This window comes from Williamsia sp. R60, from assembly GCF_054063855.1.
The window spans coordinates 287,719-749,091 of record NZ_JBSSGR010000001.1 but is presented as its reverse complement, the minus strand read 5'-3'; the positions used below and the strand labels follow the sequence as shown (position 1 = coordinate 749,091).

Here is a 461,373-nt window from a genome sequence, read left to right as displayed (position 1 = left end):
CGGCAACCGACCGCTTGTCGGTGCGCGGCCGGTCGGTCGGCAGGTCGAGCAGCTCGGGCATTCCCGCGAGGTGCTCACGCCAGAACGAGATCTGGCGTGACGCAAGCGAATCCCGGTCGTCCTCGGACCCCATCACACCGCGTTGCCAGATCGCGTAGTCGGCGTACTGCACACTGAGCGGCCGGAAGGCAGGAGCCGCACCGGCAACCCGCGCCGTGTACGCGGTCATCAGGTCGGTGGCCAGCGGGACCAGGGACGACCCGTCTGCTGCGATGTGGTGGATGACCAGCAGCACCACATGGTCGTCGGGGGCGATCTCGAGCAACATCGCCCGCAGCGGCGGCGCCGCGGTGACGTCGAATCCCTCGGTGGCGAGTTGGACGCACATCTCGAGCAGTTCGTCCTCGGACCCCACCGTGCGGGTGATCAGCTGCGGCGCAGCCTCCGAGACGGGAAGGATCTTCTGATACGGGCCCTGCACCGAGTCGGGGTAGACCGTACGCAGGATCTCCTGGCGCTCGATCACGTCCATCAGGGCGGCGGTCAGAGAGCTCTCGTCGAGAGAGCCCCGCAGCCGCAGACCGAGCGGGATGTTGTAGTCGGCCGCATCGGGGTTGAGCCGGTTGACGAACCACATCCGTTGCTGCGCAAGCGACAGCGGGATCCGGTCCGGCCGTTTCTGCGGGGTGAGCGGTCGGATCGGCATGCCGTCGAGATCGGGCGAGGCACCGATCGCTTCGGCGAGATCCGCCACCACCGGCGAATCGAACAGGATCCGTACGCCCAGACGCACACCCAGGATCTCGTTGATCCTGGCGATGGCACGGGTGGCGGCCAGCGAATTGCCGCCGAGTTCGAAGAAGGAGTCGTCGGCGCCGACGGTGTCGACTCCGAGGACGTCTGCGAACGCAGCCGCCACAGCGTGCTCCATCGGAGTCGAGGGTTCACGGTGTTCGCCCGTGGCACCGCGGAACTCGGGCGCGGGAAGTGCACGTTTGTCCAGTTTCCCGACCGGCGTCAGCGGGACCTCGTCGAGGATCACGATCGACGACGGCACCATGAACTTCGGCAGGAATCCCCCGGCGTAGTCGGCCAGGTCGCGGGCATCGATGGTGCTGCCCGAGGTGGGTTTGACGTATGCCGCCAGAGCCGTGTCGCCACTCGGTCCGTCCACACCGATCGTCACCGCGAAGTCCACGGCCGGATGCCCGGCCAGTACCGCGTCGATCTCGCCCAGTTCGATCCGGAAGCCGCGGACCTTGACCTGCTGATCGGATCGACCCATGTAGGCGATCTCGAAGACGGTCCGGCCGTCGGGCTTGGCCACCTCCACCCACCGCACCACGTCGCCGGTGCGGTACATGCGGACGCCTTCGCCGGCATAGGGATTGGCCACGAACCGATGCGAGGTGAGATCGGGTCGACCGCGGTACGCACGCGAGACACCCGGTCCACTGATGTACAGCTCCCCCGGCACGCCGGCGGGGACAGGACGTAGGCGACCGTCGAGGACAAGCGCTTCGACACCGGCGACAGGGCCGCCGATGGTGACCGGTTCACCCGGCACCATGGGATCGCTGATGTTCGTCATGATCGTGGTCTCGGTCGGACCGTAACCGTTGTAGAGGCGACGGCCGGGAGCCCAGCGGTCCACCAGGTCACTCGGGACGGCTTCGCCGCCTGCGACCACGTCGGAGAAATGCGGCAACTCGGTCGGATCCACCGACGCCAGCGCGGACGGAGTGATGAAGGCGTGTGTCACGCGGTTGTCGGCGAGCAGCTCTCGCAGTTCCTCGCCGCCGTAGACACCGGCAGGCACGATCACCATCGTGGCGCCCGCACCGGCCGCGAGCAGCAACTCGAGGATCGATGCATCGAAGCTCGGCGAGGCGAAATGCAGTGTGCGCGAGTTGCTGTCGGTGTTGTAACGACGATGCTGCTCAGCATTGAACGCAGCCAGCCCGCCGTGGGTCACCTCGACGCCCTTGGGCTTTCCGGTGGTGCCCGAGGTGTAGATGATGTACGCGCAATTGGCCGTGAGGACAGGTCCGCGTCGCTCGTCGGCGCCGATGCGGCCGGCAGGGTGACGGTGCAGGACCGGGTCGTCGATGTCGAGCCAGGCGATGGTCTGCGGCAACCTGACGGCATCGACCCGCCTGGTGAGGCCGATCGTCGCGCCCGAATCGGTCAGCATGTGCTCGACGCGATCGGCCGGGTAATTCGGGTCGACGGGAACGAAGGTGGCACCCGACCGAGCCACCGCCCAGACCGCGAGCACCGATTCGATGCTGCGGGTGATGCCGAGCGCAACCACGTCTTCGGGGCCGAGACCACGCGAGATCAACTCGCGCGCAAGCCGATTGGAGCGATCGTCGAGGTCGCGGTACGTCATGCTCTGCCCGCCGCACACGAGAGCGACACCGTCGGGGTTCATGTCCACCGCGGCATCGAGCAGCTCACCGAGCGTGGCCGGCGGCACCGGATCGACACCTCGGACCGGTACCAGATCGGCCATCGCCTTGTCGTCGAGCAAACCGATCTCGCCCAGTACCGCACCGGGATCGGCGACCATTCCCTCCAGTACCCGGACGAGACGCTCGGTCAGCGACGCGGCCGTGGAGCCGTCGAAGATGTCGGTGGCGTAGCCGAGGAAGCCCGCCATGCCTGCCGGTTTCCCGTCGTCGTCCCACTGCTCGGTGAACTCGAAGGCGAGGTCGAACTTGCTGAACTCGGTGTCCACCGCACCGGGGGTCACCGTGAGGCCTTCCACGTCGAGGATCGGCCGCGCATTGTTGTTCAGCCCGAAGATGACCTGGATGAGCGGGGTGTGGGCCGTCGACCGGTGCGGTGTGAGCGCGTCGACGATCTGCTCGAAGGGCACATCGCTGTGGACGAAGGCGTCGAGATCCCGCGTGCGCACCTCGGTCAGGAAGTCGGCGACGGTCCGGTCCAGCGGTACCTGCGTCCGCAAGACGAGTGTGTTGACGAACATGCCGACCAGCGCGTCGAGCTCAGGGGCTCCGCGTCCGCCGATCGGAGTACCCAGGGCGACATCGTTGTCCGCTCCGGAACGGGCGAGCATCACCGCCAGGGCGGCGTGGATGACCATGAAGTTCGACAGGCCGTGGGCACCGGCGAGCGCCACGACGCGCTTGTGTAGGCCCGGCGGCACGAAGAACAGGTGGCTTGCCCCGACACCGCTGCGCGTGTTGGCACGCGGGCGGTCGGTGGGCAGCCCGATGACCTCGGGCAGTCCGGCGAGGTTATCCCGCCAGAAGTCGAGCTGGGTCGTCGCCAGGCTGCCCGGCGCGGCACCGCTGCCGAAGTTCTGTTGCTGCCAGATCGCGAAGTCGGCGTACTGCACCTCCAACGGAGCCCAACCGGGTGCTCGACCTTCACGGCGAGCCTGGTAGGCGGTCAGCAGGTCGGTGGCCAGAGGACGCATCGACAAACCGTCCGAGGCGATGTGGTGCACCACGATCACCAGCAGGTGCTCTTCGGCTGCGCCCGGCTTCGGCGACTCCGGTTCGATCCGCCAGAGAGCTGCCCGGAATGGCACGGTCTTGGTGACGTCGAAACCGATACGGGCGAACGCCTGTAGTCGCTCCCACACCTCGCCCTGCGGAATCGAATCGAGACGCAACGGCGGCAGCGCGTCCATGATCGGGATGATGCGCTGTTCCGGTCCCTCGGGGCTCTCGGGGTAGATCGTCCGGATGACCTGCTGCCGTTCGACGAGGTCGACGAGGGCAGCGCCCATCGCCTCCACATCGAGATCTCCGGTGAGCAGCAAGGTCATCGGGATGTTGTAGGCGCCCGACTCCTGGTCGTAGCGGTTGATGAACCAGAGCCGCTGCTGCGCCAGGGACAACGGAATGCGTTCGGGCGTGGGGCCTTCCGGCTTCACGAATCGGGCCGGGGCTCGGCCGGTCGCGACCACACCGTCGGTGCGGCGCTGTTCGATCAACTCTGCGAGCTCGGCGGGACTCTGCTTCTCGAAGACGTCGCGCAGACCGACGGCCGTGCCGAGGGCATCGGAGAGTCGAGTGGCGAGCCGCGCTGCGCTCAGCGAGTTGCCGCCCTGCTCGAAGAAGGACGCCGTTGCGCTGATCCGCTCGGCACCGACCGCGTCGGCGAACACACCGGCGATGATCTCCTCCAGCGGCGTGCGCGGCGCGACGAACGACTCTTCTGGGGTTTGTCCGAACTCGGGTTCGGGCAGAGCCTTTCGGTCCACCTTGCCGTTTGGATTCAGCGGCAGGGCATCGAGGATCACGATGGCCTCGGGGACCATGTAGTCGGGCAGCACCTTGCCGAGCGTGGCCCTGATCTCGCCGGCATCGAGGTCGGCGAAGCCTGCGACGTGGGCCGCGAGCCGGCGGTCGGATGACTCGCCGTGCGCGGAGACCACGGCCTGCCGGATTCCGGGGATCGCTGTCAGTGCGGACTCGATCTCCCCCAGTTCGATACGCAGTCCGCGCACCTTCACCTGGAAGTCGCTGCGGCCGATGAACTGTGCGTCACCGTTCGGTAGCCGACGGACCAGGTCACCGGTGCGGTACATCCGTGCGCCGGGTTTGCCGTAGGGGTCGGCGACGAAACGCGCTGCGGTGGTGTCGAACATGCCGCCGTACCCGCGGGCGGGAGCGATCCCGCCGATGTACAACTCGCCGACCACTCCGACCGGGACCGGCCGCAGCCGTCCGTCGAGAACCTTGTGGGTCACGTTCGGGATGGACCGTCCCAGTGTGATCGGGCCGATGTCGCGGACCTCGTCGCCGACATTCGGTGCGTGGTCGGCCATTTCGACGGCCGTCGCCGAGCTGGTGGCTGCCGTCTCGGTCGGCCCGTACGTGGACAGCAGGTGCGTGTCGGTGCCCAGCAAGGTCCGGTAGGCCCGCGGCGGCAGGACCTCACCGCCGGCGGTGACGTTGGCAATGCTGGTGACGACCCGGTGCTCGTCGAGCTCCACCAGAAGCTCGAGCGCGCTGGGGGCGACGTTGAACAGGTCGATCTTCTCGGACGCGATGATGCCGAGGATCTCCTCGGGATCGAACCCCTCCGTGGCCAGGCGGATGACACCACCGACCCGCAGTGCGAGCCAGATGTTCTTCTGCGTCATGTCGAATCGCGGCGATGACGCGATCAGGACGGTGTCACCGTCCTCGAACGTGACCTGGCCGCGATACCAGTTCCACATGTTGAGCAGCCCGGCCGCGGGTACGAGAGTCGGCTTGGGCCTGCCGGTCGATCCAGACGTGGTGATGACGTAACCCAGTCGACTGCCGGCACCGGGTTCGGTCCAGCGGTCCGGTAGTGCTGCGCCATCCAGCCGCCGCAGCCGCTCCTCGGTCGCGCTGTCGCCCAATTCGATCAGGAGCGCACCGGTAGCCGCGATCCGGGTGCGGAGTTCGTCCGTGATGGCGTTCTGACTGGCGACCACCACCGTGGCGCTGGTGTCCTCGATGACCGAGCCGGCACGTTCGGCAGGTGCACCCGGGTCCAGAGGCAGGTATGCCGCGCCCGCCTTCCAGGCGGCGAGCATTCCCAACACCCAGTTCGCCGACCGTGGGGTGAGCAGGCCCACCACGTCGTCTGGACCGATGCCTCGTGACATCAGTTCGCGGGCAAGACGATTGGCACTCTCGTCGAGTTCGAGACGGGTGTATGAAGCCTCGGGGCTGCGCACGGCAAGTGCACCCGGATGTTCGCGAACACGCTCGTCCCACTCGGTCAGCGGCGTGGCGACCAGACCCTGCTCCGGCCCGGCTGGGCCGTCTGCCGCGGGCGCCGTTGTCGTACGGTAACGCTCGAGCGAGCGGCCGCCCACCAACCGCGCGGCGTCGGCGATGACGGTGTCCAAGACGGTGGCAAAGCCCTCGGGCGCCAGCATGATCGTCGGAACCAGTCCACTGAGCACCACCGAGGCGATGGCATCGGAATCCATACCGCGCTCGGTCAGCGGACCCGACAGCTGCGAGAAGCGTTCGTTGAAGTCGCGGTACGTGATCCGAGTGCCGTCGTGATCCACGGCGACCGCATCGGGGTCGATGTCGACAGCCGCGGCGAGGAGCGCTGCGAGGTCGCGCGCCGTGTACTTCGTCGGTTCGGGTTCCGGCTCGAAAGCGGGTTCGGAGTCCAGCCGCTCGGCGTCGGTGAGAATATCCACATCGCCGATCACGGCCGCGGAGTCCTCTGCGACGGCGCGAGCGAGGATCACCAGGCGCTCGGCGATGGTCGCAACGGTGTCGCGATCGAAAACGTCGCTCGCATAGGTGATCCGGCCCGTCAGGGTGCGTTCACCGGTTTCGCCCACGGTCTTGTCGTCGAGCGTGAAGGTGAGGTCGAACTTCGCACCGGTGGCCATGTCCGAGACGACACCGACGCTCAATCCGGGCAGATCCACCCGCGCTGTCTCGTTGTTCTCGAACGAGAGCAGCACCTGGAACAACGGCGAATGCGAGCTCTGCCGCTTGGGCACGAGAGCACCGACAACGTTCTCGAACGGGATGTCGTCGTTGGCGAACGCATCCAGATCGGCGGCGCGAACGCGCGACAAGAGGTCGTCGAAGCGGTCCCCGGCGTCAACCCGGGTGCGCAGGACAACAGTGTTGACGAACATCCCCACAAGCGGTTCGAGGTCGGCGTGGTCGCGGCCCCCGACAGGGGTACCGACCGTGATGTCGTCTGAATTGGACAGCCGGGCAAGCAGTGTGGCGACGAGCGAGTGCACCACCATGAACAGCGACGCCTGGTTGCGTTGGGCCAGTTCGTTGAGGGATCCCACGATGTCCGCCGGGATCTCCAGTGGCACAGCGCCACCCTGCATCTCCCGGCGCATCGGGCGCGGACGGTCCAGCGGCAGTTCGATGACCTCTGGAACACCGGCCAGCGTCGACCGCCAGAACTCGAGCTGCTTGCCTGCCGTTGTCGCCGGATCGTCAGGCGAACCGAGTACACCGCGTTGCCATGCGGCGAAGTCGGTGTACTGCAACGGCAGTGCCTCGAAATGAGGTTCGGATCCCGAGCTGCGGGCTGCGTAGGCGATGACCAGGTCACGGGCCAGTGGCGCCATCGACGCGCCGTCGGCGACGATGTGGTGGACGATCACGATGAGCAGGTGGTCGTCGCCGGACCGGAGCAACCGGGCGCGCACAGGCGGCTCGGCCGTGACGTCGAAGCCGTTGCCCGCGAACTCGGCTGCGGCAGCGAACATCGCATCGATGTCGGCCACGTCGACGGGCTCGAGATCGACTGTTGCCTCTGACAGTGGCAGCACTCGCTGGTACGGACCGTCCGGCGTATCCGGGAAGATCGTCCGCAGCGACTGCTGGCGTTCGAGTACATCGCCCATCGCGGCACGCAGCGCGCCGATGTCCAGCGCACCCTTCAGCGTGAGGGGCAGCACGATGTTGTACGCGGGCGAGCCTGCATCCATGCGGTTGAGCAACCACATCGCCTGCTGCGACAGCGACAGTGGCGGCCGTTCGCCGGCGATCCCCGGCACCAGCGCCGGCGTGGCGTCCTGGCCCGCAGTGCCCGGGTCGGTCTGGTCGAGTCGTGCGGCCAGCGACTCGACGGTCGGGTTCTCGAAGATCTCGCGCACCGCAACACGCCGACCGACGAGGCTGCTGATGCGGGCGACCGCCTTGGTGGCGACGAGTGAGTTGCCACCGAGATCGAAGAAGGAGTCACCGACACCGATCGAGGGCAAACCCAGGACTTCGGCGAAGATGTCAACGAGAGCGCGCTCGGTGTCCGTGGACGGCTCGGCCCCGCCACCGATCAACGCCTCGAGGTCGGCTTCGGGCAGGGCGGCACGATCGAGCTTTCCCGAACGAGTCAACGGGATCTCGTCGAGGAACACGATCGCGCTCGGCACCATGTGCGACGGCAACCGCTGCCCGACGAACTCGCGAACCTCCCTGGCGTCCAGCGGTTGTGAGGCAAGCACATGTGAGACCAGCGCCGTCACACCGGAGGGCAGTTCGGCGCCCGAGGTCGCCGCGAAGTCGATCCCCGGATGCGCAGCGAGCGCCGCATCTATCTCACCCAGCTCGATGCGGAAGCCACGAACCTTTACCTGGAAATCGCTGCGGCCGATGTACTCGACCTCGAGTCGGTCATCACGCCGGACCCACCGGACGACGTCGCCGGTGCGGTACATCCGCGCACCCGGCTCGCCGTGGGGGTTGGCGATGAACCTGTCAGCGGTCAGCGACGGCCTGCGGTGATACCCACGCGCCATCGCCGGCCCACTGAGGTAGAGCTCGCCGTCGACGCCGACGGGTACCGGTTGCAAGCGGTTGTCGAGGATCAGCGACGTCAGGCCGCGGACCGGCGAACCGATGGTGATGCGTTCACCCGGCTGCATGGGTCCGGCTATGTCGGCGAAACATGTTGTCTCGGTGGGGCCGTAGCCGTTGAACATGCGGCGGCCTGGGGCCCAACGATCGACCAGCTCAGGCGGGCACGCCTCGCCGCCGACGACAACCGATTCGAATGCGTCGAGTCCGGCCGGATCCACCGAGGCCAGTGCTGCCGGGGTGATGAAGCCGTGGGTGACCCCGTACTGGGCCAGGAAGTCGTGCAGTTCGTCGCCGCCGTATACCTCTGTCGGCGCGATCACCATGGTCGAGCCGTTGGCGAGCGCGAGCAGCACCTCCAGCACGGAGGCGTCGAAGCTCGGCGACGCGAAGTGCAGTGTGCGCGAGTGCTCGGTCAGGACAAAACGATCCGCTTGTTCGTTCAGCAGGTTCGAGAGACCACCGTGGGTGACGGTCACACCCTTGGGCACTCCCGTGGTTCCCGAGGTGTAGATCATGTACGCCGTGTTGGCCACGCGGATCGGTGCGATGCGTTCGCCGTCGCTCAACACGGCAGTCGACTGTTCTGCGACCACCGCGATGGCCTCGTCCGAATCGAGCTCAAGCCACTCGACGGTGTCGGGACGTTCTGCACGCCACGCCGAGGTGGACAGGCCGTACACCGCCGCGGAGTCACGCAGCATGTGCTCGATGCGTTCGGCCGGGTAGCGCATGTCCACCGGCAGGTAGCCCGCCCCGGTCTTGGCGACCGCCCACAGCCCCACCATGAAGTCGATGGACCGGCCCATGCCCAGAGCGACGATCTGTTCCGGCCCGATCCCCCGCGAGATCAGAAGACGCGCAAGGGCATTCGATCGCTCGTCCAGCTCGCGGTAGGTGATCGACCCGGCCGGAGAGACCGCGGCATCGCGTTCACCCGCCGCTGCCACCGCTGCGTCGAGGAGTTCCGGCAACGTCGCGAGACCGGTGGTTCCGACACCGCTCTGACCCAGTAGTTCGGCACGCTGGTCGGCATCGAGGATGTCGACATCGCCGACACGCACACCGGTGTCGGCAGCAACCTGTCCGAGCACCCGGACCATCATGTCCAGGATCGCTTCGGCCTGCTCGCGCTCCACAATGCCCGGGAGGTACTTCGCCGACAGTCGCAGGCCCGGATCGGACATGGCGATCAGGGTCAGCGGGTAGTGCGTGGCGTCGAGGACATCTGCGTGGTCGACCCGCATCCCGTCGATGTCCGCAGCCGCGGTCAGCGCAGTCCGGTCGAGTGGGTAGGACTCGTAGACCATCATGGTGTCGAACAACGAATCGACGTCTGTCTCGCCCAGGATCTCGGCGAGGCCGACCGTGTGATGGTCGAGCAACTCAGCCTGTTCCTGCGCAACACGTTTGATCAGCCTGCCGAGGTCGGCGGCCGCTTCGAGCTGGATCCGCACCGGCAAGGTGTTGATGAACAGGCCGAGCATCGATTCGATGCCGGCCACCTGCGGAGGCCGTCCCGACACCGTGGTCCCGAAGACGATGTCGTCGCGGCCGGTCAGGCGGGCGAGCACCAGCGCCCACGCGGTCTGGAGGACGTTGTTGACGGTCACCCCGGATTCACGGACGAACTCGGTCAACCTCGTCGACAACGCCTCGTCGAGCACGACATCCACCTGACGCGGCACCTGGCCTGCGCCGTGGGTGTCGGCGCCCGGGAAGAGCAGGGTCGGTTCGTCGATACCGTCGAGAGCGCGCGACCACGCGGCCAGCGACTCCTGAGGCGACTGGGATTGCAGCCACGCCAGGTAATTTCGGTACGGGCGCGGCGAGATCAGGGTCTGCGCACTGCCGCCGGCCTGATAGATGGCCAACAGATCGGTCATGAAGATCGGCATCGACCAGCCGTCGAGCAGGATGTGATGCAGCGTCACCACGAACCGGTGCACCGAATCGCTCTGCCGGATGAGCGTGAAGCGGATCAGCGGCGGCCGGTCCATCGCAAAAGGCATGATGCGCTCGGCGTGGGTGAGCTCGGTCAGCCGGGCTTCGCGGTCGGCCGGGTCCAGTCCGGTCAGATCATGGTCGGTCCAGGGCGTCGGGGCTTGCGACGGGATGACCGCCACCGCGGCACCCTCGGAGTCCGTCATGAATGCACTGCGCAGGTTCGGGTGTCGCGCGATCAGCGACTCGGCACTGCGCCGCATGCGTTCGGGATCCACCCCGGTCAGATCCAGGACCATCTGTGCCGCATAGACATCCACATCACCTGCGGCCAATTCGGCGTGGAACAGCAGCCCGTTCTGCAACGGGGTGAGCGGCCAGATGTCGGCGATGTCGTCGAATCGCCGCTCTATCTCGTCGATCTGCCCCTGCCGCACGTCAACCAGCTCGAGGTCCGACGGCGTCAAACCACCCGCTCCCGGCGAGACCGAATGCAGCGCAATGGATTCCAGAGCACGGTGCCACAACTCGATGAGGCGGTCCACCGACTCGTCGTCGAGAACCGAAGCGGGGTAGTCGATGGTCGCCGACAGCTGCGGTCCGGACGCCGACTCGGTCACCATGGCGTTGACGTCGAGAGCCGTGCGTACCGGCACGGCCGCACCACGGGTGCCGCGAATGGCCTTCTCGCCGTCGGGAACCCACGGACCAGATCCGTCGGTTCCTGCCAGGCGTCCGAGATAGTTGAAGGTGATCGCAAAGTCGGGAGCGTTCGAGAGAGCTTCTGCGCCTTGGTCATTGAGGTAGCGCAGCAGACCGTAGCCGACGCCGCGCCGCGGGACGGTGGCGAGCTGCTCCTTCACCGCCTTGACCAGACTTCCCGCGGATTGCCCACCCGCAAGCGCGTCGTCGACGTCGATTCCGTCGGTGGTCAGGAGCACCGGGTACAGGGTGGTGAACCAGCCGACCGTGCGCGACAAGTCGGCGCCGGGCAGCAGCTCTTCCTCGCGGCCGTGGCCCTCCAATGCGACGACGAGAGAGGTCGCCGACTCGCCGCGTCCCCGCAGCCAGTGGGTCGCGGCCAACGCGAATGCGGCCAACAGTCCGTCGTTCACGCCACCGTGGAATGCCTGGGGCACCCGGGTCAGCAACGTGTCGGTCAACTTGGGCGAGAGCACGAGCTCCCGGTGCTTGAGGGTTCGGACCAGATCCCGATCGGGCTGAACCGTCAGACTGGGGTTGTCGATTGCCGACGCCACGGACCGCCAGTGATCGAGTTCGTCGAGAAGTGCCGGATCGCCCGCCAGTTCCTTCAGACCATGAGCCCACCGGCGCATCGATGTGCCCACCGGATCGAGCCGAACCGGCTCCCCCGAGGAGACCTGAGCCCACGCCATCGCGAGATCGGGCAGCAGGATGCGCCACGAGACGCCGTCGACGGCGAGGTGATGCAGAACGATCAGCAGTCGCCGCTCGGAGTCCGCGCCAGAGGGTGCCTCGACAACCGTGACGGACATGACGCGGCCGGATTCGGGATCGAGAGCATCGGTCGCTGCGGTTGCCGCCGTCTCCATCGCATCGTCGAACGCCGACGAACCCCGCGACGCCGCAACGGTGATCGCGTCGACGGGCACCTCGGACGAGTCTTCCGCCGGTGCGATCACATGGCGTAGTCCGTTGTCGCCGAACGTCAGTCGCGACCTCAGCACATCATGGTGCCGCCGGACGCCGGCAAGGGCCTGACGGAGGACATCGACGTCGAAAGGCTCGGGAGCGGAGACCACAACGGACTGGGAGTACGGACCGACGGCCGCCAGTTCCTGCGCCATCCAGCTCATGATCGGAGTCAGGGCGACCTCGCCCACCCCGCCGCCGTCGAGTTCCTCGGCGACCACGGTCGAGCTCTCTTCCCGGGCGACCTCGGCCAGTTCACCGATCGTCTTGTGCTCGAACACCTCTCGTGAGGAGAAGTGCAGACCGATCGCCCGCGCACGCGACACCAACTGGATCGACATGATGCTGTCGCCGCCGAGACCGAAGAACGAGTCGTCGAGTCCGACACGGGGCTGACCGAGCAGGTCGGCGACCAGGTCGGTGATCGCGCGTTCCTTGTCGGTGGTCGGCGGACGGAACGTCACGGTCTGAGCGCTGAAATCAGGTTCCGGCAGTGCTTTTCGGTCGATCTTTCCGCTGGCACCGAGCGGCATCTGCGGGAGTTCGACGATCGCGTCGGGAACCATGTACTCGGGCACCCGGGCCCGAACGGTGTTCATCAACTGCGCGGTGTCGACACCGTTGCCCACCACGTACGCAACCAGACGCTGACCATGGGTGCTGTGGTGCACCACGACCACGGTCTCGCGAACCGAATCATCAGCCAGCACAGCGGATTCGATCTCACCGAGCTCGATCCTGAGGCCACGGACCTTGACCTGGAAGTCGCTGCGGCCCACGTACTCCAGCGACCCGTCGGCCGACCAGCGCACGAGATCCCCGGTCCGGTACATGACCGAACCGTCCGGGCCGAACACGCAGGGAACAAAACGTTCGGCGGTCAGGTCCGGACGACCGAGGTACCCGCGGGCGACCTGCGCGCCGGAGAGGTACAGCTCACCGACCGCACCGATCACACAGGGCCGCAACCTGCGGTCGAGCACCCACGCCCGGCAGTTCCACACCGCGCGTCCGATCGGCACAGTGTGCACCGACTCGGCGTCGACCGCCGAATACGTCGCGTGCACAGTGAATTCGGTTGGGCCGTACAAATTTTCGATCTGCACACCGGGCAGGGCCTGGTGTGACTGAGCCGCGAGCTTGGCCGGGAACGCTTCGCCTGCGACCAAGAGCAACCGCAGTGAGCCAGGCTCGATCCGGCCGATCTCACCGAGGAAGAGCTGGAGCATCGAAGGAACGAAGGAGGTGGCCGTGACCCCCTCGGACGCGATCACACCGGCCAGGTACTCGGGATCGAGGTGGCCGTCCGGCTCGGCGATGACAAGTCTGGCGCCGACCGTCGGGGCGAACAGCTCCCACACCGACACATCGAAGGTGGTCGGCGTCTTCTGCAAGATGACGTCGTTCGACCCGATCTCGTAATGCCCTGCGAGCCAATCCAACTGGTTGGCAACGCTGTGATGGGGTACGGCCACGCCCTTGGGCTTGCCGGTCGACCCCGAGGTGAACAGTACGTACGCCAACGAGGAAGGGCGCAGCGGCGCGATGCGCTCGGCGTCGTCGACCCGGCCGTCGGGCAGCGAATCAAGATGCAAGTCATGCAGATTCAGCGTGGCGGTCGCGCCGAGATCGACGACGGCACGATCGGAGTCCGCGATGAAGACGCAGAGTGGTTCGGCCGTCTGCAGGACATCGGAGATACGCGAGCTGGGATGGTCGGGGTCGATCGGCACGTAGGCACCGCCGGCCTTGAGGACGGCGTAGAGCGCGGCCAACATCTCGGCGGAGCGCCGGAGCGCAACACCCACGCGGACCTCCGGGCCGACGCCGACGCCGATCAGATGACGAGCGAGCTTGTTCGTCCACGCATCGAACTCGGCGAACGTGAAGCGGCGGTCGCCGTCGACCACCGCGATCGCGTCAGGCCGTGCAGCGAGTTGCCGATTCCACATCTCGATGATGTCGTGCGACGCCACCGGATGTTCCGTGGAGTTCCACTGCACCATCGTGGCGGCGATCTCGGCCGGTGAACCGAGATTGAGCGCACCGACGGGTGTCTCAGGGGCGGCCCGCAACATCTGGGCGAGGAAGTCGGTGAACCGGCGGTGGTGCCGCTGCAGGTCCTCATCGGCGTAGGTCTGCGGGTTGGCTTCGAAGTCGACACGCAGATTCGATCCCTGGACCCCGGGATAGAGGTTCATGGACAGGTCTTCGACAGGCCCGGTGGTCAGGACGTGCAGATGACCGACGACGTCGCCGAGCTGCAACACCGGGTGGAACATCATGAGATTCACCGACGGCCCGAACAGGCCGCGCTGCCCGGTGCCCTGGCCGATGTCGCGACGCATGTCTTCGTGCCGGTACAACTGCCGCCGGAGAGCACCGGTCAGCTCGGTCTGGACGGTGCGGACCAGATCGGCGATGGTGGTCGACGGGGTGACGGTCAGACGCATCGGAACGATGTTGGACACCATTCCCCCGGCCCGGCGGAGCTTGGCCGTGTTGCGAGCGGAGACCGGCAGACTCAGGACCACGTCTTCGCTGTCGGTCATCCGCGCGAGGTACGCCGCAAACGCCGCGATGACGGCGGGAGCCGAACTGCCCGACGCGTCGCGGGCCGCCTCGTCGAGAAGCGCAGCGGTGTCGTCGGGAAGCGTGGACGAGGCGAGTCGCGAGAACTCACCCGGGACCGCGCGTTGCTGCGACAACGAGAGCGCGGCAGGCAGATCCGCCGTTCGCTCCGCCCAGTATTCGCGGTCCTTGACGAATCGGTCCGATTCCCGGTAGCGCCGTTCATCGGCGATGATCTCGGGCAAGGCCGCACCCTTGGCGGGCGGGATCTCGGCACCTGATGCGAGGGCGGTGTACACCTCGGCGATGCGCGTCACCATCGCCATCGCGCCGAAGCCGTCGAGCGCGATGTGATGGGTGCGGATGTACCAGTAGTAGTGGTCGGTGCTGATGCGCAGCAGGGCGCTGACGGTCAGCCGGTCCCGGAGAAGATCAATCGGGCGGCGGTACTCGTCGCGCATCCACGTCTGCGCCGCAGTCTCGGCGTCGGGGGAATCGACCAGGTCGACGAACTCGATGGTGTCATCGATGCCGCCGTCCACACGCTGCAAGGGCAGGCCGTCGGTTTCGACAAGACCGAGGTATCCCGATCCCATCTCGCGGCCGACGAACCGCGATGCCCGGGTGAGGGTATCGAGATCTACCGGGCCGACCAGCTCCACGTACTGGGCGATGTTGATCGCGACCTCGCCCAGACTCTGCTGGGCGAACCAGATCCCACGCTGCGCCGCCGACAGCTCAAAAGGGTCGCCGGGCGCATCTGCTGGTACGTCTGAACGGCCAGCACTCAAAGTTTGCCGCTCCAATCTCGAACGCTTGCTCGCCTCGGCCTCAGTGACGATGAATTCTTGTATCTGCGAATGTAATGGCGGTGTCTTCGTTGTTCACATTCAACCCGCAAGTGGTCGTTTAGACAGTAACCACGCAGGCGAGTCGCAGATATCTGCCACTCGAATGGCATGCCTTTCTGTGACCTATCGACCAGATTGTCATAGCCGTTACACCGTCGCTTCGGCGGCCCGGATCAGCTCGACATCGCGGTTCTGGCGAGTCCATCGGGCGTCTCCGGCAGCGCAGTCAAGTATAGACCAGGCCTCGCGCACCATCGCTGACGTTCGATCGGTGGCTGTCACCAGGACCGACGAGTCCGGCCCCCTCGTACGCGATGTGCGTCCGAGGGGGCCGGTGTCGAATATCTGGGGGCCGCTGGGGCCGGTGGTGGTGGACTACCCGCCTGCGAGCCTGCTGGCGATCACACGGAGGTCGATCTCACTCGTTCGCCCGGCGGTGACACGCTGCTGGGGCGGTGCCGTCGCGGTGTGCAGTTCGTCGAAGTCGCCGCGGATCTGAGCAAGTGCATCGTCGACGATCGCAGCGACAACCGACCCGTCGGTTTCTGCACCGAGAGCCGGGATGCCCGCGAAGATGGCGGCCACGACAGCGGATCGGTCGTCCATGTACTGGTTCCGGGTCACCGGCATCATCAGATTGATCGCACCGGTGAGGTCGCGGTACGTCAGCGCACGCGATCTGTACCGGACGACCACCCGGTCAGGGGTCACTCGAGTGATCTCGCCCACCGCGGCAGGCAGGTCCACCCTCTGAGATGAAGGCGCCATAGCCCGCTGTTGCGGCCGAATCGTTGAAATAGCCATCTGCTCACCAACCCTGTGCATCTGCCTCGACCCTCAATGGGTCGGCGTAGCTAATATTCACAGTACCCGGGCAGTAAGGGAAGGGAAGTATTCCAGCTGTTACAAGATCCGGGTGTGATCTACGACACACCTGGAGCGTACGGCCCCTGACCAGGGCGGATGGGCGCGCAGCACGCATCGAAAATGAAACGTTCGATGCGATTTCGTGTCATTGTCACCACGTGTTTCGGACAGACACGATGACCTTTACGGTGCTGTGGCCCGCAGACCCGCGGTCGCGCAGCTACTGCTGAGAATCGGCTTCCATGGCCTCGATCAGGCTCTTCGGGCGCAGGTCAGTCCAGTGCTCGTTCACGTAGTCGAGGCACTCGGCGCGCGATGCCTCACCGAAGACCTTGTTCCAGCCGGCCGGGATGTCGGCGAATGTCGGCCACAGCGAATGCTGGTTCTCGTCGTTGACCAGCACAAAGAATCGGCCGTCTTCGTCGTCGAATGGATTGCTCATGAGCGGACCCTTCTCCAGTTTCGGTTACGCGTGCACCACGGTCGACACACACCACCGCCGGCGGCCCGTACCCCGCATCGGGTGCACAGACTGCCGGCGGACAGCAGATCAGACCAGTTCGGCTTCCGCGAGAACCATCATTGCCTGTATGCGTATCCCGGCAAGCGTATCGGCGAGGCCGCGCGGGCCCGACACCGCCAGCCCGGGCACGGAAGTCATGAGCGCGACGGTGAGGGCGGAATCATCCACCGCGTCGCTCGCCATCGCGATTGCGGCACCCTGTGCCCGTCCCTTGAGTTCGCCAAAGTTCACCGCGTAACCCTGACCCACCACTGCCGGCCGATCACGGCCGATATCAGCAGCAGCCATCACGAGCTGCGTGAGTGTGCGATCCTCTCGGTTACGAGAGCCGCGTGCGTCGGATCGGGCCGACGACCCCTTGCCATAGCGGCGGAGCTGCAGTACCACAACGCCCTCCCTCTCAAAACGTGCGCCGAATGCGTTCTTCTCGTGCAATTCGTCGGATGCCTGCAAATAGCCCCGTCCAGGTCACCGAAGCATAGCCATTGTCAGGCCATTGAATACCAATTGCCCAACATTCCATTCATACGGACGATATCGCTGCGTCGAGCCGTAGCGTTACGGCCCGTTGGGTGCGATAGGTTCGTAACGAATCATCAGGTGTGATCGCGTCGCCATGGCGACCATGACGATGACGGGACGGACATGCAGGCGAGGCGGGGCCGAGTTACGCAGAACAGCGACGACCAGGACGGCGTACGAGCCTCCTCGGGCGCCCCGTCCGCCTACCAGCAGCCGGTCGGCGGCGGCCGGATACAGCCCGTCGGCGGCGGCCGGATTCAGCACAGTGTGGTGGCAAACAACCTGGTCAAGACATTCGGTGATTTCACCGCCGTCGACGGCATCAGTTTCGAGGTGCCGACCGGGACGGTGCTCGGACTCCTGGGGCCGAACGGCGCCGGGAAGACCACAACCGTCAACATGCTGGCGACCCTGCTGACTCCCGACGGCGGCAGCGCCTCGATCGCCGGTTTCGACGTGGTCAAGGATCGCGCGTCGGTCCGCAAGTCGATCATGCTGACCGGGCAGTTCGCTGCCCTTGACGAATCTCTCACCGGACGCGAAAACCTCATCTTGTTCGGCAGGTTGATGGGTTTGCGCAAACGCGAGGCGAACGGCCGCGCCGATGAACTCCTCGAGGCGTTCAATCTTGTGGAGGCTGCGTCGAGGCGAGTGGGGAAGTTCTCCGGCGGAATGCGGCGGCGTATCGACATCGCCTGTGGTCTGGTGGTCCGGCCGGAGGTGGTCTTCCTCGACGAACCGACCACTGGCCTGGACCCGCGAAGCCGCCAGGATGTCTGGAACATCGTGACGTCGCTGCGCGATCAGGGCATCACCACGCTGCTGACCACCCAGTACCTGGAGGAGGCCGACCTACTCAGCGACCGGATCGTTGTCATCGACAAGGGGCGCGTGATCGCCGAGGGCACGGCCTCTGCGCTGAAGGAAGAGGTCGGTGGCACCTTCTGCGAGGTGATCCCCAGCTATCCCGACGACCTCAAGAAGCTCAAGCAACTCTTGGCCGACATGGTTCCACCGGACCAGATCCGCATCGACATGTCGCGAACCTCGTTGACGATGCCCGCGATCAACGCGACGCAGACGCTCGTGGAGATCGTGCGCCGCACCGACGCCGCCCGCATCGAACTCACCGACGTCGGCCTCCGTCGTCCGTCGCTGGACGACGTGTTCCTGAAGCTGACCGAGTCGCCGACCGGCGGCTCCCCCACGGCGACGTCTCCGGCCACCAGTTCCACGGCAGCCCGGGACCGCCGATGACGACGCTGACCCCGGATCGGGTCGTGTCCTCCGGGAGCGATCGTTCGGTGCATGCCGGCCAGCAGTGGCTGGCCCTCACCAACCGGTCGCTCCGAGGGATGGCCCGCGAAGGACAGTTCCTTCTGTGCATCGTCTCCCCGGTGCTGCTGACCGTCTGCTTCTATGTCCCGTTGCGGACGATCATGGATCTGTACCCCGGGATGGACTATGCCCAGTTCCTGATGCCGGTGATCTGCTTGCAGTCCGTGGGGTTCGTGGCCACCTCCGCTGCCATGCGGGCCGCCACCGACGGCAGCCTGGGATTGAGCAACCGGCTGCGGAGCATGCCGGTGAACATCCTGGTACCACTCATGGCCAGGCTCGCCGCGAACGTAGTACTGCTCATCATCTCGTTGTGCTGGGCCATCATCTCGGGGCTGGTGATCGGGTGGAGACCGGAGTCGGGTCTGCTCAATTTCGCAGGCTTCCTCGGCGTCGCCCTTGTTGTCGGCATAATCCTGGCGTTCGGCGCCGACACGATCGGCGCCCTGTCGCGAAACCCGCAGGCCACCAGCCAGGCCCTCGCCCTACCGCAGTTGATCCTCGGAATGCTCTCCACCGGATTTGTCCCGGAAGAACGATTCCCCGAGTGGATCAGACCATTCGCACGCAATCAGCCGATCTCTCAATTCACCGAATTGATGCGGGGATTCGACGGCGGTGAGGTGACCCTGCGGCTCGCATTGCCCTCGATCTTGTGGGCCACAGGGGTTGTTGTCGCCGCCATCATCGGCGGGGCCTGGGTGATGATTCGGAGCAGCCGACGTTGAGCGAAGACAAACGTCCGCCGCAGGAGCCGCCGGTACCGGTGGTGCCCCGTCGCCCCCGACACCGGGGCGACGGCGATGCCGCCGGGCTCCAGCACTGGTGGCGCACCGAACAGCCCCCGTCCGGACGACGCCGAAGCCGTCCCGACGACCTCCCGACCACACGATTCGAGCGACTCGACCGCAGCGAGGCGGACCAGAGCGATTACGAAGCCCCGGTCACTGCCACCAATCGGACTTTTGTCGGCCCGTGGACACTTCTGTCCCCTGGTGCCGCAGCCGCGGACTGGACTGCCGAACAAGCAGTCCTTCGCCCGTCGGGCCGTGCGGGAGCCACCGCATACCGAGGTGAGCAGCTCACCCAGTTCACCGATCCGGGCGCTCTGGACACCAGCCACGTATCGGCCGAACTCCAGCAGGCCCAGACCGTTCGTCTGGACGTGCGGAAGATCGCCGCTGCTGCTGCGGCCGTCGACGCGGCCGAGCAGGAGTCGGCGGGCGATCACCGCAAGGACCTGGCGACAGCATTTGCCGATCACCCCGACGCCAGTGAGCGCGGAGTCAAGGCGTTCCTGCGGCACGCCCGCATCCTCACCGGTCGGCAGTTGCTCGTCGTCACGCGGGACCGACTCACCCTCATGCAGAGCATGCTGTTCCCGCTCCTGAGCATGGTCATGTTCAAGGTTGTCCTCGGGGACGCCGTCGGACAGGCCACGGGTCAGAACAGTGCGTACGGCACTGTGCCCCTGGTTGTCCTTGTCGGGGCGATGTTCGGCTCGCTCGCCGTGGGCACCCGGCTGATCAGCGAGCGGCGAACAGGACTGCTGACCCGCCTCTACGTACTACCGGTACATCGGGCTGCGGATCTGACGTCGCGTGTCAATGTCGAGCTGATCCGGATCCTGGTCAGTACAGCGATCCTGACAACCGCGGGCCTGGCCATCGGATGGCGCTTCAACCAAGGGGTCCTGCCGGCAATCGGCATCTTCGGGGTCGCCCTCCTTTACGGTGCGGCCTACTCGACGATCGTTCTGACACTGGCGGTTTCGGCATCGAACCTCCCCCTGGTGCCCATCATGTCGCTCATCACGAGCTTGTTGATGTTCTTCAATTCGGGGTTCTCTCCGATCGAGGCCTACCCGGAGATCCTGCAGCCCCTGGTCCGCAACCAGCCCATGACGTGTGCCATCGAGACCATGCGTGCGCTGGCCATCGGCGGACCGGTGGCCGACAGCTTGATCAAGACGGTCGCCTGGGCTGTGGGGGCGATCGTGATCTTTGCCTACCCGGCATTGCGCGGGTACCGACGAGCCGCGGCCTCGCGAACCTGACCGTCCCCTTGGCCGGTCTGGCCTGTTCGAAAACCGCCGAGTTGGGGTGTTGTTGCCTACGATCAACACCTATGCCACCGAAACCGACGCGATGAAGCAGATCGCGGGACGTGACGCCGCCTACTTGTATCTCGGCGACGTGAACTCGTCGACCATCGTGTCGTCGTACCTGATGCCCAATCCCGACGGGCTACCGCTGACGATCGACCACACCGCCGCCGTGGATTGGTTGCGCGGACGCCTCGATGTGTCGGATCTGTTCACCAGCAAACTGATGCGTCTCCCCGGCGACGTCGGCTTGCCCTACTGGGTGCCGGATCCGGCATTCGACCCCGCCGCACATGTCCGGTTCCATGGCGTGACGGATTGGTCCGCGGCCCGAGACCTGGTGGCAGACATCGCGGCCACACCACTCGACCCGTCCCGTCCGCTGTGGCTCATGCATGTCATCACCGACATCCCCGACGCACCGGATCAAACCGGGTTGTCGACACTCGTGGCGCTTCACTACCACCACGCCGCGTTCGATGGGATGTTGTTCAGCACCCTGACGGCCACCATGTTCAGCGACCTGGAGATCACCGACGAAGTCCGTGCCGCAGGCCGGATCGTCGGGGATGCCGAAAAAACGCGGGCGGCGGCGGCGCGGAGAGAGCTCGTCGGCCTGCCCGGTCATTTCTGGCGGTTCGCCCGTGTCTGCGGAACGACAATCCGCCGGACCCGGGAAAAGGCGAAGACATCCGAGCCCGGGATACGTCGCAGCTGGCCGGTCATCCGGTTCAACGCGCCGTTCCGGGGACCGCGAATAGCTGACGGCGTGATGCTCGATCTCCAAGAAGTGCTCGAGTTGCGGTCGCGGGTCCCCGGCGCGACCCTCAACGACCTGATGCTGTCCGTCATCGGAGAGGCGACCAACCGTTACCTGACCCAGGTGGGAGAGCGCCCCGAGTCCTCGATGTCCGCGCTGGTGCCGATGTCGACACGGGCGATGCGTGAGTCCGCTTCGGCGAACCAGTTCGTCCCGATGGTTGTCGACCTGCAGACGGCCGAATCCGATCTCACCACGCGAGTCCGATTGATCTCGGCGGAAACGAGCCGGGAGAAGAAGCGCATCGCCGAGGAGGCGACCCGGGCAGACATCGCGGTGGTGGACGCGATGCCCGCACCACTGCTGCGTCTCCTCGGAGTTCTCTCGCGTCGGCAGTCGAAGTCGGCCTCCACCGCCCCGGCGTTCAACATCGTGGTGACCAACGTCAACGGTGTCCAGATGCGACGGAAGATCTTCGGACTGGAAGTGGTGGGCGGCTTCGGGGTCCAGACCGTGGCCAGTGGATCGACCCTGGCTCACGTGATGACAAACCGGGCCGACAAGCTCGCGGTGTCCATCACGGCCGATCGTGCGTCGCTCCCCGACATCACCGAGTACTGCCGGATCATCGAGCAATCGTTCAAGACCCACCAGGCCGACGTCGGCTGAGACTGCCGGCCGACCACCCCACCGTTCGTCCCCGCCCGTCCAGATCGCGGTCCCGTAGCGCCACAGCGGATCGCGTGGGACGGCCCTGCACATCACCGGAGATCGCCGAATGAAACAGGTCACCGCGCGTGACGCCGCATACCTCTACCTCGGGGACGGAGTCGCGACGGCCACGGTGGTCAGCTGCCAGGTTGTCGTGAACCCCGCCGGCCGACCGCTCGAGCTCACCGAGGATCGCCTCCTGGAGTGGATCAGCGAACGGATCTGGATCTCAGACCTGTTCACCAGCAAGCTGATCCGGCTGCCCTCAGACATCGGTTACCCCTATTGGGTTCCTGATCCGGGTTTCTCCGCAGCCGCCCACCTGCAGGTGCACCGCAACGTCGGCACGTGGGCTTCGGCGATCGAGCTCGTCGAGCAGTTCGGGGACTCGCCGATGGATCTGGCCCACGCACCCTGGCTCATGCACGTCATCCCCGACGTCACCGGCGTGCCAGGCCACGCCGGCCTGTGCAGTCTCGTGGTGTTCCGGTTCCATCACATCGCCTTCGATGGCGTCACCTCGGCGACCTTGGGCGAGAAGGTGTTCGACGACGGTGTCGTGAGCGACGCAACACGCGCGGAGGGCCAGGTCGTCGGGAAGGGCACTGCATCTCGCGCGGCGCTGACCCGTCGGGAACTCCGGCGTGGACCCGCGCTCTGGAGCCGGTTCGCACAAGAGGGTATCGGGATCGTGCGGGCATCGAGACAGCAGAGGCGAGCACAGGCGGGCGGTGTTCGGCCCCACCGGGTTTGGCCGGTCACCCGCTTCAATCACGACTTCCGCGGCCCCCGCACGGTAGGCCACATCCTCTTCGACCGCGGCGATGTGCTCGAGATGAAGTCTTCGTTGGGTGGCGCCACGGTCAACGACCTCATGTTGTCCATTGTCGGACAGGCTGTTCACGACTATCTCGGTCGCAGGAACGAGACCCCGCCATCGTCGCTGTCTGCGCTGGTACCGGTGTCGACGAGGGGAATGCGTGAAGCGGATACGGCAAACCAGTTCGTTCCGGTGGTCGTGGATCTGGTGACCACCGAAGCGGATCCCCGGGTGCGGATATCGCTGATCGCCGCGGAGACCGCACGTAAGAAGAACAGGGTCAAACAGAAGTTGGCGGAACAGACGACGGGGTTCATCGACATCGTGCCCGCCCCGGTCCTCCGGCTGCTCGGTTCCGGGCGGCCGCGCCGCAAGAAGTCAGTCGCGCCACCCCGTTTCAACGTGGTGATCACCAACCTGCCCGGGATCGCGAGACACGGTAGTTTCTGCGGGATGAACATCGTGGACAGCTTCACCATGCAACCGGTCGGCTCGGGTGCAACTCTGGCTCACGCGATCTCCGACCGTGGCGACCACATCGCCATGTCGATCACGGTCGACTCGGCAGTGATGCCCGACATCGGCGAATACTGTCAGATCGTCCGCGAGTCATTCGAGACGCACCGAGCCACCATCATCTGAGGTCAGCGAGCTATGCCCCCTCCACGATCACAGCGCCGGGGACCGTCTCGTGTCTCGGTGATCATCCCGGTCAGAAACGGCATGCCCTACCTGATCGAGCAGATGAAAGCTCTTGCCGCTCAGGACTATAGAGGCGACTGGGAGGTGGTGATCAGCGACAACGGTTCGACCGACGGATTGCGCGAGTTCATCGATGGCCCAGCGATCCCCGACGGTCTCCACGTCGTCTACGTCGACAGTTCTGCGGTGCCGGGGGCGTCGCATGCGCGTAATGCGGGCGCCGAGGCCGCCCGAGGCGATTTTCTCGCGTTCGTCGACAGTGATGACCGGGTACGTCCACACTGGCTCAGCAGCATGGCGGCCGCCGCAGAAGCCGCCGACCTCGTATCGGGATCCCTCGACACCGAGGCGCTCAACACCCCTGGGGTTCGGACGTGGCGGCCGATTCCTTTGCCCGAGGACGGTTGGCCGGTACCGGGCTGGTATCCGACCGCCATCGGCGCGAACATGGGCGTGTGGCGCGATGTCCACGACCGTATCGGCGGATTCGACGAGGCCTTTGTCCACACGGCCGAGGACAACGACTACGTATGGCGCGCACAACTGGCGGGGTACGTGCTCGTACACAGCTCTGAAGCCCTGCTCGACTACCGACTGCGCAACACCTACCGGTCGCTGTGGAAACAGATCTACGTTTATGGCCGGGGGGCGGCGCAGATACATGCCCGCTACCGGGAGATGGGGTTCACCCAATACAACCGGCCGCTGCTGTTCCCGCTGGTGGTGACGTCGCTCGCTCTTCGCAATCCTCTTCTGCCGCAAGCAGTCACCCGCATGAACACCGGTCGCTGGATTTATCACGTAGCTCACGAGGCGGGCAAGATCCGCGGCGGGATCACCCACCGCGTGCTGTGCTTGTGAAGCCTTCGGGCATCGACAGTTCGACGGCGGTCAGCGGTGGGCGCGGGGCGTGAGCCGAGTCTGCGGCGGCCGGATCAGGTTCCGAAGGGTGAATCGCTGCGAGACGGGATCATATGCCCGAAAGGGCACCCAGTTGATCAGATAGAAGGGCATGGCGACAACAAGCATCTGCACCACCGCCTTCGCTCGCTCTTTGGGCAGCCCATGCACTTTGAAGGTTCGCTGATCTCGCAGGCAGTACCTGAAGTATGCCGGGGGCGGGGTGAGGTATCGCCGGCCGGAGATTGTTGCGTCGGCGCCCGGGATCAGGCCGATCCGGACACCGTTCCGCTTGAGGCACAGGGTCAGATCAAGATCCTCGAACACGTCCGAGCGCATGCAGCTGCACGAGCGCGCCTGCTCCCACGCCGTTTTTGTCATTGCCATGTTCGACCCGAACAACCGCTGAAGATCTGGCCCCTCGGACCCCGGCCGCTCTGACATCGCGGCCAGTTCGGCCCGCGCATCGTCGGTGATACCGATGTGCGATCGGCGAAAGCGATCCTGGAACGGCAGATCATATGAAGTGCACAAGCCGGTGCCCGCTTCGTAAACGTCACCGTACTGGTCGAAGAACTCGTTGATCGACTGCGCCCACCCGGGACCGACGCGCGAGTCGGCATCGATGCGAGCGATCACATCACCCCGGGCATTGTCGAAACCGACTGTGCGGGCGTGGATCACGCCCTGTTCGGTGGCCACCACCGACCGGAACTTGCCGTACTTCGAAGCGAATTCCTCAACAAGCGAAGCCGTTTCATCAGTCGAGTTGTTGTCCACCACCACGATCTCGTACAGGTGGGTCAGTTGCGGTACCAAGCTGGCGAGGCAACCCCTGAGAGTCTCGGCCTCGTTGTAGGCCGGGATCACGACGGTCAACCGAGATTCGTCCATGGCCCCACCGTAGCCACCGGCGTTGACGGAGGACAATTGGACATTCAGTTGGGTAAATCAATAGATCAGATCCACGATGCGAGTCGCGACCATCATCACCGTCGCGTGCGGCCCGGACGAGCCGGCCGTCGGCAGGATGGAGGCATCGATCACCCTCAGACCATCGAGCCCGTTCACCGCTCCGGCCCAGTCCGTGGCCACCCCCATCGGCAGCGTGCCCCAGGCGTGCTGTGAGGTCCTGAGCACCGGATCGATCTGAGCGCTCCCCTTCTCCGCGCACGCGGCAAAGTGATCACTTTCGAACATCGCCCGCAGTCGCTCGGCCCACACGCCCAGGGTGCGCGTGTCAGCGCCGTCGAGTTCACCGAGGTCGACCTGCAGGCCGTGCGTCGCATCCCAGGAAAGGGATCCGGCGCGGTGCGGACGCATCAGAGCGGCCCCGAAAGCCGGTCCCGTCACCGGCAGACCGTCGATGAAGTCGGCGAAGTCTCCTCCGTAACAACGTAACTCGACACCGTCGGACGTGTGCACCACAGACTGCAGCAACGCCGGGGGCTTCGCGACGGGCAGCGACGCGGGGCCGAACCGCACGAGCACTTCGCGATGCTCCCACACATCCAGGCTCTGAATCTGCACGCCCGGTGACCGGATCAGCAGCTCTGCAGTCCCCAGGGTTCCGGCGCAGACAATCACTTCGTCAGCAGTGAAGACATCGTCACCGACGGCGACTCCCCTGACGCGCCCTCCCCGCACCACGAGCTCGGTGGCGGCAGCGCCGGTGAGCAGACGCAGGCCGGGCCGGCCGCCATCGTCAGCCATCCAGTGCGCGGCCGACCGACGTAGGGGGCCGTCCCGATTCGAACGCACCCGATTGATCCCCAGATCGGTCCACGGCGCCTCAACACGCGCAAGACCCTTTGATTCCCAATGACTCTCGAACGCCTCGGCATACGCACCGATCTCATCGTCGGCAAATGCCGAGACATGCATCGAGCCGCCGCCCTGCGCGCCACCATCAAGACTGTCGTAGGTGTCGGCGATCACCGGCATCGGCCAGATCTCCTCGCACCAGCCGGTGAAATCCGAACGGTGCCAACGCAGGAAGTATCCGCCGTTGACCACCGACGAGCCGCCCACACCGCGCCCTCGGGGTAGGTCGAACCCCTGCCTGCTCCGATACCGCGCCACCCGATCCGAACCCGGTCCAATCGGAAGTCGGTCCAGGCGCAGCGCGGATGGCCCCGGCGAACCGGGGCCGGCCTCGAGCCACAGGACCCGCCGATCCGGATCTCGGGAAAGGCGCTCGGCGACAACACTTCCGCTGCTGCCTGCGCCGACAACAATGACGTCCGCGCCGACATCGGCAGCTCCGCTCATCAGGTCATCGAGGGGCGACGCGGGGGCGCGCTTCGGTCGACACTGCATTACTGATCCGCGGATAGAGTGCGTCGATGCTGCGGCCGGCGAGCGCCCCCTGCCACAGACCTGCGCCATAGGCCAGATCGTCGAGCCGTTTGAGCACCATGAACCGCCACCAGCCGACGCGAGCACCGGGCTCGGGGTTCACCAGCTCCAAACGGACCCACTCGTATGCTGCCTCCCCGACCGCAACGGTGAGCAGCAGCAGCCGAAAACGCTTGGACACCAAGGCGAGGAGAATCGACAGCGGCCAATAGTGGCGACACATCGCAGACGCCGACTGCAACACCCCGAATCCCACCGACTGCGCTGTGAGTTTGGCGGCCGTGCGGGCGGCATCGGGCATGGACGACACCCGGCGGTGCAGCCGCCCGCCGATCACCCCGAAGACAGCGAGGGCGGCCATGACCCCCCAGACCGTCCCCGTGACCAGAGCCGCCATCGCCGCCGCCATGGGAACGGTGAGGGCCAAGGGAGCACCCATGCCCGGATGACGGCCCGACAGCAGCGCCGCGCCGGTACCGTAATACCGTTTGCGGTCGAGGCTCTTGGAGAGACGATGCCGATGGTCGTGGGCGACGGTGGCGATGGGGTCGTATCGCAGCGACCACCCGTCTGCATGAAGCCGCCAGCACAGGTCCACGTCCTCGGCGACCTCCATCGACTCGTCGAATCCGCGAAAGCAGTTGCGGCGCACGATCATTGCAGCGCTGGGGACGTAAGGAATGCGCGACCGGGGTGCTACCGGACCTTCTCGGCGGCCCATGTCGAGGGAAGAACACAGGGCTTCGTACCGGGAGGTGGCGCCGCCGCCCGGCTCGAGCGCGACGATTCGTGGCGCCGCCAGGGCGACCTTCGGGTCCGAGAAGTGGCCGAGCAACTTGGTGAGCCAATCATGCTCTGGCACGACGTCGGAGTCGAGGAAAGCGAGCAACTCGGTGTCCGCGTGGGCGGCTCCCCTGTTACGCGCCGCTGCGGGTCCACGACTGCGCTCGAGGCGGATCACCTGGGCGCCTGGCGCCTCGATCGGTACGGTCGACCCGTCGTCGACGACGATGACCTTGTGTCCGCCCAGACCCGGTAGCAGCCGGTCGATTCCGGACTGGTTGTCGCGCACCGGGACCACCACGGTGACGTCGGTGTCGGTCGGGCCGAACATCGGCCGTGGGTGACCGACGCCGGCATCGAGCAACTTCCTGGCCAGTTGCGAGGTGGTGCGGTCGTGCACCGTGAGCCGGCCGTCGGCGTCGAGTAGGCCGCCGGCCAACTCGGACAGGTTCAGGAGCCGGGTCGGCGATCCCCCGATGATGTGGCGACGATCGTCGGAGATCATGCAGCGTGGATCGAGCTGCACCTGGAATCCGGGCGGCGGGACCGCGACGTCGGGATCGACCGGGACGTCGACCTGTGATCCGTCCGGATCCCCACCTTCGTCTTCGCGCTCGTCCTGACGACTTCCGGCGATCACGTGAGCATCCCGTTCGAGTCAGGCTCCCACCGACCGACAGCGTCGGCCAGCCGCACGGCCATGTCGCTGAGCATTCGCCTCCCTTCGGCGGCCGAAGCCGCCATCGGATCGCCGAGTATCCCGTTGTCACTCACAGCTGCCACTCCCCCTGCACGCATCGATGCCATCAATTCGGACACCGGAGTCACGTTGCCGCTGACCATCTCCTCGACGCGCACCGTCATCGGCGAGATGTGCAGCAACAGCGACGTTTCCGTATAGCCGGCATGTGCGTCGGCGCCCGGAGAGGCGCATCCGAACCATGCCACTTCCCGACCCTCGGTGCGCAGTTGCGACACCGCCGACAGCAACGTTCTCCCGTTGCCACCGTGAGCGTTCACGAACACCAACCGGGCCGCCCATCGGCAGGCGCTGCGCCCGTACTCGACCAGCACCGAGTGCAGCACCTCGTGCCCGATGGAGATGGTCCCGGGGAATCCCTCGTGCTCCCCGGCCGCACCGTAATTGAGTGGTGGCGCAACCATCAGGTCGACCCCCGGAGCCCTTGGCTCCGGGCTCGATCCGGTTGCGGCATCGGCAACGGCAGTCGCTATCCGCACATCGGTGTCGAGTGGCAGGTGTGGCCCATGTTGTTCGATGGAACCCAACGGGACGAGGACCGTGGCCGACCGATCATCCAACTCGGTCCAGCTTCGGAAGCCGAGCCCGCCCGAAGGTGTCATTCGGACAATGGTAGACCGTTGCCGCTTCGCCCCGAAGGGCTTTGCCGCCCGAGCATTCGCTCGGCACCTGGTTTACTTGGCACCCGACAGTATTTGGATGTGACGCGCTGCGCCCGCCGGGTGGCGTGCGTGGTGGACCACTCGACGATGAGGTGCGATACATGGCAAAGAACGGACCGCTGAGCGGAATACGCGTGATCGAGTTCGCAGGCATCGGCCCCGGGCCGCACGCAGCGATGATGCTGGGAGATCTGGGCGCAGACGTCGTGCGGATCGAGCGTCCCGGCAAGCTTCCCAAAGAGGGACAGGTCGCCGACCAGCTCTTGCGCAACCGCACGGTGGTCGAGGCGAACTTGAAAGATCCTACGGACAAAGAGGCGATCATGAATCTGATCGCCAAGGCCGATGTCGTCATCGAAGGCTTCCGTCCCGGCGTCACCGAACGCCTCGGTTTCGGTCCCGATGATGTCGCGGCCGTCAATCCCCGTGTGGTCTACGGACGGATGACAGGGTGGGGCCAGGACGGCCCGCTGTCGCAGGTGGCCGGCCACGACATCAACTACATCTCGCTGACCGGCCTGCTGCATGCCGTCGGCCGGGCCGACGAGGTCCCCACCCCACCGCTCAATCTGTTCGGCGATTTCGGCGGCGGATCCATGTTCCTCGTGCAGGGAATCCTGGCGGCGCTCGTGGAGCGCGAGAAGTCGGGCAAGGGCCAAACCATCGACGCCGCAATGGTGGACGGTGCCTCGGTGCTCGGCCAGATGATGTGGGCCTTCCGCGGGACGGGCCTGTGGGGCAATGAGCGCGGCGCCAACCTGCTCGACACCGGCGCCCCGTTCTACGACGTCTACGAGACCTCCGATGGAAAGTACTTCGCCGTGGGCGCCATCGAGCCACAGTTCTATGCCCTTCTGCTCGACGGGATGGGACTCGCCGATGACGAAACACTCCCCGACCAGCTCGACATGCCTCAGTGGCCGGCCATGAAGATCCGATTTGCCGAGGTGTTCAAGTCCAAGACCCGCGACGAGTGGACCGCGATCTTCGACGGAACAGACGCGTGCGCCACGCCGGTACTCGACTGGGAAGAGGCGCCGCAGAACAAGCATCTGGCCAGTCGTCGATCCCTGGTGGAGATCGACGGCGTCATGCAAGCCTCTGTGGCACCGCGCTTTTCGCGGACAGTGCCCGACACACCCGCCGCACCGGCCCGCACCGCAGCCGACCCCGCCACGCTCTGGCAGGACTGACCGACCCAGACACGAACGACGGCCCATCCCGCGTGCGGGGTGGGCCGTTGTCGTATCCGCCGTGTGGCCGGTTAGACCTTGGTGGCGCCCATGTCCACCTCGATAGAGGAGGCGGTGATGAACTTGGCGCGTGTGGAGCAGAGGTACATCACCGCGTCGGTGATGTCGCCGGACTTGGCCATCCCGGGCAGGATCGGCTCGAAATGCGCCTTGTACTCGGGCATCTCGAACACCTTGAAAGCATCGGCGTCTTCGATGCACATCGGGGTCTCGACGCCGTAGGGGTGAACGGTGTTGACCCTGATCTTGCTGCGGCCCAGCTCTTTTGCGGTTGTGTGCGCCAGCCCGACCAAGGCATGTTTGGACGCCGAGTAGGACGCCTGCATCGGCATCGACTTGATCCCGGCGACGGAGCTGATGATCACGATCGAGCCCCCGTTGCCCGCTTCAAGCATCGCCGGGATGGTCGCCTTGAGCGTCTTCCAGGATCCGTTCACGTTGACATCGATGACGTCCATGAACTGGCTCTCGGTCATCTCGTGGACGCTGCCCCAGGTGAGCACACCGGCATTGACGATGACGTAGTCGAGTCGGCCGAATTGTGCGACGCCGTCGGCAACGAGCTGCTGCTGGCCCGCCAGGTCACGGGTATCGAGTTGGCGGGCAAGAATATTGCCCCCCGCGGCCTTGACCTGGCGCACGGTCTCTTCCATGTCTTCGGCGGTGGCCACCGGATAACCGATCTTGGTGACCTCACCACATACGTCGAGCCCGATGACCGATGCGCCTTCCTCGGCGAATCGGATCGCGTGACTGCGGCCCTGTCCGCGGGCGATGCCCGTGATGTAGACGACCTTGCCGTCGAAATCTCCCATATCGGCCACTGCCTCCGTCGATCTGAACGTGGGTTGAGTACCACGCCACATTACAACAAACTGTAACGTGTTCTAGTCGAATCAACCTGCCGGAGGCGCCCCGGGATCTACGAGGTGGTTTCGCCGAATCGCTTCTCGAAGCCTTCGGGGATGATGATGTCGTCGCGGGTGAGGTCGTGAATGCTGCGGCGGCCCAGTCCCATCAGCGCCGAGTCGATTCCGCCGCGCATGATGTCGAGGACGTTCTCGACACCGGTCTGGCCGTTGGCGGCCAGGCCCCAGAGGTAGGCGCGGCCGATCATCACCGCATCGGCACCGAGGGCGAGGGCCTTGACGACGTCGCTGCCGCGCCGCACCCCGCCGTCGAGGAGTACCTCGATGTCTTTGCCGACGGCGTCGGCGATCGGTCCGAGCATCCGGATGGTCGCCGGGGTGCCGTCGAGGTTGTTGCCACCGTGATTGGACACCGAGATGGCGGTGGCCCCGATGTCCACGGCGCGCTTGGCGTCGTCGATGCGGGTGATGCCCTTGACCATGAACGGCCCGCCCCACTCCTCCCGCAGCCACTGCAGGTCTTCCCACCGCGGCGGTGCGGTCTGCATCCACTGTCCGTATGCGCCGAAGAAGGTCGGTGCCTGCTGCGCCTTGTCCACCACGTTCGGCGCGGTGAGGTCGGGGATGATGGGCTTGCCCTTGTTGAACCAGTCCCAGGCGTAACGCGGTCGCATCGCGATCTCGGGAGCCAGTTTCAGCAGGGCCTTGAGGTCGACCTTCTCCGGGATCTCGGGGCTGCCCCAGTCACGCCCCATCGAGAACGACCAGTCCGTGGTGACGATGAGACCTTTCGCGCCGGCCTCGCGGGCCCGTTCGGCGCGCTTGAGGATGTCCTCGCGAGAGTTGAGCCAGTAGGCCTGGAAGAAGATCTTGTCGTTGACTGCGGTGACCTCCTCGATCGGCTTGGAGGCGAAACTCGACAGACCCATGGCGGTACCACGGGCGGCGGCTGCCCGAGCGACGGCGACCTCGCCTTCTTTGTCGACGGCCTGGACGCCGGTCGGCGAGATCATCACCGGAAATGAAATGTCTTGACCCATCACGGTTGTCGACAGTTCCCGCTCGGCGTGCGCGCCGACGACGTGGGGCGCGAACCCGAGTTCGGCAAACGCATCCACGTTGTCGTTGACCGTGATGCCCTTCTCGCTTCCGGCGATCAGCGACGAATACACCGACTTGGGAAGTCGCTTCTTCGCTCGCCGCTGGGCTTCGGCGACACTCTCGAACCAGGGATTGACCATGGGGTGTTGATTCCTTTGCTCACCGGCGACTTTGCCGGGTTGTGGTGTGGGAGTTCGCCTTCGGTATCAAAGGCGACTCCGGGTGAGGCCGCGTCGTTCAGTGGCAGGCCGAGGCGGCCGCCGGCGTGAATCCGGCCAGCGGGTTCTCGTCGCAGTCACGCGAGGGCGGACGGGTCATCAGGGTCAACGGCACACCACGCGAGTGGTCCTTGTTGGCCGAGGGCACGCTGCGGTCGCCGGCCAGCAATTCTTCGCCATAACCCTGAACACATTCGGGGTCGGGTCCGGCCAGGGGAAGACCGGTGAAGAACTTGGCGGCCATGCATCCTCCGCGGCACGCGTCGAAGTGCTGGCACTTGGTGCAGGCGCCGGCGTTCTGGGGTTCGCGGAGTTCGAGGAACAGGTCGGACTGCTGCCAGATCGTCTTGAACCCGCCGTCGGACAAGATGTTTCCGGCGAGAAAGTTCTCGTGGATGGCGAACGGGCAGGCGTACACATCACCGACGGGGTCGATCAGGCACACCACGCGGCCGGCGCCACAGAGGTTCAGACCGGGCAGCGCACCCTGGCCGGACTCGGCGAACGCCGACAGGTGGAAGAACGAGTCGCCGGTGAGTACCCCTTCGCCGTGCGCGACGAGCCAGTTGTACAGGTCGCGCTGCTGTTCGGGTAGCGGGTGCAGGTCATCCCAGACGTCGGCACCTCGACCGGACGGCCGCATCCTGGTGATACGCAGGGTTGCGCCGTAACGGTCCGCGAGCGCCTTGAACTCATCAAGCTGGGTGACGTTCTGCCGGGTCACCACCACGCTGATCTTGGCGTCGGCGAACCCCGCCTCGTGTAGGTTCTCGAGCGCCTTGATCGCCATCGCATACGACCCCGGGCCGCGAACTGCGTCGTTCACCTCGGCGGTCGCGCCATCGAGTGAGATCTGCACGTCGACGTAGTCGCTGGCCGCGAGACGCTGGGCGACCTTCTTGTCGATCTTGAGGCCGTTGGTGGAGAACTTCACTCCCACTTGGTGATCGGTGGCGTAGTCGACCAATTCCCAGAAGTCGGGCCGCACCGTCGGCTCGCCGCCACCGATGTTGACGTAGAACACCTGCATGCGCTGCAGCTCGTCGATGATGGCCTTGCACTGCGCGGTGTCGAGCTCACGTGGGTCGCGCTTGCCCGAGGAGGACAGGCAGTGCACACACGACAAGTTGCACGCGTAGGTCAGCTCCCACGTCAGGCAGATCGGTGCATCGAGACCTTTTTCGAACTGGTCGACCAGGCGGCCGACGGGCTGAGACGACGCCGAGGGGCGGTCGAGAACAGAAGTCATGGGGGTTCCTCACAGAACACGTACCGGCGGCAAGGATTTGCCGGACCGCACGCGCCGGGCTGCGACGCGTGCGGCTGTGCCGGACTTAGGAGTTGGGGACGATCATTCCCGAAACAGCCAGTGCAGAGAGCGCACTGACATACAGGTGCCGGTCGGCATCGCCGATGCCGGCAGCTGCCAGCGCGTCGTCGGCACTCGCGTGGTCACCGAGCGACTGCACGACCTCGACCACCGTCAGGTTCTTGAGGAACGACAGCTTGCGAGTGCCGAAGTGGTACAACAACGCTCCGAAAGGCTCGGGACGCAGTGCGACCGACGAGTTCAGCACCCACGCGCGATCGGCGTCGAAAGCGGTTGCTCGATCGGTGGTGACAGACACGTCAGTAGACGCCGCACATGCCGTCGATCGACACCTCTTCGACCAGGGATTCGGTGACCAGTTCGGTCTCGGTGGTGGCGTCCGACTGCGAAGGATTCTGAGCTGTCATGGGGATTACCTCCTGTTGTGGGTGTGACGACCACCATAATGGCACTCAGTGCACAAACGCTAGGGGTTGAGTCGAATCAACACGAGATTTACGCGAAAACCGTCCGAAAGGACAGGTACTACAGCCCCATGTCGCGGCCGATGATGTCCTTCATGATCTCGGTGGTGCCACCGAAGATCGTCTGGATCCGCGAGTCGACATAAGCCTTGGCCACGGGATATTCGTTCATGTAGCCGTATCCGCCGTGCAGCTGGACACAGTGGTCGATCACTCGCTTGGCGAGTTCTGTGGTCCACCACTTGGCCTTCGCCGCGTCCACCGCCGTCAGCTCTCCCTCGACCACGGCAGCCAGGCACCGATCGATGTACTGTTCTGCGATGTCGAGCTCGGTGCTCATCTCCGCAAGGACGAACCGGTTGTGCTGGAACGTTCCGATCGGTTGTCCGAAGGCCTTGCGGTCCTTGGTGTATTGCAGCGTGTCGGTGAAGACCTGGCGCGCACCGGCGATGGCACCGATGGCTATCGACAGCCGCTCGGACGGCAGGTTGTGCATCAGGTGGTAGAAACCCTTGTTCACCTCACCCAGAACGTTCTCGACCGGCACCCGGACGTCGGTGAAGTGCAGTTCGGCGGTGTCCTGCGCGTGCTGGCCCATCTTGTCCAACTTGCGGCCGCGTTCGAATCCCGGCATTCCGCGTTCGACGACCAGCAGGGTGAACCCCTTGTGCCCACCGTTCGGGTCAGTCCTGGTGACAACGATGACCAGGTCGGAGTTGATGCCTGCCGAGATGAAGGTCTTGGAGCCGTTGAGCACCCAGTGGTCGCCGTCGAGCACTGCGGACGTCTTGATGCCGGCGAGGTCGCTGCCTGCGCCGGGCTCGCTCATCGCGATGGCGCCGATCAGCTCGCCGGAGGCAAAGCCCGGAAGCCAGCGTTGCTTTTGTTCGTCGTTGGTCAGTTTTGCCATATAGGGCCCGACCACATCGTTCTGCAGACTCAACGCAGGCGTTGCGGATCCGAACTTCGCCAGCTCTTCGACGATGACGGCGTTGAAGCGGAAATCCTCGATCCCGCCGCCACCGAACTCCTCCGGCAGATTGAACCCGATCAGCCCGTACTTGCCGGCGGCGAGATACGCCGATCGGTCGACCTGGCCTTCCCGTTCCCACTGCTCCGCATGAGGTGCGATCTCCCGTTCAATGAACTGGCGGGTGGTCTCCCTCAGCTGATCGTGTTCGGTCTCGAATACAGTTCTACGCATCGTGTTCCCTCTCAACGTCATTCACGTCTGATAACCGTCTGTTCGGAGCGGTATCGATGTGCCCCGACCACGCCGTCGAGGTGAGGGAACGCTCGTTCACTTCATGCCCCGGCAAGTGGGGCAATCGTAGTTGATCGGCACCGGGCGGCAGATCCTTTTGAGGCTTTAGGGCCAGCCTTTTGAGGCGACAGGAACAGGCCGCTGTTCGACATCTACCATGGGCGATGTCGCACGCCGGCGACCGCGAGACGCACCGGAGGTGAAGCCGTGCCCAGTGGACGGCGATCGGCGTGACCGCTCAGATCGGGCGGCGGCCGAGCACCACCAAGGCGAAGATCACCGATGCCGCGATCGACCTGTTCACGGAGGTCGGCTTCGACGAGACCAGTGTCGACGATGTCGCCGCCGCCGCCGGGATCGCCCGGCGGACCCTGTTTCGCTACTACCCCTCCAAGAACGCGATCGCGTGGGGTGACTTCGACGAGCACCTGCAGGACATGCGCAGGCTGCTTGCCGACCTTCCCGCCGACATGCCCGTCGCCGACGCGCTGCGAACCGCACTGCTCGCCTTCAACGAGGTCCCGGACGAGCACCTCGAACATCACCGTCGGCGGATGCACCTGCTGCTGAGCGTTCCGGCCCTGCAGGCGCATTCGATGCTGATGTACACCGGATGGCGCGATGTGGTCGCCGAGTTCGTCGCGATGCGCACCGGCACAGACGCCTCCGATCACGGCCCGCAGACGGTCGCCTGGATGCTTCTCGCCGTGGCGCTCGCCGCGTACCAGCAGTGGCTCGACCGGCCCGACTCCGATCTGGGCGACCTGCTCACGCGCGGTAGCCATATCCTGAGCGTGGGCCTCACAAGCGAGTTGGGGCCGCTCGGACGCACTGGTAATCTCGACTAGAACGTGTTCCAGTTTTGTCCGTGGCGTCCGCTATGCCGTCAGGCGAGGAGGTAGGCCGGTGACCGTGTCCCCGCACAGCACCCGCAGCATTGTGCTGACCGTGGCCGAGGTGATCGACGAGACCGGCGACGCCAAGTCCCTGGTCTTCGACGTACCGGAAGAGTCGGCCGAACGATTCCGCTACAAGCCGGGTCAGTTCCTCACGCTGCGCATACCGAGCGATCAGACGGGATCGGTGGCTCGCTGCTACTCGCTCGCCTCGAGCCCGTTCGCCTCGGAGAAGCCCAAGGTGACCGTCAAGCGCACCGCAGATGGCTACGGGTCGAACTGGGTCTGCGACAACGTGTCCGCCGGAGATCAGATCGAGGTGCTGCCGCCCTCAGGTGTGTTCACCCCGGCCGATCTCGGCGCGCCGATCCTGCTCCTCGCCGCAGGCAGCGGGATCACGCCCGTGATGTCGATCCTCAAGTCCGCCCTGCTCAAGGGCACCGGGCGCGTGTATCTCTGTTACGCCAACCGCAGCGAGAACGACGTGATATTCGCCGCGGAACTTCGTGCGCTGCAGGAACAGTTCCCCGAACGGCTCACCGTGGTGCATTGGCTGGAGACTGTTCAGGGCCTCCCGACGATGCAGAAGCTGGCAACACTCTTGCGTCCACTGAAGGCCTACAACGCATACATGTGCGGCCCGGGTCCGTTCATGGACGTGGTGCACAAGGCCCTTGCCGAGGTCGGGATGTCGCACCACCAGGTTCATGCCGAGGTGTTCTCGTCGCTCTCCGGTGACCCGTTCGAGGACTCCGAGCCCGAAGAACTCACCGAGGAACAGATCGCCGACGCCGCATCGGTGGAGGTCGAACTCGACGGCGAGGTGCACGAGTTGTCGTGGCCCCGTAGCCGGACACTGGTGGACATCATGTTGTCGGCCGGGCTGGACGTTCCGTACTCCTGCCGTGAAGGCGAATGCGGGTCGTGCGCGTGCACGGTCACCGAGGGCACCGTGGCGATGGAGAACGTCGGGGCTCTCGACGAAGAGGACATCGAAGACGGGTACATCCTCGGATGTCAGGCCCGGCCCACGTCCGACACCCTCAAGATCGAGTTCTGACCCGCGTCTTCGGAACCCGTCACCGCAGTGATCGGTAGTGTGCACGCTCCTGCGCGGTGAGGTGTTCGGTGGCGTAACTCAGTGCGGTGCGGCCCATCTCGGCGGCATGCTGGTCGAGGAAGTCGATCAGCAGACGGCGGTCGACGCGTTTTCCCGTCTCCCGCAACATCCAACCGACCGCTTTCTGGATCAGGTCGCGACGGTCATCGAGCAGCGTGGGGGCCAACGCGAGAAGCGTTGTGCCGTCACCGGCTCTGATGAATGCGAAGGTGGCCAGCACGGCCACCCGCCTACGCCAGAGGTCGGTGTCGGCGGCGAGCCCGAGGAGCAGCGTGCGGTCCCGCTCGCCCCTCTCCCGGTCGCAGCGCAGAAGCCATTGTCCCAGGATGTATTCCGCAGACGAGTCGACAAGATCCCAGTTGTTCACCCGGCCCCGGTCCACGGCGGACAGATAGAGGTCCACCCAGGCAAGGCGGTCCTGGTCGCTCCGAGCTTTCTCGAAACCCGAGCGCACGAGGAACAATCCGGTGAGCCGGTGTTCGTGAATGTCGCTGTCCAGCAGGACGTTCACCTGACTGCGGTCGAGGCCACAAAACCTCTTGGCGATCTTCCGTTGCTGCGGGACGGGAACGCCGCCAAAGCGGTCGCCCTCGCCGTAGTCACCCGGCCCCGTCCGGAAGAACTTCGCCGAACTCGCGGCCCGGTCCGGATCCCCCAACTCATCGATGGCAGCCATCACCGCTGCGGCCGAAAGGGTTTCGGCGGTGCCGACGGCATCCATCAGCTCAGAGTCCGCTCACTCCAGGACGTCGGAGATCGGCGCGTGGGCGAGCAGCTTGTTACGCATCTTCATCACCGCTCCGGCCTTGCCTGCCCCGACCACGGCGGTGAGCAGCCCGTCCCGGCTGTAATAGACCACGAACTTGGTTCCGTCGTCAGAGATCACGTGCACGTCGTCGCCTGGCGAGGGATGGCCCAGCGCCTGGACCTTGATGTCGAACTGGTCGCTCCAGAAGTAGGGCACAAACGGCCGCGGGTTATCGGCCTCGGTGCCGAGGATCGTGTACGCCACCTTTGCCGCCTGCTCGATGACGTTGTTCCAGTGCTCAACCCGCGACGGTTTGCCCTGTGCGTCACGCCAATTGGCAACATCGCCGATGGCGTACACGTCGGGAGCACTGGTTCGCCCGGTCTCGTCACACGCGATACCACCGCCGTCGCCGCCGTCGGCGAATGCGATACCCGACCCTTCGAGGTAGTCGATCACCGGCGTCGACCCGATGCCGAGAACGACGATGTCGGCGGGTAGTTCGGTGCCGTCGGCGAGAGTGACGGCGCTGACCTTCTGATCGCCGACGATGTCGGAGACGCCGATCCCGGTCTTGATCTTCACACCGCGTTCGGCGTGGATCCTGCCGACCATCGCGCCCACCTGCTCACCCAGCGCAACCGCGAGGGGCGCGAGGGCCGGTTCCACCACGGTGACGTCGAGACCTCGGGTGTGCAGACTGGCGGCGACCTCGCAGCCGATGAAGCCGGCACCGACCACCACTGCGGTGCGCGCGCCGTCGATCTCCGAACGCAGTGCCAGCGCGTCGTCGACCGTGCGCAGCACGTGCACGCCCGCCTTCCCGCGGGCGAACGGCAGAGTGCGCGGGTTCAGACCGGTCGCCAGCACGAGCGTGCCGTACGAAAGGGTCTCCGGCGCGCCGCCGCCGACCGGTTCGGTGGTGACCGTGTGCGACGCGGGATCGACTGCGATGACCCGGGTTCCGGTGCGCAGATCCACCTTCTTGTCGTCGTAGAACTCGGCCGGCTTGAGGTCGACCCGGTCCTGATCGCCGATGAGTACCGATTTCGACAGCGGCGGACGATCGTAGGGCGGGTGCTCTTCCTGGCCGATCAGTACGAGGTCCCCGTCGTATCCCTCATTACGGAGATCTTCGACCAGTCGGGCTCCCCCGAGCCCGGCTCCGACAATCACGATCGCGGCGCTCATCGCCACCTCACATCCTGGATACGGCCTGCACATTGATTTGACATCTTCAGCCCGGTCCCACCGGTTGCAGCCCGGCGAGCAGCCAATTGCCGTCGACCTTACGCATGTCGGCCCACCGCGAGACAGCCACCACCTGCTGAGCGGGGTCGGCGGTCGGCACGGTGATGTCCTGGTTGACGAACACCAGTACCCGGGCGCTGTCGGAGTCCATCCGGTTCACCGCCGTCGCCATCACCTGGGCAGACATCTGGGCACCGAGGTCCACGGCTGCCGGCAGTACCACCGCAGGCCCTCTGCTACGGAAATCGAGGAGCAGCCTGCCGGTGAGCCGCGGTCCGACCATTTGTTGCTGATCGGCGAGCGTTTGCGGAGTGAACGTCATCAACGCGCTGACCGCGTCCGACGTGGCGGCTTGAACCTCGCGTCGCTGCCCCTCGCGTTCGTCACCTCGCGTCTGCGGGCCGATGAACCCCACCACGGCGATGGTGACGAGCACGAGGAGGGAGATGCCCAGAATCGCCACGACCGTTTTTCGTCGCCGCCCCCGATGCTCGGCGCGAGACGCCGGCGGGGTGTGGCGGGGCTCAGTCATGTCGCGCTCAGTCGGGTCGTGCTCTGTCATTGCAACTGTGTCCGATCGATCTTCCAGCGACCGTCGTCGGCCTTCATGGTGACCACCAGAGCCACCCGATTCTGTCCCGCACCGGCACCGAGCAGCGCCGGGTTCGTGCCCTCGGCAACCACATACACACGGGCGGTGTCGTCGTCGACGTCACCGGTGATGCCTGCGGCGAGCACCTGGCCGGTACTGGGTGCGTCGAGTTGACCGACGAGTTCGAGCACCTGGGGCCGTGCGTCCACGAGCCGCTGATGTTGTTCACCGGATGTGACGGCGAGCGCCTCATCGAGAAACCGCTGGGGCTCGGCGGGATCGATGGTCAGCAGGGTCGCGATCGCCGATCGGGTGTCGTCGAGGACGGAGGAGTCGCGGGCACGGTCCTGCTCGGCGGCACGGTGCTGCACGGCGAGAACGATTGCTGCGATCAGCAATACGACAGCGACGACGGCCGCGCACCCGCCGGCGAGAGCGAGCCGGCCACGGCGTCGTCGGTCTCGCGCGGCGTATGCGGGCGCAGCTGCAGACCGAGCGCTGCGGGCGGTCGCCCGCGCGTCCGCGACACGCTCGCGCGCCAATCGCAGCCGAGTGGAGCTCCCGCCCGTCTCCTCCCCACTGCCGGCTGTGGTCCGCGCGCTCACAGCACCTCGTCCGCCCTGGCGAGTTTCCAGTCGCCGCCGACCTTCTCCAGCCGAACCTCGACTGCCTTGACGTACCTCGCCGGTTCCGTGCCCGTGCGTGTCTGGGCCACCTCGGCCGACACCACGAGCTCAGCATGATCGGTACCGACGTCGGAGATCCCGGTCTCGATCGGTGTCCAGCTCACCGAGTAGTCGGGCACCGCCGCCGGATCGAGTGACGTCGCATATTGCTCGGCGAACTCATCGGTCACCAGTGAGCGCGCCCGTTCACGGTCTTGCCCGTAAGTGTCGGTTGCGAACGAGAACACCTGAGCCACCAGCGGTCCGGCCTGTTGCTGCGCCTGGCTGCGATTGGCCTCGAGCAGGTCGTCGTCGCCGTCGACGTGCCACGCCCAGGTGAGAGCACCGGCGCACAGGCCCATCACGAGCACCGCGACGGCCAGACCGCCCCAGACAACAGCGGGCGAACTGCGCTCCGCACCGACGCTCACGGGAAAAACTCCAGGTCCGAGATCTTCAGGGACCCGTCCTCGGGAACCACGTCCACCTGGATGCGGAACCGCCGATCATCCGGTCCGCCGGCCGGATCGGTGTTGGCGGGATCGTCGGTGACCTCGGTACGGGTGGCGATCGCAGCCGTGACCAGCAGAGTCGTCCGCTCGCCCGATCGCGACGAGATACCCACGCCGTCAACGGTTCCAGCCGCCTGGGCGCCGATCTGCTGCACAAACCTCGTATACGCATCGGCGGATTGGGCGAACTCGTCCCGGAACGTCCCCGTGGACCCGGCGAGAATCTTCCGGCTGCGTCCGGCGGCGTCGTCGGCAGCCGGGGTCAGCAGCAGCTCGACGCGTTCACGCGCGGTCCGTTGGTAGTCGGCATCGCTGAACCCGCTGTCGGCGGTGACGTATCGGTACCCGCCGGCAACAGCTGCGACGGCCGCCAGCGCGACCGCAGCGACGAGAATCCGGAACCACACCGGCGATCGAATCGGGTCACGCTCGCCGAGTTCCACCTCCAGCGCGGCCAGGGCCGACTCCGCCGCGCGTAGATCCGCCCGTGCAGCACGGTCCTTCGCGATGAGGGCACGCTCTTCCGCCGGAGTGGCGGACAGCAGTGCGCGGGCGTTGAGCACCGGTTCATCCTAGAGACCCGGCCGCCGTGCGGGTCCTGCTTCTGGCGGCCGGTCGCGTGTCGGTCGGCAAGAACGGCCCGCCCGACATTCCGACAGGGTGCGCCGGGGTCGGTTACATTCCTTGCGGGGGTGAACGTGGAGATCATCGGAAGAGGCGGACGTATGAACCCAGCACGGCCCCTGCAGTGACCGTTGTCGTCGGATATCAGCCCGGGCGCGGAGGCGATGAGGCGATCGAGCTCGGGTCCGGCCTGGCCGATGCGCTCGGCACAAGCCTGGTATTGGTGATCGCCACCCCCAAGCCGTGGAAGACGCCATCGATGGCCCGGGTCGACGCCGAGTTCGCCGAGTACGCACAGCGTTACGGCGACGACGCCGAGGCCGCCGCCCGCACTCACCTCCGGACCCGCGCACCGGGCACCGGCGTGAGCTTTCGCCGCGTCAGTGAAGGCTCGGTGTCGAAGTCACTACATGTGGCGCTCGACGAGCTGGACGCGGACGTCCTCGTGCTCGGAACCACCCACGGCGACGATGGCGGCCGAATGTCGCTCGGTGCCACCACCAGTCGCCTGATGCACTCCAGCTCCGTACCGCTTGCGCTCGCTCCCAGGGGCTACCGTTGCACTGCCATCACCGGTGTCACCTGCGCGTACTCCGGTGACTCGCGCGGCGAAGACGTGGTCGTCTCGGCACGTGATCTCGCCGGGCGACTGTCCGTCCCGCTACGCGTGGCGACGTTCGGGGTGCGGCCGGCGGACATGTTCCCGCCCGAGGTCGGATTCGATGCCGAACGCGGCGTCATGCAGGCATGGCGCGAGCAGATGGCGGCCTCGATGCAAGAGCTGGTGCACCGCAACGTGATCGGCGACAGCGTCCAGACGTTGGTGAGCACCGGCGACAACTGGGACGCGGCCTTCGACGGCATCGAATGGCCGCAAGGTGAGATCCTCACCATCGGCACGACCCCTCGTGATTCCGTCAAGCGCGTATTCCTCGGGTCGACGGCGGCGAAGATCATCGCTGCCGCGACCGTTCCCACGATCATCTTCCCCGGCTGAGGTACCCACCATGGATGTCAACAAGAACCCGGCCTCCGCCGGCGAAGCACCACTGACCATCTCCACCCTGTTCCGCCGAAAACCCGTTCCCACCGGTTACCTCGTGGAAGCGGACACCGGCCTCAAACGCACCATCACCACCACACAGCTGGCGTGCTTCGGTATCGGATCCACCGTCGGTACCGGCATCTTCTTCGTGATGAGCGAAGCGGTGCCCGATGCCGGGCCGTCCGTGGTGATCTCATTCCTCATCGCCGGCATCGCCGCCGGTCTCGCGGTGATCTGCTACGCCGAGATGGCGTCGGCGGTGCCGGTGTCGGGGTCGACGTATTCCTACGCGTACGCCACGCTCGGCGAGGTTGTCGCGATGGCTGTCGCGGGCTGTCTGCTGCTCGAGTACGGGGTGGCGACCGCCGCGGTCGCCGTCGGTTGGAGTCAGTACCTCAACGCACTCCTCGGGTACATCCACCTACCAGCGATTCCACATGCGCTCAGCGCGGCACCGTGGGACGAGAACCCCGGTGTGGTCAATCTGCCCGCGATCATCCTGGTGGCCCTCTGCGCGGTTCTGCTCATCCGGGGAGCCAGCGAGTCCGCGCGCGCCAACGCGATCATGGTGGCCATCAAGTTGTCGGTACTGGCCCTGTTCGCAGCGGTTGCCTTCTCTGCCTTCAACACCGATAACATGAGCCCGTTTTTCCTCAACGGCGCCAACGGCGTGACCGCCGCAGCAGGCGTCATCTTCTTCTCGTTCATCGGCCTCGACGCCGTGTCCACGGCAGGCGAAGAGGTGAAGGACCCGCAGCGCACCATGCCCAGGGCACTGATGGCCGCGTTGATCACCGTCATCGTTGTGTACGTGTTGGTCGCGCTCGCCGCGGTCGGCGCCCAGCAGGCAGACAAGTTCAAGGGGCAGGAGGCCGGCCTGGCCCAGATCCTCGAGGACGTGACCGGGTCGACCTGGCCGTCCATCGTGTTGTCGGCGGGTGCCGTCATCTCCATCTTCTCGGTCACCCTGGTCACCTTGTACGGACAGACCCGCATCCTGTTCGCGATGGGCCGCGACGGCATGCTGCCGAAGTTCTTCACGCGGGTGAACGCCACGACGTTGACGCCGGTGAACAACACGGTTGTGGTGGCCGTCGTGGTGGCCCTGATGGCCGGCTTCATCCCCTTGGATTACCTGATCGACATGGTGTCGATCGGCACCCTCACCGCATTCACCGTCGTCAGTCTCGGCGTGATCATCCTGCGCCGCCGCGAGCCGAATCTGGAACGGCCGTTCAAGGTCCCGTTCTATCCCGTCACCCCTGTTCTGGCCATCGCGGCGTGCATGTACATCCTGTGGGGACTGCACTGGTACACCTTCGTCTTCTTCGGACTGTGGGTGTCGGTCGTGATCTGCTACTACCTCATCTACGGCCGCAAGCACTCCAGGCTGAACGTCACCTCTGATCCGCTGGGTGGATGACGACTGCTGAGGCAGTCCCGGCGCGGGAATGGGTTGGGGCGCTCGGGAAACTCGGGAACGCTCAGGCTGCGGAGCGAGCAACGACAAGGACACCGAGCGAAGTAGTTCGGCGGCTCGGGAAACTCGCGAACGCTCGGGCTGCGGAGCGAGCATCGCACGTCGGGCTGCGGGTCAGCTCGGGAAACTCGCGAACGCTCGCACTGCGGACGGGGCAACCACGAGATTCGCACGCGAGGCTGGGGGGCGGCTCGGGAAACTCGTGAACGCTCGCACTACAGACCGAGCAACAACCAGAACACCGAGCGGGGCCCTACCGACTTACGCCGTGTTGTGCTCCTGTGCCAGCGCGTCGAGTGTGGTTTTTGTGACTTTGCCTTGTGCGCCACGCGGCAGGTCGGGAACCACGATGACGTCACGAGGAACTCGCGACCGCGACAGCTCGGTACCGATGTAGGTCTTCACGTCGGCGGCTGCCACGTCGGCACCATCACGCGGCACCACAAATGCCCGGAGTCGTTGACCGAAGTCCTGATCGGGGACGGCAACAACAGCGGCGTCGACGATGTCGGGATGCTTGCCGAGCGCCAGTTCCACCTCTTCGGGGAAGACGTTCTCGCCGCCGGAGATGATCATCCCGTCACTGCGGCCCTCGACGAACAGCCTGCCCGCGGCATCGAGACGTCCGGTGTCCCCGGTGTTCAACATCCCGTGCAGTGTCTCTTTGCTCGTGCCGTTGGTGTACTTGCTGATCTGGCTGCCCGACCGCACGAAGATCTGTCCGGACTCCCCCGTCGGTACCCGAGCACCATCTCTGATGATGGCCACCTCGACGCCCAGCGGTGGGCGCCCGGCGGTGGTGGGTTCGGCCGCGAGATCGTCAGGGGTCGCAATGGTGACGTACGAAGCCTCGGTCGCGCCGTAGAGATTGTGCAGTACCGGCCCGAACCGCTCGGCGACGGCAAGCACCAGGGATGCGTCGAGTTTGGCGCCGCCGGAAGCGATCATCCGGAGCCGGCCGTGGTCGATGCGACGGAGCTGTTCCTCGTCGAGGTCCATGAACCGGCGCAGCATGGTGGGTACCACCATCATTGCGGTGCAACGGTGTTCGACCAGAAGATTCAGCGACTCCGGTGCCCGGAAACGCCGGTCCATCACCACGGTCGCGCCGGTCAGCAGGCACACCATCGTGGCAAGCAGACCCCACCCGTGGAAGGCCGGGGCGGACATCAGCACGGTGTCGGAGCCGCGGATCGGGATCTTGGAGACGAACCCGGCCGGCAACGACATCGACACGGCGCCGTCTCGCGGCGCGCCCTTCGGCGCTCCGGTGCTGCCGCTCGTGAGGATCACCAGCGACGACTGGTGCTGCGGCGCCCGCGGCAGTTCGGTCGAGCTCGACGCGATCAGGTGGTCGAGTGTGTCGGGTCCGGGCTCACCCACAGCCTGGTCGGTCCAGGCGATGTACCGGCGGACACCGTGGTCGACCAATTCGAGAACGCCGGCGAACTCCGCGTCGTGCAGGATCACGTCGACCTTCTCGCGAGCGGTCACCTCCGCCATCTGCTTGGCGCCGAGATCGGTGTTCAGCAGCACCACACGTGCACCGAGTCCGATGCCGGAGAGCAAACCGATCACCGCGAAGCGGCTGTTGCGGCACATCACTCCCACAGTGGGACGGTCCTGACCTGGCAGGACCTCACCCAGGCCGTTCATCACCGCGTTGCACATCGCGGCCAGTTCGCTGTACGTCACCGGTCCCAGCGGGTCGATCAGCGCAACCCGACTGCCGTGGATTGCCGCATAGATCGCGGGTCCCGCGGCTTCACCTGCCGCACGACGCAGCTTGGCGACCTGCGGCAGTTGACGAACACCTGGCATCGCGCCGGCGCGCCTCAGTTCCCGTACCGCTGCCAACTCGGTACGCACATGGTTCAGCTTCGACACGCGACGCCTCACCACACCATCGTCGCGAGATAGCGCTGCGCGTAGTCGCGGACCGCTTCGGGCTCCGATCTGCTCTCATCCATCGCCGGGGTATCGAGGTACGAGATCACGAGCCGGACAAGGATTTCGGTGACCGCGTGCAGATCCTCATCGGGCATCTTCGCGCCCGCCGCCCGCAACGTCTTCATGATCCGCCCGGTCACGATCTCGATGAACAGACCGGTCACCGAGTTGGTGATGCCCTTGAGTGCGTCGCGTTCATCGACCATCATGCGGCGGATCAACGGATCGTTGTTCACCAGCTGCGCACCGGCGAGGAACGCCTCAACGACCGCTTCCTGCGGTCCGTGGCCGACGGTGGCCTGCTCGAGCAACATCATTCCGTCGAGGTAGATGCGTTCGGCCACACCGAGCAGTAGCGCCTCCTTGTTCGGGAACCGTCGATAGAGGGTGCTGCGGCTGACCCCCGCGCGCTTGGCGACATCGTCGACGCCGGTACGGCGAATACCGTTGTCCTCGAACTCGCCTCGAGCCGCCTCGAGGATTGCGTCTTCTTGCTCGCGCGGCGATGCGGTGTTGCGCACCTTGCGCGACGATGATGCCCGTTCTTCGGTGGGACTCGACGACCGCGCCATCACACGCGCCGCATGGTGACTGGCAGCTTGTCCTTGGGCACCGGGAGCGAGCTGAAATCCATCGGCATCGTGTAGTCCTGCGGCACCGACCACTCGAAACCGCGTAACAACTGGTGCATGATCGTCCGGACTTCCATCTGCCCAAAATACAACCCGATGCACTTGTGCACGCCACCGCCGAAGGGCATCCAGGCCATCCGGTGCTTCTTGTCCTCGGCACGCTCCTTGGTGAACCGCTCGGGATCGAAGACGAACGGGTTGGACCAGTACTCCGCGTCGTAGTGGTTGGTCAGCCCTGGAACCGACACGATCGAACCCTTGGGCACGTAGTGCCCGAGTACCTCGGTGTCTTTGATCGCCATCCGCGGCTGCCCGGGAACCGGAGCGCACATGCGCAGCGACTCCTTCATGATCAGGTCGAGATCGGTCAGCTTGGCCAGGTCGTCATAGCCGAGTTCGGCGCCGAGTTCCATGGACTGGGCGCGGGCACGGTCCTGCCACTCGGGCGACTTGGCCATGCGGTAAGCCATCTGACTCATCGTCATGGTGGAGGTGTCGTGGGCGGCCATCATCACGAAGATCATGTGGTTGACCACGTCTTCGTCGGTGAACCGATGGCCCTCCTCGCTCTCGGCGTGGCACAGCACCGAGAACAGGTCGGGCGACTCCCCCGCCCGCTTGGCGGCGATGTGGCTCATGAAGAACTCTTCGAGGACTTTGCGTGACCGCAGCCCCTTCCACCAGCGACCACCGGGGACCGGCCGGCGAACCAGCGCGACACCTGCGCGGACCGTGTCGATGAACGCCTTGTTGACGCGGTCGGCTTCCTGTTTGGGCAGTTCCAGACCCATGAAGACCTCGAGTGCCACGTCCAGGGTGAGGGCCTTGAACTCGCTGAACAGTTTGACCTCGCCGACGGGGAACTGCTTGATGCGCTCGACGATCATCGGCTGCATCTCTTGCATGTATCCCTTGAGCACGGGCTGGGTGAAAGCCTGCTGGAGGATCAGCCGATGGTGGCGGTGCTCTTCGAAGTCGAGCAGCATCACACCGCGATTGAAGAACGGGCCGATGAAAAAGCTCCAGGCCGGACCGTTTGCGAACGCCTTGTCCTTGTTCATCAGGATCTGATCGGCCGCTTCGGGTCCACGGCAGGTGACCAGCTTCTGCCCGAAGGCGTTCATGAAGGAGACACGACCGAATGCCGCCTGCTGGGCGTCGCTGAAGGCGAACGGGTCCCGGCGCATCTTCAGGATCTGGATCGCCCCGTTGGTGTCCGAACCCTCGATCGACTTCAGACCGCTGCCCGATGGGGCCTCCGCCAGGATGACCGACATTGCTGAACCTCCGCTGTTGGAACGATTTCGCAAAATTGTATCTTCTGGCGACGTCCAGGCACAGCCGGTTGCGGTTTTCAGTTGTCGGCGAGTATCGCCAGGCAGCGGCGCAGACGCTCCAGCCACCAGTCCCGTCTGTCCTCACCGGCGAGGGGCAGCGCAGTGGGATCGATGTCGACCAGACGGGGACTGAGCGAACCCATCTCCGGCACAAAGGGCTCGGCGACGTCGGTGACGAACAGTCCGCCGGTGCCGAGGCCGCAGGCAGGGGGTTCGGCAGGCAACGCGACCGCGGTGGCCACGCCGGACGAGATGCCGACTGCGGAATCGAGGGCGCTGGAGATGACCACCGGTATCCGAATCCGGCCGGCGAGATCGAGCACCCGCCGCATGCCGCCGAGGGGCGCCACCTTCAGGACGGCGATGTCGGCGGCCTCGGCGGCGATGACCTTGAGAGGGTCACTGGCGCGCCGGATGCTCTCGTCGGCCGCGATCGGGGTGTCGACAGCGGCCCGGACAGCAGCGAGTTCGTCGATGGTGGCGCAGGGCTGCTCCGCGTACTGCAGCTCACCGAGCGCGCGGATCGCTGTGATCGCTTGCTGCACAGTCCATTTACCGTTCGCGTCCACCCGGACATGGTCGATGCGGGACCGGACGGCCTCCACGCGTGCGACGTCGTCGTCGAGCGTCTGACCCTCCTGCGCCACCTTGACCTTGGCTGTGTGCGCCCCTGGATATCGGGCCAACACTTCGTCCACCTGGTCGGCCGGGATCGCGGGAACGGTGGCGTTGACCGCAACCGAGTCCCTCACCGCGGGTGGCGGTCCGAGGTAGGCGACTTCGATACCCGCAGCAAGCCAGGCGGCCGATTCGCCGTCGTCGTATTCGACGAAGGCACCGAACTCACCCCATCCGGCCGGGCCCCGGAACAGCATCACCTCACGAGTGGTGATGTCGCGGAACCGCATGCGCATGGGCAGGGCAACCACCACGGCCGACTCCGCGATCTCCTCGTAAGGCGGGACCGGGGACGCGGAGGGGATCGTCATGAACGATTCACCGATCTGCCGCACCGGCCAGCCAGCCGAGTACCAGTTCGAGCCTCTGCTGCTCCAATTCTGGCTGCGGATGGACTGCCGCCGCAACGGCTTCCCCGTCGAAGAGATGGACAATGGTCAGCGCCACGAGTTCGATCTGTCCGTCGGGCAATCCCTGTACGGCGGGAACGGTCCGCGCGAACTGCGCTATCTGATCGTGATACTCGGCGAGCATGGGCGCCAGCCGTTCCCGAAGACCCGCGTCGGTCCGCGCGGCGATCAGCAGTTCGTACCAGGCGCCGTTGATGGGTGCCCGGCACGCCTGACGAACCAGCACGAGGCAGTCGGCCAACGTACCGGTTCCCAGCAGGGCCAAACTCTGCGAGAAGGCTTCGAACTGTCTGGCACGCACGGAATCGGCCGCCGCGATCACCAGGTCCAGCCGAGTCGGGAAATGCCGGAACAGCCCACCCTGGGACACTCCGCTACGCGCACAGATCTCACTGATGGTGCTGCGTTGATATCCCAGCTCGCACAGCGACTCCACACACGCATCCACCAGCCGCGCCATCGTGGCTGTCCGGCGCTGCTCCTGGGTGCGGCGTGCCTCTCCCATCTACGCGGTGGACCTCTCGCGTACCGTCCCACGCGCGGCCCCTGCGCGCAGGAACTGGCCGGCCTGCACCGTGGTGCCGAAACCCGGTGCGAAGTTGCCGCGACCGTAGAGATACTGGCCGCCGACCACGGTCGCAGACACCGCGTCGTCATTACGATTGACCATGCGCTTGATCCCCCCGAATTCGGTCATGGTTGCCTCAGCGTATTCCTTGGTCTGGTCGGTCAGTCCCGCCGGGTCGACGACCACGAAATCGGCGCGGTCCCCCTCACGCAGGAATCCGGCGTCGAGACCGTAGAATTCCCCGAGTTCACCGGTGAGTTTGTGCACCGCTTCTTCGATGGTGAGAAATGGTGTGCGCGAGCCGTGTTCGGCTTCTTTCACACGTTGCAGCAAACGGATCCCGTAGTTGTAGAACGCCATGTTGCGCAGATGCGCACCGGCGTCGGAGAAGCCGATGGTCACGCCGTTCTGCTTGATCAACCAGTCGGCGATCTCCGGACGGTCATTGGTGATCACGGTGCGCCAGCGGAACTTCGTGCCGTAGTCCACCACGAGGTCGAGGAACATGTCGGTGCTGTGGACCCCACGTTCGCGGGCCACCTCTTCCACCGTCTTACCGATCATGGATTCGTCGGGGCACTCGGTGATCTCGGCATCGTCGAAGTCGCGATGCCAGATCCGTGAGCTGAACTTCTTCTCGAAGTCCTTGCGGAACCATCGCCGATACTCGGGATCGGCCAGCAGGTCGTTACGGCCCATCTCCTCGCGCAGGTGCAGTGCCGCACGGCCCGAACCGAACTCCTCGAACACCACAAGATCGATGCCGTCGCTGTACACCTGGAAGGGCACCGGCAGATGCTGCCAGCGCAGGGCGCCCCGACCCCAGTTGTTGGCCACAGTCGCGATCGGTCCGAAGATGCGCCGCACCCACCGGTCCGACTTCGCGTCGGCGGCCGCGAGGACCGAGGTCTTGAGGGGCTTGCGGCCGAGCCCGGTGCTCCCGGCGAGGAAGAAGAGGATGTCGTATTTGGTGTTCAGGTTGGGGATGGTCTGCAAGACCCGATCACGTTGCCGCAGCACCTTGTTGATCTTGCGGCGCTCGCTCCAGTGGGCATAGGTCGAGGGCAATGACCGCGACCGGTAGCGGTCGCCGTCCAGCTTGTCCCAGGGGTTCGTCATCCCCGACACCCCGAGGAATCCCGCGTCGAGCGCGTCGCTGACCGCCTCGAGCATGGCGTCCATCTCGGCGCGACTCGGTGTGTGGGACCGATCGGTGGAGCGACCGAGCCCCATCACGGCGGTCCGGATGTCGGAATGACCGAGGAAGGCCGCGATGTTCGGGCCCAGCGGCAGATCGTCGATCGCCTCGACGTAGGACGCAGGATCGGTCCACGTCTTCCCGCCTTCGAGCGCCTTGATGACGTGATCGCGCGGCAGAGCCTCGACCCGACTGAACAGGTCCGCGGCGTCGACCGGGGTCGTGTACACGGTGGACAGCGAACAGTTGCCGATGATCGCGGTGGTGATGCCGTGGCGTACCGACTCACCCAGACCCGGTGCCACCAGCACCTCGGCGTCGTAATGGGTGTGCACGTCGATGAATCCTGGCATCACCCACTGACCGGCAGCGTCGATCAGCTGCGTGTCGGGCCCGGCGGGCAGAGGTGTGGCGGAGACGGAGACGACCCTGCCGTTCCGGATTCCGAGGTCGCGGCGCAGACCTGGCCGACCGGTGCCGTCGAACCAGGTGCCCCCGCGGACAACCATGTCGTACGGGGCATCGCCGCCTCCCGTATGTCCGTTGCCGTCGACCGGTGCCGTGGTGTCCGCCTGCAGACTCATGTGTGACCTCCATCACTCTCTACCGCAAACGATAACATAGAGAGTGGCCACTCGCGAAACGAATTCGCGGTTCTCGCTTCCCGCACGACGCCTCGCCTGCAACCGGGCCGAGACCGACCGCTCCTTCTGCTCTGAGCAGATTTGCGGTGCACCGGCCCACCCGTCGATCTACGTTCGGTAGATGGGCCGCATTCTCACCATCACCGACACCACGTCCGCCGATCTCCGTGCCCGTTCACGGCCTCGCGAAGAACCGCAGGAACCCGAGCCGCTCTGGCGCGACGTTCTCGGGACGTACCTGCGTGATGTCCGCGGGGAGCAGGGCCGGATCCTCACCGGGGTAGCCGCCGATGCCGGTGTCTCACCCCAATATCTCTCCGAGATCGAGCGCGGACGCAAAGAGCCGTCGTCGGAGATCCTCTCCGCGGTCGCCGGCGCGCTCGGGCTCACACTGCTCGACATCACCAAAGGCGTCGCCGCGATCATCGAGAGGGCCACACACGATGCATCCGGCCAGGTGATCGCGGTAGGCGGACTCCCCCGGACCTCCTCCTCGGTGTCGCGGCCGGCCTCATCCTCGGGCCGCGCTCACCTGCGTCTGGCGTCCTGACCTGGCCGTCGGCCTTCCGGAGGGGTCACCGCATCGGCCGATACTCCAGGACCTGGTCGGCCAACCCGTATTCGACGGTGGCCGCAGCGGGCAGGATGAGCTCACGGTCGGTGTCGTGACGAAGGGCATCGAGGTTCTTACCCGTGTGCCGCGCCAGCAGTTCCTCGAGTTCTGCACGTACGCGAACCACCTCGTCGGCGTGGATGATCAGGTCGGGAATCGACCCCTGCCCCTGAATCGACGGCTGGTGCAACACCACTCGGCCATGCCGGAGGATGGATCGTTGTCCGGCCGCACCTCCGGCGAGCAGAACCGCGGCGGGACCACCGGCCTGACCGACGCAGGTCGTCGCGACGTCGGGCCGGATGAACTGCATCGTGTCGTACACGGCGAGCATCGCGGCCGGCGACCCGCCGGGTGAGTTGATGTAGAGGTTGATCGGCATCTCCGAGCTGTCGGACTCCAGATGCAGCAACTGCGCGATCAGTACGTTGGCCACCCCGTCGTCGATCTCGGTGCCCAGGTAGACGATCCGCTCGGAGAGAAGTCGGCTGTATACGTCCATCGAGCGCTCCCCCGCTGCGGTCTTCTCCACCACGTACGGCACCGTGTACGTGCTCATCGGACGCCTCCCAGTGCAACCGGGCGGGCCGACGCCGGATAGATGTCCGCGACACCGTCGGCGATGCGATCCACGAATCCGTATTCGACCGCCTGCTCCGCCGTGTACCACCGGTCCCGTAGCGAGTCGTTCCAGATCTTCTCGGCGGGCTGTCCGGTGTGCTCGGCGATCAGCGCAAGCACCGTGTCGCGGGTGTGCCGCAAATCGTCGGCCTGTAACTCGACGTCGACCGCGGTTCCACCGATGCCGGACGAACCCTGGTGCATCAAGATCCGGGAATGCGTCAGCGCATGACGTTTACCCGGCGTCCCCGCCGACAACAGGAATTGGCCGGCGCTGGCGGCGATTCCGAGGGCAAGGGTGCTGACGTCGTTCGGAATGGCCCGCATGACGTCCATGATCGCGAGCATCGCCGGGACCGAGCCCCCAGGCGAGTTGATCCAGAAGCTGATGTCTTTGCGCGAATCGTCGGCCGACAGCAAGAGCAGCTGGCTGCACAGCCTGTTGCCGAGCTTCTGGTCGAGCTGATCGCCGAGCACGATCACCCGTTGGTGAAAGAGCCGCGTCTGCAATTCGTCGTCGATGATGGCCGGAGGTGTGTAGTTGTCACTCATGACCCCACTGTGAACCCAGCCCGGGGCAAGCGAAAGATGTTGCTGCCCAGGGCAGATCAGCCCTGAGCGGTTCTGCCGACGGCAGCGACGCAAACGTCAGAAATCGTTGAGAATCCTGGTACGTACCGCGCGGTACTCCTCGAGGCTGATGGTGCCCGCCGCACGCATCGACTCGAGTTCGGCCAGCCGCTGGCCAGGTGTGCGTGGTGGACCGGGCGGCGCGGCAGGCGGGGGTGTGAACGAAGCCGCGCCCGGCTTGCTCATGTCCGGCCGCCCCGATGTGGGACGGCCCGGCGGCCCCTGCTGGGCGAACCCGTCCGGACGTCCGTGACGTCGCGCGATGTCCATCACCTGCTCACGCACAAACGGATTCGACCGCAGGTCCACCCTGCCTCCGAACGGGATGTTGTTCTCGGCGAAGACCCTCATGATCTCGATCAGGGCGTCACTCCTACCGGACAGATCGAACTCCTCACCGGTTTCGGTGTCGGTGAAGCGCGCGGGCGACGTCCCGGCCAGCAGTGCGGTGCGCTGCCAGTCGATGTCGAACTCACCCGAGTAGGTGTCGACGAGCACCGCAACCCTGTGCGACCGCAGAGCCGGCAGGAACATGAACGGGACCACCACGCGTTTGGTCGCCTCGAACGGGGCGATGCCGTCGCCGGAGATGGCCAGCGAGATCTTCATCATCGGCTGTCCGTTGATGCGCACGTTGGTCTGGTCCACCGAGCGCACCTCGCCGATGCCGAACCTGCCGTTCTGTTCCAGGTTGTACCGTTTGCGTCGGCGACGGTAGAGCGATTGTGCGACAAAGTATCCGATGACCACGTCTGCGACCGTGATCCCCAGACCTGCGTAGAACATCCAGCCGGTGAGCGGGTCGTCGATCAGGAAATACGCAACCAGGAAGATCGGACCGACGATCCCGCAGAGCAGCGTGAACAGCAGGATCGGCACGAACGTCCGTAGGAAACTCGGTTCGCGGTTGCTGTCACCCTGTCCGAAAAAGCTCATGCTGTGGCACCCTCACCCCGCCGGCCCGGGCGCGGTTCTCGGCCCCAACTGTCACCGGCTGTCGAGGTGAATAGATATCACAACCGACGTAGCGTGACCGGGAAACTGTCCTTGGGGATCGGCAACGATGCATAGTTCATCGGGATCTCATAGCTGTCGGGCACCGACCACTCGAAGTTGCGCAACAGCTGATGCATGATCGTCTTGACCTCCATCTGGCCGAAGTACAGCCCGATGCACTTGTGCACGCCGCCGCCGAACGGGCTCCACGCCATGCGATGGACCTTGTCCTCGGCCCGCTCCTTGCTGAAACGCTCGGGGTCGAACGTCCACGGGTCTTTCCAGTACTCGGGGTCGAGGTGGTTGATCATGCTGGGCACCGTCACCATGGTCCCCTTGGGAAGGTAGTAGCCCTGGATCTCGGTGTCCTGCACGGTCATCCGGGGATGCGCCGGGACCGGGGTGCACATCCGCAGCGACTCCTTCATGATCAGGTCGAGGTCGGTCAGAGCGGCGAGGTCGTCGTAGCTCAGTTCCGAACCCAGCTCGCGGGACTGCTCGCGGGCGCGCACCTGCCACTGCGGAGACTTGGCCATGCGGTAACACATCTGGGTCATCGTGATGGTGGACGTGTCATGGGCGGCCATCAGCACGAAGATCATGTGGTTGACGACGTCCTCGTCGGTGAAGCTGTGTCCCTCATCGCTTTCGGCGTGACAGAGCACGGAGAAGAGGTCGGGCGTCTCGGTCGCCCGCTTGGCGGGGATGTGTTTGTAGAAGAACTCTTCGAGGATCTTGCGTGAGCGGAGACCTTTCCACCACCGGGTACCGGGGACCGGTTTGCGGATCACCGCGACGCCTGCCTGCACGGTCTCCAGGAAGGCTTTGTTGAGTCTGTCCGCCTCGGCTTTCGGCAGTTCCATCCCGAGGAACACCTCGAGGGCGACATCGAGGGTCAGTGCCTTGAACTCGTGGAACAGCAGCACCTTTCCCGTCGGGAACTGAGCGACCCGGTCACGGATGATCGGCTGCATCGCATCCATGTATCCGCGCAACACCTTGGCGTTGAACGCCTGCTGCAGGATGAGCCGGTGGTGACGGTGCTCGTCGAAGTCCAGCAGCATCACGCCCCGGTTGAAGAACGGCCCGATGAGATAAGTCCACGCCGGCCCGTTCGCGAAGGCCTTCTTCTTGTTCATCAGGATCTCGTCGCAGGCGTCGGGGCCCGAAGCGATGACGATCTTCTGCCCGAATGCGTTGATCCCCGAGACCCGCCCGTACTTGGCGTGGCGTTCATCCGACTGCTTGAACGGGTCGTGGCGCATGGCCAGGACCTCCATGACGCCGTTGCGCGTCGAGAAAGGGACCTCTTTGAGGCCACTCCCGGAAGGGATCTGCGAGAACTTGGTGGGCATACGTCGACCTCCGAAGAAACGAATTTCTATAATCGTATCTTTGGCGGAGTTACTTGTAAACCACGTCACACGTATTTTCGGCCCGGGCACGCAAAAAACGCCCGACCCCTGATGGGGTCGGGCGCTTTTTGTGTTTGTTCTGTTACTGCTTACTTGTTGATCTTCGTGACACGACCGGCACCGACGGTGCGGCCACCTTCACGGATCGCGAAGCGCAGGCCCTCGTCCATGGCGACCGGCTGGATCAGCTTGACGGACATCTCGGTGTTGTCACCGGGCATGACCATCTCGGTGCCCTCGGGCAGGGTCACAACGCCCGTCACGTCAGTTGTACGGAAGTAGAACTGGGGACGGTAGTTGTTGAAGAACGGGGTGTGCCGTCCGCCTTCGTCCTTGGACAGGATGTAGGCCTGTCCTTCGAACTCGGTGTGCGGGGTGGTGGTGCCCGGCTTGATGACAACCTGTCCACGCTCGACGTCTTCGCGCTTCAGACCACGCAGCAGCAGACCGGCGTTGTCGCCCGCCTGTGCCGAGTCGAGGAGCTTGTGGAACATCTCGATACCGGTGACGGTGGTCTTGGTGCTCTTCTCGCGGATGCCGACGATGTCGACTTCCTCGTTCACCTTGACCTCGCCACGCTCCACACGACCGGTGACGACGGTGCCACGACCGGTGATCGTGAACACGTCCTCCACAGGCATGAGGAAGGGCTTCTCGGTCTCACGAACCGGCTCCGGGATGCTCTCGTCGACAGCGTCCATGAGCTCTTCGACGGTCTTGACCCACTCGGGGTCGCCTTCGAGCGCCTTCAGGGCCGAGACCTTGATGACCGGAGCGTCCTCGTCGAAGTCCTGTGCAGCGAGGAGCTCGCGCACCTCCATCTCGACCAGCTCGATGATCTCGTCGTCATCAACCATGTCGGCCTTGTTCAGCGCGACCAGGATGTAAGGCACGCCGACCTGACGCGCGAGCAGCACGTGCTCACGGGTCTGCGGCATCGGGCCGTCGGTGGCGGCGACCACGAGGATGGCGCCGTCCATCTGGGCTGCACCGGTGATCATGTTCTTGATGTAGTCCGCGTGACCAGGAGCATCGACGTGGGCGTAGTGACGCTTCTCCGTCTGGTACTCAACATGCGAGATGTTGATCGTGATACCACGAGCCTTCTCTTCCGGAGCCTTGTCGATCTGATCGAACGCAAAGCTCGCGTTGAGATCCGGGAACTTGTCGTGCAACACCTTGGTGATGGCCGCCGTCAGCGTGGTCTTGCCGTGGTCGACGTGACCGATGGTGCCGATGTTCACGTGCGGCTTGGTCCGCTCGAACTTCGCCTTCGCCACTTGATTGTCCTCCTGGACTTGTTGTCGTGAACCGGAATCTTCCGGGTTTCACTGGGTGTTTAGTTCTTGCGCGGCAAGGGACTCACGTCCCCTGCCGGCAAGCGATTCTTATCTGCTGTGCGCCGGTGGCGCTATCGCCGAGGCGACGGGAGAGTGATCACTCACCCGTTGCTTTGGCAATGATCTCCTTCGACACGTTCGCCGGTACTTCAGCGTACGAGTCGAACACCATGGAGTAGTTTGCCCGGCCCTGGGTCTTCGACCGGAGGTCTCCGATGTAGCCGAACATCTCCGACAGCGGAACCAGTGCCTTGACGACACGGGCGCCACTGCGCTCTTCCATGGCCTGGATTTGACCACGGCGTGAGTTGAGGTCGCCGATCACGTCACCCATGTAATCCTCGGGTGTCGTGACCTCTACGGCCATCAACGGTTCCAGGATCACCGGGCCCGCCATCCTGGCTGCTTCTTTCATCGCAGCCGATCCGGCGATCTTGAACGCCATCTCCGACGAGTCGACGTCATGGTAGGCGCCGTCGAGCAGAGTGAACTTCAAGTTGACCAGCGGGTAGCCCGCGAGCACGCCGTACTGCATCGCGTCCTGGGCGCCGGCATCCACAGAGGGGATGTACTCACGCGGGACGCGACCACCGGTCACGGCATTGACGAACTCGTAGGTGGCACCGTCTTCGGCATCCACCAACGGCTCCAGCTTGACGATGACCTTTGCGAACTGGCCACTGCCACCGGTCTGCTTCTTGTGGGTGTAGTCGTGCTTCTCGACCGTCTTGCGGATGGTCTCTCGGTAGGCCACCTGGGGCTTACCGACGTTGGCCTCGACCTTGAACTCGCGCTTCATGCGGTCGACCAGGATGTCAAGGTGGAGCTCGCCCATGCCGCCGATGACGGTCTGGCCGGTCTCGTCGTCCAGCTTGACCGAGAACGTGGGGTCCTCTTCGGCCAGTTTCTGGATGGCGACACCCAGCTTTTCCTGGTCGGATTTGGTCTTCGGCTCGATCGAGACGTTGATGACCGGGTCCGGGAAGCTCATCGATTCCAGGACGATCGGTGCATTCGAGTCGCACAAGGTGTCACCGGTGGTGGTGTCCTTGAGGCCGATCATCGCGTAGATGTGGCCTGCCGTGGCATCCTCGACCGGCATTTCCTTGTTGGCGTGCATCTGGAACAGCTTGCCGATGCGCTCTTTCTTGCCCTTGGTGGCATTGAGCACGCCGGTGCCTGCCGTGATGTGTCCGGAGTACACACGCACGAACGTCAGCTTGCCGAAGAACGGGTGCGAGGCGATCTTGAATGCCAGCGCCGCGAACGGCTCGTCGGACGACGGCTTGCGCGACAGGATCTCTTCTTCGTTGCCGACCGCGTGACCTTCCACAGAGGGAACGTCGAGCGGGCTGGGCAGGTAGTCGATGACCGCGTCGAGCATGGGCTGCACGCCCTTGTTCTTGAACGCCGAGCCACACAGCACCGGGTACAGCTCACGGGTGACGGTGAGCTTGCGGATGGCCGCCTTGACCTCGGCGATGCTGAGCTCTTCGCCGCCGAAGTACTTCTCGAGCAGCGCTTCGTCGGTCTCGGCGACCGTCTCCATCAGCTTCTCGCGGTACTCCTTGGCCTTCTCCAGCAGATCGGCCGGGATCTCCTCGATGGTCGGCTCGGCACCGGTCGGCACGACGCCGCGCCAGGTGATCGCCTTCATCTCGATGAGGTCCACGACGCCGTCGAAGTCGTCCTCGGCACCGATCGGCAGCTGGAGAACCAGCGGCTTGGCACCGAGACGCTCTTCGATGGTGCGCACCGTGAAGTAGAAGTCGGCGCCCAGCTTGTCCATCTTGTTGACGAAGCAGATACGGGGGACTTCGTACTTCTCGGCCTGCCGCCAGACCTGCTCGGACTGCGGCTCCACGCCTTCTTTACCGTCGAACACCGCTACCGCACCGTCGAGCACACGTAGGCTTCGCTCCACCTCGACGGTGAAGTCGACGTGCCCGGGGGTGTCGATGATGTTGATCTGGTTCTTGTTCCAGAAACAGGTCACCGCAGCGGAGGTGATGGTGATACCCCGCTCCTTCTCCTGCTCCATCCAGTCGGTCGTCGAGGCGCCGTCGTGCGTCTCGCCGATCTTGTAGTTGACGCCGGTGTAGAAGAGGATTCGCTCGGTGGTGGTGGTCTTGCCGGCATCGATGTGAGCCATGATGCCGATGTTGCGAACCTTGTTGAGGTCGCTGAGCACTTCCTGTGCCACTTAATTCCTCACTCTGTATTGCCTGAAAGTTGTTGTAGCCGCCGGCCTGGAGGGCCGGCGGCCCGTTGTCACCAGCGGTAGTGCGCGAACGCCCGGTTGGCCTCGGCCATCTTGTGGGTGTCCTCGCGACGCTTGACTGCCGCGCCGAGACCGTTGCTGGCGTCGAGCAGCTCGTTGGCGAGACGCTCGACCATCGTCTTCTCGCGACGCTGGCGACTGAAGGTCACCAACCAACGCAGCGCGAGGGTGTTGGCACGGCCCGGCTTGACCTCGATGGGCACCTGGTAGGTGGCGCCACCGACGCGACGGCTCTTGACCTCGAGGGCCGGACGAACGTTGTCCAGCGCGCGCTTGAGGGTGACGACCGGATCGGTGCCGGTCTTCTCACGAGCCTGTTCGAGGGCCTGGTAGACGATCCGCTCGGCGGTCGACTTCTTGCCGTCCAGCAGGATCTTGTTGACCAACTGGGTCACGACAGGGCTGCCGTAGACCGGGTCGTTGATCAGGGGGCGCTTGGGTGCGGGTCCTTTACGTGGCATCAGCCCTTCTCCTTCTTCGCGCCGTACTTGCTGCGACCCTGCTTGCGAGCCTTGACACCCTGGGTGTCGAGCGAGCCGCGGATGACCTTGTAACGCACACCCGGGAGGTCCTTCACACGACCACCGCGGACGAGCACCATCGAGTGCTCCTGCAGGTTGTGGCCTTCACCGGGGATGTATGCGGTCACCTCGACCGAGCTGGTGAGACGAACACGTGCCACCTTCCGGAGCGCCGAGTTCGGCTTCTTCGGGGTGGTTGTGTAGACGCGAGTGCACACGCCGCGTCGCTGCGGGCTGCCCTTCAGCGCTGCCGTCTTCTGCTTGGCAGGCTTGTCATGGCGGCCCTTACGGACCAGCTGGTTGATAGTTGGCACTGAGAGTTCTTCCTTTGTTTGGCGTTCTTCGTCTCTGCTGCGGTTTCTGCTCCGGGCAAGTCCGATGTGATCGGTTCTTCCGCAGTACGCCCCACCGAGGCAAACGCCCTGGTCAGGTGTGGCCTTCCCTACCCCTTGGTCGGGCGTGTCGAAATTGCCCGACGCGGCAGTTGAAGGCACGCAGATGGACCCGGCCGATCTAGAATATGGCGGAGGCCGGGCACCAGCGGTCAACTCTACCGACCGTGCGACCGCAGGTCAAAATCGTCCAGCACCGCCGCCGACCGGAGCGATCCCGCAGGTTGTCGCCTGTTCGCGCGCAGCCACTCAACGGCCCTCGCGGCCCCTGAACGCGTCCACCGCCGACTCGATCGTGGGATGGAAACGGTCGGGGCCGAATCTGTCTCCCACGCCGAATCGGATGAGCCTGTCTTTCATGGGCCCCTTCATCTCCGCGAAGACCAGACGGATGCCCTTGTTCGCCAGATAGGTGTCGAGATCGATCAGTTCGTCGACCGCGGTGGTGTCGATGCCGGTCACCGGTTCGGCCGCCACGATCACCCAGTCAACCCGCTCGTGGGCCGCCGCGACCACCGACCGGACGTAGTCGTCGAAGATGCCGCCGTTCGCGAAGAACAGCGGTGCATCAAAGCGGACGAGGACAAGACCCGGGATGCGGCGACCGGCCGGGTGGCGCGCGATGTCGTGGAAGCCAGGGCGGTCGGCGACCTGGACGAGCTCGGTGCGGTAGGGCTGCCAGGCCCGCGCGACCACGGCGACAAAGGACAGGCCGATCGCAACCAGGACCCCCTCGAGCACCCCGACCAGGGCGACGCCAACGAAGGCCGCGACCGCGAGAGCGAACTCGATCCTGCTCATCCGGAACATCCGGACCATGCCGCTCACGTCGACCAGAGCGGTGGCGGCCACGATCACCACGGCGGCGAGTGTGGCGTCGGGCAGGTATGCGGTGACGCCCGGAGCCGCGAGCACGAAGACCAGGACGGCGAGGGCCCCGACGACTCCCGCGAGTTGGGTCTTGGCCCCGGACTGCTCGGCCACGGGGGTGCGTGATCCACTCGCCGAGATCGGGAAGCCGCTGAAGAGGCCGCCGGCGATGTTGGCCACGCCGATTGCCTTCATCTCCGTGCTCCCGTTCACCTCTTCGCCGTGGCGGGCCGCGAACGTGCGGGACAGGACACCGGTGTCAGCGAAAGCGATCAACGCGATGCCTGCCGCGGGCCCGACGAGTTCGACCACGTCCGACCAGTCGACTCCCCCGAACGACGGCAACGGCATGCCGTCGGGCAACGCGCCGACCATCCCGACGTCATCGGTGAGACCCAGGGCAGCGGAGACGATGATCGCTGCCACAACGGCCACGAGAACCCCTGGAACGCGGGGCAACCAGAGCCGGAAGGCGACGATGATCGCCAGTGAGCCGAAACCGATTGTGGCGGTGACGAGGTCGATGCCGCCGCTGAGTGCGGCGTGCGCGGTCTCCCAACCCTGCTCGATCAGGTTGTCGGCATCGACGGAGAAGCCCAGCAGTTTCGGCAACTGGCCGACGACCACGATGAGCGCGATCGCGTTCAGATATCCGAGCCGGATCGGTTTCGACAGCAGGTCGGTGACGAACCCCAGCCGAAGGAACCCGGCGACGAGCAAGATGAGACCGACGAGGACAGCGAGGATCCCTGCGAGGGCGAGCGCGGTCTCCGGGTCTCCGGTCACCGCAAGCGGCGCCACCGCCGCGGCGATCAGGGGCGCGAGCGACGAATCCGGTCCGAGGACAAGAATTTTCGACGGGCCCACCACCGCATACGCCAGGAGCGGGACGATGGTGGCGTACAGGCCGGCGTACGCGGGCAACCCTGCAGCCTCTGCGTAACCCATCCCGGCCGGGATCAGCAGCGCGGTCAACACCAGGCCCGCGGTGAAGTCGGGACGCAGCCACTCCCGGCGATACTGCCGCGCGGTCGCGACGCCGGGCAAGCGGGCGAATACATCCGTCACAGCGGTTCCCACGACTCCATCTCAGTCCGGTGCTGCAGACCAGTTCCCGGTTCCGGCGAGTCTATTCGCCTGTGCCGGCCCCCGATCGACGACGGCGATCACCTCCACCTCAGCGCCGCCGGCTACCAGAAGTTGGCCGACACCGTCGTAGTGGGTCAGCTGGCCGACAACTGTGGATCAGGATCGTCTGGTTCCTCCGATTCGACCTGGGGTTCGGCGGCGTAGTCCTACGCCACCGGCGCTCGATGCCCCAGGGACATCCACCCTCGGGGCGCCCGGTTCCGCAGTGCTCCCGCCTACCGCGGGGGTAGCGTCGCGGGTGCAGATGAACAGCCGATCGCACACCAAGCCGAATCGCCCCGACATCGCCCAGTCGTGGCAGCGATCGCTGCTGGGTGGGCTGAAGCCAGGTGATTCGCCGGACGTGCGGCCTGTGGACATCTCATCGACCGAGCATCCGTTGTTGCGGGCCGCCGGCCCGGTCATCGACGCCGTGGCACATCAATTGGCCGAGTCCAACACGGCCCTGCTGCTGGTGGATTCCGATGCCCGGCTCGTGTCCCGCACGTTCGGCGGGGTCCAGGTCGAGCAGGCACTGGAATCGGTGGGCGCGGTGTGCGGCGCCGAGTTCAGCGAGGACACGATGGGGACCACCGCGCTCGGTACCCCGCTCGAGATCCGGGACGGCATCGTCATCAATGCCGCCGAACACTTCCTCGAACAGTTCCGCACCATCAGTTGTTATGGGCGGCCCATCCTCCATCCCGTCTCTCGTCGGCTGGAGGGGATCGTCTGCATGAGCAACCTCGAACCGACCGTCAATCCGCTGTTCGCGCCGTTTGTCGACCGGATCGCAGACGATATCGAGCAGCGGCTACTCGAGGGGTCGAGGGCGCGGCAGACGGCGGTGGTGGAGGCGTTTCAGCGTGTCGCGCCCCGTCGCGATGTCGCCGTCGTCGCGGTCGGTGACGATCTGTTGCTGACCAATGCCCTTGCCGCCGACATCCTCGCCTCCGCGGATTTCGGAACCCTCCGCGCACTGGCCGCCGATCTGGGTGCAGACGAGCGCCGAACGCAACTCGCACTGGTGTCGGGCAACATCGTGGAGGTCGTCGGTCGGCGGGTGTCAGGCAGTGCCGGAGGCGCGCTCTTCCGGGTACGACCTCTGGATCTGCCCCACGTGCCGATTGCCCGTAAACCGCGCTCGCACACCGGCGTGGGCATGCGGACAGACCGACTTCGCAGCGTGTGGGAGAACACCGCCATCACCGGCGAACCGGGTAGTGGACGGACCAGCACCGCGGCCGAACTGCTCGGCGATCGACCGGTACGCGCCGTGGACGCCGCGGCCCTGGTGACCGGATCGGGCGGTGGCGGATTGATCGGCCAACTCACCGGCACCGACGAGACCACCCTGCTCATCGAGAACGTGCATCTGCTCGATCCGCTGAGCCTGTCCGCGCTCAGGACGGCAGTTCTCGAGGGAACCCCACCCGTTGTGCTGACCGCTCCCCCGCTGCCCGAGTCACCTGGTCCGGTCGCCGCCCTCATCGCTCTGTGTCCGCGCCGGATAGATCTGGCGCCGCTGCGCCATCGCACGATCGACCTACCGGCCCTGGCGGGGAACGTGTTGTCGCGCATCGCCCCTCGTGCCGTGCTCGGTGCGGCAGCCGGTGAGGCCCTGCTCTCGTCCGACTGGCCGGGCAACCTGACCGAACTCACGATGGTTCTGCGAACCGCGGCCGACAACGCCGCCCGCCGCGCGGACCGGGTGATCACGGTTGCCGACCTGCCCGCGCACCATCAGACCACCACGCGCGCGCACCGGCTGTCCGGACGCGACCGGGCCGAACGTCAGGCGATCGTCGAGGCCATGCAGGCCAGCGAGGGCAACAAGGTCCACGCGGCCAAGATGCTCGGCATCAGCCGCAGCACGCTGTACACCCGACTTCGCGCACTCGACATCGATCACTGAGGCTCGTTCGATCGAAAGGACGAGTAGACGCTCGAGTCCTTTCGCAGCGTCCGGCCGGGTGTACAGATTCCGGACAGTTGGGCACCACCTTTCGTTGGCACTATGACCGCAGTCACATAAACGACTGTGCATGCTGACGCTAGGAGAATGTATGACCGCCATCGCCGAGCCCCAATTGACGTCGCAGGTAAGGGATTTCATTTCCACCGACCGTTCGATGCTGATCGGGGGCGAGTGGACCGGTGCCGCATCGGGCAAGACTTTCACCACCTTCGACCCGGCCACCACAGCTCCGATCACCGACGTCGCCCACGGCGACGCCACCGACGTCGACCGAGCGGTCCGGGCCGCCCGGCGAGCATTCGACGACGGGCCATGGGCCCGGATGAAGCCGAACGAGCGTGAACGTCTGCTCTGGCGGGTCGGGGATCTGCTCACCGAACGCGCGGAGGAGTTCGGCCAGCTCGAAGCCCTGGACAACGGCAAGTCAGCGGGTATCGCCGCGGCCGTCGACACGGCGTGGTCGGCCGACATCTTCCGATACAACGCGGGGCTGTGCACCAAGATCTTCGGATCCACGGTCAACGTGTCGATGCCCTTTGTCCCGGGCGGCGAGTTCCACGCCTACACCCTGCGCGACCCCGTCGGGGTATGCGGCCTCATCGTTCCCTGGAACTTCCCACTCCTGATGGCGTCGTTCAAGTTGGCCCCCGCACTGGCGGCCGGCAACACCGTGGTGCTCAAACCTGCCGAGCAAACCCCCTTGACTGCATTGCTTTTGGGCGAGATCTTCGAGGAGGCAGGATTTCCTCCCGGGGTCGTCAACATCGTCACCGGCTTCGGTGATGCCGGCGCCGCCCTGACGGCACATCCGGACGTGGACAAGATCGCGTTCACCGGGTCCACCGAGGTCGGCAAGAAAATCGTCGCGGCCGCCCAGGGCAATCTCAAGAAGGTCTCCCTCGAATTGGGTGGCAAGAGCCCGAACATCGTGTTCGCCGACGCCGACTTCGAGCAGGCCGTGGCCGGTTCGGTCGCCGCATGGATGTTCAACCACGGCCAATGCTGCGTCGCGGGCACGCGACTCTTCGTCGAGCGCCCGATCTTCGACGACTTCACCGCTGCCGTGGCAGAGGCTGCATCGAAGGCCAAGATCGGGCCTGGCCTCGATCCCACCACCGAACTCGGCCCGCTCATCTCGCAGGAGCAGTTCGACAAGGTCAGTGGCTATCTCGCTCAGGGCCTTGCCGACGGAGCACGGGCGCTGACCGGCGGAAAACGCTGGGGCACCGAAGGATACTTCATCGAACCCACCGTGTTCGTGGACGTCGAGCCGAGTTTCTCGATCGTCGAGGAAGAGATCTTCGGCCCCGTGGTGGCCGCGATGCCCTTCGACGGAGATGACGTGGTGGCTGCCGCGAACAACTCGATCTACGGACTCGCCGCCGGCATCTGGACCCGAGACCTGTCCAAGGCACACAAGACAGCCAGGCGCATCAAGGCCGGTTCGGTCTGGGTCAACCAGTACAACGGATTCGACACCGCGATGCCGTTCGGTGGCTACAAACAGTCCGGCTGGGGCCGCGAACTCGGCAACTCGGCGATCGATCTCTACACCGAAACCAAATCAGTGAACATCGCTCTCTGACAACACTTCTCTGTTATCCCCCTTCCCACCATCGAAAGGACCATCATGAAAACCAAAGCCGCAGTGCTACTCGAGGCCGGCAAACCGTTCGAGATCATGGAACTCGAACTCGACGGGCCGGGCCCCGGCGAGGTGCTCATCAAGTACACCGCCGCCGGACTCTGTCATTCCGACCTGCACCTCACCGACGGCGACCTACCGCCCCGCTATCCGATCGTCGGCGGACACGAAGGGTCAGGCATCATCGAGGAGGTGGGACCCGGCGTCACCAAGGTGAAGCCCGGCGACCACGTGGTGTGCAGCTTCATCCCCAACTGCGGTACCTGTCGCTACTGCTCGACCGGTCGGCAGAACCTCTGCGACATGGGCGCCACCATCCTGGAGGGCTCTATGCCCGACGGTTCCTTCCGATTCCACGGGGACGGAAAAGATTTCGGCGCCATGTGCATGCTCGGTACGTTCGCCGAACGCGCCACCATCTCACAGCACTCGGTTGTGAAGGTCGACGATTGGCTTCCGCTGGAGACCGCCGTCCTGGTCGGCTGCGGTGTGCCGTCCGGCTGGGGAACGGCGGTCAATGCCGGCAACCTCCGCAACGGCGACACGGCGGTGATCTACGGCATCGGCGGGCTGGGCATCAACGCCGTACAGGGTGCGGTGGGTGCCGGCTGCAAGTACGTGGTGGTGGTCGACCCCGTACCGCTCAAGCGCGAGACCGCGCTGAAGTTCGGCGCCACACACGCATTCGCCGATGCGGCCAGCGCCGCTGAGAAGGTCAATGAACTCACCTGGGGCCAAGGCGCCGACGCGGCCCTGATCCTGGTCGGCACCGTCGACCAGGACGTGGTGTCGGCCGCGACTGCAGTGATCGGCAAGGGCGGCACAGTGGTGATCACCGGCCTCGCGGACCCGACGAAGTTGACGGTGCAGGTGTCGGGCACCGATCTGACCCTGAACCAGAAGACGATCAAGGGGTCGCTCTTCGGATCGATGAATCCGCAGTACGACATCGTCAAACTCCTGCGGCTGTACGACGCCGGCCAGTTGAAACTGGATGAGCTGATCACTCAGACCTACTCACTCGAACAGGTCAATCAGGGCTACCAGGATCTTCGCGACGGCAAGAACATCCGCGGGGTCATCCACCACGCGGCGTAACGAGTACCGACGAAGGCCCGTACCCATCGCGCCAGGGTGCGGGCCTTCGGCGTTGTGCGTCAGCGCCGGCGGCGTGCCATGTCCTCGGTGCGCCTACGGACGACCTCGATCTGCTCGGGTGAGCCGATCAGCTTCCGGATGGCGACCTGCTCGGCGTCGAATCCCGCGGCGAGGTCCACTCGCCCGGCCAGTTCGAGCAGAGCCTTGGCCTCGACCAGTGCGCCCCGGGAGTTGCCTGCGATCTCGGTGGCCAGCGCCGTGGCCGCCGACAGCGGTTCGTCGTCGGTGCGGGTCACCAGACCCATTGCGGCTGCGTCGCTTCCACTGAATCTGCGACCGGTGAACACCAGCTCCTTGGCGACGTCGCGGCCGACGAGCTCGGGCAGTATCTGCGTGCCGGTCATGTCCGGGATCAGTCCCCAGGCGATCTCCATCACCGACAGTGTGGTGTCGGGCGCGGCGATCCGGATGTCCGCGCCGAGCGCCACCTGCAATCCCCCACCGAACGCGACGCCGTGGAGGGCGGCGATGACGGGTACGGGCACCAGCGACCACACGTGCACGGCTTGTTGGCCCAGAGCTGTTGCCACGCCCAGACGTTCGCGGTCGGCCACGACGTCGGCAGCCCCACCTTGCATCAGTTCGAACTGTCCCATGTCGAGACCGGCACAGAACGCCCGGCCTTCACCGGCGATCACCACGGCGGAGACGTCGGTGCGGTCGATGAGCGCTGACCCGACGTCGACGAGCGCCTCGAACATCGCCGGATCGAGGGCGTTCATCTTGTCCGGCCGATTGAGCCGCACCTGCGCGACCCCATCGGCGACCTCACAGGTCACCCGCTGCCGGCCTGCTGCGTCCCCGCTCGTGTCAGTCATCACCGATTCATATCAGGTGGCCTACCGGCAGCGGAAGAAGTTGGACCTAGGTGTTCGGATCGGCCTCGGCACGCGTCTTGATGTCGGCAAGACGACGATCCCAGCCGGCCGCGATGCCATCGAGTTCGCGGCCGATCCGGCTGAGCCGGGCGCCCACCGCGGTGAACCTCACCTCGCGGCCGGACTTCGACGACGAGACCAGACCCGTCTCCTCCAAAATCGCCAGGTGCTTGGCAATGGCCTGTCGCGAGACCGGGAACTCCGCCGCGAGCGCCGACGCGGATGCCGGGGACCTGCCCAGCCTGACGAGCAGCCCCCAACGGGTGTCGTCGGCGAGCGCGGCGAAGACTGCCGGCAGTTCGGTGTCAGCTCCGGACATCGACCTGAGCAAGTTCGAGATGCCGCTTGGCGATGCCCAGTTCCTGGGTCCATCCCTCGGTGTTGTCGTCGAACTTCTTGCGCCGTTCGGTGGCGTCCCCGGGCAGAGACGCGAACCCGCTCTCGGCAACCCTGAGAACCACTGACCCCGAGGACATCTCGTCGATCCAGAACTCGACCAACGTCGAGGCGCCCGCGGTGTCGTCCACATCGGCGATCCAGCGGAAGGCGGCGTACCTCGGCGGGTCCAGCGTGACGGTGCGAAGGGCAAAAGCACCGTGCACCGGATCATGCACGATGTCGACATCGCCGGACCGCTCGATCCCGTGGGGGGTGATCTCGGAATCGTTGATGTACCAACCGGGCTCACTGATCAGCGACCACACCCGATCCGCCGGTGCGTCGATGTCGATCTGCCGCTCGATGCGGTCGAAGTCTTCAATCATGGTGTCCTCCGTGTCTGATTGATGTGCAACCCAAGGATTGCACATCTCGGCAGGGATATGCAACCTTCTGGTTGCACACATCAGCGCAGAGACGCCTGCAGTTGCTCCGCCCACGCCCCGACGACCTGCCTGCGGCGCGCGGAGTCGTCGGACAACGTATCGGCCAATCCGAGCCCACGCGCAAAGTCCAGGGTCGCCTGCACCAGCCGATGGACCTTGGGGTCCGAATCGTCGACCCCCAGCATGTGCACCGTCATCGAATGGGCCGCGGCTCCGAACCGACCCTCGAGCGGCAGGATCAACCGGCGCAGCGATTCGTCGGATGCTGCTGCGCACCACACCTGTAACGCCGCCTTGAACTCTTGACCGGTGTAGAACTCGACGGCCGTGGCGACGGCGACCTCGATCCGTCCGGCTCCAGGTGGGAGTCGCTCGGCCTCGTCGGTGGCACGCATCGTCAGGTTCTCGAAGACATGCTCGAGAGCGGCGGTGATGAGGTCCTCGCGGGTCGGGAAATGGTGTTGCGCCGCACCGCGGGACACGCCCGCGCGGCCGGCAACCACACCCACGCTGCACGCCGCCCAGCCATCGACGGCAAGCACGTCGATGGTCGCGTCGAGCAGGCGTTGCCGCGTCGCCCGACTGCGGTCCTGCTGGGGAGTTCGTACCGGGCCGCGCGTCATGGGTGCTCGGCCACCCACGGAGGCGGTTGCTTGTTCAGGAATGCGAGCATTCCCGCCCTGGCCTCATCCGAACCGAACAGGGCTGCCGATTCGCTCGCCAATCGTGCTGCGTCGCGGTCGAATTCACGCAGAATCGCCGTTGTGGTCAGCCGCTTACTCGCGGCGAGACCCTGCGGGGAACCCTTGCGCAGATCGACGCACCAGTTCGCCACGATGCCGGCCAGCGCTTCGGAGTCCGCCGCCGCGGTGGTGATCAGCCCGATCTCCTCGGCCACCTGAGCGTCGAACTTCTCACCGGTGAGGAAGTATCGGCCGGCCGCCCGCGACGTGAGTCTGGGGAGCACCGTGAGCGAGATCATCGATGGCGCAACGCCGATTCTCGCTTCGGTCAGCGCGAAGGTGCTCGCAGGGCCCGCCGCCACCAGATCGCAGGCCCCGACGAACCCGAACCCGCCTGCTCGTACGTGGCCATCGATCCGACCGATCACCGGCTTGGGCAACTCGATGATCGACCGCATGAGATCGATCATCACCTCTGGCCCGGTTCGGCCCGCCTCACTGAGATCGGCTCCTGCACAGAATGTCCCGCCGGTGTGGGTCAACACCACCGCTCGCACCGCCTTATCGTCGCGGGCAGCGTCCAGTCGTGCGGTCAGCTGCTCGACCAGCGCGCCTGAGATCGCGTTGCGGTTTCCTGGCGAATCCAGTGTGATGGTCGCGATTCCCGCCTCGGCGGCGTATCCGACGATGTTGTCCATATCGGTTCTCGGGTTCCGCTCTCAGTACGACTTGGGTAGGCCGAGACTGTTCTGCGCCACGAAGTTCAGGATCATCTCGCGACTGACGGGCGCCACGCGGGCGATCCGGCATAGGTTGAGCAGCGGCGCGAGTCCGTACTCGGTGGACAGACCGTTGCCGCCGAGCGACTGTACGGCGGAGTCGACGATCTTGACGCATGCCTCGGCCGCCGCATACTTGGCCATGTTCGCCGGTTCGGCCGCACCCCAGTCGTCACCGGCGTCGTACAGCGTTGCGGCCTTCTGCATCATCAGTTTGGCCAGCTCCATCTCGATCTTGCCGACCGCCAGTGGATGTGCGATGGCCTGGTGTGCGCCGATGGGCGTCTTCCACACGGTCCGCTCGTTGACGTATTCCACCGCTCGGCCGAGAGCGAAGCGTCCCATCCCGACAGCTGACGCCGCTGCCATGATGCGCTCGGGGTTGAGACCGGCGAACAGTTGGCTCAGCGCCGCATCCTCGGAACCGACCAGCGCGGTCGACGGCAGGCGCACGTCGTCGAGGAACAGCAGGAACTGCTTCTCGGGATTGATCAGGTCCATCTCGATCTGATTGAACTCGAAACCCGGTGCGTCGGTGGGCAGGATGAACAGCGCGGGCTTGAGCCGGCCGGTCTTTGCGTCCTCGGTGCGGGCCACGATCAGCACGGCCTGGGCCTGGTCCACGCCGGACACGTAGATCTTGCGACCCGAGAGCAGCCAGTCGCCACCGTCGCGCCGCGCAGTGGTGGTGATGTTGTGCGAGTTGGACCCCGCATCGGGCTCGGTGATACCGAAAGCCATGGTGATCGACCCGTCGGCGAGTCCGGGCAGCCACTGCTTCTTCTGGTCTTCGGTGCCGAAGCGCGCGATGACGTTTCCGCAGATCGCCGGGGAGACCACCATCATCAGCAGTCCGCTACCGATGGCCGCCAGTTCTTCCATCACGATCGACAGCTCGTACATTCCCGCGCCACCGCCGCCGTACTCCTCGGGCAGGTTGACACCGATGAAGCCCAGCTTTCCTGCCTCAGACCATAATTCGTCCGTCTTGCGGCCACTGCGGGCGCAATCGAGGAAGTACTCGTGGCCGAAACGGCCGCCGAGACCGGCCACAGAACTGCGTAACGCCTTCTGCTCATCTGTTTCCACGAAGCTCATGCTGACTCTCCCTCGATCTCGTTCGGCCGATGTTCTGAGATGACGGCGAGCACTTCGCCCACGGCCACCTGTTGCCCTGCCCCGATGGGCAGCTTCTCCACGATTCCGTCTGCGGAGGCCGAGATGGTGTGCTCCATCTTCATCGCCTCGAGCCACAGCAGCGGCTCGCCCTTCGTGACGGTCTGACCTTCCACGACGGCGATCCTGATGATCGATCCCGGCATCGGGGCGAGCAGCGATCCGGGGGCACTCATCTCGGCGGGATCGACGAATCGCGGTGCCCTGCGGAGCGTCACCGACCCACCTGAGAAATCGACCCAGCGCGCGTCGTCGCGTCGACGTACCCGGAAGGTGCGGTCCACGACGGCGACGGTGAGGGTCACTGCGTTGCCGTGCATCGTCTTCACAGTCACCGCTGGGTCATCCGGCAGCACCACACCGTCACGTGTCACCCGGTATCGCACCGTCGTCTCGTCGGTGTTCTCACCGAACGTGTAGTTCTTCGTCTGGGTGGCCGACGGCAGGTTGCGCCAGCCCGACGGCAGTCCCCCATCCACGCCCGCACGGCTACGGTTGTCGGCGGCGTCGGCGAGTGCGGCGGCGATGATGGCCTCGCGTCGTCGCTCCTCACCGGCCAAAGGGGCCGACAGGACGTCCAGACCGATCTCGTCGATGAACTTGGTGGTGGTGTCGCCATCACGGAACTCGTTGCGGCGCAGCATCGTCACCAGCATGTCGCGGTTGGTGCGTGGGCCGTGGAGTTCCGCTGACTCGAGCGCCCCTGCCAGGATGCTGATCGCGGTGCGTCGGTCCGGTGCCCAGCTGATCACCTTCGCGAGCATCGGGTCGTAGAAGACCGAGATCTCGCTTCCGTCCTCGATGCCCGAGTCCACTCGCACACCGGGTGCACCCAGCCGGCGGAAGGCCGCATCGCCCGCGATGTGGACGTGATCGACCCTGCCGGACTGGGGTTGCCAGTCGGCGCCGGGATCCTCGGCATACAGGCGAACCTCGATCGAGTGACCCTGCGGCTTCGGAGCTTCGGGTGGCAGATGTGCGCCCTCGGCGATGTGCAGTTGCCACGCGACCAGGTCGAGCCCACTGGTCTCTTCTGTGACGGGGTGTTCGACCTGCAGCCGGGTGTTCATCTCCAAGAAGAAGAACCGTCCGTTGTCGTCGGCGAGGAACTCGACGGTCCCGGCTCCGGTGTAACCGATGGCCGATGCAGCGGCCACCGCGGCATCGAAGAGTTCGCGGCGCAAGGCGGCGCCGATTCGCTCCACGAGCGGTGAGGGCGCCTCCTCGATGATCTTCTGATGGCGCCGCTGTATCGAGCACTCCCGCTCGCCCACCGCCCACACGTTTCCTGCTGCGTCGCCCAGCACCTGCACCTCGATGTGGTGGCCGCGCTCGATGTACGGCTCGCAGAACACCGTCGCGTCACCGAACGCCGATTGCGCTTCACGAGCTGCAGCTGCCACCTCTGCGGCCAGGTCGGCGAGGTCGCGAACGATGCGCATACCCCGGCCACCACCGCCGGCCGATGCCTTGATCAGGACCGGAAGATCCTCGGCGGCAATGGCATCCGGATCCAGGTTGCTCAACACCGGTACACCCGCGTCGGCCATGATCGCCTTGGCGTTCACCTTCGAACCCATGGCATCGATCGCCGATGGATCGGGACCTATCCAGGTGAGCCCGGCCTCGATCACCGCTCGGGCGAAGGCGGCGTTCTCGGACAAGAAGCCGTAGCCCGGGTGCACCGCATCGGCACCAGCGGCACGCGCGGCAGCGATCACCGCATCGATCTTGAGGTAGGTATCGGCAGAGGTGTTGCCCGGCAACCGGACTGCCACATCTGCCTCACGGACGTGAGGAGCAGTGGCGTCGGGGTCCGAGTACACCGCGACGGTGCCGAATCCGAGACGGCGGCATGTGGCGAAGACCCGGCGCGCGATCTCGCCGCGGTTGGCCACCAGTACTGTTTGCATGTTTCCCATCACATCCGGAAGACGCCGAAGTTGCTGGTGCCTTGCACCGGCCCGTTGTCGATCGCCGAGAGGCAGAGCCCGAGAACCGTACGGCTGTCCCGAGGGTCGATGATGCCGTCGTCGTACAGCATTCCCGAGAGGAACGCCGGCATCGACTCCTTCTCGATCTGGGCTTCGATCATCGCCCGCATCCCGGCGTCGGCCTCTTCGTCGACCGTTCCGCCCCTGGCCTCGGTCGCGGCGCGCGACACCATCGAGATCACTCCGGCCAGTTGGGCTGCCCCCATCACCGCCGACTTCGCACTGGGCCAGCTGAACAGGAAGCGGGGGTTGTACGCCCGTCCACACATGCCGTAGTGGCCTGCTCCGTAGCTCGCGCCGATCAGCAGCGAGATGTGCGGGACGGTGGAGTTCGATACCGCATTGATCATCATCGAGCCGTGTTTGATGATGCCGCCCCGCTCGTATTCTTGACCCACCATGTATCCGGTGGTGTTGTGCAAGAACAGCAATGGGGTGTCCGAGCGGTTCGCGAGTTGGATGAACTGGGTTGCCTTCTGAGCCTCGGCGCTGAACAGCACCCCCTGGGCGTTCGCCAGGATCCCGATCGGATAGCCGTGGATGCGCGCCCATCCCGTGCACAGCGACGATCCGTACTCGGGTTTGAACTCGTCGAACACGCTGTCGTCGACGATGCGGGTGATGACGTCGCGAGGATCGAACGGGATCCTCAGGTCTCCCGGCACGATCCCGAGCAGATCCGATTCGGGATGGCGCGGTTCGATACTCGCCGCCACCGGGCCGGGGCCGCGCTTACGCCAGTTGAGCCGGGCCACGATCCGGCGACCGATCCGGATGGCGTCGCGTTCGTCGGTGGCGTAGTAGTCGGCGAGTCCGGACGTACGCGCGTGCATCTGGGCACCACCGAGGGACTCGTCGTCGCTGACCTCACCGGTGGCCATCTTCACCAGAGGCGGTCCGCCGAGGAACACCTTGGACTGGCCTTCGATCATCACGGTGTGGTCGGACATGCCCGGCAGGTAGGCACCACCGGCGGTGGAGTTACCGAAAACCAGTGACAGCGTGGGTATCCCGGCCGCAGACAGCCTGGTGAGGTCCCGGAACATCGCGCCTCCGGGGATGAACACCTCTTTCTGCGTGGGCAGGTCCGCTCCCCCGGATTCCACGAGATTGATCAGTGGAAGACGGTTCTCCAAAGCGATCTGATTGGCGCGCAGGCCCTTACGAAGTGTCCAGGGGTTGGAGGTGCCGCCACGCACGGTCGGGTCGTTGGCCACGAGTACACATTCGACCCCTTCGATCACACCGATGCCGGTGACGATCGAGGCCCCCACAGGGAAGTCGGATCCGTACGCGGCGATGGGCGACAGTTCCAGGAACGGACTGTCCTCATCCACCAGCAACTCGATGCGTTCGCGGGCAAGCAGCTTGCCGCGTTCGCGGTGGCGGGCCACCTTCTTCTCGCCGCCACCGGCCGCAGCCTGAGCGAACAGTTTTTCGATCTCGGCGATCTTGCCGAGCATCGAAGTGGTGGCGTCGTCGATCTCGGGCGCGCTCACGGGTGGTACCCCAATCGTTTTCCGGCCAGGCCGGTGAGGATTTCGGTTGTTCCGCCGCCGATACCGATAATTCGCATGTCGCGATACTGGCGTTCGACCTCGGTGCCGGTCATGTACCCCGCCCCACCGAACAGCTGCACTGCCTTGTCGGCCACCCACTCCCCGGCCTCGACCGCGCTGTTCTTCGCGAAACAGACCTCGGCGATCAGATCGGTCTCGCCGGCGGCCGCGGCGTCCACGATGGCGTGGGTGTAGGTGCGGACCACGTCGATCTTGCGGGCCATCTCGGTGACCGTTTCCTGCACCGACTGCCGGGCGATCAGCGGTTTGCCGAACGTGTGCCGCTCACGGATCCACTCCAGGGTGAGGTCGAGACACCGTTGGGCGCTGGCGTAGGCCTGCACGGCCAGGCCGACCCGTTCGGTGACAAAGGCTTGCGCGATCTGCACGAACCCGGAGTTCTGCGCACCGACGAGGTTGGTGACGGGTACGCGGACGTCCACGTACGACAGCTCAGCGGTATCCGATGCGCGCCAACCCATCTTGTCGAGCTTGCGGGTGACCGTGAAGCCGGGGGTGCCGCGCTCGACCACCAGCAGGGAGACGCCACCTGCGCCCGGCCCGCCGGTGCGTACCGCGGTGACGACGAAGTCCGCACGTACACCTGAGGTGATGTAGGTCTTGGCGCCGTTGACGATGTAGTGATCGCCGTCGCGAACCGCAGCGGTGGTCAGGTGGCCGACATCGCTGCCACCGCCGGGTTCGGTGATCGCGAGACTGCCGATCTTCTCTCCGGCCAACGTGGGCCGGACCCACTTCTCGATCTGCTCGGCATCTCGTGCGGCGATCAGATGCGGTAGCGCGATCCCGCAGGTGAGCAGCGACGAGAACACTCCACCGGACACACCCGCATAGTGCAGTTCCTCGCCCAAGATCGTGGCGTCGATCAGGTCTCCACCCGAGCCGCCGACTTCTTCGGGAAAGCCCAATCCGAGGAGTCCCACCTCCGCGGCCTGCTTGTGCAGGTCCAGCGGCAGCTCGCCGAGGCGCTCCCACTCGTCCTGGTGCGGCAAGATGTGTCGCTGCGCGAAAGCCCTGACGGTACTGCGCAATTGCGCCCGCTCGTCAGTTCTCCACGCTGGGGTCTCGAGTGTTCTCACGTCAGCTCTCCGAATTCGATGGGGATGTCGATGTGTCGTGATCTCAGCCATTCCCCCAGGCCTTTGGCCTGAGGGTCGAACCGGACGTTGTCCGCGACACCGCGACCGAGGATGCCCTCGATCACGAAGTTCATCGCCAGCAGGTTCGGGAAGACGTGGCGATGGACCGTCAGTTCGGCGGCTTCGGGGATCAAGGCTGTGAACCGATCGGTCGTCAGGGTTGTCACCAGCCACTCGAAGTGGACCGGGTTGCGCACCCACACACCGACATTGGCGCTTCCGCCCTTGTCTCCACTGCGCGCGCCGGCGATGTCGCCCAGCGGAGCCCGTCGGGTGAGGCCCCAGCGGGCGGGATCAGCGGGCTCGTCCGGCTCGTCCGGCGACAATGTGTCGGCAGCCGGAGCCGACGTCGCCACCGGGCTGGCATCGATGTCGAGCGTCGTTCCGTCCGCGAGATGCACACGGTGAGGAACGCTGTGTGCCGGTACATATCCGGGCTCGAACACCGCAAAGGGCGACCCTGCCCCCGGCGGGGCGGTCATCGTGAAGCCCGGATAACTGGCCAGCGCCAATTCGACGGCAGCCGAGGAGAACTGGCGCCCGACGACCTTCGGGTCAGCGTCCTTGGCGACGCACTGGAGCACTGCACTCGCCTGTTGTTGCGTCGGTGCGTCGGTTTGATCGAGGCGGGTGAGGGTCCAGGTGAGGTCGGCCGGTGCGCGATGTAACTCGGACTCGAACTGCGCCCGCACCAGTTCGGCCTTCGCCTCGATGTCCAGACCCGTGAGGATCATGGTGATCTCGTTACGGAATCCGGCCAGGTGGTTCAGCGACACCTTCAGGGTGTCCGGTGGTGCCTCACCTCGCACACCGGTCACCCGCACGCGGTCGTCGCCGAGATCCTCGAGCTCGATCGTGTCGAGACGAGTGGTTGCATCAGGCCCGAGGTAGCGCGGCCCGCCTACCTCATACAGCAACTGAGCCGTGACGGTTCCGACAGTGACCGCTCCGCCCGTTCCGGCATGTTTGGTGATCACCGACGACCCGTCGGCCTCGACCTCGGCGATCGGGAATCCCGGGTGACGCAGGTCTGCGATCTCGGTGAAGAACGCATAGTTGCCGCCGGTCGCCTGGGTGCCGCATTCGATGATGTGGCCGGCGACCATGGCACCGGCGATCTGATCGAGATGGTCCGGCTCCCAACCGAAGTGGGCGATGGCGGGACCCACGGCCAGTGACGCGTCGGTGACGCGACCGGTCACCACGATGTCGGCGCCGGCTTGCAGGGCGGCGGCGATGCCGAAGCCACCGAGGTACGCGTTTGCTGTCAGTGGGGTGCCCAGCCCGAGGTCGGCGGCACTCGCGGTGAGGTCGTCGCCGTCGACGTAGGCGATGGAGGGTGAGAGGCCGAGTTCGCCGGCCAGCCGGGTCAACGCCTCGGCCAGGCCTGCCGGGTTCACACCGCCCGCGTTGCTGACGATCTTGACACCGCGATCCATCGCCGTGCCGAGATTTGTCTCCATCTGTCGCAGAAAGGTTTTCGCGTAACCGAGCGTGGAGTCCTTGAGTCGGTCACGTCCGAGGATGAGCATGGTCAGCTCGGCAAGGTAGTCGCCGGTCAGGTAGTCGAGTTCACCGCCGGTCAGCATCTCCTGCATCGCGGCGAAGCGGTCACCGTAGAAACCTGACGCGTTGCCGATGCGTACCGCGCTCATCGGCCGCCTCCAGGAGGACCCGCGAAGCACTGCGCGATGGTCACCCACCGGGCCGCATCGTCACCCTCGGTGCGGATGTCGACATCCGCCGGGTTTCGGCGATGGGTCACCAAAAGGCAGAAGTCGAGAGCAGAACCGGACACCTTTTGCGCAGCCCCCTCTGGCCCCCACGTCCACACCGAACCGTCGGGAGCCGTCAGCTCATACCGGAATTCCTCGGCGGGAGGAATGATCTGGTTCACCTGATACGCAAAATCACGGGTTCTGACCCCCAAGTGTGCAATCGACTTCAGTCGAGCGGTCGGTGCGTTGGAGATTCCCAGCGCGTCGGCGATGTCGAGGCCGTGAGCCCACACTTCCATGAGCCGGGCCGTGGCCATCGATGCCGCCGACATGGGCGGCCCGAACCACGGCAGCTTCTCGCCGGGAGGATGGGACAAGAGCGCGTCCATCAGAGCACGTCGGCGCGTACGCCAATCGGCAAGAAGTTGTGCGGGCGGCTTCGCCGCCTCTTCACGAGCCCCGTCATCGACAAACGTGGTGGGGTTCTCCCATGCCGTCTTGAGAATGTCGTCGAACGCTGCGGGGTCGGTGGCCGCGACGCGTGCCTGCTCGTCGGTCCACGACAGGTGCGCCACTTGGTCGATGACCCTCCACCCAGCAGCGGGAGTGCTTGCGAACCAACCGGATTCGGGTAGATCTGCAACCATGCTGTCGACGACGTCGATCTCGGCGGACAGGTCTGCCACCAACTCGGCCACGATGCTCACCGGGCCAGCATCACACGACCCGGGAGCTAAAGCAAGCACTGCTGCTTGTTTTGGTCCCGAGCGGACTCTCGTACCCGCCGAGCGGGCCGAAACTCCCGTCGAGCGGGCCCTCGTGACCATCGAGCGGGCCGAAATCCCAATCGAGCGGGCCGTAAAGGCTCTCGACCGGGCTGAAGCCCGCGCCGGGTAAGCGGGCAAGTGCGCCGATCGGCCCGCTCGACGGAAGTTTCGGCCCGGTCGACGGAAATTTCGGCCCGCTCGACGGAAGTTTCGGTCATGTCCAACACCTACAGCGACCGTTGCCCACGCAGATCAGTCAGGAACGAGTCGATGCAACTCCGGTAATGTGTAGGGCGGTTCGTCCTGGTGTCCGCGATACGCCACGAAAGCAGGCTCGAAAGCCGGGTATCGGCCGATGAATCCTCCTGCCGCACTGAATATCTGGCCGGTGACCTCGGACGCCAGATCACTCACCAGGTAGGCGTACAGCGGGGCCACGTAATCCGGCGGTGCCGGATCGAGCGCGGCGTCACGGGTGAACTCGTCGAGCAGTCCGCGCTCGAAGAGACCCCTGATGTGCGCTTCGTAGCCGGCACCGGTCGACAATCGGGTTCTCCCACCGGGACAGATGACGTTGACCCGGACGCCGTGCGGCTTCAGGTCCGCGGCCAGCGCCAGCGCCAGACCATTGACGCCGCCTTTGGCCGCCGGATATCCGGTGCCACCGAAGTTGCCGGCCGCAGCCGCCGAGCCCGTGGCCACGATCGACCCGTGACCCTGCCGGGACAGGACCGGCGCCGCCACCCGAGCCAACTCGAAAGTGGTCAGCAGGTGGGCGTCGAGCTGCGCGCGGAAGTCGGCAGTCGACATGGTGAGGATCGACGACTGTTCTGGTTCGGCGATCCCGGCGCAGTTGATCACCGCATCCAAGCGGCCGAACCCGTCGATCGATGCCGCGATCAATGCTTCGGCGACGCCGTCACCGGCCGCCGAACCGGCAACCGCCACAGCGACACCGCCGCGGTCCCTCAGATCGGCGGCGACGCGGGAGGCCACGTCACCGTCGCGTCCGTTGATCACCACCGATGCACCCTCGGCGACAAGGCGTTCGGCCACGGCGCGACCGATTCCCCGGCTCGAACCGGCGATCACCACGCACTTGCCGGAGAGATGCTGTTCGGCCACGGAGGTCAGGCGCCCGAGTTGACCGGCGTGATCGACAGCGGGATACCTCGATCGGCGAACTCAAAGGTCGATCCGCCGCTGAATCGCGCGATTGCGACCTCGCCGAGTTCCTTGATGGCTTCGGCATGTGCGATCTCGACCACCACGTCGCCACCGTCGCGGTAACCGGTCACCGCCGACCAGGTGAGATCGACACCGGTGGCCATCGCCAGGACCGGTTCGAGATGGTCTGGATCGATGTGTGCCAGCCAACCGCCGTCGGCGACCGCACTGGAATCGGCAGGGATACGCAGCCGGACGATGGCGGACTCCCCCGTGCCGTGCACCGACACCTCGGTGCCCGCGTACTGATCAGGACCGAGGATCGGATGTACCCGCAGTACCGCGGCCAGATCCTCGGCGCCCTGTCCGAGGCCAAGGCATTTACGCAACCGATCGGCCGTCAGACCGGATATTCCCGTCAACTGCTTGCGGAAGATCTCGGCTGCCTTGTCTTCGTCGGTCTTGCCCCGCACCGACATCAAGAAGCCCAACGCCAGCAGATGGTGTTGCAGTGCAACCTCTTCGGCGATACGCACCAGGGCCGAGTGGGACCAGTCCTCGAAACGCAGGTCTTCCCAGACCGGCCCGATGTAGTCGCCGTGGCCCTCGCTTTCCGGGTCGATCGGCGACAGTTCGATCTTCGCGGCCTGTGTTTTCGACATCTCGATGGATTCGGGAGGCAGCGGTAGCTCTTCGCGGTCCGGCTCGATGGTGACCGTCCACGCGCAGTGCGGGTGCTGATCGGCCGGACGGCGAGGTGGCCGGTGGATCGGGCGAATCCGTGCCCGCCGGTTGGTGGCGATCGCGGTGGCGTCGAAGGTGGGGTCTTCGATGTCGTGGCACATCGAGGTCACGTAGTCGTCGCCCATCGGCTCCACGTCCATCAACGCGCCGCAGTGGTTGAGGACGAACTCGCCGTGATACTTGTCGAAGATCGTGTAGCGGAAGTCCATGAACTGCGGTGGTGCGCCGATGTCGAGTTGCAGGCATTTGAACATGTCCGCCACGCCGTCACCGTCGATCTGCAGAGCGGTTCGCATCCGCCCGGTGTAGACCGGGCTCGCGGCCATCCACTCCTCGATCGCAATCTGTGCCATGGTCTCGCGGCCGAAAGCCGCTATGCAGTGCGCCATTCCGGACCGGTCGATCAATTGGCCGGACAGCAGTAGTTCTGGCACCAGCTTGGCCAGCTGGGCGCGACTCAGGTCCGCGTATGACATCTGCCGGTCACCACATCGGAACTGGAGTCTTGCCGAGGGGGTACCACCCTGGCAGCAACTCCTTGGCGTTGATGACCCGGTCGATGCGGCCCTGCATTCCCTTGCTCATCACGCCGTCGGTCATCATCTCCATGAACAGTGCGGTGACGTTGCCGTAGTCGAAGAAGTCCCGCTGCCAGCCCCACTTGTAATCGCCGGCGTACTTGAACCAGCTGCCCTGAATCCCTTCCAGCCCATAGTGCGAACCATCCGGGCGGGTGGCCTCGAAGATCTGCTTCCACAGTCCGAGCATGTCGCCGGTCTTCTCATCGATCACCCACGTCTGGTAGGGGTAGGTCCACCCGTCGAGACCGTCCATCTCGTAGCCGATCGCGTAGTCACGGATCTCATCTCGACCGACCGCCATGAAGTCATGCTTGGCGCCATAATTCCAGCCGTATGTGGCGTCTTCGGTGTAGAACTCCGCAAGTGGACGCCAGTCGCCGGCTTTCTCGCAGTCGACGTTCCCCTGCAGCCAGCGCTCGACCATCTCGTCGAGCTCAGCGCGATCAAATACCATGGAAATAACCAACTTTCATTCTTCAATGATCTTGAGGGCCTGAGTGGGACAGTAACGCACAGCGCGCTTCACGTCCTCCAAATGACTGTCATCCGGTTGCGGGTCAAGGAGATTCACCGATTCGCGTTCAGCTTCGAAGATCTCCGGCGCTTCCATCTCGCACATTGCGTGTCCCTGGCACAGATCCAGGTCGACTTCGATTCTCATCGGCTGCTCCCGTCTTCAGCGAGCGCGCTTGCGGTACTTCACCTTGCACGGCTGGGCCAGCTGCACAACCATTTTCGAGTGATCGTTCTTGTACGACTCGGACGGCTGGCTCATCTCGAACTCATAGTTCTGCAGCAGCACGGAGAAGATCGCCTTGAGCTGCATGATGGCGAACTGCGCGCCGACGCAACGGTGCCTGCCCGCACCGAAGGGAATCCACGTCCACCGGTTGGCGAGATCTTCCTGACGGGGTTCGAGGTAGCGGTCCGGGTCGAAGCTGTCCGGGTTCGGGAAGTCTTCCGGCAACCGGTTGGAGATGGCAGGCGACGCGGCGATGGTCTGGCCCGCGGTGATCTCGAAGTCCTCGACGATGAACTCGTTCTGGACCACGCGCATCAACACGATCAGCGGAGGGTGCAACCGCAGGGCTTCTTTGAGCGCCGACTCCAGCTTGGGGATCTGACGCATCGCACCGAAGCTGTATTCGGCACCACCTGAGTAGATCTCGTCGAGCTCGTCGGTGACCTGCTTCATGTAGTCGGGGTGGCGCAGCAGTTCGATCAGCGTCCAGGCAGCGGTGCCGGATGTGGTGTGGTGTCCGGCGAACATCATCGAGATGAAGATCCCGGTGATGGTGTCCGCGGTGAAACGGAGGTTTCCCTCCTCGTCGCGGATCGAGACCAGGACGTCGAGCAGGTCCTTGTCGTCGCTCTCGTCCGGCTCGGCGATGCGGGTGTCCATTATTTCCTGGACCAGCGCGACCAGTCCCTCGCGGGCGGCGTCACGCTTGCGGAAACTCTCGATGTCGGCATGGGCGTCCACGTACGCGATCGGGTCGGTGCCCTTTTCCAGATCGTGGTAGAGATGCGCGAACCTGCCGTCGAGCTGTTCGCGGAACTTCTTGCCCACCAGGCAGGTCGACGACGTGTAGATGGTCAACTCGGCGAAGAACTCGAGCAGATCGATCTCACCCGAATCGCCCCAATCGGCGATCATGCGCTCGACCTCGAGCGGGATGGTCACGGCATGGTTCTTCATGTGAGCGCCCTTGAGCGCCTGGTTGTGGAGCATCTCCGATCGCCGCTCGGGGCTGGCGTCGAACACCACACCCTCACCGAAGATCGGCGTCATGAAGGGGTAGGCGGCTGCCTGGTCCAGGTCCTCTTCCGATGCACGGAAGAAGGCCTCGTTGGCCGCGGCGCCCGAGACCAGCGCGACCTCGCGGTCGGCGAGCTGGAAGATCCCGACGTCGCCGCATTCTTCACGGACCCTCTTGAACAGGCCGATGGGATCGGTGGACAACTCGTCGAGATGGCCGTGCTCACCGTCGCCACCGGATACGCGCTTGGGCTTGGTCAGTGTCATTTGCTGTCTCCTTCAGTACGAGCGACCGGGGCTTCGGCCTCGACCTCGACCAGGCGCATGTGTGCACCCCGAGGCATTGAAACGATGGTTGTGACCGCGGTGGCCAGATGGACGGGTTTGAGGAAGTTCCCGTGCCGGGCCAGGCCCCACGGAATCCAGTCGTTGAGCACCGATTCGGCGACCTCGGGCGAGAAGTTCATCCCCATGCCGGTCATCACCTGGCCGGGACGAACGAGACTGGCGCGCACACCCGTGCCCTCGAGTTCCATCCTGGCGACTTCGGCGAGTCCTTCGACACCGCATTTGGCGGCCACGTAGGCGCCCATCTGCGGACGCGGCGACACCACCACATCGGAGCTGATGAACACAAAATCACCACGCCGGCGACCGATCATCTCGGGAATCAGCCTGCGGTACAGACGTTGTGCGCCGAACAGGTGGATGTTCACCTGCGCGGCGAAGTCGTCGGTGGACACCTCGAACGAGCGTCCCGGTTCCAGGTCGCCGGCACCGGACACGGCCACCTCGATGGGACCGAGCTGGGCTTCGGCCTTGGTGACGAACTCGTCGATCGAGTCGGCATCGGTGATGTCGAGCGGCAGGGCGATCGCCTCGCCACCCGCTTCGTTGATCTGGTCGGCGAACTCCTGTGACTTCTGCACCCGCCGGGCGCCCAGTGCCACCGGATAGCCGGCCGCACCGAGCATGACGGCGGTTGCTGCGCCGATGCCGGACGAGGCACCGGCGACGACCACCGGCCTGCGTTCTGGGTGTCCGGGGAACCGTGGCATCAGCGCACCTTCACTTTCATGGGCAGGGCTGCGAACCCGCGGACGTTGACCGAGTGCACCCGGGCGGCGTTCTCGATGTCGATGTCGATCTGGTCGATCGACTTGACGATCTGTCCCAGTGCGACATTGGCTTCCAGCCGCGCGAGGTGTGCGCCGAGGCAGAAGTGGGTGCCGAGGCCGAAGCTGGTCAGGGCCTGCGAGCTGTCCCTGGTGATGTCGTAGTTGTCGGGGTTCTCGAACACGTCCTCGTCGCGGTTCGCCGAGCCCAGGAGCAAGAGCACACGCTGACCGGCTGGGATGGTGTAGCCGCCGTACTCGACGTCCTCCATGACCCGGCGGACGACGATCTGGGTGGAGTTGTCGTACCGCAGGGTCTCTTCGGTCCACTGGGGCACGGCCTCGGGATCGGCCATCGGTATCGCGAGCTGATCGGGGAACCGCCATCCCCAATACACCGCATTCGCAAGCAGTTTCGTGGTGGTCTCGTTGCCTGCGACGATCATCAGGATCATGAACCCGATGATCTCGTCCTCGGTGAGCCTGGTCTTCTCACCGGTCTCGTCGTCGAGGACCTCTGCGTCGAGCAGCGCGGACACAAGGTCGGTACCCGGCTTCTTGCGGCGCTCGACGAGCAGCTCGGTGTAGTAGCGGGTCAGCTCGAAGTAGGCGAGCACCGCGGCCTCGGGAACGTCGAACACGCCCTCTTCGCGGTGGATCAGCAGGTCGGACTGGGTACGCAGGTGGGCGCGGTCGGCCACCGGCACGTCGAGCAACTCCGACACCACATCCATGGGCAGCAGACCGGCGAACTCGGTGACGTAGTCGAACTCCCCCATCTCCAGGCAGCGACTCCAGTGTTGTTGGGTCAGTTCGGCGATCCGGTCACCCAGCTCCGCGACCCGCTTGGGCGTGAAGCCCTTGGAGACCAGTTTGCGGATACGCATGTGCTTCGGGTCGTCGAGGGCAAGGAACGACATCGACTTGTGCGCATCGGGGCCGTAGGCGGCCGGGTCCATCGACACACCCCAGCTGTTGGACAACCGGACTGCGTCGCGGAACCCGTTGCGTACGTCCTCGTGCTTGGCGAACGCCCAGAAGTCCATGTCCGCGTTGTGGTAGACCGGCGCCTCGGCGCGCAGGCGGGCATACGTGGGATAGGGGTCTTCGTGGAAGTTGTAGTCGTAGGGGTCGAACGGGACCCGGGTCTGCATACCTGTGGTCATCGGTTCTCCAGCAGTAGTCGTGCCGCCGCGTCGAGCCGGTCGGCGATGGCGGAATAGGTTTCGTATCCCATGCCGGCACGCACGAGCGCGCCGGAGTACAGCATTTCGAGCGCCTCGAGCAGCGCCTCGTTCTCAGGGGCCTCGGGGTCGCCGCCGAGGGCGGTGGCCAGTCGTTGCCGGATCAGGACGCCGATCCGCAACCGGAGGTGCTCGACATCCGGGTCCGAGCCCAGCAGTGATGCCGTCACCGCACGGGCCAGATGGGTGTCGTCCTCGACAGCCAATGCCACCGAACGCAATTGGGTGACAACCCGTTCGGTTCTGGGCAACGAGGGGTCGGGGTCGGCGATTCCCTCGGCCAGCCGGCGCCAGAAGAGCTCGGCCACCACATGCCCCTTGGAGCTGAAGTACGTGTAGGCCGTGGCCGGTGCGACGCCTGCGCGCTTGGCCACAGATCGCACGGTCAAGGCGTCGTATCCGACTTCCCGCAACACCTCCACCGCCGCGGCGGTCAGCCGGTTGACGGTCTCCGCCTGAGCGGTCGTCAGCCGCCGGCGAGTGGATTCGAAAGAAACCGGACTGGACATGGACGCTGACATTACACTAGGTTCATACTCGAGTCCAGACACGTGTCCAGAAGGAGGCGACCAGCAATGGCGCTGAAGCCAGAAACCAGCTCTGAGCTGCTCATCGACGGGAAGCTCGTACCCGGTTCCGGTGGCACTTTCGACATCATCAACCCGGCCACCGAGGAGGTGATCGGGCAGGCCGCCGACGGCACCGTGGCCGACATGGAGGCCGCAATCGCCGCCGCGCGCACGGCATTCGACACCACCAGCTGGCGCCACGACCACGCCTTCCGGGCGAAGTGCCTGCGCCAACTCCGGGACGCCTTGCAGGGCCACGTCGAAGAGCTCCGCGAGATCACCATTGCCGAGGTGGGTGCCCCCCACTTCTTGACCTCAGGCCCGCAGCTCGAGGGCCCGATCAACGATCTCGGCTGGCTGGCCGACCTCGCCGAGAGCTACGAATGGGAAAGTGACCTCGGTCGGGCCAAACCGATGGGCATCAAGACCCAGCGGCGCGTACAGCGTGAGGCCGCCGGAGTTGTCGGCGCCATCACGCCGTGGAACTTCCCGCACCAGATCAACTTCGCGAAGATCGGCCCCGCGCTGGCCGCCGGTTGCACGGTGGTCCTCAAACCCGCCCCCGACACCCCTTGGTGCGCGGCACTGGTCGGCAAGGTCATCGCCGAGGAAACCGACATCCCGGCCGGCGTGATCAACATCGTCACCTCGAGCGATCACTCTGTGGGAGCGGTACTTTCGAGCGATCCCCGCGTCGACATCGTCTCGTTCACCGGCTCCACGGCGACCGGCAAGAAGGTGATGGCGGCAGCTGCCGACAGCCTCAAGCGCGTCTTCCTCGAACTCGGCGGCAAGTCGGCGTTCATCGTGCTCGACGACGCAGACCTCGCATCGGCCTGCTCCATGGCCGGCTTCTCCGTGGTCACCCATGCGGGCCAGGGTTGCGCTTTGACCACGCGACTGCTGGTTCCCCGCGAGAAGTACGACGAAGCCATTGCGCTGACCCGTGATTCGATGGCGGGACTACCTGCCGGAGATCCCACCGATGCCGGAACCATCTGTGGTCCGGTCATCTCCGCGACGCAGCGAGACCGTGTCGAGGGCTATTTGAAGCTGGCGCGCGAGGAGGGCGGCACCATCGAGATCGGTGGCGGCAGGCCCGCGAACAAGGAGAAGGGCTACTACATCGAGCCCACCCTGATCTCGGGGGTGGAGAATTCCGCACGTGTTGCGCAAGAAGAGATCTTCGGCCCCGTGCTCGTGATCATCCCCCACGACGGCGACGACGACGCGATCAACATCGCCAACGATTCCCCCTACGGCCTGTCCGGCGCTGTGTGGGGCACCGACCCCGAACGCATCCAGCACGTTGTCGACGGTGTCCGCACCGGGACGATGAGCATCAACGGCGGTATCTGGTACGGCGCCGACGTGCCGTTCGGCGGCTACAAGCAATCCGGCATCGGGCGCGAGATGGGCGTTGCCGGATTCGAAGAATACCTGGAACTCAAAGCCATCGCGGCACCAGCATAAGGAGCATGTATGAGTAACAACCGATTTGAAGGCAAAACCGCCATCGTCACCGGCGCCGCCGGTGGTATCGGCGAAATCTATGCACGCCGTCTGGCCGCCGAGGGCGCCAACGTTGTGGTCGCCGACCTCAACGATGAGGCAGGCAAGCAGGTCGCCACCGACCTCGGTGGGCTCTACGTCAACACCGACGTCTCCGATCCCGAGTCGGCGCAGGCCCTGGCCACCGCCACCCTCGATGCCTACGGGCAGATCGACTATCTCGTGAACAACGCCGCGATCTACGGCGGGATGAAGCTCGACTTCCTCATCACCGTCCCCTGGGATTACTACAAGAAGTTCATGAGCGTGAACCTCGACGGCGCCCTCAACGTGACCCGTGCGGTCTACGGTCACATGAAGCCCGGTAGCGCGATCGTCAATCAGTCTTCCACCGCGGCATGGCTGTACAGCGGCTTCTACGGCTTGGCCAAGGTGGGAGTGAACGGTCTGACCCAGCAGCTCGCCACCGAACTCGGCGGTTCCGGCATCCGCGTCAACGCGATCGCACCGGGGCCCATCGACACCGAGGCGACCAAGTCGACGACGCCGGGCAGCATGGTCAAGGACATGGTCAGCAAGCTGCCGCTGTCTCGCATGGGCACACCCGACGATCTGGTCGGCATGCTCCTGTTCCTGCTGTCGGACGAAGCCGGCTGGATCACCGGTCAGATCTTCAATGTCGATGGCGGACAGATCATCCGGTCATGACAGATCAGAAAGCAGTCGGCTTCATCGGCCTGGGCAACATGGGTGCCCCCATGGCCGAGCGCCTACTCGCCTGGCCCGGCGGCCTGGTTGTTTGCGACACCCGGCCCGAGGCGGCCGAGAAGCTGGTCGAAGCCGGTGCCACACTGGCCGATTCGCCTGCCGAGGTCGCCAAGACCGCAGGGGTCATCGGCATCACCGTCCTCAACGACGAGCAGGTCAAGTCGGTGGTCTCCGGCCCCGACGGCATCCTGCAGACCGCGGCGCCCGGCACGGTCATCGCGATCCACTCCACGATCGGTCCGCAGACCGCGATCGATCTCGCCGCGGTGTGCGCGAAGTCGCGCGTGGAGCTGGTGGATGCACCGGTCTCCGGGGGCGCCCCCGGGGCGCAACAAGGCAAGCTCGCCATCATGGTCGGCGGTGAGCGGTCGGCTTATCTTCAGCTGAAAGAGCCGTACTCATCGGTCTCGGACATGATGGTGCACGCCGGACCGGTGGGTGCCGGTACCCGAATGAAGTTGGCCCGCAATCTGCTTCACTTCATCGCTTTCACCGCGACCACCGAGGCGGCGCGGCTGGCGGAGGCGGCGGGCATCGACATCGCCAAGCTCGGCAAGGTGGTCCGGCACACCGATGCGATAACAGGTGGACCGGGTGCGATCATGCTGCGGGACACCACGGCGCCCATCGATCCCGACGACTTCTGGTACGGGATCTTCACGCACGTGCGGGATCTCGGCGAGAAGGACCTTGCACTCGCCTTGCAGCTCGGCGCCGAACTCGGGGTCGATCTGCCGCTCGGGCATATCTCTTTGGATCGTTTCGCTGACGGCTTGGGTGTGGGAAAGGCAAAACAATGACTACTGAGGGCACGTCAGAGCGACGTCAACGGGGCCTGGACATGATGTCCAAGGTCTACGGGTGGGACATGCAGGACGGCCCGGGCGACTTCTTCGCGCACACCGCCGACCAGCTGTTCGCCGAGGTGTGGACCCGTGAGGGGCTCACCGTGCGGGATCGGAGACTGCTGCTGCTGGGCGCGCTGGCCGCAACCGGGCAGACCGATGTCGCCGAGATCCAGGCCGGCGCCGCACTCGGGAACGGCGAACTCGATGGTGATCAGCTACTCGAAATCGCTTTGTTCCTCTGCTATTACATCGGTTGGCCGCAAGGTACCCGGCTCAACATGATGTTCGGCGAGGTCATCAAGAAGCACAAGAAGGCGACGCGGGCAGCGGACTGAGCTGTCCGGTGACATTCTTCGCGACTCGATTCGACTTCCGCGCTCCCGGCGCCACCCCCGCCGCCCGCGGCGAACTCTTCGCGCGGTCGGTGGAGCAGGCGGAGTACCTCGACACACACGGCCAGGACGCCCTGATGTTGTCGGAGCACCACGGTTCGCCCGACGGCTACCTCCCGAGCCCGATGCTGGTGGCGTCGGCGTTCGCCGCACGAACGTCTCGGATCGCGATCACAGTGTCCGCGCTTGTCGCGAATCTGTACGACCCGCTGCGACTGGCCGAGGACATCGCCGTCCTCGACCACCTCAGCGGGGGCCGGGTGTCGTACACGCTCGGTCTCGGGTACCTGCCCCACGAGTACGCCCAACTCGGTCGGCCGTGGGTCAGTCGGGGCGCCGATATCGAACGACTGATCGGCGTTCTTCGGGCCGCGTGGAGTGGGGAACCGTTCGAGTTCGAAGGACGGACAGCGCAGGTGACTCCGGCGCCGTTGTCCAAGCCCCATCCGATGTTGTTCTACGGCGGCGGCTCCAGGGCTGCTGCTCTGCGCGCCGCCCGACTCGACCTCGGCTTCCAACCCCAAGTCGCCGACACCGCGTTGCGCGACCTGTACGAGTCGGAATGCCGTGCGCACGGCCGCGAACCGGGTTTTGTGATGATGCCGCCGCCAGGGCCGTCGACGGTGTTCTGCACCGAAGACCCGGACCGGTTCTGGCACCACTACGGCTCGTACCTTCTCGCCGACGCCCAGGCGTACGAGGCGTGGCACGGCGATCACGCCTCGCATGTTCGAGACAGCTCCACCACCGGGGACGAACTTCGTAGCGGCACGGGCTATCTGGTCTGCACCCCGGACGACCTGGTCGAGAAATGCCGTAGTCGCGAAGTACGCCTGGTGACAAGTCACCCCCTGTGCGGCGGGATGCCTGAGCAACCATCCTGGGACAGCGTGCACCTCATCGGCGAGAAGGTGCTCCCCGCACTGAGGAACTGACGCCCAAGAGAATGGGACTGAGTCGGCCTCACACTGTGTAGTTGTCAAGGAGCTGGTCGATCGGTTACATGGTCTGCAGTTCGAGATCTCGAGTTCTAGGCGGCGGCGGGCAGGACGATCCGCGACCGTCGGTGGGCCGGTATCGGTTTCTGTCGTCGATCGACACTCTTCGGTGGCGTGAACCACGGATGCCCATCGCCACCTATCGCGACTGCCCACCCCTGGTGGTGAATAATTCGGTGGTGGTGCCGACACAACAGGACGGTGTTGCTCAGGCTGGTCTTGCCGCCCTTGGACCAGTGCTCGATGTGATGGGCATCGGTCCATCCCGCAGGGCGACCACATCCTGGGAACGCGCATCCACAATCGCGCGCCAACAACGCTTTCCGTATCGCCGGGGTCACCGTGCGATGTTCTCGACCGACGTCGAGAGGCACACGTTCACCGTTGAGGATCATCGACGTCAACGTGGCATCGCAGGCCAGTAACCGTGCGGCTTCACCGCTGATCGGACCCATCCACTGCAAGTGGAACGCGCTCGTATAACCCTGATCATCGAGGAACTGCGCGTAGTCATCTGTCGACGCGCCCGACCCCGGCAGTGCCGCCCCTTCCTCGGCCAGCTCACGCGCATCAACGGTCATCGTCAGATGCGGGCGCACCCCACCCACCGTCGGCCGGTCTTCGGCCTGCAAGTAGGCGTCGATCAAGCGCTCGAGGCCTTCGGCCATTCGTTGTTCGGTCGAGCGTGGGTCAGGCGTGCCATCGTCGGCCGGCATCGGCCTGGTCAGTGGATCCAGCCCGGTCAACAATTTCTCCCCGAGAATTGCGTCGACGTCGAACTTTCCGCGCACCCGCCCGTCACCACCGGGAGTGACCGTGAAGCCGTTCAGCGCAGCGTTTTCCGACACCGGCACCGCACCTGTTGTTGGCGCGAGCGCGCACGCATCACCACGAGCCCGTTCACCGATCTCAGTGGGTGTGGCACCCGACCACGCCTGACCCAGCAGGCGGTTCACACAGGCGTCGCGGGCTGCGTCCGGCAATTCGGGCACAGCTCGCTCGACATGCGCTATGCCCCGCACGATCGCGTCGACCTGCTCGCCGGAGAAGTCACCGTCGCGAGCATGATCCTCGACCCGCGGTAACAACGCCAAGGCACGACCTACCCGCACCGTGCGGTGGGAACACCCAGGCGCAAGTCCCCCGCTCATCAACAAAGCAGCAGTGGACGCCGCTCCGAGCCGCTTGGCCACACCACGCCGATCGAGCGCCCCCGCCCACACCGACAACACGTGATCAACAAGATGACGAACCTTGATCAACGCCACCACCTGCTCGGCCAGAACGGCATCAGCTTCAGGCGGTGACCCCTGCGCAACCACAGCCAACGCTGTGCGGATTCCCCCGATATCCATGCCTCAACATTAGAACAAAATCACTGTTCGCACAAGTGTTCGAACTACCTTATTTCCCTGCGCTGCAACCTATTTCGAGCAAACCGACAGTGCCGAACCACCCAGTCTAACCGCGGGGTCTGACAGTTTCTTCGACGAGAAAGCGCCCAACTCAGCCCGCAACGCTCTCCGAGTCATCTTTGCGCGCACCCATGTACGCCCGCTCGACCAACGATGGATCGTCCGACAGCACCGACGAGGGCTGGTCGAGGACCACTTCACCATGCACCATGATCACGGCTCGGTCCGCGATCCCGAGGGCGAGGTGGACGTGCTGTTCCACCAGCACGACCGCTGTGTCGCCCCGGTCCGCGACCGCGCGGATGATCGGCAGGATCGACTCCACCACAACGGGTGCGAGCCCCATGCTCAGCTCGTCGATCAGCAGTACCTTCGGCCGCTGGATGAGTGCGCGGCCGATGGCCAGCATCTGCTGCTCACCCCCGGACAGCTGCCCGGCGTCGACTTTGAGGCGAGCACCGAGTGCCGGGAAGTACTCGAGCACCTCGTTCAATGCCTGCTTGCCGCGGTCACGTCCGCGGGTCGCGAGCTGGAGATTCTTGCGCACGCTCAGTCCGCGGAAGAGCGCGCGATCGTCGGGCACCAGCACGAGGCCCGATCCCACTGCCGCGCGCGGACTTCCGCGACGAAGGGTCTGCCCACCCACCAAGACGTCCCCGCCGAAACTCGGCAACAACCCGGCCAAGGTGAGCAACAAGGTGGTCTTGCCTGCACCATTCGGCCCCAGCAGCGACACCACCTCGCCCGCGCCGATGTTCAGGTCGACGTTGCGCACACACGGGCTGCGCTTGAAGTACCCGGCCTCCAGGCCCTTGCATTCCAGCACGCTCATGAGATCACCTTCTGTTCCGTGAGCCCGGTCGCCGATGTGGCCTCGGCGGTGTCCCGACCACCCGCAGGCACACCCAGATAGGCACGGATGACGTGCTCATCGGCCCGGATGGCGTCGGGGGTCCCACTGGCGATGACCTTGCCGAGATCGAGAACGATGATTCGATCGCACACGGACAGAACGAGTTCCATGTCGTGGTCGACGAGGAGCATCGTCATGCCGTTGTTGCGGACGGCGCGTAGCCGTTCACCGAGCCACCGACTCTCGTTGCTGTCGAGGCCGGCGGCGGGCTCGTCGAGCAGTGCCACCGAGGGATTGCCGGCGAGCACCCGCGCCATCGACACCAATTGCCGTTGTCCTTGTGACAGTGAGGCAACGGTGACATCGGCGACCGAATGCAGATCGAGCAAGCCGAGAACATCGTCGACGCTCTCGTCGCTCGTGGAAGCCTTACCGCCACGCGCGCCGACGGTGACGTTCTCCCGCACCGACAGGTCGTCGTACAGCTCGACATCCTGGAACGTGCGACCCAATCCACGTCGGCTGCGTCGGTGCGGAGCCAGATCGGTCACGTCGGTTCCGTCGAGAGTGATGTGTCCCGATGCCGACGCGAACCCACTGATGGCGTCGATCAGGGTGGTCTTTCCGGCACCGTTCGGCCCGATCAGCCCGACGATCTCACCGTCGAACACCTCGAACGACACCTCGCTCACAGCGGTGACTGCGCCGTACTGCACCGATACGGAGTCGACCTTCAGCAGCGTCCGGTCACGATCGATCACCGGTGTACCGGCGTCGAGCTGACCGGATGTGGGCGCCGTCGAGGCATCAGGCTCCCCGGCCGGGGCTCGGGGTGTCTCGGACCGCGAGAATCGTTGCACCAGAGGGGTGATGCGTCCGGCGATGCCGTCCGGGTTGATCATCACCGTCAGGATGAGGAGCACCCCACTGGCCAGCGCGTAGTAGTCACCGAAGTCGAAGGCCCGGTCCAGCACGATGTACAGCAACGCACCGGGAGCGAGGACACCTGCGAGCAGAGCGCCCGACACGGACGTGATCCCGGCGGTGTAGATGATGGCGAAGATCGCGATGCCGGCGAACACACTGAACGGATCAGCGGTTGCGAGAGTTTGTTGGTATGCGAGCAAGGTGCCGGTGAGCCCGGCGAGGAACGAGCCGATTGCGAACGCGGCCAGCTTGGTTCGCGACACGTTGATACCCGCGGCGGCCGCGGACCTCTCGTTGGCGCGGACGGCGAGCATGGCCGAGCCGAGCCGACTGCGCCGCAGCAGGCCGACGCCGACCGCAGCGATCACCACGATGATCAGGCACAGGATCCCGAACGAGACCCTCGGGTAGTTCTCCCCGGCGCCGATACCCAGATCGATCCCGAAGATGCTCGGTGCGTCGAAGTTCGAGCCCTTGAGTCCGCCGTTGAACGACGGGTTGCGGAACCAGAAGGTCTCCAGGAACACCGCGAGCGCAAGCGTGACCACCATGAACGGGAGCCCCCGGATCCGGAGGGCGGGCAACCCGACCACCACCCCGATGACCGTGGCCATCAGGGCAGCCAGGATCGGCGCGAACGGGAACGGTATCCCCAGTTCGGTGTTCACCACACTCAACCCGAAGGCACCGACACCCGCGAGGGTCAGCTGGGCGAGCGAGACCTGTCCGGCGAACCCGGTCACCACCACCTGCGAGAGTCCGAGGATCGCGAAGATGAATGTGGCGATGATCGCCCCACGGTAGCTGCCCGACGTCGCCGACAGGGCGATGACGGCAATCACGGTGGCGGCAACTGCCGGCGTCCAGATCCGTCTCGGACGGGGAGCCCGGCCGAGGTTCTGGTGCACGATACCGCCGCGACTGGGCAACGGCCGACCTTTGACCACCAGGAACACCAGAATCAAGAGCAGCGGGATCGCCTCGGATACACCAGATTTCGGAATCCAGCTGTAGAGACTCTGCAGGTGCGTTCCCTCTGCCTGCAGTATGCCGATGCCCAGCCCCGCCGCGACGGCCAAAGCCATGGACGAGAAGTTGCCCACCAGCGCCGCAGCCAGTGCGGGCACGATGAACATCGTGTACGCGATCGGGCTCAGGGGCACGATCGGGGCGATGAGGATACCGCCGAGTCCGGCGATCACCGACGACAGAGCCCAGTTGCTCACTGCGATGCGATCGGGCGAAAGCCCGGTGACAAACGCACCTTTCTCCGATTCCGCGGCGGCTTCGGTGGCCACGCCGAACCGCGTGAAGTGATACACCAGCGCGACCACCGTCGCCAGGGCCACGATCACCACGGCGAGCCAGATGCGGTCCGTGGGCACCTGACTCTCACCGATGGAGAGGACTCCCGGTTCGAAGATCGGTGCCACCGGAACCGCTGTGGTGCCGACCCGAAGCGCGAGGAGCGCCTGGATGGCCAGCATGAGACCGATTGACGCAACGGCTTTGGCGACCACCGGCGCCGACCGCATCGGCCGGAAGACCACCAGGTACAGCAGCGCTCCCAGCGCCGCCGCGATCACCAGCGAGATCGCGACGGCGGGAACGAGATCGAGTTCGCCACCCAGTTCGATCGTCGACGGGAAGCCGGGTACCGGGATGAGGAGTTCTCCCTCACGCAGTAACCCATACGTGTACGTGGTGTACAGCGCGACAGCTCCCGTCGCGAAGTTCACCACCCCCGAACTCTTGAAGGTCATCACCAACGCGAGTCCGAGGGCGGCGTAGACCGCTCCGTTGCCCAGGCCGAGAAAGAGATAGGCAAAGTGCTCGGTCATCTACTGTTCCAACTTCTTTCGATGATTCAGGTGGGTCTTCTCGCGCTGGATCTAGCCGACGCTCGTCAGGTTCGAGGGCTTGCCCTCGCTGTCGACCGGACCGACGAGCAACGTCTTGCTGCAGATCGACGGCAGCTGCGGGATCGCGGTGCCGTTGCAGGTGAACTTCAGTCCGGCCCCGATGGGGAGCGGGATGTCCTTGGCTGCCTTGAGGGCTCCGGTCACCGTTGCGGGCGAGATGTCGCCGGTCAGGTTCTCGATCACCCGGTACAGGCCGAGAACGCCCTGGTATCCGGTGTAGCCGTAGCCGCCGATGTCGGTCTCCGGTGCGTACTGCGCCATCACGGAGCGGTAGAGGACCGAGTCGGGATCGTCTGAGTAGATGTCGACGGTGGTGAAGTCCTTGATGCCTTCCATGACCGATCCGCCAACGGCTTTCACCACGTCAGGGGCGACGCACGTGGGCACGACCAATCGGTCTTTGCCTGGGGTGACGGTCTGCATGGTCTTCAGCACCGAGATGCACATGTTGGCGTCGCCGACGATGGCGACGGCATCGGGGTTGTCGGACAGCCCTGCGGTGAGCTGCGGCGTGGGGTCGGGCACTGCGGTCGGAATGGGTACGACCTTGAGTTCGATACCTGCCGCCTGGAAGATCGGGTTGCCGATCGCGGAGATCGCCGCGGGGGTGCCTCCACCGTCACCCGACATGAGGGCCAGCTTCTTGATGCCGTTCTGCGCCGAATACTGAGCCATACCGGCGAGCACGCCGGGCAGTCCGGCGGTGAACATGAAGGAGTCCGGCGAGGTCAGCTCGACGGGGGTGACGCCGACCGGGCCGACGTACGGGATACCTGCGCCGGAGAGGATCGGCAACATCGCCGGCCCTTGGGCTCCACCGGGAACCACCACTGCGACAACACCTTGCTCGACCATCTGGTTGGCGCAGTTCGTCGCCGAAGCCGGTTCTTCCTGCTGCTTGCAGATGACGAGTTCGATGGGCCGTCCGTCCACGCCGCCCGCGTTGGCGTTGATGTATTCGGCTGCGGCCTGAGCGGTTTCGCGGTTGGCCGGGAAAGAGGCGAACGACCCGCCTTCGCTGTTGATGAAGCCCACCTTGATCGGGGCGCCAGTGGCGGCGTCCGCCGGCAGGGATGTTGTGGGCAGCGACGAATCCGGGGAGTCACTGTCGGAACCATCGCTGCACGCGCTGACGCCGAGAACTGTCAACAACACCGAGGCACCGACGCCGAAGATGACTTGGCCGCGGCTGCGACTTGTCCTGCGTGACTTCATATTTCATACCCTTCACGATCCATAGATGGGGCGATCGAGCGCCAGACGCCATCGCCCGGCCATCCACGACGGAGGACTGGTTTCTCAGTGGGCTCGCGAGGAGCGGGAGATGGGGCGGCTGGTGATGCAGATCACTTTGTTCGAAGCCAGTCAGACATTACGCACAGACATTCGTATCGTCAACCGTATAGACGGGTGTCCAGTTGTGTGATTGAGTGGAGTTCTCGACAGCGGTCACAGGCGCCGGACCCAGCGCGCATTCAGCGCCGGGAACTGGCGAAAGCTATTAGACGACTTGACTATTGAAGGCGCGCGCGTTCAGGCCAGAATCTGGCGCGCGGCAGCCTCGAGCTGGTCCGCGACCTCGCCGTAGGACAGGTGACCCATCCCCGCGCGAACCATCGCGCCGGTGTAGACCAACTCCAGCAGTCCCACATCTCTGGAGCTTCCCTCCGACCCGACGGCTGCCACCAGGAGCCGATGGATCTCGCGGCTGATCTGGAAGCGGAGCTGTTCGACGTCGGAGTCATTGCTGAGCAATGCCTGCGTCACCGCCGCGGCGAACTCGGGCTCGTCGGCGACATTGAGGGCCAGGTACCGCAGCACACTCACGACGCGCTCGATCATCTCCGGAGAGTCGTTGGCCGGAGGTGTGGCCGTGGTCAGCCGACGCCAGTACACCTCAGCGACGAGGTGTTCCTTCGAGGAGAAATAGATGTACGCAGTCGCGCGGGCCAGGCCCGCCTTGGCCGCGACGAGAGGCACCGTCAGCTCCGAGTAGCCCACTTCGCCGAGTACCTCGACGGTGGCCGCACCCAGTTTCAACACCGTGTCGGCACGTTTGCCCGTCAGTCGTCGACGAGTGGCTTCAACCGGGGACTGATCAGGCACAGCTGGCAACGGTACCCCGACCGCCACGTGGGTCACCAACCTGCTCCGGCCGACCACTCGGCACAGGGCGCCTCAGGCGCGGGCCGTTCTAGGTCTGCGCCGAGGCGAAATCGGTGATCGCCGCACGCACGGCCGACGACATCACCCCGCCGATGTGTCCACCCGGGTACCAGTGCACCGGCCCCGACCAATGGGCGTGCAAACGTTCCGCGGCGGCAACCGAGGTCACCCTGTCGTTCAGGGCGGCCACCACCAGACGGCGGTCCGCCTGCGCATGAGGTACCACCCTGAGGGGATCCACCACGCTCGTCACGTCCTGGACCGGATCCGACCGCAACAGCTCTGCGATCGCACGACCCCGGTCACCGCCGCGGAGCAGATGATGGGCCATGGTTGCGTGCAGGTCCAGCATCGGAACCACTGCGATCACCGATTGCACCTGCGGTTCGAGGCCGGCCACGATTGCGGCGACCGGACCACCCAGCGAGATGCCACCGACGGTGATGGGGGTCGGATCCTGCGCATGCATCCACCGGACCAGGGCACGGACCTCCGCGATCCCACGAGCGGTGAGCGCGACGTTGGCCATCGGATCGAAGCCGGGGAAGGTCACGCCTTTGCTGCGTCGTAACCCGTGCCCGGGCAGGACCGGGAACACGACGTTGTAGCCGAGTTCCTCGTGCAGGAACGCTGCGCGCAACGACATCAGGTCGTCGATCCGGCCCTGACCGGCGCCATGGATCCAGAGCAGCCAAGGGTGCCCCCGCTCGCGGTGTTCGAGGATCCGCACGGTTGCCGCCGTCTTGGTCTTGTCGCCCGAGAGCAACAAAGGGTGGGGGTCCGGACTCGCGTAGTCCAGCCGCTCGTACGCCACCGGGCCCAATTTCCGGCGGATCGACCGCTGGATTCGGAGCTCGGGGGGATCCGGGTTCGCCTCGGCCATCGGCAGCGCCCTGAGCCTGCTGCCCACCAACGCACACCTGTCCACGTTCGCTCGGATGTCGTCTTCATCGGGCACGGCGCGCAGCAGCGAAAAGCCGGCGATGAAGAACTCGTCGAGCGCTGTCTCACCCACCTGGCGGACGCCGAACGCCGACGGTGGGATGCCCGTGGCCGCGGCGCGATGGCTGGCGCTGCGCGAGCTCAGCACCGCGCGGGGCAGGACTTCGGCCAGCAGCGACATCCGTGTGAGCGACGAGTCGAATCTGTTCTGCCAGCGGCCACGATCCGGCCCGGGTGTGGCCGTCATCGATCCAGCATCTCAGCCGTGCGCAGTGCCGAGGTCAATTCGTCCAGCGACGACTGGACCCGGCCGAGGAATGCCGCCGGGTCAGCCATGGACTCGGGTGTGGTGATCAGGCCCATCGACAGTTGCCCCGCGTAGCTGTACGCGGTCAGGTTGACATCTGCCGGGGCTATCGCCAGTGCAAAAGACGTCCATTGCTCCACTTTCACGTTGCCGATCCATCGATGTTCTTTCGGTCCTGGCATGTTCGCCGTGGTGATGTGGTTCATCACCAGCGGCGCGATGGGCGCTGCGATCGGACGCGCCCAGGGTCCCAGGCGACCGGTGTAGGTCGCGAGATGCTCGGTGAGGTCGAAACCCAGCTGCCGGCGAAGGGACACGGCCGCAGCGCAACTCGATGCGGTGGCGCGCACCCGCTCGACGGGGTCGACGATCTCAGTGTGGAGGTAGACGGTGGCCGTCGCCAGCTCGTTGCCCTGGCGGCGGGGCGAAGAGAGGTCGCGGCACACCCCGAACATCCCGACGGCGGGACGATCGGTGCGTTCTCGGCGGGCCAGACGCTCCGCGCGGATCGCGCCTGCCACGATCCCGTGGAACGCGCCGTTGACAGTTGTGCCCGTGGCCACCGCGACCCGCCGCACGTCAGCGAGCGGAATCGACGCACTGGCACAGCGCCGCCGATGTGAACTCGGGGTGTTGAAGCTCGTGCGGTCGGCGCCCATGAAGTGGGGTACGGCTCGGCGCTGTTCGAAACGACGGGCCGCCACCCCGGTGCGATACACATCTGACACTACGTTCGGTAGGTCGCGCATCAGGCGAACCGATTCTCGGCGGGCCATCGCACGCATCTCGGCGCGTTCGGGAGGTGTGGCGTCTTCGACCGACCAGGGATTCGGTTCAGCCGCAGTCGCTCCCGGGCTGTCGCTGGTCACCGCGCGGAAACAGTTCAGCGCCGCCAGACCGTCCACCACCGCGTGATGCACCCGGATGACCACCGCCTGACGGCCGCCGCTGAGCCCGTGCACCAGCGTCATGGCCCAGAGGGGCCGGTCGCGCGAGAGCTGTTTCGTGGCCAGGGCGGCCAGCAATTCATCAAGCTGCGATTGATCGCCAGCAGCCGGAAGGGCGTGCTCATCGATGTGGTGGGCGATCCGAAAGCTCATGTCGGGCACCCAGAAAGGACGTCCCCGATGGCCACGCAGCGCTTCGATCCGCTGGGTCGCCCGGGGGAAGTGGCCGAGATAGCGGGGTACCAACGCGCGCAGTTCGGCGAGGGTCACCGGTGTGCCACGGTTCGACGAGTCCAGAATTGCGACCTTCAGGGTGTGCATCGGAGTCGTCGAGGTCTCCATGTTGAGCATCAACGCGTCCGGTCCGGTCATGCGCTCCATCGGACTACTTCACCCCGCTGTTCCGTGCTTGCCGGCCATCGAGGCCGTCGGGCGCTGGATCGCCCCACCTGGAGGCGATCGCTCCCCACGGATCGGCGAACCGGCCCGTCGTGTGGCGATACGGCGACTGAGCGCGCAGGTATCTGCGCATCGCCGGGGCGATCACCCGCAGCGGGTAACGCCTGACACCCACCCGATCGCGGGTCTCGGCGATGAGGTCTGCAAGCGTGTGCCGCTGGAAACCCAGGGCCGCCTGCGCGGAGCTGGTGTCCATCCAATCCGTGGCGAACCAGTCGCGGTCACTGTCCGGGTTTCCTGGCCTGCCGATGGGGAGCCCACCGGTGAGACCCATCGCCTCCGAAACAGCCGGAGCGAGGAAACCCTGTGTGATGCGGTGCGACTCGTCACCGCCGATCAGATAGATCTCCTTGCTCATCTGGCCGGTGGCGGCTGCGGCGAACGCATGGGCGACATCGCGCACGTCGACGGTCTGGATGCGGCCGTCCGTGGGCAGCAACCCTTCGAAGTACACCAGATCCTTGTCGATGTCCCAGCGCGGTTCAGCTGTCATCACCCCGCCCAACCGTAGGATCACCCAATCGAGATGCGAAGCGGTGACGATCTTTTCGGCTTCGGCCTTGTGTGCGCCGTACAGGTCCGACGGTGCCGGCGCCATGTCCGGGGTGAGGACATCGTCCACGCGGTGTGGGTTCCGCGGCCCGTACACGGCCACGCTGGATGCCTGGATGAATCGCGGCGGCGAGGGTTGGGCAACAGCGGCATCGACCAGGGACTGCGTGGCCGTCACGTTGACCTTGCGGGCGAGGTCAGGGCGCGCGTAGCAAGCGGGCGGGATGACTGCGGCCAAGTGCACGATGACCGTCGGACGAACCGCGGACACAAGCGCATTCAGCGCAGCGGGATTGGTTAGGTCGGCCCATCTGACGTCGAGCCCGTTCCTGCCGGCGAGCCCTTTGCTACCGCTGAGCCCGTTCTTGCCGCTGAGCCGAGCGGCCTTCTTGAGATTGGGCTCGATGTCGAGGTCGGTGGCCACCACATCGTGGCCACCGGACAGCAGGGTGCGGACCAATTCGGCCCCCACCAGGCCGAACGCTCCTGTCACGAGTATGCGATCAGTTGTCATCGGCACGCCTTCGTTCCGGACTTGCGGAGCAACTCCCCGCCGGACTTCGACCATTAAAACATACACATGTCTGGACAGCCGTCCAGACGCAGGCTTTGCCAAAGGGTGAGCAAGCAGTCGGTAGCGTGGGCGAGGTGTCCGAGCCTTCCCCCTCGTCCCCGGCCGAGGTGCACGCCGTTCGCAGGATCTGGAGCGACCTGGACCTCCCGGGAATGATCGACGTCCACACCCATTTCATGCCGAAGTCGGTGATGGACAAGGTCTGGGCCTATTTCGACGCCGCAGGCCCGCTCGTCGGAAGGCAGTGGCCGATCACCTACCGCACCGACGAACAACAGCGAGTACAGACACTGCGCGATTTCGGGGTCACGACGTTCACGTCGATGATCTACCCGCACAAACCCGACATGGCCGCCTGGCTCAACAGCTGGGCCGCGGAGTTCGCGTCACACACCCCCGACTGTCTGCGAACTGCCACCTTCTACCCGGAGCCGTCTGCACCGGCATACGTCGCCGCAGCGATCGAATCGGGCACATCGGTGTTCAAAGCGCATATCCAGGTCGGCGACTACAGTCCGCTCGACCCACTGCTCGATCCGGTGTGGGGTGCCATCGCCGATGCGGGAACACCGGTTGTCATCCATTGCGGATCGGGCCCGGCGCCGGGGACCTTCACCGGCCCGGAGCCCATCGCCGAACTGTTGCAGCGGTTTCCGACGCTGACGTTGATCATCGCGCACATGGGCATGCCCGAGTACGCGGACTTCCTCGATATCGCGAGCCGCCACGAACGGATTCATCTCGACACGACGATGGCATTCACCGACTTCGCCGAAGAGATGGCACCGTTTCCCGACGATCGCAGGGCACAGCTGGCCGATCTGGGCCACCGCGTCCTGTGGGGCAGCGACTTCCCCAACATCCCCTACGGCTACGCAACGGCACTTCGTGCGGTCAACCGACTCGACATGGGCGACGAGTGGTTACGCCGGGTGCTGCACCACAACGCGTCGGAGTTGTTCGGACTCGACTAGGCTCCGCGCGCCGCTCGCGCCGCGATCCGCGCCTGCACCTCGGGACGACGCAGGGGCGGAACGGTTTTGGGTGGCTGTCGCCGGGGCGGCAATGACTGGAGCAACTCCTGCGTCGCAGCGGTCACCCGCAGGACCGCGAGTTCGAACGCCTGCTGGTTCGCCTCCGACGGCTTCTGCACGCCGCTGACCTTGCGGACGTACTGGCGGGCCGCGGCCTCGATCTCAACGTCGGTGGCCGGAGGTTCGAGTCCACGAAGCTCAGTTATGTTGCGACACATTGTTTTCCACTCCCACTATTCCGATATCTTGACTACCGCCTTGCCGAGGACCTTGCCTGCCGCCAGGTCGTCGAGAGCTTGGGGCAGATCAGCCAGTTCATAGGTCACGTTCACCGGTGGCCGCATGCCGCCGGCGATCATTGTGGTCAGCTCCTGGTGGATCTGCGCCGGAAGTCCGGGGTGGGTGCGGACGTACTCGCCCCAGGCGGCGCCGACCACCGAGATGTTCCGGAACAGCACCCGGTTCAACTTGACCGTGGGGATACCGCCTGCCGCGAACCCGATGACCACGAACCGGCCGTCAGGGGCCACCTGACGCAGCGCCTCGTCGAACACCTCGCCCCCCACCGGGTCGATCAGGACGTCGACACCGTTGCCGGTGAGTTCCTTGATCCGCGAGCCCCAGCCTTCCTCGAGCTGAACCACCTCGTCGGCGCCCATCTCCCGCAGCATCTCTTCGGCACCGGTGCGATGCACGATGGCGATCACCCTGGCGCCCATTGCCTTTGCCACGCGAATGGTTGCCACGCCCACGCCCCCGGCGCTACCGAGAACGCCGACGGTCTCACCCGGTTCGAGATGGGCACGTGTCTTCAGCGCGAACAGCGCGGTCTGGAAGTTGATGCCCATGGCGGCACCCTCGTCGAATGTGAGGCCGTCCGGGATGGGCAGCAATTGCTCGGGCGCCGCAGCCACCTTCTCGGCAAAACCGCCCACCACCGACATGACAAGAACCCGGTCGCCCACCGACAGGTCGGATCCCTCGGGCACCCACGACACGACACCCGCCACCTCGGTGCCCGGCGTGAACGGAGTCGGCACCTTGAGCTGGTACTTGCCCTGGCTCATCAGGAGGTCGGGGAAGCAGACGCCGCAGGACTTGATGTCGACCAGCACCTGGGTGCCGGTGGGCTCCGGGTCCGGGACCTCGTTCAGGGACAATCCGCTCGGGCCGGTTTCTTCGGTGAGTATCTGCGCCTTCATAACGCACAACCCTACGCGGAGGCGCCGATAGGATCACCGGTATGACATCTGTATCCGAAACCCGAAACGACCAGCCGAGCGAACGGCACCTGCACGCCGCGGCCGAGGCTCCCGGCTTCATGCCGATCGACGAGGCCGTCGCGCTGTATCGGGTTGCGCAGCAATATTTGTCGGCTCCCGACGCGGTGGGCATCGGGGTGGAGATCGGAACCTACTGCGGGAAGTCGACCGTCTTCCTCGGAGCCGCCGCAGAACCGACCGGCGCCACCATCGTCACCATCGACCACCATCGCGGCTCCGAAGAGCATCAGCCCGGCTGGGAATACCACGACACCTCGCTGGTGGACCCGCACACGGGAACACTGGACACCTCGGCCCGGTTCCGGCGCACCATGTGGGACGCCGGTCTCGAAGAGACGGTGATCGGATTGCTCGCCACCTCGACGGCGGCGGCAAAGGTCTGGGGCCGGGCCGCGGACTTCGTGTTCATCGACGGTGGCCACAGCAGCGAAGCAGCCCAGAACGATCTTGCGGGGTGGGCACCGTGGGTGCGGGTGGGCGGCGCCCTGCTCATCCACGACGTCTTCCCGAACCCCGAGGACGGTGGCCGGCCACCGTTCGAGATCTACGAGAAGGCCCTGCAGACAGGGCAGTTCACCGAGGTCGGCGCGCAGGGGTCGCTCCGGGTGCTGCGTCGCGACAGCGGTACACCGGGTCAGCCGCTACCGGCCTGACTTCTGATCGCTGACGTCCGGCCACGGGCCTGGCGTCAGCGGTTCACCGCTCGATCCGGTGCAGAACGACATCGCCGAGGTCGCCATCGACCACGCGAGCAGTCATGTACGTGCAATGCGGCTGCCTGCGCCGGTCGGTGGGCGAACCGGGATTGAGTAGACGCAGACCCGTACCCGTGGTGGTGTCCCACGGGATGTGACTGTGACCGAACACCAGGACATCGGTGTCGGGGTACGCGACCGCCATCCGTTTTTCCCGACCCCCTGACGCGCCGGTCTCATGCGTGACGGTGAAACGCAGCCCGCCGAGGGTCACATCGGCGCGCTCGGGCATGCGTGACCGCAGATCAGGGCCGTCGTTGTTCCCCCAGCACGCGATCAGTCGTTTCGCCCGGCGCTCGAGTGCTTCGAAGCTTGCAAGGTCGACCCAGTCACCGGCGTGGATCACCACATCGGCCCGGTCGACCTCGTCCCACACGACCGCGGGAAGGTCTTTGGCGCGCTTGGGGATGTGGGTGTCGGCGAGCAGCAACAGTTTCACGACCACAGTTCTACCGGTCGAGGCGCCAGGCCGCAGCCGCCTCATTCGCGTCGCGCAGGATCTCCGCGCGATCCTCGGCGAGGACAAAACCGCGCGCGATCGCCTCGTCGGCGGCAGCCGTGTACTGCTCGAGATAGGCCTCGGGTGTGCCGTACATCGTGGTGAGTTCAGACGGGGACAACGGGACGGTGGACCCGAACAGCTGGCAGATCCGAGACGCCGTGGCCGTGCTGAATCCGCTGAGGACCGACGTCGGGACCTCCACGCTCGGAGTGCGCACTCCCCCGACGACGTTGCCCACCGCATCGGTGACGAACCGCGGAGTGGGCCCGGTGTCGTCCACCGCCATCTGCTCGGCGGCAGGCGGCTCGCGCCCGTCGCTCACCCAGGCGTCGAGATGACGCAGGGCGGCCCGGACGACAAAACGTTGCTGGCCGTCGTTGACCGCGGTGGGACATCCGAGGAACGTCTCGAAATCGCCGATCTGGAATCGGTCGGCGTGCGCACTGCCTGCGACTTCCCACAGTCGCAGTCGGGCCGAATCGTCTTGTCGGGCAGGGTGGTACCAGAGATGCCCCAAGATGTCGGTCTCGGTTTGCACGAGGATCACCGGGACATCGAGATCGTCGCGGATTCGCACGGCGGGTGCGCCCAGAGCGGCGACGAGATCGATGGCCCGACCAGGTTCCCCCAACGGCATGGGGGCACCTGCCCGGCTGTGGACGACAAACCCGTCGACGAGACGGTCATGCGGCTGGACACCGTTCGCATACGTGGTCATGGCGAGCGCGGACTGGGACTCACCGACCGCCAGCACCCGCTGGATGTCGAGGTGGGCCAGCGGGGTCGCAGAGCCGTTTCGCAAGGTGTCGATGATCCTGGAGAAGATCGAATAGCTGTACCCGTCGCCGGGGTGATGCAGGCCGCCGTACCGCTCCGGGTCGGCACCGACCAGGCCCTTCGGCGCGCCATCACCGACGGCCACCGTCGCCGAACCACCCTGAACGCCGGAGAACTGCGCCGACACCCCCACCCAGGCGTATCCGCCCCGGACGATCTCCTCGCTCAGATACGTGTAGTCGGGGGCCGCGTCCTGCCCGCTGCTGACGTTCAGCCACTCCACCACCAGCGTGCCGTTGAAGCGCTCGGCGTCGGCGGGCGCTCGCGTGACCACGCGGGTGATGAACTCGGCGTCGTCGACCGGCTCGATGTCGAAACAGCCATCGGCCGGCAGGCCGGCGGCTGAGTACCTCGTCGCCACCCCCGACACCGCGTATTCACCCTCGTCATACCCGGCGCCGGCCAGGTCGGGGCCGGGCACCGCCGACATCAGCGACAGGCCGGCACCTCCGCTGAGCACCGCGAACTCGGCGCCCATCAGGCGACCTTCCTGTAGCGACCGGGAATCATCCTCATCGGTGCTGTCATGTCCGCGCATCCCCTCGTGCCGTGGTGGCCGGCGACCGGCCGATGCGCGAGAGTATCGCGTCGGCGATGGCCTCCGGATGCTCGTCGGGCAGCCAGTGCGAGGCATCTGGGATCTCGATGAAGTGATAGTCGCCGCGCACGAACTCACCGCAACGCTCGGCTCCGGCCCTCGCGATCGCGATGTCGCCCGAACTCCACACGAACGTGGTCGGTACGTCGACGACGGGAACGTCTTCGCTCGCCGGGGTCTGAGCGCGGTACCAGTTCAGAGCGGCGGTCATCGCCCCCGGCGCGCTGAGGACCCGCACATGTTGGTCGGCCACATCACCGGGAACCGCATCCCCGAAACCCATCCGCAGCGCAGCGGCATCGTCGGCCAGCAGATTGAACTCGGGCTCGTCCGGTATCTGGAAGTACTCCATGTACCCCGAACGCTCTCGCTGCTCGGGGTCTTCGCTCTTGGCCCACGCGAAAGCTGCGGGGTGCGGCACGGATACGGCGGTCAGCGACGAGATCCGTCCGGGATGCCGCGCGGCCACAGTCCATGCGACGGCAGCTCCCCAGTCGTGTCCCACGAGATGCACGGTGTCCAGCCCGAGTGCGTCACAGATCGCGATGACGTCCGCGACGAGTTCGTCGAGCTGGTAAGCGTCGACCCCCACAGGGCGGGCGCCGGCCGAGTAGCCGCGCTGATCAGGTGCGATCGTCGCGTAACCGGCGTCCCGCAGCAGGTCGGCAACAGCTCGCCAGGATGCTCGCGATTCGGGGAACCCGTGCAGCATCAGCACAGTCCCGGCCGGCGGTGACTCCGGCCGCGACACCGAGATGTCGAACGTCAGATCACCGACGGTCACCTGCTCCGGCGTGGTCCCGCCGCCATTTGCCCCATTGGTCACCTGCGGCAGTCTACTGAGCACGCTTCGACCCACCAACGATTTGCACAGTGCAAACACTTTTCGAAAGCGGTTGCGCCACTTGACACTCAGACGCGGGATTCTCGTTGACAGTACCGCGCTGCTGTGAACTAATGACGGAACAAATGTGACGTGGGTCGCATCGATGGACGGTGCGCGCACCGTCCGTGATCGGGGAGCGAACATGCGGGCAGCTGTGGTCGACACCGGGACGTTCTCGGTGTGCGAGGTCGACGATCCCACGCCCGGCCCCGACGATCTGATCCTCGAGGTGAGCGCGTGCGGCATCTGTGGATCAGACATCAAGACCGCCCCCTTTCTGCCCGCCGGCACGATCATGGGGCATGAGTTCTCCGGCACCGTTGTCGCTGCCGGGCGCGATGTCGCCGCTCAGTGGCAAATCGGCACGCCGGCGACCGCGATGCCCGTGAGCGGTTGCGGCACATGCCTTTCCTGCGTGTGCGGGGACGTGGCCCGATGCACGCGGGTCGAGGCGTTCGGCCTGGGTGGACGCGCCGGCGGATTCGCGGAGTACATCCGGGTCAGCGCCCGCGAGACGGTTCGATTCGACGGCGCACCTACCGCGGTCGGCGCGGTCACCGAGCCTCTTGCCGTGGGGTTGCACGCCGTTGCCCGCGGGGCCATCAAGCCCGGCCATCGTGTGCTGATCGTCGGCGCGGGGCCGGTCGGTATCGCCATCCTGCTCTGGGCAGTCCGCCAAGGCGTCGACGAGATCGTGGTGTCCGATCCGGTCGCCTCCCGGCGTACCTCAGCGCTTGTCTATGGCGCGTCCTCGGTTGTCGATCCCGCCGCCGATCACCCAGGTGAGGGTTTCGACGTCGTCTTCGAATGTGTGGGGTCGCGCGGGATGATCGCCGCCTGCCTCGAATCCGTCGCACCCCGCGGCCGGATCGTGGTGGCCGGAGTGTGCCTCGAAGAGGACGGCTTCATGCCCGTCGCCGGCGTGGTGAAGGACATCGACATGAGCTTCGTCTCGTACTACACCAGGCAGGAGTTCACACTCGCCGCAAAACTGTTGCAGCAAAGCAGGATCGACGTCTCCGACTTCATCACCGGGCGCGGCGGGCTCGACGACCTCGGTCGGCTGATCGCCGAACTGGGGTCGCCGTCGAATCAGCAGAAAGTACTCATCGAACCGCAGCAGGTGCTGGTCGGCTGACCGGCACCAGCGAGAACACAGGAGCCATCATCAGCACCCATAGCAAGGTCTCGCTTGTCATCGGCGGCGCCTCCGGAATCGGACTCGCAACCTCTCGACTGCTGGCCGGAGGCGGCGACACCGTTGTCCTGGCCGACATCAACGCCGAGCAGGCCGCACAGCGGGCAACCGAGATCGGCCCATCGGTCACGTCCAAGCGGCTCGACGTGACGGACGAGGAATCCGTCGACCGCGCCTTCACCGAGATCGTGGCCGAACACGGGCAGCTCCACAGCGTCGTCAACTGCGCCGGACTCACGATCCCCGGCGCCATAACCGACCTGGCCCTGGCTGATTGGCAGACCACCATCGATGTCTGCCTCACCGGGGCGTTCCTGGTGACCAAACACTCGGCCAGACACCTCGCGGACGGCGGGAGCCTGATCACCATCGCATCGCTGAACGGTCGACAGCCGGGAACGGGCATGGCAGCGTACTGCGCCGCCAAAGCCGGCGTGCTGATGCTGACCGAGGTCGCGGCCCTCGAGCTGGGCGAGCGGAAGATCCGGGTCAACGCGATCTCCCCCGGCCTGGTCGACACCCCACTCGTTGCGGGCCTGGCCCTGGTTCCTGGTCTCACCGAGGACTACATCGAGAACACACCCCTCGGCCGCAGTGGACAACCGGAGGAAGTGGCGGAGATGGTTGCATTCCTGGCCTCAGACCGTGCGTCGTGGGTGAGCGGAGCCGCCTTCGACCTCAACGGCGGCGCGCACACCCGCAGATATCCCGACATCCTCAAACACGTGGCAGCAATGGGTGTTTGATGGTCAGGCGTTCACCCCAGACCGAGCGATTGGTGGAGATCGTCGAGTACCTGGCCGATCGGCCCACCGACGGGCGCAGCCTGGCCGACATCTCGCGAACCCTGGGGGCCGACAAGGCGACACTGTTCCCGATGCTGACCGAGCTGACCCGGGTGGGCTGGGTGGTCAAACACCCGACCAAGAAGACCTACCGGCTCGGACCCAGGCTCGCCCCCGTCGGCGACTCGGCGCGGATCGCCGTCAACGCGATCGCGCCGGCCCGTAAACCCATGTCGCGGTTGGCCATCGAGTCGGGCAACGTGTGCTGCCTGATCGTGCCGTCCGGTGGTGACCTCGTGGTCGCCGAGGTCGCTCATCCCGAACCGGACGACCGCCCGCTCCTCGGTGTGCGAGCCGGGGACAAGATCACCCATCGGCCGCCGCTGGGTTCGGTCTTGGTGGCGTGGGCCGACGACTTCGCCATCACCGCTTGGCTGGACCGCAATCCCGTTGTCGCCGAGGACTCGAGCCGGTATCGGGCGGTGCTCGACCTCATCCGGAACCGGCGCTTCGCGGTGGAGCAGTATCCGCCCGAGCCCGCGGCCTTCCGCGACGTGGCGGTCTCGGCGACATCCATCGCCTACGGTTCCGAGCGCGCATCCCGGTTCACCCGAGGCCAGGAGGAACGACTCAACGTCGAGATGCTCGTCGGTGAGATAGACGACGCCCAGCTCTACCGGCCGCTCTCGGTCAATTCACCTGTCTTCGACCGCGAGAGAACGGTTGTCGGATCGCTGTGCCTGCTCGACGTGCCGGAAGCGATCACCGGTGGCGAACTCCGCGACATCGGACACCGGCTCCGGGACACCGCAGACGACATCACCGCCGAGCTGGGTGGAGTGGTACCGGGGTGAGCACTGCTCGCGATCCACAGGCGCATACAACGGTCGGGACTGCCATCATCGGAGCCGGATTCTCCGGCATCGCAGTGGCTCTGAAGCTGCAGACCGCCGGTGAGCGCGACTTCGTGGTCTACGACAAGGCCGACGCCGTCGGGGGTACATGGCAGGCAAACACGTACCCGGGTGCCGCCTGCGACGCACCGTCCCATGTCTACAGCTTTTCCTTTGCCCAGCAGGTCGACTGGTCCCGGCGCTTCGCGCCCGGTCCGGAGATCCGCGATTATCTTCAGCGCTGCGTCGACGAGGCCGGGGTCACCGAGCGGTTCCGTCTGGGTGTGGGCGTCACGTCGGCGACGTGGCGCGGCAACCGATGGGAACTCGAGCTGACCGACGGTTCCCGGGTGGACGCGCAGGTTGTGGTCTGTGCGACGGGCCAACTCGACATCCCGGCCGTTCCAGACATCGACGGCCTGGAGACGTTCTCCGGACCGGCCTTTCACACTGCGCGATGGCGGCACGATGTCGATCTCACCGGTAAGCGGGTCGCCGTCATCGGAACCGGGGCCAGCGCCGTCCAGGTGATCCCGGCCATCGCGCAGGAGGTCGAACACCTCACCGTGTTCCAGCGCTCCGCGCCGTTCGTGTTCCCGAAACCGGACGGTTCGTACGGTCCCGGCATCAGCGCGGTGTACCGGCGCTATCCGCTGCTCAGGAGCGCCGCCCGACAACTGATGTGGCTCTACCTCGAGTTCTTCGGCATGTTCTTCTGGCGCTGGCCCCGAATGCTGACCTCTCTGGCACTGATCCACCGGATCATGTTGCGGCACACAGTGCGTGATCCAGACTTGCGTACAGCACTCACTCCGGACCACCGGATCGGATGCAAACGGATCCTCATCGCGGACGGCTACCACGAGAGCCTGCAGCGTCCGAATGTCACCGTGTCCACCGACACGATCGTCGGTGTCCGGCCCGGTCGGGTCGAGACCGATGCCGGACCATGTCCGATCGACGTTCTGGTCTTCGCCACGGGCTTTGCCACGTCCGGTTTTGCCGGCAGCGTGTCGATCACCGGGCGTGACGGAATGACATTGCACGACAAGTGGGCCGGCGCCCCCGAGGCCTACCTGGGGCTGTCGGTACCCGACTTCCCCAACCTGTTCTTCATGTACGGTCCCAACACCAATCTCGGCTCGGGGTCGGTGATCTACCTGATGGAGGCCCAAGCCGACCACGTCGTCGCTGCGGTCAAGCGTCTGCGGCGCGGCGCCGTCGGCGTCCTCGAAGTGCGCCGAAAAGTGTTCGCCGACTACATGACCGCCCTGCGCTCGAGGCAACCGGGAACGGTGTGGGCGTCGGGATGCGACAGCTGGTACAAGCAAGCGGACGGGCTCGACACCCACAACTGGCCCTGGTCCATGTCGCGATACCGGCGGATGACCCGCAGGGTGGGCCCGGACGTGTACGGGGCCTGACCTTCTGGGCCCGACTGTCCTGGGCCCGACTGTCCTGGGCCCGACTGTCCTGGGCCCGCCGACCCCGTCTGCCCCCTAGTGCACCGCCGTGCTGGCGATGTCGTAAGAGGTGCCGCGCGCCTCCCGGATCCACAGTGCGCCGGTACCCGGGGTCGGCCCTTCGGCAACCAGCGCGCGCTTGAGCACCTTGTTCGTCGCGGTGGACGGCAGATCTTCTGCCACTCGCACGTACCGCGGCCACGCCTTGGGCGACAGGTCGGGCTGGGCAGCCAAGAACTCCTCGAACCGCTCCGGGGTGAGCGTGGCGTCGTCCTGCAACACGATCGCGGCCATCACCTGGTCGCCGACCGCGACGTCGGGAACCGCGTACACGGCAACCCGATTGAGTTCTGGTAGTCGCAGCAAGATCCGCTCGATGGGTGCGGCAGCCATGTTCTCTCCGTCGACCCGCATCCAGTCAGCGGTACGGCCGGCGAGGTAGATCCACCCATCGGCATCGCGGTAGGCCAGATCTCCGGACCAGAACATCCCGTGACGCATCCGGTCCTCCGTGGCGCCGGGGTCGTTGTAGTAGCCCGAGAAGAACCCTGCCCCTTCGAGATTGACCAGCTCACCGACCGCCTCATCGGCATTGGCCAGCGCACCCGATTCGTCGAACTGCGCCACGGCACATTCTTCGATGGTGGTGGAGTTGTAGATCGCGACCCCCGGGAAGCCCTTACCGATCGACCCCAGGGGCGTGCCCTCTTCGCGGGTGATGATGACAGCACTTTCGGTGGAGCCGAAACCGTCCCAGACGGTGCAGCCGAAACGTCGGCCGAACTCGATGATGTCGCGGTCGGTTGCCTCGTTGCCAAAGGCCACCCGGAGTTGATTGTCTGCATCGTCGGGTCGCTCTTCGGTGGCCAGCACGTACGCCAGTGGCTTGCCGACGTAGTTCATGTACGTTGCGCCGTACCGCCGGATGTCGTCGACGAAGCGCGATGCCGAGAACGTGGCCGGAGCCATGGCGGCCCCGGCGTTGACGGCCACACTCCAGCCGGCGAGCACCGCGTTGGAATGGAACAGCGGCATGGAGAGGTAACACGTGTCGGCCGGACCCAGTTCGTACTTCTCCGTGAGCATCTGACCCGCGAACAGCACCATCATGTGAGCCACCTGAACCGCTTTGGGATCGCCGCTGGTTCCCGAGGTGAAGATCATCATGAAGGTGTCGGTGACCTGCGCCTCGTGGTGCGGGACAAGAGGTCCCGCGTCGCGCTTGAGCTGGGTCCACTCCGCCGAATCCGTGGCGAAGATCCGCACGCCCGGCAGTGACAGACCGTCCAGGAGTGGCAGGTGTTCGGCGTCGGTGATCAGGATCTGGCAGTCCGCACGCACGATGTCGGCAACCAGCCCCGGACCCCGCCGGGTGTTGTTGATACCGCACAGGACGTAGCCGCCCAGACCTGCAGCCGCCATGGCGCTGAGCATGTCCGGGGTGTTGGCCAGCAGCACACCCACGTGCAGGGGGCGCTCCTTGTCGGCGACGCCGATCAGCGCCGATGCCTGCGCTTCGGCGTCGGCGATGTGTTCGCTCCAGGTCCACGTCTGGTCGCCGTACTTCACCGCAACATTCGTGTCGTCAGCGCGTTGGCGGAGAAGTTGCTGAATCGTGTCGGCCATCGTTACCTCGATCTGGTCGGAACTGGACGTTTATCGGACTCGGCAGCGGCGTCAGCCGGCGGCCACGGGTTCGGCGGCAGCGGAGGACTTTTGCCGGGGTTCGTCGTTCGCCGGTGTCGCAAGGTGTCGGCGGAGAAACGAGATCTGATGGGCCACGGCCGATTCGAAGCAGTCCTGACCGGGCCACACACCGAAGTGGTCGCACGGATAGTGGCGCACCTCGGCCCGCGCCGTGAACGCCGCCTTGCCCGCGGCGTGCGGGGGTGCACTGCGGTCGAAGTCCGCCACCTGCACCAGCACGGGACATCGCACATCCTTGGCCGACTTGTCGGCCCGGAGGCGACCCAGCTCGAGCCCGATGCTCGCGTCGATCTCGTTGCGCCAGCTGGGCCCCGCGATGGCCATGTAGTCCGCGTAAGAACCGTCCAGTGTCAGAGCTGCGACCTCGCCCGGGCTGCCCACGATCGGCATCATGACCCCGTCGCCGCCTCGTAACCCTGACAGTCGACTGCGCACGCCTGCCGCAGTGGATTTCGCAATGGCCGACACGGGGTGGTGCGCGAAGGCGAGCCGGCCGGCGGCAGCGCCGTTCACCAGCGGTGTGAGCGAGACGACCGCACAGACGTCGTCGCGGCCCGCGGCCGCGGTCAACACGTGTCCCCCGGACAGCGAGACCCCCCACAGCACAATCCGGTTCGGATCCACACCCGGCAGGGCGGCCGCGGTTGTCATCGCGGCGCGGTAGTCGTCGATCTGGCCGCTGATCGACACCGTCTGCCGCGGTGAGCCGTCGGAGTCGCCGAACCCGCGGTAGTCGAACGCCAAGACGTCCATGCCTGCCGCGGCGATCTTCTCGGCGAATGGCGCCAGTCCGGAATCCTTCGTGCCGCCCAGACCGTGCGCCATCACCACTACCGGCCGGCCGGCCGGACCATCGAGCGCGTCAGTGGTCGCGGTGAAGTGCCAGGCAGCGCAACGAGTTCCGCCCGACTCGAAGCTGACGTCGCTGAAGGTGTTCTCGGCTGAGCTCATCTGGAGGCCACCCCCGCCCATGCCGGTGCACCCAATTCTTTGGCGCGGCGCAGCCCCGTCGGCAATTCCTTCACCCTCATGTCGTGCTCGTAGATGAAGAAATCGACCTGCTGCGTGTGCCGCGGACGATCGAGCATGTGGCCGGTGTACTTCTGCTGGTCGCTGATGATGACCTCTTCCATTTCGGCCACCGGCGGCAGCCGGTAGCGACCGGCCGCGTACGCCGCGACGAGGCGGGACTGGCACTCGACAAACGGGAACAACGTGGGTGTCGACTGGGCGAATCCGACAAACGCCAGATCATCGATGCCGGGCTTGAACATTCGCTTGTACAGTGGGATGTGGTTGTCGGGAGCGCTCACGAAGTCCTCGTCGAAGAACGGGAAGGTGATGTTGTACCCCGTGGCGTAGATGATGATGTCGAAGTCGGACTGCGTGTTGTCGTCGAAATGCACTGTGGCCCCGTCGAGGCGACTGACGTTGGGCTTGGGGATGACATCGCCCGACCCGAGCCGCAGCGGCAGTTCCACCGACTGCGTCGGATGCGCCTCGAAGAACTTGTGATTGGGAGTGGGCAGCCCGAAGTTCTCCGGTCGCCCCGCACTGAGCGGCTGGCCGAGTTGTACCAGCTTTCGCTGCCATGACAGCGGGATGTGGGGACTGGTCTTGAAGTACTTGTCCGCAGGTCGGCCCGCGATGTACTTGGGGACGATCCAGGCACCGGACCGGGTGGAGAGTGTCACATGGTTGCTCAATGCCTTCGACGACAGTTCCACCGCGATGTCGGCCGCGCTGTTGCCGATACCCACCACCAGGATCCGCTTGCCGGTGAACGAGAGCGGGGTCTGCGGATCGACGTAGTGGTGGGCGTGGATCGACTCACCGGTGAACTCGCCGGGGAAATCCGCCATGCGCGGGTCCCAGTGGTGCCCATTGGCAACCACAAGGAAGTCGAACAGCCGCGTCTGCCCGTCCTGCGTCTGCAGTTCCCAGCCCCCGGAGTCCAGACGCCGGGCATGCTTGACGCCGTTCTCGAACTCGATGTTGTCCTTGAGGTCGAACGCCTCGGCATAGTCCTCGAGATACGACTTGATCTGCGTGTGGTGCGGAAAGTCCGGGTAGTCCTCCGGCATCGGGAAGTCACGGAAAGACAGCCGGTGTTTCGAAGTGTCGATGTGCAGCGAGCGGTAAGCGCTACTGTGCCCGTTGGGGTTTCCGAACGCCCAGTTGCCACCGATCCGGTCGGACATTTCGAAGCACGTGTACGGCACGCCGTAGTCGGCCAGCATCTTGCCGGCGGTCAGACCGCTGATTCCGGCGCCGATGATGGCGGTGGTGGGTCCTGGCATAGCGGCTCCTAGCGAGCGAAGTAGACAGAAACTAGAACCTGTTCACACGGAGAGTACACAGAATCGAGAATCTGTCTACGCGTTTTGGTACGTTTGCCCCTGCCCGGCCGACAACAGCGAGGACCCATCGCCCGTGACCGACACCGCCGATACCCGCAGTGTGCACGACCGGCTTCTCGATGCCGCCGAACAGTGCTTGGCTGCCAAAGGCATTCGCGCGACCACCGTGCTCGAGGTCGCCGAGGTGGCCGGGGTGTCGCGGGCGTGGCTCTATCGCCACTTCCCCGACAAATCGGCGTTGCTGGGCGGCGCAATCGTCCGATTGAACGAGACCTTCTGGGCGGATTCGCACTCCACACTGGCCGAGGTGGAGGGTTTCGACCAACGGGTGGCCGCCGGCGTGCGCATCGGCCGCAGCGCGTACGACGCTCCCGGAGCCTTGTTGATGAAGTTGCGGGTCAATGAGCCCGAGGAGTTCGCCGCCTGTGCGGGCGCGGGCGTGCAGGGTCTGGTACCCGACCTCGCCGCGTTCTGGCGGCCCTACCTGGAGATCGCCCAGGAGAAGAACGAACTCCATCCCGACATCGACATCGTCGAGGCCTCTGAATGGGTGGCGCGTTCGCTCATCAGCATCGCGACCGTTCCCGGCGACACACTCGACCCCGACGACGACGCGGCCGTGCTGAGGTACATCCGCCGATACGTGCTGCCCGGCTTGCAGTCCGGCACGACCTGAGACAATCCCGGCGCCTTCGCGGCGACCGGGCAAAACGAGGAGTTCTTCATGTCGAAATCTGTCCTGGTTGTCATCGGCGTGGGCGGCATGGGCGAGGCGATAGCGAGGCGCTTGGGCACCGGCCGTCCGCTTGTCCTGGCCGACTTCGACGTCGACAGACTCGAATCGCTCGGAGAGATCCTGCGACACAATGGGTACGACGTGCACACCCAACAGGTTGATGTCAGCGACCGCGAGTCACTGAGTCGCCTTGCCGACTTCGCCCTCGGCTTCGGCTCGATCACCGGACTGGTGCACACGGCCGGCCTCTCCCCCGCTCAAGCCCCGGCCAATCGGATCATCGAGGTGGATCTCGTCGGAACTGCGCTGTCGCTGGATGTGTTCGGGAGTGTGATCGAGGAGGGTGGCGCCGGCGTCTACATCGCCAGCGTCGCCGGTCATATCCTCGGTGCGGCGGTCGACGAAGAGGCAGCAAAGATACTTGCGACCGCACCCGTCGACGAATTGTCGGCTGCCAAGGTCCTCGACATCACTGGCCTGCCGGACGATCTGACCCGGGCCCTGACCTACGGCTACTGCAAACGCGGCAATCAATTACGGGTCCAGTACGCCGCGCCGGCATGGGCTCGGCGCGGCGCCAGGGTGAATTGCATCAGCCCCGGCGTCATCGCGACCGCCATGGGCTGGGCCGAGTTCAACGCCTCGTTTGCGCATCAGGCGTACGAGGCGATGGTGAATCAATCTGCGGCCGGCCGTTTCGGCACCGCCGAAGACGTGGCTGCCGCTGCCGAGTTCCTACTCGACCCGGCGAAGGCCGGCTTCATCACCGGTACCGACATCCTCGTCGACGGAGGCGTTGTCGCCGGGGTCAAGAGTGGCGAATTGTTGTTGGGGTAGATACTCCGGTCGAAAGATCTGCGCCCGGCGACCGTCGACTCAGTCTGTCCACCCGTGGGACCGTGTGGTGAATGTTTGCCCGTATTGGGTTGTCCAGGTGATGGTTCCGTCGGCGTGCATACGCGTCATCCAGTAGCCGAGTGTTTTGCGTTTGTGGTCGGGGCGGCAGATGGCGCCGAGGTTTTGTTCGATGGTCCAGCCGCCTGATCGGGGGTCGGCATGGTTGAACGGGATGAGGTGGTCGATTTCGCATTCGGATGCCGGTGTTGAACATCCTGGGGTGCGGCAGGTGCCGTCGCGGGCGATGATCGCTTCGCGTAGTGCTTGTGATGGTTGGTAGGTGAGTGCGCCTGGTGGTGGTTCGTGGAGTCCGCCGTGGCCGTCGGGTGGTAGGAGTCCTGGTGGTGGGGCGGTGATGCCGGGCTTGCGGTGTCGGCCGCGGGCGTACTGGTCTGCTTCTTTGTAGAGGCCTTGCCAGGTGGCGTCGGCGGCGAGTTCGCGTGCGAGTGCGGGGTCGATGACGCCGTATCCGTCGATGGTGGGTACCTGGCCGGTCAGGCCGGCCAAGGTGGCTGCGTCGGTGTGGATTTTGACTATCGGCTTGGGTGGGGCGGGTAGGGGTTCGCGGTGTTTTTCGGGGCATTGGTCGCGTTTGCAGGTGCAGTCGATGTGTGTGTGTCCGCGCATGACGGCGACGAAGGCGTCGGCGCGTTGTTGGTGGGGTTGGCGGCGGTCGCGGGTGCATACGGTGCCGGTGACTGCGGTGATTTGTGCGTCGAGTTCGGCGGCTTCGGCTGCGGTGATGGTAGCGGAGATGTGGGCGAGGCCGTTGAGGTCGCGGGAGGATCGGTAGTCGCGGTGTGGTTGCATTGCTGTGCGTCGTTCTGCTGCCCCGTCGGGGTCGGCGGCGATGACCATGCGGTCGAGTTCGTTGCGCAGGGTTGAGCGTGAGAGGCCCTGTTGGGCAATCAGTATGGCTTCGGTTTCGACGCGGTCGAGTAGCTCGTCGTCGAGGCCCTGGAGTGCGGTGACGATTTCGCGTACATGAGTGAACCCGATGTCGCCGGCTTCGAACGCTGCACGTGTTTGGTGGAATCGGTCGCGTAGCTGCAGGCCGTTGTCGATATAGACCCCAGCCATCGTGCGTGACACATCCAGCAGCATCGACACTTCGACAACTGGGATACGTGCGGCTTTGTCCAGGTCGCCTGATACGGCCAGTTCTTCTTGCACTCGAAGTGTAGCCAGCTCGACGACGTCGGCGATCGTCTGCGCGAACTGACGATTCTGTTCGCGCGGAACAGTTCTCAACCCCTCGGCCAACTGCGTGACTCGAGTTCCCCCCTCGACCAACAACATACGACCAGTTTAGCGACAGGGTCTGACATTCTGCGCGGATCGATTTCGTTGTTGCACAGCGGTTGCCGGTCTCCGGGTTACCGCAGTTGCAATCCGGCGATAGGATCGGCAACCGCACAATGCGGACCCAACTCCCGCCAAGCGCGTGAACTACATGGACCGCAAACAGGTCGCCCGGGGCGATCACACCGATCCACACCGCGATGAACGCAGAGGCCGCCCGGGGTGGGTGGGAAGCGTTCCGCGACTCCGCGCTTGGCAACAACACCCGAGTGCCGCACTTGCTTCAACCGATCCTGGTAACGATTCACACCCATTCCTGGAGTCCCCTCCCGAGCTCCGGCAAGTCATCCACACCACCACCTCGATCGAGTCACTCAACTATCGATTGCGCAAGATCATCAAGAACCGCGGCCACTTTCCGAACGACGCGGCAGTCCGCAAACTGCTGTGGCTGACCATTTGCGACATCGAGGACAAACGAGCGTCCCAACAACTCCAAGAACGCGGCATAAAGCAGTCCCTTGGGCAACTCGCGATGGCCTACTCAGAACACATCAAACCCTACCCAAACTGACGAACAGAAACGCAAAGATGAAGCAGGAGTGGCGTTCTTACGCAGTTATATTGACAAGCTCCCCGCCGAATCAGCTCAGCTCGCGCTGGCCACCGCATGACGGTTCCGGATCAGGGGCAGGTCCGCGATGGTGACAAATCCCGGTGGTGCGGCGACCACTGCAGCCACCGAGTTGACGGCCTGGCTGGCCGTGGCGACGCTGGCCGCGTTCACGTGTTCTGCCAGGGAGACATCACGAACGAAACTGGCCAGTGTGACGATGTGGGCCTGAGCCGATGGGGTGCCCTCGAGTGTGATCGTCCAACCATGCTGAGGCGCGGGCCAATTCGAAGGCGGGCGCTCCCCCACCGTCCACACGGCCTCCACCTCGACGCGGATGTGTCCCGCTGAGCGACCGATCCACCGCCACCACTGACCCGCCACCGTGCCGGCCTTGAGCGTACGACCGAAGACCTCGTGGTCGACGGACGCCGGGATCACCTGCAGGTCGGTCACCACCTCGTCCAGGTCGAGGCCCAGAGCGTCGCCCACGAGCCACACCTGTTCCCGGAACAGATCACTGGTGAACTTCAGGCTTTCGCATTTCGGTGTCACCTCCCCGACCGGACTTCCGAACCTCATCTGGTCGAACGTGATCTCCAGACTTTCGTACACCGACCAATCGGCCCGCTCCTGAATTTTCACGTTCGTGATGTCGCGTGTCAGCCCGGACAACGCCAAAGGCAACACAACACCGAGGTTGCCGGGGTTGAGGCCCGTGCCGTGCAATGACGTTCCGCCCGCCTCACAGGCCTCGCGCAGGCGATCTTTGTCGGGACCGTCAGCACGCGCGGTGTGAAAGCCGAATGATGTTGTCACGACGTTCTTCCCGGACGCCAAAAGGGCGCACACGTCATCGATTGACGGACTACGGGGTGTGTAGAGGACACAATCGGCGTCCGACTGCACCACCTCGTCGAGGCTGGTGGTAGCGGTGACGCCCACGGCCGATCGGCCGGCCAACACACCGGCATCGACACCATGCTTGTCGCTCGAGTACACCCTGACACCAGCCAGTTCGAGATCGGGATGGTCGAGGATGCCGCGCAAGGCCTCGACACCCACTGCCCCGGTGGCCCATTGGATCACGCGCGTCTTTCCCTCGGCGGCGCCTGGCATCAGCCGACCTTCAGCTTGTCGGGGATCCGGCTGCCAACGCGATGGTGCCGAGATCGCGAATCGCAGCGCACGATCGAGCCACCATCGCCGCAAACATCCGGTCGCCACGGTCGGTGCGACTTCCGTATGCACACCCGAACACCGACACCAATGGCCCCTGAATCATCGCGAATCGATAGTCGTCCCAGCACGCATCGAGGTCGTAGTCGGTCACACCCTGGGTCACAAGCGCTTCGTGGTAGTCGGCGACCAGTGCCGATTCGTGGACGCGCCGCTGCTGCGGTGAGAGGCTGGTGCCCAGAAAGTATGCGAGATCGCGTGCCGGTAGCGCCAAACTCAATGTCTGCCAATCGATTGCCGACACCCCCGGCCCGCCGTCCGGAGGAAAGAGCAGGTTGTCGAGCCGGTAGTCGCCGTGTACCAGACCGAAGCGCTCGGCTCGTCCCAGCGTCCAGGCCTCGCAGACGTCCACGCATTCCCACAACGTCCGGCCATCCTCCTCGGCGATCAGGTCACCGAGCGCCTCGACGAAGATCTCCGTCGCAGGACCGTAGAGTTCGGCCATCATCTTGGCATCGTCGGGGCCGTTGATGGACATCCCATCGATGTCGAGCAGAGTCGGGTCGCACCACCGAGGGCCGTGGAGGCCGGCGAGATTGATCACGGCATCGCGCGCCTGATCCACAGTGCAGCCTGCCAGCTGATCACCCTGTTCGGCCGGGCTCATGTCTTCGAGCAGCAGCGTGAAGTCCGCACCGGTCTCCGATGACGCCGAGTAGAAGCACCGCGGTACCCGAACCGAGACGGTCTCGGCAATCAATGTGTAGAAACGAACCTCAGAACGGTAGACGCCCGCGAGCATCTCTCGGGTTGCCGGATCTGACGCAGGCAACTTCGCGAGAAGCCGTGCCGGCACATCGCTTCCGGTGAGATTCAATCGGTAGCACGTACCGATCTGGCCCGTCCCGACCGCAGTGGCGTTTACCGACTCGACCTCCCGGCCCAGCGCTGCCGACACCCAGCCGGCGGTCAGATCATCGGCGGACGTCACGATCTCGGTGATCACGGTAAGGCCCTTCCGGGGTTGGCGGGCAGGCGGTCGAATCGATCACCCGGGCGGATGGAGCGCCAGGCATCGAGTACCGGCGCGAGCTCTGTCGGGGTGGCCCCGTGCAGGATCACACTGTCGGCGCCGGCGTTGAACTGGTCTGCGATTCGGTTAGCGCACTGGGCCGCATCGCCGGTGGCCGAGGCCGCAAGCCAATGATCAGGAAGCAGCGCGCTGATCCTGGTCAGGTCGTCGACTGTGCCCACGGCGTCAAATGCGCCCGAAAAGCCCTGAACAAAAGGATCATTCCGGAATCGCTCGAGGTCCGCCAGATCCCAGCCATTCGACCGGACCAGCACCTCACCGTAACCTTGCAGATAGGTCGCCAGCCGGCCGACGAGTTTGCGAAGACGCAGCTCCTCTGGAATTGATTCCTCGACGGTGGCGAGCACCGACCAAATCCGGATCGACGCCGGATCCCGGCCGCTCTCGGCCGCCGACTCGCGGATGATCGCCACCGAACGTTCGAGTGTCTCGTCGCTGAAAAACGTATGCAGCACAACGCCGTCCGCGATCCGCCCCGCCAGTTTGAGGGTCTGATCACCGATCGCCATCAACATCAACGGGATGTCTTCGTCGAACGACGCATCCTGCATCAGGAACGGATACTTCCCCGCCGGACCATCGTGTCCGACAACCGCCTCGCCCTGCCAGAGGGTGCGGTATATTCCGGCCGCGTCTTCCATCTGCGCGGAGGTCACCCGGGGAACGCCCATCACATCGAACAGGAGATTGAAACCCCGCCCGAGTCCGAGCGCATAGCGACCGCCGGTGAGCCTGTGCATCGACGTTGCCATCGTCGCGGTCACCAGCGGATGCCGGGTGTTGTGATTTGTTGCCGCGGTGGCGATCCCGATGTGCCGGCTCACCGCACCCGCCGCACCGGCCAGCACGGCAGCATCTTTGACGTTGAACCGTTCGGACAGGAAGACCGAGCCGAGACCCAGCTTTTCCGCCTGCTGAACCTCGTCGACGAGATCGCGCGGGCTCGCAGAGTGTCCGGCCAGCCCGTAGCAACCCAATTCGGGAAACTCGACGCCGGTAACGGCCCGGTCGACGGCCTTTTCGGCCCGATCGGCGGTCGTTACGGCCCGGTCGGCGGTCGTTACGGCCCGGTCGGCGGACGTTACGGCCCGATCGGCGGTCATACCGTCGCCGGGCTCAGTCCCAGTTTCCCGGCCAGTTTGGTCAGGTAGGCGCCGGCACGTTCTTCGCTGTCGTCGGGCACTCCGTACAGAACAGTCGTGACGCCCAGTTCGCGCCACTTGTCCAGCTTCTCGGCCACCGGCTTGAAGTCGAGCACCACGATCTGTGGATCACCCTCGCGACCGGCGTCGGCCCAGATCTGCTTGAGCAACACCACTGACGCCTCGATGTCCTGCTCGCCCGGCGTGGTGATCCAGCCACCCGCGCTCTTGGCGATCCACTTGAAGTTCTTCTCGTTGCCCGCGGCTCCGACGAGGACGGGCGGCGACGGCTGCTGGACGGTTTTCGGCCATGCCCAGCTGGGGCCGAAGTTCACGAACTCCCCGGCGAACTCGGCTTCGTCTTGCGACCACAACGCGGTCATGGCTTCGATGTACTCGCGCAGCATCGTGCGACGGCGCTTCGGCGGCACGTGGTGGTCCGAGAGTTCGTCGAGGTTCCATCCGAACCCGACGCCGAGGGTGACCCGGCCACCCGACAGATGGTCCAGCGTCGCGATGATCTTGGCCAAGGTGATCGGGTCGGACTGTACGGGCAGCGCCACCGCGGTACCGAGCCGGATCCGGCTGGTCACCGCTGCCGCCCCACTGAGCGACACCCACGGGTCGAGGGTGCGCATGTAGCGGTCGTCGGGCAGCGACGAGTCGCCGGTCTGTGGATGGGCGGCATCCCGCTTGGTGGGGATGTGACTGTGCTCCGGTACGAAGTACGCGTCGAAACCGGCGTTTTCCACCAAGGGTGCCAACGTGGCCGGAGCCAAGCCCCGGTCGCTGGTGAACTGGACGATCCCGAAGTCCATCGTGCCTCCTGCTGCAGCTCCAAACCGGTCATGGACCGGTGCCTGGACACCAGTCTAGGCAGACAGACAGTAACACGTTCTATATTTGGCCAACTTGTGCAGACCTGGGCCATCCGCAAGCGGATCGGCGTCGCGGAAGATGCCGTTGGCAGGGGTTGTACGGCTCAGCGCGTCCACCGCCAGCACCACCGCCGCCGAGGTCCAGCAGCTTTTCTCCACCGGCCACCGCTTGCCGTCGGCGAACACCAGACCGGTCCAGTACGAGCCGTCCGGGTCTCGCAGATGCTGCATGTCCGAGAGCAAAGCGGTCGCGTCCGCGACGTCACCGAGTGCATCTAGAGCCAAGACCAGCTCACAGGTCTCGGCGCCGGTCACCCACGGGCGATGATCGACACAACGGATGCCCAGGTCGGTGACAACGAAGTCGTCCCACCGCTGGGCGATCAGTTCCTGCCCCGCACGGCCGCGGACGGCACCGCCGAGCACCGGGTAGTACCAGTCCATCGAGTACTCGGACTTCGGGGCGAACAGTTCGGGGTGGCTCTGCAGCGCGTGTCCGAGCCTGGTCTGCGCGGCCTCCCACGCCTCGGCCGGCTGGCCCAGCTCCTCGGCGATCGATACCGCGGATCCGAGTGCCTGGTGGATGCTCGAGTTCCCCGTGATGAGAGCCTCGTGATAGATCCCCGGGTACGTACCGGACGACTGATCGGGCAGTGGATATGTTGCGCCCCAATAAATCTGGCCATCGGGCGCCTGGAACTTGATCACCAGGTCGATGGCCGAGCACACCATCGGCCACATCTTCTGCAGGAACCGGTCATCACCGGTGATCAGGTAGTGATGCCACACCCCGACCGCCACGTAGGCGCAAAAGTTGCTGTCGGTGTTGTGGTCGGTCACCGTGCCCAGCACGGTGCGGATCGCCCACGACCCGTCCGCGCGCTGGGTACGCCGCGACCATTCGTACGCCGCCTCTGCCTCGGCGATCAAGCCGGTGGCGCTGAGCGCCATCGCCGACTCGATGTGGTCCCAAGGGTCGGTCTGACCGCCTGGGAACCAGGGCATCGCGCCGGTGCTTTCCTGCATCGCCGCGATCGCCCGCCCGGTGGCCAGGCATTCTTCGGCGCTGATCAGGTCCGCGAGTTCAGGGATCGGCGTCATGCTCAGTCGGAGACGGAGCCGGAGCCGGAGCCGGACGCGGAGGTCGGAAGATCAGCCGGTTTGCGCAGGTAGATGATCACGCTCTTGCCGAAGACCGGGTTGAGCACCTGCTCGCCGACGCGGGTGAGCTTGGGCGCCGACATCATGTCCCACACCAAGAGCTTGTGGTAGGCCTTGACCAGTGGATTGTCGTTGTTCTCTACTCCGACAGCACATTTGAGCCACCAGTAAGGCGCGTGCAGCGCGTGGGCGTGACCGGTGCCGGTCACCTCCAGACCCGCGGCACTGAGCTTTCCGGCCAGTTCCGACGCCTTGTAGATGCGCACGTGCCCACCCTCGTTGGCGTGGTACTCGTCAGAGAACGTCCAGCACACTTTTTCCGGCCAGTACCGCGGCACGGTCACGGCGGCCAGACCGCCGGGCGCCAGGATCCGGGCCATCTCGGAGATGGCGTCGGTGTCGTCGGGGATGTGTTCGAGGATCTCCGACATGAGCACCACGTCGAACTCCCCGTCACCGAAGGGAAGCCGCAGCGCGTCACCGACCTCGGCGCGGGCCTTGGCCGAAGCCGGTACCTGCCCCTCGGCGATCATCGCGTCGAACATCTCGGCGACTTCGGACATGTCGCTCTCGGACTGATCGAATGCGATCACGTCGGCACCGCGCCGGAACATCTCGAACGAGTGTCGTCCCTGCCCCGCACCGATATCGATGGCCTTGGTGTTCGGTCCTACGCCCAGTCGATCAAAATCAACGGTTAGCAACGCTGCCTCCTCGAGCAAACTGATCGATCGCTTTTTGATAGTTCTCAGCCGTTTTCGCGGCGACCGCCGCCCAGCTGTAACGCTCTTCCACCCTTGCCCGGCCACCTTCGCCGAGGCGGGTGCGCAGCTCGGAGTCGTCGAGCAGTCTGCCCAGCGCCTCGGCCAGGGCACCTGAATCCATCGGCGGTACCAGCAGCGCCGCTTCTTCCTGCTCGCCCACCACTTCCGGAATCGCCCCGGCGCGGGTGGCGACCAGCGGCGTCCCGCAGCTCATCGCCTCCACCGCCGGCAACGAGAAGCCTTCGTAAAGTGAAGGCACACAAGCCACTTCGGCCGATGCCAGGAGTTCGGCGAGCTCGTCATCGTCCAGGCCGGACACCACCTGCACGCTGTCGCGGATGGACAGCTGATCGATCCGGGTGTCCGACGGACCGCCCTCGACCAACTTGGACACCAGGACCAGTTCGACCTGCCGTTCCGCCCGCACCTTCGCGACCGCCTCGAGAAGGTACGAGACCCCCTTGAGCGGGGCATCAGCACTGGCAACACAGACGATGCGCCCGGCGACCCGCTCCGGCGACGGCCGGAACTGTTCGGTGTTCACGCCCAGCGGGATGGTGGTGAGCCGGCCCTCCGGAATGGCGAAAGCCTTGCGGATGTCGACCTCGCTGCTGCGAGATACCGTGAGCAGCCGGGGAATTCGCCGGGCGACGCGGCCCTGCATCCGCAGGAATGCGTGCCAGCGGCGGGCCGTCAGCTTGCGCCACCCCTTGGCGGCTTTCACGGCGAGTTCGCGATCACGGGTGATCGGGTGGTGGATGGTCGCGACCACGGGCAGACCACTGCGTTCGATCTGCAGCAGGCCGTACCCCAGGCACTGGTTGTCGTGCACCACGTCGAAATCGTCGGTGCGGCGGCGCAGGAGACGAGCCGCACGAAGACTGAACGTCAGCGGCTCAGGGAACCCTGCCGTCCACATCGTGAGCACCTCGAGCGCATCGATCCAGCTCTTGATCTCCCACGGCCATGGCGTCCGGAACGGATTCACGTCGTTGTAGAGGTCGAGGCTCGGCACCTTGGTCAGGGTGACGCCGGCAGCGACCGCCTCATCGTCGAGATCGGGGTAGGGCTGCCCGGAGAAGACCTCGACCTGATGGCCCAGCAACGCGAGTTCCCGCGAAAGGTGGCGCACGTAGACGCCCTGTCCTCCGCAGTGTGGCTTACTCCGGTAAGACAGCAGTGCTATGCGCATTGGGACCTTTCATACCGGGCCATTCTTGGCCGTAACGTTAGCTGCCCGGTACCTGCCTCGCTCACCGGCGAAAAAGGGGGCACACCGATGACGTCGGTCCTGAGACCGCGCCGCATGACCGCGACCACTAGGCCCTTGCCGCCGATTCCATCGCCTCGATGGTGACGAACTTGATCCGGCGCCTTCCGGCTTCCTTGCCCGCGGTCCGTTCGGCGAGGTCGATCTTCTTCCACCCCGACCCGTCCACCCGGCCGGCGCCACGTTCGGCGATGAGATCCGGGATCTGCTCGCGCGACTTGGCCGGTTCGGAGAGTCTGCCCTCGGTGAAGTCGGCGATCACGGCCAACGCCGTCTCCTGACCGCAGATCCGGTTCATGCCGATGCCACCGGTGGCGCCTCGCTTGATCCAGCCCGCGACGTACACACCTTCCACGGGACTGCCGCCACGGGCGTCGAGCACGCGGCCCGACTCGTTGGGGACAACACCCTGGGCTCCGTCGAACGGCAGGCCGTCCAGCGGCAGACCGGTGTAGCCGATGGCGCGCAACACCATGCCGGCCTTCAGGTCGAACTCTTCACCGGTCGGCGTGATCGCGACACGTCCCGATGCAGGCCTGGGCGATTGGCCGGCGTGATCGGCACTTTCGTCGGGCGAATTCACGAACTCATTGCGCACGCAGCGGACGGTTTCGACGCCGTCCGACCCTTCGATGGCCACCGGTGAGACGAGGTATCGGAACACCACGCGCTTGTTGCCGTCGGTCGGGGTGCGCTGTGCGAACTCCTCGGCAATGCGCACCTTTGTTGCGATGGTCGAGTCGAGGGTGCCGGCGTCGCGGGCTTCCTGGCTCGCGGCATCCAGCACGAGCTCATCGGGGTCGATGATGACGTCGACCCCGGGCATGTCCCCCATCGCGAGGAACTCGGAGTTCGTGTACGCGCCCTGTGCGATACCGCGCCTGCCCAGCAGCACGACCTCTCGGACGTTGCTGGAGCGCAACTTCTCCAGCGCGTGATCTGCGATGTCGGTCTTGGCCAGCCGGTCGGGGTCGTCGAGGAGGATCCGGGCGACGTCGAGCGCCACGTTGCCGTTGCCGACGATCACCGCGCGCTCGGCCGACAGGTCGAAGTCGCGGTCCGCGTGATCGGGGTGACCGTTGTACCAGGCCACGAAGTCGGTGGCGGCGATGGAGCCGGGCAGGTCTTCACCGTCGATACCGAGGTGCTTGTCCGTGGAGGCGCCATGGGCGTAGATGACCGCACCGTAGTGGTCCAGCAGCTCATCGTGATCGAGGTGCTTGCCCACCTCCACGTTGAGGTAGTACTCAAACGTGCGCTTGGCGGCAGTGGCCGCGAACGTCTTCTCCACGCCCTTGGTGGACGGATGGTCCGGCGCCACACCCGCACGTACGAGCCCGTACGGCGTCGGCAGACGATCGAACATGTCCACCTTGATGGCGGAGTGCTTCACGAGTTCTTCGGCGGCGTAGAACGCGGCGGGCCCAGCACCCACGATCGCGACGTGGAGTTCCTTGCCTGCCGGCAGTGGGGGCTTCTTGCGGGGTGCGACCAGACCACCCGACACGTCGTGGTCGGTGTAGTAGTCGGCATTGATCTGCAGGTAACGCTCTTGGCCCTCGTCGAGCGAGTCGTCGGGGAAGATCGCCTCCACCGGGCACTCGTCGATGCAGGCCCCGCAATCGATGCAGGTGTCGGGATCGATGTACAACATTTCCGCGCTGGCGAACTCGGGTTCATCCGGTGTCGGATGAATACAGTTCACCGGGCAGACACTGATGCAACTGGCATCGTTGCAGCAAGGCTGCGTGATCACGTGCGCCATACGCCTTCAACCTCAGTACTCTCGGCGTTCCCCGAAAATGGAACGTGTTCCAATTTTTACTTGAATTTACCTCAGCCGCCAATACCCGCCGAAGGCAAGCGTAGTTCTCTGCTCACAGGCGGCAACAATTCAGACCGCCGACTGAGACACTTTAGGACGTCAGTCCCATTGGCGGTAGTGCCAACCCCGCTTCAGATGAAGCAACCTATGCTGCCCATTTGGGATCGAGTCCTGCCCGAGGCTCATCCCGCAGCGGACATCGTCCCAACCGAAGGGAACCCGGTGAGCCCAGACAAATCGACCATCGATCCGACCGACGTCGCGATGAATCCGGCAGATCTACCGGAACTCAAGGAAGGCGCGAGCTACTTCGAGTCGAACTACCGGGTGCGAACCGGTGATGTCGACCAGGAGATGCGTCTGCGCCTCGACGGCCTGAGCCGCTACCTGCAGGACATCGCGAACGACAACATCGAGGCCACGGCCTTTCACACCAGCGACCCCTACTGGATCGTGCGGCGCACCGTCATCGACGTGATCCGCCCGGTGTCGTGGCCGGGCAACGTGACCCTGCAGCGGTGGTGCGGCGCCCTGTCGACCCGGTGGACGAACATGCGCGTGCGGGTGACATCGGTCCACGAGACCAACCGCTTCAACCCCGAGCCCCGCGAGGACGGCCTGATCGAGACCGAGGCGTTCTGGATCAACGTCAACGACCAGGGCATGCCGACACGGCTGACCGACGAGGCCTTCGAGATGCTCAGTCAGTCCACCGACGAGCACCGCCTGCGGTGGAAGTCGATGAACACTGCGCCGGTGCCCGAAGCATCGGACAGCGACCGCGTACATGTCTTGCGCGCCACCGACTTCGACCCGTTCAAGCACCTGAACAACGCCGCCTATTGGGCTGCGGTCGAAGACGAGCTCCTCGACCACCCTGATCTGGTGGACGCCCCGCACCGGGCCGTCATCGAATATCTACGGGCGATCACCCCGGCGGCCACGGTCACCATCCGGCGAGAGCGTGTCGGCGATCAGCTGCGCATGTGGCTGATCGTCGAGGATCAGGTGGCCGCGACGGTCACCGTCACCAAACGACCCTGACGTGCGTTCAGGGCCTACTGTCCGCCACCGAGAAGTAGTTCCATGAGCTTGGTCGGCGCGGCGCAGGGGTCGCCGCTCGGCGTGGAACTGCGGGGCTCGACCCACCATGTGTAGACGCCGCGATCGGGTGAACGGGCGGTGACGCCACACGCAGCCGGACGGGCCGGATTGCGCTGCGTGAATGCCGTGACGCTGGCGACCTTGATGTTCTCGGTGGTGTAACCGAGCTCTTTTGCGGTCGATTTCTCGACTTCGATGTCGCCCCACTCGAACCAGTTGAAGGTGACGTCGGTGATGACCGGACCGGCCACCACCCAACGGCAGATCGCGCCGAAGAATCCGGGTTCGGCGATGGACCCGCCGACGGCCTTGCCGATGGCCTCCGGCGTCAGCATCTCGCACTCGTACATCAGGCCGTCGAACCGGTCGGTGTCGACGTTGCCGTCGGACGTACCGTCGCCGCCACCGATCGAGGTGGCGTCGCCGTCGACCGCGCGGGTGCACCCGGCCGACAACGCGACCACTGCGAGCAGCGCCAGGATCAAGGGGACAACCCTGCGCCGGCGGGTCATGACGCGTTCTCGATCGACTGGGCGGACAGCGTCTTCGCGGCGGCGCAGATGTCGTCGTCGGACGGGTTGCTCTGACCGTCCGCGGGCAGGCCGTAGGAGATCGACCATTCGAAGAAGTCGGCCCCGAAAGCGATGCCGATCTCGCAGATACCGCTACTCGATCCCATGAAGCCACTGTGACCGTCGATGGTGATGTCCTCGACCGAATCGCGGGACAACTGGATGGTGGCGCGTTCGCGCCCGATGGGGCTGCCGCGGTACCAGTTGAAGGAGAACTGGGGTCCGAGCTGGTCTTGCGAGGTGACCCACTCGCACACCGACGGGTTGTTCACCGTGTTGGTGAGGCCGGCGACCTTGGTCACCCGCGCGACGTCCTCGGTGGTGACTCCCCCGCATTCACCGAAGAACGGCCCCTCGCCGGCCTTGCCGGGTGCGCTCTCGGTCTCCGTGGTGGGGCTGTCGTCGTTCGAACCGCCGTCGGAGCAACCGGTCAGCACGAGCATCGCGGCCGCGAGCAGGACCACCACGTAGCGCAGCGGAGCTCGTCCTCGTCTCAGACCGGTTCCGGTCGGCTTGCCACCCCTGGAGTCCACAGCTTGCAGTGTAGAGATGCCGCTGCCGATGTCGGCGTGTGTCTGCATGCCCCTTGTACCCATGCGACGTCAACGTCCGCGCAGTCGGTCGGTCTCTCGCCGTTCCCGCTTGGTCGGTCTGCCGGCTCCGCGGTCACGTAACGGCAGCGCCGACAACAGTTCCTTGGGCGGTGGCGGGGGGCTGCGGTCGATCAGACACTCGGCGGCCACCGATGGACCGACACGTTTGGACACCACCCTGGTGACCTCGACGATGCGCTCACGTCCCGATGCCCGAACCCGGACCTCGTCCCCGACGGCGACGTGCTGTGCGGGTTTGGCAGTGGTTCCGTTCACCCGGACGTGGCCCGCCCGACATGCGGACGCTGCTGCCGATCGTGTCTTGGTCAGCCGGACCGACCAGATCCAGCTGTCGACGCGAGTACTGGGCTCAGCCATGACCCCGGCCCTACTTGCGCAGCAGCGTCCAGGCCGCGCCGCCTCCCACGACAAGCCCCACGATGAGTGCGAGCCAGAAGTTCGTCAGCAACCACAGGACGCCGAACACCACGATCGCCGGACTGAGTGCGAACACCACCAGTCCGGGATGGGCGGCGACCGTCTGCCTCACGGCGTTGCGTCTGGCTGGGTCGATCTCTCTGCCCATGGTTCCTCCTCGACCTCACACCCCGGCTTGACGCCCGTGCGTCCGAGTCTACGAGCCCACGCGGTGTTGCTCCGGCGAAGAGCCCAGGACCTCGACGTCGTCGAGTGCGTAGGGAGGCTGCCCGACACCGACGATGCGCACAGAGCCCCATGGCGTGATCTCGGTGAGACGGGCCGGGACCCCGTCGCGTGTGTCGACGGCGACGAGGACGTCGCGGGCGCGGGCGTCCTTGAGCTCTCGGACTGATTCGCCGAATGCGATTCCGGCCCAGTGGTAATGGCCGTCGAGGGGGTCGAAATAGCCGCCCACCCGGATCCGACAGGCGACGGACTCGAGGTCGTGCTCGATGACGGCAGCGCCGTCGTAGATGTCCTCGTCGTCGTGCGACGACCGGTAGTCGTAGTCCGCGGGGTCGAAGCGCTTCAGCTTTCGGATCAGCTTGCGTCCGCCGCCGTGGTTGGCCGCGGCGTATCCGGCCCACGACCGGGCGATGGGTGCCCGAACTCGCATCTCGACGGCGCCCGCAACGAACATCTCCTCGATCGCCGAGACAATGTAACCGGCCACCAGCCGGGCGGGTGCGGTTGCGTCGCCCGTGTAGAACACGTTGGGCCGCCGAGGATCTGCCACCCCCAGGAAGGTGCCTGCTGGGGCCGGCGTCGACGTCACCACCACGTCGGCAGGGTGATCACCGCCGGAGTCCGCGGCCACCTCGATCTCCAACGGCGACGCCCGCAGCAGATCACGGACGGCGACGAGTATGGGTCCGGCGCCCTCGAACCCCACCGTCAGCGCACTCATTCGAGAAATCCGGCCCGGCGCCACAGCCTGCGCGAGAACCTCGTCATGAGCCCGTTCTCCTCGAGGAACGCGGCCAGGCTCGAGAACCCGACGATCTGCATCTGCTGGAAGTTCGGATTGCTTCGGGCCGCGGCCGTCGCCTCCTGCCGGTCGAGGCCGGCTCGCGCGTACATCGCCGAGTTGGTGAACAGATATTTGAAACGCAGTGCGGCGAGACCATGCAGGTTGGCCGCCACGAATGTCTCCCAGCGGCTTCGCACGGCGCGACGACGGACCACCGCGTCACGGGCGAATCCGATGTGGCGGGATTCCTCGGTGACATGGATCCGCATCAGGCGCGACACCAGTGGCTGCAACTCGGGATCGTCGAGCATCTCGCGCTGCAAGGCGTCGAAGATCTCCTCTCCCACCAACGCCGCGACCCACAACAGCGACCCCCGCATCGCGAAGGGCAGCATCGACATGATCAACCGCTCCCACCACAGCAATCCGTAGGGCCGCGCGCCGCTTCGTTCGATGGCGCGTCCGAACATCACCATGTGCCGGCATTCATCACCCATCTCGGTCAGCGCGTAGTGGGTTTGCGCCGATGCGGGATCTTCGGACAGGAGCCGTTGCAGCAGAGCCCGATTCAGAAGATTTTCGAACCAGATCCCGACCGAGAGGATGTTGGCCATCTCCTGCCGCGAGACCTCGATCCGCTGCTCCTCGGTGAGCCCGTTCCACAGTTCGGTGCCGTAGAGACTGCACACCCGCGGTGGGAGGAAGTACTTGGCCGGGTCGAGTGGGGCATCCCAATCCAGGTCGACGACCGGCGAATACGAGCGTTTGACCGAACCCGCCAGCAATCTGTTCGCGATGGCTTCTCGTGCTGGTGCTGACATCGAGCCTCCTAGCTCTCAGGTGTTTCCGACGCTAGGCCCCTGTCTCGAATGTGTCAATGATCACTGTGCCATGCATGGGCGGTAACGGCGCCACGGATACGGAGACGCGAAAACGCCCGCTCGACTGCTGTTGAATGGGGGCATGTCCAGCGACGTCAGACCCGACCCGATCGCCGAGGCCCGAAAGAACTGGGAGAACGCCGGCTGGGGTGATGTGGCCGGCGGTATGCAGGCGGTGACCTCGGTGATGCGGGTGCACCAGATCTTGCTGGCAAGGGTGGAATCGGTACTCAAGCCCTGGGAATTGAGCTTCTCGCGGTTCGAGCTCCTCCGGCTACTGGCCTTCAGCCGTCGCGGCGCACTGCCCATCACCAAGGCGAGCGACCGGCTTCAGGTACACGTCACCTCGGTGACCCATGCGATCCGTCGCCTCGAGGAATCCGGACTCGTCAGGCGGGTGCCGCACCCCACCGACGGCCGCACCACTCTGGTCGAGATCACCGAATCAGGCCGCACGACAGTCGAAGAGGCGACCCTCGCCCTCAACCGAGAGGTCTTCGGCGACGTGGGGATGACCGAGGCGCAATCGGCGGCATTGGTCAAATCGATCAATGCCGTCCGAAAGCACTCGGGAGACATCTGAGCACCACTACTGCCGCACCGTCCGCACGTGCAGTTCGCCGGACGGCCCTCACACTATGAAGTTGTCAACTGTGCGTGCGCGGTCCTGAGAACGGCTCGGGTGCGCTGGGGGTAGCGGCCCGGGTCAGGCTGCCAGGGTGAGTGTTCGACGGTTGTAGGCCGGTAGTGGTCTGCGCATCGGGTCGATGTCGGCGGGTGGGATCAGCCACGGGTGCCCGTCGGTTCCCATGGTGATGTCCCAGTCGGTGTGGTGGACCGCCCGGTGGCAGGTGCGGCACAGCAGACACCCGTTCTCCAGGGTCGTCGCCCCGCCGTCGGCCCAGTGTTCGATGTGATGACAGTCCGACCAGCTTGCTGGCGCACCACATTTCACACAGCACGCATCGCGAATGATGATTGCTTTGCGCACTAGGCCGGTGAACAACCGTTTCGGTGGACTCAAATCGACCGGTACCTCTTGGCCGTCCAGGGTGACCGTGGTAATCGTGGAATCACAGGCGAGCAGGGTGGCGGTGGCTTCGGCGACCGGTCCCATCCACCGCAGTGACGCCTGATCAGGATGATCAGCCGGAACTGTGATCGCCACCTCGGTCTTGGGTGCTGACACGATCATTTGCCCACCTCCCCCGCAATCCAACAACCGATGTAGGGCGTCAGCGCGGCGTTGAGGTGGTGTCCGGGCATCGTCGGAGCCATCGGGCTCTGGACGTGCCTTGGACCAGAAGTCCAAGGCGGAGAACATTTTCTCCCCGATCTGCCCATCAAGATTGAACCGCCCGATCAGACGGCCCTCGCTGACGACGTAGTCCGAGACGTTCAACGATGGATCCTCAGCCGGCGGAAGTCCGCCAGAATCCTTGGCCACACCGTTGCCCCGACGCCGAGCCACTTTCTCGATCTCGGCAGGAGACGCCCCGGAAATGGCATGACTCAACAGGGTTCGCTCGAACTCTGACCACTGCTCAACCGACACGGGCACTTCGGACCGGCTTCCGATATGCCCCACACCTTTGACCACCGCATCCACATGTTCGGTCGACAAGAACCCGTCCCGGAAGTAGCCGGCAGTGCGATCCAGGCCGGCCAGCCCTGCACCTATTCGTAGCCACCGCGAAGCCGCAGCTGGTGCGGCGCCGTTGGCCTGCAACAATTTCGACGTCGTGGACCCCGACTGTTTAGCCAGACCCAGGCGGTCGATGGTTACCGCTGCTACCACCAACTGCGACTCTGCAGCATTGCGCAGCATGATCAGATCCCTGACGACGGCGATAAGAGCCGGCGGATCATCTGGTATCACCGCACTGATCACTCCGTCGACCATGTCAACAAGTCGCATACCGAATCCCCTCGGAGACAACACAAACCAGAACAGTTGACCGGGAATACGCGTGAAATCACCTAGTCGGAACCCCCCGACCGATCAACTGACTCCAGATTACCTCTTCGAACACATGTTCGCAAGGTCAAAAGAGAATGAATTCTGTTGAGAGAGAACATCTCTGGTTCCAAACCGCTGCGCAAGAGGTCCCTGGCGGAATGATATCAGGGGCTACCGACACCGCCGGAAAGCGAAGAAAAGGCACACGCGCCACGCGACGTGATCGGACTACTTCACGGCGGCCCCCCGACCAGACCCACATGCGTTCGACCAGCGTCCTGCGCCAGAGAGCCGTTGGATCTCCGGCGCCGGACACTAGATCATCGAGCGCATCATGCCCTGGGGCTCACCGCCGAGCTGAGTGAGCGCCGACGCATGGAAGATCGAACCCGGCACGTGGATGGCATGGGCGAGTCCGGCGTGCGCGTCACGAAAGAACCTCTGCATGGGGAACTTCCGGTGCAGAGCGCCGCCGCCCGACCGCGCGAAGATCTCGTCGACCGCCCGCACCGCCCGCCAGGCAGCAGCGGTTTGGGTGCGCCGCCCGATGGCCCGCTCGTCGAACGAGATCTCTTTGCCCGCCTCGGTTTTGTCGTAGAAGCGATCCACCGTCTCGAGCAGAGCCGCCCGCGACGCCGCGATCTCGGCGGCCGACTCGCCGATGGCATAGAGGACGTACGGATCCTCTTTGATCTTCTGGCCGGTGATGGCCACCCGATCCCGTTGCGCCGCAATATGACACGCCAGCGCACCCTCGGCGATACCGATCACCGCCGACGTGATGCCAAGGGGGAACATACAACTGAAGGGCATCAGGTAGGTCGACTCGGTGCGACCGGCCGCCCGCGGCGCACTACCGTCCATCACGTCTGCCGAGTCGAGGGTCCGGTAGGTGGGGATGAAGGCGCCGTCGACCACCACGTCCTTAGAGCCGGTGCCACGCAGGCCCACCACATCCCACGAGTCGTCGATGATGATGTAGTCGGCGCGCGGCAGGAAGACATGCAGAATGGTCGGCGGCATCACCGGCTTGCCGTCTGCGTCGCCCACGATCGCACCGAGGACGATCCAATCGCAGTGGTCGGTGCCGGAGGAGAACGACCAACGGCCTTTGAGTACATACCCGCCGTCGACCGGCTTGGCCACACCCATCGGCGCATAGGGCGAGGCCACCCAGGTGTCGGGGTCGTCGCCCCAGATCTCTTCCTGCACCTTGGGGTCGGCGAACGCCAACTCCCACGGGTGCACTCCGACGATTCCGGACACCCAGCCCGCGGCCCCGTCCATGGCCGCGACGCCCATGACCGTCTCGGCGAACTCGCGGGGGTGGACAGCGAGCCCGCCGTGCTCGACCGGTTGCAGGAGCCGGATCACTCCCGACTCCCGCAACCGCTGCGCGGAGGAATCCGGCAGGCGCATCAACTCGTCGCCTTCGACGCCCGCAGCGCGGATCTCCTCGGCATGTTCTTCGATCCGGTCGAGCACCTGACCCATGGCCACTCCATTCGCAAGAAAACTAGAACACGTTCTACTCTAGCGAACTCGAATGGCCGGACGAGGCGAAACGCCCTCCCGGGCTACGCGTTGTCCCCGAAGATCGACTTGACCTCCAGGAACTCCTCCATACCGAACTTGCCGAACTCGCGGCCGTTGCCCGACTGCTTGTAACCACCGAACGGTGAATCCATGGCCAGCGGGGCACCGTTGATGTGCACGGTTCCGGTACGCATCTTGCGGGCGACCTTGCGCGCGCGATCGGTGTCCGCGGACGAGACCATGCCGCCGAGCCCGTAGCTCGAGTCATTGGCGATACGGACTGCGTCGTCTTCGTCCTGATACCCGATGAGGACCATCACCGGACCGAAGATCTCTTCGCGGGCGATGGTCATGTCGTTGGTGACGTTCGCGAACACCGTCGGCTTGACGAAGTAGCCGACGTCGACGCCGTCCGGGCGGCCCGGACCACCGACGACCACGTCGGCTCCCTCGTCGACACCGGTTTCGATGAGCCGCTGGATCTTGTCGAACTGAGCTTGCGAGACCACCGGTCCGATCTGCGTGTTCTCGTCCGCGGGCGATCCGACAACGACCTTGGCCGCCGTCTCCTTGGCGATCCCAGCTGCCTCGTCCATCCGCCCCGCCGGAACGAGGATGCGTGATCCCGCGTTGCACGACTGGCCCGAGTTGACCACCATCGCCGCGACATCACGCGCCACGGAGTCGGCGAGCGCATCGTCGTCGAGGATGATGTTGGCGGACTTGCCACCGAGTTCCTGCGCCACACGCTTGACCGTGGGAGCCGCATTCCTGGCCACCTCGATGCCCGCGCGAGTGGACCCGGTGAACGAGACCATGTCGACCTCCGGATGCGAGGACAACGCCACACCCACGGTCGGGCCATCGCCGTTCACCAGGTTGAACACGCCTGGCGGCACGCCCGCCTCATCCAGGATCTCGGCGAACACCAGTCCGCTGAGCGGGGCGATCTCGGACGGCTTGAGCACCACGGTGCAACCGGCGGCCAGAGCCGGGGCCACCTTGGCGCCGATCTGGTTCAGCGGCCAGTTCCAGGGGGTGATCAGTGCGCAGACGCCGACCGGTTCGCGGACCACCGTGGTGGAGTTGACCTTCTCCTCGAACTCGAAGTTCTTCAGTGCTTCCAGGCCGAACATGAGATGGCCCAGGCCTGCGGGCGCCTGCGCTCCCTGCGCGAGACTCACCGGAGCACCCATCTCGATGCTCACCGCTTCGGCGAGGTCGCCGAGGCGGCGCGAGTACACCTCGATGATCTTCTCCAACAACGAGATACGCTCTTCGCGGGTGGTCTCGGAGAACGTCTCGAACGCCTTGCGCGCCGCCGCGACAGCGTGTTCGACATCCTTCTCGTCGCCGAGGGCGATCGTGGCGACGACCTCTTCGGTTGCCGGGTTGATGACGTCGAGGGTCGAGGTGGACACCGGGTCCACCCACTGTCCGTCGATGTAGAACTTCTGCGTGTGGGTTGGTGCCATGGGGGTGCTCCTCGGGATCGTCGGCGGGCGTCCCTCCCATCATTCACGCATCGACCGATTCAGCGGGCAAAACGGCCGTACTAGCGTTCGGTCGGTCGACTTTTCCGCACCCGAAGGCAGCGTTTCAACGCAACGCCCTACGTCTCAGCGCAGCGTCTCGATGATCGCGCTGAAGTCCTTACCCGCGTTGTCCTGCGCGAAGTCCGCGTACAGGGTGGCCGCGTGCTCTCCGAGAGGGGCGGTCGCGCCGGTGGACTCCACCGCCGCCATCGCCAACCCCAGGTCTTTGTTCATCAGTGCGGTGGCGAACCCCGGCTTGAAGTCGTTGTTGGCCGGCGAGGTCGGCACCGGACCCGGAACCGGGCAGTTGGTGTGCACGGCCCAGCAGTTACCGGTGGCGCCGGTGATCACGTCGTACAACGCCTGCGCCTGCAGCCCCAGCTTCTCGGCGAGCACAAAAGCCTCACCGATCGCGATCTGCTGCACGGCGAGCACCATGTTGTTGCAGACCTTCGCAGCCTGGCCACTGCCGGGGTCACCGCAGTGGATGACCTTTCCGGCCATCGGCTCCAAAATGGTCTGTGCGGCGACGAACGCCTCTTCGGTGCCTCCGACCATGAAGGCGAGCGTCCCGGCGTCGGCACCCTTCACACCACCGGAGACCGGGGCGTCGATCTGCGCGAACCCGTGGTCGTCCGCGTGCTGGTGGATCTTGCGGGCGTCGTCGACCGAGATCGTGGAGCTGTCGATCAGCAGCGCACCGGTCTTGGCGCCGGGCAGGATCTGCTCGTAGCACTCGATGACGGCCTTGCCGTGCGGGAGCATGGTGATCACCACGTCGGCATCGGCAACCGCCTCAATGCCCCCCGCGAACACCTCCACACCATTTTCCTTGGCAGCCACTGCAGCCTCGGGCGACGGATCGTATCCGTGCACGGTGTGCCCGGCCTTGACCAGGTTCTTTGCCATGGGTCCGCCCATGTGGCCCAGACCGAGGAACGCGATGGTGCTCATAGGTATTGCCCCTTTGTCGACTTGTCCGCCTCTGCGCGGCCGATCACAACCCGCATGATCTCGTTGGTGCCCTCCAGTATTCGGTTCACCCGGAGGTCTCGGACGATTTTCTCCAGACCGTACTCACGCAGGTATCCGTATCCACCGTGCAACTGCAGCGCCTGATCGGCGACGTCGAAGCAGGTGTCGGTCACATACCGCTTGGCCATTGCGCACAGCTCGACCTTGTCGGGATGACCGGCGTCGAGCGCATCGGCGGCCCGCCACAGGATGAGGCGGGAGGTCTCCAACGACGTGGCCATGTCGGCAAGCGTGAACCGAATCGTCGGTTCGTCGATCAGCTTGCCGCCGAACGCTTCTCGGTCGGACACGTAGGTGATGGCCTTGTTGTACGCCGCCTGGGCACCACCCAGCGAACATGCGGCGATGTTGATGCGACCACCGTTGAGTCCGTTCATCGCGATGCCGAAGCCCGTACCCTCCACGCCACCGAGGAGATTGGCCGCCGGTACCCGCGCGTCCTCCATGATGACCTGAGCGGTGGGCTGTGCGTTCCAGCCCATCTTCTGCTCGTTGGCGCCGAACGAGAGTCCAGGCGTGTCGGCCGGCACGATGAACGTCGAGATCCCCTTGGGACCCTCCGCACCCGTGCGGGCCATCACGATGTACACGTCAGAGACGCCGCCGCCGGAGATGAACTGCTTGACCCCGTTCAGCAGGTAGTCGTCGCCGTCGCGAACTGCCTTGGTACGCAACGCCGCAGCGTCACTTCCGGCCGCGGGTTCGGTCAGGCAGTAGCTGGCGACGGCCTCCATCGAGGCCATCTTGACCGCCCATGTGGTGCGCTGATCGTCCGTGCCGTACGAGTCGACCATCCACGTACACATGTTGTGGATCGACAGAAAGGCCGCCGTGGTGGGATCGGCCTTCGCCAACTCCTCGAAGATCCGTACGCCGTCGATCCGCCGCAGACCGCTTCCGCCCACGTCTTCGCTCGTGTAGATGCCCGCCATACCGAGTTCGGCGGCCTCGCGAAGCTCCTCGACCGGGAAGTGCTTGCGCTCATCCCAGTCGAGGGCGTGTGGCTCGAGCCTCTTGCGCGCGAACGCCGAGGCAGTGTCGACGATGACCTTGTCATCGTCATCCATGTCGAAAGACACCGGCCGGTCTCTCAGTCCATGGTCGGGATGACGAACTCGGCGCCATCCTTGATGCCGGACGGCCACCGAGTCGTGATGGTCTTGACCTTGGTGTAGAACTGGATCGCCGCCGGCCCGTGCTGGTTCAGATCGCCGAATCCGGAACGCTTCCAGCCACCGAAGGTGTGGTAGGCCACCGGCACGGGGATGGGCACGTTCACGCCCACCATGCCGCACTGGACGCGGGCGGTGAAGTCGCGGGCCGCGTCGCCGTCCTGGGTGAAGATCGCGACGCCGTTGCCGTACTCGTGCTCAGACGGAAGCGCCAGGGCCTCTTCGTAATCTGCGGCACGGACGATGCAGACGACCGGTCCGAAGATCTCGTCGGTGTAGATCGTCTGATCTTTCTTGACGTGGTCGAAGAGGGTCGGCCCGATGAAGTAGCCCTCTTCCAGGCTCTGACCGTCGTAGGTCAGGTCGTCGGTGGCGCGCTCGCGACCGTCGATGACGAGTTCGGCGCCGGCGTCCACACCCTGCTGGATGTAGTCCTTGACACGCTCGAGCGCAGCCTTGCTGACGAGGGGGCCGTAGTCGGCCTTGATGTCGAGGCTGTGACCGACGCGCAGCGCGTTGACCTTGTCGACCAGTTTCTCGCGCAGGCGGTTGGCGGTCGCCTCGCCCACGGGCACGGCCACCGAGATCGCCATGCAGCGCTCGCCGGCGCTGCCGTAACCGGCACCGATCAGGGCGTCGGCGACCTGGTCGAGGTCGGCGTCCGGGAGGATGATCATGTGGTTCTTGGCGCCACCGAAGCACTGTGCACGCTTACCGTTGGCGGCCGCGCTGGAGTAGATGTACTGCGCGATGTCGGAGCTGCCGACGAAACCGTAGGCCTGGACGTCGTCGTTGTTGAGCAGCGCGTCCACGGCTTCCTTGTCACCGTGGATGACCTGGAACACACCTGCGGGGAGTCCGGCCTCGAGGAACAGTTCGGCCAGGCGCACGGGCACCGACGGGTCGCGCTCGGACGGCTTGAGGATGAACGCGTTTCCGGTCGCCAGCGCGGGGCCGGCCTTCCACAGCGGGATCATGGCCGGGAAGTTGAACGGGGTGATACCTGCGACCACACCGAGCGGCTGACGCACCGAGTGCACGTCGATGCCGGTTCCGGCGCCTTCGGTGAACTCACCCTTCAGCAAGTGCGGGATGCCGATCGAGAACTCGATGACCTCGACGCCGCGCTGGATGTCGCCCTTGGCATCGGGAACGGTCTTGCCGTGCTCCTTGGAGAGCAACTCGGCGAGTTCGTCCATGTGCTCGTTTACGAGTGCGACGAACTTCATCATCACGCGAGCGCGACGCTGCGGGTTCCATGCTGCCCAGATCTTCTGCGCCTCGACGGCGCCGGCGACAGCAGCGTCGACCTCGGCTGTACTGGCCAGCGGAACGGTCGCCTGCACCTTGCCGGTGCTGGGATCCATCACATCTGCGGTGCGCCCGCTGGTACCGGCGAGCGGTGCGCCGTCCACGAAATGGTCGATTTGCCTGGTCATGGGGTCCTCACAAGTCATCTACTGCCGTGTTGTCCCCGTCACTATATACTAGGACTTCCTAGTAATGCGAGCCCCGGCAGCAGATGACCTGTTCGGAACTACCCGGTTTTGCGCCGGAACTGATGCGGGCCACCTTCAGGCCCGTGCTGGCCGGACGCCTTGGATGCCGAATCCTTGTGATCACCGGTGGGCAGATCGCGATTCTTCTTGCGCTCCAATGCTTCTCGGAACTTACGTTTGGTCTCTGAATCTTCGGCCATCGACCGCTCCTTTGCTTGAACATCGTCTCCCGGAGCGTATCGAGCCGAGCCGACGATGTCAGGTGATTATCCCTGCGCAGAAGCGGTCCCCGCGCCGTACCGACACGCAGGCCACCAGACGGCTCGATCCCCAGGCGGCACGGGCTGTGCAGTTGACCCGTCGATCGCTAAAATCGCTGATCGGGCACCCGGCACCTACCGCAACATAGGGTACCCTCAGTTGCCGACGAGACCGGATGGAGAGAGAAATAAAATGTCTGTTGTGATCCTGTACGGCAGCGAGACCGGAACCGCTGAAGTGGTGTCCGATTCCATCTCCGACGTGCTGGCCGAGAACCATGACGTGTCGATGTACGACATGTCCGAGTTCGCCGTCGAAGACCTCTCCGCCGAGGACTTCTACGTGGTGGTCTGCTCGACCTACGGCGAGGGCGAACTGCCCACCGGAGCCGAGCCGTTCGCCGAGGCCCTCGACGACGAGAAGCCCGCCCTCGACGGTCTCCGCTTTGCCATGTTCGGCCTCGGCGACAGCGTCTACGACGACACCTACAACCGCGGCGGCGAGATCATGGCCGAAAAGCTCACCGAACTCGGCGCCACCCAGGTAGGCGAGCACGGGCGCCACGATGCGTCGTCGAAGGTGAGCGCCAAGGTGCAGGCGGCCGAATGGGCACAGCAGATCTCCTCGCTCATCTCGCCCGCGCTGCGCTGACGCGGCCCGGGCGCCGGCACTGATCGGCGACTTCGCGGCACCTCCCGACAGCGACGATTACGCTGCGAAACATGTCGACGAAGACGGTGTTGGACGACCTGGTGACGGCCCTGCCCGCGGGGACGGTGATCACCGATCCGGACATCGTCGCGGGCTACCGACAGGACCGGGCGTTCGACCCCGACGCGGGTACCGCGATGGCGGTGGTCCGCGCGACGAGCACCGAGGACGTCGTCGCGACCGTGAGGTGGTGCGCCGCCAACTCCGTACCGGTGATCCCCCGCGGAGCCGGCACCGGCCTGTCCGGCGGAGCCACGGCCATCGACGGTGGCATCGTCCTGACCACCGAGAAGATGCGCGACATCACCGTCGATCCGGTCACCCGTACGGCGATCTGCCAGCCCGGACTGCTCAACGCCGAGGTCAAGGCCGCGGTCAAGGAACACGGACTCTGGTATCCGCCGGATCCGTCGTCGTTCGAGATCTGCTCTATCGGCGGGAACGCTGCAACCAACGCGGGCGGCCTGTGTTGTGTGAAGTACGGAGTCACGAGCGACTACGTCCTCGGCCTCGAAGTGGTGCTCGCCGATGGGCGCGCAATGCGCCTCGGCGGACCGCGGCTCAAGGACAGCGCCGGGCTGTCGCTGACCAAACTGTTCGTCGGTAGCGAGGGCACCCTGGGCATCATCACCGAGGTGATCTTGCGGTTGTTGCCGCCACAGCCGCCGGCGTCGACCGTGGTGGGCACCTTCTCGTCGGTGCATGCCGCCTCCGAGGCGGTCCTCGCGATCACGTCGACCATCCGGCCCGCGATGCTCGAGTTCATGGACAAGGTCGCGATCAATGCCGTCGAGGACCAGCTGAAGATGGGCCTCGACCGCACCGCCGGTGCCCTGCTCGTCGCCCAGTCCGATGCGCCAGGCGCTGCCGGAGCCGCCGAGGTCGAGGTCATCGAGCAGGCATTCACCACCTGCGGCGCCACCGAGGTGTTCGCCACCACCGATCCCGACGAGGGCGAGGCATTCACCGCTGCGCGGCGGTACGCCATCCCCGCCGTCGAGAAGATCGGCCCCCTGCTACTCGAGGATGTCGGGGTTCCGCTGCACAAGTTGCCGGATCTCATCGATGGCATCGAGGCCATCGCCGCCGACCGGCGGGTGCTGATCTCCGTCATCGCCCACGCCGGCGACGGCAACACGCACCCGCTGATCGTGCACGACCCCAACGATCCCGACGAGACCGCACGTGCCAATCTCGCGTTCGGGGAAATCATGGACCTGGCGATCAGACTGGGCGGCACGATCACCGGCGAACACGGTGTCGGACGCTTGAAGAAGGGCTGGCTGCCCGATCAGCTGGGCCCCGACGTCATCGAGCTGACGCAGCGGATCAAGAACGCGGTCGATCCCCTGGGCATCCTCAATCCCGGGACGATGCTGTAGTTCGCGAGCAGGAGTCGGCCGCGATGCCATTCGAGTGAATTTTATGATCTTTCGCGACCGATGAAGTCACGGTAACTTCTTGTGCGTCCTGCTCGCCGCGCCAAGGAGAACATCGTGCTCGCCTCCCGCACCACCCGAATGACCACCACCGCACTTAGCGCGAGTGCCCTGTGTCTGGGGCTTCTCTCCGCCTGCTCCGACGACTCGGGAGAAGCGGTACCGGTCAGATCGCCGGCGATCACGTCCACTTCGGAGACGAGCACGGACCCCGCCGCTGGTGGCAGCGAATGTGGGCGGAAGGCGCCGGCCGGGCCGGTCAGCGAGCCCGTCCCGGCCACCGATTACGAGACCGGTGAAGCAGCGTATACCGTGGCACTATCCGACGGAACCGAGAAATGCGTTGTGGTGCAGACCGATTCGGGTGGCGGCGAGTTCGCCTCCGACAAGGAGATCGACATCCGGTTCGGCGACGCGGCTGCCGGCCTCCTGCTCACTGTGGACGGCGAGGACACCGGCAACCTGCCGACCACCGTCCCGCATCGGGTCAAGGACGCGTTCATGGGCTTGCAGGTCGACGGGGCCTACTTCGCGGACAGCATGCACACCGGCTGCGAGGTCACGATCACCACTTTCGATGCCGAGGTGATCGCCGGCGAGTTCACCTGCACCGACATCGCCCTGTTCGACGGCGGACCGTTCAGTCTCGGCGGCACCCAGACAGCATCTCCCCCGCCCACGGACATCTCGCTGGAATCAGCGAACGGTTGGTTTGTGGTGCGCGCCTGAGCCGGCTCAGGAAACTTGCAGGCTTTGTGTCTGTCTGCAGGCGTTGCAGTGCCGGTATCCGGACGAAAAGCCTGCGCCTGCCTCACATTCCGCGCGCAGGTGCCCGGCCTACGACTCGGGCAAGGACTCCAGCAGGCGTAGCCACACTTCGCTGACCGTCGGGTACGACGGCACCGCGTGCCACAACGTGTCGACCGGAACCCGGCCCACGATGGCGATCGTCGCCGCATGAACGAGTTCGTCGACTTCGGGACCGACAAAGGTGGCGCCGACGATGACACCGGCGGCTTTGTCGATCACCAGCCTCGCCTTGCCGTGGGCGTCGTCGCGGAGCAGCCCGAATCCGGCCACCGACTCGAAGGCGATCTCGGCAACCGTCACGTCGATCCCGTTGTCGGTCGCTTCGCGCTCGGTGAGACCCACGCTCGCGACCTGCGGGTCGGTGAAGATCACCTGCGGCACCGGAACTCCGTCGGGCACAACCGGGTCGGGGCGCCCCTCGGCACGGGCGGCGATCAGCCGACCCACGTTGCGGGCCTGATACTTGCCCCAGTGGGTGAGCGCCGGGCCCTTGGACGCGTCGCCCACGAAGAAGAGCCACGACGCCTCGGCATCGACGTCGTCCAGCCCGATGCCGCTGCGGGCAGGGCGGCGCCCGGTCGCCACCAGGACTTCATCGGCGGTGATCTCGTCACCACCGGCGACCACCGTCGCCGGGTCACCGTGGATGCGGCCGATGCCGGTGTCCGCGGAGACCGGTCGGCGCACCTCGGTGATGTCGACGTGCTGACGCACATCGATGCCCGCGGCGGTCAGCGCCTCGGCCACCATCTCACCGGCGAAGGGTTCGGTCTTACCCAGCAGCGATCCGCGCGAGAGCAAGGTGACCTTGCTGCCCAGCGCCGCCATCCATGTAGCGGCCTCGCAGGCCACCACACCGCCGCCGACCACGATCAACGAGCCCGGGATCTCCCTGACCCCGGTGGCATCCCGGGACGTCCACGGCTGTGCGTCGGCGAAGAGTTCGGGGATTACGGCGGTGCTGCCGGTGGCCACGATCACCGCCAGGCGCGCACGCACGGTCTGACATTGGCCCCCGTTGTCGACGGTCACGGTGCGCTCACCGGAGATGACCCCGTGGCCCCGCAGGACGGCGATGTCGAGGCCGGTCGCCCACTTCTCCTGTCCCCCGTCCTCGTACTGGCTCACCCAGGTGTCGCGGCGACGCAGCAATTCCTCGGGGTTGAGTTTTTCGCCGACCTTGATTCCTTCGAGGTTGGATGCCGCGGCATGTACTTCGATCGGACGAAGCAGTGCCTTGCTCGGCATGCAGGCCCAGTAGGAGCACTCCCCGCCGAGCAGTTCGTGTTCGACGATGGCGGCGGTTCGGTCAGAACCGGCGGTCGCGTACTGCGCGGCGACCTCTCCTGCGGGGCCGCCTCCGATGACGATGACGTCGTACTCGGTGATCGAACTGTCTGTCTCCGCGGTCGATTCAGTCATCACCCCACCCTGCCATCGCCGGCGGGCCGGTTCCAGTCCTCAGGTGCCCCGGATGGCGGAGTGCCGGGCCAGTTCGACCACCGCGACCACCATCACCACAAGCGCCAGCCCCACCACCCCGGCCTCCCACACGCTGACCGAGATCCGCTCGGAGAGAAGCGCCATGCCCAGCGCCATGGCCACCGCCGGTTCCATCACCGTCATCGCCGGGAACGACGTCTGGAGATCGCCCGAGCCGAAGCCTCGCTGCTGGGCGTAGATGCCGGCGGCTATGACGATGAGCAGCAGGTAGATCTCGAGATGAAATCCGACCCGAGGCAGATCGTCGGTGGCCTGTCCGATGACGGCTTTGATGAGCAGCGCCGAGATCCCGAAGAGAGCTCCGGCGGTGAGCCCATAGAACAGCGACCGCATGTGGTTGTTGCAACTCTCGGCCGCGATCACCAGACCGGCGAGGCATGCGAGCACGGCTACCACCGTGAGCACGAAGAACATGGGGTCGGGGCGGCTGTCGGAGGATCTCGGTGAGGCCAGACAGAGGAACACGGCCACACAGCAGGTCAGTGCGCCGCCCCACGCCCATTCGGTGCGTGTCGGCCTGCGATGGTCGAACCACGCCTCCAGCGGCAGGGCGAACAACACGGCCAGGACGAGCAGCGGCTGGACCAACAAGATCGAGCCGAGGCCCAGGGCTGCTGCCTGCAGGGAGAATCCGCACACCGCCAGACCGGCACCGAGCCACCATCCCGGTGTGATGGCGCCACTGGCGGCCGATGCACGTTGCCGAAAGACCGTCCCGGTGGCGATGAGGCACGCGGCAGCGACCGCCAGTACCGCCGACATGATGTTCTGCACAGGCGACTAGTGGTCGGTCGGGCCCATTGCCGACCCTCCGGGAGCAGGGGCAGGCGCTTTGGGGAACGCCACTTCGAACTCGGTCTCACGCTCGGCCGCATGTCTGGCGAGCACGAACACCGCGCGGAGCATGATGACCAGCGACAGCCCGGCGATGATGCCGTCGAAGATGTTCACGTCGACGCTTTCACCGAGCAGCACCACGCCGAGCGCCATGGCCACGGCGGGCTCCATCACCGTCATCGCCGGGAACGACGTCTGCAGATCATGGGCGGCGAACGCGAGCTGCTGGGTGATCACCGAGGCGGTGGCGACGAGCAGGATCAGGTAAATCTCCGGGTGGGTCAGGACCTCCACAACGCTTTCCCGGAGCTGGGTCACCACCGCTTTGAGGAGAAACGCCTGCACTCCGGTGAGCAGCCCCGACGCCGATCCGAACAGCAGCGCGCGGTGATGCGGTGACACGAGCCGGGCAGCGACCACCAGACCGATGAGCACCGCGACCACCACGACGATGGTTCCCGCGAGGGTTCCGGCCGACACGTTGTGTCCCCCGGCCTCAGGTCTGGCGATCACTACGAACGCGGCGATGCAGACGGTGAGGATGATGCCCCACTTCCACTCGTGGAAGTTCAGGCGGCGGTGGTCGAGATAGGCCTCCATCGGCAGTGCGAACAGAACCGACAGCACGATCAACGGCTGCACCAGAAGCAACGACCCGAGGCCGAGCGCCACCGCCTGCAACGCGAACCCGGCGGCCGCGATCAGTACTCCGAGCCACCACCGTTTGGTGATCCCACCCGACGCCGTCGAGGAGCGCTGACGCACGAGTGTCCCTGTTGCGACGAGGAGCGCCGACAGAGTCGCCAGCAGCGCCGGGAGGAACAAGTGCACTGTGCCGACAATACTTGCCGGACCTGGGGGCGAGCGTGCTCTCGCGGTGGGAGTGTGAGCGAGTCGATCTCGTTGGACAACAAAACCTTGGCGACGGCGGCGCGAATTCTCGACATTTGGGTACTCGAGCCGTGGCGGGCCACCCGAGCCCACCCGATAATCAAGTTGCCCTGTCCGCAAACACCCAGAAGGTGCGCATATGACGTTGGCCGGATACACCGATTCCGAACTCGAACTCGATCTGCGGTGGTGGTCCGCGACCAACTACCTGACGGTCGCGCAGATCTATCTGCAGGACAACGTCTTGCTGCGCGAGCCGCTCGGCGTCGAGCACATCAAACCTCGCTTGCTCGGGCACTGGGGTACGAGTCCTGGGCTCTCGATGATCTACACCCTCCTCAACCGGCGTATTCGCGAGACCGACTCGAAATGGCTCTACATCACCGGGCCCGGGCACGGCGGTCCGGCGCTGGTGGCAGCGACCTACCTCGAGGGCACCTACAGCGAGATCTATCCGCACGTGTCCCCGGATGCGGATGGGCTCCGAGCGCTGTGCAGGCAGTTCTCCACGCCGGGTGGCATCCCGAGTCACGTGAGCGTGCAGACACCGGGTTCGATCCACGAGGGTGGCGAACTCGGGTACGCCCTCATTCATGCCGCGGGCGCCGCCTTCGACAGCCCCGATCTGGTGGTCGCGTGTGTGGTCGGCGACGGTGAGGCCGAGACCGGTCCCCTGGCCGGCTCCTGGAAGATCCCGGCGTTCCTCAATCCGGCTCGCGATGGTGCGGTGCTGCCGATCCTGCACCTCAACGGCGCCAAGATCGCCGGCCCCACCGTCTTCGGCCGGAGCAGCGACGACGACATCGCGGCGTTCCTGTCGGGTCAGGGCTGGGAGCCCGTCTTTGTCGGCGGCGACGACCCTCACGAGGTGTTCCCGGCCATGGCTCGGGCGATTGCGAACGCGCACGACAAGATCGTCGAGATCCAGACCCGGGCCCGGGAAGGCAACCCGTCCGGCGACAAGTGGCCGGCCATCGTCATGCGCACCCCCAAGGGTTGGACAGGACCGCACGAGGTGGACGGCAAGCTGATCGAGGGCACTCACTGGAGTCATCAGGTCCCGTTGTCGGGGGTCCGCGAGAACCCCGAGCACCTCGCACTCCTCGAGGAGTGGCTGCGCTCGTACAAGCCGGACGACCTGTTCGACAAGTCGGGTGCACTCATCGACGACCTCGCCGACCTCGCACCCAGGGGCGAGCTGCGGATGGGTGCGACGCCGTATGCCAACGGCGGCCGAGCACTGGTTCCTCTCAAGATCCCGCCGCTCGAGTCGTACGCCCTCGACATCGAGGCGCCCGGCGCACTCGCCTACGAGACCACCAAGGTGCTCGGTGAGCTGATGCGCGACATCTACCGCGACAACTCGGACGAGAACCACGGCGGATCGTTCCGGCTGTTCAGCCCGGATGAGACCTCCTCGAACCGGCTCCAGGCGGTGTTCGAGCAGACCGACCGCTGCTGGCAGTTGCCGACCAACGAGAACGACGACAACCTGTCGCCCGAAGGCCGCGTCATGGAAGTGCTCAGTGAGCACCTGTGCCAGGGCTGGCTCGAGGGTTATCTGCTGACCGGACGCCATGGTCTGTTCGCCACCTACGAGGCGTTCGCAATGGTGAGCGTCTCCATGCTGGTGCAGCACACCAAGTGGTTGCAGCACGCGGCCGAGCTGCCGTGGCGCGAACCGGTGGCATCGCTCAACGTGCTGCTCACCAGTACCTGCTGGCGTAACGACCACAACGGTTTCAGCCATCAGGGACCCGGCTTGATCGATGCCGTCATCCCACTGGCCCCCGGCGTGGTGCGAGTCTGGCTGCCACCGGATTCCAACACCCTGCTCTCGGTGGCCGACCACTGTTTCCGCAGCCGCGACCACGTCAACGTCCTGGTGGTCGACAAGCAGAAGCACCCCCAGTACCTGACCCTCGAACAGGCACACAAACATGCCGAAGCCGGGGCATCGATCTGGGAGTGGGCCGGTACCGAGGGCGAGACCAACGACGCGGACCCCGAACAACCCGACATCGTGCTGGCCGCCGCGGGCGACGTTCCTACCGAGGAGATCCTGGCCGCTGCACATCTGCTGCGTGAGTGGGTTCCCTGGTTGCGCGTCCGCGTGGTCAATGTGGTCGACCTGATGGTGCTGCTGCCCCAGGACGAACATCCACATGGGCTGCCCGAATCGAAGTTCCTCGATCTGTTCACCGCAGACACCGATGTGGTGTTCGCTTTCCACGGCTATCCGAGGGCCATTCACCAGCAGCTGCACGGGCGCACCCGCGCCGACCGTTTCCACGTTCGCGGGTTCATCGAACAGGGCACCACCACAACTGCTTTCGACATGGTGGTGCAGAACAAGATGAGCCGGTACCACTTGGTGCTCGAAGCCCTTCGCCGAACCAGCCGCGTTCCCGAACGCAGCCGAGAACTCGCCGAGTTCTGCCGGTCGCAGCTGCAGCGCCACACCGAGTACGTCACCACCCACTTCGAGGACATGCCGGAGATCCGCGAGTGGAAGTGGTCCTAGATGATCGGCGCCGCTGTCGGCGCGTCAACTAGTACTCGCAGGGCAGGTGGGGCACCCTGGGACAGGTGAGTGGTCTATCCCTATCGGCGCAGGCGGCCCTGCGTGATGACCTGGAGCGTCTGATGACGCTGCAGCGTGATCAGATCGACTGGGCCTGCTCGAACATCGACTCCATCAAAGAGCTTGTTGCCTTCGGGCTCGACGAGGTCGTCGAGCTGCGTGAACTGGCCGAGCTGGAGTGGGACCGGGGAAACGAAGAGATCGCCCAGCACCTCGAGCAGGAAGCATCCGCCTGGAACCACACGGTGCGACTGCTGCGTACGACGCTGGCCGGGTGCGGAGCGGATGAGTCGACCGGCCGGCATCGCAAGGTCTCCTGACAGGCGAACGCGGTGACGCTACCGTCGATCTCGTGGCACGAACACTGATCCTGATGCGGCACGGCAAGTCGGCCTATCCCAGCGGTACACCCGACCAGGAACGTCCGCTCGCCGAGCGCGGTCGGCGCGAGGCAGCTCTGGCAGGCCGGTGGATGGCCGACGACGGACTCACGGTCGACGCCGTACTGTGCTCGACTGCGATCCGTACGCGCGAGACATTGCAGCACACCGGTATCGGCGCACCGGCCACATTTGTCGAAGACATCTACGGCGGAGACGCTGACGACGTGTGCGAGGCGATCAGGCTCCACGCGCCCGCGGACGCCGCCACGATATTGGTGATCGGGCATGAGCCCGGGATGCCGGACACGGCGATGACACTGGACCCGGCGGCGCACATTCCGCGCTTTCCCACGTCCGCGTACGCGGTCGTGGAGACCGAGACCGCGTGGGACCAGCTGGGTCTGACGCCGGACTCGACGGCGCACATGACCCGACTGGCCATCCCGCGGGAATGAGTCTGCCCGCTCCTATTTGACCAGAGCCCGTTCGAGCACGGGCGCGAGATCGAGACCGGTGGGCAACGTGCCGTATGCGCCGGCCCAGTCGCCTGCGAGACGGGTGGCCGCAAAGGCCTCCGCCACGGCCGGATGTCCGTGCCGCAGCATCAGCGATCCCTGTAGGGCGATGCAGATCGACTCGGCGATCCTGCGTGCGGTCGGTTGGCCTGCCTCTCCCAGCTGGCTCTTCAAGGAGTCGAGGTAGTTGTCGTACCGGGTGTCCATGCCGGTCGCCGAGTCCAATTCGTCGAACAGCGCATCCACCGACTTGGGTGCCGTGGCCATGGCACGCAGGGTGTCGAGGGCGCTGACGTTCCCGCTGCCCTCCCAGATCCCGTAGAGCGGGGCTTCGCGGTAGAGCCGCGGCATCCCGGAGTCCTCGACATAACCGTTGCCGCCCAGGCACTCCATCGACTCGGCGACGTGTGCGGTGGCCCGCTTGCACAACCAGTATTTGGTTGCGGGCAACCCGATACGTCGCAGCATGGCCTCCGTGTCGTCGCCGCGTTCGGCTGCGTCGGTGGCCCCCGCCATCCGCATCGACACCATGGTGGCGGCTTCCGCCTCGATCGCGAGATCCGCGAGGACGTTCCGCATCAACGGTTGGTCGATCAGGTAGTCGCCGAACACCTTCCGGTGCTGGCTGTGGTGCATGGCCTGGGTGAGCCCGACACGCATGTTGCCCGCACTGGCCAGCGCACAGTCGAGCCGGGTGAGGTTGACCATCTCGATGATGGTGCGGACACCGCGTCCCTCCTCGCCCACCAACCATGCCGTCGCACCGTCGTATTCGACTTCCGACGACGCGTTGGCGTGGTTGCCGAGCTTGTTCTTCAGTCGTTGCAAGCGCATCCGGTTGCGGGTGCCGTCGGGCAGTACCCGGGGCAGGAAGAAGCACGAGAGTCCACCGGGAGCTTGGGCGAGCACAAGGAACAGGTCGGACATCGGGGCGGACGTGAACCACTTGTGGCCGGTGAGCGTGTAGGAGCCGTCCGAATTGGGTTGAGCTGCCGTCTCATTCGCGCGGACATCGGAGCCGCCCTGCTTCTCGGTCATCGACATCCCCGCGATCAGACCGGACTTGCCCGCCGGGACCGACAGGTTTGGGTCGTAGGTTCGGGAGGTCAGCAACGACTCGTAGGTGGCGGCCAGATCAGGGTTGTGCCGCAGCGCCGGCACCACGGCGTAGGTCATCGAGATCGGGCAGACGTGACCCGCCTCGACCGTCCAGACCCCGAGTTTGGCGGCCCTCACCACGTGCGCGCCGACTCGACCGTCGGCCCAGGGTGCCCCGTGCAGACCGTGCGTCACAGCGACATCCATCAACCGGTGGTACGCCGGGTCGTATTCGACCTCGTCGACACGGTGACCGTACCGGTCGTGCGTGCGCAATATCGGCTGGTTCCGGTCGGCGAGTTCACCCCACCGTTGAGCTTCCTCACCGGCGGCGATGGCACCCAGTTCGAAGATCTCGTCGGCGCCCCAGCCACCACCTTCGCGGGCCAGCGACTCCGACAGCGCCGGGTTGGTCGCCGGGTTGTATCCACTCAGGAGCGGGACTTGATTGGTCACCTCATGCGTATCGGCCATGGATCAATGATGCGCCTCGCAGAACCCGATGGCCGCAGGAATCCCCACCTGCGCCGATGCGCGCATCGCCGGCCCAGAGCGCCGCAGGAGCCGGGCCTCGGATGAGCGGCGGCCCCGTGTTCTGGCCATACTGAACAAAACCCCACCACCGTCGGACATGAGTCCGGCGTGTACCAGGAGTATCCAGTGCAATTTTCAGCACAAGACGTCGCTGTCGCGCCCTCGACGGTCTGTATCGCCTCGACGCAGCTCCGCGACCGGTTGTGATGGCCGGGCCAGACCTCGTCGAGCCAGGTCCCGGGGCGTCTCGGAACCGCGCTCTCTTCGTGGTGCATGATCACGACCGGGACCGCGGCGTCGCCGACACGGGCACCCTGCGCGACCACGTCATCGACCGGGGCTACGACGTCGACATCGTGCACCCTTCCGGAGATCTACCGGAGGTGGCCGGGTTCGATTTTGTTGTCGTGATGGGTTCTTCGGAAGCGGCATACAACGACTCGGTCCCCTGGCTGGCGGCCGAGATCAGCTATCTGCGGGCGGCGCTCGCCGCAAACGTACCGATTCTCGGGGTGTGCTTCGGTGGCCAGTTGCTCAGCCGAGTTCTCGGCGGAACGGTCAAGCGGTCTGACCATCCCGAGCACGGCTACGTCACCGTCGACACCGTCGCGCCCGAACTGGTCGCACGCGGACCATGGATGCAGATGCACTACGACCGATTCACCCTCCCGCCCGGTGCTCGCGAGATCGCCCGAAACGGAGCAGCGTTGCAGGCCTTCACCTTTGGCCGGAATCTCGGGGTTCAGTTCCATCCGGAGATCTCACCCGCGGTGTGGGCCACCTGGCAGGCGAGCTGGGCCGCCAACCGCCAGGGTCAACTGGTCGTCGAACGCGGTATCGACCTGGACAAGATCACGGCCGAGATCACCGCTCGCGCGGCTGAATCGAAAGAGAACTGCGCGACCTTGTTCGACTCCTTCCTGAAACTCGCTCACGCACCGGTGTAAGGCGGAACGGCCAGGCAGGGAACGGGCCGGGGATGCGCGGGATCGAGGGCGTTGAGCACAAACGCCGAACTGCGCTGATTGGACACGATCGACAGATGATCTGAACGGTCCTGCGAGCACGTGTCCTGCACAACGATGTTGGTGACCTCGATGCCGGGCGGCCCGGCCAGGATGCCGCTGGTGTACGGGGTCACGAGCTGGTCGTAGCGGGTGACGATGTTCGTGTAGTCGATGCCCGCGACGTAGGGGCCATCGGGGGCATCGATGGCCGCCGCGAAGTCACCGTCGCCGGGTGCAGCGGTGCAGTCAGGGCATTCGGTGTCGGGTACCGCAGCGGGCGGCAATCCCAATCGGTCGGCAAACATCTTCACCAACTCCGACCGGCCCTCGCCGTCGCCGTCCGACCCCTGCCAGTACGGCGCGAGCGACACATACTTGTCGATCTTTCCCGCGCCCCCGTAGTACTTCGCCCAATAGGTCGGGATCTGTGTGCCCTGCGAATGGCCCACGATGTCGACCTGTGCCGCGCCCGTCGTCGCCAGCACGTTGTCGACGAACACCTTGAGCTCCCAGGCGCTGACGTCCTTGGCGCCCAGCCCGCCGATCCGCGACAACGGCCACTGCTGCGACAACTCGCCATAGGTGAGCGCGAACACGCAGTAACCCTCGTTCTTGAGCACCGGCACGAGCGAGATCCAGTTGGTCTGCTGACTGCCCGCGGTGCCGTGGACCAGTACCACCGGATCGGGGTGCTGAGCAGACGGCTTGCATGCGTAATCGTTGGACCCGGGCAGCGAGCCATCCGGGTTGGCGAGTTCGGCGGGTATGCCGGCCAGGAAGTTGTACTGCACCGGCAGCGGAGCCGCCTGCGCGCTCGGCGCCGGCCCGACGGTTGCCAGACCGACCAGGACCGCTGTCACCAACGCCTGCCTGAACCACCGCATGTGATGCCCTCCCGCTCGCCGATCCCTGCCCGGAAGTTAGCACCGAAGCGGTGCGGCCACCTACGGGTCGGGCGGAATGTCTTCTGCGGGCATCACCAGATCAAGACGCACCCCCAACAACCGGATCGGGCGGTCGAGCTCGAACTTGTGCAGCACCTCGAGCATCGCCGCCTCGATCACGGTGGCGTCGGTGGTCGGGGCGGGCAGCTTCTTCGACTTCGTCCGGGTGTAGAACGTCATGGTCCGTACGGTCACGGCCACCCGGAAAGCCACCCGCCCCTCAGAGATGACCTGCGCCAACAGTTCCCGGGTCAGCTTCCGAATCGCCTCATCGATGTCGGCGCGGGCGGTGAGGTCGGTCGGGAACGTCTCGACCTTGCTGTGCGACCGCGGGATGTACGGTTCGGCGCTCACCTCGATGTCGCCGCCACCACGCGAGAGCAGGTACAGCCAATTGCCGAGGTGGGGTCCGAACTCGGCCACCAGCCGCCCGACATCCTCTGCCGCAAGCTGGGCAACGGTATCGATCCCCAGCTTCTCCAGTTTTGCTGTCGTCTTGGGACCGACGCTCCAGAGGTCGCCGACACCGCGCTCCCCCATGATGGGCATCCAGTTCTGGTTGTCCAGGGTGAAGACGTGCTCGGATGAACGTTTCGCGAATCCGGTCGCCATCTTGGCGCGCTGTTTGTTGTCGCTGATGCCGACCGCCGACGACAGCCCTCGCTCATCGAGAATCCGCTGCCGCACGGACTGGGCCAGCTCGGTGATGTCGAGACCGGTCTCCGACGCCGGAACTCCCAGGAACGCCTCATCCCACCCGATCACCTCGACGGGATAACCGAAGTCTCGAAGCGTCTGCATCACCTCGGCCGATGCCTCGTCGTACGACGTGTGGTCCAGGGGCAGGTAGATCGCCTCGGGCATCTTGCGAAACGCCGACCGCAACGGCATACCGGCCCGTACCCCCTGATCACGGGCCTCGTACGACGCGCACGTGACGACCTTGCGCGGTTCGGTCGGGTCACCGGTCCCGCCGACGATGACCGGTGTGCCGATCAGGTCCGGGTTCCGGCGACGCTCCACCGAGACCTGGAACTGGTCCAGGTCGACGTGCAGGATCGCGCGGAAGCGCCGGGTCGGTGGTGTGGTCATCGTGCCCGACGATATGCGACGACGCCGTCCGGCGTAACTGGTTCACCGCGTCTTCACGTCTTCCTGGGCGTGAACGAGAGCGGCGTCGGGTGCCTTTAATCCGTCGCGATTTAATTCGGCCACTATTTCCGCGTTGTGAAATAGGTTGTTGATGTCCAGGGGGATCCATACCGGCCAACGCAGCAGTTCAATTGGTTCTGCTGTGCAGCAATGCATTTCGTCGCACAGACGAAATGGTGCCGGTCTTCGGCCCGAAACGGCGGCCCTTTTCCGGGGCCCAAATCAATCGCGCCTCGACACCGAGCAGATGAAAGGAAAAGCAGTGAGTCACAAACACCCATGGCGGGTCCGCATCGCGGCAGCGCTGGCACTTCTCGTGGGGGTGACGACTGCCGCCTGCGGCTCCGCCGACGAGGCCACCGTCACCGCCGACGGCAAGACCGAGCTGCGGTACCTCAGCTTCCCTGCCACCGTTCAATTCCCGGAACTGGCAGCCGATCTCGGATACTTCACCAAGGTCAGCATCAAGGCGGTCGGTGAGACCACCAGCGGCCCGCAGTCGATCCAGGCCGCCGCCACCGGCGACACCGACTTCGGGCACGCTTTCAACGGAGCCATCGTCAAGCTGGCGTCAGCGGGTTCACCGATCACCGCCGTCGTCGATTCCTACGGCGCCGACGAGAAGACGTTCAACGGGTTCTATGTCCTGGAAGACTCCCCGATCCGCACCGCGCGGGACCTGATCGGCAAGAAGATCGGGATCAACACGTTGGGGGCGCACTCGGAGTTCGTCATTCGCGAATGGCTTGCCCGTGAGGGGCTTTCGAAGGACGAGATCGCGTCGGTCCAGCTGCTGGTGGTGCCGCCGATCAACAACGAGTCGTCGTTGCGCCAAGGTCAGATCGATGTCGGTGCCTTCAACGGCATCTTCCAGCAGCGCGCGCTGGAGAACGGCGGGCTCCGGGAACTGTTCACCGACAGGATCTTCGGAGACTTCAGCTATGGCAGCTACGTATTCCGTGACGAGTTCATCAAGAAGAACCCCGATGCCGTGAAGGACTTCGTCCAGGGCACCGCTCGTGCGATCCGCTGGACGCAGGTGACTCCACAGGCAGAGGTTATCGCACGTTTCAAGGACATCATCACCAAGCGTGGTCGCGGGGAGGATCCCGCTCTGGCCGACTACTGGAAGAGCTCGTCCATCCCCACGCCGGGCGGGGTTATCAAGCCCGAGGAGTTCCAGCTGTGGATCGATTGGCTCGTGCGCAACAACGAGCTCGACAAGGGCAAGCTGACACCGCAGGACATCTTCACCAACGACGACAACCCTTACGCCGACGGCACGTACCAGCCGGACTCGGGGCCTGACGGCGCACCGGTGGTGGCAGCGAAATGACGACTCCCAAACTGGAACTGCGCGGGGTGCGCAAGTCGTTCACCGCGCCGGGCAAGCCCGAGTTCGTGGCCATCGACGACATCAGCATCTCTGCGGCCGAAGGCGAGTTCCTTGTCCTCGTCGGCCCCAGCGGCAGCGGGAAGTCCACTCTGCTCGACCTGGTCGGTGGCCTCACCAAGCCCACTGCGGGTGAGATCCTGCTGGACGGAAAGCCCATCACCGGGCCGGGACTGGATCGGGGCGTGGTGTTCCAGCAGTACGCGCTGCTGCCATGGCGCACGGCCCGCGCGAATGTGGAGTTCGGCCTCGAGGCCAAGGGCATCTCGCGTCGTCGGCGCAAGGCCATCGCCGATGAGTACCTCGGACTCGTCGGTCTCGGCAACTTCGGCGACCACTACCCCCACGAGTTGTCGGGTGGCATGAAACAGCGTGTGGCGATTGCGCGCAGCCTCTCGTACGACCCCGAAGTGCTGCTGATGGACGAGCCGTTTGCCGCACTCGACGCCCAGACCCGCGAGGGGTTGCAGGGCGAGCTCCTACGGATCTGGAAGGCCACGGGCAAGACCATCCTGTTCATCACCCACGGCATCGACGAGGCCATCTATCTCGGCAATCGGGTTGCCATCCTCACCGAACGCCCCGGTCGGATCAAGGAGATCCTGCCGATCGACATCGACCGGGATGCCGTCGACGACATCCGTTCATCTGAGCAGTTCCGCGACTACCGGCACCGGATCTGGCTGTCGTTGCGTCCCGAGGTGGCCGGTGCCGCCGCCGAAACGATCGGAGTGGGTAGCCATGTCTAGTGTCACGTTGGAAAAGGTCTCGAGCCCGGCACCGGTGAAGGACATCGCATCCCCGGTTCCGGCCCCTGTCGCCTCACCAACCCGGCGGGTCGGAGGGAGACTGCGAAAGTCCGGCTCCTGGGTCTTCCGGAGTTCGATCGCCCTGGTGCTCCTGGTCGCATTCTGGGAGGTCGCGCCGCGGATCGGTCTGGTCGACCGAACATTCCTCCCCGAGTTCTCGGTGGTCGCGAAGGCTCTGGTGGACCTGGCCGAGAGTGGTCAACTCTGGGAGCACATCTCCGCGAGTCTGGGTCGAGCTCTGCGCGGCTTCGCCATCGCGGTGGTGTTCGCCGTGCCGCTGGGCATCCTGATCGGCTGGTACCGGCCTCTTGCGCAGTACCTCAGCCCGGTTCTCGAATTGTTCCGCAACACGGCTGCACTGGCCTTGCTCCCCGTCTTCGTGCTCATCCTCGGCATCGGCGAGACCTCCAAGGTCGCGCTCGTGACCTATGCCTGCATCTTCCCCATCCTGCTCAACACGATCTCGGGTGTGCGGACAGTTGACCCGTTGTTGATCAAATCTGCTCGCTCACTGGGTCTTCCCGCGTACCGGTTGTTCCAGAAGGTGATCCTGCCCGCAGCCCTGCCGACGATCTTCACCGGCATCCGACTCTCCGCCGCGTCGTCGATCCTGGTTCTCATCGCGGCCGAAATGGTCGGTGCGCGTTCGGGACTCGGCTACCTCATCATGGCGAGCCAGCTCAACTTCCAGATCCCGCAGATGTATGCCGGCATCCTCACCATCGCGCTCGTCGGTCTCGTCTTCAACTACGTACTCGTTCTGCTCGAACGCCGATTCTCTCGCTGGCGAACACCTGCCGCCAACTGAATCACCCGACATCACACTAGGACTGATCACATGACACGCACCCTGCACCTGAACGCCTTCTTGATGGGCGTCGGCCATCACGAGGCCGCCTGGCGTCATCCACGCACCTCCGAACACGAAGTGCTCGACGTCGCCCACTTCGTGCGGCTGGGCCAGATCGCCGAACGCGGAAAACTCGACTCGGTGTTCTTCGCCGACGGTCTGGCCGTGGGACCCAACATCCGCCGCAACACCCAGGCCATCTTCGAGCCGATCACACTGCTGTCCGCCATCGCAGGCGGGACCAGCAAGGTCGGCCTCATCGCCACTGCTTCAACGGGTTACAACCACCCCTACACGTTGGCACGTGCCTTCGCCTCACTCGAACACATCAGCGGGGGCCGTGCCGGATGGAACATCGTCACGTCCGGTCAGGAACAAGAGGCGCTCAACTTCGGTTATGACTCCATCCCCGACCACGCCGGCCGATATCGCCGCGCCCAGGAATTCGTCGACGTCGTCAACCGGCTGTGGGACAGCTGGGAGGACGACGCCGTGGTGCTCGACGTCGACAACGCGATCTTCGCCGACCCCGAGCGGGTGCACCCCATCAACCACGTCGGCGAGGCGTTCAGGGTCCGTGGCCCGCTCAACTCGCCGCGATCACCGCAAGGTCGGCCGGTTCTCGTGCAAGCCGGATCGTCTGAGGACGGCAAAGACCTCGCAGCCCGCTACGCAGAGGTGGTCTTCACCGCCCAGCGCACCATCGCTGAGGGCCAGGACTTCTATCGCGACCTCAAACGCCGTCTCCCGCGTTACGGTCGTGGCGCCGAAGACCTCCAGATCCTCCCGGGCATCGTGCCGTTCATCGGCAGCACCGAGAAGGAAGCACGTGACCTCGAACGTGAGTTCACCGATCTGATCTCCCCCGACTATGCGCTGGGCCAGCTGTCGAACTTCTTCAATGTCGACCTCACCGGGCTCCCGCTCGATTCCCGGCTTCCACCCCTACCTCCGGAATCGGAGATCCAGGGCAACAAGAGTCGATCGACGCTGGTACGCCAACTCGCCGCCTCTGAAGATCTCACGATCCGCGAGTTGATCGGCCGGCTCGGTGGCGGCCGCGGCCATCGCACCATCACCGGGACACCGGAGCAGATCGCCGACGACCTCATCGCCTGGGTGGACGCGGGTGCGGCAGACGGCTTCAACGTCATGCCTCCCTACCTGCCCGGGGGCCTCGAGGACTTCGTCGACCACGTCGTCCCGATCCTGCAGGCCCGCGGCCGCTTCCGCGACGACTACACCGCATCCACCCTCCGCGGCCACTACGGCATCGAACTGCCGTCCGAATCCGTCGAGAAGGAGCCGGCGGCAGCCAGCGCATGACATCGATCGACGATCCGGCGACAGCGGCCGGACGCGTCGAACGACCCCTGAGATCGCTCGCCGGCACCGTCTACCTGCCGGCGACGGCCTACGGGATCGGGCAGGGGGCGGCCGCGCCGGTGATGGTGCTGTCCGCCCTCGAGCTCGGCGCATCCGCAGCTCTGGCGGGCCTCACCGTGGCGATCATCGGACTCGGCCAGGTCGTCGGTGACACGTGTTCCGGGCAGATCGTCGCCAAGATCGGTGAGCGGCGCTCGATCATCGTGGCCAGTCTGCTCGCGGCGTCGGGTGCGCTGGCGTGCCTTCTCGCACCGGCGGTATGGACGTTGTGCCTGGGCATCTTTGCGGTCGGCCTGGCCAACGCGGTCTGGGGTCTCGCGCGACAGAACTACCTGTCACTGGCCGTTCCGTTCGCCTGGCGGGCGCGGGCGATGTCGCTGTTCGGCGGCGCGATGCGGCTCGGCTTCTTTGTCGGACCGCTCCTCGGTGCCGGCGCCATCGTCGTGTTCGGTACCCGCGGCGGATTCCTAGTGCAGCTGACAGCGATTGTGGTCGCCGGGTCGATGATGGCCCGGCTCCCCGACCCGCCGGGCGCCGGACCGATGATGAAGTCGCACAACATCTCCCAGGTCTTCGCAGAACACGGTCGCCTGTTGGCGACCCTCGGCGCGGGGTCGCTGTTGCTCGGCGTGGCACGCAGTGCTCGTGACGCGATCTTGCCGTTGTGGGCCAGCCACATCGGGTTGTCGCCGGCTGTGGCCAGCCTCCTCTTCGGTGTGGGAGCCGCTGCCGACGTGCTGTTCGCCTACCCCGCAGGCCATCTGATGGACCGTTTCGGGCGCACGTTGGTGGCGGTGCCGTCGATTGTGGTGCTGTCGGTGTCGTACCTGCTGTTGCCGTTCACCACAACGCTTTTCACGTTCACCGCGGTCGCGGTGGTGATGGGTGTCGGGAACGGCCTCGGCAACGGGGTCATCATGACCATCGGTGCAGACGTCGCACCGAGCACCGGCCGGGCCGAGTTCCTCGCCGCATGGCGTCTGACGCACGACAGCGGCTTTCTCGTCGGCCCGTTGTCGATCGCGTTGTCCGCGGCCGTGTTCCCGTTGTCGGCGGCAGTTTTCGCCGTGGCCGCACTGTCGGCCGGGGGCGCAGTGCTGTTGGGCAAGTATGTTCCCGAGTACACGAGCATGAGTTCACCGACCACGAGGAGTACATAGATGGATCTGGGTCTGACCGGAAAACGGGCACTGGTGACGGGCGGCAGCAAGGGCATCGGCCTGGCGATCGCTCATGCCCTGGCCGCAGAGGGCGCCGACGTCGTGATCGCCGCACGCGGGGTCGAGGCCCTGGAGACCGCCGCCGCCGACATCGCCCAGCAGTCCGGCCGGCGAGCCATCGCGATATCCGTCGACACCGGTGACGACGCGTCGGTGCAGAACCTCGTGACCCGTACGGTCGCGGTGCTGGGCGGCATCGACATCCTGGTCAACTCGGCGGCCACACCGTGGAGCGCCGGCAAGCCGACCGACTTCGCGGCAACCACCGATGACGTCGTCCGGCGAGAGGTCGAGATCAAGGTGCTCGGGTACCTGCGCACCGCGCGAGCGGTGGCGCCGTATCTGATCAAGCAGGGCTGGGGCCGGATCATCAACATCAGCGGTCTCGGTGCGAGACAGGCGAACTCCATCGCCCAGACCATCCGCAATGTGAGCGTCGCGGCGTTGACCAAGAACCTCGCCGACGAGCTGGGTCCGCACGGCATCAATGTCACGGTTGTCCACCCCGGCCGTACCCGGACCCAGCGGCTCACCGATCAACTCGCGGAGCGGTCGGCGGAATCCGGCGTGGCCGTCGCGGACCTGGAGAACGAACTGGCCACCAACTCGATCCGGCGGATCGTCGACGCATCCGAGGTGGCCGACGTGGTCGCATTCTTGGCCTCATCGCGCAGTGTCGCGATCACCGGGGACGCCATCGCAGCAGGTGGCGGCGTTCCCGGACCGGTGTACTACTGAGACGTCAGAGCTCTGGGCCACACTGTCGAGGTGATCATCACGTTCGACGCCGAGATCTGGACTGCCCCGGAGATGGGAGCGTGGCACTTCGTCTCGCTGCCCGCTGACTCCGCCGACGAGATTCGGGCAACCGTGGAACCGGGTCCCGGGTTCGGATCGATCCGGGTCTCCGTCTCGATCGATGAGACCGAGTGGCAGACATCGATCTTTCCGGACTCCAAGCGCGGCACCTATGTTCTGCCGGTGAAGAAGGCGGTCCGGCGGGCAGTCGGAGCCGCCGAAGGCGACGTGGTCACGGTGACGGTGGAGATCATTCGCTGAAAGTTCACAATTAGGACCGGATGTGTCCGCGATTGCTGAGAACCTTGTTCCAGCAGCAACCGACAGCCACAACCGGAGGAGCACATCATGGACTGGACACTCGAACTCGTCATCCTGCCCGTCACCGACGTCGACCGCACCCGCGACTTCTACGAGAAGATCGGATTCAACGTCGACCACGATCACGTCGTGTCGGACGACGTCCGGTTCGTACAGATGACCCCTCCCGGTTCAGCGTGCTCCATCGCCTTCGGCAAAGGCCTCACCGAAGCCGAGCCAGGTTCTGTCAAAGGTTTGCAGGTCTGTGTCTCCGACATCAACGAGGCCCAGACCCACCTCCGGTCCGTTGGCATCGAACCCGGCGAGGTCGACGTCCAGGCCTGGGGCCACTTCCTCTCGTTCGACGATCCCGACGGCAACCACTGGGCCGTCCAGTACCTCCCGTACCGCTACGCCTGACCGGCTCCCCGCCGCTGGCCCCCAACCCCCAAAATTCGCGCCGCTTGCCTGCGAGTGCGCCGCTTGCAACAGGCGCGCATGCGGGTAGGTGGCGCGAATTCACATTCAGGCGGACGGCATCAGCCCGTGTGCGGTCAGCGCGTCCACCAGGATGCGACGCAGACGCTCCGGGTTCTGGAGATCGCTCCAGTTCCAGCGCACCACAACGACTCCGATGCGACGCAGCCTCTGCTCGCGCCACTTCTCGCGCTCGTAAGCCTGCTCGGTGGTTTCGCCCGGACGAAGGTAGCGGATGTACTTGGCGTAGCCGTCGAACTCTCCCGCGACCAGCCCGCCCCAGTCGAAGTCGGTGCGCGCCACAAAGGTTCCGTCACCGGCCAGGAATCTGTGCTGCAGACGAGGCAGCGGGATGTCGCCGAAACTCAGTATCAGAGCGCGCGACAGTGACTCCCCGATACTCTCGGACTTCCCGTCTGCCACTGCGAGCGCCGCGCGAGCGACAGAGATGCCGGTACGGCCGACGCTTCGCCGCAACACCGATTCGAGTTCACCACGGGTCACGCCGGCGTGCAGCGCTCCGTCGAACACACAGACGGCTTGGAAGAATGTCCCGGACCGCGCGACGTCTACTGCCGTTCTGGCCCGCGAAGTCACGAGGAACTCGCCGATCACCGCCACCTCGTCGGTCTCCCATGTCGAGCCGTGCACAACGCATGCCCGGCCTCTGCGTCGTCCTCCCCCGATTCGGTTCGCGGTGAAATGCACACGGGAAGAGTCACCATCGAGAACCGGCAATCCGTGCAGAACCGCCGCCGACCAGTGACTGATGGCTTTGTTCGGTTGACCGTTGTCTGCGGCCGCAAGCACTGTGCGCCGATAGATCTCCGTGTCGCGGACATGACGATCGAGTTGGTCGAGGTCAGCCGTGAACGTATAGAACCCCCGATACAGCCGACGTAGCTCACCCGTTTGACCCGAGCGGCCAGATGCCGGTCGAGTTCGCCGATCTGCAGTGCATCCCGGCGTCGGACGAGATTAGGGTCTTCGATCTTCGATTCGCTCATGCACCGAGATTCGAGTTCGCCACCGACGGTGACCGGACCCGTCCGACCGGTAAATCGGCGTCCTGTGGATACCAATCGCTCTGTGGACAACCCGAATCCGCTCCACCTGCCGTCGAACGCGCCGAGTGCACCTGGAGCAGACGCAAGTAGGTGGAGCGAATTCGGGCGCGGGGCGGGGCGACGCTCGACAACACAAAGCGGGCGCCCTCCGAAGAGGACGCCCGCTTTGGTTGCGTTTACCTACCGGTAGTCGCTGCTGAATCCGTAATCGTCCAGCGGGACAGCCGCACCCGACGGGGCACCAAAGGTGCCATCCGGGCTGTAGTAGGTGTCGTCGTACGACGGCACCGCGTACGCGGCCGCACGTGCTTCTTCGGTCGGCTGCACCTGGATGTTCCGGTACCGGTTGATACCGGTTCCGGCCGGGATGAGCTTACCGATGATCACGTTCTCCTTGAGACCGATGAGCTTGTCGCTACGGCTGTTGATGGCCGCATCGGTGAGCACACGAGTGGTCTCCTGGAACGACGCCGCCGACAACCACGACTCGGTCGCGAGCGATGCCTTGGTGATACCCATCAGCACCGGACGTCCGGCAGCGGGCTCGCCACCTTCGGCCACGACACGACGGTTTGCCGCCTCGAACTCGGCGCGCTCGGTGAGCGAACCGGGCAGGAACTCGGTGGCACCGGAGTCGATGATCGTCACACGACGCAGCATCTGACGAACGATCGTCTCGATGTGCTTGTCGTGGATCGACACACCCTGGCTCCGGTAGACCTCCTGGACCTCGTTGACGAGGTGCACCTGCACCTGACGCGGACCCATCACACGCAGCACCTCGTGCGGATCGGCAGCACCTTCCATGAGCTGCTGTCCCACCTCCACATGGTCGCCGTCGGCGAGTAGACGCTCGCTGCCGTCGTCGTGCTTGAAGACGCGCAGACGCTGACGCTTCGAGATCTTGTCGTAGACAACCTCTTCGGAACCGTCGTCAGGCGTGATCGTCATCTTGTAGAAGCGATCATCATCCTCGAGCCGGATACGTCCGGAGACCTCGGCGATCGGGGCCTTGCCCTTGGGGACACGGGCCTCGAACAGCTCCTGCACACGCGGCAGACCACCGGTGATGTCGTCGCCGACACCACCCTGGTGGAAGGTACGCATGGTCAGCTGGGTACCGGGCTCACCGATCGACTGGGCCGCGACGATACCGACGGCCTCGCCGATGTCGACGAGCTTGCCGGTGGCCATCGACCGTCCGTAGCAGGTGGCGCAGACGCCGGTGCCGGTGCTGCAGGTGAGGACCGAACGGACCTTCACCTGCGAGATGCCGGCCTCGAGCAGGGCTTCGATCGCGGGATCACCGAGATCGTGGCCGCGCTCGATGATCACGTTGCCGTTCTCATCGACAGCGTCGGTGGCCAACGTACGAGCGAACGTCGACGTCTCGACATGGGCGTCACGGATGAGCGAACCATCGGACTGCTTCTCGGCGATGATCGTGTTGATGCCACGCTCGGTGCCACAGTCGGTTTCGCGCACGATGACGTCCTGCGACACGTCCACCAGGCGACGGGTCAGGTAACCCGAGTCGGCGGTACGAAGCGCGGTGTCGGCCAAACCCTTACGAGCACCGTGGGTGTTGATGAAGTACTCGGCCACGGTCAGGCCCTCGCGGAACGAGGACTTGATCGGACGCGGGATGAACTCACCCTTCGGGTTGGTCACAAGACCCTTCATGCCCGCGAGCGAGCGAATCTGGGTCATGTTGCCCGCGGCACCGGACTTCACGATCATCGGGATCGGGTTGTCGTCGGGGTAGTGCGCCTCCATGGCCGCACCGACCTCTTCGGTCGCCTGCTTCCAGATCTCCACCAGAGCGTCACGACGCTCTGCGCCGGTGAGCGCACCGCGCTGGAACTTGCGCTCCAGGCCGTCGGCCCGCTCCTCGTACTTGTCGAGGATCTGCTTCTTGTCCGGCGAGACCAGCACGTCGGACATGGCGATGGTGACACCCGAGCGGGTCGCCCAGTAGAAACCGGCGTCCTTGAGCTTGTCGACAGTCTGCGCAACAACGATCATCGGGTAGCGCTCGGCCATGTCGTTGATGATCGTGGCCTGACGCTTCTTCGGCATCTGCTCGTTGACGAACGGATAGTCGTTCGGCAGCAACTCGTTGAACAGCACCCGACCCAGCGTGGTGTGGATCTCCCACGGGGTGCCGAACTTCCAGCCCTCGGGGAAACGCTCACGCTCGATGGTGGCCGGCGGACGCTGATGCGTGAGCCGGACCTTGATCGGTGCCTGCACACTGAGCAGCCCACGATCGACAGCCATCTGAGCCTCGGCCGGTGTGGAGTACACGCCACGCTCGATGTCACCGTCGGTCGATGCGGTGTACGCGCCGACCGCCTCTTCCTTGAGCGTGGTCAGGTGGAACAGACCGGTCACCATGTCCAGACGCGGCATGGCCAGCGGACGACCCGACGCGGGCGACAGGATGTTGTTCGAGGACAGCATCAGGATGCGGGCCTCGGCCTGTGCCTCGGCGCTCAGCGGCAGGTGCACTGCCATCTGGTCACCGTCGAAGTCGGCGTTGAACGCCTCACACACCAGCGGGTGCAGCTGGATGGCCTTGCCCTCCACGAGCTGCGGCTCGAACGCCTGGATGCCCAGACGGTGCAGGGTGGGTGCACGGTTGAGCAGCACCGGGTGTTCGGCGATGACCTCTTCGAGCACGTCCCACACGGCGGGGCGCTGACGCTCCACCATCCGCTTGGCAGACTTGATGTTCTGCGCCTGATTCAGGTCGACGAGACGCTTCATCACGAACGGCTTGAACAGCTCGAGTGCCATCAGCTTGGGCAGACCACACTGATGCAGCTTGAGCTGCGGGCCGACGACGATGACCGAACGGCCCGAGTAGTCGACGCGCTTGCCGAGCAGGTTCTGACGGAAACGACCCTGCTTGCCCTTGAGCAGATCGCTCAACGACTTCAGCGGGCGGTTACCCGGTCCGGTGACCGGACGGCCACGACGACCGTTGTCGAACAGTGCGTCGACGGACTCCTGCAGCATCCGCTTCTCGTTGTTGACGATGATCTCGGGGGCACCGAGGTCGATCAGTCGCTTGAGGCGGTTGTTGCGGTTGATCACGCGGCGGTACAGGTCGTTCAGGTCGGACGTCGCGAAACGGCCACCATCGAGCTGGACCATCGGACGGAGCTCCGGCGGGATCACCGGCACGGCGTCGAGAACCATGCCCAGCGGGGAGTTGCCCGACTGGTGGAACGCCGCGACGACCTTGAGCCGCTTGAGTGCACGGAGCTTCTTCTGCCCCTTGCCATTACGGATCGTGTCGCGCAGGATCTCGGCCTCGGCCGCGATGTCGAAGTCCTCGAGCAGACGCTTGATGGCCTCAGCACCCATGGCTCCGGTGAAGTACTCGCCGTAGCGGTCTTGGAGCTCGCGGTAGAGCTTCTCGTCGATGATCATCTGCTTGGGAGCGAGCTTGACGAACTTGTCCCAGATCTCTTCGAGATCGTCGAGAGCGCGCTGCGCGGTGTCGCGGATACGGCGCATCTCGCGCTCGCCGGCATCCTTCACCTTGCGGCGGGCATCGGCCTTGGCGCCTTCGCGCTCCAGCTCTGCCAGGTCCTCTTCGAGCTTCTTGGCGCGCTCTTCGAGATCGGCGTCGCGCTGATCGGCAACGCCTTTCTTCTCGACCTCCATCTCGGCCTCGAGAGTGGACTTCTCGTTGTGGCGCAGTTCGTCGTCCACCGCGGTGATGACGTAGGCGGCGAAGTAGATGATCTTCTCGAGATCCTTCGGCGCCAGGTCGAGCAGGTAACCCAACCGGCTCGGCACACCCTTGAAGTACCAGATGTGCGTGACCGGCGCGGCCAGCTCGATGTGACCCATCCGCTCACGACGCACCTTGGCGCGAGTGACCTCGACGCCGCAGCGCTCACAGATGATGCCCTTGAAGCGGACGCGCTTGTACTTACCGCAGTAGCACTCCCAGTCCCGGGTGGGACCGAAGATCTTCTCGCAGAACAGGCCGTCCTTCTCTGGCTTGAGCGTGCGGTAGTTGATGGTCTCCGGCTTCTTCACCTCGCCGAAGGACCAGTTGTGGATGTCGTCGGCGGTGGCCAGACCGATCTTGAGTTCATCGAAAAAGTTGACGTCGAGCACTATTTACCTTTCAGTTGCTCAGTCAGTAAATCTGGACGATCAGTTGGCGAGCCGCCTGACCGCTTGCGGGTCAGGTCAGTTCGCCAAGTCGTCGACAGTGGCGGACTCGTTGCGCGAGAGGTTGATCCCCAGGTTGGCCGCAGCCCGCTCGAGGTCCTCGTCGTCACCGTCACGCATCTCGATGGCAGCACCGTCGGAGCTGAGCACCTCGACGTTCAGGCACAGCGACTGAAGTTCCTTCAGCAGCACCTTGAACGATTCGGGGATACCCGGTTCCGGGATGTTCTCGCCCTTGACGATCGCCTCGTACACCTTCACGCGGCCGACGACGTCGTCCGACTTGATGGTGAGAAGCTCCTGCAGCGTGTATGCCGCACCGTAGGCCTGCATGGCCCAGCACTCCATCTCGCCGAAACGCTGACCACCGAACTGCGCCTTACCACCCAGCGGCTGCTGCGTGATCATCGAGTACGGCCCGGTCGAACGCGCGTGGATCTTGTCGTCGACCAAGTGGTGCAGCTTGATGATGTACATGTAGCCGACCGAGACCGGGTACGGGAACGGCTCACCACTACGACCGTCGAACAGGGTCGCCTTGCCGTCCGCGTTCACCATGACCTCGCCATCGCGGTTCGGCAGCGTCGAGGCCAGCAGCCCTGTCAGCTCCTCTTCGCGAGCACCGTCGAACACCGGGGTCGCGGTGTTGGTGTCGGGCTCCACCGAGAGCATGTCCTCGGGCAGCTTCGACGCCCACTCCGGCACGCCCTGGGCAACGTCGATGTTCCAGCCGGTCTTGGCGATCCACCCGAGGTGGGTCTCCAGGATCTGGCCGATGTTCATACGACGCGGCACACCGTGGGTGTTCAGGATGATGTCGACCGGGGTGCCGTCGGGCAGGAACGGCATGTCCTCTTGCGGGAGGATCTTGCCGATGACGCCCTTGTTGCCGTGGCGGCCGGCGAGCTTGTCGCCGTCCTGGATCTTGCGCTTCTGGGCCACGTACACCCGGACCAGCTCGTTGACACCGGGAGGCAGATCGTCGTCGTCATCACGCGAGAAGACGCGGATGCCGATGACCTTGCCGGTCTCACCGTGCGGAACCTTCAGCGAGGTGTCGCGCACCTCGCGCGCCTTCTCACCGAAGATGGCGCGCAGCAGACGCTCTTCCGGGGTGAGCTCGGTCTCGCCCTTGGGCGTGACCTTGCCGACCAGGATGTCGCCGTCGCGGACCTCGGCACCGATGCGGATGATGCCGCGCTCGTCGAGATCGGCGAGCACCTCATCGGAGACGTTCGGGATGTCCCGGGTGATCTCCTCGGCACCGAGCTTGGTGTCGCGGGCGTCGATTTCGTGCTCTTCGATGTGAATCGAGGTGAGCACGTCCTCTTCGACCAGACGCTGGCTCAGGATGATCGCGTCCTCGTAGTTGTGACCTTCCCACGGCATGATCGCCACGAGCAGGTTCTTTCCGAGGGCCATCTCACCCTGATCGGTGCAAGGACCGTCGGCCAGGACCTGGCCGACCTCGACACGCTGACCCTCGTCCACGATCGGACGCTGGTTGGCGCAGGTGCCCTGGTTGGAGCGGGCGAACTTGCGCATCCGGAAGGTGTCGCGAGTGCCGTCGTCGGCCATCACGGTGATGTAGTCGGCCGAAACCTCTTCCACCACGCCGGCTTTCGCCGAGATGATGACATCGCCGGCGTCGATGGCGGCACGCAGTTCCATGCCGGTACCGACCAGCGGCGACTCGCTGCGAACCAGCGGCACCGCCTGACGCTGCATGTTCGCACCCATCAGGGCGCGGTTCGCGTCGTCGTGCTCGAGGAACGGGATCATGGCCGTGGCCACCGACACCATCTGGCGCGGGCTGACGTCCATGTACTCGACCTGGCTGGTCGGGACGAACTCGACCTCCGAGCCCTTCTTGCGGACCAGCACGCGGTCGTCGGAGAGCCGGTTGTCGGTGTCGATGCCCGAGTTCGCCTGGGCGATCAGGTAACGATCCTCTTCGTCGGCGGTGAGGTACTGCACCTCGTCGGTGACGTATCCGTCGACGACCTTGCGGTACGGCGTCTCGATGAATCCGAACGGGTTGACCCGCGCGTACACCGACAGCGAACCGATCAGGCCGATGTTCGGGCCCTCGGGGGTCTCGATCGGGCACATGCGGCCGTAGTGCGACGGGTGGACGTCACGGACCTCGAGGCCGGCACGCTCACGGGACAGACCACCGGGGCCCAGCGCCGACAGGCGGCGCTTGTGGGTCAGGCCCGACAGCGGGTTGTTCTGGTCCATGAACTGCGACAGCTGCGACGTTCCGAAGAACTCCTTGATCGCCGCGACGACCGGACGGATGTTGATCAGGGTCTGCGGCGTGATCGCCTCGACGTCCTGAGTTGTCATCCGCTCACGGACCACGCGCTCCATGCGGGACAGGCCCACGCGGATCTGGTTCTGGATCAGCTCACCGACGGTACGCAGGCGACGGTTGCCGAAGTGGTCGATGTCGTCGACCTCGACGGGCACCTCGACGCCACCGGGCACGGTCATCGTGCTGGTGACGTTGGGGTCGGCTTCGTGCAGACGCACCAGGTACTCGACGGTGGCGACGATGTCCTCTTCGGTCAGCACGGGTGCGCCGGCCATCGGGTTCTCGACCAGACCGAGCTTCTTGTTGACCTTGTAACGACCGACCTTGGCGAGGTCGTAGCGCTTCTCCTTGAAGAACAGGTTCTCCAGCAGGGTCTGCGCGGACTCCTTGGTGGGGGGCTCGCCCGGACGCAGCTTGCGGTACACCTCGAGCAGGGCCTCGTCGGTGCCTGCGGTGTTGTCCTTCTCCAGCGTCGACATCATGATCTCGGAGAAACCGAAGCGCTCTTCGATCTGCTCCTTGGTCCAGCCGAGTGCCTTGAGCAGAACGGTGACCGACTGGCGGCGCTTGCGGTCGATGCGGACGCCGACGGTGTCGCGCTTGTCGATGTCGAACTCGAGCCATGCGCCGCGGCCCGGGATGACCTTGACACTGTGCAGGGTCTTCTCGGTGGCCTTGTCGATGGTCGCGTCGAAGTACACACCGGGGCTACGCACCAGCTGGCTCACCACGACACGCTCGGTGCCGTTGATGATGAAGCTGCCCTTGTCGGTCATGATCGGGAAGTCGCCCATGAAGACGGTCTGCGACTTGATCTCGCCGGTGTTGTTGTTGATGAACTCCGCGGTGACGAACAGTGGCGCCGCGTACGTCATGTCCTTGTCTTTGCACTCCTCGACCGAGGCCTTGACCTCATCGAAGCGTGGGTCGGAGAAAGACAGCGACATGGAGCCGGAGAAGTCCTCGATCGGGGACAGTTCGGCGAGGATGTCCTCCAGGCCGCCGGTAGGGTTTCCGTCGCCGCGGGAAGCAGCGCGCTCACGCCATTCCGCTGAACCGACCAGCCACTCGAACGACTCGAGCTGCACATCAAGCAGTCCGGGTACTTCGAGGGGCTCGCTGATCTTTGCGAAAGAGGCGCGCCGAGGCGCACCTGGAATGGTTGAGGTGGACTGGCGGGAGACTGCCAAGATATGTCCTTCCAACACGAATAACTCGTAGTGCCTAAGTGGTGTTTTCGCTGCTGTACGACCTGGTCAACGGCGATCACCTGGGACGGCACACGGGTGTGGCGAGAAGGTGTGATCGAGAGATGGACAGGAGGCAGCCAGCGCAACGTCCTACTGTACCAGAAAATGGGCGCACGTAAACAACCCCTTTTGGTTACTGCGGACAGACTGCTACCAACGGGGCCCTGCGTCAAGAGGAACGCGCGGAAAGACGCTTAAAAGTCAGATATACGGTTGATGCGCCACTGTCCGTCAACCTTTTGCATGCCGAGTTCGGTACGCGCCTGGCCCGGACCGCTCAGGACTGCCACACCCTGCTGGGTGGTACTGATCAGCACCGTTGCGATCACGGTGGCACTCGAGCCGTCCATGTTGCTGACCGCGACAAGGTCAACCTTGCACTCGGCTCCCTGGCCGCTCTGGGCCGCCAGGTCCCTGCTGGTGCTCTGGTACTCGTTGAACTCGGTGAGCGCTTCGCCGGTCAGACCGGTCTTCGCCTTGTCGGCCCAGTCATCGAACTTGGTGGGGTCGATCGAGAGCACGGCGCAGATGCGGTCGCCGGCCTGCGCCTTGAGGGCACTGGTCTCCGACGAGTTGATGAACGCCATGTTCGACTGCGTCGAAGCACCCGGTTTGAACGCAGCGACCACGGCGAACACCGCGAACACGACGGCCAGGAGCGCGACGATCGCAACCTTGCGCCAGGTCAGGAAACCCGAAGCGGCTTTCGCCGTCTTCGGTTCGGCGGCTTGTGCCGGCTTGTCGTCGGACGAACGCTCGGATGCAGGCTTCTTGAGCGAGGCGCCCTTGACCTTCGGCTTGCTCTTCGCGGCCGGCCTGCCGAGTGCCACCGTTTTGTCGGTGGCCGCGGTCTCGGGCGATGCTGCCGTGGCTTCGCCGGTCGACGCCTGACCGCTGGTTTCTGCGGTGGCGTCGGGCGTGGACTCCCCCGCCTCGGTGGTGCCGGACTCGACGGTGCCGGACTCAGCCGACTCGACCACTTCAGGTGCCGATGACTCCGGTGCTGCTGTCTCGGGCGTCACGTTGTCCGTGGTCGCCGATTCGTCGGCGTTCTCGGCAGAGTTGACCTTGCGGGCCGACGGGCTGCTGCCTGCGACGCGTATCTTGCCGCGGGGCCCGGCCGGACGGATCGGCTTACGGGGTGTGCCTGCCATCAGTTGCCCCCTGTGGTGGGAGCGGGTTCAACCGGCGCCGGGGTGGCAGCCGGATCGCCTGCCGGTGCCTGGGTGCTGCCTGCCGGGTCCTGGAGTCCGATCGCATCGATCGACTGGATGTCCGACGCCTTCCAGCCCCCGTCGATATCGACGACGTCCACGGAGAACCCCATGTTCGACGTGGTCGGCGGCGTGCCCTGGACCGTACTTGTGACATCGACGTACACGAGCACCTTTGCGGTCTTGTCTTCCTTGTTGAATTCGACGACGCCGCTGCGCTTGACCACCGACGACAACGTCGCGGTCTTGTCGCCGTTGGCGTCCACCTGCTTGGTGAGGTTCTCGAAGTCCTCCGCGGTGATCTGCGTCTTGGCGTTACCGGTGAGCGATGCGTCCACCTGCTCGCGGAATGCCGTCAGATTCTTCGGGTCGATGTTGGTGACGTTGAGGATCACCTGTTCTGCACCGTCCTGCGCACTGTCGCGAGTCTGCTGGGCGTTGTGCTCGGCGTAGGCGTCTTTCCACCCGATCGCGAAGAACGCTGCGCACACCACTGCGGCCACGAGGCCGGCCACTGCCAGGGCAGCACCGACCCGCAACCACAGCGTCCGCGATCCCTGCTGCCGCCTACCGCCGGGCTCTGAAGTCTCAGTCATCGCCCGCCAAAGGTACACGCCGTTGCTGGGTGCATCCTCGCCTCAGCAATCGACAAGCTGTCAGACCACATTCTCGACATCACTTGTCCCGCACACCCAGAAGGGCCGCGATCTGTTCCGCGATCGGGTTCAGATTCAACGTGTCGGGCATCTTCTTGGGGTTGTCATCCCACGGCTGCGGGATGTTCGGATTGGCGAACACCGCCCGGGCAGCACCACGAACGTCGGTCGGATTACCTTGCGCGACCGTACATTTCGCCTCGGTGTTGAACGGGAAGTCGTCGTAGTTGATGTCGAAGTCCGGGTTGCGGGCTTCTTCGGCGGCGATGATGTCCTGAGTGCTCTCGTATCCGAGCGTGCACGCAGGTGGGTTGTTGACCTCCAGGACGATGCCGAAGTGGATCGTGCCGTCGCCGGGCGCCGGGCTGTAGCTGCCGCTGGAGAGCGCCGACAGAAGCGCCAGCGCCGGGCCCGCCGCGAAGAAGGTCGGTGAGATTGTCCGGACGTCTTCGGCGAGGTTGCGGACAACGGTGGTGATGTCGCCGCCACTGTCCTGCAGCAGCCTGGAAATCTGTGTGGCGCTGGTGGTTCCGGTGGTCAGCAACCGCCGGATGGCCGGATCGGATGCCTGCAGGGTCTGCGTCACCAGTTCCAGATTGCGTGACCAGCTGAGGATCTCATCGGACTGCTCGGCTTGGGTGCTCAGAACGGTGTCGCTGTTCTGGATGAGCGAGATCGTCTGGGGCAGGTTGTCGAGACCTGCCTGGGACAGGTTGGTCAGCGAATCCACGAGCGACCGCAGATTCTCCGCATTGCCGTTGAAGGCCTTGCCCAACTCTGTGACAACCGTGCGTAGATCGTCCACCGGGATGGACCCGGTGAAGTCGACAGCCGACTTCAGCACGTCCTGCAGCGGCGGCGGCGTCTTGGTGTCGGTGATGACCGAGCCGTTCTTGAGGTACGGACCGTCGTTGTTCTTCGGGCGCAGGTCCACGTACTGCTCGCCGATCGCCGATCGGTTGGCGACGACGGCCACAGCCGAATCCGGGATGTCCGCGCCATCGGAGTCGAGGACCAACTCGACCTGGACGCCCTCGGGCTGCAACGTCAGCGCGCCGACCCGGCCGACGGGAACACCCTGGTACGTCACCTCGGCATTGGTGAAAATGCCCCCGGAGTCCGGGAATTCGGCCTTCACGGAGTACGACCCGACGCCGACCAACCGGTCGAGCTTGGCGTAGGTGGCACCCACGTAGACGATGGCAACCACACCGATCACCACGAAGATGATCAGCTGCCATCGGACGATCTTGGTCATCATGATCCAGCTCCGACATTAGCGTTGGCCAGCATGTTCATCGGGCCCTGCAGGAAGCTCTGCTGCCCGCGTTCTTCCGGCATCAGCGCATACTGCCCACCCGACGGCGGCGTGTTCGGCCCCGGCCGGGCGTTCGGCAGCGGGAGCAACGTGATGGTCGGCCAGCCGAGCCGCGGGCCGTTGCCGTTGTAGTACGGGTTCGCAGGATCGATGATCGGCTGCGGTCCGGTCCGTGGCGGGCTGTACACCGGCTCACCCTGTCCCACCCCGAGAGCCTCGAGCTGGTTGAGCAGCCGCAGGTCCAGGTTGGCGAACAGGTTGGTCGAGTCACCCTTCACACCCGGGAGCAGTGCGTCCGGGAACGGGTAGGTGAACAGCAGCGGTGACGCGGTGATCAGGTCCGGAGCCGCACCGGCCAGTGCCTGCAGCGTCGGCCGCAGCGCCTTGAGGTCGGTGATGATCTCCTCGCGAGCGGTGCCGAGCACCTGCACCCCGACAACACCCAGGCGGTCGACCTGTTCGAGCATCGCCACCAGCTGAGGCCGCTGCTCTTCGAGTACCGCTATGCCCTTGGGCAGTTCATCGAGGACCCGGTTGATCTGATCGGTCTGTGCCCGAGCCCGATTCGACAGTTTGTCCAGGCCGTCGAGCGCGGTCACGATGTTGTTCTTCTGCTCTTCGAGTCCGCTGATCAGGGTGGCGGTCTCGTTGAGAAGACTCTTCACCTGGGTTTCGCGGCCGTCGAGTGCGGTGTTCAATTCGTCGACGATCGGCTTGATCTGCGAGATACCACCACCGTTGAGCAGCAAGGACAACGCACCGAGAACCTGCTCGATGTCCGTCGCCGTGCGCGTCCGGCAATCCGGTGCACCCACCGCGGGGCAACCGATGGTTTCGGCCGGGTTCTGCCGGGGCAGGCCCGCGTTCTCCTGCGGATCTTCCAGTGCCACGTACTTCTCACCCAGCAGGTTCGTCTGCTGGATCTCCGCGGTGGACGCGTCGGACAGATCGACGTTGTTCTGCACCTCGATCTTCACCTCCGCAGTCCACTGATCAGGCGAGACCTGGATCGAATCCACGCGACCGACCTCGATGCCGTTGAACTTGACCGTCGACTGCGGGACCAGGTCGAGCACATCGAGGAACTGCAACTTGTACGTACGCGGCGACTCGCCGAGGTTGGCGCCACCGGGCAGCGGGACCGACTGCAGCCCTTGCGTGCCACAGCCACTCACCGCGATCAGCGCGGCACCGGCCAGTGCCGCGGCACCCACCTGCACCAGTCGCTGACGACCGACAGCGTTCTTACGAAGGGGTGACCTCATCAGTTCCCACCCTCCAGTGCCGGATCCGGGTTGCCCGGAACCGTGCCCGGCACGGGTCCGCGATTCTGCAGGTTGTCGTTGCTCAGGATGCCGAACGGCAGGTTGAGCGTCGGCGTCTTGATTCCTGCGGTGATCTGGTCGGCAACATTTGTACATTGATCGATCAGCGGTTGGAGCGTCTTGCTGAACTGTTCGAACGCCGGGTCACCTGGCTTGAGCTTGCCCAGATCGAGCAGCCCACACTGAGCGCCGAGCAGGTCTTGCAGCTCGGGGATGGTCAGGTGCAGATCGAGAGTTCCCGATTCGGCGTTGTAAGCGTTGACCAGGTTGGACAGTGCCAGCGGCAGCGCCGTCAGGATCTCTTTCTGGTAGCTCTTGGTGTCCACGAGCATCTGTGTGGTCGGGATCAACTCCGAGACCCGGTCGCCCAGTGCCTCGCGGTTGTCCTCGACGAATCCGGCCACGTCACCGAGCGCCACCGACAGCTTGTCGAGTGCGGTTCCGAGCTGTTCGCGCTCGCCGGCGAGGAAGTTGTTGAAGTCGGCCATCTGGGTGTTGAACTGTCGCACCTGCTGGTCGTTGGCCGCGAGCATCCCGATGAAGCTGTCGAGGTTCTTGACCGTGTCGACGATGTTGCCCCGCGACTCGTTGAGGGTGTTGGCGGCCTTGGAGAGCTGCGTGATCGTCGACTGCAGGGCCTCGCCGTTGCCCGCGAGGTTCTGCGCACCGGTGGTGACCAGTTCGGACACCGCGCCGTTCTTGTTCGCGCCGTCGGGACCGAGCGCGGTCGAGAGCTTCTGCACCGATGAGTACAGCTCATCGACCTCGACGGGCACCATTGTCTTGGAGACCGGCAGGTTGATGTCCTTCGGCGCCTTCGGGCCACCGGTGTAGACGGGCGTCAACTGCACGTAGCGGTCGGCCACCACGGACGGCGTGATCTGCACGGCACCAACGTCTTTCGGAAGATCAACGTTGCCGTCGACGCGCATCTTGACGCGCACCTGATCGCCTTCGGGCTTGACGTTCTCCACCGTTCCCACCGCAACGCCGAGCACACGCACGTCACTGCCGTCGTAGATACCGACGCTGCTCTTGAAGTACGCGGTGACCTGAGTGCTGTTGACACGCTTGAACACCCACCACAACGACCCCGCCACCAACAGCGCCAGGATCAGCGCGATGACGATGAAGACGATGTGCTTCGGGGTGAACCAGCGGCCGGGACCGCGAGTGTCCTGGGTGTTGCTCGCCGAGGTCATCATTGTCCGGCCACCGTTCCGCCGCCATTGTTGAGCTGCTTCTGCTGCACCGGGAGCCTTGTCGTGTTCTGCTGCGGCAGAGCCGGCGGCAGGATGTTGGTGACCACCGAGTCGAACCAGCGACCACTACCGAGCACGTTGGCGTAGAGCCGGTAGAACGGCGCCATGTACGTGAGCGACTGACGCAGGTTCTCGTTCTGGTCGTTGAGGATCTCGATCACCTGACGCAGAGTTTCCAGCGTCGGGCCGATCTGCTCCTGGTTGTCCTTGACGATTCCGCTGAGGGCATCGGAGAGCGTGATCGTGCTCGAGAGCAGCCGTGAGATCGACTGCTGACGATTGTTCAGTTCCTCGAGCAACTGGCCCGCACCGTTGATCAACCGCTCGAACTCCTGGTTGCGGTCGGCGAGGATCTTGGAGGTGTCCTTGGTCGCCTCCAACAGTTCCTGGACCTTCTGGTCGCGGCTCGCGATGGTCTCCGACAGCCGGGTGAGCCCGTCGAGCGAGGCACGCAGGTCGGCCGGTGTGCCCGAGAAGGCATCCGACAACGTGCGCATGCTGGTCGCCAGTTGGTTGGTGTCGACTTCCTCGATCTGATCGGCGGCGTCGGAGAACGCCTCGATCACGTCATACGGCGAGGTGGTACGACTCAGCGGGATGACGTCCTTGGGATCGGCGAGTTCACTGCCCTGCGGATCGAGCGCAATGTACTTCTGGCCCAGGACTGTCTTGATCTGGATCGACGCCGTGGTCTGGTTGCCGATCCAGGCCTTGCTGACCTGCATGTCGACGCGGACCTTCTCGCCGTCGAGTTCGACGGCGCGCACGTTGCCGACCTTGACCCCGGCCACTCGCACCTCGGCGTCCGGTTTGAGACCGGCTGCTTCGGAGAAGTCGGCGGAGTAGATGACACCGGCACCGATCATCGGCAGCGAGTTGAGGAAGAACGCAGAGGTCGACAGCATCAGCAGCACGAGGATGCCGATGAAACCCACGGTGACCGGACTACGTCCGGAACTGGAACGGTCGCTCACTTGCTCACCTCCCCTTCTCGCCTTGCATGGTGGGTCATCTCGTTCACGGTGGATCCTCGTTCGCCCAGCAGCGGGTAGCTGCGCTGGTGTACAGGACGTGGTTGATGTCGGGTAGCGGGATCAGCGGCTGCGTCAGCAAGCTGCTGGTGCCGTTCCCCGCGGTGACATCCAGTCCACAGAGGTAGAACTGGAACCACGAACCGAATGTGGCTGCCCGCCCGATCTTCTGGAGCTTCACCGGCAGGTTGGTCAATGTTTGCTTGATCTCGTCCTGGCGCTGCACAACGGTCTGCCCGAGATCGTTGAGCGCAGCGATCGAGCCCTGGATGGACGGGCGCGTCGGCTGCAGGATCGAGGCCGTCACCGCCGTCAGGTTGGACAGCGAGGTGATCGCCGATCCGACCGAACCACGCTGTGCCGCAAGGCCGGTGACGAACTTCTCGGTGTTCGTCAGCAACGCGGTGAACTGGTCGTCGTGGTCGTTGAGGTTCTTGAGCACCACGGTCAGGTTGTCGATCAGTGTGCCGATCACCTGGTCGCGGTCGGCGATCGTGTTGGTGAGGCTGGCGGTGTCGCGGACCAGCTCCGAGATCGTGCCGCTCTCACCCTGGAACACCTGGATGATCTCTGCCGACAGCTTGTTGACGTCGTCGGCGGTGAGCTGCTGGAACAACGGCCGGAAACCGTTGAACAGCTCGGTGAGGTTGATGGCCTCGGTGGTGTTCGGCAGACCGATGGTGCTGCCGCCGCCGATGGTGTCGTCGGGGTCGCCCGGCCCCTTCTCGAGGGACAGGTATCGCTGGCCGGTGAGGTTGCGGAGCTTGATTGCGACCCGCACACCGGCAGGCAGCCGGCCACGGTCGACGGAGAAGCTGACCTGGGCCTCGTCGCGGTTGACGATCTCCACTCCGCTGACCTGTCCCACCCGGACGCCGGCGATGCGGACGTCGTCGCCCTTGGCGACCTGGGTGGCGTCGGTGAAGATCGCCTTGAAATCGGTGCCGCCACCGCCACCACCGTTGGCCACCGCAAAGGCGAGGACCGAGGTGGCGAGAACCGTGATGACGGAGAAGACGATCAGCTTGACGAGGGGTCCGACAAGACTCTTCATCGAATGCTCACCTGCTGTCCCTGCATCGTCGGTGCCGCGACCATCGTGATCCATCCCGGTATCTCGGCCGGGTCCTTGCCGGATGACGCCGCAACGATGGCGCGCACCTGGAGTTTGTTCCGCGGATCGCTGTAGTTGGTCGGCGGGTCCTGCTGCTGCTCGGCCTCACCGATCGTCCCCGAGGGGATACCGGAGAACTGCGGCTCGGGCAGGACGGGCAGGTCTCGAGGACCGGCGTTCCGCGACGGGGGCTGGTACGAACCGTCATTGACCGATCCGTAGGGGTACTGCGGGAACGGACGTCCGTTGCGGGCCTGCGGGTAGCAGATCGGTCCGCGCTGGTCGAACAATCGTGGTTCGTCCTGGTTCGGAAGGTAGCGACCACGCGGGTTGACGAACTGGAGGTTCACGCGCACACCGGGATTCTCGGTGTCCTTACCCGTGATGATGTTCGCCTCGGGGACCAATCCCGCGAAGTTCTTGAACGTGCAGCCGAAGGTCGGCGAGTACCTCGCCAGCGCCGTCAGCAGCGGCTCAGACTGAATTGCCAAGTCCACGAGGTCTTTCCGGTTTGTGGTCAGGAAGTTCGTGCCGTCCACCGCAACCTGGGTCACCGAGGCGATCAGTGTGCGGAGGTCGCCCTGGCGCTCATAGAGCGTGTTGGTGGTCGTGCGCAGATTGTCCAGCGAGTCCACCAGATCGGGCAGTGCCTCGGAATAGGTCTCCGAGAAGCTGGCCAGGCCACGCAACGTGCCCTGCAGTTCAGGCATGTTCGCGTTGATGTCCTTGAAGATCGTGTTGAGCTGCTCGAAGCTCGTACCCAGGCGTTCGCCGTTGCCCGACAACGCCTTCGACAACGCCGACAGCGTGATGTTCAGGTCGGCCGGCGGGATCGCGTCGAGGACCGGCAGCAACTGGTCGAACAGCTGTTGCAGTTCCACCGCGTTACCCGACACGTCCTCGTCGATGGTGTCACCGTTGGTCAGGTGATCGCTCGGCGATCCCTCTTGACCGTCGGGCACCTGCAGCGCGACATAGCGTTCACCGAAGAGGGTCTTCGGCAAGATCCTGGCCGTGGTGTCGGTGGGCAGCATCTTGACCTTGTCCGGCTGCAGCCCGAGGGTCACCACAACCGAGCCGTCCTTGATGTCCGGTTCGACACTGCGTACCTGCCCGACGATCAGGCCACGAGCCTTGACGTCGGCGTTGGCCGGCAACGCATTTCCGGCCGAACTGGTCGCCAACTTGATGTCGACGAACTTCGTGAACGACTTGTTGTACTGCATGATCGTCAACGTCAGGAACAAGATGACAACGATGAAGAACACCAGGCCCAGAGCCCGGCGGCGAAGAGCTTTCATCGGTTTATCCCCCTACTCGCACGGAGGTGGTGGTCCCCCAGATTGCGAGGCCCAGGAAGAAGTCGAGCACCGCGATGATCACCAGAGCCGCACGCACCGCGTGACCCACCGCCACGCCGACGCCGGCCGGACCACCGGTGGCGTAGTAGCCGTAGTAGCAGTGCACCAGGATGATCACGAACGCGAAGATCATGACCTTGCCGAACGACCAGAGGACGTCCGCAGGTGGCAAGAACAGATTGAAGTAGTGGTCGTACGAGCCCGACGACTGCCCGGTGAACTGCGTGGCTATCAGCCGGGACGCGAAGTAGGCCGACAGCAGGCCCAGCACGTACAGCGGGATGACGGCGATGAAGCCGGCCAGCACGCGTGTGGTGACAAGGAACGGAATGGACGGCACGGCCATGGTCTCGAGTGCGTCGATCTCCTCGGAGATGCGCATGGCGCCGAGCTGAGCGGTGAAACCACAACCGACAGTTGCGGAGAGAGCAAGTCCGGCGACGAGCGGGGCGACCTCACGGGTGTTGGCGTAGGCCGCCAGGAACCCGGTAAGGGCCTGGGACCCGAGCTGATCGAGCGCGTTGGCGCCCTGCAGACCGACGACGACGCCGGTGAACCCCGACATCAGCACCATCACGCCGATGGTGCCGCCGATGACCGCGAGTCCACCGGACCCGAATGCCACCTCGGCGAGAAGCCGGAGCAGTTCTTTGGGGTAACGGCGAATGGTGCGCGGCGACCAGCCGATCGCGCGGCCATAGAACGACATCTGGTCGCCCGCGCCGTCGAGGACGCGCAAAGGAACACGCGCGACTTTGGCCGCCCGATATCCCAGGTCTCCCCGACCTTTGGCGATGGTCACTTCCGAAGTCCTCCTATGAACCCTTGGCGGGAACGATCTGCAAGTAGACCGCGGTGATGATCAAGTTCGCGAAGAACAACAACAAAAATGTGATGACGACACTCTGATTGACCGCATCACCAACGCCTTTGGGACCACCCTTGGGGTGCAGGCCCTTGTAGGCAGCGACCACGCCGGCGATCACACCGAAGACGGCAGCCTTCACCTCGGCGACGTAGATGTCGGGCAACTGCGCCAGTGCACTGAACGACGCCAGATACGCGCCTGGCGTTCCGTCTTGGATGATCACGTTGAAGAAGTAACCGCCGCCGATACCGACCACCGAGACCAGCCCGCACAGCAGCACGGCCACGAGGACCATGGCGAGCACTCGCGGAACCACAAGTCGCTGAACTGGATTGATGCCGAGCACTTCCATCGCGTCGATCTCTTCGCGAATGGTGCGGGCACCGAGGTCGGCAGCCACCGCTGATCCTGCCGCGCCCGCGACCAACAGCGAGGTCACGAGCGGCGCACCCTGCTGGATGACCACCAGGACGCTGGCCGCACCGGTGAAGGATTCGGCACCGAGCTGGCGGATCAGCGACCCGGTCTGCAGCGAGACGATCGCGCCGAACGGGATGGCGACGAGCGCCGTCGGCAGGATCGTGACGCTGGCGATGAACCAGGCCTGCTGGATGAACTCACGCCACTGAAAAGGGCGCACGAAAGTCTGGCGTGCGACGTCGATGAACAACTGGACGATGTTGCCGGTCTGAGAAAGTGCCCCGGAGCCGGCTTTCGCCACCCTGTCGACGCCACGTGTAGTGGCACTGGTCATCTAGAGAGCCTTGTCACCGGCGCGGTATGCGGGGAACTGCTCTGTCTGAGCGTCCGAACCCTGGTAACTGGAGTCGTCGTAGGAAGAGGATGTGGAGGCGGTGCCGGAACCGGCGCTCACCTTCTGTGTCTTACGCGCAGCTTCGCGCCCGTTCTCCTGAGCTCGCTCCTCTTCGAGGAAGCTCTCCTCGATCGCGCGTTGGGCGGGCTCGGGCAGGGTGTGCAGGATCTCGCGGACACGGGCCTGCCGGCGTCCGACCGCCTTGCGCTCGGGCAGTCCGGGTGTGGCCTGCAGCTGCGGGACGATACCGCGGACGTCTTCGGCGGTGCCACCGTCGGAGTGGCCGGCATCGACCATCTCCTGCTCGCGGCGCTGCTGAGCGTCGTCCTTTTCCTCGGACATACCGATGGGTCCGATACGGCGACCGTTGAGGAACTGATCCACCACCGGCTCGTCCGAGGTCAGCAGCACCTCACGCGGACCGAACATCACCAGCTCCTTGCGGAACAGCATGCCGATGTTGTCCGGGACGGTACGGGCGACCTGGATGTTGTGGGTCACGATCAGGATCGTGGCGTCGATCTGCGCGTTGATGTCGATCAACAGCTGCGATAGATACGCGGTACGGACCGGGTCCAGACCGGAGTCCGGCTCGTCGCACAGGATGATCTGCGGGTCCAGGACCAGGGCACGGGCCAGGCCGGCGCGCTTGCGCATACCACCGGAGATCTCACCGGGAAGCTTGTTCTCCGCGCCCGTCAGACCCACCAGCTCGATCTTGTCCATGACGATCTGGCGGATCTCGTCTTCCTTCTTCTTGGTGTGCTCACGAAGAGGGAAGGCGATGTTGTCGAACAGGCTCATCGAACCGAAGAGGGCGCCGTCCTGGAACAGGACACCGAACAGCTTGCGGATCTCGTACAGCTCGCGGCTGGAGCATTTGGTGATGTCGGTGCCGTCGATGATGACCGAGCCCTGCTCCGGATGGAGCAGACCGATCAACGACTTCAGGAACACCGACTTACCGGTACCCGACGGGCCGAGCAACACGCTGACCTCACCCTGGGGCAGGGTCAGCGACACATCACGCCAAATATTCTGCGAGCCGAACGACTTCGTCAGATTCTCGACACTGACCTCAACGCCCACTGATTTAGTCCCTCCAAAACGAAGTCCGCCCCCGCGCGGAGCCTGTGGTTCGGCTCACTCTAACGCACACAGCGTGACGAATATACGAGCTGTCGATCTTTCTCAGTTTCGTCGCGCCCTCGCCGACCCACCTGCCCGACGGCTTCTTCCCGATCGCCGCAGGTAGATCAAACGAACAGTTACTCGCGAGTAACTTGGCTCACCGTAAAAAGTTTTTCCGCGCGACGCAAATCCAGGTCGGAGCGGGTTCTACTCGTCAGTAGCCAGGGCCGGCCGGCACCCGATCTGTGGCGCCACGCCCCACCCGAGACGCAACGATGGCCCGTAGCTGTCGCTACGGGCCATCGTTGTGGAGCGATCGACCCCTACGCAGGGATCAACAATCGCATTTGACGTGCTTGTCTTACTTGACCGAGACCTTGGCGCCGGCTTCTTCGAGCTTGGTCTTGGCAGCCTCGGCAGCGTCCTTGTCGATCTTCTCGAGGATGGCCTTGGGAGCCGACTCGACGAGATCCTTGGCTTCCTTCAGACCCAGTCCGGAGACGACCTCGCGGACGACCTTGATGACCTGGATCTTCTTGTCGCCGGCCGATTCGAGGACGACGTCGAACTCGTCCTGCTCGACAGCGGCTTCGGCGGCAGCGGGTGCACCGGCGGCGGCAACGGCGACCGGAGCAGCAGCGGTGACCTCGAAGACCTCTTCGAACTTCTTCACGAAGTCGCTGAGTTCCAGCAGGGTGAGTTCTTTGAACTGATCGATGAGCTCGTCAGCGGAGAGCTTTGCCATGGTGGCAATCCTTTCTGTCTTTCCTGCGGGCGCGCGATGATGCGACCACAGGAGGGTTTTGGGGGTTTATTCGGCCGCTTCTGCGGGTGCGCCCGCGGCTTGCTTTTCCTGCAGTGCGGCCGCAAGACGTGCGACCTGCGAAGCGGGCTGACTGAACAGACCCGCGGCCTTTGCCAAGTTGCCCTTCATGGCACCGGCGAGCTTTGCAAGGAGAATCTCGCGTGTTTCAAGGTCGGCGATCTGGTTGACCTCGTCCACGGACAGCGCGCGGCCGTCCATGTACCCGCCCTTGATGATGAGAGCCTTGTTGTCCTTGGCGAAATTCTTGATCGCCTTGGCAGCCACCACGGGTTCGCCCTCGATGAAGGCAATTGCGGTGGGGCCAGTGAACAGCTCGTCCAGACCGGCCACGCCCGCATCAGCAGCAGCGCGCTTGACCAGGGTGTTCTTGGCGACGGAGTAAACAGCGCCTTCGCCCAGTGAGCGACGCAGCTCGGAGATCTGCTTGACGGTCAGGCCACGGTATTCCGTGACGACTGCCGCAGTGGCTTCCTTGAACTGCTCGGTGATCTCCGCAACCGCGGTGACCTTTTCACTATTTGCCATACTTCGCCTCCTCTCATGACGTGTCGGTTGGCACCTCGTCCGACTCGTACGATCGGCCGCGGGCCCCACCAACGACAAACGCCCCGGCACAGGGCACGGGGCGCACACGAGCAAAGCGACTGTGACGCCGCTTCGAAAGCGAATCCTCGTTCTCCCTGCGTGGGCCGCCGACGTGTGTCGGGCCTTCGGCCGGTCGCGCGATGCGTACCGGTGACCAACGGTCTCTGGTTGAACTGACGCTCGCAGGCCGATGACCTGCGAACACCAAGGTGCAACAGTACCGGCACGACTGACCGGATCACAAATCAGGCACATCGGGGTCAAGGACCGGCGGCTGTTCTGGCCCGAGAGTCGCGACCGAACATCCGCTCGGCTACATTGACATCAAACCATCCGGTGTGAGGTCGGTCACGAATACCTCCTGACCCACCCGGTACCGCAGCACGACGGAGTGTTGCCACAGTTTTCGGGATTCTCCCTGTTCAGACGGGGTTGTCCCGAAGGCGTGGCCTCGCTCGACGCAGAGAGGGGAACGCCGTGGTCTACCAGATCAACCCGTTCGAGAACACCGAGCCGCGGATGAGCGCGGTTCCACACTCTGCACCAACTCTTCCGTTCGGCGACCCGACCGGCGGCGCCAATGCCCGTTGGTGGCGCGAACAGGTCGACGGCCGTCCTGCGTTTCCCAAGGTGACGATCGACCGTTCGCTGGAACTGACCATGTCCGACGGCGTCCGATTGCGAGCCACCCTCGTACGACCGGTGAAGATGTCGGGCGAACCCGTGCAGACCCCGTTGCCGACGGTGGTGACCATCAACCCGTACAACCGCGCCCTGCTCGACGCGATCGATCAGGCCACCCATCGCCTTCCCCTCCCCCCACTGTCCGGTGGCGCCCTCGACGTCTTCGGCATCAACCGCAAGCTCGTGCAGAGCGGATACACCCAGCTCGTGGTCGATGTCCGCGGCACCGGTGCCTCGCACGGACGCTGGCAGATCCTGGGTGAACGCGAGCAACGCGACTCGATCGAGGTCATCGACTGGGCCGCTGCGCAGAGCTGGAGCAACGGCAACATCGGAATGGCCGGCTGGTCGTACTCGGCGATCAACTCTCTGCAGGCCGCCGGCAACGGCTCACCGCACCTCAAGGCGGTGTTCGCCATCGAGGGATGTGAGGACATCGTCCGCGACATCTACATCACCGGCGGCGCGCCGTCGGCGTTCATCCCGATCTGGCTCTCCGCGGTGAATCTGCTCAAGTGGCTGCCCAACCCGTCCACAGCGGTGGGTGATGCCCTCAGCACCAACGGCGTCCGATGGCTGAAGGACCGGGTCGGCTCCCCCGCCACCGAGATCGGCTCGCTGGCCTGGGGTTTCCTCACCGGGCGCGATCCACGGATCTACGACGATCCCTATTTCGACGAGCGCGACCCCAAGATCGACGAGATCACCGCCCCGACATTCGTCTTCGGTGGGTGGCACGATCTCTTCGGCCGCAGCGCAACCCGCATCTACAACCAGCTCAATCTGCCGCCCGGGCAGAAGCAGCTGATCATGGCCGACGGCTACCACCTCGATGCCGGGCTCGGCTTCGGCGGCCGGGTCAGCCCGCCGCGCGTCGACGTACTCGAACGCGCGTGGTTCGACAAGTGGCTCAAGGGCCTCGACAACGGCGTGGACGAATACGGCCCGGTGACCCTGCAGCAACAGGGCGGTATGTGGACCTCGGGTCAGAGCTTCCCCCGCCCCGAGGCGCGGGTCCGGCGGCTGTACCTGTCGCCCGACGGCTCGGACACCGCTGGGCACTGTGTCCACGACGGCAGTCTGGGGGCGGAGGCGAACACCTCGCGCGCCGAACTGAAGGTGAAGCCGGGCGTGCGCGGCTTCATCTCCCGGGACATGACCCAGGTGACCGCCGGCGCCACCATGGTTCTCGGCAAGGCCTTCACCACCGATGCCCGGTTCCAGGAACGGGGCGCCCTCTCGTTCACCACGGCACCGGTCACCGAACAGGTGCAGATCTCCGGCGCGCTCAATCTGCACCTGCACGCAACCTGCGCCGGTAGCGACGCCCTGTGGGCGGTGACCCTCAATGATGTTGCGCCGGACGGAACCTCGACCGTGCTCACCAACGGCTCACTGACCGCCTCCAACCGATCTCTGGACCCAGAACTCAGCGATTACGCCGAGGACGGCTCGCTGCTCGTCGCCCACCACCCGCTCAGCCGCAAACGCAAACTGAAGGTGATCCCGAACGTACCCATCGACCTCGACATCGACCTGGTGTCCACAGATGCGCTACTGGACGTCGGGCATCGGCTGCGGGTAGACGTCTACGCGGCGAGCATGCCCCGTTTCCTTGCCGTGGTCCCCGATCTGGTGAAGTCCGGATTCCGTTCGCAGAGAATCGTTCTCGACCCGTTCCACCAGAGCCACCTCACGTTCCTGGCGGTGGGCGAGCCAGGCTGGTAGCCGGTCACCGGACTCTCAACCGACCGCGATACCGCTGTCGCCGAGGGTCACCCGGTAGATCAGTGCGGCTTCAGGTCCGAGCACCAGCCCCACCAGGTCGATGAGGGTGCCCGCGAATCGTGGGCCGTGCTTGTCCTGCGCCGACCCCGGACTCAGGTGGTGGGCTATCTCGTGGAGCACCACCAGCTCGCGCATCGCCCAGCGCCCCTCGGCTGCATCGGGTACAGCGATCACGCCGTCGCCATCGGCTGACCGGTACTCGTAGTGGGCTTCGCGCTGCCCCCGGCGGGATCGAACCCTGACCGGAACCGCTGCCCGCGGGAACCTGTCGATCACGCTGTCCAGCGACAGCACCCGGTCCACGTAGTCGCGTACCGAGTCGACCGAGCCGAACCGGGCCTCCGGAGGCAGTGTCACCGAGGTGCCGGCGATCTCCAGAGTGGAGCCACCGCGTGCGGCGCGCTCGAAAACGTTGTGCACCAGCGCTTCTGCGGAGTACAAGGCCGAACGCTGGCTGTCACGCTGCGTCAACGCGCCCACTCACGGTTCAGCACGCCCACTCACGCCTCCAAGGCCCCACGCGCAGCACCCAATTGGTTGTCCTCGCCGATACGTGCCCGGCGTCCGGCCCGGTCCCCTGCCCGCCGCGCGCCCTCCGAGTAGCCGGCCGACGCGCTCTGGGACCGCCAGGTGCCCCGTGCGGTGGACGTCTCCTTGTGGAAATCCCGGACCTCTACCTCTTTGTTCCGCAGGACCAGCGCCGTTCCCGAGTCGGAACGGCCCCCGTCGGCGGCGACCGCAGCCGCACGCGCCTCATTGCGGGCTTGCGTCAAACGCTTGCCGATCCGTTCGGCGAACGCCGACTGGAAGTTCAGCCGGGCCGTGATCGGTGACAGCGGCTTCTCCTCGACCACCCTGCGCTGAACCCAGCCGCGGCGTTCGGTGACCACACGAGCAAAGGTCTCGCCTTTGTACGCACCCGACTTCAGATAGCTGTCGCTGGCTGCGACCATCTGGACCACCAGCGAGCTGTACAACGCCTCACAGGTGTCGATGTCGCCAGGGAAACCGTAGGCGTAGACAAACGTCGAGTTGCTCGCTACGTCACAGGTGATGTCGTTGGCGTGAGCGATGGCCACAAACAGCTGGACATATGTGCGCAGCCCTCGCTTGCCGGCCGTTCCGATCGCGATGTTGCGTTGCACCGGGGACGTGCGCTGTCCAGGCTTTCCATGGGCCCGCGCCACGGCCAGATCGATGGACGCTGCGGTGGCCAACCGTTGCGCCGCCTGCATGAAGGCTTGCGCCTCGTGCTCGTTGTCGGTGCCTTCTGCCTGCCTGAGCAAACCGGAGATGCGGGTCAGGAGTTTGTCGTCTTGCACGCTCACAACCCTAAGGCGTCGGTGTGACTGCTCCCCCGCCTGCGGCAACGTCATGTGCACAACGCGGCTTCTGTGGACAGACCACTCGTTGGCAGAATTAGGAAATGATGATTTACTAACTGCGTGGCGCGTCCTCGAGTGAACTCCGATGATCATCTGCTCGATGCAGCCGATGCCGTCCTGTCGCAGACCGGCTCGGCCCGGTTCACCCTCGAGATGGCAGCCCGGGAGGCCGGCGTCTCGGCGGCGACCTTCGTCAAGCGCTTCGGTTCCAAACGTGGGTTGCTCATCGCGTCGTCGCAGCGATGGGTCGACGCGATCGATCTCGACGACGTCGGACGCCCGGGCGAACCGATCCTGGCGGCGCTTCGCCGGTTGTCGGTCGAGTCCTACACCGACAGCGACGACCCCGACCAGGCCGGAAACCACGTGTCCTCACTGGCGATGGATCTCGGCGATCCGGAACTGACTGCACTGCTCGCTGCCGGCTGGGACAAGAAGCGCCGACAACTGCAAGCCGTCATAGCCCGGGCGGTCGACAGCGGTGAACTACCCGGCGCGCCGCTTCCGCCGGCCGCAGCCCGAACATTGTTCGCGCTTCTGGAGGGCACGTTCCTCGGCTGGACCGTGCAACCGCACGGCTCCCTCATCGATGCCCTCGGAGACGAGTTCGACCGACTCATCACCACCTGGACATGAAAGGACAACAATGACCACATCCCCTTCCCCCGCACCGAGCCCTGTCACCGGGGCGGTGTTCATCGCCACCAGCGTCGACGGTTACATCGCCCGCACAGACGGCGGTATCGATTGGCTGCTCAGTCGCGACGAGAACCTCGGCGAGACCGGTTACGACGCCTTCATCGCGACCACGGATGCGATTGTCATGGGCCGCAACACATACGAGGTCGGGTGCAGTTTCGACACGTGGCCGTACGAGAGAATGCGCGTGTTCGTGGTCAGTACCACCCTCGAGCCCGGAGCCGACGACCGGATCTCCGTGCACCGGGGTCTCGACGAACTCTTCGAGGCTGCCCACGACGAGGGTGTGCGCCATGTCTATGCCGACGGCGGCCGTCTGATCACCAGCTTTCTCCAGCGCGGCCTGATCACCGAGATCACGATCACCACGGCACCGGTGATCATCGGATCCGGTCTGCCGTTGTTCGGTGCCATCGATCACGACATCCCGCTCGATCACGTGCGCACCACAACTCTCGGCAACGGGATGACCCAGAGCGTCTACCGGGTGTCGGCCGGATGAGCCGCGTCTGAGCGCAGGACACCAGCCGCACGACGCCGTAGTGCGGCTGGTGGAATGCTGGACGAGTGAATCGAGATCTCGACGAAACCCTGGCCGGTCGAACGCTGTTCGACCACTCCAACACCTCCACGCGTGACTTCTACAAGCTGATCACCGCCGCGATCGTCCCGCGGCCGATCGCCTGGGTGTCCTCGCGCAGCGCCGAAGGCGTGGACAACCTCGCACCCTTCAGCTTCTTCTCCGTCAGCTCTACCGATCCGATGGTTGTGCAATTCACGGCGGTCGGCGGCAAACACAGCGCGGACAACGCGGCGGCCACCGGTCAGTTTGTCGTCAACATCGCCACGGAGTCGATGATGGACCAGGTCAATGCCACATCAGCCGGTTTCGCCGAGGACGTCAACGAGTTCACAGCTGTGGGCGTCGCCTCGGCACCGGCCACGGTCGTCGACTGCCTGAGGGTCCGCGACAGCCCGGTGGCCATCGAATGCGAACTCCACCAGATCATCGAGGTCGGCAACTCGCAGGTGGTGATGGGGCGGGTGGTCGCGGTGACGGTCGATCCCGCTGTCGCGGCCGCCGATGGCCATCCGGACTTCACGAGGCTCGCACCGGTCAGTCGCCTGGGCCGGACCGAATGGGGTCTGCCGGGCCGGGTGGTCGAACGCGAACGACCCTGACGCTGCTCTCGCTGCGCAGTCCGGACGGGTTTTGATCGGTTTCGGGAAGGTAGTGGCGCGCTCAGGCGTTGTTGCACACGTACAACTATTTCGCGTGATGACTACTTTCCAGCAGTGAAGAAGGCCCGTCTATGTCCTTGACCCTGTCGATTCTCGATCTTGCACCGATTTCGCCCGGCGAGTCCGCTCGCGCGAGCTTCGAGGCGAGTGTTGCGCTGGCCCAGGCCGCAGAACGCAACGACTACAAGCGAGTCTGGTACGCCGAGCACCACAACATGGAGTCGATCGCGTCATCGGCCACCAGTGTGCTGATCGCTCACATCGCCGCGCACACCGAGACCATCCGTCTGGGTGCCGGCGGCATCATGCTCCCCAACCATGCTCCGCTGACGATCGCCGAGCAGTTCGGAACCCTGGAGACGCTGCACCCCGGCCGGATCGATCTGGGTCTGGGTCGCGCACCCGGTAGCGACCAGGCAACGATGCGCGCGCTGCGCCGAGACCACAGCTCGGCCGAGAGCTTCCCGCAGGATGTCCTCGAACTGCAGGCCTACCTGCGCGGACAGTCCCGGATCCCCGGCGTTCAAGCCGTTCCCGGCGCGGGCACCGACGTTCCGCTCTACATCCTTGGTTCGTCACTGTTCGGCGCTCAACTGGCCGCTGCGCTCGGGCTCCCCTACGCCTTCGCGTCGCACTTCTCGCCCGATGCCCTGGAGCAGGCGGTGACGCTCTATCGCCGCGAGTTCAAGCCCTCGGCTCAGCTGTCGGAGCCCTACGTGATCGCGGGCGCGAACGTTGTCGCGGCCGAGGATGCCGACGAGGCGGCGCGGGACTTCGAGGCGTTGCGGCGGATCCGGGTGCGGATGTTCATCTCCCGCGGCCCGTCGACCCCCGAATACAGCGATGAGGAGATCGATGCGTTCCTCACCACCCGCGAGGGCCGCGGTATCGCCCACATGATGAAGTACACCGGCGTCGGCACGGGTGCGGACGTCCGCGGCTTCTTGGAGGACTTCGCCGAGTTGGCCCAGGCCGATGAGGTCATCGTGGCCCACCAGTCGGTGACCAGTGCGGGACGTATCCGTTCTCTCGAACTCACCGCCGAAGCGATGAAGACCGCAAAGGTCTGATCTCCACTCCCGAAACCAATCTCCACAGACAAAAACCGGGACCCCCATCAGGGAGTCCCGGTTTTTTGTGCCTGGCCTAGAGGAAGACTTCAGTCCTCTTCGAGGTAGTTGCGGTTCACCGCAGGATCCACCGGGATGCCCGGTCCGGTGGTGGTCGAAACGGTGACCTTCTTCAGGTACCGGCCTTTTGCTGCTGACGGCTTCACACGCAGGATCTCGTCGACGGCTGCTCCGTAGTTCTCGACCAGCTTCTTCTGGTCGAAGGAAGCCTTGCCGATGACGAAGTGCAGGTTGGCTGCCTTGTCGACGCGGAAGTTGATCTTTCCGCCCTTGATCTCGTTGACGGCCTTGGTCACGTCGGTGGTGACCGTGCCCGTCTTCGGGTTCGGCATCAGGCCACGCGGTCCGAGGACACGCGCGATCCGGCCGACCTTGGCCATCTGGTCAGGGGTGGCGATCGCGGCGTCGAAGTCGAGCCAGCCGCCCTGGATCCGCTCGATCAGATCCTCGGCGCCCACTTCGTCGGCTCCGGCGGCGACGGCCTCGTTGGCCTTGTCGCCGGCGGCGAACACGATGACGCGGGCGGTCTTGCCGGTGCCGTGGGGCAGGTTGACGGTGCCGCGCACCATCTGGTCTGCCTTACGGGGATCGACGCCGAGACGGACAGCGACCTCGACGGTTGCGTCGGTCTTGGTGGAAGCGGTCTCCTTGGCAAGCTTGGCAGCCTCCAGCGGACTGTAGAGCTTGGACTTGTCGACCTTTTCCGCAGCGGCTTTGTAGGCCTTACTGGTTTTACTCATGTTTGCTCTGTCTTTCTCCGCAACTCATGCGGGTTGGTGGTGCGGACCGAGCCGGCCCTCCCACGTGATGTCTGTTCGAGGAAGAGACTCAGGCCTCGACCGTGATGCCCATGGAGCGGGCGGTTCCGGCGATGATCTTGGCGGCCTGTTCAACGTCGTTGGCGTTGAGGTCTTCCTGCTTGGTCTTGGCGATCTCGCGGACCTGGTCCATCGTGACCTTGCCGACCTTGGTCTTGTGCGGCTCTCCCGAACCCTTCTGCAGACCGGCGGCCTTCAGCAGCAGTTTGGCGGCCGGCGGGGTCTTCAACTTGAAGTCGAAGGAGCGATCTTCGTAAACGTAGATCTCCACGGGCACGACATTGCCGCGCTGGCTTTCTGTCGCGGCGTTGTACGCCTTGCAGAACTCCATGATGTTCACGCCATGCTGGCCGAGTGCCGGACCCACGGGGGGTGCGGGGTTGGCTGCGCCGGCCTGGATCTGAAGCTTGATGATCCCGGACAGCTTCTTTTTCTTCTTGGGGGGCATCCTTTTCCCTGTTTCTGATTGATTGCGTTTGGGCTGACAACACTCCGTCAGCCCGGTTTCGCGCCCGCTGGAGACGCGAAAGTCTTAGATCTTCTCGACCTGGTTGAAGGCGAGTTCGACCGGGGTCTCGCGACCGAAGATCGAGACGAGCACCTTCACCTTGCGCTGCTCGGCGTTGACCTCGCTGATCGATGCGGGCAACGTCGCGAACGGGCCGTCCATGACGGTGACCGACTCGCCGACCGCGAAGTCGACCTCGACCACCGGTGCGGAGGCGGCTGCCAGGTCGGAACCGGCGTCGCTGCCGGACTTCGCCGACGACTTCTTCGGCTCGGCACGGGGCAGCAGGAACTTGAGCACGTCATCCATGGACAACGGCGAAGGACGCGAGGTCAATCCCACGAAGCCCGTGACGCCGGGAGTGTTGCGCACCGCGCCCCACGATTCGTCGTTGAGGTCCATGCGCACGAGGATGTAACCCGGCAGCACCTTGCGGTTGACCTTCTTGGGCTGGCCGTTCTTGATCTCGGTGACTTCTTCGGTGGGTACCTCGACCTGGAAGATGTAGTCGCCCACATCCAGGTTCTGCACGCGGGTCTCGAGGTTGGCCTTCACCTTGTTCTCGTAACCGGCGTAGGAGTGGATCACGTACCAGTCGCCTGCCGCGCGCTTGAGGGACTTCTTGAGGGCCTCGACCGGGTCCTCTTCTTCCTCGTGTTCGACGACCTCGGGGGCCGCGTTCTCGCCGGAGGCGTCTTGGTCGGTCTCGCCGGAGACGTCCTGGTCGCTGCCGTCGGAATCAGCCGGCGCTTCGGGGTCGGAGATGCCACTGTCAACAGCCTCCGAATCACCGACCGTCTGATCGGTGACGTCGGTTTCGGTCTCGCTGATCTCAGCGTCGTTCTCGGGGGTGCTCACTGCAGCCCACGCTCCCTTTCCTCGAAGCGGCCGTGCGGGTGATTACCCGAACAGCCACAAAACGGCCTTTGCAAAGCCCAGATCCAGCCCGGAGATGAACGCGACCATGATGATCACGAAGATCAGCACGACGATCGTGTACTGAATCAGCTGCTTGCGAGTAGGCCAGATGACCTTCTTTAGCTCGCTGACAACCTGCTTGAGGAAGATCCACAACCGGATGAAGGGATTGTGGCTGTCCTCGGGCCGGACTCGCTTGCGTTTGCCGTCTTTCTTTTTGTCTTTGGTCTTTTCCTTGGTGGCGACGGCCGATCCCGCTGAATCGTCGTCGTCGCTCTTCGTCAGGTTCGTCCGTTTGCCACGCGGCGAACGCTTACCCGTCGGGCGAGCCGCCGTCTGAGTGTCCCCGTCGGAGACGTTCTCAGCATCGGACTCGTCCACCGAACCGGCTTCGCCGTCGACTGAGGTGTCGACCTCGACCTCGTCGTTCGACTCGGCCGCGCTCTTGGCGCGTTCGGCACGGTCGCGCTTGCTCAACTTGATCCTCTCGTGGCTGAAGTCGGATGTTCGGCGGCAGGCGATGTGCCTGGGCACCGAACAGCTGACATCGGGTGCCCTGAGGTGCCGACGTGCACACCGTCAAGGGCAGGGGCGACAGGACTTGAACCTGCAACCTGCGGTTTTGGAGACCGCTGCTCTGCCAGTTGAGCTACGCCCCTTTGGGACGGCGAGTTACTCGGTGACCACCTTGCGATGGTCTCGAGGCCACGTCGACCCGGTGTCTGCACTACACAAAACCAACGCGCCACCCTCAGGGCAGCGCGCAAGTGTGAGTAGAACTCAGACTATTGAAGTGTACGTCACCGGGCGGGTTGAACTCCAACTCGGTGATGACCCGCGGAAACCGCAGGTCATCCGTACCGACGATCAATTGAACTGCACGCTGACGAGTGCTCGTCCGAAAATCTTGCGGTCACCCTGCTTCGCGACGATCGAGATCTGGCCGCGGCGGGTGTCGGGATCAAGCGACTTCACCTTGCCGGTGAAGTCGACGGCCGCGAAGTCATCAGCCGGTACGTATACCGGGCTGGTGAACCGCACGTTGTATTCGTAGATGGCCGCCGGGTCGCCGATGAACTCGCCGATGAAACTGGCTCCGAGACCCATGGTCTGCATGCCGTGGGCCACCACGTCCTGCAGGCCGGCCACCTTGGCGACCTCGTCGCTGTAGTGGATCGGGTTCGGATCGCCTGCCACACCCGCGTAGTTGATCAGGTTTCCGCGGGTCAGCTTGAATGTCCGCGCGGGGAGTTCTTGTCCGACCGTCAGCGTGTCGAAATCGATTGCGGCATAAGGCTTTGGATCAACAGCCGGGTCCGGGTCGGTGTAGCGGGCGAATGGGCCGTTGACGGTCTTGCCCGGGTCGATGCCGGGGGGCTCGCTCATCATCACGTGTTCGATCTTGTCGACCAGCGCGGGGTCGACCTCGATGGCGGCCCTCGCGGCAAGGCTCGTCCACGTGGTCATCACGGGCTCGTTGTGCTGATTCCAGACGACGTTCTTGGTGACCATCAGGTCGGTGCCCGACATCTGTCGGAACGAGTCGAGGGACACGTCGCAGATCAGGTGGTCGCCGACCTTGATGGGCCGGTGGAACACCAGCCGCTGATCGCTCTGCATGATCTGCCAGAGGTCGTAGCCGGTGATGACGTCTTCGAAGAGGCGCCGCTGGGCGATGATCCCGAGGACGGATACGAACGTGGGCGCGGCGACGAGGGTGTCGTGGCCCATCTCACGGGCCTTGGCCTCGTTCCAGTGGACGGGGTTGGTGTCCTGGACGGCGCGGGCATGCTCGCGCACCTTCTCGCGGCCGACCTCGTAGTAGTCGTCGACGGTGTACTTGTACCCCACCAGCGCCTGCGTGTGTTCGGCGATTTCTTCGGGGGTCAGCTTGACGCCGTCCCGGATCGCCTGGATGCGCTCGGCAGCTTGGGCTTCGCTCACATTCGTCACTAAACCGACCTCTGACTTTCGACTTTTCGTCGACTCCGGCGGCTTGTCGATGTGGGCCGCGCCGCGGGTGCCGTGGCTACTCCCGGACAAATCGTCGGCTGGGAAGAGCCGACTTCGTTGGGGTGCCGCAGTGGCCCCCGCTGCGCAGGCGGCCTAGAACGGCCGCCCGGCGTGGGAGTTAGCGCGATTCCTTGTGGTTCTGGTGCTTGCCGCAGTTCGGGCAGAACTTCTTGATCTCGAGGCGATCGGGATCGTTGCGACGGTTCTTCTTGGTGATGTAGTTGCGGTGTTTGCAAACCTCGCAGGCCAAGGTGATCTTGGGGCGCACGTCTGTTGAGGAGGCCACGGGATTGCCTTTCAGGTGGATCGTGTGGTGTACCACCGTGAGGCGGTACTTGTGGCGCATCGTCGCAAGACGACACTTCGTAGCGCGTCGTCGGAGACGACACTTCGTAGCGCGTCGTCGGAGACGACACTTCGTAGCGATGGCCGGACTCGAACCGGCGACCTAACGATTATGAGTCGTTCGCTCTAACCAACTGAGCTACACCGCCATGGCCCCGATTCCAGGTCCGACAGCGCGTCTGGCATCAGCTGCGCCGCTGCCCAGGATCTGAGTCCAGCGAGCCCCCTGACGGAATCGAACCGTCGACCTTTTCCTTACCATGGAAACGCTCTACCGACTGAGCTAAGGGGGCGTTCGCTTTCCATGTGCTGCCTATCTGGCAACGCACGAAGAGCCTTAACGAGATTACACAGCGGCGCTGGTACACGCCAAATCGCCTCTGTAGTTGTCTCGCCGCACCAAACGACCTCGGGCCGGTTCACCCAGCTCGAGGCCCCCCCGTTCTCGAGGTCACTGTCTGGTGCTGTGGCAGGTATAGGATTCGAACCTATGTAGCTTGCGCGACGGATTTACAGTCCGCTCCCTTTGGCCGCTCGGGCAACCTGCCGGGCTACTTTCCGTAGTCTTTTGGACCGGCGGAAAGCAACGCCGCAAAGAATACAACGGGCATGGCCCCTGAGCACAAATGCCCTGCGTATGGGCGCCTGTTTCGGCCCCGGAGACCATCGGGCCCATCACTGCCGAGCGCGGCGACTAGGCTTGTCGGTTATGGCAGATTCATCGTTCGACGTGGTCAGCAAGCTCGATCGGCAGGAAGTCGACAACGCCCTCAATCAGGCGGCGAAAGAGTTGTCGCAGCGGTACGACTTCCGGGGCACCAACACCAAGATCGAGTGGTCGGGTGAAGAGAACATCGTGATCACCTCCGACGCCGAGGAGCGCGCCCAGGCGGGCCTGGAGGTCTTCAAGGAGAAGCTCATCCGGCGCGACATCTCTTTGAAGGCTTTCGACGCCGGCGAGGTCGTCGCTTCGGGCAAGACCTACAAGATCACCGGGACTCTGGTGCAGGGCATCGACTCGGAGAAGGCCAAGAAGATCACCAAGGCGATCCGCGACGAGGGACCCAAGGGCGTCAAGGCGCAGATTCAGGGTGAGGAGCTGCGCGTCTCCAGCAAGAAGCGCGACGACCTGCAGGCCGTGATCACGCTCCTGAAGAACAAGGATTTCGAGATCGCCCTGCAGTTCGTGAATTACCGCTAGTCCCACGCACCGACATCGTCCCGCTTGCAGGGCGCGGAGGGTACATACCCCTTGCGTTCCCACCAACGGGACGATTGTGGTGGCTTCTCGACGTCGTCAGCGGTGTGGGCCGGCCATCTCTTCCAGACGCCTGATGCGGTCCTGCATCGGAGGGTGCGTGGAGAACAGCTTGCCCACCCGCTCGCCGGCCCGGAACGGGTTGGCGATCATCAGGTGGGACTGGGCGGCGAGGTCGGGATTCGGCGGGAGCGGGGCGACCTGCACCCCGCCGGAGATCTTGCGCAGCGCGGACGCAAGGGCCAGTGGGTCGCCGGTGAGCTCTGCACCCGAGGCATCGGCCTGGTATTCGCGTGACCGCGACACCGCGAGTTTGATCACCGTTGCTGCGATCGGGCCCAGGAATGTGATGAGCAACAACATGATTGGGTTGGCGCCACCCTCGCGGTTGCTGCCGAAGAAGAACGCGAAGTTGGCGATGCCGCTGATCACCGCAGCCATCGCACCGGCCACCGACGAGATGAGGATGTCGCGGTTGTAGACGTGTGACAGTTCGTGGCCGAGGACGGCCCGGAGCTCGCGTTCGTCGAGGATCTGCAGGATTCCTGCGGTGCAGCAGACTGCGGCGTTCTTCGGATTACGTCCCGTGGCAAAGGCGTTCGGCGCCTCGGTGGGGCTCACGTACAACGCGGGCATGGGCTGACGCGCCACTGTCGCAAGCTCGCGGACGATCCGGTACAGCGCCGGCGCCTGCACCTCGGTGACGGGCTGTGCATGCATGGCCTTGAGCGCCATCTTGGCGCTGTTGAAGTAGATGTAGGCGTTGAATCCGACCGCAGCCACCACGGCGACGAACAGGATGGCGGGACTGCGAAACGCTGCCCCGATCCCGACGATGATCGCCGACATGAAACCGAGCAGCAGGACGGTCTTCAGGCCGTTGGCATGACCACTCATCCATCACTCCCGTCTGTACACACGGCAGCACAACGATCGGGCCCGACCTCACGGTTCCCGACCCCGGGCCGGTCAGAGCCGGACCACGGAGCAGATCAGCCGATTCGGTCGATGGTGTAGCGAACCAGCGAGCTCATCGCATCGTGTGCGGGCCCAGCGGGGAGCTGGGCCAGTTCGGCATCGGCCGCGTCGGCATACCCCTGGAGGGTGGCTCGGGCCTTGGCCAGACCCGCCGATTTGTTCAGGAGTTCGAGCGCTTCGGCGACCTCGGCGTCGTCGGTGAGCGGCCGGGGCGTGCCGTCGGCGGCGAGGACCAACTCGCGCAACCGGGTTTCGTCGGGGTCTGCGATGGCGTAGAGCACCGGTAGGGTGTGCACGCCTTCGCGCAGATCGGTTCCCGGGTTCTTGCCCGAGTCGCCGGCCACCGAGCTGATGTCGATGATGTCGTCGCTGACCTGGAAAGCGGTCCCGATCGAGTCTCCGAGCCGGGACAGGCGTTCGATCTGCTCTTCGTCCGCACCCGAGGACATCGCGCCGAACCGGCCACTGGCCGCGATCAGCGAACCGGTCTTCTCCCAGACCACTTTCAGGTAGTGGTCGACGGGGTCGAGCTTGCCCTGCGAGCCCACGGTTTCACGCATCTGTCCGGTGACCAGCTCGGCGAAGGTGTCGGCGATGATGCGGACGGCGTGCGGCCCGAGGGTGGAGACCAGGCGCGAAGCCCGCGCGAACAAGAAGTCCCCGGACAGGATGGCAACGCTGTTGCCCCACCGACTGTTGGCGCTGACGGCACCGCGCCGCAGCTCGGCCTCGTCCATCACGTCGTCGTGGTACAGCGTCGCCAGGTGGATCATCTCCACGACGGTCGCCGAGATGATGACCTCGTGGGCGTGTGGGTTGGGGCCGAAATGGGCCGACAGGATCGAGAAGATCGGCCGGAACCGTTTGCCACCGGCCTTGGCCAGATGCGTGGCCGCCTCGGTCAGGAAGTCCTCACCAGAGGACAACTCCTCGAGCAGCAGCTTCTCGACGCTCTCCAGCGACCTGCCCACATCTGCGGCAAAGTCTTCCGAACCCATATCCAGACCCGCGAACGTCGTCTTCACGCCTGACCAGCTCCTGTCATAGGACGAGCCTAATGGTGCGCGATACTTGCCGGGTGAGTGCACCCATCCCATATCCGTCACGCACCCAGGTGCTTGTGGTCGGCGCAGGTCCCGGCGGCTCGGCCGCGGCGTATGCGGCAGTCCGGGCGGGGTACGAGGTGACTCTGCTCGACTCGGCGGTGTTCCCGCGGGACAAGACGTGCGGCGACGGACTGACGCCTCGCGCCATTGCCGAACTCGATGCCCTCGGCCTCGGCGACGCGTTCTCGGGTCCACGAATTCTCGGACTTGACATGCAGGGTTGGGGCGGCCGTCAACTCGTCCGCTGGCCGTCGAAGTCGGACCATTTCCCCGATTACGGCAGCGCTGTCGCCCGCACCGAACTCGACGACCGGATCCGCGTTCATGCCGTGGAGGCGGGCGCGACGATGGTGTCGGGCACCAAAGCGGTCGGTGCCACGGTCGTCGACGGCAAAGTGACTGCCGTGCAGGTCAATACAGACGACGGTCCCGCGGAGATCAAGGTCGACAAGCTCATCGTCGCCGATGGGGTGCGCTCGGCGTTGGGCAATGCGCTGGGACGGTCGTGGCATCGCACCACCGCTTACGGCGTGGCCGCGCGGGCCTACGTGCAGTCCGAACGCTGCAACGACCCCTGGATGGGGTCGCACCTGGAATTGCGCGGCACCGATTCCGAACTGTTGCCCGGATACGGCTGGGTTTTCCCACTGGGTTCGGAGACCGGGCTGGTCAACATCGGGGTGGGTGCCCTTGCGACGGACAAACGCCCGGCGAGCATGGCGCTGCGCCCAATCATCGAGCACTACACCAACTCTCAGCGTGAGGACTGGCGGCTCAGCGGCGAGCCGATGCGCATCGCCTCGGCGCTGTTGCCGATGGGCGGAGCGGTCAGCAACGTCGCGGGAGCGAATTGGGTATTGATCGGCGATGCGGCCGCCTGCGTCAACCCACTCAACGGCGAGGGCATCGACTACGCGCTGGAGACCGCCCGGCTGGCCGTCGAAGTACTTGACCAGCAAGACCTTTCGGCTCTCTGGCCGGACCTGCTCCGGTCGCGGTACGCGTTGGCATTCTCCGCCGCCCGACGACTCGCTGCCGTCCTGACCGTACCGCGGGTGGTGCCCGTCCTGGGCCGCCCGGGCATCCGCTCGGCAGCGCTGATGTCGATGGTGGTGCGGGTGATGGGAAATCTGATCACCGAGGACGACAGCGACCTGATCGCCCGGGCCTGGCGCGTTGCCGGCATGACCAGCAGCGCACTCGACTCCCGCCCGCCTTTCACCTGACCCGTCCCCCGACCCCGATCTTGGTGGGTTCGGGTGAGTGTTTGCCCAGGTGGGACTCACCCGAACCCACCAATTCCGGGCTAGCGTGGCTTGATGCCTCGGTGGAGAGCGGTGATGCCGAAGGTGAGGTTGCGCCAGCGGACGTGCTCGAAACCTGCGGACTTCATCCGCTGCGCAAGGGCGGCCTGATCGGGCCATTCGCGGATCGACTCCGCAAGGTACACATAGGCATCCGGATTGCTGGACACCTTCCTGGCGACCGAGGGCAGCGCCTTCATCAGGTACTCCATGTAGACCACGCGCATCGGCGCGAACACCGGTGTGGAGAACTCGCAGATCACTACTCGCCCACCGGGTTTGAGAACCCGGAACAGTTCTGCGAACGCCTGGTCGACGTCGTTCACGTTGCGCAGACCGAAGGAGATGGTCGCGGCATCGAAGGACTCGTCTCCGAACGGCAGATGCAACGCATCGGCCCCGACCTTCGGTACCGACCGCCGGGCGCCGGCCTTGAGCATGCCCATGGAGAAATCGGCGGCCACACAGTCCGCACCCGAGCGGGCGAGCTCTTCGGTGGACACCGCGGTACCGGCGGCGAGATCGAGCACCACATCGCCGGGTCCGAGGGCAAGCGCCTTGCGGGTGGCGACCCGCCATCCCCTGTCCTGACCGAACGAGAGCACCGTGTTCGTCAGGTCGTAGCGGCCGGCCACTCCGTCGAACATGGCCGCGACGTCGGCGGGATCCTTGGCCAGCGATGCACGAGACATAACGGCCACCGTACCGGCTGGAGAAGAGTCCCCGTGAAACTCTATGCCGACCGCCGACGCAACAGGTCGTCGCGGCCGAGGACGTCGTCGTAATGCCAGATCAGCTGGTCAGCAATGGCCGACCAGGTGCGTCCGCGCACGCTGCGCCGGGCCGCGGCGCCGAACTCGTCACGGGTCCTCTTGTCCTGCAAGGTCGCGATGGCGTCAACGAGCCGGGGCGAGAAGTCTTCGACGCCGAGCAGGTACCCGGTCCGGCAGTGGGTGATCAGGTCACGCGGACCGCCGGCGTCGGGCCCGATCGCGGGAACACCACTGGCCAGGGCCTCCTGCACCGCCTGGCAGAACGTCTCGTGTTCGCCCGCGTGCACGAAGACGTCGAGGCTGGCGTAGGCGCGGGCGAGGTCGAGACCGCCCAGTTCTCCGGTGAACACCGCGTCGGGCATCAGCTTGCCGAGCCGATCGCGTTCGGGTCCCCCGCCCACGATCACCAGTTGCACGTCCGAACGCCCGGACAGCACCGCGAGGCGCTCGACGTGCTTTTCGGGCGCCAATCTGCCGACGAAACCGACGATCAACTTGCCCTGTGGGCTCCACTTCGACCGCAATGATTCGTCACGTCGGTCGGGATGGAACCGTTCGGCATCAACACCTCTGCCCCACTGGAACACCCGTGGGATCCCGTGATCTCGAAGGGCTTTCACCGACACGGTGGACGGCGCAAGAGTGCGGTCGCAGGCGGTGTGGAGTTTGCGGGTCCAAGCCCAGGCAGCGCGGGTGCCTAGTTTCATCCCGTAGCTCGCCGCAAAGCCCGCGACATCGGTCTGGAACACGGCCACCGACGGCACGTCGAGGCGCCGTGCTGCGGCAGCCCCCGCGGCCCCGACCACAAACGGTGATGCCAGGTGCACCACGTCCGGCTCGAAATCGGCGAGTGCGCGGAACATCGACGGCGCGGGCACACCGACAGGAAGTGAACTGACCTTCGGGACCATCACCGAAGGGATGTAGTGGACAGGAGCGCCGGAGACCTCGTCCGGCCCACGCGACTGCTCGTCGCCCTTGCTCGCCGACCGAGGAAGGGCCGGCGCGATGATCATGGCTTCGTGCCCGGTGTGCTCAAAATGCTCGGCCACCCGCAGCACGGAGTTCACCACGCCGTTCATGTTCGGGAGAAAGCTCTCCGCGACGATTGCGACTCGCACGGTGCCAGTGTGGGCACCGGACCTGTCAGGAGGTCTGCGACGCCGTGACCGGAGGCCGAACCGTAGGTGAACGTCCATTGGCGCGGCGACGGTGTGTTTCGGCCAGCAGCACCATGATCGCCGCGATGGCGAGCCATGAATACACCAGTACCGACAGTGCGGGCAGGATGGACAGACTTGCGTCGCGTCCGGCCACCCGGACCAGCTCGGGGTTGGTCGAGGAGTATTCGATGCTGATCCGCTGCCCCTCGGTCAGTCGTCCGGGATAGAACACCCCGAGCCTGGGACTGCGGAAGATGCCGTCCGGCGTCGAGAAGCTGACGGTGGCCTTGGTGGGGCTGGCGCTGACCACATCGGCCACGGCGGTGGCCTTGTCGTCGTCGATCAGCGCATCGTCGCGATACGAACCGGCGACCATCACGGCCATCATGATGGTCACCAGGACCCCGACCGTGAGTAGTCCGATCTGTACTCGGCGCAGCACGGTAGCGGACATGCAGGCCACAATAGCGACCCCCGCCGCCTGCCCACCGAACCGTGTGACCGCCGGCTCATCAGGGCAACAATGTTGTTCATCCAACATTGAGCCCGAGTTACCCGTAATATCCCGGGACCAGTGGCCGCTGCGCTGAAACCCTCGGGCGTTGGTTGCGGTCGCTCAGTCTCGTTGATTGGACCTTTCATGGCCGACCTCAAACCCTATTTCGACGACGTCCAAGCTCATTACGATCTGTCGGACGACTTCTTCGCACTGTTCCTCGATCCGACGCGGACGTACAGCTGCGCCTACTTCGAGCAGGACGACTACACGCTGGAGCAGGCTCAGCGAGCGAAAGTCGATCTGGCACTGGGCAAATGCGACCTCCAGCCGGGCATGCGCCTGCTCGACATCGGTTGCGGATGGGGCGCCACGGTGATGCGGGCAGTGGAGGGGTACGGCGTCGACGCGGTGGGACTCACGTTGTCGCAGAATCAATTCGAGTATGTTGAAGGGCTCATCGACGACCGCGGTTGGCCCTCGGAACGGGCTTCGGTGCGTTTGCAGGGATGGGAAGAGTTCAACGAACCGGTCGACCGCATCGTCAGCATCGGCGCGTTCGAACACTTCCGCAAGGAACGGTACGACGCGTTCTTCGAGAAGTCGTTCTCACTCCTGCCCTCGGGCGGTCGAATGTTGTTGCACACCATCGTCGGTCACAATCGGCACGACATCCGAGACAAGGGTCTGCCGATCGACCGCAAGCTCCTCGAGTTCACGCGGTTCATCACCCGGGAGATCTTCCCGGGTGGGCAACTGCCGGAACCGAAGTGGGTTGTCGAGGGCGCCGAACGTGTCGGGTACACGGTCGACCGGGTGCACCCACTCCAGCTGCACTACGCACGAACACTCGACCTCTGGTCGGCCGCGTTGGAGCGCCGACATGACGAAGCGGTCGAGATCGCCTCGCAGGAAACGTTCGACACGTACATGAAGTACCTCACCGGGTGCGCAGAGCTGTTCCGGCAGGGCTACGTCGACGTCATGCAGTTCACCCTGCTCAAGCCGTGATCCACCACCCGCGAACCGAAAGGGCCCGATCGGTCTAGAGGCGCGCCTTGATGGCGGCATGCACCGACCGCAGCGACGCGCGGTCGGTGCGTACCTCCACCACGTCGATGCCCTCGCCGGCAGCGCTCAGTGCCGCGGGCAGCTCGGCCGGCGTCACCAGCGAATGCCTCGTACCGAAGCCCGCGCAGACCGACGCCAGGTCGGTGCGGTGTGGAGTACCGAACACCCGCTCGTGCGCGCCGAGGTAGTCGGGCCCGTCGAAGCGGGGGTCGCCCTGCTCGAGCAACCCGAAGATCCCGCCGCCGTCGTCGTTGGCCACCACGATGGTCAGCCGGCCCGGTCGCGGCTCGGCCGGGCCGATCAACAGACCCGTCGCGTCGTGCACGAACGTCAGATCACCCATCAACGCCACGGTGCGCACATCACGGGCCAACGCGGCCCCGATCGCCGTGGAGACGTTGCCGTCGATGCCTGCCACACCCCGGTTGGACAGCACCCGGACGTCTGGTCCCACCCGGCCGGCCAGGGCGACGTCGCGGATCGGGTTCGATGCCCCGACCACGAGCTGCTCACCCGGCGACATCGCGGCACTGACAACCCGGGCCACGTGTAACCCGGTGGGCAGGTCGGTGGCATCGAGGACGGCGTCCACCGCCCCGACCGCTCGTTGATGTGCGGCGGCGCAGTCCTTCAGCCAGTCCTCGTCGGGCTCACCGGTGGTGATGGCTCGCGAACCCGTCGCCAGGACATTGCCGGAGACGTCCGGCCACCGCGGCCCGGTTGTCAGCGCATACACCCTGATCGACGGGTTTGCGAGCAGCGTCGACACCTGGCGGTGCAGGGTGGGCCGGCCGCAGATGATGGCCTGGGTGGGCCTTACCGCGGTGAGAGCCAGCGGATGCAGCGGGTTCTCGGGGGCAGGTGCCGTCGGTTCGGCGACCGTGGGCAACGCTGCGAGTTCGGGACGGTGTCCGGCGCCGTGCCCGGAGACCACCACGGTGGGCTCGCTGAGGTCGATCTCCACCGGTACGTCCAGCTTCCCGACGGCTGTCGCGGTCCACGGCGCGTTGCCGGGTCGGCCGCTGTAGGTGCCGAGGTCGTCGTGCGGTCCGACGCCGGGTTCGGGCACGAGCGGTTCGCGCAACGGGATGTCGAACTGGACGGGGCCCGCGTTGCCGGTGCGGGCTCCGCGCGCCGCGGCCAGCACGCGTCCGACGGCCGAGCGCCACTGACTGTTGGTATCGAGGTTCTGTTCGGCGAGGCCCAGGCTGATGGCGGCACGCACCTGCGTGCCGAAGATCCCGAACTGTTCGATGGTCTGGTTGGCACCCGAGCCGAGGAGTTCATACGGCCTGTTGGCGCTGACCACCACCAGCGGTACACGTGCATAGTTGGCCTCGAACACCGCCGGGCTCATGTTGGCGACCGCGGTACCGCTGGTCATCACGATGGGCACCGGCTGCCCGGAGGCGACAGCCAGACCCAGTGCGAGGTAGCCGGCCGTGCGCTCGTCCACCCGGACGTGGAGCCGCAGTCGGCCCGCTGCGTCGGCGGCGTGCAGGGCGAAGGCGAACGGTGCATTACGTGAACCGGGGCACAGCACCGCCTCGCGTACGCCGCCGCGGATCATCTCGTCGACGATCACTCGGGCCTGCAGAGTCGAGGGATTCATTACTTCAGGCTAACCGCGGTCGGGGCGGCGGTCCCGGCCCGATCGGATGCGCCACACGGCCGGTGCTGTCGGGAGAGCACGGGTAGCGTCGGGGCGGTGATTGGATTACCGAGCTCGGTCACTGCGCTGCTGTTCGATCTCGACGGGGTGCTCACCAGTACCGCAGTCATCCACAGCCAGGCGTGGAAGCAGGCATTCGACACCTTCCTCCAGACCTATCCGGCCGGTGACGCCACCCAGAAGCGGCCGTTCGACCAGAACGATTACCTGCAATACGTGGACGGCCGCTCCCGGGACGATGGCATCACCACGTTCTTGCGGTCACGGAACATAACGTTGCCACCGGGCAGCCCGGACGACGGCCCGCACGACGCCACCGTCGCCGGCATCGGCAACACCAAGAACGCCCTGTTCCTCGAGATCCTCAAAACCACAGGCGCACAGGCGTATCCCGATGCCGTCGCCTATCTGAAAGCAGCCCAGGAGGCACAGTTGGCCATCGCCGTCGTGACGTCGTCGAAGAACGGCGCGGAGATCCTGCGTGCGACGGGGCTCGAGTCCTACGTGCAGGCCCGCGTGGACGGATTGGTGATCGCCGAACAGGGGCTGGCGGGCAAGCCGGCGCCGGACTCGTTTCTCGCCGGGGCGAAGGCGCTCGGCGTGGCCCCCGCTCAGGCGGCCGTCTTCGAGGACGCCGTCTCAGGCGTGCAGGCCGGCCATGCCGGAGCTTTCGGTCATGTGGTGGGCGTCGACCGCACCGACGGCGACACGCACCGGCACGAACTGAAACAGGCGGGCGCTGATGTGGTTGTCGATGCCCTGACCGAATTGCTGGATCCCCGATGAGCCAGGGCGGCGGCCTGGAGGTCGCGCCGTGGCAGCTGATCTGGCGCGGAACGAAGGCCGACGAGCTCGCACACATCGAGTCGATCTTCGCGCTCTCCAACGGCCACATCGGTTTACGCGCCTGTCTCGAGGAGGCCGAGCCGGTGTTCAATCCCGGCACCTACCTCAACGGCTATTACGAACGGCGCGAATTGCCCTATGCCGAAGCCGGTTACGGCTATCCCGAGGACGGGCAGACCGTGGTCAACGTGACAAACGGGAAGATCATCCGCCTGCTCGTCGAGGACGAGCCGATGGATCTGCGGTACGGCAGCACCCAGGAACACGAGTGGACCCTCGACTTTCGCGCCGGAACCCTGCAGCGGGTCACCGAATGGACCTCGCCCACCGGGCGACGGGTGCGGGTGCGCACCGAACGACTCGTGTCGTTCACCGAGCGTGCGGTCGCGGCCATCCGCTACGAGGTCGAACCCCTCGACCACGACATGGAGCTGGTGCTGCAGTCGGATCTGCTCGCCAACGAGTCGACGCCACAACAGGGTAAGGACCCGCGGGTCTCCGCGGCGCTCGATCGTCCGCTGGTGGCCGACTTTGCCGAAGCGCACGGGCATCGTGCCGTACTCGGGCATCACACCAGGGAGTCCGGGCTGCGTATGGCGGCCGCCATGGACCATGAACTCGACGCCCCGAACTCGGTGAGCTGCGAGGTCCTCAGCGGCGACCTGGCCCGTCTCACGGTCACCGCCAACGTGGAGGTGGGGCACAAGATCACGCTCACCAAATACCTGGCGTATGGCTGGTCCAGTCAGAGGTCCCCGTCTGCTCTGCGGGCCCAGGTCGACGCTGCCCTGGCCACCGCGCTCGACAACGGCTGGGACGAGCTGCTCGCACGCCAGCGCCGGTACCTCGACGACTTCTGGTCCGCCGCCGACGTCAGGATCGACGGCGATGCCGAACTCCAGCAGGCGATCCGGTTTGCCCTCTTCCACGTGCTGCAGGCCGGGGCACGCGGCGAAACCCGGGCGATCCCGGGCAAGGGACTCACCGGTCCCGGCTACGACGGTCACGCGTTCTGGGACACCGAGACGTATGTGCTGCCGGTCCTGACCTACACGGTGCCCGCCGCAGCGGCCGACGCCCTGCGATGGCGGCACTCCACGCTCGACAAGGCCAAGAGCCGCGCCCGCGAACTCGGTCAGGTCGGCGCGATGTTCCCGTGGCGTTCGATCAATGGCGAGGAATGCTCGAGCTATTGGCCGGCAGGCAGTGCTGCCGTGCACGTCAACGCCGACATCGCCTATGCCGTGGCGCAGTACGTCGCGGCGACCGGTGATGTGCAGTTCGAGGTCGACCACGGCCTCGAATTGCTTGTGGAAACCGCTCGTTCGTGGGTGTCGCTCGGACATCACGACCTGCACGGCCACTTCCGAATCGACGGGGTGACCGGGCCCGACGAATACTCTGCGGTCGCAAACAACAATCTATACACGAACCTGATGGCGCAGAAGAACTTTCGCGACGCCGCAGAGGCCTGCACTCGCCATCCCTCGGATGCGCGACAACTCGGGGTGAACGACGAGGAGACGGCGCACTGGAAGGACTGCGCTGCGCGGATGACCGTTCCATACGATTCCTCACTCGAGGTCCATCAGCAGAGTGAGTCCTTCACCAGGCAGGCGCTCTGGGACTTCGACAACACCCCGGCCGACAATTATCCGCTGTTGTTGAACTACCCCTACCAGGATCTGTATCGCAAACAGGTTGTGAAGCAGGCAGATCTGGTACTCGCGATGTACCTGCGGGGCGATGCGTTCACCCCCGAACAGAAGAAGCGGAACTTCGACTACTACGAGTCGCTCACCGTGCGCGACTCGTCGCTGTCAGCCTGCGCACAATCGGTGATCGCGGCCGAGGTCGGCTATCTCGACCTGGCCTTCGACTATCTGGTGGAGGCTGCGCTCACCGATCTGCATGACCTGCACCAGAACTCGTCGAGTGGGCTTCACATCGCCTCACTCGCGGGCACCTGGCTCTGCTGCGTCGCCGGGTTCGGCGGGATGCGCGACCACCACGGGACAATCTCATTCGCGCCGCGATTGCCCTCACGCCTGAACCGGATGGTGTTTCGCTTGGCGGTGGGCACAGGGTGCATTGAAGTCCAGATCGATGCCGATGCGGCCACTTACCAATTGGTGCACGGCGACAAGATGGAACTGGTGCATCACGGCGAGGCATTCGTCTTGAACGATGAGCCGATCACACTGGCCATTCCACCGACCCGCGCCGGAGAGCCTCCGACGCAACCGGTCGGACGCGAGCCGTATCGGAGATCGTCGACGGTCTGACCCGGGCAGCACCACCGGTTGTCACTCCGTCGACGCCGCAACCTTTTCGAGAACCGGCACGCAGAGCATCAGCAGCCCACGTTCGGTGTCGGACAAGTCGTTCACGGCCTCGGCAAGCCACTCGTCGCGTTGCCTGCGGTCGGCTTCGAGCAGTGGCACCGCCGCCTCGGTCAGTTCGACCAACTGCCTGCGGCGGTCCAGGGTGTCGGTACGCCGGGTGATGAGCCCGAGGTCTTCGAGACGGTTCATGCTCAAGGTCAGTGATTGCACTTTCACCTGCGCTCGTTCCGCCAACTCGGCGACCGTGCTCACCCCGTTGCGGTCGAGGTCGCCGAGGAGGGCCACCTGCGTCATCGTGAGTCCGTGGGCGGGCCGATGTCTGCGCGCCTGCCGGGTAACCGCCATCATCGCCTCCCGAAGACGCGTCGCATCCTCGGTATCCAACACTCCTGCCGCCTGGTCAGCTCTGGACATACCAAGATCATACTTGGTTTTCACACTGTTCTTCCTGAGTAGAGATAGAAAAATCGCAAGCGTAAACTTGCAATCGTGATGCGGTGGATCGGATTGATGATGTGCACCGCCGTGGCGAGTGTCGGCCTGTCCGTGGCCGGGGTCCCCTCGGCGGCGCTGTTCGCCGGCCTCGTGGTGGCAGCAATCCTGGCCGTCGTCGGGTGGGCACCGCGGGCCCGTGGCGACAAACCTCCCATGCCCCGGCCGATCGGGCTGGCGGCCCAGGGAGTGCTCGGTGTGTACATCGGCACGTTGATCTCCACCGACACCCTCTCGGGCATCGGCTCGGATTGGCCTGCCGTGCTGTCCATGGCCCTTGCAACACTTGTGCTCTCGGTGGTCGGCGGGGCACTGCTCGGACTGCATCGCAATGTCGATTCGCTGACCGGGTCGCTTGCCCTGGTGGCAGGCGGGGCTTCGGGCCTGGTGGCCCTGGCCAGAGAACTGGGTGGGGACGAGCGCATCGTTGCCGTTGTCCAATATCTTCGCGTCGCGATCATCACGATGTCGATGCCGCTCGTGGCGATCTTCGTGTACGGGAAGTCGGTATCTGGTGGCGGAGGCGAGTTCTCGGAGAATCACGGCAACCCATGGTGGGGTCTACTCGTCCTCGCGGTGTGCATGGTCGTCGGCTATGGGGTCGGCCGAGTCATCCGATTGCCTGCGGCGGGGCTGCTCGGCCCGCTCATCTTGTCGGTCGCCGGAGAATTGCTCGGGATCACCACCGCCGCCGCAATTCCGGTCGTACTGGTGCAGATCGCCTATGCGGTGATCGGTTGGCAGGCCGGGCTCGGTTTCACCAAGTCGGCCCTGGTGGCCATCGCCAGAATCCTGCCGTTCGCCACCGTACTCATCGTTGCGATCGCCGCGGCGTCAGCTGGGCTGGGCGCATTGCTGAGTCTGTGGACGGGCGAGTCGATGTTCGACAGCTACCTCGCCACCACTCCCGGCGGCATCTATGCAGTGCTCGCGACGGCGTCGGCCACCGGCGGAAATCTGGCCTTCATTGTCGCGGCCCAAATGCTTCGGGTACTCATCATGTTGTTCGTCGCGCCGTTTGCTGCGCGCGCGTATCAATGGTTGCTTCGGCGCCGTCATTCTGCCGCCGCATCAGAGGTCGTGTCGGTGTAGTCACACCTAACCGTCCTTGCGGCCCAGGTCACAGCCTATTTGTTTAGCGTTTTGCAACAAGGGTATTCGATCTCATGCGGCTCCCTGGCGCACGAACGGCCAAAACAGCGGGAGACGTGAGTTCGGCCGATCGTCGAAGACATCGACGGGGCATGCCGGGCTGGTACGGGGGCGTAATGGAGCCAAAATGATCATTCTGGGACTGCTTCTGCTGATTCTGGGTCTTGTATTCAGCATCAACATTCTTTACATCGTCGGAGCCATCTTGATCGTGGTCGGGGCTGTGCTCTGGATCCTCGGCGCGACCGGTCGCAAGGTCGGTGGACGAGCGCACTACTACTGACGTCTGCCGCGGCTTCGCCGCCAGACACCACAACTGACGAGACGCGGTTGGCGAGATCTTTCGCCGGCCGCGTCTCGCGTCAGTAAGGTCGGGGTCATGAGTGATCGGGAGTTCGACGTCATCGTTTTCGGGGCCACGGGATTTGTCGGCAAGCTGACTGCCGCCTACCTGGCCGAGCTCGCACCAGCGGGCACCAAGATCGCACTTGCCGGCCGCAGTGAACACAAGTTGGCCCAGGTGCGCTTCGACCTGCCGGCACCGGCGGATACCTGGCCCCTCGTGGTCGCCGACATCAACTCCCCCGCCTCCCTCGATGCGATGGCCGCTCGCACTCGCGTCATCTGCACCACGGTCGGCCCCTACCTCAAGTTCGGCGAGAGCGTGCTGGCCGCTGCCGCCAACGCGGGCACCGATTACGTCGACCTCACCGGCGAGGTGCCCTTCGTACGCCTGTCGATCGACAAGTACGGCGAGCAGGCCGAGGCGAGCGGTGCACGTATCGTGCACTCGTGCGGGTTCGACTCCGTGCCATCGGATCTCGGCGTCTATCTCCTGCACAAGCGCATCACCGCAGACCAGGCTGGCTCGATGGGTGACACCACCATGGTCGTGCGCAGTTTCCGCGGCGGCGTCAGCGGCGGCACGGTGGACTCCATGCGGGTCATCGCCAAAGAAGCCGCAGACCCCGAGACCCGGCGAACGCTGCTCGACCCTCACGCCCTTTCGACGGCCCCGGGTGAGAGAGCAGGCATCAAACGCAGCGCAGAGCCCAGCGACATGGCAATGATCAACGGTTCCAAAGTTGATCCATCCCTCAAGGGAACGCTGGCGCCGTTCTTCATGGCGAGCTACAACACCCGCATCGTCCGTCGATCCAACGCCCTGCTCGACGGCGCCTACGGCGACGACTTCCACTACGGCGAAGCGATGTACGTGGGCGGAATCCCCGGCGTCTCGACCGCTGTTGCCGGTGCCGTCAGCGCCGGGACGGTGGCCTTCCTCGGCGCCATGTCCGTGGGACCGGTACGCAGCGTACTCGACCGGATCCTTCCCAAACCAGGCGAGGGACCGAGTGAAAAGGTCCGCGAGACAGGTCATTTCACCACCGAGACCTACACCACCACCAGTACCGGCAGGCGTTACCGGTCGAGGATGCGAGCCAAAGGCGACCCAGGGTACAAGGCCACAGCTGTCATGCTCGCCGAGAGTGCACTTTCCCTGGCATTGCACCGGGACGTGCTGCCGAATCGGACCGGCGTGCTGACCCCCGCCGCGGCGATCGGCGACGTTCTCATCGACCGCCTCGAGTCGGCCGGTTTCGTCTTGGAGACCGAAGAACTCACCTGACGGCGCAGCTCGTCACGCCCGGCGAAACGTCAGTCCCAACGGGGGCTTGCTCGGCGGACGAGGTCGAGGATGCTGGTGCTGCGCTCGCTGGTGAACTCACCCTCCGGTTCGCTGGGCCCTCCGGGCACCCACGCGATCTGCGGCACCTCGCAGGACATGACGCGGTCGCGACCGCCGGTCTTCGCCGAGTACACGCATTTGTCCGCGGAACGGGTGAGACCGTCGATGACCAGGTCGATGTTCGGCAATCCTTGAGCTGACCGCGTCACAGGGGCGAAGACCGCCCCGACGCTGATGGTCACCAGGCAGTCGCGCGCAACACCTTCGCGCATCCGTTCGGCCGAGCGCACGAGGTCGTCGATGCCGGACACGGCACACATCACCACGAACTCCTCGCCCCCGAACCGACTGGTCAGAGCCGACGGTCCTGCTTGGCGATCGATGGCGGCCGCAGTGTCACGTAACACCGTGTCACCGAATGCATGTCCATGGGTGTCGTTGACGGTCTTGAAATTGTCGACGTCGATCATCATGAAGCCGACAGCGTTTCCACCCTTGGTCACCGTGTCGAGCAGTCCACCGCTGCGTGCGAGCAGCCCGCGCCGATTCAAAAGGTCTGTCAACGGGTCTGTTTCGCTCAGTCGGGCCACCTTGTCCATCGCCAACCTCAGCGACGCCCGCAGCGCAGCCACCATGGACACCGGCACGATGACCGTGATGATCGCCGCGGTGGCCGCTACCAGCAGTGCGGTGGACGACGCCACCTCGACGATTGACGACGTGACCGCAAATGCCACCGCGATCAACGTGAACGCTGCCGTCACCCACCTCGACGACCCCATGGCGGCGATCGCCGGGATCACCGCAAGCAACGACACGATCGCGCGGGCGGCCGCCGGATCGGTCACCACCAGCGACGCCCCGAAGATGCACAGCAGGGCACCCAGACCGATGACCATGAACTCCCGGTCACCCAAACGACCCTGGCGAAGGGTGACCGCGAGGCTCCCGACGGTGAACACCCAGATGACGGCGACGTAGACCATCTGGCCGTCGTTGATGAACGACGGGGCGAAAAAAGCGAACAGGGGCAGCGGGGATACGCCGGCAGTACTCACCAGAACAGCTGTGGACCGAGCGTCAAAACGCCCCCAGAAATGCCTCACGACAAGCGACTACCAGCCTTACGAAACAACGGCGCCCGGTGAGGGCCGTAACTCCAGGAGTGGACAGCGATGCATCCAGAGCGCGCTCCCCGCAGGGCCCCGATGCACAGCCGGATGAACGATTTGCAACCAGCTCCGATCACTGTAGTCAAAGTTCGCCACACTCGGCGACGGTGATGAGAATCCCGTTGGGGTCGCTGTACAGTGAGGCCATCTGACGCATGGGTGAGACCCGTGTGTTCACGTCCAAACCGGGCTGGCAGGGAGGTTCTCGGGTGCCGCGTCCTCCAGTGGTGTCGGGTCGCTCGCTCGACACAGACCCTGACTTCCGGAACGCGGTCGACAGCGTCGGAATGGAGCGCCTCGCCGTTGTTGTCATCGGTCTCGATCCCACCGGCCTGCTCGCCGCGGCCGAAGGCTGGGAGCTGACCGAGCGTCTGCGGCCGGCGATGGGCACTGCCATTCGAGAGTTGCTCAGCCCCAGGGCAGACGTGTTCCTGGGTCCGTACGACCACAAATTGCTTGTCGTCTTCGACGCTGTCGCGAACGCCCCGGACAAGGTCGTCACCGAACTCACCGAACGGATGAGCAGGCCCACCAAGGTCGACGACGACGAGTACTTCGTGCAGGCCCGTCTCGGCGTGGCGTCGGCAGCCGACGTCCCGACCGCGACCAGTCCCGGCCAGCTCGTACAGGCGGCCCTTGCTGCTGTTCACAGCGCCCTGGTGACCGATGTAGCGGTGAGTTACGCGGATTCGGAATCAATCGGGCGGCTGCATCGTGAGGTCGCCCGCACCACCGAGCTGTCCAAGTCTGTGGGTAGCGATTTCGAACTCTTCTACCAGCCGATCGTCGACATCAACTCACTCAAGGCGGTGGGCTACGAATCGCTTCTCCGGTGGCGGGTCGGTGGCGAGATCAGGCCGCCTGCCGACTTCTTGGACGCGGCCGAGGAGACGTCGCTGATCGTGCCCATCGGACGCCTCGGGGTGATTGCCGCGCTGCATCAGCTGGCGAAATGGCATGCCGAGTCGGGTGACCTCAATCTCTTCATGTCGGTGAACTTCTCGGTCCGGCAATTGAGTGACCCCGGCCTTGCGAAGCTCATCCAGGCAGGTCTCGATGCCACCGGCGTTCCACCGTCCACCCTGTGGATCGAGGTCACCGAACGCGACCTGATCCGGATCGGATCCCCGGCAACCCAGACGCTCATCGAGCTGGACGAATTGGGTTGCATCGTGTGTGTCGATGACCTCGGAACCGGTTATGCCGCATTGCGTTACATGGTGGAGCAGCCGGTGAAGGTGGTCAAGGTCGACAGATCGCTGATCAACAAGGTCGGTACTGACAACACCATCAGAACCATCGTCCGGGCAGTGTGCTCGTTGTCTGACTCACTCGGGATCACCACTGTCGCCGAAGGAGTGGAGCACGACTCCGAGCTGCAGGGATTACGCGAGCTGGGGTTCACCACGGTTCAGGGGTACCTCTTCGGCAAACCCGCACCTGCCGAGAGCTTCGACAACGCTCACCGCTGAACGGCGGCCCGATCGCGGCCGGGTTCGGCGAGGGCCGACAGACATCGATCGATCACCGCGGCACGGACCGCCCAATGCAACCCCGGATGATCACCGGTCCGTGTGACGGTGACCTGTGGCCGGCGGTCGGGTTTCAACTTGCTGACCGCCTTCGGCCCCCGATTCACGGTGAATCTCTCGTGGTCCCACGGCGAGAACAACACATCAGGACGCAGACCTCTGCCTGCCAGCTCTCTGAGCAACAGTTGCGGCGCTTGCACAACGCCGGCCGCCCCGAGTAAACCGACCAGCGGGTACGGCATGTGCTTGCGAAGGGACGGGCCCAGCGTGCCGCGCAGCCGCGCCTGCGCCCTGGTCGACCAGGGCGCACCGGCCCCGGGGCTGTCCACGGGTTGCGAGGCGGCTCCACTGGCGATCGCCATGGCGGTGTCGAACGTTCGCGCGCGCAGACGCCACATCAGCGGGTTCACCATCACCACGTGGGACTCCTCCGGCCAGCAACCGCCGTGAGCGGCAAGCCAGGAACCAGAACACAAGCCCGCGTGGACAATTCGGGCCGGGCGTTCGGCTGCGAAGTCGAACACCGCACGTGCCTGCTCGACGGACTCCGGGGTGTAGAGCGGTGCAAAATCGTCATCGGCGTCGACGTTTCCGGATTCACCGACCCCCGGACGGTCGAAGCGAATGGTCCGACCGTTGCGGCCCGCCACCAGATCACCGGCCTCCACCCACAGGCGCGCCGGACCGGTGCGGATGTCGTTTGCTGTGGAGTACGCCATCAGCAGGTTGTCGACTCCACGGGGACTGTCGGCGGGTGCGGTCTCCCACACCACCGTGCCGCCGGGCAATACTGTGATGCTCTTGTCGATGTCGGGACCACCGGCACCGGCCCCGACGGTGATCCGCATCTTTTCCCGAATAGTCACCGGTGCAACGGTTTTCGGCAGGACAGCATCGACCCACCGGGCGATGACCTCGACCGCATGGGTGGGCAACTCGAAGTAGACGGTCTCGGACGCGATGAAACGGGTCGGGTCACCGATCGGGGCAACCCGGGCCCCACGCTGACCGAGTGCCTTGACCACAGGCAGTTCGAGATCGGTGTCCCTGATCGCACACAGCACAGGCAGCCGTTGGTCCTCGGCGAGGACGTCGGCGGTCACCCGCATCCGGGACAGCTGCGCGGCGGTGGTCGAATGCAGCGAGGTGCCCACCAGGTGCACGCGTTCGTCAGCCGGGTCCACCGGCCCCACCGACATGTTGTGCAGTGCCGATTGACCACGAACGTGGTGCCGTCCGTTCACAACCGGATCCCACAGCACCAGTGCGGAGAGTGGTCCCAGGCGGTCGACCTGCTGGCACGCCAGAAGCGCTCCGACTCGAAGGCCTACCAGCGCAACGGTTTCCGCACCGGCATCGCGCACGAATTGCACTGCCGACGCGATGCTGGCCAGCCATCCGTCGGCGGCGCCCGGCGAGTCCTGCGCCCCCGCGGACTCACCGGTGCAGAGGTAGTCGAACCGCAGCACAAGAAATCCCTGGGCGGCCAGCCTTTCGGCGAGCAACTTCATTCCCCGCGTGCTGTCGGCCTGCTCTTTCCCCAGCGGCGGGCACATCACCACACCACCGCGGACCTGACCGTCGCGAGGAGTGCACACCACACCGAACAAAGGGGTGTCCGCGGGCCCGAAGTACGTCAATTGGGTTGTGACGTCTGGCCGCGCGTGCATCACGCCTCGAATCGGGTGCGCAAGTCCGTCGGCCAGCGGGTGACGTCCAGGCCATGGGTGCGCAGCATCGCCAGGGCGATCCGTTCCATGCCGAAACCGACGCACGCGCTGTGGGCAGGCGCGCCATCGGACGTCTTGATGTCGAAGCTGTGACCGAAGTGCTCGCGATGGCAATTGCACGACACCAGAGCGGTTCCGTCGTCCAGGTCGGCGTAAAGGCGTACCACCAGTTCGGTTTTGAGGCTCTCCTGCAGCTGGTTGGCCGCCAGCATCTTGCCGACGCGGCCGAAGAACGGGTCGTTGGCGGCCACTGCCGTTGCTTCAAGGCCCAGATCGGACAGCACCTGCAGACCTCTGGGTACCCATGAATCACGGTGCTGCTGCGCTGCTTCAGGCGTCCCGACGACAACGAACTCGTGCATCCGGAACGCCTGCATCCGCGCGGGGTCGATGGCGGGTTCATGCCGGAAGCAGTACCCGTATACGTCCAACGTGACGCCGCCGTCCGGTAGCACGCCACTCAGGCTCGAGTAGCAAGGATGACAGGCAGCAGAGACCAGCATGGTGCCCGCCGGGGAGAGGTGGTGGTCCCAGCTCGCGCCGGCATCCCGATCGCCGAGAAGCTTCCGATGGTCCTTGTTGTCTCCCACAAACGTGGAGATCGAACCCGTCAAGTTGGGGAATGAAGCGATGTAGTCGGTTTTCTCGAAAGACTCTCGCGGAAACACCGGAGGAAAGCGCAGACGGCGAATATCGGAGCCGTGCGCCTCGAGGCCGGCGGACCGGACATACCGGTCGATTCCATCAACGATGTCTTCGAATACAGCGCCTCTGCCGAACAGACCGTCTATGCCGGATGGCACGAGCAGATCAGCGGCGATCAATTCATCTCGAAAGGTGCGACGTGAAACTTCGAGTTCGGTCTCCGCGTGGTCGGTGGTTGTCATGGTTTCCCCCGGTATGCAAGAACAAGTCGCGCATTGTTTGCGCGAATACGGTCATTGGAGACCATCAGTTGTGGCCCGTAGGCATCGCGCAGCAGACGCCCCATCGAGGCCGCGTGATCTTCACGGTAAGCATTGATCCCCACCAGGCCGAGTGCGCCGGCGACCACCTCGACCACTGCTTTGGATGCGTTCAATTTGAGATTGTTCATCGCGATCGCGAATCCCACTGTGGTCTCGAGCTCTCCCGACGCCAGGAAGGTCTCGTAACGTCGGATCTCCTCGGACACCGAGGACGCGAACCGTTGATGGATCACCAGCAGATCTGCGAATGCTGCGGTGCGGTCGGTGGGCGCCCCTGAGTTGCGTTTGGCGTCGGCGCGGATTTGCACCCGCGCCTTGTTCACCGCGGCGTCGGCGATCCCCAGCCACACCGAGGCCCAGAGGGTGTGAGAGGCAGGCAACATCGTGTGCGCGGAAATGGTGGCGTAGTCGACCGGTAGGACGTTGCGGGCGTCGGTGTCGGCTTTGAGCTCGAACCCGGGACTGCACGTACCCCGGAAACCCAGGACGTCCCACGTCCCGGTCTTCTCCAGCGCGGTGTCGGCGGCGGGACAGATCACCAGGACCTGGTCGCTGGGCGGACTGTCGGGGCCGCGCCGGGCAGTGGCACAGATGTGATCGGCGTACTCGCCGTAGGAGATCACCGGGGCGTTCTTGGACAGCGTCACGCGGTCGCCCTCGACAACCACTGCGCAGGTCGATGACCGGACGTCGCCGCCGGTGGTGATCTCCGTTGTCGCCGAGGCGAGCAGCGACTCGTTCTGCGCGATCGATCGGGTGAGCTCGGCGATGTCGCCTTGCGCACCGTGCCAGCGGAGCGTCAGGGCTTGCGTGTGGTGCATCGCGAAGACCATGGCCGCCGAACTACACGCGGCTCCCAGGGCACGGGCGTACGACGCCAGTTCGGTCATGCCTGCCGACCTACCTCCCAACTCGGTGGGCAGCGAACACGACAGGAGTCCGGCATCTTTCATGGCGGTGACGGCCTCGACCGGGAATCGCGCGTCGCGGTCGACGATGTGCGCGTTGGCAGCAGCCGCTTTCACCGCGCCCGTGACATCGATCGGTGAGGCGCCGTCGCGCGTGGAGTCGACAGTCATGGAGGACCTCTGTACGGGTAGGGCGCGTGGTGCGCGATGACGCCCAGCCGAACTGTATGACGGGCAATGGCTCCTGGTCGTACTGTAATCTACATCGCTATATGCGGAAAACGTGGACGGCAGAATGGATTCCACTGTCATACGTTTGAAGGCTCTTCTCGCACGGGCGACTTGCTACTGAAAGGATCGTGTCGGTGAAAGATCAGATTCGCGACATCCTCGCGGCACACGGGAGACTCGCCGTGGACGCGCAGTCGGTTGAGGACGACGCAGACCTTTACGAGCTGGGCCTGACCTCGCACGCGAGTGTGAACGTGATGCTGGCGCTCGAGGACGAGTTCGATGTCGAGTTCCCCGACGAAGATCTGAAGAAGGCCACATTCGCGACGGTCAGCAACCTCGAAGCGGTGGTGAGCAAGCTTCTCGCCGGTGTCGCGTGAGCTTGCCGGCGGCGCTGACGATCAGCAACACCACTCAGCCCCACTTCTCTCACAGCGGAGACCGGATCTGGCCTGAGACGAACTGCTATGTCGACCTGTGGATCGAATTGCTCCATGCGCTCGGCCACGATCCGGTACCGGCCTTCGCCTGCGCGCTCTCAGCCGACCACGACGGTCAGCAATGGAGCTTCCTCAAGGTCGCCCCAGAAGACATCCGGCGACTCTACGGCCTCGAAGTCACCGAAGAGAACGTGTGGCTGCCACTGCTGGAGACCATCGAAAGCGGTCCTGGCCGCGGCATTCTCCATACGGTCGAAGTCGACAGTTGGTGGCTCCCCGACACCGCCGGCACCGATTACCACCGGAATCATGTGAAGACCACGATCATTCCGACATCTGTTGATCGATCCACGCAGACCATGAGCTATATCCACAATTCCGGGATTCATTCCCTCTCCGGAGCTGATTTCACAGGAATATTCGGTCTCGCCGGGACCGAAGAGGGTTCACTACTGCCCTACGTGGAGCAGATTCGATCTTTTCCTGAACGAGCCCACGAGGATTCGCTCGTGCCCATCGTTCGCGAGCATCTGGCGCGCCGGGCACCGGGTAATCCGGTGGAGCGCCTCGGCCACGGTGTCCGGGAGGCCGTCGCGTGGCTTCCTGGTGCCGGGATGGAGACCTTTCACCTGTGGGCCTTCGCCACATTGCGTCAATGCGGCGCCACCGCCGAGTTGGCAGCAGACCTCAGTCGCCACCTCGCGGCCGGTCCGGCACCAGGGGCTGCTGAAGCGGTCGGGCCATTTCTCGACGTGGCCGCCGGAGCGAAGGCGGTTCAGTTCAAGATGGCTCGGGCCGCGCGCGGACGCCAGGTGGACGTCGGCGAGGGTCTCGACAACATGGCTCGATCATGGGCCACGGCCATGCAGACCGTCGCGGACGCCGTAGCGCGATGAGTCCGATCACCGGGTGGAAGCTCTTGGGCACCACACCCGGTGCGGCCATGACTTCCGAAGAAGTGCAGGACCTTTGGCCCGACGCCGTCGACGTGGAGGATGCCACCGTTGTAGGGGCCGTGGACCAGGCACTGTCGCGATGGGGCGACAACGTCGATGCATCCGACTGGTGGTTCACGACCACGATCGAGACGGCGCAAGACTCGTGGATCGACTTCGCGGGTGTGACCGCGCCGGCAACGGTTTATCTCGATGACCGCCCGGTGGCCGAGGTCGAATCGATGTTCCTACCGGTATCGGTGGCCGTTCCCGCCGGCGACAACCGGCTGGTGGTGCACTTCCCCGCCCTGGACGCCGTGCTGCGCAAGCGTCGACCACGCGGTCGGTGGCGATCAAGTCTGGTTGCAGCGCAGGGCTTTCGGTGGTTGCGGACAACGTTGATCGGTCGCGCCCCGGTGTACTCCGGGGTATCCCCTGCAGTGGGATTCTGGCGCCCGGTGGCCCTACGGGATCTCGGCCGTGCCCGCGACGTGGTGGTGCAGGCCGATCCGCGCTCCGGTCGGGTGACTGTGAATGGTGTCGCACCGAGCCCAGGCGACGTCTCGATGTCCGTGCGCCACAAGGGCACCGAGCTCACGGTCGGCGCGGCCACCGCCGACTCCGATGGGCAGTTCACGGTCTCGGCAACAGTGCCCGAACCGGCGCTGTGGTGGCCCCGCGGTTACGGGGATCAGAGCCTTTATACCGCCATCGTGACCATGGCCGGACAACCTCTGTGCGAGAACGACTTCGGATTCAGAACCGTCGAGATGACCAGCGCCCATGAACACTCCGGCAGCCAAGGCTTTTCCATCGCTGTCAACGGCATCGACATCTTCTGCCGGGGTGCGGTGTGGATGCCACCCGACCCACTTCGACTGACCAGTCCGTCCGCGACCACACAGAAGCACCTCCAGCTGCTCGCGGACGCCGGTACCACCATGCTCCGCGTACCCGGTGGCACGGTATTCCCCGACGCGGAGTTCTGGTCGTACTGCGCCGATCTCGGAATCTTGGTGTGGCAGGACACGATGCAGGCGACCTTCGACCCACCCGAGGACGTCCAGGACTTGCTGTGCGCCGAGATGCGTGAGCTTCTGCGGACGGTGTCGGGCAACCCTGCGTTGGCTGTGGTCAGCGGCGGAAACGAACTCATCCAGCAGCCGGAGATGCTGGGTTTGGCGGCCGAGCAACGCGACGTCTCGGCTCTGTCGAGAGCGTTGTCGCTCGTGGTCGCGGCAGAGTCCGACGCGGTGTTTGTCGTCGCCAGCCCATCGTCGCCCCCCGGCAGCACCGACCTCGCGATCCGTCCGGATTCCGGTGTGACGCACTGGTTCGGCGTCGGTGGATACCTGCGCCCTCTGGCCGACGTCAAGACAGCGGGTGTCCGATTCGCAGCCGAGAGCTTGGCGTTTGCCATCCCGCCGTCTGCGGACGCAGTGGACCGCCACTTTTCCGGCGCGGCGGTCGCCGGCCACGATCCACGCTGGAAATCGGGGGTTCCGCGGGACCGAGGAGCGTCATGGGACTTCGAGGACGTGCGCGACCACTATGTGGCCGAGGTCTTCGACGTCGATCCATTGATGGTGCGCAGGACTGATCCCGAACGCTATTTGCAGCTGGGGCGGCTGGCCGTGGCCGAGGCGATGCTCGAGTGTTATGCGTTCTGGCGCCGGCACGACTCCGGATGTGACGGCGCGCTGGTGCTGTCGTCCAAAGATCTGTGTGCGGGCGCGGGATGGGGACTCATCGACATCGATGGGCAACCGAAGGCGCCTCTCCAAGCGCTCGCGCGACTGTGGTCGCCTGTGGCGGTCCGCCTCGCATCCGCGGGTCTTTCCGGAGTTCGTATCGACGTCTACAACGACCAACCGGATCCCCTCGAGGGGACCATCGAACTGATCGCCACCAACTCGTCCGGCCACCCGGTGACCGAGGCCCGCAGGCCGGTGTCCGTCGATGCGCATTCGTCGACGACGCTGCGCGACTCCGATCTGTCTGGCAGGTTCACCGACTTGGCCCACGCCTACGGGTTCGGCGAACCGGTGGCAGACGCGGTGCAGGCGACCTTAATTGTGAAAGACGTTGTCGTGGCGCGCGATGTCCACGTCATCCGTTCGACGGCACACCAGGGGATCATCGAACTGGATGCGAAAGCCGTCCTGGCGGATGGTCGGTGGTGGCTGGAACTGTTGTCGCGCACCACTCTGCGGTACGTGGAGGTCGACGTGCCGGGATGGCGGCCTGCGGACAACTACTTCCACCTGGCTGCGGGCCTTCCATACCGGGTACTGCTCACCGCTTCCCGAGACCACCCCGGCAGGCCTCCCAAGGGTTCGGTCACCTCGATCGACACTCCGACCGTCACTCGTTTTGCCGCCGACGTTCGCTGAATGCGCCGCACATGCACATGGATCTCCCGCCGGGCACCCGCATCGGATGCGATCTCGTGGCCCTCGACGAGGTGCGGAACTCACTGTCCCACTTCGGCGGAAGGTTTCTCGATCGGGTGTTCACCGCAGCCGAGGTAGCGTACTGCGCCGGCCGTGTCGATCGGCTCGCCGCGAGATTCGCCGCCAAGGAAGCCGTGATCAAAGCCCTTGCCGACACCGACATCCCGACACCGATGCAGGAGATCGAGGTGGTGATGATCGACGAGACGCCTCGGGTCGAATTGCACGGGTCGATGGCCGATCGTGCCGCGCAGGCCAGGTGGACAACAGCACAGTTGTCGTTGTCGCACACCGACTGTCACGCGATGGCTGTGGTTGTGGTCAGTCTCGCCGGTTCGTGAAGACCGGTTCGAGCAGATCGGCCAGCTTCTCGACGGTGGTGCGGAGCTCGAAGTCGTGTTCGACGAGTGCCCTTCCCGCGGCGGCGAACCCGGCGACGTCTACCCCACCGGACACCACCGACTCGAGCGCGTCGCGAAGGTCCTGCGCGTCACCGGGCCGGGCAAGACGTCCGGTCACCCCGTCGACGATGATCTCCGGAATCCCCGACAGCGAGGTCGACACACACGGCAGGCCCGAGGCCAGTGCCTCCATCAACGCGACCGGGAGACCTTCCATCTGCCCGTCTGCGGCCACGACGCTGGGCAGCACGAACAGTTCGGCGGCCGCCAGCTTCTCGGCCACAACGGTTTCCGTCTGAGCGCCCAGGAATCGGACGCGGTCGGCCAGACCGAGCTCGACGCTGAGCTGTTCGAGCTCGGCTCGTAGTGGCCCGTCTCCGATGAGGTCCAGCTGGATGCGATCGACGCCAGGGCCGCCCGTGGCCAGGGCACGCAGGAGCACCTCGTGACCCTTGTACTCCTGTAACGAAGCCACACACACGGCACGTATCGGGCCCTGTGCGGGAATCACCCGCGGCTCGAATCGGTAGCCGGAAGTGTTGATGCCGCAATGCACCACGTGTACATCTGTCCCGGTGTGCAGCCCGGTCAGGATCGCCCGGTTGAAGTCCGAGATGGTGACCACCAGCCCAGCATCGGACACCTTGCGGGAGAGCATCACCTGGTCGACGTACAGATCGTGGGCGTGTGCGGTGAAGCTGTACGAGATGCCGGTGAGACGGTGGCACACCCATGCCGCCAACGCCGGATACGTCGCGTAATGCGCGTGAATGTGCGCTCGGCGGGATCTCGGGGCGAGGTCCCTCGCGTGTGCACATCCGATCGCGGTGGTCACCAGGGCCCGGGCGCCGAGCCGCGGTGCCCGCAGGTGCTCACCGATCACGGTCGCGAGGACACCGAGGAAGGCCAGCGGGTGCCGCCCCAGGGCCCAGAACACTCCACGCGTGATCGCCGCAGCTCCGGGCCGCACCAGCACCGCCGCCCATCGCTCGGCCACCGAATGCACTGCGGTGTCCGGCGACGGGAACAACGACCGCACCGAGACATCAAATCGACCAAGACCGGCCAGACCATCGAGCTCGCGGACGATGAACGTCTCCGATGTCCGCGGGAACCGCGACACCATGTAGACGATTTCGGGCTTGCTCACTTTCTACGTTCTGCCGCTTCGGAATACAGTTCGTGCAACCGCTGCGCCCAGGACGTGGCCGAGAACTCGCTACGGGCGCGCAGGACCGCGGCATCACCGAGCTGTTGACGCCGACCGGGATTGGCGATGAGTTCGCCCAGGGTGTCGGCCAGGGCCTGAGGATCGTTGGGCTCGAACAGAAGTCCGGTGGATCCGTCCGCGACGATGTCGGGGATCCCACCGATCCTCGAGGCGGCCAGTGCGCGGCCCGAAGCCATGGCCTCGATCAGCACCGTCGGCAGGTTCTCGCCATGCGTCGAGGGCAGCAGCACGATGTCCGCGGCCCGGTAGACATTCGGCATGTCCGACCGCACCCCGGCGAAGACAACCGAGTCTTGTAGACCGAGCTGCGAGACCTGGTCACGGAGATCTTTTTCCAGCTCTCCCCCGCCGACCAGCGACAGCACTGCCGTCGGGAAGCGCTCGAGAACCTTCGGCCACGCCTCGACGGCAACGGGGATTCCCTTGAAGTCCCGGAACGCGGCAGGCAGCACCACCAGCGGCCCCTCGGCGCCTCCGAGTTCCTGCCTGACAGTCGGGTCAGGTTGTCCGGGAGTGAAGTTGGCGATGTTGATCCCGTTGTGCATCACATCCCAGTTCCCCGGGAGTCCCTGGGGACGGTACTGCTGCTGAAACGATTCCCGCGACGCCTCGGAGACGAACAGTGCGCGGTACGACCTGTCCGCGGCTGCCACCGCCAGTCGCTCCCGGGCACCCTGTCGACCCGACAGTGGGCGTGCCACATGGTGAAACGTGCAGATCGCCGGTCGTCGGGCGATGGCCGCGGCGGGCACCGCAAGCGTGATCGCCATCTCGAGGTGGGCATGGACCACGTCGAAGTCCGACTGTTTGATCTCGCGCACGAGCTTGGGCAGCGCGCCGGGATCGAGCAGACGCTTGATGCCCAGGGCCCGGGTCTTGATTCCCGCTTCGGTCAGGATCTCGGTGGTCTTGTCGGCATCGGCGGTCGACGACAGGACGCTGACGAACTCCATCTCCACCGGACTGTCGCGGAAAGCGACGGCCAGTGGCGCGAGCAACGTCTCGGCCCCTCCCATCCGGAATGCATCGATGAGCAACAGCACACGCAGTGGACGGGTCACCTCAGGACCTGCAGGCGTTTCCAGGGTATCGACTCCATCCCGTCATAATCCCATCGCAAGCCGGCATTGGTGTACACCTGCCCGATGGAACCGGCGGGCGCCTGGGTATCCAACTCGAAAGCGACGCTGAGCGACGTGCCGCCGACATCCATCGCGTATGCCCCGTACTGCTGCATGGCCTTTGCCACCGCACGCACGCCCGGGGCGAGGTTCAGCGTGCTCAGATTGAGCGTGGGGTCGAGCCGTAGCCTCGCACCCTCGGGGATGCAGTCCGAACGCGTTGACGGACCGTCGGTCTTGATTGCCGGGCTACGGAAGATCCCGGCACAGATGTTGTCGGTCTGGACCGCGAGTGCGTGCGGGATCACCCCGTTGCGGATTTCGGCCAGCCGGATCACCCCGGCAAGGCGCGATGCGCCCGAACCCGTGCTCGCTCCGCCCCATCCGGAGCCGTCCAGGCGGTTGATCGCGCCCCACTGGGTTGTCCACTGACTCCCGGACTGGTTTGCGCGCCAGAACTCGTAGATCCGGTTGGCGCCCTGGTCCACGACCACCATCGCGCCGTCACTGCCGGTGTGCGGTTTGGCGCCATTGGGGATCGGCACCTGGTACCCACTGAAAGGGCATGTGCCCCAACCCTGCTGGGTACACTGCACCGTATATTTCGGCGTCTGCGCATCGGCCGCGTAGATGGGGATCCCGAACTCCCTCATCGAGGCGTACATCCGCCCGTTCCGGGACGCGTAGGCGCTCATGGCCGAACTGTTCGGATCGAGTGCCGCGTTCGATGAGATCGCGGTGTTCCACGGACTGCTGGTGGCGAACGGTTTGCTCAGCGACGCGCCGTTCGACGGATTCTCAGACCTGAAGACCAGCACGGCCGTGGACGCGACGATCATCGCGACAAGCGAGCAGATGAGCGCAACTCGCCACGTCATGTGGATGTTGAGGTGCCTTGCGATGGGGTGACGGCTCATTTACCTCTCCCTGTTCGGACCATTGCTTCATCCAGCGATTCGATGACGGTGCCGGCGGCCACATCCCATGCCTGCGACAACCGCTGCAGGCCGGCGTCGCCGAGTTCACGTGAGCGGACCGGGTCGGTCAGCAACTCGATCATTGCCCCGGCAAGGGCCACCGCGTCACCGGGCGGCACCAGCAACCCGGTCACCCCGTCGCGGACCACCTCGGGCAGATCTCCGACGGTGGTCGCGATCACTGGGCGCCCGAAGGTGTAAGCGAGGTGGGCGACACCGCTCTGGCTGGCCCGGATGTACGGCGTGATGACAACGCGGGCGGACTCGACGATGGCCGGGACCTCTTCTACCGCAATGTATCCGGCGTGTGTGCTGATGTTCCCGATCTCATCGGCCCGCCGCAGCAGGCTGTCGAGGTCGATGTCGGCGCCGACCGCCCCGGCGAGAACCAGCCGGGCGTCGGGTAGATCGGCTCGGACGATGGCAAAAGCGTCGAGGAGGACGTCGATGCCTTTGTAGGCGGTCCACGTACCGAAGAAGAGCGCCACCTGACCGGACTCCGAAACAGGCGCGAGGACATGCGATGTGCGTAGGGCACGTTCATCGCCGTGCGGGATGACGATCACCGGGCCGGCGGGATCGAAGTGTTCGAGCACCAGGTCCCGGGTGCGCGGCCCCAGTACAAACGCGACGTCCATCTGCCGCCACGCGGCCGAAAAGGCGTTGTCAACCAGGATTCCCGACTTCGGCGTGCTCGTGTCCTTCGCGTCCGACCTCGGCAACGGCTCATGCGCCATGATCCCGAAGACGGCATTTCTCACGATCTTGGTGATCATCACCACGAACATCGGCTCGAAGGAGAAGCGCCAGTGCGACCACAGGACGGCGCCGGGACGGATACGGACGAGTGCGACTGCCAGTACCAACCACGCCAGCACGAGTTGCCCGGCACGCAGCACACGGCGGGCCGCCGAGAACCACGCCGGCCGCACGGTGTCGTCTGCGGGATGCCACGTCGGCAGCAGCGGGCGGATGGTCAAACCGCGTGACGGTGTCAGCTCGGGTCTGGGCCCGGTGATGAGCACAACCGGCCGTCCCGCCTCCGACATCGCATCACCCAATTGCACTGCGAATTGGAACAATCCACCTGATGGGGAGAACTCCACCAGCACAATCGGGCGCGTTGTCATCGCTGCGTCCCGACCAGATCCTGCTCGCCCGGCCGCACGTCCCCGGCGGGCCGCCGACGGACTCGGCGCAGCACCGCCGCTGTTGCGCCGGCCGCACCTGTGCCCAGAACCAACGCCAGCAGTACCGAGGTCACCGAATGTTCCGTGTGCGACGTCTCGTACGGATTCCCGACGTTGACGATGGAGTATTCGTCATCGGCACCCACCGCACGAACCCGCTCGCGTGCCTCTTCCACAGCGGACCTCAGCCGGGTCTCGGCTGTCGCGGCGTCCGCGTCGGTGAGGCTGATGGTGATCACTCCTCGAACTGGGTCAGCGGCCACGGTGGCCGGCGAGTCGGCAGACCTCATGATCGCCGAGTAGGTCGGGAGAACTGGGGTGCGAGAACGTATGTCGAGCGCGTATCCGAAGTAAGTATCACCCGAATCGCCTCGAGGTAACAGCATCAGCTGCTGATTGGCCGTCGTGTCGTGAGAAGCCGTCGACCACAACACCGTTCCGGCGACCACGACTCCGAGGCCCAGTGAACCGCAGACGACCACCGCAGTTCGTCGACCGCGGACAAGAGACCGCGCCTTCACCGGACCTCCCGTCGACGCCAAGAACGCCGCCAGCGCGATGACGAGAGCGAAGGACCGGAAGTAGGCCAGGTGGAGGAAGATGCTCGCAGCAGACCAGGCGATCACTGCCGCCAGCGCAGCGGCGAGCAGTGTGCGACGGTTGCCGGAGGTGACCGAGCCCATCCGCAGGATCACCACGGCGACCACTCCACCCACCATGATCAACCAACCGAGCAGGCCGACGATGCCGGTCTCGGCGGCGAGCTGTGCGTACAGGTTGTGCGGGGCGTCGGTGGGATGCACCACCGCTGTTTCCACTGTCCCCGCGTATTCGGGCACCCGGGTGTAGTAGGTGCCGGGTCCGAAGCCGTACATCGGGCGATCATCGAACATCGCCCACGCGATCTCCTGAGCAGCCTTGCGTCCCAGGATCGACGGGTCGATCCCGTAGTCGACGTCGGCGGCGAACACGTCATTGACCAACGCCGACAACCTGTTGCCCACACCGGGGATCACCAGCACGAGCGCGAGGAACGGTACCGCGACCAGGCTCCAACGCCGGACGGCCGGGCCGCTCGCCACGATCCAGACCAGCACGCCGACGGCCGCGGCGAGGAAGGTGCCTCGCGACTGCGTCAGGTACACACCGATCAGGAGGGCGACTGCCGAACCACCCCACAGTGCCGTCGCAATGCGATCGTTGCGGCGGATCGACCGGGTCAGCAACGCGCACGCAAGGGGCATGCCCATCACGAGGTTTCGACCCCAGAAGTTCGAGTCGGGAAGTGGCCCGCCGTACCGCAACGTGGTGGTGAGTTCACCGGAGGCCTCGGTGACGGTGGAGAAGCCGCCGAAGGACATGGTTCCGCTGAACACCACCTGATTGACCAAGGCGAGCAACGACAACACGGCGAGCGGTAGAACGATGGCCGCGACCATCACCCAGGGTCGTTCGCTCAGCTGCGCCAGCATCAGGACGATCAACAGGAACACGCAGTCGAGGAGGATGCGCCGGAAGGTCCACATCGACTCCTGGTTGTCGACGCTGCCCAGGATCGCAATGGCCTGCGTCCCAAGGTAGATGCACACCAGGCCGGCGAAATAGGCAGTCCAGCGGTTGATCTTCGCTCGGCCCTCGGGCGAGCGCAACGCGATACCGATGGTCAGTGCGCCGAGTGCAAGCGACGCAGGGAACACCGGCAACTGAACATGCAGTGCCACGATGCCCGCGAGGTTGAGAACCTCGGACACCACGAGGATCAGCAGTGTCACGAGCGGCCGTCGCATCGCATACACGGCGACGGCAACCGCGAACGGCGCCGCGGCGACCAGCAGTGGTCGAGGTCCGAGCAGCGCGATGGATCCCGCGATGGCCAGGCCGGTTCCGATCAGGAAGATGATGGGGTCGTTCTTGTCCATCACCGGCCGGAGAGTGGTCATCCAGCCTGTCCCGGCGTGGGTCGATAGGCCGCGTACTCATTGCCCGGTTCGTCGCGGCGGCCCACTGGCGACGCCTCGGGACTCTGGTCAGAACGTCCATCGATGTTGCCGCCGGATCCGGGCCGGCCGGAACCATGCCGAGCACGCGGGTCGCGCCTGGTCCGCGCGATCAGCAGTCCTACCCCGAGGCCCAGCACGAGTCCGGCGATCGATGCCGCCGGGATCAGTTGCGCCTTCGAGATACCGGTCGACGTCGCAGTACCGCCGGGTGCAGAGATCTCTTTCAGGACAAAGGGACCGGAAATGCTCGCCGCGTCCGCGGAAGCCACCTGGAGAACCTTCTCCAGCCCCTTCTCGGCGGCCTCACCGGATTTCGCGGTCATGGTGGCCTCGATCAAGGTGGTGTCGGCGACCGCACCCGCGGTGAGGGTCAGTTCGGACGCCGGCACACCGGCGGACTGCGCAGCCTCTTCGAGCCATCGGCGATCTGCCAACACGATCGCGGCGGTACGGGTGACCTGCCCACGGCTGAGGATTTCCCAGTAGTACGACGACTCGGCGGGCGGGACTCCCGGCGCCGGCATCATCACAACGGTCGCCTTCGCTTCGTACGAGGGTGTCGCGGCTGCCGAATACACCAGCGCTGCAGCGAGTCCGAGTATCAATCCGACCACGGCGCACAGGGCCGCGATTCCACGGCCGGGCGCTCGCAGGAATGCAATCATCTTCATCCTTAATTCCTCGACACGACGCGGTGCCGACCTTGAGAGCCGGACACACCACGGTGCGGCTCATTTGCATTAGACACGACCAGCGCGCGCGCTGTGGCGGGTCCGGTACGGCGATGCCGGCCCGGGGCCACGTTGTTTTCGCTACGCCGCGGTCGTGTACCCGCCGGGGCACGGTGTCGGCCCGGCGTTGTCATGGTGGGATTCTTGCCCATCGTCTTCATCACGATGCCGTACCCCGACGCGAACAGCAGCGGCGCCGTGAATCGCAACGCCACCACATAGATCAGCAGACCGGCCAAGGCGAGCAGCACCAACACCAGCGGCGCCGGAAGTGTGCGGATCATCCGGTGCAGACCGAGAAGGGCCGCACCCATCACCACCGCAGCGGCCACCGGCCGGATGATCGAAGGCACAAGCTGGTTCCAGGACAGGGACAGCACCCGGCGGACCACGATCATCCGAACGACGAAGTGGCCCAACTCGACACTGAGCAAGGCCACCGCGACCAATACCGCGCTGTGGCCGGCAGCCCACCAAATCGGGACGATCAGCGCCGCGAACTTGCCGGCATTGATGGAGGTGAGAATGCCCGGTCGGCCGATCGCCTTGTAGACATCACCCGAATGGAACGACGCCGAGTACACCACCGCGTAGATCGCCAGCACCGACAACATCGGATCTGCGGCCTCGTATTGCGAGCCGTACATGGTCGCGATGAGGGCGTCCGAACTGACCGCGAGGCCGATTCCGATCGGCGCCGTCAAAGCCACGACCACACCGAGGGTTTGGACATAGTGGCTGCCCAGCGACTTGAGGTCGTGTTGCAGCCGCGACAACGAACTGAACAGGACATCGCTGATGACGCCACACAGACTGAGCACCACCAGTTCGGGTATCCGGTACGCCAGCGTGTAGAGGCCCAGTTCGGCGTCACCCTGGCGGCTGCCGATGGCGAGGTAGTCGACGTTGTAGATGCCGAAGGCGAGGAGGGTCACCGCGGTGACCGGTAGCCCGAACTTCAACAGCGACTTGGCCTCGGGTCCGTCGAAGCCGAATCGCAGGGTCGAACCGGCCACCTTCCAATACAGCAACATGGTCACCGTGACGCCGGCCAGCTGTCCCCAGATGAGGCTCCACACGCCGTATCCCGCGACCGCGAGCCCGATGGTCAAGATCGTCTTGAGCAGCGCTCCGATGAACTCGGGGAAGATGCGACCGCGAAAATCTATGTTGCGGCGCAGATATGCGGTCGGCACCACGCTCAACGCCGAGATCGTGAGTCCGATGGCCAGCACCTGGATGAGGGGTTCGAGGTCCGGATGGCCGACCAGTTCGGAGGTCAGCCCCGCGGTACCGGCCAGAACGGCGCCGATCAGCACACCGAAGACAACCGACAGTGTCAGGCCGGTCGGGGCGATCTGGTCCCACCTGCGACGGCTCTGCACCAGAGAAGCGCCGACCCCGAGATCTTTGACGAAGTCGAACAGATTCACCACAAGGAGAGCAAAGGCGAAGAGGCCGAACTCGGCGGGATCGAGCAGACGCGCGAGCACGATTGTCATCACGAGCGTGGAACTCTTGCTCAGCGCGAAAACGAGGTAATTCCAGGCGGCTTGACGACCGGTGGCCGGTACGGACGTGTCCACACGCTCGAGGACGTCGGTCTGGGCATCCCACATCGCCGTCGGGAGGGGCGGGAAAACAGGCAGGGTTATCGCGTTGGCGTTCTCGTGATCGAGTTGATCAACCGGGCGAGGTGAGCCATGCATGATGCGGCTGTCTCAATCCTCTCCCCACCACCGATTCCTACAATCGCGGGAGTCGCACCTGCCTGTCCCGGAATGCCGGGCTGCCTCGATGGTAGTCGCTGCCGGCGGGAATCGGCGGGAGCACCGTGCACGATTCAGGCAATTCCAGCCACCTCAAAACCGGCCGCTGAGCGGGATTTTCGCCCGGCCGGGCAACGTCCACACCGTGACGCGTTGTCCGCACCAGACCGCTACGCTCCATACAGGCCAGGCTCGGACACTTCATCGGCGACTCTCCCAACGCCGCCCGATGGTCGGAGTATTCGGTCGTTCCCTTGCGACGGAGGTCATATGCCGAAATCGGTTGCACTTGTCAGCGCGGTGCATCCCTATCCGGTCGATGCAGGTAAGAAGGTGGTTCTGGCCGGAATCATCGACTATTACCGCGATCGTCTCGGCGCGGAGAACGTCCACTACGTCCTGATCGGTGACGGCGTCGGACCCCAGGATTTCCCGGTGCGGCTGCATCCACTTTCCAAACCAGCAACTGCCGCGGCACTGGGAAATGTTCTGACCCGCGTTCCCACCGGTCGCTCGAGCCTGCAGGAAGCACTGCTCCGATCAGCCTCGGTCGCAGCCGAAATCGACCACACATTGCAGAACCTAGATGCCGATGTAGAGATTTTTGACACAGTCCGCCTGGCCCAATATGCAGGCAGCGAGCGCACGCGACGACAGATCTGCTACCTCGACGACCTTTTCTCCGAGCGGTACCGGGCGATGCTCGACGCCGCGAGACGGTATCCGGATGTCCGGATAAGTCCGCTCGGTAACTTCGCCGCCCACGTACCGCGCGCGTTGCGTCCACTTGCCGACGAGAGGCACACCCAGCACGGTTTGATGCGTGCCGAACGCAGACTGGTGCGAAAGAGCGAGGACCGAGCGGCACGTTTGTTCCCGCGCAGCCTCCTGGTCAACCAGCGCGAGGCCGAACACCTCATCCGGCGAGCCGGTGTCGACGAGATGAAGGTGCAATCCATTCCGCCGTTGATCGCCGAGCCGGGAACACACCGTCGCGAATACGGTGGCGCACCGGAGTTCATCTTTCTCGGGCTGCTCTCGCTCCCACACAACGACGACGGGCTGCGTTCTTTTCTGACGTCGGTATGGCCGTTGGTGCTCGCACGGGTCCCCGGGGCGAGGCTGCGAGTACTGGGTCGAGAGCCATCCAGGGAACTGCGTGAAGCGGCGGAACGATTCTCGCAAAGCGTCTCGCTCGAAGGCTTTGTCCCCGATCTCGGCGAACTCTTCGGACGGGCTGCCGCCACCATCAATCCGCTGAGGTTCGGTTCGGGTATCAAGCTGAAGGTGATCGAGGCGCTCGGGCGGGGGGTACCTGTTGTGTCGACCGAACTTGGGGCCGAGGGAATTACGAGTGGAGCTTCCCACGGTGTCCTCCTCGCCGACGAGCCCGCGGAATTCGCCGACGTGATGGTGGACCTCACCTCCACCCGATACAACAACGAGGTGTCCCAGGCCGCCCGAGCCCATTTTGAATCGACCTATTCGCGTGACGCCGTATTCCGGCGCTATGACGCGGCATTCGATCTGAGCTGAATCAGCAACCGTGCTGGTCGGCGTATAGCATCCTGGAAGAGGGACGCGGTCCAGCCGCTATCGATCGTCAAACGTGCAGTGCAACGAGACCAAGTGAGGCCATGTCGCCGCAGAAGACGCCGCGTCCGCAGATCCAGAGGGGTGAATTGACAGCCGAGTTGCCACGACGCCGCTATCGTTTCAAACCTCGGCAGCGGATCGACGTCAGTCTGGTCATGCTCGACGTGGTCGCGATCGTGATCACGGATCTTCTGTTGGTGCGCCCCATCTCTTCCACACTGATCGATGCCGCCATCTTTGTGGTGGTTCTCGAATTGGCAGGCAAATATCGCCCCCGCTTCAACCTCTCCTCGCTGAGTGAGGCGCCCGGGCTCGTGGCCGCCTGCATCATCGCGGCTTTCAGTTCGGCGGTCGTGTTCGAGCGCGACACCCATGTCGGCGAATTGTTCGTCCACGCCGTTGCAATGGTCGGCGTACTTCTCGTCGTCCGGCTGTTCTACTTTGCGGTTCAGCGCAGACGACGGCGGCGCAACGCCAATGCGCGCAGTCGCACCGTCATCATCGGCGGGGGCATCGTCGCGTCCAAGATCTTGGAAAGTGTGGTCGACTACCCCGAGCTCGGTGTCGAACCGATCGCGATCATCGGCAGTGACCCGATGGCGGGACCGACAACCTTTGGGGTTCCCGTTGTCTCGGACATCCCTATTCGTACATTTGTCGAGCAGCACCAGATCGAGACGGTCATCGTCGCATTCCGCAACGCCCCCGATTCCTCGCTGGTGTCCCCGCTCCGTGAATGCGACGGCTTGGATTGCGAGATCTTCATCGTTCCGCGACTGTTCGAGTTCGTGCATCTCAGTACGGATATGGACCGCATCCACACGATTCCGCTGACCTGCGTTCGCCGCAACATGGCGCGCACGTGGTACTGGCCTCTCAAGCGGGTCTTCGATGTGGCGGTGTCCGCATCGGCCCTGTTGCTGCTGAGCCCGTTGCTCGCTGTCACCGCGCTGGCCGTGAAGGCCTCCGACCGGCGCGCCCCGATCATCTTTCGCCAGCACCGGATCGGCCGCAACGGCGCTCAGTTCACGTTGTACAAGTTCCGGTCGATGCGGCCGGCGCCGCCGGCCGACTCGGACACCAGCTGGAACGCTCAGCGTTCGTCGCGGGTGGGCACTGTCGGAAAGATCATCCGCAAGACCTCGATCGACGAGCTCCCCCAGCTGTGGAACGTCGTCAAGGGAGACATGTCCCTGGTCGGTCCACGACCCGAGCGGCCACACTTCGTGCAGCAATTCGAGGACTCGGTGCCGTCATACCGCGACCGCCATCGCATGAAGGCGGGGTTGACCGGCTGGGCCGCCATCCACGGTCTGCGTGGCGACACAAGCATCGACGACAGGGCGATGTACGACAACTTCTATATCGAGAACTGGTCGGTGTGGCTGGACATCCGGATACTCATCCTGACTGTCGGGGCGGTGATCCGTGGAACCGGATCGTGAACGGGGGCAATGGGCATGACCACTTTTCAGAGCATCGATCTCGAGGGAGTTGTCCTCGCGGACGCGCCAATCGATCCCGATTGGATCATCGACGGTGCGCCCGTCGCGCAATCGAGCGAATGGGTGACATCCTCTGACGGCCTCACCACCATGGCGGTATGGAGTTGCACCGCAGGCACGTTTCGGTGGACGTTCGGATGCGATGAACTGGTGCACATCATCGAGGGCGAGGTGATCGTGACCGGCGCGGACGGCAACCGGGTCCGACTCGGCCCCAACAGCGCCGCCCTGTTCCCCGCCGGCTCTCAGACCACCTGGGAAGTACCGGTTTTCGTCCGCAAGCACGCAATACTGCGAGCACCCGTGCCGGCGCCGGTCCGAACGGTCTGGCGGGCACTCTCGGCGACGAAGCGCCTCATAACCGGTAAAGGTATCCGCGAGCGCCCCGCGGGGAACGAATTACTGTCGCGCTGAGCCGATCAGCTCAGGCCTTCGAAAGCTGCTGCAAGCGCTGAGAAGAGTCGCGCCCGTAGACAACGCTGTGGCCACCACCCGCCGACTTCGCTTCGTACATCGCGGTGTCCGCTGCGCGGATCACTTCTTCGGCACTGCGCATGTCACTCGGGGTGACCTCCACGATGCCGACGCTCGCGCGGATACGAAGAAGGCGACCCTGGATGATCACAGGTTCCACAAGCGAATCGTGAACACGCTTGGACAGCACGGCAATTCTGTCCGCTCCGGAGATACCTGACAGGACGGCAACGAACTCGTCCCCGCCGAATCGTCCGACTATGCCGTATTCGTTCAGGATGCCACGCAGGCGGTTTGCTGCAGTCACCAGTGCAACGTCGCCGCCGCCGTGACCCAGCGAATCGTTCACCTGTTTGAGGCTGTCGAGATCGATGAACATCACGACTGTCGACTCGGCCGGTTCGCACCGCTGGGAGTTCGCGACCACTTCGTTCAGTCGGCGCATCACGCATGCACGGTTCGGCAGCTCGGTCATCATGTCGTGATCGGCCGCGTACTGAAGCATCGCCCGGCCCACGTGCTGTGCGGTGACATCGGTGAACGACGCCGCGATCGCAGAGTTGGCCGGGTCCGCCGGGTTCACCAGGCCGACGTTGCAGGTGACCCACACGCGTTGACCGTCGGTGCGGTCGAAGCCTACGACCATGCCGGAAACTGCACGTCCGGTGCGCGCAACAATTTTGTCCGGGTGATCTTCTGGCGCGAGCTCGCGGCCATCGGCGTCGACGAGAGGGAAATGATCGTTTGCGTTTCCAGGGCTTCCGTCGCTGCGGATGTCGAGTTCGAATATGCGCCTCGCGCTCGCATTCGCGGCCTGCAATTCTCCCTGTGCGGAAATGACAAGCACTCCGGTGCCCAGAGAGTCCACAACCGATGTGAAATCAACGGTGAGTGAGTCACCGTCATTTCTCTTGGCCTCGAACATCCCGCCTCCACGCTGTAGTGAGCGCCTGTTATGCAACAGAAACGAGCATGCGGTTCATTCTGCGGTGACGCAAGGCGACGACCTGGGACATTATGGATAGCAAAGATGATCTTAACGTTCAGATTGGAGCGGGACGTGCCCACTTCAGAGCCAATTCATACCGGGCAGTAACTTGCCTCACTGGTTTGCTGCCCCGGTCGGGGAATACCTCACCCGCACCGCCGACCCGCTGTGAGCAAACTCACACAGGGAGTGTTGGATAATCCGCGATAGCAAAGGCGCACGTCCCACATACCGGGACGACCAGCACTCCTCGAACACGGTCAGATTTCTTTGACACCTGCCCAAAGTCGGTGCCACAGCATTGGTCTCGTAAAACCTGCGAGAACCGGGAACCGGCGAAATTATCGGGCGCGAGTAAGACGACCGTCATGGCGCCGAGTGTCCCGGCAGCACGCTCAAACGACCGGCCGTCAGGACGCCCAGGGGTGCGAGTAGGTGCTGTGAGGTCGAGAACCATGGACGTCCGGCCTCTGTTCACGGAGTCGGACGGCGCCGCCGAATATGAACGCAAGCACCACTGCGACGATCAGCCACACCAGCACGGCGAGGGTTATCCAGAATGCGATCATTCAGCCAGTGTGAAGACAAAGGCTGAGAAAACGCGTAAATAAAGGTCAACCTTGCGGCTCAGACACGTCTCAATACGGTAGCGGCGAGTGGGACGGCGACCAGCAAGATCACTGCGGAAGCGAGCATCGAATACCACTGCGGATTCTCGGACGCCCAGGTCACCGGCTCGGGCAACAGCGGATTGACCGACACCGGATTGCCGAAACACTCGCGCAGGCTCCCCGCCACGGACGTCACAGGATTCCAGTTGGCGATCACCCGCAGAGGCCCGGGCAATGTGGTCGACGGGATGAACGCCGACGAGATGAACGTCAGCGGGAACAGGATGGTGAGCAACAGGCTCTGAGCGGCTTCTGCCGACCCGGCGACCAAACCGCCCACCGCCCCCATCCAGGACATGGCGAATCCGAACAGCAGCGCGATCGCGTAGCCGGCGAGGGCATCGAGAAAACCGGTGTCGATTCGCCATCCGATGGCCAGCCCCGCCAACGACATGACGATGAGCCCGACGATGTTGACCGTGAGGTCGGAGACCGTGCGGCCGACCACGATGGCCACGCGTGACATCGGCAATGCCCGGAATCGGTCGATCATCCCGGTCTTGATGTCGGTGGCCAGTCCGAGCGCGGTGAAGCCGGCATTGAAAGCAACCGTCTGCGTCATGATCCCGCCGATGAGGAACTCGCGATAACGGTCACCGCCGAGGGCCTCACCGAACACATACGAGAACAGCAGCACAAACATCAGCGGCTGCAGGACAACACCCAGCAGCATCTGCCAGTTGCGCGAGATGGTGCGCAGGTTGCGGATTGCGAGTACCTCGCAATCCACCAGGAACGTGGCGATGGTGCGACCGCGAGGTGCGGTGATGGGACGGCTCACTTCGAGCTCCGCGCCAGAGCGAGGAAGACATCGTCGAGGGTCGGTGCGCTTGTTGTCGCGTCGACGATCTCGACGCCGGCCTGAGCGAGGTCCGCCACCGCACGTGCCAGGTGTCTACTGGGTTCCACCGTGGAGAACGTCACGGCGGGCCCATCGGCACCGACCTCGGACATACCTGGGATCTGGGCGACGATGCCGACCGCCCGGACGGCATCAGCGGAATCAGCCAACTGCAGTCGGACCTGCGCCGTTCCCACGGTTGCCTTGAGTTCTCCGGGAGTGCCGCGGGCCACCACTTCCCCACCGACGATGACGGTGACCGCGTCCGCGAGTTGGTCGGCCTCCTCGAGGTACTGCGTGGTCAGGAGCACCGTTGTCCCCTCACTGACCAGAGTCCGCACCTCCGACCACAATTCGGCACGGCTGATCGGATCCAGGCTCGCCGTCGGCTCGTCCAGCAACAACACAGGCGGTCGGATGATGATGGCGCCGGCCAGGTCGATTCGACGACGCATCCCACCGGAATACGTTCCCACTCGACGTTTTCCGGCCTCGGCGATTCCGAACTGCTCGAGCAACTCGTGTGTTCTGGCCTTCGATGCCCGTCGGCCCAGCCCGGACAGGCGGGCCACCATCCTCAGATTCTCGATGCCCGTGAGGTTGTCGTCGACCGCGGCGACCTGTCCCGAGAGCCCGATCAGACTCCGTACCTCGTGTGGATTCGCCAGCGCGTCGATCCCGTTGATGCGCACGCTGCCTGCCGTCGGACGCAGCAGTGTTCCGATGATCCGGACAGTGGTTGTCTTACCGGCACCGTTGGGTCCGAGAACACCCATCACGGTACCTGCGGGAACGTCGAGGTCGATCGACTTCAACGCGTGCACACCCCGGTAACGCATCTGCAGATCGCGGATCTCGATCGCGTTGTCGCCGTGCGCACCTGGTCGATCGGGCGAAGCGGCGATGTTGTTGTCCTTCACTCCTTGCACGCCGGTACGTCGACCGTGATCTGGGGCTCGTCGACGAGCGGCTGTACCGGTACCAGCGGTGTACCCGACGAGGCAGGCTCATCGAGCTCGTACTTGAGGACCACCGTCTTGCCGGCGGGGATCTTGACCTGGCCCGTGACAAAGGGGTGGCCCCGCTCGGTTCCCGACGAGTACAGCATCGGATCTCCGTCCACCGTCACCGATTCGAGGTTCGCGCCTGAGGTGGCGTAGAGGGTGACCGACGCGAAGTTCGTTCCGTTGGGCAGCTGCAGCTGTGGGTTACCGAGGCTGCCGATCACGTAGGGCGGCAGACTCATGTCTTCGACGGTGTTGGTCAGTTCGACCTCCACCACGGCTTTGCGCCGATCACCGTCACACTTGTCCGCGCGATAGGTGATCGACCGCTTCAGGAAGTAGTCGATCTTGTTGCCCGCGAGGTTGCCGACCACCACTTCGGCATAGGGCGCCTCGGTTTCGGCGACTTCATGGGTCAACCCTGCTGCGGCCAAGAGCTTCTGCTCGCCTTCATCGGCGCTGTACACCATGATTCGTCGCTCGTGCACCCCACGACCCAGCGCCTCGAGCACCTTTCCGGTGTTACCGCGCAGCGCAGTCAGCGATGACACGGCCTTGCGGGCGATCTCTTGCAGGTACGCCTTACGCGCAGGATTGTCGCCACCGAATTGCTTGTACGAGGTGGACAACGTGATCTCGGTGACGTTGTCGCCGGTGATGGTTTCTCCGCTGGCCAGCTTGATCGGACCGGTGGCCTTGAGCAGATAGCTCAACGCAACCGGGTCCATGGCGACCGCCCCGTCGAGTGGGGTACCGGACTGCTGCTCCCACATCGACATCCAGATCTGAGCCGCATAGGGGAAGTGCGCACTGATGTTGCTGTTGCGGACGTCGGTGTACGGGCGGTTGTAGCCGTAGTTGAAGTCGAACTCCTCGCCGAGATCGACGGGGTCTGCCGGCGGCCGAATGGTGTTGTTGGCGCCCAGATTGTCCACGTTCACCCGACCGTTCTCGGCGCTCACCACGCCGTACGCGCCGAGAAGTCCGCCCGTCGCCCGCGACTCCGCCGGCGTCTGGAAACCGAAGAAGTAGTTGCGCTGGCCGCCCGCGCCCAGCATGGGTGGCAGCAGCTGCGCCGCGGTGTCGGTGCCGCGGATGAAACGGGCCGATTCGGTGAGCTGATCGTGTAGTTCGGTTTGCGCATCGGAGACAACGCCGAGCCAGCTGCCGTCGGTTGCGGCGACGTCCGCCTCGAGTTCCTCGGCGCGCGTGGCGATCGTGCCGAGTTCTGGCTGTGCCTGGGCGAGTGCGACGGTGTTGATGGTGTTGTCTTCGGTGCGCAGACTGTTCGGGTTGATGACATCGGCCAGTTCGGCCGTGGGCACCAGGACGTCCGTGGACAGACCCTCGACGGATTCGGTCAGGTCCCGTACCGACTGCAACGGATCACCCAGCCACGGCAGCACCGCGACCGCAGACCAGACCGGGTTGTGGGTGTCCCCGTTGGCGGCCTCGGCCTGAACAACTGCGGCATTGGCCTCACGCACCGCCTTGTCGGTGTCACCGGCGAGGAACGCCCGCTGCGCCGACGACGCGTGGCCACGCGCTGATTCGAGCGAGCCCTTGGCACTGAACGCCAGGTATGCGAGATACAGGCCCACCACGATGAGCACCACCAGCACGCCCAGCACCGCCAGGATCCACCACCGCAGCCGGCGCGGCCGGCGTCTCGGTTCTGGCTGGTCGGTCACCGCGTGGGTCAAGGTGTGCTCCTGATGTTCTCGTGGTTGTCGTCGAGGTCGCTGATTGCTGCGTTCGTCAGCCGCGCGACGACGGACATGGCGTCTTCGGTGCCCATTGCGTGGTGGACGACCGCGATGTTCTCCACGGTCACCCGCCCGTCGATCAACGACCGCCAGTGATCGGGATGCGGATTGTCCTGCGCTGCAACGATGATCGTCGATCGCGCCGCGGCGACATCCGGTTCGTAGGCGGCCGCTGCGGCAATCGCCTCTTCGCACCGGATCCGGTACTGCTCGAATCGGGCTGCGTCGATGGCCCGCAGCGACCTCTCGAGGGTCTCGTCCATTCCCGCCGCAGGCTGCATATCGGGCTCCACGCGCGGATCGAGCAGTACTAGCAGATCCACCGAATCACCAGCCGCGGTGAGTTGTTTGGTCATCTCGTGTGCGAGAACAGCACCGAGTGACCAGCCGAGCAGCCGGTAGGGCCCGCTCGGTTGCCTACGCTTGAGGCTGTCCACGTGGGCTGCCGCCATCGCTTCGATGGTGGTGAGATGCGGCGCCGAGACGTCGTCCAAACCGGGCATCTGCAATCCGAACACCGGAGTGGGCAGGTCGCGGCCGAGTGGACGGTAGTCGTTCACCAGCCCGCTGACGGGGTGGATACACCAGAGCGGGGTGCCCGCCCGGTGCGCGGGAGACAGTTGCACCACCGACCCGAGTTCCGCGGCGAGATCCTCGTACTTGTCGAGCGTGCCGGCGAGAGCCACCGGCGTGGTGTGTGCAAAGAGAATCGCGACGGGGACGGGACGCTCGAGTCGCCGGGTCAGTGCGGCGGCAGCGGCGGTGAGCAGCAGTGAGTTTCCTCCCACCGTGAAGAAGTCGTCGTATATACCGATGTCGTTGTTGCCCAGTACTTCGCGGAACACTTCGACCACCGCGGTTTCGGTGGGCGTACGCGGCACACCACCCGACACCGTCCAGGTCGGCTCCGGCAAAGCGGCGGTGTCCAGCTTCCCGACAGGGGTACGGGGCAATTCGGCGACGGGAACGATGGCGGCGGGGACCAGATGGTGTGGCAGACGCTCCATCAGGAGATCGAGGAGGCCGGATGTCGACGACGCATCCTCCGGGCTGCCCACCACATACGACACCAGCACCGGACCTGTGGGACCGTTCCGGAGCACCGTCATCGCGGTACGCACGCCGACCGCGGTCAACGCTGCGTCTACTTCGGCCGGCTCGATCCGCTGGCCACGTATCTTGACCTGCCGGTCGGCGCGGCCCAGATACTCCAGGTCACCACTTTGATGGCGGCGGACGAGGTCGCCGGTGCGATACATCCGCCCACCGTCGGCTGTTGCCACGAAACGGGATGCCGTCAAAGGCGTGTTGCCCTGGTAGCCCATTGCCAGGGCCGGCCCGGTGAAGTACAGCTCGCCCACTGCCCCGTCAGGTGTCGGTCGCAGGTGTCCGTCGAGCACCTTGGCCTGCAACCCCGGCACCGCGGCACCGATGGTGGCGGCGTTCTCCGGACGCATCGGTGAATGTGACGTACCCAAAACCGTTGTCTCGGTGGGGCCGTAGAGGTTCATCATCATCCGGCCACGACTCCAGCGACGGACGAGATCGGGTGGGCACGTTTCACCGCCCACGAACACCGTGCGCAGATCCGGCAACGCGGACTCATCGATGGTCGACAGAACCGATGGCGTGAGGAAGGTCTGGGTCACTGCAAGCGACCGGAGGTAGTCGGTGAGTGTCCGGCCGGTGGCGTCGTCAGCGGGCACCACTGCCAGTGTGCTTCCCGACCCGAACGCCCACACCATTTCCAAAATGGACGCGTCGAAGCTCGGGCTGGCGACGTGCGCCACGCGTGCGCCTGGCTGAGACACGAAAACCCTGGGTTCCAACAGGTTCCGCAGGCCGAGATGGGAGACGACAACTCCGTTGGGAAGCCCTGTGGTGCCGGACGTGAACAGAAGGTAGGCAGCAGCCTCGGGCGCCACGTGGATCCACCCCGGTGTCGACTGGCCCAGTTCTGGTGCAGCCGTGCGCAGCTCGGGTACCGATAGGTGCACAGCCCCGGGTACCGACAGTTGCACAGCACAGTGGCGTGGCGCGGACGGACGGGCAACGGCGACCTGTGCCCCACTCGTCGCGATCATCCGATCGATTCGTTCGGCCGGATACCGGGGGTCGATGGGTACGTACACGGCGCCGATACGGGCAATGGCCCAGAATGCGGTGACCGATTCCAGACTGCGTGGCAACATCATTGCCACCCGATCACCCGATCGGACTCCTGCCGAGACGAGTTCGGATGCCAGGACCGAGGACCATTGGTCCAGTTGGGTGTATGTCAGCACCGTCTCGCCGTCATCGACGGCGTCCGCAGTCGGACGTTCCCGAACCGATCGCTCGAGCATCTGAGTGAGGGTCATCGGCGCGCCGGGTGAGGCAAGCGATGACCTCTCCGATCGCTCTTCCTCGGTACGCAGGTCGGCCGTCTCCAGCGAGACCGACTGCTCGGACACCACCAGCCTCAAGGCGAGCTGCCAACGCAGTGCGAGAGTCTCGATGGCGCGCTTGTCGTATAGCGCATTGGAATGGGTGAACAGCGCTGTTCCCCGCCCGACCGTGAGTTGCAGGTCGAACTCGGAATCGGGGCTCAGTTCATCGGCCACGTGGCCACCCGGCTCGTCGCTCACCGAGAGGGTCACCTGCACGACGGGGTGCCGGCCCATCTCGCGGATCGGATCCTGTTGGGCCACCACCTCATCGAACGGGAGCAGCGCGTTGTCCATGGCGGCCAGGTCGGTGTCGCGGACGAGATGGATGAGGTCATCGGTCGTCAACCCGGGCCGCAGCACGGTCCGCAGGGCGACCGTGGACACGAACATTCCCACCATGTCGGTCGTCTCGGCGTGGCGCCGCAGCGACACCGGGGTTCCCACGGCGACATCGTCGGTGCCACACGCGATCGACAACGTCAGCGCGAGAGCGGCGTGATACACGTGGAAGTCACTGACACCGAGTCGTTGTGCCGTGCGGCTCACCGCATCCACGGTGCTCGTCGCCACCGGCACTGCCACGGTTGACGTACTCAGCGATCGCTGCGCGTCGCGCGGTCCGCAATCGGGAAGTTCGAGGACCCCCGGGTACCCGCGCAGCGCTTGAGCCCAGAAGTCGAGCATCTCGCTGCGCAAGAGATTGTTCGCCACGTGCTGCCAGCGCGCCACCTGGGGGTACGACACCGGCAGCTGCGGCAATTCGGTACCGGCCAGCGCACTTTCGAGATCACGGCGCAGCACCTGTACCGACTGCCCGTCCATCGCGATGTGGTGGGCAACCACTACCACGAACCGGTGCCCGTTGGTTCCGACGAGTGCGCTGCGGACCGGAACGGCCCGTTCGAGCTCAAAGGGCTCGGCAAGAAGGTCCCCGATGACCTCCGCGAGGTCGCGCTCCCCCAGATCGACGACATCGGCCGGTTGGTCGAGAACACGCTGTTCGGGGGCGCCGCCGTTGTCGGGATAGATCGTTCGCAGGGGAGCATGCCGGCGGACGACCCGCTGCCAAGCGCCGATCACGTCGTCGTGGGTAGCTCCCGCGGGGACCGCGACGACAACGGGGACGGCATACAGCGGTCGCTCGGGAATCATGCGCTGTACCAGCCACAGTCGCTGCTGCGCCGGCGACAACGGCACCGGTCCGAGATCTGGTGGTGCACCGAGACCCGTCAGTGGAGGCAGTGCTGCGGCGGCACGTTCGCCGGAGCTACTGAGCAGCGCGGCCAGCGCGGCCACCGACGGGGCGGTGAACAGGTGGCGCACCGGAACCGCAGTCCCGGTCTCATCGGCGATGATGGCCACCACCTGAGTAGCCGACAGTGAACTGCCTCCGAGGTCGAAGAAGCTGTTGTCGCGGCCCACTTTGTGGATGCCGACACCCAGGACTTCGGAAAAGGCTGCAGCCACGACGGGTTCGAGCTCCGACGGCTCCGACGGTTGTTCGATAGAGGTGGGCGCAAGTGGCGTCGGCTCCGAGGTCAGCGCTGCCACAGCGGGTTCGAAGCGGCGACTCAGTGACGGGAACGGATGGTCCGGAGCCGAGACCATGGCGTGCAACAGTTCCAAATAGTCCTCGAGCAGTGCCTCGGCGACGCGTTCGGGAACGGCGGCACCGTGCACCAATGTCAGCGCGAGCCCGCCGCCGGGTGCCGACGCGAGCACCATCTCGAGGTCGAACTTCGCCGCGACGTATTCGGATGCGTCCGAGACGATCTCGATGTCGACGCCGGGCAGGTCGACGTGGCCGGACGACACCTCACCGAGTGCCTCCTGGTGCACGAGCAGTACCGAGATGAGTGGATCCCTGCCGGCGTCCCGACTGCCGACGTCCCGACTGCCGGCGTCGCGCACCGAAGTCACCGCCCGCACCACGGCGTCGTACGGCACATCGGCATTCGACTGGGCGGCCAGGTCTGCGTCGCGCACGGTTCGCAACTCGGCCCGGATCGGGCGACTCACGTCCACCGGCGTGCGAAGCGCGATGGTGTTCACGAACATTCCCACCACCCGCTCCCAGGCCGGGTCATCTCGGCCCAGTACAGGTGTGCCGATGACGAGGTCGCGGGTGGATCCGTGCTGCGCCAGCAAAGCGGTCAAGGCGACGTGCGCGAGGTGGAAGAGCGTGGCGGACTCGGCATGCCCGAGGTTGTTCAGCGCTTCGAGAGTGTCTGGCCCGAGCGTGGCGTGCACGGCGCCGCCGGTGGCCGACTCGTTGTCGACGAGACCTGGAACGCGATAGGGCGCATCCACACCCGCGAGGGTTTGCCGCCAGAAGGCGAGCTGCTGAGCGTACCGGCTGCCGGGGTCCGTCGGTTGTCCCAGGCGTTTCGCCTGCCACTGGGTGAAGTCGGAGTACGTCAGTTCTGCTGCCGGAGCGGGGCTTCCGGCATAGGCACCGACCAGATCGGCGAGGATGGTCCGCATCGACCACCCATCGGTGGCCACGTGATGCATCGCGAGTACCAGCCAGGTGTCGGTTCCGGCGACCACCACCGCGCTGCGGAAGCCGGGTTCGGAGCTCAGATCAAACGGCGCGGTGAGCAGTTCAGCGATCGGGCTGCTGACGTCGTTGTCATCCACCCGGGTGACGGCGGGGGCCTTTGCCGAGTCGAGTCCACCGATCTGTTGCCGTGGTCCACGCGGGGTCTGCGGGTACACCGTGCGGAGGCTGGCGTGTCGGCGTTGCACCTCGACGATGGCGTCCGACAGCCGATCGACGTCGACTCCGCCGCGGAGTCGCAGTACCAAAGGCACAAGGTACGCCGTCGACAGCGGATCAATGCGGTTGAGAACCCACAACCGCTGCTGCGGATACGCCAACTCCAGCTCGGCCGGTACCGGCAGGGATTGCGGCGCCACATCATTCAGCGCGGCGAAGGGCAACCCGTCGATGACGGCCGCGACGGCGGCCACCGTTCGTGCGTCGAGGATGTGGCGGACTGTGACGTCGCGGTGGGTCTGTTGCCGTAACCGGCCGGCAATTCGGCTGGCGGACAACGATGTGCCTCCGCTGTCGAAGAACTCGCTGTGTCGTCCGACCATCTCCGGGGGCAGTCCGAGGACGTCCGCCCAGCCCTCCGCCACCGCGACCTCGGTGTCGGTGCTTGGATCTTCGATCTCGTGGTGTGTCTGCGTCGGCGCCGGCAGTGCCCGCCGGTCCAGTTTCCCACTCGGAGTGACCGGGAAGTGATCGACAACAGTGATGTGGGTGGGGATGTGGGTCGGCGGGAGAATGCTCCGCAGCTGATCTCGAATGCGGTCCGGATCGCACGGCTGATCGGGGTCGGCGATGATCCAGGAGGCCAGAACAGGTTCTTGCTCTCGGTTGTACACACCGGTCGCAGCCCGCTCGACACCAGGCAGCGACATCAGTGCCGCGTCGATCTCGGCGGGTTCGAGCCGGATTCCGCGCACCTTGATCTGCTCATCGGCGCGACCATGAACCACCAGTTCACCCGATACCGTTCGGTGCACAAGGTCACCGGTGCGATACATGCGCGTGCCGGGAACTCCGAACGGATCCGGCACGAAGCGTCCCGCGGTCATTCCGGCGGCTCCCGTATAACCGCGGGCCAACCCGGTTCCGGCCAGATACAACTCGCCGATCACGCCCTGAGGCACGGGACGAAGTCTGCGATCGAGCACGTAAGTGGCTGCCGGCCCCGTGGCTCTCCCGATCGGGATCGGTCCCCGCGGTTCCACTGCCGGGTTCGCCGTCGCCACGATGGTGGCCTCGGTGGGGCCGTAGAAGTTGACGATTCTGCGCCCGGGAACCCATTGCTGCGCAATCGCATTGGGCAGTGATTCCCCGCCGGTGGCGACCACCTGCACTGTTTCAAGCACCGAGGGGTCGACCGTTGCCATCACCGCGGGTGTGGAGAAGAAGTGGGTGATCGCAGCGTCGTTGAGCAACGCCGTCAGTTCCCGTCCGCCGATCACGGTCGGCGGGCACACGACCACCGTGGCGCCGACGGCGAACGCCGGCAGCAACTCGACGAGGTGAGCATCGAACGATGTGGAGTAGTTGTGCAGCACTCGGCCGGCCGCGGTCAGACCCACGTGCTCGATGACTGCGTTCACCAGTGGAGCGATCCCCTGCTGGGTGACGTTGACGCCCTTGGGTTCGCCGGTGGACCCCGAGGTGAAGATCACGTAGGCAACATCATTGGGACGGATGGGTCGAGTCCGTTCCTCGGCGACGAACGCAGATGTGACGCGGGCATGCTCGGCAGGCGTGCCCGCGACGATGTCGGCGAGTGACAGCCAGTCGACCCCGGGGACGTCGGGGCGATCGCCGGGTGCGTAAAGACCTGCCGCTGCTCCGGATTGGTCCACCATGCGACGGCGACGGGTATCCGGGTCATTGACACCGAGTGTGACGAACGCGGCGCCGGTCTTGGCAATTGCCCACGTCGCGATGATCGACCACGCGGATCTGTGAGCACAGATCGCCACCACGTCTCCCGGACCGATGCCTCTGCCGATCAGCGTTCGTGCGACCTGGGTGCTCACCACGTCGAGATCGCGGTAGGTCAGCATCCACGAGCCGTCCTCGACCGCCACCGCCGCCGGGCTCGAGACCGTCCCTCGGCGTAGCAGATCCGGCAATGGTTCCCACACGTCGAACTCGGGTACGACATCGAGGTCGCCGGGCGCTGCACCGAGGTGGTCTGCAGGTGGTTGCGCCGGGTCGGCGACCACGGCTTGCAGCAAAGCGATCAGTCGGGTCAGGAACAGTTCGGCGTCGGGCTGGTCCATGCGCGCCGAGTCGAAGGCCAGCCGCACGACGAGGGCACCGCCACGTTCCTCCATCATCAGATCGAGGCCGAACCGCGACGGCAGTCGCAGGGCTCGGTCTCCGCGGGGGTCTCGGTGGGGCCCGTCCGTGAGTGCCCCGTCGGTCACCGCGCGCCCCAGGTCGGCGAGGAATACGTCGACCACCGGTCGCGTGCCCCGTCGATGATCCGGATCGGCGAGCCCGGCAACCAGGTTGGCGGGGTACGCAGAGTGCGCGAAGCTGTCCAGATCTGCCCGAGTGATCTCGCGCAGGGTTGCCGAGAACGGTCTGTTGATGTCGATGTTGTTGCGCAGCAGCACTGTTCGGGCCAGCATCCCGACGGTGTCCGCGAATTCCGTCGCATCCCGCCCGGCGACAACGGTTCCGATGACCACATCGGGGTCATCACCCAGGCGTGCCAGCAGGACGGCCAATGCAGCGTGCACGGTCATGAACGTCGATGTGTTGTGCGCCGCAGCCTGCTCACGAAGCCGCTGATGCCGTTCGGGGTCGAGCTGGGCTTCGATCGTGGGACCCGGTCGAGAATCGCCGGCCGGTGGGCGCAGGCCGGGCAGTGGTGGTCGGGCCACGGGTTCGGCGAACACTTTCTCCCAGAACCGTTGCAGTATCTCGCCGTTGTGGTTCAGAACGGCAGAAGACCAGGCCGTGTAGTCCCCGTAGTCGAGCGACCCATCGGGTAGGGACTCGCCGCCTGTCAACGCTGCGAGCTCCCGGTACAGGATTCGTACCGACTCCCCGTCGACGGCGATGTGGTGCGCGACCACCGCGAGTTGCCTACCGTGCGTCGGCGATTCGAACAGCGCTACTCGCCACGGGAGTTCGCTGGTCAGATCGAACGGGCCGTTGATCATCTCGAGCGCAGCTACGGGATCGGCAACCACATGACCGAGCAGTTCGGTCTGGACCGTGCCGCTGTCCCAGAGTTCTTGGTACGGGCCGTCGGCGTCGGCGGGAAAGCTCGTGCGCAAGCTCTCGTGGTGGTCGACGAGTGTTGCCATGAGCGAGGACAACTCGTTGACGGGCATGTCTCCGACGGGGATGAGCCCGCTCAGGTTGTAGTCGGTACGTGCCGGATCCACTTGCCAGTGAAGCCATAGTGCCTGCTGCTGTGGCGTGAGCTCCAGTCGCGATGGACGTGGACGTGGACGTGCGGACGGTGCGGTCATCGGCAGTCGGGTGCTGCCGGAGACGCCGGCGCCGCTGTCGATGTACTCCGCGAGCAAACCGACGGTGGGGCGATCGAACACCGACCGCACGGCCAGGTCAGCGCCTGTGAGCGCTGCGACGTGCGAGGCGAGTCGCGCCGCCGACAGCGAATTGCCGCCCTGTTCGAAGAAGTTGGTGTCGGGTCCCAGTTCGTCGGCTGCCAACCCGAGCACATCGGCGACCGCCGCGGCGACCACGACCTCGGATCCCTCGAGTGCCCGCGATGCGACCGGCGCGGAGATTGCCGGGAGCCTTGTGGCGTCGAGCTTCCCGGTGGACGTTAGCGGCCAGTCGGCGACGATCTGGACCTGGGCGGGAACCAGATGGGCCGGCAAGGCGGCGGCGCAGGCCGAGCGCAGCGACGTGGGGTCCGGGCTCGGCATCGACTCGTCGGCGATGACGTACCCGATCAACATCTCGTCGCCCCGGCGATCGGTGTCACGCAGCAGCACTTTGGCGTCACTGACTCCTGGCTGAGCCCGCAGCACTGCCGCGATCTCACCCGGTTCGATGCGGTGACCGCGGATCTTCAGTTGCTGATCGCCACGACCGAGGTATTCGAGTCGACCGCCGTCGACCCACCGGGCCAGATCGCCGGTTCGGTACATCCGGCTTCCGGGCGGCCCCCACGGTGAGGGAACAAACCGGGTGGCGGTGAGGTCTGGCCGTCCGAGGTAACCGGCGGTGATCTGGGGCCCGGTGGCATACAATTCTCCGGTGGCACCGACCGGCTGAGGCCGGAGGTATCGGTCGAGCACCACGAGGCCCGCGCTCGGCAGCGCCACTCCGATCAGACTGCGCGAATCAGACGTGTCGACGTCCGTGACAGACAGGTGCACCGTGGTCTCGGTGATGCCGTACATGTTGACCAAGCGCACCTCAGGACGCCGGGAATGCCAGTGCGACAACGCCTTGGGATCGAGTGCTTCGCCACCGAACAACACCAGACGCAACGACTGCGGCAGGTCATCGCCCGGCAGCTGTACCAATCGCGAGAAGGCCGTCGGTGTCTGATTCAGGATGGTGACTTCGTGGCGTGTCAGCAGTCCCACCAGGTGATGGGGATCCCGAGCGGTGTCGTGGTCCACCACTACCAGTCTGCCGCCAGAAGTCAACGCACCGAAGATCTCCCATACAGAGAAGTCGAAGGCGGCCGAGTGGAACCAGGTCCAGACGTCGTCGGAACTCGCCCCGATCGCTGATTGGGCGGTGCTCAGCAACGTGGCCATGTTCGACCGGGTGACCACCACGCCTTTGGGTTTTCCGGTGGATCCAGATGTATAGATCACGTACGCGGTATCACCGGATTTGGCTGTGACGCGGTCGATTTCTTCGAGGCCGCGATTTCCCGCCATGTCGAGCGTTGCGAGGTCGATGACGGCCGGCATGTCCGCGTTCGCCCGGTCGAGTACCCCGCCGGCTCCGATGATGGCTGCCGGCCTGGCATCGGCGATGATGGTTCTGATCCGCTCGGCCGGGTACGTCGGATCGACGGGAACGTAGCCGCCGCCGCCAAACAGGATGCCGAGCATGGCTGCCACCGTGCCGGCCCGCCGGTCGCCGACCACCGCGACGAGGTCGCCGCGCTGCACACCGCGCGACCTCAGTTCATCCGCGATGACGGCCGCCTGGGTGACAAGAGCCGAGTAGGTGAGGTCGCCCGTGACATCTACCAGCGCAATCGATTCGGGCCTCTGGCGTGCTTGATCGATGACGCGTTCCACCACATCGGCGTACTGGTGTGCATCATCGACCAGTGGCCGCGGTGATGCAACGGGCATGTGATGGTCGGCGGGGCGGGTCAGCGCATGCATCGTGGTGACGCCCGGATCGACCGTCTCGGACAGGGCCTGCACTGTCTGGACAAAAGTGTCGGCGAACTGCGCTGCCATTGCGGGCCTCACATGCCACAGTCCGTAACTCAGCGTGAGATGCATCGGGCTGCCGTCACCATGGTCGGTGATGGTGAACTCGAGTGGCACTCGCGCCTGACCGACGCGTATCGGCGTCAATGAGATGTCGCTGTCGGAGACCGGCGCCGGTTGGTAGGCGACCATGACGTCGAGATAGGCGTCCGAATCGAGGGTCCGCGGTGGCGCCAGGCGTTCTTTGACTTCTTCGAATGAGACCTCAGAGTGCGCGAGAGCTTGTGTGACCACATCGCGACTCTGTGAAATGGACTCGCGGACAGTCATGGCCGTGTCTACTCGACTACGCAGCACCACGGTCTGGACGAACATGCCGACCGCGGTCATCATCTCCCGGGTACGCCCGGCCGTGGGCGTCCCGATCACGATGTCGTCGGTCCCGGTGAACAGGCCAATCGTCGCCGCCAGTGCGGCGTGCAACACATGGAACACGCTTGCACTCTCCGCAGCAGCAACGCGTTGCAGCGCGTCCCGGATCTCGGCCGGCACCGGGACATCCAGGTAGTCGGCGGGCTCGGGACCAGGAGGCACGGGTGCCGTCTTCGACTCGAACGGTAGTTGCAGATGAATCGGGGCACCGTCGAGCACGTGCGACCAGTGCTCGAGCAGTCGATTGCGGTGGTCTGTGGAGCGTGGGGGTGTACCCAGCGCTTTGGCCATCCGCCGGGCGTGATCACGGTACTGGGCCGCCGGTGCCGACCAGGCCGGAGCAGTCCCGGCCAGGCGAGCCCGCACAGCCGTCGCGAAATCCTCGGCGAGCACGGTCATCGACCATCCGTCGACGGCCACGTGGTGCCCGACCAGCAGCAGCCTTAGACCTCCACCTGCCTCGAACAGCTCTGCGCGCCAGGGCAATTCGGTTGCGAGGTCGAACGGTCGTAGCGCCTCGGCATGAAGGTTGGCAGCCGCGTGCGATTCCGGCAGCGGTCGGGGTCGGGCCAGGGCAGCAAGTCGTGTGCGAACCTGATCCAGCGGCACCAGAACCGGTTGCGGTAATCCATCCTTGTCGGCCAGCACCGTGCGCAGGACTTCGTGTCGCGCAACCACATCAGTCAATGCATCGATGACGGTGCGCGGGGACGCTTCCGGTGGCAGATCGAGCACAGCGGGTAGGTGGTAGACGGCGCTACCTTCATCGATCCGGCTCAGTGCCCACAGCGCTCGTTGCTGGGCAGTGGCCGGCGGTGCGGCGGACCCGATCAACTCCTCGGCGGCGGGCGTGCGGCGGGGACGTGCTGCGTCGACGGACACTTGCAGGTCCGCGATGGACGGCGCCTCAGCCACCATCCGCACACTGACGTCGCGGCCGGTGCGTTCGGTCAGCAAGAGTGCGATATGCATGGCCGACAACGAGTTCGCGCCGACGTCGAAGAGTCCGGCCTCAGGGCTCACACTGGTCGGCGGCACTCCCAAAACCTCGGCAATCACCTCGGCGACAGGCAGCACCGCATTGCCCTCGGCTTCGATCGCACCTCGCGCATCGGGTGTAGGCAGCGCGCTGAGATCTCTCTTCCCCGACGCGTTCAGCGGCCAGGTGTCGACCACGACAATCCGCGAGGGGACGAGGTATCCGGGTAGGACGGTGCGCGCCGCGTCACGCAGTTCACCCTCGTTCGGCACGTGGCCGGCGAGGTCAGTTCGAAGGCGGACATACGCGAGGATGTCGGCGCCGACCGCGGTGTCACTGTTGCGGGTGACCGCTTCCGCTTCAGCCACGGCAGGCAAGGTCTGGAGCGCGTTGACGACATCGCCCGGCTCGACGCGGAATCCGCGCACCTGCACCTGCCGGTCCGACCGACCCCGGTACTCGAGCTTGCCGTCCACGGTGCGTCGCACGATGTCACCGCTGCGGTACATCCGTCCGCCACCCGACTGCGCCGGGCAGGCGACGAACCGTTCGGCAGTCAGACCGGGCCGCCCCACGTACCCGAGAGTGACTTGGGGTCCGCACGCGTACAACTCGCCCCATACTCCGATTGGAACCGGCTGCAGCCAGCGGTCGAGAATCAGAAGTGTGGTGCCCCGAAGCGGGTCGCCGATCAACGACCGATGGTCTGCGGGGTCGGTCTCTTCGATTGTCAGGTGCACCGTGGTCTCGGTGATGCCGTACATGTTGGACAGCAGCACGTCGCGGCCGAATGCGCTGTGCCAGCTCATCAGGCGGGACGGGTGCAACGCCTCACCGGCGAAGATCACAGCTCGAAGGGCACCTGGGTCGGTGTCTCGAACTGCCACTGCAGCAAGCGGATAGAACGCCGAAGGCGTCTGCGACAGAATTGTCACTCCGTGTTCGCGAAGGAAGGGCCACAGCGCCTGGGGGTCGCGCACGGTTTCCTGGTCGGCCAGCACAACGCGCGCTCCGGTTGCCCATGCAGCGAAGATCTCGAATACGGAGACGTCGAACGCAGTGGAGTGCGTGCAGCTGAACACGTCGCCGGGGCCGAAGTCGTAGCTGCTTCGGGCGGCGTCGAGCAAGGCAGCCACATTCGTGTGGGTGACGGCCACACCTTTGGGACGGCCGGTGGATCCTGAGGTGAAGATGACGTAGGCGAGGTCGTCGCCGTCGACATCCGGTGTGTGAGCAACGGGGTTGCGGTCATTGGCTACAAGGGCTTGGTCCACATCGAAGATGTGGACGTCGGCGGGGACACTGCGCCGAGTTCGCGAATCGACCAGCACTGTCGCCGGTTTGGCGTCCTCGATGATCGCTGCGATGCGCTGCTGCGGATACTCCGGATCGATCGGCACATAGGCAGCGCCGGCAAACATGGCAGCCAATTGGGCGATCAGCGCATCCGGATGGCGGGGTAGCGCGACGCCGACCAGGTCGCCGCGACGGACGCCGGCCGTTCGGAGCCCGCCTGCCACCTGCTCGGCTCGCCCGATCAGCTCGTTGTAGGTCAGGACCTGATCGCCGAACACCAATGCCGAAGCTTGCGGATTTCGATCCGCTGCGGCGCGTACCTGCTGGACCAGCGACAGGCGGCTGTGCGGTGTTGGGACTTCGAGCGAGTGATGCTCCCCCGGAACCAGTTCCGCACTGGTCGACTGAGGGCGTGCGAGTGATTGGGCAAGCGCGGTGACGTACGAGTGACACATCGCCGCCGCGATGTCATCACTGAAAAGATCACTGCGGTAGGTCAACTCCACCCGGAGGCCATCCGCGGTGTCGTCGACGATCCATTGCAGCGGAATACGGGCGTGCCGGGGGTCTTTGGGATGGAACTCGATCTGGAGGCCGTCGACGTCCCATCGGCCGACCGGCTGGTTCTGATACGTGAGCAACACGTCGGACAACGGCGCCGTGGTGATGTCGCGCTGCGGTTCGACCGCGGCGGCCACATTCGCGAACGGGACACCGGCGTTACCGAGCGCGAACGCCAAACCGTCTGCGGAATGCGCCAGAATCTGCTCGAACGATGTCGTGGCGCCAAGGGTGGAACGTATCGCCACGGGGTTCACGTACATCCCGACAGCGGTGTCGAGTTCCGGTCGACTTCGACCTGCCTGCGGTACCACCACCACCAAGTCGTTCGAGCCGGTGAACCGCGCCAACGTCACCGCAAGCGTGGCGTGGAGCCAAGCGAAGGTGCTGATCCCCCGCTCGGTGGCAGCATCGCGCAGCGCTTCGGTGATCTGTGGGCCGAGCGTTCGTCTCTCCACCGCAGCCGGCGCCGGCTGATTCCGGTCGCGCACGGCCGGCCGGTCGATCGGCAATTCAGGTCGGGCCGGAAGGTCGGCCAGCCGGCGCTTCCATCGCTCCAATTGCTCTGCCAAGCGGCCGTTTTCGTCGCCACTGGCCGCAGCAGTGGCATCGATGTACTGCGTGGCCGGTGCCCACGACGGAACGCGGCCTTCGACACGCGATTGATAGGCCGTTGCCAGGTCATCGACCAGGACACCCAGTGACCACCCGTCCACCGCAGCGTGGTGGGAGCGGACAGCCAAGCGGTGGTGGTCAGCATCGATGCGCGAGAGCTCCAGCAGCAGCGGCGGCCGCGATGTGGGGTCGATCAGTTGCTCGGAGACGCTCACATCGCTCGTGGCGTCGTCGAACTTGAACCCGTTGTCGGCGAGAGCTTCTCGGACGGTGACGACGTCCTGCCAGGCAGTGCCGTCGGGCTCGAGGCGGATGATGGTGCGCAGCGCTTCGTGACGGTCTATGACGTCTGCGATGGCGGCCATCAGCGCGTCGCGATGCAGCGTCCCTTTCAGCTCGACATCGGCTTCGAGGTGGTTCGCGGTGGATCCCGGGTCGAGGCGGTCGGCCAGGATCATCGAGATCTGTCCCGACGACGCGGGTGGTCGTGGCGGGCGTGGGCGATGTGCGTCTGTGGGCGCAGTCGTCTTCGTGAACCGCTCCACCAACAACGCCAATTCGGCCAGGTCACCGGCCTCGAGAACTTCGCGAACGCCGATCGCGTTTCCCGTCGAGGCACCGATGCGCGCCGAGATCCGGGTGGCGTCGAGCGATGAGCCGCCCAGTGCGAGCAGGTCGTCGTACATGGACGGTTCGTCGATGCCGACCGTTTGCGAAACCACCTGTGCAACGAGTTGCTCGGCCGGGGTCTGTGCAGCCCGGCGGGGGTGCTGGTTGGCAGTCGACGGGTGCGGCAACGCTTCTCGGTCGAGTTTGCCGGACGGAGTCACCGGCAACGCCCTCAACACGACAACGTGGGCCGGCCACATCGACGTCGGCAGACGCCTACTCAGGTGCTTGCGGATGCGGGTGGCCAGACGACGATCGTCGACGTGCGAGGAGACGTACAACGCCAGCGCCTCGGTGTCACCCGAGCCGACGACCACGGCCACCGCCTGGTGCACGTCGGGATGCGTCTCGGCAGCCATCGCGATCTCACCCGGTTCGATCCTGACGCCTCGGATCTGCACCTGGTCGTCGCTGCGTCCCGCGTAATGCAGTCGGCCTGAGCTCGTATCCCGCCGAACCCGGTCGCCGGTGCGGTACATCCGTCGCCCGACAGCTCCCCAGGGGTTGGCAACGAAAGCGCTTGCGGTCAGGTCAGATTGACCGGCGTACCCCGATGCGAGTCCTGGACCTGCCAGGTAGAGGTCGCCGATCACGTCGGACGGGACGGGCCTCAGCTGGTCGTCGAGAACGTAACAGGTCGCGTCGGTGATCGCGGTCCCTATTGCCGGCGGTTCGTCGAGGGGACGCAAGGGCTCGCTCGCCGTCGCCATGATGGTTGCTTCTGCGGGACCGTATAGGTTCAAGACCGTCCGGTCGCTCCCCCACCGCCGGACGAGGTCTGGTGGGCACGCCTCTCCGGCGAGCATGAGGGTGGAGCAGACGTCGGCGGGGAGCCCAGCCGGGTCGACCGTGGCAAGAACACTCGGGGTGATCACCGTGTGCGTGATCGATGCGCCGGTGAGGAAGGCGGTCAGCTCCTGACCGCCCACCACGTTCGGCGGTGCCGGGCAGAGTGCGGCGCCACCCGATGCGGCCAGCAGCATTTCGAAGATCGACGCGTCGAATGCCGGAGACGCGAGTCCGGAGACCCGCGCGTTCTCATCGATTCCGAGCACTCGCTGGTGCGCCATCAGAGCAGCGAGCCCTCGGTGGGTGACCTCGACGCCTTTCGGTGCGCCGGTGGAGCCAGATGTGTAGACGACGTAGGCGATGTCGTCGAGCGTCAGTGGGCGCGGGAGCTCGATCGGAGTGTCTGGGGTGTCGGTGAGGTCGACGTCACTCAGGTCCCACCACTGGGTTGTGTCGCCCGGGGCGACTCCCCCGCGCGACGTCAGGATCTTCACCGGGTTCGATTGGGCGAGTTGCCCATTGATACGGGAGGACGGGTGCGCCGGGTCGATCTGCAGCACGGTGGCGCCGGTTCGGGCCACCGCCCAGAAGGCCAGCACCTGGTCGAGGCCACGGCCGGTTGCGACCGCGACGGTTGTACCCGGGATGGCGCCATCGTCTTTCAGACGGTTGGCGAGTCGGCGTGATCGTTCAGCCAGCACCCGGTAGGTCCAGTGTGCCCAACCGGCGTGCAGCGCGGGGCGCTCGCTGTACTGAGCCGCTGCAGCATCGAGGAGTTGAGGGAGCGTCTGGCCAGCGACAGTAGGCGTTGAAGTGGTTGTCAGGCTGAGTAATTCAACGTCTGACTCCAGCGCGATGTCTTCGAACGATCTTGCGGGGTCGTCGACGGCAGTCATCGCTACCTCGCGAATGAACCGGAGGAGCCGCCGGTGGTGGCCTTCAAGTTCTTCGGAGGAGTATCGATTCGGGTTGGCCTCCAGGTCGAACCGCAGTTCGTCCGGTGCAGAGGGATTGCCGGTGCGGTAGAGGTTGACGGCGAGGTCGTCCACCGCGCTGGTGGACAGCACGTGTAGGGATCCGGCCACGTCCCCGAAGTTGATCTTGTCGACGCTCAGCATGAGATTGAGTAGCGGACCGGTGAACTGCCGGTTGGGCAGAACACCGGAGTCCCGAGGCATGGCCTCAGCCATGTCCTCGAACCGGAAGCGTTGGTGCCGCAACGCGCCCATCATCGCTGCCTGGGTGGAGGTGACCGCCGCGCGGATGTTGCTGTGGCTTCCGATACCCGTGCGAACGGGGACGACGTTGGACACCGTGCTGAAGGTCTTGCGCAGCAATGCAGTTGTCCGTGCGGCGACGGGCAGACTCAGACTCACATCGTCTTGCCCGGAGATCCGGGCGAGGTACCCCGCCACCGCCACCGCGATGAGCACCGGCATCGTGGTGCGCAGTTCGGTCTCGGCCTGGGCGAGCAATGCTGCCGTGTCGGGTGGAAGCAGCGCGGAGTGACGACGTGGTGATGGATCGGGTTGTCCGGTGCGGTGCGCAAGACTGATCGGCGAACCGATGCCGTCCAGTTGCTCCGCCCAGTACGCCCGGTCTTTCTCGAACCGCGGCGATTCCCGGTAGTCGACATCGGTTTGCGCCAAACCGGACAGGTCCGATTCCGGTGGGAGGTTGAGGGAACCGTCCTCCGAACGTTCGTTGTAGGCGGCGACGATGAGTTGCAGCGAACGGAATGCGCCTGCCCCGTCGAACGTGAGGTGGTGGCCGCGCATGTAGTACAGCCACCGGTCGTCTGCGACGCGCAAGATTGCCGATGCCATGAGTCTGTCGTGGAAGACGTCGAGTGGGCGCGTGTAGTCGTCGCGCATCCACTGGTGGCCGGCTGCGTCCGGATCGGGTTCGGTACGCAGATCTTTCATCGTGATGTGGTCGCTGAGGCCACGATCGATGACCTGCTCGATGCCACGTTCGGTCTGTTCGAACCGGGTGAACGCTATCCCGGTTTGCCGTGCCACTCCGAGCGTGACCGCCCGCAGCAACTCGGCGTCCAAGTTGCCTGTGAGTTCGATACACAGTGCAATGTTGATGGGACACAGAGGAGTTGCCTGCTGGGCAGCCCACAGGGCGCGCTGTGCGCGCGTTAGTGGCTGCCGCAGCACCTGCCCCACAGAAGGCCCCTCCTCACGGTCATCGAGGCGTCGAATCACCTATGTGAAGGCGCTGACTCGAGAACCGCCTCGATGTCCTGATGCTTCGGAGCCTTCTTGCCGAATCGACTGAAGAATCCGGGCTTTTTCATCACGTCGGTGGAGCTGTAGTAGTAGCCGTACTTATATGCGCCACCGCGAGTGGGGACATCGGTGAGAACAACACCGATGAGCTTGGCTTGCACAGCTTCCAACTGTTCGATGCAAGCTGCAACATCGGGTATACGGGATTGGTTCGCCCGTGCAACCAGGACAACTCCGTCGGCCCACTGCGCCAAGACCGCCGCGTCGGTCACAGGAAGGAGCGGCGGCGAGTCGATGATGACGTAGTCGAACATTGCCGACAGGTTCTCAATGCCCTGGCCGGCCTTTTTGGAACCGAGTAGCTCGGCTGGGTTCGGAGGCTGAGGACCACTGGCGAGGATCTGCAGTCCGCTAACCTCACTCGGCTGCAGCAGGTCGGCCATGGAACCGTCACCCTTGAGGTAGTTCGTCAAACCGATGTCACCCATGCCGCCTGTGCGGTGGTACACCTGCGGACGCCGAAGGTCTGCGTCAACCAGAACGACCCGCTTACCGGTCTCGGCGAGTGCAGCTGCCAAGTTCATCGCGGTGGTTGTCTTACCTTCTGCTGCCAACGCGCTCGTGACCACGATCCGCCTGGACGGATTGTCGACACTGGTGAACGACAGATTTGTCCGAAGCTTGCGATAGGCCTCGGCAGCAAGCGTCGCACCAGAGCCAAAGTCGATCAGACCTTGCTTCTTCAGCAGTTCGTCTGAGGGCACGGCAGCGAGCACCGGCGCGTCCGTCACTTCTGCAAGCTCTTCCTCGTTACGCACTTTGTTGTTGTAACGATCCCGCCCGAACACAACCGCAAGGCCGGCAAGCAACCCGATCACGAGCCCCAGAGCGGTGTTCCGTTCTGTTTTCGGGGAGATCGGGTTATCGCTCTCGGCGGCGGGGGTGATCACTGTCAGCTTTGCGAGCGGGATCCGCCCGCCAGCGGGTGTTTCGAGCCGCTCAACATAGGTGGTCATCGACTCAGCCACCGCATTCGCGAGGTCGGCCGCAGTCGATTTGTCAGTGTTCTGGGCAGAAATGTTGAGAAGGACCGTCTCAGGCGTCGTAGAGGCGCTCAGAGCTGCCCTCGCTTCGCCAAGTGACAATGGCACTCCGCCGGGCCCGATAACAGGGGCAACAACGCCGTCGGAGTCAACGAGTTTCACATAAGACATCACACGCTGCTGAGACGCCAACGAGCCTTGGTAGGCGGTCTGGGCGCTCGCCTCGTTACCGGAAGTGACGTACAGCGTCGCCGTCGACTTGTAGACGGGCTTCTGCAACATGCTGTAGACCAGCGCCACCGCGCCACAGAGCAGGGCAAGCGTCAAGATAACTATCCACCCGCGTTTGACCACACCCACAGCCGAACGCAGTGAGTCCTTTCCCAGTTCCGGCAGGTGTTGTGGTGTCTCTTTCATAGACTAGGTCTCCTAGAATTCCGCGCGCTGACATGATTTGTCGATTGCTGCCAGGGCGTCAGTCCAGACAGTGCTATTAGCGCCGACACACACCCCGCTACTTGACACGCACGCTCGAGCAGAGTTCTACGCATGCGATTGCTCGTGTCGAAGTTGCTTTCGTTTTGAATTATGCACTAGACGGTCATATCTTGCCGATTGAACTTGTTGTTTTTTGCTACTAGGTGCGCAACGAGTCGAGGTTGCTTCGGTACCAGGCGACCGTGTCGGACAGTCCGTCGCGGAGTGATATCTGGGGCGCCCACCCGCTGCTGAGTAGCGTGCTGATGTCGATCAGTTTGCGGGGCGTACCGTCCGGCTTTGCTGTGTCCCATCGCGTTTCACCCTCATAACCGACGACTTCCGCCACAGTTGACGCGATCTCGCTAATGGTCTGATCTTCTCCGGTGCCGACGTTGACTTGCTGCGGACCGTCGTACCGCTCAAGAAGGTGCAAACACGCTGAAGCCATGTCATCGACGTGAAGAAACTCTCGTCGAGGAGTGCCCGAGCCCCAGTTCGTGACAAAAGGGTCGCCGCGTCTTTTCGCGTCGTCGTATCTCCGTATCATCGCCGGCAACACGTGCGAACCCGATGTTGAGAAGTTGTCACCCGGCCCATAGAGATTTGTGGGCATCGCGGATATCCACGGGAGACCATATTGCCGACGAACTGCCTGGACCTGTAGGATGCCGGCAATCTTTGCAATCGCATAAGCATCATTGGTCGGTTCGAGAAGACCCGTGAGCAGTGCTTCTTCTTTGATCGGCTGAGATGCGAACTTCGGATAGATACAGGTTGAACCCAAGAACAATAGCCGGTTTACCCGACACATCACAGCAGCATCGAGCACGTTCACCTGAATCTGCAGGTTCTCACTGATGAAGTCCACCGGATACGTACTGTTCGCGTAGATCCCGCCAACCTTTGCGGCGGCGAGCAACACAACGTCCGGGCTCTCCTGCTCGAAGAAGTCTGTGACCGCACCGCGGTCTTTCAGATCCAGTTCAGCGCTGGTGCGACCAATCAGGTTGACGAACCCCTCATTGGTGAAATGGCGCCAAAGAGCAGAACCCACTAGACCTCGATGGCCGGCGATGTAGATTTTCGAGTTGCGATCGAGCGGCGCAGGCCTGAAGTCACCGCTCATTGTCAATACCCTTCCACGATGGCACCGACGGGGTATCGATCCATGGCCGCCCTTCACATTCGAATGCACGAATATCTGCGTCAACCATGATGCGAGCCAACTCAGGGGTGTGCACGGTAGCCTTCCAACCCAGTTCCGCCTCGGCCTTACTGGCGTCGCCGATCAAAGCATCAACTTCAGTTGGTCGAAGGTATCGCTCATCGAATCGGACGTGCTCTTGCCAGTCCAGGCCGGCGTGCTCGAACGCCGTCTGCAAGAAGTCGCGAACGGTGTAGTTGCCGCCAGTGGCCAAAACGTAGTCGTCAGGCTTATCCGCCTGAAGCATCCGCCACATACCCTCGACGTATTCGGGGGCGTAACCCCAGTCGCGGACTGCATCCAGATTCCCCATGTAGATGAACCGTTCCCTACCGGCCTTGATTCGGGCGACTGCCCGAGTGATCTTTCTGGTTACGAAAGTCTCACCACGTCTGGGAGATTCGTGATTGAAGAGAATCCCGTTCACGGCGAAGATCCCGTACGCCTCGCGATAATTGCGTGTCACCCAGTACGAGTAGACCTTCGCAGCACCGTACGGAGACCTCGGATAGAAGAGCGTATTTTCATCCTGAGGCGGTGGCGACGCCCCAAACATCTCCGAACTCGATGCCTGGTAGAACCGGCACTGGAGCCCAGCTAGACGAACAGCTTCCAGCAACCGGATAGAACCAATCCCCGTGGTGTCGCCCGTGTGCTCCGGTTCATCGAAGCTGACTCGAACATGAGATTGTGCGGCCAGATTGTAAACCTCGTCTGGCTCGATTTGCGCCAATAGAGTTACCAACCTGGCGCCGTCGCTCAGATCACCGTAGTGCAAGAACAGCTTCGCAGAAGGTTCATGCGGGTCAACGTACAGGTGGTCGATGCGCGAGGTATTGAACGAAGACGACCTGCGAATTAAACCGTGTACCTCGTAGCCCTTCGTAAGTAGGAGTTCAGCCAAGTATGACCCATCCTGACCAGTGATCCCCGTGATGAGTGCTCTTTTACCACTAGTCATCAGAACGGGTCCTTTCATTGCAGCATCCTTCAAAAGTCATCATTACGAAGCTCCTATCGTTTCGCGTAGTAACGCATCCAGTAACTGGTGTTGGCGCGACGCCTCAGTCGCCTGCGTAGCGACGCGCATCGACTCTGTCGCGTCAATTCGCAACGCGCATACGTCTTCCGGAGTCTGAATGTGTTGCACATCAAACAAGTGAGCGAGAGCGTCCGATAGCTTGGTAAAGCCCGGCCTGTATTGAATGACCGGCACAGCCCCGGCCCGTACAGCGAACAGCAGAGCGTGTAGTCGATCGCTCACAACAACCGTCGCTGCTGAGTAAAGCTCGTGGACTCTCGCTTCCTGGTCGGAATGCGATCTACGTTCCGGCCAATCCATGAAGTCGACCGAAAGCAACTCCGCGAGTCGACGGTTAGCCGCTGAGTCCTCACGTACCTGAGCAGTGAAAACTATCTTGTAGCCACACTGGGCGGCACGCGTTTTCAAAGAGGTCAGCACGTCAATGTCATCGTCCAAAATCCTGTCGTGCCTCAACGACACCACCATAAGCGACCGTTGACCGAAGCCCGTTGCAACGGATTCCGGCAATTGACTATATTGCCTCAGAGCATAGTCAGGGAAAACAAGGGTTCGTGCTCCAAGAATCGTCCGCGTACGTGAGTCGCGGGCTACGTACAAATTGGACGCGGCCGCCAACAGGCGTTCAATTGGTAGCGCAAAGGAGCGCTTCACATCGACCGACCGGCCGACAATCACCACCTTTCCTCCCGTTACTCGGACAAATAACAGCAGGACAAAAAGGAACATATGTTTGAGGGCAGATTGGAGAGATACCCCAACTTGAACGGGACCGGGTGCCATCACCACTACAGGTCTGCGGACCGACGCGATTTCAGTGAGTAGCTTGCGGATGAATACCGGACCTGAACGAGTTATGATCTCTCCAGGAAGAAAGTCAAATGCCTCAACGTAGTCGCGGCCCATACTGCCGCTGTATATTACCGGCTTTAGCCCAATTTGCCTCAATTGATCAATGACCTCTCGGCGGATCGCGATATCTCCCAAGTTGCCTTCCGCCGCGGAAATACTCATGAATCCCGACCGCATCAGAAACCCCTTCTAATCGATCGCCACGTAAAGAAGACCAGAACAACGGATTGCAATACATAGCTAGCGGTGAGGCCCCACCCTCCACCCGCCGCACCAAAGGGCGGAACCAGCACCGCAACAAGCACCAAACAGGTGACGGTTGTGGACAAAGAGATGTTCGATACCAACCGGACGTGACCGAAGGCTTGTAGAACTGCGTTCAATTGCGACGCGACCGCCGCAAAGACCAGGCCGAGGCAAACAATCTGCACCACACCCACAGCGCCCTCGTAGTCGCCCCCCAACAGGCGAGGAAGGGCATAAGGCACGGCCAAGCCGACGCACAGAAATCCGAGAGAACTAACGGCGCATACTGCAACAGTCGCGCGGACGGCACTCTTGTATTGCCCGGAACGCAACGCGCGAACGGCTGCGGGCATCAACACGGCCGCGAAAGACGTCGGGACTATACGGAGCGGACTGGTCAGCCGGCTCGCCGCAGCGAAGTATCCGACGGTCGCACTGCCTGTTGCAACTAATGAGACAACGACTACGTCCAGGTTGCGAGCCTGTGTTACCACCGAGTTCGTCCAGAAGTACTTCGCCTCCGCGGCGATTGATCGAACACCCATGGCCGACGCAGCCGTCTGCGGTCCTCGCTTGAGCGAACGCGCTACCAACAGTAGCGACGCCAGCGACCCAAGCAGAAGGCCAACGCCATAAAATGCAGATGGGTCGAGCCCGAGGCTCACCCCCGATATCAAGACCGCGAACAGGATTGCCCGCCGAAAGATCAATGAAGACGCGTTCTCCCAAGCTCGTCCGTCTGCCAGGGGGATTGCTAGGTAAGTTTCGACGAGATTGTCGACAACAACCCATCCCGCAAGCAAGACCACGTACGCGGGCAGACCCGCAGCGGCGACCAACGTAAGACAAGCCAACAATCCAACTAGGCCGGCTAGGACACTGCCACGTCTGCAGAACCGTAGTATCGCCGCGACATCTGGTTCGCGATCGCCTGCGGCCCTCATCCGCACGAGCAGCGGAGTCAGCCCAAAGTTCAGTACCGCTTGTAGCACCACTGCAGCGCCGTACCATACGGCGAACTCACCGAATTCTGGCGGACCGATCTGACGCGCAAGCACAGCCAGGCTCGCGGCCTGCAGCAAAGCGCCGCAAAGACGGCCACCCGCAACGAAACCCGCTTGGCCCAACACATTCACGTTGTTGTCTTGCGCCCGGTGCTTCGCACCTTCGAATCGCCTGCGGCGACGGAGCACCCGTCGCCGACGACCCACCCCGTCTACCGGTGTGCCGTGCGCCGGCCTTTCCTGTGTCGTCATTTCGGTAGCCGCGTGTCGCTGAGCGTGCCAACAGGCGTTTTTCGGCCACGAACGTGACGCACACCCGCGGTATCGGGTTTTGCGAGTATCCGAAGAATTATCAATGACATCGCTGTCAGCACGAAAATATTGAACGCGATCCACATCTGTGACGGGTAGTTGCCACGGATCGCGGTCGCCGGGAACGAACCAGCAATGAGTAGCGCCAACAGCGCCACGCCGCCACTGCGATGAAAAGAGTTCTCGAAAGCGCGAAAGAGAACGCCGCAAATGATACTTAGTAGCGCCACGCCAACAAACCCAAAATCGAAAAACGCGGTGCCCGCGTAACTCGGCACTGGACATACACCGGCAGCACACGTCTGCCCGAAGGTATCAATCAAAATCTGGTTGGACCAGGCAGGTGTGTCAACAGCTTGCGCGGGCAACGCAGAGACCGCTACATCCACGAAGGTACCGCGGCCCCACCCATACGGAATGGTGGAACCAAGTCCCGGTGATACCAGGGCGATGTAGTCGAACATCTCGGTGTCGTAGGAACGAAAGAAGTTAGTAAACACCCCCGTAAATCCTTCAGCCTGAACATATGACACCAGTGCGTCAATCAGGTTGTCACCTGATTGCCTCGATCCAGCACTGCGTACGTACGGAATTGAAGCCAGGATTGTGACGACCGCAAGGGACGCAAATACTTTGAGTGGAGTTATACGGGCGTTCCATCGCTTGGCCGGGAAGTTCGCAGCAATGACTGCCGCTATGACACAAGGCAGGATAAATCTACGATTGCCGAGCAAAGCAGGAGGACCAAGTGAAAGCAGTACTATCCCCCAGAATACAAGTTTACTGGAACGATCGAGCGAACCAATACTCCGCTCGACTACTATTCTCCAGAACGCTGCAGTATAAGCCGCTGCAGCTGGTAGCGAATACACTATGATCGGCAGATTCTCAATTGCCAGTGATGATTCACCAGATCGGCCGCCTGCCATCGTTGATAAAACGCCAGTTCCTCCTCCGCCAAGCGCCACCATCAGCAGAGTCCAAGCTAGAACCAAACCGATACACACGGTCGCCAAAGCGCCAATGCTCACGCAGCTAACGGCAGACATCATTCCGTGACCACTCGATAACTTCGCCCCGCCTAGATAGGCAGGAGGGTGTTCTTGGAAACTGTCGTTGGAGCTGCGGCGTGACGGCCACAACCAGTAGCCAACGCCCAACGCCGAGATCGCCAGCGCTCCCACAACGACCGACGTCCAATACCCTTCGGAGACATCGCGCCCGTAGAACAAATGATTTGACTCGCCGACGACCAGCAGCGGCCTGATTCCGAAGATGGCGACAAGAATCAGCATAGATACGGAGAATGGCGAAATGAGATAGCCGACACGGCCGCGTGTCGAAATAGCAACCAGCAGCAGCCCTAGAAGGCAATTGAATAGCGCGATTGTTTGTATCAAGTGGTCCGCATTTCCGATGAAGCTGACGCGAGTACTACGAGTCCATCAGAGATGTCGCGCGATACGAGAGCACAAGCCCCCACCACCGCATGGCGCCCTACTGTGACTCCCCGCAGCACGGTCGCACGCGCTGCCACCCACGCACCATCTTCTATGGTGATCGGAGCATTGTCGAACTCGAACGAAGGGGAGTTTCGATCGTGGCTGCCGGTGCACAAGAATACACTTTGCGAGATACAGCAATTCCTGCCGATGACCACTGGCTCCAGATTCAAGATCCAAGCACCTTCGCCAATCCACGAGTTGTCACCGATTGCCAGCTTCCATGGCCAATGAATCGTAACGTCGTGCCTGATCAAAACTCCGGTGCCGATCTCGGCACCGAATGCCCTGAGTATGCGTACACGAAGTTTCGCCGGGATCCACCATTTCTGGAATATGCTTCTGACTGCTAGCCAAAGCACCTGCCACAGGCGACCTCTACCTTTTTCGTATCCGGCTCCGGTGAAGGCCTCAAGAGATAGTTGCGGATTGGTCATGAGCTGACTCTCGATCGATGGCCGGCGGGGCTTGCATTCTGTTGATGTGCGACACACAAGTCAAAGAACTTGCCGATAGCGGCTGACTCGGTAAGTGCGCTTTCCACGTATCTAACGCCGTTTTGACCGAACATCTGGGCGCGATCTGCGTCCATGCGCAACTGCGAAACGGCGTCAAGCAATTCTTCCGGACGCTCGGGGTCGACTCGTATACCGGCCCCCGCGGCGGCGAGCTCATGAGCCGATCCGCTTTCTGGGTGCGCGGAAGCAACTACCGGTCTACCGGCGGCAAAATATGACGTCAATTTTGACGGAACCGCCATACCTTTGACACTTCCGGATTCATTTACGAGCAGAACATCTGCTGACATTATTGCGTTCGAGAATTCTTTGTCACCCAACGGATCGACGAATTTTAAGTTCCGCATTCCCTCTGCTCGGCGTTCCAAGAGAGGACGTTGATTCCCGTCACCTAGAAGTACAAATAATATGTCTTTAGTGGACTCACGCTGTGCAGCCAGTTCGGCCGTGTCCAGGACGTTCTCGAGGCCCTGTTTGCGACCCATGTTTCCGGCATGCAGGACGACGAAGGGCCAATCGCCGAAGGTGCCCGTGGCGTCCGCACTCGGTGAACCTTCAGTCGAGACGTCGATATGCGTCCAGTTCTTGATAATCGTGACGCTGTCGTCTGGCAGGCCGAAATGCGTGACGATGTGACTCTTGAAGGAACTATGAATCGCGACGACCGCGTCAGCGTTTCGGAGCGTCCATCCTTCGAGTACCTCCACAAGCCTTACGAGAGAAGAACCACCGACCTGGCCCGTTTCGGCTGCTCCGAGCCCATAGAAGTCTTGGACCCACACGATGACTGCCCCGTTGCGACGAGTTATTTTCTTCCTCAGAACCGCCGCGAATGCGCTTATGAGCGTCGGACTAGTACAGATGACAGTTGCATCTTTCCCAGCTGTATGCCGGTGCCCCAAAGCCCGAATTGCAAACGTCGCCTCCATCAGAAGCCTTTTTGGCGTATTGGGATTCTTCGGAATGTAATGCCGTACACGGTGATCGTCAGAATCGTCTTCCACGGCGCATGATGAAAATCCAGAAAACTCTGGGTCACGTCGCCACGCTGGGTAATGAGGGTATCCTGTTGTAACTTGAACGGTCAGTCCGCGGGCCCTGAGACCCGCGGCCAAGCCGGTAACATACGGGGCGATTCCCGTGGGCTCCGGTTGATAGTTGATCGATATCAACGAAACATCAACCATGCTGGGATCCGTTCGGGTTGCTTTTGGCTCGATCCGTCTCTTTACGACGAGACACAAGATCGAGATGTTGCTCTCTTTCGCTATCTGTCTCGAATCGTTGCCCGACCACCCGCGCAGGCACTCCCACTACGATCGAAAAGCTGGGTACGTCTTTGGTTACGACGGCCCCGGCGCCGATGACTGCGCCGTCTCCAATTTTCACACCGCTGAGCACCAGAGCTGAAGCGCCAATCCAGACGTCGACACCTATTGTGACCGCGTCCGACGGCAGCGGTTCGCGATCACCCGCCCAGGTTGAGAAGAGCATAGGTGTACCGACCTCGTCGATTGCGTGGTCTTCTCTACCCACGACATGAACATCCATGCCGATCATCGCGTAGTCGCCAATAGTCCCGTCGACCTGAATTACCGAACGGGGACCCACACTCACAGAATCGCCGAAGGTCAGTTTATGGGGGGCACTGATTATCGCGCCCCGGCCCGCTCGGAAACCCTCTCCCACTTCCACATTATTCCCACCTATCGCCAGGCGGTTTAGCACACCTGCGAGAGAATTGCGCAATCCCAAAGGCAACCTCGACCTAGACTTACTACTCATTTTGCAGCCCCTTCTGGCCATCCGCCAGCGGAATAGTGAATCGGCACGTCAGTCAGGGAAGAGATAATTCCATCGGCCATAATTTCGGCCGAGTAGAACCTCCTGGTCGAACGAGCAATCTCCTCGTGATCAACATCGGGTCCGCCATATTCGGAGTAGGCGGTGCGCATCGCAGTTGCCAGGGCAGAGGCGGAGGACGGGCTGTAGCCGCGCATATGTCCCAACCTGCGAAGTTCGATCTCAGGTGCGTGTGGCGCAATTTCCGCGTAGATCATCGGCACCCCAAATCCCAAGCTTTGAGTGGCGCTGAGACCGACATACCCAGGCGACAGGGAGCAAATGGCCTTCGAGTACAGCGTCCGGAGCTCTTCTTGACTGTTGATCTGGCCATGGAGTTTGACGTGGGGAGTCAATCCGAGTTCCTCTACCTGATCCTCGATCGTCCCTCGCTCGCTGCCACTGCCGATTATGTCGAGTGTGATTCCGTGCTTCCACAGTTCTGACTCGTGAAAGGCCGGTACGAGCTGCCCAACCTCTTTGGCCGCCTCGAGTCGCCCGACGTAAACGAACGAACGACCACTTAGAACATTTCGAGCGACCGTCATATCCCCAGCTCGATATATCGCGTTGGCGGCGACCCAAACTGGTTGCTTCGGAACCTCTGCTAAAGCATCCGGCACGCTGTCGTACCCATATAGCACGGACCCGTGCGCCATCCTGCGCATTGCGCGCCGAACTTTCGCTGTTTTGGAGTCTTTACCTTCACGAGGATGGAGGTGCCCCCACACTAGAACTCTTTTGCCCACGATCCGCCTTGCCAGCAAGACGACCCAAGCTGACATGCTTCGTGGGTTTAGATCAATAATGCAAGCGTCTGCCCGAATTGCCTCGATTGGGATTGCTTGTATGAGTACCCGGTCGCGGAGCACTCCGTACCGACGCACTTTGCGATAGCTCTCGCTATGAATACCTGTGCGTACGGTTCCGTCTAACCCATACGCTGACCCGTATATAGATAGGTTGGTTCCGAGCCGGTCTTTCAGTAGGTCAACACATTCCTGCCTGTACCACGGTATTACCGCCAGAAAAAGAACGAACCGGCCATCTCGACTCGCAGTTGGAGCGCATCCCAACCGCTGGTCTCGCGGCCGCAACCTGTTTCTCATACTCAGCCCGAGCGTCATCATCTTTGCTCTCGTTACTTGACGGATTCGCTGCGAATCCCTAGGCCCCGGTAGGTCCACCCTTCGGCAAGCCATAGGTTCTTATCCAGGCAGTTCCGGCCATCTATCAACCTCTTTTTCCTAACGTGAGCCTGTAAGTCCCGGGGCCTCATAGCCCTGAATTGCTCCCACTCGGTCAGCACAAGAACCACGTCTGCCCCGTTGCACGCTTCCTCGACAGACTCTGCGTAGGTCAACGTGGGGAAAAGCCGTTGCGAGTTTTCCATCGCCTTGGGATCGAAGACACTCACTGCAGCGCCTTGAAGGTGGATCTGGCCAGCTACGTTGAGTGCGGGAGAATCCCGCACGTCGTCTGACTCCGGCTTGAACGCGGCGCCCAAGACCGCGACTCGTGCTCCTAATAGCACTCCTCCGCAAACCTCTTTGGTCAACTCGACCATGCGGGTTCGTCGACGCATATTGATGTTGTCAACTTCGCGCAAGAATGTCAGTGCCTGGTCAGCGCCTAGCTCTCCTGCGCGCGCCATGAATGCCCTTATGTCTTTTGGTAGGCACCCTCCACCGAAACCTATTCCCGCGTTGAGGAATTTTCGCCCGATCCGCTCGTCGTAACCGATGGCGTCAGCCAATTCCGTAACATCTGCGCCGGCTGCTTCACACACTTCTGAAATTGCATTGATGAACGATATTTTTGTTGCCAGAAATGCGTTCGCAGACACTTTTACTAGCTCCGCTGTCGCGAGGTCGGTGATCACCAGCGGCGTGCCGTTCGCCAGTGCATCTGCATAGATTTCTCGTGCGAGGGCTTCTGCCCGGCTCGTATCACTGCCGATGCCGACTACCAGCCGGTCTGGCCGTAGCGTGTCCTCAACTGCGTGGCCCTCGCGCAGGAATTCGGGATTCCAAGCTACTTCGATGCTGACGTCGCCGGTACAAGCAGAATTGGCCAGGTTTGCAAGGCGCTCGGCGGTTCCCACGGGCACTGTCGACTTACCGAAAATAGTCGCATCTGATCGGATCAGAGGGGCCAAACGCTCTACTACGCCGTCGACGTAGCTCATATCAGCTGCGAACTCACCTTTCCGCTGAGGCGTACCGACAGCCAGAAAGTGGACGTCAGCGAACTCTGCCGCCTCCTCGTATGAATCCGTGAAAGCCAGGCGACCTGCCTTGAGGTTGCGTTTGAGTACGTCCTCGAGGCCCGGTTCATAGAAGGGGACCTCACCTGCCTGAAGTTTCGCAATTTTCGACGGGTCGACATCCACTCCGAGGACGTGATGGCCCAAGTCGGCCATGCACGCGGCGTGTGTTGCGCCGAGATAGCCCGTTCCTAAAACAGTTATCCTCATTGCCGCTCCTCCGTGCCCGACATAATCGACGGCTCTGCTTGACGTTGAGTAATCCACTCGATGACGCCGTACATGGATTGCTGGATGAGTTCTCCTACCTGGTCGAACACAGCGCCAGGCTTGCCCATCGGGTCTTCGATGTCGAGTGTCGAGTCCGTTGGTCCGGCTATCCGGCGCTCGTGTGTCACCTTGCCGACGCGGCCATCGGTGCCGATATCCGCGATCTCGCGTAGGGCGTACATACGTTTCCATCTTGAGGGTGCGAGTTGCCGAGCGACTGCGCGGTGTTCGCGCGTCATTCCGAGGACGACGTCCGATTGAGCTGCAAGCTCAGGCGTCAGCATTTGCGAACGAAAGCCGTGATAGTCGAGGCCCTTCGAACGAAGCACCCGCACGCTTTCCGGGTGCATCTCCAGCCCGTTTATAGCTCGCGTGCCAGCGCTCGACACATCCAAATCGACCCCCTCTGCCTCGCCGAGGTGTCGTAGGACCCGCTCCGCGATTGGGGAGCGACAGATGTTTCCGGTGCAAACAAAGAGAACTTTCATTCTCAGTACGCGCCGTCGCTTCGTACCACTGCACGCACCGTCCGCCACAAGATCATCGCGTCCTGCATGATCGACCAGTTCTCGACGTACGAGAGGTCAAGGCGCACAGACTCTTCCCACGACAGGTCAGATCGGCCTGAGACCTGCCACAACCCTGTGATTCCGGGCCGAACCAGCATTCGTCGCGTGACAAGGCCGCTGTATTGCTCCACCTCATCGCGCAGTGGGGGCCGCGGCCCAACCAGGCTCATCGAGCCGCCCACCACGTTGAACAACTGAGGAAGCTCATCGAGGCTGTAGCGACGCAGCTTCTTCCCGACTGTTGTCACACGGGGGTCATCGCGGAGTTTGAATAGTACGCCGGCGCCCTCGTTCTTCTGAGCGAGCGCAGCCTTCTGCTTGTCGGCCCCGTCGACCATGGTGCGGAACTTCCACATGTCGAAGGGCACATTGCCTACCCCGATGCGTTCAGCGCGGTAGAAGATTGGCCCGCTGGAGTTGATCTTCACCGCTATGGCGCAAGCGACCAGCACTGGAGCAAGCACCAACAGAAGGACTACGGCACCAAGGCGGTCGAACGCTGCCTTGAGGAACCGGTTGGCGCCGTCATACCGCGGCTTGTCGATGTGCAGAAGCGGCAAGCCGGCTACCGGCCGCACCATCATGCGGGGCCCGGCTACATCAGTAACCCCCGGAGACACCAACATGTCGACATTCATGCCCTCGAGATCCCACGACAGTTCGCGCATCGCAGAATGTCCTAAGGCCTCCGCAGACGTCACCGCCACGGTGGTTGCCCCGCACAGCGCGACCGCGTCACGCGCTTCGCCGAAAGATCCATATATCTGTACGTCGTGACCGTTAACTGTGACCGGACGATGCTCACTACCTGGCGGAACGCAAAGCCCGACAACCTCGAAGCCGAGGCCGGGGTTCTTGTCCAGGTGCTCGATCAGCGGAACGGCTGAGCTGGGGCCACCGACGACCAGCACTTGACTCAGGTTTCGGCGCCGGAGACGACTGCGATGCAGGGATTTGCGCCACGCCCATCGCGACACGAGAAGGCCCAAGGTACCCAATGGCAGCGCGATCGCGATAAAGCCGCGGGCAAGATTTAGCCGAAACGCGAGGTCCACAATCGCCAACAGCCCGAAGACAATGAAGCATGCGTTCAAGACCCGGCTGTATTCATTCGGCCCATCACCAACGATGCGACGATCGCTACTTTGGGTTGCTCGAAGGGTCAATACCCAGGCAACTATTAGACACGGTGTCACAATAAACGTGGTCATCGAAGCCGCCCGCGATATATCTTCGGGAACTCCGAATCGAATGTGCTGTGCAAGAAGGACTGCCACCGTCACGATCAGCGCGTCTGTCCACCTGACCCGGGTGACATAACGACTTGCCCAGCTGTCAGTACGGGGTTTGACCTGGGGCGATCGAGGTAGATCGCGCGCGTCGCCAGGCCAGACGACGGCCGAGACTGACCCCTGACGTCTGGACACTATCCCTCCCTATGCATCGCCAAAAACACCGCTGATCTCAGCAGTGAGTTGTTAACGGCTTCTTAATAACGGACGACGCCGCAGTTTTCGCGTCAATTACATCCGTCGCGCCTGCATTGCGTAGTACGGACGTTACTGCACATAGTCGTTGCTCGCCCGGCGATGACAGGGTCAGGACCACTTGGCTGAGCCCAGTTTTCTTCCACGCAAAATCGGAGAATGACCGATCGTTCGAAAATTGTGATAAACGGACCCGCCGTCTATATTCGCCGGTCCAGCCGGCCGGACCCCTTTGGCGATCCGTCGAGAATCACGAAATACGATGTCGGCCACCACATAACGGCCACTTCCAGCGGACCAGCCGGAACCGTGCTCTGTCACCGGATGTCATCACGTCGGGCCCGAGCGTCTTAGGGGTCGCAAATTAGCGGCACAGCTTTGTGACAGCGGTCTCAGACAATTCCGGGTGATCGTCAAGGTCAAAAATTAACATGTCCGTAACATTCAGTAACTGCAGACGGGCGCTAGTTATGCCAGAAGGGCTACTAAGACCCGGTGGCCCGGTGAAGTTAGCGTTGGCTCGCGCGAAGGTCGCTGCCGAGTCTGAACCGAGCGCAACCTGGGCGGTTTCCCGGGCGTCCACGTGCGTCCGTCAATCCCCGGCGGCGGGCGACGAGCCCTGAAAAAGGCCTGACTAGGCGCGTCGGTCTGCGATGCACAGGCGCCGACCGGCTCTAACCATCTGACAGCGCTCCAAACGAAGGAAGATGACCGTACGCAGATGCCGCCGAGGTCCTACTTGTTCGTGAACCGCGCCTCACGCTTCTCCACGAACGCAGCCATACCCTCTGACTGATCTTCGGTCGCGAATGTGGAGTGGAAGACACGCCGTTCGAACAGAACGCCTTCGGTCAGGCCCACTTCCTGCGACCGGTTCACTGCCTGCTTGGCCAATATGGTGATCGGCAGCGACAGCTCTGCGATGGTGTTCGCCACCTCAATCGCATCCTCTAGGTACGACTCGGTGGGCACCACCCTCGAGACGAGGCCGGCGCGCTCGGCTTCGTCGACCTTCATGCGCCGGCCGGTCAACACCATGTCCATGGCCTTGGCCTTGCCAATTGCGCGCGTAAGTCGTTGCGAACCACCGATTCCCGGGATCACGCCCAAGTTGATCTCAGGCTGACCGAATACGGCGTTCTCGGCGGCGATGATGATGTCGCACATCATGGCCAGCTCACATCCGCCACCGAGGGCGAATCCGGCCACCGCCGCAACCACCGGAGTGCGGACCTCGGTGAGGTGTCCCCAAGCGCTGAAGAAGTCTTCGGAGAGCATGTCGACGTACGACTTGTCGGCCATCTCTTTGATGTCAGCGCCCGCAGCAAAGGCGCGTTCGGAGCCTGCGATCACGATGGCACCCACAGACGCGTCGGCGTCATACGCCTGCGCGGCCCCAACCACCTCGGTCATCAGCTGAGAGTTCAACGCGTTGAGCGCTTTTGGCCGGTTAAGGGTGATGATGCCAACGCGGCCCCGCTGCTCGGTGGTGATGGTCTCAAAGCTACTCATCAGAACGCTCCATTCGTCAGTACAAGATCGTTGGGCACGGGGCCGAAGAAGTCGGAAACCACAGCGGGATCCACCTCGGTCAGTCCCCGCGGCGACCACTTCGGCGAGCGGTCCTTGTCGATCACCTGGGCCCGAATGCCCTCCGCGAGGTCGGGATGGGTCAGGAAGTGGATGGACACCCGGAATTCGCTCTCCAGAGCTTCTTCGAGCGTCGTATCGGCCGATATCTGTCGTAACGACCACATGGTCACCTCCACCGACGTGGGCGATTTGGCTCCCACCACGTTCGCAGTGTCGTGAGCATCGGTTTCGTCGTGTCCGCGCAGACGTTCGACGATGCCGACGCCGGTGTCGGCCGCAAAGGCATCGTCGATCCAGTGACGCTTGGTGAGCAGATCGGATTCGGGAGGAGCAACACAGAATTCGGCGATCGCTTCATCAACAGGCTTTGACGTGAGAGCGGACACGAACTTCTCGATGCTCTGTGACGGCAGGAAGTGGTCGGCAAATCCGATGGCGATGGCATCGGCGCCCCCGATCTGCGCCGCAGTCAGGGCCAGGTAGGTGCCCAGCTCGCCCGGCGCACGCGCAAGGAGGTAGGTGCCACCCACGTCCGGGGAGAATCCGATCCCCACCTCGGGCATTGCCATCCTCGTCCGATCGGTGACGATCCGAGTGTTGGCGTGAGCGGACACTCCTACTCCCCCGCCCATCACGATCCCGTCCATCAGGGCTACGTACGGCTTCGGATAGTGGGAGATGTACGCGTTGAGGATGTACTCGTCCCGCCAGAAGTGCCCGGAGGGGGTATTGACTGCATCGTCCAAAGTGGTTGCAGCCGAAGCATCTCGGTGGATGGCGACGATATCTCCGCCGGCACACAGTCCACGTTCGCCTGCACCATCGAGCAACACGGCCTCTACCGCGTCGTCATCGGCCCATTCTCGCAGCGCCGCGTGGATGGCGGTCACCATCTCGTGCGTCAGCGCATTGATCGCCTTCGGCCGGTTCAGGGTGATGCGGCCGATCCGACCCTCGGTACGAACAAGGACGCTGCTCTCGTCTGACATGACTCTCCATTGATCGACTGCCGGGCGCCTCACATAGTTGCATATCCTAGTATTGGCAGTCCAGGGCACCTGCGAAGCCGCGCACACCACGTTGCTGGCCGCCACGCACCCGATAGGCGCGGCGAGCGATCAGGGTTGGCCCGGTTTGAGCTTGATGAACAGCCCATCGGCTTCGGCACACAGCACATCCCCGTTGTGCAGAGTGGCCTTGATGAACACCTTGCGTCCTTCGATCCGGTCTACCCACGACCGGATCGCGAGCTCGGTGTTGAGCGGGGTGATCGCGCGGTAGTTGACAGTCAGATATGCCGTCCTCGTGACACCACCCGAACCGAGCGCACCGGCCATACCCATCAAGTCATCGAACGCCACCGCCACCTGACCACCGTGGGCAGCGTTGTTACCGCCCAGATGGTACCGCCGGAATGTCATACGCGCACTGACGTTTTCGGCACTCGCCTCGTCCAGTTCATACGGAGGCAGTGTGATGTTGCCTCGCGCCGGCAGATCAATCCGCCCGCCAGACGGCGCGCGCCACTCATCGATCGCGACCTCATCCAACTTCTTGTTCAAGACCTGGAGCGTCTCGATCACCTCGGTGGTGAGTTCTTCGCTGGGACACGCCGCCTTCACCCGATCCATGAAGGTACGGACCTCTTCGATGAACTCGCCGTACCGCGGACCTCCCCGCGTCAGGTCGATGTCAAACGTCGGCCGGAATCCACCCTCATGGTGCACTTCGTCCGCCTGAGCGCTTTCGAACTTTGCGGCAGATCGTTCGAGTGGGCTGTCCTGAGTCATGACCTCGACACTATAGACACGGGTAGAACCTGTTTTCGTTGACTCTCGGAGGGTGCAGGCGGGAGCCGGAGAGCTGCGGGCGACGAAGCCCCCTGTCGCCGGTAGATACCGCGCAGCGGGCTGGACACTGTCGGGCACCAGGGCGGTTCGCTATTGCGGACGTTATGGGCGGGTGCGTACAGCCCATTCTCGATTGGTGAACTGGCTACCGCACCGGCTGCCCTGACAGTCGAGGCCGCATACCGTGCGGTCTGCCGCGGCGCTTCCGGGCGAGCCGTCACGATAGATCACGTCGGCTAGCATCACAGCCCCACAGTCGGGACAGCGCTGGTTGCTCTGTACGTATCCATGATTACTCATCTGCAGCCTTCCTACGCCCCTCACACTAGGCAGCACTAATAGTGCTCGTCATGTGGTTAAATTCGGACTTTCGCCAGGTCATGGCTGTTCACCGCGAACAGACGTTGTCCAACTGGGGTGAACAACTAGGCTGCGCATCCCGAACTCAGGCCCGCGACGGGCCCAGCAACGCGCTGTCAGCTCACCACGAGAGCGGGTACCGCTGCGGCGAAGCCGGGCACGCACTGGGGTGGCGCGGGTTGGGCCGCGGTCATGGTCGCGGCCCATTACTGTCGTGGCCGCCCTCCGGCGACCGCATTCCTGCGGTCGACGCGGTCCTCGATTTCTCGACTGGTACGAGTGAGAGCTTGGATCACTCGCCGATATTCGAGCATTCGGCCATTGTGATTTTGCTTGTGCCTCTCGGTTACTTCTTGTCGTCGCCGTCGGCGGTCTGCCATTCGGAATTGGATTCGCTTACTCGATGTTCATCGAGTCGCGCCAGGCATTGATCGTTTTGGCCGCGTCGCGGATCTCATCAACTACGGGAAGAACAGCCTGAAGGGCCACTATCAGTGTCACGTCTAGGGCTGATCATCACTGTCCGACGGTTCCGTACAGAGCCTTGGCAATAAGGTAAGCGTTCGCTGGATGAAGGTTTGCAATGCCAAATGAGGCGGGGTTCATGTCCATTGCTAACTACATTTAGGGTCGTGTAATAAAAGTTCGAGCATTGGGTATATCGGTTGCAACTTCCATAAAACCCAATGAGAAAAGAGTGCGAATGAAGAAGCAAACGAAAGCTGCAGCGGCCGCAGGCGCAGGCGCCATCCTCCTTCTCGGCGGCGCCGGAAGTCTCGCCTACTGGAACGACAGCGGTTCCGCCCCCGGCGGAACAATCCGCTCGGGCCAGCTCTCCCTGGGCGACTGCGCGGGCGGCGGTACCTGGACCGACGAGAACAACGAGACCATCATCAACATCACCGACTTCCGCGTGGTGCCGGGTGATTCGGTCTCGTACAACTGCGACACCACCATCAATGCAACCGGCGACAACCTGACGGCCACCCTCACCGCGGATGTCGGCGAGGTGACCGGCGATGCCGCCTTGCGGGATGCGCTGGACCCCGTGGTGACCGCCACGGTGAATGGATTAGCCCTGCCGTCCGAGGGAGGCGAAGTGCAAATCACTCCCACGACCGCAGCGACTCAGTCCATCGTCGTCACCGTGACCATGACGTTCGATCCGGCAACCGGGGGTCTGACCGCACAGAATCAATCGGTCAACCTGGCAGCAACCACACTCACCCTTGAGCAGAACGACAATCCTGCCTGATAGTGAGCAAACGTTGGTTGTGGGCAGCCGCCGGTGTGGCCATCACCGTGCTGGTGCTGCTGTCCGCGCAACAAACCACAGCATCATGGCGTGATCAGGAACAGGGCGGCGATGCGACTCTGACGTCTGGTCAGCTGCGGATCTTGGCTGGCCAGGCGAAGGACTATTCGTGGACCGCCTTTGGCGGTACCAACCTCAGTCCGGGTTCGGTGGTGCAACGTCCACTGACGATCTCAGTGGTGGGCAACACCCGAGTCGCCTATCGATTGCAGTCGGTGACGACATCAACGGCAGACCTCCCCCTGTCTTTCTCGGCATCGATCGTGGGTTCCGTCAGCGGTTGCCCGACGGCCGGGAATGCGACCGGGGTCGTGGCCGGACCGTGGAGTACCTTTCCAGCGCCCTCTCCTGCGCGAAACATCCAGGCGAACACGTCCGAGGTGTGGTGCCTCCGCGCTACCGTGGGCGACGATGCCTCGCAGAACAAGACCACCACCGTGGCACTCACTTTCCGGGCGGACCAACAACCATGACGGACTCACCCTCGACCGACGAGCACACAGGGCCCGTTTGGTTCATACGCACCGCGTTGAGCTGGGCTTTGCTTCTGGCTGTGCTCGCGGTCGGGACGGTGGTGATTCTGGTACCGGCAGTCGCTGGTGCCGAGCGGTTTACCGTCCTGACAGGATCGATGGAACCCACCTACCCGCCGGGCACGCTCATCGTTGTCAAACCCGCAGAGGAAGACCAACTGCGGGTTGGCGACGCAATCACGTACCAGTTGAAAACTGGTGTGGCAACGGTGGTGACACACCGAATTGTTGCGGCCTCACAGAACGCGATGGGTGAGCGCAGCTACACCACGCAAGGTGACGCAAACGATGCGCCTGACGCCAAACCTGTTATCGCGGAACAGGTTCGCGGCAAGGTGTGGTACAGCGTCCCCTACCTCGGATACGTGAACAATTGGCTTACCGGGCAGCACCGCGCCTGGGTGATCGGCGCCGTGGTCGCCGGACTTTTTTCTTACGCGCTTGTGATGGCTGTCGGTGGATTTCGTGACAGCCGCCGCGCTCGGCGCGAGCAGGAAGAACTCAGAGGGGCCCCGAGCCATGCTTCGCCGCATTGATCGAACGCGGATACAAAACGCGCTGACAGGGTCGCTGGGTGTGCGAATCCGCGCGATCCTCGCACTCGGAATAGTGCTGGGTTTGGGCACAGTCGGGACAATGGCCCTGTGGAGCGATTCGGCGGTCGCAACATCGGGTGATTTCAAAACAGGTGTTGTGGACCTCCGCGTCAACGGCGTCGAAAACTACACGTTCACCGGAACCACCTTCTCGATGGCTGGAATGCGCCCAGGCGAAAGCAGAGCGGCAACACTGCAAGTGCAAAACTCTCTGTCGACGCTGCCTGTCACCTATACCGCAGCTGCCAGCACCGCGACAGGAAGTCCCACACTGGCAAACTATCTCCGGATGACTGTTCACCCCGGCGCCACCCCGACGAACGGCACGTCCAACGGTTTGGCCACCGGCTCTTGCCCCGGGACCCAGCTCGGCAGCGCCGTATTGCGCACGGGCGTCTCTGTTCCCGTTGTCACGACACCGCAACCTCTGGGCGCGGCAGGTGGTACTCCCGACAAGCCCAGCAGCCAATCGTTGTGCGTCATCGTGGCGCTTGTCTCTGAAGCTCCCCTCAGCGTGCAAAATCAGACCCAACCCGCCATCACCATGACCTTCAGCGCGACGTCGACATGAGCCACGCAAGTGGCGACGTCGCTGCAACACAAACGAAGTCGCACCGTCTGCGCGAGGTCGCGCTGACGGCAGCGGCACTCGCAGGCCTGACGTGCATCTTGATGGCGACCGCAGCAATGTTGTTCGGAATCAAGCCGTTGATCGTTCGGTCCGGTTCGATGGAACCTGCCATCCCCACCGGCGCGCTGGCCATAGCGAAACACGTTCCCGCAGGAGATATCAAGGCCGATGACGTCATCAGCGTGATCAACGAGCAAGGCATCCGGGTGACTCACCGGGTGGTCTCTGTGGATTCGACGGCCTCGGACGCCGCGGCGATGACCCTGAAGGGTGACGCCAACCGCGTCCCAGATAGTCAGCCCTACGTCATCTCGTCTGCTGAGCGAGTCGTGTTCCATGTCGATGGTCTCGGCTACGCAGCCGCCTGGCTGGACACGCCCGCCGCGAAGATCCTTGGCGGGCTGACGGTTGCAGGACTCCTGTGGATCACAGTCTTTCCACACGGACGCAAGCGGTCTGGTGACCAAAGCCAGGCGGTTCACAAACGCCGGGGCCGGCACGCCGCTGAAGCAACGCCCCCACTCATCGTTCTCGGTATCGCCGTCGCCTTGGTGATCACGATCGGCAACGCCCGCGGCACGAGCGCTGCATACTCCGATTCAGCCACCGCGCAGACTGGCAGCTTCTCGGCCAACAGTTCGTTTGTGCCGAGGATCAACAGCCTGCTGACGATCGCAAGCTATGTCACTTGCTCAACCAGCGGGCCAGGTTCGGCACGGGTGGTCACCCTCAACTGGAAGCACATCGGCCCCCCATACCAATACCGGATTCTTCTCCGCGACCTCGAGGGAAACGTCTGGCGCACAGTTGATGTCAGCCCCACCTCGACCACCGCGGCCGGGGCAACAGTGACAGCAACTTTCGGAGCCACCGGATTTCCCGTGCGTGCGGTTCCCTGGGAGTACAACGCTGAGATCCATACGATGCTCCCTGGAGGCGCGGTCTCGCCGGATTGGCGTGGTCATCGCGTGTATCAAGATTCGACAACGCTGCTGCGAGAGAATCTGACATGTAGCGGAATCGGCGAGGTATCGGGAAGTTCGACCGCATATATCCCCCCGCCCGCGTCAGTGAGCTGCGCCACGAACGCGACCCAAAAGACGGCCACAGTTTCATGGCCCCACCGCTCGGGCTACAACTATCGGTTGATTGTCCGAGACCCGACCACGCGCAACATCGCGTACACAGCTGAAGTCGACCCGGCGTTGGCTACCCCCGCAGGACAATCAATTTCGAGAACAATCGCCTTCTCGGATCTGACACCTGGGATCCTGACCGGCACCGCAGCCAACGTCGAGATCCGAACGAAGACCAGGGAACTCACACCGACACAGTCGACGGAGTTCGTCACGCAGCAAATCACCGCCAGTTCCGCGAACGGCGTCGCCTGTGTTGCGCCAGCCCCAGCGGCGCGGCTCGGCGCTCCCACCTCGACGGCAGTCTCTACCGCCTCGAGCGCAGCCGCCTCGACGACACCAAGCGGTACCACGGCAACCACATCACCTACTGGTAGCTCGACGGCGACGCCGGACCAGCCGACGACGACAACCACCCAGTCAACGATTGCCGCGGATCAACCTTTGTCACCGGCCATAACCTCGTCGTCCGGTAACTACTCCGCCACTCTGATACAGACGTCCTCGGGTTCGGTGGTGGTGGTCATCCGCGATGCAGGCGGTACTGAGGCCTACCGCACCACCGCAACAGCAAGCGACAGCCTCCAATGGTTGGCAAGCACAGACGATCTGCGAGTCACCGGACCGACGGGCACATGGACCATCAGCAGAGAATCGGGCGCCTGGGTCAAGACGCCTTATGCAGAGCCGGCTGTACCGGTCGCCACTACCCAGCCGGTATCACCGACGACCACGGAAGCCCCGCGCTGAGACGCGCTGACCGCAAACTGAACGCAATCTACGTTTCGAAATGTGCAGTTTTTGTATGCTCCGCGAGTCATAGGATCGCGTTTAGATAATCGCGAATTAAGGGAAATGCACTCCCGAACAGAAACACTCAGTCTTTTCTATTACCGTCTACGCTATCGCGATGGGATCTCGGGGAATCTACAAACGCCGGCAGCGGATCCAGCTAGCTGTCGGAATCATTCTGGTCATACTCATTGCGGTCGTTCTTCTGGTTGCGAATATGTATCAGCCTGGGTAGGCGGCGAACGCTCGTGCCACACGTCGGGCACCTCCCCGTCCAACGATCGACCACATCACCCACGACGTAGGCTCGATCACCATGAGCACACCATCTGATCAGCCTTTTGACCCCACGCAGTGGCGCGTTGTCGACGGTTTCGACGATCTGACCGACATCACCTATCACCGGCATGCCGGTGAAGGCCGGGTCCACGGGATTGTCCGGATCGCGTTTGATCGTCCCGAGGTGCGCAACGCTTTTCGCCCGCACACGGTGGACGAGCTCTATCGCGCACTGGATCACGCCCGGCGCAGCCCAGATGTGGGAGTCATCCTGCTGACGGGCAACGGCCCCAGCGAAAAGGACGGCGGCTGGGCCTTCTGCAGCGGTGGCGATCAGCGAATCCGCGGGCGTTCTGGCTACCAGTACGCCGGTGGGGACACCGCTGACACTGTCGATTCAGCCCGGGTGAAGGCTGAGGGTGGCCGCCTGCACATCCTGGAAGTGCAGCGACTGATCCGCACCATGCCGAAGGTGGTGATCGCCGTTGTCAACGGGTGGGCGGCCGGCGGTGGTCACTCGCTGCACGTGGTGTGCGACCTCACCCTGGCGTCGCGCGAACACGCCCGCTTCAAACAGACCGACGCCGATGTGGGTTCGTTTGACGCCGGGTACGGCAGCGCATACCTCGCGAAACAGGTCGGACAGAAAAACGCTCGAGAAATCTTCTTCCTGGGCCGCGCCTACGACGCAGAAACCATGCAGCGCATGGGGGCGGTCAACGAGGTCGCCGATCACGCCGAGTTGGAAGAAACCGCCATCGAGTGGGCCAAGACCATCAACGGGAAATCGCCTACGGCTCAACGGATGCTGAAGTTTGCGTTCAATCTGACCGACGATGGTCTGATGGGCCAGCAGGTGTTCGCCGGCGAAGCAACCCGGCTGGCCTATATGACCGACGAAGCCGTCGAGGGCAGGGATGCGTTCTTGGAGAAACGTTCACCGGAGTGGGAAGAGTTCCCGTTCTACTACTGAAACGGGCGTGGTGATTGTCACCCGCTCTGGGGCGAACCCGAGCGCGGTGACGACCACATACTGGTCTGATGATTCCACCAGCTCTGTTCTACGGCCTGGTGCTGCTGAACCTGCTTTTCGTCACCGGCGCGTGGTGCTTGGCTCGCCCCAGCCGCGCGGCGGCAGTGGTCCTGATATTTGTCTCGGTCCTTTGGGTGTTGTTCAACGGACCGATCGAAGGTCATGTGTTGCTGTCGTACACATACCAAAATGGGCTGACCGAGTCGGATCTGTTGTCGTTGGCAGGCCTCATCATCGCGCTCAGAGCTTTGTGGATACGTCGGCGTTGGTGACAAATCAGTCCTTTTTATTGCGGACGATTTGTGCCGATCGGGGCCCCAGTTTGGTGACCTCCAAACAGATGACTTTTGTATCGATTCTCCAATTCGATACGCGAGGCCGACTCGACAATGCAACAGTTCACTCGGGTTGACGAAACAAAAGCTTCGAGTACCGGGGTGGCTTCACGGCACTGGTCAGCCCAGCCGTATCGACGAAAGGGACTTACATGACCTCCACAATGGACATCGACTTCTTGGAAATCATCGCCTTCTTCATCGGCTTGATGGGCTAGACACACACGTCATAAAAAACACGCCCCCAGCAATCGCTGGGGGCGTGTTTTTGTGGTTATAAGGCCCGCTCAGGCGCCGATCGCTCCGCCGAGCTGCGGCCACGAACGATGCAGCTGGTCCTGCCAGTAGCCCCATGAATGGGTGCCCACCGGCGGAACATCAAATGTTGCGGGAATCCGGAGCGTATTGAGGCGGTCCGCAAGCAAAGCCGTGCAGATCCCGGTTGCGGCTTCGATTCCACCACCGACAACCACCTGATCGGCAAGCTTTGTCGGATCGTTCACATATGCCAGGCTTTCGTACGGGCCCGGAAGGCCTGTCGCATTCGAGATGTAGAGCGAATGGCCACGCAGGCCCTCAGCATTGAGGATCGGGTCGTTTTCACGCCATCCCGGGCCGTCGTAGGGGCCCCACATGTTCACAGGGTCACCGCCGCCACGAGCCTCCACAGTGATGCGGATGTATATCTGACCCAATCGGCTCGCCGTGGTGGCACAGCCGCTGTACGAACCCACGGCTTGATAAAGCTCCGGATGTTCGATGGCGAGATTCAGCACCGAGGTGCCGGACGACGAGATGCCCGCGATCGCGTTACGACCCGAAGTGTTCAGCGCCGTGTCGATGATGGGTGGCAGTTCCTTGCCGAGGAAGGTCGACCACTTGTTGCGGCCGAGCTCCGGATCATCCTGTTGCCAGTCGGTGTAGTAGCTGAACGCGCCGGCGTTGGGGATGACCACGTTTGCGTTCTTGTTGGCGAAGAAGTCCACAACGTCGGTCCTGGCGAGCCACGTGGCCGCATCCTCGCCGCCGCCGGCACCGTTGAGCAGGTACAACGTGGGCCGCGGCGCCGATTGGTCCTTCGGCAGGATCACGGACAACGGGATGTCCCGGTTCATGGAAGCCGAGTACACCACCAGATCGAGCCGCTTCGGTCCGACCTTGTTCACCGCTTTGAGAGTCGAGCCGCCCGGGGACGAAATGCCCGGCGTCGGGATCATCTCGGCAGAGGCGGGGGCCGCAGTCAGCATCGATGCACATGCCGCAGTGACCACGGCTGCTGACAGCAGGCCACGCCAGGATCGGGCAGGAAAGTTCACTCGTCGCACAGTTCGCGTCACGGGGGAACAATATCCTGGTCATCGGTCTCGTGTGCGCCCAGTAGCCGATTCGATATCCACCTGTCCAAAACACCAGGTCAGACGCCTGAGCCACAAGCTGCCCTGGCGACCAACCGCCTCCCCGACGGATCGAAATGCCATTCGCGCTTGGCTGATTCCGGTCCACCGGGAGTTCACCGGACGTTTCAGGAATGTGCACCCTTGACACCCATTCAATAAAATAATTCGCGAGTTGAAAGACTTAATCTGCGCTGGTCAAACGCGCTTTGGGACCCTTCAACCTCTACATTTCCCATTGTTTTTTCCAGAATGGGGTGACAAAGAGAATCGAAGATGCCATGGTGGATATCGGCTCGGTTAGTCGGGGGATTCAAATACGAGCATGCGCCTCGGCATACTCCGGCCTGTTCATGTATTCAACACAAAGGAGATTCCAATGGGTTCGCTGGAAGAAATTGATTTCGCTGCTGTGCTGGAACTGCTGCTCGGCCTCCTCGCCGGTGGCGGCGAAGACGCCTGACAGCCAGATAGTCGAATGCGTCCCCGGGATGACCCGTCATCCCGGGGACGTTTTCTGTCGCCCCCTCGACAAAAGACAACTCGTCGCTTCGCCGCCGCAGCGACCCGTTGTGGCGCAGTACTTTTGGCCTGACCTGCATGATCGCTTCCTTGGCGAACTATTCACCCCGAAGATGCTGACAAGTCGCCGCGAAGGTGACATTGTGAGACCGGTTCGCCGCGAACACCGGCGGACAGCTCAGCGTCGACGACCTGGGCCGCACTTGGGAAGCACGTCGAAAGGGATTCGAAAATGACTTCATCAGAAACAGGCTTGCTCGCCTTCATCCAGCTGCTCGGCGGACTCCTCGCCGGCCTCGCCTCGGGAAGCGCAAGCTAGTAGCCCTGAGTCTTAGTTCTCTATTGATTACGCGTCCCCGAAGCGCTTTCTTGCGCTTCGGGGACGCGTGATGCATATGATCAAACCCATCAAGCGACCACTCAGAGCTGTCTTACTGCCGCACCTACGGCCCTTCCGCTGGGCCCTCGTCGTGCTCTTTGTTCTACAACTCACGGCGGCGGCCACCACCCTGTTGCTACCGAACTTGAACGGCCGTCTCGTCGACGACGGTATTGCCCGCGCCGACATGGACGCGATCGTCACCATCGGCACGATCATGCTCGCGCTCGCACTCACCAACCTGTGCGCGTCGGTCTTGGCCACAGTGATCGGCTCCCATATCTCGACCAGCGCCGGCAGGTCCATCCGGAACGCCACGTACGCCCGCGTTCAGTCGTTCTCCGACACCGATCTCCAGAAGTTCGGCATCCCCACTCTGATCACCCGCAGCGCCAGCGACATCAACCAACTTCAGCTGGCTGTGTTCGTCGTGATGACAGTGCTCGCGTCCGCGCCGGTGCTTGTCATCGGCGGAACGGTGATGGCCCTGAGCGAGAACTACAAACTGGCTCCCCTCGTGGTTCTCGTGGCAGCCGCGCTCACTGCCGTGGTCATCGTCATCGTCCGCAAACTCATTCCCTCGTATGAAAAGTTGCAGATGCGCATCGACCGCGTCGGCCGAGTTCTGCGAGAGCAACTCACAGGTATCCGCGTCATCAGGTCGTTCGGCCGCGAGGAACTCGAGATGTCGCGCTTCGATGCCGCAAATACAGACCTCACCGCAACGGCGCGACGTATCGGCGCCCTGCAGGCTGTATTGCTGCCGAGCATCATCTTCATCGCGAATATCGGCGCGGCCGGGGTGATCGGCGTCGGGGCCGTTCTCGTCGACAATCAGACGATGGAGGTCGGCGGCATCATCGCGTTTGTCGGATACCTGACCCAAATCCTCATCGGACTGTCGATCGGCGCCGCGATGATCGCACTCATCCCCCGCGCACAGGTCAGCGCTCGTCGCATCAAGGAAGTGCTCGACACGGAGCCGTCGGTGCAGGATCCGCCGACCGACCGGACACCGTCGTCGCGAACGGGTTCGCTGAGACTCGAAGGCGTCGGCTTTCGCTATCCCGGTGCGCAGCACGCTGTACTCATCGACATCGATCTGGAGTGCCGCCCTGGAACGGTCACCGCCGTGCTGGGTGGAACCGGCGACGGCAAGAGCACGCTGCTCAAATTGATCCCCCGATTCAGCGACGTCACATCCGGGCGGGTGCTGATCGACGGAGTGGACGTGCGGGAGCGGCGACGAGAGATGTTGCACGAGAACATCTCATACGTCTCGCAGGCACCGTCGTTGATGTCGGGGACGCTCGAGTCCAATCTGCGGCTCGGATGCCCAGAAGCCACCGACGAGGACCTCCGCGCCGCCCTCACCACGGCGTGCGCGGCCGACTTCGTCTTCTCCCACGAGATGGGTCTTGCACAGCCGGTACGTCACGGCGGCAGGAACTTCTCCGGCGGCCAACGGCAACGCCTCGCCCTCGCCCAGGCCATCGCCGCCAAACCGCGTCTACTACTGCTCGACGACCCGTTCTCGGCCCTCGATGCCGAGATCGAGAGTGTCATCAAACGCCGACTGCGGCAGTCTCTTCCGGAAGCCGTCATCCTCCTGACTGCCCAGCGGGTGTCGTCTGCCAGCGGAGCCGACACCATAGTGATCCTGACCGACGGTCGCATCGACGCCCGCGGCTCGCACGACGAGTTGTTGGCCTCCAGTGTCACGTACCGCGAGATCCTTGATTCCCAGGCTGCCCTCGCATGAATCTGAAGTGGTTGCTGGCCAGGCTGACTCATGAACGCCGCAAACTGTTCATTGTCGGGTTGCTGGCATCGACCAACGTCGCGGCACTGATCGCCGGACCGCTGATCTTGGCCGGAATCATCAACGCTCTGTTCACCGGTGCCATCGGCATGACACTCCCCCAGGGGTTGTCAGCCGCCGAGGCGGAGGCCCAGCTGCGCGCCGACGGGCGCGGCAGTTACGCCGACGTGGTGGCCGGCGCCGATGCGGTGCCCGGAGTCGGCATCGACTTCGGTACGGTCGGCACGCTTCTCGCCGTGCTCGTCATCGTCTACGCCATCAGCGCACTGGGTACGTGGACGCAAGCCGCAGCGGTGAACAACCTCACCCAGCGTGCGATGAACCGTTTGCGGGCCGATATCGAGTCGCACATTCACCGTCTTCCTGTTGCCTACTTCGACACCGCTGCGCGGGGCCAGATGCTCACCAAGGTGACCGCCGACATCGACAACGTGTCATCGGTGTTCACACCACTCTTCGTGAAGCTCCCCGGCGCAGTGCTGACCGTTGTCGCGCTTCTCGTCGTGATGCCGATCATCTCGTGGAAGCTGACTCTTGTTGTGCTCGCCTCCATTCCGCTGATCATCCTCGCGGGAGTGTTGATCGCCAAACGATCACGACCCCACTTCCGAGATCAGATGGAGGCGACGGCCAGACTCACCTCACAGATCGACGAGAGCTACGCCCAACTCCACACGTTGCGGGTGTACGGGGCGCAGAACCGGGCCCGTGACGAGTTCGAGGCCACCACTGAACGGCTCGCACGGTCATCACGCACCGCGCAGTCGTACGCTGGCTCCATTTCGCCCGTCCTGCAGGCAATCACCGCATTCGGATATCTGACAGTCGCTATCGTCGGCGCAATCCAGGTGGTCGGTGGATCGCTGACCGTCGGGCAGGTCCAGGCCTTCGTGTCGTTCTCGAGGATGTTCAGTCAGCCCGTCAACGAACTCACCTCGATGATGGCTCAACTCCAGGCCGGCCTCGTATCACTCGGCCGCATCAAGTCTTTGCTGGCCGAGCCCATCGAAGACGCACCCGCGATCGAGGACTCGGCAAAGCAGACCATCGGACGTCACAGTGCACCCCCGGCCATCGCATTCGACAAGGTGCGATTCGGATATCGCCGGTCCACCGAGGACGACACCAAAACCATCGACGTCATCAAGGACCTCTCGTTGGAGGTCGAGGCGGGATCAACGGTAGCGGTGGTCGGGCCCACGGGCGCCGGCAAGACCACACTCACCAACCTGCTTCTGCGACTGTACGATCCGTCCTCCGGATCGATCCTCGTGGACGGCGAGCCGATCACCACCGCACCCCGGTCGTACGTACGCGGCCAAGCAGCCATGGTCACCCAGGATCGCTGGTTGTTCACCGGCACCATCGCCGAGAACATCGCGTTCGGCAATCCATCTGCCACCCGCGCCGACATCGAGGAAGCAGCTCGCGAGAGTCATGCGCTGCAGATCGTCGAAGCCCTGCCCGAGGGCTTCGACACCGTGATCGGCGACGGCGGAACCACGCTGAGCGAGGGGCAGATGCAGCTCCTCACCATCGCCCGGGCGATGATCGCCCGCCCGCGCATACTCGTGCTCGACGAGGCGACCAGTGCCGTTGACTCACGCACCGAGCTGCTCATCGCCCGAGCACTCGAGGCACTCACCACCCGTACAACCACCATCGTTGTGGCACATCGACTTTCCACCATCCGCGAGGCCGACAGCATCGCGGTCATCGAAGACGGCGTGGTGGCAGAGCAAGGAACCCACGACGAGCTCTTGGCCCGGCAGGGACGTTACTCGGTGATGTACAAGTCCCAGTTCGAGTGATCGGGTCAGACCAGCGGTCGGCCCAGTCGGCTACGCATCCGCGCATCCCAGAGCAGTAGTCGAAAACCCAACTGGGAGAGCCATAGTGGCGTCTTGCGTTCTTTCTGGACCAGCTTTTCCACATAGTCGTCGAACCACTCTTGGTCTGCCTGCGTCCACGGAACGCCCAGCGCCTCCCGAAAGGGCTGGGGCAGATACCCGATGGTGCGGCGGTATTTGACCGGTCCGTAACGCTTCTTGATCGCGGGGTGCGCGTAGTCGAAGTTCGCGATCCCGAGGAGGAACTCACGCACCTCGTCGCTGATCGAGATGGTCGCGGTCTGCTCATTCCAGTACTCCGTGAACGCGTCGCGGTTGGCGGGCCAGGCCTCGGCCGGCATCTGCAGGGTGGTTCCGCACACTTTGCCCTGCTGATAGAACTCCTCGCGCAGCTCACCGGTCAGTGGACCGTGCACGCGTTCATAGATGTCTTCCCAGCCGAAGTACAGACAAGCGGCGACCCACAACTGCAGGTCGATGTTCATGGCGTTGTACGGCACTGGGCTGTCGTCGTCCGACCTGACTTGCACATGCTGCCGATTGACGGCATGGCGAAACCGACTGCGGTCGTCGGCGTTGCCGAACACCGCCACCGCCAAATACGACCCCGTGGTTCGCGCACGCTTGATCGGGTGCAGATCAAGACGCCCGTTCTCCACCTTGCTCCTGGCCACGCCGTAACCCACCGCCGGATTGGCCAGCTGCATGATGACGTTCGACGTGCTCATCGTGCGCCCCATCGACAGCAACGACCTGGCGAACACACTGCTGTCAAGGCTGTCCATCTCCTCCCGGGACATCCTCTGACTGTTCTGGCTCATCCATCCACCCTTCCATCTGATAACAGGTGTTTCCAGATTAGCGGGTGGTGGAGTTTGGTGGGTGGGTGGTGTTGGTGTTTGGTCGTGTGTGGGGATCGGGCAACTCGAAAACGCTCGGTCTGCAGACCGAGCGAATCCCGGCAGCGCGAGCGCACCTAAGCCCGGGTGCACCAAACTCGCAAACGCTCGGACTGCAGACCAAGCACACCCCAGAACCCCGAGCGCGCGTTACTCGCAGCTGACCCAACTCGCGTAAGCGCGGTCCGCAGATCGCGCAAATCCCGACTTCTAGAGCACGCCGCAACACCAGCTCACCGAACCCGCAAACGCGCGGTCTACAGACCGCGCAAACCCCAACTTCCCGAGCCGTAGCTCACCCAACCCGCCCCCGCGCGCGCCGCAGATTCGGCGAACTATCCACAGCTCCGGGCTTATCCCCATTGGCACCGCATATCGAGGGTGGGGGTCCATCAGGTCACTGACAATCGCTCCATGGGGGAATTCATGGAAGACAGCGATGGCCTGATCTGGCGCCGCGACGTCATTGCATTGGGGTATTCCGACGACGACATCAAACGCGCCGTTCGAGGCGGGGCGCTCAGTCGAATCGGGCATGGCGCGTATGTGAGGACATCACGCGATCTGTCGGACGACGCGTTGGCCCGGTTGCGTGTGATCGCCGCCGCGCGAAGTTGCAACCACCCGCTGGTGGTCAGTCACACATCGGCGGCTTTGTTGCATGGGCTCCCGCTCCTCAAGCCATCCCACGCACGGGTGCACCTGCTGAACGGGCGGATCGGCGGCGGGCGCATCGAGAGTCGGCGGCACCTGCACGCCGGAAAAGCTGCTCCCGGTGAGGTCATCGAGATCGATGGAATTGCGTTGACCAGCCTCGAGCGGACGGCGGTCGACACCGCACTCGCAGGGTCATTCGATCAGGCGCTGGTGATTTTCGACAGCGCACTGAGAGCGGGCGCTGACCGCGACGTGATGTCGGCAATGGTCGAATCTTGTGGGCCCAAGCGCGGCGTCGGACCAGTTCGGACAGCGTTGGCGGCCGCCGACCAATTGGCGGAGACCGTCGGAGAGTCATGGAGCCGAGCGCAGATGCTCGCAAGCCGCGACATCCCGCGCCCACGGCTGCAGCGCGAGTTTTACACTCCAACAGGGCTTTTCGTAGCCCGCGTGGATTTCGAGTGGGAAGGTCGCCTGGTCGGCGAGTTCGACGGTTTGGTGAAGTACGGACAAGGGTTGATCGCCCCAGGGAAGACGCCGAACGATGTTGTCGTCGCCGAGAAGCTCCGCGAAGACCGACTCAGACAACTCGGCCTCGAAGTCGTTAGGTGGACGTGGGCAGACCTCGAAGCCGGCCGTCTCCCAGAAATCCTCCGCCAAGCCATGGTTCGGGCTGGACTTCGCTGATAGCGCCGACGGGCCTCGTGGCCGCGCAACGACGAGAAGAGCGAGCGCACCGGTGGGCCCCGCACACTAAACCTGAGATAGCTCGCCCTACAGACCAAGCAAACGCAAGAACCGCGCGCGCACCGGCGGCCGCGTACACCAAACCCGGCCTAGCTCGTCCCGCAGACCGAGCTACGACGAGAATCCCGAGCGGACCGGTGGGCCCGCTCAGCAAACCCGGCCTAGCTCGGCCTGCAGACCGAGCGACGGCCAGAACCCCGAGCGCACCAACCACCCCACACACCAAACTCGCGCTAGCTCGGCCTGCAGACCGAGCAATCACGGGAACCGCGTCCGCACCGGTGGGCCCGCTCACCAAACCTGGGGTAGCTCGGCCTGCAGACCGAGCAACGACAAGAACCCCGAGCGCACCGACGGGCACGCACACCAAACCCGCGAAAGCTCGCCCTACAGACCGAGCAAACACAAGAACCCCGAGCGCACCGACGGGCACGCACACCAAACCCGCGCTAGCTCGCCCCACAGACCGAGCAACCCTCAGATCAACTGACGAGCTCTTTCAGCAAACGGATCTGCTCGACCTGATCGGCATGGTCGGGGGTGGCAGGAGCGACGAGGAGCGTGGTGATCCCAGCGCTTTCGAAGGCGGCGAGGCGTTCTTTGACGAAGCTCTTGGGGCCGATGAGGGACATGCCGGAGGCGAGGTCGTCGGGGACGGCGGCCGCGGCTTCCTGCTTCTTGCCGTCGAGGTAGAGGTCTTGGATTTCTTTGGCGGCGTCGGCGTATCCGTAGCGGACGGCGAGGTCGTTGTAGAAATTCTTGCCGCGGGCGCCCATGCCGCCGATGTACAGCGCGGCGTGGTGCTTGACCAAGGCGAGGGCGTTCTGGCGCTGCTCTTCGTCATCGGTGATCAACGCGGTCGTGTTCACCGAGATGCCCAGCTTGCCGAGTTCGGGCGCGCGCTTGGCGTTGCCTTTGTCCAGGGCGTCGCCGAACGCCACCGACAGGTGCTCGGGGTGGAAGAGAATCGGCTGCCACTCCTCGAAGAGTTCGGCCGCCAGCTCCACGTTCTTGGGGCCGATGGCTGCCAGCAGCATCGGGATTCGCTCGCGCAGAGGGTGGTTGATGATCTTGAGCGGTTTGCCCAGCCCGGTGCCGCCGTCTTCCTTGGTGAACGGCAGCTTGTAGTACTTGCCGTTGTACTCCGTGCGCTCACGCCGCCAGACCATGCGGCAGATCTCGGCGTTCTCGCGGGCGCGCCCCACCGGGGCGTCGTACTTGACGCCGTGGAAGCCCTCGATCACCTGCGGACCGGAGGCGCCGATACCGAGCACGAAGCGTCCACCGGAGATGTAATCCAGACCGGCCGCGGTCATCGCCAGGTTGGTGGGAGTGCGCGAGTACATCGGCAGGATGCCGGTTGCGATTTCCATCGTCGAGGTCTTGGCGGCGATGTAGCCGAGCTGGCTGACAGCGTCGAAACTATAGGCTTCGGCCACCGTGATCCGGTCGAGGCCGACCTTCTCGAAATCGATCAGGTTATCGATGGTCTCGGCAAAATCTCCCGAGTAGTTGATGGCCATGCCGATCTTCATGTGTCCTCCCACGGACCGCGACGTTACGAGACGTTTCCTCAGAAGTGTTTCATATGCTTACGAAGCCGAACCAGGGGTGTGGCGACTCGGCGTACATGACATGAACATTGGGTGAACACGCCCGGTTCGCTGAATGAAACCCCAGTTCAGTGGTGTTCTTTCTAGCATGTCCGTTTCGACAGAATCCTCAGCTCAGCCTCAGAATCAGTACTCATGAGCGCAGAAATGTTGATTCTCGTGCTGCTGGTCATCACAGCACTGGGATTCGACTTCACAAATGGCTTCCACGACACCGGAAATGCGATGGCGACGTCGATTGCCACCGGCGCATTGAAGCCGAAAACCGCGGTGAGCATCGCCGCGATCCTGAACCTGGTCGGCGCGTTCCTCTCGGTGGAGGTCGCCGCGACCATCACCAAGGACGTGCTCGAGATCCAGCAGACCAGCGGTGAGGACAAAGGCGATCTCATCGCCGGTCTGAACGCCGAGACCGCGATGATCATCATCTTCGCCGGCCTCATCGGCGGCATCCTCTGGAACCTCTTCACATGGCTGTTCGGTCTGCCCTCCAGCTCATCGCACGCCCTCTTCGGCGGACTGATCGGCTCGGGCATGGCCGCGATCGGCACCTCCGGCGTCAACTGGGACGGCATCACGTCGAAGATCCTGATCCCCGCTCTGATGGCCCCGATCATCGCCTGCGTGGTGGCCGCCGCGGGCACCTGGATGATCTACGCACTCACCAAGAAGGTGGCGGAAAACAAAAAGGCACAAGGCTTTCGGGCGGGTCAGATCGCCTCGGCCTCCCTGGTCTCCCTCGCCCACGGCACCGGAGATGCCCAGAAGACGATGGGCGTGATCGCCATGGCGTTGATCGCCAGTGGCCACCTCGATGCATCGAGCGTGGAGCACGGCCTGCCGTTCTGGATCGTCTTCAGCTGTGCCGCGGCCATCGCCATCGGCACCTACCTGGGTGGCTGGCGCATCATTCGCACCCTGGGTAAGGGTCTGGTCGAGATCGAGTCCCCCCAGGGTATGGCCGCTGAGGCCTCCTCTGCAGCAATCATTCTCACGTCGAGTGCCGCCGGTATGGCGCTGTCGACCACACAGGTCGCCACCGGGTCGATCCTAGGTTCGGGCGTCGGCAAGAAGGGCGCCACAGTCCGCTGGTCGGTGGCCGGCCGGATGGCTGTGGCATGGATCGTCACCCTGCCTTCGGCGGGCCTTGTTGGCGCGCTGAGCTACTACGTGGCCGACATCGTCGGCGGAGCTGCCGGAGCGGTCGTCATCTTCCTCATCCTGGTCTCGCTCGCCGGCTACATGTACTGGCGCGCACAGCAGCAGAAGGTTGACGCCAACAACGTCAACGACGAATGGGACGAGAAGACCGGCAGCATCATCCCGCCCCAGACTGCCGCCGCCAACGCTGAAACCGAGAAGGTGTGATCGATGGAAACCGTTGAGGCAATCTTCAAGGTTCTGGTGGTCGGGCTCATCCTCGGCGCCGGGCTGCCTGCAGTCTTTGCGATCGGCTTGCGTCTGCACTCTGCGGGTGCGGGCGACAACCACGCCGACGGCACGGCGTCCTCCGGCAACCCGGCCCTCAAATACGTTGCGTACCTGCTCTTCGCCTTCATCGCCGCAGTCATCGTCACCGGAATCCTGTGGATCACCCGCGAGACGATCGACTACTACTTCGGCATCACTCTGTTCCCGTTCGCCGAGTGAGGGTCGCGTCCCGATGACAACGAGCACGCAGCACGAGAACCCTTTCGAGGCGGTCTTGAACTGGCTGCGCAGTGGATACCCCGATGGGATCCCGCCCCGCGACTACCACCCTGTGCTGGCTCTGCTCCGTCGATCACTCACCGATGACCAGCTCGACAAAGTGGTCGACAACTTGCAAGACCAGATCTCGGGCCCGGCGCCCACGACAGCGGAGATCCGTGCCGCCGTGGCCGAGGTGGCCCGTGTCGAACCCGACAGCGAAGAGGTGCAACGTGTTTCGGCCCGCCTCGCCGCTGCCGGATGGCCATTGGCCAACCCCTGACCGTTTCGGACCGATCGACCCGGACGCGACCTGCAGGTGGTCGCAGTAAAATCTGGTCGGCTGGTTCATCGCTGTTCGTCGATGGTTTTGATGCCCGGAAGGAGGCGTAGTGGACCGCCCGCAGTTCTTGATGAGAGTCGTCAACTGGCTACGCGCCGGGTACCCGAACGGTGTGCCGTCCGGCGACTACGTCCCGCTGGTGGCGTTGTTGCGCCGCCAGTTGTCCGAGGACGAGGTGAAGGCTGTCTCACGAGAGCTGATCCACCAGGGTCAGGTGACCAACGAGGGTCCTGAACCCATCAAGGCAGTGGACGCCGGGGTGCTCATCACCAAGATCACCGACGAACTGCCGTTCGAAGCCGACATCGCCCGCATCCGCGCGCATCTGGAGGAGCAGGGGTGGCCGTTCGACCCCGCCCCGACCCCCGAGCAGCCGGGTGATGATCGACCCCGTGGCTGACCAACGTCTACTCGAACCACTGCCTCTGTCGGCCGCATCAACAAATATTGATGCGCTGCAGCGACTTCTGGACGGTGCGGGCTCCTACCTCCCGGTGCCCACCCACGACGAGGCCGAAACCCGGCGGCTCACTGCGGCTCTCGGCGCGGGCGAACCGATCGACGACGATGTGGCGCTCGTGGTCGCGACGTCGGGCACCACGGGCACCCCGAAAGGCGCCATGCATTCCGCTGCATCGGTGAAGGCCTCGATCGATGCCACCCACGAGTACCTCGGCGGGCCGGGGGCGTGGCTGCTGGCCTTACCTCCTCATCACATCGCGGGGCTGCAGGTGCTGCTGCGAAGCGTGCGGGCCGGATTTGATCCGGTGACCCTCGACGTCGCCGACGGATTCGACCCGGCCGACCTCGTCGCAGGCGTGGACAAGATGCCAGGCCCACGCCGATACACCTCACTGGTACCCACCCAGCTCATCAAGGTGCTAGCCGACCCGTCGGCTGTGGCCGCCCTGCGCGGCGTGGACGCCGTCCTGGTGGGCGGGGCTGCCACCCCGGCGCCGCTACGCGAACGAGCGATCGACGCCGGGATCCCGATCGTGCGCACCTATGGGATGAGCGAAACCTGCGGCGGCTGTGTCTACGACGGCCGGCCTCTGCCCGGGGTGCGGATTCGTATCGACGGCTCACCGTCGGGCCGGGTGCAGTTGGGCGGACCAATGGTCGCGTCCGGCTATCGAGGCCGTCCACATCATCCGGCATTCGCCGAACCCGGATGGTTCCGCACCGACGATCTCGGCACCCTGAACGTCGACGGGTCGCTGTCGATACTGGGCCGCGCCGACGAAGCGATCAGCTCCGGAGGTCTCACCATCGTTCCGCAGGTGGTCGAGGCCGCCCTTCTCACCGATCCTGCGGTCAGCGAATGCGCGGTCCTCGGTCTACCCGACGAGAGGCTCGGGGAACAGGTCGTCGCGGCGATAGTTCTTTCTCCCGGCGCATTTGCCACCACCGAAGATCTGCAGGAAGTCGTCGCCAAACAGCTGGACAAGACCGCTGTCCCCCGTCGGGTGTTCTTTGTCGATGACCTGCCCAGACGGGGTCCGGGCAAGGTGGATCGTGCGGCACTTCGGAGCCAACTGAGCGGGCACGGCCGGTAATTCAGCGGCGCTTCGGCGGCCCGGGCCGCGTTAAACCGACCGCTTTCCGAACGCATCACGATTCGTGTTCTTTGTCACCCGATCCCTACTGGTTGGGTGAAACTAACTATATGAATCGGGGGAACCGGCTAAAACAGCAGTGCGATGAATGAGCAGAGTGGTGACCGTGAACGGAAGATCGGCGTGGTGGAGGACTTCGAGTCCCAGCTCACGGGCCTTGCCGCCATCATCAATAGTTCAGACGGTATGACCTTCGCCGCGGGGGCGAGCACCGTGGACGGGCTCCTCGCCATCACCAAAGACCTTGATCTGGTGATCTTGGACCTGCGACTGGAAGACGGTTCCACGCCGAAATCCAACGTCGAACAATTGCACGCTGCCGGCATCAAGGTGCTGGTCTTCACCACAGCGGACTACCCCGACCTCGTTCGCGCCGCCACCGCTGCCGGCGTTCTCGGTGTGGTGCGCAAATCGGTGCGCAACACCGAACTAGTGGAGGCCGTCCGATCTGCAGCCGACGGGAACACCGTCGCGACGATGGACTGGGCTTCGGCGATCGACGCCGACCCGGCGCTGTCCGAGGTGAATCTCAGCCCGCGCCAGCGGCAGGTGCTGGAACTCTATGCGTCCGGTGAGCCCGCCAATCGCGTTGCATCGCTCACCGGCCTGTCCACCGAGACCGTCAATGTGTACTTGTCCAGGATCCGCCGCAAGTACGCCGACGCCGGCCGTCCGGCACCGACCAAGACCGACCTCTACAAACGCGCATTGGAGGACGGTTGGCTTCCGATACCGCGACTCTTCCGGCGCTGAACAGCACCCCGGCGACCGGTTTTGATCCGGAAGGCGGCGTATCGGCCGCGGACAAGATCATCCGGCAGTTCTGCCGCTATCTCGGAATCGGATACTGCCTCAGCTTCATCGGGCTGAGCAGCGTCATCACGAGATCGCTTGACGTGGTCCCGATGTGGTGGACGGTGGCCGCGCTGCTCTCGGTATACGGGTCGGCGATCGCGATGATCATCCTTTCGTTCCGGCCAGGTATTCGTGCCGTACGGGCGGCCTCGAGTGCGGTGGTGATCGGTTACGGATTGACCATCGTCACGTGGCCCCTGGTGTGGAACGGTGTGCAACTCGATGTGGCGCAAGGGATGTGGTTCACCCAGTTCAACGGGGTGGTCGCCTTCAGCGCTGCGCTGACGTGGCGCGTCCGGTGGTCGCTGCCCTACTGGTTATTCGTCCTGGTCTCGGTGCAATTCGTCAACGAGGTGGTCCGCGTGGCGGACCACAGCAATCCGATCGCTGCCGAGATCGCCTGGAGTTTTTGCCTCACGGCGATGCCGTACGCGATGGGAGTGGCTGCGATTCGATCCGGACGCATCCTCGACACCACCAGGCACCAATCGGCTTCTGCTGCTGCCGAAGCCGCCGCGGCCGTAGCTCGCGCACATGAGCGTTCGAGGTTCGACGCGCTCACCCACGACGGCGTGATGGCCACATTGCTGGCCGCCGCCCGCCACGACATGTCACCGGCACTGGTCGAACAGGCCACCGACACACTCACCAAACTCGAGGTCCTCGAGTCCGGGGTGCGGCAACAAGCCGAGTTCGATGTCGACGCTGCCATCAGTCAGTTGCGCAGTGCCACCGGCGAAGTGGACGACTCGATTCGATTGGTCAGCTTCAACGGAACCGCTGATCCGACCACCCGCTACCCGGGCGCCGTCGTTCGGACGATGTCCGCGGCACTCGCCGAGGCGCTCCGCAACAGCGTTCAACACGCCGGGCCGGGCGTCCGCCGGTCGGTGCAGGTGAGGGCCGGCGACAATCTTCTCCGGGTGACGGTCGGCGACAACGGCGTCGGGTTCGACACTGCAACGGTTCCAGGCCACCGTCTCGGCCTCGCCGTCAGCGTTCGAGGACGAATGAAGCAATTGCCCGGTGGCTCAGCCGAAATCGCGTCACGCCCGGGCGAGGGCACTCGGATCGACTTGACATGGCGACGGCCGCAATGACACTGGCGACACCGACCGGTCCCACCGACATCCGCGAGGTGCTGGGCCTGCACACCCGCCTAGCGCGGGGGCTGACGGGTGCGGTGGTGCTGGCGATGGCCTTCTGTGCGCTGCAGAACACCACCGGCGTGTCACCGATGTGGCCCGAGGTGGTCGCCGTGCTCATCATGGCCGCCGCGACCATCGCGGTTGTGATGTTGCCGCACGACCCTCTGCTCCGTACTGCGGCACTCGTCCTGGCGTTGTCATCGCCTGTGGCTGCGGCGTTTCTGCTGTCAGCGGTACCGGTGCCTTTGGAGACATCGAATCAGATATGGGTGTCCGGCTATTCGTCGATCATCTATGTGTTCATGTGTCTGCGAGGGCGCGCGCGATACGCGTGGTCGAGTATCGCCGTGACGGTCGGGGTCTACGGCGCCTGGGCGGCGCTCACCGATCAGGGCTGGTGGACCGGAGCCACCACACCGATCTACAACTCGGGCGCAGTTGCGGTCGCGACCGTACTCGCAATGGCCGTCCGCCCGACGATCCGTTCGATCTTCACGCTGCGACAGCAGTCGATGTCGCGCGCGGCCGAGGCATCTGCCGTTGCGGCGGCCCAGTTCGAGCGCAACCTCCGGCTACGCGAACTCGACGAACTCGCTCGCCCACTGCTCGAACGAATCGCCACGGGCACGCCCCTGTCGGATCAGGAGCGGCAATCGTGCGAACTGCTCGAAGCTCATCTGCGCGATCAGCTTCGCGCGCAAGCACTGGTGACCCCGTCCACGGCTGCGGCCGCACGCGCGGCTCGCGGCCGGGGCGTCGAGGTGTTGATGATCGACGACGGAGGTCTCGACGACGCGGACGCAACGGTCCGCGACCGTGCCAGCACCGTGGTCACCAATGCTCTGTCCGAGGCGGGCGACGGCGACGTACGCATTCGCGTGCTGCCACCCGGCCGGTCGACCGTCCTGTCCATTTATCGCAGTGGAGTTTCCGGAACCCGCCGCATAGACCTTGACAGATCAGGCAAGATGTCAAAAGGCAATCACATCGTGAAGTATTCGAAAGCCGATATCGAAGACGAATAGTTTGCATAGCTCACGATGAGGCCAGTTTTAGTGACACCAAAAGATACATCTGTCGAGTTGTCGCCACCCGCGATACGTTCTCCTGATGGGTCGGGGGACCCAAGTTCCGGCCTGTGGCCTGCCCGAGGAGTAGCTCTGCATTGGTGTTGCCGTCGAACGGATCAAAACCCCTTCCAGCCCCACCACTGACCGCTCGCGAAATAGAGATACTGCGCGAATGGGTCATGCGCGATTCAAAAGCAGAAGTGGCCAAAGCGCTGTTCATCACCCCAGCCACGGTGAGCACGCACGTGAATCGGATCAGGCTGAAATACGCGTCGGTGGGTCGTCCGGCGAACACAAAAGCGGCATTGCTGGCCCGCGCATTGCAAGACGGGCACATCGATCTCGCTGAGTTGTGAACGGTCTCGGTCTCACGCGGAGACCTGACTGTCTTGCCGCCGTGGTGAACCCATGACAGCACCTGGCAGCCCACGACAGCCGGTGTAAGCGCCACGACAGCGCGTCGGCGCAGAGTCTGTTCAATGAACACACCACTGCACACCGATGCGCCGGCCATCGAGGCCCGCGGATTGGTCAAACACTTCGGTTCCACCAAGGCCGTCGATGGCGTCGATCTGGTGGTTCCCACCGGATCGGTCTACGGAGTCCTCGGCCCCAACGGCGCAGGTAAGACCACCACCGTGCGCATGCTCGCCACCCTCCTCAAGCCTGACGAGGGTCAGGCGAAGATTTTCGGGTACGACGTGACCGCCGACTCGGTCGCCGTACGCTCGCTCGTCGGTGTCACCGGCCAGTACGCGTCGGTCGACGAAGACCTTTCCGCCACCGAGAACCTCATCGTCTTCGGTCGCCTGCTCGGCAACAGCCGCCGGGCGTCGCGGCAGCGGGCCCATGACCTGCTCGAGGAGTTCGGACTGACCGACGCCGCCAAGCGACCACTCAAACAGTTCTCGGGCGGAATGCGTCGGCGACTCGACCTCGCCGCAAGCCTGATAGCCACTCCCCCATTGCTCTTCCTTGACGAACCGACCACCGGTCTCGACCCGCGGACCCGCGCGCAGATGTGGGACACCATTCGGCGTCTCGTCGCCGGTGGCAGCACAGTGCTGCTCACCACCCAATACCTCGACGAGGCCGACCAACTCGCCGACCGCATCGCTGTGATCGATCACGGACGGGTGATCGCCGACGGCACAGCGGACGAGCTGAAGAGCTCGGTCGGGTCGTCCACCCTCCAACTGACCCCCGCCGACAAGGCGATGGCGCCGGCCGCAGCGGCACTCATCGAACGGATCCTCTCCGAACCGGCCACGCTCAGCGCCGAAGCCGGACGTATCACCGCCCCCATGGACCGCCCGGATCTACTGCCCGACGTCCTCATCGCGTTGCGCGAGGAGGGCATTGCGATCGAAGGGCTGAACGTCCAGAAGCCGAGTCTCGACGAGGTCTTCCTCACCATCACCGGCAAACCCGCCGACCCCACTTCCGAGGAGCAAGCCGCATGACCACACTCATCGACAAACCCATCACCACCGCACCCACCAACACCACCGTCCCAGTCAGGTCGGTGAGTGTCGCCGACGCTGTCCGACAGTCGTTCACGATGGGCTACCGCGGTCTGCTCAAGATCCGTCACAACCCGGAGCAGCTGTTCGACGTTGTGCTGCAACCGATCATCTTCACCCTGATGTTCACCTACATCTTCGGTGGCGCCCTCGCCGGCAGCGTGCACGACTACCTGCCGATCATCATTCCCGGCATCCTGGTGCAGACGGTGATCGTCACCAGCATCGTGACCGGTACCCAGTTGCGTGAAGACATGGACAAGGGTGTCTTCGACCGATTCAGATCGCTCCCGATCGCTCGGATAAGCCCATTGGCGGGTGCACTTCTCGCCGACGTCGTCCGTTACCTCATCGCAACTGTGATCACGTTTGTGGTGGGCATCGCGATGGGCTGGCGACCAGACGCCCTGGGAGTCCTCGGCGCGACCCTGCTGGTCATCACCTGCAGCTTCGCGGTGTCGTGGATCTTCGCCTTCATGGGCACCATCATGAAGAAAGCCTCAGCAGTACAGGGCATCTCGATGCTCATCCTGTTCCCGCTGACCTTCATGTCCAACGCTTTTGTGCAACCGGAGACCATGCCTGGCTGGATGCAGTCGTTTGTCAACATCAACCCCATCTCGCATCTGGTGAGCGCGGTCCGCGAGCTGACCAACAACGGCCATATCGGTATGCACGTCGTCTGGTCGCTCGTGGGTGCCGCCATCATCATCGCGATCATGGCTCCACTCACGGTGAAGTCGTACATGCGCAACGCCTAGACGTTGAGCCTTCCGATGATGTCCACGATGTCCCGCACGGCTTGCCTGCGGGACATCGTGGCAACCCGCTCCTCGCCTGTGCGCCATTCCTCGCTGCTGGCGCCGGACATCTCGAATCGACGGTCCATCGCTGACGCGAGTGTGGGGAAATCGCGGCGACCACCCAGCCGCTCGGCCAAGTGCAACAGCCTCACCCCGTCTGGTGAACCGGGCTTGCGCAAGCACGTCAACACCCCGTACCCCAGTGCGACCGAACCCATTTGCGGAAGGTCACCCATTCCACCGGGCCCCACCATGTGGTCGACGATCTCCGCGAGATCGGCAAGATATGGCGTGGCGCGGTCGACGGAGCCGTTGACCGCCATACCGCACACCGCCGTGCTGATGATCATGGCAACAAGTGGATCCTGCGCCGGCATGGGATGTTCACTCAACAACAGCCGGACCGCGCGCTCGTACAGGCCCGCCGCCGAGGCGGTCCTGTGGTCGTAGACCTCGAGCTCGGCCGCGGCGATGAGGATGCCGGCAGAGACCTCCGGATGCAGTTGCGGGTCAGGGTCACTCGGCTGCCAGCCGTCGGAGAGGTCTGCGAACTCCGCCCGCGCTTGGTCGATTCGGCCAGATCCGATCAGGGCGGCAACCACATACCCTCGCGCCTGCATACTGTCCTGCTCAGACCCGATCTGGTTCAGCAGATGAATTGCCTCGAAATAGTTTTCGAGCGCCGAGTCGAAATCACCGATCTGACCGTAGAGACTTCCCATCTCCATCCTGGACGCGGCCGCCATCCACTGGTCGTTCCGCTCCTCGGTGAGTGCCAGATTCTCGACGGCGTCACGCATGGCTCCCTCGCGGTCTCCGACGTTCTCCCGGACGTTCACCCGCAGCACCGCCGCCAGCGTCTGCACACGAGGGTTGGGACTGTCCCGGGCAGTGATCAACAGCCGCAGCGCCGAAAGCGGGTGGTTGGCAGTTGCGATCGCGGATGCGAAGTCCATCGGACGATGGTTGGCCAACTGAGGTTCGAGAAGTCTCCGAAGCCGAGTCCGTGCAACGGCAAGCGACCGCAGATGTCGGGACATCAGCAGGTGCGCTGCCGCAAGAATGTAGGTTGCCTGGCGGTTCTCGCGCTCGACGTCGGACATCGCCGCGATCGCGGCAGGTGTCTCGGCGGGCAAGGCCGCGACCACACGCGGCCCCCACATCATCACCTCGGCGTGCAGACCACGGATGGCCCAGTAGCCGGCGAGCACTGGGAAGCAGGTCACAAGAGTCAATTCCGCCTCGTCGGGGCGATGAAGCGGGTCGGGCTCCATGCAGCGACGCAGCACCCACACCAGATTGTCGGCCTCAGCAGCGATCGCTTTCAACGCCACCGGTTGCCGTCCGTTCTCGAACGGCTCGCGGACGTCTTCGGAGAACTTCCGGGCCCATCGAGCGATTGCCAAATTGACCTGCGCCTCTTCGCCGGCCGCGGTAATCTGTTCTTCGCCGAACTCCCGGACGGTCTCCAGCATGCGGTAACGAACGCCACCGTTCTCGACCACGTGCAGCAGGGACTGGTCGACAAGCGCATCGAGGACATTGTCGAGCTCGAAACCGCCTGCTCCCACCAGTTCCGCGGCCGCTTCCCGCGAGAAACCACCGGGGAACCGGCACAGCCGACGCAGAGCGACCTGCGCCGCGTGGTCGAGCAGTTCCCAGCTCCACTCGATCACCGCATGCAAGGTGCGATGTCGCAGTGGCGAAGAGCGGCTGCCCGAACTCAATAGTGCAAAACGATCGGTCAATCTTTGGGAGATCTCGCCGACGGTCATCGTCCTGACCCTGGCGGCGGCCAGTTCGATCGCCAGCGGCAGACCGTCAAGCGCACGGCAGAGCGCCGCGACCTCACCGGAGTCGATCGCCACATCCGGCCGGATCGCATGTGCGCGGGCGACGAAGAGATGCGTTGCGGCCGAGCCCTTCTCGGCGACATCGAGGGTCGGCAGCTGATGGACGACCTCACTACTGACCCGCAACGGCGATCTGCTGGTCGCCAGGATCCGCACCCCGTCTGCCGCCGCGATCAACTCGCTCGCGATGCGCGCAGCGGCGTCGATGACGTGCTCGCAGTTGTCGAGGATGACCAGGGTGTCCGCGGTCAGGGCGTCGGCGAGTCGCGCACGCAGGTCTGAGTACGCCAACCTCGGCCGACCGCCTGGACCAACGTCGGATTCGCCGACTCCGAGAGTGCCCGCCACCGCGGCCAGCACGTCGTCGTCACCGCGGACAGACGCCAATTCGACGAAGAAGACACGGGCGCCGTCGCCGGCGACGATGTGTCCGATCTTGTTAGCAATACGGGTCTTTCCTGCGCCTCCAGGTCCCTGCACGGTGACCATGCGCGAGGTGTCGAACAGCCGGCAGATTCTCGCGACATCGGCAGCGCGGCCGAACAACTCGTTCGGTTCGGCCGACAAGCCCACCGCTCTGACGGGTGCCGCGCGACGTGCGGGCGACGGGGTGGTTCCCTGTCGGCTCACCAGTTGCTGATGCAACGCAGCGAGTTCCGGCCCCGGGTCGGCGCCCAATTCGGCGGACAGCGAGCGCCGGATGCGGGCGAACACGGCGAGAGCCTCCGCATCGCGGCCCAGAGCCGCCAGTGCTCGGATCACGGTGGTGTGGGCGGACTCATCGAGTGGATCGGCGTCGCATCGTTGCTGGGCGAGCGAGCGCGCCAGCTCGAAGTCGCCGTCTTCCAGAGCTTTACGTGATCGATGGGCAACGATGTCGTCGTGGACGCGGTCAGCGATCTGGCGGAGGGTGCGGGCCAGGTCATCGTCGCCGAGGTCTTCGCCCGGATCCCCGCGCCACAGTGCCGCCGCGGTGTCGAGCGCCTGGGTAGACCCCTCGGCGACGAGAGATCTCGCGACAAACACATCGATTGCATCGGCCGAGAGCGTGAGTCGATAACCCCTTGGCCCGACCTCGATGGCGCCGTCGGGAAGCTGTGGTCGAAGCCTGGAGATCTGTGTGTGGAGTGCCGACTGCGGCGACCGAGGCAGGTCGTCACCCCACACCCCGTCGATCAGTGCTGACTGCGATCGGTGGGTACCGGGCATCAGCGCGAGCACCGCCAGCAACCGCCGGGCGCGAAGGCCCTGCACCGGTCGCATTTGTCCGTTTTCGTCCGCAACAGCCACCGGTCCCAGCAGTCCGATGATCGGCGCTACTGTCACTAACGGCACATTTCCTCGCTGATGATGAACAGATCGACGGCAAACCTGCAGGTCGGGGTCGCTTCTTACACACTAGTGGGTCCGGCGGACACCGGGGTCGAGCCCGTGCGCAAGGATGCTCTCATGGCTACCGCAGCGCAATGGTTCGAAGGAGCCAGACCCCGCACCTTCCCGAACGCAATCGCACCGGTGATCGCCGGCACCGGAGCCGCCGGCTGGCTCGACCAGATCATCTGGTGGAAGGCCGCGCTCGCGCTCGTGGTGTCGGTGGCGTTGATCATCGGGGTGAACTTCGCCAACGACTATTCCGACGGCATTCGCGGCACCGACGACGACCGCGTGGGCCCGATGCGTCTCGTGGGGTCGAAAACGGCGAGCCCGAAGTCGGTGAAGACCGCGGCGATCGCGGCGTTTGCGCTCGCGGGCGTCGCCGGCCTGGCACTGGCCCTCGCGAGTGCGTGGTGGCTCGTCCTGATCGGTCTCGCCTGCATCGCAGCGGCCTGGTACTACACCGGCGGCCGTAACCCGTACGGCTACAGCGGCTTCGGTGAGGTCGCGGTGTTCGTGTTCTTCGGTCTGGTCGCAGTACTCGGTACACAGTTCGTGCAGGCCGAGTCGGTCGACTGGGTGGGTCTTCTCTGCGCGATTGCGGTCGGGTGTTACTCGAGCGGCGTTCTCGTCGCCAACAATCTCCGCGACATCCCCACCGACACGGTGTCGGGCAAGAACACCCTCGCGGTTCGTCTCGGCGACAAACGCACGCGGGTGTTCCATACCGTCCTCGTTGTCATTCCGTCGGTGATCTCGCTGGTGCTCATCGCCGCGACCCCATGGGCGTTGCTCGGACTGGTCGCCGCGCCGCTTGCCGTCAAGGCCAACGCACCCGTCCGGGCCGGCGCGGGAGGTCCGGCACTCATCCCCGCACTCGCGCTGACCGGGTTGGCCATGCTCCTCTGGTCCCTCGGCACCGCGGCCGGCCTGCTGATCGCCTGACCCCCTGGGGCCTCCGATAGTGTGCCCTTTTGGCGAGCAAAACCCCTGGTGGGCCCCGCCAAAAGGGCACGATTCCGGACTGTCTACTTGGCGTTGGCCGACTGCAGTGCGGACCGCAAGGCCTCGACCGTGGTTGTCGACTCGATCAACGCCGTGGATGCGGCGTCGCCGGTCGCGAGAATGCCAAGCAGGACGTCCTCGGCCGTGATGTCGCGGTTCGCCTCTCGGGCGATGACGCCCGCATGGGTGATCGCCGACTTGGCGTCTTTCGAGAACTGTGGTCGGCGGGCGCGGCCACGCGGTCCGCGCCGGCCGCGGCCGCCCTCTCCTGGTCCTTCATGACCCGGTCCGTCATGACCCGGGCCGCCGTGTCCGGGCCCTCCCCGCCACGGTCCGCGCTCCCCGATGAAGGGGCCTTCCCCGTCCGGTCGCACCCACGGGCCGTCGACGTCGGGGCGCACCCACGGACCGCCCTCACCGCGTCGGCCACGGGGTCCACCGTGTCGACGACCGTGCGGCCCGCGCTCTGAGCGCTCGGCACGTTCGGGTCCACCCGGTCGTCCCCGGCCTCCGCGGCGTTTGCCCCAGTTGTCGGTGATGTCGTCTCCGAAAGCGCCTTTGACCGCTTCGCGAACCTTGTCGAGGTCGATGCCGATGGCAGCAAGGGCATCGCGATCTTCGTCGATCCGGTCCTTGTCGGGATCGGAATCGGCGGCGTTGACCTCATGATGGGCCCGGACCACCTCGCGTGCCTGCGGCAGGGTCAAGCCCTGCTCACCAAGGATGCCGAAAGCGGAAAGCCTTGCATTGCAGAGCATCCCGAGGATGAGGTGGTCGTTGCCGAGTGTGGTGTGCCCGAGGTCGGCGGCCTCCTGATACGCAAAAGCCAGGGTTGTCCTGTTGTCACGTGTGAATTGGTGAAGCATGTTGTCTCGCTCTCTGATGCAGCGGCTGACTCTTACTCGCCGCGAAAGTGTTTTTGGTGTACAGCCTGGCGGCTCACCTGGAGTACGTCGGCAATCGCTTGCCAGCTCCACCCTTGTTGTCGGGCGTTGGCAACCTGGACGTCTTCGAGCCGGTCCGCCAACGTGCGCAGCGCTCGCACCGCCGCCAGCCCTTTGGCCGGATCGCGATCTGCAACTGCTGTGGTGATGTCGTCTTGGTTCTCCTGCACGATTGTCAAGTTATCCTGACAAATCGCGGTTGTCAACATTTCTTGACACCAAATCGCCCCCGATCCTCCGATGATGTGCCCTTTTGGCGGCGACCACCTGGCCTTTTGCTCGCCAAAAGGGCACATCATCGGGTACGCCAGCCACGCAGGATCAGTTCTCGTCGGAGTTGCGCGACGAACTCGGAGCGGTTTGCTGTGATGTTCCTGGCGGACACGGTCATCACCACCCATCCCGCAGCCCTCAGACGATTCCACCTCTCGAGGTCGTGCGCGTGCTGTTCACCTGTGCGGTGGTGTTCGCCGTCGTACTCGACGGCAACCTTCAGGTGGGGCCACGCGGCATCGAGGCGGTAGCGACCGCCCATCACCGCGAGCTGTAGAACGAACCCGTGTAGGTCCTCGTCGACGAGGATCAGTCTCACGCGCGTTTCCCACGGCGACTCCGACAGCGGGTCCACCAGCTTCAACGCTGTAATCGCTTTGCCGATCCCCCAATGGCGCTCCCATCGCTTCAACGCCACCCGCACTTCATCGATCAGTCCTGGATGCCGACGGGTCATCGAATCGAGCGCCGCCACCGCGTCTTCCCGCGAGTTGAAACGGCCGAGATCGATTGCTGTACGCGCAAGAGTGGTCACCAAGGTACCTTCGACGGCGGTGTATTCATCGGCTTCCAGTTGAACGCGCCGCACGCGGAGGCCCTTGAACTGCCGGCCGTTGGTCGGGACGATGACTTCGGGAAGTGCGTCGATCGGCCGGTAGGCGTTGCCCCACAGATCCGCCGCTGACCACCCACAGAGGATTCCTGGCAGATCATGGGCGTTCCCCGGGTAGGCGAGCCCCGCTGCGTAGCTCAACGACGTGAAGTCGACGTGGTGGTCGTTTCTGACCCAGACCCCGCGAAACAGCAGCTGGTAGTTCTCGCGCATCTGATAGCGCGACATCATGCCGAGAAGTTGCTCAACCCTCATCGGTCCTGTCGGATGTTCCCCCATGGGGGCGAGTGTGTCCAACGCCCATGACCGAAATGACCCCTGAGCGACGGTTATCCACAGGCCGAAGCCCCGATGATGTGTTGTTTTGGCGGCCGCGACCTGGGCTTTTATTCGCCAAAAGGGCACATCATCGGGGGGCGGGGGGCGGAAGGGGCTACTCGGTGAGGATGGCTTCGCTGATGTTCATGCGGCCGGCGCGGGCGGCGGGGAAGAAGGCTCCGGCAAAACACAGCACAAACGCGACCACCACGTAGATGCCGATCACGATCTGCGGCGAATACTGCACCTGGACCGAGGTGGTCTCGGTGAGGATCTTGTTGCCCACCACGTGCAGAGCGGTTCCCATCACCACGCCCAGCAGCGACCCCACGGCCGCGACCGCAGCCGCCTCGGCCAACACCATGCGGCGGACGAAACGCCGTGAGGCACCCATCGCGCGCAGCACCCCGAGCTCACGTTTGCGCTCGATAACCGACAACAGCAGGGTGTTCAGCAACGCGACCGCGGCCACCACCGCGACGATCCACTGGATCGCGATGGCAAAAGCTCCGGACTGTTCGACGGACGCCTTCGTGGCGTCCAGACCTTCCTGGCCGGTATAGACGTTCATGGGCATCGACGTGGCCCCGTCGGCGGCCGCCTCGATCAGCGGACGCATCTGTTCCCGATCCGCCCCGGGCTCCAGATCGACCTGCAAGAACGTCGCCCCGGGCCGGTTGAACCACTGCGACAACAAGTCCGACGATATCGCCGCGGTGCCGGAGTTGATGCTGACGTAGTCGACGAGCTGCAGCACCGGCAGTCGGTGGAAACCCGTCGGCGATGCGATCTCCACCGTGTCCCCGGCGTCGACATCGAGGTTCCGGGCCAACGTGTGCGACATGACCATCCCACGTCCGGCCAGCACCTCCTGGATGACCTCCGGGCGAGCCTTGCGGACGAATGGTGCACTCGTCTCGGGTTCCAAGCCCTGCAACAACACTCGTGACTCACCGACATTGACCGCGGCCCACTGACCGCGGACCACCCGCTCGACGCCCGGCACCGCAGCCACCGCTCCGGCCACTGCAGGATCGATGACCGGACCGTCGGGAATGGACGACTTCTCCTGCGACGACACATAGAAGTCCGGGTCGGCGAGCCCGCTGAGCGACCCGGTGATCGACGACACCAGGTTGTTCATCACGCCAGAGGTGCACAGCCCCACGGTGATCGCCACCGCAACCGTCATCAACGTCGCCCACGCGCGACGCGGCGCGCGTTCGGTGTTGACCGCACTGAGCTTGCCCGGCCCGCCGAACCGCCCGGCCAGCCAGGTCACCGCCGCCACCAGCGGCGGCGTGAGTGCGTAACAGACCAACAGCATTCCGACACAGAAGACGATCCCGGCGGTGACCACCGCCCGGCCCTGGATCTCGTCGGACATCAGCCAGCCGGCGACGATGAGCACCACTCCCAGCACCGCGCAGATCTTCGCGGCTATTCCGCGGCCCGACTGCTGATCGGCCGCGACGCTGCTCGACATCGCTTCGATCGGCGACACCGTGAACACCGACCGCGCCGCCAGAACACTTGCCGCACAACAGGCGAGCACACAGGCCACGACAGCTGCGGGCGCCGCGTACCCGGGCAACGAGAACTCGACGGTCGCACCGTACGACGACAGCACGTCGGGCAATTGGCCGATGGCCCACCGTCCCGCCAGGATCCCGATCGGTACACCGATCAGGCCTCCGACCAACCCGAACAGCGCGGCTTCTCCGATGAGGTCGGCGACAAGTGGTCCACGCCTCCCGCCCAGCGCTCGGATCATCGCAATGGACGAACGACGCGATGCCACAGCCATGTTCATCGTGTTGAACACCAGGAATCCGGCGATGACCAAGGAGATCAGCGAGACCAGCAGGGTGGAATCGCGCGTGACCGACGCCGCGGTCTCGGCCTGTTTTGCCCGGAAGTCGGGATCGACCACCACCGCGCGCCCGTCGACCACTCCCTTGAGCTGATCACGTAGCTCGTCCGTCGTGGCGCCCGGCTCCTTGGTCACGAGGATCGAGTCCACCCGCCCCTCGTGGTCGGTGATCTGTTGCGCCAGACCCAGATACGCGAAGACGAAACGTCCACCGTTGATGGTCTGGGCCTCGGGCGCGTCGATCACCATGGTGACGGTGGTGTCCACCCCGTTGATCGTCACCGCCTGACCCTTCTGCAGTCCGGTGCCCTTGCCGACACTGATACCCGACATCAAGGTGGTCAGATCGGTGCCCTCGCTGGTCGCGGCGCCCTGCACGGCGTCGCGCAGATCGCCGCTGAGCGCGGTGATGTTGTTGTCGCTGCCCAGCACAGTGGTTCGCTTGCCGTCGATGAAGACCGAGCTGTTAATCAGTGGGACAACACTTCTGGCCGCCGGGGCATCGCGGCGGATCTCCCCCGCCAGCTGGTCGTCGACACCGGAGTCGACGATGCCCGCGACCTCGAGGTCGGCGGTACCGGAGATGGTGGCGCTGAGCTTCTGCACCGACGAGGTCAACGAACCGTAGGTTCCGAGCACCGCGACCATCAGAGTGGCGGCCACGACGATCACCATCAGCGAGGTGATCACCCGCAGCCGGTGCCCCAGCAGCTCACGAAGATTGACGACCCGGACACGAGTGGCCCCGGCGAGCAGCGAACCCACCAGCGGGAGACGGCTCACTCCTCGATCTTTCCGTCGCGAACCGTGATCGTCTGGTCGGCGTGTGCCGCGGCCTTGTTGTCGTGGGTCACCATCACCACCAGGCGCCCGTCACCTTCGTGGGCCACCTCGGTCAGCAGTTGGAGGATCGATTCGCCCGTGTGGGAGTCGAGGTTGCCGGTCGGTTCGTCGGCCAGCACGATTCGCGGGCTCATGATCAGCGACCGTGCGATGGCGACGCGTTGCATCTGCCCGCCCGACAGCTCCGACGGGCGATGCTTGGCCCTGTCGCCCAGACCGACCCGGTCCAGCAGCGCGATCGATTCGGCCTTCGCCGATCGCAGCGACCGCCCATCGAGAAGCCTTGGCAGCGCGACGTTCTCCCACGCCGACATGGTGGGGATCAGGTTGAAGAACTGGAAGATGAAGCCGACCCGATGCCGCCGGAACTCCGACTGCTCAACCTCGGACAGGGCCGCGAGATCAAGACCGTCCACCACGATCTTTCCTGAGTCGGGTACGTCCAGCGCCCCCAGGACGTGCAGCAATGTGCTCTTGCCCGCACCGGAGGGGCCGACGATGGAAACGAAGCGACGGCCTTCGAGGGTGAGGTTCAGCCCGTCGAGAGCGCGCACCTTCTGCTCGCCCATCTGGTACTCGCGCACCAGGTCGGTCGCCTCGACCATCAGCCTCGGCGGCTCGGCGACCGCGCCGTGTCCCCCACTTCGCTCGGGCTGTGGACCCTGCTCACTCACTCCACTGTCCGGAGGCGAAGAACTCATCCAAAATCCCCTCTGCCCGGCCCAGGTCCAGTCCGTTACCTGCAAGCCATTCGTCGTTGTAGTAGGTCCCCGAGTACCGATCACCGCCATCACACAACAGCGTCACCACGCTGCCCGCCTGCTTGTTCGCCCGCATCTCGGCGACCAGTCGCAGCGCGCCCCACAGGTTGGTTCCAGTGGAACCACCGACTCTCCATCCCAGCACGTCGCTGGCCCGGCGCGCGGCCGCGATACTTCCCGCGTCCGGTACCGACACCATGCGGTCGATCACCTGCGAGATGAACGACGGTTCCACCCGTGGACGGCCGATCCCTTCGATACGCGACGACCGTGCACCACCCGCCGGCGGTTCCGCGCCATCTCGGTAGGCCGGATAGAAGGCCGAGTTCTCGGGGTCCACCACACACAGCCAGGTGCGGTGCCTGCGATAGCGGATGAACCGTCCGATCGTGGCGGAGGTTCCGCCGGTTCCCGCCCCGACCACCACCCAGGTCGGGATCGGATGTTCTTCCTGCGACAGCTGACTGAAGATCGACTCGGCGATGTTGTTGTTCCCCCGCCAGTCGGTGGCCCGTTCGGCCATCGTGAACTGGTCGATGAAGTGCCCGTTCGTCTCGTCGGCCAGTCGCTGCGCCTCGGAGTAGACCTCGTCGGACCGATCCACGAAATGGCAACGGCCGCCCTGCCGTTCGATCAGCGCGATCTTCGCCGGCGACGTGGTCCTGGGCATCACCGCGATGAACGGCACCCCGATCAGCTGAGCGAAGTACGCCTCCGACACGGCGGTGGACCCGGACGACGCCTCGATCACCGTGGTGCCCTCGGTGATCCAGCCGTTGCACAGCGCGTACAGGAAGAGCGAACGTGCAAGGCGGTGCTTGAGCGAGCCCGTGATGTGGGTGCTCTCGTCTTTCAGATACAGCGAGATCCCTGCCGTGCCCGCGCCGTCTTCCCACCGCGACCACGCGGGGAGCGGGAACCGCAGCAGGTGGGTGTCGGCGCTGCGGGTGGCGTCGGCCTCGATCAGCCGCACGGCATTGTCGACCCATCCGCGGTCGGACCTGCGGTCGATGTCGTGCGTGCGTGCTGCACCATCGGCTGAGGTCATGTCATTCCCGTCTCGTCACACACTCGACGAACCGGTGCCGCCATCGGACTCCGGCCGTCCCTCACCGCGCAACCTGGCGTTGAGGTTCTCGCGCTGAGCCTTGCGGCCGGCATCCACGGTCGCGATGCCGACATTGACGCGATCACGCAGTCCGCGGAACAGGACCATTCCCAGGGGCAGCGCGATGATCACCGCGAAGAACGCCGCAACCAGGATGGGGACGTCCACACCCACCGCGCGGCCGAGAAGGTAGATGCCTCCTGCCAACGCGATCACCAGGGCGATCCGCGCGACGGTGAAGGCAAGCAGATCGAACGCGAGACGGCGACCGGCCCCCGGGCTCGGTTCCACGGCCGGAGCCGTCTTCTTGGCCGACGGCGCACGCCGGCCGCCCGGCTTGTCGCTCTTGGATCCGCCTGCGCCGTCAGGTCCGGTTCCGCCTCCGGCTGCTTGTTCGCTCACGAACTAGACCTTACTTCTCTCCGCACCGACCCGAAACGGGCGCCTTTGCGATCCCTTTACCAACAGCTGACCGTTCGAATACCTGGGGTTTCGGGTGTAACCATGAGGTCGCGGTGACTCGCGGATCGTCGCGGCCACCGACACCCGCAGGATTCTTCGCGACCCGCCGAAACCTCCGTCAGGAGTCACCGGCGCGGCCGATGTGAGGCCGGACTCGATAGGAGCACAAATGACGTTTGCAAGCCCCCACGGTGCAAACATGCCGAACTCGGGTATCAACGGATCTGCAGCAGGTATCGCCCCGCCGGCGCTGAGCCCGCAGGCAGCGAGCCAGCACACTCTCACCCCCGGCCAGGTTGCCGCGATGTTCAACGTCAATCCCAAGACTGTGGCGCGTTGGGCCAGTTCAGGCCTCCTGGGGGCCATCCGCACCCCGGGCGGTCACCGCCGTTTCCGGGAATCCGACGTGGTCGCGCTGCTCAATCGCCGGACCCCTGCCACCGGCAGCTGACATTCGACTCAGGCCGAACCGCGGGCAACTCGCGCCAGACCACAGGATCGCCCTGAATGCCCGGCATCTCACGAGCCCGCCTCCCGTAGCCTGGAGGACACGGCTTTGATTTCGGAGGTGCCGACATGATCTACCTACTCGCCATCATCGGCTTGCTGGCACTCACTTACCTGGCGTGGCGCGCGTTCGGCCCGGACGCGCCCGCGATGCCGGGGCATTCGAGCGATCGCACACCGGGTCGGCAGATTCGCCGCGGCCCGGTCGGTCCGGACGATGATCCAGAGTTCCTCAACGACCTCGACCGCAAGGCCCGAAATAAAGATCCCAAATTTCAAGCCGATGGTGACGACAAACCCAGCGCCACAGATCAATAAACTCCGGTTGGGCTACTGACCTGCACAACTGTCCAAAGTTTGTTGAACCAACGTCCAGGTTCTCTCTGCGGACACCGACGGTTTCGGGCGCGAAAGTGCGGACAAAGTTAAGTAAGTCAACCCTTGGTTCGGCGTGCTTTTCTGGGTACCCATTTTGCGAACTTTAAAGGTAGAGTCTCGGTCTAGTTCGATCCTGCAATACCGCCGGGGTCAAATTAGAGGTCTGGGAGATAGAGAAGTGGCAGCTGTACAAGATGGAAAGAGCTTTGCCGAGCACCTGAATGAGCTGTTCAGCACGGTGCGCGACGAAAACGGTATCCCTTACACCGGCAAGAAGATCGCGCTGAAGGCCAACCAGCTGGGATACACGCTCAGCGATGCGTACATCTCGCAGCTTCGTACGGGCAAGGCCAAAACCCCGTCGTTCCGCACCGTCGAAGCGATCTCGCGAGCATTTGAGATCAGCGTCACTTATTTCCTGACCGATCCCGACGAAGACCTCAAGCGGGTAGAGCAGCAGCGTGAGTACGTCCAGATGGCCGCCGAGACCGGCGCGCACCTGGCCGCGTTCCGCCAAGAGGCCATCTCCACCGACACCCTCGACGTGGTCATCGAGCTACTCAAGGTCGTCAAGAAGCAGCAGGCCGACCGCGACGAGTGAGCATGGTCCGGCGGACCCTCGGGTCCGGCGGTCCACCTCGGGTCAGGTCAGAGTCCGGCGTACGAATGTAGGCCGGACACAACCAGATTGATGATGAAGAGGTTGAACAACATCGCCACGAAACCGGCGATGTTGATCCACGCGGCGGCGGTGTTGCGCCAGCCCGCGGTTGCCCGGGCGTGTAGGTAGGCCGCATAGATCACCCAGGCGATGAACGACACCGTCTCCTTGGGATCCCAGCCCCAGAATCGGCCCCATGCCGCTTCGGCCCAGATGGCTCCGCAGATCACGCCGAGCCCGAAGAGGGGGAAGGCGAAGACCACGGTCTTGTAGGCCAGTCGATCCAGGGTCTGCGCGGGTGGCACGCGTTGCAGGATGCGTCCCCAGAATCGGTCGCTCGGGTTGGGGTATTTGAGCTTCAGCAGGTACAGGATGCTCGCGACACCGGATACCAGGAACACCCCTGAACCCGTCGCGACGATCGAGACGTGGATGGCAAGCCAGTACGACTTGAGGGCGGGCACCACCGGGGCGGCGTTCGTGTACAGGTAGGTGCCTGCGATGAACAGCAGGATCACGACGGGCAACAGGACGAACCCGAGCAGCGGCCGGTATTCGCGTTTACGGAGCACGAACAGGGCGGCGACCATGCCCGCCGCACACGAGATCGAGACGAACTCGTACATGTTGCCCCACGGAGCGCGACCGGTCGCGAAACCACGAAGGACGATCGACCCGATCTGCAGCGCGGTCGCGAGCAACACCACGCCGAACGCCATCTTGGCCAGCCGATCACCGAGCGGTGCCTTGGCCGCCGTCTCGAGCTTGCCCGGGGTACGGATGTCCGACGCCGGCGCCACGGTGGGGCCGGCGCCTGCTGCGACGAGTTCAGCCGACTTCTCGACGACCTGTCGCTTGCTGGCCAGCGCGGCCAGGAACATGACCATCGCCAGTACGTAGACCGTCAGCGCGGTCCCGAAGCACAGATCCGAATATCGGGACAGCGTCTCGTTGACGTCCATCGCTCACCTTCCGCAGCCGATCGCTACTTACGCTTGTTGCCCTGTGTGGCTTGATTGCCGGACGCCGGCGGGGTGATCCCCAGCAGGTCGGCGACCATGTCGGGGAAGCCTTCTCCCCATCCGGCCTGGTCGGTCCGGGCCAGCCCGGCCATCTCTACTACACAGCGTCGCACACCCAGAGTAGAGGTCTCGAGCCGATTCTGAGAATCCGGTCCGTGGGCGGAATCGCCAGCGTGATCTGCGGCGTCTGCGGGCGCCCGCGCACCGGCATCGTCAAGGCTCGTACCTGCGGCCAGTGGTGTGATCCGGGCCCAGACACGGCGGCGCTTGATCAACAGCGAGACCAGCAGTCCGGCCAGCATCGCGATCGACGAACCGAGGACCCAGTTCTGGGCCGGGTCGTGGGACACCTGCATCGACACCCAGCGTTGATAGCCGTCGAAGGAAACGGTGGTGCCGTTCTCCAGGGTCGCCTTCTCTCCCTGCTGGAGGTTGACCCGCTCCTTCTTGAGCAACCTGCCCTGGTTGATCAGGTTGACGTCCAGGCTGAACACATTCTGCGGACGGCCGGTGTCGAGGCCGGTGTCACCCTGGTAGATGTCGACGGCGACGGCGGGGTTCTCCGGCAGCGGGAACGACGACGTCATCAGGCCGCCGTGGAACACGGCCGTCGGCGCGAACAGCCCCTCGATCGCGATCTGGTTCTTGCGGCGCTCGTCCTCGTTCGGGTACAGCCCGGCGGGGGTGTCGAACCGGGCCGCACCGCTCGACATCATCGTCTGCAGCTCGTTGGGCTGGAACGGGACGGTCTGCGAACGGGTCTCGCCGTTCGGGAAGGTGACGGTGAAGGTGGGGGCGAAGCCGTTGCCCAGCAGGTAGATCCGGTCGCCTGCGATCCGCAGCGGGTGGTTGACCTTGACCTCTGCGTCTTTCCAGGTGTCGCCGTCGATGTCGTCGCCGACCTGGTACCGCACCTTCGAGCTGTAGTCCTCGGGCTGGCCGGTGGGCAGGAACTTGGCCTCGAACGAGTCGACCTGCATGCAGAACTCGTTGAGGTTGGTGCCGTCGACCAGGTTGCCGGCCCGGAACGAGTCGTAGACCGCCGTGGAGGTGTTGCACAGGCCCTCGTCGCCGTTGGCCACCAGAATTCGGGTGCCCTCGTAGCCGTACAACTTGCCTGCCGCGATCGAGACGAGCAGCGCCAGGAGAGCGAAGTGGAAGACCAGGTTTCCGAACTCGCGCAGATAACCCTTCTCGGCGGAGATCTCGGTGACGGTGACGACCGAGCCGTCGGCTTCGGTGCGCTGCGTGGTCCGGGTGGTCTTACGCCATCCCCGCAGGCCGCTGTTGATCCGCTCCGCGATGGCCTCGGGGCCGCCGTCCACCTCGTGGCTCTCGTGCCGCGGCAACCGTCCGAGGTTGCGCGGGGCGGCCACCGGACGCGCCCGGAGCGACTTGGCGTGTTCCACCATGCGCGGGGTGAGGCACCCGACCAGGGAGATGAACAGCAGCGCATAGATCGCGGTGAACCAGACACTGCCGAAGACGTCGTACATCTGCAGTTTGTCGAACAGCTCACCGAAGAAGCCGTGGTCGGCGATGTACTGCTGGGTCTTCTGCTCGTTGAGGTCGCGTTGTGGCAGCAGCGCGCCGGGTACCGCGGCCAAGGCGAGAAGGAACAACAGGGCCAGCGCGGTGCGCATGGACGTCAGCGAGCGCCAGAGATTACGCGCGGGCCACAGGAGGTAGCGCTTGATCGGGCTGGGCGGCGGCACCTTGCCCGGCTGCGGCGCCCTGGTCGCGGTGGCGGTCATATCGGCAGCACCGTGTCGGTGACGAACATGTCGCGGACCCAGACGATGAACTGATCCCACAGTCCGGTCACCAGTGCCACGCCCACGACAACCAGTAGTACACCTCCGAAGATCTGGATGGCCCGGGCGTGACGGCGCATCCAGCCCACCGCACGCAGAGCCCACGCGGAGCCGAAGGCCAGCAGGACGAACGGCAACCCCAGGCCGAGGCAGTAGAAGACGATCAGGGTGACCCCACGCGCAGCCGTTGCACCCTCGGTGCCGCTCGCGGTGGTGATGACGGCAGCAAGGGTGGGACCGAGGCACGGTGTCCAGCCGAGTGCAAACACTGCGCCGAGCAAGGGCGCGCCGACGAGATTGGACACCAGTCGCGGATGAAACCTCGCGTCGCGCTGCAACATCGGGATCAGCCCGATGAACACCAGCCCCATGATGATGGTGACAACTCCGCCGATGCGTTGCAGCAGTTCACGATTGACGATGAACGTGCTCGTGATCCCGAATACCGATGCGGTGGCGAGGACAAACACCACCGTGAAGCCGAGGACAAACAGCAGCGCAGCACCGGTGACCCGAAGTCGCCCAGCCTTTCTCGACTCCTTGGGCGACATCGCCGGCGCCTCGGCTCCGACGAGACCGGCAAGGTAGGAGAGGTAGCCGGGCACCAGTGGCACCACACACGGCGAGGCGAAGGAGACCAGACCGGCCAGCACACACGCGCCGAGGGCCAGCAAAAGTGGGCCCGTCGAGACGGTGTTGGAGAAGCTGTCCCCCACACCGGCGAGCGTTGCCGTGCTCTGGGCTCCGGAGCTCAGCATCACCGGCGTCATTGCTGCGGCGCACTTTCGGCGGCAACCCGCTCGACGACGGGCTGCAACTCTTCGGCGGTGATCGCCTTGAGGAACACAGCGGCCGCGCGGTGGTCGCGGTCGAGGACAAGGGTGGTCGGAACCACAGATGTGGGGGTGGTGAGCTTGGCCAATGTGCGGCCCGGGAAGTCGAAGATCGACGGGTAGGTGACGCCGCGGTCCTTCACGAAGTCACGTGCCGTGCTCTTCTCGTCGCGCAGGTCGATACCGAGAAAACTAACGCCCTGGGCCTTGGTGGCTTCGTACACCTGCTCCAAGGCCGCGGCCTCGCCGCGGCACGGGCCACACCACGAACCCCACACGTTGATCACCACGACCTGGCCTGCGAAGTCGGACAGGTTGATGGTCTTGGTGTCGTCGAGCAGGTCCTCGCCGGAGATGGCGGCCACCTTGCCGCGCTCGGCGGGAGGATCGTAGAAGATGACCGTCTTGCCGCCGGGCGAGACGAACTCGAACGTGTCGCCCTGGGCGACCGCGTCATCGCCGGTGCTGCACGCCGTCATCACGAGCAGGGTCACCAGGCCGAGGACGGCCAGTAGACCCAGTCGCCATCCCAACGGGGCCAATACGTGCGCGACACTGCGCCCGCGGCCGAGTCGGCCCCCATTGTCGTTCGCCGTCAAGATGTTCCGTTTTCCCTCAAGCTCCTGTGGCGAGCGGATCAGATGATCCGGCCGGCTCGGAGTACACGATGTCGACGAGTGCATCGCCGTCGTACAAAAGGCTGGTCAGCGACGCCAGCGAGCACTGCCGCTTACGCGGGTCGTGCCAGAGACGCTGGCCCTCGAGGAAACGGCGCAGCGTGTAGACGGGCAGCTGATGGCTGACGCACACGGCCTCGTGGCCACGAGCTTCCTCGCGCGCCTTGTTGGCGACGGCGAGCATGCGGTGCGCGAGCTGGATGTAGGGCTCGCCCCAGCTGGGAGTGAACGGGTCGCGCAGTTTGGGCCAGTGCCGCGGGCGACGCAGAGCTCCGTCGCCCGCCGAGACGCGCAGGCCCTCGAAGGTGTTTTCGGCTTCGATCAAACCCTCGTCGGTGATGATCTCCAGGCCGTGCGAGGCGGCGATGGGAGTGGCCGTCTCCTGCGCACGCTGCAGCGGCGACGCGAACACGTGGGTGATGTCGTGGTCGGCCAGGGAGTCGGCGACCTTTTGCGCCTGGGACGCGCCCAGCTCGGAGAGATGGAAGCCCGACAGGCGTCCGTAAAGAATGCCGTCCGGGTTGTGTACCTCGCCGTGCCGCATCATGTGCACGATGGTGCGCTGCTGCATCAGTTCTCCTTCCGAGCACGTGCAGCCGCGGCCGCGGCTGCCGGTAGTGCGTCGGCAATGACACCGAAAGCATCCCCGTCCAGCGCCGCGGATACAAACCAGGCTTCGAACGCACTGGGCGGCGGATATACCCCGGCGTCGAGCAACGCGTGGAAGAACGGCGCAAAACGCCAGGTCTCGGTGTTCTTCACGGCCGCGTAGTCGTTGATCGCAGCATCGGGTCGCGTGGTGAAGAAGACACTGACCAGGTTGCCTGCGAACTGGACGCGGTGGCCGACTCCCTCCGCGGTGAGCGCCTCGCCGATCAGGGAACCGAGCTGTTTGGAATTGGCGTCGAGTGCCGCGTACACGGAGTCGTCGGCGTGGCGCAGGGTGGCGAGACCGGCCGCCACCGCGACGGGGTTACCGGACAGGGTGCCGGCCTGGTAGACCGGGCCGGCCGGCGCGAGGTAGGCCATGATGTCGGCGCGGCCACCGAAGGCAGCGGCAGGCAGGCCGCCGCTCATCACCTTTCCGAAGGTGTAGAGGTCACCTGCGACACCCTCGAGGCCGAACCAGCCGGCTTTGCTGACGCGGAACCCCGTCATCACCTCGTCGATGATCAACAGGGCGCCATCTGCCGACGTGATGTCTTTGAGGCCCTGGTTGAAGCCGTCGACCGGGGCCACCGCCCCCATGTTGCCTGCCGCCGCCTCGGTGATGATGGCGGCGATCTGTCCGGGGTACGTGGCAAAGGTCTCGCGAACCGCGGTGAGGTCGTTGTACGGGAGCACGATGGTGTCCTGCGCCTGCGCGCCGGTGACACCGGGCGACGTCGGCAGCCCGAGGGTCGCGACGCCCGAACCCGCGTCGGCCAGCAGCGCGTCTACGTGGCCGTGGTAGCAGCCGGAGAACTTGATGATCTTGCTGCGACCGGTGAACCCGCGGGCCAGCCGGACCGCCGACATGGTGGCCTCGGTACCCGAGTTCACCAGCCGGACCTGCTGCACCGGGTCGACCCGCGCGATGATCTCCTCGGCCAGATCGATCTCGGCCTCGGTGGGTGCACCGAACGACAAACCTGTGGTCGCGGCTGTCTGCACCGCCTCGACGACGGCCGGATGGGCGTGACCGAGGATCATCGGCCCCCAGCTGGAGACGAGGTCGACGTAGCTGTTGCCGTCGGCATCGTTCAGCCGGTACCCGGAGGCACTGGAGATGAATCGGGGTGTACCCCCAACCGAGTTGAAGGCACGAACCGGCGAGTTGACCCCGCCGGGTATGGAGCGCGACGCGCGCTCGAACAGCTGGGCGGAACGGTCGGTGGTGTGCGGCACGATCTCCAGTGTGGCAAATGTCCTGATGTGACCCCGGCCATGGATGGTCCAGGCTTTCGCAATCTGCGGTGGGACCTTCGTTTTCTACGGTGGGGCCTTCGTTTTCTACGGTGGGAATGGTGGGCCCGGGGAACGCGACCGGGGAGAAACGTTCTACCCGGACCCACCAAGTTCTGCCTCAGCCGGCGGTCTTGTGCTCGTAGTCGTCGATGGCGGCGACCTTTCCGGCCGAGGCACTTTCGGGGTCGAAGGTGTAATCGAGCCACTCACGGGCCAGCCGGCGGGCCAATTCGAGCCCGACCACCCGCTGTCCGAAACACAGCACCTGGGCGTTGTTGCTGAGCACCGACCGCTCGACGGAGAAGCTGTCGTGCGCGGTCACCGCCCGCACACCCGGCACCTTGTTGGCACTGATGGCCACACCGAGCCCGGTGCCGCACACCAGCAGCGCGCGGTCGGCCTTGCCCTCGGCAACCATTCGCGCGGCTGTCACCGCGACGTGCGGGTACGCGGTCTGGTCGTCGGCACCGACACCGACGTCGACGACGCTGTCGACCCTTCCGTCGGACTGCAGGTCAGCCTTGAGGGTCTCCTTGTACTCGTAGCCCGCGTCGTCGGATCCGATGACGATGCGTAGTGCGCCGGAGTTCTGTGAATCGGTCATGAGTGAGATGTCCTCTCATCGCTTGAGTGCCCTGCGCCCACGAGGGCGCTGGTTCGGTCGGCGATCGCCTGCACCGACAGCGCCAGTGAGATCGCGCCGGCATCGGGTGTCCCGACGCTGCGTTCGGCGAGGGGCCGGGCACGGCCGACCTTCGGTCGTAGTCGAGCTGTGGCCTGTGCGGACTCGTCGGCCACCACTGCGGCGGCCGACCAGGCGTCGTGCCAGCCGACGCCCTCGGCGGCCTGTCGTTCGATCTCTTCGACAAAGGGCCCGAGCGCGTCGAGCATCGTCTTGTCGCCGGGCGCAGCACCGCCGAGATCGACAAGTGCCTGATACCCGTCGCGCAGACCGGCACCGAGCAGTGCGGTATCTGGTGAACCTGTGTCGCCGAGCCGGGCGCCGAGTGCACCGAGCAGCGCACCCCACAACACACCCGAGGTGCCGCCTGCCTTTGCGGCCCAGGCTTTTCCGGCGGCGGCGAGTACCGATGCGGCGCCCGCCTGAGCGGCTATGGCCTCATCGGCCGCGGCGACAGCGGCCGAACTGCCCTTGACCATTCCGCGGCCGTGGTCGCCGTCGCCTGCCACGGCATCGATGCGGCCGAGTTCCGTCTCGGCGCCGGCCACCGCATCGGCAAGGGCGTGCAATGCCTCGCCGACCACCTGTCCGGTGCGGCGGCCCGCCTCGTCCGAGAGAGATGCCAACGCGGGGGCCGCGGCGACCGCGACTTCATCTGTCTTCGAACGTAACTGCGCATCACCCATCGACGGGCCGACGTGGTCGCCGGTCATCTTCCGGTAGGCAGGGGTGTCGGCGGGGGCAGTCCAGAAACGCTCGAGGTCGTCGTCGAGCCACATCACGGTGAGCGAACAACCGGCCATGTCGAGGCTGGTCACCAGCTCCCCCACCTCGGGATCGATCAGGGTGTACCCCGCCTCGCGAAGCAGCGCCGACGCCGTGGACCACACCACGAACAGTTCTTCGTATTTGGTGCGGCCGAGCCCGTTGAGGATCACGGCGATCCGGTTCGAGTCGGTGGTGGGAGCTGCGGCCAGCACGCCGTCGACCAGTGTGCGGGCCAGTTCCTCGGCTGTCGGCATCGGCTCGTCGGCGATACCCGGTTCACCATGGATGCCGAGGCCCACACCCATCTTCCCGGCCGGGACGGTGAACAGCGGGGCATCTGCCCCGGGCATCGTGCATCCGTCGAAAGCGACACCAAGTGTGCGCGTCGCGTCGTTGGCCCGCCGGGCGATGTCGAGGACGCCCGCCATGTCCCGCCCGGCATCGGCCGCGGCACCGGCACACCGGAACACCGTGAAATCGCCTGCGATGCCTCGCCGTCGGGACTCTTCACCGGCCGGTGCACTGGCGACGTCGTCGGTGACCGCAAGGTAGTGCGCGTCGATTCCCTCGGCCCGCAGCTGTTGCACGGCGAGCCCGAAGTTCATCACGTCGCCCGCGTAGTTTCCGGTGGTCAGCAACACGCCGGCACCGCCGTCGGCAGCGCGGGCCACCGAGGTGGCCTCGTCGGTGGACGGCGAGGTGAAGATGTTGCCCACCACGGCCCCGTCGGCGAACCCCGGGCCCACGACGCCGCAGAACGCGGGGTAGTGACCGGAGCCGCCGCCGACCACCACCGCGACCTTGCCCGGTGGCGTCCGGTGCGCACGCACCACTCCCCCGGGCACGGCCGCGACGTACCGGGAATTGGCATCGCAGAAGCCCGCGAGCATGTCCTCGGAGAACCGCGACGGATCGTTGAACAACCGGGTCATCGCAACCGCTCCCCGCCATCGGCGTCGAAGAGGTACACGCGCTCGGGTGGGGCGCCGATCTCGATCTTCTGGTCGGTGGTGAAGTGGTCCTCGGCGGGCGTCTGTACAACGATCCCTTCCTCGATGCCACTGACCGTGCACGTGGCCAGCCCGAACTCCAGGAGATGCTCGAAGTACGCCACCGACGCCGACACGGTCGGATCACCGGCGGCCCGGACAACCGAGCAATCCTGCGGTCGCAACCCCACCGACACGCGGGTGCCATCGGCGATCGGGCCACGCACGGTGGTCGCCAATCGTCCTGCACCACGACCGATCTCGACGAAAACCGTCTGGTCGATCGTGCGGGTGACACCGCGTAGCACGTTGATCTGCGGTTCGCCCACGAACTCGGCGACAAAGAGATTGGCCGGGTCGTCGAAGACCTCGTCCGGCGTGCCGAACTGCTGGATCACGCCGTGGTTCATCACGGCGAGACGGTCGGCGAGCGAGAGTGCCTCGACCTGGTCGTGCGTGACCACGATGGTGGTGTATCCAAATTCGCGCTGCAGCACCTTGAGTTCGCGGCGCACCCGTTGCCGGGCCGATGCGTCGAGGTGACTCAGCGGCTCGTCCAGCAGCAGTACCGGTGGGTTGCGGACGAGCGCTCGCGCCAGCGCGACCCGCTGCTTCTGACCACTCGACAGGCTCGCCGGCCGAAGCGGCAGAAGGTCTTCCATCTCCAAACGACTGGCGATGGTCTCCACCAGCTGATCGGCACCGGAAACCTTGCGCGCCTTGAGGCCGTACGCGAGATTGTCGCGGATCGACATGGGCGGGTACAGGGCGTAGCTTTCGAACCCCACACCGATGCCCCGTTTGGCTGCGGGCAACTGTGAGATCTCTTTGTCTCCCACCTTGATCGAACCGGAGGTGACGGTTTCCAGACCGGCGATCATGCGCAGGGTTGTCGTCTTGCCACAGCCCGAAGGACCGAGCAATGCTACGAGTTCTCCTGGGGCGATGGTCAGATCGATGCCCTTGACCGCCTGGAAACTCTCGCGACCGCGGGCCGAGTACGTCTTCACCAGCTTGTCGAGGGTCAGGCTCTTGGCGACGTCAGACGACACCTGATTCGGGGCGGGAATGGTCGTCGAGCTCACCGGGTTGCCTCCATTTCCGATTGCACGTTCGATATCAGCCGCACACTGTCCGTGCCGGCCCGCTCGTCGTCGAACACGTGGACATCGCGGGTGGCGACGGTGAGGCTCACCTCGGCGCCTTCCGCGAAATGTTCGCGCCCGCTTGACAATGCGATGATCTGCCGTCCACACGAGTCGATGGTGAGCTCCACGTTCCGGCCGAGTCGCTCGGCCAGCATCACCCGACCGTGCAACTGCATCGCATCGTCGGGGATCCGCTCGCCGCGACCCAGCACCTTCAGATCACAGGGCCGCAGTCCGACCCGCACACGGTCGCCCGACGACGCCATCACGCCGTCCGGCACCCGCACCCTTCCCGATCCGTCGCCCAGCCGCGCGGTCGAACCATCGATCACAGCGTCGACGACGTTGATCTCGGGCTGCCCCAGCGACTTCGCCACGAAGGTGTCGGCCGGGCTGCGCCAGATCTGCTCTGGCGTGCCGACCTGGACCAGTTCTCCGTCGCGCAGCACCCCGATGCGATCACCGAGCGCGAGCGCCTCCTGGTAGTCGTGCGTGACGTAAATGGTGGTGGTACTCGACATCTGGCCGAGTTGCTTCAGCTCGGCACGCATCGCCGCGCGGAGCTTGGCGTCGAGGTGACTGAGCGGTTCGTCGAGCAGGTAGACATCCGCCGGCCGCACCAGCACCCGGCCGAGCGCAACACGCTGTCGCTGTCCGTTGGACAACTCACGGGGGAAGCGCTCGAGCAGATGGTTAATGCCCAGTGTGGTGGTGACCTGATCGATGCGCTGCTTGCGTTCGGCGTCGGTGTACTTGCCCGTCCGTCCCGACTTCAGCGGCGATTCGAGGTTCTGCGACACCGTCTTCTGCGGATACAGCGCGTAGCTCTCGAACGCCATCGCCACGTTCCGGCGGTAGGGCTCCACCAGTGTCATGTCGACGCCGCCGATGTGCACCGACCCGGCATCGACGTCGACCAGACCGGCAATCGACTTGAGGGTGGTGGTCTTTCCCGCGCCACTGGGTCCGAGGATGACAAAGAACTCGCCGTCCGCGATGTCGAGGGACAGGTCCTTGATGCCGACCGTCTTGCCGTAGTTCTTGCTGAGGTTGTCGAGCCTGAGAGTGCTCATGCTTTCACCGCTCCAAACGAGAGACCGCGGACGAGGTAGCGCTGAATGGTCAGCGCGAGGATCAGCGGGGGCAGCGCCGCGATGACCGCAGCTGCCGCGGTGAGGTTGTAATAGGCCTGACCGCCACCGCCGAGGAACTTGGTGATCGCCACCGTCACACCGGCATTGCTGTCGGCGAGGATCAACGGGAACACGTAGTTGTTCCAGGCGAAGATGAATGCCAGCAGTCCGGCGGCCGCGATGCCCGGCCGGACCAGCGGCAGCGCCACCATCACGAACGCCCTGGACCGGGTGTAGCCGTCCAGCAGGGCCGCCTGCTCCAGGTCTTCGGGCAGATCCTGGAAGTAGGAACGCAGGATCCACACCACCAGCGGCATGGTGACCAGCTGCAGCACCCAGATCATTCCGACGTTGGTGTCGAAGAGCCCGATCTGGTTGTAGATCACGAACAGCGGGACGATCACCATGAGCTCGGGGGCGAACCGGAACGAGAGCATCTGGAACATCAGATCCTCACTGCCGCGGTACTTCCACCGGCCGGCCGCGTAAGCCGCGGGGATTCCGATGACCAGCGACACGATGACCGCACCACCACAGTTGATCAGGCTGGTCAGCAGCGACGCCTTGAAGTCGACGCTGGTCAGCTCGGTTCCCTTGTTGGACAGCACCGTCGAGAAGTTCTCCAGGGTGGGACTGAAGGAGAAGTAGGTGCTGGTCTGCTGCTCGGTGTTCTTCAGCGAGAGGATCACCATCCAGATGATCGGGAACAGCGAGAAGATGAACCACGCGATCAGGGTGAGGTCGGCCGCAATCGACCCGACGGTGAATCGTTTTTGACCGGGCAAGAGTTCACGCGCCATGTCAGGACTCCGCTCCCGCAGCTCGTCGCTGCGCCTTTCCGAGCACGCTGACGAGAACGCGTGCGGTGATGAACACGATGATCCAGAGCAGCAACATGTAGGTCGCTCCACGGGAGTAGTCGAGGTTGATGATCGCGTCCTCGAACGCGCCGATCTGCAGGGTGCGGGTCGAGACGCCGGGGCCGCCCGCGGTGAGCACGTAGATCGCGTCGAACACCTTGAGGTTGTCCATGAACCGGAAGATGACGGCCACCAGGATGTATGGCCACAGCATCGGCAGCATCAGTTTGCGGAACATGAAGAACCAGTTGGCACCGTCGACCTCGGAGGCCTCGAACGGCTCCTTCGGCAGCGAGCGGATGCCCGCGAGCACGAGGATGGCGACAAACGGGGTGAAGATCCAGACGTCGACCAGGATCACCGACCAGAGCGCATTGGTGCTGGACAGCCAGTCGAAGGTGTTCCCCAGTCCCAGAACGTGATTGAGGATTCCGAACTGCGGGTTGAACATCAGCTTCCAGATCACGCCCGCGATGACGGGTGCGATCATCAGTGGCAGGATCAGGACCTTCTCGAAGATCTTGCCGATGATGCTGGAGCGGTTGAGCAACAGCGCGAGGCCCACGCCGAGGACGGTCTCGACCGCCGTTGCGACCACCGCGAACACTCCGGTGACCTGCACGCTCTGCCAGAAGATCTGGTCGCCGAGCACGGAGGCGAAGTTACGGAAACCGACGAACACGGGATCGGGGTTGACGGCCGCGTAGTTGAGCACCGAGTAGTAGGCACCGACGAAGAACGGGTACAGGATGCCGATGACGATGATGAGTGCGGGAAGCGAGAGCAGGTAGGGGCGCAGCCGTCGGCGCCAGGACGGCACCTCGACCGGTTTGTCCGCTCGGACAGGCGGCTGGCCCGAAACACCATCCGTCGTCGCCTTTGACGCTTGAGTGGTCATTGGTTCTTCTCTCTCCGTTAGAGATTCACTTTGGAGGTGTTGGTCTTGGCCAGACTGTCCAGCCGGGACTGGGCGTCGTCGCCGCCGTAGATGTCCTGCAACGCCACCGCCCAGTCCTTGGTGGTGTCGAAGAACTTCTTCTGCGGGGTGAACTGGATCTTCGACGACCCGATGACCGTCTCGAAGGTCTCGAGGTAGCCCGGCTGGTCGGCCGCGATCCGCTTGAACGTGCTGTCGAACACCGATTTACGGACCGGGTCCGCGTAGATGCCGCCTTCGACAGCCTTGTTCATCGCCTCTTTGCCGGTGGCCCACTGCATGAACAGCCAGGCGGCGAGTTTGTTCTTGGACAGCGAGTTCATCGCCCACGTCCAGGTCCAGAGGTTGGTGTTGTAGTTGCCGTCCGGTCCCGCGGGTCCGGGGTACCACCCGAGGTTGCCTGCCTGCGCGCTGGCGCCGGGCTTGTTCTTGGGGTACGTGGCGCTGTCGGCGTCGTACACCATCATCGCCTTACCGTCACCGAGGTCACCGGTGGCGTTGGGGTAGTCGTACGTGGTCCACGACGTGGGTCCGGCCTTGTGCTGCATCTCGATCCACTTGCGTGTGAAGTCGACTGCTTTCGCGGAGTTCATCCGGGCCACCAGTTCGTCTCCGTCGAGCGTGTAGTCGACGGCGCCTTCACGGGCGTACTGACTCATGAAGCCGGGATGGATGGTCGCCCACGACTTCGAGCCGCGGGTCGCGATGCCGTAGCGGTTCTCCGAGCGATCGGTGAGATCGATTGCGAGCTGGATGAAGTCGTCGAAGTTTTCCGGCAGCGCGATCTTCCGGCTGTCGAAGTAGGCCTTGTTGTAGGCCACCACATTGTTCTCGAATCCCCAGGGGATCGCCCACTGACCGCCGGTGCCGAGCGGGCTGCCCAGCTCGAAGTTCCAGCGGGTCGAGGTGCGAAGGCCTTCGAAGATGTCGTCGAAGTCGTACTCCTGGCTGGTGGCCGCGCTGTTGCCCAACCACGGGCCCAGGTCCTCGATCCATCCGGGCGGGCCGTATTGCCAGATGAAGTAGGCACCCAGCATGAAGACGTCGTGCTTGCCCGTGCCGCCGGCGAGTTCGGTGTTCAACTTGGTGAAGTAGTCGGCCTCGGGCACGAGATCGACATTCACCTTGATGCCGGTGAGAGCGCTGAACTCGGACAACAGCGGCTGGAATGACTGCTGATAGGGGTGCGGTGTCTGCAGGATGTTGAGCGTGGTGCCTTCGGCTTTACGCCAGTCGAACGAGCCCGAGACCGCAGCGGCACCGTTCTCCGCGTCGACTCGACCACCCACACCACAGGCGCCCAGGATCGGTGCTGCGGCAGCGGCCACACCCACCACGCCGAACGCCCGCAGCAGGTTTCGACGGGACATCGGAGTGTTGACCGAAAAGTTCTCATTCATGGATACGTCTTTCGCTCAGGCCGGGATCAAGGACACCTTGACCGACTCTTTACCGCTGGCCACCAGGTCCAATCCGCGCTGGAACTCGCTCAGCGGCAACTGGTGGGTGCAGATCTCGTCCATCGGGAGAACCCCCGACTCGATCATGCGGATGGCTGCGGGCCAGCAGTACGGACCGAGGTGCGCACCGAGGACGTCGAGCTCTTTGTCGTCGCTGATGATGCTCCAGTCGACGGACACGTCGCTCCCGAAGACGCCGTACTCCACGTACCGGCCCAGTTTGCGCAGCAGATTCAGTCCCTGCGGGACCGCCGAGGGGTGCCCCGTGGCTTCCAGGTACACATCGGCACCGTAGCCGTCCGTCAGATCCTTGATCATCGCCACCGCATCGTCGGTCGCGATGTTGATGGTGAGGTCGGCACCGCACCGCTTCGCGAGTTCGAGCTTCTCCTCGGCCATGTCGAGGGCGATCACGCGAGCGGGGTTCTTCGACTTTGCACCGGCGATCATGCCCAGGCCGATCGGTCCGCAGCCGGCGACGACAACGGTGTCCTCGAAGGTGATCTGTGCGCGCTCGACGGCGTGGAGTGAGCACGACAGAGGCTCGGCGAATGCAGCGTGGTGCGCAGGGATGTCCTTGGAGACCTTGTGCACCAGCGCTTCTCCGGGATAGACCATGTACTCGGCCATCGCCCCGGGTGTACGGCGCTTGAATCCGTAGAGGTCGTGCGGCGCGCACATGTGGTACCAGCCGCGCTTGCAGTACATGCACTCCCAGCAGGGAACGATCTGCTCGGACACCACCCGGTCGCCCACCGCGATCCCCCACCGCTCGGCGGCGGCGTCGTCGAGTGCGACCACCGTGCCGACGAACTCGTGGCCTGGGATGACCTCCGTCTCGGCCCACGCGGGACGATTCTCGTCGCCCCAGAACTTCGCCGCACCGTGGTAGCACTTGAGATCACTCGCGCAGATACCCACTGCTTCGACCTTGATCAACGCCTCACCGGGGCCGGCGACCGGTACCGCGACCTGCTCCAAGCGGTAGTCCTCGGGTCCATGACAGACAACTGCCTGCATCTTCTCGGGTAGTTGCTCACCCATTAGCCAACTCCTCACCGGCCGAGGCCGCGTTCATTTTGCTGTGTTCCGGGTCACGTTAGCGCTTCCTGATACATATGTACAGAACAGATGTTCACGAGTTTTCACCGCATGAACAAATGTGCAGTGCCATAATCGGCGGGATCGCAGTCACCGACGGAGGGGTGTGCCTCATGGCCAACCAGACACGCAGGTCGGCGGCCTCCCCGTCGGCCGATGCGGCGAACGGGTCGGATTCCGGCCACTTCTCCGCCTCGCTGGTCTATGCCGCTGCCCGCCTGTACTACACCGACGAAGCCACCCAACTCGATGTCGCATCACAGCTCGGCGTCAGCCGCGCAACCGTCAGCCGGCTGCTCGCCGAAGCCCGTCGCCGGGGCATCGTCCGGATCGAAGTGATTGCGCCACAAGACTTCTTCGACGCCGACCTGGAGACCAGCCTGTCGGCGGCACTGCACCTCGACAGGGTGTATCTCAGCAGCCCGCTGCCCCCGCCCACCCCAGCGCGCCCGACCGTGGAGGTCATGGGATCGGTTCTCGCTCCTGCGGTGGCACGCAGCCTCCGTGACGCAAATCTGCTGCCGGGCGACGTACTCCTGGTGTCCTCGGGCCGCACCGTCTACGAAGTGGCCCAGTACGAGATGGCCGAACTGCCCGGCGTCCTGGTGGTACCGACCGTCGGCGGCAACGACCAGCCCGAGCCGTGGTACCAGACCAACGAGATCACCCGCCTCGTCGCAGGAAGGATCGGCGGTCGACCGAACTACCTCTTCGCGCCCGCCCTGCCCGGGCCGGACCTGCACGCCTCGCTCACCGCCGACCCCAGCATCCAGCCGGTTCTACGACTGTGGTCGCAGGCCCGCTGTGCGCTGATGGGCATCGGTGCACCGCCTCTGTTACGTTCTGACATACCGCAATTCGTCCCGACCGGCTCTGCGTCGCTGCGCTCGGCCGTGGGGGACGTGTGCTCGCGCTTCTACGACCGCGACGGCCGGGCCGTCGATTTCCCCGGACGCGAGCGGCTCATCGCCATCGAACTGGACCTGCTCAAGCAGGTGCCGATCGGCATCGGTGTGGCGGTCGGCAAAGACAAGGTCGACCCGATCGTCGCCGGGGCAGCCGCGGGCTTCTTCAACCAACTCGTCACCGATCCCGCAACCGCCACAGCAATCATGGAGAGCTTATGACCACCCCGACTGTCGATCCGACCACTCTGCGCCTCGACGGCAAACGCGCGCTGATCACCGGCGCCACCAAAGGAATCGGCGCAGACATCGCGGTCACGCTCGCACGCGCGGGGGCCGACCTCATCCTGAGCGGACGCAACAAGGTCGAGCTGGACGAGGCCGCTGCCACCCTGAGCCGTGAACACGGCACGCGGGTTGCCACAGTGGTCGCCGACCTGGCCGACACCGATGGTCCCGAAGCACTCGCGCATGCCGCTGCAGGTGCGTTCGACGGCTTGGACATCCTGATCAACAACGCCGGAATCTCCTATCCCCATTCGGTTCTCGACCTCGACACCGAGCAGTACGACGCCGTGCTGAACGTCAACCTCCGAGCTCCCGCCCTTCTGGCCGCACGAGTGGGCTCGATCATGGTCGAGCAGGGCACCGGGGGTTCCATCGTCACGGTCGCCTCGGCAGCCGCGCTGGCACCGCTGCGAGAGCACTACTCGTACTGCGCCTCCAAGGCCGGATTGGTGATGGCCACCAAGGTACTGGCGCTCGAACTGGGCCAGTACGGGATCCGCGCCAATTCGGTGTGTCCCACCGTCGTGCTCACCGAGATGGGTCAACGCGTGTGGGGTGAGGAGACCAAGGCTGCGCCGATGCTGGCCCGGATCCCCTTGGGCCGGTTCGCTATTCCCCAGGAAGTGTCGAACACCGTGCTGTGGCTGGCCTCGGACGCGGCATCGATGATCTCCGGCGTGGACCTCCCGGTCGACGGCGGCTACACGATGGGCTGACCGGTACGAGTGAGCACGACCGGCTCAGCGGCGGTGGACCCGACCACCAGCTCTCAGCGGTCGTCGGTCATCCGCGCCAGATGATGTACCTGATCTGCCGTTGCCGGATACAGTTCGCGCCACGTCTGATACAGGTCGTCATAGAGTGACGCGACCTTCGGGTCGGGGGTGATCTCCCGAGCGAGCTTGGTCCAATCTGTCTCCGGCGCAACGAGATCAACCGCGATCGCGGCGAGGAGAGCGTCGCCGTAGCTCGCGCCGATCGTCTGTTCGGGGACCAGCTGGGTACGGCCGGTGATATCGCTGAGCGCTTGAGCCCACACCGGGCTGCGCAGCCCGCCACCCACCGCGACGGTGCGTTTGGCGGTGTGCGCGTCATCGAACATCTCGAGGATCTGCCGGATACCGAAGGAGATTCCCTCGTACGCCGACCGGAACAGATGTCCGCGGTTGTGCCGCAACGTGAGCCCGGCGAACACGCCACGCGCATCGGGATCGAACACCGGAGTACGTTCTCCCGCGAGATACGGCAGCAAGAGCAGCCCCTCGCTACCCGGCGGCACCGCCATCGCCTCGGACGTCAATTCCTCGAATGAGGCGTTGCCGGTGACCGATTGAAGCCACGAGATCAGCCGACCGGCGGTAGACGTCCCGGCAGCGAGTGCGAGGGTGCGCTCCTGGACGCCGGCAGTGGTCCATAGCGCAGGGTCGCTGTGGAACTCGTCGATGATCTGGATCAGGAACATCGTCGAGCCGTACATCAACATCTGGTCACCCGGATGACGCACACCCACCGAGAACGCTTCGGCGAAAGCATCGACAGTGCCCGCGACCACCGGGATCCCCTCGGGCAGTCCGGTTTCCTCCGCGCCGCGACGGTGAACAGTGCCCACCACCTCGCCCGGCCAGCACAAGCGTGGCATCGGAATGTCCGCGCAGATCTGCTCAGCCCACCGGCGGTGCCACTCGAAATCCTTTATCGCATAGAGCGGGTCACATTGGCTGGCCGTGTGGTGATCCATCACGTACTCGCCGGTGAGTTTGGCGGCGATGTACGAGTTGGACCCGTACCAGCGCGCTGAGCGCGCCCACACCTCAGGTTCGTGATTGCGCACCCACAGCATCTTGGGCCCGACCGCCTGACTGGACAGCAACGTCCCGGCATCGGCGAGGATCTGCTCGGCGCCCAGCTGTTCGGTCAACTCGGCGATCTCCGCGCTGGCCCGGGTGTCGACGCCGTACAGGATGGCCGGGCGAGTGGGCCGGAGATCGGCGTCGCAGAGAACCAGGCACGGGCCGACCCCGCTCACGCAGATGGCGACCACGTCACCGTCCGCGGGTTTGGCGGCCATCAGCGCGGAGCTGATCGTGCAGATCTCCTGCCACCACACCCGTTCCGGGTCGACCTCCACCCATCCCGGCCGCGGCATCGACGTCTCGTGGGGAACCGTCTCGGTGGCGAGCACCGTTCCCCCGGCATCGGCGAGAACCCCTTTGCTGCTTCCGGTGCCCATGTCGATTCCGATGACGAGTTCCACCCGAGTCAGCCTATCGGCCGGACATCATCGTCGTCACCGGGTTGGCGCCGTCGCGGGCGTCGACATCGGGTCCGCGGAAACGACCGGGTCAGCGTGGGTCCGACAAGAGGATCAGCAGCAGTTCGGCGCGGGTGCGTGCGTCGGTGAGGTCGACGCGCAGAAGTTGCTCGATGCGGTCCACCCGGTGGCGAAGGGTGTGCCGGTGCACACCCACCGAAGTGGCGGCGGCTTCCCACTGACCATTCGCCAGCAGGTATCCGCGCAGCGTCTCCACCAGGGCGCTGTCGGTGCGTCGATCGTGATCGAGCAACGGGCCCAGGACCGATTCGTGTGCCCCGCTGAACGCCTGGCGTACCGGCTCGAGCGCCAGCACCGACCCCTGTGCGGCCAGGTCGACCACCTCGCCTTCACCGGCCACCGCACATCCGAGCCGAGCCTGACGGACCGAGTCGCTGATGTCGTCGACCGAGACCACCGTGCCCAATCCGGCACGGGCCCCTTGCCTGCCCACCATCGCGAGCACCGATTCGGCGAACGACCGCTGGTCCTCCCCGCGAAGGAGTACCACCACCTCCGGACCGCTCTGGTCGACGAACACCGGTCGCCAATGGTTCTGCAATTCCACCGCCACCGCCGCGGCGGCCTGCTGTGCACCTCCCACCCCCGAGTACTGCGCGACCGCGATCCGCACACGCCCGTCCCGGTCAGCTGCGCGCAGCACGATGTTGCGCGCTGCCGCGGGCGGCGGGCCCGACATGGCCAGTGTCAACGCGTCGGAGTTCAGCGCCTGCTGATCGCGCATCACCTGACCGGGTTTGGCGTGTTCGAGACTGAGCAGCGATGTCGCGTGACCCACCAGTACCCGCTCGAGATCACCTAGCGGGGTTCGGCCGATGACGGCAAGGTGCCCGAAGACGTTGCCTGCCACACTGATCCGTTGCACCGTGATCACCCGGTCGCCGGTCAGTGTGACGCCGCTGGCCGCCGCGGGGTCACGTCCCACCTGCGACCGCACCGACTCCAGATCTTCGGCGGACACCGGTTGTGGCCGCGCGCTCACCAGCTGCTGATCACGGTCGAGCAGCACCACCGTCTGTTCGATGGCGTCCGCGAGTTCGCGCACCACCGCCGGCATGCCGCCGGCGATGATCGCGCGGGTGATGCGCGGCTGCGTGTGCGACGCGCGGACGAATTGGTCGAAGCGCTCTGCGGCGATGTGGTCGAGCACCGTGCGCGCGATGGCAGAGAACGGCACGGGCAAGGGGACCTCGAGAAGCGGCAGGCCCACCTGATCGGCGGCCTCCACCAGATCGGCAGGCACGTCGTCGAAGCCGAGGCCGACACCGAATCCGACACCTGCGACTCCCACCCGGTCCAGCAGCCGGACGTACTCGAGGCGCCCGGCCGCAGTGGGAGGCAGACGCAGACCGGTGGTGAGAAGCAGCTCCCCGCCGGCGAGCCACTCGTGCGGGGCAGGCAGTTCCGAACTCAGTGCGCAGTCGATGTCGCGGTCCTGACCAGCGGCTCCCCCGATCAGCCGCAGATCGAGGTCACGTTGACCAAGCAGCCAGCGGACAGTGGTGGTCAACGGCTCCACCTTCCTCCTCGGGCCCAGTCCGGGGCTACAGACCAGCACAAACAAGCCGACTGTTGGACAGAGTGTACCGACGGCGAACAGACCCTGGACATTTTGTCAGGTCCGCAACCACATCGATGCGGCGAACACTGGCAACCATCACCTGTCCCCCATCGATCCCCGAGCCACATCGACACCCGAGTCCAATTCGACCCGAGTCCAATCCGACAGAGTCCAATCCGACAGAGAGTGACCGCGCGTCATGCCCGAGATCCTGAAGAACTACATCAACGGCGAGTTCGTCGCGTCGTCGTCCACCGAGACGATCGACCTGATCAACCCAACCGACGAATCGGTCGTCGGTACGTCGCCGGTCTCGACCACCGCCGACATCGACGCGGCCATGGCCGCTGCGGCCACCGCCTTCGAGACCTGGGGTAAGACCACCCCGAAGACCAGGCAGACCGCCTTGCTGAAGTTGGCGGATGCCATCGAGGCGAACTCCGATGCGCTCGTGGCCGCCCAGGCACGGAACACCGGGCAGCCGGCCGATCAGATCGCCGACGAAGAGGTGACCGTCGGCGCCGACCAGATCCGGTTCTTCGCCGGTGCGGCCCGCCTCCTCGAGGGGAAATCGGCCGGTGAGTACATGGAGGGGTTCACCTCGTACGTGCGGCGTGAACCCATCGGCGTCATCGGTCAGGTGACCCCCTGGAACTACCCCCTGATGATGGCGTTGTGGAAGATCGGACCTGCGATCGCAGCCGGGAACACGGTGGTACTCAAGCCTTCTGACACCACGCCCGAATCGACGCTTGTACTGGCTTCGTTGTCCAAGGGCATCCTGCCCGACGGAGTCCTCAACGTGGTGCTCGGCGACGGTGGGACGGGTGCGTCCATCGTCGGGCACAAGACCCCGGGCATGGTGTCGATCACCGGGTCGGTCCGTGCCGGCATCGCCGTGGCGGTATCCGCCGCACAGCAACTCAAGCGCGCGCACCTCGAACTGGGCGGCAAGGCCCCTGCCGTGGTGTTCGCCGACGCTGACCTCGACAAGGCCGTCGACGGCATCGGCGAGGCGTCGTTCTTCAATGCCGGCCAGGACTGCACGGCGGTGACCCGCATCCTCGTACACTCCTCCATCCACGACAAGTTCGTTGCCGCGCTCAGTGAAAAGGCCGACGCGACAACGGTTCCTCCGCTGAACAACATCAACCACTTCACCAAGGTGACGTCGATACTGGACTCGATCCCCTCGCACGCCACCGTGGTCACCGGCGGAAAGCGCCGCGGTGACAAGGGATTCTTCATCGAGCCCACCGTGATCACCGGGGTCCGCCAGACCGACGCGCTGGTGCAGGAAGAGACGTTCGGCCCCGTGGTGACCGTGCAGACCTTCGAGGACGAAGCCGAGGCCATCGCGCTGTCCAACGATGTGAGCTACGGCCTGGCCTCGAGCGTGTGGACCACCGACCACGGCACCGCCAACCGGATGACCGTAGGTATGGACTTCGGCTGTGTGTGGGTCAACTGCCACATCCCGCTGGTTGCCGAGATGCCACACGGCGGGTTCAAGAACTCCGGCTACGGCAAGGACCTGTCGTCCTATGGGGTCGAGGACTACACCCGCATCAAGCACGTGATGAGTTCGGTGGAATGACCATGACGACAACAGCAGCGGTCTCCTACCGCCTCCCCCAGCAACGCAAACTCGTCACGCCCATCCCCGGCCCGAAATCCCATAAACTGCAGGGTCGCCGCGCGATGGCCGTCGCCGGCGGCGTGGGCTCGACCGTGCCGGTGTACGCCGCCGACGCCGACGGTGGCGTGATCGTCGACATCGACGGCAACTCGTTCATCGACTTCGGGTCGGGGATCGCCGTGACAAGCGTCGGCGCCAGCAACCCGGCGGTCGCCGAAGCGGTTGCCGAGCAGGCACGGCATTTCACCCACACGTGCTTCATGGTGACGCCCTACGAGGGATACGTTGCGGTGGCCGAACGGCTCAATCACCTGACACCAGGTGACCATCAGAAGCGCACCGTGCTGTTCAACTCCGGCGCCGAGGCTGTGGAGAACGCGATCAAGGTGGCTCGGTTGGCCACCGGACGCGACGCGGTCGTGGCGTTCGACCACGCCTACCACGGCCGAACCAACCTGACGATGGCGCTGACGGCCAAGACCATGCCATACAAGTACGGTTTCGGACCCTTTGCGCCGGAGGTCTACCGAGTACCCGGGTCCTACCCCTTCCATGACGGACTCGACGGTCCGGAAGCGGCGGCCCGCGCGATCTCGATGATGGACAAGCAGATCGGGGCAGATCAGCTGGCCGCGATCATCATCGAACCGGTCATGGGCGAAGGCGGCTTCATCGTGCCCGCCCCCGGATTTCTTCCCGCACTGGCCGACTGGGCCGCCTCGAACGGCATCGTGTTCATCGCCGATGAGGTGCAGAGCGGATTCGCCCGCACCGGTGCATGGTTCGCCAGCGAACACGAGAACGTGGTGCCCGATCTGGTGACGATGGCCAAGGGCATCGCCGGCGGTATGCCGCTGTCCGCGGTCACCGGGCGCGCCGATCTGCTCGACGCAGTGCATGCCGGTGGTCTCGGAGGAACGTACGGCGGTAACCCGGTGGCCTGCGCAGCTGCACTTGCCACCCTCGACGTGATGGCCGAACTCGATCTACCCAGACGGGCACGGGAGATCGAGGAGATCGCCGTCAGACGACTGCGGGCGATGGCCTCGGTCACCGACGAGATCGGCGACGTCCGGGGACGAGGAGCGATGCTGGCCATCGAACTCGTGCAACCGGGTACAAACAAGCCCAATCCGGAGCTGACCAAGGCCCTGGTGGCGGCCTGTCTCGCACAAGGTGTGGTGTTGCTGTCCTGCGGTACGTACGGCAACGTCATCCGGCTCCTGCCCCCGCTGGTCATCGGTGACGAACTGCTCGGCGACGGGCTCGACGTACTCGAGAACTGCCTGCGCGAACTGACCGGGTCCACAGGAGCAGCGCGTGCCCACTGATCCGGCAGCCGGCCGGCCCGAGGCCACCAGCCATCCCCTCGACCCTTTCAGCGCCGACGAATTCCGTTCGACGGCAGCACTACTCGCACGAGACCATGGCGTCGCCGAGGGCTGGCGGTTCCATTCGATCGAGTTGCTCGAGCCCAGCAAACGAGCTCTGGCGGAGCACGCGACGGGAGGCCCGCGGCCTCCTCGCAAGGGACTCGTCACCTGCTCGGACACGACGCGCAACGCCACCTACAAGGCGGTTGTCTCACTGACTGAGGACGCTGTCGAATCCTTCACCCACATCCCCGGCGTACAGGCGAACTTCACCGTCGACGAGTTCGAAGAATGTGACCAGGTGCTGCGGGGCCACCCAGATGTGATCGCTGCCCTGAAGAAGCGCGGGATCACCGACCTCGACCTGGTGTTCATGGACACCTGGACCTATGGAGACGCCGTCGCCCCGGACAAGTACCGGGACAGACGGCTCGGTTGGTCGGACACCTGGCTCAGGTCCGAACCGGGGGCCAACCCCTACGCCCACCCGGTCAGTGGACTGCACTGCGTCATCGACCTCAACACGATGGAACTGCTCGAGATCGAGGACAACGGCGGCGTGGAACCGCCGGATGTCATGGGCGAGTACGTGCCCGGTCGAATCCCTGAGCGGATCCGGGCCGAATCGCGCCGCCAACCACTCAAGCCCCTGGAGATCACCCAGCCGGACGGCCCCTCGTTCACCCTTGAGGGCAACAAGCTGACCTGGCAGAACTGGTCGTTGCGCGTCGGATTCAACCACCGCGAGGGCATGACCCTGCACGCCATCACCTACAACGACGGTGGTCGCGAGCGCTCGGTGGCCCACCGGCTGTCGTTTGCCGAGATGATGGTGCCGTACCGAGATCACTGCGAAGACCATTACCGCCGAACAGCATTCGACATCGGCGAGTGGGGCCTCGGTTTCATGGCGACCTCGCTGGAACTCGGCTGCGACTGCCTCGGCGAGATCCGTTACCTCGATGCCGTGCTGCACAACAGCAAGGGCGAGCCGTACACGATCACCAATGCGATCTGCATCCACGAAGAGGACAACGCGGTTCTCTGGAAGCATGTCGACCACGATGCGGGCGCCGAGGTTCGCCGGATGCGCCGGCTCACGGTGTCATTCCATGTCACCGTGGCCAACTACGAGTACCTCGTCTACTGGCGCTTCTACCAGGACGGCAACATCGAGTGCGAGGTGCGCGCCACCGGCATCATGGTGACCACGCCGATCGCACCCGGCGCCACCCACCCGCACGGCACCCTGGTGGACGAACGCACCTACGCACCGTTCCATCAGCATTTCCTGGTCGCCCGCCTCGACCTCGACGTGGACGGGACCCAGAACACCGTCTACGCCAGCGAAACCGAGATCGAGCCGATGGGTCCGGCCAATCCGTACGGCCTGTCCCTGGTGCAGCGCAACACCCCTCTACGAACCGAAGAAGAGGGCAAGCAGGACATGAACTGGTCCACCCAGCGAGCGTGGAAGGTGGTGAACACCAACACCACCAACGGACTGGGCACCCATCCTGCCTACAAACTGGTCCCCGGCGACGCCATCCCTGCCATGTTCGACCCGGCCTCACCGGTGTTCGCGCGCGCCGAGGTCATCGGCCACACCGTGTGGGTCACCCCGAACAGTCCCGACGAACGTTGGCCCGCAGGTGAATTCGTGAACCAGTCGGCCACCGACAAGGGGCTGGGCGAATGGACGAAAGCCAACCGCAGCATCGACAACACCGACGTGGTGCTCTGGTACACCTTCGGCATCCACCACATCACCCGGCCCGAGGACTGGCCGATCATGCCCGCCGACACGGTCTCGTTCTGGCTCAAGCCATTCGGCTTCTTCGACCGAAACCCATCCCTCGATGTCGCACCGAGCCCGAGCGCGCATTGTCACCCCACATCATCCACATCGCCCGAATCATCTGGAGGACACTGTCATGACTGATTCCCCGGCCACCGATCCAATCGCCGCCTTCCGCGAGCTGCTCGACCAGGTCCCCACGGGTCTGTGGATCGGCGGGGCCTCGGTGGACGCATCCGACGGTTCCACGTTCTCGGTAGACGACCCGGCCACCGGCACGTCCCTGGTTCACGTGGCCGATGCCACGCCCGACGACGCGAACACCGCACTCGAGAGCGCGCTCGCAGTGGCGGACGAGTGGGCTGCCACTGCGCCACGCAAGCGATCGGAGATTCTGCGCGCCACCTACGATCTGGTCCAGGACCACGCCGACGACATGGCGACGATCATGACTCTCGAGATGGGCAAGGCACTGCCCGATTCGAAGTCCGAGATCACTTACGGCGGTGAGTTCCTGCGGTGGTTCGCCGAAGAGGCCGTTCGTGTTTCGGGCCGGTTCACCCCGTCGCCAGGGGGCACCGGACGGATCATGGTGACCCACGCCCCCGTCGGGGTGGCACTGGCGATCACGCCGTGGAACTTCCCACTCGCCATGGGCACCAGGAAGATCGGTCCGGCGCTGGCCGCGGGCTGCACGATGATCGTCAAGCCCGCCCAAGAGACCCCGCTGACCATGCTGTACCTCGCCAAGCTGCTCGGCGAGGCGGGACTGCCCGGCGGCGTGCTCTCGATTCTCCCGACCAGCAAGGCAGCCGACGTCACCGAGCCGCTGATCGCCGATCCCCGCGTACGCAAGATCAGCTTCACCGGGTCGACCCCGGTCGGCCGGAGCCTGCTCGGACAGGCAGCCGAGAACGTTCAGCGGACGTCCATGGAACTCGGTGGCAACGCACCCTTCCTCGTGTTCGACGACGCCGATCTGGACAAGGCGGTGGAAGGTGCGTTCGCAGCGAAGACCCGAAACGGCGGCGAAGCATGCACGGCAGCCAATCGCTTTCTCGTCCAGCAAGGTATCGCCGAACAGTTCACCGCGGCGCTGACGGCGAAGATGGAGGCCATGGTCCTGGGGCCCGGCTACGACCCGAAGACCACACTGGGCCCGATGGTCAACAACAAGCAGCAGACGTCCATCGCAAAGGCTGTCGCCGCGGCGGTCGCCGATGGGGCCCGGGTACGGCTGGGTGCCGATCCGGAAAACGTCCAGGACTCCCTCGCGCCGAACACGTCGAACGATGACGCGGGGTGCTACTACCCTGCGACGGTTCTCGACCAGGTGCCGGCAGACGCGGACATCGTGCGAAACGAGATCTTCGGCCCCGTTGCGGTCATCAGTACGTTCACCACCGAGGACGAGGCCATCGAGGCCGCGAACTCCACCGAATACGGTTTGGCCGCTTACCTTTACACCCAGGACCTCGACCGGGCGCTGAGGGTGGCCGACAAGATCGAGTCGGGGATGGTCGGGATCAACCGAGGCGTGATCTCCGATGTCGCGGCGCCGTTCGGCGGTGTGAAGCAATCCGGGATCGGGCGCGAAGGTGGATCAGAGGGCATCTACGAATACCTGACCACGAAGTACATCGCACTGACGTAGTCCGGCAGACACGCAGAGACACACACCGGATCGGCGACGCCGTCCGGGAAAGGACATCATGCAGCTCATCACTGCCCTGACGGCGCCGCCGTCACTGTGTCGGGATACCGACTCAGGGCGCGCACCGTTACGGGTGGGTCTCGTGCAGCATCGCTGGCAGCCCGACACCGATGCCCTGCTGGCCGATCTCGCCGAGGGCGTCGAGATGGCCTCCGGAGCCGGGGCGGGCCTGGTGTGCTTGCCCGAGATCACCCTCCTACGGTATCCGGCGTTCGTCCGAGGTGGCGCGAACCCGGGCGACTCCGCCGAGGACCTCGACACCGGGCCCACATTCGCCTTCGCCTCGGCAATGGCGAAGCAGCACAACATCTTCCTGCACGCGTCGCTGTACGAGAAGAGCTCGGCGGAGAACGGCACCACCTACGACGACGGCCTCGGGTTCAACACCGCCATCCTGGTCTCACCGAACGGCGAGCTGGTGGCCAAGACACGCAAGATCCACATCCCCATCACGGCCGGCTATTACGAGGACACGTACTTCCGGGCAGGGCCCGCCGAACCCGACCCGTATCCCGTGCACTCGCCGGCCGGACTCGACGCCACCCTGGGGATGCCGACCTGCTGGGACGAATGGTTCCCCGAAGCCGCACGCGCGTATTCGCTGGCCGGGGCCGAGATCATCGTCTACCCCACCGCCATCGGATCCGAGCCCGACTTCCCCGACTTCGACACCCAGCCGTTGTGGCAGCAGGTGATCGTCGGAAACGGGATCGCCAACGGTACCTTCATGGTGGTACCCAACCGCACCGGAAACGAAGGCGAGATCACCTTCTACGGTTCGTCTTTCATCTCCGACCCGTATGGCCGCATCCTTGTCCAGGCGCCCCGGGACGAACCTGCCGTGCTGGTCGCCGAACTCGACCTCGCCCAGCGTCGTGACTGGCTCACGCTGTTCCCGTTCCTGAAGACCCGACGGCCTGACACCTATGGTCGTCTTGTCGATCCGGTTGCCGCACATGGGCACTACGGCGCCGGAGAAATCTGATGTCGCAGTGGCGGATGCCTGCCGAAACAGCCCCGCAAGAAAAGGTGTGGATGGCTTACCCGGCACCCGGCTATTCACTCGGCGACACCGACGCCGCGCGTGACGAAGCCCGTCGGACATGGGCGGCGGTGGCACACAGCATCTGTGAGTTCGAGCCGGTCACGATGCTCGTCGACCCGGATGAACTGCCCGCGGCCCGGAAATACCTCTCCCGCGACGTCGAGATAGTGGCGGCTCCGCTCAACGACGCCTGGGCGCGCGACATCGGGCCCACATTCGTGATCGACGAGGACGGCACCCTCGGAGCCGTCGACTGGGTGTTCAACGGATGGGGGGCTGCCTCGTGGGCGCGATGGGACAAAGACCAGCACATCGGCGCGCTGATCGCCGAGCTGTCGGGGGCCCAACGCATCGACTCGCCGATGGTCAACGAGGGCGGTGGCATCGCGGTCGACGGCGACGGCACGGTGCTGCTGACCGAATCGGTGCAGTTGGGCGAGGGCCGCAATGCCACCTGGTCTCGTGAGGAGGTCGAGGACGAGCTGCGGCGAACGATCGGCGCCGAGAGGGCGATCTGGTTGCCGTACGGCCTCACTCGCGACAACCAGAAGTTCGGCACCCGTGGACACGTCGATATCGTCGCGGCCATCCCGTCGCCGGGTGTGGCGCTGGTGCACGACCAGCAAGACCACGGCCACCCCGATCACGTGGTGAGCGCTCGGATCAAAGAGGTGATCGCCGCGGCGGAACCCGGGTGGCAGATCATCGACGTCCCGGCCCCCACGGTCATGACCGACGACGAGGGACCGGTGGACTACAGCTACATCAACCACCTCGTGATCAACGATGCCGTGATCGCCTGCAGCTTCGACGATCCGAATGACGCACGGGCTGCGGCAATTCTGTCCGAGGTGTATCCGGGGCGTGAGATCCGCACGGTCGACGCGCGGCCGTTGTTCGAGCGGGGCGGGGGCATCCACTGCATCACGCAGCATCAACCGGCCAGTCGTGCGATATGAACCACCGGTCGATGAGCCCCGCCCGACGGGCCGACAGTTCGCCCGCCCGCGGCACCACGCCAGCGGACGTTCTGTAGGTTGCCGCGGCACCCGCGGGTAGGGGACCGTGACGCAATGACATCGACCACTCCCCAAACAGAGCCCGTTGCCGACGCGGCGCCCAGCTCGTATGGCAGCAAAGTGCTTGCGGTCGAACCAGGCGGCAACGAGTTCATCCCGCTCGAGGCCCGGCACGGCAAACCGCGCAGCATGTTCTGGACGTGGACCGCGCCCAACCTCGAGTTCGCGACGATCTTCGTCGGGGTCCTGTCGGTGCTGTACTTCGGTCTCAGCTTCTGGCAGGCCCTCGCCGCGGTGGCGTTGGGCAACCTCCTCGGCGCCCTCGCTCACTACGCCCTCTCCGCTCGCGGCCCGCTGCACGGAGTGCCGCAGATGGTTCTGGGCCGCCTCGGCTTCGGTTACCGCGGCAACATCGTGCCCGCCGCATTCATGACCGTCATGTGCGGCATCGGCTGGTTCGCGACCAACAGCGTCAGCGGCGCGCTGGCCCTCAACACGCTGTTCGGTCTCCCGTCGGTGTTGGCGCTCCTGATCGTCGTACTGGCGCAGACAGCTTTTGCGTTCTTCGGACACAACCTCGTCCAAGGGTTCGAGCGCATTGCCGCGCCTCTTCTCGCCATCGTGTTCGTGACCGCCGGCGTCATCATCTTCAGCAAGGCCGATCTCGGCGCACCCGCCACCGACGGTGGCGCCGGACTCGGCGGATTCCTCCTGACTGTGGGTACGGCGTTCGGTTACACCGCCGGCTGGACCCCGTACGCGGCCGACTTCACCCGCTACCTTCCCGCGACCGTGTCCCGGTTCAAGACCGGATTCTTCGCATCGTCAGGGCTGTTCGTGTCCACCACGGCACTGATGGCCGTCGGCGCCGCGTCGGTGACGATCGGCTCGGATGCGGAGAGCCCCACCGACGCGTTCACCGGGCATCTGCCGTCGGTCGTGGCGGATCTGACGTTGCTGGCCATCGCGGTCGGGGCGGTCGCGGCCAACGCGATCAACCTCTATTCCGGCGGAATGGCCTTTGTCGCCATGGGATTCAGGATGTCGCTCGGTATCCAGCGGGCGCTGGTCACGGTGGTGTTCGGAGTCGTGGGATTCCTGGTTGCCTGGTGGGCACTGGCCGACGCGGCCGAGTCCTATGAGACCTTCCTGCTGATCGTCGCCTACTGGATCGGCCCGTGGCTCGGCATCGTGTTCGCCGACCAGATCCTTCGCCGGAACCGTCCGGTGGCCGCGATGCTGTACGACCCGAAGTACACGAACTGGGGCGGACTGTCGGCGTTCCTGATCGCCCTCGTCGCCTCGGTGTTGCTCTTCAGCAACCAGGAACGATATGTCGGTTTTGTCGCCGAGGCAGTGCCCGAACTGGGAGACATCACGTTCTTCGCCGGATTTGTCATCGCGTTCGCCGGATACTTCCTGCTGTCGCGCAGCAAGATTCGTCGCGACTATCAGCCCGCCTGACCGGAGGCCGATCGCACCGTACTACGGTGCGCGCAGAGGGCCAGCAACACAGACGGGTAGGTCTCGGGCGCCGCGAAGTCGAATCCCAGCAGCTCCCGGATCCGTTCGAGACGTTGATACAGACTCTGTCTGCCCAGGTGCAGGACAACCGCGGATCGTGTTGCGCTGCAACCATGCCGAAGATGCACCTCGAGGGTGTGGGTGAGCTCTGACCCGTGGGTCCGATCCCATTCGACCAGCGGCCCGACAGAGGTCACCAAGTCGTCGCGGACCGCGGCGTCGAGAGTCTCCACCGCGAGTTCCGCCGCGAGCGCGCGAACCGAGGAGACCGCATCGGTGTGACGGGCCATCGCACGCCGGGACCCGGAGGCGATCGCCAGTGCTCGCCGTGCTGTCAGCAAGGCGTCGGACAGGTCACGGGCATCAACACGCGCAGCATTTCCGACCACAACCGTTGCCTCACCGACGATTCCGGCGAACGCTGCACAGACCTGGGTGATCTGGTCGCGGGCATGATCGGTCATGGCGAACAGCGCGTAGGAGGTCGCATGTACGTCGGCGTGCAGCGACTGCACGCCGAGCTTCTTGGTCACGGTCGCCGTCAGCTGCGCGGCCATCCGGGGCGCCGGGGCAGAGATCGCCACCGGAACGATGCAGACAGCGCCCGCCGGGTCGAAACCTGCTGCCCGAGAACGCATCATGAGGTCAGGACGGCGATCGACCCGCCGATCGAGCAGATCGGACATCAGAGTGGCCGCGGCCCGATGGCGCAGCCCTCCGAGCTCGCGCGACATCGACAGCGCCACACCCAGCGGTCCGGCACCGAGGCCGAGAAGGGACATCATGGTGTCCGTATCGAGCGACGACGGACCGGCGACCAAGGTCGCGATGACCTGTCCGCGCGACTGCACCGGCACCGACGCGGACTGCGCGTCCACCACCTGCCACGCCGAGTGGTCGTCATCAACACCCTCGGCGGCCATCAGCGCATTGTTCTTGCCCAACACCACCAATGGGCACCCGATGGCAGCCGCGATGGCCTTCACGATGGCCGGGGCACCGGCGCCGGCCGCCATTAGCGCGTGCAGCGCCGCGTCGAGTTCACCTCGTCGGCGGAGCACCCCGACTTCCCGCGAGACGATGTCGGTGTTGGCAGCGCGGCACAGGTCGATGAACGGGACCACGGTGTGCAGCGCGATCAGCGGGAGTTGCACCGACGAGGCCTCGCGGATCATCTCGTCGGGAACCTCGTCGAAGGTCCTGCCCAATTCCACTGCCACACCGGCGACGTCGCGAGTGGCCAGCTCGCGGATGTAATGGCGACGCGTACCGGCGTCGGTACCCGCCAGTCCGAGTCCCGTGGTGAGCAGGAGTTCACCACCTGACAGCAGCGGACCGATCTCGAAGATCTCACTGGAATGCACCCAGCGGACCTCGTTGTCGAGCCGTCCGTGACCACTGAGCACCTGCGGATCGGTTGCCGCCAGGTGTCGGTCGAGGACCTCGTGTAACGCCAGAACCATTGTCGCTTGCCTCTCGTCACCGACGAATTGCACGTCCGTAGCCCCCGGTGCCGCGACACTATGTCAGTTGCCCCAATTGCGCACGACGGGCAGCGTTGGTTCCCATGAGCACCTCCATCGACGTCTCGCCCGCAACGCTGCTCGAGACCGCATACGCCGAAGCCCAGCAGAGTCTGATCGAGGGCGGGATCCCGATCGGGGCCGCACTGTTCGCCGCCGACGGAACACTGCTCGGACGTGGTCACAACATGCGCGTGCAGAACGACGACCCGTCGGTACACGGCGAGACCGCCGCCTTCCGCAACGCCGGGCGGCAACGCGACTACCGATCGACCATCATGGTGACCACGCTGGCGCCGTGCTGGTACTGCAGCGGCCTCATCCGTCAGTTCGACATCGGCTCGGTGGTCATCGGCGAGACCCGGAACTTCCAGGGCGGCGAGGACTGGCTTGCCGACCTGGGTGTGTCGGTCACCGTGGTCGACGACCCACGGTGCGTGGCCATGATGGCCGACTTCATCGACGGCAACCCCGGCCTGTGGAACGAAGACATCGGCGTCGCCGAGGAGACCGGCCGATGAGCAGCCCCATTCTCACCGTCGACATCTCACAGTGGCGCCGGGGCGGCGACGCAGCCGAGGCACTGTGCCGGGCGGTCGATGAGAGCCTGCAGACGGCAGGTTTCCTGCTGGTCACCGGCCACGGCATCGATCCGGCACTCCCCGCCGACCTCCGAGCGGCCGCGCGCCGGTTCTTCGCCCTTCCCGCCCACGTCAAGAGCCGGTACGCGGTCGCTGTCGGTGGTCGCGGATGGATCGGACCCGGCATGGAGGCCAACGGTTCTGCCGACGGGAGCGAGACGCCACCCGATCTCAAGGAGACCTACAACTGCGGCGCGCAGACCCCGACCGGTGACCCGGTGGTGGACGCCGCATGGTTTCCGCCGAACGTCTGGCCGGCGGAAGTGCCCGAGCTCGACGAGCTGTTCACCGAGTACTGCCGTCAGATGAAGCTGCTGTCCGACGACCTGCTCGCGCTGATGAATGCGGCGCTCGGGCTCGATTCCGGACATGACTTCCTCGGCCGCGCCGAACGAGCCACGTGGACGTCCAACATCAACCACTACCCCGCGCTGACCGAGGTGGGTCGTCCCGAGGAGGGACAGTTCCGGATCGGGGCGCACACCGACTTCGGCACCGTCACCGTTCTCGACCGCGAACCGGGGTCCGGCGGTCTCCAGGTCTATACCGAGGAAGGCGGCTGGGCGGACGCCCCCTACGACCCCGAGGCCCTGACCATCAACATCGGAGACCTCCTCGAATACTGGACGGGCGGACGATGGCCTGCAGGCCGCCACCGCGTGTTGCCTCCGCAGGCCGACGCACCCGACGAAGACCTGATGTCGCTCATCTTCTTTTATGAACTCGATCACGATGCGGTGGTGACCCCACTGGGCCCACCCGACGGTGCGGCAAACGGCCAACCCCCGGTTGTCGCAGGTGAGTTCATCATGGAGCGGCTCGAAGCGATCACCGTCACAGCGTCCTGAGGCCCAGCCCAACGGGTGCCCCCCGGGGGTTTGCGGAACTGCCGGTTCAAAGTCCTTACTCGTGGGTAACCTCGGATCCATGACGGCGAACGAAGCGGACACCTTCACGGCAACGGACATCGATCCCGAGGTCCGAACCGCAGATCTACCCGAGAAGCAGACCCCCGAGGAAGACACCGAGCTGCTGGTCGACAACCTGCGCATCGCACTCGACGGACGCTGGCGGTCCACCCGTGAAGCGGTGCGAGAGCAGCTGAACCGTTCCGAGTTGCTACCCGACCCGTCGCTCCCGTTGGACCAGGCCCGCGCTCGCATCCTCGAGATCATGCGCGAACTGGCCGGCCACGGGTTCCCCCGCGCCGGATTCCTGGAGAAGCACGGAGGCACCGGCGACATCGGTGCTTCGATCAGCGCGATCGAACTGCTCGGCTACGCCGATCTGTCGCTGATGGTGAAAGCGGGAGTCCAGTGGGGCCTGTTCGGCGGCGCGGTGGAGAACCTCGGCACGGATGTCCACCACCAGAAGTACGTACCCGGCCTGATCAATCTCGATGTGCTCGGCTGCTTCGCCATGACCGAGACCGGACACGGCTCCAATGTGCAGGCCATCCAGACCACAGCCACCTACGACACCGCCACCGGCGAGTTCGTCGTCAACTCCGACACCAAGCTGGCACGTAAGGACTACATCGGCGGCGCGGCAGAGCATGCCAAGGTCGCGGCGGTGTTCGCCCAGCTGGTGACCGGTGGTCCCGACGAGGAGCCGACCGGCCGGGGCGTGCACTGTTTTGTGGTCCCGCTCCGTGACGACGACGGCAACGATCTCCCCGGGATCACCACCAGCGACTGCGGATACAAGGGCGGCCTGGCGGGAGTCGACAACGGCCGCATCGTCTTCGACCGCGTGCGCATCCCCCGCGAGAACCTGCTCAACCGTTACGCCGACGTCGCCGAGGACGGCACCTACAGTTCGCCCATCGAGAACGAGAACCGCCGGTTCTTCACGATGCTCGGCACCCTCATCCGGGGCCGAGTCAGTGTCGCGGCCACGGCCGGTGCCGCGGGCCGCAAAGCGCTGACCATCGCGACCCGGTATGGATTGGTGCGTAGGCAGTTCGAGCAGCCGGACTCCGACGACGAGATCGTCATCATGGACTATCTGGCACATCAGCGAAAGCTGTTGCCCCTCATCGCGAAGTCGTACGCGCTGGCGTTCGCACAGAACGAGATCATCGAGGAACTGCACGAATTGCAGTCCGCCGAAGATCTCGACGAGGATCGTCAGCGTCAACTCGAAGGTGCTGCCGCCGGCCTGAAGGCGATGACCACCTGGCACGCCTCACACACCATCAACGTCTGCCGTGAAGCGACCGGTGGCGCGGGCTATCTCGACGAGAACCAGCTGTCGATCATGCGCGGCGACATCGACGTGTTCACCACCTTCGAAGGCGACAACACGGTCCTCACGCAGCTCGTCGCCAAAGAGCTGCTGTCGGCGTACGCCCAAGACGTCCGCGGGCTCAACACCGTGGGCTGGGCACGGTTCATCGCAGGGATGGCCCGCGACGTGTTCCTGGAGAAGTCCGCTGCGCGCCAGGTGGTCCAGACCCTGATGGACACCTCGGGCGAAGATCCCGAAGAGTCCGAGCTGACCAACCGCGGCACCCAGATCCGGCTGTTCCGTAACCGCGAAGACCATCTCCTGCGGACCTGCGCCAACCGGTTGCGTCGGGCGACCGACGACGACGCCGACCCGTTCGAGGTGTTCAACGGGGCTCAGGACCATCTGCTGAAAGTCGGTACGGCGCACATCGAACGGGTGGTGCTCGAGTCGTTCATCGAGGCCATCGACAAGTGCGACAGCAAGGCCGGAACCGAACTCCTCGGCAAGGTCTGCGACCTTTACGTCTACTCGGCTCTCGAGGCAGACCTCGAATGGTTCCTGATGCACCGGCACATCTCGGTGGAACGCGCCAAGGCGATCCGCCGCGGCGTCAACGACCTGTGTGCGGCACTGCGTCCGCATGCGCGCACGCTCGTCGACGGGTTCGCGGTGCCAGAAGAACTGCTCAAGACAGCGATGGTCGAAGACCAGCTGAGCTAGAAACGTACCTACGAAGAGTCCTCGTCACCATGTACCGGTGGCGGGGACTTCTTCTGTTTCGGCTTCGGCTTCGGCTTCTGGAGTGAAGTGGATTTCTTCGGACCGAGCCCGAGGGCGACCGCCTGGTGAGCTTGGGTCAGTTCCGACCGGAAATGGTCGACGTCACGGGCCCACGCCTGTGCCAGTCTGCCGCTGCGCAACTGGATGCCCACACCCTTGCGTCGCCGCGGCACGGCAGTCAGTTCACCCAGGGCAGGAGCGCTCTCCCACTTCTGATGTTCAGGGCTGTTGTTCTGCGGAAAGATCTCGTCGATCTCGTCGAGCGCGATGGTCTGAGCGCCCTGACGCAGGGTGGTCTCGGTCAACCTGACCGTGACGTGAGACCGAGCCGCGTACACCTGGATGAGCGAGAACCCGCCGATCACGGCGGCGAAGATCAGGAGCGCGAGCCAGTGCACCTTGCCTTCACCGAAGATCTCGACGATGAGCAGGGCAAGACACAGGAGCGGGCCGATGGTCACGACCCACCAGCTGCCGCCGGGTTCGTAGAACAAGACCTCGCCTTCGACCTCCGGCGTGTCGGCCTCGTGGTCGGGTGTCTCGTCATTCACGGGCGCAGTCCCTCACCGGCGAGCGAACCAGGGCTCGGACGTGGGGCGGTTGGCGGTCAGCGAACCGGACAGTCCGATCAACGCGAAGAGCAGTGCGGGGACCATCGGCAGCGAGTAGAGCATCGAGGCGAAGATCCCGATGGCGACGAGCATCAGCGTCAGCACCGACACCGCCGACCGCCAGCGCGGGTCACCGGCGTACGCCTGCCGGCCCGCCCACACCAGGGCAGCCCCGACAACGATGAAGAACACCCCGAAGACCACGCTGGTCCCGGTTCGCACCAGGGCGATCTGGAACAGACCCCACAGCGCGAGCAGGACGCCGGACGCAAGCCACAACCGATACGCCCACACAACGGTGTTCGGGGGCACGCCCGGGTTCACGGACTCGGTGCTCACTTGCGTTCTCCTGTATCTGATCCGGCGTCGTCAGAACGTCTCGGATCGGTGTTGCCGGGCTCCGAGGGCGGGCTGTTGTCCGGACCCGCGGGGTGCTGGTATCCACCCTGCTGGTACCCCGGCGCCCCGTAGTACTGCTGCTGATATTGCTGCTGCGGGTACTGCTGGTAGGGGTTCGGGTAACCGGGGTTGGGCGGATACCCACTCGGCGGGCCCTGCGGCCACGGCGCCTGCGCGCCCTTGTGCGACTGACTCTTTCGCCACGCAGCCATGTCTTTGCAGTACTTGTCCGAGTCCCGATGCATCAGCAGAACACCCGCGCCGAGTGCCGCGACTCCGCCGATGACGGTCGGGATCATCGTCCAATGATCGGCCTCTTCGATGAAGAACGCCGACACGGTCTGCACAACGAGATAGAAACTGACGAAACCGAGCACCAGGCGGGCCCAATTCCGCCCGGACCTGGCGAGCCACGCGAGCACCCCGAACACCGCGGCGAGGGTCAGCCCCACGACGACGTACACCACCCAGATGGCGCCATCGGGGAGCTCACCCTCAGGCATGTCCCGGGACACCTCGTCGGCGGCATCGAAGGCCACTTGGTACTGACCACCGAAAACCACGCACTGCGCCAAGATGATCAGCGCCCACAGTTCGGTGGCGATGGCCATCGGGCTGGCCAGAGCCGGCTTGCTGGGTGACTCGGGCGAGGAGCCGCCGTACGGGCCCTGGCTGTAGGACGGTGGAGTCACGGACATGGGCACCAGCCTAGAGGTCGGGCGAGCGGCTGCGCGCGGGCGTCACAACGCTCGCCCGGCCATGCGTCGTGAATGGACGCTGACGGCCCGGTCGACGAGGTTATCGGCACGGTCGACGAGGTTATCGGCACGGTCAGCGGGATTAAGGGCACGGTCGGCGAGATTGTCGGCACGGTCAACGGAGTTTGTCGGCGACCTCGTGCGCCCAGTACGTCAGCACGATGTCGGCACCGGCACGCCGGATGGAGGTGAGTGACTCGAGGATGGCGGCATCGCGGTCGATCCAGCCGCGCTCGGCCGCCGCGGTGATCATCGCGTACTCCCCCGAGATCTGGTAGGCCGCGACCGGGACATCGGCCACGTCGGCCACCCGCCGCAACACATCCAGGTACGACATAGCCGGTTTCACCATCACGATGTCGGCGCCCTCGGACAGGTCGAGTTCGAGTTCGCGCATCGCCTCGCGCAGGTTGGCGGGATCTTGCTGGTAGGACTTGCGGTCGCCACGCAGCGACGAGCCGACGGCCTCCCGGAACGGGCCATAGAAGGCTGACGAGTACTTGGCGGTGTAGGCGAGGATCGCGGTGTCGGTGTATCCCGCATCGTCGAGTGCCGAACGGATCACGGCCACCTGACCGTCCATCATCCCGCTCGGCCCCACCAGGTGCGCCCCCGACTGCGCCTGCACCACAGCCATCTCGGCGTAGCGCAGCAGGGTGGCGTCGTTGTCGACTGTGCCGTCATCGGCGAGCACACCGCAGTGCCCGTGGTCGGTGAACTCGTCGAGGCAGGTGTCGGCCATCAGGACAGTCGAGTCGCCGAGCTCGGACTTCAGGAGTCGCAGAGCCGAATTGAGCACACCATCCGGATCGGTCCCGACGCTCCCGACGGCATCCTTGTCGCCCTCGGCAGGAACACCGAAGAGCATCAGACCACCCACACCGGATTCCACTGCCGCGACCGCGGCGGCTCGGAGTGAATCCGGTGTGTGCTGGACGACCCCGGGCATGCTGCTGATGGGCCGCGGCTCGTCGATCCCCGCGGCCACGAACATCGGCAACACCAGATGCCTTGGCTCCAAGGAGGTTTCGGCGACCATCCGGCGCATGGCCGGAGTGGTACGAAGACGCCTGGGACGATCGATCGGTGAGGTCATGTCCTCCAGCCTACGAGCGTGAGCGGCGGGCCTTCTTGCGCGGCGGAGGCAGCGCACCCTCGGCACGCAAGCGAGCGGCGTGCTCGGCGAGCGCGTCCACCAACTCGTGCACCGATGCGTTCTCCGGCCGCACGTCGACCCGCAGGCCGAACTCGGTGGCGGTCTCGGCCGTCTTCGGGCCGATGCACGCAACAATGGTGCGGGCGTGCGGTTTACCCGCGATACCCACCAGGTTGCGCACCGTGGAACTCGAGGTGAAGCAGACCGCGTCGAACCCACCGGTCTTGATCATCTCGCGGGTCTCGGCGGGCGGCGGCGCGGCGCGGACCGTGCGGTACGCGGTGACGTCGTCGATCTCCCAGCCACGGCCACGCAGCCCCTCCGAGAGCGTCTCGGTGGCGATGTCGGCACGGGGCAGCAGGATCCGGTTCACCGGATCGAAGACGTCGTCGTACGGCGGGAAGTCCTCGAGCAGTCCCAGCGAGGACTGCTCGCCCGAGGGCAGCAGCTCGGGGTTGATGCCGAAGCCGCGAACCTTCTCCGCAGTCGCCTCGCCCACACAGGCGATCTTCACGCCACTGAAAGCTCGTGCGTCCAAACCGAATTCGGCGAACTTGTCCCACACTGCGCGGACAGCGTTCGTGGAGGTGAACACCACCCACTGGTAACGGCCGTCCACCAGACCCTTGACAGCGCGTTCCATCTGGGCGGGACTACGCGGCGGTTCCACCGCGATCGTCGGGACCTCCATCGGGATGGCCCCGTGCGTGACCAGCCGATCGGACATGTCGCCGGCCTGATCCTTGGTACGCGGCACCAGAACGGTCCAGCCGTACAGCGCGCGCGATTCCCACCAGCTCAACTTGCCGCGCTGGGTGACCACCTTGCCGATGGTGACGATCAGCGGTCCGGTGAGGGCGCTTCCACTCTCGTTGAGCGTGGCCAGCGTCGCCTCGATGGTGCGCTGCTGGCAGGTGGTGCCGTTGACGGTGATGGCGGCAGGGGTCTGCGCGGCCAGGCCGTGCTCGGTGAGTGCACTCGCGGTCTCGGCGAGATGACCCGAGGTGGCGTGGAGCACAAGAGGTCCGGGAGCGGCAGCGAGTGCCGCCCAATCGACCTCTCCGCGGACATCGGCCTCGGTGTGTCCCGAACCCAGCGGCATACCCGCGTAGCTCGGCACAGCGGCCGTCGCGGGCAGTCCCGGGATGACCTCGAACTGCACCTGGGTACGGGCGACGGCATTCACCTCGGCCAGCACCGCATCTGTGGTCAGAGGGTCGCCTGCCACCAGTCGGACGACGTCGTGGCCGTCCTTGGCGGTGGCGACGAGAGTCTTGGCGACCTCGGCGGGATCACCCAGCGCGGGACGCACATTGCCCATCGAGTCGTCTGCCGAATCGGCACCGGACCCGGATGCGGCAGCGCCGTCGGCGTCCTGGGGATCACCCCCCTGCGAATCGCGTTGCTCGCCGCCGCTAATGTCTTGTTTGCCCGAGCGGGTCGCACCGGTCGACGAACTCTTCGATGAGGCCTGCTCACCCCAGCCGACACCGATCTGTTCGACGACCGCGGACGGTACGTCGGGATCGATGAACACCGTGACGGCGTTCTCGATCGCGGTCCGGGCGCGGACGGTCAGCAGTCCGGGATCGCCCGGGCCTGCCCCGACAAAGAGAATGCGACCGGGGGTGGTGGCCTTTTTGTTACGGCTCATGCTCAGCACTCCTGCCCCGTGGGGCTGTAGCTCGGCCCACTGTTTCTAGAGAAGCTGTCTTGCTCCCTGATCCAGTAGTTCTGCGGCGAGTTCTCGGCCCAGTTCGGCCGCTCGTTCGACCGGGCCCACCACCGAGGCCTTGACCGCGTCCGATCCGTCTTCGGCCACGACCGTCGCCCTCAGCGACAGTTCGGTGAAAATGCGTCCGTCCTCGTCAATCGACTCGACCACCTCGGCCATCGCACCGACCGGCGCGGTGCATCCGGCCTCGAGGGCCCCCAGCACCGCACGTTCGGCGTCAATCGCCGCACGGGTGGACGGATCGTCCAACTCGGCGAGAATGCTCACCAGTCGGGCATCGTCTGCGCGGCACTCCACGGCCAAGGCGCCCTGTGCGGGCGCCGGCAGCATCTGAACCGGATCCAGCGCTTCGGTGACCTCGTCGGCCCGTCCGATGCGTACCAGTCCTGCTCGAGCCACTACCACCGCGTCGAGTTCGCCGCTCGCGACTTTGCCCAACCGAGAATCAAGGTTGCCTCGTAGGGGGCGGATTTCCAAACCGAGACCCAATGCTCTAAGCTGCGCCGCCCGGCGCGGCGCGGAGGTGCCGACAGTGGCTCCCGGCAGGAGCTCGCCGAGCACCTTGCCACCCGCTGCGACCAGCGCATCTCGTGGATCTTCGCGGGGCGGGGTGGCAGCGATGTGCAGCCCGGGTTCAGGGGCCGTCGGGAGGTCCTTGTAGGAGTGCACGGCGACGTCCACTTCGCCCGCGGTCAACGCCAGCCGGATCGCCGTGGTGAACACCCCGACGCCGATCTGCTGGACCGGTGCGGCCGACAGGTCTCCTGCGGTCTTGATGATCACCAGTTCGGCAGGATGGCCGGCCTTGATCAGTGCGTCGCGGATGTCGCCGGCCTGGGTGGTGGCCAGCAGCGAACCACGGGTGCCGATACGGATCGGACTCGTCTCGTCGGTGCTCAAGTCCTACCGGGCCTTTCCGTCTGTGTCGCCGAGTCCGGCTGTGTCCCCGAGCCCGACCTCCGGTGCCGACACCGATTCGGCCGCACCGGGCTTGAGTTCGAAGAGTTCGCGAAGCGCTTCGGCGTAGGTGTCGCCCTGCGGCGTGCTCGCGAGTTGTTTGACCCGCACCGTGGGCGCGTGCAGCAACTTGTCGACCACTCGCCGGACGGTCTTGGCGACCTCGTCGCGCTGCGGATCGTCCAGACCCGGCAACCGGCTCTCGAGCCGGAGGATCTCCGCCTGGACCACCTCGGCGGCGCGCTGTCGCAACGCGGTGACCGTGGGGGTGACCTCGGCCTGACGCTGATGCATCAGGTAGTCGGCCAGCTCACCCAGGACGATCTCGCGGGCGGCGAACTCGTCGGCATCGGCGGCCTTGGTGGCCTCATCGCCACGCAGACCCTCGATATCGATGATGTGTACACCTGGTAGCCGACCGGCCGCAGGATCGACGTTACGAGGCAATCCCAGGTCGCAGATCACCAGTGGTTTGCTGTTCTCGCGACGGGCGAGCGCCGAATGCACCTCACCGACACCGACAACCGCACCGATGGTGCCGGTACAGGTCACCAGCACGTCGGCGCCGATCAGCGCGTCGGTCATGTCGTCGAAACGCACCGCCCGCGCCGGGATGCCGTGGTTCTTGGTGACGTTGGCCGCCAGATGCTGTGCCTTCTCGAACGTGCGGTTGACGACCACCAGCTCCGACACCCCTGATCGGGCCAGGTGGGCGGCGGCCAGGCCACCCATCGCGCCGGCTCCGAGGACAACGGCAGAGGTGATGTCGCCGTCGAGAATGCTCCGCGCCCGCTCGAGCGACACCGAGACCACCGATGCACCGGCGCGGTCGAGCCCGGTCTCACTGTGGACGCGTTTGCCCACTCGCAACGCCTGCTGCGCCAGCTCGTGCAGCACTCGCCCGGCCGAGCGGTTCGCGTCGGCGCTGGCGTAGGACGACCGGATCTGGCCGAGGATCTGCTGCTCGCCCACCACCATCGAGTCCAGGCCCGCGGCGACCGAGAACAGGTGCTCCACAACGGCTTCGGAGTACCGCACGTAGGCGTACTTGGTCATCTCGTTGACCGTCATGCCCGAGTGTTTGCCCATGACCTCACCCACGGCCTCGAGGGCCGGGTGGAAGGCGTCGACCACGGCGTACACCTCGACGCGGTTGCACGTCGAGACGATCATCGCCTCACTGATCTGCGGACTGGCCAGCAGATCGTCGATGATCTTCGGACGGTCGTCGTCGGTGACGGCGAGTCGCTCGAGGATCGGTACCGGCGCGCTGCGATGCGAAACGCCGAACAGGAAAATACTCACACGCCCACCGATCTCTGATCTGATCGTGCTCTCGTCTTCGCCCCACTCCTCGGGGCACGTCCACTACTGCGCTGCTCGCGTGGCACCACCGCGGAGTCCGCATTGTGCCGTCGGGCCGCGTTGAAGGCCATCACCTGTAGCTCGAGCGCGAAGTCCACCGGCCGCACGTACACGTGCTCGGGGACGCGCGGCGCGAGCGCGGTGAAGTTCAGGATCTGGTGCACCCCGGCCTCGACGAATGCGTCGCAGGTGGCCTGGGCGTCGGCGTCGGGGGTCGCGAGGACCGCGATCTCCACCCCGTGCTCCTGGCAGATGTCGCCGATCTCGTCGAGCGCCCGCACGGCCAACTCACCCTCGGCCGCGGTGATCGTCGTCCCGACCAGCTCGGGATCGGCGTCGAACATGGCAACGATCTTGATCCCGCGTCGTTCGAATCCCACCCGGCTCAGCAGTGCCTTGCCGAGGTGGCCGGCGCCGGCCAAAACCACGTTGTGGTTGTGCTCGACTCCGAGGGCCAAGGCGATCCGGGCGATCAGCCGGCCGACGTCGTAGCCGACGCCGCGGACTCCGCCCGACCCGACGTGGGAGAGGTCTTTGCGCAGGATCGCCGGGTTGACCCCCGCTGCGGTGGCCAGCTGACCGGACGACACCACCATCGCGCCGCTCTCGCTCAGCGAACGCAGAACGTGGAGGTAGGTGGCCAATCGAGCGACCGAGGCGCTGGGGATCTCGGACTGGGCGTTGAACCCCGCCGAACTCTTGGCCATGCGTCCGTCTTTCTTCTGGGCTGCATCGTCCGCGGCTTTGCGGACTCCGGTGCGCTTCACCTGCTCATGGCAGGTTCAACACCAACTCGAGGCATTACGGTACCGCTTGTGAATCGATTCACAAACTCGGCTGCGGTTCTTCTGGCCATGCGTCTGGACTAGTGTCCGGCGGCGCCCCGCAAATCGGCCCTCAACCTGGGAATATCGACATCCCAGTAGCTATGCTCACGATCGTCGAGCAAGATCACCGGCAACCGGTCTCCGAACTCGGCGCGCAGGGATGGATCGGTGGCCGCGACGGCATCGACGTCGACCTCGTCGAACTCCACGTCGAACTCGTCGACAACCGGCCGCAGATCGGCCCTGGCACGGGCACAGGCGGCACAACCCGCCCGGGACAGCAACGTGATCCTCACCCTGCCAGTGTTGCAGGCATCGGCGACTAGGCTTGGCACCGACCGACAGGAGGCGATGGAGTGAGCACAACTCCGGGCAGTGGGGACGCCGACGGCGAGGACGATGCCGGTTCCCGCACCGAGCACGGCGACGACCACGGGCCTGATGACCGACGGCGTGAGCTGCCCGGGGACGGTCCGGACGACGACTCCCCCGAAGACGATTTCAGGGATGACGACCTCGATGACGATTCGGGGGACGACGACCTCGACGACCGGCCCGCCGGCGACCACGGGCAGCGCCTACGCCCTACCGCCACGGCCGGCCCGCTCTCCCCGTTGACGAGCCGGGTCGGGCGTTTCCGTCAGTCGGCAGCCGAATTGCGCCAGTCGCTCGCCGGCGAGGCCAGTGCACGGGCCGCGTCGTCGAAGCTGCGGGAACGCGGACTCGACGAGAGCGAGCCTTCGACCTTCCTGGAATCCGACGAGCCCGGAACGCCGACCGACGTCCCGCCGGACCTCACCGCTGCGGCGTTCTTCGACGTCGACAACACACTTGTCCAAGGTGCGTCGATCGTGCATTTCGCCCGCGGCCTCGCCGCGCGCGACTACTTCAGCTACCGCGACGTGATGGAATTCGTTTGGGCGCAGGCGAAATTCCGGATGACCGGCCGGGAGAACTCCGAGGACGTCGCGCAGGGGCGGGAGAAGGCGCTGTCCTTCATCGCCGGGCGCGAGACCGACGAACTCGTGCGGCTCGGCGAGGAGATCTTCGACGAGTTCATCGCCGACAAGATCTGGCCCGGCACCCGCACCCTTGCGCAGATGCACCTCGACGCCGGACAGCAGGTGTGGCTGGTCACCGCGACACCGGTGGAGCTGGCCCAGACCATCGCAGACCGGCTCGGACTGACCGGGGCATTGGGCACGGTCGCCGAGAGCGTCGACGGGGTGTTCACCGGACGGCTGGTCGGCGACATCCTGCACGGGCTCGGCAAGGCGCATGCCGTCCGCACCCTCGCGATCCGCGAGGGTCTGAACCTCAAGCGCTGCACGGCGTACTCCGATTCGCACAACGACGTCCCCATGCTGTCGCTGGTCGGCACCGCCGTGGCCATCAATCCCGATGCCGACCTGCGTGAGGTCGCCCGGGTGCGTGGCTGGGAGATCCGCGACTACCGCACGGCCCGGAAAGCCGCGAAGATCGGCGTGCCGACAGCCGTGCTGCTCGGCGCGGCCGGTGGTGGCGCTGCTGCCGCAGTCCGCCACCTGCGCCGCTGACTCCCCCACTCCCCGGGTTTTGGTGGGTTTCGGTGAGCCTGAACTGGGCAAATGCTCGCCTTAACCCACCAAAATCGGGGTTGGGGTGAGAGTCAGCCGAAGTAGATGCTCGAACGACGGCTGAGCATGCGGAAGAGCGTCTGCTGGATGTCTTCGCGCACGTTGTCGGTGAGGTCGAACACCACCATCGGATCGTCGGCGGCCTGATCGTCGAAATGACCGGTCTCGATCGGGGTACCGAAGTGGATCTGCCACTTGGACGGCAAAGGCACCAGACCGAGCGGACCGAGCAGCGGGAACGTCGGCGTGATCGGGATGTAGGGCAGACCGAGCAGGCGGGCGATCGGCTTCAGGTCGTTGAGCATCGGATAGATCTCTTCGGACCCTACGATCGACACCGGGATGATCGGGACCTTGGCACGCAGCGCCGTGGTGACGAAGCCGCCCCGACCGAAGCGCTGCAACTTGTAGCGGTCCTTGTAGAGCTTGCCGATGCCCTTGAAGCCTTCCGGCCACACCGCGGTCAGCTCGCCGCCGCGCAGCAACTTCTGTGCGTCGGCGGTGCAGGCGAGCGTGGACCCCGTGCGGCGCGCTATGTCGCCGATGACCGGGGTGTCGAAGGCGAGGTCCGCGGCGAGCACGCGCAGGTGCCGGTTCCTCGGGTGGTAGTCGTGCACGGCAACCGACGTCATCAAGGCATCGATGGGGATGGTGCCGGCGTGATTGGCCACCAGGAGTCCCCCACCGTCGAGCGGCAGGTTCTCGATACCGCTCACGTCGACCCGGAACCACTTGTCGAACAAGACCCGCAAGGCGGGGAGCCACACCGACTCGGTGAAGTGGGCGTCGAAGCCGAAGTCGTCCACCTCGTAGTCACCGGTCACGCGCTGACGCACGTACCCGGCGGCTCCGGTGATCGTGTCGGCGATCGTCTGCCGGACACCGTCGAGGTTCAGGAAGTTCGACGACATCTCGGCGGCCTGCTCGAACCGTCCGGCCTCGAGCTGTGCGCGCACGTCCTCGCTGATCGGTGTGACCGGCGCCTGCACGAACTCATCGGTGTTCGGATGTCCGCGGTGATTCGGGTGTTGTTGTGGCGCAGCAGGTTTGACTGGATGCCCGTTGGTCTGGGACGGATGCCGACGACGCGGCTGTCCACCGGGGCCCGGCGAACTGGAGTACAGCTGGATCACCTTGGCCGTTCGCGCGTCGGACGTACGATTCCGATTCTGCACGATCACCCACCTCCCTCAAGCATGATGCCCGCCGCCCCTACGTGGTCGTGTCGAACATTTGTCGATTGTCCCCGCCATGGTCGCCCCCGCGCCAGGCATCGGATGAACTTACCTTCTCCAGTCGCCCGGCTCACGTCAGCTGCTTCGCGGCCTGGGCTATCCACTGCTCCAAGCGCCGCCAGGCCGCCGGTGAGATCACCGGCTCCAACGGTTTTCGGGACAAGAAGTCGTCGAACGTCTCCAGGCTGGTGTACTTGGGCTCGAAGCCGAGTTCGGTACGCATCCGGGTGGTGTCGAGCACCCGGCCGAACGTCAGGTAGTCGGCCTGATCGCCATGGAACGGGGCAACGCGCATGCCGCGGTAGACCCCGGCGACCGTTCCCAACATCCGGCCCGGGACCGGCAGAGCGACGCGGCCCGCCCGTCGCACCGCTTGACTGAGTGTCACCACACCATCGGCGGCGATGTTGAACGTGCCGGCGCGCCCGGCGAGAGTCGCGTGCTCGAGCGCCGACAGGGCGTCTTCTTCATGGAGGAACTGCAGTCGCGGTTCGTGACCGATCACCACCGGGATCACCGTGGCCGAGAAATACTTGCTCATGCGGGTGGAGATCTGCGGTCCGAGCATCGCCGACAACCGCAGGATGGTGACGGACATGTCGGGTCGCCTGCGGCCGAGGCCTCTGGCATAACCCTCGACGTCGAGCAGGTCACGGGCATAACCGTGTGTCGGCTCACGCCGGGCATGGGTGTCTTCGGAGAAATGCGCGGGGTCGGCCGAACTGGCGCCGTAGATCATGCCGGACGAGCGGACGACAAAACGCTTGACCGTCGGGCTGCGCTGGCAGGCGGCGCACAGCTGCATCGTGCCGATGACGTTGAACTCTTTGATGGCAGGCGAATGACCCACGGTGTCCATCACCGAGGTCGCGGCGTGCACCACGGTATCCACACCGGCCTTGTCGATCACCTTCGCGATCGCCGAACGCCGGATGTCCACCCGGACGAATTCGGCGCGACCGAAACGTCGCAGCATGTCTTTGGACGGGGCCCGCGAGTCGACGGCGATCACCCGGTCGATGTCGGGATTCTGCGCCAGACGAGTGGTCAGATATCCGCCGAGAAAAGTCGATGCGCCGGTCACCAACACAACGCGCGGCGTTGTATCCGCCACATCCCCACCCTCGACCATGTGCCCAGCGTACGGAACTTTGCCCGTCTTCATCCAGTCAGTGGCTCAGTAATTTCCCGCCGGTCACATCAGGCGAGAGAGCCTTTATCCGGGCAAAACAAAACCCGCCGATATGTCGGCGGGTTCTGAACGAAAAAGAAAACTCACTTACCGAGTTTTCTGCGCTGCACCCGGGTGCGACGCAGCAACTTGCGGTGCTTCTTCTTCGACATGCGCTTGCGGCGCTTCTTGATCACTGAACCCATGTGGGAACTTCCTCACGATCTGACCGATGGTCCTTCAAGGTTTTGCCGTCCAACGAGGCTGGCTCACATAACGTCGTACGCCAGAACACAGGCGAACGGGTCGACTACCGACCTTACCGCGCCACCGTACTCGTCACGAAATCCACCGCGGCGGTCTTCGATCCAATGGCCGACGCGGACCGGGCCACCGTGGCGGCCCAGCCCGTCGGGTATGCCTCGTGAGGCCTAACCGGCGTCGAAGTACGACGTTTCGAGGTAATCGTGGACTGCCTTGGCGTGCACTCGGAAGGAACGGCCCACGCGTACCGCGGGCAACTCTCCGTTGTGCACCAGGCGGTACACGGTCATCTTCGAGACGCGCATCAGTGATGCGACCTCCGCGACGGTCAGGAACTGAGTTCCACCACCGGCGTTGTCACCTGACTTGCTTGCAGATGCCATGAAATTTTCATACCTCCGGGGCACGCGTCGCGGCCGCTCGGCTTCCCCTCCGGCGGACTCCAGACACGCACGTGCTCCCCGAAGCTTAGCGTGGCGGGTGGGGTTAATGCGACGTGAGTAGGTAACTGGGTCGATTTTGTCGCATGAGATCGCCCCGGCGCGGTGCCTGACGACGATTCAGGACGTCTCGATGTTCGCCAGCACAGCGCGGCCGGTCGCCTCGCTCTTGGCTGCATTCGCCCGCATCGCCTCGGACACCGCATGACGCATGCCGTAGCGCTCGAGTTCACGCAGGGCCTCGGCGGTGGTGCCCGCCGGTGAGGTCACGGCCGCGCGCAGATCCACCGGCGAGACCCCCGAGTCGGTCAGCAGTACGCCGGCACCACGCACGGTCTGCGCGGCGAGTTCGGTGGCCATCGACCGCGTCAGCCCCATCGACACGCCGGCGTCGATCATCGCCTCGGCGAGCAAGAAGACGTAGGCAGGCCCCGATCCGGACAGCGCGGTGATGGCATCCATCTGCCTCTCCGGGACGACCACCACCTTGCCGACGGTCTCGAGCAGCGTCACCACGGTGGCCACGTGCTCGTCGGTGGCGTACCGACCCGCCGCGATCCCGCACATGGCCTCGCCGACAAGCATCGGGGTGTTGGGCATCACGCGCACCACCGGCGCACCGGCAGGCAGAGCGTTCTCGTACTTCAGCATCGGCAATCCGCCGACGAGAGTGACGGTGAGACGTTCGGCCTCACCGACATCCTCGACGTCGGCGATGATCGACAGGACGGCGTCGACATCACCCGGCTTGACCGCGAGGACAACGATGTTGGCGCCCTCGACAGCGTCGGGGATGTCGGTGACGCGCACCCCGTAGTCCTCGGTGATCTCTTTGGCCCGGCGCGTCGACTTCTCCGCCACGACCAGATCCTTGGTCGGCTTGCCGGTCTTGATCAAGCCGGCCAGCAGCGCCTCACCGATCTTGCCGCCGCCGATGATTGCGATTCGCTGAGTCATGCTGCTCACTTTCTCACGCTGATGTGGATGTGTTCTGGCGAGTCCACTGTGTTCTGGCGAGTCCACTGTGTTCTGGCGAGTCCACCGGGGCTGATTGTTTCGCCGCAGGTCGCCTGGGATCGTCGGGGTGTGGACGACCCCGCCGGCGATGGACCGGATCGCTGCCGGGTGGTCGTCAGCCCGCGGCCGGGATCATCGCGAGTTGCCGCGATTGGACGACAACCTGGCCCGTGGAGTCGAGGACCACGTGGTCCTCTTCGAACCAGCCGTGCCCGACCTCGGTGCTCGAGGCCTGGATACGCAGCCATCCGGGCGCGGGCCGACGTCGCAGATACGTCGTCAACTGCATGGTGGGCGCCCAGCCGAACAGATTCAGGTTCATCACCACCGGCGCACTCAGGTCGCCGCAGAGGATCGCGAACAGAGCATCAGGGTCGGCCTCCTTGGGCCGCGCCCACATCCGGAACACCGGATCGGCCTTCTCCCCACGGGTGAACGCGAGCGATCGCTCCTCGATGGCGATGTCGAGCACTGCGGACAGGTGCATGACCTCGCCGACCGGGCTCTTCTCGACCCAGATGACGTCTTCGGTGGGTGAGGCCGGGATCGCGGAGAGCGGGGTGGGGGCCGAGTAGTGGTTGTCCACATCGGGTGTTCCGACCGTCACGGTCGAGTGGACCAGATTGCGGCCGTTCTGATGGATCTCGACATCGACCAGCGACACCCGACGGCCGCGCTTGCGCACCCAGACGTGCAACGTGATCTCGGCCGGGTCGGGTGCGCCGAGGTAATTGGTGGAGATCGCCATCGCGGCGAGATCGTCGGATGCGGGCTTGTCGGACGGCGCAGTGGCCCGGAAGCCGGCGAGGGCCGCATTGGCGCTGAGCATCTGCAGTGTGCCGCCGTGCACCTTGGGCCCGATGGTGAAGACGGGGTCGATCTGAGCCGAGTACTCGACTCGGTCACCGCTGGCAGCGGTGATCTCTTGCAGGATGTTCAGGCGGGCAAGGCTGGGCTCGGACACAGTGCTCGGTACTCCTTCAACGGTTCTACATTCATCCCGGCCACGGCCATCGGAAGACTCGGTGGCGGCCCGGATGGGTCGGCTACGGCCTCTCGAGGTGCGTTCTCGCGAAATCCAGTGAGCGGGAAAGGATCTCACGACGCTCGGCCTTGGTGTTCACCGAACTCGTGGTGACCTCCAGAATGGCCGACCCGGAGAAGTCCCCGGCGGCCAGACTTTTACACACTTGCACACAGGGTTGCGAACCGTCGCCGGGGACCAGGTGTTCGTCCACAGCCGCCCCCGAACCATCGGTCAGGTGCAGGTGACGTAGGCCACCGCCCATCCGGTTGAGCATCTCGATCGCATCCGCGCCCGCGGTCGCCGCATGGGAGAGGTCGAGTGTGTAGTGCGCGAAACCGTCATCGGTGGGGTCGATCGACGTCGCGAAGGCAGAGACCGCCGCGCCCGGTCCCCCACCGCGCCTTCGCATCCGCCCGGCGGCCTCCTCGTACTTGCCGAAGAACCTGTCGGTGCGGACAGGGAACATGTTCTCCACCGCGATGTCGATCCCCGAGTCGTCCTCGAGTGCGTCGATCAGATCGCGAAAACCACCCGCGTACTTTCGCTGCCACCGAAACGGTGGATGCACCACCACGGTCCCGGCGCCGAGATCCTCCGCCGCGGCCACCGACCGCGCCAGCTTGGCGGCGGGGTCGCGACCCCAGACCCGTTGCGAGATCAGCAGACACGGTGCATGCACCGACAACACAGGCAGATGGTAGCGGTCGGACAGGAACGCGACCCTGTCGATGTCCTGGCTGACCGGTTCTGCCCACACCATCAGCTCGATGCCGTCGTACCCCAGATCATTGGCGTACTGGAAAGCGGCTTCGGTGTTCTGGGGATACACGGACGCGGTCGACAGACCGATCGCAATGTCTTCTCTCATCGACTCTTTCGGAGAACCCTGCGCGGACACGGCGATCTCCTCGGGCACTCTCAGTCTCCGGCGACGAGCAAGAGAACCAACGGGCCGATGGTCACCAGGAGACCGACCCCCAACGCCAAGAGTGTACTGATCAGGTCCTGACTGCGACGGACCACATGGACCAGGGTGACCATGCCGAAGATGACCGCGACCGCCAGGACGAGCGCGAAATACACGTTCCAGCGCCACAGTTCGGTGAAGCCCCAGAAGAGGGCGACGCCCACTGCCAATCCGGCGAGGACCTGACCGATCAGGATCAACCACTGCACGGTCGGCGAGTGTCGCGAATCACCGTCGGCGGTCTGAGCGCTGCCCTCGTCGTGGGTCGATCGAGCGTCCGTCCCGCCGGCCGGTGTGTCGGCAGAGGATCCGGTGAGCCGCGCCTTGACGGCCTCGGTCTCTTCGGCGCTCGGGTGCACCTGCGGATGGATCAGCGGTCCGTGTTCTTCCGTGGCCCCGACCTCACGCAGGCCCGACGGCATGCCGGACGCCACCGGGTCGGTGCCCGTGAGGTCGACCTCTCGCGGATCCGGTTGCCGTACATCGCGTTTGGTCAGATCTGGACCTGACCCCTGCGTCTGCTCGTCGTCATCGACATCAAACCGGAGGTAACGGCCCGAGGCTGCACCCGACGTTGCCGTGGTGGCCTGCTGCGAAGTGGCGGGTTGCGGGGCCGTCTGTTCCGGCTCGGCCTGCTGCGATCCGTCCGCTGTGGGCATCGATCGGGTGGACGCGTCGGGCTGGGCCGGAGGGTGGCCGGAGTCATCGACCGTCGGGATGAGCTGGGTGACCTGGTGGTCGGTGTTGCCACCGGCGTGGTCGTCGGACCGCTCAGGCGCCGACGGCGCAGGTGCCGATTCGTCCGCCTTGCGTCCGAAGCCGAACAAACCGCGTTTGCGTTTGGCCGGCTTGGGGGCGGCAGAGGAGTCGTCGACGTCCTCGAAGTTGCGGTACCGCTGGAAGTCGGCCTCGCGCTCGGCGGCGGTACGGAAGTCGTGCTGACCGTCTTCCCTGTTGCGGTCGGGGTCGTTCTCGTCCACCTGCGAATACGCCTGGACCGATGCGATGACGCCGGTGGTCTCCTCGTCGGGGTGCCCGTCGGACTGCTGGGCCTCTCCCGACCCGGTCTGCGAGTCCTCGCGCTCGCCAGGGTAGGCCGCCGGCATGGCTGCGGTCTGGTCGCCGCTCGGCGCCGACTCTGTGTCCGACCCCTCCGATGATTCATCGGCCCGCTGCTCATCCGCCGGCGCCTCGACATCACGGGGGCGCGACAGAACAGGACGTTCGGGCTCGCCCGGCGTCGGTGCGGCGGCATCGTCGGTGTCCTGCGCGCGTTTGGACACGTCTGCTGAGTTGAAGTCCCGGGTGGGTGGCGGGACAGGGTTGTCACCTCGGCTGGGCGGCGGGGCAGAATCGTTCACCCGAGGGATCTCGCCGGTGAGTTCGGCAACCGACACCGCGCCCTTGCCTCCACGGTGGCGACGGCCGGTCGGCGGGTTGGCTGCAGGTTGAGACCCGGTTGCCGCGTTCTCCGCGTCCTGCTCCTTGGCCCGCGCCAACAACTCGGCAACCGAGATGGGGCGTGAATCGGGATCGGATCCTCTAGCCATGAGTTAGTTCACCATCCTTAGCGTTCACCAGCCGGCAACTCGGTATCGCTGGACTCCAGGTCCAGTCTGCGCAGAATGACACCTTCGCGCAGGGCCCACGGGCATATCTCCAAAGTATCGATCGACAGTGCTCGCATGCTCGCCTCGGCCACCAGTGCGCCTGCCACGAGCTGTCCCGCGCGGTTCACACTCACTCCCTCCAGCTCGGCCCGGTCCGCCGTGGTCATCCTGGAGATGAAGGCGATCAACTGCCGTAGACCATTGCTGGTCAGTGTCCTCTTCACCCGGGGTCCAGCGCTGGAAGGCGCCGCTCCGGTGAGTCGCGCCAGCGAGCGGAACGTCTTGGAACTGCCAACGGCGAGGTCGGGCGTGCCCGCCGCGAGAAGCTCTTTGGCCGCCGGCGCCAGTTCGGCGTCGAGCCAGTCACGCAGCACCGCGACCTTGCGGCGGCCGGGCGGATCGTCCGACAACCACTCGCGGGTCAGCCGGCCGGCGCCCAGTGGCAACGACAACGCGACGTCGGGTTCCTCGTCAACGCCGTTGGACAACTCGAGTGACCCGCCGCCGATGTCGAGGGCGACGATTCGGCCCGAGCCCCATCCGTACCAGCGGCGCACCGCCAGCGACGTCAGTCGTGCTTCGTCGACGCCGGAGAGCACAACCACGCGCACACCGGTCTCATCGGCGACCCGGTTGAGTACGTCATCGCAGTTGGTGGCATCACGAACGGCCGAGGTGGCAAACGCCATCACCTGTTTGCAGCCCGAGGTATAGGCGATCTTGGTGAACTCGTCGACTGCCTCCACCAGGCTGTCTGCACCGGGATCGGACAACCGCCCATCGGTGTCGATCTGCTCGGCGAGCCGCAAAGTGGACTTGGTCGAGCTCATCGGGGTCGGGTGACCGCCACGGTGAGCATCGACCACCAACAGGTGGACAGTGTTGCTGCCGACATCGAGGACTCCTAAACGCACGGCTTACAACCTAGTGCGTCTACCGTTGATACTTGTGCAGCCAGCCTCCAAAATGGTGCCCGCCCCCGAGGTCCCGTTGGACTTTCCGAGGGAATGGTACGAATTCGCAGACCCAGCCGACCCCGAACGCATCATCAACGCCGACCTCACCTGGTTGTTGTCGCATTGGACATGCGTCTTCGGCACCCCGGCGTGCCAGGGCATCATCGAGGGCCGCGAGAGCGATGGGTGTTGCAGCCACGGCGCCTATCTGTCCGACAAGGGCGACCGCAAGAACCTCGCCAAGGCCGCGGCCATGCTGACGCCCGACGACTGGCAGTTCTACGAAAAGGGTTCGGGCAAAGACCCCTTGGGCAAGCGGGGATACCTCGAAGAGGATGAGCTGGACGACGAGCCCGCCATCAAGACGCGCAAGTACAAGGGCGCCTGCATATTCCTGAACCGGCCGGGGTTCGCCGGCGGGCAGGGTTGCGCCCTGCACTCGATGGCACTGCGCAAGGGCATCGAGCCACTCGAGGTCAAGCCGGAGGTCTGCTGGCAACTGCCTGTTCGCCGGGAGGAGCAGTGGGTGGAACGCCCCGACGGTGAACAGGTGCTCAAGACCACGATCACCGAGTTCGACCGCAGGGGCTGGGGTTCAGGTGGCGCCGACCTGAAGTGGTACTGCTCGGGGTCGCCGGACGCGCACATCGGCGAGAAGCAGGTGTGGCAATCGTATGGACCCGAGCTGATCGCGCTGATCGGCAAACCGGCCTACGACGAATTGGCCACCGTCTGCCGTCGCCGCAGCGCGCTGGGCCTCGTCGCGGTGCACCCGGCCACGGCAAAGGCCACCCAGCGCCAAGAGGGCGACCGCAAGTACGCCCAGCATCCCGAGGCCGAAGACATCGCCGACCCCGGTCTGCCGGACGTCACCTGAGAACTCAGGGCTCGAACTTGTAGCCCAGACCGCGCACCGTCACGAGGTGTTTCGGGTTGCCGGGGTCGGATTCGATCTTCGACCGCAGCCGCTTGACGTGGACGTCGAGGGTCTTGGTGTCGCCCACGTAGTCGGCGCCCCACACGCGGTCGATGAGCTGTCCGCGGGTGAGTACCCGTCCGGCGTTGCGGAGCAGATACTCGAGCAGGTCGAACTCTTTGAGCGGCAACGTCACCGACTGGCCACTGGCCGAGACCGTATGGCGTTCGACGTCCATCGAGACCGGGCCGGCCTCGATGAGTCCGCCGTCGAGGTCGTCGGTCTCGGCCGAATCACCACCGCGGCGCAGGACCGCCCTGATCCGCGCGATCAGCTCACGGGCCGAATAGGGTTTGGTCACATAGTCATCGGCGCCCAACTCGAGCCCCACAACCTTGTCGATCTCGCTGTCGCGGGCGGTCACCATGATCACCGGCACCGACGACTTGGCGCGGATCGCCTTGCACACCTCGGTACCCGAGGCACCCGGCAGCATGAGGTCCAGGAGGACGATGTCGGGACCGACGCGTTCGAAGACGGGCAACGCAGAGTTGCCGTCGGTGACGATGGTGGCCTCGAATCCCTCCTTACGAAGCAGGAACGCAAGCGGGTCGGCCAAGGACTCCTCGTCCTCGACGATCAGCACATGTGTCAACGGCTCAGTTCTCTCTCTTCGGTGACCACGGTCTGCGTGGTCGGTTCTGCGCTTGTGGCAGTGGACAACTCGGGGGTTCGCGACGTGGTGCGTGTCGCCAGCGGGATGGTGAGGGTGAAAGTGGATCCGGTGCCGGGTTTGCTCCACAGGTCGATGGATCCGCCGTGGTTCACCGCAACGTGTTTGACGATGGCCAGCCCCAGGCCTGTTCCCCCGGTGGCCCGCGACCTCGCCTTGTCGACCCGGAAGAAGCGTTCGAACACCCGCTGCTGGTGTTGCGGGGCGATCCCGATGCCGCGGTCGGTGACGGCGATGGCCACCATCTGGCGGTTGTCGATGGTCACCACACGCCTGCTCACCGACACCGCGGTACCGCTGGGCGAGTACGCGATTGCGTTGGCCACAAGATTGTTCAGAGCGGTGAGCAACAGGGTGTGGTCGCCGTCGACGTGCAGATCGGAATCCTCGTCGGTGGTGAGTTTGATGCCGGCGGCCTCGGCGTTGATCTGGGCGCGGTCGATGACCTCGTCGATGAGCACGTCCACCTCCACGTCCTCGAGGTCGGGCAGCTTCTCGGCGCCCTGCAACCGCGACAGCGCGATCAACTCGGAGACCATGTTGCCCATGCGCAGGGCCTCGATGCGGACCCGCTCACCGAAGTGCTCCACCGAGTACGGGTCATCGGCCGATTCCATCAACGCTTCGGCCAGCAGTCCGATGGCGGCGACGGGCGTCTTGAGTTCGTGCGAGACGTTGGCCACGAAATCGCGGCGGGTCTGCTCGACCCGCATGTGTTCGGAGTCGTCCTGGCCGTAGATGACGGTGTAGCGCTCGTCTCCGTCCGAGATCCGTTCGGTGACACACGAGACCGACTGGATCTTGCGGCCCGGCCCCCGGCCGGTGGACACAAAGGCGCCGATGCCTTGCGGCGGTACGAAGGTGAACCTGCTGGTGTCGCCGCTCTCGAGGGTGTATCTGGCGTAGTCCCACACGTCGTCGTCGAGGAGATGGTCGCGGACCATGCCGAGGGCGTTGGCGCGATCGTTGAAGAACACGACGTCCCGAACGTCGTCGACCACCGCAACACCGGTCTCACCACCGTCGATGATCAGGTCGAGCAGGGTGGCCCGGGTCATCCGGGGAACCCGGGCGGACGACGGATGCAGAAGTGGTGCGACATCGGACTCGACCGGCGTTGCCGATCGGGCGAGGTCGGAGAACGCGGAGGCGGCGCGCCTGCGGCCCAGATACCATCCGGCCGCCACGCCGATAAGAAGTGCCAGCACGCCCACTGCCGCGATGAAAATTGCGGTCACAAGCAAATCTTACGGGCAGGGCAACAGGACACCACAGCAGAATGCTGGGCAGTGACGGTCGGTAACAAGTCAGCGCGCAAGTGTTCGGACGCTGTTCATCCGATGGTCGCCGAAAGAGCCCCGCACGCGCGATCGGCAGGGATCGGGCTCATCGAATCGAGGTGACGTCCAGGGTGGATCAGCGGGTGACCTCAGTGGCCATCGGCGCATATTGCGGATGTTGCTCGATGAAATAGCCGACGTACGAGCACAGCGGTACGACCTTTTTCCCTGAGCGCTCGATATCGTCGAGGACGTACTTCACCAGGTGCCCGGCATAACCTTTGCCACTGAATTGATCGAGCACGACGGTATGGGTCAGCACCACCTGCTCGGGCTCACTGACGTAGTCGAGGTATCCGACGTATTGCTCGCCGTCGAAGATCTCATACCGTTCCTGGGCCTGAGAATGTGTCACGCGGATATTTGCCATGCAATGCTCCCCCGCCTCAGCTGGATTCGCCGGTCAGATGGGCAAGCGCCATCATGAGACCAGGGTAGACCTGATCAAGGGGTACGAGAGCGGGATGCGGCAATCACTTGATCGCGAATTTCCGATCGAAAAGAAAGAGCGATTGCTCGCTATTTACTCCCCTGCGCCGCCACCGCCGCAGCGCCTTCAGCGGCAGCCTCGGGGTCCAGATATGCGCCGCCTTTGATGACCGGCTGGAGATTCTCGTCGAGGTCGTAGCGCAGCGGATTACCCGTCGGAATGTTCAGCCCCGCGATGTCGTCGTCCGAGATCCCGTCGAGGTGTTTCACCAGAGCGCGCAGCGAATTGCCGTGCGCAGCCACCAGCACCGTCTTGCCCGCCTTGAGGTCGGCGACGATGGTCTCGTTGTAGTACGGGATCAATCGGTCGACAACATCCTTGAGGCATTCGGTCTGTGGAACTGCCGGCAGGTCCGCATACCGGGGATCTGCGTCCTGGCTGTACTCGCTGCCCTTCTCCAGGACCGGCGGCGGGGTGTCGTAGCTACGGCGCCACAACATGAACTGGTCGTTGCCGAACTTCTCTTTGGTCTCGGCCTTGTTCAGACCCTGCAGAGCGCCGTAGTGCCGCTCGTTCAATCGCCAGTCACGCACCACCGGGATCCAGTGGCGGTCGGCCCTGTCCAAAGCGATCTGAGCGGTCGAGATCGCGCGGCGGAGCAGCGAGGTGTACAGGACGTCGGGGAGCAGATCGTGCTCGACGAGCAGCTCGCCGGCGCGTACCGCTTCGGCCTCGCCCTTCTCGGTGAGGGCAACGTCGACCCAACCGGTGAACTGGTTGGACGCATTCCACACGCTTTCACCGTGACGCATCAAGATCAGGGTTCCGTTGCTCATAGGGCAGTAGTTTTCCACAGGCCCGCCACGGAAGCATTTGTCACCTGCCGGTCGTGGCATTCGACACCTATCGGTCGATCGAGGCCAAACAACAACAACACACCGCGCGGATCGACCCCCTACACTGACGCCATGCTCTCAGGCGCGTGGAATTTCCGTGACGTATCCGGCCTCAAGACCACCGAAGGACGTTGCGTCGCTTCGGGTTTGCTGTTCCGCAGTTCGGAACTGAGCAACCTCGACGACACCGGCGGGCAAGATCTCATCAACCTCGGCGTCACCGATGTCTTCGATCTGCGTGACTACGCGGAGATCGAGAAGAGCGGGTCGGACCGCGTTCCGGACTCGATCGAGGTGCACATCGTTCCCTTCGATCTCCGGCCGGACGGCAAGGCACCACACGAGATGTCTGGCGACGACTACATCGCCAACCGCACCCGCTACATGTACGACGTCTACGCGCAGATGCCCGCGCTCCCCGGCGCGATGAGCACCGTTGACCAGGTGATCAAGTTGCTCGGCGACCCCGATCGGCGGGTTTTGGTGCATTGCGCAGCCGGCAAGGACCGCACCGGCTGGGTGGTGGCTGCCGTGCTCACCGCGCTCGCGGTGGATCCCGACGAGATCATGGCCGACTACTTGGAGAGCAACGGCGACATCGACGCCCTTCGCGCGCACCTGCAGCGCATCTACGGCCCACCGGAGGGCGGCGAACCGATCGAGATCTCCAATGACCTCCTCGGGGTGAAGGCCGACTACCTGCAGAGCGCGCGCGAGGCCGCCCTGGAGAAGTTCGGCACCTTCGACGAGTATCTGGCGGCATGCCGGGTGACCGCGGGTGACCTGGATCGCTTACGCGCCCGCATGCTGGCGTAGTCACAAACAAGCCTTATCCGGGCTCCGACTGCAGGTCAGCGCTCGTGTCCGATTTGTTTGGCGAACTCATTTGCATGCATGATGCAAGTAATGAAACGTGAGTCGAACACCAATCCCAACCCGAACCTGCTCATCGCGGTGTTGTGCTTCGGGGGGTTGCTGGCATCGTTCATGCAGACGCTCGTCGTGCCCATCGTCGGCAAGCTGCCCGGCTACCTCGACACCAGCTCCGACAACGCCTCCTGGGTCATCACCGCCACCTTGCTGACGGCCGCGATCGCGATGCCGATCTCGGGCCGCCTCGCCGACATGTTCGGCAAACGCGTGGTGATCCTGTCGTGTATAGCCGCCATGGTTCTCGGCTCGATCATCTGTGCGCTCACCTCGATGGTGCTCCCGATGATCATCGGACGCGGCATCCAGGGACTGGCGATGGGCCTCATCCCGTGTGGCATCAGCCTGCTGCGCGACAAGCTCGAACCGGCCCGGGTCCCCGGTGCCATCGCGACGATGTCGGCGACCCTCGGTGTGGGTGGCGCGATCGGACTACCGGTCGCCGCCTACATCACACAGACCTTCGACTGGCACGTCCTGTTCTGGACGTCGGGCGCGCTCGCCACGTTCACCTTCTTCCTGGTGCTGATCCTGGTCAGCGAATCACCGGTCCGCTCCCCCGGCACCTTCGACGTCGTCGGGGCCATCGGGATCACCGCTGCCCTCGTCGCGCTGCTGCTCGCCGTGTCGAAGGGCAACACCTGGGGATGGACCAGTGCGTTGACGCTTGGCCTGGCCGGAGCCGGCCTGGTGGTCCTGGTCCTCTGGGGCTGGTTCGAGCTTCGCATCAAGACGCCCCTGGTGGACCTTCGCACGTCGGCGCAGCCGATCATCGTGCTGACCAACGCGGCGTCGGTGCTGATCGGATTCGCCCTCATGGCGATGAGCCTGGCGGCGCCGCAGCTGCTGCAGATCCCGCACATCCCAGGCGTCGTGGAGTACGGGATGGGACAGACCATCCTCGCCACCGGCCTGCTGCTGGCCCCCGGAGGACTGATGATGATGTTCCTCTCGCCGGTCTCGGCCCGGCTGAACATTCACATCGGTCCGAGGTTCACGCTGCTCATCGGTTCGGTGATCATCGCCCTGGGTTACCTGTTCTCGATATTCCTGATGGCCGAACCGTGGCAGATCTGTGTGGCCATGGTGATCGCCAGCGCAGGCGTGGGAATCGGCTACTCGGCCATGCCGGCGTTGATCATGTCGGCCGCACCACTGCACCAGATGGCCGCCGCCAACAGCCTCAACTCGCTGATGCGATCCATCGGTACGGCGATCGCGTCGGCGCTGATGGCCACCATCCTCGCCAGCTCCGTGATCGACCTCAGCCCGACCGCCTCTGTGCCGGCCGAGTCCAGCTTCCAGCTGGTGTTCATCGTCGGCGGCCTCGCTGCTCTCGCTGCCGCGCTGCTGGCGCTTGTCATCCCCAGCAAGCACGTCCGGCACGCCGGCGCCGGCGCGGTGGAGGCGAACCGTTCGAGCGAAAAGGTCGCCGCCGCAACCGATTGACGCCAGATATCCACCGAATACACAAAAGACGCTCCACCGGCCGGTGGAGCGTCTTCTGTATTGGTGAAGCCCTCTGGCGACGCTGTGAGACGCCGGGACCAGACGGATCAGGCGGGCTTGCGCAGATCCTTGCGGAGGATCTTGCCTGCCGCGCTCTTCGGGATGGCGTCGATGAACTCCACCTCGCGGACCTTCTTGTGCGGAGCAACCTGCGAGGCGACGAACTCGATCACCTGCTCACCGGTGAGATCGGAGCCTTCGCGCTTGACCACAAACGCCTTCGGGATCTCCTCGCCGGTGTCGGCCTCGATCACGCCGATGACCGCAACGTCCGCGACATCGTCGTGGGTGAGCAGCAACGCCTCGAGTTCGGCGGGCGGCACCTGGTAGCCCTTGTACTTGATGAGTTCTTTGAGCCGGTCGACGATGTAGACGCAGCCGTTCGCATCGACCCGCGCCATGTCACCGGTGTGCAGGAACCCGTCGTCGTCGATGGTCTCCTTGGTTGCCTTGTCGTTGTTCAGGTAGCCCGCCATGACGTTCGGACCCGCCACCCACAGCTCACCCGGCTCGCTGAGTCCTTCGGCCGGGATGTCGATCTCGTTGCCGGTGGCAGGATCGACGATCTTGTTGACCGTGTTCGGGATGGGCCAACCGCACGACGACAGCGGCGCCTCCGGACCGTCGCCGGGTTTGCTGGGCATGGCGTGGCTGACCGGGCTCAGCTCGCTCATGCCGTAGCCCTGGATGACCCGGGTGTTCAGGCGCTTGGCGACAGCATTGCCCAGCACCTCGTCCAGTGGCGCGGCACCCGACATGATGGTGTTGACCGACGACAGGTCGTAGTCGTCGATCAGCGGGTGCTTGGCCAGCGCAACCGCCACGGGCGGCGCGATGAACACATAGCTGCACTTGTAGTTCTGGATGGATTCGAGGAACTGCACCAGATCGAAACGGGGCATCACCACGAGCCTCGCCCGGTTGTACAGCGCGAGGTTGAGCAGCACCGTCATCCCGTAGATGTGGAAGAACGGCAGCACCGCGAGGACCGAGTCGTCGTGGGACATGTTCAGCAGCGGCTGGCTCTGCGCCACGTTGGCGACCAGGTTGCGATGGGTCAACATCACGCCCTTGGGGTTGCCGGTGGTGCCCGAGCTGTACGGCAGGACCGCAAGATGGGTGGCCGGGTCGAAGCTGACGTCCGGAGCCGCAAGGCCGGCACCCAGCAGATCGAGCGCGTTCGGGTGAGGGCTCTCGGCCTCTCCGGGCCCGTTCAGCAAAATCACCGCGCTCTCGGGCAAACCGACCTGCGCTGCTGCCGCCTTGGCCTGGTCGCCGAGCTGGGTGATCGTGATGAGCATCTTGGCACCCGAGTCGGTGAGCTGCTTGGCGATCTCGGGCGCGGTGAACAGCGCGTTGACCGTGGTCGCAGTGGCGCCCGCACGCAGGATGCCGTGGAACACGAACGCGAACGCCGAGGTGTTCGGCGACAGCAGTGCAACCTTGTCGCCCACCTCGATGCCACGCGCTGCCAGCGCTCCGGCGAAGGCGTTGATCCGGCCGATCAGCTCTCGGTAGGTGGTGCCCTCGGTGGCGCCGGCGTCGATCAGCGCGGTCCGATCCAGGTCCTCCTCGCTGATCGACCCGAACAACGTCTCGTAGATCGAATCCTCGGAGATCTCCACAGGGGGAAAGGGACTCTTGAAACTCATGATTCTTCGGCCTCCGGCGTTGTTGTTGACGATCAGTCAACAACAGTAGCAATGCCGGTTGTCAGGGTCTGCCGAATCGGACAGTTAGTCGTCCAGACCGACGTCCGACGACGGGGTTGCCGCGTCGAATGCCTGCGGCCGACCGTTGTCGCCCTCTTCGCGACCCTTCTCCACGCCGCCGATCGGCGCACCACCGACAGAGGGCGTCCCGTCGCCCCCGGAAAGGTGTGCACCGCCTTCACCGCGGGCACGCTCACCGTGCGACCGGGGCGCGCCGCCGTTGCCGTTGTGCGACGGCACCGATCGACCAGGTGCCCCGTCTGACCCGTCACCGTCGATGAGGTGCTCGAACGCCTTGAGGTTGTTCAGCGACTCACCGCGCGAGACCCGCCATGCCCATTCACGCCGGATCGAGGTGATGAACCCGATCTCCAAGAGCACGTTGAAGTCGCCGTCGGCCGCTTCGAGGACCTGCCCGAGCAACCGGTCCAGTTCGGCGTCGGTGATCGACTCCGCCGAATGCCTGCCGACCAGGTAGATGTCGCCCGAGTTGTCGAGCGTGTACGCCACGCCGTAGAGCCGTCGGTTGCGTTTGAGCATCCAGCGATAGACGCCCTCGTGATTCTCGTCGGGTTTGCGGCAGACAAACGCCTCGATCCGCAGTCCGTGTGGGGCCACGGTCAGCAGCACCGTGGTCTTGAGTTTCTTCTCACCCGGTAGATCCACCACGAAGTAGTCGGCGTCCTTGCCGCCGGAATCCTTACGGCTGAAGGTCATCTCGCGTTGGGTGAGGAATTGGTCGATCGTCGAACCGAGCTCTGAGGTGATCTGTGATGTCATGTTCGTGCCCCATTTCTTCGTCCGGCGAACCGGCGTGCCATCCGGGCCAGAGGTCGGGCTTCGGGTTCGGCCACGACTGCCTGCGGAGTGGTTTCTTCTGAGAGGTTGCCCAGCGACTGGGTTGTACCCGGATCGGACGCATTCGATACCTGCACGCGATTTCGCCGGAAACTCTCGATGGCCCTGCCGTAACTGTCCAGCAGCTGATCCGCGGTGTGATCCCACGAGAAGTTCTGGGCGTGCCGGTGCGCGGCCTCTCCCATTGCCGCGAGGGCGGTTTCGTCCCCCAGCAAACGGTCGAGTTCCCCGGTCCAGCGGTCGATCCCGTGTCCGTCCACCAGGACACCACTGACGCCGTTGTCGACGGCCACCCCCAGCCCGCCGACATCCGCGGCGAGCACGGGTATCCCCGCCGCCTGCGCTTCGATGGCGACCAATCCGAAGCTCTCCGAATAACTGGGCACCGCAACCACATTCGATGCGCGGTACACCTTGGCCAGCGACTCGGGCGACTGCGGCGGGATGAACGTGACCGACGACTCGATGCCGAGGTCACGGCTGAGCTCGATCAGTGACGTGGGGCGTTCCAACCCGGAGCCTGACGGCCCACCGGCCACCAGTACCCGGAGTTTTCGTCCGTTCGAGAGTCCGCGACGGATCAGCGGCGCCGCGGCCCGGAGCAACACGTCCGGAGCCTTGAGTGGCTGGATCCGGCCGACGAACGTCACCACCACCTCGTCAGGGTCCAGTCCGAGGTCGAGCCTGGCGTCGATGCGCGGCCCAGGCGTGTAACACTCGAGATCAGCACCGGGGGTGACCACGTCGATCCGCGACGGGTCCGCGTGATGGATCGAGATCAGTTGCTGCGCTTCGGTTTCGGTGTTGACGATCAGACGGTCGGCCTCATCGACGACCTGCTGCTCACCCACCTGCCGCATCGGCGGTTCGGGGGTGTCGCCCTCGGCGAGCGAGGCGTTCTTGACCGCGGCGAGAGTGTGCGCGGTGTGCACGAGAGGTACTGCCCATCGGTCGCGGGCCAGCCAGCCGACCTGTCCGGACAGCCAATAGTGCGAGTGGACGAGGTCGTAGTAGCCCACCGGCCGTCCCGCCTCGGCCCGCAGGACACCCGCCGTGAACGCACACAACTGGGTGGGCAGGTCCCGCTTGTCCAGCCCCTCGAACGGACCGGCCACCACGTTCCGCACGGTCACCCCCGGGGCCGCCTCCACCACGGGCTCATCGGCCGATGATGTTGCTCGCGTGAAGATCTCGACCTCGACACCACGCTGCGCCAGACGTTTGGCGGTCTGCCACACGTAGACGTTCATCCCGCCGGCGTCTCCGACCCCGGGCTGGGCCAGCGGGGACGTGTGCACCGAGATCAGCGCCACCCGCCGCGGAACCGCGGGACCGACGGCCGGACTCACGACCGGACCCCCCTGGCCGGGCCGTAAGACCGGATGGACTCGGCCACGAAGCCCTCCACCTGACGCGCGAAGGTGTCGGGATCGTCGACGAACGGTGCGTGACCACCGCCTTCCCAGAACTCCGCGGTGGCTGCCGGGATGAGAGACGTGGCGTGTTCGGCGCACGAGATGTCGGCCACCGCATCGGCAGTGCCGTGGATGACCAGTGCGGGCACATCGAGAGCCGCGAGGACATCATCATGGTCGGCGCCGCGGCCGAACAGTGCGCTGCGCACCGCGGGCGCCGTGGCCAGCGATGTGCCGAGGAACCGCTGGAGGGTGGAACCGTCGCCGAGCGGTGTCACGGCGGCGACGAAGTCGGACAGCGCCGCCACCGCCACCTTCGGATCGTCGGACAACGCATCGGGCAATGCGGCGCGCATCGCAGGCCCGATCCGGCCACCGGGCTTACCCCGCCCCATCGAGGTGGTCGCTCCCACCAGGACAACACCTGCAACGGTGTCCGACGCCCGCCCCAGGGTCGCGAGGTGGTCGCACACGACCAGCCCGCCGTACGACCAGCCGAGCAGGAACACCGGCTGGCCGGGCCCGACCTCGGCGGCGAGCACCGCGGCGACGTCACCTGCAAAGTGCGCCGGTCCGAAGTTCTCGACGGTCGTCGCAGGGGGTACGCCGGACTCGCCGTGCCCGCGCAGATCCATCGCGATGACCCGATGCTCGCGCCCGAGGAGTTCGAGTAGGTGATTGCCCCAGCAGGTGGATGACTGTGCCCAACCGTGAATGAGCAGCAGTGCCGGGCTGTCTGCGTCGGCGGCCCGCCCGGCGACCCGATAGCTGATGCGCGTGCCGTCGGGTGCCTCGACCTGGCCCATGGTGGTGCCCATGAGTCCACACTAATGGTGTGGCTCAGGGGGCACGGACCAGCAACCGTGGTCACGGAATGAATCGGACCGCGGTCCGGTTACACTGGCTGTACGAATCACCTCCATCTAAGGAGCACGTCATGCCCGCCGTCACAGCCGATACCTTGACCCTGCCCCGCATCGCAGGCCCCGTCGCCACGGACACCGAGCGGCCCGTCAGGTCGGTCACCACCGGCCCGCGTGGGTACGAGGGTGAGGGTTTCCCTGTTGTCCGGGCCTTTGCCGGCGTCTCCAAGACCGACCTCGACCCCTTTGTCCACATGGATCAGATGGGCGAGGTCGAATACGAGCCCGGCGAACCGCGTGGGACCAGCTGGCACCCGCACCGCGGATTCGAAACCGTGACCTACATGATCGACGGCCGGTTCGCTCACCAGGATTCTCATGGCGGTGGCGGCCTGATCGAAGACGGCGCCACCCAATGGATGACGGCCGGGTCGGGCATCCTGCACATCGAGACACCGCCCGCAGAGCTGGTCGAGAGTGGCGGACTGTTCCACGGGGTCCAGCTGTGGGTGAACCTGCCGAAGAAGGCGAAGTTCGCCACCCCGGCCTACCAGTCCATCGAGGGCAACCAGGCCACCCTGCTGAGTTCGCCCGACGGAGGTTCGCTGGTGCGGATCATCGCGGGCGGCATCGACGGTCACACCGGCCCGGGGTCGACCCACACACCGATCACGTTGGCTCACGCCACCATCGAGCCGGGCGCGGCCCTGAACCTGCCGTGGAACCGCGACTTCAACGCACTCGTCTACGTCCTGTCCGGGCGCGGCACCGTGGGACCCGTGGGCAATCCCATCCAGCAGGGTCAGCTCGCAGTCCTCGGACCCGGCGACCGGATCTCCATCTCGGCTGCGCAGCAACAGGACTCGAACCGCCCCGCGCTCGAGGTGCTGCTGCTCGGCGGACGCCCGATCCGTGAGCCGGTGTTCCAGTACGGACCGTTCGTGATGAACTCCCGCGCCGAACTCATCGAGGCGATGGACGACTTCAACGCCGGCAAGTTCGGCCACATCCCGCCGGGTGCGCTCATGCCGCACACCTCGGGAGCCTGACACCACAAAGGGTTGACACATTGGCCCAAGTGTCTCAGTGTTGAGACATGCGGGCCGATGTGTCATATCCAGCCGAGTTCACCCTGCGCTCTGGGCAGACATGGCGTGAACCCTGGGCGATGTACACGGCTCTGCGTGACCACGATCCGGTCCATCGCGTCCGTACCGACCGTCCCGACCGCGACTTCTGGGTACTCACCCGACACGCGGACGTCACCCGCGCCGCCGACGACTGGCGCACCTTCACCTCCACCGCAGGCCTCACCGTGACCTATGGCGAACTCGAGAGCCTCGGCCTCGCCGACAATCCGCCCATGGTGATGCAGGACCCGCCTGCGCACACCGACTTCCGCAAGCTGGTGGCCCGCGGGTTCACCCCGAAGCAGGTCACCGACGTCGAGCCCGCAGTGCGGCATTTTGTCACCGACCGGCTCGATGTTCTCCTCGACGCCGGAGAAGGCGACGTGGTCGCGGACCTGTACAAACCCCTGCCGTCGATGGTTGTCGCGCACTACCTGGGTGTGCCGGAGTCGGACCGGCGCGCGTTCGACGGCTGGACCGAGGCGATCGTCGGCGCCGACACCTCAGATCTGGCACGGGCAGGCGAGGCCGCGTCGGCGGCGGTCGTGGAGCTGATGGGGTATTTCAGCACGCTGATCGCCTATCGGCGAGAACATCCCGGCGACGACACCGTGTCGCATCTGGTGAGGGCGGGAGTCGGCGAGGACGGCAACACTGAGGGGTTGCTGTCGATCCTCGCCTTCGCCTTCACCATGGTCACCGGGGGTAACGACACCACCACCGGGGTGCTGGGCGGTGCCACCGCGCTACTCGGCGAACACCACGGACAACGGCGCGAACTGGCAGACGATCCCGGGCTCATCGTCGGGGCGATCGAAGAGTTCCTCCGTCTCACCTCACCGGTCCAGGGCCTGGCCCGGACCACCACCGTCGACACCGATTTCCAAACGGATGCCGGGCCTGTGACCATTCCGGCGGGTCGCAAGGTCTTGCTCTGCTACGGCGCGGCCAATCGCGATCCGCAGGTTTTCGGTGACGACGCAGACCGACTCGACATCCATCGGCGCCCCCGCCAGATACTCACGTTCAGTCGAGGCGGTCACCACTGCCTTGGGGCGGCGGCTGCGCGGATGCAGGTCCGGGTGACGCTCGAAGAGCTGCTGAGGCGCTGCCCCGACTTCGAGGTCGACGCCGATTCGATCACCTACGCCAAGGGCAATTACGTACGCCGTCCGACCAGACTGCTTGTGCGGACCAACCGGTGACGGCCGCCTCCTGGCTGGGCGAGAGCCGATCGGCCATCGCTGCCGGCCGCATTCTCGACGTAGCGGCCGAGCTGTTCGCCGAGCACGGGGTGGATGCGGTCAACATGAACCAGATCTCCGCCGCCGCCGGATGCTCGCGGGCCACGCTCTACCGCTACTTCCCGTCGCGCGCCGAACTGCAGATGGCCTTCGTCGAACGCGAGGCCCGCGTGCTCTCCCGGCAGCTCGCCGAGCGTGTGACCGACGTCGCCGACCCGGCACGGCGGACCACCGACGCGATCGTCGCCGCCGTCGAGGCAGTGCGCACCGACCCGGTGTTGCACTCCTGGTTTCGCCCCGGCTCGGCAAGCCTGGCGGCCGAACTCGGATCATCGTCCGAGCTGATCAAGAAGATCGTCACGGCGTTTGTCTCCGACGACCTCACAGGCGACTCTGCAGGCCCGAGCGCCGATGAAGGGTTGCGAGCGCAGTTCATTGTACGAATGATCGTGTCGCTGTTAACAACTCCCGGCACCGACGCCGCCGAGGAGCGCGCGATCATCGAACGGTTCGTGACGCCGGCCGCGGTGGCGCCAGGCTGATTTCGCCTGGCTGTCGGTAACGGTTATCATTAGCGTCTACCCGATGGAGCCCCCGCCTTGATGAGGCGGCCATCGTCTCGACGTGAAAGGTCACCTCCCGATGCGCACCTGGTCCCGACCCCTGGCGGTTGCCGCCGCCGTCTCCCTCACCGCCGCCCTGGCGGCCGGATGCTCCTCGGACGACGGGGGCACCACCGCCGACGGCAAGGTGTCCATCGTGGCTTCCACCGACGTCTGGGGTTCGGTCGCCGCTGCGGTCGCCGGCGACAAGGCCGAGGTGACGTCGCTGTACAACTCCCCCACCGGAGACCCGCACGAGTTCGAACCGAACGCACAGGACACGGCCAAGGTCTCCGAAGCGGGTGTGGTGGTCCTCAACGGCGGGCACTACGACACCTACATGGAGGACGCGCCCAAGAGTTCCGGTGCCGTCGTGATCAACGCCTTCGAACTCGCCGAAGGTGGGCACGAAGAAGCCGGGCATGAAGAAGCCGGTCACGAAGAAAGCGGCACCGAGGAGTCAGGCCACGATCACGGAGCGGGCGAGGCCAACGAGCACGTCTTCTACGATCTCGCGGTCGCCGGGCTCGTCGCCGACAAGGTGGCCGAGGCCCTGTCCGAGAAAGACAGCGCCAACGCGCAGACCTACCGCGACAACGTCACCGAGTTCAACAAGCGGCTCGATGAACTGACTGCCCAGGTCGCCGCCATCAAGACCGCGAACCCCGATGCCCCGGTGGCCCAGACCGAACCGCTCGCTTACTACCTGCTGCTCGACGCCGGACTCAAAGATGTCACCCCCGCCGGTCTGCAGGACGCGGTCGAGGCCGGGCAGTCGCCGTCGGCCCGCGACATCGCGGCCACCCAGGATCTGCTGCGGGGACGCCAGGTGCGCGCCCTCATCTACAACACACAGGCAGTTGACGAGGGCACCAAGGCACTTCTCGACATCGCGAACAGCTCGGGCGTGCCGGTGGTCGACTTCACCGAGACCCTGCCCGCCGGAACCACCGACTACATCGAATGGCAGAAGGCTAATGTTGAGACCCTGACGTCCGCCCTGGCGTCCGATACGACCACTCCCTGATCGACCTCGTGATCGACCAGACCGACACCAAGCAGTTAGCGCAGTTCATGACCCAGCCCGAACCGGCATCACTTCTGGACAACAGCGGTGCCGCCGTCACGATCAGCGGCGCGCGCCTGAAGTTCGGGCAGCGGGTGCTGTGGGACGAGTTCGACCTGACCGTGGCCCCCGGCGAATTCATCGCGATCCTCGGGCCCAACGGGTCGGGCAAGACCTCTCTGCTCAAGACACTGCTGGGCCAGTACCAGCTGAACGCGGGAACGGTTGCGGTGCAAGGCCGCAGCCTGCGGGCCGGCGACAGCACCATCGGGTACATCCCGCAGCAACAGACCCACGATGAGGGTGTGCCGCTACGTGGCCGGGATCTCGTCGGTCTCGGCGTGGACGGGCAGAGGTGGGGTATCGGGTGGCGAAACCGCAAGCGCCGCAACGCTCTTGTCGACGATGCGATCGCCCAGGTGGATGCTCGCGAGTTCGCCGACGCCCCGTTGGGACTGCTCAGCGGTGGCGAACAACAGCGGCTTCGGGTTGCGCAGGCACTGTCGGGCGATCCTTCGGTGTTGCTCTGCGACGAGCCGCTGCTCAGTCTCGACCCCGCCAACCAGAGCCGGGTGGCCGCGCTGATCGACCGCCGTCGCCGCGACCACGGAACCGCTGTCCTGTTCGTCACCCACGAAATCAACCCGATCCTCCCGTACGTCGATCGGGTCGTGTACCTCGTCGACGGCCGGTTCCGCATCGGGACACCGGCGCAGGTGATGACGTCGGAAACCCTCAGCGAGCTGTACCAGACGCGTGTCGATGTCCTGGAGGTGCAGGGCCGGCTCATCGTCGTCGGCGCCGACGAATCCGCCTGCCACGGTGATAGCGGTGACCTCGAACACCTGTCCACCCGCGATGTCGAGGTGAAGGAATGAAGGCCCAGTGGTCGGACTTCTTCGACTTCGACGCCACGATGAACCTGCTCTCCTACGACTTCGTCCAGCAGGCGTTGGTGGCGACCGCGCTGCTCGGCATCCTCGGCGGCGTCCTCGGCCCGATGGTCGTGAGCCGTCAGATGTCGTTTGCCGTCCACGGCACCAGCGAGTTGTCGTTCACCGGAGCCGCTGCTGCTCTGCTGTTCGGCTTCAGCGTCAACCTAGGCGGAGTGATCGGGGCGATCGTCGCGGCCGTCATCTTCGGTTTGCTGGGTAACCGTGTGCGCGAACGTGATTCGGTGATCGGCGTCGTGATGGCGTTCGGTCTCGGACTGGCGGTGCTGTTCATCGCGCTGAACCCGGGACGCATCGGAACCGGATTCAACCTGCTCGCCGGGCAGGCCATCAATGCGGGCACCCAAGGCGCCGAGGCCGTGGTCATCACCACTGTCGTCGTGGTCGCGGCGATGGCTGTCATCTATCGGCCGCTGCTGTTCGCCAGCACCGACCCCCGCGTGGCCGAGGCCCGTGGAGTGCCGATGCGGCTGCTCTCGGTGGCGTTCGCGGTGCTGCTCGGCGCAGCTGTGGCCCAGAGCGTGCAGATCATCGGCGCCCTTCTGGTGATGTCGCTGCTGATCACCCCGGCCGCAGCCGCCATGCGGGTGTCGTCGAACCCCACCGTGGTGCTCGGGTTGTCCATCTTGTTCGCCGAGATCGCCGCGGTCGGCGGTATCGTCTTGTCGCTCGCTCCGGGGCTGCCGGTCTCCGCCTTCGTCACCACCATCTCTTTTGTCATCTACCTGGTATGCCGCGTGGTCGGCTCCAAACGGTCCGCCGGCTCTGGACGCCGACGGGTTCCCGCCTCCAGCAAACCACTGCTCGGCACCAGTTTCTGAGACTTTCGCCTCCCCGCTGGCTCGAACCTGCTCGGCAAGGACACGCCAGATCGACCGATCGCCTAAGCTCTCATTTCGGGTGACGCTGTAGCACGCGGCCCGGACCGGAAGGCAGGCGATGCGGTATCAGTTGCTCGGACCGCTGTCCGTGGTCCGTCGCGCCGACCACTCGCAGGTCGTGGAACTCGGGTCGCCCAAGCAGCGGATGGTGCTGGCGCTGTTGCTCCTCAATCGCGGCACCGTCGTCTCCATCGACCGGCTGTCCGACGCGATCTGGGGAGAAGACGCACCGCCCAGTGCCACGTCCAGCCTGCAGGCCTACATCTCGAATCTGCGCCGGGCGCTGCGTAACGACGCGGTCGGCACCTCCCCCATCCGGCGACAGTCGAACGGGTACATCTTCGAGATCTATGATTCCGAACTCGACATCGACGAGTTCCTGGACCTCGCCAATTCGGCCCGCCAGGCCTCCGACCGCGAGGACTGGGCGCCGGCCCTCGAGACGTCCGATCGTGCTCTCGGTATGTGGCGCGGACGGCTGCTCGACGGTTTCGGTGACGAGAGCTGGGTTCAGACCGAGGCGGCCGGACTCGAAGAACTCCGCAGCGGGTGCCGGGAGAACCGGATCACCGCGCTCCTGGCGCTGGGGCGCGTTCCCCAGGCACTCGCCGATGTGGTGGCACTGCAGACCGAGCAGCCCTATCGCGATCGCAGTTGCTGGCTGCACATGATGGCGCTGCACCGGGCGGGCCGCTCGGCCGAAGCCCTCGATGTGTTCACCGAACACGCGCGCAGACTCGACGACGATCTCGGACTCGAACCGAGCTCCGAACTGCGCGAGTTGCAAGGTGCGATCCTGCGCCACGACCCGGAGTTGGCCGCGTGGCCCCGTAAACCCAGCTGGTCCGGGGCCAGCGAGATCCGTTCACCCGAACCCGAGGCGGTCCCGGATCAGCCGGCCCCGGCCTCTACTGCCGCATCGAACGGCAAACTGGTGGGCCGCACGCGCGAGATCGATCACATCGGCCGGCTGCTCGGTGAGGTGGTCGCGGGGAACACGCGCTGGCTCATCCTGATCGGCCCGCCGGGCATCGGAAAAACACGACTCGCCCACGAGGCCGCCCAGCGGATGCAGGCCCTGGGTGGTCGCGCTGTGTGGGCCCGCAATCCCGAGGAGGGCGCCCCCGCCTGGTGGCCCGCCCGTCAGCTCGTCGAGGCGCTGGGCTGCGACCCCGCCGAGATCCTCACCACCCAGGACGGCGTGGACGCCGACACCGCCCGCTTCACCACGTACGACCGGGTACAGCGCGTCATCGAACAGAGTTCGGCGACAACACCTCTGACGGTCGTGATCGATGATGCCCAATGGGCCGACGCGATGTCGGTGGGCGCGCTCGCCTCCATGGCGACCGCTGTGCACGGGCACCCGGTGGGCTTCATCATCACTCTGCGCGAGGGCGAGCACGGGACCGCGCTCGGTCGGCTCCTCAGCGCGGTCGCCCGCGGAGGTGGCAACCGTCAGATCGTCGTGTCGGCACTGGCCGATGACGATGCCGCGACACTGGCCAATGAGATCGCCGACGAAGCCCTGTCCGACACTGAGGTCTCCCGCTTGATCAGGCGCACGGGCGGCAATCCGCTGTTCGTCTCCGAATACGCGCGCCTGTCCAAGGACGAACGCGACGCCGGTGAACTGCCGCAAGCAGTCCGGTCCGTCCTCGGCCTGAGGTTGGCCGGCCTCGATCCTGCTGTGTTGCAGGTGCTCCGGATGGCCGCAGTCATCGGCGACGCGATCGACGTGGCGCTTCTCTCGGCCACCACCCGTCTCGACATCGACTCGCTCGCCGACCATCTCGACGAGGCCGCCGACGCCCGCATCATCGCCGCGGCCCCGGGCACCGACGGTTATGCGTTCGCCCACGGATTGCTTCGCGAGGAAGTGCTGGCCCAGATGCCGACGCTGCGTCGTAAACGCGCGCACGCCAAGGTCGGCGAGGTACTCGAAGGTGCATCGGGCTCGGACGTGTTGGGCAGGCGTGCACAACATCTCATGGCCGCGCTGCCTTTGGTGGAGGCCCGCGACGCGGTTGCGGCATGCATCGCGGCGGCCACCGCTGCCGCCGAGCGATGGAACTCCGAGTCCGCGGCCAACTGGTGGCATCAGGCACTGGTGGCCTACGACCTGTTGCCCGCAGGCGATCAGGACGACGCAGAGCGGGACGGCCTCACCGTGTCCTATCTCGAGGCACTGTCACGCTCGGGCCGTGGCCAGACCGTACTCGACACGGTCGAAACGGAACTGGCCATGGCCATCCGAACCGAGAAGACCGCGACCATCGGAAAACTGGCCGGTTCGCTGCTGCGTTCGGGCGGAGGGTGGCCGTGGGTCACCCCGGGCAAGGACCCCGCGCCGTTGCTGGCCCTGCTGTTTCGCGCCGAACAGATCGTCGCGGACGAATCTGCCGCGCGTGCACAGGTTCTCGGAGCACTGTGTGTCGGGCACAGCTATCATCCCGACCCCACGCTGGCGCCCGAATTGATCGTCCGCGCAGAACATTTCGCGGCCATCGCGAACGATCCCGAGATCACGGCCGAGGTGATGATGGCCCGGCTGATCACCTTCTCCGGCGTCGCCACCCATGCCGCCGAAGCCATCGCCACGATCGGTGACCTGCTGACCTTCGCGCACAGTCAGGCCCGATTCGACACCGTGATCGCACACTCGATCGCGACCATGGCCGCGTTCACCCTCGGCGACGTGCACGCGGTCCGGGGCCATCTGCTCCAGGCAATCAACGGCAGCGAGGAGCTGAACCTGCCGATCTTGCGCGCACAGCTTCGCTGGATGGAGGTGGTGGTGGCGGTCTGGGACGGCGACTTCGAACGGGCCACCCGGCACCGGGCCATCGCCAAACGTGTCCACGAGCAGACCGAGCTGTACGTGACCGGACAGTCCAACATGTCCTTGATGGGGTTGCGCCGCGAGCAGGGCCATCTGTCCGAAGACGAGGCGTCGATGGCCCGCGATCTGATCGAGGGTGTGGCGGCCAGCGCCGAGGACACCGACATGATCGGCGTCATCGCGGCCGGATTGGCCACCGTCCCCGGTGCTCCGGTCGACCGGAACCTGGCCGAGAAGCTCATCCGGCAGCGGCAGGACACCCGCGGCGCACATGTGTGGCACACGCTCGGTCACGCGACGGCTCTCGCCCACCTGGTGGCACAGTTCGAGCTGACCGACTTCGCCGCAGACTTCATCGCCGAACTCGAACCCTTCACCGGGTGCATCGGCGTGATCGGTCAGCTCGGTTCCGTCGGCCCGGTGGACCTCGCCCTCGCCAGGCTTCACATGTTGCTGGGCGACACCGCCGCCGCAACCGAGGCAGTGGCGGTCGCGGCCGAGGTCGCCGAGCGCAACGGCGGGCAACCGACCGTCCTCCGTTGCCAACTTCTGCAGTGGCAACTGCGTCCACCGGCCGAACGACATCTCGACGAACTCGATGACATCGGTGCCCGGGCGGCCGAGTTCGGGATGGCGGGTCTCCTCGAGGACGTGCGCACAGTTCGTGAGCAGGCCTGACGCCGACCCGCCCCGGGACCCCGAACGGATCCGGCCCACTTCTTGACGTTTCCTTGGACTCGCCACCAAGCAGATGCCAAGTGATGTGACGCAACCTGTTGCCATCGACTTCCCCGATGATGAGAGGCGTTCGCACACGATGACCACGACCACCGAGAGCACCCACGCCGACCCGGCCACCGAACTACGCGCCGCCGTGTCCGGTGTGGTCGCCGGTCCTGCTGATCCCGACTACGCGCGCGCGACGCCCTGGAACGTCTCGGTGCCGTCAGAGCCGTGCGCAGTTGTGTTCGCCACCTCGGCCGCCGATGTCGCGGCCACGTTGCGCGTGGCCGAGCGTCGCCGGCTGACCGTTGCCGTACAGGCAACCGGGCACGGCGCTCTGCCGATCGATTCGGGCACCATCCTGGTGCACACCGCCGAGTTGAACGGCTGCGTGGTGGATCCGCAAACACGTACGGCCAGGGTCGGCGCCGGCGTGCGGTGGCAGCGGGTCGTCGATGCGGCCGCAGCGCACGGCCTTGCCGCCCTGGCCGGCTCGGCGCCCCACGTGGGTGTGATCGGTTTTCTGACCGGCGGCGGCATCGGCCCACTGGTACGTAGTGTGGGCCTGTCGTCCGATCATGTCCGATCGTTCGAATTGGTCACCGGGCGCGGCGAGGTCCTGCAGGTCACCCCCGACAACCATGCCGAGCTGTTCTGGGGGCTGCGCGGTGGGAAAGGCACGCTGGGGATCGTCACCTCGGTCGAGATCGAGCTGCTGCCCATATCGGAGATTTACGGAGGTGCCGTCTACTTCGATGGTTCCGACGCTGCCGACGTGCTGCGGGTCTGGCGCGACTGGAGTGCGGCTCTTCCCGAGGACACGAACACCTCGCTCGCATTGCTGCAGTTGCCACCGCTGCCAGGCGTTCCGCCACAGCTGGCCGGTAGGTTGACGCTGGCGGTCCGCTACGCATCGCTCGCAGAGCCGACCGCTGCCGAAGCCCTGTTCGCGCCGATCCGCACCGCCGCGACACCTCTGATCGACGCGGTGGCGCCCATGCCGTACGCGGCGATGGGGGCGATCCACGCCGATCCCGTCGACCCCATGCCGACGCATGAGCGCAGCACACTGCTCGGCGAGCTGAGCGACGACGCGATCGACGCCCTGATCGCTCTCACCGGCCCCGAATCGGGTTCGCCGCAGGTGGTCGTCGAACTCCGGTTGCTCGGGGGTGCGCTGTCGCGGCCGGCAGCCCAGCGCAGCGCTTTCTGCCATCGCAGCGCGTCATTCAACCTGATGGTGGTCGGTGCTCTGGTGCCGCCGATCGCCGAGCACGTGCCCGCCCATGCGAGCGCCGTACTGGACGCCGTGGCGCCGTGGTCGGTGGGTGAGCTGCCGAACTTCGCTCCGGGCACCGGACCGGCCCGATTGGCGCGGTGCTACGACGAAGACACCCTGGTGTGGCTCGGAGCCCTTGCAGAGCAACATGATCCACACGGACTGCTGCGTGTCGGTCAGGTGGTTCGGTCGGTGACGACGTCAGGGAATTGATTCCTCGGCGCCGCCGGGATTGCAGCGGGTCGAGATCATCTCCGACTCGGTGACCACGGGGCGCCACGGTTCCAGGTTCCAGCTCGTCTTGTCCGGGTCGACTATCCGGGCGAACCGCCAGTGGCAGGCGTACTGATCGCGCATTCCCGGGGTGTCGGCCGTTGGGTCGAGCGCAACCACCTCGGCCCAGCTGGCATCGAGATCGCCGGCGCCCTGCGTGTTGCGTCCTGACTCGGTGGGAAACACCTGCAGACTCGGGCCCTGCTCGGTCTGCGTCCAGGCGAGGTGGTCGATGAACGGCGGTAGATACGTAGGGGTGGACGGCGTGATCGCGGACGTGGTCGCTGCCGGTGTTGTCGAAGCCGCCGTTGTCGTCGACTCACCGGCAACCGGTTCGGTGGTCACCGTCGGATCGGGATCAGCCCCGCCGCATCCGGCGACGACGATCGTCGCCGCCGCGAGTATGCCCAACCATGCTGCACGCCTCAAAACACAACCCGGACAACCATCTCCGCGACCACCGCAGGTTTGGCCGTGCCCTCGACCGCGAGCGTCTGACCGAACACGATCTGGATCGCACCGTCGCCGAGATCGGTCGCCTCGGCGAGGGTGGTGGTGAGCCGGACCTTCGACCCCACCAGGACCGGGGACGGGAAACGCACCTTGTTGCTGCCGTAGTTCAGGGCCATCTTCACGCCCTCGAACCCGTAGATCTGCGCGCCCAGCATCGGAAGCAGCGACAGACTCAGGAACCCGTGGGCGATGGTGCCGCCGTATGGGCTCTCCGCTTTCGCCCGCTCGACATCCACGTGGATCCACTGGTGATCACCTGTGGCCTCGGCGAACTGATCAACCCGCTCCTGGGTCACCGTGATCCATTCGCTGCTGCCCAGTTCACTTCCCACAGCGGTCAAAACCTCAGTGGCGGAGCCAAATACGCGCATTCGCATCTCCCAGCTTCAGTCGTTCACCGATGTACGGCTCTCACACGTTCTCGAGGGTTTCCTCGGCGGCTTCGGCGCCGGGGACCTTCGCAGCGTAGTCGCCGAACCCATTCCATGCCTCGCGCCGTGCCCGCATCGGATCCACCTCTACATACGAGTGCTTGTCGAAGATCCTGGTGGCCCGCACCTTCGGTGTGTATGGGGGCCAACTGGACAGCGGCTCGCCGGTTTTCGCGAACGACAGCCATTGATCCTGCACCTCACCGGTAACGCGGAGGGCATCTCGCCGATCACCGAGCTGGGTCAGCAGCCGACCGGCTTTGCCGCGGTAGATGCCGAACACCGCAAGCAGTTCGGACGCGTGAGTGGCCCCGAGACCCATCCACCTCATCACCTTCGGCGAGTAGTCATATCGGTAGGCGTAGGTGGGCGCGTGCTCGGAATGCGCCTGTGTCACAGCCACACTGCCCACCCAGAAGATGTAGTCGCCGCCGAACTGCACCATCGATCGCGGGCTGGGGTAACCGTTGTAGGCCGCCGTGATGCGATCCTGCGCGTCGGGCTCGGTGTTGGCGAACATCTCCGTGATGACCTCTTCGGTGGACAGCATGCCCTGCGGCAGCCGCTTGAAGAGTGTTCCTTCGTTCTTGTTGGTGCCGATGATCATCGGCACCTGGTGGGCCGAACCGTCGGCGAAGGCCTTCACCGGCGCAACCGGCAGGTAGTCGCCGTCGACGACCGGCCCGAACGGCAGCAGACCAGGGCTGTCCTTGGTGACCCACCTCGCCAGTCGGTGCCCGGCGCGGCCGATCTCGGCGAGCGACGCCGAGGCCAGGGCTTCGGCCACGTCCGAGATGCCGGTGTCGGCGGTCAGCAGTTCGCCCATCTTGTCGGCGAAACGCTGGGCGTAGTGCTGGTGCAAGGTCAGCATCGGCGCAGAACTTTCGGCGATGGCGCGGTGGAACAGACCGCCGGCCGCAGGTGTGGCCATCAGCGTGGTCACGGCGTTGCCGCCGGCGCTCTCCCCGAAGATCGTGACATTGTCTGGGTCGCCTCCGAAGTCGGCGATGTTGTCCTTCACCCACTGCAGCGCGGCCACCTGATCACGCAATCCCAGATTGGTCTCGAAGGGGCGTTCCGGGGTCGAGTACCTCGTGAAGTCCCCGTAGCCCAGCGGCCCCAGCCGGTAGTTCATCGACACGAAGATCACGTCGCCACGCCGGACGAGGTCGTGGCCGTAGTAGAGCGGGGTGGCGGTGGACCCGAGGATGTACGCGCCGCCGTGGATGAACACCATCACCGCCCGCGGCTTGTTCGAGGTGCGTGCCGGTGCCACGACGTTGACCGTCAGGCAGTCTTCGCTGACAGGTTGCTTGCGCCCGCGCTCGACCAGCGCATATTTGGGATTCTGCGGCGCAGCGTTCCGGAAATTGTCGGCCTTGAGCACACCTTCCCATCCGATGGCCGGCTGAGGTGCCCGCAGTCGCAGGTCACCGACCGGGGGGGCGGCAAACGGAATGCCGCGCCAGCGGACGATGTCGCGGTCGCGGACACCCTCGACGACCCCGTCGGCCAGGGTCACCCTCGTACTAGTACTCACCATGTTTTCGACCCTATCGGTCCAATAGCGGTCACTCGCCCGCTATCGCGCTCATTCGCAACACGACACGGCCGGTGATCTGAAAAACTCGAACGCATGACCACCGAGTACACCGGATACGTCAAAATAAACCACCCGTCTGCCGACACACCGGTGTGGCATCAGGTGGCCGGCGAGGGCGACGCGGTGGTTCTGCTGCACGGCGCGTTCTCCTCGGCCGCGGACTGGGGCGGACAGTTCCAGCCCCTGGTCGACGCCGGGTACACCGTTTACGCCCCCGAGCGCCATGGTCACGGGCACAGCGCCGACGTCACCGATGAATTCCATTACGAGGACATGGCCGAAGAGACCATCGCCTATCTCGACGGGATCGTCGGCGGGCCGGCGCACCTGGTCGGCTGGAGCGATGGCGCCGTAATAGCGTTTCTTGTTGCCCTCAAACGTCCCGATCTGGTGAACCGGATGATTGTCCTGGGGCAATATCTGAACTCGTCCGGACGGTCCAGTGGCGGCTTACTCGATTCCATCGACGACATCGATTCGGAGATCGTGCAATTCCTGCGGTCCGACTACGCGGAGACCTCGCCGGACGGCGATGAGCATTTCCCGGTCGTATTCGAGAAAACCACCACGATGATCGCGAACGAACCCGAGATGGCGCTTTCCGACTTGAGTGGAATCACCGCACCGACTCTGGTGATGCAAGGCGATCACGACGAGGTGACACTCGAACACAGCGCGGAGATCGTGAAGGCACTGCCCAACGCACGTCTTGCGGTTCTGCCTGGCACACATCTGATCCCGATCGAGACCCCCGGTGTTGTCAATCCGGTCATCATCAATTTCCTTCGCGGCGATCCGGCTTGACGATTTCTTGCGGTGACCCGGGCTGACTACCGTTACGATCGTCAGGCATCACCCCAAACCTTCTGTGCTCCAATGCGAGATAAGGCCACGTAGCCGTGACAGATAATTCCGATCAGAACAAGACGGTCTCGCCGGTCGTCACCCAATCGAAGTTCGGACGCGTTCTGTCGGCCTTCCTGAATTCGCCTTTCGCCGGTATGACCCCATGGATCGTGATGGGTTTCATCAATGGTCCGGGGCGGTTCGAGGAAGCGGCAGCCGTCGCGTTCGGCCTCTCGCTACTCATCGTCATCGGCGGCCACAAGCGCGGTAGCAAGATCAAGTTCCTCGAGGTCTTCGACCTGGTCTACTTCTCTTCGATGGTGCTGCTCGCCCAGTTCGCGGCAGCCAGCGTGCTCGATTGGCTGGAGATGTGGGGCGGGGAGATGACCAACATCGCGCTGGTCTCCTTCGCTTTGGGCTCGATCCTGATTCGCCAGCCCTTCACCATGCAATATGCGAAAGAGTCTGAGCCGGAAGAGATGTGGGACAACCCGGTGTTCATCCACATCAACTACATGATCACCTGGTCGTGGGTCCTCGGATTCGGGGTGGGGGCGGTCGCCGGGTTCTACGGCGACGCCGTCCTGCAAGACAACAACAACTTCTGGACCGGCTGGATCATCGGCTTGGCCGGTACCATCTTCGCGATCTCGTTCACCGAGTTCTACCCCGAGTACGCCGTTGCCAAAGAGATGGCGAAGGGCGGAGAAGACGTGGTGCCGCAGTCACTGGCGCGGCTGTGGGATTGGGTGCCGATCTTCGTCATCGTCACCGGCGTCGCCGGTCTGGTCACCGATTCCACCAGCACCGTGCTCGGCATCGTCATCATCGTCGTGGGCATCGTGATCAAGGTCGCGATGAACGCTTTGGTGCCAGACAAGAAGAAGACGGAGAGCCGGAGCTAGGGATCACGAACGGCGCTGACGCGCGAACTCCGCGAGCACCACTCCGGCGGCGACGGACGCGTTGAGGCTTTCGACGTCGCCGGCCATCGGGATGGACAGGATCGAGTCGCAGGACTCGCGAACCAGCCGCGACAGACCCTTGCCCTCGGACCCGACCACGATCACGGTGGGACCCGAACCGTCGTAGTCGTCGAGGGTGACGTCGCCGTCGGCGTCGAGGCCGACCAGCTGCACACCCGACTGAGCCCACTCCTTGAGTGTTCTGGTGAGGTTGGTGGCCTGCGCGACGGGCAGCCTTGCGGCCGCACCCGCGCTGGTGCGCCATGCGACGGCGGTGACCGAGGCGCTGCGGCGAGCCGGGATCACCACACCGTGTCCGCCGAATGCGGCGACCGAACGGATCACGGCACCGAGGTTTCGCGGGTCGGTGATGTTGTCGAGGGCCACCAGCAAGGGAGGCTGACCGCTGTCGATGGCCAGCTGCATCAGATCTTCGGGATGGGCGTAGCGGTACGGCGGTACCTGCAGGGCGATGCCCTGGTGCATGCCGTTCGAGCTCATCCGGTCGAGTTCGGGCCGTTGCACCTCGAGGATCGCGATGCCCTTGTCGCCGGCGATCTGGACGGCTTCGGTGACGCGCTCATCGGCATCGCCCCCCAGCACGACGTACAAAGCAGTCGCCGGGACGCCGGCGCGCAGGCATTCGACCACCGGGTTACGTCCGAGAACGTATTCGGGCCCATCGACGTCGGACTTGCGCTGAGGACGCCGCCCGCCGGGTGCTGAGGCCTTCGCCGCAGCCTTCGCACGCTTGTGAGCGGTGTGATAGGTGCGGTCGACAGCTTTCGGTGTCGCGCCCTTCGCTTCGAGACCGCGCCGCCGCTGACCGCCGGATCCGACGGTCTGCCCCTTTTTGGTGCCGCCCTTGCGGACGGCGCCCTTACGTTTGGAATTGCCGGCCATCAGTTACCAACCCCTTCGGTAGGTCGGGCCGATGGCCCCGTGGTTCGGGCCGTTGCCTCGTGGTTCACCGGTCGGGCTCCATGTTCTGTGTCGTTCTCTACTTGTCCGTCAACGACCACTGCGGTCCATCCGGTGTATCTGTCACGTCGATCCCGGCCTTGGCCAGCCGGTCGCGCACCTCGTCGGCCACGGCCCAGTTCTTCTCCGCCCGAGCGGCGGTGCGGCGGTCGAGTTCTGCCCGGACGAGAACGTCGAGCGCAGCGGTGAGCGAAGTGTCATCGCGGCTGTCCGCCCAGTTCTCCGCCAACGGGTCGACGCCCAGCACGTCGAGCATGGCTCGCACCGCCGATGCCGACTCCAACGCGGTCTTGTGGTCACCGCTCTCGAGGGCAGTGTTGCCCACCTTGACCGTTCCATGGACCTGCGCGAGTGCCGCAGGCACACCGAGGTCGTCGTTCAGAGCGGCTGCGAACTCAGCGGTCACCTCACCGACGGGAACATCGCCGACGCGCGAAACCGTCCGGTGCACAAAGGATTCGAGCCGCTTGTACGCCTCGGCGGCATCTTCGAGAGCACGTGGCGAGTATTCGAGCATCGACCGGTAGTGCGCGCTGCCGAGGTAGTAACGCAATTCCACAGCCCTGACCTGCTGGAGCATCGCCGGGATGGCGACCACGTTGCCGAGAGACTTCGACATCTTTTCACCACCCATGGTGACCCAGCCGTTGTGCAACCAGTAGCGAGCGAACGGATCTCCCGCCCCATGACTCTGGGCCACTTCGTTCTCGTGATGCGGGAACACCAAATCCATACCACCGCAATGGATGTCGAACTCCGGGCCGAGAAGGGTGGTGGCCATCGCCGAGCATTCGAGGTGCCATCCCGGGCGCCCGCGGCCCCACGGCGTCGGCCATGAGGGTTCGCCCGGCTTCACGCTCTTCCACAGGGTGAAGTCGCGTGGATCGCGTTTCCCGGTCCCGGCGCTCTCGCCCTGATGGACGTCGTCGAGGCGATGACCGGACAGCGAGCCGTACTCGGGAAGACTCTGGACGTCGAAGTAGACGTTGCCGTCGGAGGCGTAGGCATGACCGCGGTCGATGAGTCGTTCCATGTACTCGACCATCTGGGTGATGAACCCCGTCGCCCGCGGTTCGGCAGACGGCGGCAGCACACCGAGCTGGTCGTAGGCCCAGCTGAACTCGCGCTCGTGAGTGGCCGCCCATTCCCACCACGGCCTGCCCGCATCGGCGGCCTTGGTCAGGATCTTGTCCTCGATGTCGGTCACGTTGCGCACAAACGCGACGTCGTAGCCTTCGTGGGTGAGCCAGCGGCGCAGGACGTCGAACGCGATGCCGCTGCGCACGTGCCCGATGTGGGGAATTCCCTGCACGGTGGCGCCACACAGATAGACCGACGCATGGCCGGGACGCAGTGGCGTGAAGTCACGTACATCTCGGGCGGCGGTGTCGTAGAGGCGCAGGGTCACGATCGGCAATCCTACTGGTCAAGCAGCAGGGCTGTGGCCACGGCGGCGATGCCCTCACCGCGACCGGTCAGTCCGAGTCCATCGGTGGTGGTGGCAGACACCGACACCGGCCCGCCGACGAGTTCGGTGAGCACTTGCTGGGCCTCCGAGCGGCGGGGCCCGATCTTCGGCCTGTTGCCGATCACTTGAACTGCCGCGTTCCCGACGCGCCAACCCTCCGATTCGATGAGTTCGCGGACGTGGCCGAGCATGCGGGCACCGCTGACGCCGTCCCACTCCGGACGTCCGGTTCCGAACACCGAACCCAGATCGCCGAGTCCGGCGGCCGAGAGGAGGGCGTCGCACAGGGCGTGCGCGGCGACATCCCCGTCGGAGTGGCCGGCGCAGCCATCCGCGTCAGAAAAGAGCAGCCCGGCCATCCAGCACGGCCGACCCTGCTCGACGGGGTGGACGTCGGTACCGATGCCCACCCTCACGTTCGTGCCTCCTCGGCCAGCAACCAGGAGGCGAGGCGGAGGTCCCACGGGGTGGTGATCTTGAAAGCCAATGGATCTCCCGCGATGGTGTGGACAGCGACGCCATGGGATTCGACGAGCCCGGCGTCGTCGGTGAAGTCAGCGTCAGCGCTGGCGTATGCCGAGGTCAAGACATCAAAGTCGAAGCCTTGAGGAGTTTGGACCGCGCGCAGATTCGTGCGGTCGACGGTTCCGGTGACCACACCGGCAGGATCAACGGACTTGATGGTGTCCGTGACGGGAGTCCCCGGGACCACGGCGTGGGCCCCGGCGAGCACGGCCTCGACGACGGAGACGAACAACGTCGGCGGGGTGAGGCAGCGGGCCGCATCGTGGACCAAGACCACGTCTGCGGCGGGGGCGGCGGCAAGAGCCGCTCGCACCGAGTCGCCTCGTTGTGCGCCACCTGCCACCACGGTCACTTCGGGGAAGTCCGCCCGGACCTCGTCTACGAGACCGACCGGGACGGACAACACGACATGCTCGACGACCCCGCTGGCCTGCACACCACGCACAGCGCGATGCAGCATGGAGTGGCCTGCGAGGTCGACGAAAGCCTTGGGCAATCCGGCACCGAGCCGCTCTCCGCGACCGGCAGCCGGGATCAGCGCGACAGTAGATGCCAAGACGACCAGACGCCCGCTCTACGAAGCGGCGGCGAGAACCTCGTCGAGAATGATGGAGGCCTTCTCGTCGTTGGTGTTCTGCGCGAGCGAGAGTTCATCGACGAGGACGCGGCGCGCACGGGTGAGCATTCGCTTCTCACCAGCGGACAGACCACGGTCCTGCTCACGACGCCAGAGGTCGCGCACGATCTCGGCAACCTTGATGATGTCGCCCGAGATCAGCTTTTCCTGGTTTGCCTTGAAGCGGCGAGCCCAGTTGGTCGGCTCCTCGGTGTGCGGTGCGCGAAGCACATCGAACACCTTTCCGAGGCCTTCTTCTCCGACCACATCGCGTACACCCACATATTCGAGCTTTGTGGAAGGAATCTGGACCGTCATGTCGCCGTCCGCAACCTTGAGGACGAGGTATTCAACAGCCTCACCCTTGATGGTCCGGATCACGATGTCTTCGACCAAGGCAGCACCGTGATGGGGGTAGACAACGGTGTCACCAACTTTGAAATTCAATGTTTCATGCCCCTTTCCATTCCCCGAGTCTACCACGGTGCCTTCCGCGTCATCGGACAACGATGCAGGTCAGCGGCGTAGGCATGGTCCGCCAAGCCTTGACGATGCCTGAAAAGTGTGCTGGGACACTGCCCGAACTCCCTCATCGACGGCCCGCGGGGCACCTCGATCTCGAACGCTCTCCACGGCGATTTCGGCACCCCATCGCGATTTCTCGCGACCGGCCCACTACGCTCCGTAGTGCACGCACTGCGCAGTCGACCTGAGCGGGTTCTCGGGCCACCTGAGCCGACTGACGAGCGGGCGCAGCATCAGGACCTACCTCGGAGGAAAACCGGTGTCAGTGGAGAGAGTTTCGGTGGAACGAGAGTTTGGGCCGGCCCGTAATGTCCGGCGACGCCGGGTGGCTTCGGCCATCGCCGTCGGGGCGATCGCGACCGGTCTGGCACTCGGCACCACCGCGTGCGGTGCGGGCCAGACCTCGCAGACCGCCAACCAGGCCTCCGCCGTCAACGGCAACTCGGCCACCGTCGGCCCGCTCGCCTTGCGCGACGTCGCGGTTGTCTTCCCCGAGTCCGGAGATGTGGCCTTCGCCAACGGCGGCCCGCTCGAGATGTCGTTCCTGATCTCCAACACCAGCCCGGATGTCGCCGACAAGCTCGAGAGCATCGAGTTCGCAGGCGGCGACGGCAAGGTCACCATCGACGGTCCCACCGAGATCCCGGCCACCAAATCGCTGCGGGCCGGCACGCCGGGACTGCTGCTCACCACCAGCGCAGAACCAGAAGACCCCAGCGAAAAGCGCATCACCGTCACCATCACGGGCGCCGCGAAGACCATCACACCGGGCCTCACGGTCCCGCTGACCTTCGATTTCCAGCAGGCCGGCGAGACCACCCTCAACGTGCCGGTCGACGCCGGGCCACTGCTGCCCCGCCAGGACAAGGCCCGCGGCGTGGTCGAAGAAGACCACGGCGGAGGGCACTAGCCCGCTCCGGCGGTTCGGTGTCGGTCACCGTGGCTAGAGTTGCGCGGTGGCCAAACCGAAATCGACATATCGATGTAGCGCCTGCGGATACCAGGTTGCGAAATGGGTGGGCCGCTGCCCGGAATGCGGTGAATGGGGCTCTGTCGACGCGGTCGCCATGGCCACCGGCGGTGGAGCGGGCATAGGCGGCGGTAAGTCCGCCACGGTCGCGACCATCCCGAGCGCACCTGCCCGGCCGATGAGCCAGATCGACGTCAGCCATACCGCAGCTTTTCCCACCGGCATCGGAGAACTCGACCGCGTCCTCGGCACCGGCGTGGTCCCCGGTTCGGTCATGCTGCTCGCCGGTGAACCCGGCGTCGGCAAATCCACCCTCCTGCTCGAAACCGTCAAACGTTGGGCGCTGCAAGGCAAACGCGCGCTGTACGTGACCGGCGAGGAGTCCGCGGGCCAGGTGCGCTTGCGCGCCGAACGCACGGGAGCGGTACACGACGAGATCTTCCTCGCCGCGGAGTCCGACCTCGGCGCGGTGCTCGGTCACGCGGAGGCGGTCATGCCGTCGCTGATGATCGTCGACTCGGTGCAGACGATGGTGGCCCAGAACGTCGACGGGGTGAACGGTGGTGTCACCCAGATCCGTGCGGTGACAACGGCTTTGACCTCACTGGCAAAGAACTCGGGCATCGCGGTGATCCTGGTCGGGCACGTCACCAAGGACGGCACCGTTGCCGGCCCCCGCTCGCTCGAGCATCTCGTGGACGTGGTCCTCTCGTTCGAGGGCGACAAGCATTCGACCCTGCGGATGGTCCGTGGCATCAAGAACCGGTTCGGCGCGGCCGATGAGGTCGGCTGCTTCGAACAGCGTGAAGACGGCATCCACGAGGTCACCGACCCGTCGGGACTGTTCCTGCATCACCGCGACATCGGTGTGGCCGGAACCGCGATCACCGTTGCCATGGACGGCAAACGGCCGCTGGTCGGCGAAGTGCAGGCACTGGTCTCGAAATCGAGTCTGGCCAACCCCCGGCGTGCGGTTGTCGGACTCGATTCGGCAAGGGTCGCAATGATTTTGGCGGTCTGTTCGGCTCGCGCCCATCTGCCCACCCACGACCAGGACGTCTACGTGGCCACTGTCGGCGGGATGAAGCTCAGCGAACCTGCGGCCGACCTCTCGGTCGCGTTGGCGCTCAGCTCCATCCTGGCCGACCGGTCGTTGCCCGGGTCCATGGTCGCCATCGGCGAGATCGGCCTCGCGGGCGAGGTGCGCCGGGTGGCCGGTGTCGGCAAAAGGGTAGCCGAGGCCAAGCGACTTGGCTTCAAACACGCGATCGTCCCGGCCGGTTCGCTCGATCTGCCGTCGGGCATGAAGATCACCCAGGTGGCCGATCTGCAGACCGCCATGCGAACGGCACTGAAAGGTCCCGCCAGCTCCTACCGGTTCTAGACGCTGCTGCTTCCCCGGTCGTGACGGGCGATGCGCTCGCCGTAGAACTCGGCCGCACCACTCGCCTCGAAGCTGTCCTTGAAGTGCTCCAGGGGCTTGATCTGGACGAAGATCGCGTGTGCGGCGCCCACGGGCTCGGTGTCGTCGCCCAGGTAGGCAACGGCACGCGAATACAGCTTGCGCCGAACGGTGCCGACCGTCTCGGCCTCGAGCCGTAGTTCACTGCCCACCGGGATGGGCTTGGCGAAGTCGATCTCCAGGTGCGCGGTCACGGCAATCGCGCCCACCATCCAGTGCGTCAGGCCCATCACCTCGTCGAACGCTGTGGACAAGATGCCGCCGTGGATGACGCCGGGGCCTCCTTCGAATCGGGGCTCGACCTGCATCCGGGCGGTGACGTCGGTGCCCTCGCCCGCGATTGCCTTCATGTGCAGACCGGCTTCCGAGCGATCACCGCAGCCGAAGCACATCGGGTTGTGCGCCCGCACCACTTCACCGGGCGCCGGGGCCTTGGCCGAGCGTTCGGCCGGGACCAGCTCGTCGGGCAGCACGAAAGTTGTTTTCACAGACAGCTAATCTAGTCTCCATCTCATGGACAACAGAAAGGCGCCTCATGGCTGAGGTTCCGGCCTCGGACCTGCTCCGCACCACGATTGCCCGGCTGGCGCCGGGCACTCCGCTGCGAGATGGCCTAGAACGCATCCTGCGTGGCCGCACAGGCGCTTTGATCGTCATCGGACACGATCCCGAGGTCGAACGGATCTGTGCCGGTGGCTTCCATCTGGACGTCGCGTTCGCTCCCACCCGATTGCGCGAGCTGTCGAAGATGGACGGTGCGGTGGTGCTGTCCACCGACGGCGCCAGAATCGTGCGTGCCAACGTGCAACTGGTGCCCGACCCTTCCATCCCGACCGAAGAATCGGGCACCCGGCATCGTTCTGCCGAACGCACAGCCATCCAGACCGGCTACCCGGTAATCTCGGTCAGCGCCTCGATGTCCATCGTCAGTGCCTACGTGGCCGGAATCCGATATGTCGTCGAGGGATCGGACGCGATCCTCTCGCGCGCCAACCTCGCTGTCGCCACACTCGAGCGATACAAGACTCGACTCGACGAGGTCAGTACCGCGCTTTCACGATCGGAGATCGAAGATTACGTAACGCTGCGCGATGCGATGACCGTTGTGCAGCGCCTGGAGATGGTGCGCCGGGTGTCCGAGGAGATCGAGCACTACGTTCTCGAACTCGGCGTCAACGGCCGTCAGCTGCGGCTGCAGCTCGAAGAACTGGTGGGCGACAACGACTCTCAGCGCGAGCTGGTGGTCCGCGACTACTTCGCCAGCCCCGAGCCCGCCAGCACGATGGAGGTCGAGCAGGCCCTCACCGCCATCGAAAACCTCACGGACACCGATCTTTTGGACCTCACCGCCCTGGCCCGGGCTTTCGGCTACCCGAATACGATCGACGCCCAGGACACCGCGATGAGCCCGCGGGGTTACCGATTGCTGGCCCGGATCCCGCGTCTGCAGTTCGCTCACATCGACCGGCTCGTCCGCAGCTACGGCACGCTGCAAGCGCTACTGGCCGCCACCGCCGCGGACCTGCAGGCGGTCGAGGGCATCGGCAGCATCTGGGCCAGGCACATCCGCGAGGGATTGTCCCGGCTGGCCGAGTCCAGCATCGAACGGTTCGATTAGTAACTGCCCGGCCAGCCACGGTTTTCCCGGAGGTGTGGCCCGGTTGTTCTGGACTGCCGACGAACGAGCGCAGCGATGTGAGGAGAAGGGAAGAACAACCGACCGAGGCCACACCGACAAGCGAGCGAAGCGAGCAGATGTTACTGAGGTGTGGCCCGCGTGCTCTGCACGGAGGAGCGAGGGAGCGCAGCGACTGAGTCGACGTAGGAAGAGCTCGCGAGTGGCGGCCACACCGACAAGCGAGCGGAGCGAGCAGATATTACTGCGCGTTCGGTCGATTCACGTTGAACGTGATCGGGGCACTCGGCTTCTCACCGATCTTGGCGACGGCCTGGTAGGCGCCTGGAGCAACGGGTTGGCGCGGCGTCTCGCAACCGGGGCTGCTGGTGGTACCGGACCAGTCGATGGTGTCCTTGACCTGCTGCCCCGGCTTGAGGAGCTGGTTGTTGACGCCTTCGACCGGCGCGCAGTCGCCGGACGACCAGATGCGGCGGTCGCCTGCGAGGTTCAGCACGGTCACGTTCTGCATGCCCTTGCCGACGTCGCGGGTGCAATCGGAGAGCCCTGCGTTGGTGATGGCGATGGTGAAGATCGGCTGCTCGCCCTCGACGTATGCCGGCTTGTCGGTGTAGAGCACCACGGAAATGTTCTGGTCGGGGCACAGTCCGCTGGCCGGGACAGGTTGGGGCGTCTCCCCGACCGGGGTGCCGCCCGGGATACCGGGAGCACCTGAGGCACCGGGCTGATCGGGGTTCGCACCGGCGACGTCTCCTCCGCCGGTACCACCCGAACCGCCACCGGGAACCGCGGACTGCGATGCCGACGGATCCTTGTAGGCCGACGGCAGCGCGTAGCTCGACGAGGCATTCAGCTCGGTGCTGTTGGCCGTGTTCTTCCCGTTGTCGTCACCGGTCACCCAGAAGACGAGTCCGATGATCACGGCAAGCACCACCACCAGGACGCCGACCGCGAGTGCGCGTCGGCGCCAGTAAATTTCCGGCGGCAGGGGGCCCTGAGGATCTAGCACACCCCGACGCTAGTGGCACCGCGGTGGCCACCGGCTGACCTCGCGCGGCGTGTCGCATTTAACCTCTGTGCGAGACATCTCAAAGGCGGTGGCTCACGACGCCAGGCTTGGCATCTCCGGATCCTCGCCGATCTCGCCGAGCGTCCCGTTCAGACGAACCACACCTTCGGCCAGTTCGTATGTGAGTCCGACGATTCCCAGTGCGCCACTCTCGATCTTGTCGGAGATGATCCGGCTGCGCTGAACCATCAGGCGGCCGGTTTCCTTCACATGCCTGGCTTCGAACTCGTCGACGCGGGTGAGACCTTCGCTGCGTCCGGCCAGGATGCTCGGCGTGACGCGTTCGACGACGTCGCGGATGAATCCTCCAGGAATCTGTAGGTCGTCGAGTGCGTCCAGTGTCGCCCGGACGGCACCACAGCTGTCGTGCCCGAGGACGGCGATCAGCGGCACGTCGAGGACTTCCACGGCGTATTCGATCGAGCCCAGTACCGCCGAGTCGATGACGTGCCCGGCCGTCCGGATCACGAACATCTCGCCGAGCCCCTGATCGAAGATGATCTCCGCTGCCACCCGCGAGTCGGCGCACCCGAAGAGCACCGCCCGCGGATGCTGCCCGGCAGCGAGCCGGGCGCGGTCCTCGATACCCTGACTGGGATGAAGCGACTTGCCTGCCACGAAGCGTTCATTGCCTTCACGCAGCGATTTCCACGCCTGAGCGGGGGTTGTTTGAGCCATGGCTGACATTCTGCACTCCCCCTCTCCCGTCCCGCCCACCAACTTGCTCAGTTGGTTCGATGAGGCCGAACGCGACCTTCCCTGGCGACGTCGCGGCGTCACGGCCTGGCACATCCTGATCAGCGAGATCATGCTCCAGCAGACGCCGGTGTCACGGGTGGCGCCGATCTGGGAACAGTGGATCGAACGGTGGCCGGTCCCGTCGGCGATGGCCGCGAGCCCGGTGGGTGAAGTGGTGCGGGCCTGGGGCAAGCTCGGCTATCCCCGCCGCGCGATGCGGCTGCACGCGTGCTCGGCTGTACTCGCCGCCGAGCACGGCGACGTGGTCCCCAGTGATGTCGACGTCTTGCTCACGCTGCCCGGCATCGGCGATTACACGGCCCGCGCCATTGCGTGCTTTGCCTACGGTCAGTCGGTGCCCGTGGTCGACACGAATGTCCGGCGGGTGGTCGCCCGGGCCGTCCACGGCCGGGCCGAACCCGGCAATCCCGCACGCGCCGACCTCGTTGATGTCGCGGGCCTGTTACCCGCCGACTCACGCGCGCCCCGGTTCTCCGCGGCCCTGATGGAGTTGGGTGCGCTGGTCTGCGTCGCCAAGAACCCTCGCTGCCAGCTCTGCCCTCTCACCGGGTGCCGGTGGGTCGCGGCCGGACGACCCGCGCACGATGGGCCTGCCCGCAAGGTGCAGAAGTTCGCCGGAACCGACCGTCAGGTGCGCGGACTGCTGTTGGATGTGTTGCGGGGCAGCGACATCCCCGTCGAGCGGGCGCGACTCGATCTGGTGTGGACCACCGACACGGCGCAGCGCGATCGTGCGCTCGACTCGCTGCTCGTCGACGGATTGGCGGAGATCACCGACGACGGGCGGTTCGCACTGGCCGGCGAAGGATGATCTCTGGGTCAGTCAGATCAGGTCAGGCCGGACAGGAATGCCTCCACTGCGCCGCGGTACTCGTCGGGCGCGGAGTCATGGATCAGGTGGTCGGATCCTTTGACCCGCAACAAGATTGCGTTCTCGTGTGCGTGCGACATCGTGTGCATCTGACCTGGCGGGGTGACACTGTTCTCGGCCTCGAGCAGCAGGCTCGGTACCGCCACCGCATCCCACTGCTGCCAGAAGTCACGACGACCCCACTCTTCGGCGATCTGCGCCCACACGTCGAGACGACCGTGTAGCGCGCCGTCGTCAAATGCCTCGTAGAAGTAGCGGCCGGCCACCTCTCCGAACATCTGCTGCGCGTGCGCAAGTGTCTCGAACCGGTCCGGCCACGACTCGAACCATGGGCGCCACCCCGCGGTGGTGCGACCACGAAAGTCCGGCGACATGTCCTCGATCACCAGTGCAGACACCAGCTCGGGGTAGTCCGCAGCGGCACACCATGCGTGCAGGCCGCCCATGGAATGGCCCACCAGAACGGCCGGACCCATGTCGATCCACGTCAGTACTTCGGCCAGGTCACCGACAAACCGCTCGGTGCACAGATTTTCGGGCGACGGCTCTTCGATGCTCTTCGCTCCGCGATGCCACGCCGCGTCGTAGGCGAACACTCGTCCGTACCTGCGGAGCCAGGGGATCTGGCGTTGCCATGTGCGGCCGCGACCCATCAACCCGTGCAACAGCACGATCGGCGGACGCCCGGGCATCCCGCCGTAGTCGATGAAACCCACGTCCGCACTCACGGGGTAGAACCTTATCGGCTACGTCGGGGCATGACTCCGGCCAGAGTCACCGCCGGCCGGAGCAGGCACGGATGGCAGCCGCAGGGAACAGTTGAGGAGCACACTCCGCCGGTAGGGTGATCGCCATGGCTGTTGTGAAGATCAATGCGATTTCCGTTCCCGAAGGCGCCGGACCCGAGCTGGAGAAGCGCTTTGCCCATCGCGCCCACAGTGTCGATGGCTCGAAGGGTTTCCTCGGTTTCCAGTTGCTGCGACCGGTCAAGGGCGATGACCGCTACTTCGTGGTGACCCAGTGGGAGTCCGAAGAGGACTTTCAGGCCTGGGCGGCGGGGCCCGCACGGGAAGCACACGCCGGCGAGCGCGCCAAGCCCGTCGCCTCGGGTGCAGACCTGCTCGAGTTCGAGGTCATCCTGGACGTCACCCCGTCCTGACCCCTGCCACCACGGTGGCACCGCGTCCAGCGTCGGAGTGGACGGACAGTGAGAGCCCGGCCTGAGTGAACACCTCTCGGGCCGAATCGACCTGCGCTGCACTGACTTCGATCACCAGTCGGCCGCGTGGCGCCAACCACCCCGGCGCCTGCGCGACGACCTCGCGCATCAGGTCGAGGCCGTCGGGGCCGCCGTCGAGAGTCGCGGCAGGCTCGAAATCCCGGGCTTCGGGCGGCATGGTTGAAATGGCGGCTGTGGGCACGTAAGGCACGTTGCACATCAGCACATTCACGTGTCCCTGGATGCGCGCGGGGAGCGGTTCGAAGAGGTCACCGCAGAAAACCTCGCCGCGACCCGCCAGATTGATCCGGGCGCATTCGGCCGCCACCGGGTCGATGTCGGCGGCCACAATCTGCGCGTCCGGATGTCGCGCCGCGTACAGCGCGGCCAGCGCCCCCGAGCCACAGCACAGATCCACGACCACGCTGTCGGGCGGCGCTCCGTCCGCCGCGACGTCGACCAGCAACAGAGACCGTTGGCGCGGAACGAACACACCCGGCAGCACTGCCACCATCAGTCCACCGAACTCCGCCGCACCGACGATGTACTCCAGCGGCTCGCCGCCCACCCGACGTCGCACCAGCTTCTCGAGCGTGCCGGCGTCGAGGGCCTCGCGGACCAGGATCCGGGCCTCATCTTCCGCGAAGACGCAACCCGCCGCCCGCAACCGCGCCGCCACCTGGGCCAGCAGTGCGTCGGATTCCTCCATCCGTGTGACGGTAGTGGAGTGGGCACGGGCGTGCGCTCACAAAACCCGCCCACGCTCGGTCTGCGGTCCGAGTAACCTCCCGCATCGCGAGCCGACCCAACCCCCTCATTCGGCACGAAGTGAATGATCAGACCCGTATCGCAAAAATGGAACGTGTTCTAACATTGGGCTGAAGTGATAACCAACTGGAGGACCAATGACGGACACCGTTGACGCGGCACCCACCACCTCGCGTGACTACGCAGAGCTCTACATCGGCGGCAAGTGGACCAGCGCCCACTCCACCGATGTCCTCGAGGTCTACTCGCCGGCCACCGGCCAACGTGTCGGTAGCACTCCCCTCGCCGATGAGACCGATGTCGACACCGCAGTTCGGACGGCCCGAGCGGCTTTCGACTCCGGCGTCTGGCGCAACAAGACCCCCGAAGAGCGGGCCGCTGTGGTCGCCAAAGTGGCCGACCTCATCGACGAACGCGGCGGCGAGATCGCCGAACTGGTGTCGTCGGAGATGGGGGCGCCCCCGTCAGCTGTCGCCACCTTGCAGCAGCTCCCGGCAACCGGAGTGCTCCGCGAATACGCGAAGGCCGCAATCAATTACACCTGGCACGAGTACCGTGACGGTCTGTTCGGGAAGACGCAGATCACGCGTGAGCCCGTCGGCGTCGTCGGTGCGATCACCGCCTGGAATGTGCCGCTGTTCCTGATCTGCAACAAACTCGGACCCGCATTGTCGGCCGGTTGTTCGGTGGTTCTCAAGCCCGCCCCGGAAACACCGTTGTCGGCCAACGTGATCGCCGAACTGTTCACCGAAGCCGGCCTACCCGAAGGTGTGCTCTCCGTGGTTCCCGGCGGACCCGACACGGGCAAAGCGCTTGTCGCACACCCCGACGTCGACAAGATCACCTTCACCGGCTCCACCGCCGCAGGTAAGGCAATCGGCGCGGCATGCGGCGAGCAGCTCAAGCGCTGTTCGCTGGAATTGGGCGGCAAATCGGCGGCCATCGTGCTCGCCGATGCCGACCCTGCCGAGATCGCCGGCATGCTCACCTTCACCGGTCTGATGAACACGGGGCAGGCGTGTGTTGCGCAGACCCGCGTCCTGGTTCCGAGTGCCAAGCGGGACGAGATCGTCGACGCCATGGTCGAAGCGGCGAAGCTGCTCAAGCCTGGCCTCCCCGACGATCCGGAGGCCCAGCTCGGACCACTGATCACCGAGAAGCAGCGCAGTAAGGTCGAGGACTACATCCGTCAGGGCAAAGAGGCTGGTGCCACAGCAGTTCTCGACAGCACCCGCCCCGAAGGCCTCGAGTCCGGCTACTACCTGAGCCCGACCATCTTCACCGGTGTCACCAACGACATGACGATCGCCCGCGAGGAGATCTTTGGTCCGGTGATCTCTGTGATCGATTACGACACCGAAGAAGAAGCCGTCGCCATCGCCAACGATTCGGACTACGGCCTCGCCGGCACGGTGTGGACCGCCGACGTCGAGCACGGCTTGGAGATCGCCGCACAGATCCGCACCGGCACGTACGGCGTCAACTGGTACGCCATCGACCCGGGATCGCCGTTCGGCGGTTACAAGAACTCAGGCATCGGGCGCGAAAACGGTCCGGAGGGGCTCGAGTCGTACCTCGAACACAAGTCGGTCATCCTCCCGATGGGTTACGACCCGAACGCTTAGTTCGCACTTCCTCCGACTGCAGCCAGAACCTCCGGTTGCAGTCGGAGGCAGTAGCCCAAACCGGAGGAAACGCCAAAGCCTCCGACATCAGTCAGGCCCCCCGATCCACGATCCGGGGGGCCTGACTGATGAGTAGGGCCAGTACCGCTCAGGGGGTGGGCACCGGCGTCTCGGCAGGTGCCGGGCTCTGGGGAGGCGCAGGTTCCGATGGCACCGGAACCGGCACCGACGACGCACCGGGCTTGTCGCCTTCTTCCGCCAGTCGAGCCTTCACCGAATCGTCGGTGAGGATGTCGATGTTGGTCACCAGCCACTTGTCGCCCGACCGTTCCATCGAGTACTGCAGCCGACTGGCGTTGACCGACACCAAATCCTTACCGCCTTTGGTGACCGACTGATTCATGAAGATCAGCAGCAACGCCTTGTCGCGGCTCGACGTGACAACACCGGCGTCCTGAATGGACACCTCAGATTTGACCTGTTGCTTCTGCACTTCCGCAACGAGGTTCGCCTCTTTGATGATCTCGTCGTACTGCTGCTCAGCCGGGCCCGACAACGACTTTCGCGTATCGGCCACGTGCTGCTCGACATTGTCGGGTTGGTACCCGAACATCAATGTTGCTGTCTGCTTGCCTGCCTCCAGCGCCTCGCCGCGGGCGTCCTCGGCGAGTTTGGTGTCTCGGTAATGCAGACCCACGATCGTCGTGATGATGGCACCGGCCACCAGCAGACAGACAGTCAGCACTGACACGGTCCACAACAAGAATCGACGCGACATCTAGGTCACCCACTCGACGTTGGTGAGTTTGAGTTCACCGTTGATACGCGTGATCTCCAACTTCCATCTGAACACCTGCAACACCGTCTGCTGATCAGTCACGTTGGGCTGGTTCATCTCCCAGCTGAAGACCATGATCACCGACGCGGTACTGCTGTCACTCGCCGTGACGGCCTCGGAGATCACCGCGCCCTTGGTTGACACGTTCTCGGACTTGATCATGTTGACGGTCTGCTGGACGGATTGGCCGACCTGCTCCATCGCCTTGCCACTCGTGTCGTCCTGGAACGACTTGATCGCGCCATCGATGTTCTGCGGATTCAAGGTTGTCAGATTGGTGACCATCTGCCGCGCGAAAGCCGAGTACTCAGCCCTAAGTTCATTGCGGTCATCGATCTTCTTGGTACCCAACACGAACAGGGTGGACGCCACAGCCATCGCGGCGATCAGACCGACGGCGGTGATGGCAGCCAGGACCACACCCATCCCGCGCAGACCCACACGCTTCTTCGCAGCTGTGGAGGGCCGATCCGCTTTGCGAACCCGCCCCTTGGTCTTCCGTGGCCGGCCGGAGTCCCCGCGAGCCGCCGATCGACGTTCGCGGTAGGAAACCCCAGTCGAGACAACGACGTCGTCGTCCGTGGACGGTTCCGTAGACCCGCCGACCTCGTCGGACGCTGCCGCGGCCTTAGGCGCCGGCGGAGTGGGAGCTGACTTACGCTTGCGTCCCACCGGTGCGGACTTGACCGGCTTTCCGGTCGGCTTCACCTTGCCCGGTTTGTCCCCGGAAGAAGGCACGTCGCCCGGGTCCTGCCCGTCCGCTACACCTGGACTCGTCGCCGGCTCAGTCTTCCCGACCTCCTGCGGAGGCCCGGCAGCCCGGCTCGCTCGCCGACGCTTCCGCTTTGCCTCGTCGCCAGAAACACTGGTCGAGCTCCGCTCCGCTTCGTCTCCGGGAGCATCGGTCGAGCTCCGCTCCGCTTCGTCTCCGGACCCGCCGGTCGAGCTCCGCTCCGCTTCGTCTCCGGACCCGTTGGTCGAGCTCCGCTCCGCTTCGTCTCCGGGTCCCGTCACCTCACGGTTCCCGTGATCAGGCTCTGCCATTGGCCGTTGTCTTCCTGCGGTTGCGCCCCGGTACCCGTTGCACCGGTTCCACCACTCGTACCAGAATCCCCCTGGGCCGTCGCAGACCCGGTTCCGGCATTGTAGGTTTTTCCGTCGGGACCGATGTAGTCACCGCTGACCGGATCGTAGGTCGTGGCGTACACGGACGGGCTACCGTCGTCGGCGCCCGGCCCGGCACTGGTCAGGAACCCTTGCGGCACATCGATTCCCGGCAAACCGCGCGGCAGGGGCACGTTTTCACCGATGGGAACGTAGCCGGTCCGGCACTCCGCCGGCGTCGACGCCCGACGGCCGGGGATCTCCACACACGGGAAGTTACGGGTACCGCGCACACCGAGATTGGAATCCTGCGGCACCCGGCACAACATTCCGGGTGGCAGTTCACGGGGGGTCTGAGCCGAAGCGTTGCGGTCCGGGGTCATCGGCAGGTAGCCCACCGTGCAGGTACCCGGATCCTGGAAACCCAGCGCGAAGTCGACGTTGGCGCCGTTACGGGCGTCTTCGGTGTTCAGTGCGGTGATGAGCGAGGCGATCAACCGAGGGTAGATCACCACGATCTGCCGTAGGTTCGGGTGGTAGATCGCAAGGGTGCGAGCAGTGGTGTTCAGGTTCGAGAACATCAGAGGCAGCGTCTGATTCATCGACGCAAACAGTTCCTGGGTCTGCTTCGCGACCCCAGGGCCCTTCTGCAGGATGTCCCTCAGTTGAGGATCGTTGGCCCGCAGCTGATCTGTCACGTTGGCAAGATTCGCAGTCCAGGCGCGGATGTCGTCCACCGTTGCCGTCTGCGTCTCCAACAACGGCGCCGCCTGCTCGATGAGCTTGACGATGGCATCCGAGTTCTTGTTCGCGTCACCCACGAGCAGGGCCATCGAGTCCAGCAGTCGCTGCAGGTCCTCACCCGTGCCGTTGAATGCGTTGAAGGCCTCGTCCATCACCCGGCGCAGCTGTGTGTCCTGGACACGTTCGAGCAGCCCGTTGGCCTGGTCGAGGAGCGTGCCGACCTCGACAGGGACAGTACCGCCCTCGATCACGGCACCGTCCTGCAGATTGCCGGTCGACTCGACGCCTGGCTTCGGCATGAACTCGAGGTACTGCTCGCCAACCGCCGAGACACTGTGCACCGATGCGGTGGAGTTGTCGGGGATCTTGGTGTCCGAGTTGATCGAGAGTTTTGCTGTCACACCCTCTTCGGTCAAGGTCACCGACTGCACCTTGCCCACGTCGACCCCGCGGTAGCTGACGTTGCCGTTCTGGTAGAGACCGCCGGTACTGGGCAACTCCACCTCGACGTTGTATTCGCCGACGCCGACCATGCTGGGCACCCGGATGTAGAACACGGCAACGGCGATGATGGCCAAAGTCGTCACGATCGAGAAGATGATCAGCTGCATGCGGACAAACGGTGTGATCCTCATGGGCCCTCCTCCCCGGTTGGTGACTGATCGGCGGCAGGTGTTTCCGGTTGGGGCGCAATCGGAAGTGTCGGACTCGTCTCAGGCGGGGCATCGGCAAGAGGCCCGGTGAAGGGATCGTCACCTCTGCCCGCGGCGCCGGCCGGCTTACCGAACATCCCTTCGGGACCGTAGAACTGGCTCGCGACACCAACACTCGCGAGGGCACCACGCTGCAACCTGCCGAATGTGAGGTCGAGGTTGATCACGGCGTTGAGATAGTCGCCGCGGACCACCTGCGGAATCGCCGACTCGGCAAACGGGAAGGTGAGCAGGATCCCCAGCGATTGAGTCAACGAGGGACCGGCGGACTGCAGTTGATCGAGCACCGGGACGAGGTTGCTGACAACCACCTGGATGTCCTCGGAGTTCGCCTTCAAGATGTCGTCCGTGGTGCGGCTCATCCGGCTCAGGGCCCCCAGCGCATCGGTGAAGTTCACCCGTTGATCGACGAGCAGCTTCAGGATCCGTGGACCGTCGGCCAGAGCCCGTTCGACAACCGGGGTCTGCTCGTTGATCTGGCCGGTGAGTCGATCCAGGCCTTCCATCGCCCGGATGATGTTCTCGCGCTGCACGTTCAGTTCGCCGACCAGCGTGTTCAGACGTGGCACCAGATCGCGCAGCACGTCCTGCCGTCCGGCCATGGCGGTGTTGAGCTCGTGGACGATGTCACCGACCTGCGCGAGTCCGCCGCCGTTGAGGACCACCGACAGCGAGCTGAGAACCTGCTCGGTGGTCGGATACGTACACGCGGACACCTGCTGCGCCGAGTTGATGTCGGGGATGGGCTCGGCGTTGGTCGGCTGGGCGATGTTGGACTGCTCAGGGCAGTCCGCCGCCGGGATCTGGCCGCCGGGAGCGATGGTCCCCTTGTCGGCGTCCTCGGGCTGCACGATCTGAAGGTTCAACGAGCCGAGCACGCTGGTGAGACCGACCATGACGTACGAGCCGACCGGGACCTGCGTGCCCTTGTTCAGCCGCAGCGTCAACTCTGCCTGCCAGTTCTTCACCTCGATCTTGCCGACACTGCCGACCGTTGCGTCGTTGATGAGCACCGGTGCGTTCTGAACCAGGTTGGCTGCGTTTGGGATCAGCGCTTTCAGCTCGTACGAGCCCGCGCCGGTCCCCTCGGCACCGGGCACCGGCAACGAGTTCAGCCCGTCGAACGAACACCCCGACGCCACCAGCGCCGTGCTAAACGCCACTGCCGCGAAAACGCTGCGCAGAGCCGACTTTCGTGATGAACCGGTACGCATCAGCCCTCACCCCCGAACGGGACGAGGAGTTGCGCGAGGCCGGGGTTGTTGTACTTCTTGCGGGTCTCGGCATCCTGATCGCGGATACTCTGCTGCGCCCTGGCTTTGACACTGGCGTTCTGGTACTGGATCTGGTCGGGTCGGGCGTCGATGCCGGTGACCGGATTGATCAGTGCGGGAGGGTAGTTGATGGAGATAGACGCGAGAACCGGGGCCAGTACGTCGACGCACTTCTCGACATCGCCTTCCTGGCCGGGGCGGTCGTTGGCCTGGATCGAACCGCACAGCAGGTTGATCAGGTTGCCGCCCATGCCGAGTCCGAAGATGCCGGAGAGGGACCCCTGCAACGGGTTGTAGATGTTGTAGAAGTTCGACAGCTGGGTCGGACCCGAGTGCAGCAGCCCTCTGATCTCTTCGTCCTTCTGCGCGAGCACGTTGGTGGCGTCACCGAGCCGGGCAACCGAATCACTGAGGGTGGCGCCGTTGGTGTCGATGAAACTCTTGACGTCACTGAGCGCTGTGTCGAGGTTGGTCAGCGCACCGTTCAGACTCTCGGTGTTGTCGGCCAGCACCTGACTGACCGATGCGATACGCCCGTTGAACTGCACCAGTTGTTCGTGACTCTGCGACAGCGCCTCGGTCAGCGCCTGCAGATTGCGAATCGTGTTGAACAGGTCGTCGCGACCGTCGGCCAGTGTGCTGGTCACATCCGAAAGCTGTTGCAGTGACTGGCGAATGGCGGTGCCGTTGCCGTCGAGGTTCGCATCCGCGACATCGACTGCCCTGGCCACGGAGCCCGGATCGGCCCCGTCTGGGCCCACGGCCTCGGTCAGTTTGGTCAATTCGGACTTGATGTCGTCCCACTCGACGGGCACGGCGGTGCGTTCCATCGGGATCGCTCCCCCGTCCTTCAACGCCGGACCACCCTCGTACACCGGGGTCAGCTGGACGAAACGGCCCGACACCAGTGACTGGGCGACCACCAGCGCCTCGGCGTCGGCCGGGATCGTCTGGTCGCGATCGACTTTCAGCTCCACCTTCACGTCGCCGTCGCGGGGGGTGATCTTGCTGACCGACCCGACGGTGACGCCGAGGATCTTCACGGCGTCGCCCTCGTACATCGAGTTCACGCTCGCGAAATAGGCGGTGTAGGTCTTGTACGCCACCTTCTGGAAGCCCACGTAGACCACCACCAGCACGATCACCACGGCCACGACGATGGCAATCGCCTGCCAGAACCGCTTGCTCAACCGTCCCATGCCCATCACCCGTTCGGTCCTGGGTAGCGGGGCGGCGGAGCCGGCGCGATCGTCGAGTTCGGGTCGTTGGCCGCATCCGGTCGGGTGGAGATGGCCGGCGGGATCGGGAACGCGTACTGGAAGGCGCGGTAGGCCTCAGGGTACTTCTGCTGCATGATGTTCAAGAACACCTCGGTGTAGTCGCCGAAGGTCGGGATGCCGACGAGCGATGAGAAATACGGGCCGCTCGCCACCGCTTCGCCGAGTGTGTTGGCGTAGGGGCCGAGTTCGTCGAGGGTCTGCGCCAGCGTCTCCTGGTTGTCCTGCAGGATCGCCAGAACACCGTTCAGCTTCTCGAGTACCGGCTTGAGCTGGGCATTGTTGTCGTTGATGAATCCACTGATCTGGGCGGTCACGTTCTCGGTGCCGGAGATCAGTTGTCCGAGCGCATACCGTCGGGCCTGCAGCTCGCCGAGCAACGCGTTGGCATCGGTCAGCAGCGTGTTGATCTGACCACTGCGTTTGGCGATGACGTCGGTGACAGACGATGCGCGACTGAGCAATTGGTCCAGCGACTCGTCGCGGTCGGCGATCGCCTTCGACAGGCGCGCCACACCATCGACAGCGGAACGGACCGATTCCGGGGTGTCGGAGAACGTGTCGGTCAACGTGTTCAGCGCGTCATTGAGTTGATCGGTATCGGTCTCGGCGATCGTGTCGGTTGCACCCTCGAGCGCATCGGTCAGCGAGTAAGGCGCCACCGTGTTGCGACTGCTGATCTCGTCGCCCGGCTTGAGCTGCCCGGTGCCGTGCGGGATCAACGTGAGATTGCGCCTGCCCAAGACGGTTTCGGTCTTGATGGCAGCCTGGCTGTTGGCGCCCACTCGGACCGTGTCCCTCATGTTGAAGGTGACCTTGGCCTTCTTGCCGCCATCGGTGTCCGCCAGCGTGATGCCCTGGACAGCGCCCACGTCGACACCGGAGACCACCACGATGTCGCCGCTGGCAAGGCCGCCTGCGTCATCGAAGTACGCCGTGTACACGCTGCCGTTTGCCAGGAACGGCAACTTGTCCATCTGCAACGCGACGATCACGACGAGGGCGGCGATGAGCACGCCGATGAACCCGACACGAGCGCGGTCGGGTTCGCCACGCTTCTTGCGGCGGGCCTCATCCGCTTCGTCAGCGGTGGTCCGCTGACCTTTGAACAGTGCTGCCATCATCGGGGATCACACCTCCCACCCGGGTTCTGTTTCACACCGGTGGTGTCGATGTTGTTCCACACGATCTCCTGGCCGCCGGGAGCGGTGAAGATCAAGTTGACCTGGCACAGCCAGATCTGCAGCCACGCACCGTAACTGCCCAGATTCGACAGTGCCTTGAAGTCTCCCGGCAGTCGGCTGATCAGCCCACGAACGTAGGGCTCGCCCTTGAGTACCTCGTCCGAGACCTCGCCGGTGGCCGTGATCATGGATTTGAGGTCGGCGCGATTGGTGGCCAGCACGTCGTTGAGGTCGTTGGTGACCTCAGAGGCGTTTGTCACAGCCTCACCGATCACGTTGCGTTGTGAATCCAGCCCGGAGATCAGCAACTGGAGTTGGTCGAGCGAACTGTCGAAACCGGCGTTGTCGGCATCGATCGTGCCCAGCGTCGTGTTCAAGTTGTCGATCACCTCCCCGATCAATTGATCCCGATCGGCCAGCGAGTCGGTGAATGTTGCCGTGTTGCGCAGCAACTCACTCAGCGCCGGTCCCTGGCCCTGGAACACCTGGATGAGTGACGCGGAGAGTTCGTTCACCTCTTCGGGATTGAGGGTGCGGAAGAGAGGCTTGAACCCCCCGAGCAGTTTGTCGAGGTCGAGCGCCGGCTCGGTCTGACCGATCGGGATGGATCCGCCGTCGCCGATCAGAGCCGAGGGGTCCCCGGTACCTTCCTGAATCTCCAGGAAGCGGTCACCGGTGAGGTTCTCGTAACGGATCAGCGCCCTGGCTGACTCCGGCAGGCGGTACTTCTCGTTCACATCGAACTCGACGACGGCTTCGTTGTCCGGGTTGAGACCGACAGATCCCACCTTGCCCACCTCGACACCCGCAATGCGGACCTTGCTGCCTGATTTGAGCTGCGAGGCACTGGTGAAGGTGGCCTTGTACCCGAAACTGGATCCACCCCGGTACTGGCTGAACACCACGACGAGTACAACGAAGATGAGCACCATCACAACGGCGAAGCTGCCCAGCTTGATGACGGTGGCGCGAAACGCGCGCTCTCTCGAGACCGCCACCTCACACCTTCCTGTTCTGCTGGGTCATCGACGAAACCTCATATGTCTCAACCACGGGGCACCGGTCCGAACATGACCTGAAAGAGCTTGGTGGGATCAGCTTTTGCAGTCGTACGGGGCTGATACGGGAATGCTGCGTTGTCGCCGACGTAGAAGTCGGTGTGCGCTGCCGAATCCGGGTCGCTCAGACCGTCCTGGCAAGTCGGCGGGCCGTCCACGTTCACGCGGGGCAGGTCTTCGGGGTAGCGGTACGGTTCTTTGCCCGGCAACAGTCCGGCATTCAAGGCCACGTAGCCGGTTTCGATACCGAACACGGGAAGGGCCTTTTGTCCTGCTGCCGCGGTGGAGGTGATGAAGCAGGCCAGGCCGGGTGCCTGGTAGCCGAGCAGTGCCGCAGTGGGATTCAGGTTGGACAGGGTGGAGATGATCGTCGCCTTCGACGGTGCGATCACCCCGTTGATCGTGTCTGCCATTCCGGTGACGTTCATCAGGAGCGCGTCGAGGTCGGACGACTTGTCCAGCAACGTATTTCCGGTGAATGTGAAGTTCTCGACGACCTTGAGCAGATCAGGCATCACATCGGCATAGACGTTGGTGAACTCGGCGCCGGCCTCGATGTCGCGGCTGAGGGCATCGAGGTGCGGGTTGGTCTTGCGGAGCAGATCGGAGAGGTCGGCGAATCCTTGGCCGATTTCTTCACCCCGGCCGGACAGCGCAGTGTCGATGGCCCCGATGGTGGCGTTCAGCTTCTCCGGCTGCACCTCGGCGAGCACGTCGACCAGTCGCTGGTAGATGGTGTTCAGTTCCACCACGACGTGGTCGGTCTCGATCGTCGAGCCACCGGAAAGCCGCGCTTTGGACGGGTCCTCGGGGATCTCGAGGTTGACCGACTTCGCACCGAAGACCGTGTTGGACTTGATGTCCGCGTGAACGTTCGCCGGAATGTACTTCAGCTGGTCGGGGTTCATGTTCAGCTTCAGCGTCACGCCGTCGGCTGATTCACTGATGTCACCCACCCGGCCGACCACCACGCCGCGAAGCCGCACCTTGGCGTCGGGGTTCATGACCAGGCCGGCACGATCAGAGGTCAACGTCACCGGAACTGTCGAGGAGAAGCTGCCCAGGAACTGGAGACCGGCCAGCGCGCAGACGGCGATCAGCGCCACCACCATGGAGGTGGCCGCGAGCTTCTTGGCCCATTGGGGTCGTTCGATTCTCTGTGACATGGCTACCCCGAAAGGTTGAACTTTCCGTCGATGCCGTAGATCGCCAGTGAGGTCAGCAACGTGATGACCACGACGACCACGAGTGAGGCGCGCACCGCGTTACCGACCGCGATGCCGACCCCGACCGGTCCGCCGGAGGCGTTGAAGCCGTAGTAGGTGTGAATCATCATGACAGCCACGGCCATACAGATCGCCTGCACAAACGACCAGAGGATGTCGGTGGATATGAGGAATGTCGAGAAGTAATGGTCATAGACGCCCGAGGACTGCCCGTACAAGAAGACCGTTGCGAATCGGCTTGCCAGGAACGAGGCCACCGATGCCAGTGAGTACAGCGGGATGATCGCGATCAGTCCGGCGACGATGCGCGTGCTGACCAGGTACGGGATGGATGCGATGGACATCGCCTCGAGGGCGTCGATCTCTTCGCTGACCCGCATGGCGCCGAGCTGGGCCGTGGCACCGGCCCCGATCGTGGCGGCCAGACCGATGCCGGCGATGACCGGGACGGCGATACGGACATTGATGAACGCCGAGAAGAATCCGGTGAGGGCTTCGACACCGATGTTCGACAGCGAGCTGTAGCCCTGCACCGCGATGGTTCCGCCGGTGAACAGGGTGAGGAACCCGACGACGACAACGGTGCCGCCGATCATCGCGAGAGCGCCTGAACCCATGCTGATCTCGGCGATCAGCCGGAGCGTCTCCTTCTTGTAGCCGCGGACGGCACGGGGGATGCTGATCAGGCTGTCCCAGTAGAAGAACGCCTGGTCGCCGATTCGGTCCCAACCACCGCTGGCTCGTTTGAACGCCACGCGTGTTGAGCGTAGTCGGACGGTTTCCGGAAGAATCATCGCTGCTACCCTGCCGTCGCTTTGAGGCCCACGGCGGTGACGACCACGTTCACCACGAACAACGCCATGAATGAATAGACCACGGTTTCGTTGACCGCGTCACCGACGCCTTTGGCGCCACCGGCAACGTGCAGACCGCGGTAACAGCCGACGAGTCCGGCCGCGAGTCCGAAGAGCGCCGCCTTCACCATCGAGATCATCAGTTCCGGAAAACCGGTGAGCAGAGTGAGGTTCGCGATGAACGCACCCGGGTTCACGTCCTGGAGGTACACCGAGAAGACGAATCCACCGCCGATGCCGATGGTGCACACCAGGCTGTTGAGCAGGATGGCCACCATCGTGGAGGCGATCACGCGGGGAACGACGAGGCGGTGGATCGGGTCGATGCCCAGAACCTGGAGCGCGTCGATCTCTTCGCGGATCGTGCGGGCTCCGAGGTCGGCGCAGATGGCCGTGGCGCCAGCGCCTGCCACGATCAGCACGGTGACGATCGGGCCGATCTGGGTGATGGTGCCCAGTGCCGCGCCCGCGCCGGAGAGGTCCTGTGCGCCGAGCTCGCGAAGCAAGATGTTGAGGGTGAAACTCACCAGAACGGTGAACGGGATCGCCACGAGGACAGTGGGGACCATCGACACCCGGGCGATCGCCCACGACTGTTCGATTGTCTCGCGCCACTGGAACGGCGGGCGGAAGAGTTCACGTGCCGCGCTGACGCTCATCGCAACGAAATCGCCCACGCTCTCGAACGGGACAGCCAGTCTACGGTTCACCAACTCTCCTTTAACTGCGGCAAAGACCCGGATCGAACGAGGCTGCTCGATCATAACGTGTTCTAGTTCTGATGTGGAGGAATCGTCAGACTGTCAATTAGGAAGTTTTCCCCTTCGAAGCCATCCCCGACGCCTTCGTTTTATAACACGTTCCACCGGTTCGATCCGTGATGGATCACTGCAGTTCCGGGTGGTTCGTCGCGAACTTATCACATGTCCAGTTGCTCGAATCGGCTTATTCGAAGCGTTCACAGGGAGTGTCGAAACCCCCGGTCAAGAAGGTTTGCGGCGCTAACCGAACAGCGCTTTGCCGGCCGAGAACGTGGCGTCCGGATCGCGTCCGACGAAGTACTCGGACATCGTCTTGGAGAGATCCGATCGGTCCCAGGCGTCGCCGCCCGCCTCGAACGTCTGCTCCACCGTGGGCGCCGCCATCAGCGTGACCTTTGGACCGTAGACGACGAACACCTGACCATTGACCCCGTCGGAGTCCGGACCGGCAAGGTACTGCACGAGGGTGACCACATGGTCGGTCGACAGAGGATCGACGGTGCCGTCGGGCGCCTCACCGAAGGTGCCCTCGGTCATGGCCGTACGGGCACGGGGGCAGATGGCGTTGGAACGCACGCCATAGGCGGACAGTCCGCGCGCGGCCGTCAAGGTCAGCGAGGTGATACCGGCTTTTGCCGCACCGTAATTGGCCTGTCCGACAGGACCGGTCAGTCCGGCTTCGCTCGAGGTGTTGATCAGCCGGCCGAACACCGGCTCGCCGGTCTTCTTGGACTCACCGCGCCAGTACGCGCCTGCGTTGCGGCTCATCAGGAAGTGACCACGCAGGTGCACGCGGATCACCAGATCCCAGTCGTCGTCGGTCATGTTGAACAACATCTTGTCCCGAACGAGACCGGCGTTGTTCATCACGACGTGCAGGCCACCGTGTTCCTCGGTGGCGACCCGCATGATCTCGGTGGTCGTCGCAGAATCCGAGATGTCGCCGGCGACAGGAACTCCCACCCCGCCAGCGGCCTTGATCTCGTCGAGCACGTCGCTCTTGTCCAGGGCGCCGGCGAGGTCGTTCACGATCACCGTGGCGCCGAGTGCACCGAGGCCGATCGCCTCGGCGCGACCCAGGCCCGCACCAGCTCCGGTCACAACGACTACGCGACCATCCAGATCACTCACGAACGTCCTCCATCTCGGCGTTGCTGCGCGGGACCGCACTCACAGGCCGCGGTTCCCGGCTACGTCTGCTCGCAAATGTAGAACGTGTTCTCACTCTGTGCCAAATGTTTGAAGATATTCACAGGTTGCGAGCGATCCGACACCCGCCCGCAACCACCGGTCAATCCTCGATCGACAGAGCCGACTTGGGACAACTGCCGACCACCTGGCGCATCTCCTCGCGCCGCTCTTCGGGAACGTCCTCCTGAAGAATCACCAGGTAGTCGTCGTCGTCGAGATCGAAAACGTCCGGCGCCATCCCCACGCACACACCGTTGGACTCGCAGAGATCGAAATCGGCTTTGATCTTCATGAGATGAGTTTCCTTCCATCGCCTGGCCACGGTGGCCACTTGTTGACGGGCAGCCAACTTACAGGTTAGAACGTGTTATAGAAGAGTGCGACCGGATTGGTCCGGTCGGCTCCCACGCGCACCCGAAACCTTGGAGCACCGATGCGTATTGCCTACACCGACCAGCAACAGGAACTTCGGCGCGAACTCCGGGCGTACTTCTCCAAGTTGATCACGCCGGAGCGGCGAGCGGCACTCTCATCGACATCTGGCGAGTTCGGCGAGGGCAACGTCTACCGCGAGGTCGTCAGCGAGATGGGCCGCGACGGCTGGCTGGCGCTGGGCTGGCCCAAAGAGTACGGCGGCCAGGATCGTTCGATGATGGATCAGCTGATCTTCACCGACGAGGCGGCGATAGCCGGAGCACCGGTGCCGTTCCTGACCATCAACTCAGTAGCGCCGACGATCATGCATTTCGGCACCGAAGAGCAGAAGGCCAAGTACCTGCCGCCGATCGCGTCCGGCGACGTGCACTTCTCCATCGGCTACTCCGAACCTGGCGCAGGCACCGACCTCGCGTCGCTGCGCACCACCGCCGTCCGCGACGGCGATGACTTCGTCATCAACGGCCAGAAGATGTGGACCAGCCTCATCCAGTACGCCGACTACATCTGGCTGGCCTGCCGTACCGACCCGGAGGCGAAGAAGCACAAGGGCATCTCGATGCTCATCGTCCCGACCGACGTCGAGGGCTTCTCCTACACACCTGTGCACACCATGTCCGGTGTGGACACCAGCGCCACCTACTACGAGAACGTCCGGGTACCCGCCGACGCCCTGGTGGGTGAACTCAACGGCGGTTGGCCGCTGGTCACCAACCAGCTCAACAACGAACGGGTGTCACTCTGTAGCGCCGCGCCGATCCAGACCGCCTTGCGCGAGACGGTCGAATGGGCGCAGAACACCAAAGATGCTCGCGGCCAGCGGGTCATCGACAACGAGTGGGTGCAGATGAATCTCGCCAAGGTGCACGCCAAGGTGGAGTTCCTCAAGTTGATCAACTGGAACATCGCCTCCGAGGCCACCGGGGGCGGATCACCTTCGCCCGCGGACGCCTCGGCCACCAAGGTCTTCGGCACCGAGTTCGCCACCGAGGCCTACCGTTTGCTGATGGAGGTCCTGGGGCCTTCGGCGACACTGCGTCAGGGCAGCGCAGGCACACATCTGCGTGGTCGACTCGAACGTTTCCACCGCTCATCGCTGATCCTGACCTTCGGCGGCGGCACCAACGAGATCCAGCGCGACATCATCGCGATGCTCGCCCTCGGCCAGCCCCCCGCCCGCCGCTGACCGGTCCGGATCGCCACCGAACCGACCCTGGCAGGCACCACTTCCGGCGGCGCCACCGTCTCACCGAGGAATCAGGAAGCACACCATGGATTTTCATCGCAGTGAACAGACCACCGATCTCGCCGGGCTCACCCGCGACATCGCCAAGAAGCTGGTGACCACCGACCGCCTCGTCCAACTGCAGGGTGACACCTCGGCTGGGGCCACCACGGTCGCCTTCGACCGAGAGTTGTGGTCGCAGCTGGCGTCGTCCGGGCTCCTCGGGGTCGAACTCGCCGAAGAGGTCAGTGGCGCGGGGCTCACCATCGTCGACAACGTGGCGGTGGCCGAGGAACTCGGCAGAGTCCTGGCCCCGGTTCCGTTCGGTCCGGTTGCCATCGCCGCGATCCCCGCCGTCGCCGAGTTCGGAACCGACGCCCTCAAGCAGCAGTGGCTGTCGGATCTGGTGGCGGGTCAGAAGCTGATCACGGTGGCGCTCGACGAGGATCTCGCCGACGACCCACTCGAGCCGGTCGCCACGGCCACCGCCGAGGGCGACGACTGGATTCTTCGAGGCCTCAAAGTGAATGTGCCGTACGCCGAGGTCGCCGATGCCGTGGTGGTCAACGCTCAGGGCCCCGATGGGGTTTCGGTGTTCGTGGTGGATGCCACGACCCCGGGTGTCACCATCACACCCACCCCGTCCACCGGGTTGACGCCCAGTGCTGCAGTGGAACTCGACGGGGTTCGGGTCGACCGCTCCCGCGTGCTCGGATCCGCCGGCACCGCTGCGGTCGCCTTTCTCCGCGACCGGATGACGCTGGCCCTGTGTGCCGAACAAACCGGGGTGCTCGAACGGGCTCTGGAACTCACGGCGGACTACGGTCGCGAGCGGGAACAGTTCGGCCGGGCGATCGGATCGTTCCAGGCTGTCGCGCAGCGGCTCGCCGACGCCTACATCGACGTCCGTGGACTCAAGCTGACCACCCTGCAAGCCGCCTGGATGGTGTCCGAACACCTCGAAGCGGGCAAAGAGCTTGCCACGGCCAAGTTCTGGGCCGCCGATGCCGGCCACCGGGTGGCACACACAGCTGTCCACGTGCACGGTGGCGTCGGTATCGATGTCGACCATCCGCTGCACCGCTACTTCCTGCACGCCAAGCAGAACGAGTTCGCGCTCGGATCGGCGCCTGTCCAATTGCGGCGCATCGGCGCGGCTCTGGCCGCCGAACCCGCCTGAGACGATGGCAGATGGTCCCGGCACGGTAGGGGAAATGCTGGCGCCGCTCGCGAACGTCGACGATGCGGGGCTGTACTTCGAGAACGAATTCATCAGTTGGCGTGACCATCTGCGCCTGTCTGCGGCAAGGGCGGCCGCGCTCGACGGGTTGCTCGATCCGGGTAAGCCACGGCATGTTGCGCTCCTGCTCGAGAACATCCCCGAGTTCAGCTACCTGCTCGCAGCAGCTGTGATGGGCGAGATCGTGATCGTGGGCCTAAATCCCACTCGGCGCGGAGCCGCATTGGCCGGGGACATCGCCACCGCGGACTGTCAGGTTGTCATCGTCGAGGACGCGACCGCGGGCCTGCTGGCCGATGTCGATCTGGACGGAGTTCACGTTCTGGACGTCGACTCCCCGCAGTGGCCCCAGCTGCTCGAGCCCCACCTGGATGCACCCGTGACGTTCAGCGACTGCGACCCCGACACAGTGCTCATGCTCATCTTCACCTCCGGGACCAGCGGGGACCCCAAAGCGGTGCAGTGCAGTCACCGCAAGTTCGCCGTCGGCGGTTCCATGTTGTCCGCCAGGTTCGAATTGGGACCGAAAGACGTTGCCTATCTGTCCATGCCGATGTTCCACTCGAACGCGATCATCGCAGGGTGGATGGTCGCGGTGGCGGGCGGATCGTCGGTTGCCCTGCGTCGACGGTTCTCGGCCAGTGCGTTCCTGGACGACATCCGCCGCTTCGGCGCGACCTACGCGAACTATGTGGGCAAACCACTGTCGTACGTCCTGGCGACCGAACCGCGTTCTGACGACAAAGAGAATTCGCTCCGAATCCTGTACGGCAACGAGGCGTCGCCTGCTGACATCACAGCGGTGACAGAGCGTTTCGACGTCACGGTGATCGATGGGTTCGGTTCCACCGAGGGCGGGGTCTCGATCACCCGTACCCCTGACACTCCGCCCGAGGCGCTCGGGCCCCTGGTCCCGCCCACCGAGGTTCGGCACCCCGACACAGGCAAGGTATGCGAGACAGCACGCTTCGGTGAGCACGGTGAGCTGCTGAACCCGGGCGAAGCCGTCGGAGAGATCGTCAACAGCTCAGGTGGCGGACTGTTCACCGGCTACTACCGAAATCCCGACGCCGACGCCGAACGCATGCGCGACGGCATCTATCACACCGGCGACCTCGGTTACGTCGACGACCGGGGATACGTGTACTTCGCAGGGCGACTGGGTGATTGGGTCCGCGTGGACGGCGAGAACATGGGCACCGGCCCGATTGAACGGGTACTGCTACGCCACGAATCGATCGCCATGGCCGCCGTGTACGGCGTGCGGGCCGACGTCGGTGACGAACTCGCGGCGGCGCTGGTGGCGCCGGGACTCACCGCCGACCAGTTGACCGGTTTTCTGGCCACACAGTCAGACCTCGGCCCCAAGCAGTGGCCCACCCGCGTTCGGTTGGTCGACGACCTTCCCCGCACCGACACCTTCAAGATCCTCAAGCGCACGTTGGCCTCCGACGATGCACCCCCCACCTGGGTGCGCGAAGGCCGTGATCTCAAGTACGTCGCCGCCAACCCCCGATAGTGGTGGGTTCGGGTGAGCATTTGCCCAGGTGGGCCTCACCCGAAGCCACCATCATCGGCTAGCTGCGGGTGACTCGCTCGAGATACTTGGATCGCTTGTCCTGGTCGTAGGCCATGAACATGGAATCGAAACCGAAGCGTCGACCGTAGATGTTCTTGAGGAACCTCGGGGTCACCATCCACCCCAGGGTGGCCATGCTCTGCTTCGGGATCACCACGCGGTCGCGGCTGGTCTCGATGCTCTGGACTATCTGGCGCGCAACGTCATCGGGCTCGATGGGCGGCATCAGGGCGGTGGTCTGCAACCCGTCGATGAGGCCGGTCTTGGTGAAGTTCGGCATCACCGTGAGCACCCGGACGCCCTGCATGCTCAATTCCCCGTCGAGGGCCTCGGAGAACGCGATGACGCCGGCCTTGGCGGCGCTGTAGATGCTGAGTCCGGGCAGCGGCACCAATCCGGCAACCGACGCCACGTTGACGATCTGGCCGTCGCCGCGCTCGACCATCCGGCGCGCCGCGAGTCGGCTACCGCGGACCACGGCGAGTAGATCGATCTCGAAGTTGCGCTTGATCAGCGAGTCGGAGAACTCCAGAAACGGGCCGGTGGGCATGATGCCGGCGTTGTTGATCAGCACGTCGAACCGGCCGAACTCCTTGTCGACCCGGTCGAGGAATGCGGCGAACGATTCGTCGCTGGTGACGTCGAGCGGGTAACCCTCGCAGCCGAGGTTTGCCGCCGCCTTGCCGACGACCTCCTCGTCGATGTCACCAAGGACAACCCTGGCCCCGCGTTCCTGCAGCAGTTCTGCCGTGGCGAGACCGATTCCCCGGCCACCGCCCGTGATCACGACAACCTTGTCGCGCAACGTGATCGCGCGACCGGTACGACCGCGTTTCACCGACACCATTCGCTGGATGGGACTGCCCATGATCTCCTCAATTCATCTGCTGACGGCCGCGACTCATCACCTGGTCGCGTGCCGCGGCCACCTGGGCCGGGTCGAAACTTGCCATCCACGCCGCCGAGTTGCGTTCCTCGGTGGCCAGCTGGGCGTCGAGTTCGTGTTGCTGCGCTTCGCGATACGACGAGAGAAGCGCCGACACCGCACGCTGGTTGTTGTTGCCGATGTCGGCCGCGAGCGACAACGCGGACGACATCAGGTCTTCGTGTGCGACCACCTCGGTGACCAGACCGACCCGCAGGGCCGTCGGTGCGTCGACGAAGTTGCCGCTCAGGCTCATTCGGCGGGCGAAGCCCCAGCCCACCGCGGCGGGCAGCCGAGCGGTCAGGCCCCAGGCGGGCATCATCCCGACTCGAGCATGCGTGTCGGCGAACCTGGCACGCTCGGAGGCGACGAGGATGTCGCACGCAAGTGCGAGTTCGAGGCCGCCGGTGACGGTGGCGCCGTTGATCGCGCCGATGACGGGTTTGCGTAGCGGTATCCACGGAAATCCCAGTGGCACGCCAGGAACGTTGACCTCGTCCCAGCCGCCCTCGGTACCGAGCATCCGGAGATCGACACCGGCACAGAATGCCGGGTCGGCACCGGTGAGCACAACGGCGCGCACGGAATCGTCGGCGTCTGCGTCGGCAAGTGCTTCACGGAGTGCCACGATCAACGTCCCGGTCAGCGCATTGCGCGCGTCAGGCCGGTTGAGTGTGATCAGCGCTGTGGCGCCGGACTCGGTCTCGACGCGCTCGGAGAGCACCAGCGGTGAATCCTGTGCAGCCATGGTTGTGCCTCCTGCGCCGACAACTCCCGGAACTCGGTGAGCCGATGGCTGGAACCATATCTGATCACACCCGTCCCCAGAAAAGGGTCGGCGTCCTCACCCCGACCTCAGGTCGCACTTCCGCACATATGCGCAGGTCAGTGATGGCCGCGGAGAGATTCGCGAAGGTCAGACTCGGCCCAGCAGCTCGAGGGTGCGGGTATCGGGTTCTCCACCGAAGTACTTGTGCAGGACCGCCGTGAAGACGTCGTTAGTACCGCTTGCCTGAGCGAACAGGGTCATGGACGAACGCAGTTTCAGGTTGTCCGGGTGGCCGAAGATCTCCTCGGCGGACCGCCCGTCGATGTCGGCGACCAACTGGGTGCATTCGTACAGACGCGGTCCGAGCACCTCGTCCGCGAGGTATGCCCGCGCCTCGCGCAGATCGGCGATGGCGTAGTGCTTTGCGGTGGCACTGTGCGCGAGCCCGTCGATCTGGGGGAAGACGAACCACATCCAGTGTGTGCGTTTACGCCCCGACCGCAATTCCTCGACCACCTGGTCGTAGACAGGCTCCTGGGCTTCGATGAAACGGCTCAGATCGGCGTCACGGGTCATGGACTCACCTCTCGTCGGATGTCGAAGGGGCGACTCTCGCTCCATGAGATGGATGCGCGAATCGCCCCTTCGGCAAACGTCTGCGGTTCGGTCAGTGGCGGGCCTTCTCCAGACGGTCGACGGCGGCGTCGTACTCGTCGACGAGGCCCTTGATCAGTTCTTCGGTCGGGGTGATGGCATTCATCCGGCCGACGATCTGGCCCGCGGGCATGGCGACGACACCGGGGTCGTCGGCACCCGAGATCCGGGCGTGTGCCTCGGCCACCAAGATGTTCTGCAGCGGCATGGGCAACGGCTCGGGCGCGTTCTCGGCATCCCAGGCGTCGGTCCACTTCGTCTTGAGCAGTCGAGCGGGCTTGCCCGAGTAGATGCGGCGGCGCACGGTGTCGCGTGACGTCGCGTTCAGGATCGCCTGCTGGATCACCGACGGCCCGGCGCCCCGCACGCCGAGCTGGTACTCCGCGGCGGTCAACCAGTAGGTGCCCATCCACACCCCGGTGGCGCCCATGGCCAGCGCGGCAGCGATCTGACGACCGCTGCCGACCCCTCCGGCTGCCAACACGTGCGCCGCATCCCCTACGGCGTCAACGATTTCTGGCCACAACACCATGGACGTCACCTCGCCGGTGTGACCGCCCGCCTCGTGCCCTTGCGCGATCACCAGGTCGACCCCGGCCGAGACATGGCGCAGGGCATGCTCTTTGGCGCCGGCGAGCGCGGCGACTTTCACCCCGTGGGAGTGCACATTCGAGATGACATCCTCGGGCGGCGAGCCCAGCGCATTGGCGATGAGCTTGATCTGCCCGTACTTGTCGGCATGCGTCATAGCGACATCGACGTGCGAACGCGCCACCGAATGCAGCCAGCCCAGAACGCCTGCACTCACCCGGTCACCGTCCGGCAACGGGGGCACGCCCAGATCGTCCAGAGTGCGCTCGACGAATGCACGATGCTCCGGCGGGATCATGGAATCGAGGTCGACTTGCGACCCCTCGGTGGGGATCTTCGCCGGCATCACCACATCTACGCCGAACGGTTTGCCGTCGGTGTTCTCGCGCATCCAGTCCAGGGTGGCGTCGAGTTCTTCCGCCTCGTTGAACCGGACGCAACCGAGCACGCCCATTCCGCCGGCCCGGCTGATCGCAGCGGCGACATGCTCCGACGGTGTGAAACCGAAGATCGGGTATTCGATCCCGAACTCGTCTGACAGGGAGGTACGCACCGGTTAGGCCTTTCGTGAAGAAGTGGAGAGGTTTTCGTCGGCAGGTCGCGACTCGGTGATCTCGGTACCCCACCGGTAGTTCGGCTTTCCGGCGGGCGACCGCTTGATCTCGTCGACGAACCACACCGAGCGCGGGCATTTGTACCCGGCGATGTCCTGGCGGGCGATCTTGTTGATGTCTTCGAGCGGCGGGCGAACGCCGTCGCGGGTGGCCACCACCGCGGCGACCCGCTGCCCGTACCGTTCGTCGGGCACACCCACCACAACGGTGTCGAAGACGTCGGGGTGGGCCTTGAGGGCCGATTCGACCTCTTCTGGATGGATCTTCTCGCCACCGGAGTTGATGCACACCGACCCGCGGCCGAGCATCGTCACGGTGCCGTCGTCCTCCACACGGGCCTGGTCACCCGGAATGGAGTACCGGACACCGTTGTAGACCTTGAACGTCTTGTCCGACTTCACCGGATCGTTGTAGTACCGCAGCGGGATGTGCCCGGTTCGGGCCAGGATGCCGATCTCGCCACTGCCGGGTTCGATGATCGAACCGTCCTCGCGCAGAACAACTGTCGACAGGTCGGCCTTGACGCGCGGACCGCCGCCGCTGTGTGAGGTCTCCTTGGAGATGATCCCCATTCCCGAGAACCCGGTCTCCGACGATCCGATCGCGTCGATGATGATCGCATTCGGGAACTTGTCGATGAACTGATCCTTGACCGATGCCGAGAACAACGCGGCCGACGATGCCACCGACACCACCGAGCTGAGGTCGTAGTCCTTCTCGCCGAGAGCGTCGATCATGGGGCGTCCCATGGCATCTCCGGTGATGAAGATGACGTTCACCTTGTGGCGTTCGACGATCTCCCAGGTCTGGTGCGCCCCGAACTCCGGGTAGACGATTGCCTTGCCGCCACCGAACAGCGCCTGGAACACAGCCCATTGGGACCCACCGTGGATGAACGGCGGGATCGGGAATCGGACGAGCTGCCCACCTTCGGCACCCGTCTTCGCGAAGTGCCACTCGTCGTTGATCGGTTCACCGGAGTACCAGTCGATCCCACCACCGAGCACCCGGAACACGTCCTCCTGGCGCCAGACGACCCCTTTGGGGTTGCCGGTGGTTCCGCCGGTGTAGAGCATGTAGATGTCGTCGTCCGACCGCGCCTCGAAGTCGCGCTCGGTTCCGCCGTCGGCAACCGCCTTCTCATAGGGCAGCCCGTCGACGGCGGAGATGTCGAGATCTGACCCGTCTTCGATGACGATGACGGCCCGCAGCTTCGGCGCCTTCGACAACACGTTCGCCACCTTGTCGACGTACTGGCGCTCGACGATGAGCACCTTGGTGTCGGAGTCGGTGAGGATGTGTTCGAGTTCGCTCTCGACGTACCGGAAGTTGACGTTGACCATCACGGCCCTCGCCTTGAAGATCGCGACCATCGACTCGACGGCCTCGATACCGTTTCTGCTGTACAGGCCCACCGACTCGCCGGGTGCCACCCCGAGCGCCCGAAGGGTGTGCGCCAGCCCGTTGGCCCGCTGTTCCAGTTCTGTGTAGGTCTCGCTGCGGCCGTCGGTCTCGAGAGCCACGCGGTCGCCCATCAGGTCGACGGCATGCTCGATCAGGTCGGCGATGTTGTAAGCCATACCCCCAAAACTAGAACGTGTTACCGTTCGGTGGCAAGGCCGGGGCGAGATCCGCATCACACGGCCTTCGTCACGTCGTCATGCCATCGTTCAGGAGCCCAGATGTCTGATTCCGCCCCCCACTGTCTCGTCGAGAAGCGCGATCACACGTTGATCGTCACGATGAACAGGCCCGAAGTCCGCAACGCCCTGTCGGGTGACATGTTGGCCATCATGGGAGAGGCCTGGGACCAGGCCGATGAGGACAACGAGATCCGAACCGTGATCCTGACCGGCGCGGGTGGCTACTTCTGTGCCGGCGCCGACCTGAAGAACATGAACAAGTCCGCCCCCGGTGACTCGTTCAAGAGCGGCGGCTTCAATCCGAACATGCTCGACTCCCTGCTCAAGGGCCGAAGGGTGACCAAGCCCGTCATCGCGGCCGTCGAGGGCCCCGCGATCGCCGGTGGCACCGAGATCCTGCAGGGCACCGACATCCGGGTTGCCGGCGAGAGCGCGAAATTCGGTGTGTCCGAGGCCAAATGGGGCCTGTACCCACTCGGCGGAAGTGCAGTTCGCCTGGTCCGGCAGATCCCGTACACCGTCGCCGCCGAGATACTGCTCACCGGCCGGCACATCACCGCCCAGGAAGCGCTGGACTACGGGCTGATCGGCCACGTGGTGCCCGATGGCACCGCACTCGACAAAGCCCTCGACATCGCCGCGCAGATCGCCGCGAACGGGCCACTCGCCGTGCAGGCAATCCTCAAGGCCATCCGCGACACCGAGGGCATGCACGAGAAGGACGCGTTCAAGATCGACGCCGAACTCGGCGTCAAGGTGTTCATGAGCAAGGACGCCAAGATCGGGCCGAAAGCGTTCGCGGAGAAGCGAACCCCCGAGTTCACCGGCCAGTAGCGATACCTGCCGCGGTGGTCGCGTCCAGTCCGTTCAGCCCGTAACAGACGAACTCGACCACCGTCTCGGCGGTGGCATCGATGTCGACCACCGCACTGTTGTCCAAGATGATCGGCAGAACCGCGCCCATCAGGCACGACAGCACCGCTTCGCCTGCGATGTCGATGTCGAGTCCGTCCCGGAGATAGCCGTCCTCGATGCCGTGGCGGATGTACTGCCCACACAGATGTCCCAGTTGGGCATAGCTGCCTGCCAACGTCTCCATCGCAGCCGAGTCGATGCCCGGGGCCTCCATGGCGAGGAACGTCAAGACGTGGGGGCGCTCGAGCGCATACTCGAGCAGACGTCCGACCAGCTCACCGAGCCCGGTGACGAACTCTTCGCGCGTGCGCGGGCGCGGACGGTGCAACTCGGCCACGGCGACCATCTCGGCGAGTTCGCGTGACAGCAATGCATCGAGAGCGTCGCGCTTGTTGTCGAAGTAGTTGTAGAAAGTGCCGTGGCTGCAACCGATCCGGGCAACTATCTCAGCGACCCCGACATCGCTGTATCCCCGCTCGACGAACGTCTCCAGTGCCGCGTCCAGCAGTTGGATCCGACGCTTCCGGGTGCGTCGGGTATCCGACCGCACCGTAGGCTGCACCACTGTTTCATCCAGCCTTTCTATCGTTTCAGTATTCCGTGCAGAGCAATTTCGGCTGCGCCGTCGACGTACCGGCCGCGTTGTGCCACATCGATGCCGCGACGCAGCGACATCACGACGCCGGGGAGCGACATCATCATCAACATCCGGGCGACCACCGGCTTCTGAGCCGTGGACAACACCAGCCAACCGTGCTCGATCGCCTGCGTGAGCGATTGCAGTACAACGGCATTCAGCATTCCCTCGAGGCCGACGACCCTGGCCTTGAGTTCTTTGTCGATGGCGCTGGCCTGCACCCCGATCAGCTTCAGCATCGCGGGATCTTCGTCGATGAGGTCGTACAGCCGATCGGCGATGATCTGGAACCGTCGGAGCAGCTCGGTCGGAGAGGTCGGCTCGTCCTGGAGCATCGAGTACGGATCCACCGAGTGGAACAACCGCTCGACCGCCCAATCGAACACGTGGTCCAGCAGTTCACGTTTGCTGCTCACGTACCGATAGACGGTGCCCTGACCGATACCCGCTTCCTGCGCGATCTCGGCGATACTCGTGCCCTCGTAGCCGCGCTCGGTCAGCACCCGGAAAGCAGCTTCGATGATCTGGGTACGCCGCTGATCGGCCAAACCTGCGACCTTGGGGCGCCCTCTGGATCTACGTACTGGAGCGTCAGCGTTCATGGACGTGGTTCAGGCCCGCACGACTCGACTGCCGAGGAATCCGACGTATGCGGCCAACCCGACCAAACCGTAAACGCGGGACCGGCTGTCGGAGATGGCGAGGCCGATCAGCGTCTCGCTTGCACCATTCGCGTAAATCCATTCACGCGTGTTCTCGGGAAATGCAGGCTTTGTGATCGATTCGAAAGCCTGCGGAACAACAAAGTGCGCCAAACCGGTACCGGCGATTCCGAAACCGATCAACTTCGGCAACACCGACGTCGTCGTCTTTCCGGTCTTGTAGGCGGTTTTCGCCGTCACCACCGCCGGGCTCTTAGACGCAACGGCCGCAACCACATGCGCCGCCTTCGACTTCTTGCTCCGCTGATTTTCAACAATTTTCAATTGCCGCACCTTTCGTCGCGATCACAGTATCTAAGCCTCTCTATCGCTCACCGGAGACGTGGCGCTACACACATGTACTTTTGTCTCTCAAATACGTCGCCGTCGATCGGCAACCTGGCATCGGGCCGTAAAATGCCCGGTCAGAAAAATACGCGATGTCGCATTGTCACCCCGATTTCGGCGGGCCGGCAATAGGCCCTGCGAAAATCAGCGCAGGACCGCCTGGCTCACGCCCCGTTGATGTCGAGCAACTGTGCCATCGCGCCGGCGCGAGCATGGTCGGGCAGGCCGGCCAGGGCACCGAGGAGGGCGTGCTCGGCCATCTGCCGGACGTCGCTTGCGGAGATGTCCTCACTCGCCAGCCATGCGTGACACGCGGACCTCAGCATCACCAGCCAGCTGTGCACGGCGATGCGCAGGAGCTCGGGGTGGTCGCGTCCGGGATCGATCACGGCCAGTATTCGATCCTCCTGCCCCCTGGTCGCTTTCTCGATCAGCTCGATCACCGCGGGATCCGAACTCGCCGCCCCCGAATAGATGGCCTGGGAGCCATGCCGATTGGCTCGGCAACTCGCCAGATAGGCGTCGATTCCGTGGCGGAGTTGCTCAAGGAGCGGCAGCTGCGGATCGGGTGCGGTGTCGGCAAGCATCCGCTCGGTGGCGCGTCGAACCAGCTCGGCAAAGAAGGCACGCTTGGTCGGGAAGTAGTGGTAGAGCAACCCGCGGGAGACACCCGCCAGCTCCGCGACCCGTTCGATGTGGACGTCGTCGTAGTGCTGCTCGGCAAACAACTCGGCGCCGAGGTCGAGTAGTTGGGCACGCCGCTGTTGCGGCGTCATCCGCGTTCTCACACCCATGCAGCCGAATACTACTTGACACGGGTTCAATAGCGGACCACCATGGCTATTGGATTTTGATTCAATAGGGGGCGGACATGGTGACCAGCACCGATCTCGGCACGCTGAACGATTTGGTGGGGCCCAACACGTGGGCAGATCAATTCCCGCATCCCCCGGGCCGACTGCCCGTGGTCGGCGATCTTCGTTCGGTCGACCCCGAGGGTCCCGTCGTCAGCATGCTCGACTGGCCCGCCGAGGTGTGGCCGATCGCGCAGTTCCGGGTCTTCCGCCACCGCTTTGTCATGGTCGGGTCCGCCGAACTCACCAAGGAGCTGTGCGACGAATCCCGGTTCGAGAAGGTACTCACGCCGGCAATCGCAGCGCTTCGAGATTTCGCCGGCGACGGATTGTTCACGGCGGCAACCGATGAGCCCAGCTGGCGTCTGGCACACGACCTCCTGATGCCCGCATTCAGCAAGACCGCCATGCAGAACTACCACCCGCTGATGGTGTCGGCCATCGACGAACTCTTCGACTTCTGGGAAGGTCGGGGCGACATCATCGACGTCGCCCCGGACATGACCCGCCTGACGCTCGAAACGATCAGCCGAGCCGCATTCGGCAAAGACCTCGGCTCATTCGAACGCGAAACCCCTCACGACTTCGTGTTGGCCATGGTCGCCGGCCTCAAGACCGGCAGGCGCACGGGCGGGTTGTCGGGGCTACCGGGATCCAAACCGATTGTCTCGCTGCTCCATCGGGCGAACGCACGGCACAAACGTTATGTCGACGCCATGCTCGACGACCTCATCGCCGAACGCCGCAGCCGCGCCGACGAAGGCGAGGTAGATCTGCTGGCGATCATGTTGCGTGCCAACCGCGATCGAGGCGAGACCGCACTCGACGACGAGAACATCCGCCACCAGATCGTCACATTCTTGGTGGCTGGTCACGAAACCACCTCGGGAACATTGTCTTTCGCACTGCACTACCTGGCCCGAGATCGCGAGCTCCTCGAGCGCGCACAGGCCGAGGTCGACGAGATCCTCGGCGACAGTGAAGCCGTGCCCGAGTTCGCGCAGGTCGCCAAGTTCCGTTTCGTCCGGCGGGTGGTCGACGAAGCCTTGCGATTGTGGCCGACGGCTCCGGGGTTCACCCGCGGGCCGATCGAGCCAACGGTTGTCGGCGGCAGGTACGAGATGTCGCCCGGCGACTGGGCCGTGGTCCACCTGCCCAAGGTGCATCGCGACCCCGAGGTCTGGACCGACCCACTGGGTTTCGACCCCGACAGGTTCGCGGCCTCCGAGGTCAAGAAGCGTCCCGCCCACTCTTACAAACCGTTCGGCACCGGCGAACGTGCCTGCATCGGAAGGCAGTTCGCCCTCCACGAGTCGGTCCTGATGCTCGCGCGATTCATCGCACGATACGACTTCGAACCCGCCGACCCCGACTACGAGTTGTCGATCACCGAACGCCTCACCCTCATGCCCGACGGTCTGCGCCTGCGTATCCGTCGTCGCTGACGCCCCCTTTCAACCTCGCACCGTTTCAATCCTCGCGCACCGGTTCAAACCAGCGCGCGATACACGAGACCGTGCGAGAGGAATCTCCACAGCCACCGGGTTATCCACAGAAGGTGGCATCGAGGAGCACCCCGGTCCACCGCGGCACGTCACGCTGGTGTCATGGACACAACTCGATGGCATGGCGCGGTCACCCGCGGTGAGCTGATGGGGCTCGGGTACACGCCGAGCGAGATACGAAGCGCATTACGGGCCGGCATCGTCTATGCGCTCGCGCCTGGGATCTTCGCGCTTCCGACGCTGCGGGCACTGCCGCGCGAAGAACAACACCGGGAATTCTCGTGCGCGGTGGCCCGCCGGCTCGATCACCGGTATGTCCTCGGTGGGCACTCGGCCGCCGTGCTGCACGGGCTGCCGCTGTGGGAGGTGGACACGAGTATTGTCCATCTATCCTTGCCGACGGGTAATTCGCATTCGGGCTCACGCACGTCCAACCACGTTCGTGTGCAACGGGATGCGCGCCCATCCGCGGTGATGCATGTGAACGGAATACCGGTGGCGACGCCCGCACGCGCTGTTGTCGATCTCGCCCGGCGGGCGTCGTTTGCCTCTGCTGTCGTCACCGGGGACGCGGCGCTGCATCGTGGCTTGTGCACGAAGGCTGATCTGGAGGCCGAGCTCGATCTCATCGTCGGATCTCCTGGGTACCCGCAAGCCTGCCGAGCGGTGGCGATGATGGACGGCCTCGCCGAATCCCCACTGGAGAGTCGTAGCCGGGTCGACATCTTCGACGGCGGACTGCCGAAGCCGACACTGCAGCTGGAGATCGTCGACGCCAGGGGCGGCTTTGTCGCACGGGTCGACTTCGCATGGCCCGAGCAGCGAGTTGTCGGCGAGGCCGACGGGCTGGTCAAGTACAACCACGACGACCTCAAGGCGGTACTTCGGCGCGAGAAGTACCGAACCGACAGGATCATCGAGCAAGGCTGGCGCGTGGTCCGGTGGTCGTCTGCCGATCTGGCAACGCCCGGTCTTGTCGTGGGACGGCTTCGAGCAGCTCTCAGCAGACCGCGCGCAGCGTAGTCACGACTGGCGCACCGCCGTGAGCCTCGCGCGCCGGATTGAACCAGTGCGCGAGACTCGAACCCGTGCGTCACCCGTGCGCGGCGAAATTAGAACATGTTCACTCAAACGAGGGTGCCCAGCCGAGTGATCTGGTCGACGTCGCGGGTGGTGACCATCAGCATGCTGACGCCGGCTTGTTCCCACCGTTTGATCTGCGACCGCACCTCGTCTTCATCGCCGACGATCAACGTCTCGAGGACCATCTCGTCGGGAACCGCGGCGATGGCCTCTTCCTTGGCTCCGGACAGGAACTTCTCCCCGATGTCCCGGACCACGTCTTCGTAGCCCATCCGCTTGTAGACCTCGGCGTGGAAGTTCTGTTCCTTGGCGCCCATGCCGCCCACGTACAGCGCCGTCGACGGCCGGTAGGCGTCGATCACCGCGGCCGGGTTGTCGGTGATTTCGACCTGCACGGTGGCCGCGACCTCGAAGGTGTCGCGGGTGCGCCGCGCCCCCGCCCGTGCGAAGCCCTCGGCCAGCCACTGTTCGTACATGTCCGACAGCCGCGGGGTGTAGTAGATGGCCAGCCAACCGTCGGCTATCTCCGCCGACAACGCCACGTTCTTGGGCCCCTCTGCCCCGAGCCAGATCGGCAGGTCACTGCGCAGAGGATGGGTGATCGGCTTGAGCGATTTCCCGAGTCCGGTCGAGCCCGGCGCATCGGACGGGTACGGCAGCGGATAGTGCGGCCCGGGGTTGGTCACGCGGTCTTCACGAGCGAGCACGTCACGAATCACCTGCACGTACTCGCGGGTGCGCGCGAGTGGTTTGGCGAACGGCTCGCCGTACCACCCCTCGACCACCTGCGGACCCGACACACCCAGTCCGAGGATGTGCCTGCCGCCCGAGAGATGGTCGAGCGTCAGCGCGTGCATGGCGGCCGATGTCGGTGGCCGCGCCGACAGCTGCGCGATGCCGGTACCGAGCTTGATGGTGGACGTCTGCGACCCCCACCACGCCAGCGGCGTGTAGGCATCCGAACCCCACGACTCAGCGGTGAACACCGCCTCGTATCCGGCGGCCTCCGCCGCGGCGATGAGAGCCGGCGCGTCCGGGATCGGCGCGGCCCCCCAGTACCCCAATTGCAGACCGAGCTTCATGGCCGCGACCTCCTGTTCGGTCAACTCCTTGCGAGAATAACTAGAACCTGTTCTACTCGATTCCGTGAGCGTGAACCAGATATCTGCCGGATTCGCAGCCCTAGTCGCCCCGATCGAAGATCCAGACGATCCAGTTCTGTCCGCACCGTTGAGCAACTCCTTTGATTACACCCGGTCCCTCGGGCCGGTACTCGGGCGGTTCGCCCAGGGGTTGCTCGACGGCAAGGTCATCGGTGGTCGAGCCGCCGACGGGACCGTCTACGTACCCCCGGTCGAGTTCGACCCCGGTACGCACAAACGGATCGAAGACTTCGTCGAGGTGTCGCCGACCGGAACCGTGAAGTCATGGACCTGGATGGCCGAACCGTTTGAGGGACAACCTCTTTCCAAGCCCTTCGGATGGGCTCTGATCCAGCTCGACGGAGCGGACACCAGCCTGCTCCATGCAGTCGCCGTCGACTCCCCCGACGAACTGAGCACCGGGATGCGGGTGCACGCCGTCTGGAACACCGAGCGCACCGGCCGCATCGACGACATCGCGCACTTCGCCCCCGGCGAGGAGGTGGCATCGGTACCGGACAACACCGCCGAGGTGCCCCACCCCGGCGTGATGATCACCACGCCGATCGCCCTGACCATGAACCACACCGCCTCGATCGAAGAGACCTGGTATCTGCAGGGACTCAAAGAGGGCAAGCTGTACGGCGGCCGCACCGGTCCCGACGCGCCAGTGTACTTCCCGCCCCGCGGCGCCGACCCCACCGACGGCAACCCGACCGGCGAGGTCGTCGAGGTGTCGGACAAGGGCACCGTCACCACGTTCTGCATCGTCAACGTGCCGTTCCTCGGTCAGCAGATCAAACCGCCGTACGTTGCCGCCTACGTTCTCCTCGACGGTTCGGACATCCCGTTCCTGCACCTGATCCTCGACATCGAGGCCAGCGAGGTGCACATGGGTCTTCGTGTGGAAGCCGTGTGGCGACCACGCGAGGAATGGGACTACACGTTGCGAAACATCAGCCACTTCCGGCCGACGGGCGAACCCGACGCCGACTACGACTCGTACAAGGACCACCTGTGAGCAGCACATACCGCGACATGCCGCCGATCGCAGTGATCGGATTCGCGCACAGTCCACACGTCGACGAGACATTCGGCACCACCAACGGCGTCGAGATGCTGGTGCCCTGTTTCCAGAAGCTCTACGCCGAGCTGGGCATCACCCGCACCGACATCGACTTCTGGTGCTCGGGGTCTTCGGATTACCTTGCCGGACGCGCTTTCTCGTTCATCTCCGCGATCGACTCGATCGGGGCCGTTCCGCCGATCAACGAATCGCACGTCGAGATGGACGCCGCGTGGGCTCTGTACGAGGCATGGGTGAAGATCGCCACCGGCGAGGTGGATGTGGCACTGGCCTACGGATTCGGCAAGCCCTCGGCATCACACACCGACCAGGTGCTGGCGTTGCAGACAGACCCGCACACCGTCGCCCCGCTGTGGCCGGACGCCCGTTCGCTCGCAGCCCTGCAGGCCCGCGCGGGCCTCGACTCGGGAGCATGGACCGAAGCGGACATGGCGGCTGTGGCCGCGCGTGGCACCGACCGCTCGGTGGAGGACCTGCTGGCGTCCGATTACGTCTCCGATCCCCTTCGGGCACATGATGTCTGCCGCTACACCGACGGCGCCGCTGCGATCATCCTCGCCAGCGAACACCGCGCCAAGCAGCTCGTGGCCCGTCCCGCATGGATTTCCGGCTGGGACCACCGGATCGACACTCCGAACTTCGGTGCACGGGACCTCACCAAGTCACCGTCGACCAAGCTCGCCGGCGATGCCGTCCTCGGCGACAACCGCAAGGTCGACGTCGCCGAGCTCCACGCGTCCTACACACATCAGGAACTGATTCTCAAAAACGAGCTGGGACTCGATGATTCGACGATCATCAACCCCTCGGGCGGCGCACTGGCAGCCAACCCGCTGTTCTCCGCGGGCCTCGAGCGCATCGGCTTCGCCGCGAGCACGATTCTCGCCGGCAACGCCGACACCGCTCTGGCCCACGCAAGCAGCGGACCGCTGCTGCAGCAGAACATGGTCGTCAAACTCGCCGCAGGCGACCCCAATGCAATGGAAGGCAAGAACTGATGGGCCGGTATCGGGCTGCGGTGCAGGGCACCGGGCAGACCAAGTACGTGGCCAAGCGCCACGACGTGTCCATGGCCGGGATGTGCCGCGAAGCGATCGACAAAGCGCTGGCCGATGCGCAGGTGACGATGGACGACATCGACGCCGTTGTCGTCGGTAAGGCCCCCGACCTCTTCGAGGGCACGATGATGCCCGAACTCGCCATGGCCCAGGCGCTCGGCGCCGAGGGCAAACGGCTGATCCGCGTGCACACCGCCGGATCGGTCGGCGGTTCGACGGCGAACGTCGCAGCCAGCCTGGTCACCTCGGGTGTCCACCGGCGGGTGCTCGCGATCGCGTGGGAGAAGCAGTCCGAGTCGAATGCCATGTGGGCGTTGTCGATTCCGGTTCCCTTCACCATGCCTGTCGGCGCAGGCGCAGGCGGGTTCTTCGCCCCGCACGTGCGCTCCTACATCCGCCGCTCCGGTGCACCCGAGCACATCGGCGCGATCGTCGCCGCCAAGGACCGCCAGAACGGTGCGCTCAATCCGCTGGCACACCTGCATCAGCCCGACCTCACCGTGGAGAAGGTGATGAGCTCGCAGATGCTGTGGGATCCCATCCGCTACGACGAGACGTGCCCGTCGTCCGACGGCGCCTGTGCCGTGGTGATCGGCGACGAGGAGACCTCCGACGCCAAGGCGGCCGACGGTATCCCCGTTGCGTGGATTCACGCGTCGGCGATGCGCACCGAACCGCTGTCATACTCGCATCGCGACACCGTCAGTCCACAGGCAGGCCGCGACGCTGCCGCCGCATTGTGGAAAGCCGGCGGCATCTCCAATCCCCTCGAGGAGATCGACGCCGCGGAGATCTACGTGCCGTTCTCCTGGTTCGAGCCGATGTGGCTCGAGAACCTCGGGTTCATGCCCGAGAACGAAGGCTGGAAGCTCACCGAGGCAGGCGAGACCGCGATCGGCGGCAAACTGCCGGTCAACCCGTCCGGCGGAGTGCTCTCGTCCAACCCGATCGGGGCCTCGGGCATGATCCGCTTCGCCGAGGCGGCCATCCAGGTGCAGGGCAAGGGCGGCGACCATCAGGTGGTGGGCGCGCGTAAGGCACTCGGCCACGCGTACGGCGGTGGCTCGCAGTACTTCTCAATGTGGCTTGTGGGCGCGGACAAGCCCACCCACTGACCCGACCGCCTGCTGGACCAACCTACGGAGATCTCGTGACCAAAGCAGAACCGGCGTACCTCAACATCGATCGGGAGAACAACCCCGCGGTTGTCGCCGGACGGCGCTCCCGCGAATACGTCGCCTCGCGCGACAAGGACGCCTGGGTGAAGCTCTTTGCACCCGACGGCATCGTGCAAGACCCGGTGGGTCCCTCGATGTTCGACGAAGAGGGCATCGGCTTCACTGGCCACGACCGGATCAGTCACTTCTGGGATCTGTCGATCGGCACCACCGAGAGCATCGAGTTCGTCTTCGACGAAGAGATCATCTGTGGCAACGAGGTTGCCTACATCGGCAAGATCGTCACCCACATCCACGGCCACATCTCCGAGGCACGTGGCGTCTTCACCTACCGCGCCAACCCGGACGGCTCGCTGGCCGCTCTGCGCGCGTTCTGGGAAGTGGAGAAGACGATCAACTCGGTGCGCAAGGCCTGAGGTCCGCACCCCGGAAACGCCCGAAGGTCAAGTGGTGCCGGCCTGCGCGTGATGGCTGGCACCATGGGCTCATGTTCGAACGTGTGCGGCGTGGTGCCAGACAAAAACTCCAGCGTGCTGTGTCCGAGGTGGTCGACGACTCGAGCCGGGAGACAAACGCACTCGTCGAACAGTTTCACAGGCAGACAATGGACCTGCTCTCGGAGACCCGAGAGGAAGTCGATGCTCTGCATCGCCGGGTGAATCACCTCGAACAGCAGGTCCGCCGCGACCTCACCCATGTGATGGACACAGACGCCGCTCGCCAGTCAGGCGACTTCGTCCTCGCGCACATGCCCAAAGCTCCCCAGTTCTGGCATCCTCACGACACATTGCGGTACGCGCTCTCGCAGGTTCACATCCCTGGTATGGCACTGGAATTCGGAGTCGCGACCGGTACCACCCTGAACATCATTGCCGCAGAACTGAAAACAGAGCACCGCATCTTTGGATTCGACGTCTTCTCAGGACTGCCGGACACGTGGCGGAGTGGCTTTGATGCCGGCGAGTTCGCGCAGGACACGTTGCCGGACGTTCCCGGGGCGGAGTTGGTACCGGGATTGTTCGAGGACACGCTGCCCGGTTTCCTCACCGAACATCGCGAGCCGGTGTCGTTCCTGCACCTCGACGCAGACCTCTATTCATCAACCGCAACGGTGCTCGGTCTCGTCGGACAGCGGCTGGTGGCAGGCACGATCATCGTGTTCGACGAGTTCTTCAACTACCCGGGCTGGCAGCAGCACGAGTATCGGGCATGGCACGAGTTCGTGAGTCGCACCGGCATCGAGTACGAATACCTCGGCTACACCGCCAGTCACGAACAGGTCATCGCGCGGGTCACGGCGCCGGGCGTTCGTCCGTGAATGTCGCTCTGCCAGAACACAAGAAGCCCCGGACGTGTCGTCCGGGGCTTCTCGTAGATGTCGTGCGACTCAGGCGTTGCCGTAGTTGACCGACAATTCCTTCACACCGTTGATCCAGCCGTGGCGCAGACGGCGCGGCTCGGCGAGCTTGGTGATGTCGGGCATGTGGTCGGCGATCGCGTTGAAGATCAAGTTGATCTCCATGCGGGCCAGGTTCGCGCCCACGCAGTAGTGCGCGCCGTGGCCACCGAATCCGACGTGCGGGTTCGGGTCACGAAGGATGTTGAACTCGAAGGGGTTCTCGAACACATCCTCGTCGTAATTGGCTGAGCCGTAGAACATGCCGACGCGCTGACCCTTCTTGACGGTCACACCACCGAGTTCGACGTCGTGGCGGGCCGTGCGCTGGAACGCGTTGACCGGCGTGGCCCAACGGACGATCTCGTCTGCGGCGGTCGCGGGGCGATCGCGCTTGAAGATCTCCCACTGCTCCGGGTTGTCGAGAAACGCGTTCATGCCATGGCTGATGGCGTTACGGGTGGTCTCGTTACCGGCGACGGTCAGCAGGATGACGAAGTAGCCGAACTCGATCTCGTCGAGTGACTGGCCGTCGATGTCGGCGTTGACGAGTGCGGTGACGATGTCATCGGCCGGACACTTCTTGCGCTCTTCGGCCATCGTGTACGCGTAGCCGAGGATCTCGGCCGAAGAGAGCTGAGCCGGGGTGAGCCCTGACTCAGGGTCCACCTCGTTGAACTCCGGGTCGTCGGCGTTCATCATGTTGTTCGACCAGTGGAAGAGCTTCTCGCGATCGTCCTCGGGGACACCGAGCAGATCTGCGATCGCCATCAGCGGCAGGTTGACCGCGACGTCGTCGACGAAATCGCCGGTTCCCTTGGCAGCGGCGTCCTTGACGATCTTCTGTGACGCATCCTCGAGCTTCTCCTCGAGCGCGTGCACCGCCTTCGGGGTGAACATCTTCGCCACCAGCTTGCGCAGGCGGGTGTGCTCGGGCGGATCGTGGTTGATCAGCAGCGCCTTGGTGACGTCGAGCTGCTCCTGCGTCATCGAGTCCTCGAAACGCATGATCACGCCGTTCTCGGCGGTAGACCAGTTCTCGTTGTTCTTCGAGATCGCGCGCACATCTTCGTGCTTGCTGACGACCCAGTACCCACCGTCGTGGAAACCGCCGCCCTTTCCTTCTTCCTGGGCGTTCCACCACACCGGCGCTGTCTTACGCAGCTCCGCGAATTCCTTGACCGGGATGCCTTGTTCCAACAGGTCTGGGCTGGTGAAGTCGAACCCTTCCGCGAAAGGGCAAACCTTCTCGGCCTGCGTCATTGCAACCACCTAAATGCTAGACATGAACGTGTTCTAGTCGATGGTAGAGCAAGATGCGTCACAGTGGCTACTACCTGGTGAAATAGGACTTGTGTCCAGTTGGCAACTTGTTCTAGTTTTGGAATCAGACATCTGCATTCGAAGGGATTTGACATGGGAAAACCGGTGATTGTCGAGGCTACTCGCAGCCCGATCGGGAAGAGGGCCGGTTGGCTGTCCGGATTGCATCCGGCCGAACTCCTGGGCCTCACCCAACGGGCCGTCATCGAACGGGCCGGGATCGATCCGTCGGAGATCGAGCAGGTCATCGGCGGATGTGTGATGCAGGTGGGCGCGCAGTCCAACAACGTCACGCGCACGGCCTGGCTGCATGCCGGGCTGCCGTGGCAGGTGGGCGCGACCACCATCGACTGCCAGTGCGGATCGGCTCAGCAGGCCAATCACCTGATTGCCGGCCTCATCGCCACCGACACCATCGACGTCGGCATCGCGTGCGGTGTCGAATCGATGACCACGGTGCCGCTGGGCGCGAACGTCATGCTCGAAGGCGCAGGCGAACGACGCCCGGAGTCTTGGGACATCGACATGCCCAACCAGTTCGAGGCGGCCGAACGCATCGCCACCCGGCGGGGCATCACCCGCGCCGACGTCGACGCACTCGGTGAGCGCAGCCAGCGGCTCGCCAAGCAGGCCTGGGACGAGGGCCGGTTCGACCGCGAGGTGTTCGGTGTCAAAGCTCCCGAACGGACCAAGGAGGGCGAGTTCACCGGCAACATCCTGGACGTGAACCGCGATCAGGGCATGCGCGACACCACGCTCGAGTCGCTCGGCAAGCTCCGCCCGGTCATCGAAGGCGGAATCCACACGGCCGGCACGTCGTCGCAGGTCTCCGACGGCGCAGCCGCGGTCCTGATCATGGACGAGGACAAGGCGAAGGCACTCGGCCTCAAGCCGCGCGCACGTTTTGTCGCCCAGGCCCTGGTGGGCGCCGAGCCGTACTACCACCTCGACGGGCCCGTGCAGTCCACCGAGAAGGTGCTGGCGAAGGCCGGGATGAGCATTAACGACATCGACCGCTTCGAGGTCAACGAGGCGTTCGCGTCTGTCCTGCTCTCATGGGCTGCGGTCCACGGACCCGACATGGACAAGGTCAACGTCAACGGCGGCGCGATCGCGCTGGGCCATCCCGTCGGATCCACCGGGTCGCGACTGATCACCACCGCATTGCACGAGCTGGAGCGGTCCGACACCTCGACGGCTCTGATTACGATGTGCGCGGGTGGGGCGCTCTCCACCGGAACCATCATCGAGCGGATCTGAGGTCGCGTGCCGCAACAAGAAGCTCCCAAAGCGCTAAACAGCAAGGCCGTCAGCACCATCGTCAAACTCGGGTCGCGGGCGAACACCAAGATCTACAAGTTGACCGGTGGACGGGTCGGGTCGAAGTGGCGGGTGGGCGCCGGGTTCAAGGAACCCGCGCCGGTCATCCTGCTGACCGCGATGGGGCGCAAATCGGGCAAACCGCGCACGGTGCCGCTTCTCTATCTGCGCGACGGAGCCAACGTGGTGGTGGTTGCCTCGCAGGGTGGGATGGCGTCGAACCCGGCCTGGTACCACAACGTCAAGGCCAATCCCGATGTGAGCGTCCAAGAGGGACGCAAGACGGTCGCCATGCGAGCGCGTGAGGCCGACGACCAGGAACGGGCGCGCCTGTGGCCCAAACTCGTCGAGGTGTACGCCGACTTCGACAACTATGCGGCCTGGACCGAACGCAAGATCCCGGTGATCATCTGCGAACCACGGTGATCATCGGCGAACAAAATTGAGCCCGGTGTCACGCAGCGGCGCGGCCGGGCGGACAAGAATTCATCCCGGGAGCGCCTGAAATTCTCGAAGAAGCGCGATGGTCGGTGGAACTGGTGTGTCAGGATTCGAGGCGACATGTCTGCGATTCCAGAGTCTTCACGCGCCAGTGCCCCCGCCTCATCGGCTGACCACCTGACCTCAGGCCCAGCCGTCAGCGGCCCCTCCCGACGAACGTTCCTGGGCGGAGCCGCGATCGGCGCGGTCGGCGTCCTGGGTACGGTCTACGCCGGCAGTGCGGCCGCCGACGGAACGAAGGCTCCAAGCGCCAACGTGTTTCGTCACGGTGTGGCATCCGGCGATCCACTGCCAGACCGGGTGATCCTCTGGACCCGCGTCACCCCCACGTCCGATGCCGTCCCAGGGTCGGGCAAGGGTGCATCCACCAGCGTCCGCTGGGAGGTCGCGACCTCACCCGACTTCGGATCCGTGGTCTCGTCCGGCGTCACCACCACCGGCCCCGAGCAAGACCTCACCGTGAAGGTCGATGCCGGCGGTCTGTCCCCGAACACCAACTACCACTTTCGTTTCCACGTCACCGGCGGGCCGGCGGCCGGTTCGACGTCGCCGGTGGGCCAGACGAAGACCGCTCCCGCCACTGCCGCGGACGTGGCAAAGGTCCGATTCGGCGTGGTGTCGTGCTCCAACTGGGAAGCCGGCTACTTCAGTGCCTACCGGCACCTCGCGGCTCAGCCAGGGCTCGACGCCATCGTGCACCTGGGCGACTACATCTACGAGTACGGCACTGCAGAATTCGGTGGGGGCACCGGCGTCGTGCGCCCCCACGACCCTCTGCACGAGATCGTGTCGCTGGCCGACTACCGGACCCGCCACGGCCAGTACAAGTCCGACCCTGACCTGCAGGCCGCGCATCTCAACCTGCCGTGGATCTGCACCTGGGACGACCATGAGTCGGCCAACGACGCCTACGCCGGAGGCGCCGAGAACCACGACGCCAGTGAAGGCGACTGGCCCGCGCGCAAGGCAGCCTCCGAGCAGGCCTACTTCGAGTGGATGCCGGTGCGTCCGGAGGTCGACGCCGGTGGTCGCCATCTGTACCGGCGCCTGCGGTACGGCAATCTGCTCGAGATCTCGATGCTGGATCTGCGCACCTACCGCACCGAACAGCAGTCCATGCTGTCCAACAAGGTCGACAGCACCTCGGCGAGCATCACCGGTTCGGCACAGATGTCGTGGCTCACCAACGGCGTGGTGTCCTCCCCCACGCGGTGGAAGATCGTCGGCAATCCCGTGATGATCAGTCCGATCCTGATCCCCCCGCTGGAGCCGGCCACCACGGCAGCGCTGACCGACCTGCTCGGGGTGCCCAAGGGTGGCATCCCACTGAACTCCGACGCGTGGGACGGCTACACCGCCGACCGCGATCGTCTGCACAAGGCGTTGCGCGACAACAACGTCGAGAACACCGTGTTCATCACCGGCGACATCCACATGTCGTTTGCCTGCGACGTGCCCGTGGACGCCGCGAACTACCCAGGGGCGGGCACGGTCGGCACCGAACTCGTGGTGACCTCGGTGACGTCGAACAACATCGACGACATCGTCGGCGCGCCCGAGTACACGGTGGGAGCGGCCGCAGCCGTGGCGATGACCAACATCAACCGGCACATCCGCTGGGTCGACACCGACGCGCACGGTTACGCAGTCCTGACGGTGACTCCGGCTGCCACACAGATGGATTGGTTCTTCGTGAACAACCGCGCCGACCCGCGGTCCGGGCAGCGCCACGGTCAGTCGTGGCGGGTGCCGAGCGGCACGCAGCGCGTGCAGCCCTCTGGTTCACCAGCCCAGTAGTACCGGCCCGACCTAGGATTCCTTGATGACCAACACCCCGTCCTCGCCGAACAACGGCATCCGCCGGCGTACATTCCTCGCCGGATCGGCCGCCGCCGCAGGCGCAGGCCTGGTCCTGTCCGGACCTGCGCGAGCTGGTGGCCTCCCGTCGGGTCGGCCGGGTTTTCCCCAGACCGGCTCGTCGGTGCGGGTGCTGATCACCGGCGATGCCGGTACCGGCGAAGCCCCGCAGTACGCGGTCACCAAAGCCGCTCGCGCGCTGCACGCGCAGAATCCGTTCGGACTCGCAATCGGACTGGGCGACAACATCTACGAGTCGGGCCCGAACGGACCCGACGACAAACAGTTCGAGGAGAAGTTCGAGAAGCCGAACACCGGCCTCGACTTCCCATGGGTGATGGCGTTGGGCAACCACGACACCACCGCGGTCTTCCCGGGTGACGGTGGCTGGCTGCTGCGCGGTGATGCGGAGGTTGCGTACCACTCGCGGTCGAGCCGCTGGTACATGCCGCGACGCTACTACTCGGTGGCCGTTCCCGAGCAGGCGCCGGTCGTCGAGTTCTTTGTCCTCGACCTCAATCCGATCGCCGCCTATATCCCACCGTTCTTGGCGCCCTACTGGGAACCGAACGGCACCTACATGACGGCGCAACGCAAGTGGCTGCGCGAGGCTGTCGCGGCGTCGACCGCGACGTGGAAGATCGCGTGCACCCACCACCCGTACATCAACAACGGGCCGCACGGCAGTGCCGGTGGGTACGACGGGATCCCCATACCTCCCATCAACGGCGTGCTGGTCAAGGAGTTCTTCGAGCAGGAGATCGCCGGACGGTTCCACTTCTTCATGTCCGGTCACGACCATTCGTTGCAGGTCTTCGACCCCACCATCGCCTCCAAGGGAACACGCCAGCTGGTGTCGGGTGCGGCGGCCAAGACGGTCGAAGACCGCTCGTCCAAAGAGTATCCGGCACTGTACGAGAACTTCCGTGACCGCGGGTTCATGACGATGGACATCACGGCCTCGGGTGTGGATCTGCGGGTGTTCACGGTGGACCTGGCAACGGGAACTCCCACTCAGGTCTTCACGAAGTCGTACTCCGGCTGACCGCACCGGCCGATCCCTAATAGGATCGGGGCATGACTGATCCAGACCGTGCCGCCACCCGCCGTGACATCACCGCTGCCCTCGAGGCCGCCTTCGAACGCCGCCACGAAGTGCTCGATGCCATCGTGGAGGCGGAGGACCGGCCCGCGGCCGTCTCGGCCATCGCGAATCTCCTCTCCGTGCCCACCATCGGCGCCGAAGCAGTGCTGGGGATGTCGTTCGACCGCCTGACCGTGTCGGCACGGCGGGCCAACGCCGCCGAGCTCGAAGATCTGAACAGCAAGCTCACGTTCACACAGACCGAACGGCCCGCGGCCACCGCAGAAACGTTGACGCTGCGACCTTTTGATGACAGCGATGCCGACCTCTTCGCCGCACGCACCTCCGACGTCGGGGCCGCGGGCGACGGAAGCGGCACTCCCGCATCGGGCATCGACGACGAGATCGCCGCCGCCCGCAGTCGCATGAAGGCAGAAGAGGCCGTGTGGCTCGTGGCCGTCGAAGGCGACGACAAGGTGGGCATCGTATTCGGTGAGCTGTCGGGCGGCGAGGTGGATGTCCGGATCTGGATTTCACCCGAGCACCGCAAGCGCGGATTCGGCACGGCAGCTCTTCGTCGTTCACGCTCTGAGCTGGCCGCGTACTTCCCCGGCGTCCCCATGGTCGTCCGGGCCCCCAGCTCCTGACCCGCAGGCGGTGTCTCAGCGGTGCGGGACGCCGAACTTGGCAACGATCTTCTTGATCTGTCCGGCCTCGTCGAACTCGAAGCTCTCGATGACCTTGGAGCGCAGGCCGAGCGGTTTGGGCTGGACGTTCACGTAGAACGTGACGTGCACGGTCCGGCCTTCCACCCGAGCCTGGAACTCGGTGATCGCGTGGATGACCTTGTACTGAGGTCCTCGACTGAGGCTGCGGCGCAGATGATCACCGCTGCGCCCCGTCTTCACGCCCATCTCGATACGAACGCAGTCGGGGTGAAACGGTACGGCGGACGGGTCGTGGCTTGCCAGAGCGTCCACATAGGCTTTCGCGCCGGCGATCAGGTCGGCCTCCGAGTTCATCGCTTCTGCCCCAGGATCATCGGGCACCGTAGACCGGCATCGGCGTGGGCGCCTCGGCCAGGATGTCGGTGACAACCGGTCCGAGTTCCGCCGGATCCCATCGAGCGCCCTTGTCCCGCTTGACGCTGCGCTGCCAACCGTCGGTGACGGAGACGGTCCCGCCCTCGACCTCGAACACCCGCCCGCTGACACTGCCGGCCTCCTCGGAGCCGAGCCACACCACCAGTGGGGACACGTTTGCCGGGTCCATCGTGTCGAAGGAGCCGTCCTCGGGAGGCGCCATCTGCGCGGCCATCGCGTCACCCGCGCTGGTGGTCATGCGGGTGCGGGCCGACGGCGCGATGGCGTTCACCGTCACACCGTATGCCTTCATCTCGGCGGCGGCCTGGATCGTCAGTTCGGCGATGGCAGCCTTTGCGGCCGCGTAATTCCCCTGTCCCACAGAGCCGTACAGACCGGCGCCCGACGACGTGTTGATCACACGAGCCGACCGCGGATTGCCGGCTTTCGACTCGGCGCGCCAGTACGCGGCGGCATGACGCAACATCGCGAAGTGACCTTTGAGGTGCACCCGGATGACGTTGTCCCAATCTTCTTCACTCATGGAGACCAGCATCTTGTCGCGCAGGAAACCGGCGTTGTTGACCAGGATGTCCAGTGCCCCGAAGGTTTCGATGGCGGTGTTCACCAGGTTCTGCGCGCCGGCCCAGTCGGCCACGTCGTCACCGTTGACAACTGCCTCGCCACCCGACGACTTGATCTCTGCGACAACCTGTTCGGCCGGGCTCTCGCCGGTGGTCGACCCGTCGAGCCCCGCGCCGATGTCGTTCACCACGACCTTGGCGCCTTCGCGCGCATAGGCGAGCGCGTGTTCGCGACCGATCCCCCGTCCGGCACCGGTCACGATGACCACTCGGCCGGCCACGATTCCACTCATCAATTCGCTCCTCAATCCGTTCGATATCAACTCAACAGATGCAACTCTGGTTCACCCAGGTACTTCGTTCGTCCCCACGTCCCAGAACGCCAGGCGCTCGCCCCCGCCGTGTACTTCCAATGTTGACCCGGTCAGGTACGAGGCCAGCGGCGACAACAGGAATGCTGCGGCATTGCCCACATCGGATGGCAAGGCGAGACGTCCCATCGGGATCGTCCGGCCCACCGCGGCAATGCCGTCTTCATCGCCGTAGAAGAGATCGGCCTGTTCAGTTCGCACGGCACCCACCACGACCGAGTTGATCCTCACCCGCGGAGCCCATTCCACGGCCAATGTTGCGGTGAGAGAATCGAGTCCGGCCTTGGCCGCGCCGTACGCCGCGGTGCCCGGTGACGGGCGGTGTCCGCTCAGACTGGATACGTTGACGATCGATCCGCCCGATTGTTGGTCCTGCATCACCTTGTTCGCCGCCTGCGCGATGATCAACGGGGCCAGCAGGTTCAATTCGACGATCTTCGAGTGGAAACGCGGGGATGCGTCGGCCGCAAGGGCGAAGGGTGACCCGCCGGCGTTGTTGACCACGGCGTCAATTCGGCCGTAGCGCTCGACCACGTGCTCGATCATCGCGGTCACTGCGTCGGCATCCCGGATGTCGCAACTCACGAACTCTGCATACGGCGTGGAATCAGGGTCGTCGGCAGGTCGCCTCGCGCACGCGATCACCGTGGCACCCAGCTCGGTGAGGACCGAGCTGATGCCTGCACCCACTCCCCGGACACCACCGGTGACCAGCACAACCCGCCCGGACAGCTCCAGGTCCATTCAGTCTCCCGCTTCGCTCGGTTCGTTCGGTGTTAAAGTACCAAGCAATTGCTTGGTTGGTCTACAGTCCGACGGTACGCGAGGAGCATCGATGCCCATCACCACCACCACGGTCGAACCGGGGATAGCCACGGTCACGGTCGACTTTCCCCCGGTCAACGCCTTGCCATCGGCGGCCTGGTTCGAACTCGGCGAGGCCATCACGGCCGCGGGCCGAGACCGCGCCACCCATGTGGTGATCCTTCGGGCCGAGGGTCGGGGCTTCAACGCCGGAGTCGACATCAAGGAGATGCAGGCCACCGAGGGATACGACGCCCTCATCGCCGCCAACCGGGGATGTGCGGTCGCCTTCGCCGCGGTCTACGACTGCGAGGTGCCGGTCATCGTCGCGGTCAACGGTTTCTGCGTCGGCGGCGGCATCGGCCTGGTCGGCAATGCCGACGTGATCGTCGCCTCGGACGACGCGGTGTTCGGACTTCCTGAGGTCGACCGCGGTGCACTCGGCGCCGCCACCCATCTCGCGCGCCTCGTCCCGCAGCACACCATGCGGACCCTGTACTTCACGGCGCAGAACGTCACCGCTCAACAGCTCGAGCACTTCGGGTCGGTGCAGAGGGTGGTGCCGCGTGCCGAGCTCGACGAAGCCGCACTGGAGATCGCCCGCAAGATCGCTGCGAAGGACACCCGCGTGATCCGCGCGGCGAAGGAAGCGATCAACGGCATCGACCCGGTCGATGTGAAGACGAGTTACCGCCTGGAACAGGGATTCACGTTCGAGCTGAACCTCGCCGGTGTCGCCGACGAACACCGCGACGCATTCGTGGAGACCGGAAAGCCCAAAAGCGCAACGAGTAAAGGGGCCTGAACACAGTGGCAACCGACAAGACCAGCAGTCTCGACGACATCGTCGGCGAGATCGAGAGCGGCATGACCATCGGAATCGGTGGCTGGGGTTCGCGACGCAAGCCGATGGCACTCGTGCGGGCCCTGGCCCGATCGAACGTCAAAGACCTCACCGTGGTCACCTACGGTGGCCCTGACCTCGGGTTGCTCTGTGCCGCAGGCAAAGTGACCAAGGCATACTACGGTTTCGTCTCGCTCGACTCGCCGCCGTTCTACGACCCGTGGTTCGCCCACGCGCGTACCACCGGCGCCATCACCGTGCGTGAGATGGATGAGGGAATGGTGAAGTGCGGACTCGAAGCCGCCGCATCGCGCCTTCCGTTCCTGCCCATCCGCGCCGGACTCGGATCAGACGTGTTGAAGTTCTGGGAAGGTGAACTCGAAACCGTCACCTCGCCGTACCCGGACGCCGACGGACGCAGCGAGACCCTTGTCGCGATGCCGGCCCTGAAACTGGATGCGGCGTTTGTGCATCTCGACATCGCCGACAAACACGGCAATGCCGCCTACACCGGCGTCGACCCCTACTTCGACGATCTGTACTGCGGTGCGGCGAAGCGCCGCTACCTCGAGACCGACAAGCTGGTGAGCACCGAGGAGCTGGTGGCAACCGTTCCCGTGCAACGACTTCTGCTCAACCGGCTGAATGTCGACCGGGTGGTGCACACGCCGAACGGCGCTCACTTCACCTTCGCCGGCGACTACAAACGCGACGAGGCGTTCCAGCGCTTCTACGCCGAGTCCGCCAAAGACCCTGCCAGTTGGCAAGAGTTCTCCGACCGATTCCTCGCCGTCGACGAAGAGCAGTACCAAAAAGAGGTCGAGGCATGGAACGCCGAACGAAAGGCCGCACAGTGACATCACCCACGAGTTCCACCGAATCGAACGTCACCCGGGCCGAGATCTGTGTGATCGCCTGTGCCGAGATCTTTTCCGGCGCCGGCGAGACCATGGCCTCCCCGATGGCCACCACCCCGCTCATCGGTGCCCGGCTGGCCCGTCTGACGAGCGAGCCCGACCTGCTCATCACCGACGGCGAGGCGTTGATCTTCGCCGACACCCCCGCGGTGGGTGCCAGTGGCCCGATCGAGGGCTGGATGCCGTTCCGCAAGGTCTTCGACGTGGTCGCGTCGGGTCGCCGCCATGTTGTGATGGGCGCCAACCAGATCGACCGCTACGGCAACCAGAACCTGTCGGCGTTCGGTCCACTGCAGCAGCCCACCCGCCAGATGTTCGGTGTACGCGGGGCGCCCGGGAACACCATCAACCACCCGACGAGCTACTGGGTGGCCAAGCATTCGGCCAGAGTGTTCGGCGGGGTTGTCGACGTGGTGTCGGGTGTCGGATACGACAAGGTCGACCCGGCCAATCCGGCGTACCGGTTCCTCGACATCCATCGCGTGGTCACCAACCTCGGGGTCTTCGACTTCAACGGTCCCGGCCACACGATGCGTGCGTTGAGCCTGCACCCCGGGGTGAGTGCCGATGAGGTCGCCGAGAACACCGGCTTCGAGGTCGCGGGTCTCGCCGAGGCCGGCGTCACCCGCACCCCGTCCGATGAGGAATTGCGTCTGATCCGCGAGGTCCTCGACCCGAAGGGACTGCGGGAGAAGGAAGTCAAGCCTGTGGAGGCAGGAGACGCAGCGAAGCGGAGCTCGACCGGATCGGCCGCGAAGTGAATGCGCCTGCGCCCGGGCTTGCGACCCGGTTCACCGAACTGGTTGGGATCAAGTACCCGATCGTGCAGACCGGGATGGGCTGGGTGTCGGGGCCGTCGTTGACGTCGGCGACCTCGAACGCCGGCGGATTGGGCATCCTGGCATCGGCGACGATGACCTACGAGGAACTCGAAACCGCTGTCGCGAAGACCAAATCGTTGACCGACAAGCCTTTTGGTGTCAACATCCGCGCCGACGCCACCGACGCGCCCGAGCGTATCGACCTGCTGATCCGCGAGAAGGTGAAGGTTGCGTCGTTCGCGTTGGCGCCCAAGCCTGATCTCATCGCCAAGCTCAAAGACAACGGTGTTGTGGTCATCCCGTCCATCGGTGCGGCCAAGCACGCTGTGAAGGTGGCGTCCTGGGGTGCCGACGCGGTCATCGTGCAAGGTGGTGAAGGTGGCGGACACACCGGGCCCGTGGCCACGACCCTTCTGCTCCCCAGTGTGCTCGATGCTCTGGGCCCGGATGGTATTCCGGTGGTCGCAGCGGGTGGTTTCTTCGACGGCCGCGGACTTGTCGCCGCCCTGTCGTATGGCGCCGAGGGTGTCGCGATGGGCACCCGCTTCCTCCTGACCTCGGATTCCGCTGTGCCGGATGCGGTGAAGAAGGAGTATCTGTCCCGCGGGCTCAGCGACACGGTGGTGTCGAAGAAGGTCGACGGGATGCCGCACCGGGTCCTGCGGACAGAGTTGGTCGACAAGCTCGAATCGGGCAGCGCTCCCACCGCCCTGGCGGCCGCAGCAAAGAACGCCAACAAGTTCAAGCAGATGACCGGCATGAAGTGGTCGGTGATGCTCAAAGACGGGCGCACCATGCGCAAGTCGGGCGAACGCACCTGGCAGCAGATCATCATGGCCGGCAACACCCCGATGTTGTTGCGCGCCGGGCTCGTCGAGGGCAACACCGAAGCCGGTGTGCTGGCGTCGGGTCAGGTGGTCGGGATGATCGACGACCTCCCCAGCTGCGACGAGTTGGTTCAGTCGATCATGTTGTCGGCGTGGACAAATCTTGAACGTCTGGGGAAGTTCACTCCGGGAGTCTGAGTGAGGCACTATCACCCTGAAAACTGTCGGGTAGCGGGCCGCCGAGGGGCATGTTCCCTCGGCGGCTTTGTATTTGGCGGTTTTTAGGGTCGCAGGGAAACGCCTCAGGCGATGTCAGACCCCGTCGTTAGAATGTTCGTATGTTGTTGGTCGAGGGGGGAACTCGAGTCACGCAGTTGGCCGAGGGATTGAGAACTGTTCCACGCGAGGAGAACCGCCGGTTCGCGCAGACGATCGCCGACGTCGTCGAGCTGGCGACACTGCGGGTGAATGAAGAACTCGCCATCTCCGGGGATCTGGACAAGGCCGCGCGCATTCCGGTTGTCGAAGTATCCCTGCTGCTGGATGTTTCACGCACCATGGCCGGCGTCTACATCGACAACGGCCGACAACTGCGCGACCATTCCATCAGACACGTGCAGCGTTCGAAGCCGGCGACATCGGATTCAATCATGTCCGCGAGATCGTCACCGCACTCCAGGGTCTCGACGACGAGTTACTCGCCCGCGTCGAAACCGAAGCGATACTGATTGCGCAGCAGGGACTCTCACGCTCCGTCCTGCGCAACGAACTCGACCGCATGGTCATCGCCGCCGACCCCGACGGGGCAGCAGAACGACGCAAAGCGATGCAACCGCACCGCGACTACCGATCCTCCCGCGACCTCAACGGTCTTGCCCACATCTCCGCGACCATCACCGCAGCCGAAGCCGCCGAACTCGACGCACAAATCACCGCAGTCACCGGCACCGTATGCACCCGCGACCGCCGCCAACCCCACCAGCAACGCGCCGACGCCTTCGTCGCCGTCATGCGCGGATACACGCACCTCGACTGCACCTGCGAACGCGACCAATGCCCCGAAAAGCACCGCGAACCCCTACCCGCCCCACCCAAGCCGATAGTCAAAATCCACACCGACGCAGCCACCTTGGCCGGCCTGACCGGCCAGGTCCCCACCATCGACGGATACGGCGTCATCGACCCCGCACTCGCACGCGAACTCGCCGCCGACGCCACCTGGCAAGGCCTCTACAAAGAAGCCGACCAATTCGCCCGCGGCCGACATCGGAAACCCGGGAGCATTGCCCCACCACCAGGACTCCTACCACCCGACGGCCACGGCGGACTCCCCGAACCACCCCCAGGCGCACTCACCTACCAACCATCACAAGCCTTACGCGAGGCGATCATCGCGCGCGACGGCACCTGCCGCACCCCAGGATGTTCCACACCGGCATCCGAATGCGAAATCGACCACATCATCCCGTTCAACCATGCCGACCCCCGATCAGGTGGCTGGACCATCGAACAAAACCTCGGCGCAATCTGCCGCCCCGACCACAAACGCAAAACACTCGGCTACTGGATGACGCGTATGCACGCCGACGGAACCATCACCTGGACAACCCAATACGGGCAAACATTCACCACACGGCCGCACGGATTCGACGCCGCGAAGACGGTCACATCTCCGGCGGTCGAGGCTGCCTGAGTGACCGGTTCTTCAACACCCTCGCGCGGTAGGCCGACAACCTCTGCCAACTCGCCTGCTGCAGCGCCAAGGTGAGCCACCCCGCAACGGCCATCCCCGCCAAGTTGATCAGCAACTGCGCCAGACTGCCCACCACGGTGCCGCCGAGACCGAACGTGATACCCAACGCCATGTT

The 461,373-nt window shown here is 64.8% G+C and carries 401 protein-coding genes, 4 tRNA genes and 2 pseudogenes (2 of these 407 cut by a window edge); 147 read left to right on the top strand and 260 right to left on the bottom strand.

The annotated features are described in order from the left end of the window. The 4 genes from ACVWY6_RS03230 to ACVWY6_RS03215 form a co-directional block, all read right to left on the bottom strand. Positions 1 to 15,286: the 5' end (the start) of a non-ribosomal peptide synthase/polyketide synthase gene (locus ACVWY6_RS03230; RefSeq protein WP_457536135.1), read on the bottom strand. 18,572 nt of this gene lie to the left of the window's left edge; only the first 15,286 of its 33,858 coding nucleotides appear in the window; it begins with the start codon at positions 15,284 to 15,286; the stop codon falls past the left edge of the window. A 435-nt stretch (positions 15,287 to 15,721) separates the two neighbouring features. Beyond that, positions 15,722 to 16,093 carry a hypothetical protein gene (locus ACVWY6_RS03225; RefSeq protein ID WP_023956068.1) on the bottom strand — a complete coding sequence of 124 codons (372 nt, stop codon included), beginning with the start codon at positions 16,091 to 16,093 and terminating at the stop codon, positions 15,722 to 15,724. A 340-nt stretch (positions 16,094 to 16,433) separates the two neighbouring features. Further along, complete coding sequence (locus ACVWY6_RS03220) at positions 16,434 to 16,655, bottom strand: MbtH family protein (protein ID WP_023956070.1); 222 nt, start codon at positions 16,653 to 16,655, stop codon at positions 16,434 to 16,436. Between the two features lie 108 nt (positions 16,656 to 16,763). Then, positions 16,764 to 17,123, bottom strand: a complete 360-nt coding sequence (locus ACVWY6_RS03215; RefSeq protein WP_165842550.1) for a hypothetical protein — start codon at positions 17,121 to 17,123, stop codon at positions 16,764 to 16,766. A gap of 258 nt (positions 17,124 to 17,381) precedes the next feature. Between ACVWY6_RS03215 and ACVWY6_RS03210 the strand changes: the two genes are divergently transcribed. The 6 genes from ACVWY6_RS03210 (at position 17,382) to ACVWY6_RS03185 (ending at position 24,554) form a co-directional block, all read left to right on the top strand. Next, positions 17,382 to 18,515 (top strand): ATP-binding cassette domain-containing protein, encoded by a 1,134-nt coding sequence (locus ACVWY6_RS03210; protein ID WP_116917462.1) that lies wholly within the window; start codon positions 17,382 to 17,384, stop codon positions 18,513 to 18,515. Beyond that, positions 18,512 to 19,324: an ABC transporter permease gene (locus ACVWY6_RS03205; protein ID WP_023956078.1), complete on the top strand. Its 813-nt coding sequence runs from the start codon at positions 18,512 to 18,514 to the stop codon at positions 19,322 to 19,324. Before ACVWY6_RS03210 ends, ACVWY6_RS03205 begins: the two co-directional genes overlap by 4 nt. Positions 19,325 to 19,836: 512 nt before the next feature. Beyond that, complete coding sequence (locus ACVWY6_RS03200; protein WP_030164843.1) at positions 19,837 to 20,652, top strand: ABC transporter permease; 816 nt, start codon at positions 19,837 to 19,839, stop codon at positions 20,650 to 20,652. A gap of 46 nt (positions 20,653 to 20,698) precedes the next feature. Then, the gene (locus ACVWY6_RS03195; protein WP_457536133.1) at positions 20,699 to 22,129 is read left to right on the top strand and encodes a wax ester/triacylglycerol synthase domain-containing protein; all 1,431 of its coding nucleotides are present in this window, start codon (positions 20,699 to 20,701) and stop codon (positions 22,127 to 22,129) included. A 109-nt stretch (positions 22,130 to 22,238) separates the two neighbouring features. Further along, entirely contained in the window at positions 22,239 to 23,633 is a 1,395-nt protein-coding gene (locus ACVWY6_RS03190) for a WS/DGAT domain-containing protein (protein ID WP_457536131.1), read from the top strand. A 12-nt stretch (positions 23,634 to 23,645) separates the two neighbouring features. Continuing rightward, positions 23,646 to 24,554 carry a glycosyltransferase gene (locus ACVWY6_RS03185; RefSeq protein ID WP_457536129.1) on the top strand — a complete coding sequence of 303 codons (909 nt, stop codon included), beginning with the start codon at positions 23,646 to 23,648 and terminating at the stop codon, positions 24,552 to 24,554. 30 nt (positions 24,555 to 24,584) lie between these two features. On the opposite strand, the gene ACVWY6_RS03180 is transcribed toward ACVWY6_RS03185, so the two are convergent. The 4 genes from ACVWY6_RS03180 to mftE are packed head-to-tail and all read right to left on the bottom strand — an operon-like array spanning position 24,585 to position 29,096. Beyond that, positions 24,585 to 25,487, bottom strand: coding sequence for a glycosyltransferase (locus tag ACVWY6_RS03180; RefSeq protein WP_457536127.1), 903 nt, complete (start codon positions 25,485 to 25,487; stop codon positions 24,585 to 24,587). A 57-nt stretch (positions 25,488 to 25,544) separates the two neighbouring features. Next, positions 25,545 to 26,864 carry a mycofactocin system GMC family oxidoreductase MftG gene (gene mftG, locus ACVWY6_RS03175; protein WP_457536125.1) on the bottom strand — a complete coding sequence of 440 codons (1,320 nt, stop codon included), beginning with the start codon at positions 26,862 to 26,864 and terminating at the stop codon, positions 25,545 to 25,547. A gap of 4 nt (positions 26,865 to 26,868) precedes the next feature. After that, a complete protein-coding gene (mftF, locus tag ACVWY6_RS03170; protein WP_457536123.1) occupies positions 26,869 to 28,374 on the bottom strand; it encodes a mycofactocin biosynthesis glycosyltransferase MftF in 1,506 nt (501 codons plus the stop codon). Continuing rightward, entirely contained in the window at positions 28,371 to 29,096 is a 726-nt protein-coding gene (gene mftE, locus ACVWY6_RS03165) for a mycofactocin biosynthesis peptidyl-dipeptidase MftE (protein ID WP_457536122.1), read from the bottom strand. Before mftE ends, mftF begins: the two co-directional genes overlap by 4 nt. Positions 29,097 to 29,257: 161 nt before the next feature. On the opposite strand from mftE, the gene ACVWY6_RS03160 reads away from it, so the two are divergent. Then, a complete protein-coding gene (locus ACVWY6_RS03160) occupies positions 29,258 to 30,349 on the top strand; it encodes a CaiB/BaiF CoA transferase family protein (RefSeq protein WP_023956096.1) in 1,092 nt (363 codons plus the stop codon). Positions 30,350 to 30,420: 71 nt separating this feature from the next. Here ACVWY6_RS03160 and ACVWY6_RS03155 read toward each other — a convergent pair whose 3' ends face one another. The 6 genes from ACVWY6_RS03155 to ACVWY6_RS03130 form a co-directional block, all read right to left on the bottom strand. After that, positions 30,421 to 31,224, bottom strand: a complete 804-nt coding sequence (locus tag ACVWY6_RS03155; protein WP_023956246.1) for a mycofactocin-coupled SDR family oxidoreductase — start codon at positions 31,222 to 31,224, stop codon at positions 30,421 to 30,423. 107 nt (positions 31,225 to 31,331) lie between these two features. Further along, the gene (gene mftD / locus ACVWY6_RS03150) at positions 31,332 to 32,519 is read right to left on the bottom strand and encodes a pre-mycofactocin synthase MftD (RefSeq protein WP_400728574.1); all 1,188 of its coding nucleotides are present in this window, start codon (positions 32,517 to 32,519) and stop codon (positions 31,332 to 31,334) included. 97 nt (positions 32,520 to 32,616) lie between these two features. Next, positions 32,617 to 33,846 (bottom strand): mycofactocin radical SAM maturase, encoded by a 1,230-nt coding sequence (gene mftC, locus ACVWY6_RS03145; protein WP_030164873.1) that lies wholly within the window; start codon positions 33,844 to 33,846, stop codon positions 32,617 to 32,619. A gap of 85 nt (positions 33,847 to 33,931) precedes the next feature. Continuing rightward, entirely contained in the window at positions 33,932 to 34,225 is a 294-nt protein-coding gene (mftB, locus tag ACVWY6_RS03140; protein ID WP_033335691.1) for a mycofactocin biosynthesis chaperone MftB, read from the bottom strand. A 1-nt stretch (position 34,226) separates the two neighbouring features. Then, entirely contained in the window at positions 34,227 to 34,334 is a 108-nt protein-coding gene (gene mftA / locus ACVWY6_RS03135; protein ID WP_023956102.1) for a mycofactocin precursor MftA, read from the bottom strand. 118 nt (positions 34,335 to 34,452) lie between these two features. Then, positions 34,453 to 35,595, bottom strand: coding sequence for an acyl-CoA dehydrogenase family protein (locus ACVWY6_RS03130; protein WP_317711842.1), 1,143 nt, complete (start codon positions 35,593 to 35,595; stop codon positions 34,453 to 34,455). 290 nt (positions 35,596 to 35,885) lie between these two features. Here ACVWY6_RS03130 and mftR point away from each other — a divergent pair, with 290 nt between their 5' ends. Both mftR and ACVWY6_RS03120 read left to right on the top strand, forming a co-directional pair. Beyond that, entirely contained in the window at positions 35,886 to 36,503 is a 618-nt protein-coding gene (gene mftR, locus ACVWY6_RS03125; protein WP_030164881.1) for a mycofactocin system transcriptional regulator, read from the top strand. A gap of 58 nt (positions 36,504 to 36,561) precedes the next feature. Continuing rightward, the gene (locus tag ACVWY6_RS03120) at positions 36,562 to 37,611 is read left to right on the top strand and encodes a ferredoxin--NADP reductase (protein ID WP_099383922.1); all 1,050 of its coding nucleotides are present in this window, start codon (positions 36,562 to 36,564) and stop codon (positions 37,609 to 37,611) included. 19 nt (positions 37,612 to 37,630) lie between these two features. Here ACVWY6_RS03120 and ACVWY6_RS03115 read toward each other — a convergent pair whose 3' ends face one another. The 6 genes from ACVWY6_RS03115 to ACVWY6_RS03090 are packed head-to-tail and all read right to left on the bottom strand — an operon-like array spanning position 37,631 to position 42,002. Then, positions 37,631 to 38,347 carry a DNA alkylation repair protein gene (locus ACVWY6_RS03115; RefSeq protein WP_457536864.1) on the bottom strand — a complete coding sequence of 239 codons (717 nt, stop codon included), beginning with the start codon at positions 38,345 to 38,347 and terminating at the stop codon, positions 37,631 to 37,633. Positions 38,348 to 38,407: 60 nt separating this feature from the next. Beyond that, complete coding sequence (locus tag ACVWY6_RS03110) at positions 38,408 to 39,610, bottom strand: NAD(P)/FAD-dependent oxidoreductase (protein WP_457536119.1); 1,203 nt, start codon at positions 39,608 to 39,610, stop codon at positions 38,408 to 38,410. Positions 39,611 to 39,656: 46 nt separating this feature from the next. Beyond that, on the bottom strand, positions 39,657 to 40,202 hold the full coding sequence (locus ACVWY6_RS03105) for a hypothetical protein (RefSeq protein ID WP_133248691.1): 546 nt from the start codon (positions 40,200 to 40,202) through the stop codon (positions 39,657 to 39,659). A 26-nt stretch (positions 40,203 to 40,228) separates the two neighbouring features. Then, on the bottom strand, positions 40,229 to 40,867 hold the full coding sequence (locus ACVWY6_RS03100) for a hypothetical protein (RefSeq protein ID WP_457536117.1): 639 nt from the start codon (positions 40,865 to 40,867) through the stop codon (positions 40,229 to 40,231). Next, positions 40,864 to 41,358 carry a hypothetical protein gene (locus ACVWY6_RS03095; RefSeq protein ID WP_457536115.1) on the bottom strand — a complete coding sequence of 165 codons (495 nt, stop codon included), beginning with the start codon at positions 41,356 to 41,358 and terminating at the stop codon, positions 40,864 to 40,866. Before ACVWY6_RS03095 ends, ACVWY6_RS03100 begins: the two co-directional genes overlap by 4 nt. Further along, positions 41,355 to 42,002 carry a hypothetical protein gene (locus tag ACVWY6_RS03090; protein WP_457536113.1) on the bottom strand — a complete coding sequence of 216 codons (648 nt, stop codon included), beginning with the start codon at positions 42,000 to 42,002 and terminating at the stop codon, positions 41,355 to 41,357. The genes ACVWY6_RS03095 and ACVWY6_RS03090 overlap by 4 nt, the downstream gene beginning before the upstream one ends. Positions 42,003 to 42,187: 185 nt before the next feature. Between ACVWY6_RS03090 and ACVWY6_RS03085 the strand changes: the two genes are divergently transcribed. Together ACVWY6_RS03085 and ACVWY6_RS03080 are read left to right on the top strand one after the other, a co-directional pair. Then, complete coding sequence (locus ACVWY6_RS03085) at positions 42,188 to 43,060, top strand: universal stress protein (protein ID WP_457536112.1); 873 nt, start codon at positions 42,188 to 42,190, stop codon at positions 43,058 to 43,060. Between the two features lie 10 nt (positions 43,061 to 43,070). Continuing rightward, on the top strand, positions 43,071 to 44,531 hold the full coding sequence (locus ACVWY6_RS03080; RefSeq protein ID WP_023956120.1) for an amino acid permease: 1,461 nt from the start codon (positions 43,071 to 43,073) through the stop codon (positions 44,529 to 44,531). Positions 44,532 to 44,849: 318 nt separating this feature from the next. On the opposite strand, the gene ACVWY6_RS03075 is transcribed toward ACVWY6_RS03080, so the two are convergent. From ACVWY6_RS03075 to ACVWY6_RS03050, 6 genes are all read right to left on the bottom strand, one after another. Further along, positions 44,850 to 46,475, bottom strand: coding sequence for an AMP-binding protein (locus tag ACVWY6_RS03075; RefSeq protein WP_457536110.1), 1,626 nt, complete (start codon positions 46,473 to 46,475; stop codon positions 44,850 to 44,852). An 8-nt stretch (positions 46,476 to 46,483) separates the two neighbouring features. Beyond that, positions 46,484 to 47,110 (bottom strand): TetR/AcrR family transcriptional regulator, encoded by a 627-nt coding sequence (locus tag ACVWY6_RS03070; protein ID WP_023956124.1) that lies wholly within the window; start codon positions 47,108 to 47,110, stop codon positions 46,484 to 46,486. After that, positions 47,110 to 48,447, bottom strand: a complete 1,338-nt coding sequence (locus ACVWY6_RS03065; RefSeq protein ID WP_457536108.1) for a cytochrome P450 — start codon at positions 48,445 to 48,447, stop codon at positions 47,110 to 47,112. Before ACVWY6_RS03065 ends, ACVWY6_RS03070 begins: the two co-directional genes overlap by 1 nt. Before the next feature lie 77 nt (positions 48,448 to 48,524). Next, a complete protein-coding gene (locus tag ACVWY6_RS03060) occupies positions 48,525 to 49,496 on the bottom strand; it encodes an o-succinylbenzoate synthase (protein ID WP_457536106.1) in 972 nt (323 codons plus the stop codon). Between the two features lie 7 nt (positions 49,497 to 49,503). Further along, positions 49,504 to 50,100 carry a TetR/AcrR family transcriptional regulator gene (locus ACVWY6_RS03055; protein WP_457536104.1) on the bottom strand — a complete coding sequence of 199 codons (597 nt, stop codon included), beginning with the start codon at positions 50,098 to 50,100 and terminating at the stop codon, positions 49,504 to 49,506. After that, the gene (locus ACVWY6_RS03050) at positions 50,101 to 51,870 is read right to left on the bottom strand and encodes an N-acyl-D-amino-acid deacylase family protein (protein ID WP_457536862.1); all 1,770 of its coding nucleotides are present in this window, start codon (positions 51,868 to 51,870) and stop codon (positions 50,101 to 50,103) included. Positions 51,871 to 52,126: 256 nt separating this feature from the next. Here ACVWY6_RS03050 and ACVWY6_RS03045 point away from each other — a divergent pair, with 256 nt between their 5' ends. Then, a complete protein-coding gene (locus tag ACVWY6_RS03045; RefSeq protein WP_457536102.1) occupies positions 52,127 to 52,555 on the top strand; it encodes a helix-turn-helix domain-containing protein in 429 nt (142 codons plus the stop codon). 25 nt (positions 52,556 to 52,580) lie between these two features. Here the strand turns inward: ACVWY6_RS03045 and ACVWY6_RS03040 are convergent, their stop codons facing one another. From ACVWY6_RS03040 to ACVWY6_RS03000, 9 genes are all read right to left on the bottom strand, one after another. Then, positions 52,581 to 53,177 (bottom strand): ClpP family protease, encoded by a 597-nt coding sequence (locus ACVWY6_RS03040; protein WP_457536100.1) that lies wholly within the window; start codon positions 53,175 to 53,177, stop codon positions 52,581 to 52,583. Continuing rightward, entirely contained in the window at positions 53,174 to 53,791 is a 618-nt protein-coding gene (locus tag ACVWY6_RS03035) for a ClpP family protease (RefSeq protein ID WP_030164928.1), read from the bottom strand. The genes ACVWY6_RS03040 and ACVWY6_RS03035 overlap by 4 nt, the downstream gene beginning before the upstream one ends. A 96-nt stretch (positions 53,792 to 53,887) precedes the next feature. Continuing rightward, positions 53,888 to 54,805 (bottom strand): SHOCT domain-containing protein, encoded by a 918-nt coding sequence (locus tag ACVWY6_RS03030; protein WP_457536098.1) that lies wholly within the window; start codon positions 54,803 to 54,805, stop codon positions 53,888 to 53,890. Between the two features lie 77 nt (positions 54,806 to 54,882). Continuing rightward, the gene (locus tag ACVWY6_RS03025) at positions 54,883 to 56,220 is read right to left on the bottom strand and encodes a cytochrome P450 (protein WP_116917483.1); all 1,338 of its coding nucleotides are present in this window, start codon (positions 56,218 to 56,220) and stop codon (positions 54,883 to 54,885) included. Positions 56,221 to 56,369: 149 nt separating this feature from the next. Beyond that, a complete protein-coding gene (gene tuf / locus ACVWY6_RS03020) occupies positions 56,370 to 57,560 on the bottom strand; it encodes an elongation factor Tu (protein WP_023956142.1) in 1,191 nt (396 codons plus the stop codon). 157 nt (positions 57,561 to 57,717) lie between these two features. Further along, positions 57,718 to 59,823: an elongation factor G gene (fusA, locus tag ACVWY6_RS03015; protein ID WP_023956144.1), complete on the bottom strand. Its 2,106-nt coding sequence runs from the start codon at positions 59,821 to 59,823 to the stop codon at positions 57,718 to 57,720. A gap of 68 nt (positions 59,824 to 59,891) precedes the next feature. Beyond that, positions 59,892 to 60,362: a 30S ribosomal protein S7 gene (gene rpsG, locus ACVWY6_RS03010; RefSeq protein ID WP_023956146.1), complete on the bottom strand. Its 471-nt coding sequence runs from the start codon at positions 60,360 to 60,362 to the stop codon at positions 59,892 to 59,894. Further along, positions 60,362 to 60,736: a 30S ribosomal protein S12 gene (gene rpsL / locus ACVWY6_RS03005; RefSeq protein WP_023956148.1), complete on the bottom strand. Its 375-nt coding sequence runs from the start codon at positions 60,734 to 60,736 to the stop codon at positions 60,362 to 60,364. The genes rpsG and rpsL overlap by 1 nt, the downstream gene beginning before the upstream one ends. Before the next feature lie 327 nt (positions 60,737 to 61,063). Next, positions 61,064 to 62,752, bottom strand: coding sequence for a SulP family inorganic anion transporter (locus tag ACVWY6_RS03000; RefSeq protein WP_457536095.1), 1,689 nt, complete (start codon positions 62,750 to 62,752; stop codon positions 61,064 to 61,066). 325 nt (positions 62,753 to 63,077) lie between these two features. Between ACVWY6_RS03000 and ACVWY6_RS02995 the strand changes: the two genes are divergently transcribed. From ACVWY6_RS02995 to ACVWY6_RS02985, 3 genes are all read left to right on the top strand, one after another. Further along, the gene (locus ACVWY6_RS02995; protein WP_457536093.1) at positions 63,078 to 64,727 is read left to right on the top strand and encodes a sigma-54-dependent Fis family transcriptional regulator; all 1,650 of its coding nucleotides are present in this window, start codon (positions 63,078 to 63,080) and stop codon (positions 64,725 to 64,727) included. Between the two features lie 151 nt (positions 64,728 to 64,878). Beyond that, positions 64,879 to 66,375 (top strand): aldehyde dehydrogenase family protein, encoded by a 1,497-nt coding sequence (locus ACVWY6_RS02990; protein ID WP_317711858.1) that lies wholly within the window; start codon positions 64,879 to 64,881, stop codon positions 66,373 to 66,375. A gap of 45 nt (positions 66,376 to 66,420) precedes the next feature. Continuing rightward, positions 66,421 to 67,533 (top strand): NDMA-dependent alcohol dehydrogenase, encoded by a 1,113-nt coding sequence (locus ACVWY6_RS02985; protein ID WP_062798952.1) that lies wholly within the window; start codon positions 66,421 to 66,423, stop codon positions 67,531 to 67,533. Positions 67,534 to 67,592: 59 nt separating this feature from the next. Here the strand turns inward: ACVWY6_RS02985 and ACVWY6_RS02980 are convergent, their stop codons facing one another. From ACVWY6_RS02980 to ACVWY6_RS02890, 19 genes are all read right to left on the bottom strand, one after another. Then, the gene (locus ACVWY6_RS02980; RefSeq protein ID WP_457536091.1) at positions 67,593 to 68,411 is read right to left on the bottom strand and encodes a crotonase/enoyl-CoA hydratase family protein; all 819 of its coding nucleotides are present in this window, start codon (positions 68,409 to 68,411) and stop codon (positions 67,593 to 67,595) included. Positions 68,412 to 68,457: 46 nt separating this feature from the next. After that, positions 68,458 to 68,790 (bottom strand): ArsR/SmtB family transcription factor, encoded by a 333-nt coding sequence (locus tag ACVWY6_RS02975; protein ID WP_116917487.1) that lies wholly within the window; start codon positions 68,788 to 68,790, stop codon positions 68,458 to 68,460. Further along, positions 68,777 to 69,235 (bottom strand): ATPase, encoded by a 459-nt coding sequence (locus ACVWY6_RS02970; RefSeq protein ID WP_457536089.1) that lies wholly within the window; start codon positions 69,233 to 69,235, stop codon positions 68,777 to 68,779. Before ACVWY6_RS02970 ends, ACVWY6_RS02975 begins: the two co-directional genes overlap by 14 nt. A gap of 80 nt (positions 69,236 to 69,315) precedes the next feature. Then, positions 69,316 to 69,918, bottom strand: a complete 603-nt coding sequence (locus ACVWY6_RS02965) for a TetR/AcrR family transcriptional regulator (RefSeq protein ID WP_023956161.1) — start codon at positions 69,916 to 69,918, stop codon at positions 69,316 to 69,318. Next, positions 69,915 to 70,676, bottom strand: a complete 762-nt coding sequence (locus ACVWY6_RS02960; protein WP_457536088.1) for an enoyl-CoA hydratase family protein — start codon at positions 70,674 to 70,676, stop codon at positions 69,915 to 69,917. The genes ACVWY6_RS02965 and ACVWY6_RS02960 overlap by 4 nt, the downstream gene beginning before the upstream one ends. Before the next feature lie 21 nt (positions 70,677 to 70,697). Then, positions 70,698 to 71,855 (bottom strand): acyl-CoA dehydrogenase family protein, encoded by a 1,158-nt coding sequence (locus tag ACVWY6_RS02955; RefSeq protein WP_023956165.1) that lies wholly within the window; start codon positions 71,853 to 71,855, stop codon positions 70,698 to 70,700. Beyond that, positions 71,852 to 73,846 (bottom strand): acetyl/propionyl/methylcrotonyl-CoA carboxylase subunit alpha, encoded by a 1,995-nt coding sequence (locus ACVWY6_RS02950; protein ID WP_457536086.1) that lies wholly within the window; start codon positions 73,844 to 73,846, stop codon positions 71,852 to 71,854. Before ACVWY6_RS02950 ends, ACVWY6_RS02955 begins: the two co-directional genes overlap by 4 nt. Before the next feature lie 8 nt (positions 73,847 to 73,854). Next, positions 73,855 to 75,390, bottom strand: coding sequence for an acyl-CoA carboxylase subunit beta (locus ACVWY6_RS02945; RefSeq protein WP_457536860.1), 1,536 nt, complete (start codon positions 75,388 to 75,390; stop codon positions 73,855 to 73,857). Between the two features lie 32 nt (positions 75,391 to 75,422). Continuing rightward, positions 75,423 to 76,586, bottom strand: a complete 1,164-nt coding sequence (locus ACVWY6_RS02940) for an acyl-CoA dehydrogenase family protein (protein ID WP_457536085.1) — start codon at positions 76,584 to 76,586, stop codon at positions 75,423 to 75,425. Further along, the gene (locus tag ACVWY6_RS02935; protein WP_457536083.1) at positions 76,583 to 78,301 is read right to left on the bottom strand and encodes an acyclic terpene utilization AtuA family protein; all 1,719 of its coding nucleotides are present in this window, start codon (positions 78,299 to 78,301) and stop codon (positions 76,583 to 76,585) included. Before ACVWY6_RS02935 ends, ACVWY6_RS02940 begins: the two co-directional genes overlap by 4 nt. Next, positions 78,298 to 79,062: a TIGR03084 family metal-binding protein gene (locus tag ACVWY6_RS02930; RefSeq protein ID WP_457536858.1), complete on the bottom strand. Its 765-nt coding sequence runs from the start codon at positions 79,060 to 79,062 to the stop codon at positions 78,298 to 78,300. Before ACVWY6_RS02930 ends, ACVWY6_RS02935 begins: the two co-directional genes overlap by 4 nt. A gap of 321 nt (positions 79,063 to 79,383) precedes the next feature. After that, the gene (locus ACVWY6_RS02925; protein WP_457536081.1) at positions 79,384 to 80,256 is read right to left on the bottom strand and encodes an SDR family NAD(P)-dependent oxidoreductase; all 873 of its coding nucleotides are present in this window, start codon (positions 80,254 to 80,256) and stop codon (positions 79,384 to 79,386) included. Between the two features lie 5 nt (positions 80,257 to 80,261). Further along, complete coding sequence (locus ACVWY6_RS02920; RefSeq protein WP_457536079.1) at positions 80,262 to 81,518, bottom strand: hypothetical protein; 1,257 nt, start codon at positions 81,516 to 81,518, stop codon at positions 80,262 to 80,264. A 7-nt stretch (positions 81,519 to 81,525) separates the two neighbouring features. Continuing rightward, a complete protein-coding gene (locus ACVWY6_RS02915) occupies positions 81,526 to 82,077 on the bottom strand; it encodes a nuclear transport factor 2 family protein (protein ID WP_457536078.1) in 552 nt (183 codons plus the stop codon). A gap of 15 nt (positions 82,078 to 82,092) precedes the next feature. Continuing rightward, on the bottom strand, positions 82,093 to 82,284 hold the full coding sequence (locus ACVWY6_RS02910) for a ferredoxin (RefSeq protein WP_023956183.1): 192 nt from the start codon (positions 82,282 to 82,284) through the stop codon (positions 82,093 to 82,095). A 15-nt stretch (positions 82,285 to 82,299) separates the two neighbouring features. Further along, positions 82,300 to 83,649 carry a cytochrome P450 gene (locus tag ACVWY6_RS02905; protein WP_099383892.1) on the bottom strand — a complete coding sequence of 450 codons (1,350 nt, stop codon included), beginning with the start codon at positions 83,647 to 83,649 and terminating at the stop codon, positions 82,300 to 82,302. Next, positions 83,646 to 84,440 (bottom strand): SDR family oxidoreductase, encoded by a 795-nt coding sequence (locus ACVWY6_RS02900; protein ID WP_023956187.1) that lies wholly within the window; start codon positions 84,438 to 84,440, stop codon positions 83,646 to 83,648. Before ACVWY6_RS02900 ends, ACVWY6_RS02905 begins: the two co-directional genes overlap by 4 nt. Beyond that, entirely contained in the window at positions 84,440 to 85,663 is a 1,224-nt protein-coding gene (locus ACVWY6_RS02895; RefSeq protein ID WP_023956189.1) for a cytochrome P450, read from the bottom strand. Before ACVWY6_RS02895 ends, ACVWY6_RS02900 begins: the two co-directional genes overlap by 1 nt. Then, positions 85,660 to 86,250 (bottom strand): TetR/AcrR family transcriptional regulator, encoded by a 591-nt coding sequence (locus ACVWY6_RS02890; protein ID WP_030165000.1) that lies wholly within the window; start codon positions 86,248 to 86,250, stop codon positions 85,660 to 85,662. Before ACVWY6_RS02890 ends, ACVWY6_RS02895 begins: the two co-directional genes overlap by 4 nt. 66 nt (positions 86,251 to 86,316) lie before the next feature. Between ACVWY6_RS02890 and ACVWY6_RS02885 the strand changes: the two genes are divergently transcribed. The 5 genes from ACVWY6_RS02885 to ACVWY6_RS02865 are packed head-to-tail and all read left to right on the top strand — an operon-like array spanning position 86,317 to position 90,765. Further along, a complete protein-coding gene (locus ACVWY6_RS02885) occupies positions 86,317 to 87,783 on the top strand; it encodes an aldehyde dehydrogenase (RefSeq protein WP_457536074.1) in 1,467 nt (488 codons plus the stop codon). A gap of 9 nt (positions 87,784 to 87,792) precedes the next feature. Then, on the top strand, positions 87,793 to 88,530 hold the full coding sequence (locus tag ACVWY6_RS02880) for an SDR family oxidoreductase (RefSeq protein WP_030165005.1): 738 nt from the start codon (positions 87,793 to 87,795) through the stop codon (positions 88,528 to 88,530). Further along, positions 88,527 to 89,390: an NAD(P)-dependent oxidoreductase gene (locus ACVWY6_RS02875; RefSeq protein ID WP_457536072.1), complete on the top strand. Its 864-nt coding sequence runs from the start codon at positions 88,527 to 88,529 to the stop codon at positions 89,388 to 89,390. The genes ACVWY6_RS02880 and ACVWY6_RS02875 overlap by 4 nt, the downstream gene beginning before the upstream one ends. Next, entirely contained in the window at positions 89,387 to 89,773 is a 387-nt protein-coding gene (locus ACVWY6_RS02870) for a carboxymuconolactone decarboxylase family protein (RefSeq protein ID WP_030165011.1), read from the top strand. The genes ACVWY6_RS02875 and ACVWY6_RS02870 overlap by 4 nt, the downstream gene beginning before the upstream one ends. An 8-nt stretch (positions 89,774 to 89,781) precedes the next feature. Beyond that, on the top strand, positions 89,782 to 90,765 hold the full coding sequence (locus ACVWY6_RS02865) for an LLM class flavin-dependent oxidoreductase (RefSeq protein WP_457536070.1): 984 nt from the start codon (positions 89,782 to 89,784) through the stop codon (positions 90,763 to 90,765). Positions 90,766 to 90,860: 95 nt separating this feature from the next. On the opposite strand, the gene ACVWY6_RS02860 is transcribed toward ACVWY6_RS02865, so the two are convergent. The 8 genes from ACVWY6_RS02860 to ACVWY6_RS02825 form a co-directional block, all read right to left on the bottom strand. Beyond that, entirely contained in the window at positions 90,861 to 92,183 is a 1,323-nt protein-coding gene (locus ACVWY6_RS02860) for a DUF222 domain-containing protein (RefSeq protein ID WP_457536068.1), read from the bottom strand. A gap of 151 nt (positions 92,184 to 92,334) precedes the next feature. Further along, positions 92,335 to 93,075, bottom strand: coding sequence for an ABC transporter ATP-binding protein (locus ACVWY6_RS02855; protein WP_062798982.1), 741 nt, complete (start codon positions 93,073 to 93,075; stop codon positions 92,335 to 92,337). Then, positions 93,072 to 95,864: an ABC transporter permease subunit gene (locus ACVWY6_RS02850; protein ID WP_457536066.1), complete on the bottom strand. Its 2,793-nt coding sequence runs from the start codon at positions 95,862 to 95,864 to the stop codon at positions 93,072 to 93,074. Before ACVWY6_RS02850 ends, ACVWY6_RS02855 begins: the two co-directional genes overlap by 4 nt. Positions 95,865 to 95,915: 51 nt before the next feature. Further along, positions 95,916 to 97,160 carry an ABC transporter substrate-binding protein gene (locus ACVWY6_RS02845; RefSeq protein ID WP_457536064.1) on the bottom strand — a complete coding sequence of 415 codons (1,245 nt, stop codon included), beginning with the start codon at positions 97,158 to 97,160 and terminating at the stop codon, positions 95,916 to 95,918. Between the two features lie 318 nt (positions 97,161 to 97,478). After that, complete coding sequence (locus tag ACVWY6_RS02840; protein WP_038252633.1) at positions 97,479 to 98,051, bottom strand: TetR/AcrR family transcriptional regulator; 573 nt, start codon at positions 98,049 to 98,051, stop codon at positions 97,479 to 97,481. Between the two features lie 88 nt (positions 98,052 to 98,139). Further along, positions 98,140 to 99,300 carry an alpha/beta hydrolase gene (locus ACVWY6_RS02835; RefSeq protein WP_062798988.1) on the bottom strand — a complete coding sequence of 387 codons (1,161 nt, stop codon included), beginning with the start codon at positions 99,298 to 99,300 and terminating at the stop codon, positions 98,140 to 98,142. Further along, positions 99,297 to 100,679 carry a wax ester/triacylglycerol synthase domain-containing protein gene (locus ACVWY6_RS02830; protein WP_457536061.1) on the bottom strand — a complete coding sequence of 461 codons (1,383 nt, stop codon included), beginning with the start codon at positions 100,677 to 100,679 and terminating at the stop codon, positions 99,297 to 99,299. The genes ACVWY6_RS02835 and ACVWY6_RS02830 overlap by 4 nt, the downstream gene beginning before the upstream one ends. Positions 100,680 to 100,692: 13 nt before the next feature. Then, positions 100,693 to 101,832, bottom strand: coding sequence for an NAD-dependent epimerase/dehydratase family protein (locus ACVWY6_RS02825; RefSeq protein ID WP_457536060.1), 1,140 nt, complete (start codon positions 101,830 to 101,832; stop codon positions 100,693 to 100,695). A 134-nt stretch (positions 101,833 to 101,966) separates the two neighbouring features. Between ACVWY6_RS02825 and ACVWY6_RS02820 the strand changes: the two genes are divergently transcribed. Then, positions 101,967 to 102,866: an amidohydrolase family protein gene (locus tag ACVWY6_RS02820; protein ID WP_457536059.1), complete on the top strand. Its 900-nt coding sequence runs from the start codon at positions 101,967 to 101,969 to the stop codon at positions 102,864 to 102,866. Here ACVWY6_RS02820 and ACVWY6_RS02815 read toward each other — a convergent pair. Together ACVWY6_RS02815 and ACVWY6_RS02810 are read right to left on the bottom strand one after the other, a co-directional pair. Continuing rightward, positions 102,863 to 103,144 carry a DUF2277 domain-containing protein gene (locus tag ACVWY6_RS02815; protein WP_062798993.1) on the bottom strand — a complete coding sequence of 94 codons (282 nt, stop codon included), beginning with the start codon at positions 103,142 to 103,144 and terminating at the stop codon, positions 102,863 to 102,865. The two genes, ACVWY6_RS02820 and ACVWY6_RS02815, sit on opposite strands and share 4 nt — an antisense overlap. A 15-nt stretch (positions 103,145 to 103,159) precedes the next feature. Further along, the gene (locus ACVWY6_RS02810; protein ID WP_457536057.1) at positions 103,160 to 104,128 is read right to left on the bottom strand and encodes an NADPH:quinone oxidoreductase family protein; all 969 of its coding nucleotides are present in this window, start codon (positions 104,126 to 104,128) and stop codon (positions 103,160 to 103,162) included. Positions 104,129 to 104,169: 41 nt separating this feature from the next. Here ACVWY6_RS02810 and ACVWY6_RS02805 point away from each other — a divergent pair, with 41 nt between their 5' ends. Further along, positions 104,170 to 104,862, top strand: coding sequence for a class I SAM-dependent methyltransferase (locus tag ACVWY6_RS02805; RefSeq protein ID WP_030165055.1), 693 nt, complete (start codon positions 104,170 to 104,172; stop codon positions 104,860 to 104,862). A gap of 43 nt (positions 104,863 to 104,905) precedes the next feature. Here the strand turns inward: ACVWY6_RS02805 and ACVWY6_RS02800 are convergent, their stop codons facing one another. From ACVWY6_RS02800 to ACVWY6_RS02790, 3 genes are read right to left on the bottom strand one after another with little or no spacing between them, the layout of a single operon-like run. Then, positions 104,906 to 105,403, bottom strand: coding sequence for a metallophosphoesterase family protein (locus ACVWY6_RS02800; protein WP_457536055.1), 498 nt, complete (start codon positions 105,401 to 105,403; stop codon positions 104,906 to 104,908). Between the two features lie 10 nt (positions 105,404 to 105,413). After that, positions 105,414 to 106,841, bottom strand: coding sequence for an alpha/beta hydrolase domain-containing protein (locus ACVWY6_RS02795; protein ID WP_457536054.1), 1,428 nt, complete (start codon positions 106,839 to 106,841; stop codon positions 105,414 to 105,416). Then, positions 106,828 to 107,727 (bottom strand): alpha/beta fold hydrolase, encoded by a 900-nt coding sequence (locus ACVWY6_RS02790; protein ID WP_457536052.1) that lies wholly within the window; start codon positions 107,725 to 107,727, stop codon positions 106,828 to 106,830. The genes ACVWY6_RS02795 and ACVWY6_RS02790 overlap by 14 nt, the downstream gene beginning before the upstream one ends. Positions 107,728 to 107,872: 145 nt before the next feature. On the opposite strand from ACVWY6_RS02790, the gene ACVWY6_RS02785 reads away from it, so the two are divergent. The 4 genes from ACVWY6_RS02785 to ACVWY6_RS02770 are packed head-to-tail and all read left to right on the top strand — an operon-like array spanning position 107,873 to position 112,087. Beyond that, on the top strand, positions 107,873 to 108,925 hold the full coding sequence (locus ACVWY6_RS02785; protein ID WP_457536050.1) for an alcohol dehydrogenase catalytic domain-containing protein: 1,053 nt from the start codon (positions 107,873 to 107,875) through the stop codon (positions 108,923 to 108,925). Positions 108,926 to 108,954: 29 nt separating this feature from the next. After that, positions 108,955 to 109,731 (top strand): SDR family NAD(P)-dependent oxidoreductase, encoded by a 777-nt coding sequence (locus ACVWY6_RS02780; RefSeq protein ID WP_116917593.1) that lies wholly within the window; start codon positions 108,955 to 108,957, stop codon positions 109,729 to 109,731. Then, positions 109,731 to 110,624 carry an IclR family transcriptional regulator gene (locus tag ACVWY6_RS02775; protein WP_247209980.1) on the top strand — a complete coding sequence of 298 codons (894 nt, stop codon included), beginning with the start codon at positions 109,731 to 109,733 and terminating at the stop codon, positions 110,622 to 110,624. Before ACVWY6_RS02780 ends, ACVWY6_RS02775 begins: the two co-directional genes overlap by 1 nt. Then, entirely contained in the window at positions 110,621 to 112,087 is a 1,467-nt protein-coding gene (locus ACVWY6_RS02770) for a flavin-containing monooxygenase (RefSeq protein ID WP_457536049.1), read from the top strand. The genes ACVWY6_RS02775 and ACVWY6_RS02770 overlap by 4 nt, the downstream gene beginning before the upstream one ends. Before the next feature lie 75 nt (positions 112,088 to 112,162). On the opposite strand, the gene fadD1 is transcribed toward ACVWY6_RS02770, so the two are convergent. The 3 genes from fadD1 to ACVWY6_RS02755 are packed head-to-tail and all read right to left on the bottom strand — an operon-like array spanning position 112,163 to position 116,133. Further along, a complete protein-coding gene (gene fadD1 / locus ACVWY6_RS02765) occupies positions 112,163 to 113,752 on the bottom strand; it encodes a fatty-acid--CoA ligase FadD1 (RefSeq protein ID WP_457536047.1) in 1,590 nt (529 codons plus the stop codon). Between the two features lie 51 nt (positions 113,753 to 113,803). After that, positions 113,804 to 114,784 (bottom strand): alpha/beta hydrolase, encoded by a 981-nt coding sequence (locus ACVWY6_RS02760; RefSeq protein WP_457536045.1) that lies wholly within the window; start codon positions 114,782 to 114,784, stop codon positions 113,804 to 113,806. Further along, positions 114,781 to 116,133 (bottom strand): flavin-containing monooxygenase, encoded by a 1,353-nt coding sequence (locus ACVWY6_RS02755; RefSeq protein ID WP_400728740.1) that lies wholly within the window; start codon positions 116,131 to 116,133, stop codon positions 114,781 to 114,783. Before ACVWY6_RS02755 ends, ACVWY6_RS02760 begins: the two co-directional genes overlap by 4 nt. A 133-nt stretch (positions 116,134 to 116,266) precedes the next feature. On the opposite strand from ACVWY6_RS02755, the gene ACVWY6_RS02750 reads away from it, so the two are divergent. Together ACVWY6_RS02750 and ACVWY6_RS02745 are read left to right on the top strand one after the other, a co-directional pair. Beyond that, a complete protein-coding gene (locus ACVWY6_RS02750; RefSeq protein WP_457536042.1) occupies positions 116,267 to 116,869 on the top strand; it encodes a TetR/AcrR family transcriptional regulator in 603 nt (200 codons plus the stop codon). Positions 116,870 to 116,917: 48 nt separating this feature from the next. After that, a complete protein-coding gene (locus ACVWY6_RS02745) occupies positions 116,918 to 117,766 on the top strand; it encodes an SDR family oxidoreductase (RefSeq protein ID WP_457536040.1) in 849 nt (282 codons plus the stop codon). A 39-nt stretch (positions 117,767 to 117,805) separates the two neighbouring features. On the opposite strand, the gene ACVWY6_RS02740 is transcribed toward ACVWY6_RS02745, so the two are convergent. Then, complete coding sequence (locus ACVWY6_RS02740) at positions 117,806 to 119,125, bottom strand: DUF222 domain-containing protein (RefSeq protein ID WP_457536038.1); 1,320 nt, start codon at positions 119,123 to 119,125, stop codon at positions 117,806 to 117,808. Positions 119,126 to 119,270: 145 nt separating this feature from the next. On the opposite strand from ACVWY6_RS02740, the pseudogene ACVWY6_RS02735 reads away from it, so the two are divergent. Beyond that, positions 119,271 to 119,702: pseudogene (locus ACVWY6_RS02735) on the top strand (transposase); the annotation flags it as partial. Positions 119,703 to 119,777: 75 nt separating this feature from the next. Here ACVWY6_RS02735 and ACVWY6_RS02730 read toward each other — a convergent pair. From ACVWY6_RS02730 to ACVWY6_RS02695, 8 genes are all read right to left on the bottom strand, one after another. Then, positions 119,778 to 120,860, bottom strand: coding sequence for an NAD(P)H-dependent amine dehydrogenase family protein (locus tag ACVWY6_RS02730; RefSeq protein WP_457536036.1), 1,083 nt, complete (start codon positions 120,858 to 120,860; stop codon positions 119,778 to 119,780). Between the two features lie 10 nt (positions 120,861 to 120,870). Beyond that, positions 120,871 to 121,926, bottom strand: a complete 1,056-nt coding sequence (locus ACVWY6_RS02725) for a phosphotransferase (protein ID WP_457536034.1) — start codon at positions 121,924 to 121,926, stop codon at positions 120,871 to 120,873. Then, positions 121,923 to 123,116, bottom strand: coding sequence for a TIGR03857 family LLM class F420-dependent oxidoreductase (locus tag ACVWY6_RS02720; protein ID WP_457536032.1), 1,194 nt, complete (start codon positions 123,114 to 123,116; stop codon positions 121,923 to 121,925). The genes ACVWY6_RS02725 and ACVWY6_RS02720 overlap by 4 nt, the downstream gene beginning before the upstream one ends. Then, positions 123,113 to 123,973, bottom strand: coding sequence for an LLM class F420-dependent oxidoreductase (locus ACVWY6_RS02715; RefSeq protein WP_023954162.1), 861 nt, complete (start codon positions 123,971 to 123,973; stop codon positions 123,113 to 123,115). The genes ACVWY6_RS02720 and ACVWY6_RS02715 overlap by 4 nt, the downstream gene beginning before the upstream one ends. A gap of 54 nt (positions 123,974 to 124,027) precedes the next feature. Next, positions 124,028 to 125,134 carry a prenyltransferase gene (locus tag ACVWY6_RS02710; protein ID WP_457536030.1) on the bottom strand — a complete coding sequence of 369 codons (1,107 nt, stop codon included), beginning with the start codon at positions 125,132 to 125,134 and terminating at the stop codon, positions 124,028 to 124,030. A 2-nt stretch (positions 125,135 to 125,136) separates the two neighbouring features. Continuing rightward, entirely contained in the window at positions 125,137 to 125,898 is a 762-nt protein-coding gene (locus ACVWY6_RS02705) for a class I SAM-dependent methyltransferase (RefSeq protein ID WP_457536028.1), read from the bottom strand. Further along, positions 125,885 to 127,150, bottom strand: a complete 1,266-nt coding sequence (locus ACVWY6_RS02700; RefSeq protein WP_062799019.1) for a glycosyltransferase family 4 protein — start codon at positions 127,148 to 127,150, stop codon at positions 125,885 to 125,887. The genes ACVWY6_RS02705 and ACVWY6_RS02700 overlap by 14 nt, the downstream gene beginning before the upstream one ends. A 127-nt stretch (positions 127,151 to 127,277) precedes the next feature. Continuing rightward, a complete protein-coding gene (locus ACVWY6_RS02695; protein ID WP_457536026.1) occupies positions 127,278 to 128,993 on the bottom strand; it encodes an FAD-dependent oxidoreductase in 1,716 nt (571 codons plus the stop codon). 324 nt (positions 128,994 to 129,317) lie between these two features. Here ACVWY6_RS02695 and ACVWY6_RS02690 point away from each other — a divergent pair, with 324 nt between their 5' ends. Beyond that, positions 129,318 to 130,097, top strand: coding sequence for an acyl-[acyl-carrier-protein] thioesterase (locus ACVWY6_RS02690; RefSeq protein WP_062799258.1), 780 nt, complete (start codon positions 129,318 to 129,320; stop codon positions 130,095 to 130,097). Between the two features lie 14 nt (positions 130,098 to 130,111). Here ACVWY6_RS02690 and ACVWY6_RS02685 read toward each other — a convergent pair whose 3' ends face one another. The 6 genes from ACVWY6_RS02685 to ACVWY6_RS02660 form a co-directional block, all read right to left on the bottom strand. Further along, complete coding sequence (locus ACVWY6_RS02685) at positions 130,112 to 130,669, bottom strand: DUF3558 domain-containing protein (RefSeq protein WP_457536024.1); 558 nt, start codon at positions 130,667 to 130,669, stop codon at positions 130,112 to 130,114. Next, entirely contained in the window at positions 130,666 to 131,262 is a 597-nt protein-coding gene (locus ACVWY6_RS02680) for a DUF3558 domain-containing protein (protein ID WP_235189336.1), read from the bottom strand. Before ACVWY6_RS02680 ends, ACVWY6_RS02685 begins: the two co-directional genes overlap by 4 nt. Positions 131,263 to 131,331: 69 nt before the next feature. Then, positions 131,332 to 131,700: an RNA-binding S4 domain-containing protein gene (locus ACVWY6_RS02675; RefSeq protein ID WP_030165122.1), complete on the bottom strand. Its 369-nt coding sequence runs from the start codon at positions 131,698 to 131,700 to the stop codon at positions 131,332 to 131,334. Positions 131,701 to 131,710: 10 nt separating this feature from the next. Continuing rightward, a complete protein-coding gene (locus ACVWY6_RS02670; RefSeq protein ID WP_023954174.1) occupies positions 131,711 to 131,908 on the bottom strand; it encodes a hypothetical protein in 198 nt (65 codons plus the stop codon). A 48-nt stretch (positions 131,909 to 131,956) separates the two neighbouring features. Further along, the gene (locus ACVWY6_RS02665; RefSeq protein ID WP_457536022.1) at positions 131,957 to 132,709 is read right to left on the bottom strand and encodes a DUF4873 domain-containing protein; all 753 of its coding nucleotides are present in this window, start codon (positions 132,707 to 132,709) and stop codon (positions 131,957 to 131,959) included. Continuing rightward, positions 132,706 to 133,593, bottom strand: coding sequence for an AurF N-oxygenase family protein (locus tag ACVWY6_RS02660; RefSeq protein ID WP_457536020.1), 888 nt, complete (start codon positions 133,591 to 133,593; stop codon positions 132,706 to 132,708). Before ACVWY6_RS02660 ends, ACVWY6_RS02665 begins: the two co-directional genes overlap by 4 nt. Before the next feature lie 142 nt (positions 133,594 to 133,735). Between ACVWY6_RS02660 and ACVWY6_RS02655 the strand changes: the two genes are divergently transcribed. Further along, complete coding sequence (locus ACVWY6_RS02655) at positions 133,736 to 134,236, top strand: MarR family winged helix-turn-helix transcriptional regulator (RefSeq protein ID WP_023954180.1); 501 nt, start codon at positions 133,736 to 133,738, stop codon at positions 134,234 to 134,236. Positions 134,237 to 134,359: 123 nt separating this feature from the next. On the opposite strand, the gene ACVWY6_RS02650 is transcribed toward ACVWY6_RS02655, so the two are convergent. The 7 genes from ACVWY6_RS02650 to ACVWY6_RS02620 form a co-directional block, all read right to left on the bottom strand. Then, positions 134,360 to 135,571 carry a DUF222 domain-containing protein gene (locus ACVWY6_RS02650; RefSeq protein ID WP_457536018.1) on the bottom strand — a complete coding sequence of 404 codons (1,212 nt, stop codon included), beginning with the start codon at positions 135,569 to 135,571 and terminating at the stop codon, positions 134,360 to 134,362. Positions 135,572 to 135,928: 357 nt separating this feature from the next. Continuing rightward, positions 135,929 to 137,107, bottom strand: a complete 1,179-nt coding sequence (locus ACVWY6_RS02645) for an acyl-CoA dehydrogenase family protein (protein ID WP_457536017.1) — start codon at positions 137,105 to 137,107, stop codon at positions 135,929 to 135,931. 83 nt (positions 137,108 to 137,190) lie between these two features. Further along, positions 137,191 to 138,624 carry an aldehyde dehydrogenase family protein gene (locus tag ACVWY6_RS02640; protein WP_457536015.1) on the bottom strand — a complete coding sequence of 478 codons (1,434 nt, stop codon included), beginning with the start codon at positions 138,622 to 138,624 and terminating at the stop codon, positions 137,191 to 137,193. 144 nt (positions 138,625 to 138,768) lie between these two features. Further along, the gene (gene mmsB, locus ACVWY6_RS02635; protein ID WP_062799029.1) at positions 138,769 to 139,638 is read right to left on the bottom strand and encodes a 3-hydroxyisobutyrate dehydrogenase; all 870 of its coding nucleotides are present in this window, start codon (positions 139,636 to 139,638) and stop codon (positions 138,769 to 138,771) included. Continuing rightward, the gene (locus tag ACVWY6_RS02630; protein ID WP_116917523.1) at positions 139,635 to 140,786 is read right to left on the bottom strand and encodes an acyl-CoA dehydrogenase family protein; all 1,152 of its coding nucleotides are present in this window, start codon (positions 140,784 to 140,786) and stop codon (positions 139,635 to 139,637) included. Before ACVWY6_RS02630 ends, mmsB begins: the two co-directional genes overlap by 4 nt. Before the next feature lie 23 nt (positions 140,787 to 140,809). Then, positions 140,810 to 142,330, bottom strand: coding sequence for a CoA-acylating methylmalonate-semialdehyde dehydrogenase (locus ACVWY6_RS02625; RefSeq protein WP_400728789.1), 1,521 nt, complete (start codon positions 142,328 to 142,330; stop codon positions 140,810 to 140,812). 98 nt (positions 142,331 to 142,428) lie between these two features. Continuing rightward, positions 142,429 to 142,590 (bottom strand): DUF5302 domain-containing protein, encoded by a 162-nt coding sequence (locus tag ACVWY6_RS02620; RefSeq protein ID WP_023954190.1) that lies wholly within the window; start codon positions 142,588 to 142,590, stop codon positions 142,429 to 142,431. Positions 142,591 to 142,843: 253 nt separating this feature from the next. Here ACVWY6_RS02620 and ACVWY6_RS02615 point away from each other — a divergent pair, with 253 nt between their 5' ends. The 3 genes from ACVWY6_RS02615 (at position 142,844) to ACVWY6_RS02605 (ending at position 145,530) form a co-directional block, all read left to right on the top strand. After that, a complete protein-coding gene (locus tag ACVWY6_RS02615) occupies positions 142,844 to 143,302 on the top strand; it encodes a flavodoxin domain-containing protein (protein WP_457536013.1) in 459 nt (152 codons plus the stop codon). A gap of 71 nt (positions 143,303 to 143,373) precedes the next feature. After that, positions 143,374 to 144,744 (top strand): FAD-binding oxidoreductase, encoded by a 1,371-nt coding sequence (locus ACVWY6_RS02610; protein ID WP_457536012.1) that lies wholly within the window; start codon positions 143,374 to 143,376, stop codon positions 144,742 to 144,744. A gap of 81 nt (positions 144,745 to 144,825) precedes the next feature. Continuing rightward, positions 144,826 to 145,530 carry a hypothetical protein gene (locus ACVWY6_RS02605; RefSeq protein WP_457536010.1) on the top strand — a complete coding sequence of 235 codons (705 nt, stop codon included), beginning with the start codon at positions 144,826 to 144,828 and terminating at the stop codon, positions 145,528 to 145,530. Between the two features lie 108 nt (positions 145,531 to 145,638). On the opposite strand, the gene ACVWY6_RS02600 is transcribed toward ACVWY6_RS02605, so the two are convergent. Genes ACVWY6_RS02600 through ACVWY6_RS02590 form a run of 3 tightly spaced genes read right to left on the bottom strand, consistent with a single transcriptional unit; the run spans position 145,639 to position 148,782 of the window. After that, a complete protein-coding gene (locus tag ACVWY6_RS02600) occupies positions 145,639 to 147,033 on the bottom strand; it encodes a dihydrolipoyl dehydrogenase family protein (protein ID WP_457536009.1) in 1,395 nt (464 codons plus the stop codon). 39 nt (positions 147,034 to 147,072) lie between these two features. Beyond that, positions 147,073 to 147,888: a DMT family transporter gene (locus ACVWY6_RS02595; RefSeq protein WP_051406307.1), complete on the bottom strand. Its 816-nt coding sequence runs from the start codon at positions 147,886 to 147,888 to the stop codon at positions 147,073 to 147,075. Between the two features lie 6 nt (positions 147,889 to 147,894). Further along, the gene (locus tag ACVWY6_RS02590; RefSeq protein WP_457536008.1) at positions 147,895 to 148,782 is read right to left on the bottom strand and encodes a DMT family transporter; all 888 of its coding nucleotides are present in this window, start codon (positions 148,780 to 148,782) and stop codon (positions 147,895 to 147,897) included. Between the two features lie 199 nt (positions 148,783 to 148,981). On the opposite strand from ACVWY6_RS02590, the gene ACVWY6_RS02585 reads away from it, so the two are divergent. From ACVWY6_RS02585 to ACVWY6_RS02575, 3 genes are all read left to right on the top strand, one after another. Next, a complete protein-coding gene (locus ACVWY6_RS02585) occupies positions 148,982 to 151,366 on the top strand; it encodes a phosphoketolase family protein (protein ID WP_457536007.1) in 2,385 nt (794 codons plus the stop codon). Positions 151,367 to 151,431: 65 nt separating this feature from the next. After that, positions 151,432 to 151,746 (top strand): hypothetical protein, encoded by a 315-nt coding sequence (locus tag ACVWY6_RS02580; RefSeq protein WP_400728806.1) that lies wholly within the window; start codon positions 151,432 to 151,434, stop codon positions 151,744 to 151,746. 53 nt (positions 151,747 to 151,799) lie between these two features. Next, positions 151,800 to 152,264: a SixA phosphatase family protein gene (locus ACVWY6_RS02575; protein WP_457536856.1), complete on the top strand. Its 465-nt coding sequence runs from the start codon at positions 151,800 to 151,802 to the stop codon at positions 152,262 to 152,264. 12 nt (positions 152,265 to 152,276) lie between these two features. Here ACVWY6_RS02575 and ACVWY6_RS02570 read toward each other — a convergent pair whose 3' ends face one another. Next, positions 152,277 to 153,896, bottom strand: coding sequence for an acyl-CoA dehydrogenase family protein (locus ACVWY6_RS02570; RefSeq protein ID WP_457536005.1), 1,620 nt, complete (start codon positions 153,894 to 153,896; stop codon positions 152,277 to 152,279). Between the two features lie 266 nt (positions 153,897 to 154,162). On the opposite strand from ACVWY6_RS02570, the gene ACVWY6_RS02565 reads away from it, so the two are divergent. Next, a complete protein-coding gene (locus ACVWY6_RS02565) occupies positions 154,163 to 154,903 on the top strand; it encodes a type 1 glutamine amidotransferase (RefSeq protein WP_457536003.1) in 741 nt (246 codons plus the stop codon). Here ACVWY6_RS02565 and ACVWY6_RS02560 read toward each other — a convergent pair. Together ACVWY6_RS02560 and ACVWY6_RS02555 are read right to left on the bottom strand one after the other, a co-directional pair. Then, positions 154,888 to 155,847 carry an esterase/lipase family protein gene (locus tag ACVWY6_RS02560; RefSeq protein ID WP_457536001.1) on the bottom strand — a complete coding sequence of 320 codons (960 nt, stop codon included), beginning with the start codon at positions 155,845 to 155,847 and terminating at the stop codon, positions 154,888 to 154,890. The two genes, ACVWY6_RS02565 and ACVWY6_RS02560, sit on opposite strands and share 16 nt — an antisense overlap. 60 nt (positions 155,848 to 155,907) lie before the next feature. Next, entirely contained in the window at positions 155,908 to 156,999 is a 1,092-nt protein-coding gene (locus tag ACVWY6_RS02555; protein WP_457535999.1) for a DNA polymerase IV, read from the bottom strand. Positions 157,000 to 157,306: 307 nt separating this feature from the next. On the opposite strand from ACVWY6_RS02555, the gene ACVWY6_RS02550 reads away from it, so the two are divergent. From ACVWY6_RS02550 to ACVWY6_RS02515, 8 genes are all read left to right on the top strand, one after another. Next, complete coding sequence (locus tag ACVWY6_RS02550; RefSeq protein ID WP_457535998.1) at positions 157,307 to 158,395, top strand: ABC transporter substrate-binding protein; 1,089 nt, start codon at positions 157,307 to 157,309, stop codon at positions 158,393 to 158,395. Continuing rightward, complete coding sequence (locus ACVWY6_RS02545; protein WP_023954228.1) at positions 158,392 to 159,201, top strand: ABC transporter ATP-binding protein; 810 nt, start codon at positions 158,392 to 158,394, stop codon at positions 159,199 to 159,201. Before ACVWY6_RS02550 ends, ACVWY6_RS02545 begins: the two co-directional genes overlap by 4 nt. After that, positions 159,194 to 160,069 (top strand): ABC transporter permease, encoded by an 876-nt coding sequence (locus ACVWY6_RS02540; protein WP_023954230.1) that lies wholly within the window; start codon positions 159,194 to 159,196, stop codon positions 160,067 to 160,069. The genes ACVWY6_RS02545 and ACVWY6_RS02540 overlap by 8 nt, the downstream gene beginning before the upstream one ends. A gap of 30 nt (positions 160,070 to 160,099) precedes the next feature. Then, the gene (locus tag ACVWY6_RS02535; RefSeq protein WP_457535996.1) at positions 160,100 to 161,437 is read left to right on the top strand and encodes an LLM class flavin-dependent oxidoreductase; all 1,338 of its coding nucleotides are present in this window, start codon (positions 160,100 to 160,102) and stop codon (positions 161,435 to 161,437) included. Further along, on the top strand, positions 161,434 to 162,657 hold the full coding sequence (locus tag ACVWY6_RS02530) for an MFS transporter (RefSeq protein ID WP_457535994.1): 1,224 nt from the start codon (positions 161,434 to 161,436) through the stop codon (positions 162,655 to 162,657). Before ACVWY6_RS02535 ends, ACVWY6_RS02530 begins: the two co-directional genes overlap by 4 nt. Continuing rightward, entirely contained in the window at positions 162,658 to 163,455 is a 798-nt protein-coding gene (locus tag ACVWY6_RS02525) for an SDR family NAD(P)-dependent oxidoreductase (protein ID WP_457535992.1), read from the top strand. It begins immediately after the preceding gene. A 30-nt stretch (positions 163,456 to 163,485) separates the two neighbouring features. Next, positions 163,486 to 163,776, top strand: coding sequence for a DUF1905 domain-containing protein (locus tag ACVWY6_RS02520; protein WP_457535990.1), 291 nt, complete (start codon positions 163,486 to 163,488; stop codon positions 163,774 to 163,776). Between the two features lie 87 nt (positions 163,777 to 163,863). Beyond that, positions 163,864 to 164,235: a VOC family protein gene (locus ACVWY6_RS02515; protein ID WP_023954240.1), complete on the top strand. Its 372-nt coding sequence runs from the start codon at positions 163,864 to 163,866 to the stop codon at positions 164,233 to 164,235. 105 nt (positions 164,236 to 164,340) lie between these two features. Here the strand turns inward: ACVWY6_RS02515 and ACVWY6_RS02510 are convergent, their stop codons facing one another. The 16 genes from ACVWY6_RS02510 to rplJ all read right to left on the bottom strand — a co-directional run bounded on the left by ACVWY6_RS02510 (position 164,341) and on the right by rplJ (position 186,565). Then, entirely contained in the window at positions 164,341 to 165,102 is a 762-nt protein-coding gene (locus ACVWY6_RS02510) for a hypothetical protein (RefSeq protein ID WP_457535988.1), read from the bottom strand. 437 nt (positions 165,103 to 165,539) lie between these two features. After that, the gene (locus tag ACVWY6_RS02505; protein WP_023954255.1) at positions 165,540 to 169,496 is read right to left on the bottom strand and encodes a DNA-directed RNA polymerase subunit beta'; all 3,957 of its coding nucleotides are present in this window, start codon (positions 169,494 to 169,496) and stop codon (positions 165,540 to 165,542) included. 75 nt (positions 169,497 to 169,571) lie between these two features. After that, positions 169,572 to 173,060, bottom strand: a complete 3,489-nt coding sequence (gene rpoB / locus ACVWY6_RS02500) for a DNA-directed RNA polymerase subunit beta (protein WP_400728844.1) — start codon at positions 173,058 to 173,060, stop codon at positions 169,572 to 169,574. 254 nt (positions 173,061 to 173,314) lie between these two features. Then, on the bottom strand, positions 173,315 to 174,274 hold the full coding sequence (locus ACVWY6_RS02495) for a hypothetical protein (RefSeq protein WP_457535987.1): 960 nt from the start codon (positions 174,272 to 174,274) through the stop codon (positions 173,315 to 173,317). Further along, positions 174,274 to 174,930 carry a hypothetical protein gene (locus ACVWY6_RS02490; RefSeq protein ID WP_457535985.1) on the bottom strand — a complete coding sequence of 219 codons (657 nt, stop codon included), beginning with the start codon at positions 174,928 to 174,930 and terminating at the stop codon, positions 174,274 to 174,276. The genes ACVWY6_RS02495 and ACVWY6_RS02490 overlap by 1 nt, the downstream gene beginning before the upstream one ends. 79 nt (positions 174,931 to 175,009) lie before the next feature. Then, positions 175,010 to 176,251 carry an MCE family protein gene (locus ACVWY6_RS02485; protein WP_457535984.1) on the bottom strand — a complete coding sequence of 414 codons (1,242 nt, stop codon included), beginning with the start codon at positions 176,249 to 176,251 and terminating at the stop codon, positions 175,010 to 175,012. Next, positions 176,248 to 177,573: an MCE family protein gene (locus ACVWY6_RS02480; RefSeq protein WP_023954263.1), complete on the bottom strand. Its 1,326-nt coding sequence runs from the start codon at positions 177,571 to 177,573 to the stop codon at positions 176,248 to 176,250. Before ACVWY6_RS02480 ends, ACVWY6_RS02485 begins: the two co-directional genes overlap by 4 nt. Then, positions 177,573 to 178,835: an MCE family protein gene (locus ACVWY6_RS02475; protein ID WP_457536854.1), complete on the bottom strand. Its 1,263-nt coding sequence runs from the start codon at positions 178,833 to 178,835 to the stop codon at positions 177,573 to 177,575. Before ACVWY6_RS02475 ends, ACVWY6_RS02480 begins: the two co-directional genes overlap by 1 nt. Further along, positions 178,835 to 179,869, bottom strand: coding sequence for an MCE family protein (locus ACVWY6_RS02470; RefSeq protein ID WP_030165224.1), 1,035 nt, complete (start codon positions 179,867 to 179,869; stop codon positions 178,835 to 178,837). Before ACVWY6_RS02470 ends, ACVWY6_RS02475 begins: the two co-directional genes overlap by 1 nt. Before the next feature lie 43 nt (positions 179,870 to 179,912). After that, complete coding sequence (locus ACVWY6_RS02465; RefSeq protein ID WP_023962329.1) at positions 179,913 to 180,980, bottom strand: MCE family protein; 1,068 nt, start codon at positions 180,978 to 180,980, stop codon at positions 179,913 to 179,915. Then, positions 180,977 to 182,341: an MCE family protein gene (locus ACVWY6_RS02460; RefSeq protein ID WP_400728855.1), complete on the bottom strand. Its 1,365-nt coding sequence runs from the start codon at positions 182,339 to 182,341 to the stop codon at positions 180,977 to 180,979. The genes ACVWY6_RS02465 and ACVWY6_RS02460 overlap by 4 nt, the downstream gene beginning before the upstream one ends. Before the next feature lie 4 nt (positions 182,342 to 182,345). After that, entirely contained in the window at positions 182,346 to 183,203 is an 858-nt protein-coding gene (locus tag ACVWY6_RS02455; RefSeq protein WP_023962325.1) for an MlaE family ABC transporter permease, read from the bottom strand. A 13-nt stretch (positions 183,204 to 183,216) separates the two neighbouring features. Further along, the gene (locus ACVWY6_RS02450; protein ID WP_023962323.1) at positions 183,217 to 184,023 is read right to left on the bottom strand and encodes an MlaE family ABC transporter permease; all 807 of its coding nucleotides are present in this window, start codon (positions 184,021 to 184,023) and stop codon (positions 183,217 to 183,219) included. Beyond that, positions 184,024 to 185,172: an ABC transporter ATP-binding protein gene (locus ACVWY6_RS02445; RefSeq protein ID WP_457535981.1), complete on the bottom strand. Its 1,149-nt coding sequence runs from the start codon at positions 185,170 to 185,172 to the stop codon at positions 184,024 to 184,026. Positions 185,173 to 185,575: 403 nt separating this feature from the next. Next, entirely contained in the window at positions 185,576 to 185,959 is a 384-nt protein-coding gene (gene rplL / locus ACVWY6_RS02440) for a 50S ribosomal protein L7/L12 (RefSeq protein ID WP_030165235.1), read from the bottom strand. A 66-nt stretch (positions 185,960 to 186,025) separates the two neighbouring features. Continuing rightward, positions 186,026 to 186,565, bottom strand: a complete 540-nt coding sequence (rplJ, locus tag ACVWY6_RS02435) for a 50S ribosomal protein L10 (RefSeq protein ID WP_023962317.1) — start codon at positions 186,563 to 186,565, stop codon at positions 186,026 to 186,028. A gap of 537 nt (positions 186,566 to 187,102) precedes the next feature. Between rplJ and ACVWY6_RS02430 the strand changes: the two genes are divergently transcribed. Beyond that, positions 187,103 to 189,037 (top strand): CocE/NonD family hydrolase, encoded by a 1,935-nt coding sequence (locus ACVWY6_RS02430; RefSeq protein ID WP_370623756.1) that lies wholly within the window; start codon positions 187,103 to 187,105, stop codon positions 189,035 to 189,037. A 15-nt stretch (positions 189,038 to 189,052) separates the two neighbouring features. Here ACVWY6_RS02430 and ACVWY6_RS02425 read toward each other — a convergent pair whose 3' ends face one another. Further along, on the bottom strand, positions 189,053 to 189,568 hold the full coding sequence (locus tag ACVWY6_RS02425; RefSeq protein ID WP_457536852.1) for a TIGR04338 family metallohydrolase: 516 nt from the start codon (positions 189,566 to 189,568) through the stop codon (positions 189,053 to 189,055). Between the two features lie 29 nt (positions 189,569 to 189,597). After that, the gene (locus ACVWY6_RS02420) at positions 189,598 to 190,419 is read right to left on the bottom strand and encodes a DUF2786 domain-containing protein (RefSeq protein ID WP_457535979.1); all 822 of its coding nucleotides are present in this window, start codon (positions 190,417 to 190,419) and stop codon (positions 189,598 to 189,600) included. Positions 190,420 to 190,542: 123 nt separating this feature from the next. Here ACVWY6_RS02420 and ACVWY6_RS02415 point away from each other — a divergent pair, with 123 nt between their 5' ends. From ACVWY6_RS02415 to ACVWY6_RS02400, 4 genes are all read left to right on the top strand, one after another. Beyond that, positions 190,543 to 191,118: a TetR/AcrR family transcriptional regulator gene (locus ACVWY6_RS02415; RefSeq protein WP_457535978.1), complete on the top strand. Its 576-nt coding sequence runs from the start codon at positions 190,543 to 190,545 to the stop codon at positions 191,116 to 191,118. Between the two features lie 10 nt (positions 191,119 to 191,128). Continuing rightward, positions 191,129 to 191,683 (top strand): dihydrofolate reductase family protein, encoded by a 555-nt coding sequence (locus ACVWY6_RS02410; RefSeq protein ID WP_457535976.1) that lies wholly within the window; start codon positions 191,129 to 191,131, stop codon positions 191,681 to 191,683. A gap of 65 nt (positions 191,684 to 191,748) precedes the next feature. After that, positions 191,749 to 192,363, top strand: coding sequence for a flavin reductase family protein (locus ACVWY6_RS02405; protein WP_030165255.1), 615 nt, complete (start codon positions 191,749 to 191,751; stop codon positions 192,361 to 192,363). Positions 192,364 to 192,494: 131 nt separating this feature from the next. After that, entirely contained in the window at positions 192,495 to 193,493 is a 999-nt protein-coding gene (locus ACVWY6_RS02400) for an LLM class flavin-dependent oxidoreductase (RefSeq protein ID WP_457535974.1), read from the top strand. Positions 193,494 to 193,582: 89 nt separating this feature from the next. On the opposite strand, the gene rplA is transcribed toward ACVWY6_RS02400, so the two are convergent. The 10 genes from rplA to ACVWY6_RS02350 form a co-directional block, all read right to left on the bottom strand. After that, positions 193,583 to 194,293 carry a 50S ribosomal protein L1 gene (rplA, locus tag ACVWY6_RS02395; protein ID WP_030165261.1) on the bottom strand — a complete coding sequence of 237 codons (711 nt, stop codon included), beginning with the start codon at positions 194,291 to 194,293 and terminating at the stop codon, positions 193,583 to 193,585. An 88-nt stretch (positions 194,294 to 194,381) separates the two neighbouring features. Further along, positions 194,382 to 194,819, bottom strand: coding sequence for a 50S ribosomal protein L11 (rplK, locus tag ACVWY6_RS02390; RefSeq protein WP_023962301.1), 438 nt, complete (start codon positions 194,817 to 194,819; stop codon positions 194,382 to 194,384). 84 nt (positions 194,820 to 194,903) lie between these two features. Beyond that, the gene (nusG, locus tag ACVWY6_RS02385) at positions 194,904 to 195,737 is read right to left on the bottom strand and encodes a transcription termination/antitermination protein NusG (protein WP_457535972.1); all 834 of its coding nucleotides are present in this window, start codon (positions 195,735 to 195,737) and stop codon (positions 194,904 to 194,906) included. Between the two features lie 42 nt (positions 195,738 to 195,779). Continuing rightward, on the bottom strand, positions 195,780 to 196,274 hold the full coding sequence (gene secE / locus ACVWY6_RS02380) for a preprotein translocase subunit SecE (RefSeq protein ID WP_030165268.1): 495 nt from the start codon (positions 196,272 to 196,274) through the stop codon (positions 195,780 to 195,782). 109 nt (positions 196,275 to 196,383) lie between these two features. After that, positions 196,384 to 196,456, bottom strand: a tRNA-Trp gene (locus ACVWY6_RS02375). Between the two features lie 208 nt (positions 196,457 to 196,664). Beyond that, positions 196,665 to 197,750, bottom strand: a complete 1,086-nt coding sequence (locus ACVWY6_RS02370) for a fused (3R)-hydroxyacyl-ACP dehydratase subunits HadA/HadB (RefSeq protein ID WP_030165270.1) — start codon at positions 197,748 to 197,750, stop codon at positions 196,665 to 196,667. Positions 197,751 to 197,928: 178 nt separating this feature from the next. Next, entirely contained in the window at positions 197,929 to 198,096 is a 168-nt protein-coding gene (gene rpmG, locus ACVWY6_RS02365) for a 50S ribosomal protein L33 (RefSeq protein ID WP_030165273.1), read from the bottom strand. A gap of 134 nt (positions 198,097 to 198,230) precedes the next feature. Then, positions 198,231 to 198,304, bottom strand: a tRNA-Met gene (locus tag ACVWY6_RS02360). Positions 198,305 to 198,375: 71 nt separating this feature from the next. Next, a tRNA-Thr gene (locus ACVWY6_RS02355) sits at positions 198,376 to 198,448 on the bottom strand. Between the two features lie 174 nt (positions 198,449 to 198,622). After that, a tRNA-Tyr gene (locus ACVWY6_RS02350) sits at positions 198,623 to 198,703 on the bottom strand. A 161-nt stretch (positions 198,704 to 198,864) separates the two neighbouring features. Between ACVWY6_RS02350 and ACVWY6_RS02345 the strand changes: the two genes are divergently transcribed. Then, complete coding sequence (locus ACVWY6_RS02345) at positions 198,865 to 199,356, top strand: YajQ family cyclic di-GMP-binding protein (RefSeq protein ID WP_023962292.1); 492 nt, start codon at positions 198,865 to 198,867, stop codon at positions 199,354 to 199,356. Between the two features lie 96 nt (positions 199,357 to 199,452). Here ACVWY6_RS02345 and htpX read toward each other — a convergent pair whose 3' ends face one another. Both htpX and ACVWY6_RS02335 read right to left on the bottom strand, forming a co-directional pair. Beyond that, positions 199,453 to 200,310, bottom strand: coding sequence for a zinc metalloprotease HtpX (gene htpX / locus ACVWY6_RS02340; RefSeq protein WP_023962289.1), 858 nt, complete (start codon positions 200,308 to 200,310; stop codon positions 199,453 to 199,455). A gap of 95 nt (positions 200,311 to 200,405) precedes the next feature. Further along, positions 200,406 to 201,416, bottom strand: coding sequence for a polyprenyl synthetase family protein (locus ACVWY6_RS02335; protein ID WP_457535970.1), 1,011 nt, complete (start codon positions 201,414 to 201,416; stop codon positions 200,406 to 200,408). A gap of 32 nt (positions 201,417 to 201,448) precedes the next feature. Here ACVWY6_RS02335 and ACVWY6_RS02330 point away from each other — a divergent pair, with 32 nt between their 5' ends. Further along, on the top strand, positions 201,449 to 202,723 hold the full coding sequence (locus ACVWY6_RS02330) for a geranylgeranyl reductase family protein (protein WP_457535968.1): 1,275 nt from the start codon (positions 201,449 to 201,451) through the stop codon (positions 202,721 to 202,723). Positions 202,724 to 202,803: 80 nt separating this feature from the next. On the opposite strand, the gene ACVWY6_RS02325 is transcribed toward ACVWY6_RS02330, so the two are convergent. The 3 genes from ACVWY6_RS02325 to ACVWY6_RS02315 are packed head-to-tail and all read right to left on the bottom strand — an operon-like array spanning position 202,804 to position 205,191. Next, on the bottom strand, positions 202,804 to 203,493 hold the full coding sequence (locus ACVWY6_RS02325; RefSeq protein WP_099383796.1) for a demethylmenaquinone methyltransferase: 690 nt from the start codon (positions 203,491 to 203,493) through the stop codon (positions 202,804 to 202,806). 41 nt (positions 203,494 to 203,534) lie between these two features. Beyond that, positions 203,535 to 204,695: a glycosyltransferase family 4 protein gene (locus ACVWY6_RS02320; RefSeq protein WP_457535966.1), complete on the bottom strand. Its 1,161-nt coding sequence runs from the start codon at positions 204,693 to 204,695 to the stop codon at positions 203,535 to 203,537. A 25-nt stretch (positions 204,696 to 204,720) separates the two neighbouring features. Beyond that, positions 204,721 to 205,191, bottom strand: a complete 471-nt coding sequence (locus ACVWY6_RS02315) for a DUF3592 domain-containing protein (RefSeq protein ID WP_023962281.1) — start codon at positions 205,189 to 205,191, stop codon at positions 204,721 to 204,723. A 186-nt stretch (positions 205,192 to 205,377) separates the two neighbouring features. Between ACVWY6_RS02315 and ACVWY6_RS02310 the strand changes: the two genes are divergently transcribed. After that, positions 205,378 to 206,244 (top strand): cyclopropane mycolic acid synthase family methyltransferase, encoded by an 867-nt coding sequence (locus ACVWY6_RS02310; RefSeq protein ID WP_317711951.1) that lies wholly within the window; start codon positions 205,378 to 205,380, stop codon positions 206,242 to 206,244. Positions 206,245 to 206,278: 34 nt separating this feature from the next. On the opposite strand, the gene menD is transcribed toward ACVWY6_RS02310, so the two are convergent. After that, entirely contained in the window at positions 206,279 to 207,916 is a 1,638-nt protein-coding gene (menD, locus tag ACVWY6_RS02305; protein WP_457535965.1) for a 2-succinyl-5-enolpyruvyl-6-hydroxy-3-cyclohexene-1-carboxylic-acid synthase, read from the bottom strand. 96 nt (positions 207,917 to 208,012) lie between these two features. Between menD and ACVWY6_RS02300 the strand changes: the two genes are divergently transcribed. Together ACVWY6_RS02300 and ACVWY6_RS02295 are read left to right on the top strand one after the other, a co-directional pair. Then, positions 208,013 to 208,762: an HAD family hydrolase gene (locus tag ACVWY6_RS02300; protein WP_457535963.1), complete on the top strand. Its 750-nt coding sequence runs from the start codon at positions 208,013 to 208,015 to the stop codon at positions 208,760 to 208,762. Beyond that, entirely contained in the window at positions 208,759 to 211,107 is a 2,349-nt protein-coding gene (locus tag ACVWY6_RS02295) for a glycoside hydrolase family 65 protein (RefSeq protein WP_457535961.1), read from the top strand. Before ACVWY6_RS02300 ends, ACVWY6_RS02295 begins: the two co-directional genes overlap by 4 nt. 21 nt (positions 211,108 to 211,128) lie before the next feature. Here ACVWY6_RS02295 and ACVWY6_RS02290 read toward each other — a convergent pair whose 3' ends face one another. After that, positions 211,129 to 211,581 carry a MarR family winged helix-turn-helix transcriptional regulator gene (locus tag ACVWY6_RS02290; RefSeq protein ID WP_457535960.1) on the bottom strand — a complete coding sequence of 151 codons (453 nt, stop codon included), beginning with the start codon at positions 211,579 to 211,581 and terminating at the stop codon, positions 211,129 to 211,131. Between the two features lie 75 nt (positions 211,582 to 211,656). Between ACVWY6_RS02290 and ACVWY6_RS02285 the strand changes: the two genes are divergently transcribed. The 3 genes from ACVWY6_RS02285 (at position 211,657) to ACVWY6_RS02275 (ending at position 214,441) form a co-directional block, all read left to right on the top strand. Then, positions 211,657 to 212,751, top strand: coding sequence for an AbrB family transcriptional regulator (locus ACVWY6_RS02285; RefSeq protein ID WP_457535958.1), 1,095 nt, complete (start codon positions 211,657 to 211,659; stop codon positions 212,749 to 212,751). A gap of 187 nt (positions 212,752 to 212,938) precedes the next feature. Next, complete coding sequence (locus ACVWY6_RS02280) at positions 212,939 to 213,094, top strand: DUF6131 family protein (RefSeq protein ID WP_023962269.1); 156 nt, start codon at positions 212,939 to 212,941, stop codon at positions 213,092 to 213,094. Positions 213,095 to 213,190: 96 nt separating this feature from the next. Next, positions 213,191 to 214,441 carry a saccharopine dehydrogenase family protein gene (locus ACVWY6_RS02275; protein WP_023962267.1) on the top strand — a complete coding sequence of 417 codons (1,251 nt, stop codon included), beginning with the start codon at positions 213,191 to 213,193 and terminating at the stop codon, positions 214,439 to 214,441. 29 nt (positions 214,442 to 214,470) lie between these two features. Here the strand turns inward: ACVWY6_RS02275 and ACVWY6_RS02270 are convergent, their stop codons facing one another. Beyond that, complete coding sequence (locus ACVWY6_RS02270; protein ID WP_457535955.1) at positions 214,471 to 215,559, bottom strand: GGDEF domain-containing protein; 1,089 nt, start codon at positions 215,557 to 215,559, stop codon at positions 214,471 to 214,473. A gap of 323 nt (positions 215,560 to 215,882) precedes the next feature. On the opposite strand from ACVWY6_RS02270, the gene ACVWY6_RS02265 reads away from it, so the two are divergent. After that, a complete protein-coding gene (locus tag ACVWY6_RS02265) occupies positions 215,883 to 217,145 on the top strand; it encodes an EAL domain-containing protein (protein WP_457535953.1) in 1,263 nt (420 codons plus the stop codon). Here the strand turns inward: ACVWY6_RS02265 and ACVWY6_RS02260 are convergent. Genes ACVWY6_RS02260 through ACVWY6_RS02250 form a run of 3 tightly spaced genes read right to left on the bottom strand, consistent with a single transcriptional unit; the run spans position 217,136 to position 220,982 of the window. Further along, positions 217,136 to 218,875, bottom strand: a complete 1,740-nt coding sequence (locus tag ACVWY6_RS02260) for a hypothetical protein (RefSeq protein ID WP_457535952.1) — start codon at positions 218,873 to 218,875, stop codon at positions 217,136 to 217,138. The two genes, ACVWY6_RS02265 and ACVWY6_RS02260, sit on opposite strands and share 10 nt — an antisense overlap. Next, complete coding sequence (locus ACVWY6_RS02255; protein ID WP_457535950.1) at positions 218,875 to 219,822, bottom strand: amino acid--[acyl-carrier-protein] ligase; 948 nt, start codon at positions 219,820 to 219,822, stop codon at positions 218,875 to 218,877. The genes ACVWY6_RS02260 and ACVWY6_RS02255 overlap by 1 nt, the downstream gene beginning before the upstream one ends. Continuing rightward, entirely contained in the window at positions 219,819 to 220,982 is a 1,164-nt protein-coding gene (locus ACVWY6_RS02250) for an acyl-CoA dehydrogenase family protein (protein ID WP_457535948.1), read from the bottom strand. Before ACVWY6_RS02250 ends, ACVWY6_RS02255 begins: the two co-directional genes overlap by 4 nt. Before the next feature lie 194 nt (positions 220,983 to 221,176). Here ACVWY6_RS02250 and ACVWY6_RS02245 point away from each other — a divergent pair, with 194 nt between their 5' ends. From ACVWY6_RS02245 to ACVWY6_RS02230, 4 genes are read left to right on the top strand one after another with little or no spacing between them, the layout of a single operon-like run. Continuing rightward, positions 221,177 to 221,422, top strand: coding sequence for an acyl carrier protein (locus ACVWY6_RS02245; protein ID WP_030165326.1), 246 nt, complete (start codon positions 221,177 to 221,179; stop codon positions 221,420 to 221,422). Then, a complete protein-coding gene (locus tag ACVWY6_RS02240; protein WP_457535946.1) occupies positions 221,419 to 222,378 on the top strand; it encodes a DUF1839 family protein in 960 nt (319 codons plus the stop codon). The genes ACVWY6_RS02245 and ACVWY6_RS02240 overlap by 4 nt, the downstream gene beginning before the upstream one ends. Further along, on the top strand, positions 222,375 to 224,810 hold the full coding sequence (locus tag ACVWY6_RS02235) for a glycosyl hydrolase 2 galactose-binding domain-containing protein (RefSeq protein WP_457535945.1): 2,436 nt from the start codon (positions 222,375 to 222,377) through the stop codon (positions 224,808 to 224,810). Before ACVWY6_RS02240 ends, ACVWY6_RS02235 begins: the two co-directional genes overlap by 4 nt. A gap of 11 nt (positions 224,811 to 224,821) precedes the next feature. Further along, positions 224,822 to 225,211: a holo-ACP synthase gene (locus ACVWY6_RS02230; RefSeq protein WP_457535944.1), complete on the top strand. Its 390-nt coding sequence runs from the start codon at positions 224,822 to 224,824 to the stop codon at positions 225,209 to 225,211. Here ACVWY6_RS02230 and ACVWY6_RS02225 read toward each other — a convergent pair. From ACVWY6_RS02225 to ACVWY6_RS02195, 7 genes are read right to left on the bottom strand one after another with little or no spacing between them, the layout of a single operon-like run. Beyond that, complete coding sequence (locus tag ACVWY6_RS02225; RefSeq protein ID WP_457535943.1) at positions 225,192 to 226,421, bottom strand: glycosyltransferase; 1,230 nt, start codon at positions 226,419 to 226,421, stop codon at positions 225,192 to 225,194. The two genes, ACVWY6_RS02230 and ACVWY6_RS02225, sit on opposite strands and share 20 nt — an antisense overlap. After that, the gene (locus ACVWY6_RS02220) at positions 226,418 to 227,563 is read right to left on the bottom strand and encodes a glycosyltransferase family 4 protein (RefSeq protein WP_457535941.1); all 1,146 of its coding nucleotides are present in this window, start codon (positions 227,561 to 227,563) and stop codon (positions 226,418 to 226,420) included. The genes ACVWY6_RS02225 and ACVWY6_RS02220 overlap by 4 nt, the downstream gene beginning before the upstream one ends. Continuing rightward, a complete protein-coding gene (locus tag ACVWY6_RS02215) occupies positions 227,560 to 228,540 on the bottom strand; it encodes a hypothetical protein (protein WP_400728971.1) in 981 nt (326 codons plus the stop codon). Before ACVWY6_RS02215 ends, ACVWY6_RS02220 begins: the two co-directional genes overlap by 4 nt. Further along, positions 228,537 to 229,730, bottom strand: a complete 1,194-nt coding sequence (locus tag ACVWY6_RS02210) for a glycosyltransferase family 4 protein (RefSeq protein WP_457535939.1) — start codon at positions 229,728 to 229,730, stop codon at positions 228,537 to 228,539. The genes ACVWY6_RS02215 and ACVWY6_RS02210 overlap by 4 nt, the downstream gene beginning before the upstream one ends. Beyond that, the gene (locus ACVWY6_RS02205; protein WP_457535938.1) at positions 229,727 to 231,730 is read right to left on the bottom strand and encodes an O-antigen ligase family protein; all 2,004 of its coding nucleotides are present in this window, start codon (positions 231,728 to 231,730) and stop codon (positions 229,727 to 229,729) included. The genes ACVWY6_RS02210 and ACVWY6_RS02205 overlap by 4 nt, the downstream gene beginning before the upstream one ends. Beyond that, positions 231,727 to 232,461, bottom strand: a complete 735-nt coding sequence (locus ACVWY6_RS02200) for a hypothetical protein (RefSeq protein ID WP_457535936.1) — start codon at positions 232,459 to 232,461, stop codon at positions 231,727 to 231,729. The genes ACVWY6_RS02205 and ACVWY6_RS02200 overlap by 4 nt, the downstream gene beginning before the upstream one ends. A gap of 2 nt (positions 232,462 to 232,463) precedes the next feature. Next, positions 232,464 to 234,230: a lipopolysaccharide biosynthesis protein gene (locus tag ACVWY6_RS02195; protein ID WP_400728983.1), complete on the bottom strand. Its 1,767-nt coding sequence runs from the start codon at positions 234,228 to 234,230 to the stop codon at positions 232,464 to 232,466. 330 nt (positions 234,231 to 234,560) lie between these two features. On the opposite strand from ACVWY6_RS02195, the gene ACVWY6_RS02190 reads away from it, so the two are divergent. From ACVWY6_RS02190 to ACVWY6_RS02180, 3 genes are all read left to right on the top strand, one after another. Continuing rightward, the gene (locus ACVWY6_RS02190; RefSeq protein ID WP_457535934.1) at positions 234,561 to 235,826 is read left to right on the top strand and encodes a glycosyltransferase; all 1,266 of its coding nucleotides are present in this window, start codon (positions 234,561 to 234,563) and stop codon (positions 235,824 to 235,826) included. A 101-nt stretch (positions 235,827 to 235,927) separates the two neighbouring features. After that, a complete protein-coding gene (locus tag ACVWY6_RS02185; RefSeq protein ID WP_457535933.1) occupies positions 235,928 to 237,331 on the top strand; it encodes a sugar transferase in 1,404 nt (467 codons plus the stop codon). 15 nt (positions 237,332 to 237,346) lie between these two features. After that, positions 237,347 to 237,805, top strand: coding sequence for a cupin domain-containing protein (locus ACVWY6_RS02180; RefSeq protein WP_457535931.1), 459 nt, complete (start codon positions 237,347 to 237,349; stop codon positions 237,803 to 237,805). Between the two features lie 10 nt (positions 237,806 to 237,815). Here the strand turns inward: ACVWY6_RS02180 and ACVWY6_RS02175 are convergent, their stop codons facing one another. The 22 genes from ACVWY6_RS02175 to ACVWY6_RS02070 all read right to left on the bottom strand — a co-directional run bounded on the left by ACVWY6_RS02175 (position 237,816) and on the right by ACVWY6_RS02070 (position 279,091). After that, positions 237,816 to 238,790, bottom strand: coding sequence for a diguanylate cyclase domain-containing protein (locus tag ACVWY6_RS02175; protein ID WP_457535929.1), 975 nt, complete (start codon positions 238,788 to 238,790; stop codon positions 237,816 to 237,818). 473 nt (positions 238,791 to 239,263) lie between these two features. Continuing rightward, complete coding sequence (locus ACVWY6_RS02170) at positions 239,264 to 239,422, bottom strand: hypothetical protein (protein ID WP_400728998.1); 159 nt, start codon at positions 239,420 to 239,422, stop codon at positions 239,264 to 239,266. A gap of 58 nt (positions 239,423 to 239,480) precedes the next feature. Then, positions 239,481 to 240,305, bottom strand: coding sequence for an ABC transporter permease (locus ACVWY6_RS02165; RefSeq protein ID WP_457535927.1), 825 nt, complete (start codon positions 240,303 to 240,305; stop codon positions 239,481 to 239,483). After that, positions 240,302 to 241,294 carry an ATP-binding cassette domain-containing protein gene (locus tag ACVWY6_RS02160; RefSeq protein ID WP_457535925.1) on the bottom strand — a complete coding sequence of 331 codons (993 nt, stop codon included), beginning with the start codon at positions 241,292 to 241,294 and terminating at the stop codon, positions 240,302 to 240,304. Before ACVWY6_RS02160 ends, ACVWY6_RS02165 begins: the two co-directional genes overlap by 4 nt. Continuing rightward, the gene (locus ACVWY6_RS02155; RefSeq protein WP_457535923.1) at positions 241,282 to 243,072 is read right to left on the bottom strand and encodes a DUF4012 domain-containing protein; all 1,791 of its coding nucleotides are present in this window, start codon (positions 243,070 to 243,072) and stop codon (positions 241,282 to 241,284) included. Before ACVWY6_RS02155 ends, ACVWY6_RS02160 begins: the two co-directional genes overlap by 13 nt. Further along, a complete protein-coding gene (locus tag ACVWY6_RS02150; protein WP_457535921.1) occupies positions 243,069 to 261,008 on the bottom strand; it encodes an amino acid adenylation domain-containing protein in 17,940 nt (5,979 codons plus the stop codon). The genes ACVWY6_RS02155 and ACVWY6_RS02150 overlap by 4 nt, the downstream gene beginning before the upstream one ends. A 35-nt stretch (positions 261,009 to 261,043) precedes the next feature. Continuing rightward, positions 261,044 to 262,531, bottom strand: coding sequence for a polysaccharide biosynthesis tyrosine autokinase (locus ACVWY6_RS02145; RefSeq protein ID WP_457535919.1), 1,488 nt, complete (start codon positions 262,529 to 262,531; stop codon positions 261,044 to 261,046). Between the two features lie 220 nt (positions 262,532 to 262,751). Further along, positions 262,752 to 263,720, bottom strand: a complete 969-nt coding sequence (locus tag ACVWY6_RS02140; protein WP_457535917.1) for a GDP-L-fucose synthase family protein — start codon at positions 263,718 to 263,720, stop codon at positions 262,752 to 262,754. Next, positions 263,710 to 264,777 (bottom strand): GDP-mannose 4,6-dehydratase, encoded by a 1,068-nt coding sequence (gmd, locus tag ACVWY6_RS02135; protein WP_457535916.1) that lies wholly within the window; start codon positions 264,775 to 264,777, stop codon positions 263,710 to 263,712. Before gmd ends, ACVWY6_RS02140 begins: the two co-directional genes overlap by 11 nt. 24 nt (positions 264,778 to 264,801) lie before the next feature. Beyond that, complete coding sequence (locus tag ACVWY6_RS02130; RefSeq protein ID WP_457535914.1) at positions 264,802 to 265,854, bottom strand: polysaccharide pyruvyl transferase family protein; 1,053 nt, start codon at positions 265,852 to 265,854, stop codon at positions 264,802 to 264,804. Between the two features lie 14 nt (positions 265,855 to 265,868). Further along, the gene (locus tag ACVWY6_RS02125; RefSeq protein WP_457535912.1) at positions 265,869 to 267,074 is read right to left on the bottom strand and encodes a lipopolysaccharide biosynthesis protein; all 1,206 of its coding nucleotides are present in this window, start codon (positions 267,072 to 267,074) and stop codon (positions 265,869 to 265,871) included. Positions 267,075 to 267,190: 116 nt separating this feature from the next. Further along, positions 267,191 to 268,549 carry an O-antigen polysaccharide polymerase Wzy gene (gene wzy, locus ACVWY6_RS02120; RefSeq protein WP_457535910.1) on the bottom strand — a complete coding sequence of 453 codons (1,359 nt, stop codon included), beginning with the start codon at positions 268,547 to 268,549 and terminating at the stop codon, positions 267,191 to 267,193. Between the two features lie 101 nt (positions 268,550 to 268,650). After that, positions 268,651 to 269,193 (bottom strand): DapH/DapD/GlmU-related protein, encoded by a 543-nt coding sequence (locus tag ACVWY6_RS02115; RefSeq protein WP_457535908.1) that lies wholly within the window; start codon positions 269,191 to 269,193, stop codon positions 268,651 to 268,653. Then, the gene (locus ACVWY6_RS02110; RefSeq protein WP_457535907.1) at positions 269,190 to 270,461 is read right to left on the bottom strand and encodes a glycosyltransferase family 4 protein; all 1,272 of its coding nucleotides are present in this window, start codon (positions 270,459 to 270,461) and stop codon (positions 269,190 to 269,192) included. The genes ACVWY6_RS02115 and ACVWY6_RS02110 overlap by 4 nt, the downstream gene beginning before the upstream one ends. Beyond that, entirely contained in the window at positions 270,454 to 270,969 is a 516-nt protein-coding gene (locus tag ACVWY6_RS02105; protein ID WP_457535905.1) for a CatB-related O-acetyltransferase, read from the bottom strand. Before ACVWY6_RS02105 ends, ACVWY6_RS02110 begins: the two co-directional genes overlap by 8 nt. An 86-nt stretch (positions 270,970 to 271,055) precedes the next feature. After that, the gene (locus ACVWY6_RS02100; RefSeq protein WP_457535904.1) at positions 271,056 to 271,664 is read right to left on the bottom strand and encodes a glycosyltransferase; all 609 of its coding nucleotides are present in this window, start codon (positions 271,662 to 271,664) and stop codon (positions 271,056 to 271,058) included. Between the two features lie 593 nt (positions 271,665 to 272,257). Beyond that, positions 272,258 to 273,592, bottom strand: coding sequence for a UDP-glucose dehydrogenase family protein (locus ACVWY6_RS02095; RefSeq protein WP_457535903.1), 1,335 nt, complete (start codon positions 273,590 to 273,592; stop codon positions 272,258 to 272,260). Next, positions 273,589 to 274,140, bottom strand: a complete 552-nt coding sequence (locus tag ACVWY6_RS02090; RefSeq protein ID WP_457535902.1) for an arsenate reductase/protein-tyrosine-phosphatase family protein — start codon at positions 274,138 to 274,140, stop codon at positions 273,589 to 273,591. Before ACVWY6_RS02090 ends, ACVWY6_RS02095 begins: the two co-directional genes overlap by 4 nt. Before the next feature lie 2 nt (positions 274,141 to 274,142). After that, complete coding sequence (locus ACVWY6_RS02085; RefSeq protein WP_457536850.1) at positions 274,143 to 275,510, bottom strand: sugar transferase; 1,368 nt, start codon at positions 275,508 to 275,510, stop codon at positions 274,143 to 274,145. A gap of 933 nt (positions 275,511 to 276,443) precedes the next feature. After that, on the bottom strand, positions 276,444 to 277,220 hold the full coding sequence (locus ACVWY6_RS02080) for an enoyl-CoA hydratase (protein WP_247210086.1): 777 nt from the start codon (positions 277,218 to 277,220) through the stop codon (positions 276,444 to 276,446). After that, a complete protein-coding gene (locus ACVWY6_RS02075) occupies positions 277,220 to 278,290 on the bottom strand; it encodes an enoyl-CoA hydratase/isomerase family protein (RefSeq protein WP_457535900.1) in 1,071 nt (356 codons plus the stop codon). The genes ACVWY6_RS02080 and ACVWY6_RS02075 overlap by 1 nt, the downstream gene beginning before the upstream one ends. Positions 278,291 to 278,419: 129 nt before the next feature. Further along, complete coding sequence (locus ACVWY6_RS02070; protein ID WP_457535898.1) at positions 278,420 to 279,091, bottom strand: PaaI family thioesterase; 672 nt, start codon at positions 279,089 to 279,091, stop codon at positions 278,420 to 278,422. Between the two features lie 1,123 nt (positions 279,092 to 280,214). On the opposite strand from ACVWY6_RS02070, the gene ACVWY6_RS02065 reads away from it, so the two are divergent. The 7 genes from ACVWY6_RS02065 (at position 280,215) to ACVWY6_RS02035 (ending at position 286,098) form a co-directional block, all read left to right on the top strand. After that, on the top strand, positions 280,215 to 280,766 hold the full coding sequence (locus ACVWY6_RS02065) for an alternate-type signal peptide domain-containing protein (RefSeq protein ID WP_457535897.1): 552 nt from the start codon (positions 280,215 to 280,217) through the stop codon (positions 280,764 to 280,766). 2 nt (positions 280,767 to 280,768) lie between these two features. Next, positions 280,769 to 281,299 carry a hypothetical protein gene (locus ACVWY6_RS02060; RefSeq protein WP_457535896.1) on the top strand — a complete coding sequence of 177 codons (531 nt, stop codon included), beginning with the start codon at positions 280,769 to 280,771 and terminating at the stop codon, positions 281,297 to 281,299. Continuing rightward, positions 281,296 to 281,895, top strand: a complete 600-nt coding sequence (locus ACVWY6_RS02055) for a signal peptidase I (protein WP_457535894.1) — start codon at positions 281,296 to 281,298, stop codon at positions 281,893 to 281,895. The genes ACVWY6_RS02060 and ACVWY6_RS02055 overlap by 4 nt, the downstream gene beginning before the upstream one ends. A gap of 40 nt (positions 281,896 to 281,935) precedes the next feature. Beyond that, positions 281,936 to 282,526 carry a SipW-dependent-type signal peptide-containing protein gene (locus tag ACVWY6_RS02050; RefSeq protein ID WP_457535892.1) on the top strand — a complete coding sequence of 197 codons (591 nt, stop codon included), beginning with the start codon at positions 281,936 to 281,938 and terminating at the stop codon, positions 282,524 to 282,526. Then, positions 282,523 to 284,472, top strand: coding sequence for a signal peptidase I (locus ACVWY6_RS02045; RefSeq protein ID WP_457535890.1), 1,950 nt, complete (start codon positions 282,523 to 282,525; stop codon positions 284,470 to 284,472). Before ACVWY6_RS02050 ends, ACVWY6_RS02045 begins: the two co-directional genes overlap by 4 nt. 358 nt (positions 284,473 to 284,830) lie before the next feature. Beyond that, positions 284,831 to 285,766 (top strand): 1,4-dihydroxy-2-naphthoyl-CoA synthase, encoded by a 936-nt coding sequence (locus ACVWY6_RS02040; RefSeq protein ID WP_457535889.1) that lies wholly within the window; start codon positions 284,831 to 284,833, stop codon positions 285,764 to 285,766. Positions 285,767 to 285,834: 68 nt separating this feature from the next. Then, entirely contained in the window at positions 285,835 to 286,098 is a 264-nt protein-coding gene (locus ACVWY6_RS02035; RefSeq protein ID WP_062799165.1) for a hypothetical protein, read from the top strand. A gap of 350 nt (positions 286,099 to 286,448) precedes the next feature. On the opposite strand, the gene ACVWY6_RS02030 is transcribed toward ACVWY6_RS02035, so the two are convergent. Continuing rightward, the gene (locus tag ACVWY6_RS02030; protein ID WP_457535887.1) at positions 286,449 to 287,498 is read right to left on the bottom strand and encodes an alpha/beta hydrolase; all 1,050 of its coding nucleotides are present in this window, start codon (positions 287,496 to 287,498) and stop codon (positions 286,449 to 286,451) included. A gap of 382 nt (positions 287,499 to 287,880) precedes the next feature. Between ACVWY6_RS02030 and ACVWY6_RS02025 the strand changes: the two genes are divergently transcribed. From ACVWY6_RS02025 to ACVWY6_RS02015, 3 genes are all read left to right on the top strand, one after another. After that, positions 287,881 to 288,018, top strand: a complete 138-nt coding sequence (locus ACVWY6_RS02025) for a hypothetical protein (RefSeq protein WP_400729076.1) — start codon at positions 287,881 to 287,883, stop codon at positions 288,016 to 288,018. A 529-nt stretch (positions 288,019 to 288,547) separates the two neighbouring features. After that, entirely contained in the window at positions 288,548 to 290,218 is a 1,671-nt protein-coding gene (locus tag ACVWY6_RS02020) for an ABC transporter ATP-binding protein (protein ID WP_457535886.1), read from the top strand. Continuing rightward, positions 290,215 to 292,089 (top strand): ABC transporter ATP-binding protein, encoded by a 1,875-nt coding sequence (locus tag ACVWY6_RS02015; RefSeq protein ID WP_457535884.1) that lies wholly within the window; start codon positions 290,215 to 290,217, stop codon positions 292,087 to 292,089. Before ACVWY6_RS02020 ends, ACVWY6_RS02015 begins: the two co-directional genes overlap by 4 nt. A 5-nt stretch (positions 292,090 to 292,094) precedes the next feature. On the opposite strand, the gene ACVWY6_RS02010 is transcribed toward ACVWY6_RS02015, so the two are convergent. Then, positions 292,095 to 292,949 (bottom strand): oxygenase MpaB family protein, encoded by an 855-nt coding sequence (locus ACVWY6_RS02010; protein ID WP_457535882.1) that lies wholly within the window; start codon positions 292,947 to 292,949, stop codon positions 292,095 to 292,097. A 492-nt stretch (positions 292,950 to 293,441) separates the two neighbouring features. On the opposite strand from ACVWY6_RS02010, the gene ACVWY6_RS02005 reads away from it, so the two are divergent. Further along, positions 293,442 to 294,371 carry a hypothetical protein gene (locus tag ACVWY6_RS02005; RefSeq protein ID WP_457535880.1) on the top strand — a complete coding sequence of 310 codons (930 nt, stop codon included), beginning with the start codon at positions 293,442 to 293,444 and terminating at the stop codon, positions 294,369 to 294,371. A gap of 542 nt (positions 294,372 to 294,913) precedes the next feature. Here the strand turns inward: ACVWY6_RS02005 and ACVWY6_RS02000 are convergent. Further along, positions 294,914 to 295,966 (bottom strand): LLM class F420-dependent oxidoreductase, encoded by a 1,053-nt coding sequence (locus ACVWY6_RS02000; protein WP_457535878.1) that lies wholly within the window; start codon positions 295,964 to 295,966, stop codon positions 294,914 to 294,916. A gap of 213 nt (positions 295,967 to 296,179) precedes the next feature. Between ACVWY6_RS02000 and ACVWY6_RS01995 the strand changes: the two genes are divergently transcribed. The 11 genes from ACVWY6_RS01995 (at position 296,180) to ACVWY6_RS01945 (ending at position 305,049) form a co-directional block, all read left to right on the top strand. Continuing rightward, on the top strand, positions 296,180 to 297,412 hold the full coding sequence (locus ACVWY6_RS01995) for an inorganic phosphate transporter (RefSeq protein WP_081729897.1): 1,233 nt from the start codon (positions 296,180 to 296,182) through the stop codon (positions 297,410 to 297,412). Positions 297,413 to 297,415: 3 nt separating this feature from the next. Further along, the gene (locus ACVWY6_RS01990; protein WP_023961817.1) at positions 297,416 to 297,694 is read left to right on the top strand and encodes a hypothetical protein; all 279 of its coding nucleotides are present in this window, start codon (positions 297,416 to 297,418) and stop codon (positions 297,692 to 297,694) included. A 13-nt stretch (positions 297,695 to 297,707) separates the two neighbouring features. Then, entirely contained in the window at positions 297,708 to 298,016 is a 309-nt protein-coding gene (locus ACVWY6_RS01985; protein ID WP_116917086.1) for a DUF3349 domain-containing protein, read from the top strand. A 109-nt stretch (positions 298,017 to 298,125) separates the two neighbouring features. After that, on the top strand, positions 298,126 to 298,476 hold the full coding sequence (locus tag ACVWY6_RS01980) for a DUF3349 domain-containing protein (protein ID WP_030165448.1): 351 nt from the start codon (positions 298,126 to 298,128) through the stop codon (positions 298,474 to 298,476). Continuing rightward, positions 298,469 to 299,632 (top strand): o-succinylbenzoate--CoA ligase, encoded by a 1,164-nt coding sequence (gene menE, locus ACVWY6_RS01975; protein WP_457535876.1) that lies wholly within the window; start codon positions 298,469 to 298,471, stop codon positions 299,630 to 299,632. The genes ACVWY6_RS01980 and menE overlap by 8 nt, the downstream gene beginning before the upstream one ends. A gap of 144 nt (positions 299,633 to 299,776) precedes the next feature. After that, complete coding sequence (locus tag ACVWY6_RS01970; protein ID WP_457535874.1) at positions 299,777 to 300,445, top strand: DNA-binding response regulator; 669 nt, start codon at positions 299,777 to 299,779, stop codon at positions 300,443 to 300,445. Then, complete coding sequence (locus tag ACVWY6_RS01965; RefSeq protein ID WP_457535873.1) at positions 300,412 to 301,647, top strand: sensor histidine kinase; 1,236 nt, start codon at positions 300,412 to 300,414, stop codon at positions 301,645 to 301,647. The genes ACVWY6_RS01970 and ACVWY6_RS01965 overlap by 34 nt, the downstream gene beginning before the upstream one ends. Further along, the gene (locus ACVWY6_RS01960) at positions 301,629 to 302,720 is read left to right on the top strand and encodes a hypothetical protein (protein ID WP_457535871.1); all 1,092 of its coding nucleotides are present in this window, start codon (positions 301,629 to 301,631) and stop codon (positions 302,718 to 302,720) included. Before ACVWY6_RS01965 ends, ACVWY6_RS01960 begins: the two co-directional genes overlap by 19 nt. A gap of 143 nt (positions 302,721 to 302,863) precedes the next feature. Further along, positions 302,864 to 303,121 (top strand): response regulator transcription factor, encoded by a 258-nt coding sequence (locus tag ACVWY6_RS01955; protein ID WP_286131311.1) that lies wholly within the window; start codon positions 302,864 to 302,866, stop codon positions 303,119 to 303,121. Positions 303,122 to 303,244: 123 nt separating this feature from the next. Further along, positions 303,245 to 304,228: a daunorubicin resistance protein DrrA family ABC transporter ATP-binding protein gene (locus ACVWY6_RS01950; protein WP_023961802.1), complete on the top strand. Its 984-nt coding sequence runs from the start codon at positions 303,245 to 303,247 to the stop codon at positions 304,226 to 304,228. After that, positions 304,225 to 305,049 (top strand): ABC transporter permease, encoded by an 825-nt coding sequence (locus ACVWY6_RS01945; protein ID WP_457535869.1) that lies wholly within the window; start codon positions 304,225 to 304,227, stop codon positions 305,047 to 305,049. Before ACVWY6_RS01950 ends, ACVWY6_RS01945 begins: the two co-directional genes overlap by 4 nt. Here ACVWY6_RS01945 and ACVWY6_RS01940 read toward each other — a convergent pair. Beyond that, complete coding sequence (locus ACVWY6_RS01940; RefSeq protein ID WP_457535868.1) at positions 305,046 to 308,270, bottom strand: BTAD domain-containing putative transcriptional regulator; 3,225 nt, start codon at positions 308,268 to 308,270, stop codon at positions 305,046 to 305,048. The genes ACVWY6_RS01945 and ACVWY6_RS01940 overlap by 4 nt on opposite strands. A gap of 123 nt (positions 308,271 to 308,393) precedes the next feature. Between ACVWY6_RS01940 and ACVWY6_RS01935 the strand changes: the two genes are divergently transcribed. Next, positions 308,394 to 309,263: a 1,4-dihydroxy-2-naphthoate polyprenyltransferase gene (locus tag ACVWY6_RS01935; RefSeq protein WP_457535867.1), complete on the top strand. Its 870-nt coding sequence runs from the start codon at positions 308,394 to 308,396 to the stop codon at positions 309,261 to 309,263. 83 nt (positions 309,264 to 309,346) lie between these two features. Here the strand turns inward: ACVWY6_RS01935 and ACVWY6_RS01930 are convergent, their stop codons facing one another. The 7 genes from ACVWY6_RS01930 to ACVWY6_RS01900 all read right to left on the bottom strand — a co-directional run bounded on the left by ACVWY6_RS01930 (position 309,347) and on the right by ACVWY6_RS01900 (position 316,458). Next, positions 309,347 to 310,189 carry a Clp protease N-terminal domain-containing protein gene (locus ACVWY6_RS01930; protein WP_457535865.1) on the bottom strand — a complete coding sequence of 281 codons (843 nt, stop codon included), beginning with the start codon at positions 310,187 to 310,189 and terminating at the stop codon, positions 309,347 to 309,349. 32 nt (positions 310,190 to 310,221) lie between these two features. Next, positions 310,222 to 310,437 (bottom strand): hypothetical protein, encoded by a 216-nt coding sequence (locus ACVWY6_RS01925; protein ID WP_023961410.1) that lies wholly within the window; start codon positions 310,435 to 310,437, stop codon positions 310,222 to 310,224. Between the two features lie 125 nt (positions 310,438 to 310,562). Beyond that, a complete protein-coding gene (locus ACVWY6_RS01920; protein ID WP_457535864.1) occupies positions 310,563 to 311,408 on the bottom strand; it encodes a DUF559 domain-containing protein in 846 nt (281 codons plus the stop codon). 178 nt (positions 311,409 to 311,586) lie between these two features. Then, positions 311,587 to 314,127 carry an FtsX-like permease family protein gene (locus ACVWY6_RS01915; RefSeq protein WP_457535862.1) on the bottom strand — a complete coding sequence of 847 codons (2,541 nt, stop codon included), beginning with the start codon at positions 314,125 to 314,127 and terminating at the stop codon, positions 311,587 to 311,589. Then, a complete protein-coding gene (locus ACVWY6_RS01910; RefSeq protein ID WP_023961404.1) occupies positions 314,124 to 314,792 on the bottom strand; it encodes an ABC transporter ATP-binding protein in 669 nt (222 codons plus the stop codon). Before ACVWY6_RS01910 ends, ACVWY6_RS01915 begins: the two co-directional genes overlap by 4 nt. Positions 314,793 to 314,853: 61 nt before the next feature. Continuing rightward, complete coding sequence (gene cds1, locus ACVWY6_RS01905) at positions 314,854 to 315,996, bottom strand: L-cysteine desulfhydrase Cds1 (protein ID WP_457535861.1); 1,143 nt, start codon at positions 315,994 to 315,996, stop codon at positions 314,854 to 314,856. 15 nt (positions 315,997 to 316,011) lie between these two features. Continuing rightward, positions 316,012 to 316,458 carry a DUF4229 domain-containing protein gene (locus ACVWY6_RS01900; RefSeq protein WP_457535860.1) on the bottom strand — a complete coding sequence of 149 codons (447 nt, stop codon included), beginning with the start codon at positions 316,456 to 316,458 and terminating at the stop codon, positions 316,012 to 316,014. 259 nt (positions 316,459 to 316,717) lie between these two features. Here ACVWY6_RS01900 and ACVWY6_RS01895 point away from each other — a divergent pair, with 259 nt between their 5' ends. The 3 genes from ACVWY6_RS01895 (at position 316,718) to ACVWY6_RS01885 (ending at position 318,004) form a co-directional block, all read left to right on the top strand. Beyond that, a complete protein-coding gene (locus ACVWY6_RS01895) occupies positions 316,718 to 316,969 on the top strand; it encodes a BldC family transcriptional regulator (protein WP_051406664.1) in 252 nt (83 codons plus the stop codon). A gap of 125 nt (positions 316,970 to 317,094) precedes the next feature. Further along, positions 317,095 to 317,343, top strand: a complete 249-nt coding sequence (locus tag ACVWY6_RS01890; RefSeq protein ID WP_023961396.1) for a hypothetical protein — start codon at positions 317,095 to 317,097, stop codon at positions 317,341 to 317,343. Positions 317,344 to 317,581: 238 nt separating this feature from the next. Beyond that, a complete protein-coding gene (locus ACVWY6_RS01885; RefSeq protein WP_023961395.1) occupies positions 317,582 to 318,004 on the top strand; it encodes a helix-turn-helix domain-containing protein in 423 nt (140 codons plus the stop codon). A 47-nt stretch (positions 318,005 to 318,051) separates the two neighbouring features. Here ACVWY6_RS01885 and ccsB read toward each other — a convergent pair whose 3' ends face one another. The 14 genes from ccsB to eltD form a co-directional block, all read right to left on the bottom strand. Further along, positions 318,052 to 319,026, bottom strand: a complete 975-nt coding sequence (gene ccsB / locus ACVWY6_RS01880; protein ID WP_457535857.1) for a c-type cytochrome biogenesis protein CcsB — start codon at positions 319,024 to 319,026, stop codon at positions 318,052 to 318,054. 23 nt (positions 319,027 to 319,049) lie between these two features. Then, positions 319,050 to 320,840 (bottom strand): cytochrome c biogenesis protein ResB, encoded by a 1,791-nt coding sequence (gene resB, locus ACVWY6_RS01875; protein WP_457535856.1) that lies wholly within the window; start codon positions 320,838 to 320,840, stop codon positions 319,050 to 319,052. Next, positions 320,837 to 321,658: a cytochrome c biogenesis CcdA family protein gene (locus tag ACVWY6_RS01870; RefSeq protein ID WP_400729129.1), complete on the bottom strand. Its 822-nt coding sequence runs from the start codon at positions 321,656 to 321,658 to the stop codon at positions 320,837 to 320,839. Before ACVWY6_RS01870 ends, resB begins: the two co-directional genes overlap by 4 nt. 8 nt (positions 321,659 to 321,666) lie before the next feature. Then, a complete protein-coding gene (locus tag ACVWY6_RS01865; RefSeq protein ID WP_457536848.1) occupies positions 321,667 to 322,212 on the bottom strand; it encodes a TlpA family protein disulfide reductase in 546 nt (181 codons plus the stop codon). 136 nt (positions 322,213 to 322,348) lie between these two features. After that, positions 322,349 to 322,981, bottom strand: coding sequence for a histidine phosphatase family protein (locus tag ACVWY6_RS01860; protein ID WP_023961390.1), 633 nt, complete (start codon positions 322,979 to 322,981; stop codon positions 322,349 to 322,351). Beyond that, on the bottom strand, positions 322,981 to 324,300 hold the full coding sequence (gene hemL / locus ACVWY6_RS01855; RefSeq protein ID WP_457536846.1) for a glutamate-1-semialdehyde 2,1-aminomutase: 1,320 nt from the start codon (positions 324,298 to 324,300) through the stop codon (positions 322,981 to 322,983). The genes ACVWY6_RS01860 and hemL overlap by 1 nt, the downstream gene beginning before the upstream one ends. 175 nt (positions 324,301 to 324,475) lie before the next feature. Further along, entirely contained in the window at positions 324,476 to 324,961 is a 486-nt protein-coding gene (locus ACVWY6_RS01850) for a ribose-5-phosphate isomerase (protein WP_023961388.1), read from the bottom strand. Further along, positions 324,958 to 326,739, bottom strand: a complete 1,782-nt coding sequence (locus tag ACVWY6_RS01845; RefSeq protein ID WP_457535854.1) for a dihydroxyacetone kinase family protein — start codon at positions 326,737 to 326,739, stop codon at positions 324,958 to 324,960. The genes ACVWY6_RS01850 and ACVWY6_RS01845 overlap by 4 nt, the downstream gene beginning before the upstream one ends. Further along, positions 326,736 to 327,881: an ABC transporter ATP-binding protein gene (locus tag ACVWY6_RS01840; protein WP_457535852.1), complete on the bottom strand. Its 1,146-nt coding sequence runs from the start codon at positions 327,879 to 327,881 to the stop codon at positions 326,736 to 326,738. The genes ACVWY6_RS01845 and ACVWY6_RS01840 overlap by 4 nt, the downstream gene beginning before the upstream one ends. Continuing rightward, on the bottom strand, positions 327,878 to 329,017 hold the full coding sequence (locus tag ACVWY6_RS01835) for an ABC transporter ATP-binding protein (RefSeq protein ID WP_023961386.1): 1,140 nt from the start codon (positions 329,015 to 329,017) through the stop codon (positions 327,878 to 327,880). The genes ACVWY6_RS01840 and ACVWY6_RS01835 overlap by 4 nt, the downstream gene beginning before the upstream one ends. Continuing rightward, positions 329,014 to 329,877: a carbohydrate ABC transporter permease gene (locus ACVWY6_RS01830; protein ID WP_457535850.1), complete on the bottom strand. Its 864-nt coding sequence runs from the start codon at positions 329,875 to 329,877 to the stop codon at positions 329,014 to 329,016. Before ACVWY6_RS01830 ends, ACVWY6_RS01835 begins: the two co-directional genes overlap by 4 nt. Before the next feature lies 1 nt (position 329,878). After that, positions 329,879 to 330,835, bottom strand: a complete 957-nt coding sequence (locus ACVWY6_RS01825; RefSeq protein WP_457535848.1) for a carbohydrate ABC transporter permease — start codon at positions 330,833 to 330,835, stop codon at positions 329,879 to 329,881. Positions 330,836 to 330,852: 17 nt separating this feature from the next. Next, positions 330,853 to 332,274 (bottom strand): ABC transporter substrate-binding protein, encoded by a 1,422-nt coding sequence (locus tag ACVWY6_RS01820; protein ID WP_457535846.1) that lies wholly within the window; start codon positions 332,272 to 332,274, stop codon positions 330,853 to 330,855. 15 nt (positions 332,275 to 332,289) lie between these two features. Then, complete coding sequence (gene eltD, locus ACVWY6_RS01815) at positions 332,290 to 333,378, bottom strand: erythritol/L-threitol dehyrogenase (RefSeq protein ID WP_116917101.1); 1,089 nt, start codon at positions 333,376 to 333,378, stop codon at positions 332,290 to 332,292. A 170-nt stretch (positions 333,379 to 333,548) separates the two neighbouring features. On the opposite strand from eltD, the gene ACVWY6_RS01810 reads away from it, so the two are divergent. Both ACVWY6_RS01810 and ACVWY6_RS01805 read left to right on the top strand, forming a co-directional pair. Next, a complete protein-coding gene (locus ACVWY6_RS01810; protein ID WP_457535844.1) occupies positions 333,549 to 334,562 on the top strand; it encodes a sugar-binding transcriptional regulator in 1,014 nt (337 codons plus the stop codon). Then, entirely contained in the window at positions 334,559 to 335,344 is a 786-nt protein-coding gene (locus ACVWY6_RS01805; protein ID WP_457535843.1) for an SDR family NAD(P)-dependent oxidoreductase, read from the top strand. Before ACVWY6_RS01810 ends, ACVWY6_RS01805 begins: the two co-directional genes overlap by 4 nt. A gap of 53 nt (positions 335,345 to 335,397) precedes the next feature. On the opposite strand, the gene ACVWY6_RS01800 is transcribed toward ACVWY6_RS01805, so the two are convergent. Both ACVWY6_RS01800 and ACVWY6_RS01795 read right to left on the bottom strand, forming a co-directional pair. Then, the gene (locus ACVWY6_RS01800; protein ID WP_457535842.1) at positions 335,398 to 336,882 is read right to left on the bottom strand and encodes an FGGY-family carbohydrate kinase; all 1,485 of its coding nucleotides are present in this window, start codon (positions 336,880 to 336,882) and stop codon (positions 335,398 to 335,400) included. Positions 336,883 to 336,970: 88 nt separating this feature from the next. Then, a complete protein-coding gene (locus tag ACVWY6_RS01795; RefSeq protein WP_457535841.1) occupies positions 336,971 to 338,479 on the bottom strand; it encodes a PucR family transcriptional regulator in 1,509 nt (502 codons plus the stop codon). Between the two features lie 241 nt (positions 338,480 to 338,720). Between ACVWY6_RS01795 and ACVWY6_RS01790 the strand changes: the two genes are divergently transcribed. The 7 genes from ACVWY6_RS01790 to ACVWY6_RS01760 all read left to right on the top strand — a co-directional run bounded on the left by ACVWY6_RS01790 (position 338,721) and on the right by ACVWY6_RS01760 (position 348,573). Then, complete coding sequence (locus tag ACVWY6_RS01790; RefSeq protein ID WP_457535839.1) at positions 338,721 to 340,118, top strand: aminobutyraldehyde dehydrogenase; 1,398 nt, start codon at positions 338,721 to 338,723, stop codon at positions 340,116 to 340,118. Between the two features lie 2 nt (positions 340,119 to 340,120). Continuing rightward, positions 340,121 to 341,491 (top strand): 4-aminobutyrate--2-oxoglutarate transaminase, encoded by a 1,371-nt coding sequence (gabT, locus tag ACVWY6_RS01785; protein ID WP_457535837.1) that lies wholly within the window; start codon positions 340,121 to 340,123, stop codon positions 341,489 to 341,491. Next, positions 341,481 to 343,475, top strand: coding sequence for a primary-amine oxidase (locus ACVWY6_RS01780; RefSeq protein ID WP_457535835.1), 1,995 nt, complete (start codon positions 341,481 to 341,483; stop codon positions 343,473 to 343,475). The genes gabT and ACVWY6_RS01780 overlap by 11 nt, the downstream gene beginning before the upstream one ends. Beyond that, positions 343,468 to 344,985 (top strand): NAD-dependent succinate-semialdehyde dehydrogenase, encoded by a 1,518-nt coding sequence (locus ACVWY6_RS01775; RefSeq protein WP_457535834.1) that lies wholly within the window; start codon positions 343,468 to 343,470, stop codon positions 344,983 to 344,985. Before ACVWY6_RS01780 ends, ACVWY6_RS01775 begins: the two co-directional genes overlap by 8 nt. A 58-nt stretch (positions 344,986 to 345,043) precedes the next feature. Continuing rightward, positions 345,044 to 346,030 (top strand): nitrilase-related carbon-nitrogen hydrolase, encoded by a 987-nt coding sequence (locus tag ACVWY6_RS01770; protein ID WP_457535832.1) that lies wholly within the window; start codon positions 345,044 to 345,046, stop codon positions 346,028 to 346,030. Then, entirely contained in the window at positions 346,030 to 347,049 is a 1,020-nt protein-coding gene (locus ACVWY6_RS01765) for an agmatine deiminase family protein (protein ID WP_457535830.1), read from the top strand. Before ACVWY6_RS01770 ends, ACVWY6_RS01765 begins: the two co-directional genes overlap by 1 nt. Positions 347,050 to 347,163: 114 nt before the next feature. Beyond that, entirely contained in the window at positions 347,164 to 348,573 is a 1,410-nt protein-coding gene (locus tag ACVWY6_RS01760; protein WP_457535828.1) for a purine-cytosine permease family protein, read from the top strand. On the opposite strand, the gene ACVWY6_RS01755 is transcribed toward ACVWY6_RS01760, so the two are convergent. Further along, positions 348,561 to 350,096 (bottom strand): PucR family transcriptional regulator, encoded by a 1,536-nt coding sequence (locus ACVWY6_RS01755; RefSeq protein WP_457535827.1) that lies wholly within the window; start codon positions 350,094 to 350,096, stop codon positions 348,561 to 348,563. The two genes, ACVWY6_RS01760 and ACVWY6_RS01755, sit on opposite strands and share 13 nt — an antisense overlap. A gap of 104 nt (positions 350,097 to 350,200) precedes the next feature. Here ACVWY6_RS01755 and ACVWY6_RS01750 point away from each other — a divergent pair, with 104 nt between their 5' ends. From ACVWY6_RS01750 to ACVWY6_RS01740, 3 genes are all read left to right on the top strand, one after another. Beyond that, positions 350,201 to 350,677, top strand: coding sequence for a nucleoside deaminase (locus tag ACVWY6_RS01750; RefSeq protein WP_400729182.1), 477 nt, complete (start codon positions 350,201 to 350,203; stop codon positions 350,675 to 350,677). Then, complete coding sequence (locus ACVWY6_RS01745) at positions 350,674 to 351,645, top strand: isopenicillin N synthase family dioxygenase (RefSeq protein ID WP_457535825.1); 972 nt, start codon at positions 350,674 to 350,676, stop codon at positions 351,643 to 351,645. Before ACVWY6_RS01750 ends, ACVWY6_RS01745 begins: the two co-directional genes overlap by 4 nt. A 79-nt stretch (positions 351,646 to 351,724) precedes the next feature. Then, entirely contained in the window at positions 351,725 to 353,749 is a 2,025-nt protein-coding gene (locus ACVWY6_RS01740; protein WP_457535824.1) for an acyl-CoA dehydrogenase family protein, read from the top strand. An 8-nt stretch (positions 353,750 to 353,757) separates the two neighbouring features. Here ACVWY6_RS01740 and ACVWY6_RS01735 read toward each other — a convergent pair whose 3' ends face one another. The 9 genes from ACVWY6_RS01735 to ACVWY6_RS01695 form a co-directional block, all read right to left on the bottom strand. Then, positions 353,758 to 354,360, bottom strand: a complete 603-nt coding sequence (locus ACVWY6_RS01735) for a hypothetical protein (protein WP_457535823.1) — start codon at positions 354,358 to 354,360, stop codon at positions 353,758 to 353,760. 12 nt (positions 354,361 to 354,372) lie between these two features. After that, a complete protein-coding gene (locus ACVWY6_RS01730) occupies positions 354,373 to 354,759 on the bottom strand; it encodes a hypothetical protein (RefSeq protein ID WP_400729192.1) in 387 nt (128 codons plus the stop codon). Continuing rightward, the gene (locus ACVWY6_RS01725) at positions 354,756 to 355,517 is read right to left on the bottom strand and encodes a hypothetical protein (RefSeq protein ID WP_457535821.1); all 762 of its coding nucleotides are present in this window, start codon (positions 355,515 to 355,517) and stop codon (positions 354,756 to 354,758) included. The genes ACVWY6_RS01730 and ACVWY6_RS01725 overlap by 4 nt, the downstream gene beginning before the upstream one ends. Positions 355,518 to 355,692: 175 nt before the next feature. Beyond that, the gene (gene hemB / locus ACVWY6_RS01720) at positions 355,693 to 356,673 is read right to left on the bottom strand and encodes a porphobilinogen synthase (RefSeq protein WP_457535819.1); all 981 of its coding nucleotides are present in this window, start codon (positions 356,671 to 356,673) and stop codon (positions 355,693 to 355,695) included. 10 nt (positions 356,674 to 356,683) lie between these two features. Continuing rightward, positions 356,684 to 358,387, bottom strand: coding sequence for a uroporphyrinogen-III synthase (locus ACVWY6_RS01715; protein WP_457535817.1), 1,704 nt, complete (start codon positions 358,385 to 358,387; stop codon positions 356,684 to 356,686). A 45-nt stretch (positions 358,388 to 358,432) separates the two neighbouring features. Continuing rightward, on the bottom strand, positions 358,433 to 359,368 hold the full coding sequence (gene hemC, locus ACVWY6_RS01710; RefSeq protein WP_023961348.1) for a hydroxymethylbilane synthase: 936 nt from the start codon (positions 359,366 to 359,368) through the stop codon (positions 358,433 to 358,435). Positions 359,369 to 359,371: 3 nt separating this feature from the next. Beyond that, positions 359,372 to 360,730, bottom strand: coding sequence for a glutamyl-tRNA reductase (locus ACVWY6_RS01705; protein ID WP_023961346.1), 1,359 nt, complete (start codon positions 360,728 to 360,730; stop codon positions 359,372 to 359,374). After that, positions 360,727 to 361,557: a redox-sensing transcriptional repressor Rex gene (locus ACVWY6_RS01700; protein ID WP_457535814.1), complete on the bottom strand. Its 831-nt coding sequence runs from the start codon at positions 361,555 to 361,557 to the stop codon at positions 360,727 to 360,729. The genes ACVWY6_RS01705 and ACVWY6_RS01700 overlap by 4 nt, the downstream gene beginning before the upstream one ends. A gap of 98 nt (positions 361,558 to 361,655) precedes the next feature. Then, positions 361,656 to 361,913, bottom strand: coding sequence for a glutaredoxin family protein (locus ACVWY6_RS01695; protein ID WP_457535813.1), 258 nt, complete (start codon positions 361,911 to 361,913; stop codon positions 361,656 to 361,658). Between the two features lie 60 nt (positions 361,914 to 361,973). On the opposite strand from ACVWY6_RS01695, the gene ACVWY6_RS01690 reads away from it, so the two are divergent. Beyond that, positions 361,974 to 363,173, top strand: a complete 1,200-nt coding sequence (locus tag ACVWY6_RS01690; RefSeq protein ID WP_457535811.1) for an HAD family hydrolase — start codon at positions 361,974 to 361,976, stop codon at positions 363,171 to 363,173. A 92-nt stretch (positions 363,174 to 363,265) separates the two neighbouring features. Here ACVWY6_RS01690 and ACVWY6_RS01685 read toward each other — a convergent pair whose 3' ends face one another. From ACVWY6_RS01685 to ACVWY6_RS01645, 9 genes are all read right to left on the bottom strand, one after another. Further along, entirely contained in the window at positions 363,266 to 364,411 is a 1,146-nt protein-coding gene (locus tag ACVWY6_RS01685) for a lysophospholipid acyltransferase family protein (protein WP_030165593.1), read from the bottom strand. A gap of 127 nt (positions 364,412 to 364,538) precedes the next feature. Beyond that, entirely contained in the window at positions 364,539 to 365,600 is a 1,062-nt protein-coding gene (locus ACVWY6_RS01680; RefSeq protein ID WP_023961333.1) for an NAD-dependent epimerase/dehydratase family protein, read from the bottom strand. Positions 365,601 to 365,743: 143 nt separating this feature from the next. Then, positions 365,744 to 365,845, bottom strand: coding sequence for a 30S ribosomal protein bS22 (locus ACVWY6_RS01675; protein WP_003402602.1), 102 nt, complete (start codon positions 365,843 to 365,845; stop codon positions 365,744 to 365,746). A 225-nt stretch (positions 365,846 to 366,070) separates the two neighbouring features. Further along, entirely contained in the window at positions 366,071 to 366,286 is a 216-nt protein-coding gene (locus ACVWY6_RS01670; protein WP_023961329.1) for a helix-turn-helix domain-containing protein, read from the bottom strand. Positions 366,287 to 366,463: 177 nt separating this feature from the next. After that, positions 366,464 to 367,300 carry a pyrroline-5-carboxylate reductase gene (gene proC / locus ACVWY6_RS01665; protein WP_023961327.1) on the bottom strand — a complete coding sequence of 279 codons (837 nt, stop codon included), beginning with the start codon at positions 367,298 to 367,300 and terminating at the stop codon, positions 366,464 to 366,466. Positions 367,301 to 367,475: 175 nt separating this feature from the next. Next, a complete protein-coding gene (locus ACVWY6_RS01660; RefSeq protein WP_400729224.1) occupies positions 367,476 to 368,324 on the bottom strand; it encodes a thioesterase family protein in 849 nt (282 codons plus the stop codon). An 82-nt stretch (positions 368,325 to 368,406) separates the two neighbouring features. Next, positions 368,407 to 369,255 (bottom strand): sugar phosphate isomerase/epimerase family protein, encoded by an 849-nt coding sequence (locus ACVWY6_RS01655; protein WP_031333064.1) that lies wholly within the window; start codon positions 369,253 to 369,255, stop codon positions 368,407 to 368,409. Between the two features lie 50 nt (positions 369,256 to 369,305). Beyond that, positions 369,306 to 370,904: a hypothetical protein gene (locus tag ACVWY6_RS01650; protein ID WP_457535808.1), complete on the bottom strand. Its 1,599-nt coding sequence runs from the start codon at positions 370,902 to 370,904 to the stop codon at positions 369,306 to 369,308. Between the two features lie 17 nt (positions 370,905 to 370,921). Continuing rightward, positions 370,922 to 371,878, bottom strand: coding sequence for a Ppx/GppA phosphatase family protein (locus ACVWY6_RS01645; protein WP_023961317.1), 957 nt, complete (start codon positions 371,876 to 371,878; stop codon positions 370,922 to 370,924). 52 nt (positions 371,879 to 371,930) lie between these two features. Here ACVWY6_RS01645 and ACVWY6_RS01640 point away from each other — a divergent pair, with 52 nt between their 5' ends. Continuing rightward, positions 371,931 to 372,797 carry a hypothetical protein gene (locus ACVWY6_RS01640; RefSeq protein ID WP_400729426.1) on the top strand — a complete coding sequence of 289 codons (867 nt, stop codon included), beginning with the start codon at positions 371,931 to 371,933 and terminating at the stop codon, positions 372,795 to 372,797. Between the two features lie 4 nt (positions 372,798 to 372,801). Here ACVWY6_RS01640 and ACVWY6_RS01635 read toward each other — a convergent pair whose 3' ends face one another. From ACVWY6_RS01635 to ACVWY6_RS01620, 4 genes are all read right to left on the bottom strand, one after another. Next, positions 372,802 to 373,491, bottom strand: a complete 690-nt coding sequence (locus ACVWY6_RS01635; RefSeq protein ID WP_023961315.1) for a response regulator transcription factor — start codon at positions 373,489 to 373,491, stop codon at positions 372,802 to 372,804. Continuing rightward, positions 373,488 to 374,807 carry a sensor histidine kinase gene (locus ACVWY6_RS01630; RefSeq protein ID WP_457535806.1) on the bottom strand — a complete coding sequence of 440 codons (1,320 nt, stop codon included), beginning with the start codon at positions 374,805 to 374,807 and terminating at the stop codon, positions 373,488 to 373,490. Before ACVWY6_RS01630 ends, ACVWY6_RS01635 begins: the two co-directional genes overlap by 4 nt. A 178-nt stretch (positions 374,808 to 374,985) precedes the next feature. Beyond that, the gene (locus tag ACVWY6_RS01625; RefSeq protein WP_023961312.1) at positions 374,986 to 375,279 is read right to left on the bottom strand and encodes a GNAT family N-acetyltransferase; all 294 of its coding nucleotides are present in this window, start codon (positions 375,277 to 375,279) and stop codon (positions 374,986 to 374,988) included. 149 nt (positions 375,280 to 375,428) lie between these two features. Continuing rightward, positions 375,429 to 376,175 (bottom strand): phosphoglyceromutase, encoded by a 747-nt coding sequence (locus ACVWY6_RS01620; RefSeq protein ID WP_023961310.1) that lies wholly within the window; start codon positions 376,173 to 376,175, stop codon positions 375,429 to 375,431. Between the two features lie 132 nt (positions 376,176 to 376,307). Here ACVWY6_RS01620 and ACVWY6_RS01615 point away from each other — a divergent pair, with 132 nt between their 5' ends. Beyond that, positions 376,308 to 377,051, top strand: a complete 744-nt coding sequence (locus ACVWY6_RS01615) for a tyrosine-protein phosphatase (protein ID WP_457535804.1) — start codon at positions 376,308 to 376,310, stop codon at positions 377,049 to 377,051. Between the two features lie 90 nt (positions 377,052 to 377,141). Beyond that, a complete protein-coding gene (locus ACVWY6_RS01610) occupies positions 377,142 to 378,614 on the top strand; it encodes an MFS transporter (protein ID WP_457535802.1) in 1,473 nt (490 codons plus the stop codon). A 107-nt stretch (positions 378,615 to 378,721) separates the two neighbouring features. On the opposite strand, the gene ACVWY6_RS01605 is transcribed toward ACVWY6_RS01610, so the two are convergent. The 4 genes and pseudogenes from ACVWY6_RS01605 to ACVWY6_RS01590 form a co-directional block, all read right to left on the bottom strand. After that, on the bottom strand, positions 378,722 to 380,326 hold the full coding sequence (locus tag ACVWY6_RS01605) for an AMP-binding protein (RefSeq protein ID WP_457535800.1): 1,605 nt from the start codon (positions 380,324 to 380,326) through the stop codon (positions 378,722 to 378,724). 237 nt (positions 380,327 to 380,563) lie between these two features. Further along, positions 380,564 to 381,166 (bottom strand): annotated as a pseudogene (locus ACVWY6_RS01600) (YbjN domain-containing protein); the annotation flags it as partial. Further along, entirely contained in the window at positions 381,163 to 382,593 is a 1,431-nt protein-coding gene (mshA, locus tag ACVWY6_RS01595; protein WP_400720375.1) for a D-inositol-3-phosphate glycosyltransferase, read from the bottom strand. The pseudogene ACVWY6_RS01600 and the gene mshA, both read right to left, overlap by 4 nt. Next, entirely contained in the window at positions 382,590 to 383,477 is an 888-nt protein-coding gene (locus tag ACVWY6_RS01590; protein WP_457535799.1) for an alpha/beta fold hydrolase, read from the bottom strand. The genes mshA and ACVWY6_RS01590 overlap by 4 nt, the downstream gene beginning before the upstream one ends. A 119-nt stretch (positions 383,478 to 383,596) precedes the next feature. Between ACVWY6_RS01590 and ACVWY6_RS01585 the strand changes: the two genes are divergently transcribed. The 8 genes from ACVWY6_RS01585 to ACVWY6_RS01550 all read left to right on the top strand — a co-directional run bounded on the left by ACVWY6_RS01585 (position 383,597) and on the right by ACVWY6_RS01550 (position 394,455). After that, positions 383,597 to 384,571 (top strand): pirin family protein, encoded by a 975-nt coding sequence (locus ACVWY6_RS01585; protein ID WP_062797264.1) that lies wholly within the window; start codon positions 383,597 to 383,599, stop codon positions 384,569 to 384,571. Between the two features lie 47 nt (positions 384,572 to 384,618). Next, on the top strand, positions 384,619 to 385,857 hold the full coding sequence (locus tag ACVWY6_RS01580; RefSeq protein ID WP_457535797.1) for a cytochrome P450: 1,239 nt from the start codon (positions 384,619 to 384,621) through the stop codon (positions 385,855 to 385,857). Next, positions 385,854 to 386,438: a TetR/AcrR family transcriptional regulator gene (locus ACVWY6_RS01575; RefSeq protein WP_457535795.1), complete on the top strand. Its 585-nt coding sequence runs from the start codon at positions 385,854 to 385,856 to the stop codon at positions 386,436 to 386,438. Before ACVWY6_RS01580 ends, ACVWY6_RS01575 begins: the two co-directional genes overlap by 4 nt. Before the next feature lie 100 nt (positions 386,439 to 386,538). Then, positions 386,539 to 387,525: a metal ABC transporter solute-binding protein, Zn/Mn family gene (locus ACVWY6_RS01570; protein WP_031333055.1), complete on the top strand. Its 987-nt coding sequence runs from the start codon at positions 386,539 to 386,541 to the stop codon at positions 387,523 to 387,525. A gap of 47 nt (positions 387,526 to 387,572) precedes the next feature. Continuing rightward, positions 387,573 to 388,442: a metal ABC transporter ATP-binding protein gene (locus ACVWY6_RS01565; protein ID WP_400726678.1), complete on the top strand. Its 870-nt coding sequence runs from the start codon at positions 387,573 to 387,575 to the stop codon at positions 388,440 to 388,442. Next, entirely contained in the window at positions 388,439 to 389,338 is a 900-nt protein-coding gene (locus tag ACVWY6_RS01560) for a metal ABC transporter permease (protein WP_457535793.1), read from the top strand. The genes ACVWY6_RS01565 and ACVWY6_RS01560 overlap by 4 nt, the downstream gene beginning before the upstream one ends. Before the next feature lie 118 nt (positions 389,339 to 389,456). Then, the gene (locus tag ACVWY6_RS01555) at positions 389,457 to 392,918 is read left to right on the top strand and encodes a BTAD domain-containing putative transcriptional regulator (RefSeq protein WP_457535792.1); all 3,462 of its coding nucleotides are present in this window, start codon (positions 389,457 to 389,459) and stop codon (positions 392,916 to 392,918) included. 139 nt (positions 392,919 to 393,057) lie between these two features. After that, the gene (locus ACVWY6_RS01550; RefSeq protein WP_457535790.1) at positions 393,058 to 394,455 is read left to right on the top strand and encodes an FAD-binding oxidoreductase; all 1,398 of its coding nucleotides are present in this window, start codon (positions 393,058 to 393,060) and stop codon (positions 394,453 to 394,455) included. On the opposite strand, the gene ACVWY6_RS01545 is transcribed toward ACVWY6_RS01550, so the two are convergent. From ACVWY6_RS01545 to ACVWY6_RS01535, 3 genes are read right to left on the bottom strand one after another with little or no spacing between them, the layout of a single operon-like run. Then, positions 394,444 to 394,944, bottom strand: a complete 501-nt coding sequence (locus ACVWY6_RS01545; protein WP_457535788.1) for a DUF2599 domain-containing protein — start codon at positions 394,942 to 394,944, stop codon at positions 394,444 to 394,446. The two genes, ACVWY6_RS01550 and ACVWY6_RS01545, sit on opposite strands and share 12 nt — an antisense overlap. Beyond that, positions 394,941 to 395,399: a MaoC family dehydratase gene (locus tag ACVWY6_RS01540; protein ID WP_023961277.1), complete on the bottom strand. Its 459-nt coding sequence runs from the start codon at positions 395,397 to 395,399 to the stop codon at positions 394,941 to 394,943. The genes ACVWY6_RS01545 and ACVWY6_RS01540 overlap by 4 nt, the downstream gene beginning before the upstream one ends. A 40-nt stretch (positions 395,400 to 395,439) precedes the next feature. After that, the gene (locus ACVWY6_RS01535) at positions 395,440 to 397,002 is read right to left on the bottom strand and encodes a carboxylesterase/lipase family protein (protein ID WP_457535786.1); all 1,563 of its coding nucleotides are present in this window, start codon (positions 397,000 to 397,002) and stop codon (positions 395,440 to 395,442) included. A 93-nt stretch (positions 397,003 to 397,095) separates the two neighbouring features. Between ACVWY6_RS01535 and ACVWY6_RS01530 the strand changes: the two genes are divergently transcribed. Continuing rightward, positions 397,096 to 397,866 (top strand): alpha/beta fold hydrolase, encoded by a 771-nt coding sequence (locus ACVWY6_RS01530; RefSeq protein ID WP_400720405.1) that lies wholly within the window; start codon positions 397,096 to 397,098, stop codon positions 397,864 to 397,866. Positions 397,867 to 397,961: 95 nt separating this feature from the next. Continuing rightward, positions 397,962 to 398,813, top strand: a complete 852-nt coding sequence (locus tag ACVWY6_RS01525; RefSeq protein WP_457535783.1) for a hypothetical protein — start codon at positions 397,962 to 397,964, stop codon at positions 398,811 to 398,813. 3 nt (positions 398,814 to 398,816) lie between these two features. Here ACVWY6_RS01525 and rlmB read toward each other — a convergent pair whose 3' ends face one another. The 5 genes from rlmB to ACVWY6_RS01500 form a co-directional block, all read right to left on the bottom strand. After that, positions 398,817 to 399,776 (bottom strand): 23S rRNA (guanosine(2251)-2'-O)-methyltransferase RlmB, encoded by a 960-nt coding sequence (rlmB, locus tag ACVWY6_RS01520; RefSeq protein WP_023961268.1) that lies wholly within the window; start codon positions 399,774 to 399,776, stop codon positions 398,817 to 398,819. Between the two features lie 97 nt (positions 399,777 to 399,873). Continuing rightward, the gene (gene cysS, locus ACVWY6_RS01515; RefSeq protein ID WP_457535781.1) at positions 399,874 to 401,262 is read right to left on the bottom strand and encodes a cysteine--tRNA ligase; all 1,389 of its coding nucleotides are present in this window, start codon (positions 401,260 to 401,262) and stop codon (positions 399,874 to 399,876) included. A gap of 11 nt (positions 401,263 to 401,273) precedes the next feature. Further along, a complete protein-coding gene (gene ispF, locus ACVWY6_RS01510; RefSeq protein ID WP_457535779.1) occupies positions 401,274 to 401,738 on the bottom strand; it encodes a 2-C-methyl-D-erythritol 2,4-cyclodiphosphate synthase in 465 nt (154 codons plus the stop codon). Beyond that, complete coding sequence (gene ispD, locus ACVWY6_RS01505) at positions 401,735 to 402,403, bottom strand: 2-C-methyl-D-erythritol 4-phosphate cytidylyltransferase (RefSeq protein WP_457535778.1); 669 nt, start codon at positions 402,401 to 402,403, stop codon at positions 401,735 to 401,737. The genes ispF and ispD overlap by 4 nt, the downstream gene beginning before the upstream one ends. Positions 402,404 to 402,421: 18 nt before the next feature. Next, positions 402,422 to 402,910 carry a CarD family transcriptional regulator gene (locus tag ACVWY6_RS01500; protein WP_030172741.1) on the bottom strand — a complete coding sequence of 163 codons (489 nt, stop codon included), beginning with the start codon at positions 402,908 to 402,910 and terminating at the stop codon, positions 402,422 to 402,424. Positions 402,911 to 403,268: 358 nt separating this feature from the next. Here ACVWY6_RS01500 and ACVWY6_RS01495 point away from each other — a divergent pair, with 358 nt between their 5' ends. Then, complete coding sequence (locus ACVWY6_RS01495; protein ID WP_023961261.1) at positions 403,269 to 403,898, top strand: hypothetical protein; 630 nt, start codon at positions 403,269 to 403,271, stop codon at positions 403,896 to 403,898. A gap of 46 nt (positions 403,899 to 403,944) precedes the next feature. Continuing rightward, positions 403,945 to 405,342 (top strand): DNA repair protein RadA, encoded by a 1,398-nt coding sequence (radA, locus tag ACVWY6_RS01490; RefSeq protein WP_457535776.1) that lies wholly within the window; start codon positions 403,945 to 403,947, stop codon positions 405,340 to 405,342. On the opposite strand, the gene ACVWY6_RS01485 is transcribed toward radA, so the two are convergent. Then, a complete protein-coding gene (locus tag ACVWY6_RS01485) occupies positions 405,339 to 405,908 on the bottom strand; it encodes a PaaI family thioesterase (protein ID WP_457535774.1) in 570 nt (189 codons plus the stop codon). The two genes, radA and ACVWY6_RS01485, sit on opposite strands and share 4 nt — an antisense overlap. A gap of 47 nt (positions 405,909 to 405,955) precedes the next feature. On the opposite strand from ACVWY6_RS01485, the gene disA reads away from it, so the two are divergent. Then, complete coding sequence (gene disA / locus ACVWY6_RS01480; RefSeq protein WP_023961255.1) at positions 405,956 to 407,038, top strand: DNA integrity scanning diadenylate cyclase DisA; 1,083 nt, start codon at positions 405,956 to 405,958, stop codon at positions 407,036 to 407,038. A gap of 259 nt (positions 407,039 to 407,297) precedes the next feature. Here disA and ACVWY6_RS01475 read toward each other — a convergent pair whose 3' ends face one another. Together ACVWY6_RS01475 and ACVWY6_RS01470 are read right to left on the bottom strand one after the other, a co-directional pair. Beyond that, the gene (locus tag ACVWY6_RS01475) at positions 407,298 to 408,065 is read right to left on the bottom strand and encodes a hypothetical protein (RefSeq protein ID WP_317712067.1); all 768 of its coding nucleotides are present in this window, start codon (positions 408,063 to 408,065) and stop codon (positions 407,298 to 407,300) included. A gap of 93 nt (positions 408,066 to 408,158) precedes the next feature. Beyond that, positions 408,159 to 408,803 (bottom strand): carbonic anhydrase, encoded by a 645-nt coding sequence (locus ACVWY6_RS01470; protein ID WP_023961251.1) that lies wholly within the window; start codon positions 408,801 to 408,803, stop codon positions 408,159 to 408,161. On the opposite strand from ACVWY6_RS01470, the gene ACVWY6_RS01465 reads away from it, so the two are divergent. Then, positions 408,802 to 409,695 (top strand): HhH-GPD family protein, encoded by an 894-nt coding sequence (locus tag ACVWY6_RS01465; protein ID WP_023961249.1) that lies wholly within the window; start codon positions 408,802 to 408,804, stop codon positions 409,693 to 409,695. The genes ACVWY6_RS01470 and ACVWY6_RS01465 overlap by 2 nt on opposite strands. A 17-nt stretch (positions 409,696 to 409,712) precedes the next feature. Here the strand turns inward: ACVWY6_RS01465 and ACVWY6_RS01460 are convergent, their stop codons facing one another. After that, positions 409,713 to 410,447 carry an alpha/beta fold hydrolase gene (locus ACVWY6_RS01460; RefSeq protein WP_457536843.1) on the bottom strand — a complete coding sequence of 245 codons (735 nt, stop codon included), beginning with the start codon at positions 410,445 to 410,447 and terminating at the stop codon, positions 409,713 to 409,715. Positions 410,448 to 410,608: 161 nt separating this feature from the next. On the opposite strand from ACVWY6_RS01460, the gene ACVWY6_RS01455 reads away from it, so the two are divergent. Further along, positions 410,609 to 410,914, top strand: a complete 306-nt coding sequence (locus tag ACVWY6_RS01455; protein WP_457535771.1) for an antibiotic biosynthesis monooxygenase family protein — start codon at positions 410,609 to 410,611, stop codon at positions 410,912 to 410,914. Here ACVWY6_RS01455 and ACVWY6_RS01450 read toward each other — a convergent pair. After that, positions 410,901 to 411,683, bottom strand: coding sequence for a putative protein N(5)-glutamine methyltransferase (locus tag ACVWY6_RS01450; RefSeq protein ID WP_457535770.1), 783 nt, complete (start codon positions 411,681 to 411,683; stop codon positions 410,901 to 410,903). The genes ACVWY6_RS01455 and ACVWY6_RS01450 overlap by 14 nt on opposite strands. Positions 411,684 to 411,879: 196 nt before the next feature. On the opposite strand from ACVWY6_RS01450, the gene ACVWY6_RS01445 reads away from it, so the two are divergent. Next, the gene (locus ACVWY6_RS01445) at positions 411,880 to 413,367 is read left to right on the top strand and encodes an aldehyde dehydrogenase (RefSeq protein WP_116917129.1); all 1,488 of its coding nucleotides are present in this window, start codon (positions 411,880 to 411,882) and stop codon (positions 413,365 to 413,367) included. A 148-nt stretch (positions 413,368 to 413,515) separates the two neighbouring features. Here the strand turns inward: ACVWY6_RS01445 and ACVWY6_RS01440 are convergent, their stop codons facing one another. From ACVWY6_RS01440 to ACVWY6_RS01385, 12 genes are all read right to left on the bottom strand, one after another. Next, positions 413,516 to 414,145, bottom strand: a complete 630-nt coding sequence (locus ACVWY6_RS01440; protein ID WP_023961238.1) for a hypothetical protein — start codon at positions 414,143 to 414,145, stop codon at positions 413,516 to 413,518. Then, the gene (locus ACVWY6_RS01435; protein WP_457535768.1) at positions 414,146 to 414,943 is read right to left on the bottom strand and encodes a hypothetical protein; all 798 of its coding nucleotides are present in this window, start codon (positions 414,941 to 414,943) and stop codon (positions 414,146 to 414,148) included. Between the two features lie 272 nt (positions 414,944 to 415,215). Further along, positions 415,216 to 416,688 carry an MCE family protein gene (locus tag ACVWY6_RS01430; RefSeq protein ID WP_457535766.1) on the bottom strand — a complete coding sequence of 491 codons (1,473 nt, stop codon included), beginning with the start codon at positions 416,686 to 416,688 and terminating at the stop codon, positions 415,216 to 415,218. Next, complete coding sequence (locus ACVWY6_RS01425; protein ID WP_457535764.1) at positions 416,685 to 417,980, bottom strand: MCE family protein; 1,296 nt, start codon at positions 417,978 to 417,980, stop codon at positions 416,685 to 416,687. The genes ACVWY6_RS01430 and ACVWY6_RS01425 overlap by 4 nt, the downstream gene beginning before the upstream one ends. After that, positions 417,980 to 419,245 carry an MCE family protein gene (locus tag ACVWY6_RS01420; RefSeq protein ID WP_062797218.1) on the bottom strand — a complete coding sequence of 422 codons (1,266 nt, stop codon included), beginning with the start codon at positions 419,243 to 419,245 and terminating at the stop codon, positions 417,980 to 417,982. The genes ACVWY6_RS01425 and ACVWY6_RS01420 overlap by 1 nt, the downstream gene beginning before the upstream one ends. Next, positions 419,245 to 420,438: an MCE family protein gene (locus tag ACVWY6_RS01415; protein ID WP_457536841.1), complete on the bottom strand. Its 1,194-nt coding sequence runs from the start codon at positions 420,436 to 420,438 to the stop codon at positions 419,245 to 419,247. The genes ACVWY6_RS01420 and ACVWY6_RS01415 overlap by 1 nt, the downstream gene beginning before the upstream one ends. Further along, a complete protein-coding gene (locus ACVWY6_RS01410; RefSeq protein WP_116917133.1) occupies positions 420,438 to 421,499 on the bottom strand; it encodes an MCE family protein in 1,062 nt (353 codons plus the stop codon). The genes ACVWY6_RS01415 and ACVWY6_RS01410 overlap by 1 nt, the downstream gene beginning before the upstream one ends. A 47-nt stretch (positions 421,500 to 421,546) precedes the next feature. Next, a complete protein-coding gene (locus tag ACVWY6_RS01405) occupies positions 421,547 to 422,725 on the bottom strand; it encodes an MCE family protein (RefSeq protein WP_023961226.1) in 1,179 nt (392 codons plus the stop codon). 2 nt (positions 422,726 to 422,727) lie between these two features. Beyond that, positions 422,728 to 423,579, bottom strand: coding sequence for an MlaE family ABC transporter permease (locus tag ACVWY6_RS01400; protein WP_030172703.1), 852 nt, complete (start codon positions 423,577 to 423,579; stop codon positions 422,728 to 422,730). Positions 423,580 to 423,584: 5 nt separating this feature from the next. Beyond that, on the bottom strand, positions 423,585 to 424,349 hold the full coding sequence (locus ACVWY6_RS01395) for an MlaE family ABC transporter permease (protein ID WP_031333039.1): 765 nt from the start codon (positions 424,347 to 424,349) through the stop codon (positions 423,585 to 423,587). Positions 424,350 to 424,640: 291 nt separating this feature from the next. Next, positions 424,641 to 425,531, bottom strand: a complete 891-nt coding sequence (locus ACVWY6_RS01390) for a 3-oxoacyl-ACP reductase (RefSeq protein WP_023961220.1) — start codon at positions 425,529 to 425,531, stop codon at positions 424,641 to 424,643. Between the two features lie 160 nt (positions 425,532 to 425,691). After that, positions 425,692 to 425,883, bottom strand: a complete 192-nt coding sequence (locus ACVWY6_RS01385) for a ferredoxin (protein WP_457535761.1) — start codon at positions 425,881 to 425,883, stop codon at positions 425,692 to 425,694. 141 nt (positions 425,884 to 426,024) lie between these two features. On the opposite strand from ACVWY6_RS01385, the gene ACVWY6_RS01380 reads away from it, so the two are divergent. From ACVWY6_RS01380 to ACVWY6_RS01370, 3 genes are all read left to right on the top strand, one after another. Next, positions 426,025 to 427,212 (top strand): acyl-CoA dehydrogenase family protein, encoded by a 1,188-nt coding sequence (locus tag ACVWY6_RS01380; protein WP_023961216.1) that lies wholly within the window; start codon positions 426,025 to 426,027, stop codon positions 427,210 to 427,212. Positions 427,213 to 427,297: 85 nt separating this feature from the next. Next, entirely contained in the window at positions 427,298 to 428,431 is a 1,134-nt protein-coding gene (locus tag ACVWY6_RS01375; RefSeq protein WP_457535758.1) for an acyl-CoA dehydrogenase family protein, read from the top strand. Between the two features lie 34 nt (positions 428,432 to 428,465). Then, positions 428,466 to 430,010, top strand: a complete 1,545-nt coding sequence (locus tag ACVWY6_RS01370; RefSeq protein ID WP_457535756.1) for a long-chain-fatty-acid--CoA ligase — start codon at positions 428,466 to 428,468, stop codon at positions 430,008 to 430,010. Between the two features lie 58 nt (positions 430,011 to 430,068). Here ACVWY6_RS01370 and ACVWY6_RS01365 read toward each other — a convergent pair whose 3' ends face one another. The 5 genes from ACVWY6_RS01365 to ACVWY6_RS01345 form a co-directional block, all read right to left on the bottom strand. Next, positions 430,069 to 430,938, bottom strand: a complete 870-nt coding sequence (locus ACVWY6_RS01365; RefSeq protein WP_197038016.1) for an SDR family oxidoreductase — start codon at positions 430,936 to 430,938, stop codon at positions 430,069 to 430,071. A gap of 7 nt (positions 430,939 to 430,945) precedes the next feature. Next, positions 430,946 to 431,743: an enoyl-CoA hydratase gene (locus tag ACVWY6_RS01360; protein WP_457535754.1), complete on the bottom strand. Its 798-nt coding sequence runs from the start codon at positions 431,741 to 431,743 to the stop codon at positions 430,946 to 430,948. A gap of 168 nt (positions 431,744 to 431,911) precedes the next feature. Next, a complete protein-coding gene (locus ACVWY6_RS01355; protein ID WP_457535752.1) occupies positions 431,912 to 432,340 on the bottom strand; it encodes a DUF1810 domain-containing protein in 429 nt (142 codons plus the stop codon). 91 nt (positions 432,341 to 432,431) lie between these two features. After that, positions 432,432 to 433,562, bottom strand: coding sequence for an NAD(P)H-dependent flavin oxidoreductase (locus ACVWY6_RS01350; RefSeq protein ID WP_062797199.1), 1,131 nt, complete (start codon positions 433,560 to 433,562; stop codon positions 432,432 to 432,434). Positions 433,563 to 433,565: 3 nt separating this feature from the next. After that, on the bottom strand, positions 433,566 to 435,203 hold the full coding sequence (locus tag ACVWY6_RS01345; protein WP_457535749.1) for an acyl-CoA synthetase: 1,638 nt from the start codon (positions 435,201 to 435,203) through the stop codon (positions 433,566 to 433,568). 102 nt (positions 435,204 to 435,305) lie between these two features. Here ACVWY6_RS01345 and ACVWY6_RS01340 point away from each other — a divergent pair, with 102 nt between their 5' ends. Continuing rightward, positions 435,306 to 436,100 (top strand): crotonase/enoyl-CoA hydratase family protein, encoded by a 795-nt coding sequence (locus ACVWY6_RS01340; RefSeq protein WP_023961206.1) that lies wholly within the window; start codon positions 435,306 to 435,308, stop codon positions 436,098 to 436,100. On the opposite strand, the gene ACVWY6_RS01335 is transcribed toward ACVWY6_RS01340, so the two are convergent. The 4 genes from ACVWY6_RS01335 to ACVWY6_RS01320 all read right to left on the bottom strand — a co-directional run bounded on the left by ACVWY6_RS01335 (position 436,087) and on the right by ACVWY6_RS01320 (position 438,661). Further along, positions 436,087 to 436,746: a TetR/AcrR family transcriptional regulator gene (locus ACVWY6_RS01335; protein WP_235189632.1), complete on the bottom strand. Its 660-nt coding sequence runs from the start codon at positions 436,744 to 436,746 to the stop codon at positions 436,087 to 436,089. The two genes, ACVWY6_RS01340 and ACVWY6_RS01335, sit on opposite strands and share 14 nt — an antisense overlap. A 17-nt stretch (positions 436,747 to 436,763) precedes the next feature. Beyond that, entirely contained in the window at positions 436,764 to 437,366 is a 603-nt protein-coding gene (locus tag ACVWY6_RS01330; protein ID WP_457535748.1) for a TetR/AcrR family transcriptional regulator, read from the bottom strand. Between the two features lie 63 nt (positions 437,367 to 437,429). After that, positions 437,430 to 437,804: a hypothetical protein gene (locus tag ACVWY6_RS01325; RefSeq protein ID WP_369792656.1), complete on the bottom strand. Its 375-nt coding sequence runs from the start codon at positions 437,802 to 437,804 to the stop codon at positions 437,430 to 437,432. A 227-nt stretch (positions 437,805 to 438,031) separates the two neighbouring features. After that, positions 438,032 to 438,661, bottom strand: coding sequence for a TetR/AcrR family transcriptional regulator (locus ACVWY6_RS01320; RefSeq protein WP_023961200.1), 630 nt, complete (start codon positions 438,659 to 438,661; stop codon positions 438,032 to 438,034). Positions 438,662 to 438,738: 77 nt separating this feature from the next. Here ACVWY6_RS01320 and ACVWY6_RS01315 point away from each other — a divergent pair, with 77 nt between their 5' ends. Both ACVWY6_RS01315 and ACVWY6_RS01310 read left to right on the top strand, forming a co-directional pair. Continuing rightward, positions 438,739 to 440,166, top strand: coding sequence for a cytochrome P450 (locus ACVWY6_RS01315; protein WP_023961198.1), 1,428 nt, complete (start codon positions 438,739 to 438,741; stop codon positions 440,164 to 440,166). 162 nt (positions 440,167 to 440,328) lie between these two features. After that, positions 440,329 to 441,249: a type IV toxin-antitoxin system AbiEi family antitoxin gene (locus ACVWY6_RS01310; RefSeq protein WP_457535745.1), complete on the top strand. Its 921-nt coding sequence runs from the start codon at positions 440,329 to 440,331 to the stop codon at positions 441,247 to 441,249. A 104-nt stretch (positions 441,250 to 441,353) separates the two neighbouring features. Here ACVWY6_RS01310 and ACVWY6_RS01305 read toward each other — a convergent pair whose 3' ends face one another. After that, positions 441,354 to 442,391 (bottom strand): LLM class F420-dependent oxidoreductase, encoded by a 1,038-nt coding sequence (locus tag ACVWY6_RS01305; RefSeq protein ID WP_030172645.1) that lies wholly within the window; start codon positions 442,389 to 442,391, stop codon positions 441,354 to 441,356. 64 nt (positions 442,392 to 442,455) lie between these two features. Here ACVWY6_RS01305 and ACVWY6_RS01300 point away from each other — a divergent pair, with 64 nt between their 5' ends. The 5 genes from ACVWY6_RS01300 (at position 442,456) to ACVWY6_RS01280 (ending at position 447,092) form a co-directional block, all read left to right on the top strand. After that, complete coding sequence (locus ACVWY6_RS01300) at positions 442,456 to 443,472, top strand: Zn-ribbon domain-containing OB-fold protein (RefSeq protein WP_030172642.1); 1,017 nt, start codon at positions 442,456 to 442,458, stop codon at positions 443,470 to 443,472. A gap of 17 nt (positions 443,473 to 443,489) precedes the next feature. Further along, positions 443,490 to 444,536, top strand: coding sequence for a thiolase domain-containing protein (locus ACVWY6_RS01295; protein ID WP_400726683.1), 1,047 nt, complete (start codon positions 443,490 to 443,492; stop codon positions 444,534 to 444,536). Next, complete coding sequence (locus tag ACVWY6_RS01290) at positions 444,536 to 445,711, top strand: thiolase domain-containing protein (RefSeq protein ID WP_062797183.1); 1,176 nt, start codon at positions 444,536 to 444,538, stop codon at positions 445,709 to 445,711. The genes ACVWY6_RS01295 and ACVWY6_RS01290 overlap by 1 nt, the downstream gene beginning before the upstream one ends. A gap of 35 nt (positions 445,712 to 445,746) precedes the next feature. Then, positions 445,747 to 446,190 carry a nuclear transport factor 2 family protein gene (locus tag ACVWY6_RS01285; RefSeq protein ID WP_023961186.1) on the top strand — a complete coding sequence of 148 codons (444 nt, stop codon included), beginning with the start codon at positions 445,747 to 445,749 and terminating at the stop codon, positions 446,188 to 446,190. Positions 446,191 to 446,261: 71 nt separating this feature from the next. Beyond that, the gene (locus ACVWY6_RS01280; RefSeq protein ID WP_457535743.1) at positions 446,262 to 447,092 is read left to right on the top strand and encodes a TylF/MycF/NovP-related O-methyltransferase; all 831 of its coding nucleotides are present in this window, start codon (positions 446,262 to 446,264) and stop codon (positions 447,090 to 447,092) included. A gap of 69 nt (positions 447,093 to 447,161) precedes the next feature. Here ACVWY6_RS01280 and ACVWY6_RS01275 read toward each other — a convergent pair whose 3' ends face one another. Continuing rightward, on the bottom strand, positions 447,162 to 448,433 hold the full coding sequence (locus ACVWY6_RS01275) for a cytochrome P450 (RefSeq protein ID WP_030172625.1): 1,272 nt from the start codon (positions 448,431 to 448,433) through the stop codon (positions 447,162 to 447,164). A gap of 153 nt (positions 448,434 to 448,586) precedes the next feature. On the opposite strand from ACVWY6_RS01275, the gene ACVWY6_RS01270 reads away from it, so the two are divergent. The 5 genes from ACVWY6_RS01270 (at position 448,587) to ACVWY6_RS01250 (ending at position 453,902) form a co-directional block, all read left to right on the top strand. Further along, positions 448,587 to 449,753, top strand: a complete 1,167-nt coding sequence (locus ACVWY6_RS01270; protein ID WP_023961180.1) for a steroid 3-ketoacyl-CoA thiolase — start codon at positions 448,587 to 448,589, stop codon at positions 449,751 to 449,753. Between the two features lie 6 nt (positions 449,754 to 449,759). Next, on the top strand, positions 449,760 to 450,239 hold the full coding sequence (locus ACVWY6_RS01265) for a nitroreductase family deazaflavin-dependent oxidoreductase (protein ID WP_030172622.1): 480 nt from the start codon (positions 449,760 to 449,762) through the stop codon (positions 450,237 to 450,239). Positions 450,240 to 450,374: 135 nt separating this feature from the next. Continuing rightward, positions 450,375 to 452,111: an alkaline phosphatase D family protein gene (locus ACVWY6_RS01260; RefSeq protein ID WP_457535741.1), complete on the top strand. Its 1,737-nt coding sequence runs from the start codon at positions 450,375 to 450,377 to the stop codon at positions 452,109 to 452,111. Positions 452,112 to 452,136: 25 nt separating this feature from the next. Continuing rightward, positions 452,137 to 453,216, top strand: coding sequence for a metallophosphoesterase (locus ACVWY6_RS01255; protein ID WP_457535739.1), 1,080 nt, complete (start codon positions 452,137 to 452,139; stop codon positions 453,214 to 453,216). A 32-nt stretch (positions 453,217 to 453,248) separates the two neighbouring features. Further along, entirely contained in the window at positions 453,249 to 453,902 is a 654-nt protein-coding gene (locus ACVWY6_RS01250; RefSeq protein WP_457535737.1) for a GNAT family N-acetyltransferase, read from the top strand. A gap of 15 nt (positions 453,903 to 453,917) precedes the next feature. Here the strand turns inward: ACVWY6_RS01250 and ACVWY6_RS01245 are convergent, their stop codons facing one another. The 3 genes from ACVWY6_RS01245 to ACVWY6_RS01235 are packed head-to-tail and all read right to left on the bottom strand — an operon-like array spanning position 453,918 to position 456,036. Then, entirely contained in the window at positions 453,918 to 454,277 is a 360-nt protein-coding gene (locus ACVWY6_RS01245; RefSeq protein WP_457535736.1) for a nuclear transport factor 2 family protein, read from the bottom strand. A gap of 16 nt (positions 454,278 to 454,293) precedes the next feature. After that, positions 454,294 to 455,214, bottom strand: a complete 921-nt coding sequence (locus tag ACVWY6_RS01240; protein ID WP_457535734.1) for an SDR family oxidoreductase — start codon at positions 455,212 to 455,214, stop codon at positions 454,294 to 454,296. Positions 455,215 to 455,265: 51 nt separating this feature from the next. Then, the gene (locus ACVWY6_RS01235; RefSeq protein ID WP_457535733.1) at positions 455,266 to 456,036 is read right to left on the bottom strand and encodes an SDR family oxidoreductase; all 771 of its coding nucleotides are present in this window, start codon (positions 456,034 to 456,036) and stop codon (positions 455,266 to 455,268) included. Positions 456,037 to 456,127: 91 nt separating this feature from the next. Here ACVWY6_RS01235 and echA20 point away from each other — a divergent pair, with 91 nt between their 5' ends. The 6 genes from echA20 to ACVWY6_RS01205 all read left to right on the top strand — a co-directional run bounded on the left by echA20 (position 456,128) and on the right by ACVWY6_RS01205 (position 461,198). After that, on the top strand, positions 456,128 to 456,901 hold the full coding sequence (gene echA20, locus ACVWY6_RS01230; protein WP_457535731.1) for a (7aS)-7a-methyl-1,5-dioxo-2,3,5,6,7,7a-hexahydro-1H-indene-carboxyl-CoA hydrolase: 774 nt from the start codon (positions 456,128 to 456,130) through the stop codon (positions 456,899 to 456,901). Positions 456,902 to 456,906: 5 nt separating this feature from the next. Then, entirely contained in the window at positions 456,907 to 457,797 is an 891-nt protein-coding gene (locus ACVWY6_RS01225) for a CoA transferase subunit A (protein WP_023961168.1), read from the top strand. After that, positions 457,794 to 458,618, top strand: a complete 825-nt coding sequence (locus ACVWY6_RS01220; protein WP_457535729.1) for a CoA-transferase — start codon at positions 457,794 to 457,796, stop codon at positions 458,616 to 458,618. The genes ACVWY6_RS01225 and ACVWY6_RS01220 overlap by 4 nt, the downstream gene beginning before the upstream one ends. Then, positions 458,615 to 459,703, top strand: coding sequence for an NAD(P)H-dependent flavin oxidoreductase (locus tag ACVWY6_RS01215; protein ID WP_457535727.1), 1,089 nt, complete (start codon positions 458,615 to 458,617; stop codon positions 459,701 to 459,703). The genes ACVWY6_RS01220 and ACVWY6_RS01215 overlap by 4 nt, the downstream gene beginning before the upstream one ends. Before the next feature lie 140 nt (positions 459,704 to 459,843). Further along, positions 459,844 to 460,233: a hypothetical protein gene (locus ACVWY6_RS01210; protein ID WP_457535726.1), complete on the top strand. Its 390-nt coding sequence runs from the start codon at positions 459,844 to 459,846 to the stop codon at positions 460,231 to 460,233. Continuing rightward, the gene (locus ACVWY6_RS01205; protein ID WP_457536839.1) at positions 460,143 to 461,198 is read left to right on the top strand and encodes a DUF222 domain-containing protein; all 1,056 of its coding nucleotides are present in this window, start codon (positions 460,143 to 460,145) and stop codon (positions 461,196 to 461,198) included. The genes ACVWY6_RS01210 and ACVWY6_RS01205 overlap by 91 nt, the downstream gene beginning before the upstream one ends. On the opposite strand, the gene ACVWY6_RS01200 is transcribed toward ACVWY6_RS01205, so the two are convergent. Further along, positions 461,170 to 461,373, bottom strand: the 3' portion of a protein-coding gene (locus ACVWY6_RS01200) for a DUF389 domain-containing protein (protein ID WP_457535724.1). 777 nt of this gene lie beyond the right edge of the window; 204 of the gene's 981 nt are visible here — the last part of the coding sequence; the start codon falls outside the window, past its right edge; it ends in the stop codon at positions 461,170 to 461,172. The two genes, ACVWY6_RS01205 and ACVWY6_RS01200, sit on opposite strands and share 29 nt — an antisense overlap.

Excerpts from the sequence above, each read along its gene's own strand:
- ACVWY6_RS01340 (WP_023961206.1), top strand. The coding sequence starts at position 435,306 with ATGTCTGATTCCGCCCCCCACTGTCTCGTCGAGAAGCGCGATCACACG.
- ACVWY6_RS02755 (WP_400728740.1), bottom strand. The coding sequence starts at position 116,133 with ATGCCAGGACCCACCACCGCCATCATCGGCGCCGGAATCAGCGGTCTG.
- ACVWY6_RS03190 (WP_457536131.1), top strand. The coding sequence starts at position 22,239 with ATGAAACAGGTCACCGCGCGTGACGCCGCATACCTCTACCTCGGGGAC.
- ACVWY6_RS02175 (WP_457535929.1), bottom strand. The coding sequence starts at position 238,790 with ATGTTCGAGGCCAAGAGAAATGACGGTGACTCACTCACCGTTGATTTC.
- ACVWY6_RS01850 (WP_023961388.1), bottom strand. The coding sequence starts at position 324,961 with ATGACCGATTCACAGAACTCCGGCGCACTACGCATCGTCATCGGATCC.
- ACVWY6_RS02295 (WP_457535961.1), top strand. The coding sequence starts at position 208,759 with ATGAGCCAGGGCGGCGGCCTGGAGGTCGCGCCGTGGCAGCTGATCTGG.
- ACVWY6_RS02015 (WP_457535884.1), top strand. The coding sequence starts at position 290,215 with ATGAATCTGAAGTGGTTGCTGGCCAGGCTGACTCATGAACGCCGCAAA.
- ACVWY6_RS01315 (WP_023961198.1), top strand. The coding sequence starts at position 438,739 with ATGGTGACCAGCACCGATCTCGGCACGCTGAACGATTTGGTGGGGCCC.
- ACVWY6_RS02195 (WP_400728983.1), bottom strand. The coding sequence starts at position 234,230 with ATGCATGGCTCACCTCGCCCGGTTGATCAACTCGATCACGAGAACGCC.
- ACVWY6_RS01275 (WP_030172625.1), bottom strand. The coding sequence starts at position 448,433 with ATGACGCAGGCCGAGAAGGTTTGCCCTTTCGCGGAAGGGTTCGACTTC.
- ACVWY6_RS02200 (WP_457535936.1), bottom strand. The coding sequence starts at position 232,461 with ATGAAGATGATTGCATTCCTGCGAGCGCCCGGCCGTGGAATCGCGGCC.
- ACVWY6_RS01725 (WP_457535821.1), bottom strand. The coding sequence starts at position 355,517 with ATGTCCGTGACTCCACCGTCCTACAGCCAGGGCCCGTACGGCGGCTCC.
- ACVWY6_RS02950 (WP_457536086.1), bottom strand. The coding sequence starts at position 73,846 with ATGCAAACAGTACTGGTGGCCAACCGCGGCGAGATCGCGCGCCGGGTC.
- mmsB (WP_062799029.1), bottom strand. The coding sequence starts at position 139,638 with ATGAGCACCATCGCGTTCCTCGGTCTGGGCCACATGGGCGGACCCATG.
- ACVWY6_RS02535 (WP_457535996.1), top strand. The coding sequence starts at position 160,100 with ATGACACGCACCCTGCACCTGAACGCCTTCTTGATGGGCGTCGGCCAT.
- ACVWY6_RS02630 (WP_116917523.1), bottom strand. The coding sequence starts at position 140,786 with ATGGATGACGATGACAAGGTCATCGTCGACACTGCCTCGGCGTTCGCG.
- ACVWY6_RS01370 (WP_457535756.1), top strand. The coding sequence starts at position 428,466 with ATGCTGGCGCCGCTCGCGAACGTCGACGATGCGGGGCTGTACTTCGAG.
- ACVWY6_RS01835 (WP_023961386.1), bottom strand. The coding sequence starts at position 329,017 with ATGAGCACTCTCAGGCTCGACAACCTCAGCAAGAACTACGGCAAGACG.
- ACVWY6_RS01990 (WP_023961817.1), top strand. The coding sequence starts at position 297,416 with ATGGAAACCGTTGAGGCAATCTTCAAGGTTCTGGTGGTCGGGCTCATC.
- ACVWY6_RS02170 (WP_400728998.1), bottom strand. The coding sequence starts at position 239,422 with ATGATCGCATTCTGGATAACCCTCGCCGTGCTGGTGTGGCTGATCGTC.
- ACVWY6_RS02515 (WP_023954240.1), top strand. The coding sequence starts at position 163,864 with ATGGACTGGACACTCGAACTCGTCATCCTGCCCGTCACCGACGTCGAC.
- ACVWY6_RS01380 (WP_023961216.1), top strand. The coding sequence starts at position 426,025 with ATGCGTATTGCCTACACCGACCAGCAACAGGAACTTCGGCGCGAACTC.
- ACVWY6_RS01535 (WP_457535786.1), bottom strand. The coding sequence starts at position 397,002 with ATGGTGAGTACTAGTACGAGGGTGACCCTGGCCGACGGGGTCGTCGAG.
- ACVWY6_RS02965 (WP_023956161.1), bottom strand. The coding sequence starts at position 69,918 with ATGACGCGCGGCCCGGTACGAACTCCCCAGCAGGACCGCAGTCGGGCG.
- ACVWY6_RS02290 (WP_457535960.1), bottom strand. The coding sequence starts at position 211,581 with ATGTCCAGAGCTGACCAGGCGGCAGGAGTGTTGGATACCGAGGATGCG.
- ACVWY6_RS02005 (WP_457535880.1), top strand. The coding sequence starts at position 293,442 with ATGGGGGAATTCATGGAAGACAGCGATGGCCTGATCTGGCGCCGCGAC.
- ACVWY6_RS01865 (WP_457536848.1), bottom strand. The coding sequence starts at position 322,212 with ATGACGGCGTGCAGCACCGGCGATGACGCGGTCGCCCAGGGCGACACG.
- ACVWY6_RS02620 (WP_023954190.1), bottom strand. The coding sequence starts at position 142,590 with ATGGCCGAAGATTCAGAGACCAAACGTAAGTTCCGAGAAGCATTGGAG.
- mftG (WP_457536125.1), bottom strand. The coding sequence starts at position 26,864 with ATGAGCGGAGCTGCCGATGTCGGCGCGGACGTCATTGTTGTCGGCGCA.
- ACVWY6_RS01615 (WP_457535804.1), top strand. The coding sequence starts at position 376,308 with ATGCTCTCAGGCGCGTGGAATTTCCGTGACGTATCCGGCCTCAAGACC.
- ACVWY6_RS02080 (WP_247210086.1), bottom strand. The coding sequence starts at position 277,220 with ATGAGTAGCTTTGAGACCATCACCACCGAGCAGCGGGGCCGCGTTGGC.
- ACVWY6_RS01805 (WP_457535843.1), top strand. The coding sequence starts at position 334,559 with ATGACCACCCCGACTGTCGATCCGACCACTCTGCGCCTCGACGGCAAA.
- ACVWY6_RS02775 (WP_247209980.1), top strand. The coding sequence starts at position 109,731 with ATGGTCAGGCGTTCACCCCAGACCGAGCGATTGGTGGAGATCGTCGAG.
- ACVWY6_RS02215 (WP_400728971.1), bottom strand. The coding sequence starts at position 228,540 with ATGAGCCGTCACCCCATCGCAAGGCACCTCAACATCCACATGACGTGG.
- ACVWY6_RS01270 (WP_023961180.1), top strand. The coding sequence starts at position 448,587 with ATGGGAAAACCGGTGATTGTCGAGGCTACTCGCAGCCCGATCGGGAAG.
- ACVWY6_RS03070 (WP_023956124.1), bottom strand. The coding sequence starts at position 47,110 with ATGGCGCGGTCGTCGAGTCCCACCGAAGAACGGGCATCATCGTCGCGC.
- ACVWY6_RS02740 (WP_457536038.1), bottom strand. The coding sequence starts at position 119,125 with ATGTTGTTGGTCGAGGGGGGAACTCGAGTCACGCAGTTGGCCGAGGGG.
- ACVWY6_RS02655 (WP_023954180.1), top strand. The coding sequence starts at position 133,736 with ATGTCCAGCGACGTCAGACCCGACCCGATCGCCGAGGCCCGAAAGAAC.
- ACVWY6_RS02795 (WP_457536054.1), bottom strand. The coding sequence starts at position 106,841 with ATGCGCGGACATGACAGCACCGATGAGGATGATTCCCGGTCGCTACAG.
- ACVWY6_RS02180 (WP_457535931.1), top strand. The coding sequence starts at position 237,347 with ATGACCACTTTTCAGAGCATCGATCTCGAGGGAGTTGTCCTCGCGGAC.
- ACVWY6_RS03065 (WP_457536108.1), bottom strand. The coding sequence starts at position 48,447 with ATGTCGGTCATCCTGGCGGAGGCCCCATCGGGCAGCGGTCTGAAGTCG.
- ACVWY6_RS01240 (WP_457535734.1), bottom strand. The coding sequence starts at position 455,214 with ATGAGTGGAATCGTGGCCGGCCGAGTGGTCATCGTGACCGGTGCCGGA.
- ACVWY6_RS01620 (WP_023961310.1), bottom strand. The coding sequence starts at position 376,175 with ATGAGCAACGGAACCCTGATCTTGATGCGTCACGGTGAAAGCGTGTGG.
- ACVWY6_RS02345 (WP_023962292.1), top strand. The coding sequence starts at position 198,865 with ATGGCAGATTCATCGTTCGACGTGGTCAGCAAGCTCGATCGGCAGGAA.
- ACVWY6_RS01810 (WP_457535844.1), top strand. The coding sequence starts at position 333,549 with ATGGCCAACCAGACACGCAGGTCGGCGGCCTCCCCGTCGGCCGATGCG.
- ACVWY6_RS02715 (WP_023954162.1), bottom strand. The coding sequence starts at position 123,973 with ATGGACTTCGGGATCGTCCAGTTCACCAGCGACCGGGGCTTGGCTCCG.
- ACVWY6_RS02040 (WP_457535889.1), top strand. The coding sequence starts at position 284,831 with ATGAGCACACCATCTGATCAGCCTTTTGACCCCACGCAGTGGCGCGTT.
- ACVWY6_RS02495 (WP_457535987.1), bottom strand. The coding sequence starts at position 174,274 with ATGGCAGGCACACCCCGTAAGCCGATCCGTCCGGCCGGGCCCCGCGGC.
- disA (WP_023961255.1), top strand. The coding sequence starts at position 405,956 with ATGGCTGAGGTTCCGGCCTCGGACCTGCTCCGCACCACGATTGCCCGG.
- ACVWY6_RS02810 (WP_457536057.1), bottom strand. The coding sequence starts at position 104,128 with ATGAAGGCGCAGATACTCACCGAAGAAACCGGCCCGAGCGGATTGTCC.
- ACVWY6_RS02585 (WP_457536007.1), top strand. The coding sequence starts at position 148,982 with ATGACGTTGGCCGGATACACCGATTCCGAACTCGAACTCGATCTGCGG.
- ACVWY6_RS03025 (WP_116917483.1), bottom strand. The coding sequence starts at position 56,220 with ATGCCCACCAAGTTCTCGCAGATCCCTTCCGGGAGTGGCCTCAAAGAG.
- ACVWY6_RS01465 (WP_023961249.1), top strand. The coding sequence starts at position 408,802 with ATGGCTGACATTCTGCACTCCCCCTCTCCCGTCCCGCCCACCAACTTG.
- gmd (WP_457535916.1), bottom strand. The coding sequence starts at position 264,777 with ATGAAAGGACCCGTTCTGATGACTAGTGGTAAAAGAGCACTCATCACG.
- rplK (WP_023962301.1), bottom strand. The coding sequence starts at position 194,819 with ATGCCCCCCAAGAAGAAAAAGAAGCTGTCCGGGATCATCAAGCTTCAG.
- ACVWY6_RS02920 (WP_457536079.1), bottom strand. The coding sequence starts at position 81,518 with ATGTCATACGCGGACCTGAGTCGCGCCCAGCTGGCCAAGCTGGTGCCA.
- ACVWY6_RS01450 (WP_457535770.1), bottom strand. The coding sequence starts at position 411,683 with ATGGAGGAATCCGACGCACTGCTGGCCCAGGTGGCGGCGCGGTTGCGG.
- ACVWY6_RS02525 (WP_457535992.1), top strand. The coding sequence starts at position 162,658 with ATGGATCTGGGTCTGACCGGAAAACGGGCACTGGTGACGGGCGGCAGC.
- ACVWY6_RS02025 (WP_400729076.1), top strand. The coding sequence starts at position 287,881 with ATGCGCCTCGGCATACTCCGGCCTGTTCATGTATTCAACACAAAGGAG.
- ACVWY6_RS03080 (WP_023956120.1), top strand. The coding sequence starts at position 43,071 with ATGGATGTCAACAAGAACCCGGCCTCCGCCGGCGAAGCACCACTGACC.
- ACVWY6_RS02310 (WP_317711951.1), top strand. The coding sequence starts at position 205,378 with ATGGCCGACCTCAAACCCTATTTCGACGACGTCCAAGCTCATTACGAT.
- ACVWY6_RS02540 (WP_023954230.1), top strand. The coding sequence starts at position 159,194 with ATGTCTAGTGTCACGTTGGAAAAGGTCTCGAGCCCGGCACCGGTGAAG.
- ACVWY6_RS02065 (WP_457535897.1), top strand. The coding sequence starts at position 280,215 with ATGAAGAAGCAAACGAAAGCTGCAGCGGCCGCAGGCGCAGGCGCCATC.
- ACVWY6_RS01985 (WP_116917086.1), top strand. The coding sequence starts at position 297,708 with ATGACAACGAGCACGCAGCACGAGAACCCTTTCGAGGCGGTCTTGAAC.
- ACVWY6_RS03055 (WP_457536104.1), bottom strand. The coding sequence starts at position 50,100 with ATGGGAGAGGCACGCCGCACCCAGGAGCAGCGCCGGACAGCCACGATG.
- ACVWY6_RS02975 (WP_116917487.1), bottom strand. The coding sequence starts at position 68,790 with ATGTCCGGAGCTGACACCGAACTGCCGGCAGTCTTCGCCGCGCTCGCC.
- ACVWY6_RS02910 (WP_023956183.1), bottom strand. The coding sequence starts at position 82,284 with ATGAGAATCGAAGTCGACCTGGATCTGTGCCAGGGACACGCAATGTGC.
- ACVWY6_RS01530 (WP_400720405.1), top strand. The coding sequence starts at position 397,096 with ATGACCACCGAGTACACCGGATACGTCAAAATAAACCACCCGTCTGCC.
- ACVWY6_RS03160 (WP_023956096.1), top strand. The coding sequence starts at position 29,258 with ATGGCAAAGAACGGACCGCTGAGCGGAATACGCGTGATCGAGTTCGCA.
- ACVWY6_RS01360 (WP_457535754.1), bottom strand. The coding sequence starts at position 431,743 with ATGGCTGCACAGGATTCACCGCTGGTGCTCTCCGAGCGCGTCGAGACC.
- ACVWY6_RS02100 (WP_457535904.1), bottom strand. The coding sequence starts at position 271,664 with ATGACGGTCGCTCGAAATGTTCTAAGTGGTCGTTCGTTCGTTTACGTC.
- ACVWY6_RS02805 (WP_030165055.1), top strand. The coding sequence starts at position 104,170 with ATGACATCTGTATCCGAAACCCGAAACGACCAGCCGAGCGAACGGCAC.
- ACVWY6_RS01425 (WP_457535764.1), bottom strand. The coding sequence starts at position 417,980 with ATGCGTACCGGTTCATCACGAAAGTCGGCTCTGCGCAGCGTTTTCGCG.
- ACVWY6_RS02990 (WP_317711858.1), top strand. The coding sequence starts at position 64,879 with ATGACCGCCATCGCCGAGCCCCAATTGACGTCGCAGGTAAGGGATTTC.
- ACVWY6_RS02870 (WP_030165011.1), top strand. The coding sequence starts at position 89,387 with ATGACTACTGAGGGCACGTCAGAGCGACGTCAACGGGGCCTGGACATG.
- ACVWY6_RS02145 (WP_457535919.1), bottom strand. The coding sequence starts at position 262,531 with ATGAAAGAGACACCACAACACCTGCCGGAACTGGGAAAGGACTCACTG.
- ACVWY6_RS01440 (WP_023961238.1), bottom strand. The coding sequence starts at position 414,145 with ATGTCGCGTCGATTCTTGTTGTGGACCGTGTCAGTGCTGACTGTCTGT.
- ACVWY6_RS01255 (WP_457535739.1), top strand. The coding sequence starts at position 452,137 with ATGACCAACACCCCGTCCTCGCCGAACAACGGCATCCGCCGGCGTACA.
- ACVWY6_RS01250 (WP_457535737.1), top strand. The coding sequence starts at position 453,249 with ATGACTGATCCAGACCGTGCCGCCACCCGCCGTGACATCACCGCTGCC.
- ACVWY6_RS01290 (WP_062797183.1), top strand. The coding sequence starts at position 444,536 with ATGGGCCGGTATCGGGCTGCGGTGCAGGGCACCGGGCAGACCAAGTAC.
- ACVWY6_RS01550 (WP_457535790.1), top strand. The coding sequence starts at position 393,058 with ATGACCACGACCACCGAGAGCACCCACGCCGACCCGGCCACCGAACTA.
- ACVWY6_RS02960 (WP_457536088.1), bottom strand. The coding sequence starts at position 70,676 with ATGGACAACATCGTCGGATACGCCGCCGAGGCGGGAATCGCGACCATC.
- ACVWY6_RS01560 (WP_457535793.1), top strand. The coding sequence starts at position 388,439 with ATGAAGGCCCAGTGGTCGGACTTCTTCGACTTCGACGCCACGATGAAC.
- ACVWY6_RS02980 (WP_457536091.1), bottom strand. The coding sequence starts at position 68,411 with ATGACTGACACGAGCGGGGACGCAGCAGGCCGGCAGCGGGTGACCTGT.
- ACVWY6_RS02730 (WP_457536036.1), bottom strand. The coding sequence starts at position 120,860 with ATGCCAGGCGCCGCCGAGGGAAAGACGCGCGTGATCCAATGGGCCACC.
- ACVWY6_RS02695 (WP_457536026.1), bottom strand. The coding sequence starts at position 128,993 with ATGGCGCACGTGATCACGCAGCCTTGCTGCAACGATGCCAGTTGCATC.
- ACVWY6_RS03220 (WP_023956070.1), bottom strand. The coding sequence starts at position 16,655 with ATGAGCAATCCATTCGACGACGAAGACGGCCGATTCTTTGTGCTGGTC.
- ACVWY6_RS01820 (WP_457535846.1), bottom strand. The coding sequence starts at position 332,274 with ATGAATGAGAACTTTTCGGTCAACACTCCGATGTCCCGTCGAAACCTG.
- ACVWY6_RS03205 (WP_023956078.1), top strand. The coding sequence starts at position 18,512 with ATGACGACGCTGACCCCGGATCGGGTCGTGTCCTCCGGGAGCGATCGT.
- ACVWY6_RS03185 (WP_457536129.1), top strand. The coding sequence starts at position 23,646 with ATGCCCCCTCCACGATCACAGCGCCGGGGACCGTCTCGTGTCTCGGTG.
- ACVWY6_RS03035 (WP_030164928.1), bottom strand. The coding sequence starts at position 53,791 with ATGAGTGACAACTACACACCTCCGGCCATCATCGACGACGAATTGCAG.
- ACVWY6_RS01260 (WP_457535741.1), top strand. The coding sequence starts at position 450,375 with ATGTCTGCGATTCCAGAGTCTTCACGCGCCAGTGCCCCCGCCTCATCG.
- ACVWY6_RS02075 (WP_457535900.1), bottom strand. The coding sequence starts at position 278,290 with ATGTCAGACGAGAGCAGCGTCCTTGTTCGTACCGAGGGTCGGATCGGC.
- ACVWY6_RS02070 (WP_457535898.1), bottom strand. The coding sequence starts at position 279,091 with ATGACTCAGGACAGCCCACTCGAACGATCTGCCGCAAAGTTCGAAAGC.
- ACVWY6_RS02090 (WP_457535902.1), bottom strand. The coding sequence starts at position 274,140 with ATGAAAGTTCTCTTTGTTTGCACCGGAAACATCTGTCGCTCCCCAATC.
- menD (WP_457535965.1), bottom strand. The coding sequence starts at position 207,916 with ATGAATCCCTCGACTCTGCAGGCCCGAGTGATCGTCGACGAGATGATC.
- ACVWY6_RS02625 (WP_400728789.1), bottom strand. The coding sequence starts at position 142,330 with ATGACCAGGCAAATCGACCATTTCGTGGACGGCGCACCGCTCGCCGGT.
- ACVWY6_RS03030 (WP_457536098.1), bottom strand. The coding sequence starts at position 54,805 with ATGAGCTTTTTCGGACAGGGTGACAGCAACCGCGAACCGAGTTTCCTA.
- ACVWY6_RS01310 (WP_457535745.1), top strand. The coding sequence starts at position 440,329 with ATGGACACAACTCGATGGCATGGCGCGGTCACCCGCGGTGAGCTGATG.
- ACVWY6_RS02275 (WP_023962267.1), top strand. The coding sequence starts at position 213,191 with ATGAGTGATCGGGAGTTCGACGTCATCGTTTTCGGGGCCACGGGATTT.
- ACVWY6_RS01235 (WP_457535733.1), bottom strand. The coding sequence starts at position 456,036 with ATGGACCTGGAGCTGTCCGGGCGGGTTGTGCTGGTCACCGGTGGTGTC.
- rplA (WP_030165261.1), bottom strand. The coding sequence starts at position 194,293 with ATGAGTAAAACCAGTAAGGCCTACAAAGCCGCTGCGGAAAAGGTCGAC.
- mftA (WP_023956102.1), bottom strand. The coding sequence starts at position 34,334 with ATGACAGCTCAGAATCCTTCGCAGTCGGACGCCACCACCGAGACCGAA.
- ACVWY6_RS01680 (WP_023961333.1), bottom strand. The coding sequence starts at position 365,600 with ATGGTCGAGGGTGGGGATGTGGCGGATACAACGCCGCGCGTTGTGTTG.
- ACVWY6_RS02660 (WP_457536020.1), bottom strand. The coding sequence starts at position 133,593 with ATGTCAGCACCAGCACGAGAAGCCATCGCGAACAGATTGCTGGCGGGT.
- ACVWY6_RS01470 (WP_023961251.1), bottom strand. The coding sequence starts at position 408,803 with ATGGCTCAAACAACCCCCGCTCAGGCGTGGAAATCGCTGCGTGAAGGC.
- ACVWY6_RS01555 (WP_457535792.1), top strand. The coding sequence starts at position 389,457 with ATGCGGTATCAGTTGCTCGGACCGCTGTCCGTGGTCCGTCGCGCCGAC.
- ACVWY6_RS02115 (WP_457535908.1), bottom strand. The coding sequence starts at position 269,193 with ATGACCAATCCGCAACTATCTCTTGAGGCCTTCACCGGAGCCGGATAC.
- mftE (WP_457536122.1), bottom strand. The coding sequence starts at position 29,096 with ATGACACCTTCGGGCGGGCTCGGCTTCCGAAGCTGGACCGAGTTGGAT.
- ACVWY6_RS01420 (WP_062797218.1), bottom strand. The coding sequence starts at position 419,245 with ATGGGCATGGGACGGTTGAGCAAGCGGTTCTGGCAGGCGATTGCCATC.
- ACVWY6_RS02555 (WP_457535999.1), bottom strand. The coding sequence starts at position 156,999 with ATGACCACACCACCGACCCGGCGCTTCCGCGCGATCCTGCACGTCGAC.
- ACVWY6_RS01610 (WP_457535802.1), top strand. The coding sequence starts at position 377,142 with ATGAAACGTGAGTCGAACACCAATCCCAACCCGAACCTGCTCATCGCG.
- ACVWY6_RS02055 (WP_457535894.1), top strand. The coding sequence starts at position 281,296 with ATGACGGACTCACCCTCGACCGACGAGCACACAGGGCCCGTTTGGTTC.
- ACVWY6_RS02530 (WP_457535994.1), top strand. The coding sequence starts at position 161,434 with ATGACATCGATCGACGATCCGGCGACAGCGGCCGGACGCGTCGAACGA.
- ACVWY6_RS02485 (WP_457535984.1), bottom strand. The coding sequence starts at position 176,251 with ATGATGACCAAGATCGTCCGATGGCAGCTGATCATCTTCGTGGTGATC.
- ACVWY6_RS02885 (WP_457536074.1), top strand. The coding sequence starts at position 86,317 with ATGGCGCTGAAGCCAGAAACCAGCTCTGAGCTGCTCATCGACGGGAAG.
- ACVWY6_RS01365 (WP_197038016.1), bottom strand. The coding sequence starts at position 430,938 with ATGGGCAGTCCCATCCAGCGAATGGTGTCGGTGAAACGCGGTCGTACC.
- cds1 (WP_457535861.1), bottom strand. The coding sequence starts at position 315,996 with ATGACCTCAGCCGATGGTGCAGCACGCACGCACGACATCGACCGCAGG.
- proC (WP_023961327.1), bottom strand. The coding sequence starts at position 367,300 with ATGACTCAGCGAATCGCAATCATCGGCGGCGGCAAGATCGGTGAGGCG.
- echA20 (WP_457535731.1), top strand. The coding sequence starts at position 456,128 with ATGCCCATCACCACCACCACGGTCGAACCGGGGATAGCCACGGTCACG.
- ACVWY6_RS01375 (WP_457535758.1), top strand. The coding sequence starts at position 427,298 with ATGGATTTTCATCGCAGTGAACAGACCACCGATCTCGCCGGGCTCACC.
- ACVWY6_RS02915 (WP_457536078.1), bottom strand. The coding sequence starts at position 82,077 with ATGGTATTTGATCGCGCTGAGCTCGACGAGATGGTCGAGCGCTGGCTG.
- ACVWY6_RS02945 (WP_457536860.1), bottom strand. The coding sequence starts at position 75,390 with ATGCTCGGCAAGATCGCCGAGATCGAAAAACTGTTCGCTCAGGCTGCG.
- ACVWY6_RS01565 (WP_400726678.1), top strand. The coding sequence starts at position 387,573 with ATGACCCAGCCCGAACCGGCATCACTTCTGGACAACAGCGGTGCCGCC.
- ACVWY6_RS01355 (WP_457535752.1), bottom strand. The coding sequence starts at position 432,340 with ATGACCCGTGACGCCGATCTGAGCCGTTTCATCGAAGCCCAGGAGCCT.
- gabT (WP_457535837.1), top strand. The coding sequence starts at position 340,121 with ATGACGACAACAGCAGCGGTCTCCTACCGCCTCCCCCAGCAACGCAAA.
- ACVWY6_RS01750 (WP_400729182.1), top strand. The coding sequence starts at position 350,201 with ATGAGCACCTCCATCGACGTCTCGCCCGCAACGCTGCTCGAGACCGCA.
- ACVWY6_RS01415 (WP_457536841.1), bottom strand. The coding sequence starts at position 420,438 with ATGGCAGCACTGTTCAAAGGTCAGCGGACCACCGCTGACGAAGCGGAT.
- ACVWY6_RS01970 (WP_457535874.1), top strand. The coding sequence starts at position 299,777 with ATGAATGAGCAGAGTGGTGACCGTGAACGGAAGATCGGCGTGGTGGAG.
- ACVWY6_RS02095 (WP_457535903.1), bottom strand. The coding sequence starts at position 273,592 with ATGAGGATAACTGTTTTAGGAACGGGCTATCTCGGCGCAACACACGCC.
- ACVWY6_RS03180 (WP_457536127.1), bottom strand. The coding sequence starts at position 25,487 with ATGGACGAATCTCGGTTGACCGTCGTGATCCCGGCCTACAACGAGGCC.
- ACVWY6_RS03105 (WP_133248691.1), bottom strand. The coding sequence starts at position 40,202 with ATGACTGAGCCCCGCCACACCCCGCCGGCGTCTCGCGCCGAGCATCGG.
- ACVWY6_RS02190 (WP_457535934.1), top strand. The coding sequence starts at position 234,561 with ATGCCGAAATCGGTTGCACTTGTCAGCGCGGTGCATCCCTATCCGGTC.
- ACVWY6_RS02475 (WP_457536854.1), bottom strand. The coding sequence starts at position 178,835 with ATGACCTCGGCGAGCAACACCCAGGACACTCGCGGTCCCGGCCGCTGG.
- ACVWY6_RS01655 (WP_031333064.1), bottom strand. The coding sequence starts at position 369,255 with ATGAGAGAAGACATTGCGATCGGTCTGTCGACCGCGTCCGTGTATCCC.
- ACVWY6_RS02010 (WP_457535882.1), bottom strand. The coding sequence starts at position 292,949 with ATGAGCCAGAACAGTCAGAGGATGTCCCGGGAGGAGATGGACAGCCTT.
- ACVWY6_RS01945 (WP_457535869.1), top strand. The coding sequence starts at position 304,225 with ATGACCACACTCATCGACAAACCCATCACCACCGCACCCACCAACACC.
- ACVWY6_RS01460 (WP_457536843.1), bottom strand. The coding sequence starts at position 410,447 with ATGCCCGGGCGTCCGCCGATCGTGCTGTTGCACGGGTTGATGGGTCGC.
- ACVWY6_RS01430 (WP_457535766.1), bottom strand. The coding sequence starts at position 416,688 with ATGAGGATCACACCGTTTGTCCGCATGCAGCTGATCATCTTCTCGATC.
- ACVWY6_RS02850 (WP_457536066.1), bottom strand. The coding sequence starts at position 95,864 with ATGACCGAGCACTTTGCCTATCTCTTTCTCGGCCTGGGCAACGGAGCG.
- ACVWY6_RS01775 (WP_457535834.1), top strand. The coding sequence starts at position 343,468 with ATGACTGATTCCCCGGCCACCGATCCAATCGCCGCCTTCCGCGAGCTG.
- rlmB (WP_023961268.1), bottom strand. The coding sequence starts at position 399,776 with ATGGCCGGCAATTCCAAACGTAAGGGCGCCGTCCGCAAGGGCGGCACC.
- ACVWY6_RS02615 (WP_457536013.1), top strand. The coding sequence starts at position 142,844 with ATGTCTGTTGTGATCCTGTACGGCAGCGAGACCGGAACCGCTGAAGTG.
- ACVWY6_RS02205 (WP_457535938.1), bottom strand. The coding sequence starts at position 231,730 with ATGACCACTCTCCGGCCGGTGATGGACAAGAACGACCCCATCATCTTC.
- ACVWY6_RS02140 (WP_457535917.1), bottom strand. The coding sequence starts at position 263,720 with ATGAGCGGTGACTTCAGGCCTGCGCCGCTCGATCGCAACTCGAAAATC.
- ACVWY6_RS02675 (WP_030165122.1), bottom strand. The coding sequence starts at position 131,700 with ATGGCTGAGCCCAGTACTCGCGTCGACAGCTGGATCTGGTCGGTCCGG.
- ACVWY6_RS01755 (WP_457535827.1), bottom strand. The coding sequence starts at position 350,096 with ATGGTTCTGGCGTTACACGAGGTCCTCGACCGACACCTGGCGGCAACC.
- fadD1 (WP_457536047.1), bottom strand. The coding sequence starts at position 113,752 with ATGGCCGACACGATTCAGCAACTTCTCCGCCAACGCGCTGACGACACG.
- ACVWY6_RS01895 (WP_051406664.1), top strand. The coding sequence starts at position 316,718 with ATGCCGAACTCGGGTATCAACGGATCTGCAGCAGGTATCGCCCCGCCG.
- ACVWY6_RS01625 (WP_023961312.1), bottom strand. The coding sequence starts at position 375,279 with ATGGCAAATATCCGCGTGACACATTCTCAGGCCCAGGAACGGTATGAG.
- ccsB (WP_457535857.1), bottom strand. The coding sequence starts at position 319,026 with ATGGACGTCAACGAGACGCTGTCCCGATATTCGGATCTGTGCTTCGGG.
- ACVWY6_RS01790 (WP_457535839.1), top strand. The coding sequence starts at position 338,721 with ATGCCCGAGATCCTGAAGAACTACATCAACGGCGAGTTCGTCGCGTCG.
- ACVWY6_RS02465 (WP_023962329.1), bottom strand. The coding sequence starts at position 180,980 with ATGAAGAGTCTTGTCGGACCCCTCGTCAAGCTGATCGTCTTCTCCGTC.
- ACVWY6_RS02280 (WP_023962269.1), top strand. The coding sequence starts at position 212,939 with ATGATCATTCTGGGACTGCTTCTGCTGATTCTGGGTCTTGTATTCAGC.
- ACVWY6_RS02645 (WP_457536017.1), bottom strand. The coding sequence starts at position 137,107 with ATGGGTCAGGTGCTCGACCGGATCGAAGAACATGCCGAGGAGATCCGC.
- ACVWY6_RS02855 (WP_062798982.1), bottom strand. The coding sequence starts at position 93,075 with ATGAGCGTGCTGGAATGCAAGGGCCTGGAGGCCGGGTACTTCAAGCGC.
- ACVWY6_RS02710 (WP_457536030.1), bottom strand. The coding sequence starts at position 125,134 with ATGACGCCGATCCCTGAACTCGCGGACCTGATCAGCGCCGAAGAATGC.
- ACVWY6_RS02905 (WP_099383892.1), bottom strand. The coding sequence starts at position 83,649 with ATGACACTGACCAAGCCCAAGCGCGTATCCGGTGGCGACGGTGAGCAC.
- ACVWY6_RS03040 (WP_457536100.1), bottom strand. The coding sequence starts at position 53,177 with ATGAGCACGTACACGGTGCCGTACGTGGTGGAGAAGACCGCAGCGGGG.
- mftD (WP_400728574.1), bottom strand. The coding sequence starts at position 32,519 with ATGGTCAATCCCTGGTTCGAGAGTGTCGCCGAAGCCCAGCGGCGAGCG.
- ACVWY6_RS01860 (WP_023961390.1), bottom strand. The coding sequence starts at position 322,981 with ATGCAGCAGCGCACCATCGTGCACATGATGCGGCACGGCGAGGTACAC.
- ACVWY6_RS02575 (WP_457536856.1), top strand. The coding sequence starts at position 151,800 with ATGCGGCACGGCAAGTCGGCCTATCCCAGCGGTACACCCGACCAGGAA.
- ACVWY6_RS01765 (WP_457535830.1), top strand. The coding sequence starts at position 346,030 with ATGTCGCAGTGGCGGATGCCTGCCGAAACAGCCCCGCAAGAAAAGGTG.
- ACVWY6_RS02000 (WP_457535878.1), bottom strand. The coding sequence starts at position 295,966 with ATGAAGATCGGCATGGCCATCAACTACTCGGGAGATTTTGCCGAGACC.
- ACVWY6_RS01570 (WP_031333055.1), top strand. The coding sequence starts at position 386,539 with ATGCGCACCTGGTCCCGACCCCTGGCGGTTGCCGCCGCCGTCTCCCTC.
- ACVWY6_RS01995 (WP_081729897.1), top strand. The coding sequence starts at position 296,180 with ATGAGCGCAGAAATGTTGATTCTCGTGCTGCTGGTCATCACAGCACTG.
- wzy (WP_457535910.1), bottom strand. The coding sequence starts at position 268,549 with ATGCTGATTCTTGTCGCCATCTTCGGAATCAGGCCGCTGCTGGTCGTC.
- ACVWY6_RS02955 (WP_023956165.1), bottom strand. The coding sequence starts at position 71,855 with ATGAGCTTCGTGGAAACAGATGAGCAGAAGGCGTTACGCAGTTCTGTG.
- ACVWY6_RS02110 (WP_457535907.1), bottom strand. The coding sequence starts at position 270,461 with ATGGTTGATGTTTCGTTGATATCGATCAACTATCAACCGGAGCCCACG.
- ACVWY6_RS02860 (WP_457536068.1), bottom strand. The coding sequence starts at position 92,183 with ATGGATATCGGGGGAATCCGCACAGCGTTGGCTGTGGTTGCGCAGGGG.
- ACVWY6_RS02845 (WP_457536064.1), bottom strand. The coding sequence starts at position 97,160 with ATGAAGTCACGCAGGACAAGTCGCAGCCGCGGCCAAGTCATCTTCGGC.
- ACVWY6_RS02480 (WP_023954263.1), bottom strand. The coding sequence starts at position 177,573 with ATGAGGTCACCCCTTCGTAAGAACGCTGTCGGTCGTCAGCGACTGGTG.
- ACVWY6_RS02835 (WP_062798988.1), bottom strand. The coding sequence starts at position 99,300 with ATGACGGCCACACCCGGGCCGGATCGTGGCCGCTGGCAGAACAGATTC.
- ACVWY6_RS02825 (WP_457536060.1), bottom strand. The coding sequence starts at position 101,832 with ATGACAACTGATCGCATACTCGTGACAGGAGCGTTCGGCCTGGTGGGG.
- ACVWY6_RS01580 (WP_457535797.1), top strand. The coding sequence starts at position 384,619 with ATGCGGGCCGATGTGTCATATCCAGCCGAGTTCACCCTGCGCTCTGGG.
- ACVWY6_RS02815 (WP_062798993.1), bottom strand. The coding sequence starts at position 103,144 with ATGTGTCGCAACATAACTGAGCTTCGTGGACTCGAACCTCCGGCCACC.
- resB (WP_457535856.1), bottom strand. The coding sequence starts at position 320,840 with ATGACCGCCACCGCGACCAGGGCGCCGCAGCCGGGCAAGGTGCCGCCG.
- ACVWY6_RS02640 (WP_457536015.1), bottom strand. The coding sequence starts at position 138,624 with ATGGCACCAACCCACACGCAGAAGTTCTACATCGACGGACAGTGGGTG.
- ACVWY6_RS01295 (WP_400726683.1), top strand. The coding sequence starts at position 443,490 with ATGCCGCCGATCGCAGTGATCGGATTCGCGCACAGTCCACACGTCGAC.
- ACVWY6_RS02545 (WP_023954228.1), top strand. The coding sequence starts at position 158,392 with ATGACGACTCCCAAACTGGAACTGCGCGGGGTGCGCAAGTCGTTCACC.
- ACVWY6_RS01305 (WP_030172645.1), bottom strand. The coding sequence starts at position 442,391 with ATGAAGCTCGGTCTGCAATTGGGGTACTGGGGGGCCGCGCCGATCCCG.
- ACVWY6_RS01345 (WP_457535749.1), bottom strand. The coding sequence starts at position 435,203 with ATGGCTTACAACATCGCCGACCTGATCGAGCATGCCGTCGACCTGATG.
- ACVWY6_RS01740 (WP_457535824.1), top strand. The coding sequence starts at position 351,725 with ATGACGGCGAACGAAGCGGACACCTTCACGGCAACGGACATCGATCCC.
- ACVWY6_RS01920 (WP_457535864.1), bottom strand. The coding sequence starts at position 311,408 with ATGAGGGTTGAGCAACTTCTCGGCATGATGTCGCGCTATCAGATGCGC.
- ACVWY6_RS02235 (WP_457535945.1), top strand. The coding sequence starts at position 222,375 with ATGAGTCCGATCACCGGGTGGAAGCTCTTGGGCACCACACCCGGTGCG.
- ACVWY6_RS02970 (WP_457536089.1), bottom strand. The coding sequence starts at position 69,235 with ATGATTGAAGACTTCGACCGCATCGAGCGGCAGATCGACATCGACGCA.
- ACVWY6_RS01830 (WP_457535850.1), bottom strand. The coding sequence starts at position 329,877 with ATGGCGCGTGAACTCTTGCCCGGTCAAAAACGATTCACCGTCGGGTCG.
- ACVWY6_RS03210 (WP_116917462.1), top strand. The coding sequence starts at position 17,382 with ATGCAGGCGAGGCGGGGCCGAGTTACGCAGAACAGCGACGACCAGGAC.
- ACVWY6_RS02315 (WP_023962281.1), bottom strand. The coding sequence starts at position 205,191 with ATGTCCGCTACCGTGCTGCGCCGAGTACAGATCGGACTACTCACGGTC.
- ACVWY6_RS01870 (WP_400729129.1), bottom strand. The coding sequence starts at position 321,658 with ATGCTGAGCTCCGGAGCCCAGAGCACGGCAACGCTCGCCGGTGTGGGG.
- ACVWY6_RS01605 (WP_457535800.1), bottom strand. The coding sequence starts at position 380,326 with ATGAGTTTCAAGAGTCCCTTTCCCCCTGTGGAGATCTCCGAGGATTCG.
- ACVWY6_RS01445 (WP_116917129.1), top strand. The coding sequence starts at position 411,880 with ATGACGGACACCGTTGACGCGGCACCCACCACCTCGCGTGACTACGCA.
- ACVWY6_RS03050 (WP_457536862.1), bottom strand. The coding sequence starts at position 51,870 with ATGGTTGTCCGCGGGGGCACCTGGTTCGACGGCACCGGTCGGCCAGGT.
- ACVWY6_RS02255 (WP_457535950.1), bottom strand. The coding sequence starts at position 219,822 with ATGACAACCACCGACCACGCGGAGACCGAACTCGAAGTTTCACGTCGC.
- ACVWY6_RS02035 (WP_062799165.1), top strand. The coding sequence starts at position 285,835 with ATGATTCCACCAGCTCTGTTCTACGGCCTGGTGCTGCTGAACCTGCTT.
- ACVWY6_RS01770 (WP_457535832.1), top strand. The coding sequence starts at position 345,044 with ATGCAGCTCATCACTGCCCTGACGGCGCCGCCGTCACTGTGTCGGGAT.
- ACVWY6_RS02570 (WP_457536005.1), bottom strand. The coding sequence starts at position 153,896 with ATGGCCGATACGCATGAGGTGACCAATCAAGTCCCGCTCCTGAGTGGA.
- ACVWY6_RS01950 (WP_023961802.1), top strand. The coding sequence starts at position 303,245 with ATGAACACACCACTGCACACCGATGCGCCGGCCATCGAGGCCCGCGGA.
- ACVWY6_RS02400 (WP_457535974.1), top strand. The coding sequence starts at position 192,495 with ATGTCCTTGACCCTGTCGATTCTCGATCTTGCACCGATTTCGCCCGGC.
- ACVWY6_RS02250 (WP_457535948.1), bottom strand. The coding sequence starts at position 220,982 with ATGACTGTCGACTCCACGCGCGACGGCGCCTCACCGATCGATGTCACG.
- ACVWY6_RS03110 (WP_457536119.1), bottom strand. The coding sequence starts at position 39,610 with ATGAGCGCCGCGATCGTGATTGTCGGAGCCGGGCTCGGGGGAGCCCGA.
- ACVWY6_RS01245 (WP_457535736.1), bottom strand. The coding sequence starts at position 454,277 with ATGAACTCGGAGGCCGACCTGATCGCCGGCGCGAAAGCCTATGTGGAC.
- ACVWY6_RS02185 (WP_457535933.1), top strand. The coding sequence starts at position 235,928 with ATGTCGCCGCAGAAGACGCCGCGTCCGCAGATCCAGAGGGGTGAATTG.
- ACVWY6_RS02665 (WP_457536022.1), bottom strand. The coding sequence starts at position 132,709 with ATGAGTGCGCTGACGGTGGGGTTCGAGGGCGCCGGACCCATACTCGTC.
- ACVWY6_RS02935 (WP_457536083.1), bottom strand. The coding sequence starts at position 78,301 with ATGAGCGCGGTACGCATCGGCAACGCGTCAGGTTTCTACGGTGACCGC.
- ACVWY6_RS03130 (WP_317711842.1), bottom strand. The coding sequence starts at position 35,595 with ATGCGTAGAACTGTATTCGAGACCGAACACGATCAGCTGAGGGAGACC.
- rplL (WP_030165235.1), bottom strand. The coding sequence starts at position 185,959 with ATGGCAAAGCTCTCCGCTGACGAGCTCATCGATCAGTTCAAAGAACTC.
- ACVWY6_RS01405 (WP_023961226.1), bottom strand. The coding sequence starts at position 422,725 with ATGTCACAGAGAATCGAACGACCCCAATGGGCCAAGAAGCTCGCGGCC.
- ACVWY6_RS01845 (WP_457535854.1), bottom strand. The coding sequence starts at position 326,739 with ATGACCCGGTTGTTCAACGATCCGTCGCGGTTCTCCGAGGACATGCTC.
- ACVWY6_RS02900 (WP_023956187.1), bottom strand. The coding sequence starts at position 84,440 with ATGCCACGGTTCCCCGGACACCCAGAACGCAGGCCGGTGGTCGTCGCC.
- ACVWY6_RS02460 (WP_400728855.1), bottom strand. The coding sequence starts at position 182,341 with ATGAAAGCTCTTCGCCGCCGGGCTCTGGGCCTGGTGTTCTTCATCGTT.
- ACVWY6_RS02330 (WP_457535968.1), top strand. The coding sequence starts at position 201,449 with ATGGTGCGCGATACTTGCCGGGTGAGTGCACCCATCCCATATCCGTCA.
- ACVWY6_RS01320 (WP_023961200.1), bottom strand. The coding sequence starts at position 438,661 with ATGGGTGTGAGAACGCGGATGACGCCGCAACAGCGGCGTGCCCAACTA.
- ACVWY6_RS01930 (WP_457535865.1), bottom strand. The coding sequence starts at position 310,189 with ATGCTTCACCAATTCACACGTGACAACAGGACAACCCTGGCTTTTGCG.
- ACVWY6_RS01540 (WP_023961277.1), bottom strand. The coding sequence starts at position 395,399 with ATGCGCGTATTTGGCTCCGCCACTGAGGTTTTGACCGCTGTGGGAAGT.
- ACVWY6_RS01670 (WP_023961329.1), bottom strand. The coding sequence starts at position 366,286 with ATGGCATCTGCAAGCAAGTCAGGTGACAACGCCGGTGGTGGAACTCAG.
- ACVWY6_RS03060 (WP_457536106.1), bottom strand. The coding sequence starts at position 49,496 with ATGACGATCCCCTCCGCGTCCCCGGTCCCGCCTTACGAGGAGATCGCG.
- htpX (WP_023962289.1), bottom strand. The coding sequence starts at position 200,310 with ATGAGTGGTCATGCCAACGGCCTGAAGACCGTCCTGCTGCTCGGTTTC.
- ACVWY6_RS03115 (WP_457536864.1), bottom strand. The coding sequence starts at position 38,347 with ATGGCTGCCATCGATGAGTTGGGGGATCCGGACCGGGCCGCGAGTTCG.
- ACVWY6_RS01585 (WP_062797264.1), top strand. The coding sequence starts at position 383,597 with ATGCCCGCCGTCACAGCCGATACCTTGACCCTGCCCCGCATCGCAGGC.
- ACVWY6_RS03155 (WP_023956246.1), bottom strand. The coding sequence starts at position 31,224 with ATGGGAGATTTCGACGGCAAGGTCGTCTACATCACGGGCATCGCCCGC.
- ACVWY6_RS01385 (WP_457535761.1), bottom strand. The coding sequence starts at position 425,883 with ATGAAGATCAAAGCCGATTTCGATCTCTGCGAGTCCAACGGTGTGTGC.
- ACVWY6_RS02890 (WP_030165000.1), bottom strand. The coding sequence starts at position 86,250 with ATGTCCAGTCCGGTTTCTTTCGAATCCACTCGCCGGCGGCTGACGACC.
- ACVWY6_RS02995 (WP_457536093.1), top strand. The coding sequence starts at position 63,078 with ATGAACAGCCGATCGCACACCAAGCCGAATCGCCCCGACATCGCCCAG.
- ACVWY6_RS01745 (WP_457535825.1), top strand. The coding sequence starts at position 350,674 with ATGAGCAGCCCCATTCTCACCGTCGACATCTCACAGTGGCGCCGGGGC.
- ACVWY6_RS02720 (WP_457536032.1), bottom strand. The coding sequence starts at position 123,116 with ATGACCGCCGATCGGGCCGTAACGTCCGCCGACCGGGCCGTAACGACC.
- ACVWY6_RS01455 (WP_457535771.1), top strand. The coding sequence starts at position 410,609 with ATGGCTGTTGTGAAGATCAATGCGATTTCCGTTCCCGAAGGCGCCGGA.
- ACVWY6_RS01960 (WP_457535871.1), top strand. The coding sequence starts at position 301,629 with ATGGCGACGGCCGCAATGACACTGGCGACACCGACCGGTCCCACCGAC.
- ACVWY6_RS02875 (WP_457536072.1), top strand. The coding sequence starts at position 88,527 with ATGACAGATCAGAAAGCAGTCGGCTTCATCGGCCTGGGCAACATGGGT.
- ACVWY6_RS02670 (WP_023954174.1), bottom strand. The coding sequence starts at position 131,908 with ATGGGCAGAGAGATCGACCCAGCCAGACGCAACGCCGTGAGGCAGACG.
- ACVWY6_RS02685 (WP_457536024.1), bottom strand. The coding sequence starts at position 130,669 with ATGACCCGCCGGCGCAGGGTTGTCCCCTTGATCCTGGCGCTGCTCGCA.
- ACVWY6_RS01280 (WP_457535743.1), top strand. The coding sequence starts at position 446,262 with ATGTTCGAACGTGTGCGGCGTGGTGCCAGACAAAAACTCCAGCGTGCT.
- ACVWY6_RS02230 (WP_457535944.1), top strand. The coding sequence starts at position 224,822 with ATGCACATGGATCTCCCGCCGGGCACCCGCATCGGATGCGATCTCGTG.
- ACVWY6_RS03045 (WP_457536102.1), top strand. The coding sequence starts at position 52,127 with ATGGGCCGCATTCTCACCATCACCGACACCACGTCCGCCGATCTCCGT.
- ACVWY6_RS01590 (WP_457535799.1), bottom strand. The coding sequence starts at position 383,477 with ATGGGCACCACCATGGGCCAGGTCGAGGCACCCGACGGCACGCGCATC.
- ACVWY6_RS01650 (WP_457535808.1), bottom strand. The coding sequence starts at position 370,904 with ATGGCTAGAGGATCCGATCCCGATTCACGCCCCATCTCGGTTGCCGAG.
- ACVWY6_RS02410 (WP_457535976.1), top strand. The coding sequence starts at position 191,129 with ATGACCACATCCCCTTCCCCCGCACCGAGCCCTGTCACCGGGGCGGTG.
- ACVWY6_RS02895 (WP_023956189.1), bottom strand. The coding sequence starts at position 85,663 with ATGACCACAGGTATGCAGACCCGGGTCCCGTTCGACCCCTACGACTAC.
- ACVWY6_RS01825 (WP_457535848.1), bottom strand. The coding sequence starts at position 330,835 with ATGACCACTCAAGCGTCAAAGGCGACGACGGATGGTGTTTCGGGCCAG.
- ACVWY6_RS02830 (WP_457536061.1), bottom strand. The coding sequence starts at position 100,679 with ATGACCGGACCGGACGCGTTGATGCTCAACATGGAGACCTCGACGACT.
- ACVWY6_RS01210 (WP_457535726.1), top strand. The coding sequence starts at position 459,844 with ATGTTGTTGGTCGAGGGGGGAACTCGAGTCACGCAGTTGGCCGAGGGA.
- ACVWY6_RS01935 (WP_457535867.1), top strand. The coding sequence starts at position 308,394 with ATGGCTACCGCAGCGCAATGGTTCGAAGGAGCCAGACCCCGCACCTTC.
- ACVWY6_RS02880 (WP_030165005.1), top strand. The coding sequence starts at position 87,793 with ATGAGTAACAACCGATTTGAAGGCAAAACCGCCATCGTCACCGGCGCC.
- ACVWY6_RS01400 (WP_030172703.1), bottom strand. The coding sequence starts at position 423,579 with ATGATTCTTCCGGAAACCGTCCGACTACGCTCAACACGCGTGGCGTTC.
- ACVWY6_RS02325 (WP_099383796.1), bottom strand. The coding sequence starts at position 203,493 with ATGTCTCGTGCATCGCTGGCCAAGGATCCCGCCGACGTCGCGGCCATG.
- ACVWY6_RS02985 (WP_062798952.1), top strand. The coding sequence starts at position 66,421 with ATGAAAACCAAAGCCGCAGTGCTACTCGAGGCCGGCAAACCGTTCGAG.
- ACVWY6_RS02745 (WP_457536040.1), top strand. The coding sequence starts at position 116,918 with ATGTCGAAATCTGTCCTGGTTGTCATCGGCGTGGGCGGCATGGGCGAG.
- ACVWY6_RS01675 (WP_003402602.1), bottom strand. The coding sequence starts at position 365,845 with ATGGGTTCAGTGATCAAGAAGCGCCGCAAGCGCATGTCGAAGAAGAAG.
- mftC (WP_030164873.1), bottom strand. The coding sequence starts at position 33,846 with ATGACTTCTGTTCTCGACCGCCCCTCGGCGTCGTCTCAGCCCGTCGGC.
- ACVWY6_RS02450 (WP_023962323.1), bottom strand. The coding sequence starts at position 184,023 with ATGACCAGTGCCACTACACGTGGCGTCGACAGGGTGGCGAAAGCCGGC.
- ACVWY6_RS02690 (WP_062799258.1), top strand. The coding sequence starts at position 129,318 with ATGAATCCGGCAGATCTACCGGAACTCAAGGAAGGCGCGAGCTACTTC.
- ACVWY6_RS02565 (WP_457536003.1), top strand. The coding sequence starts at position 154,163 with ATGGCCGGGCCAGACCTCGTCGAGCCAGGTCCCGGGGCGTCTCGGAAC.
- hemB (WP_457535819.1), bottom strand. The coding sequence starts at position 356,673 with ATGACCTCACCGATCGATCGTCCCAGGCGTCTTCGTACCACTCCGGCC.
- ACVWY6_RS02700 (WP_062799019.1), bottom strand. The coding sequence starts at position 127,150 with ATGCGCATAGCACTGCTGTCTTACCGGAGTAAGCCACACTGCGGAGGA.
- ACVWY6_RS02560 (WP_457536001.1), bottom strand. The coding sequence starts at position 155,847 with ATGCGGTGGTTCAGGCAGGCGTTGGTGACAGCGGTCCTGGTCGGTCTG.
- ACVWY6_RS01760 (WP_457535828.1), top strand. The coding sequence starts at position 347,164 with ATGACATCGACCACTCCCCAAACAGAGCCCGTTGCCGACGCGGCGCCC.
- ACVWY6_RS02130 (WP_457535914.1), bottom strand. The coding sequence starts at position 265,854 with ATGAGTATTTCCGCGGCGGAAGGCAACTTGGGAGATATCGCGATCCGC.
- ACVWY6_RS02210 (WP_457535939.1), bottom strand. The coding sequence starts at position 229,730 with ATGACAACGCGCCCGATTGTGCTGGTGGAGTTCTCCCCATCAGGTGGA.
- ACVWY6_RS01640 (WP_400729426.1), top strand. The coding sequence starts at position 371,931 with ATGGTGCCCGCCCCCGAGGTCCCGTTGGACTTTCCGAGGGAATGGTAC.
- rplJ (WP_023962317.1), bottom strand. The coding sequence starts at position 186,565 with ATGGCAAATAGTGAAAAGGTCACCGCGGTTGCGGAGATCACCGAGCAG.
- ACVWY6_RS01715 (WP_457535817.1), bottom strand. The coding sequence starts at position 358,387 with ATGAGCCGTAACAAAAAGGCCACCACCCCCGGTCGCATTCTCTTTGTC.
- ACVWY6_RS02650 (WP_457536018.1), bottom strand. The coding sequence starts at position 135,571 with ATGCGACTTGTTGACATGGTCGACGGAGTGATCAGTGCGGTGATACCA.
- ACVWY6_RS02490 (WP_457535985.1), bottom strand. The coding sequence starts at position 174,930 with ATGACTGAGACTTCAGAGCCCGGCGGTAGGCGGCAGCAGGGATCGCGG.
- ACVWY6_RS01910 (WP_023961404.1), bottom strand. The coding sequence starts at position 314,792 with ATGGTCGAGGCGACCGACCTGGTGCGCGAGTACCAGATGGGCGAGCAG.
- ACVWY6_RS02045 (WP_457535890.1), top strand. The coding sequence starts at position 282,523 with ATGAGCCACGCAAGTGGCGACGTCGCTGCAACACAAACGAAGTCGCAC.
- ACVWY6_RS02260 (WP_457535952.1), bottom strand. The coding sequence starts at position 218,875 with ATGCACGCGCGGCCAGACGTCACAACCCAATTGACGTACTTCGGGCCC.
- rpsG (WP_023956146.1), bottom strand. The coding sequence starts at position 60,362 with ATGCCACGTAAAGGACCCGCACCCAAGCGCCCCCTGATCAACGACCCG.
- ACVWY6_RS01890 (WP_023961396.1), top strand. The coding sequence starts at position 317,095 with ATGATCTACCTACTCGCCATCATCGGCTTGCTGGCACTCACTTACCTG.
- ACVWY6_RS02550 (WP_457535998.1), top strand. The coding sequence starts at position 157,307 with ATGAAAGGAAAAGCAGTGAGTCACAAACACCCATGGCGGGTCCGCATC.
- ACVWY6_RS02610 (WP_457536012.1), top strand. The coding sequence starts at position 143,374 with ATGTCGACGAAGACGGTGTTGGACGACCTGGTGACGGCCCTGCCCGCG.
- ACVWY6_RS02760 (WP_457536045.1), bottom strand. The coding sequence starts at position 114,784 with ATGAGCTCAGCCGAGAACACCTTCAGCGACGTCAGCTTCGAGTCGGGC.
- ACVWY6_RS02600 (WP_457536009.1), bottom strand. The coding sequence starts at position 147,033 with ATGACTGAATCGACCGCGGAGACAGACAGTTCGATCACCGAGTACGAC.
- eltD (WP_116917101.1), bottom strand. The coding sequence starts at position 333,378 with ATGGGTGAGCAACTACCCGAGAAGATGCAGGCAGTTGTCTGTCATGGA.